Origin of the sequence: Bradyrhizobium betae (assembly GCF_050632175.1) — a bacterium.
Taxonomy (GTDB): Bacteria; Pseudomonadota; Alphaproteobacteria; order Rhizobiales; family Xanthobacteraceae; genus Bradyrhizobium; species Bradyrhizobium betae_B.
This window is the reverse complement of record NZ_CP192576.1, coordinates 1,631,057-2,092,429: the sequence shown is the minus strand read 5'-3', so window position 1 is coordinate 2,092,429 and position 461,373 is coordinate 1,631,057. Positions and strand designations below refer to the sequence as shown.

The 461,373-nt window shown below is 64.3% G+C and carries 383 protein-coding genes, 1 tRNA gene, 1 other RNA gene and 54 pseudogenes (2 of these 439 only partly in view); 248 read left to right on the top strand and 191 right to left on the bottom strand.

What is annotated here, in order from left to right:
- The 3 genes in view from ACQ86E_RS10270 to ACQ86E_RS10260 are tightly spaced (at most 7 nt apart) and all read right to left on the bottom strand, a layout consistent with a single transcriptional unit that may run on beyond the window.
- Positions 1–419 carry the 5' portion of an ABC transporter ATP-binding protein gene (locus ACQ86E_RS10270; RefSeq protein WP_431205282.1) on the bottom strand. Its footprint begins 313 nt before the window's first position, so only the first 419 of its 732 coding nucleotides appear in the window; its start codon is at positions 417–419; the stop codon falls past the left edge of the window.
- The gene (locus ACQ86E_RS10265; protein ID WP_431205281.1) at positions 416–2,185 is read right to left on the bottom strand and encodes an ABC transporter permease subunit; all 1,770 of its coding nucleotides are present in this window, start codon (positions 2,183–2,185) and stop codon (positions 416–418) included. Before ACQ86E_RS10265 ends, ACQ86E_RS10270 begins: the two co-directional genes overlap by 4 nt.
- Before the next feature lie 7 nt (positions 2,186–2,192).
- Positions 2,193–3,233: a branched-chain amino acid ABC transporter permease gene (locus tag ACQ86E_RS10260; protein WP_431205280.1), complete on the bottom strand. Its 1,041-nt coding sequence runs from the start codon at positions 3,231–3,233 to the stop codon at positions 2,193–2,195.
- Positions 3,234–3,409: 176 nt separating this feature from the next.
- Here ACQ86E_RS10260 and ACQ86E_RS10255 point away from each other — a divergent pair, with 176 nt between their 5' ends.
- The gene (locus tag ACQ86E_RS10255) at positions 3,410–3,931 is read left to right on the top strand and encodes a MarR family winged helix-turn-helix transcriptional regulator (protein ID WP_431205279.1); all 522 of its coding nucleotides are present in this window, start codon (positions 3,410–3,412) and stop codon (positions 3,929–3,931) included.
- A 131-nt stretch (positions 3,932–4,062) separates the two neighbouring features.
- Here the strand turns inward: ACQ86E_RS10255 and ACQ86E_RS10250 are convergent, their stop codons facing one another.
- The 10 genes and pseudogenes from ACQ86E_RS10250 to ACQ86E_RS10205 all read right to left on the bottom strand — a co-directional run bounded on the left by ACQ86E_RS10250 (position 4,063) and on the right by ACQ86E_RS10205 (position 15,365).
- The gene (locus ACQ86E_RS10250) at positions 4,063–5,346 is read right to left on the bottom strand and encodes a glycerate kinase type-2 family protein (RefSeq protein WP_431205278.1); all 1,284 of its coding nucleotides are present in this window, start codon (positions 5,344–5,346) and stop codon (positions 4,063–4,065) included.
- A 191-nt stretch (positions 5,347–5,537) separates the two neighbouring features.
- Positions 5,538–6,767 (bottom strand): ABC transporter substrate-binding protein, encoded by a 1,230-nt coding sequence (locus tag ACQ86E_RS10245; protein ID WP_431205277.1) that lies wholly within the window; start codon positions 6,765–6,767, stop codon positions 5,538–5,540.
- A gap of 157 nt (positions 6,768–6,924) precedes the next feature.
- Positions 6,925–8,154 (bottom strand): ABC transporter substrate-binding protein, encoded by a 1,230-nt coding sequence (locus ACQ86E_RS10240; protein ID WP_431205276.1) that lies wholly within the window; start codon positions 8,152–8,154, stop codon positions 6,925–6,927.
- A 252-nt stretch (positions 8,155–8,406) separates the two neighbouring features.
- On the bottom strand, positions 8,407–9,633 hold the full coding sequence (locus ACQ86E_RS10235) for an ABC transporter substrate-binding protein (RefSeq protein ID WP_431205275.1): 1,227 nt from the start codon (positions 9,631–9,633) through the stop codon (positions 8,407–8,409).
- A 123-nt stretch (positions 9,634–9,756) separates the two neighbouring features.
- Positions 9,757–10,986, bottom strand: a complete 1,230-nt coding sequence (locus tag ACQ86E_RS10230) for an ABC transporter substrate-binding protein (protein WP_431205274.1) — start codon at positions 10,984–10,986, stop codon at positions 9,757–9,759.
- Between the two features lie 26 nt (positions 10,987–11,012).
- Positions 11,013–12,032, bottom strand: a complete 1,020-nt coding sequence (locus tag ACQ86E_RS10225) for a branched-chain amino acid ABC transporter permease (RefSeq protein ID WP_431205273.1) — start codon at positions 12,030–12,032, stop codon at positions 11,013–11,015.
- A gap of 2 nt (positions 12,033–12,034) precedes the next feature.
- Entirely contained in the window at positions 12,035–12,913 is an 879-nt protein-coding gene (locus tag ACQ86E_RS10220; protein ID WP_151647132.1) for a branched-chain amino acid ABC transporter permease, read from the bottom strand.
- Positions 12,914–12,925: 12 nt separating this feature from the next.
- Complete coding sequence (locus ACQ86E_RS10215; RefSeq protein ID WP_008135694.1) at positions 12,926–13,639, bottom strand: ABC transporter ATP-binding protein; 714 nt, start codon at positions 13,637–13,639, stop codon at positions 12,926–12,928.
- On the bottom strand, positions 13,636–14,433 hold the full coding sequence (locus tag ACQ86E_RS10210) for an ABC transporter ATP-binding protein (RefSeq protein WP_151647134.1): 798 nt from the start codon (positions 14,431–14,433) through the stop codon (positions 13,636–13,638). Before ACQ86E_RS10210 ends, ACQ86E_RS10215 begins: the two co-directional genes overlap by 4 nt.
- Positions 14,434–14,499: 66 nt before the next feature.
- Positions 14,500–15,365 (bottom strand): annotated as a pseudogene (locus tag ACQ86E_RS10205) (IclR family transcriptional regulator).
- A gap of 130 nt (positions 15,366–15,495) precedes the next feature.
- Here ACQ86E_RS10205 and ACQ86E_RS10200 point away from each other — a divergent pair.
- From ACQ86E_RS10200 to glpK, 8 genes and pseudogenes are all read left to right on the top strand, one after another.
- A complete protein-coding gene (locus tag ACQ86E_RS10200; RefSeq protein ID WP_431205272.1) occupies positions 15,496–17,592 on the top strand; it encodes a 3-hydroxyacyl-CoA dehydrogenase NAD-binding domain-containing protein in 2,097 nt (698 codons plus the stop codon).
- A gap of 197 nt (positions 17,593–17,789) precedes the next feature.
- Positions 17,790–19,451 carry a dicarboxylate--CoA ligase PimA gene (pimA, locus tag ACQ86E_RS10195; RefSeq protein ID WP_431205271.1) on the top strand — a complete coding sequence of 554 codons (1,662 nt, stop codon included), beginning with the start codon at positions 17,790–17,792 and terminating at the stop codon, positions 19,449–19,451.
- 25 nt (positions 19,452–19,476) lie between these two features.
- A complete protein-coding gene (pimC, locus tag ACQ86E_RS10190) occupies positions 19,477–20,667 on the top strand; it encodes a pimeloyl-CoA dehydrogenase large subunit (RefSeq protein ID WP_431205270.1) in 1,191 nt (396 codons plus the stop codon).
- A gap of 133 nt (positions 20,668–20,800) precedes the next feature.
- Positions 20,801–21,943, top strand: coding sequence for a pimeloyl-CoA dehydrogenase small subunit (pimD, locus tag ACQ86E_RS10185; protein WP_431205269.1), 1,143 nt, complete (start codon positions 20,801–20,803; stop codon positions 21,941–21,943).
- A 157-nt stretch (positions 21,944–22,100) separates the two neighbouring features.
- Positions 22,101–22,874 carry an SDR family NAD(P)-dependent oxidoreductase gene (locus ACQ86E_RS10180; RefSeq protein WP_431205268.1) on the top strand — a complete coding sequence of 258 codons (774 nt, stop codon included), beginning with the start codon at positions 22,101–22,103 and terminating at the stop codon, positions 22,872–22,874.
- Positions 22,875–22,949: 75 nt separating this feature from the next.
- Positions 22,950–23,198: an endonuclease domain-containing protein gene (locus tag ACQ86E_RS10175; protein ID WP_431205267.1), complete on the top strand. Its 249-nt coding sequence runs from the start codon at positions 22,950–22,952 to the stop codon at positions 23,196–23,198.
- Positions 23,161–23,343 (top strand): DUF559 domain-containing protein, encoded by a 183-nt coding sequence (locus tag ACQ86E_RS10170; RefSeq protein ID WP_431205266.1) that lies wholly within the window; start codon positions 23,161–23,163, stop codon positions 23,341–23,343. Before ACQ86E_RS10175 ends, ACQ86E_RS10170 begins: the two co-directional genes overlap by 38 nt.
- Before the next feature lie 263 nt (positions 23,344–23,606).
- Positions 23,607–25,107: pseudogene (glpK, locus tag ACQ86E_RS10165) on the top strand (glycerol kinase GlpK).
- A 17-nt stretch (positions 25,108–25,124) separates the two neighbouring features.
- Here glpK and ACQ86E_RS10160 read toward each other — a convergent pair.
- The 3 genes from ACQ86E_RS10160 to ACQ86E_RS10150 are packed head-to-tail and all read right to left on the bottom strand — an operon-like array spanning position 25,125 to position 27,534.
- The gene (locus ACQ86E_RS10160) at positions 25,125–25,871 is read right to left on the bottom strand and encodes a hypothetical protein (RefSeq protein WP_431205265.1); all 747 of its coding nucleotides are present in this window, start codon (positions 25,869–25,871) and stop codon (positions 25,125–25,127) included.
- The gene (locus tag ACQ86E_RS10155; protein ID WP_431205264.1) at positions 25,864–27,057 is read right to left on the bottom strand and encodes an AAA family ATPase; all 1,194 of its coding nucleotides are present in this window, start codon (positions 27,055–27,057) and stop codon (positions 25,864–25,866) included. Before ACQ86E_RS10155 ends, ACQ86E_RS10160 begins: the two co-directional genes overlap by 8 nt.
- A 60-nt stretch (positions 27,058–27,117) precedes the next feature.
- A complete protein-coding gene (locus ACQ86E_RS10150) occupies positions 27,118–27,534 on the bottom strand; it encodes a DUF6636 domain-containing protein (protein WP_431205263.1) in 417 nt (138 codons plus the stop codon).
- 116 nt (positions 27,535–27,650) lie between these two features.
- Between ACQ86E_RS10150 and ACQ86E_RS10145 the strand changes: the two genes are divergently transcribed.
- On the top strand, positions 27,651–28,280 hold the full coding sequence (locus tag ACQ86E_RS10145; RefSeq protein WP_431205262.1) for a glutathione S-transferase family protein: 630 nt from the start codon (positions 27,651–27,653) through the stop codon (positions 28,278–28,280).
- Positions 28,281–28,481: 201 nt separating this feature from the next.
- On the opposite strand, the gene ACQ86E_RS10140 is transcribed toward ACQ86E_RS10145, so the two are convergent.
- The 5 genes from ACQ86E_RS10140 to metF all read right to left on the bottom strand — a co-directional run bounded on the left by ACQ86E_RS10140 (position 28,482) and on the right by metF (position 35,934).
- Positions 28,482–29,489, bottom strand: a complete 1,008-nt coding sequence (locus ACQ86E_RS10140) for a DUF3592 domain-containing protein (protein WP_431205261.1) — start codon at positions 29,487–29,489, stop codon at positions 28,482–28,484.
- Positions 29,490–29,886: 397 nt separating this feature from the next.
- Positions 29,887–30,321 carry a hypothetical protein gene (locus ACQ86E_RS10135; RefSeq protein ID WP_431205260.1) on the bottom strand — a complete coding sequence of 145 codons (435 nt, stop codon included), beginning with the start codon at positions 30,319–30,321 and terminating at the stop codon, positions 29,887–29,889.
- A 315-nt stretch (positions 30,322–30,636) separates the two neighbouring features.
- Complete coding sequence (locus ACQ86E_RS10130) at positions 30,637–30,807, bottom strand: hypothetical protein (protein ID WP_431205259.1); 171 nt, start codon at positions 30,805–30,807, stop codon at positions 30,637–30,639.
- A 336-nt stretch (positions 30,808–31,143) separates the two neighbouring features.
- Positions 31,144–35,001: a methionine synthase gene (gene metH / locus ACQ86E_RS10125; RefSeq protein ID WP_431205258.1), complete on the bottom strand. Its 3,858-nt coding sequence runs from the start codon at positions 34,999–35,001 to the stop codon at positions 31,144–31,146.
- A 6-nt stretch (positions 35,002–35,007) separates the two neighbouring features.
- Positions 35,008–35,934, bottom strand: a complete 927-nt coding sequence (metF, locus tag ACQ86E_RS10120; RefSeq protein WP_431205257.1) for a methylenetetrahydrofolate reductase [NAD(P)H] — start codon at positions 35,932–35,934, stop codon at positions 35,008–35,010.
- Positions 35,935–36,320: 386 nt separating this feature from the next.
- Between metF and ACQ86E_RS10115 the strand changes: the two genes are divergently transcribed.
- On the top strand, positions 36,321–37,337 hold the full coding sequence (locus ACQ86E_RS10115) for an LLM class flavin-dependent oxidoreductase (protein WP_431205256.1): 1,017 nt from the start codon (positions 36,321–36,323) through the stop codon (positions 37,335–37,337).
- Between the two features lie 5 nt (positions 37,338–37,342).
- Here ACQ86E_RS10115 and ACQ86E_RS10110 read toward each other — a convergent pair whose 3' ends face one another.
- Positions 37,343–38,188: a prephenate dehydratase gene (locus ACQ86E_RS10110; protein ID WP_431205255.1), complete on the bottom strand. Its 846-nt coding sequence runs from the start codon at positions 38,186–38,188 to the stop codon at positions 37,343–37,345.
- Between the two features lie 21 nt (positions 38,189–38,209).
- Positions 38,210–38,950 (bottom strand): 3-deoxy-manno-octulosonate cytidylyltransferase, encoded by a 741-nt coding sequence (locus tag ACQ86E_RS10105; protein ID WP_431205254.1) that lies wholly within the window; start codon positions 38,948–38,950, stop codon positions 38,210–38,212.
- Between the two features lie 233 nt (positions 38,951–39,183).
- Between ACQ86E_RS10105 and ACQ86E_RS10100 the strand changes: the two genes are divergently transcribed.
- The 7 genes and pseudogenes from ACQ86E_RS10100 (at position 39,184) to ACQ86E_RS10070 (ending at position 47,963) form a co-directional block, all read left to right on the top strand.
- On the top strand, positions 39,184–39,738 hold the full coding sequence (locus ACQ86E_RS10100) for a c-type cytochrome (protein ID WP_431205253.1): 555 nt from the start codon (positions 39,184–39,186) through the stop codon (positions 39,736–39,738).
- Between the two features lie 212 nt (positions 39,739–39,950).
- Entirely contained in the window at positions 39,951–41,852 is a 1,902-nt protein-coding gene (locus ACQ86E_RS10095) for an extracellular solute-binding protein (protein ID WP_431205252.1), read from the top strand.
- Positions 41,853–41,866: 14 nt separating this feature from the next.
- Entirely contained in the window at positions 41,867–43,741 is a 1,875-nt protein-coding gene (locus ACQ86E_RS10090) for an extracellular solute-binding protein (RefSeq protein WP_431205251.1), read from the top strand.
- 2 nt (positions 43,742–43,743) lie between these two features.
- Entirely contained in the window at positions 43,744–44,853 is a 1,110-nt protein-coding gene (locus ACQ86E_RS10085; RefSeq protein WP_431205250.1) for a microcin C ABC transporter permease YejB, read from the top strand.
- Positions 44,853–46,031, top strand: coding sequence for an ABC transporter permease (locus tag ACQ86E_RS10080; protein WP_431205249.1), 1,179 nt, complete (start codon positions 44,853–44,855; stop codon positions 46,029–46,031). Before ACQ86E_RS10085 ends, ACQ86E_RS10080 begins: the two co-directional genes overlap by 1 nt.
- 3 nt (positions 46,032–46,034) lie before the next feature.
- A pseudogene (locus ACQ86E_RS10075) lies at positions 46,035–47,672 on the top strand (ABC transporter ATP-binding protein).
- Positions 47,673–47,768: 96 nt separating this feature from the next.
- Entirely contained in the window at positions 47,769–47,963 is a 195-nt protein-coding gene (locus tag ACQ86E_RS10070; protein ID WP_431205248.1) for a hypothetical protein, read from the top strand.
- A gap of 76 nt (positions 47,964–48,039) precedes the next feature.
- Here the strand turns inward: ACQ86E_RS10070 and ACQ86E_RS10065 are convergent.
- Together ACQ86E_RS10065 and ACQ86E_RS10060 are read right to left on the bottom strand one after the other, a co-directional pair.
- Positions 48,040–48,907, bottom strand: a pseudogene (locus ACQ86E_RS10065) (C40 family peptidase).
- Positions 48,900–50,272, bottom strand: a pseudogene (locus ACQ86E_RS10060) (leucyl aminopeptidase family protein). Before ACQ86E_RS10060 ends, ACQ86E_RS10065 begins: the two co-directional pseudogenes overlap by 8 nt.
- Before the next feature lie 204 nt (positions 50,273–50,476).
- Here ACQ86E_RS10060 and ACQ86E_RS10055 point away from each other — a divergent pair.
- The 3 genes from ACQ86E_RS10055 to ACQ86E_RS10045 all read left to right on the top strand — a co-directional run bounded on the left by ACQ86E_RS10055 (position 50,477) and on the right by ACQ86E_RS10045 (position 53,373).
- Positions 50,477–50,680 carry a hypothetical protein gene (locus ACQ86E_RS10055; RefSeq protein ID WP_431205247.1) on the top strand — a complete coding sequence of 68 codons (204 nt, stop codon included), beginning with the start codon at positions 50,477–50,479 and terminating at the stop codon, positions 50,678–50,680.
- Between the two features lie 284 nt (positions 50,681–50,964).
- Positions 50,965–52,407 carry a metallophosphoesterase family protein gene (locus tag ACQ86E_RS10050; RefSeq protein WP_431205246.1) on the top strand — a complete coding sequence of 481 codons (1,443 nt, stop codon included), beginning with the start codon at positions 50,965–50,967 and terminating at the stop codon, positions 52,405–52,407.
- Positions 52,408–52,560: 153 nt separating this feature from the next.
- A complete protein-coding gene (locus tag ACQ86E_RS10045; protein WP_431205245.1) occupies positions 52,561–53,373 on the top strand; it encodes a tetratricopeptide repeat protein in 813 nt (270 codons plus the stop codon).
- A gap of 57 nt (positions 53,374–53,430) precedes the next feature.
- On the opposite strand, the gene ACQ86E_RS10040 is transcribed toward ACQ86E_RS10045, so the two are convergent.
- The 10 genes and pseudogenes from ACQ86E_RS10040 to ACQ86E_RS09995 all read right to left on the bottom strand — a co-directional run bounded on the left by ACQ86E_RS10040 (position 53,431) and on the right by ACQ86E_RS09995 (position 62,349).
- Positions 53,431–54,405 (bottom strand): type II secretion system F family protein, encoded by a 975-nt coding sequence (locus ACQ86E_RS10040; RefSeq protein ID WP_431205244.1) that lies wholly within the window; start codon positions 54,403–54,405, stop codon positions 53,431–53,433.
- A 9-nt stretch (positions 54,406–54,414) separates the two neighbouring features.
- Complete coding sequence (locus tag ACQ86E_RS10035; RefSeq protein ID WP_431205243.1) at positions 54,415–55,392, bottom strand: type II secretion system F family protein; 978 nt, start codon at positions 55,390–55,392, stop codon at positions 54,415–54,417.
- A gap of 16 nt (positions 55,393–55,408) precedes the next feature.
- A complete protein-coding gene (locus ACQ86E_RS10030; protein WP_431205242.1) occupies positions 55,409–56,872 on the bottom strand; it encodes a CpaF family protein in 1,464 nt (487 codons plus the stop codon).
- 21 nt (positions 56,873–56,893) lie between these two features.
- A pseudogene (locus ACQ86E_RS10025) lies at positions 56,894–58,158 on the bottom strand (AAA family ATPase).
- Positions 58,155–58,889, bottom strand: a complete 735-nt coding sequence (locus ACQ86E_RS10020; protein ID WP_431205241.1) for a CpaD family pilus assembly protein — start codon at positions 58,887–58,889, stop codon at positions 58,155–58,157. The pseudogene ACQ86E_RS10025 and the gene ACQ86E_RS10020 overlap by 4 nt, the downstream one beginning before the upstream one ends.
- Positions 58,890–58,909: 20 nt before the next feature.
- Positions 58,910–60,388 carry a type II and III secretion system protein family protein gene (locus tag ACQ86E_RS10015; protein ID WP_431206441.1) on the bottom strand — a complete coding sequence of 493 codons (1,479 nt, stop codon included), beginning with the start codon at positions 60,386–60,388 and terminating at the stop codon, positions 58,910–58,912.
- Positions 60,389–60,399: 11 nt separating this feature from the next.
- Positions 60,400–61,197 (bottom strand): Flp pilus assembly protein CpaB, encoded by a 798-nt coding sequence (gene cpaB / locus ACQ86E_RS10010; protein WP_014439629.1) that lies wholly within the window; start codon positions 61,195–61,197, stop codon positions 60,400–60,402.
- A gap of 128 nt (positions 61,198–61,325) precedes the next feature.
- On the bottom strand, positions 61,326–61,850 hold the full coding sequence (locus ACQ86E_RS10005; protein WP_143841879.1) for an A24 family peptidase: 525 nt from the start codon (positions 61,848–61,850) through the stop codon (positions 61,326–61,328).
- Positions 61,851–61,973: 123 nt separating this feature from the next.
- The gene (locus tag ACQ86E_RS10000) at positions 61,974–62,108 is read right to left on the bottom strand and encodes a hypothetical protein (protein ID WP_431206662.1); all 135 of its coding nucleotides are present in this window, start codon (positions 62,106–62,108) and stop codon (positions 61,974–61,976) included.
- 76 nt (positions 62,109–62,184) lie between these two features.
- Positions 62,185–62,349 carry a Flp family type IVb pilin gene (locus ACQ86E_RS09995; protein WP_431205240.1) on the bottom strand — a complete coding sequence of 55 codons (165 nt, stop codon included), beginning with the start codon at positions 62,347–62,349 and terminating at the stop codon, positions 62,185–62,187.
- Between the two features lie 266 nt (positions 62,350–62,615).
- Between ACQ86E_RS09995 and ACQ86E_RS09990 the strand changes: the two genes are divergently transcribed.
- Together ACQ86E_RS09990 and ACQ86E_RS09985 are read left to right on the top strand one after the other, a co-directional pair.
- Positions 62,616–63,443 carry a sterol desaturase family protein gene (locus ACQ86E_RS09990; protein ID WP_431205239.1) on the top strand — a complete coding sequence of 276 codons (828 nt, stop codon included), beginning with the start codon at positions 62,616–62,618 and terminating at the stop codon, positions 63,441–63,443.
- A 154-nt stretch (positions 63,444–63,597) separates the two neighbouring features.
- On the top strand, positions 63,598–64,095 hold the full coding sequence (locus ACQ86E_RS09985; protein ID WP_431205238.1) for a pilus assembly protein N-terminal domain-containing protein: 498 nt from the start codon (positions 63,598–63,600) through the stop codon (positions 64,093–64,095).
- A 155-nt stretch (positions 64,096–64,250) separates the two neighbouring features.
- On the opposite strand, the gene ACQ86E_RS09980 is transcribed toward ACQ86E_RS09985, so the two are convergent.
- From ACQ86E_RS09980 to ACQ86E_RS09970, 3 genes are all read right to left on the bottom strand, one after another.
- A complete protein-coding gene (locus ACQ86E_RS09980; protein ID WP_014439634.1) occupies positions 64,251–64,463 on the bottom strand; it encodes a cold-shock protein in 213 nt (70 codons plus the stop codon).
- Between the two features lie 270 nt (positions 64,464–64,733).
- Positions 64,734–65,021 (bottom strand): translation initiation factor IF-1, encoded by a 288-nt coding sequence (gene infA, locus ACQ86E_RS09975; protein ID WP_008131890.1) that lies wholly within the window; start codon positions 65,019–65,021, stop codon positions 64,734–64,736.
- A 23-nt stretch (positions 65,022–65,044) separates the two neighbouring features.
- Entirely contained in the window at positions 65,045–66,625 is a 1,581-nt protein-coding gene (locus ACQ86E_RS09970) for a DEAD/DEAH box helicase (protein WP_431205237.1), read from the bottom strand.
- Between the two features lie 557 nt (positions 66,626–67,182).
- Here ACQ86E_RS09970 and urtA point away from each other — a divergent pair.
- The 16 genes and pseudogenes from urtA to ACQ86E_RS09890 all read left to right on the top strand — a co-directional run bounded on the left by urtA (position 67,183) and on the right by ACQ86E_RS09890 (position 81,648).
- The gene (urtA, locus tag ACQ86E_RS09965; protein WP_431205236.1) at positions 67,183–68,430 is read left to right on the top strand and encodes an urea ABC transporter substrate-binding protein; all 1,248 of its coding nucleotides are present in this window, start codon (positions 67,183–67,185) and stop codon (positions 68,428–68,430) included.
- Positions 68,431–68,513: 83 nt separating this feature from the next.
- Positions 68,514–70,121, top strand: coding sequence for an urea ABC transporter permease subunit UrtB (gene urtB / locus ACQ86E_RS09960; RefSeq protein ID WP_431205235.1), 1,608 nt, complete (start codon positions 68,514–68,516; stop codon positions 70,119–70,121).
- Positions 70,118–71,287, top strand: a complete 1,170-nt coding sequence (urtC, locus tag ACQ86E_RS09955) for an urea ABC transporter permease subunit UrtC (protein ID WP_431205234.1) — start codon at positions 70,118–70,120, stop codon at positions 71,285–71,287. The genes urtB and urtC overlap by 4 nt, the downstream gene beginning before the upstream one ends.
- Positions 71,288–71,292: 5 nt before the next feature.
- The gene (gene urtD, locus ACQ86E_RS09950; RefSeq protein ID WP_431205233.1) at positions 71,293–72,054 is read left to right on the top strand and encodes an urea ABC transporter ATP-binding protein UrtD; all 762 of its coding nucleotides are present in this window, start codon (positions 71,293–71,295) and stop codon (positions 72,052–72,054) included.
- 3 nt (positions 72,055–72,057) lie between these two features.
- A complete protein-coding gene (urtE, locus tag ACQ86E_RS09945; RefSeq protein ID WP_431205232.1) occupies positions 72,058–72,753 on the top strand; it encodes an urea ABC transporter ATP-binding subunit UrtE in 696 nt (231 codons plus the stop codon).
- A 31-nt stretch (positions 72,754–72,784) separates the two neighbouring features.
- Positions 72,785–73,616 (top strand): annotated as a pseudogene (locus ACQ86E_RS09940) (urease accessory protein UreD).
- 37 nt (positions 73,617–73,653) lie between these two features.
- Complete coding sequence (locus ACQ86E_RS09935; protein WP_007605424.1) at positions 73,654–73,956, top strand: urease subunit gamma; 303 nt, start codon at positions 73,654–73,656, stop codon at positions 73,954–73,956.
- Positions 73,957–73,966: 10 nt separating this feature from the next.
- Positions 73,967–74,272: an urease subunit beta gene (locus ACQ86E_RS09930; protein ID WP_431205231.1), complete on the top strand. Its 306-nt coding sequence runs from the start codon at positions 73,967–73,969 to the stop codon at positions 74,270–74,272.
- A gap of 91 nt (positions 74,273–74,363) precedes the next feature.
- Positions 74,364–75,116, top strand: coding sequence for an endonuclease domain-containing protein (locus tag ACQ86E_RS09925; protein WP_431205230.1), 753 nt, complete (start codon positions 74,364–74,366; stop codon positions 75,114–75,116).
- On the top strand, positions 75,004–75,504 hold the full coding sequence (locus ACQ86E_RS09920) for an HD domain-containing protein (protein ID WP_431206440.1): 501 nt from the start codon (positions 75,004–75,006) through the stop codon (positions 75,502–75,504). Before ACQ86E_RS09925 ends, ACQ86E_RS09920 begins: the two co-directional genes overlap by 113 nt.
- Positions 75,505–75,541: 37 nt before the next feature.
- Positions 75,542–77,257, top strand: a complete 1,716-nt coding sequence (ureC, locus tag ACQ86E_RS09915) for an urease subunit alpha (protein WP_431205229.1) — start codon at positions 75,542–75,544, stop codon at positions 77,255–77,257.
- Between the two features lie 123 nt (positions 77,258–77,380).
- A complete protein-coding gene (locus ACQ86E_RS09910) occupies positions 77,381–77,680 on the top strand; it encodes a putative quinol monooxygenase (protein WP_431205228.1) in 300 nt (99 codons plus the stop codon).
- 15 nt (positions 77,681–77,695) lie between these two features.
- On the top strand, positions 77,696–78,322 hold the full coding sequence (gene ureE / locus ACQ86E_RS09905) for an urease accessory protein UreE (protein ID WP_431205227.1): 627 nt from the start codon (positions 77,696–77,698) through the stop codon (positions 78,320–78,322).
- Positions 78,303–79,031: an urease accessory protein UreF gene (locus tag ACQ86E_RS09900; protein WP_431206439.1), complete on the top strand. Its 729-nt coding sequence runs from the start codon at positions 78,303–78,305 to the stop codon at positions 79,029–79,031. The genes ureE and ACQ86E_RS09900 overlap by 20 nt, the downstream gene beginning before the upstream one ends.
- Before the next feature lie 39 nt (positions 79,032–79,070).
- Positions 79,071–79,693 (top strand): annotated as a pseudogene (gene ureG, locus ACQ86E_RS09895) (urease accessory protein UreG).
- A gap of 297 nt (positions 79,694–79,990) precedes the next feature.
- A pseudogene (locus ACQ86E_RS09890) lies at positions 79,991–81,648 on the top strand (CHASE domain-containing protein).
- Between the two features lie 11 nt (positions 81,649–81,659).
- Here the strand turns inward: ACQ86E_RS09890 and ACQ86E_RS09885 are convergent.
- A complete protein-coding gene (locus ACQ86E_RS09885) occupies positions 81,660–82,289 on the bottom strand; it encodes a TetR/AcrR family transcriptional regulator (RefSeq protein ID WP_431205226.1) in 630 nt (209 codons plus the stop codon).
- 128 nt (positions 82,290–82,417) lie between these two features.
- Entirely contained in the window at positions 82,418–83,563 is a 1,146-nt protein-coding gene (locus tag ACQ86E_RS09880) for an OpgC domain-containing protein (protein WP_431205225.1), read from the bottom strand.
- Between the two features lie 580 nt (positions 83,564–84,143).
- Between ACQ86E_RS09880 and ACQ86E_RS09875 the strand changes: the two genes are divergently transcribed.
- Genes ACQ86E_RS09875 through ACQ86E_RS09865 form a run of 3 tightly spaced genes read left to right on the top strand, consistent with a single transcriptional unit; the run spans position 84,144 to position 87,739 of the window.
- A complete protein-coding gene (locus ACQ86E_RS09875; protein WP_431205224.1) occupies positions 84,144–86,336 on the top strand; it encodes a TonB-dependent siderophore receptor in 2,193 nt (730 codons plus the stop codon).
- Positions 86,337–86,345: 9 nt separating this feature from the next.
- Positions 86,346–87,560, top strand: coding sequence for a PepSY-associated TM helix domain-containing protein (locus tag ACQ86E_RS09870; RefSeq protein ID WP_431205223.1), 1,215 nt, complete (start codon positions 86,346–86,348; stop codon positions 87,558–87,560).
- Entirely contained in the window at positions 87,557–87,739 is a 183-nt protein-coding gene (locus tag ACQ86E_RS09865; protein ID WP_431205222.1) for a hypothetical protein, read from the top strand. Before ACQ86E_RS09870 ends, ACQ86E_RS09865 begins: the two co-directional genes overlap by 4 nt.
- Positions 87,740–87,753: 14 nt before the next feature.
- On the opposite strand, the gene ACQ86E_RS09860 is transcribed toward ACQ86E_RS09865, so the two are convergent.
- The 3 genes from ACQ86E_RS09860 to ACQ86E_RS09850 form a co-directional block, all read right to left on the bottom strand.
- Positions 87,754–88,209 (bottom strand): hypothetical protein, encoded by a 456-nt coding sequence (locus ACQ86E_RS09860; protein WP_431205221.1) that lies wholly within the window; start codon positions 88,207–88,209, stop codon positions 87,754–87,756.
- Between the two features lie 77 nt (positions 88,210–88,286).
- The gene (locus ACQ86E_RS09855; protein WP_014439653.1) at positions 88,287–88,658 is read right to left on the bottom strand and encodes a DUF883 family protein; all 372 of its coding nucleotides are present in this window, start codon (positions 88,656–88,658) and stop codon (positions 88,287–88,289) included.
- Between the two features lie 76 nt (positions 88,659–88,734).
- Positions 88,735–89,847: an AI-2E family transporter gene (locus tag ACQ86E_RS09850; protein WP_431205220.1), complete on the bottom strand. Its 1,113-nt coding sequence runs from the start codon at positions 89,845–89,847 to the stop codon at positions 88,735–88,737.
- Positions 89,848–90,049: 202 nt separating this feature from the next.
- On the opposite strand from ACQ86E_RS09850, the gene ACQ86E_RS09845 reads away from it, so the two are divergent.
- Positions 90,050–90,835 (top strand): L,D-transpeptidase, encoded by a 786-nt coding sequence (locus ACQ86E_RS09845; RefSeq protein ID WP_431205219.1) that lies wholly within the window; start codon positions 90,050–90,052, stop codon positions 90,833–90,835.
- Positions 90,836–90,846: 11 nt separating this feature from the next.
- Entirely contained in the window at positions 90,847–91,500 is a 654-nt protein-coding gene (locus ACQ86E_RS09840; RefSeq protein ID WP_431205218.1) for a DUF2865 domain-containing protein, read from the top strand.
- A 17-nt stretch (positions 91,501–91,517) separates the two neighbouring features.
- Here ACQ86E_RS09840 and ACQ86E_RS09835 read toward each other — a convergent pair whose 3' ends face one another.
- Positions 91,518–93,611, bottom strand: coding sequence for a methyl-accepting chemotaxis protein (locus ACQ86E_RS09835; protein ID WP_431205217.1), 2,094 nt, complete (start codon positions 93,609–93,611; stop codon positions 91,518–91,520).
- A 400-nt stretch (positions 93,612–94,011) separates the two neighbouring features.
- Here ACQ86E_RS09835 and ACQ86E_RS09830 point away from each other — a divergent pair, with 400 nt between their 5' ends.
- Positions 94,012–94,167 carry a Thivi_2564 family membrane protein gene (locus tag ACQ86E_RS09830; protein ID WP_007599832.1) on the top strand — a complete coding sequence of 52 codons (156 nt, stop codon included), beginning with the start codon at positions 94,012–94,014 and terminating at the stop codon, positions 94,165–94,167.
- A 155-nt stretch (positions 94,168–94,322) separates the two neighbouring features.
- On the opposite strand, the gene ACQ86E_RS09825 is transcribed toward ACQ86E_RS09830, so the two are convergent.
- The 3 genes and pseudogenes from ACQ86E_RS09825 to cysD all read right to left on the bottom strand — a co-directional run bounded on the left by ACQ86E_RS09825 (position 94,323) and on the right by cysD (position 99,615).
- Positions 94,323–96,488, bottom strand: a complete 2,166-nt coding sequence (locus ACQ86E_RS09825) for a malate synthase G (protein ID WP_431205216.1) — start codon at positions 96,486–96,488, stop codon at positions 94,323–94,325.
- 373 nt (positions 96,489–96,861) lie between these two features.
- Positions 96,862–98,800: pseudogene (gene cysC, locus ACQ86E_RS09820) on the bottom strand (adenylyl-sulfate kinase).
- A 20-nt stretch (positions 98,801–98,820) separates the two neighbouring features.
- Entirely contained in the window at positions 98,821–99,615 is a 795-nt protein-coding gene (gene cysD / locus ACQ86E_RS09815) for a sulfate adenylyltransferase subunit CysD (RefSeq protein WP_431205215.1), read from the bottom strand.
- A 236-nt stretch (positions 99,616–99,851) separates the two neighbouring features.
- Here cysD and cysG point away from each other — a divergent pair, with 236 nt between their 5' ends.
- The 12 genes and pseudogenes from cysG (at position 99,852) to ACQ86E_RS09755 (ending at position 111,081) form a co-directional block, all read left to right on the top strand.
- Positions 99,852–101,270 carry a siroheme synthase CysG gene (gene cysG / locus ACQ86E_RS09810; protein ID WP_431205214.1) on the top strand — a complete coding sequence of 473 codons (1,419 nt, stop codon included), beginning with the start codon at positions 99,852–99,854 and terminating at the stop codon, positions 101,268–101,270.
- Complete coding sequence (locus tag ACQ86E_RS09805; RefSeq protein ID WP_431205213.1) at positions 101,267–101,575, top strand: DUF2849 domain-containing protein; 309 nt, start codon at positions 101,267–101,269, stop codon at positions 101,573–101,575. The genes cysG and ACQ86E_RS09805 overlap by 4 nt, the downstream gene beginning before the upstream one ends.
- A gap of 42 nt (positions 101,576–101,617) precedes the next feature.
- Positions 101,618–103,273 (top strand): nitrite/sulfite reductase, encoded by a 1,656-nt coding sequence (locus ACQ86E_RS09800; protein ID WP_431205212.1) that lies wholly within the window; start codon positions 101,618–101,620, stop codon positions 103,271–103,273.
- Positions 103,260–103,775: a DUF934 domain-containing protein gene (locus ACQ86E_RS09795; protein ID WP_431205211.1), complete on the top strand. Its 516-nt coding sequence runs from the start codon at positions 103,260–103,262 to the stop codon at positions 103,773–103,775. Before ACQ86E_RS09800 ends, ACQ86E_RS09795 begins: the two co-directional genes overlap by 14 nt.
- Positions 103,772–104,503, top strand: a complete 732-nt coding sequence (locus tag ACQ86E_RS09790) for a phosphoadenylyl-sulfate reductase (RefSeq protein WP_431205210.1) — start codon at positions 103,772–103,774, stop codon at positions 104,501–104,503. The genes ACQ86E_RS09795 and ACQ86E_RS09790 overlap by 4 nt, the downstream gene beginning before the upstream one ends.
- A gap of 125 nt (positions 104,504–104,628) precedes the next feature.
- Positions 104,629–105,618, top strand: a complete 990-nt coding sequence (locus ACQ86E_RS09785; RefSeq protein ID WP_431205209.1) for a sulfate ABC transporter substrate-binding protein — start codon at positions 104,629–104,631, stop codon at positions 105,616–105,618.
- Between the two features lie 36 nt (positions 105,619–105,654).
- Positions 105,655–106,491, top strand: coding sequence for a sulfate ABC transporter permease subunit CysT (gene cysT, locus ACQ86E_RS09780; protein ID WP_431205208.1), 837 nt, complete (start codon positions 105,655–105,657; stop codon positions 106,489–106,491).
- Positions 106,492–106,500: 9 nt separating this feature from the next.
- A complete protein-coding gene (cysW, locus tag ACQ86E_RS09775) occupies positions 106,501–107,412 on the top strand; it encodes a sulfate ABC transporter permease subunit CysW (protein WP_431205207.1) in 912 nt (303 codons plus the stop codon).
- Positions 107,402–108,439, top strand: a complete 1,038-nt coding sequence (locus tag ACQ86E_RS09770; RefSeq protein ID WP_431205206.1) for a sulfate/molybdate ABC transporter ATP-binding protein — start codon at positions 107,402–107,404, stop codon at positions 108,437–108,439. The genes cysW and ACQ86E_RS09770 overlap by 11 nt, the downstream gene beginning before the upstream one ends.
- A gap of 89 nt (positions 108,440–108,528) precedes the next feature.
- The gene (locus ACQ86E_RS09765) at positions 108,529–109,035 is read left to right on the top strand and encodes a CAP domain-containing protein (RefSeq protein ID WP_041748040.1); all 507 of its coding nucleotides are present in this window, start codon (positions 108,529–108,531) and stop codon (positions 109,033–109,035) included.
- 78 nt (positions 109,036–109,113) lie between these two features.
- Positions 109,114–110,291: pseudogene (locus tag ACQ86E_RS09760) on the top strand (DUF3734 domain-containing protein).
- Position 110,292: 1 nt separating this feature from the next.
- The gene (locus tag ACQ86E_RS09755; protein WP_431205205.1) at positions 110,293–111,081 is read left to right on the top strand and encodes a 3-hydroxybutyrate dehydrogenase; all 789 of its coding nucleotides are present in this window, start codon (positions 110,293–110,295) and stop codon (positions 111,079–111,081) included.
- A 133-nt stretch (positions 111,082–111,214) separates the two neighbouring features.
- Here the strand turns inward: ACQ86E_RS09755 and ACQ86E_RS09750 are convergent, their stop codons facing one another.
- From ACQ86E_RS09750 to ACQ86E_RS09725, 6 genes and pseudogenes are all read right to left on the bottom strand, one after another.
- Positions 111,215–112,039 (bottom strand): sulfite exporter TauE/SafE family protein, encoded by an 825-nt coding sequence (locus tag ACQ86E_RS09750; RefSeq protein WP_431205204.1) that lies wholly within the window; start codon positions 112,037–112,039, stop codon positions 111,215–111,217.
- 169 nt (positions 112,040–112,208) lie between these two features.
- Entirely contained in the window at positions 112,209–112,913 is a 705-nt protein-coding gene (locus tag ACQ86E_RS09745) for an ABC transporter ATP-binding protein (RefSeq protein ID WP_431205203.1), read from the bottom strand.
- A pseudogene (locus ACQ86E_RS09740) lies at positions 112,900–114,773 on the bottom strand (ATP-binding cassette domain-containing protein). The gene ACQ86E_RS09745 and the pseudogene ACQ86E_RS09740 overlap by 14 nt, the downstream one beginning before the upstream one ends.
- Positions 114,770–115,645 (bottom strand): branched-chain amino acid ABC transporter permease, encoded by an 876-nt coding sequence (locus tag ACQ86E_RS09735; RefSeq protein WP_014439677.1) that lies wholly within the window; start codon positions 115,643–115,645, stop codon positions 114,770–114,772. Before ACQ86E_RS09735 ends, ACQ86E_RS09740 begins: the two are co-directional and overlap by 4 nt.
- Before the next feature lie 9 nt (positions 115,646–115,654).
- Entirely contained in the window at positions 115,655–116,974 is a 1,320-nt protein-coding gene (locus ACQ86E_RS09730) for a substrate-binding protein (protein WP_431205202.1), read from the bottom strand.
- A 65-nt stretch (positions 116,975–117,039) separates the two neighbouring features.
- A pseudogene (locus tag ACQ86E_RS09725) lies at positions 117,040–118,061 on the bottom strand (carbon-nitrogen hydrolase family protein).
- Between the two features lie 135 nt (positions 118,062–118,196).
- Between ACQ86E_RS09725 and ACQ86E_RS09720 the strand changes: the two are divergent.
- Entirely contained in the window at positions 118,197–119,171 is a 975-nt protein-coding gene (locus ACQ86E_RS09720) for a LysR family transcriptional regulator (RefSeq protein WP_431205201.1), read from the top strand.
- A gap of 6 nt (positions 119,172–119,177) precedes the next feature.
- Here ACQ86E_RS09720 and ACQ86E_RS09715 read toward each other — a convergent pair.
- Both ACQ86E_RS09715 and ACQ86E_RS09710 read right to left on the bottom strand, forming a co-directional pair.
- Positions 119,178–120,553, bottom strand: a pseudogene (locus ACQ86E_RS09715) (lipopolysaccharide biosynthesis protein).
- 117 nt (positions 120,554–120,670) lie between these two features.
- The gene (locus ACQ86E_RS09710; protein WP_431205200.1) at positions 120,671–121,513 is read right to left on the bottom strand and encodes a protein-disulfide reductase DsbD domain-containing protein; all 843 of its coding nucleotides are present in this window, start codon (positions 121,511–121,513) and stop codon (positions 120,671–120,673) included.
- A gap of 142 nt (positions 121,514–121,655) precedes the next feature.
- Here ACQ86E_RS09710 and ACQ86E_RS09705 point away from each other — a divergent pair, with 142 nt between their 5' ends.
- Entirely contained in the window at positions 121,656–122,300 is a 645-nt protein-coding gene (locus ACQ86E_RS09705) for a YqgE/AlgH family protein (protein WP_375312578.1), read from the top strand.
- Between the two features lie 156 nt (positions 122,301–122,456).
- On the opposite strand, the gene ACQ86E_RS09700 is transcribed toward ACQ86E_RS09705, so the two are convergent.
- Complete coding sequence (locus ACQ86E_RS09700) at positions 122,457–123,344, bottom strand: TauD/TfdA dioxygenase family protein (RefSeq protein ID WP_431205199.1); 888 nt, start codon at positions 123,342–123,344, stop codon at positions 122,457–122,459.
- Positions 123,345–123,440: 96 nt separating this feature from the next.
- A complete protein-coding gene (locus ACQ86E_RS09695) occupies positions 123,441–124,220 on the bottom strand; it encodes an SDR family NAD(P)-dependent oxidoreductase (RefSeq protein ID WP_431205198.1) in 780 nt (259 codons plus the stop codon).
- Between the two features lie 99 nt (positions 124,221–124,319).
- Here ACQ86E_RS09695 and ACQ86E_RS09690 point away from each other — a divergent pair, with 99 nt between their 5' ends.
- Together ACQ86E_RS09690 and ACQ86E_RS09685 are read left to right on the top strand one after the other, a co-directional pair.
- Positions 124,320–125,057 (top strand): SDR family NAD(P)-dependent oxidoreductase, encoded by a 738-nt coding sequence (locus ACQ86E_RS09690; protein ID WP_431205197.1) that lies wholly within the window; start codon positions 124,320–124,322, stop codon positions 125,055–125,057.
- Between the two features lie 119 nt (positions 125,058–125,176).
- The gene (locus ACQ86E_RS09685; RefSeq protein ID WP_431205196.1) at positions 125,177–125,545 is read left to right on the top strand and encodes a CsbD family protein; all 369 of its coding nucleotides are present in this window, start codon (positions 125,177–125,179) and stop codon (positions 125,543–125,545) included.
- A 146-nt stretch (positions 125,546–125,691) separates the two neighbouring features.
- On the opposite strand, the gene ACQ86E_RS09680 is transcribed toward ACQ86E_RS09685, so the two are convergent.
- From ACQ86E_RS09680 to ACQ86E_RS09665, 4 genes are all read right to left on the bottom strand, one after another.
- Entirely contained in the window at positions 125,692–127,395 is a 1,704-nt protein-coding gene (locus ACQ86E_RS09680; RefSeq protein WP_431205195.1) for an SGNH/GDSL hydrolase family protein, read from the bottom strand.
- A 149-nt stretch (positions 127,396–127,544) separates the two neighbouring features.
- Positions 127,545–128,927, bottom strand: coding sequence for a lytic murein transglycosylase (locus ACQ86E_RS09675; RefSeq protein ID WP_431206438.1), 1,383 nt, complete (start codon positions 128,925–128,927; stop codon positions 127,545–127,547).
- Between the two features lie 189 nt (positions 128,928–129,116).
- The gene (locus ACQ86E_RS09670) at positions 129,117–129,407 is read right to left on the bottom strand and encodes a hypothetical protein (protein ID WP_431205194.1); all 291 of its coding nucleotides are present in this window, start codon (positions 129,405–129,407) and stop codon (positions 129,117–129,119) included.
- Positions 129,408–129,440: 33 nt separating this feature from the next.
- Positions 129,441–131,294, bottom strand: a complete 1,854-nt coding sequence (locus tag ACQ86E_RS09665) for a hypothetical protein (RefSeq protein ID WP_431205193.1) — start codon at positions 131,292–131,294, stop codon at positions 129,441–129,443.
- A 273-nt stretch (positions 131,295–131,567) separates the two neighbouring features.
- Between ACQ86E_RS09665 and galU the strand changes: the two genes are divergently transcribed.
- Positions 131,568–132,443 carry a UTP--glucose-1-phosphate uridylyltransferase GalU gene (galU, locus tag ACQ86E_RS09660; RefSeq protein WP_431205192.1) on the top strand — a complete coding sequence of 292 codons (876 nt, stop codon included), beginning with the start codon at positions 131,568–131,570 and terminating at the stop codon, positions 132,441–132,443.
- A gap of 4 nt (positions 132,444–132,447) precedes the next feature.
- Here the strand turns inward: galU and ACQ86E_RS09655 are convergent, their stop codons facing one another.
- Positions 132,448–133,944: a diguanylate cyclase gene (locus tag ACQ86E_RS09655; RefSeq protein ID WP_431205191.1), complete on the bottom strand. Its 1,497-nt coding sequence runs from the start codon at positions 133,942–133,944 to the stop codon at positions 132,448–132,450.
- 153 nt (positions 133,945–134,097) lie between these two features.
- Between ACQ86E_RS09655 and ACQ86E_RS09650 the strand changes: the two genes are divergently transcribed.
- A complete protein-coding gene (locus tag ACQ86E_RS09650) occupies positions 134,098–134,361 on the top strand; it encodes a DUF7662 domain-containing protein (RefSeq protein ID WP_431205190.1) in 264 nt (87 codons plus the stop codon).
- A 182-nt stretch (positions 134,362–134,543) separates the two neighbouring features.
- On the opposite strand, the gene ACQ86E_RS09645 is transcribed toward ACQ86E_RS09650, so the two are convergent.
- Positions 134,544–137,420 (bottom strand): EAL domain-containing protein, encoded by a 2,877-nt coding sequence (locus tag ACQ86E_RS09645; RefSeq protein ID WP_431205189.1) that lies wholly within the window; start codon positions 137,418–137,420, stop codon positions 134,544–134,546.
- Positions 137,421–137,573: 153 nt separating this feature from the next.
- On the bottom strand, positions 137,574–138,572 hold the full coding sequence (locus ACQ86E_RS09640) for an NAD(P)H-quinone oxidoreductase (protein WP_431205188.1): 999 nt from the start codon (positions 138,570–138,572) through the stop codon (positions 137,574–137,576).
- Between the two features lie 111 nt (positions 138,573–138,683).
- On the opposite strand from ACQ86E_RS09640, the gene ACQ86E_RS09635 reads away from it, so the two are divergent.
- Positions 138,684–138,875, top strand: coding sequence for a DUF1192 domain-containing protein (locus ACQ86E_RS09635; protein WP_431205187.1), 192 nt, complete (start codon positions 138,684–138,686; stop codon positions 138,873–138,875).
- Between the two features lie 516 nt (positions 138,876–139,391).
- Positions 139,392–139,901, top strand: a complete 510-nt coding sequence (locus tag ACQ86E_RS09630) for a DUF1465 family protein (RefSeq protein ID WP_431205186.1) — start codon at positions 139,392–139,394, stop codon at positions 139,899–139,901.
- Between the two features lie 232 nt (positions 139,902–140,133).
- Here the strand turns inward: ACQ86E_RS09630 and rpmE are convergent, their stop codons facing one another.
- Positions 140,134–140,361, bottom strand: coding sequence for a 50S ribosomal protein L31 (rpmE, locus tag ACQ86E_RS09625; protein ID WP_014439698.1), 228 nt, complete (start codon positions 140,359–140,361; stop codon positions 140,134–140,136).
- Positions 140,362–140,562: 201 nt separating this feature from the next.
- Here rpmE and ACQ86E_RS09620 point away from each other — a divergent pair, with 201 nt between their 5' ends.
- The 4 genes from ACQ86E_RS09620 to ACQ86E_RS09605 all read left to right on the top strand — a co-directional run bounded on the left by ACQ86E_RS09620 (position 140,563) and on the right by ACQ86E_RS09605 (position 144,701).
- A complete protein-coding gene (locus tag ACQ86E_RS09620) occupies positions 140,563–142,389 on the top strand; it encodes an ABC transporter ATP-binding protein/permease (RefSeq protein WP_431205185.1) in 1,827 nt (608 codons plus the stop codon).
- A 1,313-nt stretch (positions 142,390–143,702) separates the two neighbouring features.
- The gene (locus ACQ86E_RS09615) at positions 143,703–143,948 is read left to right on the top strand and encodes a DUF6894 family protein (RefSeq protein WP_431205184.1); all 246 of its coding nucleotides are present in this window, start codon (positions 143,703–143,705) and stop codon (positions 143,946–143,948) included.
- A 95-nt stretch (positions 143,949–144,043) separates the two neighbouring features.
- Positions 144,044–144,205: a hypothetical protein gene (locus tag ACQ86E_RS09610; RefSeq protein WP_431205183.1), complete on the top strand. Its 162-nt coding sequence runs from the start codon at positions 144,044–144,046 to the stop codon at positions 144,203–144,205.
- A 175-nt stretch (positions 144,206–144,380) separates the two neighbouring features.
- Positions 144,381–144,701 carry a hypothetical protein gene (locus ACQ86E_RS09605; RefSeq protein WP_431205182.1) on the top strand — a complete coding sequence of 107 codons (321 nt, stop codon included), beginning with the start codon at positions 144,381–144,383 and terminating at the stop codon, positions 144,699–144,701.
- A 213-nt stretch (positions 144,702–144,914) separates the two neighbouring features.
- Here the strand turns inward: ACQ86E_RS09605 and ACQ86E_RS09600 are convergent, their stop codons facing one another.
- The 5 genes from ACQ86E_RS09600 to ACQ86E_RS09580 all read right to left on the bottom strand — a co-directional run bounded on the left by ACQ86E_RS09600 (position 144,915) and on the right by ACQ86E_RS09580 (position 149,239).
- A complete protein-coding gene (locus ACQ86E_RS09600) occupies positions 144,915–146,246 on the bottom strand; it encodes a hypothetical protein (protein WP_431205181.1) in 1,332 nt (443 codons plus the stop codon).
- 178 nt (positions 146,247–146,424) lie between these two features.
- Positions 146,425–146,670, bottom strand: a complete 246-nt coding sequence (locus ACQ86E_RS09595; RefSeq protein WP_431205180.1) for a hypothetical protein — start codon at positions 146,668–146,670, stop codon at positions 146,425–146,427.
- A 73-nt stretch (positions 146,671–146,743) separates the two neighbouring features.
- A complete protein-coding gene (locus ACQ86E_RS09590) occupies positions 146,744–147,190 on the bottom strand; it encodes a GNAT family N-acetyltransferase (RefSeq protein WP_431205179.1) in 447 nt (148 codons plus the stop codon).
- Entirely contained in the window at positions 147,190–148,218 is a 1,029-nt protein-coding gene (locus ACQ86E_RS09585) for a peptidoglycan -binding protein (RefSeq protein ID WP_431205178.1), read from the bottom strand. The genes ACQ86E_RS09590 and ACQ86E_RS09585 overlap by 1 nt, the downstream gene beginning before the upstream one ends.
- Positions 148,219–148,222: 4 nt before the next feature.
- A complete protein-coding gene (locus ACQ86E_RS09580) occupies positions 148,223–149,239 on the bottom strand; it encodes a flagellar motor protein MotA (RefSeq protein ID WP_431205177.1) in 1,017 nt (338 codons plus the stop codon).
- Positions 149,240–149,466: 227 nt separating this feature from the next.
- Between ACQ86E_RS09580 and ACQ86E_RS09575 the strand changes: the two genes are divergently transcribed.
- The 5 genes and pseudogenes from ACQ86E_RS09575 to ACQ86E_RS09555 form a co-directional block, all read left to right on the top strand.
- Positions 149,467–150,486, top strand: a complete 1,020-nt coding sequence (locus ACQ86E_RS09575) for an SAM-dependent methyltransferase (protein WP_431205176.1) — start codon at positions 149,467–149,469, stop codon at positions 150,484–150,486.
- Positions 150,487–150,709: 223 nt separating this feature from the next.
- Positions 150,710–151,900 carry an efflux RND transporter periplasmic adaptor subunit gene (locus ACQ86E_RS09570; RefSeq protein WP_431205175.1) on the top strand — a complete coding sequence of 397 codons (1,191 nt, stop codon included), beginning with the start codon at positions 150,710–150,712 and terminating at the stop codon, positions 151,898–151,900.
- Between the two features lie 5 nt (positions 151,901–151,905).
- Positions 151,906–155,062: pseudogene (locus ACQ86E_RS09565) on the top strand (multidrug efflux RND transporter permease subunit).
- 318 nt (positions 155,063–155,380) lie between these two features.
- Positions 155,381–156,507, top strand: a pseudogene (locus ACQ86E_RS09560) (AAA family ATPase).
- A 531-nt stretch (positions 156,508–157,038) separates the two neighbouring features.
- Positions 157,039–157,175, top strand: a pseudogene (locus ACQ86E_RS09555) (IS5/IS1182 family transposase); the annotation flags it as partial.
- Between the two features lie 21 nt (positions 157,176–157,196).
- Here the strand turns inward: ACQ86E_RS09555 and ACQ86E_RS09550 are convergent.
- The 9 genes from ACQ86E_RS09550 to ACQ86E_RS09510 form a co-directional block, all read right to left on the bottom strand.
- The gene (locus ACQ86E_RS09550; RefSeq protein WP_431205174.1) at positions 157,197–157,982 is read right to left on the bottom strand and encodes an inositol monophosphatase family protein; all 786 of its coding nucleotides are present in this window, start codon (positions 157,980–157,982) and stop codon (positions 157,197–157,199) included.
- Positions 157,983–158,066: 84 nt separating this feature from the next.
- Complete coding sequence (locus ACQ86E_RS09545; RefSeq protein ID WP_431205173.1) at positions 158,067–159,149, bottom strand: HcpA family protein; 1,083 nt, start codon at positions 159,147–159,149, stop codon at positions 158,067–158,069.
- Between the two features lie 8 nt (positions 159,150–159,157).
- Positions 159,158–159,832: a thiamine phosphate synthase gene (locus tag ACQ86E_RS09540; RefSeq protein WP_431205172.1), complete on the bottom strand. Its 675-nt coding sequence runs from the start codon at positions 159,830–159,832 to the stop codon at positions 159,158–159,160.
- Positions 159,833–159,835: 3 nt separating this feature from the next.
- A complete protein-coding gene (locus ACQ86E_RS09535; RefSeq protein ID WP_431205171.1) occupies positions 159,836–160,861 on the bottom strand; it encodes a class I fructose-bisphosphate aldolase in 1,026 nt (341 codons plus the stop codon).
- A gap of 267 nt (positions 160,862–161,128) precedes the next feature.
- Entirely contained in the window at positions 161,129–162,196 is a 1,068-nt protein-coding gene (gene fba, locus ACQ86E_RS09530; RefSeq protein ID WP_431205170.1) for a class II fructose-bisphosphate aldolase, read from the bottom strand.
- Between the two features lie 60 nt (positions 162,197–162,256).
- The gene (locus ACQ86E_RS09525) at positions 162,257–163,453 is read right to left on the bottom strand and encodes a phosphoglycerate kinase (protein WP_431205169.1); all 1,197 of its coding nucleotides are present in this window, start codon (positions 163,451–163,453) and stop codon (positions 162,257–162,259) included.
- A 154-nt stretch (positions 163,454–163,607) separates the two neighbouring features.
- Positions 163,608–164,615 carry a type I glyceraldehyde-3-phosphate dehydrogenase gene (gap, locus tag ACQ86E_RS09520; protein ID WP_014439720.1) on the bottom strand — a complete coding sequence of 336 codons (1,008 nt, stop codon included), beginning with the start codon at positions 164,613–164,615 and terminating at the stop codon, positions 163,608–163,610.
- A 168-nt stretch (positions 164,616–164,783) separates the two neighbouring features.
- A complete protein-coding gene (tkt, locus tag ACQ86E_RS09515) occupies positions 164,784–166,766 on the bottom strand; it encodes a transketolase (RefSeq protein ID WP_431205168.1) in 1,983 nt (660 codons plus the stop codon).
- 190 nt (positions 166,767–166,956) lie between these two features.
- Positions 166,957–167,199: a hypothetical protein gene (locus ACQ86E_RS09510; protein WP_431206661.1), complete on the bottom strand. Its 243-nt coding sequence runs from the start codon at positions 167,197–167,199 to the stop codon at positions 166,957–166,959.
- Here ACQ86E_RS09510 and ACQ86E_RS09505 point away from each other — a divergent pair.
- From ACQ86E_RS09505 to ACQ86E_RS09485, 5 genes are all read left to right on the top strand, one after another.
- Positions 167,168–167,488: a DUF4164 domain-containing protein gene (locus ACQ86E_RS09505; protein ID WP_014439722.1), complete on the top strand. Its 321-nt coding sequence runs from the start codon at positions 167,168–167,170 to the stop codon at positions 167,486–167,488. The genes ACQ86E_RS09510 and ACQ86E_RS09505 overlap by 32 nt on opposite strands.
- Positions 167,485–167,868, top strand: a complete 384-nt coding sequence (locus ACQ86E_RS09500) for a cell division protein ZapA (RefSeq protein ID WP_247319913.1) — start codon at positions 167,485–167,487, stop codon at positions 167,866–167,868. The genes ACQ86E_RS09505 and ACQ86E_RS09500 overlap by 4 nt, the downstream gene beginning before the upstream one ends.
- A gap of 258 nt (positions 167,869–168,126) precedes the next feature.
- Positions 168,127–168,288: non-coding RNA, 6S RNA (ssrS, locus tag ACQ86E_RS09495), on the top strand.
- A gap of 172 nt (positions 168,289–168,460) precedes the next feature.
- Positions 168,461–169,057 (top strand): 5-formyltetrahydrofolate cyclo-ligase, encoded by a 597-nt coding sequence (locus ACQ86E_RS09490; RefSeq protein WP_431205167.1) that lies wholly within the window; start codon positions 168,461–168,463, stop codon positions 169,055–169,057.
- Positions 169,035–169,859, top strand: coding sequence for a TIGR00282 family metallophosphoesterase (locus ACQ86E_RS09485; protein WP_431205166.1), 825 nt, complete (start codon positions 169,035–169,037; stop codon positions 169,857–169,859). The genes ACQ86E_RS09490 and ACQ86E_RS09485 overlap by 23 nt, the downstream gene beginning before the upstream one ends.
- A gap of 187 nt (positions 169,860–170,046) precedes the next feature.
- Here ACQ86E_RS09485 and ACQ86E_RS09480 read toward each other — a convergent pair whose 3' ends face one another.
- The 6 genes from ACQ86E_RS09480 to ACQ86E_RS09455 all read right to left on the bottom strand — a co-directional run bounded on the left by ACQ86E_RS09480 (position 170,047) and on the right by ACQ86E_RS09455 (position 179,211).
- Positions 170,047–171,183, bottom strand: coding sequence for a DSD1 family PLP-dependent enzyme (locus ACQ86E_RS09480; RefSeq protein WP_431205165.1), 1,137 nt, complete (start codon positions 171,181–171,183; stop codon positions 170,047–170,049).
- A gap of 89 nt (positions 171,184–171,272) precedes the next feature.
- Positions 171,273–172,616 (bottom strand): c-type cytochrome, encoded by a 1,344-nt coding sequence (locus ACQ86E_RS09475; RefSeq protein WP_431205164.1) that lies wholly within the window; start codon positions 172,614–172,616, stop codon positions 171,273–171,275.
- Positions 172,613–174,790: a molybdopterin cofactor-binding domain-containing protein gene (locus ACQ86E_RS09470; protein ID WP_431205163.1), complete on the bottom strand. Its 2,178-nt coding sequence runs from the start codon at positions 174,788–174,790 to the stop codon at positions 172,613–172,615. The genes ACQ86E_RS09475 and ACQ86E_RS09470 overlap by 4 nt, the downstream gene beginning before the upstream one ends.
- An 8-nt stretch (positions 174,791–174,798) precedes the next feature.
- Entirely contained in the window at positions 174,799–175,263 is a 465-nt protein-coding gene (locus tag ACQ86E_RS09465) for a (2Fe-2S)-binding protein (RefSeq protein ID WP_431205162.1), read from the bottom strand.
- A 675-nt stretch (positions 175,264–175,938) separates the two neighbouring features.
- Complete coding sequence (locus tag ACQ86E_RS09460) at positions 175,939–177,363, bottom strand: methyl-accepting chemotaxis protein (RefSeq protein WP_431205161.1); 1,425 nt, start codon at positions 177,361–177,363, stop codon at positions 175,939–175,941.
- Positions 177,364–177,471: 108 nt separating this feature from the next.
- Entirely contained in the window at positions 177,472–179,211 is a 1,740-nt protein-coding gene (locus tag ACQ86E_RS09455; protein ID WP_431205160.1) for a methyl-accepting chemotaxis protein, read from the bottom strand.
- A gap of 202 nt (positions 179,212–179,413) precedes the next feature.
- Between ACQ86E_RS09455 and ACQ86E_RS09450 the strand changes: the two genes are divergently transcribed.
- From ACQ86E_RS09450 to ACQ86E_RS09400, 11 genes and pseudogenes are all read left to right on the top strand, one after another.
- Positions 179,414–180,160, top strand: coding sequence for a YebC/PmpR family DNA-binding transcriptional regulator (locus ACQ86E_RS09450; RefSeq protein WP_431205159.1), 747 nt, complete (start codon positions 179,414–179,416; stop codon positions 180,158–180,160).
- A gap of 71 nt (positions 180,161–180,231) precedes the next feature.
- Complete coding sequence (ruvC, locus tag ACQ86E_RS09445; protein WP_431205158.1) at positions 180,232–180,759, top strand: crossover junction endodeoxyribonuclease RuvC; 528 nt, start codon at positions 180,232–180,234, stop codon at positions 180,757–180,759.
- The gene (ruvA, locus tag ACQ86E_RS09440) at positions 180,756–181,373 is read left to right on the top strand and encodes a Holliday junction branch migration protein RuvA (RefSeq protein WP_431205157.1); all 618 of its coding nucleotides are present in this window, start codon (positions 180,756–180,758) and stop codon (positions 181,371–181,373) included. Before ruvC ends, ruvA begins: the two co-directional genes overlap by 4 nt.
- 41 nt (positions 181,374–181,414) lie before the next feature.
- Positions 181,415–181,834, top strand: a complete 420-nt coding sequence (locus ACQ86E_RS09435) for a cytidine deaminase (protein WP_431205156.1) — start codon at positions 181,415–181,417, stop codon at positions 181,832–181,834.
- Between the two features lie 14 nt (positions 181,835–181,848).
- A pseudogene (gene ruvB, locus ACQ86E_RS09430) lies at positions 181,849–182,885 on the top strand (Holliday junction branch migration DNA helicase RuvB).
- 214 nt (positions 182,886–183,099) lie between these two features.
- A complete protein-coding gene (locus ACQ86E_RS09425; RefSeq protein ID WP_431205155.1) occupies positions 183,100–183,789 on the top strand; it encodes a hypothetical protein in 690 nt (229 codons plus the stop codon).
- Between the two features lie 162 nt (positions 183,790–183,951).
- Positions 183,952–184,869, top strand: a complete 918-nt coding sequence (locus tag ACQ86E_RS09420) for a metallophosphoesterase (RefSeq protein WP_431205154.1) — start codon at positions 183,952–183,954, stop codon at positions 184,867–184,869.
- A 51-nt stretch (positions 184,870–184,920) separates the two neighbouring features.
- Positions 184,921–185,112: a type II toxin-antitoxin system VapB family antitoxin gene (locus ACQ86E_RS09415; RefSeq protein WP_431205153.1), complete on the top strand. Its 192-nt coding sequence runs from the start codon at positions 184,921–184,923 to the stop codon at positions 185,110–185,112.
- Positions 185,109–185,480 (top strand): type II toxin-antitoxin system VapC family toxin, encoded by a 372-nt coding sequence (locus ACQ86E_RS09410; RefSeq protein WP_431205152.1) that lies wholly within the window; start codon positions 185,109–185,111, stop codon positions 185,478–185,480. Before ACQ86E_RS09415 ends, ACQ86E_RS09410 begins: the two co-directional genes overlap by 4 nt.
- 50 nt (positions 185,481–185,530) lie before the next feature.
- Positions 185,531–185,935: a tol-pal system-associated acyl-CoA thioesterase gene (gene ybgC / locus ACQ86E_RS09405; protein ID WP_431206437.1), complete on the top strand. Its 405-nt coding sequence runs from the start codon at positions 185,531–185,533 to the stop codon at positions 185,933–185,935.
- A gap of 95 nt (positions 185,936–186,030) precedes the next feature.
- Positions 186,031–186,498, top strand: a complete 468-nt coding sequence (locus ACQ86E_RS09400; protein ID WP_431205151.1) for a DUF1348 family protein — start codon at positions 186,031–186,033, stop codon at positions 186,496–186,498.
- A 154-nt stretch (positions 186,499–186,652) separates the two neighbouring features.
- Here the strand turns inward: ACQ86E_RS09400 and ACQ86E_RS09395 are convergent, their stop codons facing one another.
- Positions 186,653–187,360: a type 1 glutamine amidotransferase gene (locus tag ACQ86E_RS09395; protein ID WP_431205150.1), complete on the bottom strand. Its 708-nt coding sequence runs from the start codon at positions 187,358–187,360 to the stop codon at positions 186,653–186,655.
- 40 nt (positions 187,361–187,400) lie between these two features.
- Positions 187,401–188,328: pseudogene (locus ACQ86E_RS09390) on the bottom strand (LysR family transcriptional regulator).
- 184 nt (positions 188,329–188,512) lie between these two features.
- Between ACQ86E_RS09390 and ACQ86E_RS09385 the strand changes: the two are divergent.
- The 9 genes and pseudogenes from ACQ86E_RS09385 (at position 188,513) to ACQ86E_RS09345 (ending at position 197,266) form a co-directional block, all read left to right on the top strand.
- A pseudogene (locus tag ACQ86E_RS09385) lies at positions 188,513–189,435 on the top strand (N-carbamoyl-D-amino-acid hydrolase).
- Between the two features lie 43 nt (positions 189,436–189,478).
- Complete coding sequence (locus ACQ86E_RS09380; RefSeq protein WP_431205149.1) at positions 189,479–190,306, top strand: ABC transporter substrate-binding protein; 828 nt, start codon at positions 189,479–189,481, stop codon at positions 190,304–190,306.
- Complete coding sequence (locus tag ACQ86E_RS09375) at positions 190,303–191,160, top strand: amino acid ABC transporter permease (protein WP_431205148.1); 858 nt, start codon at positions 190,303–190,305, stop codon at positions 191,158–191,160. Before ACQ86E_RS09380 ends, ACQ86E_RS09375 begins: the two co-directional genes overlap by 4 nt.
- Complete coding sequence (locus ACQ86E_RS09370) at positions 191,157–191,921, top strand: amino acid ABC transporter ATP-binding protein (protein ID WP_431205147.1); 765 nt, start codon at positions 191,157–191,159, stop codon at positions 191,919–191,921. Before ACQ86E_RS09375 ends, ACQ86E_RS09370 begins: the two co-directional genes overlap by 4 nt.
- Positions 191,922–191,977: 56 nt before the next feature.
- On the top strand, positions 191,978–192,754 hold the full coding sequence (locus ACQ86E_RS09365; RefSeq protein WP_431205146.1) for an ABC transporter substrate-binding protein: 777 nt from the start codon (positions 191,978–191,980) through the stop codon (positions 192,752–192,754).
- Entirely contained in the window at positions 192,741–193,625 is an 885-nt protein-coding gene (locus ACQ86E_RS09360; RefSeq protein ID WP_431205145.1) for a polysaccharide deacetylase family protein, read from the top strand. The genes ACQ86E_RS09365 and ACQ86E_RS09360 overlap by 14 nt, the downstream gene beginning before the upstream one ends.
- An 8-nt stretch (positions 193,626–193,633) precedes the next feature.
- Positions 193,634–194,290 carry an aspartate/glutamate racemase family protein gene (locus ACQ86E_RS09355; protein ID WP_431205144.1) on the top strand — a complete coding sequence of 219 codons (657 nt, stop codon included), beginning with the start codon at positions 193,634–193,636 and terminating at the stop codon, positions 194,288–194,290.
- Positions 194,291–194,312: 22 nt separating this feature from the next.
- Entirely contained in the window at positions 194,313–195,896 is a 1,584-nt protein-coding gene (locus ACQ86E_RS09350; protein WP_431205143.1) for an ABC transporter substrate-binding protein, read from the top strand.
- Positions 195,893–197,266, top strand: a complete 1,374-nt coding sequence (locus tag ACQ86E_RS09345; RefSeq protein WP_431205142.1) for an amidohydrolase family protein — start codon at positions 195,893–195,895, stop codon at positions 197,264–197,266. The genes ACQ86E_RS09350 and ACQ86E_RS09345 overlap by 4 nt, the downstream gene beginning before the upstream one ends.
- Here the strand turns inward: ACQ86E_RS09345 and ACQ86E_RS09340 are convergent.
- A pseudogene (locus tag ACQ86E_RS09340) lies at positions 197,256–198,169 on the bottom strand (LysR substrate-binding domain-containing protein). The gene ACQ86E_RS09345 and the pseudogene ACQ86E_RS09340 overlap by 11 nt on opposite strands.
- Before the next feature lie 273 nt (positions 198,170–198,442).
- On the opposite strand from ACQ86E_RS09340, the gene ACQ86E_RS09335 reads away from it, so the two are divergent.
- From ACQ86E_RS09335 to ACQ86E_RS09290, 10 genes are all read left to right on the top strand, one after another.
- Entirely contained in the window at positions 198,443–199,477 is a 1,035-nt protein-coding gene (locus ACQ86E_RS09335; protein WP_431205141.1) for an ABC transporter substrate-binding protein, read from the top strand.
- Positions 199,478–199,505: 28 nt separating this feature from the next.
- Positions 199,506–200,546 carry an ABC transporter ATP-binding protein gene (locus ACQ86E_RS09330; protein ID WP_431205140.1) on the top strand — a complete coding sequence of 347 codons (1,041 nt, stop codon included), beginning with the start codon at positions 199,506–199,508 and terminating at the stop codon, positions 200,544–200,546.
- Positions 200,543–201,418, top strand: a complete 876-nt coding sequence (locus tag ACQ86E_RS09325; protein WP_431205139.1) for an ABC transporter permease — start codon at positions 200,543–200,545, stop codon at positions 201,416–201,418. Before ACQ86E_RS09330 ends, ACQ86E_RS09325 begins: the two co-directional genes overlap by 4 nt.
- Positions 201,415–202,221, top strand: coding sequence for an ABC transporter permease (locus ACQ86E_RS09320; protein ID WP_431205138.1), 807 nt, complete (start codon positions 201,415–201,417; stop codon positions 202,219–202,221). The genes ACQ86E_RS09325 and ACQ86E_RS09320 overlap by 4 nt, the downstream gene beginning before the upstream one ends.
- Positions 202,222–202,229: 8 nt before the next feature.
- Positions 202,230–203,366 carry an NAD(P)/FAD-dependent oxidoreductase gene (locus tag ACQ86E_RS09315; RefSeq protein WP_431205137.1) on the top strand — a complete coding sequence of 379 codons (1,137 nt, stop codon included), beginning with the start codon at positions 202,230–202,232 and terminating at the stop codon, positions 203,364–203,366.
- Positions 203,367–203,385: 19 nt separating this feature from the next.
- A complete protein-coding gene (locus ACQ86E_RS09310) occupies positions 203,386–203,682 on the top strand; it encodes a (2Fe-2S)-binding protein (protein ID WP_431205136.1) in 297 nt (98 codons plus the stop codon).
- Positions 203,679–205,097: an NAD(P)/FAD-dependent oxidoreductase gene (locus tag ACQ86E_RS09305; RefSeq protein ID WP_431205135.1), complete on the top strand. Its 1,419-nt coding sequence runs from the start codon at positions 203,679–203,681 to the stop codon at positions 205,095–205,097. The genes ACQ86E_RS09310 and ACQ86E_RS09305 overlap by 4 nt, the downstream gene beginning before the upstream one ends.
- On the top strand, positions 205,094–206,215 hold the full coding sequence (locus ACQ86E_RS09300; RefSeq protein ID WP_431205134.1) for an NAD(P)/FAD-dependent oxidoreductase: 1,122 nt from the start codon (positions 205,094–205,096) through the stop codon (positions 206,213–206,215). The genes ACQ86E_RS09305 and ACQ86E_RS09300 overlap by 4 nt, the downstream gene beginning before the upstream one ends.
- 15 nt (positions 206,216–206,230) lie before the next feature.
- Positions 206,231–206,578, top strand: coding sequence for a RidA family protein (locus ACQ86E_RS09295; protein ID WP_431205133.1), 348 nt, complete (start codon positions 206,231–206,233; stop codon positions 206,576–206,578).
- 144 nt (positions 206,579–206,722) lie between these two features.
- Positions 206,723–208,336, top strand: coding sequence for an ABC-F family ATP-binding cassette domain-containing protein (locus ACQ86E_RS09290; RefSeq protein ID WP_431205132.1), 1,614 nt, complete (start codon positions 206,723–206,725; stop codon positions 208,334–208,336).
- Positions 208,337–208,511: 175 nt separating this feature from the next.
- Here ACQ86E_RS09290 and ACQ86E_RS09285 read toward each other — a convergent pair whose 3' ends face one another.
- A complete protein-coding gene (locus tag ACQ86E_RS09285; RefSeq protein WP_431205131.1) occupies positions 208,512–209,846 on the bottom strand; it encodes a dicarboxylate/amino acid:cation symporter in 1,335 nt (444 codons plus the stop codon).
- 221 nt (positions 209,847–210,067) lie between these two features.
- Here ACQ86E_RS09285 and ACQ86E_RS09280 point away from each other — a divergent pair, with 221 nt between their 5' ends.
- Positions 210,068–210,904, top strand: a complete 837-nt coding sequence (locus tag ACQ86E_RS09280; protein ID WP_431205130.1) for an SDR family oxidoreductase — start codon at positions 210,068–210,070, stop codon at positions 210,902–210,904.
- Positions 210,905–210,930: 26 nt separating this feature from the next.
- On the opposite strand, the gene ACQ86E_RS09275 is transcribed toward ACQ86E_RS09280, so the two are convergent.
- Complete coding sequence (locus ACQ86E_RS09275) at positions 210,931–211,191, bottom strand: DUF1488 domain-containing protein (RefSeq protein WP_041748050.1); 261 nt, start codon at positions 211,189–211,191, stop codon at positions 210,931–210,933.
- 458 nt (positions 211,192–211,649) lie between these two features.
- Here ACQ86E_RS09275 and ACQ86E_RS09270 point away from each other — a divergent pair, with 458 nt between their 5' ends.
- A complete protein-coding gene (locus ACQ86E_RS09270) occupies positions 211,650–211,886 on the top strand; it encodes a hypothetical protein (RefSeq protein ID WP_431205129.1) in 237 nt (78 codons plus the stop codon).
- 211 nt (positions 211,887–212,097) lie between these two features.
- Positions 212,098–212,330, top strand: a pseudogene (locus ACQ86E_RS09265) (Sir2 family NAD-dependent protein deacetylase); the annotation flags it as partial.
- A gap of 27 nt (positions 212,331–212,357) precedes the next feature.
- Here the strand turns inward: ACQ86E_RS09265 and ACQ86E_RS09260 are convergent.
- The gene (locus ACQ86E_RS09260) at positions 212,358–213,206 is read right to left on the bottom strand and encodes an adhesin (protein ID WP_431205128.1); all 849 of its coding nucleotides are present in this window, start codon (positions 213,204–213,206) and stop codon (positions 212,358–212,360) included.
- Positions 213,207–213,765: 559 nt separating this feature from the next.
- Here ACQ86E_RS09260 and ACQ86E_RS09255 point away from each other — a divergent pair.
- From ACQ86E_RS09255 to ACQ86E_RS09220, 8 genes and pseudogenes are all read left to right on the top strand, one after another.
- Positions 213,766–214,374 carry a hypothetical protein gene (locus ACQ86E_RS09255; protein WP_431205127.1) on the top strand — a complete coding sequence of 203 codons (609 nt, stop codon included), beginning with the start codon at positions 213,766–213,768 and terminating at the stop codon, positions 214,372–214,374.
- A 179-nt stretch (positions 214,375–214,553) separates the two neighbouring features.
- A complete protein-coding gene (locus ACQ86E_RS09250; protein WP_431205126.1) occupies positions 214,554–215,690 on the top strand; it encodes a helix-turn-helix transcriptional regulator in 1,137 nt (378 codons plus the stop codon).
- A 38-nt stretch (positions 215,691–215,728) separates the two neighbouring features.
- A complete protein-coding gene (locus ACQ86E_RS09245; protein WP_431205125.1) occupies positions 215,729–216,535 on the top strand; it encodes an NAD-dependent protein deacetylase in 807 nt (268 codons plus the stop codon).
- A gap of 117 nt (positions 216,536–216,652) precedes the next feature.
- Positions 216,653–218,737, top strand: a complete 2,085-nt coding sequence (locus ACQ86E_RS09240; RefSeq protein ID WP_431205124.1) for a hydantoinase/oxoprolinase family protein — start codon at positions 216,653–216,655, stop codon at positions 218,735–218,737.
- Between the two features lie 2 nt (positions 218,738–218,739).
- Positions 218,740–220,397: pseudogene (locus tag ACQ86E_RS09235) on the top strand (hydantoinase B/oxoprolinase family protein).
- Positions 220,398–220,430: 33 nt separating this feature from the next.
- Positions 220,431–221,429, top strand: a complete 999-nt coding sequence (locus ACQ86E_RS09230) for a TRAP transporter substrate-binding protein (protein ID WP_431205123.1) — start codon at positions 220,431–220,433, stop codon at positions 221,427–221,429.
- Positions 221,430–221,437: 8 nt separating this feature from the next.
- On the top strand, positions 221,438–222,031 hold the full coding sequence (locus tag ACQ86E_RS09225; protein WP_431205122.1) for a TRAP transporter small permease subunit: 594 nt from the start codon (positions 221,438–221,440) through the stop codon (positions 222,029–222,031).
- 31 nt (positions 222,032–222,062) lie between these two features.
- The gene (locus ACQ86E_RS09220) at positions 222,063–223,367 is read left to right on the top strand and encodes a TRAP transporter large permease (RefSeq protein WP_431205121.1); all 1,305 of its coding nucleotides are present in this window, start codon (positions 222,063–222,065) and stop codon (positions 223,365–223,367) included.
- 51 nt (positions 223,368–223,418) lie between these two features.
- Here the strand turns inward: ACQ86E_RS09220 and ACQ86E_RS09215 are convergent, their stop codons facing one another.
- Entirely contained in the window at positions 223,419–224,063 is a 645-nt protein-coding gene (locus ACQ86E_RS09215) for a glutathione binding-like protein (protein WP_431205120.1), read from the bottom strand.
- Between the two features lie 114 nt (positions 224,064–224,177).
- Between ACQ86E_RS09215 and ACQ86E_RS09210 the strand changes: the two genes are divergently transcribed.
- Entirely contained in the window at positions 224,178–224,828 is a 651-nt protein-coding gene (locus tag ACQ86E_RS09210) for a TetR/AcrR family transcriptional regulator (protein ID WP_431205119.1), read from the top strand.
- Between the two features lie 71 nt (positions 224,829–224,899).
- On the opposite strand, the gene ACQ86E_RS09205 is transcribed toward ACQ86E_RS09210, so the two are convergent.
- A complete protein-coding gene (locus tag ACQ86E_RS09205) occupies positions 224,900–226,867 on the bottom strand; it encodes a cache domain-containing protein (RefSeq protein WP_431205118.1) in 1,968 nt (655 codons plus the stop codon).
- Positions 226,868–226,961: 94 nt separating this feature from the next.
- Positions 226,962–227,927: a 2-hydroxyacid dehydrogenase gene (locus tag ACQ86E_RS09200; protein ID WP_431205117.1), complete on the bottom strand. Its 966-nt coding sequence runs from the start codon at positions 227,925–227,927 to the stop codon at positions 226,962–226,964.
- 144 nt (positions 227,928–228,071) lie between these two features.
- Between ACQ86E_RS09200 and ACQ86E_RS09195 the strand changes: the two genes are divergently transcribed.
- From ACQ86E_RS09195 to ACQ86E_RS09180, 4 genes are all read left to right on the top strand, one after another.
- Complete coding sequence (locus tag ACQ86E_RS09195; RefSeq protein ID WP_431205116.1) at positions 228,072–228,440, top strand: YciI family protein; 369 nt, start codon at positions 228,072–228,074, stop codon at positions 228,438–228,440.
- Positions 228,437–229,738 (top strand): RNA polymerase sigma factor, encoded by a 1,302-nt coding sequence (locus ACQ86E_RS09190; protein WP_431205115.1) that lies wholly within the window; start codon positions 228,437–228,439, stop codon positions 229,736–229,738. The genes ACQ86E_RS09195 and ACQ86E_RS09190 overlap by 4 nt, the downstream gene beginning before the upstream one ends.
- 111 nt (positions 229,739–229,849) lie before the next feature.
- Positions 229,850–230,386: an SRPBCC family protein gene (locus ACQ86E_RS09185; RefSeq protein WP_431205114.1), complete on the top strand. Its 537-nt coding sequence runs from the start codon at positions 229,850–229,852 to the stop codon at positions 230,384–230,386.
- A gap of 40 nt (positions 230,387–230,426) precedes the next feature.
- On the top strand, positions 230,427–230,840 hold the full coding sequence (locus tag ACQ86E_RS09180; RefSeq protein ID WP_431205113.1) for a VOC family protein: 414 nt from the start codon (positions 230,427–230,429) through the stop codon (positions 230,838–230,840).
- 92 nt (positions 230,841–230,932) lie between these two features.
- On the opposite strand, the gene ACQ86E_RS09175 is transcribed toward ACQ86E_RS09180, so the two are convergent.
- Positions 230,933–231,295, bottom strand: a complete 363-nt coding sequence (locus tag ACQ86E_RS09175; RefSeq protein ID WP_431205112.1) for a hypothetical protein — start codon at positions 231,293–231,295, stop codon at positions 230,933–230,935.
- A 446-nt stretch (positions 231,296–231,741) separates the two neighbouring features.
- Positions 231,742–232,188 carry a hypothetical protein gene (locus ACQ86E_RS09170; protein ID WP_431205111.1) on the bottom strand — a complete coding sequence of 149 codons (447 nt, stop codon included), beginning with the start codon at positions 232,186–232,188 and terminating at the stop codon, positions 231,742–231,744.
- 165 nt (positions 232,189–232,353) lie between these two features.
- On the opposite strand from ACQ86E_RS09170, the gene ACQ86E_RS09165 reads away from it, so the two are divergent.
- Entirely contained in the window at positions 232,354–233,301 is a 948-nt protein-coding gene (locus ACQ86E_RS09165) for an IS630 family transposase (protein WP_431206431.1), read from the top strand.
- Between the two features lie 93 nt (positions 233,302–233,394).
- On the opposite strand, the gene ACQ86E_RS09160 is transcribed toward ACQ86E_RS09165, so the two are convergent.
- Positions 233,395–233,832 (bottom strand): hypothetical protein, encoded by a 438-nt coding sequence (locus tag ACQ86E_RS09160; RefSeq protein ID WP_431205110.1) that lies wholly within the window; start codon positions 233,830–233,832, stop codon positions 233,395–233,397.
- A 122-nt stretch (positions 233,833–233,954) separates the two neighbouring features.
- Positions 233,955–234,743: an SDR family NAD(P)-dependent oxidoreductase gene (locus tag ACQ86E_RS09155; RefSeq protein WP_431205109.1), complete on the bottom strand. Its 789-nt coding sequence runs from the start codon at positions 234,741–234,743 to the stop codon at positions 233,955–233,957.
- A 194-nt stretch (positions 234,744–234,937) separates the two neighbouring features.
- Between ACQ86E_RS09155 and ACQ86E_RS09150 the strand changes: the two genes are divergently transcribed.
- Positions 234,938–236,536: a M6 family metalloprotease domain-containing protein gene (locus ACQ86E_RS09150; RefSeq protein ID WP_431205108.1), complete on the top strand. Its 1,599-nt coding sequence runs from the start codon at positions 234,938–234,940 to the stop codon at positions 236,534–236,536.
- Positions 236,537–236,617: 81 nt separating this feature from the next.
- Here ACQ86E_RS09150 and ACQ86E_RS09145 read toward each other — a convergent pair whose 3' ends face one another.
- Positions 236,618–238,282, bottom strand: a complete 1,665-nt coding sequence (locus ACQ86E_RS09145; RefSeq protein ID WP_431205107.1) for a methyl-accepting chemotaxis protein — start codon at positions 238,280–238,282, stop codon at positions 236,618–236,620.
- Positions 238,283–238,723: 441 nt separating this feature from the next.
- Here ACQ86E_RS09145 and ACQ86E_RS09140 point away from each other — a divergent pair, with 441 nt between their 5' ends.
- The 5 genes from ACQ86E_RS09140 to ACQ86E_RS09120 all read left to right on the top strand — a co-directional run bounded on the left by ACQ86E_RS09140 (position 238,724) and on the right by ACQ86E_RS09120 (position 241,677).
- Positions 238,724–239,128, top strand: a complete 405-nt coding sequence (locus ACQ86E_RS09140; protein WP_431205106.1) for a YciI family protein — start codon at positions 238,724–238,726, stop codon at positions 239,126–239,128.
- A gap of 59 nt (positions 239,129–239,187) precedes the next feature.
- Complete coding sequence (locus ACQ86E_RS09135; RefSeq protein ID WP_431205105.1) at positions 239,188–239,553, top strand: YciI family protein; 366 nt, start codon at positions 239,188–239,190, stop codon at positions 239,551–239,553.
- A gap of 122 nt (positions 239,554–239,675) precedes the next feature.
- Positions 239,676–240,419 carry a TetR/AcrR family transcriptional regulator gene (locus ACQ86E_RS09130; protein ID WP_431205104.1) on the top strand — a complete coding sequence of 248 codons (744 nt, stop codon included), beginning with the start codon at positions 239,676–239,678 and terminating at the stop codon, positions 240,417–240,419.
- A 120-nt stretch (positions 240,420–240,539) separates the two neighbouring features.
- Positions 240,540–241,025 (top strand): DUF2852 domain-containing protein, encoded by a 486-nt coding sequence (locus ACQ86E_RS09125; protein WP_431205103.1) that lies wholly within the window; start codon positions 240,540–240,542, stop codon positions 241,023–241,025.
- Between the two features lie 394 nt (positions 241,026–241,419).
- Positions 241,420–241,677 carry a hypothetical protein gene (locus tag ACQ86E_RS09120; protein WP_431205102.1) on the top strand — a complete coding sequence of 86 codons (258 nt, stop codon included), beginning with the start codon at positions 241,420–241,422 and terminating at the stop codon, positions 241,675–241,677.
- Between the two features lie 143 nt (positions 241,678–241,820).
- Here the strand turns inward: ACQ86E_RS09120 and ACQ86E_RS09115 are convergent, their stop codons facing one another.
- Complete coding sequence (locus ACQ86E_RS09115) at positions 241,821–242,984, bottom strand: acyl-CoA desaturase (protein WP_431205101.1); 1,164 nt, start codon at positions 242,982–242,984, stop codon at positions 241,821–241,823.
- 313 nt (positions 242,985–243,297) lie between these two features.
- On the opposite strand from ACQ86E_RS09115, the gene ACQ86E_RS09110 reads away from it, so the two are divergent.
- From ACQ86E_RS09110 to ACQ86E_RS09050, 13 genes are all read left to right on the top strand, one after another.
- Positions 243,298–244,062 (top strand): serine O-acetyltransferase, encoded by a 765-nt coding sequence (locus ACQ86E_RS09110; RefSeq protein ID WP_431205100.1) that lies wholly within the window; start codon positions 243,298–243,300, stop codon positions 244,060–244,062.
- A gap of 303 nt (positions 244,063–244,365) precedes the next feature.
- Positions 244,366–245,082 carry a protein TolQ gene (gene tolQ, locus ACQ86E_RS09105; RefSeq protein WP_014439795.1) on the top strand — a complete coding sequence of 239 codons (717 nt, stop codon included), beginning with the start codon at positions 244,366–244,368 and terminating at the stop codon, positions 245,080–245,082.
- Positions 245,083–245,227: 145 nt separating this feature from the next.
- Positions 245,228–245,677 carry a protein TolR gene (gene tolR / locus ACQ86E_RS09100; RefSeq protein WP_431205099.1) on the top strand — a complete coding sequence of 150 codons (450 nt, stop codon included), beginning with the start codon at positions 245,228–245,230 and terminating at the stop codon, positions 245,675–245,677.
- A 4-nt stretch (positions 245,678–245,681) separates the two neighbouring features.
- Positions 245,682–246,641, top strand: coding sequence for a protein TolA (locus ACQ86E_RS09095; protein WP_431205098.1), 960 nt, complete (start codon positions 245,682–245,684; stop codon positions 246,639–246,641).
- Between the two features lie 41 nt (positions 246,642–246,682).
- Positions 246,683–248,017 (top strand): Tol-Pal system beta propeller repeat protein TolB, encoded by a 1,335-nt coding sequence (gene tolB, locus ACQ86E_RS09090; RefSeq protein ID WP_431206436.1) that lies wholly within the window; start codon positions 246,683–246,685, stop codon positions 248,015–248,017.
- A 253-nt stretch (positions 248,018–248,270) separates the two neighbouring features.
- The gene (locus ACQ86E_RS09085) at positions 248,271–250,604 is read left to right on the top strand and encodes a putative bifunctional diguanylate cyclase/phosphodiesterase (RefSeq protein ID WP_431205097.1); all 2,334 of its coding nucleotides are present in this window, start codon (positions 248,271–248,273) and stop codon (positions 250,602–250,604) included.
- A 193-nt stretch (positions 250,605–250,797) separates the two neighbouring features.
- On the top strand, positions 250,798–251,523 hold the full coding sequence (locus tag ACQ86E_RS09080) for an N-acyl amino acid synthase FeeM domain-containing protein (RefSeq protein ID WP_431205096.1): 726 nt from the start codon (positions 250,798–250,800) through the stop codon (positions 251,521–251,523).
- Positions 251,524–251,817: 294 nt separating this feature from the next.
- Positions 251,818–252,306 (top strand): peptidoglycan-associated lipoprotein Pal, encoded by a 489-nt coding sequence (gene pal / locus ACQ86E_RS09075; protein WP_041748053.1) that lies wholly within the window; start codon positions 251,818–251,820, stop codon positions 252,304–252,306.
- Between the two features lie 188 nt (positions 252,307–252,494).
- On the top strand, positions 252,495–253,535 hold the full coding sequence (gene ybgF, locus ACQ86E_RS09070; RefSeq protein ID WP_431205095.1) for a tol-pal system protein YbgF: 1,041 nt from the start codon (positions 252,495–252,497) through the stop codon (positions 253,533–253,535).
- Between the two features lie 64 nt (positions 253,536–253,599).
- The gene (gene tilS / locus ACQ86E_RS09065; RefSeq protein WP_431205094.1) at positions 253,600–254,721 is read left to right on the top strand and encodes a tRNA lysidine(34) synthetase TilS; all 1,122 of its coding nucleotides are present in this window, start codon (positions 253,600–253,602) and stop codon (positions 254,719–254,721) included.
- A 267-nt stretch (positions 254,722–254,988) separates the two neighbouring features.
- A complete protein-coding gene (gene ftsH / locus ACQ86E_RS09060) occupies positions 254,989–256,911 on the top strand; it encodes an ATP-dependent zinc metalloprotease FtsH (protein WP_014439804.1) in 1,923 nt (640 codons plus the stop codon).
- Positions 256,912–256,979: 68 nt separating this feature from the next.
- On the top strand, positions 256,980–257,180 hold the full coding sequence (locus ACQ86E_RS09055) for a hypothetical protein (RefSeq protein ID WP_431205093.1): 201 nt from the start codon (positions 256,980–256,982) through the stop codon (positions 257,178–257,180).
- 125 nt (positions 257,181–257,305) lie between these two features.
- On the top strand, positions 257,306–257,653 hold the full coding sequence (locus ACQ86E_RS09050; RefSeq protein ID WP_431205092.1) for a hypothetical protein: 348 nt from the start codon (positions 257,306–257,308) through the stop codon (positions 257,651–257,653).
- A 65-nt stretch (positions 257,654–257,718) separates the two neighbouring features.
- Here ACQ86E_RS09050 and ACQ86E_RS09045 read toward each other — a convergent pair whose 3' ends face one another.
- Positions 257,719–259,188, bottom strand: coding sequence for a hypothetical protein (locus tag ACQ86E_RS09045; protein ID WP_431205091.1), 1,470 nt, complete (start codon positions 259,186–259,188; stop codon positions 257,719–257,721).
- Positions 259,185–260,674: pseudogene (locus ACQ86E_RS09040) on the bottom strand (hypothetical protein). The gene ACQ86E_RS09045 and the pseudogene ACQ86E_RS09040 overlap by 4 nt, the downstream one beginning before the upstream one ends.
- Positions 260,675–261,069: 395 nt before the next feature.
- Between ACQ86E_RS09040 and ACQ86E_RS09035 the strand changes: the two are divergent.
- Positions 261,070–261,234, top strand: coding sequence for a Flp family type IVb pilin (locus ACQ86E_RS09035; protein WP_014439808.1), 165 nt, complete (start codon positions 261,070–261,072; stop codon positions 261,232–261,234).
- A 236-nt stretch (positions 261,235–261,470) separates the two neighbouring features.
- On the opposite strand, the gene ACQ86E_RS09030 is transcribed toward ACQ86E_RS09035, so the two are convergent.
- Together ACQ86E_RS09030 and ACQ86E_RS09025 are read right to left on the bottom strand one after the other, a co-directional pair.
- The gene (locus tag ACQ86E_RS09030; protein ID WP_431205090.1) at positions 261,471–262,181 is read right to left on the bottom strand and encodes a hypothetical protein; all 711 of its coding nucleotides are present in this window, start codon (positions 262,179–262,181) and stop codon (positions 261,471–261,473) included.
- A 1,056-nt stretch (positions 262,182–263,237) separates the two neighbouring features.
- Positions 263,238–263,915 carry a hypothetical protein gene (locus ACQ86E_RS09025; RefSeq protein ID WP_431205089.1) on the bottom strand — a complete coding sequence of 226 codons (678 nt, stop codon included), beginning with the start codon at positions 263,913–263,915 and terminating at the stop codon, positions 263,238–263,240.
- Positions 263,916–264,630: 715 nt separating this feature from the next.
- Here ACQ86E_RS09025 and ACQ86E_RS09020 point away from each other — a divergent pair.
- Positions 264,631–265,617, top strand: coding sequence for a M23 family metallopeptidase (locus ACQ86E_RS09020; protein ID WP_431205088.1), 987 nt, complete (start codon positions 264,631–264,633; stop codon positions 265,615–265,617).
- Between the two features lie 261 nt (positions 265,618–265,878).
- Positions 265,879–266,558, top strand: a pseudogene (locus ACQ86E_RS09015) (helix-turn-helix domain-containing protein).
- A 98-nt stretch (positions 266,559–266,656) separates the two neighbouring features.
- On the opposite strand, the gene pyk reads toward ACQ86E_RS09015, so the two are convergent.
- Positions 266,657–268,147, bottom strand: coding sequence for a pyruvate kinase (pyk, locus tag ACQ86E_RS09010; RefSeq protein ID WP_431205087.1), 1,491 nt, complete (start codon positions 268,145–268,147; stop codon positions 266,657–266,659).
- Positions 268,144–268,730 (bottom strand): annotated as a pseudogene (locus ACQ86E_RS09005) (DUF1036 domain-containing protein). Before ACQ86E_RS09005 ends, pyk begins: the two are co-directional and overlap by 4 nt.
- A 179-nt stretch (positions 268,731–268,909) precedes the next feature.
- On the opposite strand from ACQ86E_RS09005, the gene ACQ86E_RS09000 reads away from it, so the two are divergent.
- The 3 genes from ACQ86E_RS09000 to ACQ86E_RS08990 all read left to right on the top strand — a co-directional run bounded on the left by ACQ86E_RS09000 (position 268,910) and on the right by ACQ86E_RS08990 (position 270,170).
- Positions 268,910–269,215, top strand: coding sequence for a DUF1244 domain-containing protein (locus ACQ86E_RS09000; RefSeq protein WP_431205086.1), 306 nt, complete (start codon positions 268,910–268,912; stop codon positions 269,213–269,215).
- A 199-nt stretch (positions 269,216–269,414) separates the two neighbouring features.
- Entirely contained in the window at positions 269,415–269,687 is a 273-nt protein-coding gene (locus tag ACQ86E_RS08995) for a DUF2312 domain-containing protein (protein ID WP_094976882.1), read from the top strand.
- A gap of 63 nt (positions 269,688–269,750) precedes the next feature.
- Positions 269,751–270,170, top strand: coding sequence for a DUF1801 domain-containing protein (locus tag ACQ86E_RS08990; protein WP_431205085.1), 420 nt, complete (start codon positions 269,751–269,753; stop codon positions 270,168–270,170).
- A 14-nt stretch (positions 270,171–270,184) separates the two neighbouring features.
- Here the strand turns inward: ACQ86E_RS08990 and ACQ86E_RS08985 are convergent, their stop codons facing one another.
- The 3 genes and pseudogenes from ACQ86E_RS08985 to ACQ86E_RS08975 form a co-directional block, all read right to left on the bottom strand.
- Positions 270,185–271,795, bottom strand: coding sequence for a DUF882 domain-containing protein (locus tag ACQ86E_RS08985; protein ID WP_431205084.1), 1,611 nt, complete (start codon positions 271,793–271,795; stop codon positions 270,185–270,187).
- 289 nt (positions 271,796–272,084) lie between these two features.
- Positions 272,085–274,245 (bottom strand): annotated as a pseudogene (locus ACQ86E_RS08980) (L,D-transpeptidase family protein).
- Positions 274,246–274,591: 346 nt separating this feature from the next.
- Positions 274,592–276,088, bottom strand: a complete 1,497-nt coding sequence (locus ACQ86E_RS08975) for a sigma-54-dependent transcriptional regulator (protein ID WP_431205083.1) — start codon at positions 276,086–276,088, stop codon at positions 274,592–274,594.
- 277 nt (positions 276,089–276,365) lie between these two features.
- Here ACQ86E_RS08975 and ACQ86E_RS08970 point away from each other — a divergent pair, with 277 nt between their 5' ends.
- The 10 genes and pseudogenes from ACQ86E_RS08970 to ACQ86E_RS08925 all read left to right on the top strand — a co-directional run bounded on the left by ACQ86E_RS08970 (position 276,366) and on the right by ACQ86E_RS08925 (position 287,933).
- On the top strand, positions 276,366–278,153 hold the full coding sequence (locus ACQ86E_RS08970; protein WP_431206435.1) for a M3 family oligoendopeptidase: 1,788 nt from the start codon (positions 276,366–276,368) through the stop codon (positions 278,151–278,153).
- Positions 278,154–278,372: 219 nt separating this feature from the next.
- Positions 278,373–281,321 carry a cell division protein gene (locus ACQ86E_RS08965; protein WP_431205082.1) on the top strand — a complete coding sequence of 983 codons (2,949 nt, stop codon included), beginning with the start codon at positions 278,373–278,375 and terminating at the stop codon, positions 281,319–281,321.
- A gap of 138 nt (positions 281,322–281,459) precedes the next feature.
- Positions 281,460–281,612: an aa3-type cytochrome c oxidase subunit IV gene (locus ACQ86E_RS08960; protein WP_035704696.1), complete on the top strand. Its 153-nt coding sequence runs from the start codon at positions 281,460–281,462 to the stop codon at positions 281,610–281,612.
- A gap of 137 nt (positions 281,613–281,749) precedes the next feature.
- Positions 281,750–282,879: pseudogene (locus ACQ86E_RS08955) on the top strand (Re/Si-specific NAD(P)(+) transhydrogenase subunit alpha).
- 21 nt (positions 282,880–282,900) lie between these two features.
- The gene (locus ACQ86E_RS08950; RefSeq protein WP_143841743.1) at positions 282,901–283,218 is read left to right on the top strand and encodes a proton-translocating transhydrogenase family protein; all 318 of its coding nucleotides are present in this window, start codon (positions 282,901–282,903) and stop codon (positions 283,216–283,218) included.
- A gap of 39 nt (positions 283,219–283,257) precedes the next feature.
- The gene (locus ACQ86E_RS08945; protein WP_431205081.1) at positions 283,258–284,655 is read left to right on the top strand and encodes an NAD(P)(+) transhydrogenase (Re/Si-specific) subunit beta; all 1,398 of its coding nucleotides are present in this window, start codon (positions 283,258–283,260) and stop codon (positions 284,653–284,655) included.
- Positions 284,656–284,677: 22 nt separating this feature from the next.
- Positions 284,678–285,478 (top strand): alpha/beta hydrolase, encoded by an 801-nt coding sequence (locus ACQ86E_RS08940; RefSeq protein WP_431205080.1) that lies wholly within the window; start codon positions 284,678–284,680, stop codon positions 285,476–285,478.
- 59 nt (positions 285,479–285,537) lie between these two features.
- Positions 285,538–286,635: a calcium:proton antiporter gene (locus tag ACQ86E_RS08935; protein WP_431205079.1), complete on the top strand. Its 1,098-nt coding sequence runs from the start codon at positions 285,538–285,540 to the stop codon at positions 286,633–286,635.
- A 24-nt stretch (positions 286,636–286,659) separates the two neighbouring features.
- Positions 286,660–286,943 (top strand): annotated as a pseudogene (locus ACQ86E_RS08930) (cupin domain-containing protein).
- A gap of 93 nt (positions 286,944–287,036) precedes the next feature.
- Positions 287,037–287,933 (top strand): hypothetical protein, encoded by an 897-nt coding sequence (locus ACQ86E_RS08925; protein ID WP_431205078.1) that lies wholly within the window; start codon positions 287,037–287,039, stop codon positions 287,931–287,933.
- A 17-nt stretch (positions 287,934–287,950) separates the two neighbouring features.
- On the opposite strand, the pseudogene ACQ86E_RS08920 reads toward ACQ86E_RS08925, so the two are convergent.
- Both ACQ86E_RS08920 and rpsU read right to left on the bottom strand, forming a co-directional pair.
- Positions 287,951–288,600 (bottom strand): annotated as a pseudogene (locus ACQ86E_RS08920) (tetratricopeptide repeat protein).
- A 142-nt stretch (positions 288,601–288,742) separates the two neighbouring features.
- A complete protein-coding gene (gene rpsU, locus ACQ86E_RS08915; protein ID WP_014439827.1) occupies positions 288,743–289,051 on the bottom strand; it encodes a 30S ribosomal protein S21 in 309 nt (102 codons plus the stop codon).
- A 263-nt stretch (positions 289,052–289,314) separates the two neighbouring features.
- On the opposite strand from rpsU, the gene aqpZ reads away from it, so the two are divergent.
- On the top strand, positions 289,315–290,037 hold the full coding sequence (gene aqpZ / locus ACQ86E_RS08910; protein ID WP_431205077.1) for an aquaporin Z: 723 nt from the start codon (positions 289,315–289,317) through the stop codon (positions 290,035–290,037).
- 35 nt (positions 290,038–290,072) lie between these two features.
- Here aqpZ and ACQ86E_RS08905 read toward each other — a convergent pair.
- Positions 290,073–291,180 (bottom strand): annotated as a pseudogene (locus ACQ86E_RS08905) (5-(carboxyamino)imidazole ribonucleotide synthase).
- A pseudogene (gene purE, locus ACQ86E_RS08900) lies at positions 291,177–291,666 on the bottom strand (5-(carboxyamino)imidazole ribonucleotide mutase). The pseudogenes ACQ86E_RS08905 and purE overlap by 4 nt, the downstream one beginning before the upstream one ends.
- Before the next feature lie 141 nt (positions 291,667–291,807).
- Here purE and ACQ86E_RS08895 point away from each other — a divergent pair.
- On the top strand, positions 291,808–292,533 hold the full coding sequence (locus ACQ86E_RS08895; protein ID WP_431205076.1) for a GGDEF domain-containing protein: 726 nt from the start codon (positions 291,808–291,810) through the stop codon (positions 292,531–292,533).
- Positions 292,534–292,535: 2 nt separating this feature from the next.
- Here the strand turns inward: ACQ86E_RS08895 and ACQ86E_RS08890 are convergent, their stop codons facing one another.
- The 3 genes from ACQ86E_RS08890 to ACQ86E_RS08880 form a co-directional block, all read right to left on the bottom strand.
- Entirely contained in the window at positions 292,536–292,787 is a 252-nt protein-coding gene (locus tag ACQ86E_RS08890; RefSeq protein WP_431205075.1) for a hypothetical protein, read from the bottom strand.
- Positions 292,788–292,809: 22 nt separating this feature from the next.
- Positions 292,810–293,022 carry a hypothetical protein gene (locus ACQ86E_RS08885; protein WP_431205074.1) on the bottom strand — a complete coding sequence of 71 codons (213 nt, stop codon included), beginning with the start codon at positions 293,020–293,022 and terminating at the stop codon, positions 292,810–292,812.
- A gap of 129 nt (positions 293,023–293,151) precedes the next feature.
- Complete coding sequence (locus tag ACQ86E_RS08880; RefSeq protein WP_014439834.1) at positions 293,152–293,358, bottom strand: YdcH family protein; 207 nt, start codon at positions 293,356–293,358, stop codon at positions 293,152–293,154.
- Between the two features lie 326 nt (positions 293,359–293,684).
- On the opposite strand from ACQ86E_RS08880, the gene ACQ86E_RS08875 reads away from it, so the two are divergent.
- Positions 293,685–293,867 (top strand): YdcH family protein, encoded by a 183-nt coding sequence (locus ACQ86E_RS08875; RefSeq protein ID WP_014439835.1) that lies wholly within the window; start codon positions 293,685–293,687, stop codon positions 293,865–293,867.
- Between the two features lie 112 nt (positions 293,868–293,979).
- Here ACQ86E_RS08875 and ACQ86E_RS08870 read toward each other — a convergent pair whose 3' ends face one another.
- Entirely contained in the window at positions 293,980–295,083 is a 1,104-nt protein-coding gene (locus ACQ86E_RS08870; protein WP_431205073.1) for an NAD(P)/FAD-dependent oxidoreductase, read from the bottom strand.
- A gap of 205 nt (positions 295,084–295,288) precedes the next feature.
- On the opposite strand from ACQ86E_RS08870, the gene ACQ86E_RS08865 reads away from it, so the two are divergent.
- The 5 genes from ACQ86E_RS08865 to ACQ86E_RS08845 all read left to right on the top strand — a co-directional run bounded on the left by ACQ86E_RS08865 (position 295,289) and on the right by ACQ86E_RS08845 (position 302,444).
- On the top strand, positions 295,289–297,973 hold the full coding sequence (locus tag ACQ86E_RS08865; protein WP_431205072.1) for a sensor domain-containing protein: 2,685 nt from the start codon (positions 295,289–295,291) through the stop codon (positions 297,971–297,973).
- Positions 297,974–298,006: 33 nt separating this feature from the next.
- Positions 298,007–299,467: a glycerol-3-phosphate dehydrogenase gene (locus ACQ86E_RS08860; RefSeq protein ID WP_431205071.1), complete on the top strand. Its 1,461-nt coding sequence runs from the start codon at positions 298,007–298,009 to the stop codon at positions 299,465–299,467.
- Positions 299,468–299,542: 75 nt separating this feature from the next.
- Positions 299,543–300,715, top strand: a complete 1,173-nt coding sequence (locus tag ACQ86E_RS08855; RefSeq protein WP_431205070.1) for an ABC transporter ATP-binding protein — start codon at positions 299,543–299,545, stop codon at positions 300,713–300,715.
- On the top strand, positions 300,712–301,626 hold the full coding sequence (locus ACQ86E_RS08850; protein ID WP_431205069.1) for an ABC transporter permease: 915 nt from the start codon (positions 300,712–300,714) through the stop codon (positions 301,624–301,626). The genes ACQ86E_RS08855 and ACQ86E_RS08850 overlap by 4 nt, the downstream gene beginning before the upstream one ends.
- Positions 301,627–301,631: 5 nt before the next feature.
- Entirely contained in the window at positions 301,632–302,444 is an 813-nt protein-coding gene (locus ACQ86E_RS08845) for an ABC transporter permease (protein WP_431205068.1), read from the top strand.
- A gap of 132 nt (positions 302,445–302,576) precedes the next feature.
- Here ACQ86E_RS08845 and ACQ86E_RS08840 read toward each other — a convergent pair whose 3' ends face one another.
- The 4 genes from ACQ86E_RS08840 to ACQ86E_RS08825 form a co-directional block, all read right to left on the bottom strand.
- A complete protein-coding gene (locus tag ACQ86E_RS08840; protein ID WP_431205067.1) occupies positions 302,577–303,443 on the bottom strand; it encodes a carbohydrate ABC transporter permease in 867 nt (288 codons plus the stop codon).
- Positions 303,440–304,312: a carbohydrate ABC transporter permease gene (locus ACQ86E_RS08835; RefSeq protein ID WP_431205066.1), complete on the bottom strand. Its 873-nt coding sequence runs from the start codon at positions 304,310–304,312 to the stop codon at positions 303,440–303,442. The genes ACQ86E_RS08840 and ACQ86E_RS08835 overlap by 4 nt, the downstream gene beginning before the upstream one ends.
- 98 nt (positions 304,313–304,410) lie before the next feature.
- Positions 304,411–305,796 (bottom strand): ABC transporter substrate-binding protein, encoded by a 1,386-nt coding sequence (locus ACQ86E_RS08830; protein WP_431205065.1) that lies wholly within the window; start codon positions 305,794–305,796, stop codon positions 304,411–304,413.
- 185 nt (positions 305,797–305,981) lie between these two features.
- Complete coding sequence (locus ACQ86E_RS08825) at positions 305,982–307,874, bottom strand: AsmA family protein (RefSeq protein ID WP_431206434.1); 1,893 nt, start codon at positions 307,872–307,874, stop codon at positions 305,982–305,984.
- Between the two features lie 270 nt (positions 307,875–308,144).
- Between ACQ86E_RS08825 and ACQ86E_RS08820 the strand changes: the two genes are divergently transcribed.
- Both ACQ86E_RS08820 and ACQ86E_RS08815 read left to right on the top strand, forming a co-directional pair.
- Positions 308,145–308,852 (top strand): CoA transferase subunit A, encoded by a 708-nt coding sequence (locus ACQ86E_RS08820; protein ID WP_431205064.1) that lies wholly within the window; start codon positions 308,145–308,147, stop codon positions 308,850–308,852.
- Between the two features lie 15 nt (positions 308,853–308,867).
- Entirely contained in the window at positions 308,868–309,518 is a 651-nt protein-coding gene (locus tag ACQ86E_RS08815) for a CoA transferase subunit B (protein ID WP_094976913.1), read from the top strand.
- Positions 309,519–309,699: 181 nt separating this feature from the next.
- On the opposite strand, the gene ACQ86E_RS08810 is transcribed toward ACQ86E_RS08815, so the two are convergent.
- From ACQ86E_RS08810 to ACQ86E_RS08800, 3 genes are all read right to left on the bottom strand, one after another.
- Positions 309,700–310,575 (bottom strand): SUMF1/EgtB/PvdO family nonheme iron enzyme, encoded by an 876-nt coding sequence (locus tag ACQ86E_RS08810; RefSeq protein ID WP_431205063.1) that lies wholly within the window; start codon positions 310,573–310,575, stop codon positions 309,700–309,702.
- 52 nt (positions 310,576–310,627) lie between these two features.
- The gene (nirK, locus tag ACQ86E_RS08805; protein ID WP_431205062.1) at positions 310,628–311,722 is read right to left on the bottom strand and encodes a copper-containing nitrite reductase; all 1,095 of its coding nucleotides are present in this window, start codon (positions 311,720–311,722) and stop codon (positions 310,628–310,630) included.
- Positions 311,723–311,952: 230 nt separating this feature from the next.
- A complete protein-coding gene (locus tag ACQ86E_RS08800) occupies positions 311,953–312,159 on the bottom strand; it encodes a hypothetical protein (protein WP_431205061.1) in 207 nt (68 codons plus the stop codon).
- A gap of 160 nt (positions 312,160–312,319) precedes the next feature.
- Here ACQ86E_RS08800 and hemN point away from each other — a divergent pair, with 160 nt between their 5' ends.
- Positions 312,320–313,672 (top strand): oxygen-independent coproporphyrinogen III oxidase, encoded by a 1,353-nt coding sequence (hemN, locus tag ACQ86E_RS08795; RefSeq protein ID WP_431205060.1) that lies wholly within the window; start codon positions 312,320–312,322, stop codon positions 313,670–313,672.
- A 110-nt stretch (positions 313,673–313,782) separates the two neighbouring features.
- Complete coding sequence (locus tag ACQ86E_RS08790) at positions 313,783–313,980, top strand: DUF1858 domain-containing protein (protein WP_431205059.1); 198 nt, start codon at positions 313,783–313,785, stop codon at positions 313,978–313,980.
- Between the two features lie 85 nt (positions 313,981–314,065).
- Here the strand turns inward: ACQ86E_RS08790 and ACQ86E_RS08785 are convergent, their stop codons facing one another.
- A complete protein-coding gene (locus ACQ86E_RS08785) occupies positions 314,066–314,776 on the bottom strand; it encodes a Crp/Fnr family transcriptional regulator (RefSeq protein WP_431205058.1) in 711 nt (236 codons plus the stop codon).
- Between the two features lie 128 nt (positions 314,777–314,904).
- On the opposite strand from ACQ86E_RS08785, the gene ACQ86E_RS08780 reads away from it, so the two are divergent.
- Positions 314,905–316,116, top strand: a complete 1,212-nt coding sequence (locus tag ACQ86E_RS08780; RefSeq protein ID WP_431205057.1) for an NnrS family protein — start codon at positions 314,905–314,907, stop codon at positions 316,114–316,116.
- 2 nt (positions 316,117–316,118) lie between these two features.
- Here the strand turns inward: ACQ86E_RS08780 and ACQ86E_RS08775 are convergent, their stop codons facing one another.
- Positions 316,119–317,156, bottom strand: a complete 1,038-nt coding sequence (locus ACQ86E_RS08775) for an AraC family transcriptional regulator (protein WP_431205056.1) — start codon at positions 317,154–317,156, stop codon at positions 316,119–316,121.
- 206 nt (positions 317,157–317,362) lie between these two features.
- Here ACQ86E_RS08775 and ACQ86E_RS08770 point away from each other — a divergent pair, with 206 nt between their 5' ends.
- Entirely contained in the window at positions 317,363–317,983 is a 621-nt protein-coding gene (locus ACQ86E_RS08770) for a response regulator transcription factor (protein WP_431205055.1), read from the top strand.
- Between the two features lie 172 nt (positions 317,984–318,155).
- A pseudogene (locus ACQ86E_RS08765) lies at positions 318,156–319,827 on the top strand (mucoidy inhibitor MuiA family protein).
- A 328-nt stretch (positions 319,828–320,155) separates the two neighbouring features.
- Here the strand turns inward: ACQ86E_RS08765 and ACQ86E_RS08760 are convergent.
- The 4 genes and pseudogenes from ACQ86E_RS08760 to ACQ86E_RS08745 form a co-directional block, all read right to left on the bottom strand.
- Entirely contained in the window at positions 320,156–320,959 is an 804-nt protein-coding gene (locus tag ACQ86E_RS08760) for a heme ABC transporter ATP-binding protein (protein WP_431205054.1), read from the bottom strand.
- Positions 320,956–322,010: pseudogene (locus ACQ86E_RS08755) on the bottom strand (FecCD family ABC transporter permease). The gene ACQ86E_RS08760 and the pseudogene ACQ86E_RS08755 overlap by 4 nt, the downstream one beginning before the upstream one ends.
- Positions 322,007–322,960: a heme/hemin ABC transporter substrate-binding protein gene (locus tag ACQ86E_RS08750; RefSeq protein WP_431205053.1), complete on the bottom strand. Its 954-nt coding sequence runs from the start codon at positions 322,958–322,960 to the stop codon at positions 322,007–322,009. The pseudogene ACQ86E_RS08755 and the gene ACQ86E_RS08750 overlap by 4 nt, the downstream one beginning before the upstream one ends.
- Positions 322,961–322,966: 6 nt before the next feature.
- The gene (locus tag ACQ86E_RS08745) at positions 322,967–323,173 is read right to left on the bottom strand and encodes a hemin uptake protein HemP (protein WP_431206433.1); all 207 of its coding nucleotides are present in this window, start codon (positions 323,171–323,173) and stop codon (positions 322,967–322,969) included.
- Positions 323,174–323,420: 247 nt separating this feature from the next.
- On the opposite strand from ACQ86E_RS08745, the pseudogene ACQ86E_RS08740 reads away from it, so the two are divergent.
- From ACQ86E_RS08740 to ACQ86E_RS08715, 6 genes and pseudogenes are all read left to right on the top strand, one after another.
- A pseudogene (locus tag ACQ86E_RS08740) lies at positions 323,421–325,770 on the top strand (TonB-dependent hemoglobin/transferrin/lactoferrin family receptor).
- Between the two features lie 101 nt (positions 325,771–325,871).
- A complete protein-coding gene (locus ACQ86E_RS08735) occupies positions 325,872–326,204 on the top strand; it encodes an antibiotic biosynthesis monooxygenase family protein (RefSeq protein WP_431205052.1) in 333 nt (110 codons plus the stop codon).
- A gap of 20 nt (positions 326,205–326,224) precedes the next feature.
- The gene (hutX, locus tag ACQ86E_RS08730) at positions 326,225–326,728 is read left to right on the top strand and encodes a heme utilization cystosolic carrier protein HutX (RefSeq protein WP_431205051.1); all 504 of its coding nucleotides are present in this window, start codon (positions 326,225–326,227) and stop codon (positions 326,726–326,728) included.
- A gap of 27 nt (positions 326,729–326,755) precedes the next feature.
- A complete protein-coding gene (exbB, locus tag ACQ86E_RS08725; RefSeq protein WP_431205050.1) occupies positions 326,756–327,532 on the top strand; it encodes a tonB-system energizer ExbB in 777 nt (258 codons plus the stop codon).
- A 3-nt stretch (positions 327,533–327,535) separates the two neighbouring features.
- A complete protein-coding gene (gene exbD / locus ACQ86E_RS08720; RefSeq protein ID WP_431205049.1) occupies positions 327,536–327,982 on the top strand; it encodes a TonB system transport protein ExbD in 447 nt (148 codons plus the stop codon).
- Complete coding sequence (locus ACQ86E_RS08715) at positions 327,982–328,809, top strand: TonB family protein (RefSeq protein WP_431205048.1); 828 nt, start codon at positions 327,982–327,984, stop codon at positions 328,807–328,809. Before exbD ends, ACQ86E_RS08715 begins: the two co-directional genes overlap by 1 nt.
- A 133-nt stretch (positions 328,810–328,942) precedes the next feature.
- On the opposite strand, the gene ACQ86E_RS08710 is transcribed toward ACQ86E_RS08715, so the two are convergent.
- The 8 genes and pseudogenes from ACQ86E_RS08710 to ACQ86E_RS08675 form a co-directional block, all read right to left on the bottom strand.
- Positions 328,943–330,292, bottom strand: coding sequence for an esterase-like activity of phytase family protein (locus ACQ86E_RS08710; protein WP_431205047.1), 1,350 nt, complete (start codon positions 330,290–330,292; stop codon positions 328,943–328,945).
- Between the two features lie 81 nt (positions 330,293–330,373).
- Positions 330,374–330,822 (bottom strand): annotated as a pseudogene (locus ACQ86E_RS08705) (DUF6130 family protein).
- Positions 330,823–330,841: 19 nt separating this feature from the next.
- Positions 330,842–331,846: an alpha/beta fold hydrolase gene (locus ACQ86E_RS08700; protein ID WP_431205046.1), complete on the bottom strand. Its 1,005-nt coding sequence runs from the start codon at positions 331,844–331,846 to the stop codon at positions 330,842–330,844.
- A gap of 47 nt (positions 331,847–331,893) precedes the next feature.
- On the bottom strand, positions 331,894–332,862 hold the full coding sequence (locus ACQ86E_RS08695) for an MBL fold metallo-hydrolase (protein ID WP_431205045.1): 969 nt from the start codon (positions 332,860–332,862) through the stop codon (positions 331,894–331,896).
- Positions 332,863–332,997: 135 nt separating this feature from the next.
- Positions 332,998–333,897 (bottom strand): carbohydrate ABC transporter permease, encoded by a 900-nt coding sequence (locus ACQ86E_RS08690; RefSeq protein WP_431205044.1) that lies wholly within the window; start codon positions 333,895–333,897, stop codon positions 332,998–333,000.
- Positions 333,890–334,845, bottom strand: a pseudogene (locus ACQ86E_RS08685) (carbohydrate ABC transporter permease). The gene ACQ86E_RS08690 and the pseudogene ACQ86E_RS08685 overlap by 8 nt, the downstream one beginning before the upstream one ends.
- Positions 334,846–334,984: 139 nt before the next feature.
- The gene (locus tag ACQ86E_RS08680; RefSeq protein ID WP_431205043.1) at positions 334,985–336,328 is read right to left on the bottom strand and encodes an ABC transporter substrate-binding protein; all 1,344 of its coding nucleotides are present in this window, start codon (positions 336,326–336,328) and stop codon (positions 334,985–334,987) included.
- Positions 336,329–336,427: 99 nt separating this feature from the next.
- Positions 336,428–337,471: a C-terminal binding protein gene (locus ACQ86E_RS08675; protein ID WP_431205042.1), complete on the bottom strand. Its 1,044-nt coding sequence runs from the start codon at positions 337,469–337,471 to the stop codon at positions 336,428–336,430.
- Between the two features lie 263 nt (positions 337,472–337,734).
- Between ACQ86E_RS08675 and ACQ86E_RS08670 the strand changes: the two genes are divergently transcribed.
- Both ACQ86E_RS08670 and ACQ86E_RS08665 read left to right on the top strand, forming a co-directional pair.
- Entirely contained in the window at positions 337,735–339,420 is a 1,686-nt protein-coding gene (locus ACQ86E_RS08670) for a methyl-accepting chemotaxis protein (RefSeq protein ID WP_431205041.1), read from the top strand.
- A 79-nt stretch (positions 339,421–339,499) separates the two neighbouring features.
- A pseudogene (locus ACQ86E_RS08665) lies at positions 339,500–341,183 on the top strand (methyl-accepting chemotaxis protein).
- A gap of 146 nt (positions 341,184–341,329) precedes the next feature.
- Here ACQ86E_RS08665 and ACQ86E_RS08660 read toward each other — a convergent pair.
- Complete coding sequence (locus tag ACQ86E_RS08660; RefSeq protein ID WP_431205040.1) at positions 341,330–342,307, bottom strand: Bug family tripartite tricarboxylate transporter substrate binding protein; 978 nt, start codon at positions 342,305–342,307, stop codon at positions 341,330–341,332.
- An 89-nt stretch (positions 342,308–342,396) separates the two neighbouring features.
- Positions 342,397–343,332: a DMT family transporter gene (locus ACQ86E_RS08655; RefSeq protein WP_431205039.1), complete on the bottom strand. Its 936-nt coding sequence runs from the start codon at positions 343,330–343,332 to the stop codon at positions 342,397–342,399.
- Between the two features lie 105 nt (positions 343,333–343,437).
- Here ACQ86E_RS08655 and ACQ86E_RS08650 point away from each other — a divergent pair, with 105 nt between their 5' ends.
- Entirely contained in the window at positions 343,438–343,827 is a 390-nt protein-coding gene (locus ACQ86E_RS08650; RefSeq protein ID WP_431206432.1) for a DUF1330 domain-containing protein, read from the top strand.
- A 20-nt stretch (positions 343,828–343,847) separates the two neighbouring features.
- On the opposite strand, the gene ACQ86E_RS08645 is transcribed toward ACQ86E_RS08650, so the two are convergent.
- Complete coding sequence (locus tag ACQ86E_RS08645; RefSeq protein ID WP_431205038.1) at positions 343,848–344,780, bottom strand: DMT family transporter; 933 nt, start codon at positions 344,778–344,780, stop codon at positions 343,848–343,850.
- Between the two features lie 154 nt (positions 344,781–344,934).
- Positions 344,935–347,433, bottom strand: coding sequence for a magnesium-translocating P-type ATPase (gene mgtA, locus ACQ86E_RS08640; RefSeq protein WP_431205037.1), 2,499 nt, complete (start codon positions 347,431–347,433; stop codon positions 344,935–344,937).
- A gap of 105 nt (positions 347,434–347,538) precedes the next feature.
- On the opposite strand from mgtA, the gene ACQ86E_RS08635 reads away from it, so the two are divergent.
- The 5 genes and pseudogenes from ACQ86E_RS08635 (at position 347,539) to ACQ86E_RS08615 (ending at position 353,925) form a co-directional block, all read left to right on the top strand.
- Positions 347,539–348,807 carry an efflux RND transporter periplasmic adaptor subunit gene (locus ACQ86E_RS08635; RefSeq protein WP_431205036.1) on the top strand — a complete coding sequence of 423 codons (1,269 nt, stop codon included), beginning with the start codon at positions 347,539–347,541 and terminating at the stop codon, positions 348,805–348,807.
- Positions 348,804–350,030 (top strand): ABC transporter permease, encoded by a 1,227-nt coding sequence (locus ACQ86E_RS08630; protein WP_431205035.1) that lies wholly within the window; start codon positions 348,804–348,806, stop codon positions 350,028–350,030. Before ACQ86E_RS08635 ends, ACQ86E_RS08630 begins: the two co-directional genes overlap by 4 nt.
- Positions 350,023–350,706 (top strand): ABC transporter ATP-binding protein, encoded by a 684-nt coding sequence (locus ACQ86E_RS08625; RefSeq protein ID WP_431205034.1) that lies wholly within the window; start codon positions 350,023–350,025, stop codon positions 350,704–350,706. Before ACQ86E_RS08630 ends, ACQ86E_RS08625 begins: the two co-directional genes overlap by 8 nt.
- A 252-nt stretch (positions 350,707–350,958) precedes the next feature.
- Entirely contained in the window at positions 350,959–352,251 is a 1,293-nt protein-coding gene (locus tag ACQ86E_RS08620; protein WP_431205033.1) for an adenylosuccinate synthase, read from the top strand.
- Between the two features lie 37 nt (positions 352,252–352,288).
- Positions 352,289–353,925: pseudogene (locus tag ACQ86E_RS08615) on the top strand (hypothetical protein).
- Between the two features lie 63 nt (positions 353,926–353,988).
- Here the strand turns inward: ACQ86E_RS08615 and ACQ86E_RS08610 are convergent.
- Together ACQ86E_RS08610 and ACQ86E_RS08605 are read right to left on the bottom strand one after the other, a co-directional pair.
- Complete coding sequence (locus ACQ86E_RS08610) at positions 353,989–354,285, bottom strand: hypothetical protein (RefSeq protein WP_431205032.1); 297 nt, start codon at positions 354,283–354,285, stop codon at positions 353,989–353,991.
- Between the two features lie 256 nt (positions 354,286–354,541).
- A pseudogene (locus tag ACQ86E_RS08605) lies at positions 354,542–354,786 on the bottom strand (hypothetical protein).
- Positions 354,787–354,939: 153 nt separating this feature from the next.
- Between ACQ86E_RS08605 and ACQ86E_RS08600 the strand changes: the two are divergent.
- Entirely contained in the window at positions 354,940–355,368 is a 429-nt protein-coding gene (locus ACQ86E_RS08600; protein WP_431205031.1) for a DUF5413 family protein, read from the top strand.
- A gap of 59 nt (positions 355,369–355,427) precedes the next feature.
- Positions 355,428–355,984, top strand: a pseudogene (locus ACQ86E_RS08595) (DUF4112 domain-containing protein).
- A 211-nt stretch (positions 355,985–356,195) separates the two neighbouring features.
- On the opposite strand, the gene ACQ86E_RS08590 reads toward ACQ86E_RS08595, so the two are convergent.
- From ACQ86E_RS08590 to msrA, 4 genes are all read right to left on the bottom strand, one after another.
- Entirely contained in the window at positions 356,196–356,492 is a 297-nt protein-coding gene (locus tag ACQ86E_RS08590) for a hypothetical protein (RefSeq protein ID WP_014439893.1), read from the bottom strand.
- Positions 356,493–356,694: 202 nt separating this feature from the next.
- Complete coding sequence (locus ACQ86E_RS08585; protein WP_431205030.1) at positions 356,695–356,859, bottom strand: DUF3309 family protein; 165 nt, start codon at positions 356,857–356,859, stop codon at positions 356,695–356,697.
- A 107-nt stretch (positions 356,860–356,966) separates the two neighbouring features.
- On the bottom strand, positions 356,967–357,386 hold the full coding sequence (msrB, locus tag ACQ86E_RS08580) for a peptide-methionine (R)-S-oxide reductase MsrB (RefSeq protein ID WP_431205029.1): 420 nt from the start codon (positions 357,384–357,386) through the stop codon (positions 356,967–356,969).
- A 24-nt stretch (positions 357,387–357,410) separates the two neighbouring features.
- Positions 357,411–358,115, bottom strand: coding sequence for a peptide-methionine (S)-S-oxide reductase MsrA (msrA, locus tag ACQ86E_RS08575; RefSeq protein WP_431205028.1), 705 nt, complete (start codon positions 358,113–358,115; stop codon positions 357,411–357,413).
- Positions 358,116–358,392: 277 nt separating this feature from the next.
- On the opposite strand from msrA, the gene ACQ86E_RS08570 reads away from it, so the two are divergent.
- Together ACQ86E_RS08570 and ACQ86E_RS08565 are read left to right on the top strand one after the other, a co-directional pair.
- Positions 358,393–359,339, top strand: a protein-coding gene (locus ACQ86E_RS08570) for an IS630 family transposase (protein ID WP_431206431.1) whose coding sequence is annotated in 2 segments (ribosomal slippage) — positions 358,393–358,729 and positions 358,729–359,339 — 948 coding nt in all. Because the reading frame shifts where the segments join, the coding sequence is not laid out codon by codon here.
- Positions 359,340–359,408: 69 nt separating this feature from the next.
- Positions 359,409–361,096: pseudogene (locus tag ACQ86E_RS08565) on the top strand (caspase family protein).
- A 96-nt stretch (positions 361,097–361,192) separates the two neighbouring features.
- On the opposite strand, the pseudogene ACQ86E_RS08560 reads toward ACQ86E_RS08565, so the two are convergent.
- The 7 genes and pseudogenes from ACQ86E_RS08560 to napE all read right to left on the bottom strand — a co-directional run bounded on the left by ACQ86E_RS08560 (position 361,193) and on the right by napE (position 367,847).
- Positions 361,193–362,307: pseudogene (locus tag ACQ86E_RS08560) on the bottom strand (ATP-dependent DNA helicase).
- A 98-nt stretch (positions 362,308–362,405) separates the two neighbouring features.
- Positions 362,406–363,494, bottom strand: coding sequence for a DUF2336 domain-containing protein (locus tag ACQ86E_RS08555; RefSeq protein ID WP_431205027.1), 1,089 nt, complete (start codon positions 363,492–363,494; stop codon positions 362,406–362,408).
- Between the two features lie 191 nt (positions 363,495–363,685).
- Positions 363,686–364,324 (bottom strand): NapC/NirT family cytochrome c, encoded by a 639-nt coding sequence (locus tag ACQ86E_RS08550; RefSeq protein WP_431205026.1) that lies wholly within the window; start codon positions 364,322–364,324, stop codon positions 363,686–363,688.
- Positions 364,321–364,791, bottom strand: a complete 471-nt coding sequence (locus ACQ86E_RS08545) for a nitrate reductase cytochrome c-type subunit (RefSeq protein WP_431205025.1) — start codon at positions 364,789–364,791, stop codon at positions 364,321–364,323. The genes ACQ86E_RS08550 and ACQ86E_RS08545 overlap by 4 nt, the downstream gene beginning before the upstream one ends.
- Positions 364,788–367,302 (bottom strand): annotated as a pseudogene (gene napA / locus ACQ86E_RS08540) (nitrate reductase catalytic subunit NapA). The gene ACQ86E_RS08545 and the pseudogene napA overlap by 4 nt, the downstream one beginning before the upstream one ends.
- Before the next feature lie 17 nt (positions 367,303–367,319).
- Positions 367,320–367,634 (bottom strand): chaperone NapD, encoded by a 315-nt coding sequence (locus tag ACQ86E_RS08535; protein WP_431205024.1) that lies wholly within the window; start codon positions 367,632–367,634, stop codon positions 367,320–367,322.
- 27 nt (positions 367,635–367,661) lie between these two features.
- The gene (napE, locus tag ACQ86E_RS08530; protein ID WP_431205023.1) at positions 367,662–367,847 is read right to left on the bottom strand and encodes a periplasmic nitrate reductase, NapE protein; all 186 of its coding nucleotides are present in this window, start codon (positions 367,845–367,847) and stop codon (positions 367,662–367,664) included.
- Positions 367,848–368,102: 255 nt separating this feature from the next.
- Here napE and ACQ86E_RS08525 point away from each other — a divergent pair, with 255 nt between their 5' ends.
- The 3 genes from ACQ86E_RS08525 (at position 368,103) to ACQ86E_RS08515 (ending at position 370,578) form a co-directional block, all read left to right on the top strand.
- Positions 368,103–369,350, top strand: a complete 1,248-nt coding sequence (locus ACQ86E_RS08525; protein WP_431205022.1) for an LLM class flavin-dependent oxidoreductase — start codon at positions 368,103–368,105, stop codon at positions 369,348–369,350.
- Positions 369,323–369,682, top strand: a complete 360-nt coding sequence (locus ACQ86E_RS08520; protein ID WP_431205021.1) for a DUF2200 domain-containing protein — start codon at positions 369,323–369,325, stop codon at positions 369,680–369,682. Before ACQ86E_RS08525 ends, ACQ86E_RS08520 begins: the two co-directional genes overlap by 28 nt.
- Positions 369,683–369,798: 116 nt before the next feature.
- The gene (locus tag ACQ86E_RS08515) at positions 369,799–370,578 is read left to right on the top strand and encodes a helix-turn-helix transcriptional regulator (protein WP_431205020.1); all 780 of its coding nucleotides are present in this window, start codon (positions 369,799–369,801) and stop codon (positions 370,576–370,578) included.
- Here ACQ86E_RS08515 and ACQ86E_RS08510 read toward each other — a convergent pair.
- Both ACQ86E_RS08510 and ACQ86E_RS08505 read right to left on the bottom strand, forming a co-directional pair.
- A complete protein-coding gene (locus ACQ86E_RS08510; RefSeq protein ID WP_431205019.1) occupies positions 370,575–371,165 on the bottom strand; it encodes a cytochrome P450 in 591 nt (196 codons plus the stop codon). The genes ACQ86E_RS08515 and ACQ86E_RS08510 overlap by 4 nt on opposite strands.
- Before the next feature lie 675 nt (positions 371,166–371,840).
- Positions 371,841–373,493 carry a di-heme-cytochrome C peroxidase gene (locus ACQ86E_RS08505; RefSeq protein WP_431205018.1) on the bottom strand — a complete coding sequence of 551 codons (1,653 nt, stop codon included), beginning with the start codon at positions 373,491–373,493 and terminating at the stop codon, positions 371,841–371,843.
- 125 nt (positions 373,494–373,618) lie between these two features.
- Here ACQ86E_RS08505 and ACQ86E_RS08500 point away from each other — a divergent pair, with 125 nt between their 5' ends.
- The gene (locus ACQ86E_RS08500; RefSeq protein WP_431205017.1) at positions 373,619–374,527 is read left to right on the top strand and encodes a hypothetical protein; all 909 of its coding nucleotides are present in this window, start codon (positions 373,619–373,621) and stop codon (positions 374,525–374,527) included.
- A 1,076-nt stretch (positions 374,528–375,603) separates the two neighbouring features.
- Here the strand turns inward: ACQ86E_RS08500 and ACQ86E_RS08495 are convergent.
- Complete coding sequence (locus ACQ86E_RS08495) at positions 375,604–376,362, bottom strand: outer membrane protein (protein ID WP_431205016.1); 759 nt, start codon at positions 376,360–376,362, stop codon at positions 375,604–375,606.
- Between the two features lie 439 nt (positions 376,363–376,801).
- On the opposite strand from ACQ86E_RS08495, the gene ACQ86E_RS08490 reads away from it, so the two are divergent.
- The 5 genes and pseudogenes from ACQ86E_RS08490 to ACQ86E_RS08470 all read left to right on the top strand — a co-directional run bounded on the left by ACQ86E_RS08490 (position 376,802) and on the right by ACQ86E_RS08470 (position 380,668).
- Positions 376,802–378,100, top strand: a complete 1,299-nt coding sequence (locus tag ACQ86E_RS08490) for an Lpg1974 family pore-forming outer membrane protein (RefSeq protein WP_431205015.1) — start codon at positions 376,802–376,804, stop codon at positions 378,098–378,100.
- A 132-nt stretch (positions 378,101–378,232) separates the two neighbouring features.
- A complete protein-coding gene (locus tag ACQ86E_RS08485) occupies positions 378,233–379,402 on the top strand; it encodes a cytochrome P450 (RefSeq protein WP_431205014.1) in 1,170 nt (389 codons plus the stop codon).
- A gap of 255 nt (positions 379,403–379,657) precedes the next feature.
- Positions 379,658–379,813 (top strand): annotated as a pseudogene (locus ACQ86E_RS08480) (ABC transporter ATP-binding protein); the annotation flags it as partial.
- Between the two features lie 32 nt (positions 379,814–379,845).
- Positions 379,846–380,427: a flavin reductase family protein gene (locus ACQ86E_RS08475; RefSeq protein WP_431205013.1), complete on the top strand. Its 582-nt coding sequence runs from the start codon at positions 379,846–379,848 to the stop codon at positions 380,425–380,427.
- Between the two features lie 85 nt (positions 380,428–380,512).
- Entirely contained in the window at positions 380,513–380,668 is a 156-nt protein-coding gene (locus ACQ86E_RS08470) for a hypothetical protein (protein ID WP_375312780.1), read from the top strand.
- A 120-nt stretch (positions 380,669–380,788) separates the two neighbouring features.
- Here ACQ86E_RS08470 and ACQ86E_RS08465 read toward each other — a convergent pair whose 3' ends face one another.
- The 9 genes from ACQ86E_RS08465 to ACQ86E_RS08425 form a co-directional block, all read right to left on the bottom strand.
- Positions 380,789–381,937 carry a M20 family metallopeptidase gene (locus ACQ86E_RS08465; RefSeq protein WP_431205012.1) on the bottom strand — a complete coding sequence of 383 codons (1,149 nt, stop codon included), beginning with the start codon at positions 381,935–381,937 and terminating at the stop codon, positions 380,789–380,791.
- 258 nt (positions 381,938–382,195) lie between these two features.
- On the bottom strand, positions 382,196–383,581 hold the full coding sequence (locus ACQ86E_RS08460; protein ID WP_431205011.1) for a sigma-54 interaction domain-containing protein: 1,386 nt from the start codon (positions 383,579–383,581) through the stop codon (positions 382,196–382,198).
- A 58-nt stretch (positions 383,582–383,639) separates the two neighbouring features.
- On the bottom strand, positions 383,640–383,990 hold the full coding sequence (gene fliN / locus ACQ86E_RS08455; RefSeq protein WP_375312783.1) for a flagellar motor switch protein FliN: 351 nt from the start codon (positions 383,988–383,990) through the stop codon (positions 383,640–383,642).
- 3 nt (positions 383,991–383,993) lie between these two features.
- Positions 383,994–384,617, bottom strand: a complete 624-nt coding sequence (locus ACQ86E_RS08450) for a FliH/SctL family protein (protein ID WP_431205010.1) — start codon at positions 384,615–384,617, stop codon at positions 383,994–383,996.
- Positions 384,617–385,714, bottom strand: a complete 1,098-nt coding sequence (gene fliG / locus ACQ86E_RS08445; RefSeq protein ID WP_431205009.1) for a flagellar motor switch protein FliG — start codon at positions 385,712–385,714, stop codon at positions 384,617–384,619. The genes ACQ86E_RS08450 and fliG overlap by 1 nt, the downstream gene beginning before the upstream one ends.
- 42 nt (positions 385,715–385,756) lie before the next feature.
- A complete protein-coding gene (fliF, locus tag ACQ86E_RS08440) occupies positions 385,757–387,373 on the bottom strand; it encodes a flagellar basal-body MS-ring/collar protein FliF (protein WP_431205008.1) in 1,617 nt (538 codons plus the stop codon).
- Between the two features lie 193 nt (positions 387,374–387,566).
- Complete coding sequence (locus ACQ86E_RS08435) at positions 387,567–387,842, bottom strand: DUF1153 domain-containing protein (protein ID WP_002714638.1); 276 nt, start codon at positions 387,840–387,842, stop codon at positions 387,567–387,569.
- Positions 387,843–388,065: 223 nt separating this feature from the next.
- Positions 388,066–388,776, bottom strand: coding sequence for a flagellar hook assembly protein FlgD (locus ACQ86E_RS08430; RefSeq protein WP_431205007.1), 711 nt, complete (start codon positions 388,774–388,776; stop codon positions 388,066–388,068).
- 13 nt (positions 388,777–388,789) lie between these two features.
- Entirely contained in the window at positions 388,790–390,364 is a 1,575-nt protein-coding gene (locus ACQ86E_RS08425; protein WP_431206430.1) for a flagellar hook-length control protein FliK, read from the bottom strand.
- A gap of 344 nt (positions 390,365–390,708) precedes the next feature.
- Here ACQ86E_RS08425 and mnmA point away from each other — a divergent pair, with 344 nt between their 5' ends.
- The 4 genes and pseudogenes from mnmA (at position 390,709) to ACQ86E_RS08405 (ending at position 393,584) form a co-directional block, all read left to right on the top strand.
- Positions 390,709–391,890 (top strand): tRNA 2-thiouridine(34) synthase MnmA, encoded by a 1,182-nt coding sequence (gene mnmA / locus ACQ86E_RS08420; protein ID WP_431205006.1) that lies wholly within the window; start codon positions 390,709–390,711, stop codon positions 391,888–391,890.
- A 242-nt stretch (positions 391,891–392,132) separates the two neighbouring features.
- Positions 392,133–392,771: a class I SAM-dependent methyltransferase gene (locus tag ACQ86E_RS08415; protein ID WP_431205005.1), complete on the top strand. Its 639-nt coding sequence runs from the start codon at positions 392,133–392,135 to the stop codon at positions 392,769–392,771.
- A gap of 129 nt (positions 392,772–392,900) precedes the next feature.
- A pseudogene (locus ACQ86E_RS08410) lies at positions 392,901–393,256 on the top strand (hypothetical protein).
- A gap of 251 nt (positions 393,257–393,507) precedes the next feature.
- Positions 393,508–393,584, top strand: a tRNA-Met gene (locus tag ACQ86E_RS08405).
- A 461-nt stretch (positions 393,585–394,045) separates the two neighbouring features.
- Here the strand turns inward: ACQ86E_RS08405 and ACQ86E_RS08400 are convergent.
- Together ACQ86E_RS08400 and ACQ86E_RS08395 are read right to left on the bottom strand one after the other, a co-directional pair.
- Positions 394,046–394,423 (bottom strand): hypothetical protein, encoded by a 378-nt coding sequence (locus ACQ86E_RS08400; protein ID WP_431205004.1) that lies wholly within the window; start codon positions 394,421–394,423, stop codon positions 394,046–394,048.
- Between the two features lie 289 nt (positions 394,424–394,712).
- Entirely contained in the window at positions 394,713–394,961 is a 249-nt protein-coding gene (locus ACQ86E_RS08395; RefSeq protein WP_431205003.1) for a hypothetical protein, read from the bottom strand.
- 492 nt (positions 394,962–395,453) lie between these two features.
- Here ACQ86E_RS08395 and ACQ86E_RS08390 point away from each other — a divergent pair, with 492 nt between their 5' ends.
- From ACQ86E_RS08390 to ACQ86E_RS08370, 5 genes are all read left to right on the top strand, one after another.
- Entirely contained in the window at positions 395,454–396,134 is a 681-nt protein-coding gene (locus tag ACQ86E_RS08390; protein ID WP_431205002.1) for a response regulator transcription factor, read from the top strand.
- Positions 396,135–396,143: 9 nt separating this feature from the next.
- The gene (locus ACQ86E_RS08385; RefSeq protein WP_431205001.1) at positions 396,144–397,568 is read left to right on the top strand and encodes an ATP-binding protein; all 1,425 of its coding nucleotides are present in this window, start codon (positions 396,144–396,146) and stop codon (positions 397,566–397,568) included.
- 59 nt (positions 397,569–397,627) lie between these two features.
- Positions 397,628–398,551: an RNA polymerase sigma factor RpoH gene (gene rpoH, locus ACQ86E_RS08380; RefSeq protein WP_431205000.1), complete on the top strand. Its 924-nt coding sequence runs from the start codon at positions 397,628–397,630 to the stop codon at positions 398,549–398,551.
- Between the two features lie 80 nt (positions 398,552–398,631).
- Positions 398,632–401,814 (top strand): efflux RND transporter permease subunit, encoded by a 3,183-nt coding sequence (locus tag ACQ86E_RS08375; RefSeq protein ID WP_431204999.1) that lies wholly within the window; start codon positions 398,632–398,634, stop codon positions 401,812–401,814.
- A gap of 133 nt (positions 401,815–401,947) precedes the next feature.
- Positions 401,948–403,081: an efflux RND transporter periplasmic adaptor subunit gene (locus ACQ86E_RS08370; RefSeq protein ID WP_431204998.1), complete on the top strand. Its 1,134-nt coding sequence runs from the start codon at positions 401,948–401,950 to the stop codon at positions 403,079–403,081.
- Here ACQ86E_RS08370 and ACQ86E_RS08365 read toward each other — a convergent pair.
- Complete coding sequence (locus tag ACQ86E_RS08365; RefSeq protein ID WP_431204997.1) at positions 403,053–403,394, bottom strand: hypothetical protein; 342 nt, start codon at positions 403,392–403,394, stop codon at positions 403,053–403,055. The two genes, ACQ86E_RS08370 and ACQ86E_RS08365, sit on opposite strands and share 29 nt — an antisense overlap.
- Positions 403,395–403,450: 56 nt before the next feature.
- Positions 403,451–404,299 (bottom strand): hypothetical protein, encoded by an 849-nt coding sequence (locus ACQ86E_RS08360; protein ID WP_431204996.1) that lies wholly within the window; start codon positions 404,297–404,299, stop codon positions 403,451–403,453.
- A 114-nt stretch (positions 404,300–404,413) separates the two neighbouring features.
- Between ACQ86E_RS08360 and ACQ86E_RS08355 the strand changes: the two genes are divergently transcribed.
- From ACQ86E_RS08355 to fdhD, 4 genes and pseudogenes are all read left to right on the top strand, one after another.
- Positions 404,414–404,611 carry a hypothetical protein gene (locus ACQ86E_RS08355; protein WP_431204995.1) on the top strand — a complete coding sequence of 66 codons (198 nt, stop codon included), beginning with the start codon at positions 404,414–404,416 and terminating at the stop codon, positions 404,609–404,611.
- 250 nt (positions 404,612–404,861) lie between these two features.
- Positions 404,862–405,917, top strand: coding sequence for a catalase family peroxidase (locus ACQ86E_RS08350; RefSeq protein ID WP_431204994.1), 1,056 nt, complete (start codon positions 404,862–404,864; stop codon positions 405,915–405,917).
- Positions 405,914–406,474 (top strand): cytochrome b, encoded by a 561-nt coding sequence (locus ACQ86E_RS08345; protein WP_431204993.1) that lies wholly within the window; start codon positions 405,914–405,916, stop codon positions 406,472–406,474. Before ACQ86E_RS08350 ends, ACQ86E_RS08345 begins: the two co-directional genes overlap by 4 nt.
- 145 nt (positions 406,475–406,619) lie before the next feature.
- Positions 406,620–407,473 (top strand): annotated as a pseudogene (fdhD, locus tag ACQ86E_RS08340) (formate dehydrogenase accessory sulfurtransferase FdhD).
- Positions 407,474–407,708: 235 nt separating this feature from the next.
- Here the strand turns inward: fdhD and ACQ86E_RS08335 are convergent.
- The gene (locus tag ACQ86E_RS08335) at positions 407,709–408,956 is read right to left on the bottom strand and encodes an oxalate decarboxylase family bicupin (protein WP_431204992.1); all 1,248 of its coding nucleotides are present in this window, start codon (positions 408,954–408,956) and stop codon (positions 407,709–407,711) included.
- Between the two features lie 248 nt (positions 408,957–409,204).
- On the opposite strand from ACQ86E_RS08335, the gene ACQ86E_RS08330 reads away from it, so the two are divergent.
- Complete coding sequence (locus ACQ86E_RS08330; protein WP_431204991.1) at positions 409,205–411,496, top strand: FdhF/YdeP family oxidoreductase; 2,292 nt, start codon at positions 409,205–409,207, stop codon at positions 411,494–411,496.
- On the opposite strand, the pseudogene ACQ86E_RS08325 reads toward ACQ86E_RS08330, so the two are convergent.
- The 3 genes and pseudogenes from ACQ86E_RS08325 to ACQ86E_RS08315 all read right to left on the bottom strand — a co-directional run bounded on the left by ACQ86E_RS08325 (position 411,412) and on the right by ACQ86E_RS08315 (position 416,117).
- A pseudogene (locus ACQ86E_RS08325) lies at positions 411,412–411,818 on the bottom strand (thioesterase family protein). The gene ACQ86E_RS08330 and the pseudogene ACQ86E_RS08325 overlap by 85 nt on opposite strands.
- On the bottom strand, positions 411,805–414,948 hold the full coding sequence (locus tag ACQ86E_RS08320; protein ID WP_431204990.1) for an efflux RND transporter permease subunit: 3,144 nt from the start codon (positions 414,946–414,948) through the stop codon (positions 411,805–411,807). Before ACQ86E_RS08320 ends, ACQ86E_RS08325 begins: the two are co-directional and overlap by 14 nt.
- Positions 414,945–416,117, bottom strand: coding sequence for an efflux RND transporter periplasmic adaptor subunit (locus ACQ86E_RS08315; protein WP_431204989.1), 1,173 nt, complete (start codon positions 416,115–416,117; stop codon positions 414,945–414,947). The genes ACQ86E_RS08320 and ACQ86E_RS08315 overlap by 4 nt, the downstream gene beginning before the upstream one ends.
- 194 nt (positions 416,118–416,311) lie before the next feature.
- Between ACQ86E_RS08315 and ACQ86E_RS08310 the strand changes: the two genes are divergently transcribed.
- On the top strand, positions 416,312–416,701 hold the full coding sequence (locus tag ACQ86E_RS08310) for a hypothetical protein (protein ID WP_431204988.1): 390 nt from the start codon (positions 416,312–416,314) through the stop codon (positions 416,699–416,701).
- An 80-nt stretch (positions 416,702–416,781) separates the two neighbouring features.
- Here the strand turns inward: ACQ86E_RS08310 and ACQ86E_RS08305 are convergent, their stop codons facing one another.
- Positions 416,782–417,027 (bottom strand): hypothetical protein, encoded by a 246-nt coding sequence (locus tag ACQ86E_RS08305; RefSeq protein WP_431204987.1) that lies wholly within the window; start codon positions 417,025–417,027, stop codon positions 416,782–416,784.
- 389 nt (positions 417,028–417,416) lie between these two features.
- On the opposite strand from ACQ86E_RS08305, the pseudogene ACQ86E_RS08300 reads away from it, so the two are divergent.
- Positions 417,417–418,203 (top strand): annotated as a pseudogene (locus ACQ86E_RS08300) (alpha/beta hydrolase).
- Between the two features lie 696 nt (positions 418,204–418,899).
- On the opposite strand, the gene ACQ86E_RS08295 reads toward ACQ86E_RS08300, so the two are convergent.
- From ACQ86E_RS08295 to ACQ86E_RS08285, 3 genes are all read right to left on the bottom strand, one after another.
- On the bottom strand, positions 418,900–419,277 hold the full coding sequence (locus ACQ86E_RS08295; protein ID WP_431204986.1) for a response regulator transcription factor: 378 nt from the start codon (positions 419,275–419,277) through the stop codon (positions 418,900–418,902).
- 101 nt (positions 419,278–419,378) lie between these two features.
- Positions 419,379–420,050, bottom strand: a complete 672-nt coding sequence (locus tag ACQ86E_RS08290) for a response regulator transcription factor (protein WP_375312917.1) — start codon at positions 420,048–420,050, stop codon at positions 419,379–419,381.
- The gene (locus ACQ86E_RS08285; RefSeq protein WP_431204985.1) at positions 420,047–421,924 is read right to left on the bottom strand and encodes a PAS domain-containing sensor histidine kinase; all 1,878 of its coding nucleotides are present in this window, start codon (positions 421,922–421,924) and stop codon (positions 420,047–420,049) included. Before ACQ86E_RS08285 ends, ACQ86E_RS08290 begins: the two co-directional genes overlap by 4 nt.
- A gap of 487 nt (positions 421,925–422,411) precedes the next feature.
- Here ACQ86E_RS08285 and ACQ86E_RS08280 point away from each other — a divergent pair, with 487 nt between their 5' ends.
- A complete protein-coding gene (locus ACQ86E_RS08280; RefSeq protein ID WP_431204984.1) occupies positions 422,412–423,191 on the top strand; it encodes a helix-turn-helix domain-containing protein in 780 nt (259 codons plus the stop codon).
- Positions 423,188–423,397 carry a hypothetical protein gene (locus ACQ86E_RS08275; protein WP_431204983.1) on the top strand — a complete coding sequence of 70 codons (210 nt, stop codon included), beginning with the start codon at positions 423,188–423,190 and terminating at the stop codon, positions 423,395–423,397. Before ACQ86E_RS08280 ends, ACQ86E_RS08275 begins: the two co-directional genes overlap by 4 nt.
- A gap of 166 nt (positions 423,398–423,563) precedes the next feature.
- Here the strand turns inward: ACQ86E_RS08275 and ACQ86E_RS08270 are convergent.
- Together ACQ86E_RS08270 and ACQ86E_RS08265 are read right to left on the bottom strand one after the other, a co-directional pair.
- Positions 423,564–423,746, bottom strand: a pseudogene (locus ACQ86E_RS08270) (hypothetical protein); the annotation flags it as partial.
- A 34-nt stretch (positions 423,747–423,780) separates the two neighbouring features.
- Positions 423,781–423,966 carry a hypothetical protein gene (locus ACQ86E_RS08265; RefSeq protein ID WP_431204982.1) on the bottom strand — a complete coding sequence of 62 codons (186 nt, stop codon included), beginning with the start codon at positions 423,964–423,966 and terminating at the stop codon, positions 423,781–423,783.
- Positions 423,967–424,200: 234 nt separating this feature from the next.
- On the opposite strand from ACQ86E_RS08265, the gene ACQ86E_RS08260 reads away from it, so the two are divergent.
- Entirely contained in the window at positions 424,201–424,407 is a 207-nt protein-coding gene (locus ACQ86E_RS08260) for a hypothetical protein (protein ID WP_151647872.1), read from the top strand.
- Positions 424,408–424,440: 33 nt separating this feature from the next.
- Entirely contained in the window at positions 424,441–424,620 is a 180-nt protein-coding gene (locus tag ACQ86E_RS08255) for a hypothetical protein (RefSeq protein ID WP_431206660.1), read from the top strand.
- Between the two features lie 259 nt (positions 424,621–424,879).
- Here ACQ86E_RS08255 and ACQ86E_RS08250 read toward each other — a convergent pair whose 3' ends face one another.
- Positions 424,880–426,667: a peptide ABC transporter substrate-binding protein gene (locus ACQ86E_RS08250; protein WP_431204981.1), complete on the bottom strand. Its 1,788-nt coding sequence runs from the start codon at positions 426,665–426,667 to the stop codon at positions 424,880–424,882.
- 516 nt (positions 426,668–427,183) lie between these two features.
- A complete protein-coding gene (locus tag ACQ86E_RS08245; protein ID WP_431204980.1) occupies positions 427,184–427,570 on the bottom strand; it encodes a hypothetical protein in 387 nt (128 codons plus the stop codon).
- Positions 427,571–427,819: 249 nt separating this feature from the next.
- On the opposite strand from ACQ86E_RS08245, the pseudogene ACQ86E_RS08240 reads away from it, so the two are divergent.
- The 10 genes and pseudogenes from ACQ86E_RS08240 to ACQ86E_RS08195 all read left to right on the top strand — a co-directional run.
- Positions 427,820–427,972: pseudogene (locus tag ACQ86E_RS08240) on the top strand (MetQ/NlpA family ABC transporter substrate-binding protein); the annotation flags it as partial.
- A 139-nt stretch (positions 427,973–428,111) separates the two neighbouring features.
- A complete protein-coding gene (locus ACQ86E_RS08235; protein WP_431204979.1) occupies positions 428,112–429,149 on the top strand; it encodes a putative FMN-dependent luciferase-like monooxygenase in 1,038 nt (345 codons plus the stop codon).
- Between the two features lie 37 nt (positions 429,150–429,186).
- Positions 429,187–429,813 (top strand): CMD domain protein, encoded by a 627-nt coding sequence (locus ACQ86E_RS08230; protein WP_431206429.1) that lies wholly within the window; start codon positions 429,187–429,189, stop codon positions 429,811–429,813.
- A 13-nt stretch (positions 429,814–429,826) separates the two neighbouring features.
- Positions 429,827–430,411: an alkylhydroperoxidase domain protein gene (locus ACQ86E_RS08225; protein WP_431204978.1), complete on the top strand. Its 585-nt coding sequence runs from the start codon at positions 429,827–429,829 to the stop codon at positions 430,409–430,411.
- A 60-nt stretch (positions 430,412–430,471) separates the two neighbouring features.
- Positions 430,472–431,629, top strand: a complete 1,158-nt coding sequence (locus tag ACQ86E_RS08220; RefSeq protein WP_431204977.1) for an ABC transporter substrate-binding protein — start codon at positions 430,472–430,474, stop codon at positions 431,627–431,629.
- A 61-nt stretch (positions 431,630–431,690) separates the two neighbouring features.
- Positions 431,691–433,514 (top strand): ABC transporter permease, encoded by a 1,824-nt coding sequence (locus tag ACQ86E_RS08215; RefSeq protein ID WP_431204976.1) that lies wholly within the window; start codon positions 431,691–431,693, stop codon positions 433,512–433,514.
- Positions 433,514–434,362 (top strand): ABC transporter ATP-binding protein, encoded by an 849-nt coding sequence (locus ACQ86E_RS08210; RefSeq protein ID WP_431204975.1) that lies wholly within the window; start codon positions 433,514–433,516, stop codon positions 434,360–434,362. Before ACQ86E_RS08215 ends, ACQ86E_RS08210 begins: the two co-directional genes overlap by 1 nt.
- Complete coding sequence (locus tag ACQ86E_RS08205; RefSeq protein ID WP_431204974.1) at positions 434,359–435,099, top strand: ABC transporter ATP-binding protein; 741 nt, start codon at positions 434,359–434,361, stop codon at positions 435,097–435,099. The genes ACQ86E_RS08210 and ACQ86E_RS08205 overlap by 4 nt, the downstream gene beginning before the upstream one ends.
- Before the next feature lie 177 nt (positions 435,100–435,276).
- Positions 435,277–436,355: pseudogene (locus ACQ86E_RS08200) on the top strand (HoxN/HupN/NixA family nickel/cobalt transporter).
- Positions 436,336–438,648, top strand: coding sequence for a TonB-dependent receptor (locus ACQ86E_RS08195; RefSeq protein WP_431204973.1), 2,313 nt, complete (start codon positions 436,336–436,338; stop codon positions 438,646–438,648). Before ACQ86E_RS08200 ends, ACQ86E_RS08195 begins: the two are co-directional and overlap by 20 nt.
- Positions 438,649–438,653: 5 nt before the next feature.
- Here the strand turns inward: ACQ86E_RS08195 and ACQ86E_RS08190 are convergent, their stop codons facing one another.
- The 3 genes from ACQ86E_RS08190 to ACQ86E_RS08180 all read right to left on the bottom strand — a co-directional run bounded on the left by ACQ86E_RS08190 (position 438,654) and on the right by ACQ86E_RS08180 (position 442,701).
- On the bottom strand, positions 438,654–440,162 hold the full coding sequence (locus ACQ86E_RS08190; protein WP_431204972.1) for a helicase HerA domain-containing protein: 1,509 nt from the start codon (positions 440,160–440,162) through the stop codon (positions 438,654–438,656).
- A gap of 104 nt (positions 440,163–440,266) precedes the next feature.
- Complete coding sequence (locus ACQ86E_RS08185; protein ID WP_431204971.1) at positions 440,267–441,085, bottom strand: YkgJ family cysteine cluster protein; 819 nt, start codon at positions 441,083–441,085, stop codon at positions 440,267–440,269.
- Between the two features lie 551 nt (positions 441,086–441,636).
- Positions 441,637–442,701 carry a ketopantoate reductase family protein gene (locus ACQ86E_RS08180; protein ID WP_431204970.1) on the bottom strand — a complete coding sequence of 355 codons (1,065 nt, stop codon included), beginning with the start codon at positions 442,699–442,701 and terminating at the stop codon, positions 441,637–441,639.
- Between the two features lie 580 nt (positions 442,702–443,281).
- Here ACQ86E_RS08180 and ACQ86E_RS08175 point away from each other — a divergent pair.
- A complete protein-coding gene (locus ACQ86E_RS08175) occupies positions 443,282–444,544 on the top strand; it encodes an alpha/beta hydrolase family protein (RefSeq protein ID WP_431204969.1) in 1,263 nt (420 codons plus the stop codon).
- Positions 444,545–444,621: 77 nt separating this feature from the next.
- Here the strand turns inward: ACQ86E_RS08175 and ACQ86E_RS08170 are convergent, their stop codons facing one another.
- Complete coding sequence (locus ACQ86E_RS08170) at positions 444,622–445,170, bottom strand: MarR family winged helix-turn-helix transcriptional regulator (protein ID WP_431204968.1); 549 nt, start codon at positions 445,168–445,170, stop codon at positions 444,622–444,624.
- A 438-nt stretch (positions 445,171–445,608) separates the two neighbouring features.
- On the opposite strand from ACQ86E_RS08170, the gene ACQ86E_RS08165 reads away from it, so the two are divergent.
- Positions 445,609–447,150: a porin gene (locus ACQ86E_RS08165; protein ID WP_431204967.1), complete on the top strand. Its 1,542-nt coding sequence runs from the start codon at positions 445,609–445,611 to the stop codon at positions 447,148–447,150.
- 1,241 nt (positions 447,151–448,391) lie between these two features.
- Here ACQ86E_RS08165 and ACQ86E_RS08160 read toward each other — a convergent pair.
- The 4 genes and pseudogenes from ACQ86E_RS08160 to ACQ86E_RS08145 all read right to left on the bottom strand — a co-directional run bounded on the left by ACQ86E_RS08160 (position 448,392) and on the right by ACQ86E_RS08145 (position 452,713).
- Positions 448,392–449,026, bottom strand: a pseudogene (locus tag ACQ86E_RS08160) (MarR family winged helix-turn-helix transcriptional regulator).
- Between the two features lie 778 nt (positions 449,027–449,804).
- Positions 449,805–451,141: pseudogene (fliI, locus tag ACQ86E_RS08155) on the bottom strand (flagellar protein export ATPase FliI).
- Positions 451,142–451,189: 48 nt separating this feature from the next.
- The gene (gene flgF / locus ACQ86E_RS08150) at positions 451,190–451,918 is read right to left on the bottom strand and encodes a flagellar basal-body rod protein FlgF (protein WP_431204966.1); all 729 of its coding nucleotides are present in this window, start codon (positions 451,916–451,918) and stop codon (positions 451,190–451,192) included.
- A gap of 3 nt (positions 451,919–451,921) precedes the next feature.
- On the bottom strand, positions 451,922–452,713 hold the full coding sequence (locus ACQ86E_RS08145; protein ID WP_431204965.1) for a DUF1217 domain-containing protein: 792 nt from the start codon (positions 452,711–452,713) through the stop codon (positions 451,922–451,924).
- Positions 452,714–452,855: 142 nt separating this feature from the next.
- Between ACQ86E_RS08145 and motA the strand changes: the two genes are divergently transcribed.
- The 13 genes from motA to ACQ86E_RS08080 form a co-directional block, all read left to right on the top strand.
- The gene (motA, locus tag ACQ86E_RS08140; RefSeq protein WP_431204964.1) at positions 452,856–453,752 is read left to right on the top strand and encodes a flagellar motor stator protein MotA; all 897 of its coding nucleotides are present in this window, start codon (positions 452,856–452,858) and stop codon (positions 453,750–453,752) included.
- Positions 453,749–454,690: a flagellar motor switch protein FliM gene (locus ACQ86E_RS08135; RefSeq protein WP_431204963.1), complete on the top strand. Its 942-nt coding sequence runs from the start codon at positions 453,749–453,751 to the stop codon at positions 454,688–454,690. Before motA ends, ACQ86E_RS08135 begins: the two co-directional genes overlap by 4 nt.
- Positions 454,671–454,985, top strand: coding sequence for a hypothetical protein (locus tag ACQ86E_RS08130; protein WP_431204962.1), 315 nt, complete (start codon positions 454,671–454,673; stop codon positions 454,983–454,985). The genes ACQ86E_RS08135 and ACQ86E_RS08130 overlap by 20 nt, the downstream gene beginning before the upstream one ends.
- A gap of 76 nt (positions 454,986–455,061) precedes the next feature.
- On the top strand, positions 455,062–455,436 hold the full coding sequence (gene fliN, locus ACQ86E_RS08125; protein ID WP_431204961.1) for a flagellar motor switch protein FliN: 375 nt from the start codon (positions 455,062–455,064) through the stop codon (positions 455,434–455,436).
- 2 nt (positions 455,437–455,438) lie between these two features.
- Positions 455,439–456,479, top strand: coding sequence for a flagellar motor switch protein FliG (locus tag ACQ86E_RS08120; protein WP_014440010.1), 1,041 nt, complete (start codon positions 455,439–455,441; stop codon positions 456,477–456,479).
- A gap of 13 nt (positions 456,480–456,492) precedes the next feature.
- Complete coding sequence (gene flhB / locus ACQ86E_RS08115; RefSeq protein ID WP_431204960.1) at positions 456,493–457,575, top strand: flagellar biosynthesis protein FlhB; 1,083 nt, start codon at positions 456,493–456,495, stop codon at positions 457,573–457,575.
- 65 nt (positions 457,576–457,640) lie between these two features.
- Positions 457,641–458,042: a flagellar basal body rod protein FlgB gene (gene flgB, locus ACQ86E_RS08110; protein ID WP_431204959.1), complete on the top strand. Its 402-nt coding sequence runs from the start codon at positions 457,641–457,643 to the stop codon at positions 458,040–458,042.
- Positions 458,043–458,053: 11 nt separating this feature from the next.
- Complete coding sequence (gene flgC / locus ACQ86E_RS08105; RefSeq protein WP_143841560.1) at positions 458,054–458,470, top strand: flagellar basal body rod protein FlgC; 417 nt, start codon at positions 458,054–458,056, stop codon at positions 458,468–458,470.
- 2 nt (positions 458,471–458,472) lie between these two features.
- Positions 458,473–458,802, top strand: a complete 330-nt coding sequence (locus tag ACQ86E_RS08100; protein ID WP_375312949.1) for a flagellar hook-basal body complex protein FliE — start codon at positions 458,473–458,475, stop codon at positions 458,800–458,802.
- 17 nt (positions 458,803–458,819) lie between these two features.
- Positions 458,820–459,608, top strand: a complete 789-nt coding sequence (gene flgG, locus ACQ86E_RS08095; RefSeq protein WP_014440015.1) for a flagellar basal-body rod protein FlgG — start codon at positions 458,820–458,822, stop codon at positions 459,606–459,608.
- Positions 459,609–459,621: 13 nt separating this feature from the next.
- Complete coding sequence (gene flgA, locus ACQ86E_RS08090; protein WP_083850016.1) at positions 459,622–460,098, top strand: flagellar basal body P-ring formation chaperone FlgA; 477 nt, start codon at positions 459,622–459,624, stop codon at positions 460,096–460,098.
- The gene (gene flgI / locus ACQ86E_RS08085) at positions 460,095–461,225 is read left to right on the top strand and encodes a flagellar basal body P-ring protein FlgI (protein ID WP_375312951.1); all 1,131 of its coding nucleotides are present in this window, start codon (positions 460,095–460,097) and stop codon (positions 461,223–461,225) included. Before flgA ends, flgI begins: the two co-directional genes overlap by 4 nt.
- A 67-nt stretch (positions 461,226–461,292) precedes the next feature.
- Positions 461,293–461,373 carry the beginning of a MotE family protein gene (locus ACQ86E_RS08080; protein WP_431204958.1) on the top strand. The gene runs 696 nt beyond the window's last position, so 81 of the gene's 777 nt are visible here — the first part of the coding sequence; the start codon lies at positions 461,293–461,295; its stop codon lies beyond the right edge, outside the window.

Below are 461,373 nucleotides of genomic sequence, written 5' to 3'. Positions count from 1 at the left end.
TCGCCGCCGGACAGCGTGCCGGCCAGTTGCTTGCGGCGCTCCTTCAGCCGGGGAAACAGCGTGTAGACGTGCTCCATCGCGGCTTTCGCCTTGCGCTTCTCAATGCGGAAGGCTCCGAGCTCCAGATTGTCCTCGACATTCATGGTCACGAACAATTCGCGGTGCTCCGGCACGAGGCCGAGCCCTATCGCGACGCGGTCCTCGATTTCGAGCCGGGCGAGGTCCTGGCCGGCAAACGTCACGCGGCCCTTCAGCGGCAGGATGCCCATGATGGCCGACAGCAGCGTGGTCTTGCCGGCGCCATTGGCGCCGACGATGGTGACGATCTGGTTTTGGCCGACCTCGAGCGAGACCGAGCGCACTGCCTCGACCTTGCCATAGGCGACATGCGCATCCGCGACGGACAACAGCGCGGTCATGCCGCCACTCCCAGATAGGCCTTGATCACTTCGGGGTTGGTCTTGATCGTGGCGGGCGTGCCTTCCGCGATCTTGGTGCCGAAATCGAGCACCACGATACGGTCGGCGAGGTTCATGACGAAGCCCATGTCATGCTCGACCAGCAGCACGCTCATGCCGCCGTCGCGCAATTCGCGCAGCAGCGTTGCGAGCCTCTGCTTCTCCATGTGGCGCAGGCCCGCGGCCGGCTCGTCGAGCAGCAGGAGCATCGGATCGACGCAGAGCGCGCGCGCGATCTCGACGATGCGCTGCTGGCCGAGCGACAGGCTGCCCGCGAGCTGATGCATCTGGTCGGCAAGGCCGACCCGCTCGATCTGGCGCGCGGCTTCCGCCAGCAGTCTGGCCTCATCGGCGCGGTCGAGCCGCAGCATCGAGGCGATCGGCCCGGAATGGCCGCGAAGATGCGCGCCGATCGCGACATTCTCCAGCACGGTCATGTCGGGGACGAGCTTGACGTGCTGGAAGGTGCGGGAGATGCCCAGCTTGACGATCTCCTGCGGCGGCGCGTTGTCGACCTTCTTGCCCTGCACCGAGATCGAACCCGACGTTGCCGACAGCACGCCGGTGATCAGGTTGAACGTCGTGCTCTTGCCGGCGCCGTTCGGTCCGATCAAGGCGACGATCTCACGGGCCTGGACGTCGAAGGAAACGTTGTTGACCGCGATCACGCCGCCGAATTGTTTGCGCGCCTTCTCGACCTGGAGCAGCACGCCGGACTGGACGACCGAGCGGGTCCGCTGTTCCAGTTTCAGCGAGGTATCGGGCTTCTTGCCGCCGGTGCGTTCGGGCAAGAGCGACGTCAGCCAGGGCCAGACGCCGCCGGGCGCGAGCTGTAGCAGCGCCACCAACATGATGCCGAACACGATGGTCTCGACCTGGCCGGAGCCGGGCAGGATCATCGGCAGATAGCTCTGCAGCACCTCTTTCAGGATCACGACGATCGCCGCGCCCAGCACGCCGCCCCAGACATAGCCGGCGCCGCCGACCACCGCGATGAACAGATATTCGATGCCGGCGTGTGCCCCGAACGGCGTCGGGGTCACCGCGCGCTGAAGATGCGCGTAGAGCCAGCCGGAGAGGCCGGCGAGCACGGCGGCGTGAATGAACACCAGCAGCTTTGCGCGCGGGGTGTGCACGCCGAATGCTTCGGCCGCGACATGGCCGCGGCGGAGCGCGCGGATGGCGCGCCCGGTGCGGGAATCCAGCAGGTTCATCGTCAGCAGGGCCGAGACGAGCACGGCGGCCCAGATCGCGTAATAGATCGAACCCGGTGAAAGCATCCTGAATGCGCCGATCGACAGCGGCGGGATCGCCGAGATGCCGTCGTTGCGTCCGAGGAATTCGAGCTTGCTGAACAGGTAGAATAGGCCGAGGCCCCAGGCGAGCGTGCCGAGCGGCAGATAGTGGCCGGAGAGACGGACCGTGACGAGGCCGAGCAGCACGGCCAAGGATCCGCTGACCAGGAGCGACAGCGGCAGCGTCAGCCACGGCGACATCCCATAGGTCGTCGACAGCACCGCGGTGGTGTAGGCGCCGAAGCCAACGAAGGCCGCCTGGCCGAAAGAGGTGAGGCCGCCGACGCCGGTCAGCAGCACGAGGCCCATCGCGACCAGCGCGGCAAGGCCGATATTGTCGAGCAGCACGATCCAGAACGGCGGCATGCCCGGAACGAACGGGATCGCCGCCATGACAAGGGCGAAGACGATAATGGGAAGCCGGCTCTGCATCTTGGCCTCAGTCCTTCTCTTCCTCGACCGCGGGGGCTGCGAGAGAGCGCAGCAGCAGCACGGGGATCAAGAGCATGAAAACGATCACCTCCTTGTAGTTGGAGGCATAGAAGGACGAGAACGCCTCGACGAGGCCGACGAACAGCGCCGCGACGGCGGTGAGCGGATAGCTGACGAGCCCGCCGATGATCGCGGCGACAAAACCCTTCAGTCCGATCAGGAAGCCGCTGTCATAGTAGAGCGTCGTGATCGGCACGATCATGATGCCCGACAGCGCGCCGATGACGGACGCCAGCAGGAAGGCGATCTGCCCCGACAGCGTGGTGCGGATGCCGGCGAGCCGCGCGCCGAGCCGGTTGACGGCGGTCGCACGAAGCGCCTTGCCGTAAAGCGTCAGGCCGAAGAACAGCCAGAGCCCGACGATGAAGGCGATGGTGATGCCGTAGACGGTGAGGCTCTGGCCGGTGAAGCGCAGCGCGCCGGCGGTGAAGGAGCCGGACAGCACGGCGGGCCCGCGCTGGCCTTCGGCACCGAAGAACAGCAGGCCCAGTCCTTGCAGCGCCAGGTGCACGCCCACGGATGCGATCAGCAGCACCAGCACGGAGGTGTGCGCCAGCGGCTGGAATGCGACCCGGTAGAGGAACAGGCCGATCATCGCGACGATCACCAGCGAGAGCGCGATGCAGATGGCGACCGGCGGCTTCTGGGCGGCGAAATAGATGGTCAGCGCCAGCACGGCGGCCGGCAGCACGATATTGGTGAGGAAGCTGCGTATGACCAAGCGTCCGTGCAGCGCGTTGCGGGCCACGAACAGGTCGAAGGCGAAGGCGCCGATGCCGAGGGCCAGCGCGAGCTTTGCCGTGCCCGGCATCTGGCCCGCCGCCAGCGAGGCGTAGGTCAGCGCGCCATAGGTGACGAATTCGCCCTGGGGAATCAGGATCACCCGGGTGACGGCGAATACCAGCACCAGCGCCAGGCCGAGCAGCGCGTAGATCGCGCCATTGGTGATGCCGTCCTGCACCAGGAACAGCATGATGGTGGTGTTCAAGACCGGACGCTCCCCCTCGAGATGGCGGACCGGTCTCCGCGATTGCGGTGGATGGTCCGCTCACAGCCATTGAAATACGACGGCGATATTTGATATGGTCCATAACAATTATCAAATATAACTTCAAGGGTGGCGGACGACCTTCCCGAATTTAGCGGGATTACGAGCACGAGGCGATGACCGTTTCCAAAACTGCTGAAAAACCCGGTGACGCGACCAAGGGCCGCAAGGACGCAGGCGACGCCCAAGGCCAAGGTCACGCCGAAATCCTCCAGCTCGGCGAGCTCTCGGAGCAGCTTGGTTATGTGCTCAAGCGCGCCCAGCTCAAGGTGTTCGAGAACTTCCTGCGCTGCATGGCCTCGCTCCAGCTCACGCCCGCGCAGTTCTCCGTACTGCTGCTGGTCGAGAAAAACCCCGGCCGTAACCAGACCGAGATTGCCTCCACGCTCGGCATCCTGCGTCCGAATTTCGTGGCCCTGCTCGACAATCTCGAAAGCCGCGACCTTTGCGCGCGGATCCGCTCCACCAACGACCGCCGCTCGCACATCCTGGTCCTGACCGACAAGGGCAAGGCCGTGCTGACGCGCGCCAAGAAGCTGGTCGCGACCAAGCACGAGTCGCGGCTGAACGAGCTGCTCGGGCAAGCCAACCGCGAAGCCCTGCTCGAGATGCTCTCGAAGATCGCCAACGAGTTTTGAGGCTTGCTGTCATCGTCCGGCTTGACCGGACGATCCAGTATTCCAGAGACGGTTGCGATTGAATCGAGAAGCTGCGACGTACTGGATTCCCCGCCTTCGCGGGGAATGACACCGTCATTGGAGCAGCCCTCTCAATCCACCAGAATCACCCTGACGTCGTTCACGTTCGTCAGCGTCGGTCCCGGCTGGAGCAGATCCCCGGTCGCCTCGAAGAACGTCGTCGCATCGTTGTTGTCGAGATAGTCCTGCGGCTGAAGCGCCAGCGCCTTCATCTTCGCGAACGTCGCCGCATCGATCAGAGCGCCGGCGGGGTCGGTGGGATGGCCGGCGCCGCCGTCGGCGCCGTCGGTGTCGCCGGCGAGCGCCGAAATGTCAGGCGTGTCCTTCAGCAGCGCGGCCAGCGCCAGGGCATATTCCTGGTTCGGGCCGCCGCGGCCGTTGCCGCGCACGGTCACCGTCAGCTCGCCGCCGGAGAGGATCGCGAGGCGCTTGCCTTGCGCGCGCGCCGCCAGCGCCAGCTTGGCGTGATCGGCGGCGACCTCGCGCGCTTCGCCTTCGAGATCGGCGCCGAGATCGACGATCTCGTAGCCGGCGTCCTTGGCGAGCTTCACCGCGGCGTCGAGCGACTGTTTTGGGCGCGCGATCAGCTCGAACGTCGCGCGCGCGAAGGCGGCATCGCCCGGCTTGGCACTTTCGTTGGCGGGATCGTCGAGCGCGCGGCGGACGGCGTCGTCGATGTCGAGTCTGTATTTCGCGACGATGGCGCGCGCGTCGGCGAGCGTGGTCGGATCGGGCACCGTGGGGCCGGAGGCGATCGCGGAGGGATCGTCATGCGGCACGTCGGAGATCGCGAGCGTGACGATCTCGGCGGCGTTTCTGCCGGCGCGCGCGAGGCGACCGCCCTTGATGCGGGAGAGGTGCTTGCGCACGACGTTCATCTCGCCGATCGGCGCGCCGGAACGGAGCAGCGCCTTGTTGACCGCCTGCTTCTGCGCGAAGCTGATGCCGTCCACCGGTGCGATCCAGTTCGCCGAGCCACCGCCGGTGAGCAGCACCAGCATCAGATCGTCGGGGCCAGCCTCGCCCGCGAGCGCGAGCGTGTCGGCCGCGCCCTTGAGGCCGGCCTCGTCAGGCACGGGATGGCCGGCCTCGACCACGCGGATGCGGCGCGTCGGTACGCCGTAGCCGTGGCGGGTGGTGGCGATGCCGACGAGGCGCTCCGGCGCGAGTCCGAGCGTATCGAGATAATGCCGCTCTGCGGCAGCGGCCATCGCGCCCGCGCCCTTGCCGGCGGCAAGGCAGATCACGCGTCCCCTCGGCGCGGGCCGCAGATGCGGCGCCAGAATCGTGTTCGGATGGGCGGCCGCAACGGCGGCATCATAGAGGACGCGGAGCAGGGGACGTCGGTCGGTCATGACGAAAAGCCTTCGGCGGACGGAAGCAGCGGCGACGAGGTCGCCATCGGCATGCCTACCGCATCGGGCGCCCAAGCGTAAGCAGGCTTTGCCGTCATTCGAATATGCAATCGCGCGATCATCCTCGGGATGCAAGCAAAAGCCCCTGCGGAGGTTCGCAGGGGGCTGCTGTCGTGGCGCGATGGAGGCGGTTAGCCGCCTGCGTCGGCGTTGATCACGTCACCGAACAGCTCCCAACGCTCGCCCTTGAAGCGTTGGAGCTGGAGTGAACTGATCGGCGCGAAGTCGTTGGCGCTGGTATTGATCTTGATGCCGGGCAGCAACACCTCGGTGCGGAAGTCCTTCAGGCTTGCCGCCTGCTTCATCACGTTGGCGCGGGTCAGATCGTCACCGCAATTCTTGAGGACCTGGACCAGCGTCTGGGCGACGCCGTAACCCACGACGGTGCCGCCGTCGGTCCTGTCGCCTTCCGGAAAGTACTTCGTCATGAACTCGACGTAGGCCTTCATGCCGGCGTCGTTGTCCCACTGCTTGTCGGTGGTGTCCTTCAGATATGCGGCCGAAACCACGTCCTGCGCGGCATCGAAGCCCGCCGGCTTGATCACGCTGCCGACCGACGCCGAGACGTTGTTGAGGAAGTGCAGCGGCTTCCAGCCGATCTCGGCATTCTTCTTGATGGCCTGAGCGGCAAATTTCGGCGTCGTGATGTTCATGAAGACGTCGGCGCCGGTGGCCTTCAGCTTGATGATGTGGTTGTCGATCGTCGGCTCCGAGGTTTCGTAGCTCTCCTCCATGACGATCATCGACGCGGCCTTGGACCCGAGGCCGTCCTTCAGGCCCTTGAGGTAGTCCTTGCCGTAATCGTCGTTCTGGAACAGCACCGCGATCTTGGCGTCCGGCTTGTTCTTGAGCAGCCACTTCGCATAGATCTGCGTCTCGCTCTGGTAGGAGGGCTGCCAGCCCATCGTCCACGGGAAGTTCTGCGGATCGTTCCACTTGGTGGCGCCGGTGGCGACGAATAGCTGCGGCACCTTCTTCGAGTTCATGTATTTCTGGATCGCCGAGTTCGACGGCGTGCCGAGCGAGTTGAAGATGAACAGCACCTCGTCGCTCTCGACCAGCTTGCGGGCCTGCTCCACGGCCTTCGGCGGCGAATAGGCGTCGTCATAGCTGATGAAGTTGATCTTGCGGCCGTTGATGCCGCCCTCTTCGTTGATCTTCTTGAAATAGGCGGCTTCGGTCCGTCCGATGATGCCGTAGGCGGAGGCCGGTCCGCTGTAGGGCATGATGTTGCCGATCTTGATCTCGGTGTCGGTCGCGCCGGTATCGTATTTCTTCTGGGCCGATGCAACGGAGGTCGAGGCCGCAATGAGCGCGAGCGCGAGTGACGCGGCCGCGAGTTTGCCGGTGACAGCAGGCATTCCTATCTCCCTGTTTTTCTTGGTGTGTGCGTCCCTTTTCTTGGGTTGCTTGTTTTTGGCGACGCGGTCGCAATTCAATACGATTTGCGCGAAAGCTTCAAGGAAAAGCCCCTGCGGCAAGGCCGCAGGGGTTGCGTCTTTAGTCGACTGCGTAACGTCAGCCGCCGACGTCGGCGCTCAGAATTTCACCAAATCGATCCCAATGCTCGCCCTTGAACCTGATCAATTGCAGCTGCGAGAGCGGCGCGAAATCGGTCGCGGAGGTGTTAACCTTGACGCCCGGTAACAGGCCGGCCGGTTCGTAGTCCTTGATGCTGGCCGCCTGCTTCATGACGTTCTCACGGGTGAGATCGTCACCGCAGGCCTTGAGCACGTGCACGAGGCCCTGGGCGACGATGTAGGCGTACATCACCGAGGCGTCGGCGCGGTTCGCCTCGGGATAGTATTTGTCGAGGAACTGGTTCCAGCCGATCATCGCCGGGTCGTTCTTCCATTGGGCGTCGGTCGGATCCTTGAAGTATTGCGACGAGATGATCTCCTGCGCGTTCTCGAAGCCGGCCGGCTTGATCACGCTGCCGATCGAGCCCGAGACGTTGTTGAGGAAATGCAGCGGCTTCCAGCCGAGCTCGGCGTTCTTCTTGATCGCCTGCGCCGCGAATTTCGGCGTGGTGATGTTCATGAAGACGTCGGCGCCCGAGGCCTTCAGCTTCACGATGTGCGAGTCGATGGTCGGCTCGGAAACTTCATAGCTGTCCTCGATGATGATCAGCGAGGCTGCCTTGGCGCCGAGCCCGTCCTTGAAGCCCTTCAGATAGTCCTTGCCGTAATCGTCGTTCTGATAGAGCACCGCGATCTTGGCGTCCGGCTTGTTCTTCAAAATGTACTTCGCGTAGATGATGGTCTCGCTCTGGTAGTTGGGCTGCCAGCCCATGGTCCATGGGAAGTTCTGCGGGTCGTTCCACTTGGTGGCGCCGGTGGCGACGAACAGTTGCGGCACCTTCTTCTGGTTCAGATATTTCTGGATCGCCGAGTTCGGCGGTGTGCCGAGCGAATTGAAGACCATGAGGACTTCGTCGCTCTCGACCAGCTTGCGCGCCTGCTCCACGGTTTTCGGCGGCGAGTAGGCGTCGTCGTAGCTGACATAGTTGATCTTGCGGCCGTTGATGCCGCCTTCCGCGTTGATCTTGCGGAAATAGGCCTCCTCGGTCTTGCCGATCACCCCGTAGGCGGAGGCGGGTCCGCTGTAGGGCATGATGTTGCCGATCTTGATTTCGGTGTCGGATGCGCCGGTGTCGTATTTCTTCTGTGCCGATGCCGCCGTGGAAAAGGCGGTGGCCAGCAGGAGGGCAGCCGAGAAGGCCCCCAACCGCACATGCATTGCAGGCATTGTGATCTCCCTAGAAGGTTTGAATGTGTCGATTGTTCTTGATTGGGAGCGATCGTTTCGCGTCGCTCCGTCCTCACATTCAATACCCATCCCTCGCCGCCAGCAAGGAAAACGCCGCTGCAGAACCGTCGTAGGGTGCGCGATCTGTCGAAAGCGGAGGGGAATATTCCGGCGCGTGAGATTTTGTGCGCCGCCAGTCAGCCACGCTCAAGTTGCCTGGGATAGGTCAGGCTATCTTGAATTGCGCGGCATTCAATGCCCGATCTCGCTCGAGATGATGTCGCCGAACAGTTCCCATTTCCTGCCCTTGAAGCGCATCATCTGCAGCTGCTCGATCGGGGCGAAATTGTCGGCTGAGGTGTTGATCTTGATGCCGGGAAGCAGCGTATCGGGTGCGAAATCCTTCAAGGAAGCGGCCTGCTTCATGACGTTCTCGCGGGTGAGGTCGTCGCCGCACATCTGCAGCACCTTCACCATGGTCTGCGCCGCGGCATAGCCGAAAACCACGCCGGCATCGAGCTTGTTGGCCTTGGGGTCGTATTGCGCGAGGAAGTTGTAGAACTTCTTCATGCCGTCGTCGGCGTTCCATTGCGGGTCGGAGCCGTCCTTGGTGTAGCTCGCCGACAGGATGCCTTGCGAGATCTCGATTCCCGCCGGCTCCAGCACGCCGCCGACCGAGGCCGAAACGTTGGAGATGATGTGGACCGGATGCCAGTTGATCTCGGCCGCTTTCTTGATCGCCTGGGCCGCGAATTTCGGCGTGGTGATGCTGATGAAAACGTCGGCACCCGACGCCTTCAGCTTCACGACATGCTCGTCGATGGCGGGCTCGGAGGTGTCGTAGCTGTCCTCCATTGCGATCATCGACGTCCTGGCGCCGAGGCCCTCCTTCAGGCCTTTCATGTAGTCCTTGCCGAAATCGTCGTTCTGGTAGAGCACGCCGATCTTTGCGTCGGGCTTCTCCTTCACGATGTATTTGGCGTAGATGCGCGCCTCGCTGGCGTAGCTCGGCTGCCAACCCATGGTCCATGGATATTGCCTGGGGTCGTTCCACTTCGAGGCGCCGCTCGCCACGAACAATTGCGGCACCTTCTTCTCGTTCATGTATTTGCGGATGGCGCCGTTGGTGGAGGTGCCGAGCGAGCCGAAGATCAGCAGCACGCCGTCGCTCTCGACCAGCTTGCGCGCCTGCTCCACCGTCTTCGGCGGCGAATAGCCGTCGTCATAGGAAATGAACCTGATCTTGCGGCCGTTGATGCCGCCCTCGGCGTTGACCTTGTTGAAATAGGCCTCCTCGGCCTTGCCGATCGCGGCATAGGCGGAGGCCGGCCCGCTATAGGGCATGATGTTGCCGATCTTGATCTCGGTATCGGACGCGCCGCTGTCGTATTTCTTTTGCGCCAGCACCGGGCTGTTCGTCGCAACGCACAACGCGAGCGCGGCCAAAAGGGCCGCAACCTGAAATCGAACGGCAGTCATCTTTCTCCCACCCCGGAATGGATCGGTGCGCCGCATTGAACAAGAATGATGCCTGACGTCAACAAAAAGCCCCCGCGGTTGCCCGCGGGGGCCTTGGACCAGACCCTGACTATGGCGTCGGCGTCATTCGGAGGCGAGGTCGCCGCTGATGATCTCGCCGAACAGTTCCCACTTCTCGCCCTTGAAGCGCTGCATCTGGAGCTGCGAAATCGGGGCGAAGTCGGTGGCGCTGGTGTTGATCTTGACGCCGGGCAGCAAGGTGTCCGGTGCGAAATCCTTCAACGAAGCGGCCTGCTTCATCAGATTGGCGCGGGTGAGGTCGTCACCGCACATCTCCAGCGTTTTGACCAGGGTCGAAGCCGCGCCATAGCCGTAGACCATGCCGGTGTCGGTCTTGTCGGCGCCGGGCATGTACTTGTCGACGAACTCGTTCCACCTCTTCATGCCGGGATCGTTGTTCCACTGCGGGTCGGTGGAATCCTTGGCATAGGCCGCCGACAGCACGCCCTGCGACGCCTCGAAGCCGGCGGGCTTCATCACGCTGCCGACCGAGATCGACACGTTGGTGAGGATCTGGAGCGGCTTCCAGTTGAGCTCGGCGGTCTTCTTGATGGTCTGGGCCGCGAACTTCGGCGTCGCGTAGATCAGCAGCACGTCGGGATTGGCGGCCTTGATCTTGACGATGTGGCCGTCGATCGATGGCTCGGAGATCTCATAGCTCTCTTCCATGATGATCATGGACGCGCCCTTGGCGCCGAGACCGTCCTTGGTGCCCTTGAGGTAGTCTTTGCCGAAATCGTCGTTCTGATAGAGGATCGCGACCTTGGCGGTCGGCTTTTCCTTCATCAGCCACTTCGCGTAGATCTGCGCTTCGCTCTGGTAGGAGGGCTGCCAGCCGATGGTCCAGGGGAAGTTCTTCGGGTCGTTCCACTTGGTGGCGCCGGTGGCGACGAACAGCTGCGGGATCTTCTTGGCGTTCAGATACTTCTGGATCGCCGTGTTCGAGGGGGTGCCGAGCGGATTGTAGACGGCCAGCACCTCGTCGCTCTCGACCAGCTTGCGGACCTGCTCGACGGCCTTCGGCGGCGAATAGGCGTCGTCATAGGTGACGAAGTTGATCTTGCGGCCGTTGATGCCGCCCTTGTCGTTGATCATCTTGAAATAGGCTTCTTCGGTCTTGCCGATGATGCCATAGGCCGACGCCGGACCGCTGTACGGCATGATGTTGCCGATCTTGATCTCGGTATCGGACGCGCCGGTGTCGTATTTCTTCTGGGCAAGTGCTGCGCCGGAGGTGAGGGTCGCGACCGCCGTTACGAGTGCGGTGGTTCGCAGTATTCTTTCGAGAAGCAAAACGAAGTCTCCTTGCTTGAGGGGTTTCAGTTCTTCCTGAGCTTACCGGCGAGTTGTTGGCCCAGCATCGCGACTTGCCTTGCGCCATGCGGCACGAGGTAGATGACGAGGAACAGCAGCACGCCGAACACCGCGCCGGAGAGGCCCTTGGAGATGCCCTCCGCCATGTTCGGCACGAAGATGATGAAGGCGGCGCCGACGATCGAGCCGGGCAGCCAGCCTACGCCGCCGACGACCATGCCGAGGAACAGCGAGATCGCGAGCGTGATGGTGTAGCTGTCGGGCGCGACGAACTGCACGGCAATGGCCCCGAGCGAGCCGGCAATGCCGGTGATCGCGGCCGAGACGCCGAAGGCCAGGGTCTTGTACAGCGCGACGTCGACACCCATTGCGGAGGCCGCGATCTCGTTGTCGCGGATCGCCATGAAGGCGCGGCCGGAGCGGGAGCGCAGCAGGTTTACCGCGAAGAGGTAGATGCCGATCACGACGACGAGCGTGAAATAGTACAGCCACATGTCCTGCGACATCGGCAGGCCGAAGGGCGCGTCAGGCTTGGTGACGACGAGGCCCTGCACGCCGCCGGTCCAGTGCTCGAGGAAGTTCAGCTTGAGAAGCTGCGGCATGGCGGTGGCGAGCGCGAAGGTCGCCAGCGCCAGATAGACGCCGGAGAGCCGCAGCGCCGGCTGTCCGAACAGGAAGCCGAAGGCGAAGCAGACCACGCCGGCGATCGGCAAGGTCAGCGCATAGTTGATGTTGAAGTGCTCCATCAGCACCGCGGTCGTATAGGCGCCGACGGCGTAGAAGGCGCTCTGGCCGAGCGAGAACTGGCCCGAGCCGCCGGTCAGGATGTTCAGCGCCAGCACTGCGAGCCCGTAGATCAGGAGCATCGTCATCTGGAAGATGATGAAGTTCTTGACGAAGATGGGCATGATGATCAACGCGGCGAGCACGACCAGCGACGTGCCGGTGCCCAGCGTCATGGCTCGTTTCGGCACGGCCTCGACCGCCTGGCCGCCTTCTGCAACGACTTCTTCTGCAGCGCTCATGATCAAACTCGCTTGACGATGTGCCGGCCGAACAGGCCAGCGGGTTTGACGACCAGGACGGAAATGATCAGCGCGAGCGCGATCGGAAGTTTCAGCTCGTTGCCGACGCCGGGGATGTAGGTGCCGGCGAGGTTCTCGAAGATGCCGACCAGGAACCCGCCGACCACGGCGCCGAACGGGCTGGTGAGCCCGCCAAGCACCGCCGCGGCAAAGCCGTAGATCAGCACGCCGCCCATCATGTTGGGCTCGAGGAACACGACCGGGGCGATCAGCATGCCGGCGATCGCACCGATTGCGGTCGCCATGCCCCAGCCGAGCGCGATCATCCAGCTCGTGTTGATGCCGACGAGGCGAGCCGATTCAGGCACCGAAGCGGCCGCGCGCATGGCGAGACCGATCCTTGTGTACTGGAAGAAGAAGTAGAGGGCGAGCAGCAGCATGATCGTGACGCCGATCATGCCGGCCTGGTGGGTCGAGATCAGCTGGCTGCCGAGGAACGGAGAAGAGCCGAACGGGGTCGGATACTGCTTGATGGTGAAGTCCCAGATCAGGCCGGCCGACGAGTTGATGATCGCAAACAGCGCGATGAAGCCGGCGACGTTGGTCAGCACCGGCGCCTTCGCCAGCGGCTTGAACAGGATGCGCTCGATCGCGATGCCGGCGATGAAGGAGAAGATCAGCGTGACCGCGAAGGCAGCCCAATAGGATAAGCCCCACTGCATCAGCTGCCAGGAGATGAAGGTTGAGAACATCGCCATCTCGCCCTGCGCGAAGTTGAGGTGGTCGATCGCCTGGTAGATCATGACCACGGCGAGCGCCATGCAGGCGTAGATCGCGCCCGTGGCGATGCCGGCCAGCACTTGGTTGGTGAACAGCTCCATCGTGCCGGCTCCTCAGTAACCCAGATAGGATTTGCGGATTTCTTCGTTGTTCGCGATGTCCTTGGCATTGCCCGACATCACGATGCGTCCGGTCTCGATCACGTAGGCCTGATCGGCGAGCTCGAGCGCGAGCTGGGCGTTCTGCTCGACCACCAGGATCGACACCTTGTCCTCGCGGTTGATCTTGCCGAGGATGCCGAACAGGTCGCGCACGACCAGCGGCGCGAGGCCGAAGGAGGGTTCGTCCAGCAGCATCAGCCGCGGCCGCAGCATCAGCGCGCGGGCGACGGCGAGCATCTGCTGCTCGCCGCCCGAGAGCGTGCCGGCCTGCTGGGTGTGGCGCTGCTTGAGCACCGGGAAATGCGCATACATCCGCTCGATGTCGGAGACGATGCCGGCGCTGTCCTTGCGGGTGATGGCCCCGAGCTGAAGGTTCTCTTCCACCGTCATGGTGGTGAAGGTACCGCGGCCCTGCGGCACGTGGGCGATGCCGAACCGCACGATGCTCTCGGTGGAGCGGTTGTTCAGCGGCTTGCCGTCGAACTCGATCCCGCCGGTGGAGCGCACCATGTTGCAGATCGCGCGCAGCGTGGTGGTCTTGCCGGCGCCGTTGGCGCCGAGCAGCGTCGTCAGCGAGCCCTCGTTGAGCGAGAAGGACAGGCCGTGGAGCGCCTGGACCTGGCCGTAATAGGCGCGCAGGTCCTTGACGTTGAGCAGCGTCGTCATTGGTCCTTGCTCCCGAGATAGGCCTTGATGACGTCGGGGTCCACCTGCACCTGGGCCGGCGTGCCTTCCGCGAGCTTCTTGCCGAAGTTCAGCGCCACGACGTGATCGGCGATCGACATCACGAGACCCATGTGGTGCTCGACCAGCAGCACGGTCATGTGGCGTTCGTCGCGGATGCGCCGGATGAGGTCGCCCAGCACGTAGACTTCCTCGTGGTTGAGGCCGCCGGCGGGCTCGTCGAGCAGCAGGATCTTCGGATCGGCCGCGAGCGCCCGCGCCAGCTCGACGCGCTTCTGCGTGCCGAACGGCAGGCCGGACACGACGGTGTGGGCGACGTCCTCGAGCTTGAGATAGGCGAGGATCTCGTGAACCTTCTTGTTGACGTCGTTCTCGCTGCGCCGGACCCACGCCAGTCTCAGCGAGTCGCTGATGATGTCGCTGGAGGTCTTCGAATGGGCGCCGACGCGGACGTTGTCCATCACCGTGAGGTTCGGAAACAGCGCCACGTTCTGGAAGGTGCGGCCGATGCCGATTTCGGCGATCCGGTGCGGCGGCCGCGACAGAATGCTCACGCCATCCATCAGGATGTCGCCGGACGACGGCTGGTAGAGCCGCGACAGACAGTTGAAGAGTGTGGTCTTGCCGGCGCCGTTGGGGCCGATCAATCCGAGGATCTGGCCCTTGTGCATGTCAAAGGACACGCCGTTGAGCGCGACGATGCCGCCGAACACGACGCTGACGTCGCGAACCGCGAGCAGGGGCGATGTCCCCTGCGCGAGCTGTGCCTGCGTCATGTCGTCTCGCCCACGATGTTCGTTGGGCGAAGGGGCGATGCGAACCGCTCCCGGCTATGACAAAGGCTATCTGAACCCCTCGGCCACTCGAGCAACTTTCCCTCCTGATTTCAGCTTTTTGCTGACTTCTTTTTGGATTGCGGCATCAGTCCACCGAGTGCCGCTTCGATGTTCCTTACCATCGCAAGCAGACGCGGTCCAATGTCGTTGATTAAACGCTCTTCCGTGAAGCGGAATGCGGGCGCGCCGCAATTGAATGCGTAAGGTCCGGTTCCATCGTTGAGCCTGAGCGCGACACCGGCGGCGCCGATGTCGTCATGCCAGTCGCCGACGGAAATCGCGAAGCCGTGTTTCGCGACGGTTTCGCCGGAACGCTCCAGTCCGTCGCGCATCTTGGGCCAGCGGCTGCCGTAATGTTCGCGCAGGATGCGGGATACTTCGGCGCGATTGTCTTCGTCGAGCGCCCAGAAATAGGCGCGGCCCATCGCGCTGGTTGCAATCGGCACGCGAGAGCCGACGTCCAGTTGAACGCCGACGGTCTCGCTGCCGCGGCTTTGCCCGAAATAGATCATGCTGTGACGGTCGCGGCCGCCGATCGCGACGGCGCCTCCCGTCGCGCGCATCATTTCCTCGCGAAACGGTTCGGACAAATGCCGAACACCGAGATTGGCCAGTGCGGCGTAACCGAGCGCCATCGCGGCTGGCGCGAGCTGATATTTCTCGAAACGGGGAACCGGCGTCAGGTAGCCAAGCTTCGTCAACGTGTAGGTCAGCCGCGACACTGTCGGTTTCGGCAGATTCGTGCGGGCCGCGATTTCCTGGTTGCCGAGAAGGCCGTCGCTGGGGTGGAATGCGCGCAATACATCAAGTCCGCGGGAAAGCGCGACGACGAAATTCCGGTCGGTCGCTGTCTTCTTTCCTGTACGCTTCATCCCTGATCTGCTTCTTGCGCGGAGTCGTTGACAACGTCCGTGCTTCAAAATAACCCTGCCGTCAAGATGCGGAATTAAATTCCGCACCGCGAAATCGAACAAAAGTACATCCCCACCAAGGAGGGACACCGTGAGCGAAGTGGTCAAGCTTGAGCGTCATGACGAAGTCGGGATCGTCACGGTCAACAGTCCTCCGGTCAATGCGCTGAGTGCCGCAGTTCGCGGTGGAATCCTGGAATGCATCAAGGCCGCAATCGCCGATCCCGCGATCAAGGGCATCGTTCTCACCTGCGCCGGCCGCACCTTCATCGCCGGCGCCGACATCACCGAATTCGGCAAGCCGCCGAAGCCGCCCGGCCTCAACGAAGTGCTGGCCGAGATGGAGAACTCGCCGAAGCCGATCGTGGCCGCAATTCACGGCACCGCGCTTGGCGGCGGCCTCGAGGTCGCGCTGGCCTGTCATTTCCGCGTGGCTGTCAAAGAGGCAAAGCTCGGCCTGCCCGAGGTGAAGCTCGGCCTGCTGCCGGGCGCCGGCGGCACCCAGCGCCTGCCGCGCGCGGTCGGCCCCGAGCTTGCCGTCAAGATGATCGTCGGCGGCGATCCCATTGGCGCTGCGGAAGCGCTGAAGAACGGCCTGATCGAGGAGATCGTCGAAGGCCCGGCTTCCGGTGGTGAGGCTTTCGTCCGCAAGCTGCTCGCCGAGAAGCGCCCGCTGCGCCGACTGCGCGACGACGATTCCAAGCTCGCGGCGGCGAAGGCCGATCGTTCGATCTTCACCAATGCGGTCGCTTCGATGACCAAGAAGTCGCGCGGCCTGGAAGCGCCGTTCGCGGCGGCCGATGCCGTCGGCTATGCCATCGACCTGCCGTTCGACGAAGGTCTAAAGAAGGAGCGCGAGGGCTTCCTGAAGCTCGTCGCCAGCGACCAGTCCAAGGCCCAGCGTTACGCCTTCTTCGCCGAGCGCGAGGCCGCCAAGATCGCGGGCGTCCCCGAGGGCACCAAGGCGCGTCCCGTTAACCGTGTTGCCATTCTCGGCGCCGGCACCATGGGCGGCGGCATCGCGATGTCCTTTGCCAATGCCGGCATTCCCGTCACCCTGATCGAGACCGGCGAGGAGCAGCTCAAGCGCGGCCTCGGCATCATGCAGAAGAACTGGGAAGCGACCGCCGCGCGCGGCGGCATCCCCGCTGACGCGCCGGCCAAGCGCATGGCGCTGATCACCGGCGTCGTCGGCATCGAGAATGTCGGCGATGCCGACCTCGTCATCGAAGCGGTGTTCGAGACCATGGCGGTCAAGCAGGAGGTGTTCGGCAAGCTCGACCAGTACGTCAAGCCCGGCGCGGTGCTCGCCTCCAACACCTCGTACCTCAACATCGACGAAATCGCGAAGGCGACCAAGCGTCCGCAGGACGTGCTCGGCATGCATTTCTTCTCGCCCGCCAACGTCATGAAGCTGTGCGAGATCGTGCGCGCCGACAAGACCGCGCCGGATGCGCTGGTGACGGCCGTGACGATCGCGCGAAGAATCGCCAAGGTGCCGGCCGTGGTCGGCGTCTGTGACGGCTTCGTCGGCAACCGCATGCTGGCCCAGCGCGGCAAGCAGTCCGAGAAGCTCTTGTTCGAAGGCGCGCTGCCGCAGCAGGTCGATGCCGTCGTGACGAAATTCGGCATGCCGATGGGACCGTTCGCGATGGGCGACCTCGCCGGCCTCGACATCGGCTGGCGCTCGCGCAAGGACCGCGGCATCAAGTCGGAGATCGCGGACGCGCTCTGCGAAGCCGGCCGCTTCGGCCAGAAGACCGGCAAGGGCTATTACAAATACGAGGCCGGCTCCCGCTCGGCGCTGCCGGATCCGGAGGTCGAGAAGCTGATCGACGAGACGCTGCTCCGTCTCGGCCGCAAGAAGCGCGTCGTCAGCGACGACGAGATCCTCGAGCGCATGATGTACCCGATGATCAACGAGGGCGCGAAGATCCTCGAAGAGGGCATCGCGGCGCGTCCCTCGGACATCGACGTGGTCTGGCTCTACGGCTACGGCTGGCCGATCTACCGCGGCGGCCCAATGTTCTGGGCCGACAGCGTCGGCCTCAAGCACATCGCCGATCGCCTGGCCTTCTACGCCAAGGAAACCAACGATCCGAGCCTCGAGCCCGCGCCGCTGCTGAAGAAGCTCGCCGCCGAAGGCAAGACCTTCGCCTCGCTGGCGGCGGGCTCGAAGGCGGCGTGATCGGATTGGCAGTGGCCGCGATTTCTTCCTCCGGGGTACGCTCTCTCCGTTCCCTCCCCCTTGTGGGGGAGGGGCAGGGAGGGGGTAGCCCCGGGCGAGGTCGGCGTCTGTGGCCACCCCTCTCCCCAACCCTCCCCCGCAAGGGGGAGGGAGCCCACCCGTCCGTGCCTGGCTTACGTGCAAAGTAACGAAGCGAAATGACCCATCCCGGCGAACAGTTTTATCCCGAAGGCGTGCATTGGGACGACACCATCGTCCAGGGAACGCTGCCTGACCTGTTGTCGAACGCCGCCGCGACTTACGGCCCGCGCACCGCGCTGGAATTTCGCGATCGTCCGATCACCTATACCGGGCTCGCCGCCATGGCCGAGCGCGCGGCCGCGGCGTTCCTGCGTGCCGGCATCGGCAGGAATAAATCCGTCGCGCTGTTCCTCGGCAACACGCCCGACCACCCCGTCAATTTCTTCGGCGCGCTGAAGGCAGGCGCCCGCGTCGCGCATCTCTCCCCGCTCGACGGCGAGATCGCGCTGACCCACAAGGTCTCGGACTCGGGTTCGCGCCTGCTGGTCACGTCCAACCTTGCCGCGCTGCTGCCGACGGCGCTGAAGTTCCTGGAGAAGGGCTTGATCGACCGCCTGGTCGTTTGCGAGGACGACGATTGGGGCAAGGTCGGCACGCCGCAGGCCGCAATTCCCAGCGATCCCCGCATCGTCACCTTCAAGGCCTTCGTCGAGGGCGCGGTCGCGCCGGCGCAATGGCCTGTTGTCGCGGCCGATGACGTCGCGCTGCTGCAATATACCGGCGGCACCACCGGCCTGCCCAAGGGCGCGATGCTCACCCACGGCAACCTCACCTCGGCGGTGTCGATCTACGACGTCTGGGGCAAACCGACGCGCGCGGCGCGCGGGGACGTCATCGAGCGTGTGATCTGCGTGCTGCCGTTGTTCCACATCTACGCGCTGACCGTCGTGCTGCTGTCCGCGCTCAGCCGCGGCAATCTGATCTCGCTGCACCAGCGCTTCGACGTCGAAGCCGTGATGCGCGACATCGAGGTCAAGCGTGCCACCTATTTCCCGGGCGTGCCGACGATGTGGATCGCGATCGCAGCGCTGCCCGACCTCGACAAGCGCGATTTCTCATCGCTCGCCACCATCGGCTCCGGTGGCGCACCGCTGCCGGTGGAAGTGGCAAAATTCTTCGAGCGCAAGATCGGCAAGAAGCTGAAAAGCGGCTGGGGCATGACCGAGACCTGCTCGCCCGGCACCGGCCATCCGCCTGATGGTCCCGACAAACCGGGTTCGATCGGCCTGATGCTGCCCGGCATCGAGCTCGACGTCGTCTCGCTGGAAGATCCGACCAAGGTGTTGCCATCGGGCGAAGTCGGCGAGATCCGCATCAAGGGTCCGAACGTCACCAAGGGCTACTGGAACAAGCCGAAGGAATCGGCGGAGTCCTTTGCCGACGGCCGCTTCCTTACCGGCGACATCGGCTATGTCGATGCCGACGGCTATTTCTTCCTGGTCGACCGCAAGAAGGACATGATCATCTCCGGCGGCTTCAACGTCTATCCGCAGATGATCGAGCAGGCGATCTACACAATTCCCGGCGTGCACGAGGTGATCGTGCTCGGCATCCCCGACCAGTATCGCGGCGAAGCCGCCAAGGCCTTCATCAAGCTCAAGCCGGACGCAAAGCCGTTCTCGCTCGACGATCTGCGCGCGCAGCTCGCCGGCAAGGTTGGCAAGCACGAATTGCCTGTAGAGGTCGAGTTCGTCGACGATCTGCCGCGCACGCCGGTCGGAAAATTGTCGCGCCACGAATTGCGCCAGCAGCAGAAACCGGCACAATCCACCCCATAGACGAGAAAGCTCACAGGAGGATCCCATGGATCTCGCATTCACGAAGGAAGAGCAGGCGTTTCGCGAGGAAGTGCGGTCGTTCTTCCGCGACAACGTGCCGCCGGACACGCGGCGCAAGCTGGTCGAGGGCCGTCATCTCTCGAAGGACGAGATGGTGACGTGGTGGCGCATCCTCAACAAGAAGGGATGGGGCACCAGCCATTGGCCGACGCAGTATGGCGGCACGGGGTGGACCTCGGTGCAGCACTACATCTTCAACGAGGAGCTGCAGTCCTATCCGGCGCCGCAGCCGCTCGCCTTCGGCGTCAGCATGGTCGGCCCCGTCATCTACACCTTCGGCAACGAAGAACAGAAGAAGAAGTACCTGCCGCGCATCGCCAACGTCGACGACTGGTGGTGCCAGGGCTTCTCCGAGCCCGGTTCGGGATCGGACCTCGCCTCGCTGAAGACCAAGGCCGAGCGCAAGGGCGACAAGTGGATCATCAACGGCCAGAAGACCTGGACCACGCTGGCCCAGCACGCCGACATGATCTTCTGCCTCTGCCGCACCGACAACAATGCCAAGAAGCAGATGGGCATCTCCTTCATCGTGTTCTCGATGAAGTCGAAGGGCGTCACGGTGCGCCCGATCCAGACCATCGACGGCGGCGTCGAGGTCAACGAAGTGTTCTTCGACGACGTCGAGGTGCCCTACGAGAACCTGATCGGCGAGGAGAACAAGGGCTGGGATTACGCCAAATTCCTGCTCGGCAACGAGCGCACCGGCATCGCGCGCGTCGGCGTCTCCAAGGAGCGGCTGCGCCGCATCCGCGAACTCGCCGGCAAGGTGGAATCCGGCGGCAAGCCGATCATCCAGGACGCCGCCTTCCGCGAGAAGCTGGCGGCCTGCGAGATCGAGCTGAAGGCGCTCGAGCTGACGCAGCTCCGCGTCGTCGCCGACGAAGGCAAGCACGGCAAGGGCAAGCCCAATCCGGCGTCGTCCGTGCTGAAGATCAAGGGCTCCGAGATCCAGCAGACCACCACCGAGCTCCTGATGGAAGTGATCGGCCCGTTCGCCGCGCCTTTCGACGTGCACGGCGACGACGGCTCCAACGAAGCCATGGACTGGACCGCCCAGATCGCGCCGAGCTACTTCAACAACCGCAAGGTCTCGATCTACGGCGGCTCCAACGAGATCCAGCGCAACATCATCGCCAAGGCGGTGCTGGGGCTGTGATGTCGCGCTATCACCACGCACTCGCCGTCATGGCCGGGCTTGACCCGGCCATCCACGCCTAGCGGCACGAAAGAACGTGGATGCCCGGCACAAGGCCGGGCATGACGAAATAGATACCCGGAGAGCAAAGAACATGGATTTTGATTTGACCGAGGAGCAGCGGCTTCTCAAGGACAGCATCGACGGCCTCTTGACCGATTCCTACGATTTCGAGAGCCGCAAGAAGTACATGAAGGAGAAGGGCGGCTGGAGCAAAGCCGTCTGGGGCAAGCTCGCCGAGCAGGGCCTGCTCGGCCTGCCGTTCAGCGAAGCCGAAGGCGGCTTCGGCGCCGGCGGCGTCGAGACCATGATCGTGATGGAAGCGCTCGGCAAGGCGCTGGTGCTCGAGCCTTATCTCGCCACGGTCGTGATCGGCGGCGGCTTCCTGCGCCACGCCGGCACCGACGCGCAGAAGGCGGCGCACGTGCCCGGGATCATCGACGGCAGCAAGACGCTCGCGTTCGCCCAGCTCGAGAAGAACTCGCGCTACGATCTCTTCGACGTCACGACGACGGCGAAGAAGAAGGGCGACGGCTGGGTCATCGACGGCGAGAAATTCGTCGTGCTCAACGGCGAGAACGCCGACACGCTCATCGTCACCGCGCGTACCAAGGGTGCCCGCCGCGACACCGGCGGCATCGGCGTGTTCCTGGTCCCTGCGAACGCGAAGGGCGTGACGAAGAAGTCCTACCCGACCCAGGACGGCCTGCACGCCGCCGACATCACCTTCACCGGTGTCGAGGTCGGCAGCGATGCCGCGCTCGGCAATCCCGAGGACGGTCTCGCGCTGATCGAGCGTGTGGTCGACGAAGCCCGCATTGCGCTCTGCGCCGAGGCGGTCGGCCTGATGGACGAATCGCTCAAGACCACGGTCGAGTACATCAAGACGCGCAAGCAGTTCGGCGTCGCGATCGGCTCGTTCCAGAGCCTGCAGCATCGCGCCTCCGACATGTTCGTCGCCGCCGAGCAGGCGCGCTCGATGTCGATGTTCGCGACCATGGCCGGTGATTTCGAGGACGCCAAAGAGCGTTCCAACGCGATCGCCGCGGCCAAGGTGCAGATCGGCAAGTCGCTGAAGTTCGTGGGACAGCAGGCGATCCAGCTCCACGGCGGCATCGGCATGACCATGGAGGCGAAGATCGGCCACTACTTCAAGCGCCTCACCATGATCGAGAACAGTTTTGGTGATACCGACTATCACCAGCGCCGCGTCGCGGATGCGGGTGGGTTGATCTGATCGCCGTATCGCGAGGCGGCAGCCGCACAAAGATCGTCATGCCCGGGCTTGTCCCGGGCATCCACGTCTTGGCGGTAACGAAGAACGTAGATGGCCGGGACAAGCCCGGCCATGACGGCGGAGCCAGCGGGCACCAAGTAGAAGAGGGAGACAGTCGATGAAAAACAACCCGTTCGATCTCACCGGCAAGGTCGCCATCGTCACCGGTTCCAGCCGCGGCATCGGTCGCTCCTCCGCCGAACTGCTCGCAAAGCTCGGCGCCAAGGTCGTGGTCTCCTCGCGCAAGGCCGACGCCTGCAAGGAAGTCGCCGACGGCATCAACGCTTCCGGCGGCGACGCCACCGTCATCCCCTGCAACATCGCGCGCAAGGCCGAGGTCGAGGCGCTGGTCGCGGGCACGATCAAGCACTACGGCAAGATCGACATCCTCGTCTGCAACGCCGCCGTCAATCCCTATTACGGCCCGCTGCTCGACATCACGGATGAAGCCTTCGACAAGATCATGGGCAGCAACGTCAAGAGCAACATCTGGCTCTCCGCGCTGACGATCCCGCAAATGGCCGAGCGCGGCAACGGCTCCGTCGTCATCATCTCATCGATCGGCGGCCTGCGCGGCTCCACCGTGATCGGTGCCTACGGCATCTCCAAGGCCGCCGACTTCGCGCTGTGCCGCTCGCTCGCCGGCGAGTGGGGCCCGAAAGGCGTCCGCGTCAACTGCATCGCGCCCGGCCTCGTAAAGACCGATTTCGCCCGCGCCCTCTGGGAAGACGAAGCCAACCTCAAGCGCCGCACCGCCACCACCCCGCTCCGCCGCATCGGCGAGCCCGACGAAATCGCCGGCGCGGTGGCCTACCTCGCCTCGGATGCGTCGAGCTTCATGACGGGACAGACCATCGTGATCGACGGCGGTGTGACGACGGCAGCCGTCTAACCTCTACCACTTGCAATTGCACGACGGTGTCGCTTCACTTACCCTCCCCTCGAGGGGGAAGGTGAAGCCACAGCAATGGTCTCAACATCAATCCGCCGCGCCGCCGCAAAGAAGCTGAGAGCCAACTCGACGCCGCACGAACGGATTCTGTGGCGCGCCCTCAAGGACCTTCCGATGGACGGCTCCCACTTCCGCCGACAAGCCCCCATCGGTCCCTATGTCGTCGATTTCTTCTGCCCGGCCAAGCGCCTCATTATTGAACTCGATGGTGGCCACCACAACGAAGATGATGTGGCGGTACGCGACCTCGAACGCCAATGCTGAGCTCGAGAACGAAGGCTATCGCGTCATCCGATTCTGGAATTCGGAGATCACGGCCGATCTGACGGCGGTGCTCGAACGAATCTATGTGGAGCTCTACGGATCGCGCGAGGCGGAAGCGCGGCCACTGAGACATCGCCGGAAGTAGCCGCGGCGTCTCCTACCCTCCCCTGGAGGGGAGGGTCGACCGCGCGAAGCGCGGGCGGGGTGGGGTGATCTCTCCTCTCGGGCACTGCCAGATATGGAGAGACCGTCACCCCACCCCGTCTCACATTTCGCTTCGCTCAATGTGAGCCGACCCTCCCCTCCAGGGGAGGGTAAGAGGCGAGCCGCCTTGACCTCCTGCCGGCAATCCCGTTTTCTGCCCCGATACAACGACCCTCTTCCGGGAACACGCCAAGGGACCCCGCCATGTCTTTCGTCCTCGCCATAGACCAGGGCACCACCTCGTCGCGCGCCATAGTGTTTCGCAGCGATATCTCGATCGCCGCCCGCGCGCAGCAGGAGTTTCCGCAGCATTTTCCGGCCTCGGGCTGGGTCGAGCACGAGCCGGAGGACATCTGGACCTCGACCGTGATGGTCTGCCGTGATGCGATCGCGCAGGCCGGCATCACCGCTAAGGACATCGCCGCGATCGGCATCACCAATCAGCGCGAGACCACCGTGGTGTGGGATCGCGCCACCGGCCAGGCCGTGCACCGTGCCATCGTCTGGCAGGACCGCCGCACCGCCGACATCTGCGCGAAATTGAAGGCCGACGGTCGCGAGCCGGTGATCTCGCAGAAAACGGGATTGATCATCGATCCCTATTTCTCCGGCACCAAGGTCGCCTGGATTCTCGATCACGTTCCCGGCGCCCGCGCGCGCCGCGCGCGGCGAATTGATGTTCGGCACCGTCGATTGCTATCTGCTCTGGCGCCTCACCGGCGGCAAGGTGCACGCCACCGACGCCACCAACGCCTCGCGCACGCTGCTGTTCAACATCCACACCGGCGCGTGGGACGACCAGCTTCTCGAGATCATCGGCGTGCCGCGTTCGATGCTGCCCGAGGTAAAGGATTCCTCGGCCCATTTCGGCCAAAGCACGCCGGACCTGTTCGGCGGCGCGATTCTCATCTCAGGCATCGCCGGCGACCAGCAGGCCGCCACCATCGGCCAGGCCTGCTTCCGCCCGGGCATGATGAAGTCGACCTACGGCACCGGCTGCTTCGCGCTGCTCAACACCGGCACCACGCCGGTGGTGTCGAAGAACAAGCTGCTCACCACCATCGCCTATCAGCTCCAGGGAAAACGCACCTATGCGCTCGAAGGCTCGATCTTCGTCGCGGGCAGCGCGGTGCAATGGCTGCGCGACGGCCTCGGCATCATCAAGCACGCCGCCGAAACCGGGCCGCTCGCCGATCAGTCCGACTCCATGCAAAGCGTCTACCTCGTCCCCGCTTTCGTCGGCATGGGCGCGCCCTACTGGAATCCGCGCGTCCGCGGCGCGCTGTTCGGCCTCACCCGCAACACCGGCCCCGCCGAACTCGCCCACGCCGCGCTGGAAAGCGTCTGCTATCAGACCTTCGATCTCTGGGCCGCGATGCGCGCCGACTGGCCGAACTCCGACACCGCCAACGTCGTGCTCCGCGTCGACGGCGGCATGACCGCCTCCGACTGGACCATGCAGCGCCTCGCCGATCTCCTCGACGCGCCGGTCGACCGCCCCGTGATCCAGGAGACCACGGCATTAGGCGCCGCCTATCTCGCCGGTCTCGAAGCGGGCGTCTATCCCGAGCCAACCAAGTTCGCCGACAACTGGCGCCTCGAGCACCGCTTCAAGCCGGTGATGAGCCAGGCGACACGCGAGCGGAAACTGGCCGGCTGGGCGCGCGCGGTGAAAGGCGTGCTGGCGAGTGATGAGGGAGAGTAGCTTCGATGAAAGCAACCTTATCCTAGGTTGCACAAGAGCATCTGAACTTCGAGTGACTCCATTTCCTGACTCCAACGACCGAGGGTTTGAAGCCCATTTTTTACATCGCGGTACTCTGGAAGGCTGGCTAAGATAGTGGCTGCCGTCGCGCTATATTCTGATGTTGGTTTCGCTTCCTCAAGCAGCGCCAGCATCCCTCTTTCCAATTGACCTAACCTTCTTCGATCCGATCGAGATGCAAGGCATTCTTCTGCTAGAATAGCTAATCGTTCGATTGCTTCGCTCACTGAGCTGCCAATTTCAAATCGCGCTCTAACCGATCGATTCGTTTCATTTAAGTAGGTGTACTCGACGACTCGGCGTCCCTTATCATCGCGTCCTCGCAATCGGTAGTTAATTAGAATTAGATGGTGTCGGGGATCATCCCGCGTTGGATCGACTAACTCTCCATCGGAGTCGATGTCATAACTTCCCTTGTTCACGTTGCAGCGCTTGCACGCCGGCAGCAGGTTCGTCCATTCTACAACCATAGTGGGGTGCCGGTCTTTGCAGTAGTAATGATCGACCTCCATGTATTTGGATTCTTCGTCTATCCGTGCTTCGCAGTACACGCACTTGTTGTGCGACATTGCTAGTAGTGCTTTGCGGATGTATGGCTTGTTCCAGACAGCTTTGTTTCTGTCCGCGAGATACTCGGCAGTTAGCTCTTGAATTTTAATTGCTGTCAGTTCGTCGGGGCACGGCGGACGCTGGACTCTAATCATCGAAGCGGCCCGCGATGGGTCCTGCCTGCAATCTTATCAATTTTCGTAAGTGACTTGCCGGATGAATCATGGCTTCAAGTTCAGTTCTCCAGAATCGTACCGACTCAGAATCTTCACGTTCTATTGCTGAATCGAACTGTCGCATCGCATTGGAAAACTCGTTGGAAGTGGTGTCGTTAAGGCCCATCACATCAGTCAATATTTCCTCGATAGTCCAGCCTTTAAAGCCATATCGACTTGTTTCGAACCTACCCACGCGGGGGGCTGAGACTTCGTCGCTTATGAGTGCAATAACTTCGTCACGCTCTGCGTGTTGGATCATATGAGGGCTGTGAGTGGTTACAATAAACTGAACTAAAGGATACGCTTCCTTCAGTGCCCCAACGATCTTCTGCTGCCAAGTGGGGTGAAGATGGAGGTCAAGTTCGTCGATTAGGATCACGCCAGGAAAGGACTGTGCGGGAGCTTCGAAGCCTCTAACTTCGATCTCGCGGATTATTCCAAGAAGCATAGCGAGTGAAGCTCGAAATCCTGATGATAAATATTCAAACGGGACGCTTCCCTGAGGAGTGTCAACGTATGCGTCGAACGATGCGGCGTCGATGGTGCGGAAGCGCACCCTTCTATCTAAGATGGAGAAGCACTCTTTCGCGAAAGCTAGATCCTCCATTTGCCGCGGGCTTAAGCTGTTCTGATGAGCGGAAAAAAGGTAGCGGTTGGCGAGCCACCGCTTCAGATCACTTTGCTCGATCCCTGAAATTGCTGACATGCTCCAATGATTTTGATCGCTGGATGGATCGCGAGTGATTGCATCTAGGCGAGAATAAACAAAGTCTCGTGTTGCCTTAAAATACAAGACTGAACGGCTCATCTCTACGAAGACGTTTTGAAATTTGTCGTGTTCGGCCGGAAGTAGGCCTTCAGACAGCCCAGTGGCGGTATGAAAGCTGTCGCCTAAGCTAAACTGCACATTCCACTTTCCCGGCCGGCTCGCTGCCGCTCGTCGCCGCAGGTTAGACTGGTGATGTGAGAAAGCGCGAGCAATTACGGACAAGATTGTGCTTTTGCCGACTCCATTAGCGCCGCAAAGGAGATTGAATCGGGGAGAGAAGTCGATTTGTATCTCTTCGAAACATCCGATATCGCTTGCAACTAAATGCCTGATTTTGACTGGTTCAGTCTTCATGAAACCTCATTTTTGTTCAACTTTGGCGAGCGTATCCGCAAATCAAGTTCTTGCGCAAACCTAAAACACCTCCTGCCTCGCCCGCGCCAGCGAAAATCCCCGCTGCATCGCATTGAAGCACGTCAGCCCCGTCTGCTCCGACCGGCATGTGAATCCCGCGCGCTGCCACACCTCGCCATAGGCGAGCACCGGCAGCGATGGGTCCATCACTGTGTCGCCGGCGCAGATGCGACCGGCGTTGCCCTTCGCGCTCATCTCGAAGGCGTTGCCCCATTCGAGGTCGCAATCCGCCGGCCGGCGCGGGCGCGTGTCCATGTTCATGATGTCGCAGCGGAGTACGCCTTGGCCGTTGTCGGTGAAGAACTGGCAGGCGATGTTTTTCGACGGCGTCTGGAAGCCGATCGGGCGGTCCTGGGCGTGGGCGAGGTTAGCAGCGGCGAGCAAGACACCCAGAATGACAGGCCAGAAATATCGCATCAGATCGTGCCTCGACCCAGAATCGTCAGGCCCGGACTTGATCCGGGCATCCATCAAACTCTAGTCTGAAGATCGATGGATTGCCGGGTCAAGCCCGGTAATGACGAGAGAAACCCATGTTCCTGATCGGCCAATACGATTCCCCCTTCGTCCGCCGCGTCGCGATTGCGTTGCGGCTTTACGGGCTCGCCTTCGAGCACAGGCCGTGGTCGACCTTCGGCGATGCCGACAGGATCGCGCCGTACAATCCGCTGCGCCGTGTGCCGACGTTGGTGCTTGATGGCGGCGAAGCGCTGATCGAGAGCGCGTTCATTCTTGACCATCTCGATGAGCTTGTCGGGCCCGACAAGGCGATGCTGCCGCACGCGGGCGCCGAACGACGCCGGCATCTGCGCATCTGTGCGCTCGCCTCCGGCCTCGGCGACAAGGCCGTGAGCCTGGTCTATGAGCGCGTGCTGCGAAAGGAGCAATTGGCGCTGTGGGTCGCGCGCTGCGAGGCGCAGATCAACGACGTGCTCAGGGTGCTGGAAGACGAACGGGCGAAGGTGCCGACGCCCTACTTCCTCGGCGAGCGCATCGGCCACGCCGACGTGATCGTGGCCTGCGTCCTCCGCTTCACCGGCGAAGCGCATCCGCAACTCCTCGATGCCGCCCGCTATCCGGCGCTCGCGGCGCATGCCGAGCGCTGCGAGGCGCTGGCGCCGTTCCAGGAGATCGTGCAACCCTTGGCGCCGCCGAGCGGCTAGGCCGCCTTACCCTCCCCTGGAGGGGAGGGTCGATCGCGCGCAGCGCGAGCGGGGTGGGGTGATCTCTCCACTCGGGCACCGCATCTGTGGAGAGACTGTCACCCCACCTTGGTTCGCTTTCGGCTTCGCTGCATGCGAACCGATCCTCCCCCTCCAGGTGAGGATGGAGACCGGGAGTGCCGACTGACCGATCTCATCGCGCTAGGCAAACCCGACCTTGATCAGAATGGTCAGGAAAAGTCCGCCGACGACCGCGCAGACCGCGGCGCCGATCAGCGGGCCCAGCGCGCCTTCGCGGCTCGCAGGCTCCAGCACCGCATGCCCCGGCCGCTCCGGATCGTAATGGACCTGGACGGTCTGCCCGGGATGATATTTCGCTGCGGCTTCTTCGGCGACTTCGCGCAGCCCTGAAATCATGGTGCCGCCCCAATTGACTTCGGTGCCGACGAAGTCGCGCTGGCCGACCTTGTAGGCATAGCGGAGGTCGACTTGATAGCGGTGTTGCATCTTGGTCGTCGTCGGCCTGTTGTCGTGTTCGGTCTTCTCCTCGACGATCTCCTCGACCACGGCGCAACGGGTGACCTTGCCGGCCGCGGTCGGCCAGCGCAGGCTGGCGCTCGCCAGCCGGCGCGTGCTGACATACTCGATCACGCAGAACACGCCACCGATGAGCACGATGACCGGCAGGGCGAAAGCGAACAGCGGCACCCCGTTGCCGGCGTAGAGCACGTGCCCCGCGACCGAGTGCGCGGTCAGGGTGGCTGCTATCAAGCCGAACACGATCGTGAATGCCACGAGCGCGGCGAGGTTCTGCGCCGCGGCCGGCTCCAGCAGCGCCTCGGCAGGCTGCTTCGGGTCGACATAGACGTCGACATGGGCGCCGACCGGATAGCGCCCGGCCAGCTTGGCCGCGAGCACCTTCGTCGTCATGGCGATGCCGCCGACGAAGACCTTGTCGCCTTCCAGCTCCTCACCGCCGGCACGATAGCGATAGCGGATGACCGGCTTGGCATCGTTCTGGTCGTCGGAGACGTGGGCTTCGGGTTGCTCGACGGTGGAGACCGTGATGACGCCCACCACCTTGTCCCAGCTCCGTGCGGCCTGCATCCGGCCCCGCATGCGCACCAGATTGACCAGCATCAATCCGAACAGAAGGACCGAGATGCCGGCGGCAATCTGCGTCCACATCAATTGTTGGGCATTCAGCATCCCGTTCCCTGCTCCCCTGCGGCGACCGCCATTGGTCGCGGCGGGCCGTCGATGCGTTCACGGTGCCGGGCAGGCTTCTTGTCCTCCCCTGGAGGGGTCTTGGAGGGACAGGGCGATCGCATATGGATTTAACTGGGATCGCGGGCTTGCTCCGGCCTCTCCCGCGCGCGGGAGAGGCCGACGCGCCCCGGAGCATCGTCCCGCGCGCGGCGGGTGAGAGTTCTCACCACTGGGGGATTTCCTCCGCAATTCGCGACAGTCCCATTGCGGAGGCAGCCCTCACCCCAACCCTCCCCCGCACGCGGGGGAGGGAGCTCACTACCGATGCCGCCACACTGTGCATGCCATATGCGATAGCCTTACCCCCAGTGGAGGATGAAGACTTCACCGTCGATGCTTATCTCCGCGTGCAGGGGTTGACGTCGCCCGCCACCGTTTTCATGACGATCGGATTTGGCGACAGCCTGATGCCGAAGAACAATTGAGAGCCGGACACCTTGTCCTCCGCGCCATCGTGGACATCGAGGTCGAGCTTCGCCGCGATCTCGGATGTCAGCTTGGCCTTCTCCTCCATCGAGATCTTGTTGCTGTATTTGATCTCGTAGACGACATCGGCCTCCAGGACGGATCGCGTCTGGCACACGACGCCGCCGCTGGAAATGTTCTGGGTGACCGCATCCTCGCATTCGGATTTCAGCAACGCATTCCGGGTCGAGATCAGCGACTCGTCGGAAATCAGCAGAATGTTGGCGTTCTCGAGCTTGAGGTTGACAGCCTCGACCTGCTGCATCCCGGCGACGGCCGACAGCTTCTCCCTGACCTGGGCCGACACGTCGAGCTTCTTCTCGAGCCGATTGCTTCAGGTCACGGTCCACGGTTCGGGATTTCTGGATCTTGCTGACCAGCAATGTCGGATCGACTTCGCAGGTCGGATGCAGTTCCAGCCTGCCGTTGCTCAGATATTCGATCGTGTTGATCGTGCCGGGCCCGCCGAACGTGCTCGGCGGCACCACCTCGAAATATCCGGTCTCGGAGAGGATGGCTGTGATCGTCTGCTTCTTTCGCGGGTATCCGGCCCAGACAGCAACCATCACCAGTGCGACCGCGACGAAAACGCCGCTACCTAGCCAAAACCACCCGCGGCCAACTACTTTCCCGGGCAGCACAACTGATTTTTCTCGCCGCATGGCACGTAGCCTTTCGGACAGTCCGCCGCGGCAATCGTGGGCAGCACGACGAGAGCGATCGCGGCGACGAACAGTGCAATGAACTGCTTCATATGTTCGATCCCAAGCAAATCGTCGGTTTGGTAGTACACCGATAGACTAACCAACCGAGGTTGAGTGGACAAGTGAACGAGTTCACACGAGTCCGGTTCCCGCGATCAATTTTGTCCGTTGTCTGAGACGCAAGTGGAGCGTCGTGACGTCGCCACTTGCTGCGAGCGCAGCGAAGCAATCCAGACTGTCGCCGCGGAAATCGGTCGCGCTTCGCCTACACGCCGACCTGACACGCGCGGCTGGCAATGATGAAATATTACAGGTGTTTTGCCCGACGGAGCAAGCGATTTCTCTAAAACAGAAATTCGCCAGGCCTTTCAACCCCACGTCTACTGTGCATGGGGTTGTTTTCGCATTTTGTTTTGGAGGCGAGCCTATGCCGCCCCCGCGCGCTTCGTCTGCCAGACCAGATGCACCGCGCAGGTGCAGCCCGGCGGATGCGAGGCGAGGTCCTTTGACGTCTCGTCGTTCGCGGGCGTTGCCGCGAACGCCTTGTCGCCTCCCTCGCGCGACGGGATGTAGTTCAGCACCGGCGCGAGCCAGCGTTCTGTTTCGGTCACCGTCATGCCCTTGCGCGCGGCGTAGTCCTCGACCTGGTCGCGCTCGATCTTGCCGACGCCGAAATAATAGCTCTCGGGGTTGGCGAAATAGAGCCCGGATACGGAGGAGCCCGGCCACATCGCAAAGCTCTCGGTCAGCTTCACGCCGGCGGTGTTCTCGGCATCGAGTAGCTCGAACAGCGCCGCCTTCTCGGTGTGATCGGGCTGGGCGGGATAGCCTGGCGCGGGGCGAATGCCCTGGTACTTCTCCAGGATCAGTTCGTCGGTCGACAGCGCTTCGTCCGGCGCGTAGGCCCAGAACTCGCGGCGCACGCGGGCATGCATGCGCTCGGCGAAGGCTTCGGCGAGGCGGTCGGCCAGCGCCTTGCACAGGATCGAGGAGTAGTCGTCATTGGCCATCTTGAAACGGTCGGCGACCGCGTCCTCGCCGATGCCGGCGGTGACGACGAAGCCGCCGACATAGTCGGGAACGCCGGTGCCGGCAGGCGCGATGAAATCGGACAGCGCGGCGTTGAAGCGGCCCTCGCGCTTCTCGAGCTGCTGGCGCAGCGTGTGCAGCGTCGCGATCGTCTTGGTGCGGCTTTCGTCGGCATAGAGCACGATGTCGTCGCCTTGCGCATTCGCGGGCCAGAAGCCGACCGTGGCGCGCGCCCGGAACCATTTCTCCCTGACGATCAGGTCGAGCATCTTTCGCGCGTCGTCATACAGCGAGCGGGCGACCTCGCCGACCTTGGCATCGTCGAGGATGGCGGGGAAGCGACCGGCGAGTTCCCAGGTCTGGAAGAACGGGGTCCAGTCGATATAGGGCACGAGCTCGGCGAGGTCGTAGTCGTCGAAGCTGCGGATGCCGAGGAAGGTCGGCTTCACCGGCTTGTGCGCGGCAAAGTCGACCGGCACGCGGTTGGCGCGGGCCACGTCCAGCTTCAGCCGCTTCTTGTCGGCCTGCGCGCGGAAATGCGCGTCGGAGATCTTTGCGTATTCGGTCCGTACATCGGCCGCATAAGCTTCGCGCTTCTCCGGCGACAACAGCGACGAGGCCACGCCGACGGCGCGGCTGGCGTCGTTGACATGTACGACGGGTCCGGCGCGATAGTTCGGGTCGATCTTGACCGCGGTGTGCACGCGGCTCGTCGTTGCGCCGCCAATCAGCAGCGGCAGCTTCAACCCTTCGCGCTGCAATTCGGCGGCGAAGAACGCCATCTCGTCGAGCGAGGGCGTGATCAGGCCGGACAGCCCGACAATGTCGGCCTTCTCCGCCTTCACGGTCTCGACGATCCTGGCCGCCGGCACCATCACGCCGAGGTCGATGACCTCGAAGTTGTTGCACTGGAGCACGATGCCGACGATGTTCTTGCCGATGTCGTGGACGTCGCCCTTGACGGTCGCGAGCACGATCTTGCCGGCGGAGGACGAGCCTTCGGTGCCGATGCCGTTGGCAAGGTTGCGCGCCTTCTCCTCCTCCATGAACGGCATCAGCCAGGCCACCGCCTGCTTCATCACGCGCGCGGACTTGACCACCTGCGGCAGGAACATCTTGCCGTCGCCGAAGAGATCGCCGACCACGTTCATGCCGGCCATCAGCGGACCTTCGATGACGTCGAGCGGGCGCGAGGATTCCTTGCGGGCCTCCTCGGTGTCGACTTCGATGAATTCGGTGATGCCGTGCACCAGCGAATGCGACAGCCGCTTGGCCACAGGCCATTCGCGCCAGGCCAGATCAGCTTCCCTGGTCTGGGTCTTGTTGCCGCGGAATTTCTCCGCGAGCGCGAGCAGGCGCTCGGAAGCGCCGGGGTCGCGGTTGAGGACGACGTCCTCGCAGACCTCTCGCAATTCGGCATCGATGTCGTCATAGACGATCATCTGTCCGGCATTGACGATGCCCATGTCCATGCCGGCCTTGATGGCGTGATACAGGAACACCGAGTGCATGGCCTCGCGCACCGGCTCGTTGCCGCGGAACGAAAACGACAGGTTGGAGACGCCGCCGGAGATATGCGCGCCCGGCAGGTTCTGGCGGATCCAGCGCGTCGCCTCGATGAAGTCGACGCCGTAATTGTTGTGCTCCTCGATGCCGGTCGCGATCGCGAAGATGTTCGGGTCGAAGATGATGTCTTCCGGCGGGAAGCCTACGCGGCCCACCAGGATGTCGTAGGCGCGCTTGCAGATATCGGTCTTGCGCGCGAACGTGTCGGCCTGACCAAGCTCGTCGAACGCCATCACCACCACGGCGGCGCCGTGACGGCGGGCAATCTGCGCCTCGTGGATGAACTTCTCCTCGCCTTCCTTCATCGAGATCGAGTTGACGACCGGCTTGCCCTGCACGCATTTCAGGCCGGCCTCGATCACCGAGAATTTCGAGGAATCGACCATCACGGGGACGCGGGCGATGTCGGGCTCGGCGGCGACGAGGTTGAGGAATGTCACCATCGCCGCCTCGGAGTCGAGCAAGCCCTCGTCCATGTTGACGTCGATGATCTGCGCACCGTTCTCGACCTGGTCGCGCGCGACCTGCAGCGCGGCGGTGTAGTCGCCGGCGGTGATCAGCTTGCGGAAGCGCGCGGAGCCCGTGACGTTGGTGCGCTCGCCGACGTTCACGAACGGGATCGCGTCCGTCAGCACGAATGGCTCGAGGCCGGAAAGCCGCAGGCGCGGCTCGATCTCCGGCACGATGCGCGGCTTGTGCGGGGCGACGGCCGCGGCGATCGCGGCGATATGCTCCGGCGTGGTGCCGCAGCAGCCGCCGACGATGTTGACGAGGCCGTCACGCGCGAATTCGCCGACCAGGCGTGCCATGTAGTCCGGCGTCTCGTCATACTGGCCGAATTCGTTGGGCAGGCCGGCGTTCGGATAGGCGCAGACCAGCGTATCGGCGACGCGGCCGATATCGGCGATATGCGCGCGCAGATCCTCGGCGCCGAGCGCGCAGTTGAAGCCGATGGTAATGGGCTTCGCATGCCGCACCGAATGCCAGAACGCCTCCGGCATCTGCCCGGAGAGCAGGCGGCCGGATTTGTCGGTGATGGTGCCCGACACCATCACGGGAACGTCGATGCCGCGCGCTTCGATGATCTCGGCGATCGCGTACAGCGCCGCCTTGGCGTTCAGCGTATCGAAGATGGTCTCGACCAGCAGCAGGTCGACGCCGCCGTCGAGCATGCCGTTGATCTGCTCGCCATAGGATTTGCGCAGATCGTCGAACGTGACGGCGCGGTAGCCGGGATTGGAGACGTCGGGCGAGATCGAGGCGGTGCGGTTGGTCGGGCCGATGGCACCTGCGACGAAGCGCGGCTTGCCGTCCTCGGCCTCGACGCGGCGCGCGGCATTGCCAGCGAGGCGGGCGCCTTCGCGCGCCATCTCGTAGACGATGTCGGTGAGGTCGTAATCGGCCTGCGCGATCGAGGTGGTGGAGAAGGTGTTGGTGGCGACGATGTCGGCGCCCGCGCGCAAGTAGGCGGCGTGGATGTCCTCGATCGCCTGCGGCTGGGTCAGGATCAACAGATCGTTGTTGCCGCGCAGGTCACGATGGAAGTTCTTGAACCGCTCGCCGCGGAAGGCGGCCTCGTCGAACTGGAGGTTCTGGATCATCGTGCCCATGGCGCCGTCGAGCACGAGAATACGCTCGCGGGCGGCATTGAGCAGGGCAGTTCGCTTGGGAGAGATGGCTACGGTCATTTTTTCTTACGCCGCCTTCTGCGCGCTCTTGGCGCGGATGCCGAGCAAATGGCTAATCGCGAACACGAGATCGGCGCGGTTCATGGTGTAGAAATGAAAGGTGTCGACGCCGTGCTTGGCCAGCTTCTGCACCTGGCCGGCCGCGACGGTCGCGGCCACCAGCTTGCGGGTCTCGGCATCGTCATCGAGGCCCTCGAATTTGGCGGCGAACCAGTCCGGCACGCTGGTGCCGGCGCGGGTGACGAAGGCTCTCGCCTGCTTGAAATTGTGCATGGGCATGATGCCCGGCACGATCGGGATGCTGATGCCGCGGGCGCGGACGCGGTCGAGATAGCGGAAGTAGAGATCGTTATCGAAGAACACCTGGGTGATCGCGCGGGTCGCGCCGGAATCGACTTTGGCCTTCAGGGTGTCGATGTCGGCGTCGAAGTCGCGCGCTTCGGGGTGCTTCTCAGGGTAGGCCGAGACCGAGACTTCGATATCCGCATGCCGCTTCTTGATTCCAGCGACGAGATCGGCCGAACTCTGGTAGCCGTCGGGATGGCTGGAATAGGGTGTGCCGATGCCGCCGGCCGGGTCGCCGCGCAAGGCCACGATGTGGCGGACGCCGACCTCGTGATAGCGGTCGACGATCTCGTCAATCTCGCCGCGCGAGGCGCCGACGCAGGTCAGATGCGCGGCCGGCAGCAGCGCGGTCTCCTTCAGGATGCGCGCGATGGTGGAATGAGTGCGCTCACGGGTCGAGCCGCCGGCGCCATAGGTTACCGAGACGAATTTCGGATCGAGCGGGGCCAGCCGGTTGATGGTGTCCCAGAGATTGCGCTCCATATCTTCCGTCTTGGGCGGAAAGAACTCGAAGGAGATCGCAGGCCGCTGGACGGCAAGGTGCCCGTCTTGCCCGTCGGCGTGGGCAGGCGTCGTCGGATCGGTCATGGCACCACTCACTCCAGATTCTGGCGGCCGGCGGTCAGCTCTAATTGGGAGAGGCTAAGATAGGGCAAGGAGCGGCCTCTCGACAGCCCATCGGAGGTGGGAAATGGCCCATCTGTTACTGATAGATGCCAAATATTGCGCTGCATCAAGTTCGAGTGGGAATCCCTCCAAAAGAGGAATATATCCGAAATATTAGGTGTATAATCGAATATTTGAAGCTGGCAGGCTCGCCTCTCTTGGGTGGGCAGTGTGTAGAGTGCGTTATGGATGGGGATTCTGTCCCAACATTGCGTTTTGATCGGGCCAGCGGGTTCGCGGTCGGCACACGTCAGACCTGCGTTGGCTGCCCATTGCCGCCCCGCCAGCCTCCACTACGTTAGCGCGCCATGATCCCGCTCTCAGTCCTCGACCTCTCCGTCGTCACCACAGGCACAAGACCCGCCGCGGCGCTGCACAACAGCATCGATCTGGCGCGTCATGTCGATGGGCTCCGCTATGTCCGCTACTGGCTCGCCGAGCATCACAACCTCGCCTCCGTCGCGAGCCCCGCGCCCGACGTGATGATTGGGCAGATCGCGGCGGTGACGAAGCACCTCCGGGTCGGCTCGGGCGGGGTGATGCTGCCCAACCACGCGCCGCTGGTCGTGGCCGAGCGCTTCAAGATGCTGGAGGCGCTGTTTCCCGGCCGCATCGACCTTGGCCTCGGCCGCGCGCCCGGCACCGACGGCGCCACGGCTTACGCGCTCAGAAGCCGGCTCGACCGTCGCGAGGGCGACGATTTCCTGGAGCGGCTGCACGAATTGATCCTGTGGCAGACCCGTGAATTCCCCGCAGGGCATCCCTATCACAACGTCGATGCGATGCCCGACGACACGCCGTTGCCGCCGATCTGGCTGCTCGGCTCCAGCGACTATTCTTCGGAATTGGCGGCCCAGGTGGGCATGGGCTTCGCCTTCGCGCATCACTTTGCCTCGCATGACGCGATCGATGCGATGGTGCATTACCGCAACCGATTCCAGCCCTCGGCCTGGAGCACGGCACCACACGCGATCCTCGCAGTCGCTGTGATCACTGCTGACACCGATGAAGAGGCCGAAAAGCTCGCCACGTCCTTCGACCTCAACCGGCTGCGCCGCGACCGCGGTCAATATCTGCCGCTGCCGAGCGTCGAGGAGGCGCTGGCCTATCCTTACTCCGACTCCGAACGCACTTCGATCCTCCGCAACCGCTCGCGCCTGTTCGTCGGCAGCCCTGCAACGGTGCAGCGAAAGCTGCAGCCGCTGTTGGATGCGAGCAAACCGGACGAGCTGATGGTGATCACGGCCGTGTATGACCACGAGGCGCGGAAGAGATCGTATTCGCTGCTGGCAGAGGCGTTCGGGCTGGCCAAGCAGGCGGCGTAAGCGAGCTATTCCATCGTCGCGCGGAACGGGTGGCCCGGATACACGCCGACGATGCGGAATTCGCGCGAGAAGAATTTCAGTTCCTCGATCGCGAAGGCAAGGCCCTTGTCGTCGGGGTGGCCGTCAACGTCGGCGTAAAATTGCGTGGCGAAGAAATTGCCATCGACCATGTAACTCTCGAGCTTGGTCATGTTGACGCCATTGGTGGCAAAGCCGCCGAGCGCCTTGTAGAGCGCGGCGGGAAGGTTGCGCACCCGGAAGACAAAAGTGGTGACCAGCGGGCCCGAACCTTGCGCCGCCCATTTCGGCTCGCGCGCCAGCACCACGAAGCGCGTGGTGTTATGCGCCTCGTCCTCGATGTCCTCGGCGAGAATGTCGAGGCCGTAGATCTTTGCGGCCAGGCGCGAGGCGATCGCGGCGACGGTCTTGTCGTTGCGCTCGGAGATGTCGCGGGCGCTGCCGGCGGTATCGGCGTGCACGATCGGCTTGATGCCGAGCTTGCGGATGATGCGCCGGCACTGACCGAGCGCATGGACATGGCTCTCGACGCTTTTGATGTCTTCGAGCTTGGTGCCCTTGATCGCCATCAGCTGATGGCGGACCGGCAGAAACCATTCGCCGATAATGAAGAGGCCGGAGGCGGGCAGCAGATGGTGGATGTCGGCGACGCGGCCTGCGACCGAATTCTCGATCGGGATCATGCCGAGATCGGCCTCACCCGACGAGATCGCGGACAGCGCGTCCTCGAAGGTGGCGCAGGGCATCGGCTCGGCGTCGGGATAGGCCTCGACGATGGCGATGTGGGAATTGGCGCCAGGCTCGCCCTGGAATGCGATTTTCAGCTTGCTCATGACGGGCCTTGTAACAGCGGCTCAGGATTTGGAAAGGATGCTGCGGGCGGTCTCGAGATCCGCCGGCGTGTCGACCCCGCGGGGCACGGTATCGACGATGGTAAAATCGATCCGCATTCCGGCTTCCAGCGCCCGGAGCTGTTCGAGCTTTTCCTGCAATTCGAGCGGCGAGGGCGGAAGCCGGACGTAGCGCTCCAGCGCGGCGCGGCGATAGGCGTAGAGGCCGATATGGTGGTAACGCGGTCCGTCGCCGGTCGGGGCGGTCGCGCGGGTGAAATAAAGTGCGCGCATCCGCCGGCCGCCCACCGAGGTCCCCACCGCCTTCACGACGCTCGGCGCGAGGTCCTCCTCTTCGGTGTGGATCTGCGAGGCCAGCGTCGCGATGTCCACGGCCGGATCGTCCAGCGGCGGCAGCACCTCGCGGATGTTGTCGATCGTGATGGTCGGGAAGTCGCCCTGGAGATTGACCACGATCTCGGCCTTGCCCGACGGGTCCAGCTTCTGCATCGCCTCGTGGATGCGGTCGGAGCCGGAGGGGTGGTCGGAGCGGGTCATCACGGCCTCGCCGCCATGAGCTGATACGACGGACGCGATCTCGGCCGTGTCGGTCGCAACTGCCACCCGGCCGATACCGGCGGCCTCGGCGCGCCGCATCACATGCACGATCATCGGCAGGCCCGCGATGTCGGCGAGCGGCTTGCCGGGCAGGCGGGTGGCGGCCATGCGGGCCGGGATCACCACCAGGATGCGAGGGTCGGTCATTGGTTCAAGGGCTTGGGTTCAAGGGCCTGGAAACGGGACGTTTTCCGCGTTGAGAAATGGAATGGGGATGGCCTGAAAGCCGGGTCGCTTATACGGGTTGCCAGACCCCGGGCAAACCGATATCTCAATGGCAAAACTCGGGGAAACATAAGGAACGCTTGATTCTCCCGAGGCTCGTCCTGGCGGCCTTTTGGGCCGCTGTTTCCTTCTTGCGGTGTGGGGCCTGGCCGGAAATGGACTCTTTCGAACTCAATAAAATCATGGGTGCCGTGCTTGGTACCTGTCTCTTCCTGCTGGTGACCAGCTTCACCGCCCAGGCGTTGTTCTCGCCCAAGCTGCCGGAAAAGCCGGGCTTCGAGATCGCCGTGAAGGAAGACGCCGGCCACGGCAAGGAAGGCGGCGCGGCCGCCGCACCGTCAGAGCCGATCGAAAAGCTGCTCCAGACCGCCTCCGTCGAGAAGGGCGCTGCCGCTGCCAAGAAGTGCGGCGCCTGCCATACCTTCGAGAAGGGCGGCCCGAATCGCGTCGGTCCGAACCTCTATGGCGTCGTCGGCGAGGCCAGGGGCCAGGGCCGCAACGGCTTCAACTTCTCGGCCGCCATGAAGGGCAAGGGCGGCAACTGGACGTTCGACGACCTCAACAAGTTCATCGCCAATCCGAAGGGCTTCATCCCCGGCACGGCGATGGGCTTCGCCGGCATTCCCAAGGATTCCGAGCGCGCCGACGTCATCGCCTATCTGAATTCGCTGTCGGAGCATCCGGAGCCGCTGCCGACGGCGTCGAAGTAACGCCTCAAGCACAGATCTTGGACGATGCGGCCAGGCTGAAAGCCTGGCCGTTTCCGTATCCAGGCCTCGCGGTGAGTTTATCGGGGCGTTTGGCCGCATCCGACCATGCCGACGGGGCTCCCAACATGAGGAAAAAGCAACATATTTGGTCGAAACCTCGCCTATATTGAGCCTTTAAAGGGGTAACCTCCTTCAAGACCAGGGATGTTGATTTGGCCATTACCCGACGTGATCTCCTGCTCACCGGCACAGCTGCCGTAGCGCTCCCCGCTTTTGGTTCCGTGATTGGCGCGGCTCAGGCGCAATCCACCGGCGAGGCGGCTTCGAGTGCGCTCCCCTGGCGCCATGCCTTGTCGCTGTTCGGAAAGGTCAAGTATCCCGCCGACTTCAAGCGCTTCGACTACGTCAATCCGGACGCGCCCAAAGGCGGTGTCGCGCGCCAGATTGCGGTCGGCACCTTCGACAATTTCAACATCGTGGTCTCAGGGGTGAAGGGCCAGGTCGCCGGCGCGGTCGCATTCATCTACGAATCCCTGCTCACGCCCGCGCTCGACGAGGTCTCGACCGAGTACGGCGCGCTTGCCGAAGCCGTCAGCCACCCCGACGACTTTTCCTTCGTCTCATATCGCTTGCGGCCGCAGGCCAAATGGCACGACGGCAAGCCTGTCACGGCGGACGACGTGATCTTCTCGCTGGATTCCTTCAAGAAGCATCACCCGATGTACTCGGCCTATTACAGCCATGTGGTGAAAGCCGAGAAGGTCGGCGAGCGCGAGGTGAAGTTCGTGTTCGATGCGCCGGGTAACCGCGAACTGCCGCAGATCGTCGGGCAACTCACGGTGTTGCCGAAGCACTGGTGGGAAGGGACCGACGCACAGGGGCGCAAGCGCGATGTCTCCGCCACCACGCTCGAAGTGCCGCTTGGTTCGGGCCCCTACAAGGTCAAGGAATTCGTCGCCGGACGGTCGATGACGCTGGAGCGCGTCAAGGACTATTGGGGACGGGACTTCGCCGCCAATGTGGGCCGCAACAATTTCGACGAGCTGCGCTACGAGTATTTCCGCGACGCCACCGTGGCGATCGAAGCCTTCAAAGCCGATCAGGTCGATTGGCGCACCGAGAACAGCGCGAAGAACTGGGCGACAGCCTATGACTTCCCGGCGGTGGCGGAAAAGCGAGTGATCCTCGAGGAGTTCGCAAATCGCAGCTCGGGCGTCATGCAGGCCTTTGTTCCGAATCTGCGCCGTTCCAAGTTCAGCGATCCCCGCGTGCGCCGTGCGCTCAACTACGCGTTCGACTTCGAGGAGATGAACAAGCAGCTCTTCTACGGTCAGTACAAGCGCGTCGGCAGCTATTTCGACGGGCTCGACGAACTGATGGCGACCGGATTGCCGCAGGGCAAGGAGCTCGAGATTCTCGAGACCGTGCGCGCCGAAGTCCCGCCCGAAGTTTTCACGAAGGCTTACACCAATCCGGTTGGCGGCAGTCCCGAAGCCGTGCGCGACAATCTGCGCGAGGCGCTGCGCCTGTTCAAGGAGGCCGGCTACGAGGTGCGTGATCGCAAGCTGGTCGATGTCAAGACCGGTGCGCAGTTCACCATGGAGCTGCTGAATCAGGATCCGAGCTTCGAGCGTGTCACGCTGTTCTACAAGCCGTCGCTGGAACGGCTCGGGATTGCCGTGAGCGTGCGGACGGTCGATCCGACCCAATACGAGAACCGGACGCGCGAATGGGATTTCGACGTCGTCACCAACTCCTGGGGCGAGTCGCAGTCGCCGGGCAACGAGCAACGCGAGTTCTGGTCGTCCAAGACGGCCGATATTCCCGGCTCCCGTAATATCGCCGGCATCAAGAATCCGGCGATCGACAAGCTGGTCGAGCGGCTCATCTACGCCAGGGATCGGGACGATCTCGTGGCGGCTACCAAGGCGCTCGACCGTGTGCTGCTTTGGAATAACTACGTCATTCCGCAGTGGACCTATACGAAGGTGCGCACCGCGCGCTGGGACCGTTTTGGCCGCCCGGCGGAATTGCCTAAGTACGGTCAGTCCGGCTTCCCGTTCGTCTGGTGGTACGATTCAGACAAGGCAGCGCGGATCGCAAAGAAATCGTGAGGGACACTCCCCGCATGGTGCAGCTTTCACGACGGCATGTGCTGATTCTCGGCGCCGGCGGCGCCCTCAGCGCAGCCGTGCCGCGTGGCGCGGTGGCTTCGGACGTGCCGGCCGAAGCTCATGGCATTTCGGCGTTCGGCGATCTCAAATATCCCTCCGACTTCCATCATTTCGACTACGTCAATCTCGATGCGCCGAAGGGAGGCATGTTCTCCCTCATTCCGTCGGTGCGCGCCTACAATCAGTCCTACCAGACCTTCAACTCGCTCAATGCCTACATCCTGAAGGGCGACGGCGCGCAGGGCATGGACATGACGTTCGTGCCGCTGATGGTGCGGGCAAGCGATGAGCCTGACGCAATGTACGGGCTTGCTGCCAGATCCGTGCAGATATCGCCGGACAGGCTGGTCTATCGCTTCACGATGCGGCCCGAGGCGAAATTCCACGACGGCACGAAGCTCACCGCGCACGATGTGGCATTCTCGTTGACGTCGCTGAAGACCAAGGGCCATCCGCTGATCATCGTGCAGATGCGCGACTTCGTCAGCGCGGAAGCCCTCGACGATGCGACGCTCGTGGTTACCTTCGCCAAGGGACGTGCGCGCGACGTGCCGCTTTATGTCGCGAGCCTGCCGATCTTCTCGAAGGCCTATTACGCGTCGCGTCCGTTCGATGAATCGTCGCTGGATATTCCGCTGGGCTCGGGCCCGTACAAGGTCGGCAAGTTCGAGGTCAATCGCTACGTCGAGTTCGAGCGGGTGAAGGACTGGTGGGCTGCCGATCTTCCGGTGTGCCGCGGCAGCTACAATTTCGATGTCGTGCGCTACGAGTTCTATCGCGATCGCGATGTCGCTTTCGAAGGCTTCACTGGCAAGAATTATCTCTATCGCGAGGAGTTCACCTCGCGCATCTGGGCGACGCGCTATGATTTTCCTGCCGTGAAGGACGGTCGCGTCAAGATGGAGGTCGTGCCCGACGATACGCCGTCCGGCGCGCAAGGCTGGTTCATCAACACGCGGCGCGACAAGTTCAAGGACCCTCGCGTGCGCGAGGCTCTGATCAATGCCTTCGACTTCGAGTGGACCAACAAGACCATCATGTACGGGGCCTATGCCCGCACCGTGTCGCCGTTCCAGAACTCCGATCTCATGGCAGGCGACGCGGCTCCTTCGCCGGAAGAGCTGAAGCTGCTGGAGCCGTTCCGTGGCCAGGTCCCGGACGAAGTGTTCGCGGCGCCATTCGCGCCGCCGGTCTCGGACGGCTCCGGGCAGGACCGCAGCCTGCTCCGCAAGGCGCAGCAACTGCTGACCGAGGCCGGCATGCCGATCAAGGACGGCAAGCGGGTGCTGCCGAACGGCGAGGTGTTCAGGATCGAGTTCCTGCTGGATGAGCCGTCGTTCCAGCCGCATCACGCGCCTTACATCAAGAACCTGGGTACGCTCGGCATCGAAGCGAGCGTGCGTCTCGTCGATGCCGTGCAATACAAGGTGCGCCAGGAAGACTTCGATTTTGACATGACGATCCAGCGCTTCAGCATGTCGGCGACGCCGGGCGATGCCATGCGCTCGTTCTTCTCCTCCCAGGTCGCGGCAACCAAAGGCTCCTACAATCTCGCAGGCATCGCCAGCCCGGCGATCGACGCCATAATCGAGAAGATCATGGCGGCCGACAGCCGCGAGGAATTGACCATCGCCTGCCGCGCCTTCGATCGTCTGTTTCGCGCCGGCCGCTATTGGGTACCGCAATGGTATAACAAAACGCACCGGCTCGCTTATTGGGATCAGTTCGGCCATCCGCAGAAGCTGCCGCGTTACGCCAATGGCGTCGGCGCTCCCGATATCTGGTGGCATGACCGCGCCAAGGCAGCCAAGATCGAGCAGGCGAAATAATCATGAGTGCCTATATCGCCCGCCGCATCCTGCTGATGATCCCGACCCTGCTCGGGATTCTCTTCGTCTCCTTCATCGTTGTTCAGTTCGCGCCGGGCGGTCCGGTCGAGCGGGTGATTGCGCAGCTCTCGGGCGCTGACACCGGCGGAACCTCCCGCATTTCGGGCGGTGGCGATTTCGCGCAACGTGCGCCGGGACAGGTCGGCGCCGGCGCAGATGCCGTCAACTCGAAATATCGCGGGGCCCAGGGCCTCGACCCCGATTTCATCAAGAAGCTCGAGGTGCAGTTCGGTTTCGACAAGCCGGCGCCGGAGCGCTTCGCGCTGATGGTGTGGAATTTTGCCCGCTTCGACTTCGGCAAGAGCTATTTTCGCGACGTCAGCGTGCTCCAGCTCGTCAAGGAAAAGCTGCCCGTCTCGATCTCGCTCGGCATCTGGCTGACGCTCCTGACCTATTTGATCTCGATTCCGCTCGGCATCCGCAAGGCGGTCAAGGACGGGACGCGCTTCGACACATGGACGTCGTCCGTGCTCGTGCTGGGCTATGCCATCCCCGGCTTCCTGTTCGCGATCCTTCTGATCATCCTGTTTGCCGGGGGCTCGTTCTTCAACTGGTTTCCGCTGCGCGGACTGACGTCGGACGGCTGGTCGGAGTTTCCCTGGTACTGGAAGATCATCGATTACTTCTGGCATTTGACGCTGCCGCTGATCGCCATGGGGCTTGGCGCGTTCACCACCATGACGTTCCTGACCAAGAACTCGTTTCTCGACGAGATCCGCAAGCAATACGTCATGACCGCGCGCGCGAAGGGCTGCAGCGAGAACCAGGTGCTCTACGGCCACGTCTTCCGTAACGCGATGCTGATCGTCATCGCCGGCTTTCCCTCTACCTTCATTCACGCTTTCTTCTCGGGCTCGCTCCTTATCGAGACGATCTTCTCGCTGGACGGGTTGGGGCTGCTCAGCTTCGAAAGCGTTCTCAACCGCGACTACCCCGTCGTGTTCGGCACGCTCTTCATCTTTTCGCTCGTCGGTCTCGTGGTCAACCTCATCTCCGACCTGACCTACATGTGGATCGATCCGCGGATCGATTTCGAGGCGCGGGAGGTCTGATGACGCTGACCGCTCCCACTCCGATCGACACCACCTCCAAGTCTCCGCTCGGGGATGCCGTGCCGATCACGCGCAAGCCGTTCGTGCCGTCGCCGCTCAACAGGCGGCGCTGGCAGAATTTTAGGGCGAACCGGCGTGGCTACTGGTCGCTCTGGATATTCATGTTCCTTTTCGTGGCCTCGTTGTTCGCCGAGCTGATCGCCAACGACCGGCCATTCCTGGTCAAGTTTGACGGTCATCTTTATTGGCCGGCCTTCGTGACCTATTCCGAAACGACCTTCGGCGGCGATTTCGAAACCGCAGCCGACTATCGCGATCCCTATTTGCAGAAGCTGATCAAGGAGAAGGGCGGCAGCATCGTCTGGCCCCTGATCCGCTACTCCTACGACACCCATAATCTCGACTTACCGACGCCCGCGCCCTCGCCGCCGACCTGGATGTTGACCGAAGCGCAGTGCAAGCCTGTGGTCGAGAAGAAGGGCCTCAAGAGCTGCCGCGACCTCGAATACAACTGGCTCGGAACGGACGATCAGGGCCGCGACGTGATCGCGCGCCTGATCTATGGTTTCCGTATCTCGGTGCTGTTCGGCCTCTGCCTGACCATCGTCTCCTCCGTCGTCGGCATCGCCGCCGGCGCGGTGCAAGGCTATTTCGGCGGCTGGATCGATCTGCTGTTCCAGCGCTTCATCGAGATATGGACTGCGATCCCTTCGCTCTATCTGCTGCTGATCCTTTCCTCGGTGCTCGTGCCCGGCTTCTTCGTGCTTCTCGGTATCCTGCTGTTGTTCTCCTGGGTCTCGCTGGTCGGCCTCGTGCGCGCAGAATTTCTGCGCGGGCGCAATTTCGAGTACATCCAGGCGGCGCGGGCACTCGGCGTGTCGAATGCCGTGATCATGTTCAAGCATTTGCTGCCGAACGCCATGGTCGCGACGATGACGTTCCTGCCGTTCATCGTCTCCTCGTCGGTCATGACGCTGACGGCCCTCGACTTCCTCGGCTTCGGGCTGCCGCCCGGCTCACCGTCGCTCGGCGAGCTGCTGGCGCAGGGCAAGTCCAACGTGCAGGCGCCCTGGCTCGGCTTCTCCGGCTTCTTCTCCGTCGCGATCATGCTGTCGCTTTTGATCTTCATCGGCGAAGCCGTGCGCGACGCCTTCGATCCGCGCAAGACCTTCAGGTAGACGATGGACGCGATCAATCAACCCCTGCTCAGCGTGAGTGACCTTTCGGTGGCCTTCCACCAGGGGGCGGCACGACGCTGGCGGTCGACAAGGTCTCGTTCCAGATCAAGCGCGGCGAGTGCCTGGCGCTGGTCGGCGAATCCGGGTCCGGCAAGTCGGTCAGCGCGCTTTCGATCCTCAAGCTGTTGCCCTATCCGAATGCCTCGCATCCTTCGGGCAGCATCCGCTTCAAGGGACGCGAGCTGATCGACCAGTCGGAACGAGAAATGCGGGAGATCCGCGGCAGCGACATCTCCATCATCTTCCAGGAGCCGATGACCTCGCTCAATCCGCTGCACACGATCGAGGCGCAGATCGGCGAGATCATCCAGCTGCACAATCCGACCAGCAATGCCCTGGCACGGAAGCGGACGCTGCAATTGCTGACGCAGGTCGGCATCCCCGATCCTGAGACGCGCCTCAGCAGCTATCCTCACCAGCTCTCGGGGGGCAGCGCCAGCGCGTGATGATCGCGATGGCGCTTGCCAACGAACCGGACCTACTCATCGCCGACGAGCCGACCACAGCGCTCGACGTGACCGTGCAGGCGCAGATCTTGGCACTGCTTGCAGACATCCGCGCGCGGCTCGGCATGAGCCTGCTCTTCATCACCCACGATCTCGGCATCGTGCGTCGCATCGCCGATCAGGTCTGCGTCATGAAGGGCGGCGTGATCGTCGAGCAGGGACCGGTCGAGCAGGTCTTCAAGACTCCGAAACATCCGTACACGCGGGACCTGCTGGCGGCGGAGCCGAAGCCGGATCCCGCGCCGCCGCAGCCGGACGCGCCCGTGGTGATGTCGGCCGACGATCTGAAGGTATGGTTTCCGATCAAGCGCGGCCTGATGCGCAAGACGGTCGGTCACATCAAGGCGGTCGACGGCGTCAGCCTCGCCGTACGCAAGGGCGAGACACTTGGTGTCGTCGGCGAGATCCGGTTCGGGCAAGACGACGCTGGGGCTCGCATTGTTGCGACTGATCTCCTCGGACGGACGCATCGTGTTCCTGGGCAAGGACATCCAGGGCCTGCGCTTCAAGGAGATGCGGCCTTTCCGGCGCGACATGCAGATCGTGTTCCAGGATCCATTCGGTTCGCTCAGCCCGCGGATGTCGATCGCGGACATCATCGCCGAAGGTCTCTCGGTGCACCAGCCGACGCTGTCGCGCGAGGAGCGCGAGGCGCGCGTCGTCAAGGCGGCTCGAGGATGTCGGGATGAAGCCCGACACCCGCTACCGCTATCCGCACGAGTTCTCGGGCGGGCAGCGCCAGCGCATCAGCATCGCGCGGGCGGTGGTGCTGGAGCCGGATTTCGTCGTGCTGGACGAGCCGACCAGCGCGCTCGACATGTTGTTCCAGGCGCAGATGGTGGACCTGTTGCGTGAGCTCCAGCGCAAGCGCGAGCTCACCTACATGTTCATCTCACACGATCTGCGCGTCGTGGCCTCGCTCGCGAGCCATCTCATCGTGATGCGCGGCGGCAAGGTTGTCGAGGAAGGCCAGGCGGCCGAGTTGTTCAAGAACCCCAAGACTGACTACACGCGCGCGCTGTTTGCGGCGGCGTTCCGGCTGGAGACGGCAGGGAACGGGTCGGTCGCAACCTGATCTTGCGTGATCGCGATCACGGCGGCGGAGCGTTCGCCACGACATTCTGTACGCATGGGCGCGAGGCGGTCTCGCGACAGCGACAGGAGTGCAGAAATGACGTTCACTGCAATCGAAGCAGGGGCGATGCGCGAGCTATCCGCGATCGAGCTCGACGGGGTCGTCGGGGGCGCGGCTCCGCGGGGAGGCTACGGCCATGTTTACGACGTACCGCCGCCGCCGCGCGTCGTGAATGCGCCCGTATTGGGTGGCGGCGGCCCGACGAACCTGCCGCAGTTGCACGCGTTCTGAGGCGAACCGGCATCGACGACGCGGGTAGGGCGGGCGATGGGTTTTCGCTGCGCTCTACCCATCCTGCGAGGTGTCGCTAGAGCCGCTTGATCGCGACGACCTCGCTGCCGGCCGCCTTGATCCGCGCAAGCGCCGGCTCGATCGGCTCGATCGCCGTTGCCATATGATGCGCGTTGGCGTGGACCATGGTGCCGCCGTCGCGGACGATCGCGACATGGCCCTTCCAGAAGATCAGATCGCCACGCCGCAAGCTGTTGCGCTCCTGCGGCTCCAGCGCGCGGCCGAGCCCTGCCTGCTGCATGTCGCTGTCGCGGGGACAGCCAATGCCTGCGGCGGCCAGCGATATCTGCACCAGGCCCGAGCAATCGATGCCCAGACTGCTTTTGCCGCCCCAGAGATAGGGCGTGCCGACGAAGCGCTCGGCGACGGCGACGAAGTCCGGCTCGCGATGATCGAGCGGCGCAAGATGCGTACTCGGCAGAAAGGCGCCGTCGGGCGTCACGGCGAAAATGCCGTCCTCGCGCGCCATCGCGATTTTGGAGCCAAGCACCAGCGCATCGGCCGGCGTCAGCTTGATCGAAGGTCCGGGAAAGGCAAACGTCCGTAGCGCACTGACGACGTGGGTCGGGGTGGCCGATGGCTTCATGAGCGCCGCATCCGGCAGCCAGCCGACATAGCCATCGCCGGTGAGCTGGCCCCAGGCCCAGCCCTCGCCGTTGCGATCATAGACAGTGACGCGCTCGCCTCGCAGCGCCTGCGTCATCAGCATGGCGGCTCGAGGACGGCTGCTCGCGCACAGGCGCGATCGGTTCGACCACCTCGAACTCCTCGCCGGTGACGAAGCGGTCCGCTTTCACCTTGCCTTCGAGGTATTTCGCGGCGAGGTCGCCGCGTGCCGGCGTCAGCCTTGCATCGATACTTGCGTCGATTCCTGGATCATGCATAGCGCTCACTCAGCAATGCGTAGATGGCGCGCGCGGCCTGGCATTCGCCGCCTTCGGGCCGCGCCGGCTTCGCCGACGGCGTCCAGCCGTAGATGTCGACATGCAACCAGCTTCTGGCCTGCTCGACGAAGCGTTGCAGGAACAGCGCGCAGATGATCGAGCCGGCAAAGCCGCCGGACGGCGCGTTGGTGATGGTGGCGGTCTTGGAGTCCAGCCACGCATCGTAAGGCGGCCACAGCGGCATGCGCCACAACGGGTCGTTCTCCCTCACCGCGCAGCGTGCGACATCGGCAGCAAGCGTCTCATCATTGGTGTAAAAGGGCGGTAAATCCGGCCCCAGCGCGACGCGTGCGGCGCCGGTCAATGTGCCGAGGTCGATCAGGAGGTCCGGCGTGTCCTCGTCGGCCAGCGCCAACGCGTCGGCGAGCACGAGCCGGCCTTCCGCGTCGGTGTTGCCGATCTCCACCGTGATGCCCTTGCGCGAGGTGAAGATGTCGAGCGCTCGGAAGGCGTTGCCCGCGACCGCGTTCTCGACCGCCGGAATCAGCACGCGCAGCCGGACCTTCAGCTTGGCGTCCATCACCATGCGTGCCAGCGCCAGCACGCTGGCGGCGCCCCCATATCCTTCTTCATGATCAGCATGCCGCTCGACGGCTTCAGGTCGAGCCCACCGGTGTCGAAGCAGACGCCCTTGCCGACCAGCGTCACCTTGGGGTGAGCCGGATCGCCCCAACCGATGTCGATCAGCCGCGGCGCGCGGTCGGAGGCCATGCCGACGGCGTGGATCAGCGGAAAGTTCTTCTCCAAATCCTCGCCGATGGTGCAGGCGAAGCTTGCGCCGAATTCGGCCGCGAGGTCCTGCGCGGCTGCAGCCAGCTCCGCTGGCCCCATGTCGTTGGACGGCGTGTTGATGAGATCACGCGCCAGCATCGCGGCATCCGCGATGCGATCGATCTCAGCCGCATTGACGCCATCAGGCGGCACCAACCGGACGTCGGGCCTGTCAGCCTTGCGGTAGCGCGCGAAGCGGTAACACCCCAGTGCAAAAGCGAGCGCCGCCAGCCGTGCATCGTGCGGTGCATTGGCAAAGCGGTAAGTGCCCGGCGGCAGCAGGCCAGGCAGCGTGCCCGGCCTGAACAGGTCCCGCGATCTGGCGTCGTCGTCCTCGAGGCCGAACAGGATCTGAGCAATCGCGCCGTCTGGCGCTGGCAGCGCAAGATAGCCGCCCGGCTTGGCGGTGAAGGCGCTGGCGGTCGCAAACTGGCGCTGCGCCGGCGGCAGTGTCTCGCGCACCGCATCCCAACTCGACCTGGTGACGAAAGTGATCGGGATGGCGGCGGACGATGTCTCGAAGAGTGAAGGCATTGGCGAGTCCAAACGGGTCATACGAACGGACGAGACTTCGCAGAGTTTTGCCGCGGCCGCAATCGGCATTGCTGTCACCATGCGGCGAGCCGCTACTCGCGGCAAGGTGGCCATGCTAGGCTCCGGCAACGGTTGCCGGATCTACTGAAAATTGCGCAGGAGACCGCCGGCGACCGAAGACGGAGCCTGCCGGGAGGAAATGCGATGGAATTTGTGTGGAGCGTGGTCACATTCATCGGCCAGGCCGTCGAGGCGATCTTCGGCTATGTCGAGCATCACCATTGGATCTTCGTATTCCTTGCCGGCGGTTACGTCTTCTATCTCCACGACCGCTCCGTCCACGCGCGGTTCGATGCGCTCGACAAGCGCGTCGACGAAATCCGCAAGCGGCTTGCCATCGAATATTGATCGGGCGAGATGACCGTCGCCCGGCGATCTCGTATTCCTTGCTTGAGAACTGCCGTTCACGAGAGCGCGGCCGCAGGGCTTTACTAGCGCTACGGTTGTGGCATTATCGGTGAATATTATAGATTGTGCTACGCCGTTCTGCACGTCGAGCGCAAGGACGCTGCGGCAAACGGATACGCACCTCAGTCGATACCCACCTCAGTCGATAGCAGCCCGAACTCGTTCATCTAAGGCATTTCCCTCAATCGTTTGGGCGACGCAGCATTCGCAATGGGCGGCGCAAAATGGATAGATCGTTCGTCATTGCGCAGATCTCCGACCTGCATCTGGACGGGTCAGGCCGGCTGCTTGCGGCGATCGAGGCGCTCAGCGCCGAGATCGGCCAGAGGATGGCGGCCTTTGCCGATGCTCCCGACCGCATTCTGCTGATCACGGGCGATCTCGTGGACGACCCGACGCCCCGCGCGCTCGACGAAGCGCTCGCCGTCATCGCGTCCTTCCGGCAGACCGGCCTGTTCACCGACATCCAGGCGATTGCCGGCAATCATGACATCAAGCGTCCTAACCAGCGCGCAGGCCTCCACGACGCCTATGATTACCTGCATCTGCCGCGGACCTCGAAGAGTGTCTACTACCGCCAGGCCGGCCTCGATCTGGTGTTGCTGGATTCCAACCGGGCGAGCCTGACGACGCTCGCGAGCGGCAATGTCGACGAGAACATCTACCAGGCGATGGTTGCGGACTCCGCGCGGCTGAGCGTCGAGCTCGCAGGCAGCATGGGTTCGGCCGGACGTGCCGATTTTGCCGAGCCGGCGGAAGACCTGGTGCGCGTGCTCGCGATGCACCATCATCCGTTGCCGCAGGCGACCGGAGAGGGAAAGCGGTTTCTCGGTGTGCCCGACGAGCCGCTGATGTATCTGGCATCGCCCGCGACCTTCCTCGAGGCGGCAACTTCGCTCAACGTCAATCTGGTCCTGCACGGACACCGGCATGTCGAGGGATTGGTCCGCTATTCGATCCCCGATCCGCGCGCGACATGGAGCAAGAGCAGTGAAGTGTTCTGGCGCACGATCTATGTGCTGTCCTGCCCGTCCTCGACCGGGCAGGGCGGTGACGATGCCGGTTTCAACATCATCCATTTTGGCCCTTGGTCTCATGCCGGCCGCACCGAGCATCGGTTCGCGATCACCCGCTACTCGCGGTCGCGCAACGATGGCGCCTTCAGGCCGCTCGACTCGAACCTGCCGGACGGCGTCATCAGGCTGCCGGCAGGACGGGATTATTCCCGTGATCCGGCCGTCCAGTCGGCGATCGAGATCGGCTCATGCACAACGCTGAAGCGGGATCAGGTCGTAACATTCGCCCGCCGGCTCTTGAGCCACCGCGCCTTCTATGCGGACGGCGAGGTGGACTGGGCGAGCGCGCTCTACGTCTATCTCGTCACCTCACAAGCCTGGGGTGATCTCGAGGGCAAGGCCGCGAGGTCCGCACGCAAGCACAACGTCGCGGCGCTTGCCACGACGAAATTGCTGCTGCGCCGATTGATCGAGCTCTCCGCTGAGGTGCTCGGTATCGATCGTGCTCAGCTCGACGAGCTTCGTACGAAGCGTCTGCTTAATCGCGACGATCTCCGGCGCGAGTGGTCGGCGCGCCGCGCGCGGAAATCGACGTCGCAGAGCAGCTGCGACGAAGGCTGCAATTGCTGCGGGATCTGGACGGCCATGTGAGAGCGATCGGCCCGGACCTCGGCCTTGGCGGCGACCCGCCGCCGCAGACGCCGCCGTGAAAGAGCGCAATATACTGCGTTAACCGGCCGTTAGGGTTAACAGTCTATTGCTTGCGCGTTCGGCTCGATCAATCGGCTCGAGAGTCAAAGCGTCATGCGTCAACGGTTCAGTCTTGTCCGGCTTCTCGCGTCCACCTCGCTGGTTGCGGTGGTGGCCATGGGCCTCGGCGGCTGCACGGCCATGTCGAAACTCTCCGATGTCACGGGCTCCGTCGGCCCGCGGGCGGAGGCCGCTCCGACCGATCCCGCGCGCGCCGTCGAAATTTATGGCGAGCGCTATCGTGCCAATCCCAAGGACGCCGACGCGGGGCTCGGCTACGGCCAGGCCTTGCGCGCCAACGGCCAACGCGCCCAGGCAGCCGCCGTGCTCGAGCAGGCGACCATCGCCAATCCCGGCAATAAGGCGCTGCTCGCCCAATACGGCCGCGCGCTTGCCGACAACGGTAATTTCCAGCAGGCTTTCGACGTGCTGTCGAAGGCGCACTCGCCCGACAATCCGGACTGGCGCCTGCTCTCGGTGCAGGGCACCGCGCTCGATCAGATGGGTCGTCACGAGGAGGCACGTTCCTATTATGCGAGCGCGCTGAGAATCGCACCGGGCGATCCCGGCGTGCTCTCCAATGTCGGCTTGTCCTACATGCTGTCGAAGGATCTGCCGAAGGCCGAGGAGGCGCTGCGGCAGGCCTACGCGTCGCCGCGCGCCAGCAGCCGGGTGCGGCAGAATCTCGGTCTCGTCGTCGGCCTCCAGGGCCGCTTCGCCGAAGCCGAGACCATCGTGAAGGCCGACCTTCCGCCCGACCAGGCCGCGGCCAATGTCGCCTACCTCAAGGACATGCTGAGCCGCAACGACGCTCCGCGCGGTGCGCCGAAGCGGACTCCGGTTGCCTCGCTCAGCCAGCTCGACTGATCATCTGATCTTCCACGCTGGAGGCAGCTTGCGGACCGCGCGCGCTCCGCAGGCGCTTCAGTGCAGTTCGGAGATCTTGATGCCAGTCGGTCCGAGAATGACGACGAACAGCACCGGGAGGAAGAACAGGATCATCGGCACGGTCAGCTTCGGCGGCAGCGCGGCGGCCTTCTTCTCGGCCTCGTTCATGCGCATGTCGCGGTTCTCCTGCGCCATGACGCGCAGGGAATGGCCGAGCGGGGTGCCGTAACGTTCGGCCTGCTGGAGCGCCAGGCAGACCGACTTGACGCCCTCGAGCCCGGTTCGCCGCGCCAGGTTCTCATAGGCGACCTTGCGATCCTGCAGATAGGACAGCTCGGCCGTGGTCAGGGTGAACTCCTCCGACAGCGCGATCGACTGGCCGACGATTTCGATGGCGACTTTCCGGAACGCCATTTCGACCGACATGCCGGATTCGATACAGATCAGCAGCAGGTCGAGCGCGTCGGGAAAGGCGCGCTTGATCGAGAGCTGGCGCTTGGAGATCGCATTCCTGAGGAACAGCATCGGCGCCTGGAGGCCGAGATAGGCCGCGCCGACGCAGATGCCGATCTTGATCGGCATCGGCTTATCCATGTGTGCGATCAGGAATACGTAGACGACCGAGCCGACGAACAGCACAATCGGGGCCACCATGCGGGCAAACAGGAAGGTGATATAGGGCGCATGGCCTCGATAACCCGCCATGATGAGCTTGTCCCGCGCGGCTTCCTGCGCGAGCCATTTGGTGAGGTTGAAGTCCTCGACCACCCTCGAGACCAGCTGTTTCGGCGTCTGGCGAAGCGTGACCTTCTCGTTCTTGTTGAGACGTTCGCGCTCGCGCTGCCGGATTCGCTCACGTTCGCTCGCCACCGCCTTCATGCGCTTCGATAGACCTTCGCCGGCGAACAGCGGCATCACCAGCGTATAGACTGTCGCGCTGGCGGCGATGGCCGCCAGCAGCATGGTCATGAAGTGGACATCGTGCAGCTTCGTGACGAGGAGGTCGACCATACGGCACCATCAGAAATCGAAATTGATCATCTTCTTCATCACCAGGATGCCGATCGACATCCAGACGACGCAGGCGACCAGCATCAGCTGCCCGGTGGGATGAGTCCACAGCAGCGAGATGTATTGCGGCGTCGAGAGATAAACGAGGAACATGACGATCGGCGGCAGCGAGCCGATGATGCCGGCCGAGGCCTTGGCCTCCATCGACATCGCCTGGATCTTCTCTTTCATCTTCTTGCGGTCGCGCAGCACCTTGGAGAGGTTGCCGAGCGCTTCGGAGAGGTTGCCGCCCGACTTCTGCTGAATCGACACAACGATACCGAAGAAATTGGCTTCCGGCAGCGGCATGCGATCATAGAGCCGCGTGCAGGCCTCGCCGAGCGGCATGCCGATCGCCTGCGTCTCGATAATCTGGAGGAACTCACTGCGCAGCGGCTCCGGCGCGTCGGCGGCGACGACTTTGATCGATTCGAACAGCGGCAGGCCGGCCTTGATGCCGCGGACGATGACATCGACCGCGTCTGGCAATGCCTTCAGGAACTTCGCTTCGCGTCGATTCTTCAGATAACCCAGTGCCCAGCGCGGCAAGCCGAAGCCGCCGGCGAAGGCGAGGCCGGCGGCACCGAGCAGGCCGCCTCCGCCGAGTAGAACGCCTGCGAAAAACGTACCCGCCACCACAGCGGACACGATCCAGAATTTCTGCGGTGTCCAATCGAGGCCTGCCTGTGACAGGCGGACGTTGAGTGGCACGCTCTTTTCCTGCTGGCGCCGCGCCTCGAGATCCTTGAGCGAGGTCTCGACCTGCTCGCGGCGCGATCGCTGGCTCTTTTCGGCCTGCTTGGCCGCAGGCGCGTCGGCGCGCGCGATCGACGCACGGCGGCCTTCCGCCTTCCGCTCACCGGACAGGAGCGGATAGAGGAAGACCCAGGCGATGCCGCCGACGGCGGCGGTGGCGAGGAAGGCGAGGGCGAGGACCTGGATGTTCATGATTGCGCCGATCTCATCATGTCTTCGGCGCGACTTCCGCCGCGTCGAGCGCAGCGGCAAGGCGCTTCTCGTCGCCGTAATAGCGTGCGCGCTCCCAGAACTTGGGGCGGCCGATGCCGGTCGAGCGATGCCGGCCGATGATCTTGCCGTTGGCGTCTTCGCCGACCATGTCGTAGAGGAAGATGTCCTGGGTGATGATGGTGTCACCCTCCATGCCCATCACCTCGGTGATGTGGGTGATGCGGCGCGAGCCGTCGCGCAAGCGCGCCGCCTGCACGATGACGTCGATAGAGGCGCAGATCATCTCGCGAATGGTGCGTGACGGCAGCGAGAAGCCGCCCATCGTGATCATGGATTCGCAGCGCGAAAGGGCTTCGCGCGGATTGTTGGCGTGCAGGGTGCCCATCGAGCCGTCATGGCCCGTGTTCATGGCCTGGAGCAGGTCGAACGCCTCGGGTCCGCGGACCTCGCCGACGATAATGCGTTCGGGGCGCATACGCAGGCAGTTGCGCACCAGCTCGCGCATGGTGACCTGGCCCTCACCCTCGATGTTGGGCGGTCGGGTTTCCAGCCGCACTACGTGGGGCTGCTGGAGCTGGAGCTCGGCGGCGTCCTCGCATGTGATGACGCGTTCGTCGTGCTCGATATAGTTGGTCAGGCAGTTGAGCAGTGTGGTCTTGCCCGAGCCGGTGCCGCCGGAGATCAACACGTTGCAGCGGACGCGGCCGATGATCTGGAGGATCTCGGCGCCCTCAGGCGAGATCGCGCCGAATTTGACGAGCTGATCGAGCGTCAGCTTGTCCTTCCTGAATTTTCGAATGGTGAGCGTGGGCCCGTCAATCGACAGCGGCGGCACGATGGCGTTGACGCGGGAGCCGTCGGCGAGGCGCGCGTCGCAGATCGGCGAGGATTCGTCGACGCGCCGGCCGACCTGGCTGACGATACGCTGGCAGATGTTGAGGAGCTGCTGGTTGTCGCGGAAGCGGATGCCGGTCTTCTGGATCTTGCCGTTGACTTCGATGAAAACGGTGTTGGCGCCGTTGACCATGATGTCGGCGATGTCGTCGCGCGACAGCAGGGGTTCGAGCGGACCGTAGCCGAGAACGTCGTTGCAGATGTCGTCAAGCAGCTCTTCCTGCTCGGCGATCGACATCACGATGTTCTTGATCGCGATGATCTCGTTGACGATGTCGCGGATTTCCTCGCGCGCGGATTCGGAGTCCAGCTTGGCGAGCTGGGCGAGGTCGATGGCCTCGATCAGCGCGCCGAAGATGGTTGCCTTGACCTCGTAATAATTGTCCGAGCGGCGGGATTCCATGGACGGCGCAGGCTTCGCCGGGGCGAGCGGCGGCGAGGCGATGGCCGGCGGAGGCGGCGCGCGCGACACCGCGGGCGCCGGAGCCTGGACAGGCTCTGGCGACACGGCGCCGGGCTTGGGAGCCCGAGTATCGGTGTCTGTTCCGCTACGCTTACCGAACACTTAACAACTCCATGCGGCGGCTTATTTTCCCCGCAACTTGTCAATCAGGGGTGAAAGCAGGGACGACTTTTGCTTCTTCGTCTCGCTGCGGCCGGTCAGGCGCTGGGCGATCTGAAGGAACATCTCGATCGATTTGTGGTTGGCCGATATCTCCGCGATCATCTGGCCGTTGTTGGCCGCGGAGCCGAATATCTGCGGTTCGAACGGGATCGAGACGATCGGCTGGCTCTCGATCGCCTTGGCGAATTCCGCGGCGGCGATTTCGGGCCGCTTCGGGACGCCGACCTGGTTCAGGCAGTAGAGCGGCGGCCGGTCGTTGGGCCGCGAGGCCTTCAGGAGGTCGAACAGGTTCTTGGTGTTGCGCAAATTGGCCAGGTCGGGCGCCGCCACGATCAGGATGTCGTCCGCCCCGATCAGGGCGCGCTTGGTCCAGCCCGACCATTGGTGCGGAACATCGAGCACGATGCAGGGCATGGTGGAGCGCAACGTGTCGAACACGGCGTCAAAGGCGTCGGTGCCGAAATCATATACCCGGTCGAGCGTCGCGGGCGCCGCCAACAGGCTGAGATGATCGGTGCATTTCGACAGCAGGCGGTCAATGAAGGCGGTGTCGACCCGATCCGGCGAGAACACGGCGTCCGCAATACCTTGCGGCGGGTCCTGATTGTAGTCGAGCCCGGCGGTGCCGAAGGCAAGGTCGAGATCGGCAACGACCGCGTCCATCGCGAGATCGCGCGCGATCGCCCAGGCGACGTTGTGGGAGATGGTGGACGCGCCCACGCCGCCCTTGGCGCCGACCACTGCGATGATACGGCCGACTGCCTTGGCTTCCGGGGCCGAGAACAAGTTGCAGATCGAGCGTACGACGTCGATCGCGCCGACTGGCGCGAGCACATAGTCGCTGACGCCGCGGCGCACCAGCTCGCGATAGAGCGTGACGTCGTTGATGCGGCCGATCACGACCACGCGGGTGCCGGCGTCGCAGACCGTGGCGAGATGGTCGAGCCCGCCCAAAAGGTCGTTGCGGCCATCGCTCTCGAGGACGATCACATTCGGCGTAGGAGCCGAGCGGTAGGCTTCGATCGCGGCCGCCATGCCGCCCATCTGGATCTTCAGATGGGCCTTGCCGAGGCGGCGGTCCTCGCCTGCCGACTGCACCGCGGCTGCTGTCTCCACGGTCTCGCAGAAGGCCTGGACCGACACGCGCGGCGCGGGCGCAATATGCTCCTCGACCGGGGAGGCGCATCCGGCTGCTCTTCTTGAGTTTGGCGAGCGTAGCTGATCATTTGCCGGTATCGCTGAGTTTGGCCTTTTCGGCTTCAGGATAGGTGGTCGCCGTCGTCATTCCCTTGCGATACTTCTCGAAGGCCGTGGTGCGACGGGCCGTGTAGGACGGCGTTTCGGGCCGCGGCTGCTCGAGGTCCGACGGATTGTCGACCATCGCAGCCAGGTTGCGCTGCGAGGCGCAGCCGTAATTGTAGTAGTCCTTGTTCTCGAACCAGCTCTTGTTCTTCATCGAGGGGCCGATGTCCTCCGGCCAAAGTCCACAGGGGCCGGCGACCGCGGCGATCTTGGAATAGGTGAGCCGGATCGGTGGCAGGAAACGCTTGTCTTCCGGCTGGTAAGGGCGAACGACGACGCCGCGCGGTGGAACACCCGCCGCCGCCAGCATCGCCTGGATTTCGCGCATCGTGTCTGCGACCGGACGCGCGTTGGGTGTGCCAGATGGCGCGTCGATGCGGATGGCGCCGGTACCCTCGTGCAACCAGGCCGATGCGACGCCCATCACGTCAGCGCGCTGGGCTGCGGTGAGTCCGCCGCGGGCGTGGCCGACGAAGACGACGATCGAGCGGTTCTGCTCCTCGATCGCGATCGGGTGACGCTGCTTGTAGTCGTCGGGAATCGAGGCGGTGGTCACCTCGTCGTGCTTGCAGCCGCCGAGTGCAAGCGCGATACCGACAAGCACGCCACCGAAGCCGATGGCGCGTTTGCGAATCTGGGGTGGTCTTTTGATCATAACTGAGTCCCCGTTCCGCATCAGTCGGTGATGAAGCCGTACGTGCCGCGGTAGTTCCTGGCTGGCTCGGTTCTGCCGGGCACGCCGTAGATGCGGTTGATGTTGCCGATCAGCTCGGCCTGCGGATCTGCGGGTGCGGCGAAGCCGTCATCCGGCCGCGACAGGTCCTTCGGCGCCACCGCGCGAACGACGTAGGGCGTCACGATCACGACCAGCTCGGTGGTGTTGTTGACGAAGTCGCGGCTGCGGAACAGCGTGCCGAGGATCGGAAGCTGCATCAGTCCCGGCAGTCCGCTGACCGCCTGCTTGGTCTGCTGCTGGATCAGTCCGGCCATCGCCATCGCGCCGCCGGAGGGAATCTCCAACGAGGTCTCCGCGCGGCGGGTCTTGATCGAGGGCACCGTCAGCGAGTTCACCGACGTCGAGCTTACGGCCTGAGACAGCGTGATTGCATTCTCGTTCGACAACTCCGAGACCTCGGTCATCACGCGCAGGCTGATCTTGCCCTCGCTCAGCACCACAGGGGTGAAATTGAGCGAGATACCGAACTTCTTGAAGCTGATCTGGGTGGTACAGACATGCGTGACGGGATCGCACGAATAGCCTGCCGGGACCGGGAATTCACCGCCGGCGAGGAATGTCGCCGACTCGCCCGAGATCGCGGTCAGGTTCGGCTCCGCCAGCGTCCGGATCACGCCTGCGGTTTCCATCGCGCGCAGGGTCGCCTGCACCGACGGCGTCGCGCCAAACTTCGTCGTCAGTGAGTTACCATCCACCAGGTTCTTGCCGAGAGCCGTGAAGGGGTTCGAGTTAGTGAAGCTCACCACCGAGGTGCCGTAGTTCAGGTTCGCGGTGAGGTCGATGCCGAGCTGCTTGACCACGGTGCGCGCAACCTCGGCGACCGTGACCTTCAGCATGACCTGGTCGCGGCCGCGGACCACGATCGAATTCACCACCTTGTCGATGCCGCCGGTGAGGCGCACGGCGAGATCGTTGGCCTGCTGTGCTTCCAGCGGATTCGCCGCCGTGCCGGTCAGGACGACGCCGTCGCCGAGCCCGTCGATCTGGATGTCGGAGTTGGGCAGGACCTGCTTCAGCGCGGCCCGAAGGCCGTTGAGGTCGCGCTTGACCGCGATGTCATAAGCCGCGATCTGCTGGCCGGCGGAGTCGAAGAACACGATATTGGTCTGACCGACCGAGGCGCCGATGATGTAGGCGCGCTGCGATGACCGGACCACCGCATTGGCGATCTTGGGATCGGCGACAAGCACGTCCTTGATGTCGCGCGGCAGGTCGATCACGATCGACTTGCCGACACCGAGCGAGAGGAAGCGCGCGTTCATCTGGCCGTCGGCGGCCGCGACCTGCGCAACGGGGCGGTAGTCGGCGGCGACCACCGGGGTGAGAACCGGGTTGAGCGTCAGCGCGAAGACGGCGGAAAACGACAGGGCGCGGACCACGGAGGTCCGCATCGTCGCCAAATCTGCCCCGCATTTCATATCGACAGTCCTCATTGTGCCTTCGCCGTCGAGCTCGGGATTCCGTAGCGAATGATCGAAACGCTATCGCGCTTCCGCGCGGAGTCATCGAGCGTGATCTCGCTCATCTTGACGTCGACGATGCTGCGCAGCGCCAGCGACAGCGTGCCGCTCTGCCGGGCCGCGGATAGCGTCGCGGTCTGGGCGGGATTGAGCTCGAGGGTGACGGTCTTGCCGATCACCGCGTTCTGGCCGTCCTTCTCCTTCGGAGCCTGGTCGATCGCGAGCACGCGGACATTGGCCAGGATGATCTCGGACGTCACGATGTCCTGGGCGGCGGCGCTCTGGTCGGGATTCTTGAGGCGGCGCGTCAAAAGCACGTCGACGCGATCGTTCGGCAGAATGAAGCCGCCGGCGCCGGTCTCCGGCGAGATTTCGGTCGAGATCGCGCGCATGCCGGTCGGCAGGATCGCGGCCATGAAGCCGGAGCCCTCGGCCTTGACCAGCTTCTGGTCGCGGATCGGTTCACCCTGGATGAAGGGGGCGCGCGCAATCGAGCCGGTGACCTGGGTCACGCCCTCGGGACGCTCGTTGCGGCGGATGAAGGTGGCGCTGGCGGTCGCAGCCGGCCAAGTCTGCCATTGCACGTCTTCCGGCTTCACGGTCTGGCCGAGGCCGATGTCGTTCTTGGCCACCAGGACGTCGACGGTCGGAAGCTGCGCGACCGGAGCCGCCGGTGGCGGCGCAGTGTCCGAGCCGCTCGCCAGGTACGCGGCGACACCGCCGGCGCAGATGGCGACCGTCAGGACGACAATGCGTGCCCTATTCATACGCTTCACTTTCCAACAAAACGCCGCGACGCTGCCGCCGCCGTAATCGGCAGTTGACCAGCTATTCGTCAAAGCATGGTTAATGAGGCGTATCTAAATCGCCTTAACGCCGGGTTTACCCGGTGTGTTCAGCGCAGTGCGAGATGGGCGAGGTCGATCGCCTTCACCCATTCGGTCTCCGGGTAGACCGTCAGCGCGCCAAGCGTGAGCGCGATGCCATACGGAATCCCGCTCTCCTTGGCGTGCAGCCGTGCAAGCCAGGCCTGGCCCGCCAGTCCGTAAGGCAGCGGCCATTGCCGGAACTGGAGCAGGAGCAGCGTCAGCGCTCCGCCGAACAGCGAAGCGTAGAGCAGGAAATCCATCAATTGTGCGAAGCCGAACCACAGCGCAACGGAAGCCGCGATCTTGGCGTCCCCGCCGCCCATCCAGCCCATCGCAAAGCAGGTGAAGGCCACGGCCAGGAGCAACGCGCCGGCGCCAACATGGGTCAGCATCTCGTAAGGTGCCATGCCACCGGCAAGAGCGAGCACGAAGAAGCCGGCGACCAGCGCCAGCGACACGCGGTTCGAGATGGTCATCGTGAAGAGATCGCTGGCAGCGGCGAATGCCATCAAGGCCGGGAAGAGCAGAAGGCGCGCAAGGTCGAGGATCATGGGCTGCGTCTTGAGCCTGGGTTCGTCGCGGGATCGAAGCGTCGCCGCATGCTAGCCGGCAGTGCTAAACAAACCGAAAACGGAAGCAGTAGCTTTGAGTCCGGGAAGCCGCCGATGGCCCGCTCACCACACGCTGGCAATGCGCAAAGCGATGGCGGCCATCGCAACCAGCAGCGCGAGGCAAACCCAATAGGCCGGCGTCTCGGTCGACGCCGTCTCCCTGGCCGCAACCGCGGCATCGGTTCTGTACTTGCGCAACGCCACTGGAACTCGCCGTACTCGAAAAAACAAAGGCCCCGGAGATCCGGGGCTTTTGCCATCGTCGGTCGGTCGCTTACTTCAGCGAGGAGCTGATCGAGCCGAACTTGGTGTTCAGCGAGGTGCCGAGATTGTTGACGACCGTGATGATGGCCAGCGCGATGCCGGCGGCGATCAGGCCGTATTCGATGGCGGTGGCGCCGGATTCATCCTTCGCGAAACGTGCAATCATGTTCTTCATGAACTAAACTCCATCGGGGTTGGATCGCCTCGTTCGGCGCTGTGATTGACGCGATGACCATGTGAGCCGAGCTCTTTCGGTACAGTTAATTCGATCCCGCAAACGGGCTTCCTGCCCGATGCTTTTGCCCAGAGTGAATTTCGCCTTAAGGCGGATGTTGAATTTCGTTCCGGTTCCAAATGCAGCGCAATCGTGGCCGACTTCACCCTCCCTTAAATCTCGCGGAGTAGGCCTAGGCAGGATCCGGATTCCGAAGAGAGGCGACGATGTCGAGCTTACCCATGCAGGTCGCCCTGATGCTCGGCGAGACCATCGAGAAGGTGATCCCCGTTACCTTCGTGCTTGCGGCGGTCTTCACCGTGCTCGAGCATTTCTGGGCGTGCAATCCCGGCGCGCCGTGGTGGCGCAAGCGCGAGATCATCACCGATATCTGCTACTGGTTCTTCGTTCCGGTGTTCGCCCGCACCATGCGGATCGGCCTCCTGATCGTCGGTGCCGGCGCCGTCTTCAATATCCACGATGCCGACGAACTCATCGCCTTCTACGACAATGGCCATGGCCCGCTGGCGCAATTGCCACTGTGGCTGCAGGGCATCCTGTTCGTGGTGCTGTCTGATTTCATGCTGTACTGGCTGCATCGGCTGTTCCACGGCGGCGGATTCTGGAAGTACCACGCCATCCATCATTCGTCGGAAGAGATCGGATGGATCTCCGCAGCCCGTTTCCATCCCGTCAATCTCATGCTCGGGACGATCAGCGTCGACGTCGTGTTGCTGATGGCCGGCGTTTCACCCAACGTCATGATCTGGGTCGGCCCGTTCACCACCTTCCATTCGGCCTTCGTGCACGCCAACCTGAACTGGACCTTTGGGCCGTTCAAATATGTGCTGGCGACGCCGGTGTTCCACCGCTGGCACCACACCGGGCTCGAAGTGGGCGGCGACACCAATTTCGCCGGGACGTTCCCGATCTGGGATGTGCTGTTCGGTACCTTCCGGATGCCGGTGGGCGAACTGCCGAAAGACTACGGCAAGGACGAAGCGACCATGCCGAAGGAGATCGCCGGCCAGCTCGCCTATCCGTTCCGCCAGTAGCCGGCCTCCCGAGGCGGCAAAACGCCAGTCCGTTCAAACAATAGTCGGCGAGTTTGCGGAACGTTCACGAATTAAGGGCAGGTTAGCCGGGTCGGGCACCGGCTCCGCTGTATCTGTCGCTTTTGCCGGTTTGTGACGTCCCGGGGGTAAGAGTATGCGTAAAGAATTGCTGCGCCGCCATGCGCGCGTCTGTCTTCTGATTGCCGCCGCGGTGCTGGCATCGCCGGCTGCCGGCCTTGCTGAGCCCACTGCCGACACCATCGCCGTCAATGTCGACCAGGCCAAGCTGGTCCGGCTCCCCGGCAAGGTGGCGACCATCGTGGTCGGCAATCCCCTCATCGCGGATGTCACGCTCCAGCCTGGCGGCATGATCGTCGTGACCGGGAAGGGCTATGGGGCCACCAACTTCATCGCGCTCGACCGGGGCGGCGAGATCCTGGTCGACCGCCAGATCCAGGTCGAAGGTCCGAGCGATCGCCTCGTCACGGTCTATCGCGGGATCGAGCGCGAGTCCTATAGCTGCATGCCGGTCTGCCAGCGCCGCGTGACGCTGGGTGACAGCGACACCTACTTCAATAACACGATGAGCCAGGCCGGTTCGCTGAGCAGCAGTGCCAGCGGCGGTGCCGGCGCGGGTGCCAAAGCCAACTAGACCAAGCAGGGCCAGTTAGCGGGTTGGCCCGGGCAGGATCGTCTGATCCTGCAAGCGCGCAGGTTTCCTTTGGACATGAAAAAGACCGTGCGTTTTGCACGGCCTTTTCCTTTGGCTTGTTCGCCAGAACCGCTACGGGCCGAAGGCCCGCAGGCTCAACCTGCGGCGCGGAGGTTGTCCGCTGCCGACTTGCCGGAACGGCGGTCGGCCACGATCTCGTAGGAGATCTTCTGGCCTTCGCGCAGCGAGCCGAGGCCGGCGCGCTCGACGGCGCTGATGTGTACGAAAACGTCCTGGCCGCCGTCGTCGGGCTGGATGAAGCCGAAGCCCTTGGTCGCGTTAAACCACTTCACGGTTCCCATGCTCATGGGGTAGTCCCTTCTCAGATCACACAATGTCAAAGCCCGCTCGCGCGGGCAGGTTAGATCGAATTTTTGGAAGGGTCGTCAGCGTGTCTGAACCGGCTGTACCGGTGGATGCTAATGTCGTCCGGCCGAAAATCGATTAGCTCATTTTATTGGATTTAGAGCCCCAAAACAATCCTGACGTGCACGATTTTTGATCCGCCGTGCGCGCACGGCGGATCACAGAATACAGGCCGGAATTTTAGTTCCGTGCTCCCGCGCGGACGGGCCGTTTTAGCGGCGACGGAACTGGCCACCGCGCTGCCCGGGACGGGGAGGTCCGCCCACCCCACTGGGACGCTCGTCCTTGTGACGGAAAATCAGTCGGCCCTTCTCGAGGTCATAGGGCGACATCTCCACGGTCACGCGGTCACCCGCCAGCGTCTTGATGCGGTTCTTCTTCATCTTGCCGGCGGTGTAAGCAACGATCTCGTGTCCGGCGTCGAGTTGCACGCGGTAGCGCGCGTCGGGGAGGATTTCGGTGACCAGTCCTTCGAACTGGATCAGCTCTTCCTTAGCCATGAATATCTCCAGGTCGTGGACGGCTAGTGCGATTGGGGTTTGCGGTTCGGTTGGCCAGTCGGCCGACTCTCACGGCGCAAAAAGGCCACGCCTTGTATCCCATCAGGCGCCCCAGCGCTATGCGCGGAACGCTGTTCGGAACGGTCGGTTTGCGAGGAATGCATCTTGCCACCGGGGCGGCGGCGAGATCCCTTCGAAGCCTTCGGAGCACTGCCGGGCCGTCCATCAGCATGCCGAGCTTCACCGGGCCGTCCGTCGCCCTGCTTACCGGCGCCATGGCGCCGTCCGTCGGCATGTCGTTCGTCGGTACGACGTCCGTCACCATGACGTCCTTCACCATGCCTTGCGCCTTGCGGACGCTGGCCCGGGCGGCCGCTTGGCCGGCCCTGTCGTTGCTGCGCCGGGGGCGGACCCGCGTCGCGGCGGCCGGCGTCGGTGCGGAGATCCTCACGCGGCAGTGCGACCTTGATCAGCCGTTCGATGTCGCGGAGATAGGCAAGCTCCTCGCCACCTGCGACCAGAGAGATCGCGGTGCCTTCGGCGCCGGCGCGTGCGGTGCGGCCGATGCGGTGCACATAGGTCTCGGGCACATTGGGCAGGTCGAAATTGATGACGTGGGTGATGCCGTCGACGTCGATGCCGCGGGCGGCAATGTCGGTGGCGACCAGGGTGCGGATATCGCCTGAGCGGAACAGGGCGAGCGTGCGCTCGCGATGGTTCTGCGACTTGTTGCCGTGGATGGCGCTGGCGGGAATGCCGGCCTTCTCGAGCGTCTTCACGACCTTGTCGGCGCCGTGCTTGGTGCGGGTAAAGACCAGCGCGCGGTTCACCGGCTCCTGCTTCAACAGCTGGGCCAGGAACGCCGGCTTGGCGGAGAAGTCGACCTGGATAATGCGCTGCTGGATCCGCTCCACAGTCGATGAGACCGGAGTGACCGCGACGCGGGCGGGGTCACGCAGCATGGCGTCGGCGAGCTCGGCGATGTCCTTCGGCATGGTGGCCGAGAAGAACAGCGTCTGCCGCTTGATCGGCAGCTTGGCGACGATTTTGCGGATGTCGTTGATGAAGCCCATGTCGAGCATACGGTCAGCTTCGTCGAGCACCAGGAATTCGACGCTTGAAAGCTTCAGTCCGTTGCTCTGCACGAGGTCGAGCAGGCGACCGGGCGTGGCGACCAGCACGTCGACGCCCTGCATCAGGGAGCGGACCTGGCGGCCCATCGGCACGCCGCCGATGGCGAGCGTCGAGGACAGGCGGATGTGACGGCCATAGGCGTTGAAGCTGTCGAGGATCTGGCCTGACAGCTCGCGGGTCGGCGAGAGCACCAGGACGCGGCAGGTCTTGGGCTGCGGCTTGATTCGGTTCTCGAGCAGGCGGTGCAGGATCGGCAGCGCGAAGGACGCGGTCTTGCCGGTTCCGGTCTGGGCGATGCCAACGACGTCCCGGCCGGTCAACGCCGTGGGAATGGTCTGGGCCTGGATGGGGGTGGGGGTGACGTATTTCTCTTCGGCGAGAGCACGTGCGATGGGTTCGGCGAGGCCGAAGTCCTGAAACGAATTCAAAAGAGGGGCTCTTTCCATGTCAAAAGCGGGCAGCCGGCGCATTCAGCGCGGCGCGCGCAAAAGGGTGTCGAGAAGACACCTGCGTGTTTGGGGTGTCGGATGGCTTGGGAGATATGGGGCAAGCCAGACGCCCGGAGGGGCTTAAGAACACGCGGCTCGCAACGACCCCCTGATTCGAAAGAGGTCTCGTAAGTTCATATGGAACATCGAGGAGGCGCTTTCAAGGCGCGTCTGCGCCAAAGGGTGATTGCAGTGCAAAATTAATTATGCCGGAAAATTAGACATAGACAGTCTTTTGCTTAAGGAATAGGCCGACTGCCGCATTGGCATACATTTTATTAGTCTAATTTTTGGGCAGTTGGCTCGTGGCGAAAGTTGGATGGCGGTAAAATTATCTATTCTGACCAATAGGTTGGCATGTGGTTAGCCCATGGCATGGTTCTTGCGATTCCGTTAATCGCAGGCGGCCTTGGGGCCGTTTCGCAGCGTCTTTTTCACGTCTGCGTCAGGGAGATGATACAATCATGCTTACCAAATCCACTCACGATATAGCGGCTTCATTTAGCCGCCGCGGTCTTCTCGCCGCGACAGCCGGACTGATGCTTGGTCTGGCTTCCATTTCCGGTGCAAAAGCCGCGGACGACACCATCAAGGTCGGTGTCCTTCACTCTCTCTCCGGCACCATGGCCATCAGCGAAACCACGCTGAAGGACACCATCCTCTTCCTGATCGACGAGCAGAACAAGAAGGGCGGCGTGCTCGGCAAGAAACTTGAAGCCGTTGTCGTCGACCCCGCTTCGAACTGGCCGCTGTTCGCCGAAAAGGCCCGCGAGCTGATCACCAAGGACAAGGTCGCGGTCGTGTTCGGCTGCTGGACCTCGGTGTCGCGCAAGTCGGTGCTCCCGGTATTCAAGGAGCTGAACAACATCCTGTTCTACCCCGTGCAGTACGAGGGCGAAGAGTCCGAGCGTAACGTGTTCTACACGGGTGCTGCGCCGAACCAGCAGGCGATCCCCGCCGTCGACTATCTGATGAAGGACGAGAAGGTGAAGCGCTGGGTGCTCGCGGGCACCGACTACGTCTATCCGCGCACCACCAACAAGATCCTGGAAGCCTATCTGAAGTCGAAGGGTGTCGCCCAGGAAGACATCATGATCAACTACACGCCGTTCGGTCATTCCGACTGGCAGACGATCGTGGCCGACATCAAGAAGTTCGGCTCGGCCGGCAAGAAGACCGCGGTGGTTTCGACCATCAATGGCGACGCCAACGTTCCCTTCTACAAGGAGCTCGGCAACCAGGGCATCAAGGCGAAGGACATCCCGGTCGTGGCGTTCTCGGTGGGTGAGGAAGAGCTCGCCGGCATCGACACCAAGCCGCTGCTCGGCCATCTGGCCGCCTGGAACTACTTTCAGTCGATCAAGTCGCCGGAAAACGAGAAGTTCATCAAGGCGTGGCAGGCCTACACCAAGAATCCGAAGCGCGTGACCAACGATCCGATGGAAGCGCACGTGATCGGCTTCGACATGTGGGTCAAGGCGGTCGAGAAGGTCAAGTCGACCGATCCCGACAAGGTCATCGACGCTCTCCCGGGCATCGAAGCCAAGAACCTGACCGGCGGCGTCTCCAAGATGCTCCCGAACCACCACATCACCAAGCCGGTGTTCATCGGCGAGATCAAGGCGAACGGACAGTTCGACGTGGTCTGGAAGACCCCGGGCCTCGTCGCGGGCGACGCCTGGTCGAAGGAGCTCGATGGCTCCAAAGACCTGATCGGCGATTGGGTCGGCAAGAAGTGCGGCAACTTCAACACCAAGACCAACAAGTGCCTCGGTTCGGGCTCCTGATCCGAATCTGACGCTCACTGCACGACCGGAGAAGGCGGCGATCCCGCCGCCTTCTCCACCATTTTCTGCCGGGGTCATTCACAGTGCCAGCCAATTTGCCCGCCCGTCTCGGTACGCTCCTGCTCTCGTTATTTTTGATTGCGTTCGCACTGCCGGCCTTCGCGGGTCCATTCGAGGATGCGGTCGCCAAGTTCGCGAACGATGATTATTCCGACACGGATGAGGCGATCGGCGTGGTCGCGAGCAGCGGCAATCCGCTGGCCTTCCCCATCATCAGCGCGCTCCAGGATGGCCGGCTCATGGCCGATCCCGACAGCAAGAAGGTTTACGTCACCGGCGCCGACGGCAAGTCGATCGACGCCGCGACCGGCCAGCCGGTCGCCAGCGTTCCCGACAGCGCGAGCGCCGTCCGCCTCAACAACCGCCTGCGCCGCAGCGTCGATGCTGCGATCGGCAGCCTGACGCTCCAGTCTCCGGACATCGGGACGCGCCTTCAGGCCGCGCAATCCGTCTTCAAGTCGCACGAGGAGACCGCACTTGAGGCGGTCGACGGCGCGCTCGCCAAGGAGACCAACAAATCCGTCAAGGCCGCGCTCGGCGACGCCCGTGCGGCGATCCTGCTGTTCAAGCCGGACGCCACCGAGGTCGAGAAGCTCGAAGCGGTCGCCACGCTCAAGGCGCGCGGCGACCAGGAGGCGATGGCCCTGCTCACCGGCATGGGCGACCAGCCGGCCTCAGTGGCGAAGGCTGCCGCGAGCGCGATCGGCTCGATCCAGAGCTCGCTCGCGGTCTGGTCCACGGTTCAGAATGCCTGGTACGGCCTCTCGCTCGGCTCCGTGCTGCTGCTCGCCGCGATCGGGCTCGCCATCACCTTCGGTGTCATGGGCGTCATCAACATGGCGCATGGCGAGATGGTGATGATCGGCGCCTACACTACTTTCGTGGTGCAGGAGGTGATCCGCACCCGCTATCCAGGCCTGTTCGACTATTCGCTGCTGATCGCCGTGCCGCTCGCCTTTCTCGTCGCCGGTGCGCTCGGTGTCGTGATCGAGCGCAGCATCATCCGCTTCCTCTACGGTCGTCCGCTGGAAACGCTGCTCGCGACCTGGGGCCTGTCGCTGGTGCTCCAGCAGGCGGTGCGCACCATGTTCGGTCCGACAAATCGCGAGGTCGGCAACCCCTCCTGGATGAGCGGCGCGTTCGAGCTCGGCCAGATCACCATCACCTATAACCGGCTCTGGATCCTCGTCTTCACGCTCGCGGTGTTCGCGATCCTGCTCGCGATGCTGCGCTATACCGCGCTTGGCCTCGAGATGCGCGCGGTGACGCAGAACCGGCGCATGGCGGCGTCGATGGGCATCGCCACCTCGCGCGTCGACGCGCTCACCTTCGGTCTCGGCTCGGGCATTGCCGGCATCGCCGGCGTCGCGCTGTCGCAGATCGACAATGTCAGCCCCAATCTCGGCCAGAGCTACATCATCGACAGCTTCATGGTCGTGGTGTTCGGCGGCGTCGGCAATCTCTGGGGCACGCTGGTCGGCGCCTTCACGCTCGGCATCGCCAACAAGTTCCTGGAGCCGGTCGCCGGCGCCGTGCTCGGCAAGATCGCGATTCTGGTTCTCATCATCCTGTTCATTCAAAAGCGCCCGCGCGGACTGTTCGCGCTCAAGGGCCGTGCGGTGGAAGCATGACCCCTCACATGCTGACGCGATCGCTGGACCGCGGCGCGACGATCTTCCTTGCTGTCGTTGCCGGCTGCGGAATCCTGATCCCGCTGTCCAACCTGCTGTTGCCCGAAGGCTCCTTCCTGCAGGTTCCGACCTATCTCGTGGCACTCTGGGGCAAGTATGTCTGCTACGCGATCCTGGCGCTCTCGATCGATCTGATCTGGGGCTATTGCGGCATCCTCTCGCTCGGCCACGGCGCCTTCTTCGCGCTCGGCGGCTACGCGATGGGCATGTACCTGATGCGGCAGATCGGCACCCGCGGCGTCTACGGCAATCCGATCCTGCCTGACTTCATGGTGTTCCTGAACTATTCGAAGCTGCCCTGGTACTGGTACGGCTTCGACATGTTCTGGTTTGCCGCGCTGATGGTGCTGGTCGTGCCCGGCCTGCTTGCCTTCTGCTTCGGCTGGCTCGCCTTCCGCTCCCGCGTCACCGGCGTCTATCTGTCGATCATCACGCAGGCGATGACCTATGCGCTGCTGCTCGCCTTCTTCCGCAACGATTTCGGCTTCGGCGGCAACAACGGCCTGACCGACTTCAAGGACATCCTGGGCTTCAACGTCCAGGCCGAAGGCACGCGCGCGGCGCTGTTCGCGCTGAGCTGTCTGGCGCTGATCGTCGCGTTCCTGATCTGCCGCTCCGTCGTGTCCTCCAAGCTCGGCAAGGTGCTGATCGCAATCCGCGACGCGGAATCGCGCAGCCGGTTTCTTGGTTATCGCGTCGAATCCTACAAGCTGTTCGTGTTCACTCTGTCGGCCTGCATGGCCGGTGTCGCCGGCGCGCTCTACGTGCCGCAGGTCGGCATTATCAATCCATCCGAATTCGCACCGGGCAATTCGATCGAGGCGGTGATATGGGTGGCTGTCGGCGGCCGGGGCACCCTGATCGGCGCGGCGCTCGGCGCCGTCGTCGTCAACTACGCCAAGACGTTCTTCACCTCGGGTATGCTGGCGCCCTACTGGCTCTTCATGCTGGGCGCGCTGTTCATCCTGGTGACGCTGCTGCTGCCAAAGGGCATCATCGGCACTTTCAATGCCTGGTGGGACCAGTCGAAGGAGAAACGGGCGGCCGCCGCGACGGCGAGCGCCGCGGCCGAAGACGGCGTCACCGAACCCAAGATGGCGGAGTAGCGGTCATGAACGTCATGGACACCCGCGCGACCTCCGCGATGCTCTATCTCGACGGCGTGCACGTCTCGTTCGACGGCTTCCACGCCATCAACAACCTGTCGCTGACGCTCGAGCCCGGCGAGATGCGCGCCATCATCGGTCCGAACGGCGCCGGCAAGACCACGATGATGGACATCATCACCGGCAAGACCAAGCCGGACGAGGGCACGGTGCTGTTCGACGGCGTCACCGACCTGACGCGGCTCGACGAGACCCGCATCGCCGAACTCGGCATCGGCCGCAAATTCCAGAAGCCGACGGTATTCGAGAGCCAGACCGTGCAGGACAACCTCCTGCTCGCGCTCAACGTCGATCACAGCGTCAAGGGCACGCTGTTCTGGCGCGGCAGCAAGGCCGAGGCCGAGAGTATCGACAAGGTGCTGGAGACGATCCGCCTCACCGACGCCCGCAACCGCCTCGCCGGCAGCCTCAGCCACGGCCAGAAGCAGTGGCTCGAGATCGGCATGCTGCTCGCGCAGGACCCGAAGCTCCTGCTGGTCGACGAGCCTGTCGCCGGCATGACCGACGTCGAGACGCATCTCACCGCCGAGCTGCTGAAAGAGATCAACAAGACTCACACGGTGATGGTGGTCGAGCACGACATGACGTTCGTGCGCGAGCTCGGGGTCAAGGTCACCTGCCTGCACGAAGGCACCGTGCTTGCGGAAGGTACCATCGACCAGGTCTCGTCCAACGAGCGGGTCATCGAAGTGTATTTGGGACGCTGAGCAATGCTTGAGGTCAAGGACATCAACCTGTTCTACGGCGCGGCGCAGGCGCTGCGCGGCGTCTCGATCGCGGCCGAGCCCGGCAAGGTCACCTGCGTGCTCGGGCGCAACGGCGTCGGCAAGACCTCACTGCTCCGCGCCATGGTCGGGCAGTATCCGATTTCCTCGGGTGCGATCGTTCTCGACGGCAACGACATCACCGCCCTGAAGCCCTATGAGCGGGCGCGCAAGGGCATCGGCTTCGTGCCGCAGGGCCGCGAGATCTTTCCGCTGCTGACGGTCGAGGAGAACCTCAAGACCGGCTTTGGGCCGCTCAAGCGCGAGGACAGGCACATTCCGGACGACGTGTTCTCGCTGTTTCCGGTGCTGCAATCCATGCTCGGCCGTCGCGGCGGCGACCTCTCCGGCGGCCAGCAGCAGCAACTCGCGATCGGGCGTGCGCTGGTGATGCGGCCAAAGCTGCTGCTGCTCGACGAGCCCACCGAAGGCATCCAGCCCTCGATCATCAAGGACATCGGCCGCGCCATTTCGTATCTGCGCAACCTCGGCAGCATCGCCATCGTGCTGGTCGAACAATATCTCGACTTTGCCTGCGAACTCGGCGACAGTTTCGCGGTGATGGATCGCGGCGCGGTAAAATTCACCTGCGACCGGTCCAATCTCGACCCGGCCGAAATCAGCCGCCAGATGGCGCTGTAAGTGATTCCGACGCGGCCGGCTGGGGAGGCGGATGCGGAACGACCTGTCAGTCACATCAGGAGTTTTCGAAGCCAATCGCGCCCGTGGCGCTGTGCGCTTCGACGTCCACGCGCGCGATGGCGTGACGCGGCGCGGCGTCCTGCATGAATCCGGCTCCCTGCGCGTGCGTTTTCCGTCGCCGGAAGGAGAGGGACTCTCCGGCGTGTTCGTCAATACGGCTGGCGGCGTTGCCGGCGGCGACAGTTTCGATGTCGACATCACAGCGGCTGAAGGCTCGCGGCTGACATTGACCACGGCGGCGGCCGAGAAGGTCTATCGAGCGCCCGGGAGCGCGGCACAGCTCGGTATCTCCTTGAAGGTCGGCGCGGGCGCGCATCTCGGCTGGCTGCCGCAGGAGACGATTCTATTCGATCGCGCCCGGGTTCATCGCCGCTTCGATATCGCGCTCGATGACGCCGCTTCGCTCCTGCTCTGCGAGATCGTCGTGTTCGGCCGCACCGCCATGGGCGAGCGGATGGAGCAGGGCGAGTTCGTCGACCGCTGGCGGCTCTCCCGCGGCGGCAAGCTGGTGTTCGCCGAGACTGTCGGAGCTCGAGGGCAATATCGGTGCGAAACTTGGACGATCGGCGGTGGCCGATGGCGGTGCCGCGATCGGTACGGCGCTGATCGTTCCCGGCGACGAGGCGTTGGTCGAGCGCATCCGCGAAGCGTCGGAATCCTTCTCCGGCGAAGTCGGGATATCCGCCTGGAATGGCTTTGCAATGGCGCGGTTCTGTGCCCAAGATGCGGCGCGCCTGCGCGCCGACATGATGGCCGTGCTGGCGCGCACCGGTGCGGCGCTGCCGCGGCTGTGGCTGAATTGACCGGCTGAATTGAAGTGTTGAACGGAAGAGATTTCGCATGAACCTGTCTCCCCGCGAAAAGGACAAGCTTCTGATTTCGATGGCCGCCATCGTGGCCCGTCGCCGGCTGGATCGCGGCGTCAAGCTCAACCATCCGGAGGCGATCGCGATCATTTCCGATTTCATCCTCGAAGGCGCGCGCGACGGACGCACCGTCGCCGAACTGATGCAATCGGGCGCGCAGGTTCTCACCCGCGACCAGGTGATGCCGGGCATCCCCGAGATGATCCACGACATCCAGGTCGAGGCGACGTTTCCGGACGGCACCAAACTCGTCACCGTGCACGAACCGATCAGGTAGGAGCGAGAGCATGATCCCCGGCGAACTCTTCATCAAGGACGGCGAGATCGAGCTCAACGCCGGCCGCAAGACCGTGACCTTGACGGTGGCCAACACCGGCGACCGTCCGATCCAGGTCGGCTCGCACTACCATTTCTTCGAGACCAACCCGGCGCTGAAATTCGACCGCAAGAAGTCCCGCGGCATGCGCCTCGACATCGCCGCCGGCACCGCCGTCCGCTTCGAGCCCGGCCAGACCCGCGACGTCCAGCTCGTCGCGGTGGCGGGGAAGAAGACCATCTATGGTTTCCGTGGCGACGTGATGGGGAAGCTGTGAATTAAGTCGAGGCGAGCGCCGTGATCCACAGTGAGGTGAGCACGCCGGTCGGGCTCCCTCCCCCTTGCGGGGGAGGGTTGGGGAGAGGGGTATGCCGCACGACGAGGTCCCTCGGTTGCAAAGAACCCGCGCGAAGCGATTGCGACGCGAGATGACTCGCGCGGAAACGTTGTTGTGGCGCCATCTGAAGGCAGATTGGCTCGCGGGCCTAGCCTTTCGCCGTCAGACTCCCATGGGTCCCTATATCGCGGACTTCATTGCCCACTCATGCAAGCTTGTCGTTGAACTCGATGGCGAGAGCCACACTTTCGAAGAACGTCTCCACCACGATGAACGACGAGACCAATGGTTCGTATCGCGCGGATATCGCGTGATTCGTTTCGCCAATGATGACGTGATGAAAAATCTCGAGGGCGTTGTTCTTTCCATTCTCAAGGCCGCGGAGCAAGCGGCACCCCTCTCCCTAACCCTCCCCGCAAGGGGGAGGGAACCCTTCCGCCAGTGCGTCCCTTACTTCCGATGCCGACACATCGGAGGAGCCATGATGCTTCGTCAGGTGAGCACATTCGTCAGGCTTCCTCCCCCTTGCGGGGGAGGGTTGGGGAGAGGGGTAAGCCACGAACTCCGACGCAAGTCATCTTGCGAGGCCGTATCGTTCGGGGGTGTTGTCATCGGGGAGTGCTGTGATCGTCATGCTCCCCGCCGTTCGCCTCATTTCCGAAGCCGCCGAGCTGGCCGCGCGCCGGCACAACGGCATGGCGCGCAAGGGGCGGGGGAACGAGCCTTACATCAACCATCTCGCGGAGGTGGCGCGCCTTCTGGCGACGGCGACCGATGGAGCTGATGCTGAGCTCGTGGCGGCCGGCTGGCTGCATGACGCCATCGAGGACACCGAGACCACGCGCGAGGAGCTTGCGGAAAAATTCTCGGATCGCGTCGCTTCCCTGGTCGTTGAGTGCACCGACGACCTGAGCCTGCCGAAGGCCGAGCGGCGCCGGCGGCAGGTGGTCGATGCGCCGAAGAAATCGGCGAGCGCCAGGCTGATCAAGATCGCCGACAAGATCAGCAATATCGGCGCGCGCGTTCATTCCGATCCGACAGCCGAGGAGTGCGACGACCTCGTTGACTACACGGGCTGGGCCGAGCAAGTGGTCGCCGGCTGCCGTGGCGACAATCCATGGCTCGATAAGACATTCGACAACATGGCGCGAACGGCGAGGGCTTCGCTGTGAGTGCTGATCAGAAATTCAAAATCAAACGGGGCTTGTGATGTCCGTGAAGATCAAACGTTCCGTCTATGCCGACATGTTCGGCCCGACCACCGGCGACAGGGTGCGGCTGGCCGATACCGATCTCATCATCGAGGTCGAGAAGGATTTTACCACCTATGGTGAAGAGGTAAAGTTCGGCGGCGGCAAGGTGATCCGCGACGGCATGGGGCAGTCGCAGGTCACCAACAAGCAAGGCGCGGCCGATACCGTCATCACCAATGCGCTGATCGTCGATCACTGGGGCATCGTGAAGGCCGATGTCGCCATCAAGGACGGCATGATTTCGGCCATCGGCAAGGCCGGCAATCCCGACATCCAGCCGGGCGTCACCATCATCATTGGCCCCGGCACCGACGTGATCGCGGGCGAAGGCAAGATCCTCACCGCCGGCGGCTTCGACAGCCATATCCATTTCATCTGCCCGCAGCAGATCGAGCACGCGCTGATGAGCGGCGTCACCTCGATGCTCGGGGGCGGCACCGGCCCGTCGCATGGCACCTTCGCCACCACCTGCACGCCGGGGCCGTGGCACATCGGGCGGATGATCCAGTCGTTCGACGCTTTCCCGGTCAATCTCGGCATCTCCGGCAAGGGCAACGCCTCGCGGCCCGCCGCGCTGGTCGAGATGATCAAGGCCGGCGCCTGCGCGCTGAAGCTGCATGAGGACTGGGGCACGACGCCGGCTGCGATCGACAACTGCCTGTCGGTGGCCGACGATTACGACATCCAGGTCATGATCCACACCGACACGCTGAACGAGTCCGGCTTCGTCGAGGATACGATCAAGGCCTTCAAGGGCCGCACCATCCACGCCTTTCACACCGAAGGCGCCGGCGGCGGTCATGCCCCTGATATCATCAAGGTCGCAGGGCTCAAGAACGTGCTGCCGTCCTCGACCAATCCGACCCGCCCATTCACGCGCAACACGATCGACGAGCATCTCGACATGCTGATGGTGTGCCACCATCTCGATCCCTCGATCCCGGAGGACCTGGCGTTCGCCGAGAGCCGCATTCGCAAGGAGACGATTGCGGCCGAGGACATCCTGCACGATCTCGGTGCGCTCTCGATGATGTCGTCGGATTCCCAGGCCATGGGCCGCCTCGGCGAGGTCATCATCCGGACCTGGCAGACCGCCGACAAGATGAAGAAGCAGCGTGGATCGTTGCCGCAGGACAAGGGCAGGGACAACGACAACTTCCGTGTCAAGCGTTACATCGCCAAATACACCATCAACCCGGCGATCGCGCACGGCGTGTCGAAGCTGATCGGCTCGGTGGAGAAGGGCAAGCTCGCCGATCTCGTGCTGTGGTCGCCGGCGTTCTTCGGCGTCAAGCCGGACTGCATCGTCAAGGGTGGTATGATCGTGGCGGCCCCGATGGGCGATCCCAACGCTTCGATCCCGACGCCGCAGCCGGTGCACTACCAGCCGATGTTCGGCGCTTTCGGGAAGGCGCGGACGGCGTCTTCGGTGGTGTTCACCTCGAAGGCCGCGATCACCGGCGGGCTAGCGCGCAAGCTCGGCATCGACAAGAAGCTCTATGCGGTCCAGAACACCCGCGGCAGGATCTCCAAGAAGAGCATGATCCACAACGACGCCACGCCCAATATCGAGGTCGATCCGGAGACCTATGAGGTCCGCGCCGACGGTGAATTGCTCACCTGCGCGCCGGCCGAGGTGCTGCCGATGGCGCAGCGATATTTCATGTACTGAAATAGCGCCTGGACGCATGTCCGCGGTGCAGATCCGGACGGATTTTCCGGTTTTGCGTTCGATCCCGGCTGGTCTAAGGTCCGGCCGCTATCGTAACCCAGAAGAAAAGCCGGGAGGATTCTCGTGATCTACGTCGTTGCCACCCTGACCATCAAGCCCGAGACGCGCGCCGAATTCATCGCAGCCGCCACCGCCTGCATCAAGGAGACGCGGAAAGAACCCGGCAATATCGCCTATGACCTGCATGAGAGCGTCACAGATCCGGCCAAGATGGTGTTCGTCGAGCAGTGGGAGAATGCCGAGGCACTGGTGCCGCATCGTGGCATGGAGCACATGAAGACCTTCGGCCGCGTCGCGGTGAAGTGCTTTACGGCGCCGCCGAAGATCGAAGTGATCACGCCTGAAAAGGTCGAAGTCCGTTAAAAGGATATCAACGAAATGATCCGGGCGACGCAGGTCAGGGGACAGCACCGTTTCACGGAGACGCCGGCGGATACGGTCGTGCTCGATTTCGACGATCGGCACCGCCGCCGCATGGCGATGACGGGAACGCGGGGGCTCGAATTCCTGCTCGATCTGGAGAATGCCGTCGCGCTGCGCGGTGGCGATGCGCTGGTGCTGGAAGACGGCCGGCTGGTCGAAGTGGTCGCGGCGCCCGAGCCGCTGCTCGAGATTCGCGGCCACGATCCGCATCATCTCATCCGCGTCGGCTGGCATCTCGGCAACCGCCATTTGCCGACGCAGATCATGGCCAAGAGCCTGCGCATCCGCCGTGACCACGTCATCGAGGCCATGGTGAAAGGCCTCGGCGCGCGCGTGGTCGAGATCGAGGCGCCGTTCGATCCGGAAGGCGGCGCCTATGCCGACGCCGGCCATGCGCCTGGGCACGACGACCATGCCCACCACGACCACGCTCATCATGATCACGGGCACGGTCACCATGATCATCACGGCCATGACCATGCCGCGCATGACCATGGCCACGATCACCACCACCCTCACGACGAGCATTGCGACCATCCCGACCATCACCACGGCCACAAGCATGCTCATGACCACAAATGAGCCGGTTCGTGCCGGTGACCTCGCCGAGCGCGAGGCGGCGGCGCTGTACCGGCTGATGACCTGGCTGTCGCCGGCGTTTCCCGTCGGCGGCTTCTCCTATTCCAGTGGGATCGAATGGGCGGTCGAGGCGGGCGATATCACCGACATTGCGACGCTCGCTGACTGGCTCGACGCGATGCTCGGCGACGGCTCGGGCTTCTGCGATGCGACGTTCCTGGTTCATGCTTACCGGGCCGCCGAATCCGGCGAGGAGAGCACCTTAAGCGATATCGCCGAACTCGCCGCCGCCTTCGTGCCGTCGCGCGAGCGGCAGCTCGAGACGACCTCGCAGGGCCGCGCCTTCATCGAGATCTCTCGCGCGGCATGGGATTCGGAAGGCCTCGATGCGATGGTCGCGGCATGCGGCACGCCGCTGGTCTATCCCGTCGCCGTCGGTGTGGTTGCGGCGATGCACGGCGTGCCGCTGGCCCAGACCCTGCACGCCTTTCTGCATGCGTTGGTCTCGAACTGGATCTCCGCGGCGAGCCGTCTCATTCCGCTGGGCCAGACCGACAGCCAGCGCGTGCTGGTGAAGCTGGAAGCCGCGGTCGCCGCGACCGCCACCCGAGCGCTGAATGCGACACTGGACGATCTCGGCGGCGCGACGTTTCGCGCCGATCTCGCGAGTCTCCGGCACGAGACGCAATATACGCGGCTGTTTCGCTCGTGAGCGATGCGGCGTTCAACTCACCAAGAGAGAGCAAGTGACATGTCGAAATCTCACGGCCCCTTGCGTGTCGGCGTCGGCGGCCCGGTCGGATCCGGCAAGACCGCGCTGATGGACCTGCTCTGCAAGACCATGCGCGAACGCTACGACATCGCCGCGATTACCAACGACATCTACACCAAATGGGACGCGGAGTTCCTGGTGCGTTCGGGCTCGCTGACGCCTGATCGTATCGCCGGCGTCGAGACCGGCGGCTGCCCGCACACTGCGATTCGCGAGGACGCCTCGATGAATCTCGCCGCGGTCGCGGACATGCGTGCGAAATTCCCCGGACTTGATCTCGTACTGATCGAATCCGGCGGCGACAATCTCGCTGCCACTTTTTCCCCGGAGCTGGCCGACCTTACCATCTACGTCATCGACGTCGCCGCCGGCGACAAGATCCCGTCCAAGGGCGGCCCCGGCATCACCCGGTCAGATCTTCTGGTCATCAACAAGATCGACCTCGCGCCCCATGTCGGCGCCTCGCTGGAGAAAATGGACACGGACGCCAGACGGATGCGCGGGGCGCGCCCCTTTGTCATGACCAACCTGAAAAAAGCGAGGGGCTTGAGCAAATCGTGGGTTTCATCGAGGCGAAAGGTGGCTTGAAACGGGCCGGCTGATGACGCGACGACATGGCGCAGGCGTTTTCCGCCGCAGAAGCCAGGGGGAAGGCCGCATTTGCGGAACAAATTTCGGACACGGCGATTAACTACCTCCGTTGCCCGAAGCAAAGCCGTCATGGCCGGACCATCGGCCGGACGGATTAAGCTTTTCAGGCAACCGAAGTTGCGTACTGATGCCTCCTCCTTCATTATCTCCGGTACTGGGGTCCTCTCTGTTTCGGCACAGGCCCGTTCGAGCGGCGTTGACATGCTCCATGTTTATTGCCGACCTGCTGCTTTTGCCTGAGTAGTCAATTGGTCCGGCTGGGATTCATCATCGGCTTCATCGCTCTGCTCGGGGTTCTGCTCTCCGGGCTCGCGGCCTATCGTGTTCACGACCAGGAGCTGGCTCTGGACCGGATTGCGCTGGCGCGCGCAATCGACGTGCATGCGAGCCTGGTCCAGGACCGGCTGACGGAGCGTGAGCTGCTCGCGCGCGTCGCCTCAGGCCTGTTCCGCGCGCCGTCCGTGCTCAAGCCGAACATGCTGGAGCCGCTGCGCTCGGCCATCTATGCCTTCAAGACCGATTTCGTGGTGGCCGGCTGGCTCGCGCGTCTTCAGCCGAACGAACTGACCGCGGCACAGGCTGCGATCGCGGCCGCGGGCTTCCCGAAGCCGCAGATTCGTGGCTACGATGACAAGCCGATTGATCCCGCGAGCCTGACCCGGCCGATCGACGTGTTGATGGACCTCGAGCCGCGCAGCGACGAGACCAAGGCGCTGCCCGGCCGCAGTTATGATCAGGACCCGGTGCGCAGCGCGATGCTGGCTCGCGCGAGGATCGAGAAGAGGTCGGTCGCCTCCGACCCGGTGCCGCTCCTGCGCGGCAACGGCCCGGTCGGCATCATCGTCGCCGCCCCCGTCATTCCCGAAGGCGCGACCGAGCCCGTCGGCTTCATCACGTTTTCCTATGAGCTCGCATCGCTGATGCTGACCAACGACGACATGTCGTTGTTTGCGGTCGCCCTCAAGGATCCGCGCAAGGACGGCGGCGAGCTCGTTGCGAACGACCGGGGCGTAATTTCTGCGCGAGCGGCGACGACCGATGGGCCGGCGCCATCGGCGATGCGCACGGTCAGCTTCGGCGGGCGCGACTGGCAGCTCGGCTATTACGCGAAGACCAATTCGGCGCGGCGCGCCGAACAAACCGCAATTATCGTGGCGGCGATCGGTTTTGCCATCACCGCGATGGTGTGCGGACTGTTCGGCTATGTCGCCTACAACAATCTGCGGCTCAGCCGGGAAATCCAGGTGCGGATCGGCTTCGAGCGCCGCCTGACCGCGGTCATCGACGAGCTCAATCACCGGGTCAAGAATATTCTGGCAGTGATCCAGTCGATCGTGACGCGTACCCTGCGTCACGGTTCGGACATGGACGTCGCGCGCGAGTTGCTGATCGGCCGCATCCACGCAATGTCCAATGTGGTCTCGCTGCTCAGCGAGAGCCAGTGGCAGGGGTCAAGCTGAAGGGCTTGTTCGAGGCGCGCGCCATTCCACATGCCGACCGCATCGCCGTCACCGGCCCGAATATCGCCGTCAGCGCGCGCGCGGCGCAGAGCCTGTCGCTGCTGTTCTTCGAGCTTGCCTCGCACTCCGACGAAGGCCTGTCGCTGGTCGGCAAGCATCCGCACATCACGGCCAATTGGACGGTGACGGGCGAGGGGACCGAGGAGGTCTTCCATTTCCGCTGGGAGGAGTTCAACACCAGCGAGGCGACGCGGCGCCCGGATTCCGATTTTGGTCTAATCCTGCTCGACCGTGTCGCGCCGGAAGCGCTCGGCGGCACCGCCAAGCGCTTCTTCACCGACGTCTCCTACGTCTATGAATTGACCGCGCCGATGGAGACGGTGGTCGACATGACCGAGCGCGACCGCACGGAAAAGCTCTCGCAGCCGGTGAAACCCGCACGATAGATGGTACGCTTCTAGTCTTTCGGCCGCAGAACCAGATCGACCAGGGTGCGCGCATAGGCCGGCGTGATCGGCGCGATGCCGAAGACGTAGCGGTAGAACAGGCTGCCGTAGATCGCGTCGTAGAGATCCTCTGGCTGTCCCTCCGCCAGAATGCTGCCGTCCTTCTGGCCGGCGGCGATCATCTCGACCAGCGCGTCACGGCGGAATTGCAGATAGCGCGCGTAGAACAGCTCCGCCGAGCCGGTCTTCGAAATGCATTCTGAAATGACGGCGAGCTGGACCTTGCCGAATTCGTCCTGGAGCGCCTCGGCATAGGCCGCGGCATGGCTACGTGTGCGCGCCGCGGGCGTGCCGGTACTCGCAGGCGGCAACGGCAACATCTGCGCAGCGTGGTGGAGAAAGGCGTCGATCAACAGCGCCTCTCGAGATGGCCACCATTTGTAGATCGTCATCTTGGAGACGCTGGAGTGGCGTGCGATAGCGTCGATGGTGGTGGCGGCAAGGCCCGTGGCGGCCATCAGCGCATAGGCGCTTTCGAGGATGGCGTTGGTGGTCTCGATCGACCGCGGCCGGCCGCGCCGGGGCGCGCTATCGGCCTCATCACCCCCGCCTTTCACCATCGCCAGGCCCGCTCCTCTCATGCAAAGCCATTCGGCATAGCGCAGCCACAGCTTTCGGCCTAGCACAGAATCGCACGATTATTTCGCTGGACCGCCTTCGAGCGAACGAGAATCCAGAGTCCCGTTCCGATTCCATCGAAACGTAAGGTTCATCCTGCCTGCTGCCGCAAGGCCGCCGGAAGGTCCTGCCGCTTCGACCAGGAAATATAATAGGCGACCGCGGTCATCGCCGCGAAACCGACGAGGCTCACCGCGATCTGCATCACCACGAGGTTCGCCCCGGTGATCAGGATCAGATGCCCGGCGAACGACAGGAACACGGCGACGCAGAAGACCGCCAGCCATTCCTCACCGCATGTGATCAATGCCTGGAGCGGCCGCCACTTCAGGCCCGGGTGATCGGCCGGAATGAGATGGGTCGCGATGAAGGCAAGCGCGAGGAAATGGACCACGCGATAGGGTGCGAGGTTTTCCTTGTCGGTCGGCGCGATGCTGTTGAGGAGAACGTCCGGCAAGTGGTCCGATAGCGCCGGCGAATTGCGCATCAAGGTGACGGCCATCGCGAAGACGATATAGGCGCCTGCCAGGAGACGCAGCCAGGTCATGTTATGCAACGCGCGGCCTGACGCGCCCGTCACGGCGAACCAGCCACCCAATACCATCAGCATCTGCCAGCACAGCGGGTTGAAGGTCCATTGCTCATCCGGGTAGACCCGGAAATTCCAGTCGAACCAGCGTGCCGCGAGATACAGCACGACCGACGCCGCAAGCGTCAGGTTCGGCCGCCGCAACAGCCCCCACAGCGCAAGCGGAAAGAACGCCATCAACGGGATCATCAATTGCAGGAGGTCGAGGTTCAGCGGCTCTTCCTGCAGCACGAGGCCGCGGATCAGGATGCGTAGCGGGTGCTCGAGAATGCCGGAGATGTTGTATTCGTGGATGATCTCCGGTGCCTTCGATTGCCGGGCGACATAGGCGATGGTGTCGATGTAGATCACGAACAGCACGACATAGGCGGCGTAGAGCCGCCAGACGCGACGGAAGATGCGTGTCGCGGCAACGAGATAGCCGCGCTCCAGCGCCATCCTGCCGTGGATGATGGCGACGCCATAACCCACCACGAACACGAACAGGTCTGCCGCGCCGCTGAAACCGAAGTTTCGCAGCGTCAGCAAGTTGACGACGTTATTCGGGATGTGGTCGACGAATACCGACCAGTTGGCAATGCCGAGCGTCAGATAGAGCCTGGCGTCGTGATGGAATGCGGCGAGGTTCGCCTTGACCGACGGTTTCATCGCGGAAAATGACTTTTGGAATCAGGGGCGCTGCTTTTAGCGGCAACCACCTGCCTATCCGAGTAGCGTTTGCGTGAGCACAGCCGGATTTATCCCGATCGGCGCAAAATTACGCACGTTGGCCTGCTGAGCTCTCGCGGTCGCGCGCCACACGACTGTCACGCAACTTTCGGCAAGGGAAGCGACCATGTCCTCGGACTGCGTGACGGCGATCGCTATGCTGGACAAAAGCCTGATTCGGCGCTCGCACGCTCTCGCGGCCGGAATGAGGGCCAGTCCCATGCGACAATCCACGGCGCAGCGCCCCTGCCATGCAGTGCTTTGTATTCCGTTGCGCTGCTTCCGAAAGTTAGAAATGGAAAATCTCTAGTTTGGAGGCTTTCCAGCACGCTGCATTGAACCCCTGCGGTAATTTCTCGAACGACTGCGGCGGTGCGCCGCCGTTGGAAGTTGGGGAATTGCAGTGGGCGTTTTGGAAGTGGGGCGCTTGCGGCTCATGAGGGCCGTCGGTTCGATCGTTCTGGTCTTTGGTGTGGGTGAGGCCGCGGCACAATCATCGGCAGCGGGAGGTTCGACAACCGTGCTGAGCCCGGTCGTGGTCGAGAGTCGCGAAGCTCCCAAGCGGGCGCGTGCGGTATCGTCGCGGAGCCGCAGCAGCGCATTGCGTGCGCGAACGGCGGTGCGCGCGAATGTGCCGGCTGGTACTGCTGCCGCGTCCGGCGCCGGTGCGGGCAAGGAATCGGCTTTCGGCCATGTCGACGGAGTGGTCGCCACGCGTAGCGGCACAGGCACAAAAACCGATACGCCGCTGATCGAGACCCCGGCCGCGATCTCGGTCGTGACCCAGGATCAGATACAGGCCCAGGGCGCCCAGAGCATCGCGCAGGCAGTGCGGTATACGCCGGGCACGCGCGGCGAATTCGCGGGCGCCGATGCCCGCACCGATGCCGTCTATGTCCGCGGCTTCCTCGCCGACCAATATCTGGATTCGCTGCGGCTCCTGAACTTCGGCATCTTCGCCTATTCGCTGGTCGATCCATTCAATCTTGAGCGGGTCGAAGTCCTGCACGGCCCCGCTTCGATCCTGTACGGCCAATCGTCTCCGGGCGGACTGGTCGACATGGTCTCGAAGCGGCCGACGCTCGAGCCTTATCACGAGATGTTCGTTTCCACCGGCAGCTACAACCGCCTGCAGGCGGGCGTTGATCTCTCCGGACCGATCGACAAGAACAAGGAGTTTCTCTACCGCTTCACGGCGTCGGGCTTCGACGTCGGCAGCCAGGTCGATCACGGGGATTACCAGCGCATCTCGATCGCGCCGTCGCTGACCTGGCGCCCGGACAACAACACGACGCTGACGGTACTCGGTACCTATCAGCGCGATCCCAAGGCCGGTTTCTACAATCAACTGCTGCCGGGTGGCATCGGCACCATCACGCCCTTCAAGGGTAGTTTCATTCCGACCAGCTTCTATTCGGGCGAGCCGGGTTTCGATAAGACCGACCGCACCTATGGCTCGGTCGGCTATTTGTTCGAACATAGCTTCAACAATAGCGTAAAAGTCCGTCAGAACCTGCGCTACACCGATCTCAGCACCGACTTCGCGGTGGTGTCCCCTAACGCCGGCACTGACCCGACCAACATGACGCGCGGTGCCTACACGACACAGGAAAGCATCCGCTCCGTCGCCGTCGACAACCAGGCCGAGGCAAAGTTCCATGCCGGCCCGATCGAGCACACCTTGCTCGTCGGCATCGACTATCGCAACGGCGTCGACAAGACCCTCAATGGCACGGTTGCAGTGGTTCCGCCGATCAACGCCTTCAATCCGGTTTATGGCACGCCGTTCGGGCCAGTGCCGTTCACGACCAGGAACCGCCAGCAGATCGACCAGGTCGGCGAGTACATCCAGGACCAGATCAAGTATGATCACTGGGTCGCGCTGCTCGGCATCCGCCACGACCTCGCACAGTCCCGCACCGATAGCACGTCACTCGCATCGAACGTAACCACGATCGCCCCGAAGTCGGACACCGCGGTCACCAAGCGCGGCGCGCTGCTTTACAAGTTCGATAACGGCGTTGCGCCCTACATCCAGTACACGGAGTCGTTCCAGCCGACCGCCGGCACGGATTTCTTCAACCGGCCGTTCGTGCCGACGACCGGGAAGCAGGGCGAGGTGGGTATTAAGTACCAGCCCAACGATAAATCGCTCTACACGATTGCGGCGTTCGACCTGGTCCAGCAGAACGTGGTGACGCCGGACCCCGACTCGACACACGGTCCGACCGCGCGCGTCCAGACCGGCGAGGTCCGGTCGCGCGGCATCGAGTTCGAAGCCAAGACCGAGGTCAATCGCGAACTGACGGTGCTGGCCTCTTACACCTATCTCGACAACGTCGTGACCAAGACCAACAACGCCGCGCAATTCGGCAAGCATCCGGTCGGATTTCCGATGAATTCCGCCTCGGTCTGGGCGAACTACACCTTCCGCGGCGGCGCGCTCGACGGCTTCGGCCTGTCCGGCGGTGTTCGTTACATTGGCGAGCTTCCGGGTAATACGGCCAACACGTTCTATGTGCCTGAGGTGACGCTGTTCGATGCGGCGATCCATTATGACTTCTCGGCGCTGGGCCCGATGTTCAAGGGCTATTCGGCGCAGGTCAACGCCACCAATCTGTTCGACAAGGCCTATGTGACCTACTGCCAGGACTTCGGTTGCTACTACGGTCTCCGCCGCAACGTGATTGCGACGCTACGTTACCGCTGGTAGGGGGACGAGATGAGCGAGCAGGCGGTCCTCGATGGACGTGTGTATGAGCGAAAGCCGGCGCTGCGGCGCTGGCTCTTCGTGCACAAATGGTCGAGCCTGATTTGCACGCTGTTCCTGCTCCTGATCTGCGCTACCGGTCTGCCGCTGGTGTTGCGAGAGGAGATCAATGGCCTGCTCGAAGATGCCTTGCCCTACGCGCAGGTGCCGGAAAACACGCCCAATGTCAGTCTCGACCGGGTCGTCGATGCTAGCAGGAAGATGTACCCCGGCGAGACCATCATCTCCGTATTCGTCGACGACGACGAACCGAAGATCATGGTCTACATGGCGAGCTCCTGGGAGGCGTTCAACGCCAACCGAAAATCGCTCCACTCGATCCGCTTCGACGCGCACTCCGGTGACGTGCTGAAACAGACAAGGCCGTTCGGGGCAGATGGGCTCTCCTTTTTGCAATTGATGCTGACGCTGCATAGCGACCTCTTCATGGGACTGCCGGGCGAATTGTTCCTCGGCGCGATGGCGCTGTTGTTCATCGCGGCCATCGTCTCCGGGATTGCAATTTACGGTCCCTTCATGCGCAAGCTTGATTTCGGCACGGTGCGCGCGAGCCGCTCGCGGCGGCTGAAATGGCTCGATTTGCACAATCTGCTCGGCGTCGCCACGCTCGGCTGGGCGCTGGTGGTCGGCGCCACCGGAGTGATCAACGAGCTCTCGACGCCGTTGTTCGCACTGTGGCAGCAGACCGACGTGCGCGCGATGCTGGCGCCGCTGCAAGGCAAGCCGGTGCCACAGACCTCCGAACTGTCCTCACCACAAGCCGCGTATGACGCGGTGAGGACGGCATTCCCGGACATGATCACGACCAGCGTGGTGTATCCGGGCGCGCCTTTCGGATCACCCTTTCATTATGTGGTCTGGACCAAGGGTAAGGAGCCGTTGACCTCGCGCCTGTTCAGTCCTGTGCTGGTCGATGCCAGAAGCGGCGTGCTGACGTCCGCGGTCACCATGCCCTGGTATCTGCGTACGCTGGAGCTCTCGCGTCCCCTGCATTTCGGCGACTATGGCGGCATGCCGCTGAAGATCATCTGGGTCCTGCTGGATCTCTTCACCATCTTCGTGCTCGGCAGTGGGCTTTATATCTGGTTCGCGCGGTCGCGGGCGGCGAAGACGCAACAACGATCTGCGGCAGTCCTTCCACTGCCGTCGCCGGGAGCGGCGGAATGACCATCCACCGTTCGATTGGCCTGATCTGGCGCTGGCCGGCCTTGCTCGCGGCCCTGAGTATCTTCGGCCTGCTATCTGCCTTGCTGGGCCAGACGGGAGTATGGCTGCCATTGTCGTGGGTCGCGCTGGCTGCACCGCTCGTGGTGGCCGCGATCTGTATCGGCCGCAGCCGGGGCTGACTGAAAGACAGTCGTTACTCGGCTGGTTCGGCGGATGCCTCGTCGGAGACGCCGGCGCGGCTCGCCATGATGCCGAGCGCGACGCCGCCGATTGCGAGGATCGGCAACAGCCGCTTGATGCCGATGGCGCGAACGATCTGAAGCCCCGTTGCGAGCAGCATCGGGTCGGCTAGCATGCTTTGCGCCGAAGACTTCGCGGCACGCTCCGCGGCGATCCGGGCGCGCTTCTGCATCTCGCGCCTGTAGCCCCAATAGGAGCCCGCTGCGGTCAGCGTCAGCAGGAAGAAGATGCCGGCGCCTGCGAGGCAGGCCTGCACCGGGCCGTATACCTCCAGCACCGAAATGAACGCGGCCGCACAGAGGAAGCATGTCGTGATGAACAGCGCGAGTGCCGCGCCCGCGGCAAGCGACGTCAGCCGGACCGTCGTGCCGGTCGATGCGCTGATCCCGTCGATAATGCGTTGAAACATGGACTTGCTCCTCAAATCCCCACAAGCCAATAGCGGCGGCGCCACAGCGCCGCCGTCAACTCGCGATAACAGCGCGCTTAACGGCGCCAGATCGCGCCGATCAGGAAGCCGATGCCGAGCGCGATGCCAACGGTCGCAAGCGGCCGTTGCGTGATCGTGTCCTCCAACGTCTCTTCGATCGAGCCATAGGCGTCCTGCGCCGCGCCCATCATGGCGCTGCCGCGTTCGGACATGTCGTCGAAGGTCGAATCCATGTTCTCGCGCGCCTGCTTGTAACCACGCCGGGCCTGCTTGCCCGTCGCGTTGGCAAAGGTGTTGAGTGCGTCGGTGATCTGATCGGTGAGGGCGGCGATATCATTTTTCACGGCTGCTACATCCTTCTCGAGGCGTTCTGCGGTGGCTTTGTCGGTCCAATCTCTCATCCTGGCTTGGCTGTCGGTTATTGACATGAGAGGCTCCGAACTGTTGGCGGTGAGATGGGCGGAAAACGTTTCGTTGTGAGGTAAGTTCCGTTCGGGAAAATCATCATCCCTGCGGAAGCTGCGGCGAATTTTCCGGCATCAGGTGCTCCTTCAGGATCAATCCGACGATCAGGAGCGGCGACGACAGGAAGGCGCCCATCGGCCCCCACAGCCAGGTCCAGAACGCCAGCGCGATGAACACGGCCAGCGCGTTCAGCGACAGCCTGCGGCCGATAATGGTCGGCGTGACGAAATGCCCTTCCAGGAAAGTGATACCCCCGAAGGCGAGCGCCGCCATCAGGCCGCCGCCGATGGTCGGGAACGTGACCAGCCCGACCACTGCGAGCACGACGAACATCGCGACCGGCCCGATGATCGGGATGAAGTTGAGCGCAGCCGCAAGCGCGCCGAGCCCGGCCGGATTGGGCATGCCGGTGACCGCACAGACGATTCCCGTGGTAATTCCGACGCCGACATTGATGACGGTGACGGTCAGCAGGTAATTGCCGAGATGAACCTCTATCTCGTTGAGGATCCGCAGCGTGCGCAGGCGCGCGTCACGGTCGCCGAAATTCATGATCATCGCGCGCCGCAGATCGCGCCAGCTCGCGATGAAGAGGATCAGCGTGGCGAAGAACAGCAGGAATTCGGCAAAGGTCGGCGAGAGGAATTCCAGCGCCGGTTGCACCCATTCGGCTTTCGGCAGCGGAAGGCTCGGCAGCCCCTCGGAGCCGCCGACCATGGTCTGCAACTCCTTCCACAGGGCCAGCGGCCGGTCGAAGACGTGCATCTTCTCCTTCAACTGCGCGCCCAGCTCCGGCAGGCGTGAGCTCCATTCCATGGCGGGCACCGCAATCAGTGCGACGACGAAGGCGACCACCGTCGTCACCGCGATCACGATCAGCACCGCGCCGAGCGCTCGCGGCACATGCCGCCGCTCGAGAAAGCTTGCGGCCGGCGATAGCATGGTGCCGGCGACGACAGCCATCACGACGGGGAGGAAGAATGCCCTGGCAAAATAGAGCACCGCGATCACGGCGATCAGGAGCAGGCCGCCGAGCGCATAAGCGACGAACTCGGTGCGGCGGATGACCGGCGGCAGCTCGGTATGGCTACCCGGAACGGGGGTACCTTCGCTATTGCCGGGAAGTAGCCGTTCACTGGAAAGGACGCGCACAATTTCTCTCCCGCACGGAGGTCTCCGGCGCCCATTGGTGAGGTGAAAACGCACCAAGGCAAGTTCGGTTCCATCGCGGTTTCGTGAACTTGAGCTCGCTTGACTGTGACCTCACTGCCGCGGCAGTCGGCGGAACTTGAGTCGGTTCTGATGCGTTGTGGAGCAGCATCACAGAGATGCAAGCATCCTACGGGGCAAGCCCATGACAAAATTGTCCTCAGTCCGTCGCCGCTTCTCGCCGCGCGCCGTCACCGCGCTTGCCTTTGCAACCGCGTTGCTGGCCGTGCCGTTCGCAGCACAGGCCCAGACCCTCGGCTACGCACCGATGCAGCCGCAGGCCTATCCGCAAGACCCGACATATTCGCAGGGTTACGCAAACCAGGGCTATGCGGTCGATGAGCCGCAGGCCGCGGACGAAGACGCTGCGCTGCCCGACCGGCTGCGTAAACAAATCGTCAGCTTCGACCGCAGCGAGCCGGCCGGTACGATCGTGATCGATACCGCCAATACTTATCTCTATTACGTGCTCGGAAACGGCCGTGCCATTCGCTATGGCGTTGGCGTCGGCCGCGAAGGCTTTACCTGGGCCGGCGTGCAGACCGTCACCCGCAAGGCGGAATGGCCGGATTGGCATCCGCCTGCCGAGATGATCGCGCGCCAGCCTTATTTGCCGCGCTTCGTCGCGGGTGGCCCCGGCAATCCCCTGGGAGCCCGTGCGATGTATCTCGGCTCGAGCGAGTACCGCATCCACGGTACCAACGATCCCACCACGATCGGCAAGTTCGTTTCGTCCGGCTGTATCCGCCTGACCAACGAGGACGTGAGTGACCTTTTCAGCCGCGTCACTGTCGGCACCAAGGTCGTGGTGCTGCCTAAGAATGCGCCGCTGATGGCGAGGGGCGGCGATCCCGCTCGCAAGCGTCCAGCCGTGACAACGCTGTCCTCGGGCCGACAGGCGCTGAACGTCACGACGTCGGCCGTGAACTGAGAGTCGAGCAGATGAAGAGACGTTCGATCGGCAAACTGGCAGGCCGCGCGGCGGGTATCTTCGCCGTCGCCTCCTTTGGTCTCATGTTGACGCCGTCGGCGCATGCGGAAGATTTCTTCTCGGCGCTGTTCGGCGGGTTTGGACGGCGGCCACCGCCGCAAATTCAGATGCCCTTCGCCAACGAGGACATGCCGCGCAACGACACACCGCGTCAGCGCGCCTCCTATGGCGGCGGCACGGCCTTTTGTGTGCGCGGCTGCGACGGTCGTTATTTTCCGGCGCAGGGAAACGATGCCGAGAGCAAGGCCCAATCCTGCAAGAGCTTCTGCCCGGCTTCGGAAACCTCACTGGTCTATGGCGGCAACATCGACGATGCCGCGACGGACAAGGGCAAAGCCTATTCCGAACTGCCGAATGCCTTCCGCTACCGCAACGAGATCGTTGCCGGTTGCACCTGCAACGGCAAGGATCCGGTCGGGCTGGCCCAGGTCAAGGTCGAGGACGATCCGACCTTGCGCAAGGGCGATATCATCGCGGGCGCTGACGGCCTCGTTGTTGCCAACCGGAACGCCAATGACCGCCGCGGTGTCGCGATGAACTTCTCCCCGCTGCCGGACTCGGTGCGTGCCAGATTCCGGCAGGTGCCGGTGGTTGCGAAGGAGTAGGGCCTTGGCGTTGCAAGCTAAGCCGCGCGAATCTTCCCCAGGAAGTCGCTGACCTGCTCGCCGAGTTGGCGGCTTTGCGTCTCCAGAGTCTCCGAAGCCTGCTTGACGTTGTCGGCGGCGCCGGCTGCGCTGTCGGCATCGGCCTTCACGCCGGTGATGTTGTCAGAGACATTCTTGGTGCCTTGCGCGGCATATTGCGTGCTGCGGGTGATCTCCTGCGTCGCCGCACCCTGCTCCTGCACGGCGGCCGCGATGGCGGTGGCGACTTCGTTGACCTCGCCGATAATACCGCCGATCGCCTGGATCGCGTTGATGGCGTCACCGGCGACCTTCTGGATGTCGGCGATCTGCTCGGAGATTTCCTCCGTCGCCTTCGCGGTCTGGCTCGCCAGCGACTTCACTTCCGAGGCGACCACGGCAAAGCCGCGCCCGGCCTCGCCTGCGCGTGCGGCTTCGATCGTCGCGTTGAGCGCGAGGAGGTTGGTCTGCGCCGCGATGGTGTTGATCAGGCCGACCACCTCGCCGATGCGGCCTGCGGATTGCGCCAGCCCCTGAACGGTGCCGTCGGTCTCGCGCGCCTGGTTGACGGCGCGGCTGGCGATGCCTGCCGCATGCGCGGCCTGCTGGCTGATGTCGTTGATCGAGGCAGACAGCTCCTCGGCCGCGGCCGCAACGCTCTCGACGCTGGATGAAGCCTCGTTTGAAGCTCTGCCGGCAACCTCGACACGCTCATTGGTCTGGCGCGACACCTCGGACAGATCGCCCGAGGTCTTGCGCATCTCGCCGGAAGCCTCGCTTAGCTCGCCCAGCGACTTTCGCACCACGCCTTCGAACTCGCCGACATAGCCCTCGATCGCGCGCTGGCGCGCGGCCGCGCCGGCGTTGCGCTCGCGCTCCTGCTCCTCGATCTTGAGCTTGTCGATCGCCTGCTGCTTGAAGGTCTCCAGCGCGCCGGCAAGCGAGCCGATCTCGTCCTTGCGGTCGAGATAGCCGCTGTCGACGCCGAGATCGCCACCGGCGACCTTGAGCATGGCATCGCGAATCCGGTGCAGCGGCGTGATCACGCGACGGCTGACTGCCAGCATTGCGGCACCCGTCAACAAGATGGCGGCGACGAGCAGGACGATATTGATGATAAGCCACTGCACGGCGGCGGCACGCTGGGCGGCGGAATGATCCTTGGCGGCCTGCAGGGCGGCGTCGGCGAGCTTCACCGCGGTCATCATGCGCGGCACCGAATAGGGGCTCCACTGGTTGGCGGTCATCGACGGCTTCTCGCCCTTGGCGATCGCCGTGATGACGCCATCGCGGGTGGCGGCATATTGCGGGTCGAAATAGGTCGATTTCGTTTCGGCGATCGCGGATGCGAGCGCTGGCGGCAGTTGCATGCCCAATGCGGCGAGCTCGATTGCGGTCCAGGCGGCGTCGGTGCCGCCTACGAATTTGGTGTAGGCGAGCTGCACCTCGGGCGTGATCTTGCCGCTGCCGAGCGCGTTGCCGACGAGTTGCGAGGATTCGCCCGCGGTGCTGCGCAGCAGCCAGGCCATCTGCTTGATGGTCAGCAACTGATCGATGGTGGCGTCCTGATGGTTCACGCTCGCGACGAGCGCACCGGCGAGCTTGTCGAGCTGCGCCATCAGCGAGTCCTCGGTCGCGACATATTCCTTGGCAAGGCTTGCACGGCGGGCCGCCTTGGGCTTGACGACCTCGGTCCAGAACTCGGCCTGTGCCGCCAGCAATGTCTTGTTCAGCGCGCCGAGCTCGCCGAGGAACGTTTCCCGTTGGGCGAGGTCGGTGGTCGGAAGCAGCTCGAGGGTACGAGCCAGCGCTGGCATCAGGGCTTCGCGGATCTCGCGGATGTATTTCTCGATGTCCTTGTCCATCGCGACATCGGAGGTGAGCTGGCGGTTGCTGGTCGAACGGTCGGCCCGGATGTTGGCCATCGCCTTGAACACCTCGGCGGAAGCCGCGGAGACCGCGACGATCCGGTTGGCCTGCTGCAGCCTGCCCCATGAGCCCCATGCGCTGATCGCGAAGCCGATGACGATGACCATCGCCGTGGACAGGATCACCGCCTTTAGCAACGTGGAAACGGACAAGCGATTGAGCATCGGACACCCCAACAGACGCGCATGCGTAATGGCAGGCGCCTGGAGTGCATTTGGCCCGTAAAGAGTAAAAACTTAGACAGCATTGCTGCCGTAAAATTACGGGGCCTCCCGCCTCGCGCATCCTTTTCTTACGCCGGACGGGATTTTGCCGAGGAAGTCGCTGACCTCGTGGCCGAGCTGGCGGCTCGCTTCACGTGGTCTGCGGCGGCTCGGCATCGGCTTTGTCGTTGATCGAGGCAGAAAGCCTATCGGCATCGGCAGCAACGTTGTCGATGGAGGGTAAGGCTTTGGGCTGCCGGCGGCCGGATTGCCAAGCGTTGCAATGGGTTGCTTGAATGGAACCGGCGCCGGGGATGGGCGTTGGGATACCGTTACCAATTTGCCTGAAGGGGGCCTTGCGATGCTGGTCGGCGTACTCGTCACATTTCTCGTCGTCATTCTCGTGCTCTATCTCATCAACATGCTGCCGATGGACGGTCGCGCCAAGCAGATCGCGCGCGTGGTCGTCATCATCATCGGCATCGTGTCGCTGCTGAAATATCTCGCGGTGTTTTAGCGCAGACCTGTAGCCCGCATGAGCGAAGCGATATGCGGGGCGGTCGTCCCGGATATCGCTTCGCACATTCGGGCTACGGCACTCTCCAAACAAAAAGCCCCGGCGAGAGCCCGGGGCTTTTGCTGTCCGAATGACGGGCTGACCCCGCCGCGTTGTTAGCCGGCCGCTTTCGCCTCGCGGCGGCGGGCGGTGAGGATGTATTCGGTGTAGCCGTTCGGCTGCTCACGTCCCTTGAAGATCAGGTCGCAGGCGGCCTTGAAGGCGACGCCGTCGAAGGTGGGCGCCATCGGCTTGTAGATCGCATCGCCGGCGTTCTGCTTGTCGACGACGATGGCCATGCGCTTGAGCGATTCCATCACCTGCGCCTCGGTGATCACGCCCTGGTGCAGCCAGTTGGCGAGATGCTGGCTGGAGATGCGCAGGGTGGCGCGGTCTTCCATCAGGCCGACATCGTGGATATCAGGCACCTTGGAGCAGCCGACGCCCTGGTCGATCCAGCGTACGACATAGCCGAGGATACCCTGGCAATTGTTGTCGATCTCCTGCTTGACGTCGTCGGGCGCCCAGTTCGACTTCGATACCGGAATGGTGAGGATGTCTTCGAGCTTGGCGCGGGGGCCGCCCTTGGTCAGCTCCTGCTGGCGGGCGATGACGTTGATCTGGTGATAGTGCAGGGCGTGCAGTGTCGCCGCGGTTGGCGAGGGTACCCAGGCGGTGGTGGCACCGGCCTGCGGATGGGCCAGCTTCTGTTGCAGCATGTCCGCCATCTTGTCGGGCGCGGCCCACATGCCCTTGCCGATCTGGGCGTGGCCGGGCAGACCGTCGATCAAGCCCATGTCGACGTTCCAGTCCTCATAGGCCTTGATCCAGGCCTGCGCCTTCATCTCGTTCTTGCGGATCATCGGGCCCGCTTCCATCGAGGTGTGAATCTCGTCGCCGGTGCGGTCGAGGAAACCGGTGTTGATGAACATGATGCGCTTGGAGGCGCGCTGGATGCAGGCCTTGAGGTTGACCGTGGTGCGCCGCTCCTCGTCCATGATGCCGATCTTGAGCGTGTTCTCGGGCAGCGAGAGCATCTTCTCGACGCGGTCGAAGACCTCGCAGGCGAGCGAGACTTCGTCCGGTCCGTGCATCTTCGGCTTGACGATATAGGCAGATCCCGTGCGGCTGTTCTTGACCTTCGAGTTGCCCTTCAAATCATGAATGGCAAGAAGGCCGGAGACGGCAGCATCGAGCAGGCCTTCCGGCACCTCTTCGCCCGTCTCGTCCAACACAGCGTCGGTGAACATGTGGTGACCGCAATTGCGCATCAGGAGCAGGCTGCGGCCGTGCAGCTTCACCTCGCCCTTGCCGTCCGGCGTCTTGTAGCTGCGGTCGGCATTCAGCGAACGCGTCAGCGTCTTGCCGCCCTTCTCGAAGTCGGCCGACAGCGTGCCGTTCATCAGGCCGAGCGTGTTGCGATAGACCAGCACCTTGTCTTCGGCGTCGACCGCCGCGACCGAGTCCTCCATGTCGAGGATGGTCGACACGGCGGACTCCATGATCATGTCGGCGACGCCGGCCGGATCGTCCTTGCCGATCGTGCTGCTGCGGTCGATCTTGACCTCGACGTGCAGGCCGTTGTTGGCGAGCAGCACCGCGCTCGGCGCAGCCGCATCGCCCTGGAAGCCGGCGAACTGCGCGGCGTTCTTCAGCGCGGTGGCGTTGCCGCTCTTCAGCTTCACCGCGAGCTGGCCGGCGACGATGCTATAGGCGGTGACGTCGGTATGGCTGCCGGTCGCAAGCGGTACGGCGGCATCGAGGAAGGTCTTGGCCTTGGCGATCACCTTGTCGCCGCGCGCCTTGTTGTAACCCTTGCCGGCTTCGGACGGATCGTGCGGGATCGCGTCGGTGCCGTAGAAGGCGTCGTAGAGCGAGCCCCAGCGCGCGTTCGCCGCGTTCAGCGCATAACGCGCATTGGTGAGCGGAACGACGAGCTGCGGGCCGCAGATCTTGCCGATCTCCTCGTCCACGTTGGCGGTCTCGACCTTCTGCGTCGCAGGCTCGGGGACGAGATAGCCGATCTCCTTGAGGAAGGCGGTATAGGCATCGAGGTCGAACGCCTTGCCCTTGTTGGCGCGGTGCCAGTCGTCGATCTTGGCCTGCAACGTGTCACGCAACGTCAGCAGTGCGCGGTTCTTCGGCCCCAGCTCCTTGATGATGGCGGCAACCCCGGCCCAGAACGCATCCGGCGCGATCCCCGTTTTCGGGGCCGCTTCCTTGGCGATGAAGTCAAACAGGACGGGTGCAATCTTCAATCCGTGGGCGTCGACGCGTTTCATGATGGTCTTTCTTGTTGGAAATGGCTGTTTTTGGCTGCTTTTGACCCGACAGCAGCAAAATGCGCCCACTGGGAGCGGCTTTCGGGGCCTTATTAGCCCCAAAATCGGGGCCGTGAGAAGGCCTCCGAAAGTTGTCAAAATGTCAAGGCGGGTGGGCGGGCGTGCAGCCTTTAGCCCTGCTCAAGCCGCGCGCAAAACTGCGCTCCCTCCCCCTTGCGGGGGAGGGCGGGGGAGAGGGGTGGCCCAGGAAAAGGTGCATCGGTCCGCGAGAAGAATTCTTGCGCGCTTGAGAGAGTCCCCGTGTGGACCCCTCTCCCTAGCCCTCCCCCGCAAGGGGGAGGGAACGCAGCGGTGCGAGCTGAGGAAGCTGACCTCAAATATTCGCAGCTAAATCCACGACCTCGTCGAACAGCACGCCGGTCGTCTTCAGCATCTGCTCGATCTCGTCGGCCGCCTCGGCAACCGTCCGCCTCGACGTGTCGATCACGAGTTCGGCGGCTTGCGGCGCCTCGTAGTCGTTACCGATGCCGGTGAACGACGCCAGCGCACCGGCGCGGGCCTTCTTGTAGTGGCCCTTGGGATCGCGCTCCTCGCAGACTTCCGCGGGCGTCGCGACGTGGATCTCGCGGAACGCGGTATCGGCGATGCGGCGAGCGGTGGCGCGGTCCTCGCGCGCCGGCGAGACGGCCGCGACGATCGCGATATGGCCGTTGCGGGCGAGATGCGTCGCGACCTCGGCGAGGCGGCGGATATTCTCGCTGCGATCGGCGGCGGAGAAGCCGAGATCGCCGTTGAGGCCGGCGCGCAGCGTGTCGCCGTCGAGCAGGATCGGCGAGCCGCCGTTGGTGAACAGCCGCCGCTCCAGCGCCTTTGCCAGCGTCGACTTGCCGGACGCCGGCAGGCCCGTGAGCCAGACCACGGCGCCGTTATGCCGGTAGCGCGCGGAGCGTTCCTCCGGCCGCAGCGCCGATTCCACCGGCACGATGTCGACGGGCACCGCACGCTGACCTGCCCCGACCGACAGCACGAGTCCGCCGCCGGCGATACGCCCGGACACCTCGATCACGAGACGGCCGGTGCGCGGGTTCTCGGTGTAGGGATCGGTCGCGATCGGACTGGACAGCGAGATATCGATCTCGCCGACATGGTTGCGGCCGATCGCCTTGTTCTCGACGGCTCGAGAGCTCGCCGGGATCGACCGCCTTCTCGATCGCGACGACGGTGGCGCGGCTCTCCTTCGGTCCGCAGCGGACCAGCAACTGGTCACCCTTGGCGAGCGGCTTCTCGTGCAGCCAGAAGATGCGCGCGCGCAGCCGCCGCGTCTCCCGCGGGGCGGAGCCGGCGTGCGCGAGGATGTCGCCGCGCTCGATGAACAGCTCGCGGTCGAGCGTGATGCCGACCGAGCGGCCGGCGCCCTGACGGCTGGCGACCGGCGTCACCGGCCAGCTCTCGACCGTCTTGATCCTGGCGATCTTGCCGGCCGGCATGATCACGATCTCGTCGCCGGCAACCAGGCTGCCGGATTCGATCCGGCCGGCGAGGATGCGGCGGTCGTCGAACTTGTAGATGGCCTGCACGGGCAGGCGCAGCGGCAGCGCTTCGAGCGGCCGCGCCGGCTCGAGGGCGTCGAGTGCCTCGACCACGGTCGGTCCCTTGTACCAGCCAATGCGGATGGTGTGCTCGGCGACGCCGTCGCCATCGCGCGCGGAGATCGGGATGATCGCCGTCGGCGTCACGCCGAGGCCGTTGAGATGCGCGGAGATCTCGTTGCTGATCGCCTCGAAGCGATCCGCGGAGAAATCGACGCGGTCCATCTTGTTGACGACGACAGCGACCTGCTTCACGCCGAGCAGATGCAGGAGGTAGCCGTGCCGCCTGGTCTGGTCGCGCACGCCTTCCAGCGCGTCGATGATCAGCACCGCGCCGTCGGCCTGGGAGGCGCCGGTGATCATGTTGCGCAGGAATTCGGCGTGACCGGGTGCGTCGATCAGCACGATGTCGCGCGAATTGGTGCGGAAGCGGATCTGCGTGGTGTCGATGGTGATTCCCTGGTCGCGCTCGGTCTGGAGCGCGTCGAGCAGGAACGACCACTCGAACGGCATGCCGCGCCGCGCGCTGACGGCCTTGAGCATTTCGAGCTTGCCGTCGGGCAGGCTGCCGGTCTCGTGCAGCAGGCGGCCGACCAGCGTCGACTTGCCATGGTCGACATGGCCGACGATGACGATGCGGACTTGCGGTCGCGTCGTGCCGTTTGGCATCGACGTCGTGCCGTTTGGCGTCGCGGGCGAAGCGGGGGTGACGATCATGTTCATGTCGCGCTCGCGTCCTGGGGTCAGAGATAACCGGCGACGCGCAGGCGCTCGAAGGCGTCTTCGGTCTCGTGGTCGAGCGCACGGCCGGCGCGCTCCGGCACCTTGGTCTGCTCGAGCTCGGCCAGGATCTCGTCGATGTTCGATGCGGTCGAATTCACGGGATTGGTGATGTCCTGATCACCCAGCGAGCGGTAGCGCTTGCCGTTCTGGGAGAGATAGAGCGGGATGATTGGAATGTTCTCTCGCTTGGTGTAGGCCCAGATGTCGGCCTCGGTCCAATGCAGGATCGGATGGATGCGCAGATGCGCGCCCTGCGGCGGCGAGGCGTTGAAATGGTCCCAGAACTCCGGCGGCTGGTCGCGTACGTCCCAATTGCCTTCGAGCCCGCGCGGCGAGAACACGCGTTCCTTGGCCCGGGTTGCTTCCTCGTCGCGGCGAATGCCGGCGATCAATCCGTCAAAGCCGTATTTGGCGAGAGCCGTCTTGAGACCCTCGGTCTTGCGCGCGGCGGAACGTGCAGCCGGCGGCAGCGTTGGGTCGACGGCATCGATCGGCGGGCAGGGCTCGACGCGCAGGTCGAGCTCCCACTCCTTTCCGTAATGATCGCGGAAGCGATACATCTCCGGAAACTTCTTGCCGGTGTCGACATGGAGGGCTGGGAACGGCAGGCGGCCGAAGAAGGCCTTGCGCGCCAGCCAGATCATGACGTTGGAGTCCTTGCCGAGCGACCACAACAGGGCAATCTTCTTCAGGCGGGCAAATGCCTCGCGGAGAATGTAGATGCTCTGGGCCTCGAGCTGGTCGAGATGGTCCATGCCGGGGGCGTTTAGCGCGACAGGAATTGGCTGGGTCACAACGGGCCGGAAGCTCCGTCCATCTACACCTGAATCGGTCCTGAGAAGATGCATCTCTGCCACTTTGCGTCTGGAGGAGAAAATTCTATAGTTGCGACATGAAAGAGAAAGAAAAAATTTCTCTTTGATCGGTGTAAAAGACACATATATAGAAAATAATTCCAGTCAACCCCGAGTGTAGGGGAAGCGAGTAGCGGATGCGGTTCTTGCCGGTGTTCCTCGATCTCAAGGCCGGTCCGGTGGTCATCATCGGCGCGGGAGAACTTTTGCGCGCGAAGTTGCGCGTGCTGAATGCGGCCGGCGCGTCCCTCCGCGTGCATGCCATCGACGGCAATCACGACCTGGGCCTCGGCGCCGAGGCGCGCGTCGAAATCTCGACGAGCGACCCGCTCACGGCCGATCTCGCAGGGGTCATCGCTGTCGTCTGCGCTGGCGCGGGCGATGTCGGCGTTGCGATGTCGGCGCGGGCGAAGGGGCTCGGCCTGCCCGTCAACGTGATGGACAACCTCGAACACTCCAGCTTCATCTTCCCGGCGATCGTCGATCGCGGCGATGTCGTGGTCGCGATCGGCACCGGTGGGACCTCGCCGGTGGTCGCACGGCGCGTGCGCGAGAGGATCGAGGCGCTGCTGCCGGCGCGCATCGGCGAACTCGCCGAGTTCATCGGCAGCTTCCGCAAAACCATCAACGGACGTATCGCCGAGTTTCCGCTGCGCCGCCGCTTCTGGGAGCGCGTCATCGACGGCCCGATCGGCGCCGCCGTGCTCGCCGGCCGCAAGGGCGAAGCGGATGCAGCGCTCAAGGCAATTTCCGATCCGTCCGCATTCGCGCGCGCCAGCAGGCCGGAAGGCTCGGTCGCGCTGGTCGGAGCAGGTCCCGGCGACCCCGATCTTCTCACCATCAAGGCGCTGCGCGCGTTGCAGGATGCCGACATCGTCTTTCATGACGAGCTGGTCTCGCCTGAAATCCTCGACCGTATCCGCCGCGATACCACGCGCGTTCCGGTCGGCCGCCGCATCGGCAAGCCCGGTATCGGCCAGGACGCCATCAACCAGCGCATGATCGAGGCCGCACGATCCGGTCAGCGCGTGGTGCGGCTGAAGGGCGGCGATCCGTTCGTGTTCGGCCGCGGCGGCGAAGAGGTGGAAGCGCTGCGCGCCGCCGGTATCGCCTATTCGATCATTCCCGGCATCACCGCGGGACTTGGCGGCGCCGCCGATTTCGAGGTGCCGCTCACCTATCGTCATGAAGCGACCCGCATCACCTTCCTCACCGCGCACAAGGCGCGCGATGCCGAGGCGGTGGACTGGTCGACGCTGACCGACACCAGGATGACCGTCGTGGTCTACATGGGCCTGACCGCCGCGCCCGCGATACGCGCCGGCCTCCTCGCCGCCGGCCGTTCGCCGGAGACGCCGGTCGGCGTGTTCGCCCGCGTCACGCGGCCGGACGCGGAAGGCGCGATCGGCAAGCTGCGTGACCTGCCCGAGCTGGTGCAGCGGACCCAGGGCGGTCCCGCCATACTCATCATTGGCGAAGTGGTCCGGCATGCCGGTTCGCTTCGCCGCCAGACCCCCAAACAAATCATCTCTGACCTCTTGGATGCTGCCGAATGACCTCCCCTCTGCAACAGAAACTGAAAATCGCGGGCCCCTCCATCGTGACCGCCAACCGCACCTGGGACGGCGTCGTCGTCTATCGCACCGCCGCCAAGGGCTGGTCTGTGGAGCTGACGGATGCCGCGATCGTGCGAAACTCCGATGAGGCGAAAGCGTTGCTCGCCGAGGCCGTGGCCGATGACGTCGGCGCGATCGGTCCCTATATCGCACCGGTGCAAGTCGACGAAGCCGGCAAGATCCTGCCGGGCAATCTGCGCGAGCAGATCCGCCGCGACGGCGTGACAATCGGCTTGCCGGTCTGATCGCAGGTCGAGCTGCAAGTCGAGCTTTAAGGCACTTCAATCATGTATGCTTACGACGAAATCGACCGCACGCTTGTCAACGAGCGCGTCTTGGAATTCCGCGACCAGGTGCAGCGCCGTCTCTCGGGCGAGCTCACCGAGGACGAATTCAAGATGCTGCGCCTGCAGAACGGCGTCTATCTGCAACTACACGCCTACATGTTTCGTGTCGCGATTCCCTACGGAACGCTGGCGTCGAACCAGTTGCGGCAGCTCGCCCATGTCGCGCGCAAATACGACCGCGGCTACGGCCATTTCACCACGCGCCAGAACATCCAGTTCAACTGGATCAAGCTGTCGGACCTGCCGGATGCGCTTGCCGACCTCGCCGAGGTCGGCATCCACGCGATGCAGACCTCGGGCAACAACATGCGCAACGTCACGTCGGACCAGTGGGCCGGCGTCGCGCCCGGCGAGATCGAGGATCCGCGCATCTGGTCGGAGCTGATCCGCCAGCACACCACGCTGCATCCGGAATTCTCGTTCCTGCCGCGCAAGTTCAAGATCGCGATCACCGCGTCGGATCACGACCGCGCCGCGATCAAGGTCCACGACATCGGCCTGCGCCTGATCAAGAACGAGAAGGGCGAAACCGGCTTCGAAGTCCTGGTCGGCGGCGGTCTCGGCCGCACGCCGTTCATTGGCAAGACCATCAAGCACTTCGTCCACGGCCGCGACCTGCTGAGCTATATCGAGGCCATCCTGCGCGTCTACAACCAGTACGGCCGCCGCGACAACATCTACAAGGCACGCATCAAGATCCTGGTGCACGAGCTCGGCATCGAGAAATTCTCGCGCGAGGTCGAGGAGGAGTGGCAGCATATCCGCTATTCCTCGCTCCAGATCGACGACGAGGTGATCGAGGACATCCGCTCGCGCTTCATCTATCCTGCTTACGAAAAGCTGCCGCACATGCCGGACGAGCTGCGGCAGGCCGCTGCCGATCCCGGCTTCGAGGCGTGGCGCAAGAACTCGGTGGCCGCACACAAAAACCCTGGCTACTCCATCGTCACGATTTCGCTGAAGCCGATCGGTGCGCCTCCGGGCGATGCCACGGCCGAGCAGATGGACGCGCTGGCCGATCTCGCCGACAAATATTCCTTCGGCGAGATCCGCGTCGGGCACGAGCAGAATCTCGCGCTGCCGCATGTTGCCAGGCGCGACCTGCCGGCATTGTGGAAGGCGCTCGACAAGCTCGGTCTCGCGACGCCGAACGTCAATCTGATCACCGACATCATCGCCTGCCCGGGGCTCGACTACTGCTCGCTGGCGAATGCACGCTCGATCCCGATTGCGCAGGAGTTGACCCGGCGTTTCGCCAACCACGAGCTCGCCAACCTGATTGGCCGGCTGCACATCAACATTTCCGGCTGCATCAATGCCTGCGGCCATCACCATGTCGGCCATATCGGTATTCTCGGTGTCGAGAAGAACGGCGAGGAGGTCTATCAGATCACCATCGGCGGTCGTGCCGACGAGAATGCCGCGCTCGGCAATCTGATCGGGCCCGGCGTCAAGTTCGACGAGGTCGCCGACGTGATCGAGGACATCGTGGAAGCCTATCTGGCGCTGCGCGAACAGCCGGAGGAGCTGTTCGTCGATACGGTAAAGCGCCTTGGCGTCGAACCCTTCAAGGAGCGCGTCTATGCCACTCGTTAACGGCGGAAAGATCGCCGCGGACGGCTTCGTCAAGCTAGCCGTCGACACGCCGCTGCCCGAGGGCGGCGACATCCTGGTGCCAGCCGAGCGCTTCCTGAGCGAAGCCGATGCGCTGCTCAAGCGCTCCGGCAAGGTCGGTGTGATTTGGCCGAACAATCGCGATATCGGCGAGCTCGTCCCGTATCTCGGCAGGATCGCCGTGGTTGCGCTGGTGTTCCCGAGCTTCCGCGATGGGCGCGCCTACAGCCAGGCGCGGCTGCTGCGCGAGCGCTACAATTATCGCGGCGAGCTGCGGGCCACCGGCCAGGTGCTGCGCGACCAGTTCGTGTTCATGCTGCGCGCGGGCTTCGACTCCTTCGAGGTCAAGAAGCACGCCGACGCCGAAGCCTTCATGCAGACCGCCAAGCGCTATTCGGTATTCTACCAGCCGACCGGCGACGGCCGCATCACGGCGCTGCACCGGCGCATGCAGCTCCGTCACTCCGAGGGTGTCGGCACGTGAACGCCATCGCGTCACAGCCCTCGTCTATGCCGGTATCTGCGCTGCCTTCGGCGGCGGAGCTCGATCGCGCATTGCGCGAAGCTTCGCCCGCGGAAGTCATCGAGGCGGCGTTGAAGACGGTGCGGCGCGACAAGCTTGCACTGGTGTCGTCTTTCGGCACGGAATCGGCGACGCTGCTGAAGGTCATGGCGGACGTCGATCCGGCGATTCCTGTGATATTCCTCGACACAGGCTGGCTGTTCGAGGAGACGCTCGCCTATCGCGACACGCTGGTTGCCGCGTTGGGCCTCAAGGACGTCCGCTCGGTCAAGCCCGCCGAGGAGACGCTGTCGCGCGCTGATCCCGAGCGCGATCTCTGGTTCTCCGATCCCGACGCCTGCTGCCGAATCCGCAAGGTCGAGCCGCTCGCGCGCGCGCTGACGCCGTTCGACGCCTGGATCAACGGTCGCAAGCGCTTTCAAGGCAGTGCGCGCGCCGACATTCCGGTTGTCGAGGACGATGCTGCGCGCTTGAAGTTCAACCCCTTCGCCAATGTCTCGCGCGAGGAACTCGAGGCGATTTTCGTCCGCGCTAAATTGCCGCGTCATCCACTGGTGGAGTCCGGTTTCCTGTCGGTTGGGTGTATGCCTTGCACGAGCAGAACGGCCGAAGGCGAGGATGCGCGCGCGGGTCGCTGGCGCGGCCGGGCGAAGACGGAATGCGGCATCCACACGATGAAGACTTCGTAGCACAGTCAGGCTGTCCGGCTGCGAACAAGAAAATCCGGTTCCGTTGACTCAAGCGCGTTTCGCCCCGAGTTATGCCTGCATGCCATCGACGGCGTGATGCCGCCGAGGTGAATGGGGAGATGGACATGATGCGCCGTATCGTTCCGCTCGCGGCAGGATTGCTTTGGGCAGGCGCGGCCCTGGCCGCTGACATCAATCTTTTGAACGTCTCTTACGATCCGACGCGCGAACTCTATGCCGAGTTCAACAAGGCGTTCGCGAGCGCCTATCAGAAGGAAACCGGCAAGAGCGTCGAGATCAAGCAATCGCATGGCGGCAGCGGTTCGCAGGCGCGCGCCGTGATCGACGGGTTGCAGGCCGACGTCGTCACGCTCGCGCTCGCTTACGACATCGACGCGATCGCGAACAAGGGCTTCACCGCGACCGACTGGCAGAAGCGTCTGCCGCAGAACGCGTCGCCCTATACCTCGACCATCGTGTTCCTGGTGCGCAAGGGCAATCCGAAGGGCATCAAGGACTGGGACGATCTGCTCAAGCCGGGCGTGGCCGTGATCACGCCGAACCCGAAGACCTCAGGCGGCGCGCGCTGGAATTATCTGGCGGCCTGGGGCTTTGCTCAGAAGAAGTACGGTTCGGCGGACAAGGCCAAGGATTTCATCGGCAAGCTGTTCCAGCAGGTGCCGGTGCTGGATACCGGCGCGCGCGGCGCCACCGTGACCTTTGTCGAGCGCGGCGTCGGCGACGTGCTGCTCGCTTGGGAGAACGAGGCGTATCTCGCGCTGAAGGAGTTCGGTCCCGAGAAGTTCGAGATCGTGGCGCCGTCACTCTCGATCCTTGCCGAGCCGCCGGTCGCGATCGTCGACAAGGTTGCCGACAAGAAGGGCACCCGCAACGCCGCCGACGCCTACCTCCAGTATTGGTATACCAAGGAAGGCCAAGAAATTGCCGCGCGCAATTTCTATCGTCCGCGCAATGCGGAGATCGCCAAGAAGTATGAAAACTCCTTCGCAAAGGTCGAACTGTTCACGATCGACGATGTGTTCGGCGGTTGGACCAAGGCGCAGAAGGAACATTTTGCCGACGGTGGCGTCTTCGATCAGATCTACAAGAACTGATCGGGCGCTGTCTCAAAGGCTTTAGCAGGGGCCCTGGTGAGCGCAGTTGCAGCACGACGCCGGACATTGCCGGGCTTCGGTCTTACGATGGGACTGACGCTTTCCTGGCTGTCCGTGATCATCCTGATTCCGCTCGCCGGATTGTTCCTGAAGTCGCTCGAACTAAGCCCCGAACAGTTCTGGAATATCCTTTCCAGTCGGCGAACCCTGAATGCACTCAGGGTTTCGTTCGGCCTCGCCTTCGCGGCGGCTTGCGTCAATCTGGTGATGGGCAGCATCATCGTCTGGGCGCTGGTGCGCTACCGCTTCCCCGGAAGGCGGCTGTTCGATGCGATTGTGGATGTCCCCTTCGCATTGCCGACGGCGGTCGCCGGGGTCGCGCTGACCGCGCTGTTCGCCGAAAAGGGCTGGCTGGGCGCGCCGCTAGCCGCGCTCGGCGTCAAGGTGGCGTTCACGCCGCTCGGCATCTTCGTCGCCATGATCTTCATCGGCATTCCCTTCGTGGTGCGCACGGTGCAGCCGGTGTTGCAGGATCTCGATGTCGAGATCGAGGAAGCTGCGGGCAGCCTGGGGGCGAGCCGCTGGCAGACCATCATTCGCGTGATCCTGCCATCGCTCGCGCCGGCGCTGCTCACGGGCCTCGCGCTCGCCTTCGCGCGAGCGGTCGGTGAATACGGCTCGGTGATCTTCATCGCCGGCAATCTGCCGAATATCTCAGAGATCGCGCCGCTGCTGATCGTGATCCGTCTGTCCGAGTTCCGCTATGCCGATGCGACCGCCATCGCGGTCGTCATGCTGGTTGTGTCCTTCGTTATCATCTTCGCCGTCAACCGACTCCAGCGCTGGGCGCAGAGTCGGATTCCGGTGCGTTGAGGGCGGGGCATGACGATGCAGATCGCAGATTCAGTTTCGCTCTCGCCATCGGAGGCGAGGGCGCGCGCGCATGCCGCGGCCGCGCGGGACAACCTTCGCACGGAGCCGAGGGCGGTGCGCATCGTCATCATCGCGCTGGCGATGATCTTCCTCTCCGTCTTCGTCGTGCTGCCGCTCGTCGTGGTGTTCGCGCAGGCGTTCTCGAAGGGGATCCTCGCTTATCTCTCCGCGCTGGCCGATCCGGAGGCATTGTCCGCGATCAGGCTGACGCTGCTGGTGGCGGCGATCTCGGTCGGCCTCAATCTGGTGTTCGGCCTGGTCGCTGCATGGGCGATTGCAAAATTCGATTTCCCGGGCAAGACCTTCCTGATCACACTGATCGACCTGCCGTTCTCGGTGAGCCCGGTGATCTCGGGTCTCGTCTTCGTGCTGCTGTTCGGCGCCCAGGGCTATTTCGGCGGCTGGCTTCGGGATCACGACATCCAGATCCTGTTTGCGGTGCCCGGCATCGCGCTCGCGACCACCTTCGTGACCTTCCCCTTCGTGGCCCGCGCGCTGATTCCCTTGATGCAGGAGCAGGGCACGCAGGAGGAGGAAGCGGCGATCTCGCTCGGCGCCTCCGGCCTGCAAACCTTCTTCCGCATCACGCTGCCCAACATCAAATGGGGCGTGCTCTACGGCGTCCTGCTCTGCAATGCGCGTGCGATGGGCGAGTTCGGTGCCGTGTCGGTCGTCTCGGGTCATATCCGCGGCGAGACCAACACCATGCCGCTGCTGGTCGAGATTCTCTACAACGAGTACCAGTTCGTCGCCGCCTTCGCGATCGCCTCCCTGCTGGCGATGCTGGCGCTGATCACGCTGATCGCCAAAACCGTTCTCGAACGTCACCTCGACGAAGGGCAAGACGGCAATGACCATTGAAGTCAGGAATCTCGTCAAGAAGTTCGGCAGTTTTGCCGCTCTGGACGGCGTCGACCTCAAGGTCGAGAGCGGCGAGCTCGTGGCGCTGCTCGGCCCGTCAGGCTCCGGCAAGACCACACTTTTGCGGATCATCGCCGGGCTCGACTGGCCCGATTCCGGCGAGGTGCTCATCAATGGCGAGGATGCGCTGGCGCAGGGCGCGCGCGAACGCCATGTCGGCTTCGTGTTCCAGCACTACGCGCTGTTCCGCCACATGACGGTGTTCGAGAACGTCGCCTTCGGCCTGCGCGTGCAGCCGCGCGCAATTCGCAAGGACGAGGCTGCCATCCGCGCGCGCGTCAAGGAGTTGCTCGATCTCGTGCAGCTCGACTGGCTGGCCGACCGCTATCCGAGCCAGCTCTCCGGCGGCCAGCGCCAGCGCATCGCGCTTGCGCGCGCGCTCGCGATCGAACCGCGCATCCTGTTGCTCGACGAGCCGTTCGGTGCGCTCGACGCCAAGGTGCGCAAGGAACTGCGCCGATGGCTGCGCTCGCTGCACCACGAGATCAACGTCACCTCGATCTTCGTCACCCACGACCAGGAGGAGGCGCTCGAAGTCGCCAACCGCGTCGTCGTGATGGACAAGGGCAAGATCGAGCAGATCGGCTCGCCCGACGACGTCTACGAGACTCCGGCGTCCGCCTTCGTGCATGGCTTCATAGGTGAATCCATCGAGCTGCCGGTCCAGATTGCCGACGGCGTCGTGCGGCTCGGTGACCGGCCGCTTCGACTCGCGGCGGAGGGTGTTGCGCCTGGCGCGTCAAGGCTGTTCGTGCGGCGACATGACATGCTGATCGGCCCGCCGGGCAGCGGCGCCTTCGAGGGCGCCGTGCGGCATGTCCGGAACTTTGGCCCGGTGCAGCGGGCCGAGGTGGCACTCTCGGGCGGCGAGACCATCGAGATCGACGCCCCGCGCGACAGGGAATTGCGTGCCGGCGACACGATTGGTCTCGAGCCCCGCCGCTACCGGATATTTGCGGACGTGTAACGCCCCGCGGAAGGTCAATTTTTCCTCAAAATTCACCTTTCAGCCACGGTTGGTATGCAACAACGGCCCTTCCTTTGGGGGCCCGATTCATGCGCGCTGCGGCCGCGATACTCATTGCTTTGCTTCTCGCCGGCTGTGCCGGCAATGAGGCACCGATCCAGCAGCAGCCGTCGATGTATGCCGACATGGCGGTCCCGGGCACCAAGCTCGATGCCCAGGCGGCCGCGATCATGATCTCGCAATACCGCCAGAACAACGCCCTCGGCACCGTGGTGATCGACCCCGATCTGATGCGGCTCGCTGAATCCCAGTCCAATGCCATGGCGGCGGCCAACAAGATGGACCATGACGTCCGTGCACCGCTGGCCAAGCGCCTTGCCGCCGGCGGATATCCCGCGACCGTGGCGGTCGAGAACATCTCGGCCGGCTATCATACGCTGGCGGAAGCGTTTTCCGGCTGGCGCGACTCGCCCCCGCACCGTGCCAACATGCTCAAGGGCGGTGTCACAAAATTGGGCATCGCGGCGAGCTATGCTCCGGGCACCAAGTACAAGGTGTTCTGGACCATGATCCTGGCCTCGACGGACCCCCGATAAGCCAGACTTGATCCCGGGATGCATTGACGCCGCGGCGATCAGTCGCCACGGTCGCTCGTCATCTGCTATTGTTTCCGAATGACCGATCACACCAGTCCTGAATCCGCCAGCGTCCCTGCGAATGCGCAACGCGTCCTGGTGTTGCAGGGGGCGGCGCGCTCGGCTCCTATCAGGCCGGCGCCTATCAGTCGCTGTGCGGCTACGGCTTCGAGCCGGAATGGGTCGCCGGCATTTCGATCGGCGCGGTCAATGCCGCCATCATTGCCGGCAATGAAGGCCCCACCCGCGTCAAGCGGCTCAAGGAATTCTGGGAGATGGTCTCGGCGCCGGTGCCGTGGAAACCGATCGGCAAGAGCGACCATAGCCGCGAGCTGTTCAATTCGACCAGCGCCGCGCTGATCGCGACCTTCGGCGTGCCTGGCTTCTTTACACCGCGCGTTCCGCCCGCACCGCTCTGGCCCCCGGCAGCCCGCAGGCCGAGAGCTATTACGACACCGCGCCGCTGAAGAAGACGCTGGAGCGGCTGGTCGATTTCGATCGCATCAACGACCTGAAGACGCGTCTGTCGGTCGGCGCCGTCGGCGTCACCTCCGGCAACTTCAAATATTTCGACAATTACGAATTCAAGAAGCTCGGCAAGACCATCGGCCCCGAGCACATCATGGCCTCCGGCGCGCTGCCGCCGGGCTTTCCGTCCGTCGTGATCGACGGCGAGCACTACTGGGACGGCGGCATCGCCTCCAACACGCCGCTCGACTATGTGCTCGATGCCGAGGTCGATCGCGACATGCTGATCTTCCAGGTCGACCTGTTCAGCGCGCGGGGTGACCTGCCGAATTCCCTGCTCGAGGCCACCGAGCGCGAGAAGGACATCCGCTTTTCCAGCCGGACGCGGATGAACACCGACAAGAACAAGCAGATCCACAACGCCCGCAGGGCCGTGCGCGACCTGATTTCCAAATTGCCCGATTATCTCAAGAACGACCCTTCCGTGGAATTCCTCGCGAAGGTATCGCGTGAAAGCACCGTCACCGTGGTGCATCTGATCTACCGCAGCAAAAACTACGAATCCTCGTCCAAGGACTACGACTTCTCGCATGTCGCCATGGTCGAGCATTGGGAAGCCGGCGTGCACGACGTGCATCAGTCGATGCGCCACAAGGATTGAGCTCGAGCGGCCGCAGTCCGGCGAGACCATGGTGACCTACGATCTCACGGGGGACGTCACTGCGCCCCCGCCAAAAAGGAGCGAATGATATGGGTAGTCTGTCAGGCAAGAACGCCGTCGTGACCGGGTCGACCAGCGGCATCGGGCTTGCTTATGCGCGCGCCTTCGCCGGCGCCGGCGCCAATGTCGTCATCAACGGCTTCGGCTCACCGGCGGACATCGAGAAGGAGCGCGCGAAGATCGAGTCCGATTTCGGCGTCAAGGCGGTCTACTCGCCCGCCGACATGACCAAGCCGGCGGAGATCGCCGAGATGATCGCTCTGGGCGAGAAGAGCTTCGGTTCGGTTGACATTCTCGTCAACAATGCCGGCATCCAGTTCGTCTCGCCGATCGAGGAATTCCCGATCGAGAAGTGGGACCAGATCATCGCGATCAACCTGTCCTCGGCCTTCCACGCCATTCGCGCGGCCGTCCCCGGCATGAAGAAGAAGGGCTGGGGCCGTATCATCAACACGGCGTCGGCGCACTCGCTGGTCGCCTCGCCCTTCAAGTCAGCCTACGTGTCGGCCAAGCACGGCATCGCCGGCCTGACCAAGACCGTTGCGCTGGAAGTCGCGACCCACAAGATCACCTGCAATTGCATCAGCCCCGGCTATGTCTGGACGCCGCTTGTCGAGAAGCAGATCCCCGACACGATGAAGGCGCGCAATCTGACGCGCGAGCAGGTCATCAACGACGTGCTGCTCGACGCTCAGCCGACCAAAGAATTCGTCACCTCCGAGCAGGTCGCAGCGCTCGCGCTGTTTCTCTGCGGCGACGACGCCGCGCAGATCACCGGCAGCAACCTCTCGATCGACGGTGGTTGGACCGCGGAGTAACAGCGGCGGTGCCGTAGGGTGGGCAAAGGCGCGAGAGCGCCGTGCCCACGAACTATTTCTTATCGAAAACGGCGGTGGGCACGCTTCGCTTTGCCCACCCCGCGGCACCTCGAATGGGGCGCCGCTCCCGCGTTCAATGCGTCCAGGCCAGCGCCGTCACGACCGCCGACGACAGGTTCAGCTCCGTGAACATGATCTTGCCGGCGACCGCGAACAGCACGCCGGCGAGAACGACGCGCAGCACCGTCTCCGGCACGCGCGTCGCGCTGAAGCTGCCGACGACGATGCCGGGCAGCGAGCCCATCAGCAACACGCCCATCAGGGCCCAGTCGACGTCGCCAAGCGCCCAGTGTCCGATGCCCGCCATCAGCGTCAGCGGCACCGCGTGCGCGATATCGGATCCGACGATGGTCGCCATCGGCAGGCGCGGGTAGAGCAACAGCAGCACGGTGACGCCGACCGCGCCGGCGCCGACCGATGAAATCGAGACCAGCACGCCGAGCACGATGCCGGTGACGACGGTCGCGATCGCGGTGGTGCGGTCGTCCACCTGTTCGAGGCGCCTGCGATAGCGCTCCATGATCGACTTGCGGAAGATCAGCGAGGTCGCGGTGAGCAGCAGGGCGAAGCACAGCACGAGGTTGACGAGGTTGCGCTCGGAATCGCTCCTGAGGTCGAGCTTCCACAGCACGAGCAGGGTCAGCGCGCTCGCCGGAAGGCTGCCGCAGGCAAGGCGCAGCACCGCCGGCCAATGCACGCTGCGCGCCCAGCCGTGCACGACGCTGCCGCCGGTCTTGGTCGCGGCGGCATAGAGCAGGTCGGTTCCGACCGCGGTGGCGGGGTGGATGCCGAACAAGAGGATCAGGAGTGGCGTCATCAAAGAGCCGCCACCCACGCCGGTCATTCCGACAAGCAGGCCGACACCAAACCCCGAGGCGACGTAAAGCGGATCGATCATCTTGCGGAATCTTAGGTTGATCTCGTCGGTTGAGCAACACGACGTAGAATAAACCTGTCCCGCAGCGCAATCGCTTGGATCTAATAGAGAAAAATCCTGTCGCAGGTCGGCGCCAGGCAGTCATTTCTCCCAAATCAGCGCCATTTTGGGCAATGGTCGATTGCTGCGCTCAGGCTCCGACGCCGAGGAAATCCCGCGCCAGGTCCGGATTGGCGGTGAGTTCCGCGGACGTGCCCTCGAACACCACATGGCCGTTGTTGAGGCCATAGACGCGGGTGGCAAAGCTCAGCGCCGCGGCGACGTTCTGCTCGACCACGATCATGGTGCGCCCCTCGCGGGCGAGGCCGGCGGCGACGTTGACGAGGTCGCGCACGATCAGGGGCGCCAGCCCCTCGAACGGCTCGTCGAGCAGGATGATACGGGCGTCGCGGATCAGCGCACGGGCGATCGAGAGCATCTGCTGCTCGCCGCCCGAAAGCGTGCGACCGAGAGACTTGCGCCGCTCCTTCAGGCGGGGAAACACGCCGTAGATGCGCTCGAACGACCAGGCGTTCGGCGCGGTCAGGGCGGCGATGCGCAGGTTCTCCTCGACCGTCAGTCCGCCGAAGATCGCGCGCTCCTCAGGAACGAGCTGCACACCCATGTTGGCGATGGCGGAGGGAGCGAGACCACTGATCGGCTTGCCGTCGAGCCGGATCTCGCCACTCTTTGGGGCCAGCACGCCCATGATCGAGCGCAGCGTCGTGGTCTTGCCGGCGCCGTTGCGCCCCAGCAGCGCCACGACCTCGCCCTCCTCGACCCGGATCGAGAGATCGAACAGGACGTGGGAATCACCGTACAGCGTGTTGATGCGGTCGACTTCAAGCAGGCTCATGCGCGTGAAGCCCTCCGAGATAAGCATCCTGAACCTGCTGATTGCCACGGATCTCGTCCGCGGTGCCGTCGGCGAGCAGGCGGCCTTCGTAGAGCACGGTGATGCGCTCGGCGAGGCCGAAGATTGCCTCGAGATCATGCTCGACGATGACGATGGTGCAGGTCTGGGCGATGTCGCGGATCAGTGCGCAGGTCGCGGCACGCTCCGACGGGCTCATGCCGGCGAGGGGCTCGTCGAGCAACAGCACCTTCGGGCTCGTCGCCAGCGCCATGCCGATCTCGAGTCGCCGCTTCTCACCATAGGCGAGGATGTGGGCCGGCGTGTCGGCGCGCACGGCAAGGTCGAGCAACGCCATGATCGCGTCGATCTGCGCCTCCACCTCGGGCAGGCTGTCGGCGGTGCGCAGCAGGTCGATCCGCAGCGGTCCGCGGCGGCGCGCCAGGGCGGCGATGCGCAAATTCTTCCGCACCGAGAGATTCGGAAAGAGCTGGTTCAACTGGTTGGACTTGGCGATGCCGAACTGCGCGGTCCGGCTGACGCCGTGGCCGGTGACTTGCGATCCGAACAACAGCACATGACCCGAGGTCGGGCTGACCTCGTCCAGCAGCATCTTGAACAGCGTGCTCTTGCCGGCGCCGTTCGGACCGATCACGGCGTGAATGGAGCCGCAGCGAACCTTGAACGAAACGCCGTCGACGGCTTTCAGGCCGCCATAGTGCCGCGCCAGTGCGCAGGCTTCCAGGGCAATGTCGCTCTCGCCCGTGGCGGGGGACGGCAATGGCAGAGTGGTGTCGCGGTCCTTGCTCGATGCGGTCTTCATCGCGCCGCCGGCCTCGATCATCTCGGTCGCGGCTTCCGCGGCCCGGCGTGCGGAAAGGGTCCGGCGCTCGGTCCACCAATGGATGATCTCGCCGCAGATGCCGCGGCGCAGGCCCACGACCAGCACGATGAAGGCGATGCCGAGCACCAGTTTCCAGAGCGTGGAAAGGCCGGGAATGAGCTGGAGATTGTCGCGCAGCCAAAGCCATACGGCCGCGCCGACCAGCGGCCCGACCAGGGTGTTGGCGCCGCCGACGATGGTCTGAACCACGAGCTGACCGGACGTTTCCAGCGAGAACGCGTCGGGCGGCATGTAGCTCTGGAACGAGCCGAGCAGGCCCCCGGCGAGTCCCGCATAGAGCGCGGCGATGACGAAGGCTGTGAGCTTGTAGGCCGGCACGTTATGGCCGAGCATCGCGACGCGCGCGGTGTTCTCCTTGATCGCGAGCAAGATCGCGCCCACGGGGAGCGCACGATGCGGCGCGCCAGCACGTAAGCACCGAAGAAGATCACCGCGAACAGCACGTACATCGGCAAGCCTGCGCCGATGCGGATGGCATGCTCGCCGAAGCCGAGAACGGGCACCGGGACGCCGGGAATGCCGTTCTCGCCGCCCGTGTAGTGCGACAAAGGCGAGTTCTCGATGAAATAGGCCATTTGACCGAAGGCCAGCGTAATCATCGTGAAGTAGATGCCGATGCGGCGCACCGCGAGCCAGCCGACGACGAGGCCGAACGCACCGGCGGAAATCGTGCCGGCAGCGAGCGCCAGCCACACGCTGCTTAGCGTTCCTGAGACCAGCAGATACGCGGTGACGAAGCCGCCGACACCGTAGAACGCGGCCTGACCGAACGATAGCAAGCCGGCCAGTCCGAACAGGATGTCGAAGCCGAGGCCGATCAGGCCCCAGTTCAGCACCCGCGTCAGCAGGTCGATCGAAAAGCCGAGATGCGGCAGCACGACAGGCGCCGCAATCAGCGTGACGAGAATCGCGAGCTCCGGAGTGTGGCTCCGCAGCCCGCCCGAGCGTGCGATGCTCATACCCGTCCTTCCGAGCCGAACAGGCCCTGCGGGCGCAGCACGAGCAGCAGCGCCATCAGCGCGTAGAGCATCACCTCCGAATAGGAGGAGTTGAACGCGCTGGTGAGGCTGACGATCTCGCCGGCGATCAGGCCGCCGACCACGGCACCCGGGAACGAGCCGAGGCCGCCGAGCACGATCACGACGAAGGACTGCGCCATGAAGTTCGCGCCCATGTCCGGCGTTACTGCCACGACCGGCGCATATAGCATTCCAGCGAGGCCGACCGCGACGACGCCGATCGCGAACACCAGCAGGAAGGTGCGCCGCAGATTGATGCCGAGGATGCCGACCATGCCGGGGTTCTCGATTCCGGCGCGGACCACGAGACCCATCGACGTGCGATAGAGCACGAGATAGAGGCCGACCAGCAGCGTTGCGATGATGGCGATGAGCTGGAGGCGGTAGGTCGGATAGATCAGGAAGCCGAGCTGGGTGGCGCCCTGTCCCCATGACGGCGTCGGCACGCGCTGCGCGTTGCCGCCAAAGACGGCGCGCACGCACTCCACGAGCACGATCCCGATGCCGTAGGTGACGAGGATCTGGTCTTCATGCGGCCGGCCGTAGAAGAAACGGATGATCAGGCGCTCGAGCAGAAAGCCGAGCACCAGCATGAAGCCGCAGCCGACCGCGATCGCGAGCAGGAACGACTGGGTGTATTGCAGCATGACGAAGGCGGCATAGGCGCCCACGGCGAACAATGCGCCGTGAGCGAAGTTCAGGACACCGAGCGTGCCCAGGATGATGGTCAGGCCGCTGCTGACGAGCGCCAGCAGCGAACCGAGGGCCAGGCCGTTGAAGGCCTGCGAGGCGAGGGCGGGCCAGCTTGGCATTTGGGCGGCTCAGGTATAGGGGCCGAGCTTGCAGCCGAACAGGTCCGGCGGATTCATCACGCTTTCGCCTTCGGCGACGTCGACGATCTCGTAATAATCCTCGGGCCCCTTCATCTCCGCCGGTGCCTTGCCGCGCAGGATCGGGATCGGGCGCACCATCTGGTGGTCCTCGGCGCGGAAATAGACCTTGCCGATCGTGGTCTCGTAGGGCTGCTCCTTCGAGGCCTCCATTGCCTTGATGACCTCGACCGGATTGAAGCTCTTGACCCGTTCGACTGTCATCGCCCAGAGATAGGTCTGCATGTAGCCGATATGGGCGCCCCAGCGCGGGTGATATTTGTTCTTGGCGACGAAGGCGTCGACGAAACTCTTCGCGAGCGGATAGCGGTCCGACAGCGTCCACCAGAAGTCGCAGCTGCCATAGACGCCCTGCATGATCTCGGCGCCGAGTTCCTTGTCCTGGAACGAGGACAGGTTCGGCACCACCAGCTTCATCTTCTTGAGCACGCCGAACTGCTCGGCCTGCTTGGTCGAGGCGACGGCGTCGGCACCGAAGGCGATGTTGACGAACACGTCGGCGCCGCTGTTGGCGATGTTGAGCAGCGCGGAGGAGTAGTCTGTTGTGCCGAGCGGAACCACTTCCTTGGCGACCTGCTGCCAGCCCTGTTCCTTCGAGAACTTCGCGAAGCTGTCATAGACGGTGTGGCCGTAGGTGTAGTCGGGCACCAGGAACGCAGTCTTCATGTTCTTGCCGAGCGCCTTGGCGACGACGGGCGCGAGCGCCTTGGCGGCCATGTAGGCGTTCTGCTGCGAGCGGAAGCCGTAACGCTGGCAGTTCTTGCCGGTGATGTCGTTGGAGCCGGCGATGCCCACCATGTAGAGCACCTTTTCGCGCGAGCCCAATTCCTCCAGCGCGATCGCGCTGGCGCTCGATACCGACCCCGACAGCATGATCGCCTTGTCGCGCTGGATGAACTGCGTGGCGCTCTGCACGTCGAGATTGGGCTTGCCCTCGGTGTCCGACACCTTGTAGCGGATCTGGCGGCCGAGCACGCCCTTGCCCTGCAATCCCCATTTCTTCGCGGCATCGCTGCCCGCGTTGATCTCCGAGATCGCAAGCTCGTAACCAAGCTTGAGATCGCCACCGTCGCCGGAGAAGACGCCGGTGAGCGGAATGGTCAAGCCGATGAATACGGAATCCGCGGTGACGCCGTCCGGGAAGGTGCCGATGCTGGCCGGCGTCTGGGCCCAGGCTGCGCCACCTGGAAGCACGAGACCGGCTGCGGCGCCGGCGCTTCCGAGCAGAATCTGACGACGGTCAAGCTTCATGACTCACCTTCCATGTTCATCACCGCCGAATCGGCAGGTGGATTGCGGTTGGATACGGACCGGGCTCAGGATCCGGCATCGATGTGATCGCTCTCCGCGTCCGGCTGGGACGCCGCGCTTCCGGTGAAGGAGACGGGGTTGAGCCGGCGGCGATTGACGCTGAGGTCGAAAATGTCGAACCGGTTGTAGTAGCCGACCACGTCGTGAAACTGCTTCGGCTCGACGCAGCGGTTGAGATCGATCTCGGCGTAGAGGATGCCTTCCTCGTCGCGCAGCGCTTCGCCGATCTGCTCGCCGGTCGGATCGAGGAAAAACGTTTCTGCGCGCGGCGTCGCGTCGAGCACGGCGGCGGCGGCGGCATCGCGCGCCACCAGCATGTCGCGTGCCGCCTTGTCGAGCACACCCGCGGTGACGAGGCCGAACACCTTTGCCTCGAAGCAATGCGCACTCGCCCGGATCCGGGTCGCTGCGGCGATATGGTAGTTGCCGCCGCCCGCTGGCCGGCGGGTCGGCCAGACCGGCGGCCAGCTCGAGATATGTAACTGCTCACCCTGCGCCATCAGCGAATAGCGTGCCAATGGGTTGGTGTTCTCGCCGCAGATCAGCTGCCCGATCTTGCCGATCCGGGTGTCGACCACGCGCAGGCCCGCCCCGTCTCCGCTGGCCCAGATCAGCTTCTCGTAAAAGGTCGGTACCAGCTTGCGGTGATGGTTGAGGATCTCGCCGTCCTCGCCGATCAGGAGGTTGGTATTCCAGATGGCACCGACGCTTGCCGGCGACTTCTCGCTGATGCCGATCGAGATCACGATGCCGAGCGAACGCGCTTCATCCCGGATCGCCTTGATCTCGGGGCCGTCGACCAGCACCGACTGGTCCGCCATGCGCACGAACAGATCGTGGTTGTCGATCGGAGCCCAAAGCGCGGCCCACACCGGGAACGCGGGAATGAAGGTCTCGGAGAAGGCCACGATTTCCGCGCCGGCGGCGGCTGCCTCCCGGATGAGCGAGATTGCCTTTTTGTGGTCGCTGAACGGTCGAGAAACACCGGCGCGGCATGCACCGCGGCGGCCTTGAAGCGGGGAAGCATGGCTTTGTCCTTGTTCAGGACAGGCTAATGGTGCTCCGGACACCTCGATACAGAGAATCCTGCAAGACGGCTTGCACAGGGCGACAATCCGTCCCACCGAGCCGCGCTGGCATAGCGCTTGCTGTCTGGAGAGGTATGCAGGAGTTCAATTCGCTCGACTGGGACGATCTCAAGATCTTCCTTCACGTGGCGCGCGGCGGAAGCCTCGCCAGCGCGGCCAAACGGCTGCGGGTCGACCAATCCACCATCAGTCGCCGGATCGCGCATCTGGAATGCACGCTCGGTGCGACGTTGTTCGAACGCTCGCCTCAGGGTTTGCGTATCAACGAGGCCGGCGAGCGGTTGCTCTGTCACGCCGAGCGGATCGAGAGCGCCGTCATTGCGATGCATCAGGACGTGCAGCGCGGCGGCAGCCGGATGGCGGGCCGCGTCAGGCTCGCGACGATGGAAGGCATCGCCTCGCTATATCTGGCGTTTCGTTTTGCGCCGCTGCGGCAGCGCTATCCCGATCTGACGGTCGAGCTGCTGACATCGCCGCAGGCGGTCTCGGTGAACCGGCGCGAGGCCGACCTCTTCCTCAGCTTCTTTCGCCCGCCGGGGCAGGGCATGGTGTCCGAGCGGCTCGGCAGCTTTCAGCTTGGCCTGTACGGCTCACAGGACTATCTCGCGCGCGAAGGCATGCCCGAACGGCCGGCGGATCTCGCCCGGCACAGCTTCGTCACCTATATCGACGATCTGATCCAGCTGGATTCGGTGCGTTGGCTCGACGACATCGTCCGCAACCCGCCGGTGAGCTTCCACTCCAACAGCATGATCGCGCAGATGAACGCCGCGGCCGGTGGCATTGGCCTCGTGCTGCTGCCGAGTTTCGCCGTTGCCGGCCGTGCCGATCTCATCCCCGTGCTGCACGAGAAGATCACGACGTCGCGTGACGTCTGGATCAACGTTCACGGCGATCTGCAGTTCGTGCCGCGCATCCGCGCCGTCTCGAGTTTCCTCAAGGCGATGTTCAAGTCCGACCCGCTGATGCAGGCGGACAATTCGGGCCGCAAGATGCTCGATGCGCTGCTGGTCGGGGATGCCGGAGCCGTCGCGTTGCAGAACGGCTGACGCGTCTCAATTCGTGCTCTTGCCAAACGCCAGCACGTGCAGGCCGAGCCGCCGCCGCACGATCCAGAACAGCAGGACCGTCTCGAAGCTGAGCGAGATCGAGGTCGCGGCCGCGGCGCCGTGGCCGCCGTAGCGTGGCACCAGCGCGATGCAGAGCACGACGTTCATCACGAAGGCCAGCGCGTAGGCCAGCGCGCAGATCTTCTGCTGGCCGAGCATGTTGAGCAGGCGCTCAACGGGCCCAATCGCGGAGCGCACCACGAGGCCGATCGCAGCGACGAACATGATGTCGTAGCCGACCGTGAATTGCGGCCCGAACAGCCAGAGCAGCGGCTTGCCGAACGCGAGCAGCACGATGGTCGCCGCCAGCGAGGGCCAGAACGTCCAGTTGATGGCATATGTGACATAGGCCGACAGGCGCGCCTTGTCGCCGCTCGCGTTGTATTCGGCGAAGCGATGCGCCGTGGTCGCCGACATCGCGTAGTGGATGAACGAGACCAGCGCCAGCGTCTTCACCACCGCGAAGTAGACGCCGACCTCGTCGGAGGGACGGAATTGCTGGAGCACCAGCACGTCGGTGTAGGACAGCAGCAGGTAGAAGCTCTCCACCAGCAGGATCGGCAGCGACACAGCGAGCCAGCCGCCGACATCGTAGGCCTTGGGGCCGGGCTCGATGTGATCGGCCAGCTTGCGGTTCAGCACCACCATCTGCCCGGTCATCGCGATCCAGACCGCGCCGGCGCTGGCAGCCATCGCGGCGATCGCGCCGATGTGGTAGCCGAGCAGGAAGGCGCAGGCCGTGATGCCAATGATCAGCGCCTGGCGGACGATGAATTGCGGCATCAATCCGAGCCGCATCCAGTCATGCGAGCGCGCGATGCCGTCCTGGGTGTTGGCGACGACGAAGGCCGGCAGCGTCATGCAGCCGATATAGAGCGGCAGCACCTCGGCCGGATCGAGCCAGGGCGATGCCAGCCTGACGATGCCGGCAAGCCCGAGCGACACCAGCGCGGAGCCGGCAAAGGTGAGCCAGCGGCTGCCGGAGAGGAAGCCGCGCAGCAGCGCATGCTCGGCGCCGGTGCGGTACTCCGGAATGATTTTTGCGCGGACGCCGAGATGCCGAAATCCAGCATGCTGCCGAGCAGGAGCACCCAGGTCCAGACATAGACATAGATGCCGTAGTCGGACGTCCCCATCCAACGCGCCAGCAGCACTTGCGAGACATAGGCAAGGCCCGCGCTGATCACGCGGATGATGAAGATGGTCCCAGCCAGCCGCCGCGTCAGCGACGCCTCGCTCGATCCGCCCGTCAACCTGGCGCGCAGCCGCGCGATCAGCCCGGTCGGTCCGGTCGTAGCGGGTTCTGCATCCATCACGGCCAATTCGAGATCCCCAGGGCGCACGCGCATGCTGCCGCAGGCTTGATGCGGCAACGCCTGGAATTAGCAACCATTCGTTAAGATTCGGTTGGGTGGGCGTGCACCCGCGGGACGACCGGATCACTCCAGATTCGTGTTGAACTCGTACGACTTCTCCGGCCCGACCAGTGTGAACTTCAACGCTGCGCCCTCGGGCTTGGCGCCCGGGGGCAGCCCATCGAGTTCGAAGGAGAAGCGCTTCACCCCGGGCGGACCATGCTCGACCAGTGCCGGAATCGGCAACGACCAGTCCAGTGTCGGCCCTTCCACGAACAGATTGACGTTGCGCGCGTCCGCAGGCGCGACCACGTCGACCACCACGTATTTGGCGCCGTCGCGCTTGACGTCGCGTATGGTGAGCGGGTTGGGATCGCCGATCGTGGCTGGCTTCGGCACGGTGTCGAGCGCTGCACGCAGATTGGCGTCCTCGGTCGAGGCGACGCTGTTGAAGCCGAGTTCGGCATTGGCTTCGACGGGAATGCAGAGCTTTTCGCAGATCGCGTAGTTGATCTCGGCGCGCAGCGTCACCGGTTTGTCGGCGGCCTTGGCGACGATGCGCAAGGGCAGCACGACCTGGTCGTGATAGCCGATCGAATGGCCACCTGCGCCGTCATCGAATTTCTGCGGCGCCGGCCACATGATCGTCACCGCCTCGACATTGTCCGACTTCGAGAAGTCGAACCGCGGCGGAACACCGGAATCGCCGGGCGTTCGCCAATAGGTCTTCCACCCGGGCTGGATCTGGAAGGCGATCCCGCCGAGCAGGACCGCGCCGCTGCGCGACCCCGCGAGCAACCGCACCGCGGAATGTCCGTCGCGTTGCCACGGCGAGGCGTCGTCGGCGCGGGCCGCAAGCGCCAGTGACGACGCGAGCAAGATTGTCGCGACGCCGATCGCCGCACGTCTGGGAACTCTTGTCAGCATCGCACGTCTTTACAAGGTCGCCACGGGGCAAACCATTGAAATGCTTGTGATGGATGCACCTGATTCAGGTCTCTGCAAGCCTTGATTTGACAGCGGGCCGGCCCGACATCAGGATAGGAATTGAAACCGGAGTGCTTCACCGATGGCTCCCACAGGCAAGAGAACGGGCGAAAGCACCCGCGGCGCGAGCCTCGCGCCGCCCAGTTCGGCCGACTACCTCGACGGCCGGCTTTTGATCGCGATGCCCGTGATGGGCGATGAGCGCTTCGAGCGCTCGGTGATCTATCTCTGCGCCCATTCCGCCGAGGGTGCGATGGGTATCATCGTCAACCATCCGGCCGGCAGCATCGACTTTCCCGAGCTTCTGCAGCAGCTCGGCATCATCAAGAAGGGCGAGCACATCAGGCTGCCCGAGAATGCCGAAAGCATGAAGGTACTCCGCGGTGGTCCGGTCGACACCGGGCGCGGGTTTGTGCTGCATTCCAGCGATTTCTACATCGAGAACGCGACGCTCCGGATCGACGACGGCGTCTGCCTCACCGCAACCGTGGATATCCTGCGCGCGATCGCCAACGGCTCCGGCCCCAAGCACGCCATCCTCGCGCTCGGCTATGCCGGTTGGGCGCCGGGCCAGCTCGAGACCGAGATCCAGAGCAACGGCTGGCTGCATTGCGATGCGGATGCTGATCTGATCTTCGGCGACGACGTCGACGAAAAATACGGCCGTGCGCTCCGCAAGATCGGCATCGATCCCGGCATGCTCTCGAACGAGGCCGGGCACGCGTAGCTGGTGATGGCGTGACATAGCTCTCACAGTCGTCATTGCGAGGAGCATTTGCGACGAAGCAATCCGGTGAAAGATTCTGGATTGCTTCGCTTCGCTCGCAATGACGGAGGTTGTTGAGGCGCCCTCGCTCTCAATGATACACGGAATGTGCCGCGTTTACTCCGCCGCCTGCTGCTGCACCGTCGGCTCCGTTCCCGCCACCGTCGCCCTCCGCATGTCGCGCGGTTGCGACTGGTCGTAGCGGCGGACGCGGTGCATGGTCTGGCGGTTGTCCCACATCACGAGGTCATGCAGCTTCCATTTGTGGATGTAGACGAATTCCGGCTGCGTCGCGTGCTCGTTGAGGTCGCGCAGCAGCAGCCGGCCCTCCGGCACGCTCATGCCGACGATCTTGCCGGCATGCGATGACAGATACAGCGACCTGCGCCGATGCACCGGGTGCGTCCGCACCAGCCGTTGCAGCACCGGCTTGAACATCTGCTTCTCGTCGTCGGTGTATTCGGTGAAGCCGAGCGATCCCCGCGAATACATCAGCGAGTGCTCGCAGACGAGATCGTCGATCTCCGTCTTGGTCTCGTCGTCGAGCGCGTCATAGGCGGCGCGCATGTCGGCGAATTCGGTGTTGCCGCCCTTGGGGTTCACCACGCGCGCCGACAGCAGCGAGAATTTCGCCGGGATGGGACGGAACGAGCTGTCGGAATGCCACAGGCAGTTGCCGAGATTGAACAGATGCGTGCGACTGTCTTTCGCCAGCGGCCTGCCGTCCTTGCCGAGATTGGACACGTCGTTGAGGCCCGACTGGAGCCGGTAGTCCTGCGCCTTGGTCACGGTGCCGCCGCGCGCGTCCTCGCGCTGACCGAAATTCAGCGCAAAGGCCATCTGCTGCTCGTCGGTGATGTCCTGGTCATGGAAGACCAGCACCGCGTATTTGTCCATGGCGGCTTCGACCTCGCGCGCCTCGGTCTCGGTGAGGGGCTTTCGCAAATCGAGGCCGGAAACCTCGCCGACAAAATGTTTGTGAAGCTGCCGGATGGCGATCGTCATGGCATTTCTCCCGCGAACCGCGAGCGGTTGTTCCGCTCTATTGAAGAAAAAGCTACTCCTGCTTCGTCAGATGTCAACGCTCGGCGCGCATGGCTCTCACGCATTGCGTGCCATCAGGCCGCCGTCGACCGGGATCACGGCACCGGTGAGGAACGACGCGGCCGGCAGGCACAGGCTCAGCGTCATATGCGCGACTTCTTCGGGGTCGCCGTAGCGGCCGAGCGCGGTGCGGCGCTTGGCGTAGATGGCCTTGTGCTCCTCCGAGATGCGGTCGGTAATTGCCGTGCGGATCGGCCCCGGACAGATGCAGTTGACGGTGATGCCCTCGCGGCCGAGCTCCACCGCGAGCGAGCGGGTGAGGCTGGCGACGCCGCCCTTCGCCGCCGAATAGGGGCTGTGCAATGCGGTGGCGCCGAGCGCCTCTGTCGAGGCGATGTTGACGATGCGCGGGCTTTTCGACTTGCGCAGATGCGGCAGCGCGGCGCGGATGATGCGCGGATGCGCCGTCAGCATCACGGCGATGCCCTTGGCCCAGGCGTCCTCGTAGGATTCGTCGTCGATCGCGACGCGGACGGAGATGCCGGCATTGTTGACGACGATGTCGAGCCCGCCGAATTGCGACGCCACATCGCCGACGACACGCTTGATCTCGCCGCCGTCGGCGACATCGAGTTTCCAGGCCGTCGCCGAACCGCCGCTCGCCGCGATCTCCCTGGCGACGGATAATGCGCCTTGCTCGTCATAATCGGTCACGGCGACGTTCGCGCCTTCGCTTGCGAACACACGCGCAGTCGCGCGCCCCATGCCGCTGGCCGCGCCGGTGACGAGAACGGTCAGGCCCTTCACGGACCGGCTGAGCTGCTTGAAGTCGGACATGCTGTTTCCTCGCGGCGTGCTTGTTTTTTGTTTTGGGATTGACGAGGCTGGCATCGATCCGCAGACGGGTCAAACAAGCAAGATAAAAGGGAGGCCGCGATGGCAAACGAGCTGGATTTTTCGGGCAGGCAGGTGCTGGTCGTCGGCGGGTCCAGCGGTATCGGCAACGGCATCGCACAAGCCTTTCGCGCGCGGGGCGCGGCTGTTGCGGTCTGCGGCACGCGTGCTCGCGCAACGGAATATTCGCCGGAGGAGGGCTCAGATCTCACTGGTCTTTCTTACGCGCAGCTCGATGTCAGCGATGCCGGCGCGATCGAAGCTTTCAAGCCGTCGTTCGATCGTCTCGATGTGCTCGTGCTCGCGCAGGGCGCGGTGCTCTATCGTCGCGGCGAGTTCGAGATGGCCGGCTTCCGCAAGGTCGTCGAGGTCAATCTGATGAGCCTGATGGCCTGCGCCACGCGATTTCATGCCATGTTGCGGGAAACCAAGGGCGCGCTGATCATGGTGTCGTCGACTGCGGCCTATCACTCCACCATGGGCAATCCCGCCTACAATGCGTCCAAGACCGGCGCGGTCGGATTGACGCGGACCCTGGGCGAGGCCTGGGCCGAGGACGGCATCCGCGTCAACGGTATCGCGCCCGGCCTCGTCGATACCAAGATGACGAAGGTGACGACCGACAATCCCAAGCGGCTCGAAGCCGCGCTGGCGCGCATTCCCCTGCGGCGATTGGGCACGCCGTCTGACATGGCCGGCGCGGCGCTGTTCCTGGCCTCGCCGCTGTCGTCCTACATCGTCGGACAGACCCTGGTCGTCGATGGCGGGCTCATTCTCTAGGACGTGATCCAGAAAAGTGAGAAGCGTTTCTCGGAAAAGATCGCGCTCAAACCTTGGGCGCGATTGGAACCGCTCTGCTCCTGATCGGTTACATCGGCAGACCCCCTAGGAGGAGCGACATGGACAAGGATCGAATCGTCGGATCGGCCAAGGAGTTCGCCGGACGCGCCGAAGGCGCTGTCGGTGATCTCGCGGGCGACGCGCAGACACAGGCATCGGGCAAGGCGCGTGAAGCCGCCGGCACCGTGCAGAATCTCTATGGCCAGGCCAAGGATGCCGTGCGCGACGCCGGCGAGACGGCGGCCAGCTACGCCAAGGACGCCTACGACAAGCCGGCCGAGACCCTGCGCGACGGCTCTCAGGCGATCGCCCAGAAGGTGCAGGACAATCCGCTTGGCTCGCTCCTGATCGCCGGCGGCATCGGCTTCGCGGTCGCGCTGCTGATGTCGCGCCCCGTCCGCCGCCCACCGTCGCGCTGGCGTTACTAAGCCCAGGAGCCGACGCCGCATCTCTCGTGCCCCGGATCTGCGCTGCAGCGCGGATCCGGGGCTTATTTTTGTGAGTACGGCAAGTGCTCCCGGCTCTGCGTTACATCAGCACGAGGTGCTGCGACGCGTCCGGGTCATGAGATCGATTACCGGATGACTTCCGCTGATCGTCCGACGTTACCCGGCGGCCTTGGGATCGCAGGGTTCTGAGCAGGATTGCGCGGTCCTGGTGCGGGCGCCAGCTGACGCGGCACTGGAGCGGGCTGTGGAGAGCCGAAGCCGAAGAAATCACGCAGAGACGGTTGCGCCTGCGCCGGCTGCGGCACCGACGGCTTCTTCGGCGCGAGCTTCGGCGGCGCGATCGCCGCAGCGGCACCCGGCGTGCCGGGGGCGGCGGTACCACCGTCAGGCGTCGTCGCGGCGATCGGCGTATCGCCCTTGGCCTGCTCGCGGCCGACTTCGCGGCGCGGCCAGGCGTAATCGTCGGCGCGGCCGGCCGGGGCAGCCAGCGGCTCACCCTTCACCATCGTCTTTGCCGCGAGCGCATCGACGGCCGCGGGACGTGAGCCCGGCCCGCCCAGCAATTGATCGGTCGAGATCGACGCTGCGACCAGTGGCACGATCGGGCCCGCCAGCGGTCGCGGCGCGGGCTTGCCGGGCTCGGCGCTGGTGTCGGGCGTTCCCGGTTCGCTCGGCAGCGCGATCGGGCCGGACCGTCCTGCGAGCAGGCGCGTGATCTCGCGCTCGACATAGTGAGCGAGCTTGCGGGCACCGGGCTTGGTGAAATAGACGCCGTCATAGCTGCGGAGCTGGCGGATCTGGCCTTCAAAGTCCGGCCCCTTCTGGAGGAAGCGGCCGGCTTCGTCGACAAAGCCGTCCCAGACGTCGACATAAGTGATACCGGCCTTGGCCGCGCCTTCGCGGTAAAGCGAATCCAGGAACAGCATGTCCGCGGTGCCCTTGGCACCGCGAATGGCGGGCAGGCCGACCCAGAGCACCGGCACGCCCTTGCTCTTGAGGACGTTGGCCAGCTCCTCGATCTTCTTGCCGTAAAGCTCGATCCAGCGGTCGTCGCGGAATTCGTAGAGGCCGTTCGGGTTTCGCGCGGTCTTTTCGGGCGCGGCCACAGGCGTATCGGCGTTATCGGCATCGTCCTGCGGCAGGTCGGCGTCGGCCGGCTTGTCCTCCGGCTTGGCGGCGCTGTCGCCGGGTTTGGCGTCGCCGGGCTTTCCCTGCGGCTTGGCGCGGGCGCCCTTGTCGTTCTTCTTGTCTTTGTCCGAAGTCTTATCGGACTTCTCCGCTACGGGCTCGCGGATCGCGCTACGGTCGTTGAGCCCGAGCATGACGACGATGACGTCAGGCTTCTCGGTCTCGAGGATGCCCTTGGCTGCGGCCGCCCAATCCGAGGGCTCGCCCTTCGGCTGGTATCTGATCAGGCCGGACGTGGTTCTGTGTTTGCGGATCACGCCCATGTCGGGCTGTTCGGTGTAGGCGTCTTCAAGGCCGTAGGCGAGCCAGTCGGCCATGGCGTCGCCGATCACCAGCACATTCTTGTCGGGGATGGTGTCGCGCTTGGCGGGTGCCGGTGCGCGCGAAAAATCCTGGCGCGGCGCCTGCGGCTGTTGCTGCTGGAACGGCGCGAAGAAGTCGCCGCCGAACCATCCGCCGTCGCGTCCGCCGCCCCGCTGCGGCGGGGCCGAGCGCTGCGGCGGACCGCCGAAGCCGGGGAAGTTGAAGAATTGCGCCGAGGCGGGTCCCGCGATGCCGACCAATATCGCAAGCGCCGTTCCCAGCGCGATCAGCGGGCCGGTCTCGGTCAGCGCCTTGAAAAAGGATTTTGGCTTCGACATGCGATCTCGGGCGCGCGCAACGGGGTCTGGAATTCGCTCCATATAATAACGGAATCGGGCCGCAAACGGGCAAATTCTCTGGCTGATTCTTGAGGCAATACACCGGGGATCGGCCAAAATCCCTGTTCAGGGTTACTTTCGGCAAGACTTTACCGGCCGCGCAGTCGTTCAAGCGCGTCGGAGGAGGCGAATCCGTCGGCGGGCACCCCGATCGAGGCCTGGAAGTTGCGCAGGGCTTCCCGGGTCTGGCCGCCGAACTGGCCGTCCGGGGTGCCCTTGTAGAAGCCGCGCTGGGCCAGGATCTGCTGGAGTTCCAGCCGCTCGGTGCGGGACAGTTCCCGTTCCTGTCGCGGCCAGGGCTGCACGAAAGGCGCCCCGCCGCGCAGGCGGTCGGCGAAATGGCCGATCGCCAGCGCGTAGGCCTCGGCCGGGTTGTACTTCATGATGACGCGGTAGTTCTGGAGCATCAGGAAGCCCGGCCCCTGCGCGCCCGCCGGCGCCAGCAGATAGGCTTTTTCCGCCGGATGCGGGAAGGGTTGGCCCGCCGGGCGCTTGAGCCCGAGCTTCTCCCACTGCGCCATCGTCATCGCCTTGGCGCGATCGGCCAGCATGTAGTTGAATCCCTGGGGCACCACGACCTCGTAGCCCCAGGTCTTGCCGGTCTGCCAGCCGTCCTTCTTCAAATTGTTTGCGGTCGAGGCGATCAGGTCGGTGGGATTGTCGACGACGTCGCGCCGTCCGTCGCCATCGCCGTCCACGGCAAAGCGCTTGAATGCGGTCGGCATGAACTGCGTCGGGCCGAAGGCGCCGGCCCAGGAGCCGCGCATCTGTTCAGGCCTGAGATCGCCGCGGTTGAGGATCTCCAGGCCCGAAAGGAACTCGTCCTTGAAATAGGCCTGGCGGCGCCCGATGCAGGCGAGCGTCGCGGTCGATTGCAGCACGTTGCGGTCGCCCATCTGCGTCGAGTAATTGGACTCGATGCCCCAGATCGAGGCGATGATGTAGCGATCGACGCCATAGGCCTTCTCGGTGGCGTCGAACTGCGCCTTGTATTTGGCGAGGACCTCGCGGCCCTTGGCGAGGCGGTTGTCGTTCACGAGGATGTCGAGATAGTCCCAGATCGACTTGGTGAACTCCGGCTGCGAATCCATGAGATCCATGATGCGCAGGTCCGGTGACAGCCCGGTCGTGAAGCGCTGGAAGTTCTCCTGGGTGATGCCGCGCCGTGCGGCATCGGGCCACATGCCCGCGACGCAAGTGTTGAAGTTGGAGGCGGCTTCGCGAATCGCGGCCGCCGTCATCAGCGGATGGCCGGAGGCGCCATCCTCGCCGGTCCAGGGCAAGGCGCCGCCGGGGCCGGGCGCTGGCTGCTGGGGCGCCGAACTGGAGCCGGAGAAAATGCCGCCGAACAGGTTGGAAAGACCGTTCTGCGCTTGTGCGTGCGCGGCGGCAGGCAACAGCAAGGCGGTCGCGAGCATCGCCCCGCCGATCGCATATCCCGCGCGTTTAGCCAGCCCTGCCATTGATCGCATCATACTCCACCTGTCCGGCCGGAATCCGCCTTCAGGAGGCCCGGTCACGGTTGCCAATAGCTTAACAAAGGTGAAGTTTTGGTGGCGGCCTTTTCGTAAATTGGCGCATGGGTGGGTATGGTCGGGAGGCCGCCGGAGGGCGCGGCGCCCTCCGATCGCCGGCTGCAACGTGGGTTGCAGTCCTGACGCCTATTGCGGGCAGCCTTGCTGGATCCAGCATCCGAAGGTGTTGACCCAGGCGGGCGACCAAGGCTGCTCGCCGGAGCCCGGCGGGGGCATCGCGTGGCTCGAGACCTCGTTGTAGATCTTGTGCGCCCAGATCTTCACCGAATTGTAGCTGCTCAAGTCGAGCTGGTTGTTGGTGACCTGCTTCATGTGCGCGACATCAGTCGCGGTAAACATCTTCTGGATGTCACCGCTCCAGGTCACGGCGGTGGGACAGTTCATAGCTTCGAAGAACGCATGATTGTGGGTCACCATGAAATGCGCCTTTCTACGTTTGAGTGGATCCGTTCATCTGCTGAGCAATCGGTTACGCCGCACGCTGGTCAGACCCTTGGAAGTTTCCACCGCAGGAACTTCAGGTAGCGTGACCGAACCGCGGGCGAGGATGACGCTGAAGTCGCCCGCGCTCCCGGCCGGGTTCTGTCCCTGGCTGCCGTGGCACCCCATGCAGCCGCCCATGTTGTAGAACTGTCCGGCGTAATGGCTGTTCTTGTGCGGGCTGCCGTCTGCATTCCATTCGGTGCTGATGTTGGGAGACAGGCCGCCGGCAAAGAGCTGGAGGGAGCGATTGGTTTCGACGACGATGTTGGCTTGGTAGTAGCTCGAGGGTGCCGGGTTCGTCGCGGTGTAGGGCGGTTGCGCGGTATAGAGCGACCCGTTCGGAAGGTTGGGATTCGGGATCTTGTCGTAGGGAAAGTACTGGACGTTGATGAGCTTGTAGTAGAGCTGCGGCGCCGTGACGATGTTGTTCTGCTTGAGATAGGCGGCAATCGCCGCGTGGGCCTGCGTGTTGGCCGCGATGACGTAGGACGGGATCGCATTGTCACGCTTGTTGACGCAGATGTTGCCGTCACTCGGCTGGTTGTTCGGCGGCGGGAACGTGGCGTTGCGATAGTAGAGCTGGCTGCCGGGCGAGCCGCAATAGTTCGGCGTTTGCACCGGTTTGCAGGTCGCAGGGTCGGAGGTCAGGATCACCGATCCGAGCGCGCTGGTGACTTCCATCTGCGGCGGTGGAGTGCTCGGCGGCTGCGGATCGACCAGGCAGGTTTGCGGCGTCGTCGCCGTTGTCGGCGCGGGCTGGATGATGTTGCCGTCCGCGTCCTCGACCGGCTTGCCGGCGGCCGTCAGGATGTTGTCGGCCTGTTCGAACGTTGCGTAGATGAAGTACGGCGCTGACGGCGTCTTCTGGATGATATGCAGCGCGACGAGGCCCCAGGTCGCGTCGCGATAGCATGGGCTGCCGGAGCCGTTCTCGTAGAACCGCACCGTCTGTCGCAGGAATCGCCCGGACGCGATTTCACTGCTGTTGAGAGGCCGCCAGCCGGCTTTGACCTCGACCGTCCCGTTGGGAAGGCTGACCAGCGTCGTGCTGCCCGCGGGCGGGCTCGCGTTGTTCTTGGCCAGATAGGCCTTCGTCGCGGTCACCACGTCAGATGGAATCTGGCTCCACCATTGGTTCATGAAATTGTTGGGGTCGCTGTTGCCCGCGACGTAGACATATTGAGTTCGGTTCGCCTTGGCGAGAAAGCGGATCAATTGCGGCGACGAATTGCCTTGCGAACTCGACGGGCTGACGACGCCCGCATACATGTTGTCCAGCGTGATCTGATCGGTTTCGTCGAGGTTGATCCATGGCGTCGGATCGTTGGCTTGCTTGGCATCGCATGCCGAAATCGGCGCCAAATAGTTGTACACCGGCAGTGAATCGTAACCCCACGACGTGGCGGCGGTCGAACCGGTGTAGCCGTGCGGCGGATTGCCATCACCGGGGAAGATCTCCGCCTTGGCACGCATGGTCTCCCACACCAGCAACTGGCAGTCGCGCGAGGGGTCGCCGAACTTGCAGGTCGATGACGGCGTGTCGCGCTGGCCGGGTTGACCGGTTTGCGGACCGGCAGGCCAGTTGAGCGCGATGAATTCCTGCCAGGCGAACGCCGAGGCTTGTTCCGGCGAAGCCGCCGGAGCGCCCCCGCTGGAGGGCGGGCCGGCGACAAAAGGCGGGTTCAATTCGCTCGGAACCGATGCGCTGACCGTGATCGGCGGGCCGGATTGTCCAGCCGCTTGCTGCACCGAAAGATCGGCGACAACGCCCGTGATGATGAATGTGAAAATGAGAGTGATCGGCCGGCGGTACCTGGGCATGTCTGCGCTCCGCTGACTTCAAACGAGAACCGAAGCAGATATCCAAACCGCGAGGAAGTCAATCTTAGATTGTAAAATTTACGTGTTCGATCTTAAAGGTGTCTGGATCACCTTTCGACCGGCTCGCGCTGGAAAGGTCGCGCGGCGGTTCGCAAAAATTTCGATCTCGCCGCCGCCCCGCTCATCACACATCCGCCTTTGTTAGCGGCTGCAAAACGGTTACCAAGGTGAGATAGATCGCTTGGCTACCCATTTGAGGCGTCTGATAGTCCCATGAAAATCCGCAAAGCCGTATTCCCCGTCGCCGGCCTCGGCACCCGCGTCCTGCCCGCCACCAAGGCGATGCCGAAGGAAATGCTGACCATCGTCGACAAGCCGTTGATCCAGTACGTCTATGACGAGGCGAGGGAAGCCGGCATCGAGCATTTCATCTTCGTCACCGGCCGCAACAAAAACGTCATCGAAGATCATTTCGACAAGATGTTCGAGCTCGACGCGACGCTGGCCGCGCGCGGCAAGAAGGCCGAGCAGGACATCCTGGCGCAGAACCAGCCGGAGGCCGGCGCCGTCAGCTTCACCCGCCAGCAGGCCCCGCTCGGCCTTGGTCACGCGGTCTGGTGCGCGCGCGACATCGTCGGCAACGAGCCGTTCGCGGTCGTGCTGCCCGACGAGCTCGTGCTCAACACCACCGGCTGCCTGAAGCAGATGATCGAGACGGCGTCGACGCTCGGCGAAAAATCCAACGTCATTGCGGTCGAGCCGGTGCCCGACCATCTCACCCATCAATACGGCATTTGCGGCGTCGGCAAGCGCTCCGGCAAGATGTTCGAGGTCGACGGCATGGTCGAGAAGCCGGCCAAGGGCACCGCGCCCTCCAACCTCTCGATCACCGGCCGCTACATCCTCCAGCCGGAAATCTTCAAGATCCTCGAGACCCAGGAGCGCGGCGCCGGCGGCGAGATCCAGCTCACCGACGCCATGATCGGGCTTGCCAGGTCGCAGAAGTTCTACGGCGTCGAGTTCGAAGGCGAGCGCCATGATTGCGGCTCCAAGCCCGGCTTCCTCCGCGCCAACATCGCCTACGGCCTGCAGCGGCCGGAATTGCGTGACGGTCTCATTGCGGAGATGAAGAAGTATCTGGGGCAGTAGCCCCTCACGCCACCAGCGACAGCTTCGGAAGGCTCGCGACAACGGACTGGTTGCGGCCGCCGGCTTTCGCCGCGTAGAGCGCCTTGTCTGCCGCGGCGACCAGGATCGACCAGTCCATGCCGATCGCGGGAACGAGGCTGGCGATGCCGCAGGAGACCGTCGACGTCGTCTGGTCGTCGGACCAGCCCTGCACCTTGCCGCGGATCGCCTCGGCGACCTCTAGGGCATCGGTGGCCGAGGTGCTCGGCAGCAGCACGGCGAACTCCTCGCCGCCATAGCGCGCGGCGCAATCGCCGGCGCGGCTCACCGAATCGGAAATGCATATGGCGATGCCGACAAGCACCTGGTCGCCGGCCTGGTGGCCGAACGTGTCATTGTAGGTCTTGAAGTGATCGGCATCGATCATCAACAGCGCGACCGGCGTCTTCTGGCGGATGGCACGTCGCCACTCACTGTCGATCACCTGGTCGAACTTGCGACGGTTCTTCAGGCCGGTCAGCGCGTCCGTCGTCGCCATCTCCTCAAGCTTGCTTTCGGCTTCGGCGCGCCGGCCCATCTCGCGCGCCAGCCCGATCGCCGATCCCAGCAGGAACAGCGCGAGCAACACCACCACAGCGCCGATGCGGAGTGCCTCCCTCTGCCACAGCGCGAACACGGCGCTCAGCGGTTTGCCGGCCACGACGAACAGCGGATTGGTTCCGCTGCTGCGGACATAGAGCCGCGGGGTTGCATCGACAGGGCCCTTGCCCGCATATGCGCCACCGATCTGGAGGTTATCCGACTTCCAGTCCTGCCGCGTGCCCAGATTCCTGCCGATGATGTCGAGATCGAACGGCCGACGCATCATGATGGTGCGGTCGCGCTTGAGCACGGTGATGGTATCTTCGGGATCGAGGCTGAGGCGGTCGAACAACTCGTGGAAGTAGCTGAAGCGGATCGACCCGGCGACGACGCCGAGGAAGCCGCCGTCGGTATCGCTGATGCGCCGGCTCAGCACGATCGAATAGGCGCCGCGGAATAGCATCGGACGGCTGATGAAGAGCCCGGCGCCGGGATTGTCGCGATGGACCGTGAAGTAGTCCTCGTCGCCGCGATTTTGCGGAACGGGGTCGAGCGAGGAGGCGTCGATCGTCAGATTGCCGTCGGCATCGAACACTTGGACGGCGCCAAAATGCTTTGCTGTCGTGGCGTGGTCGAACAGGATGAGCTGGCGGATCGGCTTGGAGACCGTGTTGATCTCGGGCAGCAGCATGTTGCCGGCGACCGCCTTCAGGGAGAGGTCGTAGATCTCGATGTTGCGGCTGATGTCGGCATCGATGGAGGTGGCGAGGTTTTCCAGTGTCTGGCGGGCGAGCGCCTCCTCGCCGCGGCGCATGTCGAGCATGACGTTGACGCAAATGGCGGAAAAGCCCATCACCGTCACGATGGACGAGATGATCAGCAGCTTCGCCGATATGCGCCACGGCCGGCGGGCCGTGACGTAGCGCCATCCAGACAGCATCTTTTGCTCCCGACACCAGTGGATGCGCCCGAATTCTTGCGTAGTGTTTAAGCCGGGACGCCGATGCCGCAATGAGTTAAGAAGCGGTTTATCCGGCTAACGATTTTCGGCAGGCCCGGTCGGCCAGATCCCGCTCCGGACGAGAGGACGATTGTGAACGATTACGACGCGTTGCGCGACTATCTGATGCGGCACAAGCAGGCGGAATTCGTGCTGAGCTTCGAGCAGATCGAGGAGATCATCGGCGCGGCGCTGCCGCGCGCGGCCAACCGTGCCTCATGGTGGGACACCTCGCGCAGCCCCGATATCCAGATGCCGCAGCGCGAGGCCTGCCTCGCCGCAGGCTTCAAGGCCACGCGGATGCCGGACGGCCAGACGGTGCGGTTCACCAAGCTGAAGAGTGACCGGCGGCGGTAGCGGCGCGAACATCTCTCGCCGTCATCCTGAGGTGCTCGTCCTGCAACGCAGGACGAGCCTCGAAGGACGACAGGCCCGGCTGCATTCCGGCCGCTCATCCTTCGAGGCTCGCCAGGCGCCGCTTCGCGTCGCATGGCTCACGCCTCAGGATGACGGTTTGATATTGCGCGCGAATGGCGAGATCAGCTCGCCGCTTCCAGCCGCACTTCCGTCAGCAGCCGCATCGCGGCATCCGCGTCCATCGGCTCGCCGAAGGCGAAGCCCTGCGCATATTCGCAGCCCATCTGGTAGAGCTCGACGGCGTCGGAATCGGTCTCGGCGCCTTCGGCCACCACGTCCATGCCGAGATCGTGCGCGAGCGCGATGATCGACTTCAGGATCACCGGGCGGGTGCCGCGGTTGGTGGTGCGCACGAACGACTGGTCGATCTTGATGGTGTCGAACGGGAAGCGCTGCAGATAGGCCAGCGAGGAATGGCCGGTGCCGAAATCGTCGAGCGACAATCCGGTGCCGAGCTCGCGGATGCGCGTCAGCATCTGGGCTGCGTGCTCCGGATTCTCCATCACCAGCGATTCCGTCAATTCCAGCTTGAGCGTGCCGCGCGCCACCGAGGAGCGCGACAGCACGGTGCGGATGTCGTGGATGAGGTCGTGGCGCAGCAATTGCCGCGAGGAGACGTTGACGCTCGCGAAGATCGGCTCGCGCGAGCGCATCGCGCGTTGCCAGATCGAGAGCTGCTTGGCGGTCTGGTCGAGCACGAACATGCCGAGATCGACGATCAGGCCGGTCTCTTCCGCGATGCTGATGAATTCCGACGGCGCCATGCGCCCGAGCTTCGGATGGTCCCAACGTACCAGCGCCTCGAAACCCGCGACGGAGCGGTCTTCCAGCCGTACGATCGGCTGGTAGAGAATTGTGAGCTCCTGCCGCTCGATGGCGCGGCGCAGCTCGCTCTCCATCGTCAGGCGGTCGGTCTTTCGTGCGCGCATGGCGGATTTGTAGACGTCGATGCGGTCGCCGCCGATGCGCTTGGAATGATACATCGCCAGCTCGGCGTCCTTGATGATCTCGTCCGTGAGCTGGACTTGCGGATCGGACAGCGCGAGCCCGATCGAGGCGGTGAGAAAGATCTCGCGCTCGTTGAAGGCGATCGGCGCGCGGATGGTCTTGCGGATGGTCTCGGCGAAAGCGGTGATGCGGGCGGGGTCCTGCTCCGACAGCAGGATCAGGCCGAACTGGTCGCCGGCGAGCCGCGCCAGCGTATCCTGCGGCTTCAGGATGCGGGTGAGGCGTCGCGCGAGCGTGAGCAGGATGGAATCACCGACCGCGATGCCGACGGAATCGTTGACCTGCTTGAAGCGGTCGAGGTCGATCACCATCAGCGTCGGCCGCAGCGTCGGCATGGTTTTGGCGAAATGCGCGACCGCACCGAGCCGGTCCATGAACAGCTTGCGGTTGGGCAGGCCGGTGAGGTTGTCATGCACGGAATCGTGCAGCAGGCGCTCTTCGGCGTTGCGCAGCTCGGTGACGTCGGTGAGCGTGCCGACCACGCGCGAGACCTCGCCGTCGGAACCGACCACCGGGCGCGCCTTCAGCGCGAACCACATGAAATGACCGTCCGGCGTGCGCAGCCGGAAATCCTGCACCAGACGGCCGCGGCGCTGGTCGAGCACGCTGTCGAGCGCGGCGCGGAAGCGGTCCTGGTCGAGCGGGTGGAGCACTTCCAGCCACGAGGCCGCCGGGCCTTCCAGCGTGCCGCGCTTGAGACCGAGCAGGGCTTCGGTCTCGGGGCTGGTGAACACCTTGTCGGCTGACACGTCCCAGTCCCAGATCAGATCGCCGGAGCCGGCCAGCGCCAGCGCGCGGCGCTCGATGTCGGAGACTATTCCGGTGGTGGCGCCGCCGCCTGCGAAGGCGTGCTGCATCACGGTGAAGCCGATCAGCATCACGATCAGCACGAGGCCGCCGAGCAGGGCAGGGCCGACGATGTCGTTGGTGACGGAACCTGCGACGGTCATGCCCGCCGCGACCACCCAGACCACCAGCAGGAACCAAGTCGGGATCAGCAGCACCGCGCGGTCGAAGCCGTGGGTCGAGAGATAGACGATCAGCGCGAAGCCGGCGAAGGCGATCAGCACCAGCGAGATGCGCGCGATGCCGGAAGCGACCGCCGGATCGAACAGCGCCAGCGCCACCAGCGATCCGAGAAAGGCGAGCCAGCCCATCGTGATGTGCGAATAGCGCACGTGCCATCGGCTGAGGTTGAGATAGGCGAACAGGAACACTAGCAGCGTCGCCGCCAAGATCGCCTCACCCGCCGCGCGCCAGATCCGCTCGGCGTTGTTCGACATGTCGAGCACCTTGCCCCAGAAGCCGAAATCGACGCCGATATAGACCAGCACCGCCCAGGCCAGCGCGGCGGCGGCCGGGAACATGATGCTGCCCTTGACCACGAACAGAATGGTGAGAACGAGCGCCAGCAGACCAGAGATGCCGATCACGATGCCCTGGTAGAGCGTGAAGGAGTTGACCTTGTCCTTGTAGGCCTCGGGCTCCCACAAATAGAGCTGCGGCAGCTTGTCGGTGCGCAGTTCGGCGACGAAGGTGATGACGGCGCCGGGGTCGAGCGTGACGCGGAAGACGTCGGCGGTGGGGCTTTCCTGCCGCTCCGGCCGGTCGCCGGTCGAGGGCGTGATGGTGGCGATGCGCGACAGCCCGAGGTCGGGCCACAGCAGGCCGGAGGAGACGATACGGTAATGCGGGGCGACGATCAGGCGGTCGAGCTGGTCGTCGGTGTTGTTGGCGAGCGCGAACACCACCCAGTTCTGGCCGCCTTCACGGGCGCGCACCTCGATGCGGCGGACGATGCCGTCGGTGCCGGGCGCGGTCGAGACCTGGATGCGGTCGGCATCGCTGCGCTGGTGCTCGAGCACGCCGGTGAGGTCGATCGCGGGCGCGTCACTGCGGACGCTGACAGCGTCGAGCGCACGCGCCTGGGACGCGGCGACAACAATCATGAGGCCCAGCGCGATGGGCGCGAGGCACCTGATCAGACGCAAGGTCAGTTCTCCGCGTTCGACGCAAACTTGGTGTGCAAGGCTGGCACGGACATGCGATTTCAGGCCGGACGGACATGGTTCGGCGCGTCGCGATAGATGCCACGAAAGCAAGGAGAATCAAAGGGTTTCCGCCTTGCCGGGTGGGTCAGCGGCCTAGACCTCCAACACAATTTTGCCAATATGTGCGGAGGTCTCCATGCGCCGGTGTGCGTCAGACGCCTTTTCCAGCGGGAAAGTGCTGTCCATCAGCGGCTTGACGCGGCCCTCGCGCAGGAGCGGCATCACTTTGGCCTCGATCGCGGCCACCATCGCCGCCTTGTCCGCATTACTACGGGGACGCAGCGTCGAGCCGGTATGGGTGAGGCGCTTCACCATCACCTTGGCGATGTTGACGGTGACCTTGGGGCCGTTGAGGGTCGCGATCTGCACGATCCGGCCGTCGACCGCGGCGGCATCATAGTTGCGGTCGACATATTCGCCGGCGACCATGTCGAGGATCAGATTGACGCCGGCATTGCCGGTTTCCGCCTTGACCACGGCGACGAAGTCCTCGGTCTTGTAGTTGATGGCGCGGTCGGCACCTAGCTTGAGGCAGGCATCGATCTTGTCCTGCGATCCCACGGTGACGAACACCTTGGCGCCGAACGCTTTCGCGAGCTGGATCGCCATGGTGCCGATACCGGAAGAGCCGCCATGGATCAGCAGCGTCTCGCCGGCCTTCAGGCCGCCGCGCTCGAATACGTTGTGCCAGACCGTCATCAGGGTTTCCGGCAGCGCGCCGGCTTCCTTGATCGACAGCGCCGGCGGCACGCTCATGGCCTGGGCGTCCTGGGCGATGCAGTACTGCGCGTAGCCGCCGCCGGCGACGAGCGACATCACCTTGTCGCCGATCTTGTGCCGCTTGGCGTTGCTGCCGACGGCGACCACTTCGCCTGCGATCTCGAGGCCGGGCAGGTCGCTGGCGCCGGGCGGCGGCGGATAGGCGCCGGAGCGCTGCGCCACGTCGGGCCGGTTGACGCCGGCGGCCTTCACCTTGACCAAAATCTCGTCGGGACCGGGCTGCGGCAGCGCCCGCTGTTCCGGCACCAGCACCTCCGGTCCGCCGGGCTTGGAAATGGCGACCACGGTCATTTGCGCGGGCAGCTTGTCCATGATGTGTCCTTGAGCAAAGGTGCGGGATGCATTGAGGCCATTGCTTAGCCAGCGCGGTCCAAGCTGGCAACCGCCTCAACTGCTTGTGACACGAACGCAGGAGGAACGACGATGGGGACGGAAGACGACGACCGCCCGCGCAGGAAGATCAGCCATGACATCGGACAGGATCTCTCACTGTTGTCCGTGGAGGAACTGACCGAGCGTGTCACCCTGCTCAAGACCGAGATCGCCAGGCTGGAGGAAGCCGCCACCAAGAAGCGTGCCTCGCGCGATGCGGCGAACAGCGTGTTCAAGTCGTAGAGGATTGGAGAGGAGCGCGAGCCGCTTCGACCGCGTCATGGCCGGGCCCGTCCCGGCCATCCACGTTCTTGATCACTCGCCGACAGAAAGAACGTGGATGCCCGGGACAAGCCAGGTCAAGCCCGGGCATGACGGACAGATTGTTCCGCACCCCCTCGGCCATTGACCGACATGGCTAACGAACCCTCAAAAATTCGCTCGTTTACGGTCGATTAAGCTTTTCACTTTATGACCTGGAACTGTCCTCGTTTGGACACCGAGTGGCTCCTGTCCACTCTGTTTGACGCCTCCCTGTTATCAACTTTCAAAGCCGCCGGTTTTCCGGCGGCTCTTTTTTCGTTCTCTTCCTTTTCGGTCCTTTTCGGCATCTCGCCCCGGTTGAATTCCGGGGAATGACCCGCGGAAACCATATCCGCGCTTGTCGCTGGACTCGGCACTCCCGGCGCGCAATGATTTGTTCATCATAAGCCGGCGCCTAAGCCGGATGGGTAAACAGTTGCGTAAGGGGCGTTAACCATGGAACGTTTGCAAGCCGACGGCGCTCTCGTTCAACTCAGCGAGCGGTTCACCAATTCTGCGGCGTTCGGCGCCCTGTTCCGCGAGGGCATGGACCTCGTCGAAGAGACCGCGGCCTATCTCGACGGCGCCGGCCGCACCGAGGCCAAGGCGCTCGATCGCGCCGTCAGCCTCACCTATGCGACCGAAAGCATGCGCCTCACCACCCGCCTGATGCAGCTCGCCTCGTGGCTGCTGCTGCACCGCGCGGTGAAGGAAGGCGAGATGACGCTGGGCCAGGCCAACCGCGAGAAGACCAAGGTCAAGCTCTCCGCGGCCGATCCCGGTCCAGGCGATACCATCGAGAAGCTGCCCTCGCAGTTGCAGGACCTGATCCATCGCTCGATGAGCCTGCAGACCCGCGTGCGCCGCCTCGACACCAGCATCCACACTCCGCCGGCTGAACACATCGCCATCGGCAACCCGCTGGTGCCGCACCTCAACGCGCTGAAGGCCGCGTTCGAGCGGTAAGCCCAATTTTGACCCGTCACCTGAAGTGGCCGCTTCTTCAGCGGCCCTCGAAGGGCGACGGCCCGGCTGCATCCCGGCCGTTCATCCTTCGAGGCTCCCGGCGCAATGCTTTGCATCGCGCCGCCCGCGCCTCAGGATGACGGGTTTGGCAGCGATGCAACGGCACCCGCCAAAAACAAAACGCCCCCGGCTCTCCGGGGGCGTTTTACGTTTCCAACCCTTGCGGGCCGGATCAATCCTTTTTGAGAAAGCCCGAAAACTTCTTCTGGAAGCGCGAGACGCGGCCGCCGCGATCCAGCATCTGGGCGTTGCCGCCGGTCCAGGCCGGATGTGACTTCGGGTCGATGTCGAGGTTCAGCGTGTCGCCTTCCTTGCCCCAGGTGGAGCGTGTCAGGTACTCGGTCCCGTCGGTCATCACGACCTTAATCGTATGATAATCCGGATGAATTTCGGCTTTCATGGCAATTCCTAGGGCGACCGGCGCCGCTCGCTTGAGTGATGTCGATGACGGATTTGGGCGCTCTATAACCCACGGCAGACCCTAAAACAAGCCATTGTGGGAACAGGAGAACCGGGCGGCCACCTAAGGGACATCCCGGATTTGCCACTCCCCCTGCACCGGCCTATGTGGAGCCAACGTCTTCTTTTTGGTCGGATTCCAATGAGCGCAGTAGAACGGCTTGAGGCCGGTGCCGCAGAAGTGTCGTCGATCGAAGCCGAATTGATCGAGCAGCCGGCGAAGAGCCGGGCCAAGCTACGGCCGCTGATGGCGCTGGCGCCCTATGTGGCCCGCTATCGTGGCCGCGCGGCGCTCGCCTTCGTCGCACTGACGATCGCCGCGCTGACCACGCTGCTGGTGCCGGTCGCGGTACGCCGGATGATCGATTTCGGTTTGACGCCGGAAGGCATCGAACTGATCAACAGCTACTTCTCGGTGATGATCGCGGTGGTCGCCGTGCTCGCACTGGCGAGCGCCGCGCGCTACTACCTCGTGATGACGATCGGCGAGCGTATCGTTGCCGATCTCAGGCGCGACGTCTTCGCCCATCTGCTGTCACTCTCTCCGGCCTTCTTCGATTCGGCGCGCAGCGGCGAGCTGATCTCGCGGCTCACCGCCGACACCACCCAGCTCAAATCCGCAGTCGGCGCCTCCGTCTCGATCGCGCTGCGCAACCTGATGATGTTTTTCGGCGCGGCGGCGATGATGGTGTTCACCAGCCCGAAGCTGTCGGGCTTCGTGCTGCTCGCCATTCCTTTGATCGTGCTGCCGCTGGTCGCCTTCGGCCGCTGGGTGCGGCGTCTGTCGCGCAATGCGCAGGACACGCTGGCGGAAGCCTCGGCCTATGCAGGCGAGCTGGTCGGCGCGATCCGCACCGTGCAGGCCTATACCAGCGAACCGTTTGCCGGGAAGCGTTTTGGCGGCGAGGTCGAGCAGGCCTATGAAGCCGCGCGCACGTCGACGCAGGCCCGCTCCGTGCTCACCGCCATCATCATCTTCATCGTGTTCTCAAGCGTGGTCGCGATCCTCTGGATCGGCTCTCACGACGTGCTGAGCGGTGCGATCACGCCGGGCCGGCTCGGCCAGTTCGTGCTCTATGCGGCCTTCGCCGCGGCGGGCCTCGGCCAGCTCAGCGAAGTCTGGGGCGAAGTCTCGGCCGCCTCCGGCGCCGCCGAGCGCCTGTTCGAGATCCTGCACGTGAAGCCCGAGATCGCGGCGCCCTCATCGCCGCGCGCGCTGCCGGTGCCGGCGCGCGGCGAGGTCGGCTTCGACCACGTCAGCTTCTCCTATCCCGCGCGGCCCGACGTCAAAGTGCTCGATGCCGTGTCATTCGCTGTGCGCCCGGGCGAGAAGGTCGCAATCGTCGGTCCGTCCGGCGCCGGCAAGAGCACGATCTTCCATCTGCTGCTGCGCTTCTACGATCCGCGCAATGGCGCGATCTCGCTCGATGGCGTGCCGGTCCGGTCCGCCGATCCGCGCGATGTCCGGTCCCGCATCGCGCTGGTGCCGCAGGAATCGAACGTCTTTGCCGCCAGTGCTCGCGACAACATCCGCTTCGGCCGGCCCGATGCGACCGACGCCGAGGTCGAGCGCGCCGCCGAGCTCGCGCACGCCGCCGAATTCATCCGCCGTCTGCCCGAAGGTTTCGACACCCCGCTCGGCGAGCGCGGCGTGACGCTGTCCGGCGGCCAGCGCCAGCGCATCGCCATTGCCCGCGCGATCCTGCGCGATGCGCCGCTTCTGCTGCTCGACGAAGCCACCTCCGCGCTCGATGCCGAAAGCGAGACGCTGGTGCAGACCGCGCTCGAAGAGCTGATGCGCCACCGCACCACGCTGGTGATCGCGCATCGTCTCGCCACCGTGCTGTCCTGCGACCGCATCCTGGTCATGGACCAGGGCCGGATCGTCGAGCAGGGCACGCACGCCGAGCTCGTGGCTGCGAACGGGCTTTATGCGCGGCTGGCGAGGTTGCAGTTCGAGGGGGCGTGAGGCTGGGGCGTTCGGAAAGTCGCCCCCCGACCTTGGCAACTCGGGAGCAGCGGGATTGCCGAGCTCGCCGAGCGTCAGTGAGCGGAGCGGTCCGCAACTACTTGAGCCAACGCGACTTCCATGACGGGACCGGATGGCGCCACTGTCAACCTGAAGGCTCAATGTGAACTAGTCGCCTCCGATCCACCTAGCAACTGCGATTCGGCACAGCACAACGTGGATCGGGGCAAACGAATATGAGATTAGCTATTCCACCCGAGGCAGCTGACGAAATTATAAACCACAGATGCGATGCGGCTATCGCCTCGCTATTTCTATGCGCACGATCCCACGGAAGGTCACGCAGCCAAACTGCGCGATCCCTGCTGCGGGACTCCGCTCGTGAGTGTTGTCTGTTTCGAGCACGTTGCGTAAGTCGATGACGTCATTTGAGTTGCAGCTCCCCCGTGGTCCGCGCGGGCGGGTGTTCAAACTCGTGCCAACAGAGCCCTGATCGGCAGCCGTCTGCCGAAAGTCACTGCTCAGTGTCGCCAGCGTAATAGTGCGGTCGAAGCACTTTACATTCGGGAGGCGGCCCGCGACCGTTTGCGTCAGCGATCAGATGTGCAGACGTACGAGAGCCGACGAAAATATCGTTTTTGCTGTAACCTAGGAAAGGGGCGAAATGTCCGCGTCTTGGATCAGTTGCACTCGGTTCGCATGCGGAGCCACGAAAGCGATTCGACCAGTCGCCTGATCTGGTGGGCCCTAGTGGTTCATCAAGGCACGAAGTTGGGCGCCCGGCGGTGGCTAAGCCAACCTTTCCTCGGGTAGGCCCGCGGGGGTCGTCCAATTGCGGTTGAACAAAGGCCGCCTTTATCGCCGCATCTCGTATAAGCTCCTGAAATGAAAACACTCAAATTGGCCTTAGCGCTACTCGCCTTGGCGACCAGTTCCAGCTTCGCGGCCGACGTTGAAGAGCGAGACTCTCTGACCGGTTTGACCCATCGCGAAAAGATCGCGGCAGAACGCGTTGAAGATGCGCGGCGGGTCGCTGCGGAGCCGGCCTGGCGACCGTGGCACACTGATGATGCCCGAAACAGTTTCGGACTTCCTTCATTGCCTGCAGAGCAAATGCGGCCGGCTCCGTCGAGATAGTGCGAAAGCACACGTGCGAAGCTGCTCGCGGAACATCGTCGCGTGCACAGATATCCGGGAGATTCCCCAGGCCGCTGCCGAATCTCGAGAGCGGCGCGTGAAGCATTCTCGAAAACCGGAATTGCTTGAAGTCGGGAAAAACAGGAACTCGACGGCTTGGCCAAGTTAGCGCCCCTATGCCCAGTCTCTATTTCGATTATCACGACGGCGCCGGTATCGAGATTGACGATGAAGGTGTTGATCTCCTTGGAATCGGCGATGCCAGACGTCTGGCGCTCGAGGAGCTCGGTCAAACAATACTGGACCCTGCATATGGTCGCATTACGGGACGGATCGCTATCGAGGTGCGGGACCACGAGGGTCCGATCCTTCGCGCGTCAGCCGCGATCGTCCTGGAAGACCTCCGGCTAATTTTCACGTGACTGGCCTTGAGGTTGACCGGTGAGGTCAATCGCAGGGACTGGTTGTCCCTCCTGCCCCGCTGCCAATATTTTCCGCCAAACGACAGGATCTCGATATGTTCGACAGAACCGGGGAATTGGCTTCGATTGGCGAGGACGGGCGGCTCGGCAAATCTCTTCTTCCGATCGCCTACTTCGGTGTGATCGGCATCGCGATGATCGCGTGGATCGCCGCTATGGTGTGGGTCAGTTGGCACGTGATCGCCTGGTTACTTTAAGGGAGTTGTGACTCGCCTCGAAGATTTCCCCGGCCATGCCTCGTCCATTCGAATCGCGTCAGCGATGCGGTGGAGGGTCGCGCAGCGAGCGAATCCGCCTTTGGCATGTAACTTCCGCTGTGGAGGAACTACCAGGCCTGCACGCAAATTGTCTCTCCTTTCCAGGGAGACTGTCATGAACCGTAAAATCCTCATCGTTGCGCTGGCCTGCGTTGCCTTCTCATCATCGGCGTTCGCCCAAGGCGGGGAGGGGAGCCGGCGGAGCCGGTGGAGGAGCAGCGGCCGGCGCAGGCGGCTCGTCGGCGGGCAGTGCCGCCACGGGGTCGGGAGGAAGCGCGGCAGGGACGGCTGCGGGGGCCAACTCTGCGAACTCGTCAACTTCCAGTTCCAGTCAGCCGCAGGCGACGCCAAATCATCCGACGAACTATTTCAATCCGAACGGACCGAGCGGCGGGATATCGAGCACAGCAGCATCCCCGGCTCCATCGAATCCTAGTAGCACCAATTCCCAGCAATCACAGACCAATTCCAATAACGCCAGCGCTACGACGAATGCCGTGACTGGCGCCAACACCGCCCCGGCCGAGACGGCCCCAGGCGCCGTCAGCGCCCCCGGCGTTGGAGTCGGGCATTCTGCAAATGGTCGGCCCATCGGCACCCCGGGGTCAGGACCAGGTTCACCCGAACAGCCGATCGGATCGGAGCGCCGCTAAGCCGACAGCGGGAACATTGACACGTTGTCCCAATCGCAGATGTCAATGATCGCGTCCTGGCCTGACGCAACCCCCGCCAGGATCAGCAGCATGGCATATTGAGTCGTCGCGGTCGGAATCACGATGTGCGCGTTGTAGCCATACCGATCGAAGGCGACCGGGGGATAAGCCTGGGTTGGGCTTGATGTGCTGCCGCCGGCAGTGTTGGTCAAACCCAGCGCGCACGGGTTCAAATATGAGCCTGCGACAGTCGGCGTATAACTGGTCTCTGCGGCCAACAGGTACGGTACGCCAATGGTCGTCGACACTGCCTGGATCGCTCCGGCATCGATCGAAGCCGTACGCCGGGTCTGGCGCAACACGCCTCCATTGGCTGCGTTCCATGCGATGCTGCTGCCGCTGTGTGTAGCTGTCCATCCGGTGACGTCAGAACTGAACGTCCCGTTCGTGATCAGGTCGGCAGCGAACGCAGTCGCGTCGGTCGCACCAAGCTCACAGGTCTGCGACCATGCAATTCCGGTCACTGAGCCGAACGCCCTGTTCGCGCTTCCGAAGTCGAAATAGAACTTCGATCGGTCAAGGGTGGCGTCCCGCACGACCGACGTTCTGCGATAGCCCGCGATCGTCGGCGCATTTGTCGTAAACCGCACGGTCGCTCCGTCCGAAGTTCGGCGAAGGCTGACCATGTTGGCCTTTTGCAGGTAAATGCGGCCGTAGGTCGTCGAGCCCACCGAGATCGGCACCTTGTACTCGGTGCCGCCACTGGAAAGCGTGAAGGTCCCTTCGTCGAAGGTCCCCGTTGCAATGCCCATGCCGATATAGGCGGTCGTCAGCGCGGTCGCGGAGGAGATGGTCCCAGAGTCGAAGAATATCCCACTCGCGTTGATTGTGACCTTGAAGCCCGTAACCGTGACGGTGCTGGTGCCATCGGTGATCAAGACGCTGTGCGTGAGAACAACCTCGGTGCCGATCGCGCCGATCGAGATCGGGTCTAAAGCCTCCCCGTCAATTGTCAGAGACTCGGCCGTCAGCGAGCCATCCGCTCCAACGCCGTGATATGACCCGGCGAATTTGCCCGCGGATGTCGGCAGCACAAAAGCGTAGTCCTGCGCACCGATGTCGTTCGAGAATATCCGCAACGGCGTTGCCGTTGGGGGCGTCCAGCTGCTCGGGAACTCGGCGCAACCGGCATAACGCCAATTTGGCCAGGAGCCCGCAAGATCGGTTGCCGAATTGCCCCCCATGTTGCGAATGAAGTGATAGGCAAAAGCGGTGCCGCGGGCATTCTGCGTCATGACGTAGAAGCTGTTCGCGGTATCGGCGACCACTCGAACCGTTGGCTCCTGCGCTCCGCCGGGTACGGCGCCCAGCGCGAGAGCTGCGGGCAACATCAAAGGCGCTCTAAGCAAGTGACGTCGAGAGATCATCCTGGGATGCTACACGCCTCCGCGCCGGTCCCCAAGAAGCCGATCCTGAGTTGTCTCGGCGCATTGCCCCTTGCCGATGTCAGTTGCACTTCGGCGAGAGCGTCGGCACGTTCGGCCACGGCCAGTTCTTCCAGCTGCCGTCCGCATCGACGCAAGCTGATGGAGCGGGGCCGTTCGTTGGAGCTGGGCTACTTGCCGGAGCAGGCGCATTCGCCGTCTTGAGCGGCGCGGTGAAGCGCTGGTCGACATAGGTCGTCGACAGATAGCCGGCGACGAAGACGCCCAGAAAGACCGAAGACCCCTTGGCCAGGTCGCTCAGCCGCATCGTTCATCTCCATTCGCTTGTCCTCACTGGGATAACGAATAACCGACGCGAGAAGATTCCGGCGTGACAGGCGTCACGCCCGCCACATCATCTTCAGCACCGGCCGGCCCGAGGTCGGGTTCACGTCGTCGCCCGCGTGCGAAAAGCCGTTGCGCTCGTAGAAGCGGATGGCGCGGGTGTTGTCCTTGTTGACGAGCAGCGTGATGCCCGACGGTGACAGGCGTTTCGCTTCACCGACCAGCAGCCGGGCAGCGTCAGAGCCCCAGTGATCCGGGTCGACCACGAGCTGGTCGAGATAGCCGTCGCCGTCGATGGTGACGAAGCCGGTGAGGGCACCATCGGCTTCCGCGACGACAATGGACGCCTTCGGCACCAGATCCCTCAGCCAGCGCTCGCGCCACCATTCCAGCCGCGCGGCGAAGTCGATCTGCGGATAGGCTTGCTGCCAGGTGCGATGCCAGAGGTCGATCGAGGCTGCTTCGTCCTCGGGCCGGTAAGGGCGAAGGTGGAGCGGGCTCACTACCGCTCCGTCAGCTTCAGCTCGATGCGGCGATTGCGCTTGTAGGCCTCTTCCGTGTTGGCGGTGTCGAGCGGCTGGAATTCGGCGAAGCCGGCGGCGACCAGACGCTGGGCCGGGACGCCGAGCGAGATCAGATATTGTACCACCGAGATCGCGCGCGCCGACGACAGGTCCCAGTTCGACTTGAAGGTCACACCGCTCACCGGGCGCACGTCGGTATGGCCGTCGACGCGCAGCACCCACGGAATATCGCTCGGGATCTTCTTGTCGAGCTCGATCAGCGCCGTCGCCAGCGTATCGAGCTCGGTGCGGCCCTCGGGCAACAGCACCGCCTGTCCAGTGTCGAAGAACACTTCGGACTGGAACACGAAGCGGTCGCCGACGATGCGGATGTCGGGCCGGTTGCCGAGGATGGCGCGCAGGCGTCCGAAGAATTCCGAGCGGTAGCGTGACAATTCCTGCACGCGCTGCGCCAGCGCGACATTCAGGCGGGAGCCGAGATCGGCGATGCGGTTCTGCGATTCCTTGTCGCGCTTCTCGCTGGCATCCAGCGCCTCTTCGAGTGCCGCCAATTGTCGCCGCAGCGCGCTGATCTGCTGGTTCAGCACCTCGATCTGCGCCAGCGCCCGCGCCGAGACCGCTTTCTCCGAGTCCAGCGCCTTGCCGAGCTCGGAGGTCTTGCCCTGCGCGTCGTTGCCGGCGGCAGCCAGGCCGTCATAGAGGCCCTTGATGCGATCGCGCTCGCTCTCGGCCGAGGCGAGCCCGGCCTTCAGCGACGAGACCTGGTCGTCGAGTGTGAGCTTGCCGAGCTTCTCCAGCGAGAGCAGCTCGTTGAGCTGGGCGATCTTGGCATTGAGCTGCTCCAGCATCTTGTCCTTGCCGGTCACTTCCTGCGACAGGAAGAACTGCACGACCAGGAACACCGACAGCAGGAACACGATCGACAGCACCAGCGTCGACAGCGCGTCGACGAAGCCGGGCCAGTAGTTCATGGCGCCATCGCTGCGCCGGCCGCGGGCGAGAGCCATGTCGCTATCCCTTTTCGGGCTGGCGCGCGATGCGCTCCAGCAGGCGGCGGATTTCCTTGTTCTGCTCGCCCTGGCCGTCGGCCCATTCGCGGATCATCTGCTGCTCGGTCCGCATGTGCGAGACCAGCGCCTGGATCGCTTCGGCAAGGCTCGCCATCGCCGCGGTGGTGCCGCGGCTGGCGCTGCCTTCCTCGAGCACGGAGCGCAGGCGTTCGACCGCGGCCTGCAGCTCGCCGCTGGCAACGCCGCCGCCGGAGGCGACCGCGACGTCGCCGTGGCCATATTCGCGCACGGTGGTGGCGAGCCAGTCTTCGAGGTCGGTGTAGAAGCGGTTTTGGGCCTGGCTCGATTGCAGATCGAGGAAGCCGAGGACCAGCGAGCCGGCGAGGCCGAACAGGGAGCTCGAGAACGAGATGCCCATGCCGCCGAGCGGGGCGGCGAGGCCCTCCTTCAGCGTGTCGAACAGCGCGCCGGAATCGCCGCCGACCTTGAGCCCGTCGATCACCTTGCCGACCGAGCCGACCGTCTCGATCAGGCCCCAGAAGGTGCCGAGCAGGCCGAGGAAGACCAGCAGCCCGGTCATGTAGCGGGAGATGTCGCGGGCTTCATCGAGGCGGGTCGCGATCGAATCGAGCAGATGCCGCATGGTGGTCTGGGTGATCGACATCCGCCCAGTCCGCTCGCCGCCGAGGATCATCGCCATCGGCGCCAGCAGTTTTGGGTGGCGGGCCGGCGCCAGGCCGGGATCGGCGATGCGGAAATTGTTGACCCAGGAGACTTCAGGGTAGAGCCGGATGACCTGGCGGAACGCCAGCACGATGCCGATGAACAGCACCGCCCCGATCAGGGCGTTGAGGCCCGGATTGGCGAAAAAGGCCTGGATGATCTGCTTGTAGAGCACCACGCCCACCAGCGCGCACAGCACCAGAAAGACCAGCATCCGCACCAGGAAAACGCTGGGTGAGGACAGTTTGGTGTACTCGATATCCATGGGGGAGCGGGTCGAGGCGCCTGACGGCATGGCCGGTATCATCCGTTACGAACTTGATTGCGATGCGCACTATGGCACAGCGCCCGGCCAAAAAAGCGCCGGATGCGCGGATTTCCGAGCGGGACGCGGAACTCATTGCTGAAACCGCGCTTTGACAGGTGCGTATTCGCTGAAGGTGGGCATTCCGCAGGCTCCGGTAGAGAGTCAGGTGGGGATTCTTGCATGGGGACCCGCGTTTTGACCAAGGGAGCGGTCATATGAGCGTCGTTTCCGCGATCATCGGGACGGCCGAGCGCGTGCCGCTGCCGGATGTCGTGGTCCGCGCCGCTATCCAGCGCCTGTGCTTGCGCTCGGCAACCCGCCTGTCCGGACTGGGCGCGGCCGACGATGCCGCCTTCGCCGGGCGGATGATGTTGCGGCCGATCGCCGAGGACGCGGATGCCGGGCCTCGCGAAGTGCCCGCTTCGTTCTTCGCGCAGGTGCTTGGTCCCAACCTCAAATACTCGTCCTGCTTCTACAAGACCGCTGCCACCACCCTGCAGGAGGCGGAGGAGGAGGCGCTGCGCCAGTCGGTCGCGCACGCCGGCCTCGCCGACGGCCAGACCATCCTCGAACTCGGTTGCGGCTGGGGCTCGCTGTCGCTGTGGATGGCGCGTCAGTTTCCGCACGCCAGAATCACGGCGGTGTCGAACTCGCAGGTCCAGCGAACCCATGTCGAGGGCGAGGCGCGGTTGCGCGGGCTTTCGAACCTGCACGTGATCGCCGCCGACATGAACCTGTTCGCACCCGAGGGCCGGTTCGACCGCATCGTCTCGATCGAGATGTTCGAGCACATGACGAACTGGCGCAAGCTGTTGACGCGCGTGCGGTCATGGCTGGCGCCGGAGGGGCGCTTCTTCATGCATATCGTCTCCCATCGCTCCGGCTCCCATCGGTTCGACCGGACCGATCGCGACGACTGGATCGCGCAGCACGTCTTTACCGACGGGTTGATGCCGAGCCATCACCTCGTCAGGCAATTCGGCGACATCTTCGCGATCGAGAAGGAATGGTGCTGGAGCGGAACGCATTATCAACGCACCGCGAACGACTGGCTCGCCAATTTCGATGCGCATCGCGACACGATCGAATCCTGCTTGCGCAACGTCCATGGCGAGGAGGCCGCGCTGTGGATGCGGCGCTGGCGCTGGTTCTTCCTCGCGACGGCGGGACTGTTCGGCTACGCCGATGGAACCGAATGGGGCGTCAGCCGCTACAGGATGAAAGCCACCGTATAATTGCGGTCTTCTGCCGCAGCACGCGGCGATGGAACCCGACTCACAATCAGGTGAATCCAGGAAAACCCTGTTATCGCAACGCAATAGCTGATGTGACATAGGGCCGCCGACGCGCTCATTGCGTCGCAGCAATTACCATTTATTTTCAATCTCAAGTCAGACCTTCCGGGGCAGCTCGGAGGGTCGACGATCGATGTGCAATTTAACCGGGGCAACATTATACATGTCAGGATTTCGTGTGCGATCCGCTTGTTTGGCAGTGATGCTGGCAGCCGCGGCGCCGCTCCTTGCGGCCTGCGATGAATCGAATTCCGCGATCGTCCAGGCCCAGCCCACTGACCCCGATGTCAGCATTGTCACGGTCAGGCCGCAGCCGCGCGCCGTGGTCCGGGAACTGCCCGGCCGAATTGCGCCGACGCGCGTTGCCGAGGTTCGGCCGCGAATTTCCGGTGTCGTGGTCGAGCGCCTGTTTCACCAGGGCAGCGAAGTCAAAGCGGGCGAGCCGCTCTACCGCATCGATCCGCGGCCATTCGAGGTCGAGGTGATGTCGAACGAGGCGGCGCTGGCCAAGGCGCAGGCGCAGCTCCACCAGGCTCAACAGCATGCCCGTCGCATCGCGACCCTGACGACCCAGCGGGCCGCCCCCGAGGCCGAGAACGAGAAAGCCGTCGCATCCGAGCGGCAGGCCGAGGCCGAGGTCAATGGCCGCAAGGCGGATCTTGCGCGAGCCAAGCTCAATCTCGACTATGCGACCGTACGGGCGCCGATCGACGGCGTGGTCGGGGCGGCGCTGGTCACCGAAGGCGCGCTGGTCGTGCAGAACGAGACCAATCTGGCCACCATACAGCAGCTCGATCCGGTCTATGCCGACTTCACCCAGTCGGTCACGGAGCTCAATCAGCTTCGTCGTGCCTTCGCGAGCGGCGACCTCGATCGCATCGAAGCGGGCGCCGCCAAGGTGCGGCTCGTGCTCGACGACAATTCGGTCTATGCGCTGGACGGCAAACTGCTGTTTTCCGACGCCAGGGTCGAGACCAATACCGGCCAAGTGACGCTGCGCGGCGAGTTCCCCAATCCAAATCGGGAATTGCTTCCGGGCATGTATGTGCGCGTGCGTATCGATCAGGGGCTCGATTCCGATGCGATCGCGGTGCCGCAGCAGGCAGTGCAGCGTAATGGCGGCGGCGGCAGCGAGGTGTTCGTGGTGAAGGACGACGACCGCGTGGCCGTGCAGCCGGTGCGCACCGGGTCCGTGCAGGATGGCTTCTGGTTCGTCACGGAGGGCCTCAAGGCCGGTGACAAGGTCGTGGTCGAAGGGTTCCAGAAGTTCGCGGCGGGCGACAGGGTCAAGCCGCAGGCCTGGGCCGAAGCCGATGCGGCCGCAGGAAACCAGCGCGCGCAACTGATGCGATAGCGCTGATGGCCAGCTTCTTCATCGACAGGCCGATCTTCGCCTGGGTCGTCGCGCTGTTCATCTGTCTGATCGGCGCGATCTCGATCCCGCTGCTGCCGGTCGCGCAATATCCGATCATCGCGCCGCCCTCGATCTCGATCTCGACCAGCTATCCCGGCGCCTCGCCCGAGAACCTCTACAACAGCGTGACGCGGCTGATCGAGGAGGAGCTCAACGGCGCCTCCGGCATCCTCAATTTCGAATCCACCAGCGACTCGCTCGGCCAAGTCGAGATCATCGCCAATTTCCAACCGGGCACCAACACCAACGACGCCTCGGTCGAGGTGCAGAACCGCCTCAAGCGCGTCGAGGCGCGGCTGCCGCGCGCGGTGATCCAGCAGGGCATCCTGGTCGAGGAAGCCTCCAGTGCGGTGCTCCAGATCATCACGCTGAACTCGACCGATGGCAGCCTCGACGAGGTCGGCCTCGGCGACTTCATGATCCGCAACGTGCTCGGCGAGATCCGCCGCATCCCCGGCGTCGGTCGTGCCACGCTCTATTCGACCGAGCGCAGCCTGCGCGTCTGGGTCGATCCGGCCAAGCTCGTCGGCTACGGGCTGACCGCCGACGACGTCAACAAGGCGATATCAGCGCAGAATGCGCAGGTCGCCTCCGGCAGCATCGGCGCCGAGCCGTCGACGTCGAGCCAGCGCACCTCGGCGCTGGTGCTGGTCAAGGGCCAGCTCTCGTCCCCGGACGAATTCGGCGCCATCATCCTGCGCGCCAATGCCGACGGCTCGACCGTTCGTTTGCGCGACGTTGCGCGCATCGAGGTCGGCGGCCTCAGCTACCAGTTCAACACCCGCCTCGACGGCAAGCCGACCGCCGGTCTCTCCGTGCTGATGTCGCCGACCGGCAACGCGCTGGCGACCGCGAGCGCGGTCGAGGAGAAGATGAAGGAGCTGTCGCGTTTCTTCCCGGCCAACATCGCCTACGAGATCCCCTACAACATCACGCCGGTGGTCGAGGCCTCGATCAAGAAGGTGCTGACGACGCTGCTCGAAGCCGTGGTGCTGGTGTTCGTGGTGATGTTCCTGTTCCTGCAGAACATCCGCTACACCATCATTCCGACCATCGTGGTGCCGGTGGCGCTGCTCGGCGCCTGCACCACGCTGCTGCTCGCCGGCTACTCCATCAACATGCTCTCGATGTTCGGCATGGTGCTGGCGGTCGGCATCCTCGTCGACGACGCCATCGTCGTGGTCGAGAACGTCGAGCGCATCATGGCCGAGGAAGGCCTGCCGCCGAAGGAGGCGACGCGCAAGGCGATGTCGCAGATCACCGGCGCCATCATCGGCATCACGCTGGTGCTGATGGCGGTGTTCGTGCCGATGGCGTTCTTCCCGGGCTCGGTCGGCATCATCTACCGCCAGTTCTCGGTGACCATGGTCGCCGCGATCGGCTTCTCCGCCTTCCTGGCGCTGTCGCTGACCCCGGCGCTGTGCGCGACGTTGCTCAAGCCCATCGCCAAGGGGCACGGCCATTCGACCAATGTCGTGTTCAGCCGCTTCAATCATTGAGCTCGAGGCCTGCCGGTTTCGCTACGCGAGCACCGTCGGCTTCTCGCTGAAGCGCACCGGCCGGCTGATGCTGGTGTATGTCGCGCTGCTCGTCGGCCTGTCCTGGGCCTTCGTGAACCTGCCCGGCGGCTTCCTGCCGATCGACGACCAGGGCTTCATCACCACCGACGTGCAGACGCCCTCGGACTCCTCCTATGGCCGCACCGAGGCGGTGATCGAGAAGGTAGAAAAATATCTGGCGCAGCGGCCGGGCGTCGACAACGTCACCTTCCTCACCGGCTTCAGCTTCTCCGGCCAGGGCATGAACACCGCGCAGGCCTTCATCACGCTGAAGGACTGGTCGGAGCGCGGGCCGAACGAGAGCGCGGCGGCGATCGTCAACGACATCAACCGCGATCTCGGGTCGTCGATCCGCGACGCCAAGATCTCGGCGCTGCAGCCGCCGCCGATCGACAATCTCGGTAACTCCTCGGGCTTCTCGTTCCGCCTCCAGGATCGCGGCCAGAAGGGCTATCCGGCCCTGATGCGCGCCGCCGAACAGCTGATCGCGGAAGCCAATGCCAGCCCGGTGCTGCAGAAGGTCTATGTCGAAGGCCTGCCCGAGGCCGGCGTGGTCAACCTCGTGATCGACCGCGAGAAGGCCGGCGCCTTCGGCGTCACCTTCGAGGACATCAACAACACGATCTCGACCAATCTCGGCTCGAACTACATCAACGACTTCCCGAACCGCGGCCGCATGCAGCGCGTCGTGGTGCAGGCCGAGGCCCGCGACCGCATGCGGACCGAAGACATCCTCAACTACAACGTCAAGAACAGCCGCGGCCAGCTGGTGCCGCTCTCGTCGTTCGCGACCATCGAGTGGGCGCGCGGCCCGACGCAGATCGCCGGCTTCAACTATTATCCGGCGGTGCGCATTTCCGGCGAAGCCAGGCCCGGCTTCACCTCGGGCGACGCCATCGACGAGATGGAGCGGCTCGCGGGCAAGCTGCCGCGCGGCTTCGGCTATGATTGGACCGGCCAGTCGCTCCAGGAAAAGCTGTCGGGCTCGCAGGCGCCGTTCCTGCTCGCCCTCTCGATTTTCGTGGTGTTCCTGTGTCTGGCTGCGCTCTACGAAAGCTGGACCATTCCGCTCGCGGTGCTGCTGACCGTGCCGCTCGGCATCGTCGGCGCGGTGGTCGCGGCGATGCTGCGCGGCCTGCCCAACGACGTCTATTTCACGGTCGGCCTCATCACCATCATCGGCCTTGCCGCCAAGGACGCGATCCTGATCATCGAGTTCGCCAAGGATCTGCGAAAGGAGGGCAAGCCGCTCGTGGAAGCCACCATCGAAGCCTGCCGTCTTCGTTTTCGCCCGATCCTGATGACGGGCCTTGCCTTCATCTGCGGCGTGCTCCCCATGGCCATCGCCCACGGCGCCGGCGGCGCCAGCCAGCAGGCGCTCGGCAGCATCGTGATGGGCGGCATGATCGCGGTGGTGATCCTGGCGCTGCTGATGGTGCCGGTGTTCTTCGTCTCGGTGCAGCGCGTGCTCGGCGGCGATCGGGAGCCGAAGCCGGCAAAGGACGGCGAGGCGTACGGGCCGCCGGCGCAGGTGAAACCGTAAGGTGTCATGCCCCGCCTAGTGCGCACTTGCGCACGGGGGCGGGGCATCCAGTACGCCGCAGCTTCACCGTATTTCACGAACGTCTCTGGAATACTGGATCATCCGCCTTCGCGGATGATGACAGTCGGGTTTGGAGCGGCCATCTTCGCCCAGACTGCTCGGCACATTCGCCTGCGCTGGTGAGAGTCGGCCGCTGAACGCCGGATCGGTCGGCTTGCTTTCTCGGAATTGTCAATCCAGACTGCATCTCTGGATTGAGAGAATGTACATTCTCACTGCACCGCGAATGCACAAAGCCCCGCCAATTAAGAGCCTGCGATGCGTCTGACCGACATTGCGATCTCCAACTATCGCTCCATCCGGCGGCTCTCCATTCCCATCCACCCCCTGTCCGTGTTTGTCGGCGAGAACGGAGTGGGCAAATCCAATCTCTACAAATCCCTGTCGCTGCTCCGCGACGCGGCAACCGGGCAGATCACGCGGACGATCGCCGACGAGGGCGGCTTGAATTCGGTCTGCTGGTCGGGCATCCGCAAACGCGGCGAGGATGGCCGACTGCAATTATCAGCGAGATTCGATCGGCTGAGATATTCCATCGAGATCGGGTATCCCAGTCCGGCATCGGCGGCGTTTGCCGGGGAGCCGATGATCAAGGCCGAGAGCATCGAGGCAATGCAGGGCAAGCGAACGGTTTGCTTGATGGAGCGGAAAAATTCGCTCGTGAATGTCCGCGACGACAGCGGCGCATGGGTCAGCCACAAAGATGCGGTGCTGCCGTCCGAGCCGGCGCTGGCGGGCTTCTACAACGGCAAGGAATGCCCCGAGATCGATCTGATCAGAAACGCGATGCTGGGCTGGCGCTTCTATCACGATTTCCGCACTGATCCGGCATCGCTGATCCGAAAGCCGTGTCTCGCGATCACCACGCCCTCGCTCAGCGCGGATGGCAGCGATCTGGCTGCGGCCCTGGCGACGCTCTACACCATTCGAGGGGACACCACCGACCTGCAGGATGCGATCCAGGATGCATTTCCGGGCGCCGAGCTCAGCGCATGGGAAAACAACGGTCTGTGCGAATTCGCTCTGCAACTGGAGGATATGCCGCGGCCGTTCGGCGCTCATGAACTCTCCGACGGGACGTTGAAATACATTTGCCTGCTCGCGGTGTTCATGGGCTACCGGCTGCCGCCGTTCATCGCGCTGAACGAGCCCGAGACCAGTCTGCACCGTCGCTGCTGTCGCCACTCGCCCGGCTGATCGCCAAGGCATCCAGCCGCGCCGACATCTGGATTGTCACCCATTCGGAGCAGCTGATGGAGGCGTTGCGAAGCGAGAGCGCGGTCCCGCTTCGCCGGGTCATCAAGTCGAAAGGCGCCACGAATATCGAGGGCCTGACCATGGCCGGTGAATATCGCGAGGAGCCGGAGGATGACGACGACTCTTAGGCCGTGTACTCATAACCTGTGGCGATGTCCGCTTTGCGCCGATAGCGACCGCGGTTGTGCAGCCACAGCAAGTGACGCGATGGGCCAACATGCGACATTGCTCGCTTAGTCTGATATGAAACAACTGCAGCGATTTAGGGAATGTAGCTTTGACGAACGAAGAGATTGACGCTGCTTGGAGCCAATCCGTTGGGTCTATTACAGCCGTGACGTTAATCCACGCGAGGCTTCTCGCGGCATCAGAACAGGACCGCGCGACTGCAATCATTGCGGAGGAAATCCGCGTGCGCCTAATCGCAGGTGATCGCCCGGACCAGGAAAACTGGAAGTACAAATCAAAATAGGCCACTGCCGGTTTTCATAACCGGCCACCAACCATCAAAAAGAGCCGGTACCGCTGGCTCAATACGAACAGTTCGGCAACCGAGACTTTTCCTGAAGTCGGCAGATGTCGTTACGACCTACCACATGTCTCTTGTGGGTCACTTTCGTCTTCTTTGGTGGAGATCGTCGGCAGATTGAGGTCCGCTTCTGTCCTTGAGCGCCGGGGAGACCCACGACGCTCGACCTGCGGGAAGGCTGCTGTCTCGCCTCAAATCTAGTCAATGCTGTGTGCTAACCGCGGCTATGACGCCGACTGGCTCAGAGAGGTTTGCAATCAAAAAGGGCGCAATCGCCCGCTCCGCCCTCTACTTCCGCAGAATTTTCACCAACTCCCCGTGCACGAACTCATTCCCGCACACGACATTCCCCGTCACCAGCGCATCGCCCGGCGTGTCGATATCGGTCACCGTCCCACCCGCCTCACGCACCATGATCAGCCCGGCGGCGACGTCCCAGGATTGCAGATTGCGCTCCCAGTAGCCGTCGAGGCGGCCGGCGGCGACGAAGGCGAGGTCGAGCGAGGCAGCGCCGAAGCGGCGCAAGCCCGCGACGCGGTCCTGGATTGCGGTCATCTCGCGGCGGAATTCCTCGTGGTCGCCGCGGCCGATATGGGGCAGGCCGCAGGCCACCACGCATTCGTTGAGCTGGCGGCGGCCGGCGACGCGCAGACGCTGGTCGTTGAGGAAGGCGCCCTTGCCGCGCTCGGCGATGTAGAGTTCGTCATTGGCGGGGTTGTAGATCACGCCGGCGATGATGGTGCCCTCGCGCGACAGGCCGATCGAGATCGCGAATTGCGGGATGCCGTGCAGGAAGTTGGTGGTGCCGTCGAGCGGGTCGACGATCCAGGTGTGGCTCTTGTCGCTGCCCTCGCGGGTGCCGCCTTCCTCGCCGATGAAGCCGTAGCCGGGCCGGGCCTTGGCGAGGTCCTGGTAGAGCATCTCCTCGGCGCGCTTGTCGGCGAGCGAGACGAAATTGGCCGGTCCCTTCAGCGAGACCTGAAGATGCTCGATCTCGCCGAGATCGCGCTTGAGGCTGCGGCCGGCGCGGCGCGCGGCCTTGACCATGACGTTGATAGTTGCGGAATACAGCATGTGCTCTGGTCTTGATCGGGGAAAATGGCGCGAAATCGCGCGTCTTTGGGGGATGGGGTGCCCTGCAAGGGGCTGAACGTCAAGTCATTTGGTCCCGAGCCACTTTTTGGCGGCGGCCTCCGCCTTGGCCCGGTCCTCGGCCGGCAGGTCGGAGAACTGCTTGTCGAGCTCGGGATCGCCCTTGCCGGCGGTCTTGGCGACCAAATGCCATTTGAACCCCTCGACCTTGTCCACGGACGTGCCCATGCCGTTGATCAGGACCCAGGCCAGCCGGTTCTGCGCGATTGCGCTGCCCTGGCGGGAGGCCTTGCGGAGCATGGCCACGGCAGCGGGCTGGTTCTTCGGCGTGCCGGTGCCGTTGAACAGCGCGATGGCATATTCGACCTCGGCATCGACATTGTCGGCGAGCGAGGCCGCCTGCAGCAGCCGCACCGCCTTGTCGAGGTCTTTCGGCACCCCGGTGCCTTCCTTGTAGAACGTAGCAAGCGCGTATTGCGCCTCGGGCAGGCCGGCATCGGCGGCCTGGCGCAACAGCTCGGCAGACCGCCTGACGTCCTGCGGCAGGGTCTGGCCGTCGAGATAGAGCAGGGCGAGATTATAGGCCGCCTTGGGTTCGCCGAGCTTGGCGGCGGAGGCCATCAGCTTGACGGCCTCGGGCTTGTCGACCGGGCCGCCGCGGCCGGACATGCGCATCATGGCGAGCGCGAACATCGCCTCGCGGTCGCCGGCGTCCGCGGCGTGCTTGTACCATTCGAGCGCCTTGCCGTAGTCGCGGCGGATGCCCATGGCGTTGGAATAGAGCTCGCCGAGCATCGTCATCGCCTTGGGATCGCCGGCCTTGGCCCGCTCGGCGGCGAGATCGAACGCCGTCTTGTACTGGCCGCGCTGGTAGGCGCCGAACACCAAATCGATACCGGGCGTGTCGGTCGCCGGCGCGGGGATCACGGTCGCGGGCAGCGCCGGCTTCGGCGAGACGGCCGGCTTGGGCGACGCCGAAGGTTTCGGCGCCGGCGCGGCCTCCTTCTTCTTGGTGATCGTGTGCGGCCTGGGCTTCGGCTTTTCGGCGGGCGCGCTCGGCGTGGTCACAGGCGGCGCGATCTGGAGCTGCGCGGCGGCGGGCGCCGTCAGCATCAGCGTAGCCAGGAGGGTGAGGCGCGGGAGTTTCATGTCGGGCGCTAGCCGTGCTCCTGATCCGCAAGCGCAGCCGCAAAGCCCTTCTTGATCGCCGCATCAGCCTCGACCAGCGCAGCCTTCGGCCCACGCGGATCGGCCCAGATGAAGTCGCCGACCAGCACGAAATCGGCGCCGCTGGCAGCGAAGTCGTGGGCTTCTTCCAGCGAGATCGCAAAGCCGACGCAGGGCGGCTCGAACAGTTCGGCCCACCAGTCCAGCCGCTCGGCGATCGCCTGCGATGACGGGCGCTGGTCCTTTGCGTCGGGCTCGCCGAACAGCACATAATCCGCGCCCGCCTCGCCCGCATCCATGGAATGGTGCCGCGTCGTCAGCCCGCCGACGCCGGCGATGCGATCGGGCTTGAGCGATGGCAGCGCCTCCTTCAGCGCGGCGATGCCGGGCAGGTGGGCGCCGTCGGCGCCGCCGCGTGCAACGAGATCGGGGTGGCCCTCGACGAGCAGGGCGGCGCCCGCCTTCTGCACCACCGGCGCGAGCGCCTTGATGCGCGTGATCATGGTGCGCTGGTCGGTCTCCTTCAGCCGCAGCAGCACGGCCGCGATATCGGCCGACGCGAGCAGCCCTGGCAGCTCGGCCACCAGCGCTGCGGGATCGTCGACAACCGGCGTTGCGAGATAGAGGCGCGGCGCGGGACGCGGCGGAGGCGATTTGTTCGACAAGATCTAGGCTGCTTTCTTTTCCATGCTGGGTTGCCACTCGCCTTTGGAGGCGAGGCCGTTCATGCGCGCGCGGTGGCTGAACGCGCTCTGTCCGGCCGTGACGTTCTCCGCCTTGCCCGACCAGGCCTTCTGCGGCGCGGCCTGCAGCGCGCGGCCGTAGGAGAAGGTCAGGCCCCAAGGTAACGGGCCGAGCTTGTGCATGGCGTTGAGATGCGCGGTGGCCTCTTCGTCCGACTGGCCGCCGGAGAGGAAGGCGATGCCCGGCACCGCCGCCGGCACGCAGGCCTTCAGCAGCCGTATCGTCTTCTCAGCGACCTCCTCGACGGAGGCTTGCGTCGCGCATTTCTTGCCTGAAATCGCCATGTTCGGTTTCAGCACCATGCCTTCGAGCGCGACGCGCTGGATGCGCAATTCCTGAAAGGTCTTGTTGAGAACGCGCTGGGTTACTTCATAGCAGCGATCGATGTCGTGATCGCCGTCCATCAGCACCTCCGGCTCGACGATCGGTACGATCTGCGCGGCCTGGCACAGCGCGGCGTAGCGCGCCAGCGCGTGGGCGTTGACGCTGATCGCGGTCATCGAGGGAATCCCGCTGCCGATGTCGATCACGGCGCGCCATTTGGCGAAACGCGCGCCGCGCTCGTAGTATTTCTTCAGGCGCTCGGCGAGCTTGTCGAGCCCGACGGTCACCAGTTCACCCGGGCACATCGGCAAGGCTTGCGTGCCCTCGTCGACCTTGATGCCGGGGATCGCGCCGCTCTGTTCGATCAGCTTCACCAGCGGCGTGCCGTCCTTCGCATCCTGCCAGATCGTCTCGTCATAGAGGATCACGCCGGAAATATACTGGCTCATGGCCTCCTTCGAGCGGAACAGCATCTCGCGATAATCGCGGCGATTGCTTTCGGTCGATTCCACGCCGATCGCGTCGAAGCGCTTCTTGATGGTGCCGGAGGATTCGTCGGCGGCAAGAATGCCCTTGCCCGGCGCGACCATGGCGGTCGCAATCTTGTTGAGCTCAGTCAGATTCATCGAGAGGTCCTCCCAAAACGATTCTGCCCTTGCCTGTGAAGTTAGACCGTTCTCGGGCAATTGCCGAGTTAACGTTGGTCGCAGGGTAAAAGGGGCGGGAGGTCTTGTTCACCTCTCCCCGCCTGCGGGGAGAGGTCGGATCGCCCTTGCGATCCGGGTGAGGGGGACTCTCCGCGAGTCCAACTGCCAGCGCCCCCGGGGAGACTCCCCTCACCCCAACCCTCTCCCCGCAAGCGGGGCGAGGGAGAGGATAGAGCGCAGCTAGCCTTACGCAACCTTCGGATCGAGCTCGCCCTTGGCATAGCGCTTGGCCATTTCGGCTGTGGTCAGCACCTTCTTGATCTTCGAGGCCTGGCCTGCGGTATTGAATTCCTGCAGCCGCTGCTTGCACAGCTTGGTCATCGCTTCCATCGCGGGCTTCAGGTACTTGCGCGGGTCGAACTCTTCCGGGTGCTCCTTGAACACCTTGCGGATCTGGCCGGTCATGGCCATGCGGTTGTCGGTGTCGATGTTGATCTTGCGCACGCCGTGCTTGATGCCGCGCTGGATCTCGGACACAGGCACGCCCCAGGTCGGCTTCATCTTGCCGCCGAACTCGTTGATGATGTCCTGGAGGTCCTGCGGCACCGACGAGGAGCCGTGCATCACCAGATGCGTGTTCGGCAGCTTGCGGTGGATTTCCTCGATCACCTTCATGGCGAGGATGTCGCCGTCGGGCTTGCGGGTGAACTTGTAGGCACCGTGAGACGTGCCCATCGCGATCGCGAGCGCGTCGACCTTGGTCTCCTGGACGAACTTCACGGCTTCGTCCGGATTGGTCAGGAGCTGGTCGTGGCTGAGCTTGCCTTCGGCGCCGTGGCCGTCTTCCTTGTCGCCCATGCCGGTTTCGAGCGAGCCGAGCACGCCGAGCTCACCCTCGACCGAGATGCCGCCGAGATGGGCCATGTCGGTCACGGTCTTGGTGACGCCGACATTGTAGGTCCAGTCGGCCGGGCTCTTGCCGTCGGCCTTGAGCGAACCATCCATCATCACCGAGGTGAAGCCGGCCTGGATCGCGGTCATGCAGGTCGCGGCCTCGTTGCCGTGGTCGAGATGCACGCAGACCGGGATGTGCGGATAGATCTCGGTGACCGCGTCCATCATGTGCTTGAGCATGATGTCGTTGGCGTAGGAGCGCGCGCCGCGCGAGGCCTGGATGATGACGGGCGCGTCGACCGTATTGGCCGCGTCCATGATCGCCAGCGCCTGTTCCATGTTGTTGATGTTGAAGGCCGGTACGCCGTAATCGTTCTCAGCCGCATGGTCGAGCAATTGACGCAACGTGATCCGGGCCATGTGTCTTTCTCTCCGTTTGGGCCTGCGAGGAGGCCGCTGACTTCTCTTCTTGCCGACGAATTAAGTAGTGCGAAGCACCTCGACGCCGGGCAGGGGCTTGCCTTCCATCCATTCAAGAAATGCGCCACCGGCGGTCGAGACATAGGTGAATTGACCGGCCACATGGGCCTGGTTGAGCGCCGCGACGGTGTCGCCGCCGCCCGCGATCGAGATCAGCTTTTTCGCCTTGGTGCGCTCGGCGGCATGCTTGGCGGCCGCCATGGTGCCGCGGTCGAACGGCTGCATCTCGAAGGCGCCGAGCGGGCCGTTCCAGACCAGCGTCGCCGCATCGTCGATGGCGGCATGGACCCGTGCGATCGACTGCGGACCGACGTCGAGGATCATGCCGTCGGCCGGGATCGCGTCGAGGCCATAGGCATGCGAGGGCGCGTTGGCCGCAAAATGATAGGCGACCACGGCGTCGACCGGCAGGATGATCGCGCAATTGGCGGCTTCGGCCTTTTCCATGATGCGCAGCGCGGTCGGCGCCAGATCCTTCTCGGCCAGCGATTTGCCGATGCCGACGCCCTGGGCGTGCAGGAAGGTGTTGGCCATGCCGCCGCCGATCACGAGCGCGTCGACCTTGGTGACGAGGTTCTCCAGCAGGTCGATCTTGGTCGAGACCTTGGCGCCGCCGATGATGGCGATGACCGGCTTGGTCGGCGAGCCCAGCGCCTTCTCCAGTGCGACCAGCTCGGCCTGCATGGTGCGGCCGGCATAGGCCGGCAGCTTGTGGCCGAGGCCCTCGGTCGAGGCGTGGGCGCGGTGCGCCGCCGAGAACGCGTCGTTGACCCAGATGTCGCCGAGCTTGGCCAGCTCAGCGACGAAGGCGGGATCGTTCTTTTCCTCTTCCTTGTGGAAGCGGGTGTTTTCCAGGCAGAGAATATCGCCGTCCTTCAGCGCCGCCACTGCCTTGGCCGCGGGCTCGCCGATGCAATCGTCGGCGAAGCCGACCGGCTTCTTCACGACCTTCGCCAGCGCCTCGGCCACGGGCTTCAGCGACTCCTTGGCGTCGCGTCCCTTCGGCCGGCCGAAATGCGCGAGCAGGATGACCTTGCCGCCCTTGTCCGAGATCTCGGTGATGGTCGGCGCGACGCGCTCGAGCCGGGTGGCGTCGCTGACGCGGCCGTTCTCCATGGGCACGTTGAGATCGACGCGCAGCAGCACGCGCTTGCCCTTCAATTCGACGTCGTCGAGGGTGCGGAATTTGTTGGTCATCGGACGCTTCCTTCTTCCCGGGCGCGCTGCGGCGCCAAGCGCCGCTGCGCAGAACCGCGGCTCACCTTGCAGCGAATCCCGCGGTTGAATGGGTCCCGGCTCTGCGGAGCAGCGCAAGCGCACTGCACCGCGTCCGGGACACGAGACCTCGTTGTTAGATCACCTTCGCGATCGCGACGGCGGTGTCCGCCATGCGGTTCGAGAAGCCCCACTCGTTGTCGTACCAGGACATCACGCGCACCAGCGTGCCGTTCTGCACCTTGGTCTGGTCCTCGTGGAAGGTCGAGGAGTGCGGGTCGTGGTTGAAGTCGATCGAGACGTTCGGCGCGGTCGTGTAGCCGAGGATGCCCTTGAGCTGCTGCTCGCTGGCGCGCTTCATCGCGGCGTTGATTTCCTTGGCATCGGTGGCGCGCTTGGCGATGATCTTGAGATCGATCACCGAGACGTTCGGGGTCGGCACGCGGATCGCGACGCCGTCCAGCTTGCCCTTCAACTCGGGCAGCACGAGGCCGATCGCCTTGGCCGCACCGGTCGAGGTCGGGATCATCGACATCGCCGCCGCACGGCCGCGATAGAGATCCTTGTGCATGGTGTCGAGCGTCGGCTGGTCGCCGGTGTAGGCGTGGATGGTGGTCATGAAGCCGGTCTCGATGCCGACGAGGTCGTTCAGCACCTTGGCGACCGGTGCCAGGCAGTTGGTGGTGCAGGAGCCGTTGGAGACGACCAGATGGTCCTTGGTCAGCGTCTCGTGGTTGACGCCGTAGACGATGGTGGCGTCGGCGCCGTCGGCGGGCGCGGAGACCAGCACGCGCTTGGCGCCGGCGGTCAGATGTGCGGAGGCCTTGTCCTTCGAGGTGAAGATGCCGGTGCATTCCATCGCGATGTCGACGCCGAGATCCTTCCAGGGCAGCTTCGAGGGATCGCGCTCGGCGGTCACCTTGATCTTGCTTCCGCCGAGGCTGATGGTGTCACCATCGACGGTGACGGTGCCGGGGAAACGGCCATGGACGCTGTCGAAGCGGAGCAGATGGGCGTTGGTCTCGACCGGGCCGAGGTCGTTGATCCCGACGACCTCGATGTCCTTGCGGCCGGACTCGGCAATAGCCCGCAGGATGTTACGGCCGATGCGGCCAAAACCGTTGATTCCGACGCGGACTGCCATGTTTCGTCTCCTTATGACCGTTCAATGACGGGTTCAATAACGCCTAGTCTTCCCGCACAACGCGCCATACGCGCCTGCGAAGGTTTTTTAGGGGCGGACGCCCGGTTCGGCCGGGCGGTGCTTGATCATATGGGAGATTACGTAGTCCTTTTTTGGCAAGCTCAACTCTCAGGAAACGCGTTTCAGCACAGCGTTAACTGCAGCCTCGGCGGTAATGCCGAAGTGCTTGAAGATCTTGTTCAACGGGGCACTGGCGCCGAACGAATGCATGCCGATGAATTCGCCATCCTGCCCGATCACGGCATCCCAGCCCCAGCGCACCGCCGCTTCCATGGCGACCTTGATCGGGGCGTTCCCGATGATCGCGTCGCGGCGTTCCTTTGGTTGCGCTAGCAAGAGCTCCAGCGAGGGCACCGAGACCACCCGTGTCGGAATGCCGCGCTCGGCCAGCTGCTTCTGGGCCGCCACCGCCATCTCGACCTCGGAGCCCGAGGCGAACAGCGTCGCCTTGGCTTCGCCCTGGGCAGCGACCAGTTCGTAGGCACCATATTGGCACGGGTTTTCGGTCACGCTCGTCCGCAATTGCGGCAGGTTCTGCCGCGTCAGCGCCAGCACGGTCGGGCCGTCGGTCCGATTGAGCGCGAGCTCCCAGCACTCGGCCACTTCGATGGCGTCGCAGGGACGGAACACCCGCATGTTCGGAATGGCGCGCAGTGCCGAGAGATGCTCGACCGGCTGATGGGTCGGGCCATCCTCGCCGAGGCCGATGGAATCGTGGGTCATCACATAGACCACGCCGGTCCCCATCAGCGCGGCAAGCCGCATCGCCGGGCGGGCGTAGTCGGTGAACACCAGGAAGGTCGCGCCGTTGGGCGCGAAGCCGCCGTGCAGGAAGACGCCGTTCATGGCGGCGCACATGCCAAACTCGCGGATGCCGTAATGGATGAAGCGGCCCTTCGGCGTCTTGGCGGAGAACGAGGTCGCGGACTTCGCCTTGTTGTTGTTGGAGCCGGTGAGGTCGGCCGAGCCGGCCAGAAACTCCATCGGCATCGCGCCGGCGATGACCTCGATCACCGCCTCGGAGGACTTGCGGGTCGCCGCATTCATCGGCTTTTCCAGCAGCTCCTTCTTGTAGGTTTTGAACGCCTTGGCGAGCGCAGCCGGACGCTCGTGGCGCAGGCGGCGCTCGAACTCGGCGCGCTTGCGGCTGCCGAGCTCACCGAGCCGTGCCTCCCATTCCTGGCGAGCCGCCGCACCGCGGCTGCCCGCCGCGCGCCACGCCTTCAGCACGTCGTCGGGCACCGAGAACGGCTCGAGCGAAATGCCGAGATTTTCCTTGGCGGCCTTGAGCTCGTCGGCGCCGAGTGCCTCGCCGTGCACCTTGTTGGTGCCGGCCTTGTGCGGCGCGCCGAAGCCGATGGTGGTGCGGCAGGCGATCAGCGTCGGCTTGTTGGATTTCTGCGCGCGGGTGATGGCGGCGGCGATCGCGGCCTGGTCGTGGCCGTCGATCTTTTCGGCGGCCCAGCCGCAGGCCTTGAAGCGCTTCACCTGGTCGACGGAGTCGGAGATCGAGGTCGGGCCGTCGATCGAGATGCCGTTGTCGTCGTAGAGAACGATCATCTTGTTGAGCTTCCAGTGCCCGGCCATCGCGATCGCTTCCTGCGACACGCCTTCCATCAGGTCGCCGTCCGAGGCGAGCACGTAGGTGTGGTGGTCGACGATCTTCTTGCCGAACTCGGCGGCAAGCATCTTCTCGGCGAGCGCCATGCCGACCGCGGTCGAAAGACCCTGGCCGAGCGGACCTGTGGTGGTCTCGACGCCCTTGGTGTGGCCGTGTTCGGGGTGGCCTGGCGTCAGCGATCCCAGCTGGCGGAAATCCTTGAGCTGGTCGATCGTCATCTCGGGGCTGCCGATCAGATGCAGCAGCGCATAGAGCAGCATCGAGCCGTGGCCGGCGGACAGCACGAAGCGGTCGCGGTCGGGCCAGTCCAGTGCAGCCGCGTCGAATTTCAGGAACTGCGTGAACAGCACCGTGGCCATGTCGGCGGCGCCCATCGGCAGGCCCGGATGGCCCGATTTCGCCTTCTCGACGCCGTCCATGGCGAGGCCGCGGATCGCGTTGGCCATACGGTTGTGATCGACCTGCGTCATGTCTGAAATCCGTCTGAAATGAGGCGCTTGGCGACGGCTGTGCCCGCGCGGGAATGAGCCTTTCGGCCACTGGGGTCGGGGCTGAATTAGCACCTCGGTTCCGGCAGGCCAAGGCAATCAAACGCCGGTTTGGCCGTAAAAGTTGCTTACGGCATGATCCGGAAAAGTGGAGGCCGGTTTTCCGGCCAGATCATGCCCAGTAAGGAACTGCTAGATCGGGATGATTCTCATCCCGATCTAGCAGTGCATAGTTTCGCGGCGGCGTTGCGCTTCCCTGGCTTGCCACGTAAATTTCTGCTTCTAACCGCTTGCCGAACCGAGTCTTTTGCCGGACGGCAAGCTCCAGGGTAAAGCCTAAGGTACCGTCCAAGGGCAAGGCCACAGGTTCCGCCGCTGACTGCATGAACGATCGCGTCTCCAACAGCTCTGCCATGACCGAGTCCTCCGCCGTCGAGATCGAGATCGCGACCCGCAGGCTCACGGCGGCGCTCGACGCGCTCGAAAGCGCGGTGGAGCGGCGGCGTGACGCCGATCGCGACGAGAACGAGCTCGCGGCGCGGATCCAGGCGCTGGGCGCGGATCGCTCACGGCTGGCCGACGAGCTCGACGGCGCGCTGGTGAAGGCGCGCAAGCTCGAACGCACCAACCGCGAAATCTCCGACCGGCTGGATTCGGCCATCGTCACGATACGCTCGGTGCTCGATACCGGAGAGGATGGATGAGCCACATCAACGTCACCATCAACGGCCGGCAATACCGCATGGCCTGCGAGGAGGGCCAGGAGGTGCGGCTGCTGAAGCTCGCCGAAAGCCTGGAGACGCGAATTCAGTCGCTGCGCGGAAAATTCGGCGAGATCGGTGATGCCAGGCTCACCGTGATGGCCGCGCTGACGGTCTGCGACGAGCTGGTCGATTCGGGCAACCGCATCCGCACCATGGAGCAGGAGCTCACCGAGCTCAGGGATTTCCGCAACGCCGCCGTCGAGCGCGCCCGGTTGACCCAGACCGCCGTGGTCAACGCGCTGAACGCCGCGGCCGAGCGGATCGAGAAGTCGACCCAGGTCCTGAACCGCACCGTCGGGAATGGGATTGCGATCGGATAGGGCCGCGGAAAAGTCCGGCAATTGCTACGCTCCGACGGAGCCGCGGTCTCCACCTCGCCCGCTTGCGGGAGAGGTCGGCGCGAAGCGCCGGGAGAGGGCTCTATCCTCTTGGGGATTGTCCCGTTGTGGATACACCCTCTCCCCAACCCTCCCCGCAAGCGGGGAGGGAGCGCACTTTCGCCGCGGCTGATCTCATCCCCGAAGCTTCAAATTCTCGCCGCACTGGCGATTCGTCAGTATCGTTGTTACATTGCGAAGGCGAGGCTGCGACGCGCGTCAGGAGCCATAATATCCCCGGGGCCTTATCGATCCTTTAGGGAACTGTCCCTGGCCGGGCCCGTGGGCCCGGACATATGGTGCCCACCTACTTTCGTAGGGAACTCCGGGATCGAGTGCTTCAACGGCGTTCGCGGCTTCGCACTGTTTCTTCGTTCTGGTTTGTGCTCGTCGAGTTGCGTTCCAGACAAATCGGCAGTGTCATGCCCCGCGCAGGCGGGGCATCCAGTACGCCGTGGCGTCGAGGTCTAGCACTATCGCCTCTGGAATACTGGATCACCCGCCTTCGCGGGTGATGACCGCGGAGCAAGCGCGCATGCCCAACTCCAAAGCCGAACTTCGCGCCAAAGCCCTCGCCAAACGCGACGCGCTGAGCGAGAAGAAGCGCACCGCCGCTGCGACAAAGCTCGCCAAACGCGGACTGCCGTTCGAGCTGCTGCCGGGCAGCATCGTCTCCGGCTATTCGCCGATCCGCAACGAGATCGATCCGATGCCGCTGCTGAAGCGGCTCGCGGACGAGGGCGCGACGCTGGCGCTGCCTTGCGTCACTGCGCGCGGCCAGTCGCTGGTGTTCCGTATCTTCCATCCGAACGACCGGCTGATGATGGGGCCGCTCGGCATTCCCGAGCCGTCTCCTGCCGCCGCCGAGGTCATCCCCGACATCATGCTGACGCCGCTCGCGGCGTTCGATCGTCTCGGCCATCGCATCGGCTATGGCGCCGGGCATTACGATTTCACCTTCGCCCATTTGCGCAAGACCAAGCAGATCCTCGGCATCGGGATCGCTTTTGCAGCGCAAGAGATCGAGGCCGTTCCGGCACTGGCCCACGACGTGGCACTGGATTATGTGCTAACGGAATCGGACGTATTCGATTTCCGGAGTTCTGAAGTTGCGCATTCTGTTCGTGGGTGATGTCGTCGGCCGTGCCGGCCGGAACGCGATCGCCGAATATCTGCCCGGCCTGGTCAGGGACTGGTCACTCGATTTCGTCGTCGTCAACGGCGAGAATTCGGCCGGCGGCTTCGGCATCACCGAAGCGATCTATCAGGAGTTTCTCGATGCCGGCGCCGACGCGGTGACGCTCGGCAATCACTCCTGGGACCAGCGCGAGGCGCTGGTGTTCATCGAGCGCGCCGAGCGCCTGGTGCGTCCGGCGAACTATCCGCGCGGCACGCCCGGTCGCGGCGCCGCCCTGGTCGAGACCAAGAACGGCAAGCACGCGCTGGTCGTCAACGCTTTGGGCCGCGTCTTCATGACCCCGTTCGACGATCCCTTCGCCGCGCTGGAGCGCGAACTCGGCGCCTGTCCGCTCGGCGTCGCCGCCGACGCCATCGTCGTCGATGTCCATTGCGAGGCCAGCAGCGAGAAGCAGGGCCTCGGCTTCTTCTGCGACGGCCGCGCCAGCCTCGTCGTCGGCACCCACACCCATGTGCCGACCGCCGACCACCAGATCCTGTCAGGCGGCACCGCCTACATGACCGACGCTGGCATGACCGGCGACTACGATTCCATCATCGGCATGCAGAAGGAAGAGCCACTGCGCAGGTTCACGTCGGGGATTCCATCGGGACGGTTCGAGCCGGCGGCTGGTGCTGCGACGTTGAGCGGTGTGGCGGTGGAAACGGACGATGCAACCGGACTCGCGCTAAGGGTTGCGCCGGTGCGCATGGGCGGACGGCTCGAGCCGACGACGCCGAAATTCTGGTTGAGCTGAAGCGCGACGCTACACACTCACTGTCGTCCCCGCGCACGCGGGGACCCATAACCCCAGGGAGTAGTTATTGCGCGAAGACGGTCACTCCGAGTCTTCGCGAAACTCTTGCTGCCGCGTTTGGGGCCTGGATCTGCGCTTCGCTGGTCCGGGACGACGGTGGAGATCGACGCGCGCTCGTGCGTCAATCTCAGGTGACCGCGCCGCGCGCCGCGATCGGCCAAAGCGCTTCCACGCGGGCATCCGGCGTGTTGAAGCCGCGCACGCCGACATACCAGTCGTAGAGATTGACGGTAGGATCGCAATGACCCGGGATGAGCGTCACCTTGTCGCCGAGCGCCAGCCGCGACGACGCGCCGTCGAACTCGAGCACGCCATGCTCGTCGGAGGGCCTGTGATAGCGCAGGTCGGGACGGCCCAGCACGGCCGGAAATCCGCTGTCGTTCGACAGGGCCTTGTGGCCGGCATCGATGACTGCGCGTTCGCCGGAAGCGGTGCTCATCACGGTCGCGATCACGAACAGCGCATGCTCGAACGGGCTGGCGTTGCGCGCCCCGTCGGCGACGTTTTTCGCGTAGTCGGCGTCCATGAAGATATAGGAGCCGGCCTGCAATTCGTTCCAGATGCCGCTCGCGCCTTCGAGCTCGAACGTCCCGGTTCCCGCTCCTCCAATCGTCCGGCATTGAAAGCCCGCATCCTCAAGGGCGCGCAGCGTCGCCTTGGTCGCGTTCGCAGCGCTGGCGATGGCCGCGCGCCGCTCTTCCGTCGTTCGCAAATGCTGGGCGGAGCCGTGATAGGCCTGCAAGCCGCCGAACGACAGGAAGCGCGAATCCGCCACCTGCCGCGCCAGGCCCGCCGCCGCCGGGCCCGGCCTGACGCCGCAGCGACCGGCGCCGACGTCGACTTCGACCAGGACCTCGATGTGCGACCCGGCCCGCTCCGCGGCGCGCGCCAGTTGCTCGACCGCGATGGAATCGTCGGCGCAAACGCTGATGCGTGCGTGGCGCGCGAGCGCCGCAAGCCGTTCCAGCTTCCGCAGGCCCAGCACCTCGTTGCTGACGAGCACATCGCTCACCCCGCCCGCCACCAGGACCTCGGCTTCGCCGACCTTCTGGCAACACATGCCGACCGCGCCGCGCGCGATCTGCTTGGCCGCGATGATCGGCGACTTGTGGGTCTTCGCATGAGGGCGCAACCGAACGCCGAGCTTGCCGACCGCCGCCGCCATCGTGTCGAGATTGCGCTCGAAGGCGTCGAGGTCGATGATCAGCGCCGGCGTATCGATCTCGGAAAGCGGCGCGCCGATTTGGGCGGGTGGAAGGGACATCGAAAGCCAGTCGATTGTGTTCGGGTCCGCGCCCCGAATGTGCGGCAGCCTTTCTATGGCAACAACCGTCGCCGCACCAGTGGCGGCGCCTACTCCGCCGTCTGCCCCCGCAACTTCGCCACATCCTTCGCCGTCAGCTTCGAGCCCTTCGTCCCGAACCTTCCCGTCACGTAGTTCGCCACCGCCGCGATCTCATCGTCGGTATACGCCTCCCCGAACGCCGGCATCGACAGCGCGCCATCAGGCGTGTGCCGCTTCGTCCCCGAGATCACGATCTGCGCGACGTTGGTCGCCGCGGGATCGTTCACCGCCCAGGTGCCGGTCAGCGTCGCCATCGGCGACACCGGGCTCTCGCCGCTCCAGCCGTGGCAGCTCGCGCAGGCGCCGGCGAACAGCATCTTGCCGCGTGCATCGGCCGTGACGCCGTCCTTGTGGGAGGCGGGCGCGACCGGCGCGGTCGTCGCAGGCAGGTCGGGCGAGGGCACGGGCGGCACGCTACGCAGATACGCAACGATGCTGCTGATGTCTTCGGTAGCGAACTGGCTAAAACTGTGGTCGACGGCTTCGCCCATCGGACCCGACGCCGCGCCGTGTCCCGGTGCGTGACCGAGCGACAGATACGAAATCAGATCCTCGTCGCGCCAGTTGCCAAGGCCGGTCGCCTTGTCGGAGGAGATATTGAAGGCGCGCCAGCCGGCCGTGATGGCGCCCGCGAACTTCTTGCGGTTGTCCAGCGCGAAGCCGAGATTGCGTGGGGTGTGGCACTCGCCGCAATGCGCGAGCGCTTCGGCCAGATACGCACCGCGATTCCATTCCGGGCTCTTGGAAGTATCCGGCGCAAAGCGTGTATCCGGATTGAACACCGCCGACCAGAACATCATCGCCCAGCGCTGGTTGAACGGGAACGACAGCGTGTTGTCCGGCGCCTTGGCGCGCACCGCCGGCAGGCTGAACAGATAGGCCTTCACCGCCAGCACATCGTCGTCGGTCATGAAGGTGTAGGACGTGTACGGCATCGCCGGATAGAGCCGCGCGCCGTCACGCCGCTTGCCGTGCTGGACCGCGTTCAAAAAATCCTGGTCGCTGTAATTGCCGATGCCGGTGTCCTTGTCCGGCGTGATGTTGGTGGAATAGAGCGTACCGAATGGCAGCTTGAAGGCGAGCCCGCCGGAATAGTCGGTCTCGCCGGGCTTGGTGTGGCAGACCATGCAGTCGGCCGCCTTCGCCAGATATTCGCCGCGTTCGACCAGGCTTGCTTTCTCCAGCTTGGCCGGCACGCCCGTCGGCTTGCCCGCGCTGTAATCGGCCAGCGCCACTTTCGTGCCGCCGGCAAAATCGAGCGGGCCGGGCCCGCGGATGATCCAGACGCCGAGGCCGGTTACGACGATGGCAATGACGACGACGCTTCCGAGAATACGCATCTTGCCGCTCATGCCTTTTTCCCCGCAGCCAGCAGTGTCCGATCGATCGGCAGGCGTCGCAGCGCCACGCCGGTTGCAGCGTAGATCGCGTTGCGCAGCGCCGGCGGTCCAGCCGTGGTGCCGGTCTCGCCGATGCCGCCGGGTGCTTCACCGCTCCTGACGACGTGAACCTCGATCTTGGGCGTCTGGTTGATCCGCAGCATCCGGTAGTCATTGAAGTTGGATTGCTGGACGCGCCCCTTCTCGATGGTGATCTCGCCATAGAGCGCGGCGGTCAGGCCGAAGATCAGCCCGCCCTCGACCTGGGCCACGATCGTGTCGGGGTTGACGGCGATGCCGGTATCCACCACCGAGGTCGCACGGCGCAGATTGATCTCGCCCTGCTCGTCGACCTCCGCTTCCACCACCGTTGCGATGAAGCTCCCGAACGACGGCTGCAGGCACACGCCACGTCCAACGCGCGCCGGCAGGGGCTGACCCCAACTGGCCTTCTCTGCCGCGAGATTGAGGACGGACAGGAAGCGCGGCTGACTGGCCAGCATGCCACGGCGAAACTCGACCGGGTCCTTGCCGGCCTTGCGCGCCAGTTCGTCGATGAAGCATTCGACCGCAAACACGTTGTTGTTGGGGCCGACCCCGCGCCAGAACCCCGTGGGTATCGCCGGCGGTTCGGCCCTGACATATTCGACGTGGACATTCGGGATGTCGTAGGGGACGTCGGTGGCGCTGTCGATCGCGTCGATGTCGATGCCCTTCTGGAACGCCGGCGGCAGCCAGCGCGCGATGATCGCGGCGCCCGCGATCTTGTATTTCCACCCCGAGATCTTGCCGTCCGACAAGGTCGCCGCGATCGTATCGCGATAGACGGGGCGATAGACGTCGTGCTGAATGTCTTCCTCGCGGGTCCACACCACCTTGACCGGACCGTCGACCTGTTTGGCGATGCGAACCGCCGCGACCACCATGTCGGGCTCGAGCTTGCGGCCAAAACCGCCGCCGAGCAGATGCTGGTTGACGGTCACCTTCTCGACCGGAAGCCCGGCGGCCTTCGCCGCCTCCGACTGCACGCGCGCCATGATCTGCGTTCCGGTCCAGATCTCGCAGGAATCGGGCTTGCAATGCACCGTGGCGTTCAACGGCTCCATCGTCGCGTGCGCGAGGAACGGCAACTCGAACGACGCCTCGTATTTTTCGCCGGCCGCGAGGCCTTTGGCGATGTCGCCGGTGGACTTGGCGACTACGCCGTCCTTGGCGCTGGCGGCGCGCAGATCGTCCCAGACCGCTTTCGAATTGATCTTCGCGTTCGGTCCCTCGTTCCACGTGATGTCGAGCGCGTCGAGGCCCTTCTTCGCTGCCCACATGTGATCGCCGACCACGGCGACGAGATCGTCGAGCACGACGATCTGCCGCACGCCCGGAATTGTCTTCGCGGCGCGGTCATCGACCTTGCCGACCTTGCCGCCGAACACCGGGCACTGCGCCAGGGTCGCGAACTTCATGCCGGGCACGATGGCGTCGATGCCGTAGACGGCCTTGCCGTTGACCTTTTCGGGGGTGTCCAGCCGCTTGAACGGCTGGCCGATATAGACGAAATCCTTGGGGTCCTTGAGCGTGGGGGTCTTGGGCGGTGTCTGGCCGCTTGCGGCTTCCGCAAGCGCGCCATAGGCGAGCGTCCGGCCGCTCGCCTTGTGGGTCACGACACCCTTCGAGGTCGTGCAACTGGCGGGGTCGACGCTCCATTGCGCGGCCGCGGCCTGTACCAGCATGGCGCGCGCGCTGGCGCCGGCGTCGCGCAGCGGCTTCCAGAACGCCCGCACCGATGTGGAGCCGCCGGTCGCCTGGATGATGAAGATCGGATTGCCGTAGAGTTTCTCGTTGGCCGGTGCGTGCAGCAGCTGGACCCTCGACCAGTCGGCGTCGAGCTCTTCCGCCAGGATCATCGAGACCGCGGTGTAGATTCCCTGTCCCATCTCGACCTGCGGCATCACCAGCGTGGTGACGCCTTCCGGGTCGATCCGGATGAAGGCGTTGGGGGCGAACTTGCCGTCGGTCTTGTCTTCCGGCTGCACCGGCTCGTTGACGGCGGCGCGCAGCGGCAGGTGGAAGGCGAGCAGGAATCCGGCGGCAAGGCCGCCGGTCAGAAGGCTGCGGCGCGAGACGGCGGGACGAGTCTTGTCTGCAATCATGGCGGACCTCACGACTGACGACCGTTGGCGGCCTGCTTGATGGCCTCGCGGATGCGGACATAGGTGCCGCAGCGGCAGATGTTGCCGGCCATCGCGGCGTCGATATCGGAATCATCAGGATGGGGTGTGGTCGCCAGCAGGGCTGCCGCCGACATGATCTGGCCGGACTGGCAGTAACCGCACTGGACCACTTCGGCATCGAGCCAGGCCTTCTGCACCTTCGCGCCCGCAGGCGTATTGCCGACGGCCTCGATGGTGGTGATGGCGCGGTTCGCGACTGCGCTGACCGGCAGCACGCAGGAGCGCACCGCCTTGCCGTCGACATGCACCGTGCAGGCCCCGCATTGCGCGATGCCGCAGCCGAATTTGGTGCCGGTCATTCCGAGGATGTCGCGCAGCACCCACAGCAGCGGCATCTCGGGTGGTGCGTCGAAAGTCTTCTGTTCGCCGTTGACGGTGAGTGTCGTTGCCATATGCATCCCCTTGCTCGTCGATCGCTTGCGGCGACCGGGTCGGCGAATTCGCGCGACCATAATCATACCGATGCGAAACGATGAAGCTTCGAATTTTCTCGCAATGCATATTTGCGCGGCCACGACGTGAGGCCATGACGTTCACGAATTTGTGCGGCGATCGCTGCGGGAAATTTGGGCTCATTGATATGATAAGCGTCATTTTTTGATGCGTTTCGTCGCGCGCACCATTGATCGCCGCAGATGATCGTGCGAACGCGCAAAACCATGCGATGACGAAAGTCGTGCGATTGGGAAAGTCGGGGGCAGCGAGCACGCTGATAATTATCGTGCCCTCTCCCCTTGTGGGAGAGGGCGGCGACGTCAGTAGACACGAGCACATTGGGCGAGGGGTATCTCTCCGCATATGACTCTCTCACCTTCTCGAGCAGTTCTACCCGCGGAGAAAGACCCTCATCCGGCGCTTCGCGCCACCTTCTCCCACAAGGGGAGAAGGAAGAGGAACGCGCGTCGATTTCGGAATAATAGCATTATGCGCCTGTTTTGCCCGACGGGTCAAGGGCTCTTCGGGCCCCTGGCGCGCGATGAGGCGCAAGCCATTGATTCCTCACGCACCGGCTACTGTGCATGGGGTTGTTTTGCAGTTTCCCGATTTGAAGGGCCGTCGCGACGTCGTCAGCTCTGCCGGAAACCCATCCGGAACGCGCCCCAGTGCTTGCCGCGGACCATGATCGGCGAGGACAGGTCCTTCATCAGCACGAACTGTCCGCCGCCCATGTCGCGGCGATAGGTCTGCAGCAGGAACGGCTTGGTGTTGGCCCCGACCTTCTTGACCGTGCGGTCGGTGAACAGACGGCGGTTGCGGCAATTGGCGTTGTTCCAGACCGGGTCCTTGCCCTGCGGCAGACTGTAGTTCGGGTTGTGGGTCGGAAGGTACCCGCCCTTGGTCCAGGCGACGCAGAACACGATGCGAGGATCGGATTTCTGGATCGGGTCCTGGATCGCGGGGAGCGCGCGGTCGGTGAAGTCGACGTAGTTGGTGAGGTACTGTTTTGGATCGGTGCCGGGAATTTCGCGATACGCTTCGTCCATGAGCTGGTCGAGCGTGATCTCGCCGCGATCGATCGCGGCTTCGAACTCGGCGGAGATCCGCTTGGCGGTGTCGACCACGACGCGGATCAGCGGCGTGTCCGACGTTTCCACGCCGCTGTTGGCGATCATCGCGATCAGGCCTTCGGACGTGTCGAGCAGTTGCGTCACCCGCTGGTCGGCGCTCTTGAGGTCGCGCGAGGACAGGTCGACGCCCCTGGCGAGCTCGTTGAGCTCGCTGATGACGGTGTCGCAATGGCCGAGATTGGAGGTTGCCGCGCGCGTGACGCTGTCGATCTCCGCTTCGACCGAGGCAAAGCCCTGCTGGACCCGCGAGATGATGCCGGAGATCGCTTGCGCGCCTTCGCCGGCGGTCTTGGCGCGCTGCGAGGCGTCGCTGCTCTCGCCGATCAGGCCTTCGATCTGGCCGTCGAGATCGCGCACGGTGTCGGAGATCTGGAGCGTGGCCTGGCGGGTGGCCTCCGCGAGGTTCTTCACCTCGCTTGCGACCACCGCGAAGCCGCGGCCGGCGTTGCCGGCGCGCGCGGCTTCGATGGTGGCATTGAGGGCGAGCAGATTGGTCTGCTTGGCGATCGCCTCGATCGCGCCGGAGACTTTTGCGACCTGCGCCAGCGCCGAGCCGACGGCGCTCAGCCGCGCCTCGATCCGCTCCACGGCCGCGACGAGTTCGGAGATGTGGCTGACCGCGGTATCGACCGCGCCGCGCGACTGCGCGATCTCGCCGACGGCGGCCGACGTGGTCGATTGCACCGCCTGCGACGCATTGGCGATGCCGTGGTTGGCCGCGACCATCGTCTCGGCCGTTCTCTGCAGGTGATGGAACCGCTCCGACTGGTTGGCGACGCGGTGCGCGACTTCCTGGACGTTCCCGGCGATGTCGGCGAGCTCCACGCCGAGCCCGCCGATGCGGTCGGCGAGCTGGTCGATCAGCCGCTCGGCGAGCGTGCGGTTCGATCCTGTGTCCATGACGGCAAGCTGGGCGAGGGACATTTACGGGCTTCCTCAAGTCGGAGCCGTTCGCCGGCTCTCCGCGGCATTCCCATTCCAACGTCATTCAAAGAAGTGATCTCGCGCCTCGGCGTCTCGCCTGAGCGTGCACTACAATTTGTAGGCCGTCCTGAAACCGCCCCAGTGCCGGCCCTGCACGCGGATCGGAACGTCGATCTCGCGCATCATGACCGTATTCCCGTTCCCCATGTCGCGTGCATAGCTCTGGACCAGGTACGAGCGCAGGTTTTGCGCGGCGGCGAGCCCCGCCGGATCGTTGAAGATGCGGCGGTTGCGGCAGTTGGCGGTGTTCCAGCCGGCGTCACCCGGCCGCTGCGGATGCGAATAGATCTTGTTGTGCACCGGCAGGAAGCCGTTGCGGTCGACCATGGCGCAGAACGCCATGCGCGGGTCCCTGGCGAGAAACGCTTCCTGGAACGGCGGCAGCGCGCGGTCGGCCCAATCCAGATAGCGTGTGCGGTATTGCTGCGGATTGGTGCCGGCGATCTGCGCATAATCAGTGTCGAAGAGATCGTCGATCCTGACCTCGCCGCGTGCAACCGCTTGTTCGAAAATCCGGGCCAGTGCGGTGCCCGCTTCCATGGCGCGGGTGACGAACTCGCTGTTCTCCTCGTGGATCGACCAGAGCCTGTCTTCGATCTTCTCAGCCAGCGCGGCGTTGGGGCTGACGAATTGCGCGCGCGCGCCGGCCTTGGATTGCTCGGTCACGCGCAGGCGGCAGGCGCCGACGTCTTCGAGGCTGCCCTCGATGATGGCCTGCGGCGCAAGCCGGCCGGCGTCCGGTCCGCCGATCAGCACGCCGTCCATCGCGATTTCATAGACCGGCATGACGCCGCGCGCGGTTTCGAACTTGAGATGGCAGGGCAGCCGCTCGGTCTTGCGGCGGTCATCCTGCTCGCTCTGGCGCAGCAGCACCGCGCAGCGCGATTTCAGTTTTTGCGCGAAAGTGGTGACGGCCCGGCCGGCGCTGGCGACGTTCTCGCCATGTGTTTCGGCCGCCTTGGTCGCGGCATCGATCTCGGCTGCGCTCTCGCCGACCGAGATGATGAACTCCGATGCGCTGGCGGCGTTGCCGGAGACTTCGCTGGTGGTGGCGTTCTGCTCGGCGACCGCGCCGTTGACGGTCTCGAACACCGGGCGGATCGCCTCGATCGCCTGCGAGATGCGGTGCACGGCATCCGCGGAGCCGGTGGCGTCGCGCTGCAGCGCGTCGATTTTCCGGGTGATCTCCTCCGTCGCGCCCTGGGTCTGTACCGCGAGCGCCTTCACCTCGGTGGCGACCACCGCAAAGCCCCTGCCGGCGGCACCCGCGCGCGCGGCCTCGATGGTCGAGTTGAGCGCGAGCAGCGTCGTTTGCCGCGCGATCTGTGCGATCAGATTGACGACGTTGCCGATCGCGGCGGAGGATTCGCGCAGGCGGTCGACATTGGCGCGCGCTTCCTGCGCCGCGGCGCTGGCTGCGTCGGCGAGCTTGCCGGCCTCGCGCACCTGCGCGCCGATGCCTTGGGCTGACTGGGTGAACTTGTCGGCGGCATGCGCGAAGGTGGAGGCGTTCGACTGCGCGGCATTGGTGCGCCCGGTGAGGGTGTCGGTGCGGTCGCGAATGGCGGCCAGCGTGTTGGCGGTCGCCTCTGCGCCGCCGGCGACCGAATTGGCGGCCCGCTCGAGCTGGCGGATCATGGCGCCGAGCTCGAGTTCCAGCAGTTCCAGGATTTCCCGGGCAGAATCGTCCCCGCCGGGCGCGGGATCAACCGGCGACGGCGCAGCCTGAGGGACTGCGGCGGGCGCGGGCACGTCGGGCAGACGCTTCCGAAATAATGCGAACGCCATCAGGTCACTCTTGTGGGAAGGTGGGCGGACGCTATTTTCGCAGGCCGGAATGAAATCATGGTTAACAGTGCCTGACTATCGGGCACGGGACACTACGGTACTACCTTAAAGTCGTAGAGCCTCTTTCATTCCGGTGGGTTGGCGGCCTATAAGGCCGGCTTCCCACACTCACCTTGGCTGACAATTCCTTAACGAGACCCGCATGGCCGGACATTCCCAATTCAAGAACATCATGCACCGCAAGGGGCGGCAGGATGCCCAGAAGTCGAAGCTGTTCGGCAAGCTGGCGCGGGAAATCACCGTCGCGGCCAAGCTGGGGACGCCCGACCCCAACATGAACCCGCGCCTGCGTGCCGCCATCATCGCGGCGCGCCAGGAGAACATGCCGAAGGACAATATCGAACGTGCCGTCAAGAAGGCGCTCGGAAATGATGGCGAGAACTATGACGAGATCCGCTACGAGGGTTATGGCCCCGGCGGCGTCGCCGTCATCGTCGAGGCGCTGACCGACAACCGCAATCGCGCCGCCTCCGACATCCGCTCCTTCTTCACCAAGTCGGGCGGCAATCTCGGCGAAACCGGCTCGGTCTCCTTCATGTTCGACCGCACCGGCATCATCGAATATGACCGCAGCGTCGCCTCGGACGACGCCGTGCTCGATGCCGCGATCGAGGCCGGCGCCGACGACGTGGTCTCGAGCGAAGGCGGCCACGAGATCTACGCCTCGACCGAAGGCTATCGCGACGTCGCCAAGGCGCTGGAAGCCAAGTTCGGCGAGCCGCGCAAGGCCGCGCTGATCTGGAAGCCGCAGAACACGGTCGCGGTTGACGACGAGACCGGCGAGAAGCTGCTGAAGCTGATGGATCTGCTCAACGAGCACGACGACGTCCAGCAGGTCTACGCCAATTTCGAGGTGTCGGACGCGCTGATGGCGAAGATGGGCGGGTAGGGTCCGCTTTCCCCTGTTGCTTTCGTTCTGTTTCTGTTTCCCCCACGACAGCCAGCCGCTATCACTGGCGCATGACTGCGCTCCCGATTCGTGGCCCCGTCCGCATCATCGGCATCGACCCCGGCCTGCGTCGCACCGGCTGGGGCGTGATCGAGGCTGACGGCAATCGCCTGATCTATATCGCGTGCGGTTCGGTGGAACCGCCGGACGATCTGCCGCTGGCGAGCCGCCTGCTCGCGATCCACGAAGGGCTTGCCGCCGTCCTGTCCTGCCACAATCCGATGGAGGCCGCGGTCGAGCAGACCTTCGTGAACAAGGACGGCGTTGCGACGCTGAAGCTCGGCCAGGCCCGCGGCGTCGCCATGCTGGCGCCTGCGATGTTCGGCATCAGCGTCGCCGAATACGCCCCGAACCAGGTCAAGAAGACCGTGGTCGGCGCCGGTCATGCCGACAAGCACCAGATCGCGATGATGCTGAAGATCTTGCTGCCCAAGGCCGAGCCGCCGTCCGCGGATGCCGCCGATGCGCTCGCCATCGCTATCACCCATGCCCATCACCGCCAGAGCACCGCGCTGCGGCTGAAGGTGGCGGGGCTATGATCGGCAAGCTCAAGGGCCTGATCGATTCCTACGGCGAGGACTATGTCATCCTCGATGTCGGCGGCGTCGGCTATCAGGTGCATTGCTCGGCCCGCACGCTGCAACACCTGCCGTCGCCCGGCGAGGCCGCCGTGCTCTCGATCGAGACGTATGTACGCGAGGACCAGATCAAACTGTTCGGCTTCCGCACCGACCAGGAGCGCGAGTGGTTTCGCCTGCTCCAGACCGTGCAGGGCGTCGGTGCCAAGGTCGCGCTGGCCGTGCTCGGCACGCTGGCGCCCTCCGATCTCGCCAACGCGATCGCGCTGCGCGACAAGGCCGCTGTGGCGCGCACGCCCGGCGTCGGCCCCAAGGTCGCCGAGCGTATCGTCACCGAATTGAAGGACAAGGCGCCGGCCTTCGCCAACGTCGATCCGGCCGCCGTGCATCTTGCCGGCGCCGTCGACGACCAGCGCGCCCCGCGGCCCGTTGCGGATGCGATCTCCGCGCTGGTCAATCTCGGCTACGGGCAGCCGCAGGCCGCCGCCGCGATCGCCTCGGCCTCGCGCAGCGCCGGCGAGAATGCCGAGACCGCGCAGCTCATTCGGCTTGGCCTGAAGGAACTGGCGAAATAGGCTATGTTCGTCGCAGACCGATCAGGGACCATATTTCGCCCATGCTGACCAAGAAGGATGAGGAGCTGATTGCGGCCGCGACCAATGCGATCAGCCAGCGCTATCGCAACGACTGGCAGGAGGTGGGGGCGGCGATGCGCACCCGTGACGGTCGGATCGTGACCGGCGTCAATATCGATGCCTATATCGGCCGCAACGCGATCTGCGCCGAAGCCATTGCGATCGGGCGCGCGATTACCGAGACCGGTGACCACGGCATCGAGAGCATCGTCGCCGTGCGTCATCCGAAGCCCGGCGAGCCCGGCAACATCGCCGTCGTCTCGCCCTGCGGCACCTGCCGCGAACTGATCCATGATTACGATGCCAAGGCGAAGGTGATCGTGCCTGACAATGGCCGGGCTCCGAAGGTGGTCACGATCGGCGAATTGCTGCCGAACAAGTACCGCAGAGGCAACGAGTGAACACGCCACCCCGCATGGTCTCGCCCGAGCGCCGCTCCGATGACGTCGGCGACACCGCGCTGCGCCCGCAGTCCCTGTCCGATTTCGTCGGCCAGCAGCAGGCGCGCAAGAATCTCTCGATCTTCATCGAGGCGGCGCGCAAGCGCGGCGAGGCGCTGGATCACGTGCTGTTCGTCGGCCCCCCGGCCTCGGCAAGACCACGCTGGCGCAGATCGTGGCCAAGGAGCTCGGCGTCGGCTTTCGCGCCACGTCGGGCCCGGTGATTGCCAAGGCCGGCGATCTTGCGGCATTGCTCACCAATCTCGAAGAGCGCGACGTGCTCTTCATCGACGAGATCCATCGTCTCAGCCCTGCCGTGGAAGAAGTGCTCTATCCCGCGATGGAGGATTTTCAGCTCGATCTGATCATCGGCGAAGGCCCGGCGGCGCGCTCGGTGAAGATCGAGCTGTCGAAATTCACCCTTGTCGGCGCCACCACGCGCGCCGGCCTTCTCACCAATCCCTTGCGCGATCGTTTCGGCATTCCGGTCCGGCTCAACTTCTACACCATCGAAGAACTGGAAAGCATCGTGACACGCGGCGCGCGCGTGCTCAATGTCGGCATGAGCAGCGATGGCGCCAACGAGATCGCGCGCCGCGCCCGCGGCACCCCGCGCATCGCCGGCCGTCTGCTCCGCCGCGTGCGCGATTTCGCCTCGGCCGCCGATGCCGACAAGATCGACCGCAAGATCGCCGACCACGCGCTCAGCGCGCTCGAGGTCGACGCCGCCGGCCTCGATGCCATGGATCGCCGCTACCTCACGACCATCGCGATGAACTATGGCGGCGGCCCGGTCGGCGTCGAGACGATGGCGGCCGCATTGTCCGAGCCGCGCGATGCGATCGAGGACATCATCGAGCCCTATCTGATCCAGTGCGGCTATCTCCAGCGCACGCCGCGCGGCCGCCTGCTCACCACGCATGCTTTCCGCCATCTCGGCATTGCCGAGCCCTCGCGCGATGCGGCGGCGCAGTTTGGCCTGTTCGGCACGGAAGAGAGTAGCGACGACTGACCTGCGCAACATCTGCACGAGATCATCCGATTTTTGCTGGAATAAGCGGCCATGATCCTGTCGTCCGGCCTCATGGAGAGTTGCATCGCCGGTCGATCGCAAGCCGGAGGATAGTGTGGTTGGAGATTGCTTCGGATCAGGACGCCGTTGGCTTGCATCTCTTGCGCTGTCTGTCACCACAATCGGCTTCCTGCTGATTGCGATCAGCGTCGCAATGCCGGCCTATACCGACGTGGTCGCGGCGGAGCGGATCAGGACCGGGCAGGAATGCGAGCCGGGCATTCCGAACGCCAATCCGGATCGGCGATGCCCCGATGAGCAATGGTACAAGGCGATGAACAATCTACGGACCCGCAAGTGGCGGTTCGTCGATGCCGGGGCAGGCCTGGTTGCGTCCGGCTTGACGGTGTGCGGCTTCATGTGGTTGGGCCGCAAGAAGACCTGGCGAGAACTCTCGACGCCCAAGGGCAGCTTGTGGATCATCGGCCTGGCAAGCGCGGCCTGGCTGCTGCAAATTCCGGCCTACGATCTGTTGTTCATGACCGAGTTAGCGCGCGGATATTACCCGCCCTGGTCTGATTCCGTCATGATCCCGATGTCCCAGGTTCAGGACATTCTGCTTTGGCTATTCTTGCCTTACCTTGTGATCTGGCTTGTTTTTGTGGTGGGCTCAAGGTTGCCGGTCAAGGTCTTCTCCAATGCGTCCGGTCGGCCGCTGGTGAACGCCTTCTGGACCGGCGTGACGGCTTTGCTGTTCGTGCCGATCGCATTGATTTTGATTGGTGCGATCCTGGACGGTCCGACGATGATCGTGCCGCTCCTGTGGTTGGTGCTGTGGCTTCTCCTCTGCGCGCGCTCGGCCGCGTTAACGCGGCACAGGCCGGCTCGCCTCGCACTCATGTGAGCGCCGACCGATGTGCGCAAATGCTCGGCGTTCCGGCTCTCGTGAACTTCCGGTAATCTCGTGCAGACAGTCTGCACGAGGGTGCAGACGATCTGCACGAGCGCACCCCAATTCCGCTCCAATCGGACCGCATCACGACAGGCGTATCATCAGCGGACCTTCATGATCACGCGTCGGCATCTCATCCGTTCCATCGGCACCCTGTCCGCCCTCGGCGTCTCGACTGCCGCCTATGGCGTCGGCGTCGAGCCGGTGCTGCGGCTCCGTGTCACCCGTTATCATCCGGCGCCGCGGCAATGGCCGGCGGACTTTCCGCTGAAGATCGCCGTGATCGCCGACATCCATGCCTGCGATCCCTGGATGTCGCTGGAGCGGATCGAGGGAATTGTCGACCGCACCAACGCGCTGAATGCCGACATCATCGTGCTGCTCGGCGACTACGTCGCCGGACTTCGCCAGGTCACGCGCTTCATTCCGTCGAACGAATGGGCGAGGGTGCTGGCCAGCCTCAAGGCGCCGCTCGGCGTCCATGCCGTCATGGGCAATCACGATTACTGGGACGACAGGATCGTGCAGCAGGCCGGCTTCGGGCCGACCATCGCGCATCGTGCGCTGGAGACGGCCGGCATTCCGGTCTACGAGAACGATGCCGTGCGCCTCGCCAAGGATGGCCGCCCGTTCTGGCTCGCCGGCCTCGGCGATCAACTCGCATTTCTGCCGGCGCGGCGCTTCCGCAGCACGGGTCGTTTCGGTGCCGACGATCTCACTGCGACGCTGGCGAAAGTCACCGACGACGCGCCCGTGATCCTGCTCGCGCACGAGCCCAATATCGCGCCGCGCGTGCCGGCACGGGTCGCTCTGCAACTGTCCGGCCACACCCATGGCGGCCAGATCCGGCTGCTCGGCTGGTCGCCGGCCGTTTCGCGGCAACAAGGCCTCCGGCTCGCCTACGGTCACTTCCGGCTCAAATGCGATGTCATCGTCTCCGGCGGCCTTGGTTGCAGCATCATGCCGGTCCGCGTCGGTGTTCCGCCGGAGATCGTCGAGGTGACCCTGGGAAGAGGGCCAGTGTTGGTGTAAGGCGTAGAATTTCACATCAAATGATGTTATATTTGATGCAGAGGTGTTGCCATGAGAACTACCATCGCGATCGATGACGAGTTATTCGCGAAGGCGCAGGAATTCGCTGGCGTCAGTGAAAAGTCAGCTGTTGTGAGGGAAGCCCTGAAGGCCTTCGTTGAACGGGAGGCTGCACGCCGTCTCGCACGGATGGGCGGTACTGAACCCAACGTCAAGGCCCCGCCGCGCCGCCGGCCCAAATGAAGGTTTTGGCGGACACGTCGATCTGGGTCGATCACTTCCGCCGAGCGGATGCGCAACTAGCTGGCCTCCTCGATCATGGCGACGTAGTCATTCATCCGTTTGTGGTGGGCGAATTGCTCTTGGGAGGCGTGCCGAAGGATTCCGACCTGCTCAATGATCTGAATACCCTTCCCAAGGCGACGATCGCCAGCAATGACGAAGTCTTCGAGTTCATAGTCAAGCGGAGGTTGTCCGGACTGGGTATTGGATACGTCGATGTTCACTTGCTGGCATCGACGATGTTGACGGTCGAGGCCTCGATCTGGACGCGTGACAAACGATTGCTTGCGGCTGCTCAGGCGTTGAAATTGGCGGCCGATATCCAATGAGTGACTTGATGTCCCATCTCGACGGCGAGATCCGCGACGGCCGCCATCACATGCAGGTCCGCGTCTACTACGAAGACACGGACTTTTCCGGCATCGTCTATCACGCCAATTATCTGCGCTTCATGGAGCGCGGCCGCACCAATCATCTGCGGCTGATGGGCGCCGAACAGCAGGCGCTGTTCGAGCAGCCCGCGACGGAAGATTCCGGCTTCGCCTTCGTGGTGCGCTCGATGCATCTGGACTTTTTGAAACCTGCCCGTATGGACGACGTGCTCGATGTCGTGACCTGGCCGACCGCGGTGAAGGGCGCCTCCATCATGCTGGCGCAGGAGGTGCGGCGGGCTGAGGACGTGCTGGTGAAAGCCGAGGTGCGCGTCGCCTTCATCAGCGGCGGCCGTGCCCAGCCGATCCCGAAATCGATCCGTACGCTGATGAAAGCCGATTTGATATCCTGATCGCCCGATAAGTGATCGGCCGATAGGTCATGGCCACTCGACTCCGGCGCATGCGGAGATAGATTTGCGGCCCCGACCCAATCGATGAGGCCATCATGTCGCGCCCGCCGCTTCCGCCCTTCACCCGAGAGACCGCCGCGCAGAAGGCCCGCATGGCCGAGGACGCCTGGAATTCGCGCGACCCGGTGCGCGTGTCGCTCGCCTATACCGAGGACAGCCGCTGGCGCAATCGCTCGGAGGTCTTTCAGGGCCGCGAGGCCATCGTGGCGTTCCTCACCCGTAAATGGGAGAAGGAGCAGGAGTATCGCCTGATCAAGGACCTCTGGGGCTTCGACGAGAACCGCATCGCGGTGCGCTTCCAGTACGAATGGCACGACGCCGGCGGCCAATGGTATCGCTCTTACGGCAACGAGCAGTGGGAGTTCGACGAGCACGGCCTGATGCGACGCCGCGAGGCCTCGATCAACGACATCATGATCGCGGAGAAGGATCGCCGTTTTCATTGGGAAGCGCCCGGCCCGCGGCCGGCGGATGTGGCGGGTCTGGGGACGGATCCGTTCTGATACGTCTGACAAGCGACGCTGCTTTGCCCGCTCCCCTTGCGGGAGGGGGTGTCTCTCCGCACTTGAATATTTCGCTTGTGGAGAGATACCCTCATCCGGCGCTTCGCGCCACCTTCTCCCACAAGGGGAGAAGGGAAGAACTCGTGCCGCATAGTTAGGTGCGCCGCGCCAAGAACCTCGTGATCGCTCCACCGAGTTTAGCGCTGTCCAGCGGCTCCGCCAGCGACGCCTTTGCCGAGGCTACGACATCCGCCGGCGCGTTGCCGTCACGCAGTTCGCAGCACACGCGCGCGAACTCCACATCGAACTCGGGATGTGGCTGCACCGACAGCGTCGTGCCGTTGGCGTAGAGCAGGCCGGCATGCGGGGTGAAGTCCGACGAGAGGATCGTGAGCGCGTCGCTTGGCGGCTCGGTCACCTGGTCCTGATGCGAAGCGGCGATCGCGACCGCTTCACCCGCGACGATGCCGTTCTCGGGCAGCACCTGATAGACGTGTCGGCCGATGCCCCAGCCCTTCTCCGACTTGCGCACCGTGCCGCCGAGCGCCTGTGCGATCAATTGATGGCCGAAGCAGATTCCGACCATCGGTGTCTTGTTCGCATAGGCGGTGCGCACGAAATCTTCCAGTGGCGCGATCCAGTCGAGCCCGTCATAGACGCCGGCGGCGGCGCCCGTGATCAGCACGGCCTCGAGCTTGCCCGGATCGGGCAGCGCATCGCCATTCGGAATGCTGACGATCTCGACCGTGGCCGTCGGGTCCTCGGCGCGGACCATGCGTTCGAACATGTCGGGAAACGAGCCGTGATGCTCTCGATATTTTTGCGGGACCTGCCCGGTCTCGATGATGGTGATGCGTGCCATGTGCCATCCCCGGTCGAAGGCTGCGCGCGCGGGCGCAAGCTCAGTCGATTCCTGCCCCGTGTTGCTGGTGTGGCGCTGTGCGTTCCAGCAGCGCGCTTTCCTTGCGCACTTCGTTGAGAAAGGCCTTGGCCAGGCGGGACAGCGGCTCGGCTTCCGACCATAGCATGTAGGCCACCGCGTGCGTGGTCGGTGTGAACGGCCGGACCACGAGACCGCTGCCGCCGTTCTGCAACGGCGAGAAGGGGTCGACCACCGCAGCGCCGACGCCGGCGGCCGCAAGCACGCAAGCCGTGTTGCAGTAGCGCACCTCGACAGTCGGCCGGAACGGGGCGCCGGCACGGGCAAAACTGTCGCGCACGGCTTCGCCAAGCCGCGTGCCGCGCTCGAGCTCCGATGAAAGGCAGGCCCGAGAGATCCGCGGCCGAGATCACGGGCTTATCGGCGAGCGGATGCTGCGGCGGCAGCACGCAGACCATCTCGCCGGTGTGCACCACCTCGTGCGCGATGCCGGGATGGTGCGTCAGGCCGAGCGCAAAGCCGAGCTCGGCGACGCGGCTGAGCACGCCTTCGATGATGCCTTCATATCGGCGAACGTCGAAGAAGACGCGCGTCTCCGGGCGGCGGCGCAGGAAGCTGGACAGAGCCGAAGGGATGATGCTGTAGGCCAGAGGCGGCGTCGCGACGATGGCGAGATGCCCGGAGCGATTCTCGCGCAGATCGCGGACGCGGTTCTCCAGCTTGGCGTGCAGCGCGAAGATCGCCTCGCTCTCCTTGTACAGCGCCATCGCTTCGGCGGTCGGAAATAGCCGGTTGTTCACGCGCTCGAACAGCGCAAAGCCGGCCTGCGCCTCCATCGTCTTCAGTGCATTGCTGACCGCGGGCTGCGACAGCGCCAGTTCGTCCGCCGCCGCCACCGTGGTGCGGTGACGGATGACGGCACGCAGGATCTCGAGCTGGCGCAGGTTCATATCACTGCCGATTATACTCAGGGCCGAAAGATCATAGCAGGACGAATTGATTTTGCAGCCCCGCTTCCGCGTAATGGATGCGGATTTGCGCGTCGCATCAAAGGGTTCATTCGCCCATTGAGGCAGCACCGCGCACAGATTGGAGGCAATCTTGGTTCGTGTCCTTCGCGCCGCCGCCGCTCAGATGGGGCCGACGCAAAAACCGATACGCGCGAGCATACGTTGAAGCGGATGCTCGACATGCTGGAAGAGGCGGCCGGCCGCGGCGCCAGCCTCGTGGTGTTTCCCGAGCTTGCGTTCACGACGTTCTTTCCGCGCTGGCTGCTGGAGGGCGAAGAGCTCGACCAGTATTTCGAGCGCGGGATGCCGAACCCGCATGTCGCAAAGCTGTTCGACCGTGCGCGCGCGCTGCGCGTCGGCTTCTATGTCGGCTATGCCGAGCTGACGCCGGACGGCCGCCGCTACAACTGCGCTGTCCTGGTCGATCGCGACGGCGAGATGCTCGGTCGCTATCGCAAGGTGCATCTGCCGGGCTCGGTCGAGCCGCGGCCGGGTGCGCGCTACCAGCAGCTCGAGAAGCGTTATTTCGACTATGGCGATCTCGGCTTTCCTGCCTTCCGCGCCGGATCGGCCTGGGCCCATGCCATCATGGGCATGATGATCTGCAACGATCGCCGCTGGCCGGAATCCTGGCGCGTGCTCGGCCTGCAGGGCGTCGAGCTCGTCTGCATCGGCTACAATTCGGCGGCCTACGATCCCAATGGCGGCACGACGGAAGACGGGGCACTCCGCACCTTCCACTCGACGCTGGTCACGCAGGCCAATGCCTACATGAACGCGACCTGGGCGATCTCGGTGGCGAAGGCGGGCGAGGAGGACGGCTCCGGTCTGATCGGCGGCTCCTGCATCGTCGATCCCAACGGCCTCATCGTCGCGCAGGCGCAGACGCTCGCGGACGAGGTCATCGTCGCGGACATCGATCTCGACCTCTGCCGCCAGGGCAAGGACAAGATGTTCAACTTCGCCGCCCATCGAAGGCCCGAGCAGTACCGGGTGATCACCGAACGCGCCGGCGTCATCGAGCCGGCCGTTCTCGACGCGGACTGACGATGCGGACTGACTCTTGCACGGCGCTGGCAAAGGAGCTGACATGACACGCCTCTCGTATTTTCTTGGGCTAGCAGCATTGGCTGCCGTGACGTCCGCGCAGGCGGCCGAGCTTCCGGCGGAGATCAAGCAGGCGGGTGCGTTGAAGCTCACGGTCAATTCCACCTACGCGCCGATGGAATACCGCGATCCCGCGACCAATGAACTCGTCGGGCTCGATATCGACCTCGCCAACGAGCTTGCCAAGCGGCTCGGCGGCCTCAAGATCGTCTGGAGCGAGACGCCGTTCGCCGAGCTGATCCCCTCGCTCCAGACCAGGCGTGCCGACTTCATCATCTCCGGCATCTCCGATCGCGCCTCGCGGCGCGAGACTGCCGATTTCGTCGACTACCTCGCGACCGGGCCGCAGTTCTTCGTGATGGCCGACAGCGCGGCCAAGGACGCGATCGATCTCTGCGGCAGGAAGGTCGGCACCACCCGCAGCACCAGCTTCCCGGTCGAGATCGAGAAGTGGAGCAAGCAGAATTGCGAGCCGGTCGGCAAGCCCGCCATCCAATACGTCCCGGGCGAGAATTCGATCGACGTCCGCAACCAGCTCAAGCAGGGCCGCATCGACGCGGCCGTGCAGGGCAGCGAGACACTCCCTTATGCGCAAACGCAGGAGCCCGGCAAATATCGCGTCGTCGGCGAGCCCTTTGCTAGGGGATATCAAGGCATCATGTTCCGCAAGGACGATGCGGCCCTGCGCGAGGTGGTGACCGAAAAGCTCACCGCCATGATCGCCGACGGCTCCTACAAGGCTGTCCTCGACAAATGGGGCCTCGGGGCCAATGCGGTCGCCCAGCCCATGCTGAACGCGGCGCCGCAATGAAGCCGGCCCCGGCACTCGCGGAGGGTTTCCCTGACTTGTCGGGGATGCGGATCGCGCGCGAGCCGCACTGGTTTCGCTGGCTCAGCGCGGCCCTGATCGTCCTCGTGCTGGCTGCGATCGTGCGCGCCTTCGCCAGCGGCCAGATCGAGTGGTCCTATGTCAGCCGCTTTCTGACTGCAAAAGTCATTCTCGAAGGCATCGTCAACACGATGGTGATGGCGGTGCTGGCGATGGCGCTCGGCATTGTCCTCGGCATCGTCGTGGCGGTCATGCGGCTGTCGCCCAATCCGGTGCTGAAGACCGTCGCGGCCGGCTACACCTGGCTGTTCCGCGGCACGCCGCTGATTCTGCAACTCTTGCTGTGGTTCAATCTCGCGCTGGTGTTTCCGACCATCGGGATTCCCGGCCTGTGGAGCGCGCGGGCCGTCGACGTCATGACGCCGTTCCTCGCCGCGCTGCTCGGGCTCGGCATCAACCAGGGCGCCTATACGTCGGAAGTGATGCGCGCCGGCATGCTGTCGGTCGACATCGGGCAGTATGAGGCCGCGCAGGCGATCGGCATGGGGCGGCTGCGCGCGCTGCGGCGGATCGTCCTGCCGCAGGCGATGCGCGTGGTGATCCCGCCGCTCGGCAACGAGTTCATCGGCATGGTCAAGGCGACCTCGCTCGCGAGCGTGATCCAGTATCCGGAACTGCTGCACAACGCCGAAAACATCTACTACGCCAATTCCCGCGTGATCGAACTGTTGATCGTCGCGGGACTCTGGTACCTGCTCGTGGTTTCGGTCCTGACGCCGCTCCAGATGCTGCTCGAACGCCGCTTCGCGCGCGGCACATTGCAGTTCGGCCGATGACAAAACCCCTCGTCGCGATCCGCTTCGTCACCAAGAACTTTGGAGAGTTCCAGGCTCTCAGAAATGTGTCGCTGGACGTCTGGCCCGGCGAGGTGATGTGCCTGATCGGCGCCTCCGGCTCCGGCAAGACCACGCTGCTTCGCTGCATCAACCAGCTCGCCGCGATCGATGCCGGCGGCATCTGGCTCGACGGCGAGCTGTTGGGTGTACGCGAGCAGGATGGCCGGCTTCATCGGCTCACCGAGCGGCAAATCGGTCGGCAGCGGCTGAAGACCGGCATGGTGTTCCAGCGCTTCAATCTGTTTCCGCACAAGACCGCGCTCGAGAACATCACCGAGGGTCCGCTGCAGGTGCAGGGCCGCAAGTTTGACGAGGTGCAGGCGGAGGCGCTCGAACTGCTTCGGCGCGTCGGATTGTCGGCCAAGGCCGACTCGTATCCCGCGCAGCTCTCCGGCGGCCAGCAGCAGCGCGTCGCCATTGCGCGGGCGCTCGCGATGAAACCGATGCTGATGCTGTTCGACGAGCCGACCAGCGCGCTCGATCCTGAGCTCGTCGGCGAGGTGCTCGCGGTCATGAAGGAACTGGCCAGGAGCGGCATGACCATGATGGTGGTGACGCACGAGCTCGGCTTCGCCCGCGAGGTCGCCGATCGCGTCGTCTACATGGACCAGGGCGCGATCGTCGAGCAGGGGCGTGCGTCCGACGTGTTGGGCGCGCCGCGCGAGGAGCGCACCAAGGCATTTCTTTCGGCAGTGATCTAGCAATGGGAGTACGTTGATGAAGAGAGTCTCTGGTTGCGGCGGCGCTGGTTGGCGTCATGACCGTTTCGGCTGTTGCGATCGAGCTGCCGGCGGAGATCGCCAAGCGCGGCAACATCAAGGTTGCCTTGGTGCCGAACTATCCGCCGATGGAGTTCCGCGATCCCGCCAGCAACACGCTGTCGGGCTTCGACATCGATCTCGGCGAGGCCATCGGCAAGAAGATTGGCTTGAAGATCGAATGGCAGGAGACCAGCTTCGACCAGTTCATGCCGTCGATCTCGACCGGCCGTGTTGATGCGATCCTCTCCGGCTTTACCGACTATGCCAGCCGGCACGAGACCGCGACCTTCGTCGATTATCTGCGCACGGGTCCAAGGTTTTTCGTGCAGCAATCCCGTGCGGCGGAGTTCAAGGACATGGTCGCGTTCTGCGGCAAGAAGGTCGGCGCCAGCCGCCGCACCATGTACCCGAGCATGATCAACGCCTGGAGCGAGAAGAGCTGCGGCAGCAATCCGGTCGTTTTCGTTGGCACCGACGGTTCGGCCGATGCCCGCACCCAGCTCAAGCAGGGCCGCATCGACGCCGCCGTTCAGGGTAACGAGACGCTGCCCTACCTCATGGACCTCGAGCCCAGCGCCTACACGCCGGTCGGCACGCCGATCGCGGAGCAATTCGTCGGCATTGCCATTCCGGTCAAGGAAAAGGCGTTGCAGCAGGCGATGCTGGAGGCCGTCGACGCACTGATCGCCGACGGCACCTACAAGACCCTGCTTGCCAAGTGGAAGCTGACGGACAACGGATTAGAGAAGGCAGCCATCAATGCTGGACAGTAAGGCACTCAAGAGCATCCCGCTCACCCCGGCCAACACCGCGGATCCGGCGCCGGAATATCCGTGGCCGACGCCGTACACCTCCGCGATGTTCCTGTCGTTCGACGTCGACGCGGAGAGTGCGTGGACCAGCAAGGATGCTAGCCACGCCCAGCGGCTGATTACCATGAGCTATGGCGGCTTTGAGGCGCGCGTCGGCACGCCGAAACTGCTGGAGCTGCTCGACCAGCTCGATCTCAAGGCGACGTTCTTCGTCACGGGATGGTCGGTCGATGCGCATCCGGCGATGGCCGAGTCCATTCTCAAGGCCGGCCACGAGATCGGCCATCACGGCTATCATCATCTCTTGCCCGATCCCGGCGATCCCTGGATCGAGGAAGAGCTGGAGCGCGGCTTCGAGGCGCTGAAGCGCCGGCTCGGCGTCAGGCCGACCGGCTATCGCGCGCCTTACGGTGAGTTCACGGAAGAACTGCGGGTCGCGCTGGTGCGGCACGGCATCGTCTACACATCCTCGTTCCGCGACGATGTGCGGCCTTATCGCCATCGCCTCGCCGACGGCAAGCCGGGCACGATCGAGCTGCCGGTAACCGCAAGCTATGACGACTGGATGCACGGCCTTTCCGCGCGCTTCAGCCCGCGCTCGATCTTCCCGAAGGAGCATGTGCTCTCGATCTGGAAGGACGAGCTCGATGAAACCCGCGACTGGGGCGCGCTGGTGACGACCGTGCTGCACCCGCAATGCAGCGGCCGTCCGATGCGGTTGCGTTTGTTGCGCGAGTTTCTCACTTACGCCAAGTCGTGCCCGGACGTCTGGATCGCTACCGGCGAGAAAATTGCGGAAAACTTCCTGCGCCACGAGGCGGCCAACCGTTGAGCAGAGCCATGACCCGTCGCCGCATCCTCGTCATCAACCCCAACTCGTCGGCGTCGGTGACGGCGGCGATCGACGAGGCAGTCGCACCGCTGCGCATCGCCGGCGGGCCTGACATCGAGGTGGTCGGACTTGCCGAGGGGCCGCCAAGCATCAGCTCGCAGCGCGATGCCGACAGCGTGGTGATGCCGCTGGTCAATCGCGTCACGCACGACGATGCGGATGCCTTCGTGCTCGCCTGCTTCAGCGATCCCGGCCTGCATGCGGTGCGCGAGGCGGCCGGCGGCCGCCCCGTGCTGGGCATCGCCGAATGCGGCATTTTTCGTGCGCTGATGCTCGGCGAGCGCTTCGGCATCATTGCGCTGTCGCCCTCGAGCATCCGCCGCCAGCAGCGCATGGCGCGGGTGATGGGCGTCGATAGCCGTTATGCCGGAAGCTGGTCGGTCGGCGCGAGCGCGGCGGAGACAGCGGGAGCAGACATTCGCGGTCGGTTGATCGAAGCCGGCCGCGCGCTGGTCACCCAATGCCGCGCCGATGTCGTGGTGATGGGATGCGCCGGCATGGCCTCGCATCGCGCGGCGATTGCGGATGCGATCGGCGTGCCCGTGATCGAGCCGGCGCAGCAGGCGGTGGCGGCCGCGATTGGCGCGGTCTTATTGAACACCTAAGATCCTTCAGGAGCCTCTTGTCATGTCTATCTCTCGCCGTTCGCTCCTCAAGGCCGCTGCTGCAGCGCCTGCACTGTCGCTGCCGGGCATCGTGCGTGCCGAATCCCAATCCACGCTGCGCTTCATTCCCGTCATCGATCTCGCCTTCGTCGATCCCATCTATTCGACCGCTCAGGTGTCGCGAAACCACGGCTTCATGGTCTACGACACGCTCTACGGCATGAGCTCCTCGCTCCAGGTTTCGCCGCAAATGCTGTCGGGCCACGCCATCTCCGGCGATCTGCTGCAATGGGATCTCAACCTGCGCGATGGCCTGTTCTGGCACGATGGCGAACGTGTGCTCGCGCGCGACTGCGTCGCCAGCATCCGCCGCTGGGCGGCGCGCGACGGTTTTGGCGGCGAGCTGATGGAGGCGACCGCGGAGCTCTCGGCTGCGGACGACCGTACCATCCGTTTCCGTCTCAAGCGCCTGTTCCCGTTGCTGCCGCAGGCGCTCGGCAAGGCCGCGATCAATCCCTGTTTCATGATGCCGGAGCGGCTGGCGAGCCAGGATCCATTCAAGCCGCTGACCGAAGTGATCGGCAGCGGCCCGTTCCGTTATCTCGCTGACGAACGCGTGCAGGGCGCCCGCAACGCCTATGCAAAATTCGAGCGCTATCAGCCGCGGTCCGACGGCAAGCCGGATTGGACCGCGGGGCCGAAGATCGTGCACTACGACCGCGTGGTCTGGACCACCACGCCTGACGCCGGCACCGGCGTCGCTGCGCTTCAGACCGGCGAGCAGGACTGGCAGGAAACGACGCCGCACGACCTGTTGCCGATCATCAAGGCGGCCGGGGACATCGAGACGCGCATCCTCGATCCCCGCGGCTACGCCTGCATGCTGCGCCTCAATCATCTGCAGCCGCCATTCGACAATCCCGCCATCCGCCGCGCGCTGCTCGGTGCGATCGACCAGTCGGCCTTCATGACGGCGGTTGCCGGCACCGATCCGGCCTACCAGGTCTCGCCGATCGGTTATTTTGCTCCTGATACCCCGATGGCGAGCGATGTCGGCCTCGACGTGTTCCGCGGTCCGCGCAACTACGACAAGGTGAAAGCCGATCTGAAGGCCGCCGGCTACAATGGCGAGAAGATTGTGCTGCTCGTTCCCACCAATTCGCTGGCACAGAAGCCGCTCGGCGAGATCGCGGTCGACAGCCTGCGCAAGGCCGGTATGAACGTCGAATATGCCGGGCTAGATTTCGCCGTCGTGTTGCAGCGCCAGCTCAAGAAGGATTCGGTTGGGCAGGGCGGCTGGAGCGCCGCGGTCGGCAACTGGCAAGGGATCGACTGGCTCAATCCCGCCGGCAACACCAACATCCGCGGTGAGGGCAAGGTCGCCGGCTGGTATGCGAGCCAGAAGATGGGGCCGTTGCGCAGCCAGTGGCTGGCGGCCTCCGAGCTCGCCGAACAGCAGCGTATCTGCCGCGAGATCCAGGCCGTCGCCTTCGAGGAAATCCCCTATATTCCGATCGGCCTGTACAAGCAGCCGACCGCCTATCGCAAAGCCATCACCGGCATTCTCGACGGCACCGCCGTCTTCTGGAACGTACGCCCCGCATGAGCACGACAGCAATTTTCGGCAGCTATGTGCTGTCACGGAAGGACGGCGCGCAGGATGTGTTGCGCGACCATTGGGTCCTGGTCGAAGGCAAGAAGATCGCCGCCATCACGCGCGATAGACCCAGCGCGGATCAGGTCTATGATCGACCCGGCCGCTTCGTACTGCCGGGTCTGCTGAACCTGCACAATCACTGCTTTAGCGAGGCGGTGGCGCGCAGCCACAGCGAGGACGGCAATGGCCGCAAGAACAACCAGAGCATCGTCTACACGGTGCTGCTGCCGCTGACCAAGCGCGGCGCCGATATCCTGTCGGCCGAAGAGCGCATGGCGGTGGCGCGGCTCGGCATCCTCCAGCTTCTCAAGGGCGGCGCCACCACCGTGATGGAGCCGTTCCGCAATTCGATCCCTGAGATGTTCGACGCTGCCGAGGAGATGGGCATCCGCTTCTATGGCGCGCCCTATCTGTTCTCGACGTCCGACGCCAAGGCCGGCCCCGATGGTGTCGTTCAGTATTCCGGCGATGACGGTACCGCTGACATGGCGACGTGGGACGCGCTCTATCAGCGCTGGAACAATCGCGGCGACGGCCGCATCGGCCTTGCGATGAGCCCGCACGCGACCGACACCTGCGGCCCCGACCTGCTCAAGGCCTGCGCCGCACGGGCGCGCGAACTCGGCGTTCCCATCACCACGCACATGGCGCAGAGCCGCGCCGAGGTCGAGACCATCGGCAACCGCTATGGCGGTCGCACGCCGGCGCAATATCTGGATTGGCTCGGCCTGCTCGCCCCCGATCTGATGGCGGCGCATTGCATGTTCAGCAGCGACGACGATCTCAAGCTGATGGCCGGGCGCGGCATGACTGTGCTGAATTGCCCGCGCGTGTTCGCGCGCGCCGGCGTCACTGCCGCCTTCAGCCGCTTCGCCGAGCACGGCGTCCGCACCGTGGTCGGCACCGACGGCTACAACATGGACCTGCTCGGCGAGCTCAATGCCGCCTCGTTGATCTCCAAGATCACATCGCAGCGCGCCGATGTCGCCAACTCGCCCGAGCTGATCGAGGCGAACACGGCGGTTGCCGCCGACGTCATCAAGCGGCCGGACCTCGGCCGGATCGAGTCGGGCGCGACGGCTGACCTGACCGTCGTCGATCTCACTCATCCACATCTGCAGCCGCTGTTCGATCCGCGCCGCGCGCTGATCGCGCTCGCCAACCGCGCCAATATCGATCAGGTCATGGTCGATGGCCGCATGCTGATCGATGAAGGACGGTACCTCGGCGCCGACGAAGCGGCGATCACCGCGGCGGGAACGGCTGCGATCGGAAAAATCTGGGACCTTCCGGAGGCGCAGGCCGCGTTCAGCGGCTGAGAGCGGGCTCGTCGAATTCCACGAGCGCCTTGCGCATGGTCTCGACCAGATCCAGCGCCACCGGGGAGGGGCTGCGCTGCGCCGGAAAGACCGCGGAGAATTCGAAGTCGATCCGCGGCAGGAAGCGGCGCACGACGACGCCGCGGGTGGAAAATTCCTGCGCGGTGAAGGGATCGCAGATCGCGACGCCCAGCCCCGATGACACCATGCCGCACATGATCTCCGACAGTGCGGTCTCGACCCGCAGCACGCGGCGGACGTCGTGACGATGGAAGATCTGGTCGACGAGGTGCCGGCTCGAGGATCCCGCGGACAGCGAAATGAAGGTCTCGCCCTCGAAGTCGCGCGGCTCCAGAACGTCCTTTTCCGTGAGACGATGGCCTGTGGGCAGCACTGCGACGCGCGCGGGCGCCGGCAGCTTCTGGCTCGGCAGGCCGGAATGCGCAATCGGCACCTCGGCAAATCCGACGTCGCACTGATTGTTCAGCACCCAGTCGACCACGATGGGCGAGATCACGCCGAAGAAGGCGAGATTCAGGTTGGGCCGCTCTTTCAAAAATGCCCGGTGAGCCGCGGCAGATAGCCGTTCGACAGCGCCGGAAGGGCGGCAATTCGCAGCGAGCCGGTGCGGCGGCCGCGGATTTCTTCGGCTGCCGCGGTGATGCGTTCGAGGCCGACGAAGGAGCGCTCCACTTCAGTATAGAGCGCCATTGCTGCCGCGGTCGGCACGAGGCCGGTGCCGCGCCGCTCGAACAGCTCCATCTTCAACAGCGCCTGGAGGTCGCGCAGCAGCCGGCTGACCGCCGGCTGCGTCACGGTCATCAGCGCGGCCGCCTCGGTGACGCTGCCGGTCAGCATTGTCGCCCGGAAGGCTTCAACCTGCCGCGAATTGATCCGGGCCATCGAGATTTCCATTCATAACATTCTGGCATGCAGAGGGTGTCATTATTCATTGGACGATGGAAGTATAGGTTTGCGATCTTTTTCATCAGGACTGGAGACAGCCCGCTTTTTCGGCAGATCGGAGGGGTTCAAACCTCCAGATCGCGCCAAAACCTGCCGAACAGGGGCCGGAGCCCTGTCCGAGAAGGATTTTGCGCGGAAGGGAATGCGGAAGGCGCCTCAGTTCGAGATTTGTCGGCACGTCACCTCATTCCGGTATGGAGATCGGACCACATGAAGACTCTTCGCCTTCTGACAGCGGTCAGCATCGCGGCCCTCGCCGCCGGCATTTCGGCCGCCTCGGCCCAGCAGAAAACGCTTTATGTCGCCGGCTACGGCGGCTCGTTCGAGAAGACCATACGGGACGAGGTGATCCCGACTTTCGAGAAGGAAAATGGCGTCAAGGTCGAATACGTCGCCGGCAACTCCACCGACACGCTGGCAAAGCTCCAGGCGCAGAAGGGCAACCAGCAGATCGACGTCGCCATCGTCGACGACGGCCCGATGTATCAGGCGATCCAGCTTGGCTTCTGCGGCAAGCTCGACGGCCTGCCGGCCGATCTCTACGACACTGCCCGCTTCAAGGACGATCGCGCCGTCGCGATCGGCATCGTCGCCACCGGACTGATGTACAACACCAAGGTCTTCAAGGAGAAAGGCTGGGCGCCGCCGACCTCGTGGAACGACCTGAAAGACACGAAATACGCCAAGCAGCTCGTGATCCCGCCGATCAACAACACCTACGGTCTCGAAGCGCTGGTAATGCTGTCGAAGATGAACGGCGGCGGCGAGACCAATGTCGATTCCGGCTTCAAGATCTTCAAGGAGCAGATCAATCCGAACGTGCTCGCCTACGAGCCGTCGCCGGGGAAGATGACCGAGCTGTTCCAGTCCGGCCAGGCCGTGATCGCGGTGTGGGGCACCGGCCGCGTGCAGAGCTTCGCCAACACCGGCTTCCCCGTCGACTTCGTCTATCCGAAGGAGGGCGCGGCGACGCTGTTGACGACGGCCTGTCCCGTCACCAAGCCCAACGCGTCGCCATTGGCGTCCAGCTTCGTCAAGATGCTGCTCGAGCCCAAGATCCAGCTCGTGATGCTGAAGGAATACGGCTACGGCCCGGTGCTGAAATCGCTGGTGGTGCCGCCGGAGTTCGGCAAGATGGCGCCGATCGGCGAGCGCGCGGCCAAGCTCTATAATCCGGATTGGACCGTCATCAACGAGAAGCGCGAGGAGTGGACCAAGCGCTGGAACCGCGAGGTCGAGCGTTGATCTGATCTTTCGTAGCGGAGACAGCGTGATGGCCTATCTCGAGCTCGATCGGGTCGCCAAGCAATTCGGCGCGCAGACCGTGGTCGACGACTTCAGCCTGTCGGTCGGGAAGGGGGAGTTCATCTCCTTTCTCGGCCCGTCCGGCTGCGGCAAGACCACGACCCTGCAGATGATCGCGGGCTTCCTCGACCCTACGCGCGGCGCGATCCGCCTGGAGGGCAAGGACCTGACCGCGATCCATCCGGCCAAGCGCGGGCTCGGCATCGTGTTCCAGAGCTACGCGCTGTTTCCGCACATGACCGCGGCGGAAAACGTCGCCTTTGGTCTGGAGATGCGCAAGGTGACGCGCAGCGAACGGACCGAACGCGTCCGCGCGGCGCTCGCGATGGTCGGGCTTGCGGGCTATGAAGACCGCCATCCGCGCCGGATGTCCGGCGGCCAGCAGCAGCGCGTGGCGCTGGCGCGGGCGCTGGTGATCAAGCCAAGCGTGCTGCTGCTCGACGAGCCGCTGTCCAATCTCGATGCCAAGCTGCGCGAGGAGATGCAGATCGAGCTGCGCCAGATCCAGCGCACCATCGGCACCACCACGATTCTCGTCACCCACGACCAGAACGAGGCGATGTCGCTGTCCGATCGGATCGTGGTGATGAGCCAGGGCAAGATCGAGCAGATCGGCACGCCGCAGGAGACTTACGAGCGGCCGGCTTCGGCCTTCGTCTCGCAGTTCCTGGGAAAGACCAATGATTTTCCCGGGATGATCGACCGTGTCGTCTCGCCCACCCAGTTGGTGGCAGGGTCCTGGCGCGCGCCGGCGCCGGCCGGGCTCGGCGGGCCCGTGACCGTCAGTGTCCGTCCCGAGAGAATCGGCTTTGGTGATACGGGACTCAGCGCCAAAATCATCACGCGCATTTTTCAGGGCAATCACTGGCTGTTCCAGTGCGACAGCGAATGCGGGCCGGCCATCGTGATCCGTCAGAACGATGGCAAGCCGCAGCCAGCCGAAGGCGATGCCGTACGTCTCAATTGGCGTCCAGAGGACATGAGCGTGCGCGGCGGAGTCTCCGCATGAGCATGGCCGCCGACGAGCGCAACGCCCGGGCGCCATGGGCACTGGCGGCGCCCGCCCTGATGCTGTTCGTCGGCGTGCTGTTGATTCCGCTGGCGATGACCGTGATGCTGTCGTTCCACGACTGGGGCCAATACAAGGGCATCGAGCCGGTCTTCATCCTCAAAAACTGGAAGGAGATCGCGACCGATCCTTATTACGCCGAGATGTTCTGGCGGACCTTTCGGATCGCGATCCTGACCACGCTGCTCACCGCATTGCTCGGCGCGCCCGAGGCCTACATTCTCAACCGTATGGACGGCCGCTGGAAGAGTATCTTCCTGCTGGTCATTCTCGGGCCGCTGCTGATCTCCGTGGTGGCGCGCACGCTCGGCTGGGCGTTGCTGTTCGGCGGCAACAACGGGCTCGTCAACAAGCTGCTGATGTCGGCAGGCGTGATCAGCTCGCCCATTCCCTTCATGTTCACCGAGACCGGCATGGTCGTTGCGCTCGCGCATGTCATGATGCCGTTCATGGTGCTGTCGGTGTGGGCGGCGCTGCAGCGACTCGATCCGCAGATCGAGAATGCCGCGATGTCGCTCGGCGCCGGCCCGATCACCACGATTCGCCGCATCATCATGCCGCAGATCATGCCGGGCGTGCTGTCGGGCGCGATCATCGTGTTCTCGCTCTCGGCCAGTGCGTTTGCGACGCCCGCGATCATCGGCGGCCGCCGGCTCAAGGTCGCTGCGACGCTTGCCTATGACGAATTCCTCAATACGCTGAACTGGCCACTCGGTGCCGCGGTCGCGACGCTCTTGCTGGTCGCGCTGGTCTTGATCGTCGTCGGCAGCAACGCGCTGATCGAGCGCCGCTATGCCGAGGTGTTCCGATGAGGAGGAACGGTCCGCTGGCGCTGATCTTCCACACCATCTTCGTCATCGTGATGGTGGCGCCGATCCTGGTGGTCTGCCTCGTCGCCTTCACGCCAGAGGGCTTTCTGTCGCTGCCGACCAACGGCTTCTCGCTGCGCTGGTTCAGGGCGATCGGCAACTATCCCGAATTCATCCACGCGTTCTGGGTCAGCCTCGGGCTTGGCGCGTTGTCGTCCCTCGTGGCGCTGCTGTTCGCGGTGCCCGCCGCGCTGGCGATCGCGCGCTATCGCTTCCGCGGGCGTGACGCGCTGGCGGCGCTATTCCTGTCGCCGCTGATGATCCCGCATGTTGTGCTCGGCATTGCTTTTCTGCGCTTCTTCACCTCGGCGGGCCTCGGTGGCAGTTTTGCCGCGCTGATCATCGCGCATGTGATCATCGTGTTTCCGTTCGCGCTGCGGCTGACGCTGGCGGCCGCAACGGGCATGGATCGCACGGTCGAGATGGCGGCTGTCTCGCTCGGCGCCGGCGGCTGGACGCTGTTCCGCCGCGTGACGCTGCCTCTGATCCTGCCCGGAGTCATCAGCGGCTGGGCACTCGCCTTCATCCAGTCCTTCGACGATCTCACCATGACCGTCTTCCTCGCGGCACCCGGCACCGAAACGTTGCCGGTGCGCATGTTCCTTTATATCCAGGACAACATCGATCCGCTGGTGACGTCGGTCTCGGCCTGCGTGATCGCTGTTACCATGACCGCCCTCATTCTGCTCGACCGCTTCTACGGGCTCGACCGTGTGCTCGCCGGCAAGGGCGATACGGGACGATAGGAGAATCTATGCGAACGGATTACGACGTCGCCGTCGTCGGCGGCGGACTGCTCGGCTCCGCCATTGCCTGGGGCCTCGGACGGCTCGGCAAGCGCGTCGCTGTGCTCGACGAAGGGGACATTACCAAGCGTGCCTCGCGTGCGAATTTCGCGCTGGTCTGGGTCCAGAGCAAAGGGCTCGGCATGCCCGCCTACACGGTCTGGACCGTGCAGGCATCACAGGCGTGGGGCCGGCTCGCCTCGGAGCTGAAGCAGCAGACCGGGCTCGACGTCGCCCTCCAGCAGAATGGCGGCTTTCATCTGACGCTCGGCGACGACGAATTCGGCCAGCGCACCGAGCTGGTCAAGCGCATGCACAACCAGACCGGCGCGGCCGACTACAAGATGGAGATGCTGTCCGCCTCCGAGGTGAAGAAGTCGCTGCCGCTGATCGGGCCGGAGGTCTCCGGCGGCAGCTATTGCCCGCTCGACGGCCACGTCAATTCGCTGCGGACGTTCCGTGCCTTCCACACCGGCTTCAAGGCGTTCGGCATCGACTATTTTCCGGAGCGCCCGGTCTCGGCGATCAGCAAGAGCGACGGCGAATTCCGCCTGACCACGCCGAAGGGCGAGCTCCGTGCCGCCAAGCTCGTGCTGGCTGCCGGCAATGCCAACCAGACGCTGGCGCCGATGGTCGGTCTCTACGCGCCGATGGGCCCGACCCGCGGCCAGATCGTGGTGACCGAGCGCACCATGCCGTTCCTGCCGCATCCGCTGACGACGATCCGCCAGACCGACGAAGGCACGGTGATGATCGGCGACAGCAAGGAAGACGAGTTGGATGACCGCGCGCTGAAGCATTCGATCAGCGCCGTGATGACCGATCGCGCCCAGCGCATGTTCCCGCATCTGTCGCGGCTCAATGTGGTCAGGAGCTGGGCCGGCATCCGCGTCATGCCGCAGGACGGCTTTCCGATCTACGACCAGTCGGCGACGCATCCCGGCGCCTTCGTCGCCTGTTGCCATTCCGGCGTCACGCTCGCCTCCAACCACGCCTTCGAGATCGCGCGCATGGTTGCTGCCGGCGCGCTCGAGCCGGAACTGGTCGGTGCGTTCTCCGCCAGCCGCTTTGGCGGCGCGGGCGCGGCGAACAACAGCGGCTACTAGAGATATTGAAGGAACCAGGATGTTCAAACGATCCGAACAGGACAAGCGGCCACAGGTGCAGATCTTCGTCGACGGCGTCGCCGTCGCGGCGCGTCAGGGCGACACCGTCTCCGCCGCACTGCTGGCCTCGAGCTGTGACGCGCGCCGGTCGACTGCCGTCAGCGGTGCGCCGCGGCTACCCTATTGCATGATGGGCGTGTGCTTCGACTGTCTCGTCACCATCGACGGCGTCGGCAACCGGCAGGGCTGTCTCGTCCCCGTCGCCGAGGGCATGCAGATCGAAATCCAGAAGGGCAAGCGGGAGATCGGGCGATGACCATGGCTCCCAAGCGCGAAGACTACGACGTGGTGGTGATCGGGGCTGGGCCCGCGGGCCTTGCTGCGGCGGCGACATCCGCCGAGGCCGGCCTTTCGACGCTGCTGCTCGACGAGAACATCGGCCCTGGCGGCCAGGTGTTTCGCGCCATCGCCTCGACGCCTGTGACCGACCGCAACCAGCTCGGCGCCGACTATTGGGTCGGTGCCGAGCTCGTGCAGTCGCTGCGCGCAGGCAGCGCCGAAGTCATTCACCGTGCGACGGTCTGGAGCCTCGACCGCAATCTCGACGTCGCGGTGTCCGTCGGCGGCGCCTCGGCTTTCGTCAAGGCCAAGCGCGTGATCCTCGCGACCGGCGCGCTGGAGCGGCCGTTCCCGATTCCCGGCTGGACGCTGCCGGGCGTCATGACCGCGGGTGCCGCGCAGACGATGCTGAAGTCGTCGGCTCTGGTGCCCGATGGCCGCACGGTGATCGCAGGGCAGGGGCCGCTGCTCTGGCTGCTCGCCGCGCAGATTCTGCGGCTTGGTGGCCGGATCGACCGCATCCTCGACACCACCGAGCGCGGCAATTATTTCGCCGCGCTGCCGCACGCGTTTGCGTTTCTGACCTCGCCCTATTTCGCCAAGGGCCTGTCGATGATGCGCGAGGTGAAGGCGAAGGTGCAGGTCATCTCTAATGTCACCGAGCTCGCTGCGGCTGGCGATGGCCAGCTTGCGAGCGTGAGCTACGTCGCGGGCGGCAAGCGCGAGACGATTTCGGCCGATCTCCTGCTGCTGCATCAGGGCGTCGTGCCCAACGTCAATCTCGCGATGTCGGCCGGCGTCGAGCATCGCTGGGATGATTTGCAACTGTGCTGGTCGCCGGTGCTCGATGCGAGCGGAAGTTCTTCGGTTGCCGGCATTGCGATCGCGGGCGACGGGGCAGGCATCGGCGGAGCCAACGCGGCGGTGGTGCGCGGCCGTATCGCGGCGCGCGCTGCTGTGGAGGCTTTGGCGCCTGCGGCAGCGGCGAAGCTTGCATCGATGGCCACGCTCCGCAGCGATCTCGCAAAAGCTGAGCGCGGCCGCGTCTTTCTCGATACGCTGTTCCGCCCGGCGCCGCAGTTTCGCATTCCCTCGGGCGACACCATCGTCTGCCGCTGCGAGGAGGTGACCGCCAAGGATGTTCTCGATTCCGTCGCGATCGGCGCGACCGGGCCGAACCAGCTCAAGGCCTATCGCCGCACCGGCATGGGTCCGTGCCAGGGCCGGCTCTGCGGTCTCACCGTCACCGAGCTGATGGCGCAGGCGCGGGGCAAGACCCCGCAGGAGATCGGCTATTACCGGCTGCGCGCGCCGGTGAAGCCGATCACGCTGGCCGAGCTCGCCGCCGTTCCCAAGAGCGAAGCCGACGTCAAGGCCGTGGTGCGCGGATGACGACAAACGTGGATGCGATCGTCGTCGGCGGCGGCATCCACGGATGCTCCACGGCGCTGCATCTCTGCCTCGCCGGCCTGAAGCCGGTGCTGATCGAGAAGGACTATGCAGGGCGCCATGCCTCCGGCGTCAATGCCGGCGGCGTGCGCCAGCTTGCACGGCACATCCCCGAAATCCCGCTCTCGATCCGCTCGATGGGCATCTGGGAGAAGATCAATGATCTCCTCGACGACGATTGCAGCTTCGAGAGCCACGGCCAGGTGCTGGTCGCCGAGAACGAGGAAGAACTCGCGGTCTGCCGCGCGCGCGTCGCCGAGCTGAATGCGCTCGGCTTCACCCACGAAGAACTGATCGACGCGGCCGAGTTGCGGCGCCTCGTGCCGGCGGTGGCCGAGACCTGCCCCGGCGGGGTGGTCTCGCGGCGCGATGGCGCGGCCAATCCGGCGCAGGCGACGACGGCGTTCCGGCGAAAGGCCGAGCAGCTCGGCGCGACCGTGCGCGAGGGCGTGGCTGCCAGCAACATCCGTTACAATGATGGCCTCTGGTCTGTCGATGTCGGCGCCGAGAGCTTCGCCGCGCCGGTGCTGGTCAATGCCGCAGGGGCCTGGGCCGGCAAGATCGCGGCCGCTCTCGGCGAGCCGGTCCCGGTCGAGACTGTGGCGCCGATGCTGATGATCACCTCGCGCGTTCCGCACTTCATCGACCCCGTCGTGATCCTGCGCGGCCGGAAGCTCTCCTTCAAGCAGTTCAAGAATGGCACGGTGCTGATCGGCGGCGGCCATCTGGCCACGCCCTATCAGGACCGCAACGAGACGGTGCTGGATTGGAAGAGTCTGGCGACCAGCGCACGCACGGTCTTCGAGCTGTTCCCGGTGATGCGCGACGCGACGATCATGCGCGCCTGGGCCGGCATCGAAGCCAAGATGAAGGACGACATCCCCGTGTTCGGGCCGAGTTCACGCCACAAGGGCCTCTATCACCAGTTCGGCTTCTCACTGCACGGTTTTCAGCTTGGCCCCGGCGCCGGCGCCGTCATGGCGGAACTGATCGTCAACGGCGGCACCCAGACCCGCATTAGCGATCTCGGAATCGACCGCTTTCATCCCACGACGCTCTAACCATACGAGGACATCATGAGCATCACCCGCAGCATCCGCACGCCCATCATGCACCGCGCCGTCGAGGCCAACGGTTTCGTCTTCGTCGGCGGCACCATCGCCGACGACACCTCGGTCTCGATGGGCGACCAGACCCGCAACATTCTCGGCAAGATCGCCGGCTATCTGAAGGAAGCCGGCACCGACAAGAGCCGCGTCGTCAGCGCCTCGATCTTCGTCACCGACCTCTCAAAGAAGAAGGAGATGGATGCTGCCTGGACCGAGTTCTTCGGCGACAATCTGCCGACCCGTGCCACCGTCGGCGTCGCCGATCTCGGCGGCGGCGCGCTGATCGAAATCGTGGTGACCGCGCTCAAGGGCTGATGCGTTTGCCGGCTGGATCGGGCCGATGCGGCTTGATCTCCTCCGCCGGCAGGTTTAGTTAAGCCATCTCCTCAATCAGGATGGTCGCAGCCATGGATTTCAACCCGACCGCAAAGCTCATCCGCCTTGCTCACGGGGAACTCCATGCCTGCTTCAATCATCCTGTCGAACCTGTCGCTGTCCTCGCCTGACGGCCGGTCCCTCCTTTCCAATATCGACCTGACGTTCGGTGCCGAACGAACCGGGCTCGTCGGCCGCAATGGCGTCGGGAAAACGACGCTGCTTGCCACGATCTCCGGGCAGCACGATCCCCGCTCCGGACGCGTTCTGGTCAACGGCACCATCGGCCTGCTGCGCCAGGACGCGCAGCCGTTTGCCGGCGCGACCGTGGCTGATCTGTTCGGTGTCCGGCAGGCGCTGGAGCTGCTTCGTCGTGCCGAGCGAGGCGATGCCTCGGCCGACGACATCGCCGACGTCGACTGGACGCTCGACGCGCGGCTCGAGGCCGCGCTGGCGCGCCTCGGTTTCGATCCGTCTCCCGAGACGCGGCTGTCTTGCCTCTCCGGCGGTCAGATCACGCGGGTTCGTCTCGCCGCGCTTGTCTTTGCCGAGCCGGACTTCTTGCTGCTGGACGAGCCCACCAACAATCTCGACCGTGACGGACGCAAGGCGGTGACCGATCTCCTCGCCGGCTGGCGTAGCGGGGCCATCGTCGTCAGCCACGATCGGGGACTGCTCGAGACCATGGATGCGATCGTGGAGCTGACGACACTCGGTGCGATGCGATACGGCGGTGGTTGGACCAGCTACCGCGCGCAGCAGGCGGTCGAACTCGCGGCCGTCCGGCATGACCTCGCGCATGCCGAGAAGCACCTATCCGAGATCGATGGCAAGGCGCAGGAAGCCGCGGAGAGGAAGGCGCGCAAGGACAGCGGCGGGAGGAAGAAACGCGCCAAAGGCGACATGCCGCGGATTCTGGCCGGTGCGCGCAAGGACCGTAGCCAGGACAGCGGCGGAAAGACCTCGCAAATCGCGGAGCGTCGGAGGGCGGAGGCGGTCAACGCCGTCGACACGGCCCGTCGCCGCGTCGAGATCCTCCAGCCACTCTCGGTGAAGCTGCCCGCAACGAATTTGCCGGCGGGCAGAGAGGTACTTTGGCTCGACCGGGTCAGCGCCGGCTATCAGCCGGGGCGGGTGATCTTGCGCGACTTCTCGCTTACGATCGTCGGTCCCGAGCGCATCGCGCTGGTCGGGCCCAATGGCTCCGGAAAGACGACCTTGCTGAAGCTCATTGCAGGCGAGCTCAGTCCTCTCTCGGGTATCGTACGGGTCAGGCCGGATTTCGCCCTGTTCGACCAGCAGGTCAGCCTGCTCGATCCCGCGATCTCCATCCTGGACAATTTTCGGCGGCTCAATCCGAAAGCGGGTGCGAACGAATGCCATGCCGCGCTGGCGCGGTTCATGTTTCGAGCCGACGCGGCCTCGCAGCGTGTCGGAAGCCTGAGCGGCGGGCAGATGTTTCGTGCGGGCCTTGCGTGCGTGCTGGGCGGCTCAACGCCCCCGGCCCTGCTGATCCTGGACGAACCAACCAATCATCTGGACATCGAGTCCATCGAAGCGGTCGAGGCCGGCGTGAGGGCCTATGACGGCGCGCTGCTCGTCGTCAGCCACGACGAGGCGTTCCTGCAGGCGATTGGAGTTGCGCGGCGGCTCGATCTGTCCGTCCATGCGCAAAGTGAGCCCGGCGGGATCGTCTGATCCCGCCTCGCGGTCCGGATATCGCAATGATTGCCAAATACCCGACGCCCTGCCGCCAGGACGTCGGGTGGAATGAATGAGTATCGGTCCGTGATCCCAACGCGGCTGTTGTGACGCGTGCCGCACCAATTGAGAACTCCGGGAAACTACCGCCTCGAACCGCGCTGCGCGTGGGCTACGCCGCCGCGCTGCCGCCCGGCTCCAGCGCCTCGCCGATCTCCAGCGGATGGGCCATGGTCTGGTGCAGCGCGTCGCGGTCGAGCTCGCCTTCGGAAATGCTGATCACGACGCAGGCGACGCCGTTGCCGATCAGATTGGTCAGCGCGCGGCACTCGCTCATGAACTTGTCGATGCCAACCAGGATCGCGATCGACTGGATCGGGATGTCGGGCACGATCGAGAGTGTCGCCGCCAGCGTGATGAAGCCGGCGCCGGTCACCCCCGAGGCGCCCTTGGAGGTGATCATGGCGATGCCGAGAATGCCGAGCTCCTGCCAGATCGTCAGATGGGTGTTGGTGGCCTGCGCCAGGAACAGCGTCGCCAGCGTCATGTAGATGTTGGTGCCGTCGAGGTTGAAGCTGTAGCCGGTCGGGATGACGAGACCGACCACCGAGCGCGAGGCGCCGAGATGCTCCATCTTCTGGATCATCTGCGGCAGCACAGTCTCGGACGACGAGGTGCCGAGCACGATTAAAAGCTCGTCCTTGATATAGGCGATGAAGCGCAGGATCGAGAAGCCAGCGAGCCGCGCGATCGAGCCCAGCACGATCAGCACGAACAGGATGCTGGTGAGATAGAACGTGCCGATCAGGGCAGCGAGGTTGAGCAGCGAGCCGAGGCCGTAGGCGCCGACCGTGAAGGCCATCGCGCCGAACGCACCGATCGGCGCCACGCGCACGATGATGCGGATGATGCCGAAGAACATCTTTGCGGCCTTGTCGATGGCCTCAGCGATCGGCTCGCCTGCCTTGCCGAGGAAGGCGATGGCGAAGCCGGAGAGGATCGAGATCAGCAAGACCTGCAGGAGGTCGCCGCGCGCAATCGCGCCCACATAGCTGTCGGGAATGATCGCCATCAAATGGGCGACGATGCCGTCTTCGTGGGCCTTGTTGACATAGGTCGCCACCGACTTCGGGTCGATGGTGGCGGGATCGATATTAAAGCCGTTGCCGGGCTGGAGAATCTCGCCGACCAACAGGCCGATCGCGAGCGCCACCGTCGACACCGTCTCGAAATAGATCAGCGACTTCAGTCCGACCCTGCCGACGCGCTTGAGGTCGCCCATCGAGGAAATGCCGTGAACCACGGTGCAGAAGATGACAGGCGCGATCATCATCTTGATCAGCGCGATGAAGCCGTCGCCGAGCGGTTTCAGCGCCTTGCCGAGATCCGGATAGAGATAGCCGATCAGCACGCCGAGCACGATCGCGATCAGGACCTGGACGTAGAGGATCGTATACCAGGGCTGATGCCGCCGGTGAATGGCAGGCTGGATCGCAATCTGTGTCATACCCTTGGCCCCGGAACGCATTGATCTTGCATGATTTACATCATGTGATGGCGGCCCCGGAAGCGACAATCACTTTTTTGTCGGATCGCACGAAGATCGGCCGCTGCACCGCAATGATCTCGCGGGCACGGACGCAGCTTGGTGATGGAACAAAAATCTGGTTTCCCTGATGTTATGTCGTGACGTCGCGATGAGACGTCGAAGATGACCTGGAGCCGACCATGCCGCAGACTGATCGTTCAATCCCGTTTCCCTCGCGTCTCATCGGCCAATATGCCCTGGTGACCGGGGCCTCGCAGGGCATCGGCCGCGCGGTCGCGATCCGCATGGCGGAGGAGGGCGCGACGGTTGCGATCAACTATTTCGGACATGTCGATCGGGCCGAGGAAACGCTTGCGCTGGCTCGGACGGCATCGAGCGATAGGGGACACGGCAAGCTCGATCATGTCATCGTCCAGGCGGACGTTGCCAGCGAAAGCGAAATATCCGCGATGTTCGAGACGATCCTGGCGCGCTGGAAGCGGCTCGATTGCCTCGTTAACAATGCGGGTTTCCAAAAGGAATCGCCGAGCGAGTCGCTCGACATCGAAACCTATCGCCGCATCATCGATGTCAATCTCAACGGCGCCGTGCTGTGCGCGCAGAAGGCGCTCGCGCATTTCGTTGCGCGCGGCGGGGGCGGCAACATCATCAACTGCTCGAGCGTCCACCAGATCATCCCGAAGCCCGGCTATCTCGCCTATTCCATCAGCAAGGGCGGGATGGCCAATCTGACGCGCACGCTCGCGCTGGAATTCGCCGGCCGCGGCATCCGCGTCAACGCGGTGGGGCCCGGTGCGATTGACACGCCGATCAATGAAGCGTGGCGGAACAATCCCGAAAAACGCGGGGAGGTTACCAGTCACATTCCGCTCGGCCGCGTCGGAACGCCGGAAGAGATCGCCGCCGTATTCGCGTTCCTCGCTTCGGACGACGCCAGCTACATCACCGGGCAGACGATCTACGCCTGCGGAGGCCTGACGCTATTCCCGGAGTTCCGCGAGAACTGGGCGAGCTAGACCAGGGCAAGTTCGAGCGGACAGTTTCAAAAATCTCCCGCGACCAGATCGTAAGAGCCCCTGCTGCCGCGAACATATTTCCTTGCCGCAGCGGCACATATCAGGTCGCGGTGGGAATCGAACGCGTTCAGAAAACCCGACTCGTTGGGATTCGCGCCCGGCTGGATATGCTTCAATGCGCCCTCATCAATGTAGAACGAGGCCTCGATGGCGCTGTCGTGTCCCCAGAACCGCACGGCTCGGCGTGTCCGGTCATATGAGCGGCTGTGATTTGGAAAATCGATCATGGTTCGGGCCCGATCAGGTTGCAGGTGCCAGCGTCGGCTTGAACGCGGCACTTTTGAGGAGGCGGCACTCGGGCAGGTACGTCAAGAACACGGACACGTCGTCGAGGCCCGGATAGGCCATCCTTGTAGGCCATTCTTGGCAAAGCGCGCGGCGAGGGGCACGGCTGCTGCTAGTCGGGCGCGCTACTGGCGACCACGATGCTATAGCCCAGTTAAATGCGTATCATGACGAATAGTTTCTGCCGGACCTCGTTATTCGGCGAAACATCACTATATCCCACTTATCACCGCGCGCCCCTCGGCTGTTATCGGTGACTGAGAGCATTGCGCTCCCGCCGTGATCAAGAGGCGGTCGATATGTCGGATTCTCCTGAATACAGTCTTCGCGAGTGGCTCGTACCTCCGGTGCTGCTGCCGGTCTTCTTCATGCTGCTGGTTGCCGCTGCGATGATCATACAATGGTAACAGGTTTCGGCGTGCCGTTGTCGTCGCCGTCGGGTGAAGCGGGCAGCTCGTCGGAACTGATCCAGTCGCCTTTGGCGGGCGAGCTGAATGCCAAGGTGATCGAGGCCCTCGATCGGGCTCGCAGGATGCCGTTGGGAGACGAGCGTACTGCTGCGATGCGCAGGGCCGCGATCCTTGGAAATGCAGCTGAGATCCTCGCGTACTTCTCCATAAAGAAGGCGCCCCAGTAGAATGATGATGCCGCGGCCTCCCTCATTTCGTGATGGAAGGTCGCACTGATTCTCCGAGTGGCGCGACGCCAACACAGCCTGCAAGTGGCAGGAGCCGCATATGGCGAATTGGCACCGCGCGCCAGAGCGAGCTCGTGACACGGATTTGCGGGTCTCGCGCCGCCGCGCGTGTGATCTGGAAAAACCTGCCGGCGCAGACAACATCTGCGCCATGACAAACCCTCCGGCGCCAAGCCCTTCGCTCCAGGATTCGTCGGCCGGCACGAGCGTCTGTTCGTGCTGACCGGTGCCGGCTGCAGCACCAATTCGGGCATTCCCGACTATCGCGACAGTGCCGGCAATTGGAAGCGAACCCAGCCGGTCAACTTCCAGGCCTTCATGGCGGAAGAGCAGACGCGCCAGCGTTACTGGGCGCGTAGCCTGATCGGATGGCGGCGGTTCGGCCTCGACCGGCGACCTGGAAGCCTCGCGCTAGAACTCGCCACCGATGCCGACATAGCCGGTGTGCTCGGTGCCACCACCATTGCCGTAGCCGCCGACCACGCTCAGCGGCATGGCGGTGTTGAGACGGTGCGCAAAGCCGAAACCGAAGCCGCCTTCGCCGTGATAGACGGAGCCGCGCATCTGCCAGGTGGTCTTGCCGGGCGCCGACGGCATCGGTGCGCTCGCGGTGGCGACCGCCGCAGCGATACCACGTCGCGCCTCGGTGCGGTTGTCCCAGATCTGCGACTGTAAGCCGGAGAGCTGCGACTGGAAGCCGGAGGACATCCCGCTCAGCTGACTCATGTTGACGGCGTCCGTCGGGTTGATGCCCGCGGCGACGTTGGTCAGCCGGCGCTCGCTGCCGGCGGTGCCGAACGACACTGTGTTGGCGGCGCTCGCCACCGAATTTGCGCCGATCGCGACCGAGTTTGCCCCCAGCGCCTGCGCGCTTGCGCCAAAGGCACTCGCAGTCGCGCCGTTGGCAATGCTGTTTGCGCCGGTAGCCGTCGCGTTGATTCCGATCGCCTGGCTGGCAGAGCCCGTCGCGGTTGCGAAATTGCCGGTCGCTCTCGCGAAGAACCCGGTTGCAGTTGCCTGCAGGCCGTTTGCAGCGCTGGCAGAGCCGACCGCGGTCGCGATGTCTCCGATCGCGGTGGCCCCACTTCCCAGCGCGCTGGCACCGTTTCCGGCGGCATGCGCGTTGCCGCCGATCGCCGTGGCGATGATGCCGGTTGCCGTAGCGGCCTGACCGACCGCCGTGGCGGCGCCACCGTTCGCGGTCGCTTGCTCACCGAAGGCCGACGCGGCAGCGCCGGTCGTTGTGGCCTGGCTTCCCACTGCCGTTGCGCTGCCCGAGGGGCGTTGTTCACGCCGCCACCTGCGGCGTAGTCGGCCGCCGCAGCCGCCTTGGGCGCCAGCAACGGGGCCGCGGCGGCGGCGAGGAGGAAACCTGCCGATACCAGGCGGTGGATGAAGGTCGCGCGGCGCGCCCTGGACTGCGCGCGCCTGGGTTCGCAATGACGTGCTAGGTTCCATCCGCGAAGCAATCCGAATGACATCGTTTAAACGCCCCAGTTTCATTGTTGGCGCGAACGTGCGGAATGGATGCTGGAGGCGCATCAACCATTGGGTTGAAGTCGGCTCGATGTCGCTGCAGGACGGTTAGTTTTTTGCTGCGTGTTGCAGAATTGCTGTGCGCCTTCGGCTGAGTGGTGGAACCAGCGCAGACTTTTCCGCGTGTATTTCGGCAACAACCCGACGAAAAGCGGCCGATAGGAATGGGAACACCGCGACCTCAACCGAATGGTTGATGCGTGGCACGCAATCTCGCTCCACCTATGTTCTTCATAGCAGACACTGAAGCGCATCGATCAATGATTGACAGAACCCGCTCGCCATGACGCTGCGCTGGTTGAGTGCCACTCTCGGGCTCCCGATAATTGGGCTCCTGATTCTGGGGGTCGTCACGACGTCTGCGCAACAGACGTCGCCGCAGCCACACCAGGCGGCGCCGCCGCAGCCGCAGGCCGCAGCGAAGCCGGCCAATATCGACCGCAACGGCGTTCTGATGCTGATCCGCTCGACGCTGCTTGCGCTCGACCACGCCAACAAGACCGGAAACTACACCGTGCTGCGCGATCTCGGCGCGCCCGGTTTCCAGGTCAACACCGCCGCAAAACTCGCGGAGATATTCGCAAAGCAGCGCGGCGACAAGCTCGATCTTTCCGGCGTCACCGTCATCGACCCGCAATTGTCGCTGCTGCCGCAGATCGAGCCGAGCGGATTGCTGCACATGGCGGGCTTCTTTCCGTCGGTGCCCTCGCAGGTGAATTTCGAGTTGCTGTTTGCACCGGTCGATGGACAATGGCGCGTGTTCGGCGTGTCGCTGTCGGTCGGTCAGTCTTCGCCGGTAGCGCCTCCGGCACCGGAGCCACTGCCACCGGGTAAAGCGGTCGTCTCGCAGAAGCAGGTCGCTCCGCCAAAGCCGATCGTGACTCCGAAATAGTCCATGCCGTTGCCTGTGAGTGGCACGTGAAGATCGTCGCGACTGCCCGAGACACTGCCACCTGCAGGGGCTTTGCGTCATTCGTAAGGTTGGAGTTTTGCTGTCGTCATCGACATGGTGGTAATTTGGACTGAAGGCGCCAATGCCCTGCATGCTTGTTTGGAATGATGAAGTTGGCGGTGACCTCTGAATCTGCTCTGCTGTCAGAGCTGATCGGCCTGGTTTATGACGCCGCGCTCGATCCCGCCCTGTGGCCGCGTGCCCTGGAGCAGGCTTGCCTGTTCGTCGGCGGTTCCTCCGGCGTCCTGTTCTGGCACGATGCGGCCATCCAACGATCGGCCGTTCTGCATATCTTCAACGAAGACCCGCACTTCACGGATCTCTATTTCGGCAAGTATCTTCCCCTCAATCCCTGTTTTCCGGCCGCTTCGTTCGTCGAGGCCGGCGTCGTCTGCGGATCTACCGATCTCGTCCCCTTCGCGGAAATGGTCGAGACTCGTTTCTACAAGGAGTGGATGAAGCCGCAGGGCATCATCGATGCTCTCGCCACGAACCTGGAGAAGAGTGCAACGGGCGCATCGATCCTCGCCGTCCGTTTGCACGAGGAGCACGGGCTCGCAGATGCCGACGATCGTCGCCGGCTCGCGCTTATTGTTCCGCATTTCCAGCGCGCGGTGTCGATCGGACGGCTGTTCGATCAGAGCAGGTCGGCGCAGGCGGTGCTGGCCCAGGTGCTCGACAACGTCACGGCTGCCGTCTTCCTGGTCGGCCCGAACGGGCGCCTGGTCTTCACCAATGCGCCGGGACGGGCCATGCTGGACGAGGCCTCGCTGCTGATCGAGCGGAACGGCAATTTGGCTGCAGTCGCGTCCGAGGCGCAGCGGGCCCTCCGCGACGCGCTAGCGACCGCCGAGAACGGCAATATTGCGCCTGATGGCAGCGGTCCTGTTTCGCTCTCGAAGGCGCTGTCGGGCCAGTGGTTCGCAAATGTGCTGCCGCTGACTTCTGGCGACCGTCAGCGTACTGGCGCGCTGCATTCCGCCGTTGCCGCGGTGTTCGTCCGCAAGACCTCGCCCGCAAGTCCGCCGTCGCTGGAAGCGCTGGCGAAGCTCTACAAGCTCACGGCCAGCGAAATCCGTGTGATCGACGCCGTCTTGAAGGTGAGCGGGGTGAAGGCGCTGGCCGAGGCGCTCGGGCTGACCCAGGCGACAGTCAAGACCCACCTTCACAACGTCTTCCACAAGACCGGCACCGCGCGGCAGAGCGAACTCGTGAAGCTGGTGGTCGGTTTTGCGCCGCCGCCGCCGCGGGAGTGATCTGGAAAAACCCGCTGGCGCGGACTACATCTGTGTCCATGGCAAACACTCCGCTCCAGGATTTCGTCGGCCGGCACGCGCGTCTGTTCGTGCTGACCGGTGCCGGCTGCAGCACCAATTCGGGCATTCCCGACTATCGCGACAGTTTCGGCAATTGGAAGCGAACCCAGCCGGTCAACTTCCAGGCCTTCATGGCGGAAGAGCAGACGCGCCAGCGTTACTGGGCGCGTAGCCTGATCGGATGGCGGCGGTTCGGCCTGGCCCGCCCGAACGATGCGCATCATGCGCTGGCCCGCCTCGAGGCCAGCGGTCGGTGCGAGATGCTGCTGACTCAAAACGTCGATCGGCTGCATCAGTCTGCCGGCCACCGGCAGGTGATCGACCTGCACGGTCGGCTCGATCTGGTCCGTTGCATGGGTTGCGGCGCCAAGACGCCGCGCAAGGAATTCCAGCAGACGCTGGGCCGCGCGAACGCGGAGTGGCTGACGCTCGATGCTGCGGATGCACCGGATGGCGACGCTGATCTCGAGCACGCGGATTTCTCGTCGTTCACAGTGCCCGCCTGCGAGGCCTGCGGTGGCATCCTCAAGCCCGACGTCGTGTTCTTCGGCGAGAACGTTCCGCGCGACATCGTTGCTACCGCGCAGGATCATCTCGAGCAGGCGGACGCCATGCTGGTGGTCGGCTCGTCGCTGATGGTCTATTCCGGCTTCCGCTTCGTGCAGGCCGCGGCGCAGCGGCAGATCCCGATCGCTGCCGTCAATCTCGGACGCACGCGTGCCGATGATCTCCTGACCCTGAAGGTCGAGCAGCCTTGCGAGGCTGCGCTCGCATTCTTGCTCTGACGCAGCACGCATCCCTCAATCGCATAGGTGCCACGCGCTTCACCGCCGGGGGCGCCGCTGGTATGGAAATTGCTCAGTTTTCACCCTGAGTTATGACGATCAGCCGGAGAATTTGGTATGCTTGAAGGAGCCGAGGTGCGGCTTGCCGTCGATATCGGTGGTACGTTCACCGACATCGTGCTGGACGTGGGTCAGGATCGCAAGACACGCAAGGTGCTGACCACGCCGCAGCGGCCCGAACAGGCGGTGCTGGATGGAATGCGTCTCATTCTCGCCGACGCGCGTGCCCATATCAGCGACATCGATGTCTTCATTCACGGCACCACGCTCGCGACCAACGCCATCATCGAGCGGCGCGGCGCGAAAACGGCGCTGATCGCGACCGAGGGCTTCCGCGACGTGCTCGATATCGGCACCGAGAGCCGCTATGATCAGTATGATCTCACCATCGACAAGCCGAAACCGCTGGCGCCGCGCAGCCTTCGCTTCACCGTGCCCGAGCGTATCGATGCCCACGGCGCCGTTCGCCTCCCGCTGGACGAAGCATCCGTGCGTGCGCTCGCGCCGAAATTGCGCGAACTGAAGGTCGAGAGCGTCGCGATCGCTTTCCTGCACTCCTATGCCAATCCCGAGCATGAGCGACGCGCGGCCGCGATCATCAGCGAGGAGATGCCTGGCATCTCCGTAACTGTTTCTTCGGCCGTTTGTCCAGAAATTCGCGAGTATGAGCGTACATCGACTGCGGTCGCGAACGCCTATGTGCAACCGCTGATCGACGGCTATCTCGCCCGCATGGCGGATGCCTTGCAGGTGGAGCAATACCGCGGCGCCATCTATCTGGTCACCTCCGGCGGCGGCGTCACTTCGATCGAGACGGCGCGGCGCTTTCCGGTGCGACTCGTCGAATCCGGTCCCGCCGGCGGCGCCATTTTCGCGGCGCAGATCGCAGCAAGGCTCGGCGAGACCAAGGTGCTCTCGTTCGACATGGGCGGCACCACCGCAAAGATCTGTCTGATCGAAAAATACCAGCCCGAAACCTCGCGCGTGTTCGAGGTCGATCGCGCTGCGCGCTTTCTCAAGGGCTCGGGTCTGCCGGTGCGCATTCCCGTGATCGAGATGGTCGAGATCGGCGCCGGCGGCGGCTCGATCGCGCATGTCGACGCGATGAAGCGCGTCACGGTCGGCCCCGAGAGTGCCTCGTCGGAGCCGGGACCCGCCTGCTATGGCCGCGGCGGCCAGCGCCCGGCCGTTACGGATGCAGACGTCGCGCTCGGCATGATCGATCCCGATGCGTTTGCCGGCGGCACGATCAAGCTCGACCCGGAGCTTTCCAAGCAGGCGCTGCTGCGCGCCGTCGGCGAGCCGCTGGGCCTGTCGGCGGAAACGGCGGCCTATGCGGTGCACGAGGTCGTCTGCGAGAACATGGCCAGCGCTGCGCGCGTGCACGCGGTCGAACGCGGCGAGATCGTCGGCCAGCACACGCTGATCGCCTTCGGCGGCGCCGCGCCGCTGCACGCAGCGCGCGTGGCCGAGAAGATCGGCGTCTCCCGCGTGATCGTGCCCTCGAATGCCGGCGTCGGTTCGGCCGTTGGATTCCTGGCCGCTCCGATCGCCTATGAGCTGGTGCGCAGCCGCCACGTCCGTCTCGACGATTTTGATACCGAGGCGGTGTCGGATCTCCTGCAGGAGATGGTGACCGAAGCCCGCGCGCTGGTGGAGCCAGGTGCTGCCGGTGCGCCCGTGCGCGAGCGGCGCGCCGCCTTCATGCGCTATGTCGGCCAGGGCCACGAGATCACGATCGAGCTGCCGAACCGCCCGCTGAATTCGGCCGATCTTGCCGGCCTGCGCCAGAAGTTCGAGGCCGACTACTCGGCGATGTTCGAGCGGTCGATCCCGGGCGCAGCGATCGAGGTGTTGAGCTGGTCGGTGCTCGCGACCACCGATGCGCGCAATCCCGCCGTCGTTGCCTCGGTCGCGCGCACGCCCGCCGGCAAGGCTTCCGGCAGCCGCAAGTTCTTCGACGGCCGCGCGGGAGAAGTGATCGAGATCCCGCTCTATCGCCGCGAGGACATGGCGCCGGGTGCCACGATTGCGGGCCCCGCCGTGATCGCCGAGGACGAAACCTCCACGTTCGTCTCCAACAGTTTCGACGCCCATATCGACGGGGCCGGCAGCATCGTCATGGAACGGAAGGCAGCCTGATCATGAGCAAGGCAAGTGGCGCGAGCCTGATCGATCTCCAGATCATGTGGCACCGGCTGATCGCCGTGGTCGAGGAGCAGGCGCAGGTGCTGCTCCGCACCGCCTTCAGCCCGATCGTGCGCGAATGCGGTGACCTCTCGGCCGGCGTGTTCGACCTCAAGGGCCGGATGCTGGCGCAGGCGGTGACGGGCACGCCCGGGCACGTCAACTCGATGGCGGAATCGGTCAAGCACTTCATCGCGCAGTTCCCGATCGAGACGATGAAGGAGGGCGACGCCTACATCACCAACGATCCCTGGATGGGCACCGGCCATCTCAACGACTTCGTCGTCACAACGCCCTGCTTCAAGGACGGCAAGCCGGTCGCGCTGTTCTCCTGCACCAGCCATCTCATGGATATCGGCGGCATCGGCTTCGGTCCTGACGCCACCGACGTGTTCATGGAGGGGCTTTACATTCCCATGCTGAAGCTGATCGACCAGGGCGTCGTCAACGAGACGCTGATGGCGATGATCCGCACCAACACGCGGCTGCCGATCGACACCGAGGGCGATACCTATTCGCTCGCCGGCTGCAACGACGTCGGCTGCGAGCGCCTGGTCGAGATGATGACCGAGTTCGAGATCGACACGCTCGACGTGCTCGGCGACTACATCTGCGACCGCTCGCGCGAGGCCGTGCTCGCCGAGATCGCAAAATTGCCGAAGGGGACATGGCGCAACAGCATGGTCGTCGACGGCTATGATTCGCCTGTCACGCTGGCGGCGACGCTGACGATTTCTGACACAGGCATCCACGTCGATTTCGACGGCACCTCTGCCGCCTCGAAGTTCGGCATCAACGTGCCCCTGTCCTACACCATTGCCTATACCGTGTTCGGCCTCGGCTGCGTCGTCGCCTCGCAGATCCCGAACAATGCCGGCTCGCTCTCGCCGCTGACAGTGTCCGCGCCTTCGGGGGCGATCCTCAACGCGCCGAAGCCGGCGCCGGTCGCCTCGCGTCACATCATCGGCCAGATGCTGCCCGACGTCGTGTTCGGCTGCCTGCGCCAGATCATTCCCGAGCGCGTGCCGGCCGAGGGCACCTCGTGCCTGTGGAATCTCAATGTGCGCGGACAGACGCGCTCCGGCGCCGGCGGCAATTACGGATTCTCGATGGCGGTGACGAGCAACGGCGGCACCGGCGCCCGCTTTGCGAAGGACGGATTGTCGGCCACGGCCTATCCGAGCGGCGTGCGCGGCACGCCGGTCGAGATCGCCGAGACGCAGACGCCGCTGATCTTCTGGCGCAAGGAGCTGCGTCCGGATTCCGGCGGGGCAGGGCGCACTCGCGGCGGTCTCGGCCAGATCATCGAGGTCGGCAGCGGCGTCGATGCGCCGTTCGATATTCTGGCGGCGTTCGATCGCATCGATCATCCACCGCGCGGCCGCGATGGCGGCAAGAACGGCGAGGCCGGCTATGTCGGCCTGAAGTCGGGAAAGAAGCTGCGCGGCAAGGGCTTTCAGCAAGTGCCGCCGGATGATCGTCTCGTCGTGCTGACCCCGGCGGGGCCGGCATCGGCGCGCCCGCCGAGCGCGATCGCGCGGCGGTCGATGACGACATCGAAAGCGGCCTCGTGTCTGCCGACAACGCGGTTGCAGTTTATGGCTATGCGCGGTGACGCGTCAGTACGTTTGGTAAATGGAGGGGCTCTATGATTACGCGACGTAACTTCACTGCAGGCGCAGCGACGCTGCTCGCCGCCGGCCACATTTCGACCCGCGCGCGGGCCGCGACCGTGAGCTGGGACATGTCGACGGTTTGGCCTGACGGCAATTTTCACACCCAGAACGCGATGGCCTTCGCCGAAGAGGTGAAGAAGCAGACCGGCGGTTCGGTCGCCATCACCGTGAAGGCGGGCGGCCAGCTCGGCTTCAAGGGCCCCGAGCATCTGCGTGCCGTACGCGACGGCCTGGTGCCGCTCGCCGACGTCCTCAACATCCAGCAGGTCGGCGACGAGCCCTTCATGGGCGTCGAGAGCATTCCCTTCCTGTGCGGCTCGATGGACGAACTCAAGGTGCTGCACAAATACGTGCGGCCCGAATACGAGAAGGTTGCCGCGCGCAACAACCAGAAAATCCTCTACATCGTGCCTTGGCCGACGCAGTACCTGCACCTCAAGATCAAGACCGCCGACGTTGACGGCCTGAAGAACATCAAGATCCGGGTGCCCGACAAGGGCGCCGTCGACATGCTGGCTGCGATCGGCATGGCGCCGATCATGATTCCCTGGGGCGAGACGATTCCGGCCTTGGCGTCCGGCGCGGTCTCCGGCGTCTCGACCTCCGCGGTGTCGGGCGTCGACGGCAAGTTCTGGGAATTCCTGAAATACGTCTACCCGACCAACCACGTCTGGTCGTCGCAGATGCTCACCGTCAATCTCGATTCCTGGAAGGCGCTCAGTGCCGACCAGCAGAAGCTCGTCGCGGATACGGCGGCGAAGATGGAGCCGGCTTTCTGGGCGAACTCGCTCAAGGCCGACGTCGACAGCCTCAACCGCCTGAAGGAGGGTGGCATGGAGGTGGTGCCGGTCTCGCAGGCGATGATCACGGATATCCGGGCCAAGACCGCGCCGCAGCTCGAAGCCTTCCTCAAGCGCGTACCTGCGGCCGACAAGCCGGTGCGGGCCTATCTGGCCGAAATGAAACGCTGAGATCAATCATGGTCAGCGTTTCGCCTGCGGCTCCGCAAAGTCTCAACGCAGCGGCGCCCGCGCCGCTGCGCATCCTGCTCGACGGCATCGACCGTCTCGGTCGGCTCGACGGCTGGATCGGCGGCGGCTGCCTGCTCATGCTGACGCTGCTGATGCTGTGCGAGGTTGCAACCCGTTTCCTTTCGAACTTCCTGTCGTTCTTCCCGCCGACGATCTCGATCGCCTGGGAATATTCCTCCTACCTGATGGCGGCGTCCTTCACTTTCGGCGCCGCTATGACGCTGCGCGTCGGCGGCCACATCCGCGTCGTGCTGCTCCTGAAGAACGTGCCGCTCCCCGCGCAGCGCGCGCTCGAGATACTCTCGGCCGCGGCCGGCTTCGCCTTCATGGCCTTCCTGACCTCGTCGATGGGAAAATTCGCCTGGAGCGCCTTCGTGCGCGGCCAGGTCTCGACCTCGAGCGATACGCCGCTGTGGTTTCCGCAGGCGGTGGTGACCTTCGGCATGCTGCTGCTGACGCTCCAATTCCTGGCGCGCGCGATCCAGGCCGTGTTCGGCCTTCCCCTGGAGGATCACCGCATGAAGGCCTCTCCCGTCGAATGAACGCCTTTCTCGCTCCCGGATTCAAGATCGCATGACCGTCGAAGTCGTCGCCCTGTTCGCGATTCTGTTTGCGCTGCTGGCTTGCGGTGTATGGATCGGCCTCACTCTCGCGCTCACCGCGACGCTGCTGCTCGCGATGTTCCGCTCGATCCCACTCGACAAGCTGCTGCCGCAATACGCCTGGAACATCCTGACCACGCAGGAGCTGCTGGCGCTGCCGCTGTTCATTCTGATGGGCGAGCTGCTGTTCCGCACCAAGCTGTCGCGTTCGCTGTTCCAGGGGCTCGCGCCGTGGGCGGGGCTGCTGCCGGGCCGCCTCCTCCATGTCAACGTGATCGGCTGCACCATCTTCGCGGCGATCTCGGGCTCGTCGGCCGCGACCACGCAGGTGATCGGGCGCATGTCGCTCAACGAGCTCACGCGCCGCGGCTATTCCCGCGACATCGCGATCGGCTCGCTTGCCGGCGCCGGTACGCTCGGCTTCCTGATTCCGCCGTCCAACATCCTGATCATCTACGGCGTGCTCGGCGATGTCTCGATCCTGAAACTGTTCACGGCCGGCGTGCTGCCCGGGCTGCTGCTGGCCGGCAGCTTCATGGGCTGGGTGATGCTGCACACGACGCTCGACCGCACGCTGGTCCCGGAGTCGGAGGCCAGGCTGTCGCAGGTGCCGTGGGCCGAACGCTTCGCTGCGCTCAAGGACCTCGCGCCCGCGCTGTTCCTGATCGCCTGCGTACTCGGTTCGATGTATGGCGGGCTGGCGACGCCGTCGGAGGCCGCCGCTGTCGGCGTGCTCGGCGCGGCGCTGGTGGCCTGGGCGCAAGGTTCGATGTCGCAACAGGTTGTACGCGACGTACTGATCGGCTCGGTCGTCACCTGCTCGATGATCGCGCTGATCGTGCTTGGCGCCTCGATCCTCGGCAATGCCGCAGCGTTCCTCGGTATCCCGCAGGCGGTCGCGGCCTTCGTCAAGGGTCTCGGCCTGTCGCCCTTCATGCTGATCGTGGTGCTGATCGTCTTCTACCTGATCCTCGGCTGCTTCCTCGACGGCTTCTCGATGATCGTGATGACGCTGCCGATCGTGCTGCCGATCGTGAAGGGGGCGGGCTTCGACGAGATCTGGTTCGGCATCTTCCTCGTGCTCGCCGTCGAGATGGCGCAGATCACCCCGCCGGTCGGCTTCAACCTGTTCGTGATCCAGGGCCTGACCGACGACGGCCTCGGCTACATCGCCCGCGTCACGATGCCGTATCTGATCATCATGGTCGGCTTCGTGCTGCTGCTGGCGCTCTGGCCCGGCATCGTCACGATCCTGCCGCGGGTGCTGTACGGATAGAGGCGCGCCGCCCCGGCGTTGCGGCCGGGACGGCGCTTCGCTTCTCCAGGCTTATGCCGCCGCCTTTTTCCGCGCCAGCTCGGCCTTGTACAGCTCGAACTCCTCCGCGATGGCCTTCGCCACCGAGGGCCGCTGACGCAGGCGTTCGTAATAGGCCTTCACGTTCGGCCATTTCGCCAGTTCGATCGGCGGCGTCGCCATGGTCCAGTTGATAACCGTAACGAGATAGGCATCCGCGACGCTGAAATGGTCGAGCAGGAAATCGCGTCCCCCAAGGTAGTTGTCGAGATAATCGAGCCGCGACAGGTTCTTCTCCAGCGCATAGGCTTTGGTTTCCTGCGGCGCCTTGCGGTCGAGCAGCGGGAGGAAGAGACCCTTGTGCAGCTCGGTGCCGACGAAGCACAGCCATTGATGCAGCCGCGTCCGATCGATGCCGGCGGGGGCGCCAAGGCCGGATTGCGGGAAGCGATCCGCGACATATTGCAGGATCGCCGCGTTCTCGGTCAGCACCACGCCCTCGTCGGTGCGCAGTGTCGGCACGAGGCCGATCGGATTCACGGTGCGGAAATCGGTGCCGTCGTTCAGCACCGTCTTGGTCGGCGGATCGACTTCGAGATAGTTCGCGTCGGCGCCGGCTTCATACAGCGCGACGCGCGTCGCCATCGAACAGGCGAGCGGCGAGAAATAAACATCCATCTTGGGCCTCCTGGGACAATTCCTCGATGTGATTTTTGGAGTATCTCAACCTGGCCAGATTGATTTTTGTACTGTCTTGCATAATATATGCCCGGTCAAGGATTAATTTGCGATATGGTACAAAATTCGAAGTCGCCAGCTGCTGCCGCTCCGCCCAAACGCCGCGGTCGTCCGCGCTCCTATGAACCCGAAATCGCGCTCGGCAAGGCGCTTGACCTGTTTCGCAAGCAGGGCTTCGCCGCGACCTCGCTCGACGATCTGAGCGAAGCCACCGGCATGAACCGTCCGAGCCTCTACGGTGCCTTCGGTGACAAGCGCGAACTCTACATCAAGAGCTATCAGCGCTACCGCGAGGAAGCGCGCGCGGCCATGGTGGAGATCTTTCGCCAGGAGATGCCGGTGCGCCGGAGGCTGGAGCGCATCTTCGCCTCCGCGCTGAACATCTATCTCTCCGGCGAAGCCGGCCCGCGCGGCTGCTTCACGGTGGTGACGGCGGCGTCCGAAGCGGTGGGTGATCCCGAGATCCGCGCGATGGTGCTCGATGGGTTGAACGAACTCGACAAGGCCTTTGCGAGTTGCTTCCGCAAAGCCAAGGAGAAGGGTGAGTTGCCGGAGAGCGCCGATCCCGCCGTGCTGGCGCAGGTCGCGTCAGCCACCGTGCACACCATCGCCATCCGCTCGCGCGCGCGTGTCCCACGGAAAGATCTGGAGGCGATCGTGAAGGGCGCGATCGATGTGATGGTGGGGGCAGGCGTTAAAACCTGAGCTGTTGTCCCCGCGCCCGTGCGCAATTGCCCACCAGGCGGAGACGATACCGAGTTTGAGGTCGCGCCTCGCTACGCCGCGCGAATCTGCGCCAGGAAACGATCGACCTCGTCCCGCAGCCGCTGCGACTGCTTCGACAGCTCGATCGCCGAGCCCAACACTTCTTCCGCGGCTGTCCCCGTCGCCGCGATGCCGTCGGTCACGCCCGCGATGTTATGCGAGACTTCGCCAGTGCGGGCGGCGGCCTGCTGCACGTTCTGTGCGATCTCCTGCGTCGCCGTGCCCTGCTGGCCGACGGCCGCCGCGATTGCGGCGGAGATTTCGTCGACCTGCTGGATGGTCGCGCAGATCGACTGGATGCCCTCGACCGCGCCTGACGTCTCGCCCTGCACGGCCGTCACCTGCGCACCGATCTCCTCGGTCGCCTTGGCGGTCTGGGTCGCCAGCGCCTTCACCTCGGAGGCGACCACGGCAAAGCCGCGGCCGGCTTCACCCGCGCGCGCGGCCTCGATGGTTGCGTTGAGCGCAAGCAGATTGGTCTGCCCCGCGATGCCGTTGATGAATGAGACGACGTCGCCGATCTTTTGCGCGGCATCCGCAAGGCTCTGGACCCGCGCATTCGATTGCCGCCCGTCGCTCGCGGCCTTGCCGACCACTTCGGTCGCGTGCGCAAGGCGGCGGCCGATCTCGGTCATCGACGAAGACAGCTCTTCCGCCGCGGCTGCGACCGTCTGCACGTTCTCCGAGGCCAGCGCCGAGGCCGACGACACCGTGCGGGTCTGCTCGCGCGACTGCGCGACGATGGCCGACATCGAGCGCGCCGTGTGCTCCATCTCGACGGCGGCCGAGGACACCGTGGTGACGACGTCGCGGATGCTGGCCTCGAAATTGTCGGCGAGCGCGGCGAACGCGCGCCGCTTCTCCGCCTCGGAGTGAGCCTTGGCCTCGAGCTGATCGGCTTGGAGCTTGCCAAAGTTGACGGCATTGTCGCGGAACACCGCGACCGCCTTCACCATGGCGCCGACCTCGTCATTCGCCTTGCTGACCGGAACCTCAACGTCGAGCCGCCCCTCCGCGAGCTCGCGCATGACCGATGTGATCGACAGGATCGGCCGCGAGATGCTGCGGGCGATCAGATAGCCGACGATCCCGGCCAGCACGAGCCCGAGCCCAGCAATTCCGATCGCGAGCATCCAGGCGCGGTCGGCGGAGGCCTCGTAATCGGCATTGTCCATCACCAGCTCGACCGCGCCGAGCGGCTTGCCGGAAAAATCCCTGATCGGTCCGAGCAGGGCTGCGACCGGCGTCGTGTCGAGCCTGGCCTGTCGCACGGTGAAATCGCCGCCGGTGGCGCGGCCATAGTCGGCCGCATCGAAGAAGCTCTTGCCCTTCAGCGTCCCGCCGAACAGCTTGAAGCTCGAGCCGTCGGAGAGATGGAAGGCGACATCGACGTGCCGATTGGCCTTGAAGTCGTCGAGGAACGACTGGCCAAAGGTCAGGCCGAATTCCACCGAGCCGAGATGCCTGCCTCCTTGCGCGATCGGCACCACGCCGCGGATGCCGAGGCCAGCGACACCGCCTTCGAGGCCGACCACCACCTTGTGGTCCTGGTTGGCGGCGACGACAGTCTTGCGGAAGCCGGAGAGGTCGTCGCCGAATTTCGCGGGCTGGTGCACGCGCAGGAACGAGGTCGCCGGCGCAAGATGGAACTGAAACTGCTCGACGCCGTATTCCGATTTGGTTGCGGCAAAGACCGGCCCGAACAGGCCGACCAGTGCGTTGCGATCCTGCTTCGCCATCGCGTCCTGCGTCGCCGGCATCGCGGCTACGACGGCGCTCATCGCGGCGGCACGACGGGATTCCTCGGTGATGCGCGATTGCAGGGCATCGTAATGGCTGCGCAGCTCGCGCTGGTCGGCGCGGTCGATGATTCCGGCGATGATCCACATCGCTCCCAGCACGGCAAACAGCGCTGTCGCTGCCGCCGTCACCGCTAGCGCGACCGTGATCCGCATCCTGAGTCCGAGGTTCGCGCGCATGTCCGATCCATTGGTCAAGCGTTGGTTTATAACGCTTAACAACTTCTCGCTAAGAGAGGATGAACGAGATACCGGCGGATCGGAGGAGGCGGGCTTAATACCCCCGCGCCCGATCCACCACGTTCTCCAGCGCGCCGCCCGCCTCGAATCTCGTGATCTGCTCGGCGACATAGGCCGAGATCGCATCCGCGTCGGTGTCGGCGGCGTTGTGCGGCGTCAGCACCACCTTCGGATGGGTCCAGAACCGGCTGTCCGTGGGCTGCGGCTCCTGAACGAACACGTCGAGCGAGACGGCGCCCAGCGTGCCGTCGTCGAGGCAGGCCAGGATGTCGGCTTCGTTCTGCAGGCCGCCGCGGCCGGCATTGATCAGGACGGGCGCGCCGAGCGGGCTCTTGCGGTTCAGCTTGGTGAAGACGTCGCGGTTGAGGATGCCGTGCGTATCCGGCGTCAGCGGCAACAGCGAGACCAGGATGTCGGTGGTGCGCAGGAACGCATCCATTCCCGTCGTGCCATGGAAGCACTCGACGCCCGCGATCGTGCGCGGGCTGCGGCTCCAGCCGGTGACGCGGAAGCCGAGCCGGCGCAGCACGTCGGCGGCATCGGCACCGAGCGTGCCCAATCCCATGACGCCAACCGTCACCGCACTCGCCGGCCACTGATATTTCGGCTCCCAGCGCCTGGCGCGCTGCGAGTCCCGCAGGTAGAGCTCCTGGCGGTGGTGCATCAGCACATGCAGCACGACATATTCGGTCATGCGGTTGGTCAGATCAGGCACGGCGACGCGCACCAGCGGCACATCAGGCAGGCTCCTGTCCGCCATCAGCGCATCGACGCCCGCGCCAAGATTGAAGATCGCCCGCAGATTGGGGAAGGCGCCGAGGTCGCCCGGCACCGGCTTCCACACCGCGGCATAGTGCACCTCGGCCGGATCGAGCCCGGCATCCGGCAGCAGCACCACGCGGCGGCCGCCGCAGACCGCGTCGAACCGGGCCTTCCAGCGCTCCGGCAGCCAGTTCTGCTGCGTGCTGTTGATCAGGACGGCCAGTGTGCCCATGGTCATTCGAAGTGCCTCATAAGGTTCCGCTTTTGGTCGCCCTCCTTGGCACGATCCGACGGATTTTTCTCGCAAATTTTTTCCGCAGCCCTGTCGGGGCGAGGCATATTGGATCGTCTTCAAAACAAGCGTTCAGGGAAGGGGCTGCCCATGCTTTATGCGATCCTCTGCTATCATGACGAGGACTTCGTCGGCTCCTGGAGCAAGGACCAGGACGAGGCCGTGATGAAGAAGCTCGCAACGGTGCAGGAGAGGCTCACGAGCCAAGGCCGCCTCGGACCGGTGGCGCGGCTGCTGCCGACCACGGCGGCTGCGACCCTGCGCAAGGAAGACCCGCCGCTGGTGCTCGACGGCCCCTATGCCGAAACCAAGGAGCAGTTGCTCGGCTTCTACATCGTCGACTGCAAGAACCTCGACGACGCCCTCGACGTGGCGCGCGACCTTGGTGCGGCCAATCCCGGTGGCGCTTATGAGGTGCGTCCGGTCGGCGTGTTCCGGCCCGGAGGGATTTCGGCGTGAGCGAGGCCGATACCGGCTGGATCGAGACCGCGCTGACTTCGGCGCGACCCCAGGCGGTGGGCGCGCTGCTCCGCTATTTCCGCGATCTCGATACCGCCGAAGAGGCCTTCCAGAACGCCTGCCTGCGCGCGCTCAAGACCTGGCCACAGAATGGCCCGCCGCGCGATCCAGCGGCCTGGCTGATCATGGTCGGCCGCAACGTCGCGATCGACGAGGTGCGCCGCGCCCGCAAGCAGGCGCCGCTGCCGGACGATGACCAGGCGATCTCCGATCTCGACGATGCCGAGGGCGCACTCGCCGAGCGGCTCGATGGCTCACACTATCGCGACGACATTCTGCGGCTGATGTTCATCTGCTGCCATCCGCAGTTGCCGGCGACGCAGCAAATTGCGCTGGCGCTGCGCATCGTCTCCGGCCTGACGGTGAAGCAGATCGCGCGCGCCTTCCTGGTCTCGGACGCTGCGATGGAGCAGCGCATCACCCGCGCCAAGGCGAAAGTCGCGGAGGCCGGGACGCCGTTCGAGACGCCGGGCGCGGTCGAGCGCTCCGAGCGGCTCGCCGGCGTCGCCGCCATGATCTACCTGATCTTCAACGAAGGCTATTCGGCAAGCGGCGACACCGCCGAGATCAGGAAGCCATTATGCGAGGAGGCGATCCGGCTGGCGCGGCTGCTGTTGCGGCTGTTCCAGAGCGAGCCGGAGATCATGGGGCTCACGGCGCTGATCCTGTTGCAGCATGCGCGCAGCGCCGCGCGCTTCGCCGCGGACGGCTCGCTGATCCTGCTGGAGGACCAGAACCGTTCGCTGTGGAACGGCAACATGATCGCGGAGGGGCTGGCGCTGATCGACAAGGCGATGCGACATCGCCGCAGCGGACCCTATCAGATCCAGGCCGCGATCGCCGCGCTGCATGCGCGTGCGTCGACGCCGGAGGAAACCGACTGGGCGCAGATCGACCTGCTCTATGGTGCGCTCGAAGTGGTGCAGCCTTCGCCGGTGGTGACGCTCAACCGCGCGGTCGCGGTCTCCAAGGTGCGCGGGCCGCAAGCAGCCCTCGACCTGATCGAGCCGCTGGCGCCGAAGCTGGCCAACTACTTCCATTTCTACGGCGTACGCGGCGCCTTCCTGATGCAGCTCGGCCGCAACGACGAAGCCCGCATCGCCTTCGACCGTGCCATCGCGCTCGCCAACACCTCGGCCGAGGCCGCCCACATCCGCATGCATATTGACCGGCTGATCCGGGACAATCAGCCCGAGGGCGCCAACGGGAACGCAAAGCAGGGGGCGAAGGCGAAATAGGGCAGGCTGTGTCCGCATCGTCATGCGGTGAAGGACGCCGAAAAATCCCGTTCCTAATTGTCGGCCCCGACCTCTCCCCTTCGTCCTCAGCCCGTGTCCAGGGAGTCCTTCATGCTGAAAGCCATCGCCATCATCGCTCTCGTGCTTGCGGTCGGGATCGTGGCCGTCCTCGCCTTTGCCTTCACCAAGCCCGACAGCTTCCGTGTCGAACGGAGCCTCAGAGTGAAGGCGCCGGCCGATGCCATCTATCCGCAGGTCGCCGATTTCCGTCGCTGGACAGGCTGGTCGCCCTATGAGAAGCGCGATCCCGCCATGAAGCGCACCTACGGCGGAGCAGCGCAGGGCAAGGGAGCGACCTATGCCTGGGACGGCAACAACAATGTCGGCGCCGGCCATATGGAGATTCTGGAGGCGAGCACTCCGTCGAAGCTGCGCATCAAGCTCGATTTCGAGCGTCCGTTCGAGGGCCACAACACCGCCGAGTTCACTTTTGTGCCGCAGGGCGATGCCACACAGGTCACATGGGCGATGGACGGTCCGGCCCCATTCATGTCCAAGGTGATGCAGGTGTTCATCAACATGGACAACATGATCGGCAAGGACTTCGAGGCCGGCCTCGCCAGCCTGAAGAAGCTGAGCGAGAAGTAACGAGGCTTACTCCCGAAGGAAGACCAAGAGGAGAGAAACCATGCTCAATCCCTATCTGTTCTATCAAGACACCTGCGAAGCGGCTTTCAACTTTTACGCCAAGGTTCTGGGCGGCAGGATCGACGCCATGATGCGTTCATCGGACGCGCCTCCTGACATGCCTGCCGCGCCCGGCCGCGAGAAGATGATCATGCATGCGCGGATGTCGCTGCCCGACGGCACGGTGCTGATGGCCTCCGACGTTCCCGCCGAGCACTTCAACAAGCCGCAGGGCTTTTCGATCTCGCTCACCGTCAAAGACCCCGCGGACGGCGAGCGCAAGTTCAACGCGCTGGCCGACGGCGGCACCGTCACCATGCCCTTCAGCAAGACCTTCTGGGCCAAAGGCTTTGGCATGTGTGTCGACAAGTTCGGCATTCCCTGGATGGTGAACTGCCCGGCAGAGGGAATGTGACGGGGCACGCCGGCCTGATGCCTCAAGCGACGATCCCTCTCACTCGTTGCAGGCAGGGGGCGTCACCTCATGGGCGACAGGCAATGTGCCTCTCAGCGGATCGATCCGGTCACGTCCTCGCCGGACGGCGGCGACTGCACGCAGCTCGGGCAGATCACCAGCTTGGTGCCGAGCTGCCTGTCGTTCTCCGCTTCGATCTCGTCATGGACAGCCCACCATGCTTCGGAGTACGGGCGCAAGGTGCCGAGCACTCTCTGGCGCTCCTGATTGGAATCTTCCTGCGGGGGCGCGGGGTTCGCTGCGCGCCGCTTTGTGACGGAGGTGCGGTTGGGGGCCCGGTTCGGGTTCTGGCCGAAGCCGTCCCATGCGATCGGACGATGCTCCTGCGCCGGCGCCGCCGCGCATCCCATGAGCGCTGCGCAAAAAGTGAGCAAGACGAAGCCGCGTCGCATCATGCCGAACCCTCGGTGCGGTACGCGACTCGCAAACTCCGCGCGGGAAGGTTTGCATCGCGCCGGTTAAATGGAACTAAGGGAAACGGGCGTGGCCGGCATGGCCGAACATGAAGTGCTGCTTCGCATCAATTTGCGAGTGCAGTGAGGCCGCTTCGTGAAATGATACGGACCGCATCGCACAACAACTGGCGCAATATTAGGCTGTGAACTGCGTGTCAGAATCGCTAATCATTCTTTCATAAATTCGACAAACTGGGGCGGACGTGATTTGGAAGGGGAGCGACCGATGGCGGCGGCGCTGCAGATCAATTTTGCACTATGGGGTATGCTCATCTGCGCGAGCATGGAATTGGCGCAGATGATCCAGAGGCTCACTTAGGCCCGACGAGCGAGTGACCGGCGGCACTTTCGCCGACGCGCTTGGCCTGCTGGCTCGGAAGACCCTGTCAGCTCATGAGCAATGCGATGAGCGTGAAGCTGACGCTCGCGAGCACAATCATCGAAAGAACGTAGTTGCGCGGCCGCGCTGTTCGTGGCCTCCGTCGTCGCGGCGGATCTCCGATCCGCCAGGTGGTTTCCGACGACGCAAGCGTAGCCTCCGCCCCCGAGCCGGTATACTTCACATAAAGCTCGAGCAGCCGCAGCTCGGATGGCAGGTCCATCAGGCCCTCGCGGTCGCGGCGCGACAGCAGTTCGAACTCGACGGTTTCGTCGGAGCTCAGCTGGCCAAGGACGATGCGTCCCTGGTCCGACAGGCGATAGCGAAAATCGATGGGCTGCATGGTGCGCGAGCCGTTTGAAACTGAGTCGTCCTGAAAAAGCGGTACCATTCTAATCTTTGACCACTGCTGAGATGTGACGCCGCCGCGGCTCAGTCCGGCCGGCACCATCATAGTCCTTCGGGAAAAGCCGAAAACCGCGTAAATTGTGCAGTCATTGCAAAGCGGTTGAGCGGAATCAGCGCTTAGAGCGGTTCACAGATTTATTGAATCGGAAGGGATTCCGGAGCTGGGGCGAATATGATTCAAGATGCTGGCTGGGCTGGAGGCCAGCATCCGATGGTCCGACCAATTTCCAACGATTTACGTAAGCGCGCGGTGTCCGCCGTTGCCAAAGGTGAGAGCTGCCGATCCGTGGCAGAACGGTTTGGCGTTGCGGTCTCGTCAGTTGTGAAGTGGTCGCAGCGTTATCGAACAACCGGCTCGGTAGCGCCTGGCAAGATGGGCGGTCACCGCAAACCTGTGCTTGATCCGCACCGCGCCTTCATCGTCGAGCGGATCACTCAGACGCCGCACCTGACGCTGCATGGTCTGAAGGCGGAACTGGCAGCCCGCGGGGTCAAGGTCTCGCACAACGCAGTCTGGCTGTTCCTGCGCCGGGAAGGGCTGCGCTTCAAAAAAACACTGTTCGCCCTCGAACAGGCACGCGCAGACGTCTCTCGTAGGCGCCAGCGTTGGCGATCCTGGCAGGCCGGGCTCGATCCGGGCCGGCTCGTCTTCATCGATGAGACCTGGATCAAGACCAACATGGCCCCTTTGCGAGGCTGGGGACCCAAAGGGGCCCGCCTGCGCGGCTTCGCCCCGCACGGGCACTGGCGTACCCTCACATTCCTCGGCGCGCTCCGCCATGACCAACTCACGGCACCCTGCGTCTTCGACGGCCCGATCAACGCTGAATGCTTCCGCGGTTACGTGAAGCACATTCTCCTGCCGACCCTGCGCGAAGGCGACATCGTCATCCTCGACAATCTCGGAAGCCACAAGTCGAAAGCCGTCAGGCAGATGATCAAGGCGGCTGGCGCCAGGCTATGGTACCTACCGCCGTACTCGCCCGACCTCAACCCGATCGAACAGGCCTTCTCCAAGATCAAACACTGGATGCGGCAAGCTCAGAAGCGCACCATCGAGGACACTTGGCGCCACATCGGTCACCTCGTCCAGGACATCCAACCACGCGAATGCGCCAACTACTTTGCTAACGCCGGTTATGCTTCAATCAAAATGTGAAACGCTCTAGGAGCGCGGAAATTTGCAGAACTGCCTATTCGTCGGACAGTAGCGGGTGCAAGCCGGTCACGCCCCGGGCAGGCCACCTGATCCTCACCGGCAGCGTGAGTAGATCGCAGTGAGGTCGCGTCCCTTCAACAGAAGCAACCGCGACGAGAGTCCGCCTCGGCGGCTGATCCAGTCGCGCACCGGGCCCGGATAGGCCTGCAGCACCGCGTCGGATGCTTCCGGTTCGGCATAGAAGCGGCCACGCCGATCGACCGATCGCGCCGCATGAAAGCCGAGCACGGCGCGTTTCGTCACACAGATGCGCTCACCCGGCACGACGCTCAGCACCAGCGTGCAGGCAGACAGGCAGGGTCCGTCGATCACCACGCGCTCGCCGCTCTCGCGCACTTTCTCGAACAGATCGAGGAACGGCCCGACCTGGCCGCCCGGCGACTGGATGATGCGTATTTCAGCCGCCGCGGAACCGGCGGCAAGCAGCGCGGATGCGAGCATCAGGGCTTTGAAGACGATGATGGGTCGCATGAACTCTCCACGACTTCGGTTCCGTAGGGCTAAGCGCAGTGTGCCCACCCATGGCATCACAAGATTGGGGAGAGGGTGTGCAGGAGGCTTGCGCGCTTTTGCCTACCCTACAATTTCCGTGCCTATCCGTTCCGCCGTTGGCCGCGCAGCGTCGGCAGGCCAATGCCGGCCGCATCGAAGCCGCCATCGACGGCCAAAATTTGGCCGGTGATGTAGCTCGCGCTTCCCGAGCATAGGAAATAGATCGCTTCCGCGAGTTCCTCCTCCAGGCCGTAACGGTTGAGCGGAATGGCGTCGTGATAGTCGGCGCGGATCTCCCTGGTGTGCACCTGCTTTGCCATCGCGGTGTCGACCGGCCCCGGCGCCACCGCGTTGACGCGGATGTTGAGGGAAGCGAGCTCGACCGCGAGCTGTTTCGTCAGGTGCGCAAGGCCCGCCTTGCTGGTGCCGTAGGCCGAGCGCAGCGTCGAGGCCCGTACCGCCGAGATCGAGGTGACGTTGACGATGGCGCCACCGTGGCCATCGCGCATCAGTGGCACCGCCGCCTTGGCGCAGAGGAAGGGGCCGGTGAGGTTGACCTCGAGCACGCGGCGCCAGTCGGCCTCCGACGTCTCCATCAGCGGCGCGAACACGGCAATGCCGGCGTTGTTGACGAGCGCATCCAACCGGCCGAATTTCTGCTCGAGCGTCGTCATCGCGGCATCGACGGCCGCCGCATCCGAGACGTCGCAGGTCAGCGCCAGCGTGGTCTCGCTTTGGTCGATTTCGGCGACGGCACTGCCGAGCAACTCGCCCTCGATGTCGAGCAGCGCCACGCGCCAGCCTTCGGCGAGAAATTTCTTCGCCGTCGAAAGCCCGATGCCGCGTGCGGCTCCGGTGACGAGAGCGACTTTTTGCGGAGAGGCGGGCATGGCTTATCCATCGTTCGGGAATTGAGGCAGTCTCCCTACCATGAAAGCCGGGGCGAGACGCGACAAACTATCGCGCCTCCGGGTCTCCGGACGAGTGCCCTTCCGCGATCCGATGCAGTACAACTATCTCTGGTCGAATTTATTTCCTGTACAATTCCTGCTTATTTTCAAAATCGATTTCACGGAGACGCATCATGAAGCTGATGGCATCGGCTAGCAGATGGAGTTGCCGCTGCGGAAACAATCACGCATTCGCCTGCAGGGTTCCGCCGGCTCCGGATGTCATGGCGTCGCTGTACATGGAGTACAAGCGATCCGCCCAATACAAGAAGATGTCCTTCGCGGATTACCTTCTCAGCATCGGGTTCACCGACCCGTCCGTGGGCATGGTCGGGATGGACGACGAGGCGCAGTTCGTCCCGACGCCGGGCGGCCCGCAAAAGCTCGCCATTCCCAGTCAGGCCGTCACAGGTGAAGTGAAGGTCAAGGTGCTGCTGGTGGATTTTCCCGATCGGCCGGGAACGTTGGACCGGGTGCACTACGAGGATCTTCTGTTCTCAAAGGCAAAATACCCGACCGGCAGCATGCGTGACTTCTACGGAGAAGTGAGCCACGGCAAACTCGATGTGACCGGTTCAGTCGATGGCTGGCTGCGGATGCCGCAGCCATATTCGTATTACACCAACAACGAATCCGGAACGGAATGGAATAGCTATCCGCACAATGCGCCGCGACTAGCCGAGGACGCCGTCAACGCTGCGCTCGCTGCCAACGTCAAGTTCGATGCATCGCTCGACAAGTTTGGACGCGGCATCGTGACTGCGCTGTTTATCATCCATTCCGGGCGCGGCGCCGAGGTCATGCCGACCGTAGCAATGCAGCGCAAGCACATCTGGTCGCATAAGTGGAACCTCAAGAACGCGGTCGAGGTCGCACCGGATCTTTCCGCCACCATCTATTTGACGGTGCCAGCCGACTGCAAAGTGGGTGTTTGCGCCCACGAGCTCGGCCACCTGGCCTTCGAGTGGCAGGATTTCTACGACCCGAACTATGACGAAGATGGAACGTATTGGGACGGTACCGGCATTTGGGATCTGATGGCTGGCGGGTCCTACAACGGGGATGGCGCGCGTCCGGCACATCCAGCGCCTCTCCATAAACTGCAGCACGGCTGGATCACGGCGCAAACGATCGAAGCGTCGGCGAAGCTGACCATAAAACCCTATACGGCGGGCGTTGGGCGGATATTCAAGGTCGTGAGCCCCAAATTCAAGCCGAAGCAATATCTGCTGCTCGAGAACAGGAAGAAGGCCGGCTTCGATTTCGATCTTCCGGGCGAGGGATTGCTGGTCTGGAAGGTGGACGAGCCCAAAGAGCAATTTTCGAAAACCAAATCCGGGCTGTCGCTTGTGCAGGCCGATGGCAGCAACGACCTGGACAATCCCAACGACGGCAACCAAGGTGATGCCGGGGATCCCTTTCCCGGCTCGGAGCACTGCTTCGAGCTTTCCGACAGCGGCTCCGTGTCGACGTCGTTCCCCGGGACCAAATCAGGGATCACTCTCAAGAACATCGATCTGAGAGACGACGGGGTGATCACGCTGGATGTCGTCTTCACAAGTGCACCCGGTGCAAAGCCCAAGAAGAAGAAGGCCAAGAAGGCCAAGAAGGCCAAGAAGACCAAGAAGACCAAGAAGACCAAAAACGCCAAGGCTGCAAAGAAGCCGAAGGCTGCAAAATCGGCCAAGGCCGGCAGCTCCGCGAGGACAACGAAGAAGAAGCGCAAGCCTTGATCCGCTGCGCGCTCGGGGGCCGAAGCATGGGCGACCAGACGATCCGGCGCTGGTCGCGCCGGATGCCGTGAGAGCTTTGGCCTAGGACAGCTCCGCCGACGCGCGCTGCATGTTGGCCGACATGTCGGCCGTCACCGCGCTCTGCTCCTCGACTGCCGCGGCAGTGGTGGCGATGAACTCGTTGACGCCGGCGATCGCGACCTTGATCGCGGTCAGCGAGCTGGCGACGTCGCCGGAGATGGTGTTCAGCGCGTCGATTTCGGATGTGATCGTGTCGGTCGCCTGCTTGGCCTGGCTCGCAAGGTTCTTCACCTCGGAGGCGACCACGGCAAAGCCGCGGCCGGCTTCGCCGGCGCGCGCCGATTCGATGGTGGCGTTCAGCGCGAGCAGGTTGATCTGGCTGGTAATGCCGGAGATCATCTCGACGATGCCGCTCATGGCCTGCGCGGCCGCGTTCAGCTTCTGCGCCTGGCCGTCGGCGGCGTCGACCCGGCTGGTCGCGACTTTGGAGTTCTCGCGCGACTTCGCCATGGTCTCGGAGATTTCGCGGATCGAAGCGCTCATTTCTTCGCTGCCGGCTGCGACCGCCTCGATCAGTCCGCGGGCATTGTCGGCCTTCTTGCGGCCGATCGCCTGCGCGGTGATGTCGGTGGCGTATTTCACCACCTTGTAGGGCTTGCCGTTGAGGTCGAAGATCGGGTTGTAGGACGCCTGGATCCAGATCTCGCGGCCGCCTTTGGCGATCCGCTTGTATTCGGCGGCCTGGTATTCGCCGCGATTGAGCGTCTCCCAGAACTGGCGGTAGGCCGCCGAGTTCTTCTCGTTCGGCTCGACGAACATGCTGTGGTGCTGGCCCTGGATCTCGGCCAGCGAATAGCCCATCGCGTTCAGGAAGTTCTGGTTGGCGGTGCGGATCGTGCCGTCCATGTTGAATTCGATCACGGCCTGGGACTTCTGGATCGCGGCGAGCTGGCCGTCATTGTCGGCCGCCTTCATCTTCTGCGCGGTGACGTCGGTCGCGAACTTCACCACCTTGAAGGGCCTGCCCATCTCGTCGAGGATCGGATTGTAGGTTGCGAGAATCCAGATCTCCTTGCCGCCCTTGGCGATCCGCTTGTATTCGGCGGCCTCGAACTGGCCGCGGTTCAGCCGTGCCCAGAAATCCGCATAGGCGGCGCTGGCACGATCCTCCGGCGTCACGAACATGCTGTGATGCTTGCCCTGGATCTCGTCGAGCGCGTAGCCGACCGCGGCGAGGAAATTCTCGTTGGCGGTGACGATGGTGCCGTCCATGTTGAACTCGATCACGGCCTGGGCGCGGCTGATCGCGGCGATCTTGCCCGCGTCCTCCAGGGTCCGCATCTTGTAGGCCGTGATGTCGGTGGCGAACTTGATGAAGCTGACCACCTTGCCGTTCTCGTCGAGCAGCGGCGCGTAGGAGGCGTGGACCCAGACTTCCTTGCCGTTCTTGCCGAAGCGCCGGTATTGCGTGGTCTGGAACTCGCCGCGGTTCAGGCTGGCCCAGAAGTCGCGATAGCGGGCGCTCTCGCGCTCGGCCGGGCTGACGAAGATGCTGTGATGCTTGCCCTTGATCTCGGCGAGCGAATAGCCGCTCATCTTGAGAAGGTTCTCATTGGCGTCGAGGATGGTGCCGTCGAGATCGAATTCGATGACGGCTTGCGACCGATCGAGCGCCTCGACCTCCGCGACCGCGTGCCGGACTTTCTTGTTCTGGAAATTGAACACGTGATGCTCCGTGAGATCTCGAAGGCGGTTCGAACGTACCTTTCGCTTAGAGAAAAAGTTGCATAGGCTCGTTGAGCAACTGTAAACCCTTGCAAAGGCCTGCGCGATTTCCGTGGTGTCTCCCGCGGCATGCATCTCGTTCAAGTTGCAAGCATTCTCGATTCATATGCATGGCGGAATTCATATAACGGCGGCGTCGGGGCCGTAATTCTACGGGCGCAATTTGAAAAATATCTCCGCGTTCAGTGGGCGATGTCGCGGCGTCGATTTGGCGGCACAACGCAAGGCGGCCGGTTCGTCGGATGATCGCGTGCGACGGCCTTCAAAATAATGTTCGCGCCGATGTCGGTTCCGAAACGGGTCGCTCGTCTTACAGCGGCACCGTTGCCATTCCGGTCATCCGCCTCGCTCCCCGGAACGACGTAGCAAGAGGAACTTTCCATGCGTTTCATGATGCTGATGATCCCGCTCGGCTACGAGACCGCGCCGCCGGACGTCCAGCTCGATCCCGACCGCGTCGCCGCGATGATGCGCTACAACGAAGCGCTGAAGGACGCCGGCGTCCTGATCACACTCGACGGCCTGCACCCGCCCTCGATGGGCGCGCGCGTCTCGTTTGCGACCGGCGAGCCTATCGTGACCGACGGTCCCTTCGCCGAGGCCAAGGAGGTCCTTGGCGGCTATTGGATGATCGAGGTCGCCTCGCGTGCGGAGGCGATCGCCTGGGCCAGGCAATGCCCGGCCTCTGCCAATGAACTGATCGAGATCCGGCAGGTGCAGGAGATGGCCGACTTTTCGCCGGAGGTGCAGGCCGCCGCTGCCGGATTCGCCGACCTGAAGGAGTAGCGAAAGCGGCCGCGATAAATGCGCGGCTGTCGTCAATCATCGATCAAAGGAGAAAGCCGATGAGCACCGAACACAAATTCCTCGCCGTCTATCTCGGCAGCATGAGCGGCCCGAAGATGGCCGCCTGGCAGGCGCTGCCTGAGGCCGAGCGCAAGGCGAAGGAGCAGGAGGGCATGGCTGCCTGGCACGGCTGGGTCGAAAAACACAAGGCCGCCATCGTCGAGCTGGGCGGCCCGCTCGGCAAGACCCGGAAAATCGACGCCGGCGGCGTGACCGAAATCAGCAATGCGCTGACCGGCTTTACGGTGGTGCGCGCCGCCTCGCAGGAGGCCGCCGCGGAGCTGTTCAAGAACCATCCGCACTTTGCGATCTTCCCGGGCGAGTCCGTTGAAGTCATGCCGGTCCTGCCGATCCCGGGCCGGTAGGCTGGATTCCCGCGTTCCGGGTCTGCCGCTCCGAGGCGCCCCGGAACGACGGAACGCATCGTTCATCAAACAGCACTTCCCGCTAGTGACCTTCACCGCCGGCTCATGTAAAGCTCGTTCACATGAGCTGGCGCAAGGAGACGCGCCGCGCCGAGCGCGGCTATCACCACGGCAATCTGAAGGAAGCCCTGTTGCAGGCCGCCCTCGGGCTGATCGCCGAGAAGGGCGCGGCCGGCTTCACGTTCGCCGATGCCGCGCGCATGGCCGGCGTCAGCGCCGCGGCGCCCTACCGGCATTTCCGCGACCGTGAGGAGTTGCTGTCCTCGATCGCGCAGCGTGGTTTCGAACAGTTCGAGGCGCGGTTGACCGCGGCCTGGGACGACGGCCGGCCCGACACCGTCACCGCGTTCGAGCGCGTCGGCCGGGCCTATCTCGCCTTCGCCCGCGAGGAGCCGGCCTTCTACAATGCAATGTTCGAGTCGGGCGTGCCGGTCGACGCCAATCCGGCGCTTCAGGCCGCCAGCGAGCGCGCTTTCAACATCATCCGCGCCGCCGCCGAGCGCCTCGCGGCGCTGGCGCCGCCAGGCATGCCGCGGCCGCCGGCGATGATGATGGCGCTGCACATCTGGTCGATGGCGCATGGCGTGGCCTCGCTGTTTTCCCGCGGCGACGCCGCGCGACGAAAACTGCCGATGTCGCCGGACGAACTGCTCGAGGCCGAGGTGCTGATCTATCTGCGCGGCCTCGGCTTCCCGACCGACCGGCGCCCCCCGCCGCCGAAGAGCGCCGAGCCGCCGCCGGTGCCACCGGAGGCATCCTCCGGTTCTGGCGTGCCGGCCGGCGGTCCCTGGGGCAAGCCGAAATAAAATTGCGCAAATAATTCGCCCGCACTGTCAGGCGGCCAGCTTGACAAAATGACGAGATGGTCTAGCTATGTAAATGTTATTTACATTCACAACGGCGCTGGTGCCGTGATGGAGATGGAGATGGCCTACACCGCTGATGTCAATCGCTGGCGCGGTCCTTCGGAACAACACTACGAGCGTCCCCGCATGCTCGAGACGCCCTGGCATCCCGGCTGGATCGCCGTGACCATCCTCGGCTTCATCCTGTGGTGGCCGATCGGACTTGCCCTTCTCTTTTTCACACTCGGGAGCAGAAGAATGTCGTGCTGGAGCAATCAGGACCGCTGGCAGAACAAGATGGAGCGGATGCAGTACAAGATGGACCGCATGCGCGGCCGCATGGAGCGCCGTGGTTTTGGCTTCGGCTTCGGGCCGCCCTCGAGCGGCAACCGCGCCTTCGACGAATACCGCACTGAAACGCTGCAGCGGCTCGAGGAGGAGCAGGTCGAGTTCAAGAACTTCCTCGACCGTCTGCGTCACGCCAAGGACAAGGAAGAGTTCGACCAGTTCATGGCCCAGCACAAGACGCGTCCGACCCCGCCGCCGACCGACCAGCCGCAGAGCTGATCCGGACGCTGACGCCTCTCAAAGCCTTCAGGCGCATGCCCCCAAAAGTCCTGATGGCCCCGAGCCGCCCGCCTGCGAACCCCGCAGGCGGGCGGTTTGGCTTTGGGGCGCAGATCGAGCTCCCGAACCAGCGCACGATTCACCAACACCAAAACGGATGGACCTCCGCACCCGACTGCTTCTCGGCGTCACCGCGTTTGCGGTGCTGGGCTATATCGCGCTCGTCTATGGTGGTTGCGCAGCTGACCGCGATTGCCATTTTCGCCTCTGTCCCGGTGGACGCGCGTTTTGCGGAGTGGTCCATGCCGATGTGCAGGCACCGTAGAACCCGATCCGCGCGAGCCTCGACTAAGCCCTGAGCGCGCGTTTTCCGCGCGCATCGACGGGTACGGCCATGACGAATGCGGAACACAGGCAGATCAGGCAACGGATCGCTCTTCTCGAACGCGCCTCCGTGCTGTTCGATCGACACGGTGCCTCGGTGCCGCTCGTGATCGCGTTCCTCAACGGCTGGCCGACGGAGATCAAATTCTATCCGGAACTCGTGGTCGGTAACGCCTGGATGGTCATTCTCAGCCTCGCCCTCTATCAGCTTGCTGCATTCGCGCTCAGGCGCGCCATCGCGTTTGCGACAGCGGATATCGAACCATGAGCCTGCTCCGCGATTTCGCGCTCTTCGTCGTTCCCGCCCTCGTCGCGGCTGCCGGCTGGCTTTATGCGCTCAGCCTGCGCAAGCGAGCCCGGTCAGGCCGCCCGCACACCGCATAGAGCCGGAAGAAGTTCAGCGCGTCGCCGTCAGCTCGCCGTGGCGAGCTGCGCGCGAACCGATGCCAGGAAGTATTCGTAGGCGTGGTCGACGATCTCGTTGAGCGATCGCGTTCGCGCGAACATCGCCCTGGCCTCGGCGAGAAACTCATCGCGGGTCGGTATCTTCGGCAGATGAAGATGTGTCAGCGCATCGACACCTTCATGGGCCCGGTTGAGGATGTCTTGCAGCGTCGGCAACTGCATCTGGGCGAGGTCGGCCCGGCGCCGCGCCGACGAAATCGCGTGCGCGAGCGTCTGCGCATCGAACCGTGCGGCAAGATCGCGCGCCGCCCGGTTGATGACCCGTGCGCCGAGCGGCTGCTCGTTGCGCAGCACCTGTTCGGGCGGCGCCTTCATGTTCCAGACGATGCCGAACCAGGACAGGATCGTCAGGATGTAAAAGGTCACGTCGATTTCCCACCAGCGGAAGCCTTGCCGTACGCTGCTCTGGTAGGCGTGGTGATTGTTGTGCCAGCCCTCACCCATGGTGAACAACGCCAGCAGCCAGTTGTTGCGGGAATCGTCGCCCGTCACGTAGCGCTTGCGTCCATGCACATGAGCGAGCGAGTTGATGCAGAAGGTCGCGTGATAGACCAGCACCGTGCTCCACAGGAAGCCGACCACCAGACCCGACCACCCCGCGACCAGGAAGCAGAGCGCGGCAAGGACAAAGGCGGGCAGCAGCTCCAGCCGATGCAGCCACATCAGCTCCGGATAGGCAGCGAGATCGCCGACTTTCACGAGGTCGGTCGCGTCGTGCTCCCGGTAAAAAATCCAGCCGAGATGGCTGTACAGGAAGCCGCGCTGACGCGGCGAATGCACGTCCAATTCGGTATCGGAATGCAGATGATGGTGCCGATGCTTGGCCGCCCACCACAACACGCTCTTCTGCGCGGTGCTCTGCGCGAGGCAGGCCAGGATGAACTGAAATACCCGTCCGGTCGCGAAAGACTTGTGCGAGAAATAGCGGTGGTAACCTGCGCCGATGGCGAACATGCGCACGACATACAGCGAACCGCAGATTGCGACGGCCTGCCAGGTGACGCCTGACCAGATCGCTGCAAAGCAACCAAGATGGACCAGCACGAACGGTATTGCGGAGGGGTACATGACGTCGTCGTGCTGATGGTCGGCGGGCGCGTTGGGCGACATATCTTGGCGTGACCTTGGATGAGGAGGATCCGGGATTCGTTGCGGCGACGCCGAAGGCCGCCGGGTACGAAAAACCCGCGGATGGCGGACCACCGCGGGGACTCGAACGGGATGCTTTGCCTGGACACCCCCGGCCGAAGCAAAGTCGGCCTGAACTTCGCCGGACTATATGGTTGGGGAAGCCTGGCACGCAAGCTCGTAGCCTCACGGGGAGCTGCGGCAAGTTGTTCGGGGGCCCACGCCCGCCGCCGGCGCGGCGTGGCGCAAGGGCGGCACGCGGCCTATATTCGAGACGCGAGAAAAAGAGGCGGCGATGATGGCGGCTGCGACCTCGGCAAACGAGAGTCTCTGGAAGCAGATACGCGGTGAGGCACAACGCGCGATCGCGGCTGATCCTGTTTTCGGCAAATCCCTTGCCGATGCAGTCCTCGTCCATGACGATTTTGCTGCCGTCCTGGCCGATCTGATCGGGCGCAGACTTGGCGGTTCAGCGGCGGAGCGAGCGCGCTTCACGGCCTTTGCCCTCGACGCCTTTCGCGACTCACCGGAGGTGATCGAGACAGCCGGCCGCGACTTGCAGGCGATCGCGATCCACGATCCCGCCATCGCCGGGCTGTTGCCGCCGCTGCTGCATTTCAAGGGTTATGTCGCGTTGCAAGCCTGGCGCGTCTCGAACTGGCTCTGGAATCGCGGCCATGTCGATGCCGCGCTGTTGTTTCAGAACGAGTCTTCCAACCTGCTGCAGGTCAGCATCCATCCAGCCGCCGGCATCGGCGCGTCGGTCTATCTCGACCACGCCACGGGTATCGTGATCGGCGCGAATGTGGTCATCGGCGATGGGACCACCATCCTCCAGAATGTCAGCATCGGCCGCAACAGCGAACTGCCGGCGCGCTCGCCCCGCATCGGCAGCAATGTCTATATCGGCGCCGGCGCGACCGTTCTCGGCGATATCAGCATCGGCGATTTCGCCAAGGTCGGTGCCGGCACTATTGTGACCGCAGACGTGCCGGCCGGCTGCACGGCGGTCGGCAATCCCGCGCGATTGACCAATTGCCCTGAGCCCGTCCCGGCCTGACCCCAACCGTCTGCGCTGCCTACCTTTCCCGCAGCCAAATTCGCCCGCGGTAACCCGGCATTAACCATCGCCGGGCTCTGGTAATTGCGGACAATCGCGCCCAAAGCTGCGGTCAAGGCCCATAGTTTTGACATCTTGGCAGGGAATGCAGACGGCCGGCTTTGGACGAGCCCCTGCACTCCAGAAAAACAAGGCTTTGAGCGGGCTTGCCGGCCGCGCCGGTACTAGCGTGGCTGTTGGGGAACCGGCGGCCCTTCGCTGCTACGGAACATCGGTAACGATCGCCTTGAGAGGATACTGCTTATGAACCCGGCCGAAATGGCTCAGTCCGCCCTTCCGGTTGCCGCCTCCGCGGACGTGTCGCTGATCGCGCTGTTCTGGCAGGCTCACTGGATCGTGAAAGGGGTCATGCTGGGCCTTCTCGGCTGCTCGGTCTGGGTCTGGGCAATCGCCATCGACAAGATCTTCCTGTTTGCCCGCACCCGCCGCTCGATGGACCGTTTCGAGCAGGCGTTCTGGTCGGGCGAGTCGATCGAGGAACTCTATCGCACCCTTTCGGCCAAGCCGACGCATTCGATGGCGGCCTGCTTCGTCGCGGCGATGCGCGAGTGGAAGCGCTCGTTCGAGAACCAGGCGCGCTCGGTCGCCGGTCTTCAGATGCGCATCGACAAGGTGATGAACGTCTCGATCGCCCGCGAAGTCGAGCGGCTGGAACGCCGCCTGCTGGTGCTGGCAACCGTCGGCTCCGCCGGCCCCTTCGTCGGCCTGTTCGGCACGGTCTGGGGCATCATGTCGAGCTTCCAGTCGATCGCGGCGTCGAAAAATACCTCTTTGGCGGTGGTGGCTCCCGGCATCGCGGAGGCGCTGTTTGCGACCGCTGTCGGCCTTATCGCCGCCATTCCTGCCACTATCTTCTACAATAAGTTCACATCCGAGGTGAACCGGCAGGCCCAGCGGCTCGAAGGCTTCGCCGATGAATTTTCAGCCATCCTGTCGCGTCAGATCGACGAGCGGGGCTGATGGACGGCATGTATGAAGCGTTTTCGAGCGAAGTGGATACCGGTTCGCGTAAAGAAAACGCGTCAGGACAAGAATCTAGAGCCCCGTTCCGATTCCATCGGAACGGAAATGGCTCTACTGTGAAGGGCAATTTGGGCACGCGATCATGGCGATGAACGTTGCGAGTTCGTCCGGAGGCGGCGGGCGCCGTGGCCGGCGCAAGCCCGTCGTGGCCGAGATCAACGTCACGCCGATGGTCGACGTGATGCTGGTGCTGCTCATCATCTTCATGGTGTCGGCGCCGATGTTGACGGTCGGCGTACCGCTCGATCTGCCGCAGACCCAGGCCAAGAGCCTCGAAAACAACGACCAGAAGCCGATCCAGATGTCGGTCGACATCAATGGCAAGGTGTTCATCAACGATGCCGAGATCGCGATCAACGAGCTGATCCCCAAGCTCAAGGCGATCACGGAGGCGCGCGGCGGGCTCGAGGAACGCATCTATCTGCGCGCCGACAAGAAGGCGGATTACGGAACGGTAGCCAAGGTCATGGGCCTGTTGTCCGGCGCGGGCTTCAAGAAGCTGGCGCTCGTCACCGAGGCGGATCAGGGGTAAGCCGGTGAAGGTGAACGTCGACAAGACACTCGTTGCGTCGATTACCCTCCACGTCCTCGTGCTTGGATGGGGATTGTTCACCTTTAGCAGCAAGGCCTACGTGCCGGCGGAAGAGTCGCTCCCGGTCGACATCATCTCCACCGATCAGCTCGCCAAGATGATGTCGGGGCAGAAGACCGGCAAGAAGGAAGAGCCAAAGCCCAAGGTCGAGAAGATCGCCGAGGCCAAGCCCGAAGAGGACGCCGTCGGCAAGGTCACCGAGAAGAAAGAGCTGATCAAGACCAACTCGACGCCCGAGCCGCCGCCGAAACCCGTCGAGAAGCCGGTCGAGAAGAAGCCCGAGCCTCCGAAGCCCGTTGCCGAGGCGAAGCCGAAGGAAGAGCCGAAGCCGCCGGAAAAGAAGCCTGATCCGGCCAAGGAAGATCCGATCGCCGAGCTGCAGAAGAAGCTCGACACCAAGAAGCCGCCGCCCAAGCCCGTAGAGCAGAAGGTCGCGGCGGTGCAGCCGCAGCAGCATCCCAAGCCCAAGGAGCGCAGCTTCGATCCCGCGCAGATCCAGCGCGACCTCGACAAGCGCGCTGCGACCCGGCACGAGCTCTCCGGCTCGGCGCTGAATGCCTCGGCTGCGCTGGGCACGACGAGCGGCACGGCCGCCAATAACGTGGCGACCTGGCGGGGCGCGTTCACGAGCGCGGTCAGGCGCTGTTTCACGCCCACCTATAACGGGCAGGACGCCGATCTGTACGAGGCCGATATCGACATTCCGATGCAGATCGATGGCTCGCTGGCATCCGAGCCGATCATCGTCGCGGTGCGGGGCCCGTCCAGGTCGATTGCCCAAGCCGTTGCCGAAAGCGCCAAGCGCGCCATCGTGCAATGTCAGGTCTATTCGTTCATGCCCAGGCAGCAATACGAAGGCTGGAAGAAGATCGAGATGACTTTCGGCCTGAAAGACATGTTGTGACATCCGGACAAAAGAAATTTGCGATGAATGACGCCCGATCGATGAACCGCCGCCGCTTCATGACCCTGACCGGATCGACGCTTGCGATGCTCGGGGGCGGACCTGCCTTCGCCCAGCGCATCCGTATCGATCCCACGGAGTTCCGGCCGATCCCGATCGCGATCTCCAACTTCGTGCCGGGCTCGCCCGCCGACGGCGACGTCAGCAACGGCGTGACCCAGGTCATCACCAACAATTTGAAGCGGTCGGGCCTGTTCGCGCCGATCGACCAGGCCGCTTTCATCGAGCGCATCAGCAACATCGACGTCGCGCCGCAATTCCAGAACTGGAAGACTCTCAACGCCCAGGCGCTGGTCACCGGCCGCATGACGCGGCAGCAGGACGGCCGGCTCAAGGCCGAATTCCGCCTGTGGGACGTCATCACCGGCCAGCAGCTCACCGGACAGCAATACTTCACCTCGCCGGAATATTGGCGCCGCATCGCCCATATCATCTCCGACCAGATCTATGAGCAGATGACCGGCGAGAAGGGCTATTTCGACAGCCGCGTCGTGTTTGTCGACGAGACCGGGCCGAAGGAGCGCCGCGTCAAGCGGCTCGCGATGATGGACCAGGACGGCGCCAATGTGCGTTACCTGACCCGCGGCGCCGACCTCGTGCTGACGCCGCGCTTCTCGCCGAACTCGCAAGAGATCACCTACATGGAGTTCGGGCAGGGCGATCCGAAGGTCTATCTCTTCAACATCGAGACCGGCCAGCGCGAGATCGTCGGCAATTTCCCCGGCATGACCTTTGCGCCGCGCTTCTCGCCCGACGGCCAGCGCGTCATCATGAGCCTGCAGCAGGGCGGCAATTCCAACCTGTTCGTGATGGATTTGCGCTCGCGATCGACCACGCGCCTCACCGACACGCCGGCGATCGACACCTCGCCGTCCTACTCGCCGGACGGCACCCGGATCTGCTTCGAATCCGACCGCGGCGGCAGGTCGCAGATCTACGTGATGTCGGCGGGAGGAGGTGCTGCGCAGCGCATCTCATTCTCCAAGGACGACACCAACGCCACCTATTCGACGCCGGTGTGGTCGCCGCGCGGCGATTACATCGCCTTCACCAGACAGGGCGGCGGGCAATTCTCGATCGGCGTCATGAAGCCGGACGGCAGCGGCGAGCGGCTCCTCACCTCCGGCTATCACAATGAAGGTCCGACCTTCTCGCCGAACGGCCGCGTGCTGATGTTCTTCCGCGATCCCGGCGGGGCCGGCGGTCCCTCGCTGTTCTCCGTCGACATCTCCGGCCGCAACGAACTCAAGGTACCGACGCCCGGCTTCGCCTCCGACCCGGCCTGGTCGCCGCTGTTGTCCTCCACGCCGGGATAGAGACATCCGGCCTGAAACGTCGCGCGCTTGGACGCGCGATGTTTTCGAAGAACATGCAGAATTTTTCGGGTTTGGTGCGGGAGGCAAGCTTTCCTTTACCTTGTGCCCGGCAACGCTTGCCTAGTTGCTTGATATTTCAGCAGAAACAGGTTCGCTATTGCCGAAAAACAACTCGACTTTAACGATGTTCCCTCAGAAAGGCTTCATCTGGTCTGGGTAAAAGTACGCGCCAAACAGGACGCGTAACAAGCCAATGCAACTGGCCGACCAGAAGCAGAGCGATCGAGACGAGCTGGAGCCGATACTCTACGCCGCTCTCGTCAACTCCATGGTGCAGAATTTCTGGGCGATCTTCCTTGGCTCGGCCTCAGCGGCCGCGGCCGCGGTCATGACTGCGTTGAAGACCGGCGACGTCCGGCTGTGGCCGATCGCGTTCGCACTCATCGCCGTCGGCACCGGACGCGCGTTCCAGATGCGGCGCTATGAGAACCGCGCGCATGGGTTGTCGTTCGAAGAGGCGAGGCACCTGGAGCCGCGCTACTGGATCGGCGCGCTGATCTACGCCGCCGTGCTCGGGCTGTGGGCCTTTGTCGTCATCTATCTCAACGAGGATGCGGTTGCCGACATGCTCTGCGTCGCGATCGGCATCGGCTACACCGCCGGCGGCGCCGCCCGCAACTATGGAAGGCCGCGGCTGATCCAGTGGCACGTCGCGCTCGCCTGCGGGCCGATGTCGCTCGCTCTGATGCTGCACGGCGGATTCTATCACGTCGGCCTTGCCGTCCTGCTCATGTTCTTCTTCATCGGCATGAAGAACATCAACCTCAGCCTGCATGCGATCTTCGTCAAGGCGCTGACGTCGAGCTTCCGGGAATCCGCGCTGGCGAGCCAGTTCGACACCGCGCTGAACAACATGCCGCATGGCCTGTGCATGTTTCGCGCTGACGGACGCCTCGCGGTGATGAACCACCACTTCGGCGAGCTGATGGCCTTGCCGGAGGACCTGGTCAAGCGAGGTGCCACCGCCGCCGATATCGTGTCGGCCTGCATCGCCGCTGGCTCCATCTCGGCGGAAAGCGGCAAACAGATCATGGCCGAGATCGAGCATGGGCGGATCCGCGAGATCGTCACCGCCGATCCGGATTCCTCTCGCGGCCGCACGCTGGCCTGGACGTTCCAGCCGATGGCCCGGGGCGGCACCGTGCTGCTGCTGGAAGACATCACCGAACGTACCAACGCCGAAGCCCGGATCAGCCATCTCGCCCGCTATGACGAGTTGACCGCGCTGCCCAACCGCGTTTCCTTCCGTGACGAGATCGGGCGGCTGCTGGCGAACGCACACCATGCCGAGCGGCTTTCCGCGCTGTTGTTCGTCGACCTCGACCAGTTCAAGCAGGTCAACGACACGCTCGGTCATCCCTGCGGCGACCAGCTTCTGTGTGCGGTCGCCAACCGCCTGCGCGAGATGCTGCGGCCCGAGGATTTCGTGGCGCGCTTCGGTGGCGACGAGTTCGTCGTGTTCCAGCAGAACATCAGCGCGGCCGAGGACGCCGCGAGCCTCGCCCGCCGCATCGTCGAGCGGCTCAGCGAGCGCTACCGCATCGACAATCATCTGGTCGAGATCGGCGCCAGCGTCGGCATCGCGCTGACCGCGCCGGACGGCGCCGTCAGCGCCGACACCCTGCTCAAGAACGCCGACATGGCGCTCTACCGCGCCAAGGCCGACGGCCGCGGCACCTTCTGCTTCTTCCGCGACGAGATGGCGGCGACCGTCGAGGCCCGCCGCATCCTCGAGCTCGACCTGCGCAAGGCGCTCGCCAACGAGGAGTTCGAGCTGTTCTACCAGCCGCTCGTCAACCTCAAGACCGGCAAGATCACCACCTGCGAGGCGCTGCTGCGCTGGAATCATCCGGTGCGCGGCACGGTCTCGCCGGTCGACATCATTCCGGTCGCCGAGGACATGGGCCTGATCGTCGATCTCGGCCGCTGGATCCTGCGCCGCGCCTGCATGGAATGCATGAACTGGCCGGACGGCGTCAGCGTCGCCGTCAACTTCTCACCGCAGCAATTCCACCAGCGCGACGTGCTCAGCGAAATCCGCTACGCCCTCGAGGTCTCCGGCCTTCCGGCCCATCGCCTCGAGATCGAAATCACCGAATCCTCGCTGCTGCGCAACACCCAGCTCACCCATGACATCCTGTCGCAACTGCATGCATTGGGCGTGCGTATCTCGCTGGACGATTTCGGCACCGGCTATTCGAGCCTCAGCTATCTCCACAATTTCCCGATGCAGAAGGTCAAGATCGACCGCTCTTTCCTCGAGGGCATCGACACCGACCGGCCGCTGACGCTGCTGCGCGGCGTCGCGCGCCTGTCCGCCGACCTCGGCATGGCGGTCGTGGTCGAGGGCATCGAGACCAACGAGCAGCTCGAGCTGATCAGCGCCGACGGCACCGTCTCGGAGGCGCAAGGCTATTTGTTCAGCCGTCCGGTGCCCGCGGTGCGGATGCGCCAGCTCCTCAACGCCTCGCATGGACGCCGCGGGGACGGCCTGCTCCAGGTCGTCGTCTCGCGCTCCTTCGCCTGACGCGACATCCGAAAACCACCCGTTATTTCAGACTGTTGCTGGCGCGACGGAGTGCTGCGGAGGTTAACCCTAACCGTTCGATTGCTTTGCATGTTTGTTAAGAAGGTGTTAATAAATCATCGCGCCCGCGCAAGTTGTCTTGCGCGAATTGCCTCGAGATCGACGCGTCGTGAGTGGTGGGTAAGGAGTTGGAATGCAGTCCTCAGCCAGATCTTTCATTTCGGCTGTTGGACGTGGAGCGGAGCTCCTGACCGACGTCGATTACCATCTCGCGGAAACGGCCGCGGAGAAGGAAGAGATCTACAACCTCCGCTACCGCGCCTATCTGCGTGAGGGCGCCGTCAAGGAATCCCCGGAAGCCCGGGTCACCGACCGCTACGACGAACTGCCGAACGCCTGGACCTTCGGCGTCTACCTCCGTGGCCAGCTCTGCAGCTCGGTGCGCATCAGCGTGCTGACCTCGGAGTGGCGCGAGTCCACTTCGGCCGATGTCTTCCCTGAGATCCTGATGCCGCGGCTGGATCGCGGCGAGGTCATGATCGATCCGACGCGGTTCGTTGCCGATCCGGACCAGGTGAAGCGGGTTCCGGAATTGCCCTATCTGACCACCCGGCTCGCCTACATGGCGTGCGAGCATTTCAATGCCGATCTCGGCCTTGCCATCGTACGTTCCGAGCACCAGGCGTTTTACCGCCGGGTGTTTCTGCATGAGACCATTGCCGAGCCCCGGCTCGTTCCGGGGCTCACCAAGCCGTTTGGCCTGATGGCGGCGGACTTCCCGACCTTCCGCAAGAAGGTGTTCGAGCGCTATCCGATCATGCGATCCACTGCCTTCGAGCGGCGGATGCTGTTCGGGCGGGGTGGTCAGCGCCAGGTCCCGCAGCGGCCTGTGCTGGTGGCGGAAGCCGCTCACGTCTAAAGTCCGCGCCGGCGTGGTCATGGCCGCGCCCGATGCCTTTCGGCGGTAGCTCCCGTCTCCGCGCACCGCACCTTGGGCTAAAATTCCGGCAAAACTGGCATGTTTGCCGGCGAACGCGGCTTGCCTTCACCCTCGCGCCACATTTACAACCCATTAACCATGGCGGGTGCTTTTCGCTGGTTGGGGGCATTTGACCGGCTGGAGCAAGGTTCCGTCAAGGTTGACGGAACGTTCGCTTAACCAACCCCTGTAGACCCGATGGCAGTGGACGAACGTGAGCGTGGAGGCTCCGGAATGAAATACCCTATGCGCATCCTCCAGGGATTGAAGCTGGCTGCGGTGGTCGCAATCGCGCTGTCGATGGGCGCCTGCGCCAACAAGAATGCTGCGACGGATGCGATGGCCAACGCGGCGACGCCGGGCAGCCAGCAGGACTTCGTCGTCAACGTGGGTGACCGCGTGTTCTTCGAAAGCGACCAGACCGATCTGACCCCGCAGGCGATCGTGACCCTGGAGAAGCAGGCGCAGTGGCTCCAGAGCTACCCGCGCTACTCCTTCACCATCGAAGGTCATGCCGACGAGCGTGGCACCCGCGAATACAACATCGCGCTCGGCGCCCGCCGTGCCCAGTCGGTGCGTTCGTTCCTCGCCTCGCGCGGCATCGACGCCAACCGCATGCGCACGATCTCCTATGGCAAGGAGCGGCCGGTGGCCGTCTGTAACGACATCTCCTGCTGGTCGCAGAACCGTCGCGCTGTGACCGTTCTGAACGCGAGCTCCTGAGGCTTTAGTCAGGCACCGTTCATCTTCGGAAACCGATCATGCCGGCGCCCTCTCGGGCGCCGGTTTCGTTTCAGCAATCTGTGACCGAAACCCCGTGGTGCCAGTCACATTTTTGGCGTAGTGCCTTTCAATGTGTGCCGCGTCGCATGTTCGGTCGCAGATCATTTCGTTTTCGTCGTCAGGACAAGATGTCATCCAGATCCAAGGTCTTTTCCGGCACCGTGGCGATCGCCGCGCTGCTGTCTTTGGGCTCGCCTTCCTTCGCTCAGTCGGACGATGACCCCGAGATACGGATCGAGCGGCTGGAGAACCAGTTGCGCCAGCTCACCGGCCAGAACGAAGAGTTGCAATATCGCAACCGTCAGCTCGAAGAGCGGCTGCGGGCGGTCGAGGGCGGCGCGCAAGGCGCGACGCCCGGACAGGCGCCGGCGCAGCCCAATGTCGCCGCGATGCCGCCTGCTCAGGTGGCGCCGGCCTACCGTCAGCAGCAGCCCGCCCAGCCGAACTACGAGCAGCCCCAGATCGCTTCTCCCGCGCCGATCGTCCAGGAGCAGCCGGCGCCCGGTGCCCCCGGCAGCCGTCGCCGCGGCGACGCCTTCGACCCGAGCCAGAATCCGAGTGCACCCGGCGCGCCGCGCGCGCTCGGCGGCGGACAGCAGCCGATGCCGGCAGGTCCTCAGGTCGGCGCGCCCGGCGGGCGCAACGCCGGCGAGCCGCTCGATCTTGGCAACACCGGCGGGCGCTATCCGCAGGCCGCAGCGCCCGCCCAGCCGGTCTATCCGCCGGCCCAGCCAGGCTATCCCGCGCCGGGCGGCGGCGTTGGCCTGACCACGCTGCCGCCCTCGGCATCGCCGCGCGACGAGTTCGACCTCGGCATCGGCTACATGCAGCGGAAGGACTATGCGCTCGCCGAGCAGACCATGAAGAATTTTGCGCAGAAATATCCGAGCGATCCGCTGCTCGGGGACGCGCAATACTGGCTCGGCGAGAGCTACTTCCAGCGCCAGCAATATCGCGACTCCGCGGAAGCCTTCCTCGCCGTCACCACCAAATACGACAAGTCGGCCAAGGCGCCGGATGCCCTGCTGCGGCTCGGCCAGTCGCTGGCCGCGCTGAAGGAGAAGGAGGCCGCCTGCGCCGCCTTCGGCGAGGTCGGTCGCAAATTTCCGCGCGCCTCCGCCGGCGTCAAGGCCGCGGTGGATCGCGAACAGAAGCGCGTGAAGTGCTGATCCGCTGACAAGGCGGATCAGTTTGCGCTAGACAGTCGGTCCATCCGCGGACGATTGCAGCGTCATGTCAGACGACGACAATTCGACGATCTCGGCGCGCGCGGCGAAGCAACTCTTCGCCGAGCTCAAGAGCTCACCGGCACTGGTGCTCGCGGTCTCCGGCGGGCCGGACTCGGTCGCGCTGATGTGGCTCGCCGCGCGCTGGCGTCGCAGCCTTCCGCGCGGCCCGCAACTCACCGTCGTCACCGTCGATCACGGCCTGCGACCGGAAGCGGCCCGCGAGGCGCGCGAGGTCAAGCGACTGGCAACGGAGCTCGGCCTGCCCCACCGGACCCTGCGCTGGCGCGGTGCGAAGCCGAAGAGGGGACTGCCGGCGGCCGCGCGCGAGGCGCGCTACCGCCTGCTCGCGCAGGCCGCGCGCAAGGCCGGCGCGAGCCATGTGCTGACCGCCCACACCCGCGACGACCAGGCCGAGACCCTGTTGATGCGCCTCGTTCGCGGCAGCGGGCTTGCCGGGCTGTCGGCGATGGCGCGCCGCACGGAGCGCGATGGCATCGTCCTGGCGCGCCCGCTGCTCGATGTGCCGAAGTCGCAGCTCGTCGCGACCTTGAAGCGCGCGAAGATCGGCTTTGCCGACGATCCCACCAATCGCGACACCGCCTTCACTCGGCCGCGGCTGCGCGCGCTGCTGCCGCAGCTTGCGGCCGAGGGTGGCGATACCCGCACGCTGGTGCGGCTAGCAGGCAGGTTCGCGCGTGCCAATGCGGCAATCGAATTGATGACCGACGGCGCCGAGCGCTTCCTTCAGCTCCGGGCACGCGGCGATGCGCCGCAGGCCGGCAGTCGGAGCTATGAAGCATCCGCATTTGCCGCCCTGCCGGAGGAGGTTCGGCTGCGGCTTCTGCTGCGGGCCGTCAATGCCCTCGGCCATGAGGGGCCTGCGGAACTCGGCAAGGTGGAAACCCTCATGGCCGCGCTTGATCAGGCGATGCTCGATCGCGACGTGGCGGCAAGGCTGCCTGCGGTCGCAACTGGCCGTGCGATCCTGAAGCAGACCCTTGCGGGAGCCTTGATCAGCCTTGCCGGGGGGCGTATCCACATCGCGCCGGCGCCGGCCCGACGGTCCAAGGGGACTTGCAAGGGGACCTGCAAGGGGACCCGAATGGCGGACGAGGGCGGACCATGACACCGGCCGTTTGCGCCACGCGCCGTCAGGACACCTTAACCAGGCGGGAAAAACCACGGATTGATCGCCATTATTTCAGCGGGAATCGCTCCAAGATGGGCTAAATAGTCCCATCTCGTTCCCTTGGCAGCGACCGGGGCGGCACCTAGATTGTATGCGTCCAACCGAGAAGATTCCTTTGGGATTTCCTCGCGCTGCCCAAAGTAGCTGACCAAGTAAACGACGAAGGATCAGGGCCGCGATCCGCGCGACCACGAAGGAAGATCGATGAACGCCAATCTGCGCAATTTCGCCCTCTGGGTCATCATTGTCCTGCTGCTGTTGGCGTTGTTCACGCTCTTCCAGAATCCGGGTCAGCGCGCCTCCTCGCAGGACATCGCCTTCTCCCAGCTCCTCAGCGAAGTTGACCGCGGCAATGTGCGCGACGTCGTGATCCAGGGGCCGGACATCCACGGCACCTTCACCAACGGCTCGAGCTTCCAGACCTATGCGCCGAACGACCCGACGCTGGTGAAGCGCCTCTATGACAGCAAGGTGCAGATCAGCGCGAAGCCGCCCGGCGACAACGTGCCGTGGTTCGTCTCGCTGCTGGTCTCCTGGCTGCCCTTCATCGCGCTGATCGGCGTCTGGATCTTCCTGTCGCGGCAGATGCAGGGCGGCGCCGGCAAGGCGATGGGCTTCGGCAAGTCGCGCGCGAAGATGCTGACGGAAGCACATGGCCGCGTCACTTTCGAGGACGTCGCCGGCGTGGACGAAGCCAAGCAGGACCTGCAGGAGATCGTCGAATTCCTGCGCGACCCCGGCAAATTCCAGCGCCTCGGCGGCCGCATTCCGCGCGGCGTGCTGCTGGTCGGCCCTCCCGGCACCGGCAAGACCCTGATCGCGCGTGCGGTTGCGGGCGAAGCCAACGTGCCGTTCTTCACCATTTCGGGTTCCGACTTCGTCGAGATGTTCGTCGGCGTCGGTGCGTCCCGCGTCCGCGACATGTTCGAGCAGGCCAAGAAGAACGCGCCCTGCATCATCTTCATCGACGAAATCGATGCGGTCGGTCGTCACCGTGGTGCCGGTCTCGGTGGCGGCAATGACGAGCGCGAGCAGACGCTGAATCAGTTGCTGGTCGAGATGGACGGCTTCGAGGCCAACGAGGGCGTGATCCTGATCGCGGCGACCAACCGTCCCGACGTGCTCGATCCCGCGCTGCTGCGTCCCGGCCGCTTCGACCGTCAGGTCGTGGTGCCCAATCCCGACGTGGTCGGCCGCGAGCAGATCCTCAAGGTTCACGTCCGCAAGGTGCCGCTGGCGCCGGATATCAACCTCAAGACCATCGCGCGCGGCACCCCGGGCTTCTCCGGCGCCGACCTGATGAACCTCGTCAACGAAGCCGCCCTGACCGCCGCCCGCCGCAACAAGCGGATGGTGACGCAGGCCGAGTTCGAAGAGGCCAAGGACAAGGTGATGATGGGCGCCGAGCGCAAGTCGCTCGTCATGACCGAGGAAGAGAAGCTGCTGACGGCCTATCACGAGGGCGGTCACGCCATCGTCGGCCTCAACGTCGTCGCGACCGACCCGATCCACAAGGCGACCATCATTCCGCGCGGCCGTGCGCTGGGCATGGTCATGCAGCTGCCCGAGCGAGACAAGCTGTCGATGTCTCTGGAGCAGATGACCTCGCGCCTCGCCATCATGATGGGCGGCCGCGTCGCTGAAGAGCTGATCTTCGGCCGCGAAAAGGTGACCTCGGGTGCGTCCTCCGACATCGAGCAGGCCACGCGCCTCGCCCGCATGATGGTGACGCGCTGGGGCCTGTCCGAGGCGCTCGGCACCGTGTCCTACGGCGAAAACCAGGACGAGGTTTTCCTCGGCATGTCGGTGTCGCGCACCCAGAACGCATCGGAAGCGACGGTCCAGAAGATCGATACCGAGATCCGGCGTTTCGTCGAAGAAGGCTACAACGAAGCGACGCGCATTCTCACGGAGAAGCGCGCCGATCTGGAAGCGCTTGCCAAGGGCCTGCTCGAGTTCGAGACGCTGTCCGGCGACGAGATCATCGATCTGCTCAAGGGCAAGAAGCCGAACCGCGAGTCCGTGCTCGAGCCGACCACGCCGCGCGCCTCCGCCGTGCCCCCGGCCGGCAAGTCGCGCCCGCGGCCCGATCCGGATCCCGGCCTGGAGCCGCAGCCGCAGGCGTAATTGCCAAGGCGGTGCATCGAATTGAAAAACGCGGCGGAAACGCCGCGTTTTTTATTGGCCGGTGATTCATGGGTGCCGGCGCATCCAATTCCCGGACGCGGATTGATCCGCCATTAGCGCAGCGGAAAGCCACGATCCGCGAAATCTCTTCGCGCGTGCTGATCGGCTGCATCCTGTGCCTGCCGCTTGCGTATGTCGTGCTCCGCGGTTTCCTCTCGAATCCGGAGTTCGGGCATCCGTTCGCCCTGGTGAATTTCCTTCGCCAGTAGTTTCCAGGGCACGTGCTGATCGATTCGATTTCGGCCAGCGAGATGGTGGGGCTCGCGGGCGTCACCCTCCCCAATCCGCAATATTCTTGACGCCGAGACGGCCGGAGCTCGACGGACGGGCCGAGGTGAGTATCGCCGACATGGCGCTCGATCGCGGCAGCGTGTTTGAATTCGTCTCGCATCGCCGCGTCTGGGTCGACTTCAAGCGCGGCGGATCATCGGTCTTGACGCCGTCCTACTATCCAGTTTGGCGAAGCCGGTTGACGGATGTCGAGCGCCTGAACTCGCTTGCGGAGCGAATGGCCTATGCCTCGCGCAACGGCATCGGCTATGTTGTCGATGTCTGTCAGAGCCCGGACGCGGGGAACGGCGTCGTCTATCGCACGAAGCGGCTCTGCGTGTTCTCGACCGGCGCGGACGAGCCTGCGGCCCGGAAGGACGCATCGCCGGCGGCGGAGCGATCTGCCGGTTGAGCCATCGGGATCCTCTCGATCGCAGGAGTTGGTTGCAGTCCGGGAATTGAGTGCGCGCCACGCGCTCACTTCGGTGGTGTCGCGGCCTGCTGGTCGTCGCGGACGTGAATCACGGCGATGGTGTCGGCGTAGAGCCGCTTCCAGCCCCTGATGTGGTCCAGGATCTGGGCGGCGGGAGAATCGGCGGTGAGCAGCGTCGTGTCGATCCTGTTGTCGTCGAGCATGCGCAGCAGGCTGGCCACGTCGCGCCCGTCCTCGGCGGCGAAATAGTCCATCAGGAATTTCTCGCCGTAGAGCTCCGACCTTCCGTCGACGAAAGGCTTGATGTCGCGAACGATGAGGTAGCCGCCAAAGCCATAGGAATTGAAGATGCGCGCGACCCTGCGTTCGGTGAGAACGTCGACCGCCGCAACCGGCGTCTGTGTCGCCGAGAATGCAAAGGCGTGATGTGCGACAAAGGCTGCGGTCGCGCTCGCGACAGCCATGACGATCACCATCGCCGCCGGCGCGGTCGGGACGATCCACAGGGCACGTGGCGCGTCTGACGCAGCGGGCCTGATCCCCGTGCCCAGCGGCTGCGCCAGCACGAGCGGGACGAGCACGCCGAAGGTCTCGATGCTGCGGACATGTGCCAGCGCCATCCAGGTCGCGATCAGGATCAGCAGCACGCGCGGCGGCGACAGCGAGAGGCCGCGGGAGAGCGCGAGACCGAGGAGAGCGAGGAGTGCGCCCGCGAACGGACTGAACGAACCGAAATCGGCCGGGCGCCATTCGGCGATGACCGCGAAGGACTTGCCGAGGGTGAGGATGCGCAGAGCCCCCAACAAGGTGTCGAGGCCGTAGGGTGTGCAGCAACTCGCCGCCAGTGCGGCAAGCCCGAATGCGGCCCACTGCAATGCGAGCAACAGCCGCCGTGCCGGCGCCGCGCGCCAGAGCGATTCAAGGCCGATCGCCCCGATCAGGGCGAGTCCGAGCACGAAGCCGCCGTGGAGGTTGGCCCACAGCACCATCAGTGGCAGCAGCAGGAAGGAGGGCGCGCGGCCGCGGTCGGCCGCGGCCATCAAGGCACCGGCCCAGCCGACCATGACGGGCAGCGCGAGCACATGGGGACGCGCCAGCAGATGCGGCGTCGCCAGGGTCATCGCCAGCAGGCAGAAGACCAGCGCATAGGGCAGGGTGAGATGCCGCTGCAGCAGGGCCAGCAACAGGCCCATCGCCGCCGCGATTGCCGTGGCGGCGAGGACGACGGGCCCGGCCCAACCCCAGTGAGAATAGGTCGTCGCGAACAGCACCTGGGACAACCAGGATGTCGAGAGCCAGACGTCGCCCTGGCGCGTCAGGGAGTAGACGTCGGTCCAGGGCACGGCCCGATGATCCAGGATCCATTGGCCCACCTTGATCTGCCAGAGCGTATCCGGGTCGTGCAGCAGGCCATCGCCGCTCAGCAGCAGCAGCAGATAGGTCGCGGCCGCAGCGCACAGCGGCGCCAGGTTTCGCTGGCGATGCGCGATTGGAAGACTGGCCGCGATCGTCACGGTTTGGCCGGCGCGGCTGCGGCGGACGTGCCATCCCGCACATGGATCACGGCGATGTCGTCCGCGTAGATCCGCTTCCAGCCCTTGAGCTGATCGAGGATCTGCGGGCCCGGTGCGTCGGCGACCAGGAGCGTCGCGTCGATCTTGTAGTCGTCGAGCAGGCGCGGCAGCAGCTCGGGCTTCTTGCCTTCGGTTGCCTTGAAGAAGTCCATGACGAATTTCTCGCCGTAGAGTTCGGCGCGGCCATCGACGTAGACAGGGATGTTGCGCGAGATCAGATAGCCGCCGAACTGGTAGGCGTTGAAGATACGCTGCACCTTGCGCTGTTCGAGCAGGTCGACCGCCGCGACCGGCGTCTGCGTCATCGTGAAAGTGAAGGGGTGGTGCGCCATGAAGAGCGCGGTCGAGGTCCAGCCGGCGGCCACGATCATCAGCGCGCCGAATGCGGTGACGGTGCGCGCCGGCCAGCGGTCGGCGCCGGCAGCTTCCGCCAGTGAGCGCGGGAGCATCTCGCCGAGCGGCTTTGCCAGCACCAGCGGCACCAGGAAGGCAAAGGCATCGATGCTCCTGACATGGGTCAGCGCGCTCCAGGTCAGGAACAGGATCAGGAAGATCCGGGGCGCCGAGAGCACGAGACCGCGATAATAGCCGAGTGCGATCAGGCCGAGCAGCGCGCCTTCGAACGAGGTGAAGGTGGCGAAGTTCGCCGGCATCCACTCGAAGATCAGCGACAGCAGCTCGCCGAGGCTGAGGATGTTGGTCGCCCCCATCAGCGTTCGCCAGCCGTAGGGCGTGCAACAGCTCGCGATCAGTGCGCCGGCGCCGAACAGCACCCAGCGCATGAACAGCCGAAGCCGTTGTCCCTTCTCCGCATGCTCGACTGCCTCGAGCGAGATCGGACCGATCAGCGCGAGGCCGAGCACGAAGCCGCCATGCAAATTCGCCCACAGCGCCATCAGCGGCAGCCAGGTCCAGGACGGCGCGCTTCTGCGGTCGGCGGCTGCCATCAGCAGGCCGACCCACGCGACCATCACGGGCAATGCGAGAATATGCGGACGCGCCAGCACGTGATGCAATGACAGCACCAGCGCCAGCATGGCAAACAGCACCGCGCGGGGCGCCTCGATCTGCGTTTCGAGCAGATGGACCAGGATTGCGGCGGTGAGCGCGACCCCGATCGCGGTGACGATCACGGGACCTGCCCAGCCCCATTGCGCATAGGAGAAGGCGAACAGCACCTGCGACAGCCACGACGTCGAGATCCAGGCTTCGCCTTGCCGTGTGAAGGAATAGAAGTCCGTATACGGCATGGCGCCGTGATCGAGGATCCATTGCCCGATCTTGATCTGCCAGAACGAGTCGGAGTCCTGAAGCAGCGTGTCGCCGGTAAAAAGAAGAACAGATAGGTGCCGGCACCGACACACAGCGGCACCAGGGCGCGCGCGCGGGTCTGCACCGCGATGCTGTTGGCAAAGGAAAGGGACATGCCGCCTCGTTGTCCTGCTTGTTCTCGTCGACCCGATCATGGTCCGGAAAAGTGTGTCGCGGCTTTCCGGGGAGATCATGCTCGAACAATAATCTGAAGCGCGATGAACGATTCCTCTCATCTTGCTTCAGGCCGAGCGGGCGGCATTGGATCACGCGTGGTCATAACTTCGAGTAAATCGCGCTCCGCAGCATTGCCGCGGATAGCTACGATTTAACGGATTGTTTTCAATTCCGGTTTACCATCGTGAAATACGTGCAATGCGCTTCGTGTTTACGCAGTCGAATTAACTGCGGCGCAATTCTTTGCCTCTACGTTCGATCCATGGTCGGGCGGCGCTGGGAAGCCGGAAAGACCAGATCAGTTGTAGCCTCGTGTACTCTTTGGGAGCAGTTATGAAGAACCTCGTTTCGCGTTTCGTGAAGGACGAATCCGGCGCCACCGCCATCGAATACGGTCTGATCGCCGCCGGCATCGCGCTGGCCATCATCACCGTCGTCAACAACCTCGGCACCTCGCTGAACACCAAGTTCGGCTCGATCTCGTCCAGCCTCAAGTAAGACCGGTCGACCTGAGAGTTTCGAGAGCCCCGTCCTGGACGGGGCTCTTTTCTTTGGGCAGGCATCATGACGCGGCGCGGCATGATGGGCGGCGTCATGTCCAGGCCAGTCCGCTGGTTTCGTCGAACGCATCGCGTCCCTGACCGGTGCAATCGAGAATGAAGTCGTTCGCAAAAGTGATCTGGCCGGCATGACGTGCTCCAGCCAGATCTCCGAGGATCTGAAGGGGGCGTCTCTTACCGCTGTGGGTCTCTATAGATTTCTATCATTGTTCGGCCCGGCACTTCCTCACAGTGCATGACGGTCCGAGGTCGCGCTGCATCGCCCGCGATGCTTTCAATCGTGATGGTCTTGCTTATTCGGCTCAATACGACTCGGCGGGGAACGTCGAAATTCATCAATAACATGACCTCATCCTGGCTCGCATCAGTGACCTCACCGCGAAACCCTCTTGCTTCCTGGCCGCGCTCAAAGAGTGCTTGTTTTGAAGCGACATCCATCGTGAAGTACATGTATCCGGCGTCTTCACAGCGGACGGAGATTGGGTGCTGAATGGGATCGCGAACCCGGAAGCTTAATATGCTTCGCGGAGGCGTGATGGTGCACTGATGGGTTAATGTTGGCCTGAAAGTCGGGTCATCAAGTCCCGGCCACGTCATCGTCTTCTTGATGCGATCAAAGATCAGGTCGATCTTGCCTGGATAGACGCGCAACATGAATTCGATCTTTCCATCGGTTGCGGAAATGATCTCTCCCGAATGCGCATTGATGCCGAAATTTGTTTCGATGTTTATAGGCGGCGTTTCAAAGACGACAGCTTTGGCATCGACGTCGAACGTCGCGAAGTAGGGGCGAACCGGAGCGCCACCCTCGCACCGCACCGAGATTAGTTCAGCGGCCGTCAGGGGAGCGGAGGTCAGCATGAGAAAAGGCCTGAGCCACTTCATATGGCACACTCCGTTCTCGCGTCAGAGCAACGTTCGCAGCTTCTCAGCTGCAAAAGGTAGTTTGAACTCTCAACGTTGCCTGGTGATGAATCGGCAGGATGGGCCGGGTAAGCTCGCGACGAGCGTACACTGCGACTACTAAACGGATTACGAATTCCAGCCACGACCACAGTCCCGGGAACGTTGACGCGGCTACCACACCTTGCGGCATCTCAAATCAACGATAGATTGCATGGTCTACTGGAAAACTTTTGGATGTAAAGAGTTGCCATGCAACTGAATTGATTGTGAGGCAGCAGTATGTTGCGCGCGAAGGCACCGAAGATTCAGCTCAAATTCGAACATGAGATCGAAGTGCTTGGAAGATGTTGATTCCCGTCGTCGACGCACTGCGTTGATGACCACACCAGACCCCAAACAACATCGTGCCGGGTGACTTGCGGCCTCGCGCGAGAGATCCGGGATTGGCTGCAACAGCGCAAATCCGGCAGACAGGAAGGTCGATTGTTGCCTTCGCGGCTTGGCCGCCCGGTGCCTCCACGGCAACTTTTGTTCTTCGCCGAAGAGGTGCCGAGATCGAGCGGCGGTCCTTCCAGGTGGACATCGCGCAATAGCATCTCGCCCCCGAGCCGACCCAGCTCGCCAATCCTCCCGGGGTCGCCTCGAAAGATGCCGGTGGCGGTCGGCAAGGCATCGTCTTGCGCTATCTGATCGATAGAGGGAGCGGTTCCCGTCTGAAGTATATCCCCAAGGACTTTCTGTGCGATCTCGTCTGATACGCTTTGGATCAGATTCTGCTGTGGAGCCTCTCCAAATCGAGTCTCATATTGAGCGGCAGTAAATTGCCGAACAGTGGCCGCGGCACTTCCGACGTCCTGATTTATATCCGCAGCCCCCGCATCCATTGTATCGATGCCTGAGACACTCCTTCGCCACCATCCGCGAAACTAGCAGCGAGCCGGTAGGCCGCTGGAAAATTCCCCGCCGTGAAAAGGGCCTGAATTTGGGAAAGTTGGTCCCCGTTATACGTAAACATATGCTGCCCCCTTTTTATCGTTATCGGCCGCTTACGGTCATAGACGAAATGAACGTCTCGACCTGCTGCAACATGAGCGGCCATACACGTATCGGCTTTTCGGAGTCGAGAACTCCTAGGCGAATCGCGGAGCCATCGGGCAGCCGTCCCCAAATCGTGCACCGTGCACTTGGTTTCTGAGTTGCAGCGGGATCACACCCTGCGTTGATTATCGAGCCGAAGAAGATCGGCTGTATCGAAGTGATCTCAATCCGCTGGCCTCGAGTGACTGTTCGGAACAAGCCGTCGGGCATTGGTTGACCACCTTCCGCAACAGGCTGAATCGGGCGAGACGATCTGTAGATGCCCAGAGGAAAAATGCCCGCGAGCTCTGCGCGGCTGGCATCCTGGCTCGCCCAGGCAGACAGCTGCTTGGGTGGGAAGGCAATGCGATCAACGGCCGCAGGCGGGTCCTGCGAATGTTGACAATATTGTTTTGCGCGGACGCCGTTCGGAAAATAATCCCGAGTGGGCAGCGCTTCTGGTGGCGAATAATCTGGCTGGAGCGCAGCGGGAATACGATATTCAATCCCGTTCAACCGCAGTCTCACTGGATCAGCACGCTCGCAAGTAGCTTGACCAAATGCGTGGGCCACCTCGAGAGATGACCCAAATACGAAAAGAACAATGCAGCCGGACAGACCCACGAGCCGCTTCATGTCGCCCGCTCCGTTCTCGCACCAAGCTCTCCACCGCGGATCAACAGCAACGGCAAGCCGCTCGAACTTTCGACATGAGTTGTCCAGATGGACGCGGTGGAGGCGCCATGAACGTGCTCTGCGCCAACCGAGATTGAACGGATTGCGAGTCCCAGTCACACCACAGCCCCGATAACGCGACACCCACACACCACGCGCCGGCCAACATCAACGTCCGATTGCGAACACTACAGAATAACTTATGGATGTAAAGGACGGTTACGCAACTCATTAGCTCCTGAAAATGCGGCGCGCCCACAGGCAAACAACGAAAGATTGAACTTAAATTGGAGCCGGCAGTCCACGCGCTTGAAAACGCACGTTGCTCGACCCTTCCACCTCAACAAGGTACGATCGCACGTGATCGCGGTAAGACAAAGATGACGTCGATCTCAATTTTTCCTGCGGCAGTTTGCCACCATTTTAGAGTCGGTTCCTCTATCGGCGCCGTCTAATGGTCTCGGGGCCGTTTGTAATCCAGAAGGAGTGAACGAGTCTGAGAGCGGCGACCACGGCAACCTGGTCAGCTTGCGAGATTCGTAGAGTGATATCGGTCTTTTGCATCGCGGCACCAATGTTCGCTTCATGAACGCTGCGAGACTGTGTCTTGTGACGAACGGTATGGCTCCATGCCTCCATCGGCGATTGCAGGCGGACAGATCGACGAGGAACGTATGTGTCTGCCTTGGCATTTTGCGCGGTCATGACATGCGCGGCGGCATCCCGCAGCTCCGAACCACAACTGTTTGCGTGGCCGGTTGCCTGCGAACTGGGAGCAACTTGCTTCGTCCAGAACTACGTTGACCATGATCCCTCCGACAAGACCTTGGACTTTCGATGCGGGCACCGAACCTATGATGGTCACGATGGCACCGACATCAGGCTACCCGATCTGGACGTTCAGAGAACAGGTGTGGCAGTCGTTGCTGCCGCTTCAGGGCGCGTTGCTCAAATCCGCGACGGTATGGATGACGTGTCGGTCAAGTTCGCCGGCAAAGCCGCAGTCGCCGGCAGGGAATGCGGCAACGGCGCAATCGTCGAACACGGAGACGGCTGGAGCACGCAATACTGCCACATGGCCAAGGGCAGTCTCAGAGTGAAGCCGGGCGACAGCGTGAACGCCGGGCAGGCACTCGGGCTGGTGGGCCTCTCCGGAAACACCGAGTTTCCGCACCTGCATTTCACGGTGAGGCATAACGGGACAGTCGTAGATCCCTTCGCCGAGGGAGCAGCGAAAGGCGAATGCAATTTCGGTCGGTCGCTGTGGCAGCCTACGGCGAGTTCTACTCCCAACTACCGGCCCACTGAGATCATCAATGCCGGCTTTGCCGATCGAGCAGTGACCATGGACGATGTCGAGGCAGGCGAGCCCAGGCGATCCGTACCTGGCGCTAACTCTGAGGCCATCGTTGCGTATGTTCGCGCAATCGGACTTCAAGCGGAAGACGAGCAAGCCATCGAGCTGAAGTCACCTCAGGGGCAAGTCATCGCGCTGTATCGCGCACCGAAGCTGCCGCGAGACCAGGCGCAGTATTTCGTCTCGGCCGGACGAAAGCGGCCGGGTTCGGCCTGGCCGCCCGGCGCCTACACGGCAACGTTTACCATTTCCCGAAATGGCAACGAGATCGAAAGGCGATCCTTCAAGGTGGAAATCGCGCAATAGCAAGCTCGTCTCCAGGCCTAGCTCGCCGGCAGCATTTGCCCTCAGCCAGTCAGTCCGGGGGCAAGTTGGAGCGCGCACGTCCTGATCGCCTTGACGGTCCCGGTTGGCGCTCCCGTCCGTTCGCCATGACGCTCCACGCATTTGCATCTTGTCATCCACTTTGAATAGTTGTTCAGTCCTTGCGGGGCGATTTGCATCTTTTGCAGTGACGAAGCGTTCGGCCGCGGGCGTGCGGCAGGCGTGTGGGACAGGAAGCGCGCCATGGTTTATCGGCGGACGCATCAAGTGGTGAAGCGCCTTGCGGCGCGGCGCAGTGCGATACTGGCGGCGGCGCGCGAGGCTGCGTCGGAAGGCGGGATGGCGGCGGTGCAGATCGCGCCGGTCGCGGTCCGGGCCAATGTCGCGGCCGGCACCGTTTACCGTTACTTCCCTCCAAGGCCGAGCTGATTTCCGAATTGATTGCCGAGGTCTCGCGCGACGAGCTCGCGGCGATCCGCCGGGCGGCCGAAGCCGCGCCCGGGCCGTCCTCGGCGCTCGCGGCCGCCGTGACCACGGTGGCGGTCCATACCCTGTCGCAGCGCCGACTGGCCTGGGGCATCCTCGCCGAGCCCGTCGATGTCGACGTCAGCGCCTCCCGCCTTGCCAGCCGCCGCGAGATCGCGGGCGAGATCGCCGGGCGGATCGACGCCGCCGTGCGTGCCGGTCATTTGCCGGCGCAGGACACCGCGCTTGCCGCGACCGCGCTGCTCGGCGCGCTGCATGAGGCGCTGGTCGGGCCGCTTGCGCCCGACAATCTCGAAGATCCCGCCAGGATGCGCGACGCCGTGCAGACCGTGACGCTGCTGGCACTGCGCGCCGTCGGCGTCATGGACGCCCGGGCCCGTGGCCTGGTGGTCCAGCAGACCCTGCTGCCAACCGCAAAAGCGCTGGTCGGGGCTTGAAAGCCGGACGGGAAGCGGGGCTGAGACCTGATTGTGCTCAGGTCATTGCCTGAGCACGCCTTTTCGCAAGACCTCAGCAAACCAGCCGGACGCGCCGGCTACTGTGCATGGGGTTGTTTTCGAGGTTTTTGTTCGGGCCGCACCGGCGGCCCTAGAGATCTCGCGTCGCCCTCGGGGCCGACTGACGCGATGCGCACCATATTGGTCGTCCCGGGAATGCCGAGCGGCACGCCTGCAACGATGATCACGCGCTGGCCGGCGCGGACGAAGCCGTCCCGGAACGCGATCTGGCCGGCGCGGCTCACCATGTCGTCCTGGTCGCGCGCATCGTCCGCCACCACGCAATGCACGCCCCAGACGACGGCGAGCCGGCGGCCGGCGCTGATGTTGGGCGTGATCGCCACGATCGGCGGCTTCGGCCGCTCGCGCGCCACGCGCACCGCGGTCGAGCCCGAGCTGGTCCAGCAGATCAGCGCGGGCAGGTCGAGCGTCTCGGCGATCTGCCGCGCGGCGTCGGCGATGGCATCGCCGGCGGTCGTTTCCGGCGGGGGGCGCTGGGCGGTGAGCACAGAGCGATAGATCGGGTCGCGCTCGACCTCCTCGCCGATCCGATTCATGGTCGCGACCGCCTCGACCGGGAATTTGCCGGCCGCCGATTCCGCCGACAGCATGATGGCGTCGGCGCCTTCATAGACGGCGGTGGCGACGTCGGAGACTTCGGCGCGGGTCGGAACCGGCGACTGGATCATCGATTCCAGCATTTGCGTCGCGACCACCACCGGCTTGCCGGCGCGGCGCGCCATGCGCGTCATCTGCTTCTGCAGGCTCGGCACACGCTCGAGCGGAAGCTCGACGCCGAGGTCGCCGCGCGCCACCATCAGCGCGTCGGAGGCCTCGAGGATGTCGGCGAGACGGTCGATCGCCTGCGGCTTCTCGATCTTGGCCATGACGGCGGCGCGGCCGCGGATCATCTTCTTGGCCTCGAGCACGTCGTCGGCGCGCTGCACGAAGGACAGCGCGATCCAGTCGACGCCGGTGACCAGTGCCGCCTCGAGGTCGGCGCGGTCCTTCGGCGTCATCGCCGAGACCGCCAGGTCGGTGTCGGGCAGGCTGACGCCCTTGCGGTCGGACATCCGGCCGCCGACCACGACGCGGGTTACCGCGTGGTCCTTCGAGGTTTCCTCAGCGATCAGGCGCACCTTGCCGTCGTCGAGCAGCAGCGAATGGCCCGGCCGCAGCGCGGCCAGGATCTCCGGATGCGGGAGATTGACCCGCGTGGCATCGCCCGGCGTCTTGTCGGAATCGAGGGTAAAGGTCTGTCCGTTCTGGAGCTGCACCGCGCCCTCGGCGAAGGCGCCGAGTCTCAGCTTGGGGCCCTGCAGGTCGACCAGGATGCCGATCGGCCGGCCATAGCTGCTCTCGACATTGCGGATCGTCGCCACCAGCTCCCGCATCTTGTCATGCGGGGTGTGGCTCATGTTGATGCGGAACAGGTCGGCGCCGGCCTCGAACAGGCGGCGGATCATCGCAAGGTCCGAAGAGGCAGGTCCGAGCGTCGCGAGAATCTTGATACGGCGAAGACGCCTCATGGCTTATTTCCAGGCGGGGGTGGCAGGCCGGGCGAGCCCGGGGGCGTAGCACCGGGCGGACCGTTGGGCAAACCCGGAACGCCGCCACCCGGGCCCACCGGGCCGGGCAAGCCGGGCACGCGCTGCTGCCGCGACGGCTGCTCGTTGGCGTCGGTGAGCTGCACCGTCCAGGCCCGCTGCTCGCCGGTGTCGACCTCGAAATAGCCGGTCCGGTCGTATCCGCGCGCGAGGCAATCTTCGGTGCCGCGGATGGTGAATTCCTTGTCGCGCGAGCACATGAAGGCCTGGCCCGACCATTCGCCGCCGCGGTCATAGTCGATCGCGTAGATGTAATAGTAGCGGGCGACCAGCGTTCCCCGCAGCAGGGTCTCGCAGGAGCGGGACGAGATGTTCCACCAGCCTTCGGTGGTCCAGCCCTCGGCGTCCTTGTAACCCAGCGCGATGCCGACCCGGCTCGAGGTGTTGTTGCAGAGCCGGAAATCGGCGGAGGCCGGGCTGGCCCAGAGGCACAGCAGGCCAACGACCAGCACCGGGACCAACCGGGCGAGCAGGCGAAGGGGGAGCGGGGAGATTCGGCGATCATTGTCGCGAAAGCTATATCAGATCATTGACGATTTGGCGTAGGGGCGAGGAACTACCGCCCGGGCGGCTTTGCGCCCGTTTGCGCCGGGATATGGCAAAATCTGTGACAGGACCCCACCTGATCCCGTAAGGGTGATCGCCACCGGGGTCTGAGCCAAGCCACAGCCATGGGATTAAGTTATGGCAATCGACGACAAAACCAGAACAGAGCTTGAGGCGGCCGCCTTCCGGCGTCTGGTCGATCATTTGAAGACGCGCACGGACGTCCAGAACATCGATCTGATGAATCTGGCGGGCTTCTGCCGCAACTGCCTGTCCAACTGGCTCAAGGACGCCGCTGACGCTCAAGGCGTCGCCCTGAGCAAGGACGAGAGCCGCGAGGCCGTCTACGGCATGCCCTACGAGACCTGGAAGTCGAAATACCAGGGCGCGGCCTCGCCCGAGCAGATCGAGGCGATGAAGAAAGTCCATCCCCACGGGCACTGAACAGGCTTCATCGGACGCGTGTCCTGAGTCGCACCACACAACAGCTTTCTTTGTCTCGCCGCAGGAAGATGTGGGCGCGCTGTGGACGAGCGCGATGCTTGCTTGAACGCGGGGGGCGCCAACCCTAAGGGTCTATCCAGCACGCGCGGTGAGGATGCCGGCGTCACCTCGTTTTGCCAGTTCCATTTGGAGTACCAAGATGGCCACCACCGCCGCCGTCCGCGACGACGAGCCCGCGACGAAATTTGCCAAGGACCAGCTCAAATCCATCATCGAGCGCATCGAGCGGCTGGAGGAAGAGAAGAAGGCGATCTCCGACGACATTCGCGACGTCTATGCCGAGAGCAAGGGCAACGGCTACGACGTCAAGGCGCTGCGCACCATCGTGCGGATGCGCAAGCAGGACCCCAACGAGCGCGCCGAGGCCGAGACGATCCTCGAGACCTACATGCAAGCGCTGGGGATGCTCTGAGGCCATGACTCTCGTCCTGGCGAAACCCAGGACGAGCCGGAGCTTGGAGTCGGGAGAGATGTCGTGACCGCGCCGCCACTGCCGCGCGAGGTAGGCCGCGCTTTCGACGTTCTTCCGGCGCCGATCGGCAAGCGGCTCCTGCAGGTGCGTGCGCTGATCTTTGCGACAGCCGCCGCGCACGACGATGTCGGTCGTCTCACCGAAACCCTGAAATGGGGCGAGCCGGCTTATCTGACCGGTGAGACCGGCAGCGGCTCTACAATCCGGCTTGGCCGCCTGAAGGGCTCGGACCACGCTGCCATCCTGTTCAACTGCAGAACGACGCTGGTCGACACCTTTCGCGAGCGCTTTCCCGATCAATTCGAGTACCGGCAGACGAGGGCGCTACTGTTGCCCGTGTCAGGCGCGCTGCCGAAGCGGGAGCTCACGGTCTGCCTGTCGCTGGCGCTGACATATCATCTGGATCGGCGGAGCGAGCGCTAAAGCGCTCGAAGACCTCAGCGCAGCGCCGCCGTCCGCATGACGAACGACGTCGTCTGGAGCTTCGTGGTCGCGGTGCCCGTGAAGCTGTCGCAGGACAGGCCTTGCATCGGATCGTCGGCAAAGCTCATCGCGACCACAGCCTGCGGCTTGACGAAATAGCTGCGCAACGCGGCGGTATCGAGTTCGCCCATCAGCGTCACCGACATCGCGCGGCTGGCGCTCGGCGACAGCATCACGATCTTGAGCCAGATGCTCTCGCCCTTGGGCGCCGAGAGGCGGGTTGCGGTCGCGACTGCGCCATCGACACTCTTGCCGACGACGGTGTTGATCTCGGTTGCGGGCGCGAGGCTGCGCGTCGCGGTGGTGTGACGGGCTGCGCGCGGAATCGGCGCGGAGGCGGCGACAACGTTGGCGCGGTCGACCGGAGAGGCGGAGGCCGGCGCATAAGCCAATGCCTGATAGGCCGCGCTGGAGACGCTGGAGGTCGCTTGCGGATCAGTGGCCTGAGCAAGCGCCTGGCGCGCCCTGAGCGCAGCCACTTGGGCGGGCGTCGCCTGCTGTGGCGTGGCCGGGGCATCCCAGAAGCCGCGGGCGTTGATGATGTCGGCGGGAGTCTCGGGCTTGCCGGCGGCGGACTTGTCAGCCACGGGCGCGGGCTTCGGCCTTGGCGGCGCAACGATCTGCGCATCGGCCGAAGCAAGCTGGATCGTGGCGGCAATCGACGGCTTGGCGCGCGGCGTCGGCACCGGTTCGGCCGGCTTGGTTGCGGCTGCGACCATGGTCGGCGAAGCAGGCTTGGCGGCCGCCGCCGGAGCGCCCTCGTCATCCTCGTCGCTGCTGCTGCCGGCCGGAGCCGGTTTGCCCTTGAACAAGGCGGCGAAGAAGCCCGGCTTGCTGCTGCCGGAATCGTCGCCATTGCCCCGGCGCTCGATCTCGGCCTTGGCGAGTTCATAGCCCTTCAGGGGCGTGCCATCGGTCGGCAGATGCACCGTCTTTCCATCCGGGAAGACGCGGGCGAGCTGGTCATGCGTCATGCGCGGCCAGTGCCGGATGCTGCCGGTGTCCAGATGCACGAAGGGCGAGCCGGAGGTCGGATAGAAGCCGACGCCGCCGCGCTGCAGCCGCAGGCCGGCGAAACGGATCTGCTCCAGCGGCACGCCCGGAATATAGAAGTCCATCGCATGCCCCAGCATGTGCTGGCTGAAGCGCGCCACACCGGAGGAGCGGCGACGGAGCATGGCGTTGGTGGCGGGGGAGCGATAGGAGGAGATGATCTGGATCGGCTGCTTGCCGTCGACGTCGCGGTAGACTTCCCAGAGGATGTCGAACAGGCGACGGTCCATGACCGTTTCGTCCTGGGTGCGCCAGTCGCGGAGGAAATGGTTGAGCTGCTTCAGCGAGCCTTCGTCGAAGCGCCCGTCACGCTTGAATGTAACGGTGAGGTCTTCGCCGGAATGGGTGTGGTGGAAGGAGAGCGTCTTGGTTTCGTTCAGTGCGGCGGCGTCGTGAACCGAACCGGCGGCAGCAAACAGCAGGGCGCAAGCAAGGCCGATCCGGGATCCGGCCTTCACTCCCGCATGGGACAACGACAGCACCGCGAATTGGCGTGCGAGACCAGTCAGCACGTTAGAGCCCACCCAGTCGACGAGCGTTCAAAATGGACTCCCCGCCAACCCCGTTAGCGCGCGAAAGAGGATGAACGCTTTGTTAAAGCGAGAAGGTTAATTTGAGGTTCACCTTCCCGCCCCCAAACCAAGTCAGAATACGAACCTAACCGGTTGAGTGTGGCAAAAAAACGCCCGCTGCCCGAGGTCAGGTGGAGAATGGTTAACGTTAAGCGACCCCATCCAGGGGACGGGGTCGCTGATTTTATTGCAGAATTTCAGGACATGAGGCGCCTCGTCCGAGCCGGGCTCAGCGGGTGAATACCCGCTGCTGCTGCGGACGGCGGCCGACCGGGGTCGGCGGTTGGGCTGGGGCGCCACCGCCGAACAGCCGCTCGAAGAAGTTCAGGCCCGACGAGCCACCATTGTTGGCAACCGCCACGCCGTTCGGCAGCGTCGTCGCCGGGCGCGAATAGCTCGGCTGCGAGTGAGCCACGATGTTCTCGAGGTCCTTGCCGCGGCTGTTCTTCAGGATGTTGATCATGGTCGCGTCGCGGCCATAGACGTCCTTGCGGAATTGCAGCTTGCCGCCATCATCCACGAACGCGGTCTGATAGGTGATGTTGACCGGGATCGGGGTCGGGAATTTCAGGTCGATCTCGCTCTTGCCGTACATGCTGCGAATGCGCTCCGGCGTGTACTTCTCGCTCGGCATGGCGATGCCGAGCAGCACGGAGGCGTACTGATCCGGGTTCTGCACCCGCATGCAGCCATGGCTGAAGGCGCGCTCGTCCCGGGAGAACAGGTTCTTGTCCGGCGTGTCGTGCTGATAGACCAGGAACTTGTTCGGGAAGTTGAAGCGGATGCGGCCGAGCGCGTTGGCTTCGCCCGGCGGCTGCGAGATATGCACCGACCCGTCGCGGTTCTGCTCGAGCTTCGAGGCCCATGCGCTGAAGCACGGTCGGGTCCTGCTGAAGCGCCGGCAGGTACTCGTTGTAGACGATCGACGGCGGCACGTTCCAGGTCGGATTGACCGTGATGTACTTCATCGTCTCGGTGAGCAGCGGGGTCGCATGCGTGCCCGGCTTGCCGGTAACGACGCGGGTGGTCCAGACCTGCTGGCCGCGCTGCATCACCTTCAGCGTGTAGTCGGGAATGTTGAGGATGACATAGGCATCGCCCAGCGAGGGAACGCCGAGGTCGCGCGGCAGCCAGCGCCAGCGCTCCATGTTGACCAGCACGACGTCGATCTGCTTGTCGCGCTTCGGCGTGTTGATCGCCTTGACCGTCTTGTCGTCGAGGATGCCGGTCGCCTTGAGCTCGGCGCTGCTCTGGAATTTGCGCACGGCATCGGCAACCGCTGCGTCATAGCGGGTGTCGCTGGCGTTCTCGGCGAGGCCGAGCTTGGCGCGGAGCTGCGGCACGCGCGGATCGTCGACGACGATTTCAGCCTGCTTCTTGCCGCGTGCGGGCGTGTATTTCAGCGCCGGACCATCGGCGATCTCGATAACCGGGCCGTTGCCCTGGCCGCGGAGCTCGGCGAGCTTGGCCTTCAGCTCCTTGTAGAGCTTGTGCGGCGGGTTGTAGCTGTCGAGCGCTGCAGAGGCGTCGGTCGCGGTCGTGATCTTGGCGAGCACCTCGTTCGGATCGACCGGATGCTCGGGATAGAGGATGTCGCCGCTGACCTGGGACCAATGCATGCGGCCGCTCTGGGCCTGGCGCGCATAGTCGAACATGCTGGCGGTGAGCTTCAACTCGGCATCGGCAAGCGCGTCGGGCGTCGTGGCGGCAGCGAAATCCGGCACCGGATAGTCGGCCGGATTGAGGCCGTCGGACGCGGCGTCCTTCAGCCGCGCGATCACACCCTTGGCCGCGGCGGTCAGGCTGCCGGCTTGCGTCCAGACCGGCGCGAAGTCGCGTGCGCCGTAAAACTTCTCGACGGCCGCGCGCTCGTTCTTGCGATCGAAATGACGCGAGGTCTTGGCGCCGATGATGTCCTTGAGCTTGTCGGCGACCGGCTGGTCGGCGGCAGGCACGTTGCTTGCGGCCTTCACCGGTTCGGCGGCCGGAGCCGCTGCTGTGGCGGGTGTCGCGGGGGCGGCCGGCGTGATCGTCGCAGTATCGGCCTTGGCGGGCGGCGCCTCGGGCGGGGGCGTGGTGGCCACGTCGGAAGGTTTGGTGTCGACCTTGGCAGGCGCCGGTGCGGCATCCGCCTTCACGGGCTCCTTGGCCGGTTCCTTCGCAGAGTCCTGCACCGTGGCGGTGGTGTCGAGCTTGATGTCGGCTGCGGTCGGGGGCGGAACGTTTGCGGGCTCGGGGCGCGGGATCGCGGCTTCGATTGCGAGTTCGGCGGCGTTGCTGCGCGCCTGATCCTGTGCCAGCGCCGAGCCGGCCGATACCGTGAGGAAGGTCGCTGCGACCGCCATCAAGACGCGGTCGAAGCCTGCACGGTGGTTCAAACAGTCACGCATTTTGTCACACCCCTCGGGTGAACTGTCCCTCGTGGAACAGCTTCGTTATCGCCTATTGAGCTTCGGCTAAACTGCGCCGGCCTCTCGAAAGTTGCACGCCTGCACGCAACGATTCCTACGCAGACGATATACAGGCCCCGTTCATGCAGCCAGCGCTACCCGGGACAACTCACGACAAACTGACTTCATGGAAGCGCGTTTGCAACGGATTGTGCGCCTCTGGAGCGCGCTTTTCCCTGTGTCTGTCACTTCCAAGTCACGGTTCAAGCCGCCGTCGAATTTCGCCGTCATGCGAACGGCTTACGGCGGTCTCGTAGGGTCACGCGAACCTCCGTTCGCATGAGGTTCAGTGCGTCTCCTCGCCGCTTTTCCCGCCATGGCCGGGAACCCCGGCTTCGTCGAGTTTGCGATAGAGGGTGGACCGGCCGATTTTGAGGCGGCGGGCGACCTCGGACATCTGCCCGCGATAGTGCGAGATTGCAAAGCGGATGATCTCGTTCTCCATGTCCTCCAGCGGGCGGATATCGCCGGTCGGGGTCAGCATGGAAAGCGATCCTGTCTGGGGGAACGGAGCAATGGGTATATCACCACCCGATACCACCGAGGGCGCGGCGATCGGCTCCAGCATCAGCGGTGCGGTCGGAATGTCCGTTTCGGGATGCGGCTGCGAGGAGAGCAGGGGAAAGTCGCCGAGGCCAAGCTGCTCGCCCTCGCCCATGACCACCGCGCGGTAGACCGCGTTTTCAAGCTGGCGGATGTTGCCGGGCCAGTCGAGCTGGGCGAGATGCGCGACCGCCTCGCCGCTGATGCCGGCGATGGGACGGTTCTCCTCGGCCGCAAAGCGCGCCAGGAAATGCCGCAGCAGATGCGGAATGTCCTCGCGACGGGCGCGCAGCGATGGAATCGTCAGCGGCAGCACGTGGAGGCGATAGAACAGATCTTCGCGGAAATGTCCCTGCTTCACCCGCTCCAGCAGCCTGCGGTTGGTTGCCGAGATGATGCGAACGTCGACTTTGACCGGCTTGCGTCCGCCGACCGCCTCGACGGCGCCTTCCTGGAGCGCGCGGAGCAGCTTGACCTGCGCGGTCAGAGGCAGCTCGCTGACCTCGTCCAGGAACAGCGTGCCGCCATGGGCTTCGACGAACTTGCCGGTGTGGCGTTCGGTGGCGCCGGTGAAGGCGCCCTTCTCATGACCGAACAGGATGGACTCCACGAGATTGTCGGGAATCGCGCCGCAATTGACCGCGACGAAAGGCTTTGCCTTGCGCTCGCCGCTGCCGTGGATGGCGCGCGCGAACATCTCCTTGCCGACGCCGGACTCACCCTCGATCAGCACTGGAATCGAGGAATTCGCCGCCTTTTGCGCGGTGCGCATCACCGGTCCCATCGCCTCGGCGCGGGTGATGATGTCGGAGAAGGTCAGCCGGCCCTCGCGGCTGTGACGGATGCGCTGCAATTCGCCCTTGAGCGCGGAGGCGTTGAGGGCGTTGCGAAGCGAGACCTGGAGCCGCTCCATGCCGACCGGCTTGACGACGAAATCGGCCGCGCCCGCGCGCATGGCGGAGATGACATTGTCGATGCCGCCATGGGCGGTCTGAACGATGACGGGGACGCTGAGGCCGGCTTCGCGGATTTTCGCCAGAACGCCCATGCCGTCGAGGCCGGGCATCACGAGATCGAGGATGACGCCGTCGATAACAGGAGCATCGGGGGCGGTGAGGGCGGCGATCGCGGCGTCCCCGGAGTCCACGACGATCGTCTCATAGCCGCATTTCTGCACCATGTTCTCGACCAGCCGGCGGGCCACAGCGTCGTCGTCGGCGATCAAAATACTGGCAGCCATGGTGTTCCCCGCACGCTACTACTATCTGTCTCGAATCGGGGCACTCTGGCCGAAGCCGATTAACGCACTCTTAAACCTTGATGCCCCCGCCCGCCGTCGCGATTGTTGAACACAGGTTTCCCACACAATGAATTCGCGCTCCAAGACTGCCCTTAAAACGTCTGCTCTCAAGAAGTCTGCCCTTAAAAGCCCGCTCTCCGCAAGCCGGCCACCAGGAAATCCGCCGTCAAGAAATCCGCCGTCAAGGCAAAGCCCTCCAAATCTTCGCCCGCAAAGCCTGCGAGGCAAGACCGGCAAGCTTCCGGAGTGGAATCTCGCCGATCTCTATTCCGGGATCGATGCGCCGGAAGTGGCGCGCGATCTCGAAAAGATGGATGCCGATTGCGTCGCCTTCGAGACCGACTACAAGGGCAAGCTCGCGACAGGGACAGCAAACGAAGATGGCGGAAAATGGCTCGCCGAGGCGGTGCGACGCTATGAGGCGATCGACGATCTCGCCGGCCGGCTCGGCTCCTATGCCGGCCTCGTCCACGCCGGCGACAGCGTGGACCCCAAGATTTCAAAATTTTACGGCGATGTGTCGGAGCGGCTGACGGCGGCGTCGACCCATCTTCTGTTCTTCGCCCTCGAGCTCAACCGTATCGATGACGATATCTTGAACGGCGCGATGCAAGCCGCGGAATTGGCCTATTACCGTCCGTGGATCGAGGATCTGCGCAAGGAGAAGCCGTACCAGCTCGACGACAAGCTCGAGCAACTCTTCCTCGAGAAGTCGCAAACCGGCTATTCCGCCTTCAACCGGCTGTTCGACCAGACCATCTCCGGACTGCGCTTCAAGGTCGGGTCCAAGGAACTGGCGATCGAGCCGACGCTGAATTTCCTGGCGGACCGTGACGGCGCCAAGCGCAAGGCTGCGGCCGAGGCGCTGGCAAAGACCTTCAAGGCCAATGAGCGCACCTTCGCGCTGATCACCAACACGCTGGCCAAGGACAAGGACATCTCCGACCGCTGGCGCGGCTTCAAGGACGTCGCGGATTCCCGTCATCTCAACAACCGCGTCGAGCGCGAGGTGGTGGATGCGCTGGTCGCCTCCGTACGCGCGGCCTATCCGAAGCTGTCGCATCGCTACTACGCGCTGAAGGCGAAGTGGTTCGGCAAGAAGCGGCTGGCCTATTGGGACCGCAACGCACCGCTGCCCTTTGCGGCGACCGACACCATCGGCTGGCCCGACGCGCGGAACATGGTGCTGACCGCCTATCGCGGCTTCTCGCCTGACATGGCCGACATCGCCGAGCGCTTCTTCACCGACCGCTGGATCGATGCGCCGGTGCGTCCCGGCAAGGCGCCGGGCGCGTTCTCGCATCCGACCACGCCGTCGGCGCACCCCTACGTGCTGATGAACTACCAGGGCAAGCCGCGCGACGTGATGACGCTCGCGCACGAGCTCGGCCACGGCGTGCACCAGGTGCTTGCGGCGAAGAACGGCGCGCTGATGGCACCGACGCCGCTGACGCTGGCCGAGACCGCGAGCGTGTTCGGCGAGATGCTGACCTTCAGGCGGCTGCTGGCGCAGACCAAGAGTGCCAGGCAGCGCCAGGCGCTGCTCGCCGGCAAGGTCGAGGACATGATCAACACCGTGGTGCGGCAGATCGCGTTCTATTCCTTCGAGCGCGCGGTCCACACCGAGCGCAAGAACGGCGAACTGACCGCGACGCGGCTCGGCGAGATATGGCTCTCGGTGCAGGGCGAGAGCCTCGGGCCGGCGATCGAGATCAAGGCGGGTTACGAGAACTACTGGATGTACATCCCGCACTTCATCCATTCGCCGTTCTACGTCTACGCCTATGCCTTCGGCGATTGTCTCGTGAACTCGCTGTACGCCGTCTACGAGAACGCGGCGGAAGGCTTTGCCGAGCGCTATCTCGACATGCTCGCCGCCGGCGGCACCAAGCACTATTCCGAACTGCTGCGGCCGTTCGGTCTCGATGCCAAGGATCCCAAATTCTGGGACGGCGGCCTGAGCGTCATCGCCGGGATGATCGACGAGCTGGAAGCGATGGGATGAGGGAGAGCTGGGCTCTCCCGGAAGCACGGCTCGGTACATTTTGCGGGATGCGGCGCCGGCGCGAGTTCCCTGCGCCGCTTCGCATCCGATCGTCGGTATGGCGGGCCCGCGATGCTGATTGAACGTTTGCATCCTCCGCGAGACTAATTTCAATAAGGCTACTCTTGCTTATTTTACAATCGTTGATTGCCGGTGCTCCGCCGCCCTGGGGAGGCACGCATGCACGATCAGGTCCAGCCGACCCAGCCCGTTGAGCCCCGGACAACCCGGTCCTCTGACGAAAAGCCCTGGTGTGAGAAGCACCACCAGATCGTCCGCGACGAAATCGAAGCGATCAATACCAGGCGCGAGGAGACGCGCCAGATCCCCACCGATGGCCTCGAATCCTGCCAGATGCTCGACGTCACCGGGCTCGCCCTGTCGGGCGGCGGCATTCGCTCCTCGGCTCTTTGCCTTGGCGTGCTCCAGGCGCTGAACCACCACAATCTGTTCCGGCGGATCGACTATCTCTCGACCGTCTCCGGCGGCGGCTATATCGGTACCTCGCTCAGCGCGACCATGACCGTCACGCAGCGCTTCGTCTTCGGGGAGAGGCCTTCGGGCGACACCGCGACCGCCAACGAGATCAGCGATACGCCCTCCGTCGGACACATCAGGAACTACTCCAATTATCTGGTACCTGCCGGCGTGCGCGATCTCCTCACCGGCATTGCGATCGTGGTGCGTGGGCTGATCGCAAATATCGGACTGACGCTTCCGGTCGTGCTGCTGCTTGCTGCCGTCACGATCTGGTCGACGCCGCTGCGCAGTTGCCTGACCGTCGCGAATTTCTTCGGAGTAGACCTTGCCGACGGCGCTTCGACGCAGTGCGAACTCCACCATTTCGGCTGGATCGCTGATCGCTACGGCTTCGCGGCCATCGGCGCAATCGTCGCGGCGGCTTTGCTTGCCTGCGGCGGAATTGCCTATTGGCTCTTCCGCAAGGAGCGGGGCATTGGCCCGACCGTCTTCTTCACCTATGCCGCAAGTATCGCGTTTCTGCTCGGCATCGCGTGCGACTTCGCGCGGATCCTTCAGATCAAGCATTTTGCGCTGACGCTGGCCGTGGCGATCATCGGTGTCGGCCTGTTCTTTGGCTGGGCGCTCAAGCAGTCATTTGCGAGTCCCGAGAAGCGCCAGGAGTTTCGCTCGCATTGGCCGACCGCCGGCGCGACGTTCCTTGTGCTGCTTGCTTCGATCGCATTCTTCGAGTTCCAGCCCTTCATGCTGTCGCAGATGTTCGATGTCGTCGACGGCAATGCGATCGGAGGGCCGGTCGGCGGCGTCGCGGTCACCTGGATCAAGTCACTTGCCGCAATTGCCGCGCCGGTCGGCATCGTCGTCACTGCTTTCAGGCAGCAATTTGCCGAATTTCTGAAGGGCAACGGCGCATCCTCGCAATGGGGCTCGCTGGTGCTCGCGATCGTTGCCAAGGTCGCGCTGTGGATCGCCGGGTTGGCGTTGCCGCTGATCATCTGGGTCGCCTACCTCTATTTGTCCTATTGGGGCATCGCCAACGATCCGCTCGAAAAATGCCAGGCGCCTCTGACCGCCGTTGCGCAAAGGAATTGCCTCGCCGCCACCAAATCAACTGCGCCAGCCACGGGAAATCTGTCGGGCAAGATCGAGTTTGACGCGGGCGCCGGCACCTTCTCGGCCGAGATCGCTCCGCAGCCGGTGGCCAACACGGCAACGACGGACTGGCTGACGCCGGTATCCCACGTTCCGGTCTGGCTCAGATTTGCCGCGAACAACGTCGCCGCACAATTTCATTGGCTGGATCAAGGCTCCGGGTATGCACACAGCTTGCCCGTGGTGATCCTGTATGCGCTCGTCGGCATGCTGCTGTTTGCGATCTCCTGGTCCCTGACGCCCAACGCGAATTCGCTTCACCGCCTGTACCGAGATCGGCTGAGCAAAGCGTTTCTGTTCGATCCCGACCGTTCCGCAGACGGCAACATTGCCCGCGCCGAAGCGAGCCTCGACCAGGGGCGCGATTTCAAGCCGCTCGATCGGATGAAGTTGAGCGAGCTCTATGCGGTCGCGGATGGCGGCACCGAGCCGACGCTGCGTGCGCCCTATCATCTCATCAACACGGCGCTCAACATTCAGGGGTCGGACTTCGCCAACCGGCGCGGCCGCAATGCGGATTTCTTCGTCTTCTCGCCGCTCTATGTTGGCAGCGAGGCGACGCGCTATGCCAGGACCCCGGCGGTCGAGCGGCTGGAGCAAAGCCTCGACCTTGCCACTGCCATGGCGATCTCGGGGGCGGCGGCGTCTTCGAACATGGGGTCGAACTCGATCAAGGCGCTGACGCCGACGCTCGCGCTCTTGAACGTGCGGCTCGGCTATTGGCTGAACAATCCGCGCTATGTCGATGTTGCAACAAGGCCGCAGCGCCACTCGACGCCACTGTTCCTGTGGTCTGAAATCTCGGGCCGCCTCTACGAGAACAGCGACGGCGTCTATCTCACCGACGGCGGCCACATCGAAAATCTCGGTGTCTACGAGCTGCTGCGCCGGCGCTGCAGGGTGATCGTCGCGGTCGACGCGGAAGCCGACGCGCCGATGAATTTCTCCTCGCTGATGAAACTCCAGCGCTATGCCCGCATCGATCTCGGCGTTCGGATTGATCTGCCCTGGACGCCGATCCGCGACCGCACCCGCGCCGTCATGGCCGAGAATGCCGACAAGAAGTCCGCCCATGCCGCCGCGGATACGCGGGAAAATGCTCCGGCGGAGCATGTTCATGTCGCGATCGGAACCATCGACTATGGCGCTGGCGACACCGGCTATCTCGTCTACATCAAGTCCTCGCTCAGCAGCGACGAGAACGACTACATCCGCGACTACGCGCGGCGCAACGGCACCTTTCCCCACGAGACCACCGGCGACCAGTTCTTCTCGGAGGAGCAGTTCGAGGTCTATCGCGCGCTGGGCTTCCACATGGCGCACGGCTTCCTGTCTGGGGGCAATCCGGTCGTGGTTGGTTCCGGCACGGCGCCGCGTACCGCCAGGTTCACCGAAGCCGGCGAGCCGGCGATCGACGCGGTCCGCGAGGCGCTCGGTCTTTCGGTACCCCAGCGCCGGACCGCGAGCGTCACCGTCACGATGATCGAGCAGGGCTGAGCAGCGCACGCCGAATTCCCGGCCATCGGAATTCCAAATCAGCCGATTTGCGGGTAAACCGCGTCTGCCTGCCGTTGCCCTGCCCGAAGGTTTAAGGTAATCCCAGCCGGAGAATTCGACTTTCTACTGGGGACATTCATGGCTGACCATAGCGAAGTGGCCTACACCACCGCCGACGGCAACGACTACATTGCCCACGAGCAGACCTACGAGGGCTTCATCAAGCTGGTGAAGTACGGCACCGCCTCGGTCGCGCTCATCGTGATCCTGATGGCGATCTTCCTGACCTGATCCATCGCCTGCTGCACCGCCAGCGTCGTCGGTGCTCATAAAATTTGCATACAAGCCGGTTCCAAAACCGGTATCCAACGTTGCGGGAGTAACGCTAAGTTCGCGTGCGCGTTTTTGCCCGCGTCGCCGGAGGGCCCATGAAGATCGCCGTTGCCAAGGAAATCGATCCGTCGGAGCCGCGCGTCGCCGCTTCGCCTGATACGGTGAAGAAGTTCAAGGCGCTCGGCGCCGAGATCGCCGTCGAGCCGGGTGCCGGTCTCAAATCGGGCCTGCCGGATTCCGAATTCACCGCAGCGGGAGCCACCGTCAGCGCCGATGCGTTGAAGGACGCCGACATCGTCATCAAGGTGAAGCGCCCCGAGGCCTCCGAGCTCGCGCAGTACAAGCGCGGCGCGCTCGTCATCGCCATCATGGATCCCTACGGCAACGAAGCCGCGCTGAAGACGATCGCCGATGCCGGCGTCTCCGCGTTCGCGATGGAATTGATGCCGCGCATCACGCGTGCACAAGTGATGGACGTGTTGTCCTCGCAGGCGAACCTTGCCGGCTACCGCGCCGTGATCGAGGGCGCCGAGGCCTTCGGCCGCGCTTTCCCGATGATGATGACGGCGGCAGGCACCGTGCCCGCCGCCAAGGTATTCGTGATGGGCGTCGGCGTCGCCGGCCTCCAGGCGATCGCGACCGCGCGCCGTCTCGGCGCCGTCGTCACCGCGACCGACGTCCGGCCCGCGACCAAGGAACAGGTGGAGTCCCTCGGTGCAAAGTTCCTCGCCGTCGAGGACGAGGAATTCAAGAACGCGCAGACCGCCGGCGGTTACGCCAAGGAAATGTCCAGGGAATACCAGGCCAAGCAGGCCGCGCTCACCGCCGAGCACATCAAGAAGCAGGACATCGTCATCACCACTGCGCTCATTCCTGGCCGGCCGGCGCCGAGGCTTGTCTCGGCCGAGATGGTCAAGTCGATGAAGCCGGGGTCGGTGCTGGTCGATCTCGCCGTCGAGCGCGGCGGCAATGTCGAGGGGCAAGGCCGGGCGAGGTCGCCGAGATCGATGGTATCAAGATCGTCGGCTACACCAACGTCGCCGGCCGGGTGGCAGCCTCCGCATCCAGCCTCTACGCACGCAACCTGTTCAATTTCATCGAGACCATGGTCGACAAGGGCAGCAAGGCTCTCGCCGTGAACTGGGACGACGAACTCGTGAAGGCGACCGCGCTGACCAGGGACGGCGCCGTCATCCACCCGAACTTCCAGCCCAAATCAACTTAATCGGGTTTAAGGAGAGCCGCCATGGAGCATGCTGCACAGCTCGTCGACCCCTTCGTTTTCAGGCTGTCGATCTTCGTCCTCGCCGTCTTCGTCGGCTATTTCGTGGTGTGGTCGGTGACCCCTGCGCTGCATACGCCGCTGATGAGCGTGACCAATGCGATCTCCTCGGTGATCGTGGTCGGTGCGCTGCTCGCGGTCGGCGTCGGCATGGTTTCGAGCGGCTCGGGCTGGGCACGCGGCTTCGGTTTCGTCGCGCTCATCTTCGCCTGCGTGAACATCTTCGGTGGCTTCCTCGTCACCCAGCGCATGCTGGCGATGTACAAGAAGAAGTCGAAGTGAGCGGCCACCTCGGGCTGAAGGGATCAATGGGGACCTGAGATGAACGCCAATCTCTCTGCATTCTTGTATCTCGTGGCGGGGGTGCTGTTCATCCTGTCGCTGCGCGGGCTGTCGAGCCCGGCGTCGTCGCGCCAGGGCAATTTGTTCGGCATGGTCGGCATGGGGATCGCGGTCGCCACCACGCTCGCCAGCCATCCGCCGGCGGACGGCCTGGCCTGGATTCTCGTCATCCTCGGTATCGCCATCGGTGGCGGCGTCGGCGCGGTGATCGCCCGCCGCGTGCCGATGACCTCGATGCCCGAACTGGTCGCCGCCTTCCACTCGCTGGTCGGCATGGCCGCGGTGCTGGTCGCCGCCGGCGCGTTCTACGCGCCCGAAGCCTTCGACATCGGCACTCCCGGCAACATCCATCCGCAGAGCCTGGTCGAGATGTCGCTCGGCGTCGCCATCGGCGCGCTGACCTTCACCGGCTCGGTGATCGCGTTCCTGAAATTGTCCGCGCGCATGAGCGGCTCGCCGATCATCCTGCCGTTCCGCCACGTCATCAATATCGTGCTCGCCGTTCTGCTCGTCGTCTTCATCGTCGGGCTGGTGATGTCGGGCAGCGCGCTCGACTTCTGGCTGATCGTCATCATCGCACTGGCGCTCGGCGTGCTCATGATCATCCCGATCGGCGGCGCCGACATGCCGGTCGTGATCTCGATGCTGAACTCCTACTCCGGCTGGGCCGCGGCCGGCATCGGCTTCACGCTCGGCAACTCGGCGCTGATCATCACCGGCGCGCTGGTGGGCTCGTCGGGCGCGATCCTGTCCTACATCATGTGCCACGCGATGAACCGGTCCTTCATCTCGGTCATCCTCGGCGGCTTCGGCGGCGAGACCGCCGCGGCCGGCGCTGGCGGCGGTGAGCAGAAGCCGGCCAAGCTCGGCTCGGCCGACGACGCCGCCTTCATCATGAAGAACGCGCAGAAGGTCATCATCGTGCCCGGCTACGGCATGGCGGTGGCGCAGGCCCAGCACGCGCTGCGTGAAATGGCCGACATGCTGAAGAAGGAAGGCGTCGAGGTGAAATACGCCATTCACCCGGTCGCGGGCCGCATGCCCGGCCACATGAACGTGCTGCTCGCCGAAGCCAACGTGCCCTACGACGAGGTGTTCGAGCTCGAGGACATCAACTCGGAGTTCGCGCAGGCCGACATCGCCTTCGTGATCGGCGCCAACGACGTCACCAATCCGGCGGCCGAAGATGACAAGACCTCGCCGATCTACGGCATGCCGGTGCTTCAGGTCTGGAAGGCCGGCACGGTGATGTTCATCAAGCGCTCGCTGGCCTCCGGCTATGCCGGCATCGACAATCCGCTGTTCTACCGCGACAACACCATGATGCTGCTCGGCGACGCCAAGAAGGTCACCGAGAATATCGTCAAGGCGATGTAACGCCGGAGAGCCGGCGATAGCGATGACATTCCTGAAATGGACCGCCATCGTCGTTGCCGCTGGTTATCTCGCCAGTCTCGTCCTGCTGTTCGTGAAGCAGCGCGCCATGCTGTTTCCGATCCCGACCGCCGAGCGCACCGCGCCTTCCTCCGCGGGATTTCCGCAGGCTGAGGAGCACGTCCTCACGACATCCGATGGCGAGAAGGTCATCGTCTGGCACGTGCCGCCAACGCCCGGCCGTCCCATGGTGCTGTTCTTCCATGGCAATGGTGATTTTCTCGCGGGCCTTGCCGGCCGCTTCAAGGCGATCACGGCTGACGGCACAGGTCTCGTCGCTCTGTCCTATCGCGGCTATGCGGGGTCCAGCGGCGCGCCGAGCGAAGACGGCCTGTTGCGCGATGGCGAGGCCGCCTATTCATTCGCGACGGCACGCTACGATGCCCGGCGCATCGTCGCCTGGGGTTTCTCGCTCGGGACCGGCGTTGCGATCGCGATCGCATCCGAACATCCGATCGGAAAGCTGATTCTCGAGGCGCCCTATACGTCGATCGCCGACGTCGCCGCCTCGCATTTCCGTCTTGTTCCGGTGCGCCTTCTGATACGCGACCCGTTTCGCTCGGACGAGCGCATCGGACGCGTCACGGCGCCGCTTCTGATCGTCCATGGTGCGCAGGACCAGACCATCCCCATCGCATTCGGCGAGAAGCTGTTTGAACTGGCCCACGAGCCGAAGCAGTTCGTTCGCATTCGCGGCGGCGGGCATGACGATCTCGGTAATTTTGGCGTCGACGAGATCGCGAGAAACTTCATCAATGGGTCCTGAGGGCTGACGGGCGCGATGTTCTCGCGCATAATCGATGCCCATTTGAAGGAATCGCCTGCATGAGCGCACACGGACCGATGCCCCGGTCGTCCTGGATCTTCCCCGCTCTGGCGGTGCTGCTGTTTCTGATCGTCACTGCGACCGACTACGGCTTCACACTGACTGCCGGCGGCGGCCTGTTCGCGGTCGTCCTTCTGGTGATCCTGTTCGGCACCGTGTTCGCGGCCGTTCATCATTCCGAGGTAATCGCCGAGCGCGTCGGCGAGCCCTACGGAACATTGGTGCTGACGCTCGCTGTCACGATCATCGAGGTCGCCTTGATCACCACGATCATGCTGGGCGACAAGCCGGCACCGGAACTGGCGCGCGACACCGTGTTTGCCGTGGTCATGATCGTCTGCAACGGGCTGGTCGGGCTCTGCGTCTTCATCGGCGGCCTGCGCTATCGCGAGCAAGGCTTTCAGGTCTCGGGCGCCAACGTCTATCTCAGCGTCCTATTCGCGCTGGCGACGATAGCTCTCATCCTGCCCAACTACACAACCACCACGCCCGGTCCGGTCTATTCGGCAATCCAGCTCGGCTTCGTCGGTGTCGTTACGCTCGCGCTCTACGGGGTGTTCCTCTACACCCAGACGGTCCTGCACAAGGATTACTTCGTACATGAGCGGGCAGACGGCGAGGGCGCGGACGCCCGCCTTTCGGGCAGCATGCTCGCGCTCAGCGTCGCGCTATTGCTGGTGTCGCTGCTGGCGGTGGTGTTGCTGGCCAAAAAGTTTTCGCTGGTGGTCGATGCGGTTGGCGCACAGATCGGCGCGCCACCGGCCTTTGCGGGCCTGTTGGTGGCTCTTCTGATCCTGCTGCCCGAGGGCGTCGCCGCGATTACGGCCGCCCGCAGGAACGATCTCCAGAAGAGTATCAATCTCGCCCTCGGCTCCTCGCTGGCGACGATTGGCCTGACCATACCCGCCGTCGGCGTTGCGACCTGGGTGCTCGACAAGGAACTCAAACTCGGCCTGAGCGCCCAAAGCAGCATCCTGCTCCTCCTGACATTCTTGCTGAGCATGCTGACCTTCGGCACCGGCAGGACCAATGTCCTGTTCGGACTGGTCCATATGGTGGTATTTGCCGTCTATGTGTTCATGGTCTTCGTGCCCTGAAGCGATTCCCCGAGGAGAGTTCCGATGCTTGCTGCCAAGTCCGAGGTCCAGGTCGATAACGAAGAGGTCCGGGTGACCGAATGGCGGCTCGCCCCGGGCAGCGCGACCGGGCATCACACCCACGGGATGGACTATGTGATCGTACCCGTCATCGCCGGTGAAATGACCATCGTGGCGCCGGGGGCGAGCGGTCCAAGGCGCAGCTTTCGGCCGGAAAATCCTATTTCCGCAAGGCCGGCGTCCAACACGACGTACTTAACGAAACCTCAACCGAGATCGTGTTCCTTGAGATCGAGCTTAAGCCGTAGGGCAAGCGTTACCTTTGCCATCGATCCGTCGCAGTTGATCCCTTACAATGCCCCAAAGTTCCCGCATCTGATCGCGCGGGGAGTGGCCGAGAAATGCTGAAATACCTCGCTAAAATCTCGATGGATATTTTACCCTCGGTGCTCGCAACGATCATCGGGGCGTACATCGTCAATCACTACATCAACGCCAAGCCGGCGGTGGATGCCCCTGCGGCCGTGGTGGCGCCTGCCCAGAGCGGCACCGACGGCAGGCCCACGGACACCACCAACCTTCCCGCGCACGGCGTCAAGGCCAAGGACATTTCCGAGAAGAGCGTGACCGACAAGGCTGCAGCCGAGAAGCCTGCGGACACCAAGGCTGCGGACGTTGCTTCCCCCGAAACCGCCCCGCACGGCCGCCCGGCGGCGCGTGAGAAGGCAGCCGCCAAATCGACCCCGGCAACCGTTCCGGTGGTCGAAGCCAATTCGGCGCCCGCCGCCGCATCCCCGGCTGCGACCCCCGACGCCAACGATCTCGCCCGCGCCGCCATCGAGCGTTTGCGCAAATCGCCTGAAGCCAAGGCCGCAGACGCCAGGGCCGCTGAGGCCAAATCCACCGAGACCAAGTCTTTTGAGAACAAACCGGCTGAGAGGACCCAGGAGCCTGCCGTGCGGGAAGCCGCGCGCACGCCCGAGGCCCCGAGGGTCGTCACGGTGGAGCCGTCCGCAGTGCGCCCGCTGCCGCCGCCGATCACTGTGTCGATTCCCTCGCCTGAGGCCTATGGCAATGGTGGTCCGTCCTACACAGCCTCGGTTGGCAACGACGATCCGAACCGGATCACGCCGCCGGCCGATATCCCGGTCCCGATGATCGCGCCGCCGCTCGATCTGCGTGCCGATGCCGGCGCGACCATGCCGCGGCCGAAGAAGACGAACGTCGCCGACGAGATGCTGTCGGGCATGAAGTCGATGTTCCACTCGGTGCTGCCGAAGAGCTCCACCCCCGATTAAAAGCGGTATCCGCCGCGTCAGCCGCCGACGCGGGCGAGGCCGCTGCGGGCGGCATCGTCACGTGGGCGCAGAGCGACCGCCTTGCTGTAGGACGCCGACGCCTTGGCCTTGTCGCCCAGCCGCTCATAGGCCTGTCCCCGTGTGGTCCAGACCTGGGCATTGTGCGGATCGGCCTCGGAGGCCTCATCGAGATCGGCCGCCGCTTCCTTGACCTTGCCGATCGCGAGATAGCTGGTGGCGCGGCCGAGCAGCGGCTCGACCTTCTGCGGATTGAGGCCGTTTGCGGCGCTGAAATCGGCGATGGCGAAGTTGTGCTCGTTGTTGCCCTGATAGATCAGGGCGCGGCCATAGAGCGCCTGTGCGTTATAGGGATCGAGCGCGACGGCAAGGTTGAACTCGTCCAGCGCGCCGGCGGTCTCCCCGCCTTCGCCAGGGTCTGGCCTTTTGCGGTGTGAGCCTGGGCCTCGGCGACATTGCCGGCACTGACGGCACTCTCCGGGGCGGGAGCCGCCTTTGGCGCCTCCTGGGGCTTTTCCTTCTCCGGCATCAGTGATCCCAGGTCGAAGGAGCAGCCGCACAGCGCGATCCCCATCAGGGTCAGCGTGAGCGGCTGGCGCCAGATCCGGCGGTGCCGCGCCAAACCGGGCTTGGGGAAAGGGGAGACCATCTACGGTTCGCTCGCGCGTTGGTGCCGCATCTGTAGTGCCCCGTCCCAGAAAGGCACCGCTACAAAATAATAACGCGGGCCCGGGGCCCGCGTCATTGGAAACTAAAATCCTGGAAAACCCAGCCTGGCAATTCCGGCAGGATCAGCGCGGTCCGCGCGGACCGGCGCCAGCACCTGCGCCGGGGCCACCGCGACCGCCACGATCACCGCCGGGGCCGGCGCCGAACACCGGCTTCGGCTTCATCGGCAACAGGCCTTCGCGCTGCAGCTTCTTGCGGGCCAGCTTGCGCGCGCGGCGCACGGCTTCGGCCTTTTCGCGGGCCTTCTTCTCGGACGGCTTCTCGTAGTGACCGCGGAGCTTCATCTCGCGGAAAATACCCTCGCGCTGCATCTTCTTCTTCAGCGCCTTGAGGGCTTGGTCGACATTGTTATCGCGAACGAGAACCTGCACGCGGCATCCTCTTCAGTGGATCGGTTTTGAATTCTGGTAAGACGAAGGGGATGGCAAAAAGCGCAAGCCCTTAACCTTGAGCGCGCGGATGTATCAGACAAAACCCCCGATGTCCACCTGCCAGGCGAGATTTCGGGCCAAGTTCAGCCACTAAATGGGTCGAAAATACGCCTGTGCAGCGCCGATTTGGGTGGTTTGGCGCCAAGAACGGGCTGTTACCGGATGCCGTGCGCCGGAAGCCGGAAAATCAGGGGAGACGCCACATGGATATGAAGAAATATGCTGCCGAGGCCATCGGTACATTCTGGCTCACATTCGCAGGCTGCGGCAGCGCGGTGATCGCGGCCGGCTTTCCGCAGGTCGGGATCGGCCTGGTCGGCGTGTCCCTGGCGTTCGGCTTGAGCGTCGTCACCATGGCCTATGCGATTGGCCATATCTCGGGTTGCCATCTCAATCCGGCCGTCACCGTCGGGCTTGCGGCCGGCGGCCGCTTCCCGCCTGGGCAGATCCTGCCCTACGTCATCGCGCAGGTCTGTGGCGCCATCGTCGCCGCCGAGTTGCTCTATGTGATCGCAAGCGGAGCCCCCGGATTCGACGTCACCAAGGGCTTTGCCTCCAATGGCTATGATGCGCATTCGCCCGGCCAGTACAGCATGGTCGCCTGCTTCGTCACCGAGGTGGTGATGACCATGATGTTCCTGTTCATCATCATGGGCTCCACCCACGGCCGCGCGCCCGCGGGCTTTGCCCCATTGGCGATCGGGCTCGCGCTGGTGATGATCCATCTCGTCAGCATTCCCGTCACCAACACGTCGGTGAACCCGGCGCGGAGCACAGGTCCCGCTCTGTTCGTCGGTGGCTGGGCGCTATCGCAGCTCTGGCTGTTCTGGATCGCACCGCTGATCGGCGGGGCGCTGGGCGGGGTGATCTATCGGTGGCTCAGCGAAGAGCCCGCGGGCGTCGTCGCAGGCGTGAAGACGGCTTAGTCGCAGGCGGAGTCGCGGCATGCGCCGCGGCTCCGCTATTTGCCCTTCGTCGGCCTGACTTCGGTGACGTGGCCCATCTTGCGACCGGGGCGCGGAGCGCCCTTGCCGTAGATGTGCACGGTCGCGCCCGGGACCGTCAGCCACTTTTCGTAATCGTTGATCTCGTCGCCGATCAGGTTGGTCATGGTGACGATGTCGCCGTGACGCACGGCCTTGCCGAGCGGCCAGCCGGCGATGGCGCGGATATGCTGCTCGAATTGCGAGACAGAGGCGCCGTCGAGCGTCCAGTGTCCGGAATTGTGCACGCGCGGAGCGATCTCGTTGACCAGCACCTTCGGTCCGGTGCCATTCGCCAGCACGAACATCTCGACGGCGAGCACGCCGACATAGTCGAGCGCGTTCGCAATCTTGCCGGCGATGCTGCGCGCTTCGTCCGCGAGGGTGTCCGGAATCTGCGCGGGCGCGCGCGAGATTTTCAGAATGTGGTCGCGGTGCTCGTTCTCGGTGACGTCGAAACACTCGACCTGGCCCGAGGCCGAGCGTGCGGCGATCACCGAGATCTCGCGCTCGTACGGGATGAAGGCTTCGAGGATCGCCGATTTGGTGGCGAGGCTGGTCCAGACCTTGGCGATGTCGTCGCCGTCGCGGATGATGGCCTGGCCCTTGCCGTCATAGCCGAAGCGGCGGGTCTTCAGCACCGCCGGCAGGCCAATCTTGACGATCGCCTCGCGCAACGATGCGACGGACGTAACGTCGGCATAGGCGGCGGTGCCGATGCCGAGCCGCGTCACGAAATCCTTTTCGGCGAGCCGGTCCTGGGTGGTCTCGAGGATCTTGCGGTTGGGCAGCACCGGGCGGCGCGCATCCAGCACCATCGCGGCGGCGGACGGCACGTTCTCGAATTCGTAGGTGATGACGTCGACGTCGTTGGCGAACAATTCCAGTGCCTCGACGTCGGCATATTCGGCGCAGGTCGCGTTCAGGACGACGTCGAAGGCAGGGGAGTCCGGATCGGGCGAGAACACCTGGCAGCGCAGGCCGAGGCCGCGCCGCGGCCATCGCCAGCATCCGCCCCAATTGTCCGCCGCCGAGGATTCCGATGGTGTCGCCGGGCTTCAGCTTCACCTGCTTGCTGTCGGTCACGCCTTGTCCTCCGGGCGCTCGGCGACCGCCTCGGTCTGCGCCTTTCGCCAGGCGGCAAGACGGTCGGACAGCGCCGGGTCGGACAGCGCCAGCACGGCCGCGGCAAGCAGCGCCGCGTTGATCGCGCCGGCCTTGCCGATGGCGAGGGTGCCGACCGGGATGCCTGCGGGCATCTGCACGATCGAATAGAGCGAGATCGATGCCCTTGAGCGTCCTGGATTCGACGGGCACGCCAAACACCGGCAGTTCCGTCAGTGCCGCCGCCATGCCGGGCAAATGGGCAGCGCCGCCGGCGCCAGCGATGATGACCTTGAAACCTGCCGCCTTGGCGCCCTTGGCGAAGGCGAACAGCCGGTCGGGGGTGCGGTGTGCCGAAACGATGCGGGTCTCGGCGGCAATGCCCAGAGCTGCAAGCGTGTCGGCAGCGTGCCGCATCGTCTCCCAGTCCGACTGGCTTCCCATAATGATGGCGATCGGCGCGGTCATGACGTCAATTGTGCCCGGAAAACAGAAAGATAGGCCAGATTAAAGGTTCCGGCCGGTGGCTCGCAAGGCGGTGGCAAGGAGAAGGGAATGCACTATCCTGTCTTGGTGAATCCCCGCAAGCCTTCATTGAGCAGGATGCCCATGAAGAAACCTACAAGGGCGAGCGCTGCGAAGGCCAAAAAGGGCCGGAAAACCCGCGCCAGCCGATCTAAAGCCGCTCCCGGGCGGTTGGCCAAACCTCCGACGAAGCGTCCGGCCAAGCAGGCCCGGCGCGATGCGTCGGCGGACGCCGACACCAAGGCGACCATCCGCGGCCTGCGGAGCAAGCTCAAGGAGGCGCAGCGGCGGGTCACGGAACTGGAAGCCGCGGCCGACACCGATTTCCTGCTGGAGATTCCGAACCGGCGCGGTTTCGAGCGCGAGCTGAGGCGCGCCATCGCCTACATGAAGCGCTATCGCGCCAGCGGCGCTCTGATCGTGCTCGATGTCGATCGGCTGAAGCCGATCAACGATTCCTTCGGCCATGCCGCCGGCGACGAGGTGCTCAAGGCGATCGCGGCGACGCTGACGCAGCAGGTCAGGGCCTCGGATGTGGTCGGCCGGCTTGGCGGCGACGAGTTCGCGCTGCTGCTGTGGAATCTCAGCGAGACCGATGCCAAGGCGAAGGCCGCGATTTTCGAACAGGCGATCGACGATTTGTCGTTCACCTTTCGCGGCCAGCACGTGACTGCGGGCGCGTCCGCCGGTGTTGCGCTGCTGGGCGCACACTCCGATGCGGGCCGCGCTCTGGAGGAGGCGGATGCCGCCATGTACGTGCGCAAGGCGCACCGGCGGCACGAGCCGCGGATCAGGCTGGTCAGCAGCTGACTTTACAGTGTCGCGAGGTCTTCCGGCACGTTGCCGAATTTGCGCAGCAGCGTGGCGTCGCCGAATTCGCCGGTCATGGGATCGCCGCTGCGGCTGAAAGCGACCGCGCCGATATGGCCCGTACCGCGTGACAAAATCTCGGCACGCCGCAACGCAGCCGTCGAGCTTTGGCATTCCTCGGCTGCGCCAGCAACAGGCGATCCGTCGGCATCGATCAGGAAAGGCATTGCAACGTAGTAGGTCACATCTGACATGGCGTTGCTCCGGCATCAAAACTTAAGCGGCGCTGCTCCGCATCTTGCTACGCGAGGTCTCCGGAATGCAGCCGGCTGAAATCGCCGCCCGCAATTCCTCGAGCTCGGCTTCCAGATATTCGTTGGCCATGATCAGCGCCCTGATGGTGCTGCGCAGATTGCCGTCGCACATCGCGATCGCCTGATCGCAGGCCTGTTCATAATGGCTGTTGTCGGGAAGGGCGGGTGCCGGCATCTGCATTGTCCTTCTGAGTTTTCCTTGGGCGCTTCCTGGGGCGTTGATCCGTCTAAATGTTCCTATTTTGTTCTTTTGGAGTCAAGCGGATTCCGGGTGCGGCGAGCTGCCGCGCAAATCGCCTGTGGATCAGGCGATGATGTCCGGCGTGATCTGGTCTTCGATGAACTGGATACGGTCGCGCAACAACAGCTTGCGTTTCTTCAACCGCTGTAACCGCAATAGGTCGGGGGCAGGCGATTGATGCAGTGCATCGATCGCCGCATCGAGATCTCGGTGTTCCTGCTGCAACCGGGTGAGCTCGGCTTCGAGCTCACGCTCGTCTTCATTGGTCATGTCTGCGGTGGCCGAAAACCCGATGGCGTGAGATTAAGGCTGTGGATGCCCTGTGGAAATTATCGTCCTTGCGCGCCGTGATCGCAAGCGATCTCGGGCCGTCGTTCACGATCTCGCGCAAGATAGTTCAACGATTCGCTGCGACGCTGCGCAAGCACATTGATATCATGAATTTTTCCTGCACGGTTCCTTACTCACGCTTCGTTACATATGAATTTTCAAAAATGACACTGCGACGACGGATACCCATCGACAGAACGAATCGGTGATGTACACTTCCTCGTCCGGATCGAATCCAAGGTTCACCCCTACCGAGGAGGTTTCGAATGACAATTCAGGCACATCTGGTTGAATTGGAACGGAAGCACAAAACTCTCGAACACGAATTGCACGAAGCTCTCGTGCACCTTTCAACAGACGACCTGCAGATTGTTGAGTTGAAGCGCCGGAAGTTGATGGTCAAGGACCAGATCGAGCGTCTGAGGCACACCGGCGATACGCTTCACTAGTAACCCCCGTAACAGCGTAGAGTTTGACCGTACCCTTTCAGGCAGGGGTGAGAGCTATTGCGCTCATCCCTGCTGCAGGGCGCGTATGCGGCGCGAGATGTTTGCGCGGCGTCTAGATTTGCGCGAGCTCGGCGACGTGATCCGCGATCGCGAGCGACGACGTCAGTCCCGGCGATTCGATTCCGAACAGGTTGACCAGGCCTTCGACGCCATGATCGCGCGGACCCTGCATCAGGAAATCCTGCGTGGCCACCGCCGGCGGCACGATCTTCGGGCGAATGCCTGAATAGCTCGGCATCAGTGCGCCGTCGGGCAGCGTTGGCCAGTATTTTCGGATCGCCGGATAGAACCGCTCGGCGCGTGATGGATCGACCTCGTAATCAATCGTCTCGATCCACTCGACGTCGGGGCCGAAACGCGCCTGTCCCGCCATGTCCAGCGTCAGATGCACGCCGAGTCCGCCGGGCTCGGGTACCGGATAGATCAGGCGCGAGAATGGCGCCTTGGCGTTGCAGCTGAAGTAGTTTCCCTTGGCGAGATAGGCCGGCGGAATCCGGTCGATCGGCATGCCGTCGATGTGGCGCGCCACGTTCGTTGCCGAGAGTCCGGCGGCATTGACGAGCAGGTCGCATTGCAGCGTCATCGGTGCTTCGCCGCCCGCCTCGACCTCGATGACGCCGCCAGCCGCCTTGGCGCGGATCAGCGGGGTGCGAAACGCGAAGGCGGCGCCGGCGGCCTCGGCTTCGCCGCGCAGCGAGAGCATGTAGGCATGGCTGTCGATGATGCCGGTCGACGGGGAGAGCAGCGCTGCGTCGCAGGCGAGTGCCGGCTCCAGCGCGCGTGCAGCTTCGCCCGCGAGCAGTTGCATATCGAGTACCCCATTGGCCTCGGCATGCGCCTTGATCGATTGCAGCTTCTCGGTCTCTTTCGGGTTGGTCGCGACGATCAGCTTGCCGCAATTCCTGTGCGGGATGCCGCGCTCGCCGCAGTAGCGGTACAGCGCGTGCTTGCCGTCGACGCACATGCGCGCCATCCAGCTTCCGGCGCGGTAGTAGATGCCGGCATGAATCACCTCGCTGTTGCGCGAGGAGGTGACGGTGCCGATAGCCTCGGCTTCCTCGAGCACGATTACCTCGCGCCCGGCCTGGGCGAGCTTTCGAGCCACCGCGAGCCCGACCACGCCGGCTCCGATGACGACGCAGTCGACTCTATCCATGGTTGTGCGGAACGTTAGCTTGAGGGACCGATGGCGCCGGTTGGGCCGGGGAGCGGTTCGCGCGGCCATTTTCCATTAAGGAGGCATTTATCATGTCAGGGCAATTGCCGTGTTTCGCGTCACATTTTTCCGTTGCACGAACAGGCGTTTACCCGATCCAAACCGGCGAGGCCAGACAATCCGACGTTGAAATCGCGGGTGGCTGATGGCTGAGAAGAACTGGCAGAAGGGCGGCACGCTTCCGATTGCTGTGCAGGCCGTCGTGTGCCTGGCCAGCGCGGTCGCGCCTGCGCGTGCCTTTGCGCTGTCGGACAGTCTTGCCCCGCCGAACTCTTTCGACAAGCTCGATCCCAACGTGATCTTGGAAGCCCTGATCGGTGGCATCGTCGTCTGCGCGCTGCTGGCCGCGATCGCGCTGTGGATCCATTCCTCGCTGCGCCGGACCAAGCGGTCACAACTACGCCGCAACGCGTTCATCTCCTCGGCGATGAACAATCTCAACCAGGGCGTGGTGATGACGGATGCGCAGCGGCGCATCATATTTTGCAACGACCGCTACCTCGATATCTACGGCCTGTCGCGCTCTGATCTGTGGACCGGCATGACCGGCTACGACATCCTCGAGATCCGGCGCCAGCGTGGCGTCCTCGGCGTCTCTGACGAGGATTTCTACGAGAAGGCGGCAAGCCCCAACGGCCTCATCACCGAACTGCCTGATGGTCGCGCCATCCTGGTGAAATATTTCGTGCTGCCGAACGGCGGCTCGGTGGCCACGCATCTGGACGTCAGCGAGCAGCGCAGGCTGTCGCGGCAGCTCGCCTCTACCAAGCAGTTCCTTGAATCGGTGCTCGACAACGTGCCGGCCTGCGTGGCCGCCAAGAGTATCGAGGACGGCCGCTACATCTTTGCCAACAGCGCCTATGAGCGGTTCTGGGGCTTTTCGCGAGACCAGGTCGTCGGCAAGAACGCGCGCGAGTTGTTCGAGCCCAAATCGGCGGCGAGCATCGAGGCGACCGACCAAGCCGCCCTCCTGGCGTCCGACGGGCAATATCGCAACGAATTCGAGGTGGAGCGCGACTCGACCCGGCGCATGGTGGCCTCGATCCGGATCGTGGTCCGCAACGAGAGCGACAAGCCCGAATTCCTGCTGCTCGTGTTCGAGGACATCACCGACCGCCGCTCGCTGTCGCAGGAGCTGGAGAGCACGAAGAAGTTCCTGGAGCTCGTGGTCGACAACATCCCGGTGGCGTTGATCGTGGAGCAGGTCAAGGACGGCCGCTATCTGCTCGCCAACCGCAGCGCGGAGACGATCCTCAACCGCAGGCGCGAGGAGGCGACCGGCCTGACCGCCTCCGACATCTTCAATGCCAAGGAAGCCAAGCTGATCATCGCGCGCGATGAAGCCGCGATCAAGAAGCGCGGGATGGTCTCCGAGGAGCATCCGATCTCGACCAAGGCCGGCCTGCGCCTGTTCCTCACCCGCCGCGCCACCGTGCTCGACGATGCCGGCAAACCGCAATATCTGATCAAGACCCACGAGGACGTCACCGACCGTCGGCAGACCGAGTCGCGCATGGCCCACATGGCCTATCACGACGGCCTCACCGACCTGCCGAACCGCGCGGCGTTCCTTCAGGCGCTGAACCAGATGATCGAGGCTTGCGAGGGCACCGGCGAAGAATTCGCGGTCCTCTCCATCGACCTCGACGGCCTCAAGGAGGTCAACGACGTGTTCGGTCATGCGCTTGGCGACAAGCTCTTGATCGAGGTTGCCCAGAGGCTCCAAGACGTCGCGCGCGGCGGCCTGGTGGCGCGGCTGTCCGGCGACGAATTCGGGCTCATCATCGACGGCAAGCAGCCCGAAGCGGGCCTTGCGCTGGCCCGGAATGTCGGCGAAGCCGTCACCCAGGAATTCCAGATCGACGGCCGGGCGGTTCGCGCCGGCGTTACCACCGGCATGTCGATCTTCCCGCACAATGGCGCCGACGGCGCCTCGCTGCTCGCCAATGCCGGTGCGGCACTGTTCCGCGCCAAGCAGAAGTCGCGCGGCACGATCAGCCTCTACCAGCCGGAGATGGACCAGCAGATCCGCGACCGCCGCGTGCTGCATCAGGACCTGTCGAATGCGATCAAGAACGGCGAGCTCTCGCTGGCCTTCCAGCCGCAGGGCATCGCGCGCCACAGTGTCGCCGAGAGCGACATCATCGGCTTCGAGGCGCTGGCGCGCTGGCAGCATCCGGTGCGTGGCCAGGTCTCACCGGCCGACTTCATCCCGATCGCCGAGGAGAGCGGCCTGATCGTCGAGATGGGCGAGTGGATCCTGCGCCAGGCCTGCCGCGAGGCGGCGTCCTGGCCGAAACCGCTTCAGGTCGCGGTCAATCTGTCGCCGGCTCAGTTCATGCACGGAGACGTGGTCGGGCTGGTGCACTCGATCCTGCTCGAGACCGGGCTTTCGCCCAGCCGGCTCGAGCTCGAAATCACCGAGGGCGTGCTGATCGAGGACTTCGACCGGGGTCTCGCACTGCTGCGCCGGCTCAAGGCGCTCGGCGTGCGTATCTCCATGGACGATTTCGGCAGCGGCTATTCCTCGCTGAGCTATCTCCAGGCGTTCCCGTTCGACAAGATCAAGATCGACCGCGCCTTTATCATCAATCTCGGCCGCAACCCGCAATCGGCCGCGATCGTGCGCGCCGTGATCGATCTCGGCCACGGCCTCGACATGTCGATCGTCGCGGAGGGTGTCGAGACGGTCGAGCAGCTCGCCTTCCTCGCCCGGGAAGGTTGCGACGGCGTGCAGGGCTATCTGCTCGGCAAGCCGCTGCCGATCGGGAAATATGCCGGCCTCGTCGGTCGCGCCGAGACGATGGAGCTTGCGCTCAAGACCGGCTAATGATGGAGCGCTTCGCTCCCATTCGACGGCTTCATGGCGGATTACGACCTCGCGATCATCGGTGGCGGTCTGAACGGTGTCAGCCTCGCCCGCGATGCGGCTGGCCGCGGCCTGCGCGTCATCCTGTTGGAGCAGGGCGATCTCGGCGGTGCGGCCTCGTCGGCGACGCCGCGGATGATCCATGGCGATCTGTCGGTGCTGGAGCGCCGCGGTTTCAGGCGGGTGCACCGGGCGCTGGCCGAGCGCCGAACCTGGCTCCGGATCGCGCCGCATCTGGTGCGGCCGATGCGGTTCGTGATTCCCGCCCATTCCGAGGAGCGCCCACCCTGGCTGCTGCGCGCCGGCTTGTTCGTCTATGACAGCCTGACGAATCGTGGCGGGCTTCCCGTCACTGCGACGCTCGACATCACACATCATCCTGTCGGCAATGCGCTTAAGCGTCCGTTTGGCACGGCTTTCGAATATTCGGACTGCGTCGTCGACGATTCCCGCCTTGTAGTGCTCACGGCGCTCGACGCGGCCGAACGTGGCGCGGTGATCCGGACCGGGGCGCGCTGCGTGCGCGCCGATCGAACCGACACCTGGAGGCTCGCGGTGGTCGACCGCGGCCATCGCCGCGCGATCACGGCCCGGGCGCTGGCCAACGCCACCGGCGGTTGGGCCTCGATGGTCGCGGAGACCGTGCTGCGGCAGCCGCAACCCACGATGGCGGCCATGCAAATGAGCCAGATCGTCGTGCCCAGATTGTTCGAGCATGACCACGTCTACGTCTTCCAGAACAGCGATGGACGGCTGATCTTCGCGTCCAGCTTCGCGCACGACTTCACGCTGATCGGGACGGTCACGCACGACTTCACCGGCGATCCCGCGATCGTAGCGATGCCGGGGGCCGACGTCAGCTATCTCTGCGACGCCGCCAGTCGCTATTTCCGCGAGCGTGTCGCGCCGACCGACGTTGTGCGCGCGGTCTCCGGCGTCAATCTGACGCTGGCGTCCGCACGGCGGCGCGACGGCACCACGCTGTTCCATGCACACCGGCGCAAGGCGCCGTTGATCACGATGTTCGGCGGTGACGTCACGACGTCGCGCCTGCGCGCGGAGCGGGCGGTGACGCGGCTGACGCCGTTCTATCCGATGTCGCCGCGCTGGACCGCAGGTGCGGCGCTGCCCGGCGGCGATTTTGCATGGCACCGTTTCGACCATGAAGTCGAACTCGCCTGCGACCGCTGGCGCTTTCTCGAGGAGACGCGGGCCCGACGTCTGGTCGCGGCCTACGGCTCGCGGCTGTCGGCGGTGCTCGGCGAGGCGAAGACGCGCGAAGAGCTGGGCCCGGCCTTCGGGCCTGAGCTGACCGGCGCCGAAGTGCGCTATCTGATCGCCAGCGAGTGGGCGCGCTTTCCCGAGGATATCCTGTGGCGCCGCTCCAAGCTCGGCCTGACCATGCCCGCGGCGGACCGGGATGCGCTGGCGGCGTTCATGGCGAGTGTGACGTGAAACGAAAAGTCCTGAACCGGTTGAGCAAAGGCCGATCGGCCGCTAGCGTGCGGCGGAATAGGGGTTGTCAGGAATATGGCTGAAGAGTTGCTCACAACAGGCAGCGCGGTTGGTACAGCCGTCAGAGACGCGCATCCGGCTGCCGGCCAGCCGCTGCTGCGCATCGAGGGTGTCGCCAAGACCTTTGGCACCTTCCGCGCCGTGGACGGCGTCTCGCTCGACGTCAAGGCCGGCGAGTTCTTTGCGCTGCTTGGGCCCAGCGGGTGCGGCAAGACCACGCTGCTGCGCATGCTCGCCGGCTTCGAGGCGCCGGACCAAGGGCGCATTCTGCTCGACGGCAAAGACATCGCGCAGGCGCTGCCGCACGAGCGCCCGATTAACATGATGTTCCAGAACTATGCGCTGTTCCCGCATCTGTCGGTACGCGACAACATCGCCTTCGGCCTGAAGCGCGCCGGCATGGCGCGTGCTGACATCGCCACGCGCGTGGCCGAGATGGTCGCGCTGGTGAAGCTCGAGGGGCTGGAGAAGCGCAAGCCCGACCAGCTTTCAGGCGGCCAGCGTCAGCGCGTGGCACTGGCGCGGGCACTGGCACGCCGGCCGCAACTGCTGTTGCTCGACGAGCCGCTCGCCGCGCTCGACAAGAAGCTGCGCGAGAGCACGCAAGGCGAGCTGATGGAGTTGCAGCGCCGGCTCGGCATGACCTTCATCATCGTCACCCACGACCAGGAGGAAGCTATGACGATGGCGAGCCGGATCGGCGTGATGAAATCAGGCAAGCTGGCCCAGGTCGCGAGCCCACGCGAGCTCTACGAGGCGCCGCGCTCGCGCTGGATCGCGGAGTTCGTCGGCGACATCAATCTGTTCGACGGCGAGTCCAAACTGCGCGACGGTCATCGTCTGGTCATCGGCACGCGTGATGCGGGCTCGCTGGTGGTGGCCGAGCCGCGCGAACCGGTCGGCGGTGGAAAATTGTCGGTCGCGATCCGTCCCGAAAAGGTCAAGCTCTCGCGCCGGGGCCCGGCGAGCGAGGCCGGTCACGAGACGGCGATCAACCGACTCGACGGCGTGATCGCCGACATCTGCTATCTCGGCGGTACCACCACCTACAAGGTGAAGCTCGATACCGGCGGGATGGTGCAGGCGTCCGTCGCCAACAGCGCGCGCCTCGATGTCGACGCCTACAGCCTGAACCAGCATGTCGTCGCCTGGTTCGCGCCCGACGACTGCATGGTGCTGACGTCATGAGCTCCCGCCGCATCTTCGCGCGGCCGGCGCGCTTTGCCGCGATCGCGCCCTATGTCTGGATGGTGCTGTTCTTCCTGGTGCCGTTCGGCTTCGTGTTGAAGATCAGCCTGTCGCAGACGGCGATCGCGCAGCCGCCTTACGAGCCGGTGTTCGACCTGACGGCGGGATGGGCAGCACTGAGCGCGGCGTTTTCCGCGCTGTCGCTCGACAATTTCAGGCTGCTCGCCTCCGACGACATCTACGTGTTCGCCTATGTGCGCAGCCTCACCGTCGCCGTCACGGCGACCGCGCTGCTGCTGCTGATCGGCTATCCCATCGCCTACGGCATGGCGCGGCTGCCGACGCGCTGGCAGCCGGTGGCGATGGTGCTGGTGATCGTACCGTTCTGGACCTCGTTCCTGATCCGCATCTACGCATGGATCAACATCCTCCAGCATGACGGCCTGCTCAACCAGATCCTTCTGGCTCTGCATCTGGTCAGCCAGCCGGTGGTTTGGCTCTCCACCGACAGCGCGATGTATATCGGCATCGTCTATTCCTATCTGCCGTTCATGATCCTGCCGCTCTACGCCACGCTCGTGAAGATGGAGCCGGCGCTGGAGGAGGCGGCGAGCGATCTCGGTGCGCCGCCCTGGCAGGTGTTCTGGCTCGTTATCTTTCCGCTGTCGCTGCCCGGCGTCGGCGCCGGCGTGCTGCTGTGCTTCATACCCATCGTCGGCGAGTTCGTGATCCCGGATCTTCTGGCCGGCTCCAATTCGCTGATGATCGGCCAGACCCTGTGGCTCGAATTTTTCACCAACAAGGACTGGCCGGTCGCCTCCGCCGCGGCGATCGTGCTGCTGGCGGTGCTGCTGGTGCCGCTGCTGCTGTACGAGCGGCTGCAGAAGCGGCAACTGGAACAGGGACGGTGAGGCCGATGCGAAAGTCCTCTCGTCTGTCCCGCTTCAACATCGCCTCGCTCACGCTCGGGCTGGCATTCCTCTATCTGCCGATCCTGATCCTCGTCATCTATTCGTTCAACGCCTCGCGGCTGGTGACGGTGTGGGGCGGCTGGTCGCTGCGCTGGTATCACGAATTCTTCAACGATCGCGCCATGATCGAGGCGGCCTGGATGAGCCTGAAGGTCGCGGCGTCCTCCGCGACCATCGCTACGCTGCTCGGCACGCTCGCCGCAGTGGCGCTGTCGCGCGGCGAGCGGTTTCGCGGCCGTACGCTGTTCTCCGGCATGCTCTACGCGCCGCTGGTGATGCCGGAGGTGATCACGGGATTGTCGCTGCTGTTGCTGTTCGTGGCGTTGAACGCCGAGCGCGGCTTCTGGACGGTGACGATCGCCCACACCACGCTGACGATGTGTTTCGTTGCTGTCGTCGTGCAGTCGCGCCTCGGCTCGCTGGACCGTTCGCTGGAGGAGGCCGCGATGGATCTCGGCTGCAACCCGGTCCGCGCGTTCGTGTCGGTGACGCTGCCGCTGATCGCACCCAGCATCGTCGCCGGCTGGATGCTTGCTTTCACGCTGTCGCTCGACGATCTCGTGATCGCGAGCTTCACCACCGGCCCGGGCTCGGCGACCTTGCCGATCCGGATCTATTCGGAGGTGCGGTTAGGGGTGAAGCCCGAGATCAACGCGATCTGCACGCTGGTGATCGGCCTGATCGCGGTGATCATCGTCATCGCCTCGCTCGCTTCGAAACTGTCGAGCGAGCAGGGCGAGAGCGCGGCGCCGCTGTAGGTCTTGCTGTCATTGCGAGGAGCTCGTGACAAAATTGCATCGCAATTTTGCACTGAAGCGACGAAGCAATCCAGACCGTCTCCGTTAAAAGATTCTGGATTGCTTCGCTTCGCTCGCAATGACGGGCGGATGCTACGACTTCACGGCACCCGCCGTGAGACCGCCCACCATGTAGCGGCGGAAGGCGTAGTAGATCGCGGCCGGCGGCAGGGCGTAGATGAAGCCGGTCGTCATCAACAGCTCCCACGGCGAATCGTCGGCAGCGAGGAAGTTGCCGAGCGCGACGGGGAGGGTGATCTCGCGGTCGTTCGACAGCAGCAGGAACGCGTAGAGATATTCGTTCCAGGCCAGCAGCACCGCATAGGTGCCGATCGCGACCAGCGAGGGCATCATCAGCGGCAGATAGACCAGGCGGAAGATCTGCAGCGTGGTGGCGCCGTCCATCACGGCGGCTTCGTCCAGTTCGACCGGCAGCTTGTCGGAGGCCTGCTTCAGCACCCAGATCGCGTAGGGCGAGGCGATCGTCACCATCGCCAGGATCAGCGACCAGTGATTGTTGAGCAGGCCGTAATTGCCCATGGTGCGGTACATCGGCACGGCAAGGAACGCCGCGGGGATGAAATAGGTGAAGAGCGCCAGGTTCATCACGATGCGCCCGCCCGGCACCTTCAGCCGCGAGATCGAGAATGCCGCTGCCGTGGCGATGACCAGTGTCAGCACGCCGACGGCCGCGGCGATCACCAGCGAATTCCAGAACTGCGCGTAGAAGTCGCGCAGGAAGTAATGCTGCTGCTTGAACACGATCTCGAAGTTATGCAGCGTCGGATGGTCAGGCCACAGCTTGCCGGAGAACGCGTCCTCCTTCGGAGAGATCGCGAACAGGAACATGTGATAGATCGGGATCATCGTCCACAGGAAAACGGGAATGCCGATCAGCAGCAGCCGCGTTTCAGTCGCGACGTCACGCCAGGAAAATTCGCCTACGCCGGGAAGCTTCATCGCGACAGCCGTTTCATCATGAAGTACATGAGCGGCGCGACGAACGGAATTGCGCATACGATGGAGGCCATCGCGAGCGAAAGCTGGTCGAGCCGGAGATAGCGGATACCCAGCGTCGACAGCACATGTGTGAGGTCGGCAGGTCCCCCGCCAGTGAGCAGATAGACGCTGTTGAAATCGCCGAGCGTCCAGATCATCGAGAGCAGCGTGCAGGTGATATAGAGCGTCTGCATCGACGGCCAGGTGATGAAGCGGAATTTCTGCCACCAGCTCGCACCATCGACTTCGGCGGCCTCGAACAGATCCTGCGCGATCGCAAGCCTGCCGGTCATCAGGATCAGGGTCCAGAACGGCAGCGATTTCCAGATGTGAACGCCGATCGCCATGGTGAGCGCCACGGTCGGGTCGTTCAGCCAGTTCGGGCCGTCATCGCCGGTGAGGGAGAAGATGAGGTGATTGACCACGCCCCATTCCGGATTGAACATGAAACGCACGGACAGGATGGTCGGGATCGACGGCACCGCCCAGGGCAGGATGAAGATCACAGAGAGCCATCTGATCCAGGTGCGCTGCTGGGCGAAGAAGCCCGACAGGAACAGCGCGATTACCATCTTGATGTTGATGCCGATGACCAGGAAGATCAGCGTGTTGACCGCGGCGCGCGCGAAGATCGGGTCGTTGTACAGCGCGACATAGTTTGACGGGGCCCTCGCCAGCCACAGCCCGTAGCAGACGGGATAGACCACGAAGGCGAGGAAGACGAGCAGATAGGGTGCGAGCAGCGCGATGCCCCATACCTGCGCCGGGGTCAGCCGCGAGGCCAGGGGCGGAGCGGAGATCGACTGATCGCCAGAGAGCGTAATCGCCATTCTCAAGAACTCTTTGAAAGGACATCCGGCCGCACGAGGCGGCCGGTGTTTAGCGTTTCGCCTCTCCTCGCGCTAGCGAGGAGAGGGAGAGACGGAACTTAGCCTGCAACCTGCTTGATGCGGGTGATCAGCTCGTCGACGGCCTTGTCGACTGGAACCTTCTCGCTGACGACCCGGTTCATCGCCTTGGCCCAGACGTTCTCGTTGTTGAGGATCGTGAACTTCCAGTTCTTGGTGAAGTCGAACGCCGCGGTGCCGCCGGTGAACTGGGCGTAAACCGCCTTGCGATGCTTGTCGGCCTGCCAGAACGGGCTGGCCTGGCTTTCCTTGGTCACCGGGAACCAGCGGCCGAGCGCGCCCTCGATATAGGGGCGGACATTCTCTTCCTGGAGCAGGAAGCTGATGAACTGCTTGGCCTCGGCCTTGTTCTTGGCCGCGGTAAAGACCAGTCCGGTCTTGACGTCGGAGCGGTAGCGGATGGTCGAACCATCCGGCGCCTTCGGGAAGGACGCGGTGACAATGTCCTGCTCATAGGCCTTCTTGCCGGCCTCGCGCTGCTCGGGCGTGAGTGCCTGGTTCTGAGAGTCCTCGTACCACTTCGCCGCAATCGAGATGGTGAAATTGTGGGTCATCACGATTGTCTTGTTGTGGAAGGCGACGTTGTTGTCCGGATCCTTCCAGGTCGTGGAGGAGGGCGGTGTACAGCCCTTGATATAGGTGTCGGTGTAGTCCTTCAGCGCATGAATCAGGCCGTCGCGGACCTTGGGGTCGTCGACCAGCAGTTTGCCGTCGTCGTCGACCAGCTTGACGTGGTAGGCGTCCATGAAGGTATAGAACGACTGGAACGCGTCGGTGGATTCCACGCCCATCGGCTGCCCGACGGCATAGATGCGCTGGCCGGTGGCCTTGCGGATTCCCGGCTGGACCTTGTCGCACCAGAACGTCCAGTAGCCCGCCCAGTCGGTCGGGATGTCGCTCAGCTTGAAGCCGGCCTTCTCCAGCATGTCGTTCCAGATCTGGACGTGCATGCTCTGCTGCTTCAACGGGAAGCCGTAATAGGCCTTCTTCTTGGTGACGTCGTTATAGAGGATCGACGCATCCAGCGTGTTCTGCACGAACCGACCCTTGATCGGCTCCATGATGTCGGAGAGGTCCTCGAGCTTGCCCTCATAGGCCCACTTGCCCTGCGCCTGCACGTCGTAGCTGTCGGAATAGGCGACATCGGGCACGGTGCCGGCGTCGAGCGCGGCGACGGTCTTCGGAATCATGTCCTGGATCGCATACTGCGACAATTCGACCTTGATGCCGGTCTTGGCCTCGAACTTCTTGATCGTATCGAGCAATGCGTCGTCTTCGGAGCGGTAGAAGCCCTTGCCCCACCAGACCGTAATCGTCTTCTGCTGCGCAAATGCGGGTGCAGCGGCTGCGAACAGCCCGGCCGCAGCGACCGCCAGTGATACTGCGCCAATAACCTTGGATTTCACGTTTTTCTCCCTCAAGCCGCCGGTGTTTTAACCGGTCGGGAAAAACACTAGCGCAGGATGGTAGCGCAATCAACGCATCTTGTATCAGACCTAGGTCGTGGAGCGTCGGGTCCGAGGAGATGCTTAATCTGCGCATCGATCCAATTGCCGCGTCAATTCGCGCGCAATCGGGCGGCATCGAAAGATCAGTTGGACTTCGCGTTCTCTTTGGCGTTGTCCGCCGTCGGAGATCCATCCTGCGCGGGACGCTTTCCGCTACCGGTGATGCGCTGCTTCAGAAGGTCGAGGAAAGGCGTGGCCGCGGGCGACTGGCGGATCAGGGCTTCGGGGTCCGGGAAGATCAGGGGATCGTCCCATGGACCCTGCACCATGAAGGGCAATTGGAAGCCGGATGTGGTGTTGAGGCTCGCCACGCCCTTCATGTCGTATTCGCGCGTCGGCACCGAGGCGGTGCCGGTCAGCGTGATCTTCGCACCCGGCCCTTCGATGCGGATGTCCTCGGCGGTCGCGACCCCGTCGGAGAATTTGAGCGCGACGGTGAGGCTGTCGTAAGGGGTCGAGCCGTTGCGGAAATTGCCGCCGCCCGATAGCGGCCGCCGCTCCAGCCGCTTCAGGAGCTGCTCGGCATTGAAGCCCGATATCGCACCGTCATGCCCGGTCACCGTGGCGGTGCCGTCGAGCGATTGCACGAGGCCGAACGGGCTCGAGCCGGAGGCGAGAAGCGAGACGTTGATGTTGCCGCGACCGGACAGCTTGCTGAGGCCGAACAGTTCGGACGCGCAGGCCTGCAGATCGACGTCGATGAACTGGAATTGCGCCTTGATGTCGGCCACGGTGTCGGAGCGCGCGATGCCGAACGAGCCCTTGGCGATGCCGCCATAGACCTGGGCTTCGCCGACCGAGAGCGCCAGCGTGCCGTTGCGCAGATTGGCGCCGATCGCGGTGCGGCCGAGCTTCGTTGGCCCGACTGTCAGCTTGGCTGCCGACAGGCGCATGTCGAGGTCGGTGGTCGACAATCCGTTGAGATCGAACAGCTGCCTGTTCCAGTCGCGCGCGCCGCTGGCGAGCAGGCGGAAGGTGGAGATGTAGGGCGTGAAATCGAGCGCGTCGGCGGCAAGCGTCGCCTGCAGCGTCTGCCGGCCGTTATTGGCGTAGGTCATCACGCCTTCTGCCGTGTTGCCGTCGAGCTCGACATTGACGTTGGTGAGCGCGATCGAGGGGCCGACGACATTGGCCCGTGCCTTCAGCGCGAAGCGGCCGAAGCCGCCGCTGCCGGGCTGCGGCTGGCCGGTCCAGCGTAGCGCGTTGCGCAAGGACGGGCTGTCCACCGTGAGGGTGCCTTCCATCATCGGACTGGTGCGGTTGGCGACACTGCCGTCGAAGGCGAGCTTGAGCGGGGCGCTGGCGATCCGCGCCTTCAGGCCGGAGCGGTCGCCGGAGAGGGCGGCGACGAAATCGGAGAAACTGATCGAGCCGTCGACGCGCTCGCCGCGCCAGTCGAACTGTCCGGTCGCGGCGAAGGAACGCGAGATCGAGGGCCAGGCCAGCGAGAGGTCGATGTCCTCGAACTTCTCGGTGGCATGGGTGGCGGCGTCCTCGTAGTTGAGCACGCCGTCCTGGATCCGGATCTCGGAGAACGACACCTGATTGTCGGCGCCGGGCTTCATGGTGCGCGCGATGGTCTGGATGAACGGCGTCCAGTTGCTCTCGCCGTCCGGCTTCAGGTTGACATGGATGCGCGGCCGCAGCAGCGTGAGGTCGGCGATCTCGAACCGTTGCAGCAAGAGCGGCAGCAGCCGCAGGTTTGCGGTGAGCACGTCGACGTGGAGCGCGGGGTCGCTGGTGCCGCCGCCCTTCAGGCCGACGTCGTGAAAGGAGATGTAGCTCGCCGGCAGGACCGAGATGTCGATGGCGCCGGCAACATTAAGCTCCAGCCCGGTGACCTCGCGGATCTGCGCTTCCACCGCCCTGCGCAACGTGTCGCGGTTGATGAGCCAGGAGGTCGCGATCAGGGCGATCAGCGCGACGCCGAGCAGCGCCGCGATCGGCGTCCCGAGGCGCTTCATTCCTTGGGCCATGGTCAATGGCATGTCCTGATCGGGTTGGTCGTTGGAGCCGGAAGGGCGGGCCGGGAAAACTGTGTGCCCACGCCCAACCCCCGCAACTTGATGGGTTTTCTTGTCGCTTTCAAGGCCACGGACGGTTCTGCCCACGGCATGGGCAGCTTCTAGCACCGGCTCGCGGAACGGAGAACCCGTATCATTGACGGCTTTGGAGGATTTCGCCTAATAATCGCCGCCAATAAGGCGCGACGCCTGCAAGCCGAAGGTTCAGTCGAGGTTTTTTGCATGAACAAGGTCTATCCCGACGCCAAGTCGGCTCTTGAGGGCGTTCTCAAGGACAACATGATGATCATGTCGGGAGGCTTCGGCCTCTGCGGCATCGCCGAGGAACTGTCGGACGCGATCCGCGAGTCGGGCGTCAAGGGGCTGACGGTGGTCTCCAACAATGCCGGTGTCGACGGCATCGGGCTCAGCCGCCTGCTGGAAACCCGCCAGATCAAGAAGATGATCTCGTCCTATGTCGGCGAGAACAAGCTGTTCGCGCAGCAATTCCTCGCCGGCGAGCTGGAGCTCGAATTCAATCCGCAGGGCACGCTGGCCGAGCGCATCCGCGCCGGCGGCGCCGGCATCCCCGCCTTTTACACCAAGACCGGCGTCGGCACGCTGATCGCCGAAGGCAAGGAAGTGAAAGAGTTCGACGGCGAGAAATATCTGATGGAGCGCGGCCTGTTCGCCGACCTCGCCATCGTGCACGCTTGGAAGGGCGACACCGCCGGCAACCTCATCTACCGCAAGACCGCGCGCAACTTTAACCCGATGATGGCGACCGCCGCCAAGGTCACGGTGGCCGAGGTCGAGCATCTGGTTCCGGCCGGTGAACTCAATCCCGACCACATCCACACGCCCGGCATCTTCGTGAAGCGTATCATCGAGGTTGGTACGGCCAAGAAGCGCATCGAATTCCGCAACACCCGCCCGCGCACCGCAGCTTGAGATCAGGAGACTAAGATGGCCTGGACCCGTGAACAGATGGCTGCGCGCGCCGCGAAGGAACTGCGTGACGGCTACTACGTCAATCTCGGCATCGGCATCCCGACGCTGGTCTCGAACTACATCCCCGACGGGGTGGATGTCAGCCTGCAGAGCGAGAACGGCATGCTCGGCATGGGCCCGTTCCCCTATGAAGGGGAAGAGGACGCCGACCTCATCAATGCCGGCAAGCAGACCGTGAGCGAGCTGCCCTCGACCTCGTATTTCTCGAGCGCGGATTCCTTCGGCATGATCCGCGGCGGTCACATGGACCTGTCGATTCTCGGCGCCATGCAGGTCGCCCAGAACGGCGATCTCGCCAACTGGATGATCCCCGGCAAGATGGTCAAGGGCATGGGCGGCGCGATGGACCTCGTCGCCGGCGTCAAGCGCGTCGTCGTGGTGATGGAGCATTCGGCCAAGGACGGCTCCAAGCTGCTCAAGCAATGCAACCTGCCGCTGACCGGTGAGCGGGTGGTCGACATGGTCGTCACGGATCTCGCCGTCTTCACCATCGACAAGCACGGCGACGGCGGCATGGCCCTGATCGAGCTCGCCGACGGCGTTTCACTCGACGAGGTCAAGGCCAAGACCGAAGCGGAATTCCGCGTCGCGCTGAAGAATACGTAAGGCCTCAGGCCTGCATCGTGTTGAAATGGCCGGGCTTCGTCCCGGCCATTTTCGTTGGTGTGGGGCGCACTGCCTCCAAACCGTCATTGCGAGGAGCTCTTGCGAACGAAGCAATCCAGGCTGTTTCCGCGGAAAGATTCTGGATTGCTTCGCTACGCTCGCAATGACGGAGAGCGTGCCGTTACGACCTCACCCACACCTTGCTCAACCGCGCCGATACGCTCGCGACCCATGATGGTACTTCCCGCACCAGGCGGAAGCCGAGATTGGCGGGCGGCACGCCCTGCGCGCAGCCGCCGGCGCGGGCGTCGCGGATGAAGTCGGTGACATAAGCGCGGTGGGCGCCCTCGGCGACACGCACGCCGCAATTCACGGTCGGGCGGCCGGCATTGCCTGATGCGTCGATCCGCGAGCGCACGAAGCAGGTCGAGGTCCATTCCCAGACATTGCCGGCGAGATCCTCGATGCCGTGCTCGTTGGGGCCGAACTTGCCGAACGGATAGGCCTTGGTGTCGGAAAGGTCGCGCTCGGATTCACGCTCATAGCGGCTGAGCCAGCGTTTTGAAGGATCGTCCGCATCCACCGGCGCGCCGTCGTCCTTGAACCTCGAGCCCGCGGCAAAGGCCCATTCTGCGTCGCTCGGCAGGCGGTAGTGATGGCCGGTCTTGCGCGACAGCCAGCCCGCATAGGCTTCGGCATCGTGCCAGCTGACCTGCACGACGGGGCGGTCGAGCGCGATCGCGACGCCGCGATCGAGCGCGCGGCAGGCGCCGTCCTGCACACAAAGCTGGTAGTCGGCGGAGGAGACTTGCTCGCGCATGATGTGAAGGGGTTTCGCGAACCGCATCGCGCGCAGCGGCACTTCGGCCTGCTGCCCGGCGCGGGTGAAATCGCCGGCCTCGCGATAGGACAGGTTGCCCGGCGCCACTCTGACGATGGCGGGCTCGGTCGCCGTGCCGTGCACGGCGATGTCCGTGACCAGCGGTGCGACGGCGATCGGCCCCGCGAGTCCGGCAGCGCAAGCCAACGCCAGTTTCAGCTTGAATGCGATCAGCATGATCGTCCCCCGAAGAAAGAAGGGGCCGGTGATGACCGGCCCCTTGTCGCGTCTAGTTGGTCGAGGCCGGTATCTCCGCAGGCGCCTTCACCTGGGTCATCAGATCGTCGTTCCACTTGCCTTCGACCTTGAAGTGCGCGGTGGCGCCGAGGTCGGCAGCCTCGATCAGATTGTGCGTGACATAGGCGTAGATGCCGGGCTGCAGGAACTTGTACAGCGCAGCTCCCGCCGAGCCGCCGCGGATGAACCAGGTCTCAAGCCCGGTCTCGGGCGCGTTGGAGAATTTTCCGGTCTCCCAGACATAGTCGCCATGGCCGCCGATCAGATGCGGACGGCTGTCGCGGTTCGCCTGCGAGTGCACGATCAGCACGTTCTCGCCGACCTTGGCGGTCAGTGCGTTCTTGCCGGTCAGCGCACCGACCTTGCCGTTGAATACGACGTGCGTGGGGATCAGCTTCTTCATCACCTCTTCGGTCTCGGTGAAGGCTTCGCCCGGCGAATCATAGGACTTGAAGTTGCCCTTCTCGTCGCGCGGCACGTACATGTCCTGCTCGCCGACATAGTAGACCTTGTCGTATTTCAGCGCGTGGCCCTTGCCGTCGTTGAGTCCGTCCCGCGGCAGCACCATCACGGCGCCGTTCATGCCGGAGACGACGTGCCAGGGGATCATCGGGCCGCCCGGTGCGCAGTGATAGACGAACACACCGGTCCGCGTTGCCTTCCAGCGCAGGACGACCTGCTCGCCGGGATTGATCAGGGTGAGTTCGGCGCCGCCAAGCGCGCCGGTCGCGGAGTGGAAGTCGATGTTGTGCGGCATGCTGTTGGTGGCGGGATTAACCAGCGTCAGCTCGACATAGTCGCCCTCGTGCACCACCATCAGCGGACCGGGCATCGAGCCGTTGAAAGTCATGGCCTGGAAGGTCGTGCCCTTTTCGTCGATGACCACCTTCTTCTCCTCGATGGTCATCCTGAATTCCATGATCTTGGGGCCCTGCGTCGTTGCCTGCTCGTGCGCGTGCACGAACGGCGGGGCGACCAGCTCGACCTTCTGGCGCGGCAGCTTGAGATCGCTGGCGGCGAAAGCGGGTGTCGCCAGCATCAGGGCAGTCGCGGCGGCGCTGATCAATGCGGCTCTGCGGGTGAACATCGGAAGCATCCTTCATCTGAAAGGGTTTTGATGACGGATGCAGTGTGCGCCGATCCCGGCAAGCGTGTTTGTGCTGCGACAAGCTTTTGCCGGAATCGCCTCCGGTAAGACACTTAAGGCGTTTGTCGAGAGGTCGCATCAGCGATGCGAGAAACATCGTGGCACATGGCGCGACACTGTCGCGCCAACGGCTAGTTGTTCGCAAGTCGGATTGCGAATGGATGCGGCCACTAGAGAAGCTGGATTGCAATCCAGACCGTGCCCCAGACCGCGAGCGACAGCGCGGCAAGCACGGCAGCGGTGATCGCCAGCACGCGAACGGCGGAGCCGATGCCGGCTGCGGGTGCGGCGGGGACGGGACGAAATTCGTCGAAGCGGGGGATGTGGCCGCGCACGCCGGTGAGCCAGAGAACGAGATCGAGCGCAAGCGACGCCATGGCCTATCTCCAGAGGGACACTGATTAAACGTCACTATGGCTCCAATCCGGCGCGCAGACTTTGAGCAAGCGCAAGGTCGTCCATCCGGAAATGGGTAATTTGGTGCCATCCGGGACCTGCCGCGTCATTGCGCGACGTTGATTTACGAATGGGTAAGACATGAGGACTGATCTCGCAGCGAGCTATGGCGAAGAGAGGTTGCCGCGCTACACGAGCTATCCGACCGCGCCGCACTTCTCGCCGGCGATCGGCGCCGACGCCTACGCCGGGTGGCTGTCCGATCTTCCCTCGGGCGCCAGCGCCTCGCTCTATCTGCATGTGCCGTTCTGCCGCGAGATGTGCTGGTACTGCGGCTGCCACACCCAGATCGCTCGTCGCGACGAGCTCATCGCCGCCTATCAGCGGACGCTTCGCAGCGAGATCGCGCAGGTCGCGGAAGCCATCGGCCGCCGCATCAAGGTCGAGCACATTCATTTCGGCGGCGGTACGCCGACGATCATGGCGCCGGACGCGTTTGCCGAATTGATGGCGGCGATGCGCCACGCGTTCTTCGTGCTGCCGTCCGCCGAGATAGCGGTCGAGATCGATCCGCGCACCCTGACCGCCGAGATGGTCGAGGCCATGCGGCTCTCCGGCGTCAACCGCGCGAGCCTGGGGGTGCAGAGCTTCGATCCCGTCGTGCAGCGCGCGATCAACCGCGTGCAGAGTTTCGAGCAGACCGCCTCCGTCGTCGACATGCTCCGGTGCGCCGGCATCAACGGGATCAATTTCGACTTGATCTACGGGCTGCCGCACCAGACCGTCGCCTCGTGCCTGGATACCGTGCGGCGTTCGCTCGAGCTTAAGCCCGACCGCTTCTCGGTGTTCGGCTATGCGCATGTTCCTGGTTTCAAGAAGCACCAGCGCATGATCAACGAGGGCCATCTGCCCGACGGTCTGGCGCGGCACGATCAGGCTTGTGCGATCGCCAACGCGCTGAAGGAGGCCGGTTACGTGCAGATCGGACTCGACCATTTCGCCCGTCCCGACGACGCCATGGCCGTGGCGTTCAAGGAGGGCACGCTGCGGCGCAATTTCCAGGGTTACACCACGGATCAGAGCGAGGTCCTGCTCGGCTTCGGCGCCAGCGCGATCGGACATCTGCCGCAGGGCTATGTCCAGAACCAGGTGCAGATCGGCGCCTATACGCAAAGCATCGCCAATGGCCAATTGGCCACCGCAAAGGGCTATGGGCTCACAGACGACGACCGTCTGCGTGCCGACATTATCGAGCGCATCATGTGCGAGTTTAGCGCCGATCTCGGCGACATCTGCGCGCGTCATGGCGCGGAGGCTGGGGCGATGCTGCAATCGGCCTCGCGCCTGAAGCCGCTGATCTTGGACGGCGTCGTCAGGCTCGACGGCGAGCGGCTCGCGGTCGCGAGCGACTCGCGCTTCCTGGTCCGCAGCGTCGCCGCCGCGTTCGATGCGCATCTCGATCCGGGCAAGCAGTTGCACAGCAGAGCGGTGTAGGTTCACCTCTCCCCGTAAGAACGGGAAGAGGGAGAAGCAACGGTCAGCTTGCGCTCCAACAAAGAAATGGCCGGCCGCTCCGCTATCGTCAGATCGGAACGGAGTTGCCCATGTCCTTCGGATCCGACGATCTCGTCGACGACATCATGCGTACGGCGCCGCACACGATCCGCGTGTTTCTCGCGTTCAGGATGGCCTGTGTCGGTTGTCCGATCGCGACCTTCCACACCGTGGAAGACGCCTGCCGCGAACATGACATCGATCGCGACAAATTCCTCGCCGCGCTGTGCGAATGCGTGCCGGCGTGAGGAGGGCTGGAGTTCGCGCGGGACGCGCGGAGTCCCGGGTGAGGGCGAACTTTCGCCGTAAGCGGAAGCTCCCTCACTCCTGTTTCTAGGCTGCGCCGCTTTCCGGGCTGCGCTCGGCCAGCACGACGATCTTGTGTGGATCGCGCAGGATGATGCGCTGGCGGCCGCTCTCGACGAGACCCTGCTGTTCCCAGCCGCTCAGGATGCGGCTGACGGTGTGCAGCGTGGTGCCGGTCATCTGCGCGATGTCCTGGCGGCTGATCGGGAAGTCGATCTCGATGCCGTGATCGAGTTTCTTGCCGGACTGCTTGGCGAGGCGCAGTAGCGCATGCGCGACACGCTGCTCGACCTGCTGGGTCGACATTTCCAGGATGCGGGTGTGGCTCTCCTGCAGCCGCGCACCGACGGTCTGGAGCGTGTTGGCGGCAAGCGCCGGAAACCGTTCGATCAGGCGCGGCCAGGCCGAGGTCGGCCAGATCAGCACCACGCTGTCGTCCACAGCCATCGCCGTCGCTGGATAGTGCGCTGCGCCGATCGCCATTGCGAGCCCGAAGGTCTCGCCGGGCGCGACATAGCGCACCACGATCTGCTCACCGGTCGGCGTGGTCTTGGCCGCGCGGACATGGCCGTGCAGCAGCAGGAAGAAGGATTGCGCGTCCGCGCCCTGCTCGAAGATGGCGGTGTTCCTGGGGTAACGCGCCGAGCGGGCCTCGCGCAGGATCTCGTCGAGATCGTCCGGCTTGACGCCTTCAAACAGCGGCAAATGCGCAACCAGCGACGTGTCGACTTTGGCCATTCTGCCTCCTTGGCGTGGGAGTGTGATGACACCTGCAATCGTCCCGGTGTTTGCGATAGCGCAAAAAGGGCGGCCTGTGCGGCAGTATTTTTCCCAGAGAGCGTTGTGAATTCACAGGAGCTGCTTCCATGGCTGGCGCCCGATCCCGCAAATTTGACGGCTGGCCGCTATTTGCGAACAGCTTTCGGCCCTTTTTCCTGCTCGCAGCGATCCAGGCGGGGCTGTCGATGCTGGCCTGGTTGCCGCTGTTCTATGGCGAGTTGTCCGTGAGTTCCGCGTTCGCGCCGCGCGACTGGCACGTCCACGAAATGCTCTACGGCTTCCTGCCGGCGGTGATCACGGGATTCCTGTTCACGGCGATCCCGAATTGGACCGGGCGGCTGCCGATTCAGGGCACGTCGCTGGGAGCGCTGCTCGTGGTGTGGCTCGCCGGCCGCGTCGCGGTGACGTTGTCCGCGGATCTCGGCTGGTCGTTCGCGCTCGCCGTCGACGCCGCGTTCCTGGCGCTGGTCGTCGCCGCCGCAATGCGCGAGATCATTGCGGGCGGCAATTGGCGCAATCTGCCCGTGGTGGTGCTCGTGCTGCTGCTGCTGTCAGGCAATGTTGCCTTTCATCTCGAGGCGCATTTCGAAGGCGCGGCCGATGTCAGCATCCGAATCGGCATCGGCGTGGTGGTGTTGATGATCTCGCTGATCGGCGGCCGCATCATCCCGAGCTTCACCCGCAACTGGCTGGTCAAGTTCAATCCCGGCCGCCTGCCGGTGCCGTTCGGACGCTTCGACGGTGCGGTGATCGGATGCAGCGCGCTCGCGCTGATGGCATGGATCGTGGCGCCGCTGAATGTGGTCACCGGCGTGGTGATGGCTCTGGTCGGGGTGCTGCATCTGGTGCGGCTCGCGCGATGGGCCGGTGATCGCACCACGCGGGAACGCCTGCTGCTGATCCTGCATGTCGGCTATGTCTTCGTGCCGCTCGGTTTTATCCTGCATGCCCTGGCTGTCTTCGGTGTGCTGCCGCCGAGTGCGGGCATTCATGCCTGGATGGCGGGCGCGGCCGGAACCATGACGCTCGCGGTGATGACGCGCGCGAGTCTCGGCCACACCGGACAGGCCTTGACGGCCTCGCTCGCGACGCAAGGAATCTACGCCGCGATCATCATCGCGGCGCTGGCGCGGGTCGCTGCCGTGGTGTTGCCGGCGCACGGCGATGCGCTGCTGCACGTCGCCGCCTGCGGCTGGGTCGTCGCGTTCCTCGGTTTTGCGATCGCGTTCGGCCCGCTTCTCGCCGGCAGCCGCCGGCGCGCACTTGCCATCATGGGCGTGCCCGCCCCGGCGCGCTGAGGTTAAGCCGCGGTCGCGGAGGGGATGCCGGCCGGCTTTGCCAGCGGTCGCACGCCCTTGCGCCATGCGGTGATGGTGCAGCCGAACCGGCTGCGGAACCAGCGGGCCATCGCGCTCTGCGCGGAGAAGCCGAGTTGCACGGCAATGTCAGCCAGCGGCCGTCCGGGATCGTCGATCAACTCGACCACGAGGTCGGCGCGCTGCGTGTCGAGGATGTCCGAGAAGCTGGTGCCGGCTTCGGCGAGATGACGGTGGATGGTGCGGCGGGTGCAGGCGAGGTGCTCGGCCACGCGTTCGACCGTGCAGTCGCCGCTTGCGAGCAGGCGGCGCACGACCTCGTCGACCTTCTCTTCCCAGCTTGCGGGCCGGTTCTCGATCGCCTCGATGCGCTTGCGCAGATAGCTCGCGATCAGCGGATGCGCGCTCGGAATCCGGCGCTCCATGTCATGCGCCGACAGCAGGATCGCATCGCCATCAGCATTGAAGGCGACGTGGCAGCCGAAAAAGTCGCGGTAGCGTTTGCGGTCGTGTGGCGGCGGATAATGCAGATGGACCTCCAGCGGCCGCCAATCGCTGCCGAACAGCGACTGGATAATGCGGTGGATGCTGCCCAGCGCCATGTCGATCGACTGGCGCGGCGCGCTCGGCTGCCGGCCGCGCAGATGCAGCGTGACGGTCACGGTCTGCTTGTTGCGGGTGATGTCGAGCTTCATGCCGTCGTGATGGACATGGATGAAGCGCGAGAACGCCTCGATCGCTTCGCCAACCGTGGCCTGCTCGCGCACGATCAGGCCGACCGCGCCGAAATTGGTCAGCCCGCCGCGCTCGGCGAGCCGCAAGCCGAAATCTTCGGCACCGGACGCCTCTGCCGACAACTCCAGCAGGCGACGCAGGCTCGTCACGGCAATGGGCGTATCGGGCTTGTCGAGGCAGGCCAGCGGCAACCTGACCTTGCGCATCATCTGTTTGGGATCGAGCCCGACCGACCGGGCGACATCCGGGTAGTAGCTCAAGCCTGCGCTGCGAATGAGGTCGGTCATGCGAACCGTTCCTGCCAGCAATTCCCGCAGATGTCCCGAAATGTAAAGTTTCTGTCCCGATCCGTCAAATCCGGGAACAGGTCGGAACATACATAAAGGAAAGCGAAGCACTTGGCGCGAATGCCGTGCTCCATGACGGCGCAGCAGGGCGGTGGGCCCCGCGGTCGTCCCTTGCCATTTGACCAAGACATTATTGGATCGGGATTATGCCGGGGAACATGCTTTCCAAGGGTGAGGTATTCGTCATCGACACCGACGCCGCCTCCCGCGAACAACTGTCAACGGCGCTCCAGCAGAGCGCCTATGATGTGATCTGCTTTGCCGACGGCGCATCGCTGCTTTCGGAAGCGAAGGCGCGGATGCCGGCCTGCGTGCTGCTGGAAATGCCACCGGATCGCTCCGGCCTCGACGTGCTCAAGCGTCTGCGCGAAGAGAACTGCATGGCGCCGGTACTCGTGACATCCGCAAACGGCAGCATCGCCATGGCTGTCGACGCCATCAGGAGCGGCGCAGCCGACTTCATCGAAAAGCCGTTTCGGACGCGCGACGTCGTCGACCGGATCGATGCCGCGATCGACGAGTCCGCTCAGTCCGATTCCGGCCGGCAGCGCTGGCTGCCCGGTTGCGAGCCCCTGACCGGGCGCGAAGGCGACGTGCTCGAACACCTCGCCGCCGGCCTCACCAACAAGGAGATCGCCCGGCGCATGCATCTGAGCGCACGGACGGTCGAAGGTTACCGCGCCGGCATCCTGAAGAAGGCCGGCGCCAGGAATGTGACAGATCTGCTCCGCCGTATCTTCGGCCAGGGTTCGTCCACTCAGGCTTAGGAATTCGGCCGCAGGACGATGATACGTTCCGCGGCCTTGGTGCCGCCGCGGCGGCGCCCCACGGAAACCCCAATCGAACCAGTTCCTTCCCTGCCGCGTCCAACCATGTTGGCGAGGCATTTGATCGCGCGCGTCCGGCTGGCGGCGCGGCGAGACGGCAGGAGGGACTTTTATGCGCATCACCGCAAAATGGTTGGCGACGACAGGCCTGGTTTTGGTGACCACGGCATTTGCGTTGCCGTCATGGGCCGCCGATGTGGATGCCAATTCAGCCATCGACACCGTCACGGTCTATCCGGATGGCGCCACCGTCACCCGGATCATCGCGCTGGACCTCGCCTCCGGCGACAGCACGCTGGTCGCCAGGGATTTTCCGTTGTCGCTCGATCCGTCCTCCCTCCGGGTCGAAGGCGAGGCGGGCGCCAGGCTCACCATCGGCACGATCGACGCGCGGCCGCCGCGCGCGGCGCCGCCGGTTAACCTGCCCGAGCTCGACAAGCGCATCGAAGCGCTGAAGGACCAGCGCGCCGACCTGCAAGGCACGATCGATTCCGCCAATGCGCGGCGCAAATTCGCACAACACTTTGCCGAAGCCTCGCCCGCCGGCCTCGGCGACAAGGGCGAGGCCCGGCCGATCACCGAATGGCGCGCGGCCTTTGCGGCGGTCGCCGAGGAGATCGCGACCGCCGATACCGCGATCCGCGATGCCACCCGAAAGCAGCGCGAGATCGATCGGCAGCTCGCACAGCTCGAAGCCGAGCGCTCCGCCAAGCCGCCGGGCAAGCTCGAGGTGCGGATCGACGTCGCCGCGGCGGCTGCGACCAAGGCGACGCTGCGGGTGACTTATGCGGTGCGCAATGCGCGCTGGCTGCCGCTCTACGACGCCCGGCTCGACACCGGCGCCAAGGACCGCAAGCCTCAGCTCGAGCTGGTCCGCCGCGCCGAGGTCACGCAATCAACCGGCGAGGACTGGTCGAATGTCACGCTCGGTGTGTCCACGGTGCGCATCGGGCGCGGCGGCAGTGCGCCGGAGTTGGGTTCGCTGGTGGCGCAATATCCGCAACCGCCGAGGCCGATGGCGCTCGGCGCAGCCTCTGAGTTGGCACGGCCCGCTCCGCTGACCCGTCAGGCACAATCGCCCGCCATGGCCAAAGTCGCGGACGCGCTCGAGCCGCGTCGACGAGCAGCAAGCCATTGCGGAGATCGGCGACTTCCAGGCCACGTTCAGGATTCCCGGTCGCGTCAGCCTCGGCGCTGCCGATGGCGCCAAGAGCCTGCGTATCACTTCGATGAACCTGCCCGCCGATCTTGCGGTGCGCGCCGCGCCGGTGATGGACCCCACCGCTTTCCTCGAAGCCAGCTTCAGGCAGACGGATGCGGCCGCACTGCTGCCGGGGAAGGTCGCGATCTACCGCGACGGCGTCTTCGTCGGTCGCGGCAAGATTTCGGGTTCGGCCAAGGACGACATCGTCCGTCTCGGCTTCGGCGCCGACGACAAGATCAAGATCGAACGCGCCGTGCTCAAGCGCAACGAAGGCTCGGCCGGCCTTCTCGTCACGACGTCGAAGACCGACGAGCGATCGTTCAAGACTACAATCCGCAACGGTCACGACTTCCCGATCAAGGTTGCGATCGAGGATCAGCTACCAGTCAGCGAGAACGAGGACATCGTCGTCGAGATGCTGCCCGCGACCACGACGCCCACCGCGAGCAACATCCGCGACAAGCGCGGCGTGCTGGAATGGTCGTTCGACGCCAAGCCCGGCGAGGTCCGCGACATCAACTTCGCCTGGCGCATCCGCTGGCCGAAGGACAAGAGCATGGTGATCGTGCCGGCGGGGTAGGCTGCAGCCACGAACGAGCTGCCCAACCCTTTCCCGCAAGCGGGTAGGGCGATCGCATATGGCATGCACAGTGTGGCGGCATCGGTAGTGAGCTCCCTCCCCCGCGTGCGGGGGAGGGTTGGGGTGAGGGCTGTTTCCGCAACGGGACTGTCGAGAATTGCGGAGGAAATCCCCCAGTGGTGAGAACCCTCACCCGCCGCGCGCGGGACGATGCTTCGCATCGCCCGGGACGCGTCGGCCTCTCCCGCGCGCGGGAGAGGCGGGAGAAAGCCCGCGATCCCAGTTAAATCCATATGCGATCGCCCTGCGCAAGCGGGGGAACGGACCTTCACCGCGTCGGCACCACGGCCCGCATTGACTGCGGCAGCACATAAGGCACGCCGTCGTCGGCCTGATGGACGATTGCGTCGATCTCGAAGATGTCGCGGATGGTTTTGCTCGTGACGACGTCCGTACGCGGACCGTCGGCGGCGAGCCTGCCGCCGTTCAGCACGACAAGCCGGTCGGCGAAGCGGATCGCGAGATTGAGATCGTGCAGGATCGCGATCACGGCGGTGCCGCCGGCGGCGCGCCGGCGAGCGGCCTCGACGAGGTCGATCTGGTGGCGCAGGTCGAGGCTCGAGGTCGGCTCGTCGAGCAGCAGCAGACCCGGTCCGTGCTCGGCTTCGCCGCAAGCGAGCTGCACCAGCACGCGGGCGAAATGAGTGCGCTGCTGCTCGCCGCCCGACAGCGTCGGCAATTGCCGTTCGCGAAAATGCTCCAGGCCCACCTCGTGCAGCGCAGCGTCCACGAGCCCGCCCGCCTCACGCAGGCTGCGATCGCCCGCGCCCATCAGCACGATCTCCTCGACGGTGAAGGGGAAGCTGACGTTGATGTGCTGGGACAGCATCGCGCGCCGCGCCGCGAGCTCGCGCGGCTTGAAGCTGCCGATATCGCGTTGCTTCAGCCGCACCTCGCCCGCGTTCGGGCGGAGATCGCCGGAGAGCAGTCGCAGCAGCGTCGACTTGCCGGCGCCGTTCGGGCCGATGATGGCGACCATCTCGCCGGCCCCCACGTTCAGGCCGACGCCGTCGAGCAGCGTCGCGCGGCCGGCGCGCTTGCTCAAGTTTCGTGCTTCGATCACGGCGCTCATAGCGAGGCGAGCCCGCGCTGCCGCAGCAGGATGCCGAGGAAGACCGGCGCGCCGACCGCGGCGGTCAGGATGCCGATCGGCATCTCGGCCGGCGCCACGATGGTGCGCGCCAGCGTGTCGGCGCCCACCATGAGGGTGGCGCCTGATAGTACCGAGGCCGGCAACAGCAGCCGATGGGTGGGGCCGATGACGAGGCGCAACAGATGCGGCACGACGATGCCGACGAAGCCGATCACGCCGCTGATCGACACCGCGACGCCGGTCATGGCGGAGACCATGACGATCGAGATGCGCTTGAGACGTTCGACGTCGACGCCGCCGTGAAAGGCGTCGGCTTCGCCGAGCACCAGCAAGTCGAGGCCTCGTGCGATGTACGCGCAGGCGCCAATCCCGATGATAAGGACCGGTGCAAGCACGGCTGCCTTGGTCCAGGTGGCCCCGCTCATCGAGCCCAGCATCCAGAACGTGATGTCGCGAAGCTGCCGGTCATCGGCGATGAACACCAGCAGACCGATGCCGGCATTGGTGATGGCGGTGATCGCGACGCCGGCGAGCAGGAAGATCGCGATCGAGGTTCGTCCCGCGCGGCTCGATATGTTGTACAGGATCGCGGTTGTGACCAATGATCCCGCGAAGGCCGCCAGCGGTAACAGCTCGGTCTGGAGAAAGCGGAAGGCTTCGCCGAATCGCGAGTCGGTGAAAACGATTGCGCTTGCGGCCGCCAGTGCGCCGCCGCTGGAGACGCCGACCAGGGCGGGGTCGGCGAGGGGATTGCGGAACAGTCCCTGCATGATCGCACCGGCCGCGGCGAGCAGGCCGCCGACCATTGCGGTCGCCGCGATCCGGGGAATGCGGATCGACCACAGCACGAGCTGGTCGCGGGCCGTCATGGCATTCGCGGCGCCGTCCGAGCCAAGGTCCAGCGCGGCGGGCAATCGGGAGAGGGAATGCCGGCGGCGCCGACGGTCAGGGCAATGATCCCTGTGGCTGCGAGCGCCGCAAGCAGCACCGGAATCGCGATCGCAGCGGACCGTCGTCCTGCGCGGCTCATTGCCTGCAATTCGCCGCCGACAGGGCCGAGGTGAACGTGCCGCCCTGACCGGCCAGTGCCGGATAAAGCTTAACGGAGAGGTCGCGTGCCGCTGCGGCCGTCCGCGGCCCGAAGCCGAGCAGATAGAGTCCGTCCATCGTGATGAAACTCTTGCTGGCGGCGACCGGCGTCAGTGCAAAGCCGGGATGGGTGTAGACCGCATCGGCCTGCAGCGAGTCCTTGCCGCGTTCGATCGACAGCACGACATCGGGCCTGGCCGCCACAATCGCCTCGTCTCCGATATTCTTGTAGCCGTCGTAATCGTCGACCGCGTTGATGGCGCCGGCGAGCTGGATGATTTCGTCGGCTGCAGTCTTGTGACCTGCGACCATCGCCCGCCCGTTCAGAAGCGACATCACGAACATCACCCGCACCGGCTTCGTGACCCTGGCGCGCAGTGCGCGGAGCTGCTCAAGATCGGCGTCGACCGCGGTCGCCAGGCACTCGGCACGGGCATCGACGCCCATGGCGTGGCCGACCAGCTTGATCTTTTCGATCAGGCCCTGCTCTGAGAAGGTCTCCGGCACCAGCACCAGCGGCACCTTCGCCGTCTCCAGGATGTCCATGGTCTCGCGCGGGCCCGCTCCCTGGATCGCCAGGATCAGCGTCGGGTTGAGGCCGAGCACGCCCTCGGCCGAGATCTGGCGCATGTAGCCGACATTGGGTTTGTCGTGCAGCGCCGCCGCCGGATAGAGGCTGGTGGTGTCGACGCCGACCAGCCTGCTTTCCAGCCCGAGCGCATAAAGAATCTCGGTGATGGCGCCGCCGATCGAGACCGTCCGCGCGGCGTCGGCAACGCTGACATCGCGATTGCGCGCGTCGTGCACGGTGATGCCGGCAGCGTGCGCGGTGGAGGCGAGCGCGACCGTGCCCGATAACAGGAGGTTTGCGAGGATGCGACAAATTGTCATTGCAGGTTACTTCGTCAGGATCAGCTTGTTCTGCGAGGTCAGGCGAAGGCGATAATTATCTTCGCCATGCGCGATGATGATCTCGCGCTCCGCCGCAAACAGCTCGCGGCTGTCGATCCGGCCGCCCTGCATGGTGAGAGTTCGCGTTGTTGCAGAAGGGCTTTGTGCCGGCCTTGCTGCATCGTCGCTGTTGTCTCCTGATGTTGCTGACATGATGGATGTGATGCGCCTTCGCAATTTCAGATGCTGCTTGTTTGTATAAGCGGCGGGAGGCGCATTCCAACGGCGGCAATTTACAATCGATATAAACTGCAACCTTGCGACATTGACCGCCTGAGTGTTGCCACGTAACCAATCAAGGCAATGCGGGCAGGGAGTCCGCACCACAAATAGCCAGCCAGTCGCTCGCTTCGTGCGGCGCACGCCAGCCAACAAGACACATGATAATTGGGTTGGGCTTATGGCTGACGGGGCTAGGTATTCGCGCGCGCTGATTTTGGGCGCGTCGGTGGTTTCAATCGCGGCAATGGCGACAGAGAGCGGTCTCGCGCAGACCGCGCCGCCGCGGACTGAAAATGTGTCGTCGGAGCGGCCCAAGCAGGCCAGGCGCAAGCCGGCCAAGCCGCAGATCGCGCAGCAGGCAACGCCTGAGGCCATGAATGCCCGCGCCCAGGCCAGCGGCACGGCGTCCTTTCAGGTGCTCGATACCATCACGGCCGCCGCAACCAAGACCAAGGAGCGCGCGATCGATTCTGCTCGCGCCGGTCAGCTCGATCTCGCTTGAGCAGATCCAGGGGCTTCAGCCGAACCGGTTGTCCGGCATTTTCTATGCCGTGCCAGGCGTGTCGTTCCAGGAGCGCGGCGACGATCCCGCGACCGTCATCAATGTCCGCGGCTTGCAGGATTTCGGTCGCGTTGCGGTGGTCGTCGACGGCGCGCGGCAGAACTACCAGCGCACCGGCCACAATGCCAACGGCTCCTTCTTCCTCGATCCCGAGCTGATCGGCGGCGTCGACGTCGTGCGCGGTCCGACCGCGAATATCTACGGCTCCGGCGCGATCGGCGGTCTGGTCTCGTTCCGCACCAAGGACATCAACGACGTGCTGCGTCCCGGCGAGCGCTGGGGCGTAGACCTCTCGGGCTCCTACGGCTCCAACAACAATCGTGGTCTGGGCTCGGTATTCGGCGGCGTGCGCGCCACCCCCGACGTCGACATCTTCGGTGGCGCGGTCTACCGCACCCAGGGCAATTACAAGGACGGCAACGGCACCGAGATCGGCAACACCGGCAACGAGGTCACGGCCGGGTTGATGAAGCTGACGGTGCGCCCCGCCCTCGGTCACGAGGTCAAGTTCGGCGCCACCTTCCAGGACTATCAATACACGATAGGCCAGATGAACACCGGCCCGGTGGCGACCGCCGCACAGCGGGCACTCTATCAGGGCTCCTCGGTCTATTCTTCCGATGCCAAGAACTACACCGGCACGGTGACCTGGAACTACTCGCTGCCGAGCGACAATCTGTTCGACTCGCACGTGTCGGTCTATGGCAACCGCACCGAAAACGACCAGACCAAGACCTATCACTACTCGACCTCGGGCGCGGGCTATTGCGGCGCCGGCAATGTCGGCAACAACATATCGGGCTGCGTCGGCGACAAGCGCGGCTATGTCCTCAACACGGTCGGTTTTGACGCCAATAACACCACGCGCTTTGACGTCGGCGACTGGCGCAATGCGGTGACCTACGGCGTCGACGCGTTCCAGGACGACGTGATCACGACCGACAGCCGCGGCAATTCCAACATCACGACCCCGAGCGGCATCCGCACGGTGTCTGGCGGCTTCATCCAGTTGAAGCAGAATTACAACACGTGGTTCGAGGCGGTCAGCGCGATCCGCTATGACCGCTACAATTTGCAATCGGGCGCCACCAACACCGGCGGCGACCGCTTCTCGCCGAAGATCACGCTCGGCGTCACGCCGGTCGCGGGCTTCCAGCCCTATGTCAGCTACGCCGAAGGCTACCGGGCGCCCTCGATCACCGAGACCGTGATCTCCGGCGCGCACGCGACCGGCGGCGGACCGGCCTTCTTCGTCTGCCCCGACGGCACCAGCGGCCTGTTCTGCTTCCTGCCCAACGCGAACCTTCGTCCCGAAGTCGGCAAGAACAAGGAAGTCGGCTTCAACCTGAAATACGACAACATCTTCTCGGCCTCCGACTCGTTCCGCGGCAAGATCAACCTGTTCCGCAACGACGTCTCCGACTACATCGATCTCGTCGCCTCGACGCCGGTCCCGACCGGGTTCGGCTCGTTCAGCCAGTTCTACCAGTACCAGAACATCGCCAATGCCCGCATCCAGGGTTTTGAGGCGGAGACGATGTACGATGCCGGCGACTGGTTCGTCGGTGTTGCCGGCCACTACATCCAGGGCAAGAACGTCCAGACCAATGTCGGGCTCGCTACCATCACGCCGCGCAAGGTCGTCACGACTGGCGGTGTGCGCCTGCTCGATCGCACCCTGATCCTGTCGGCGCAGTGGGCATCGTACGGTGCGAACAAAGACGTGCCCACCGGCTACGTCCCTTCGACCGGCTACGAGCTGGTCAACCTCTACATGACGTATGCCGCGACCAAGGACATCGTGTTCTCGGCGTCGATCGACAATCTCCTGAACCAGTACTACCGACCTTACGCCATTCCCGGCAGCTCGACCGACGGCACCACGCAGAACGACGTGCTGTGGACGAGCGCTGGGGCCGGCAGGGTCTACAAGGCCGGCATGAAGATTCACTTTGGAGGCGCTTAAGCCGGAAGCTTTGCGACACCGTCAACTTCCGCCCGGTCGCGCTGATGCCCCCAGCGCGACTTCGGCGTGTCCCCGTCGAATATCAAGAAGGAGAGACTTCCATGTTTATCGCCATGAATCGCTTCCAGGTGAAGAAGGGCGCGGAGATCGCGTTCGAAACCGTCTGGGCCACCCGCGAATCCTATCTCGGCAGCATGCCGGGCTTCGTCGAGTTTCATCTCTTGAAGGGCCCGGAAGCCGACGACCACACGCTCTATTCGTCGCATACCCTTTGGGCCGACAAGGCGGCGTTCGAGGCCTGGACGCGCTCGGATCAGTTTCGCCGAGCTCATGCCCGCGCCGACAATCCGACCGGCGAGAGCCTTTATCTTGGCCACCCCAAATTCGAAGGCTTCGAGGTGATCCAGAGCGAACGCAAGGCTGAGGCCGCCTGAGCTGAGACAAGGATCCGGACATGCTGAGCACCGATCTCGCCGAACTCACCGCGTACATGACCGACAACCCCGGCGCGGTGATCGAGGACGTCGCGCGCGAGCGCAAGGTCACCCCGCGCGTGGTGATCGAAGCGCTGCCGCCCGCAATGGTGCGCATCGGCAGCGGCGTGCATTTCGCAGCCGCCATGCAGGACATCGCGCAGTGGGGCGAAGTCACCCTGATCGTTCATACCGATGACGCGATCTTCGAGTTCACAGGCTCGATTCCGGCGGGCGAGATCGGCCGCGGCTATTTCAACCTGATGCAACCGAAGGGCCTGCACGGCCACCTCCGCCACGAGCGCTGCGCGGGCGTCGCCTTCGTGGAGCGCCCGTTCATGGGCAAGAGTTCGGCCTTCGTCGCCTTCGTCAATGCCGACGGCGGCATCATGTTCAAGGTTTTCGTCGGCCGCGACGAGACCCGGGCGTTGCGCGGCGACCAGCTCGCGCGGTTCCGCCAGCTTGCGGACCGGATTGCGGCATAGCGTCTTTCTGTCTGTCGGGAGATCAGGATGCAGGGCATTTTTCGGCTTCGGCAAATGATCGTGGCCATCGCACTGGCGCTTGCGCCGGCTCCTGCCTTCGCGATCGACGAAGCGCTGTTGCCGCGCAATCTGTCGCCGTGGGGTATGTTCATGGGCGCCGACATCGTCGTGAAGGCGGTGATGGTCGGGTTGGCCTGCGCCTCGCTGGCGACGTGGACCGTGTGGCTTGCCAAGTCCATCGAGTTGCGCCGCAAGGGCGCGCGTGCCCTGCAGCGGACGCGCGCGCTCGAAGGCAATATCAGGCTGACGGAGGCGGCCGGGCGGGTTGGCGACGCACACGACGCGGTCGCTCAGCTGATTCAGTCCTGCGCAAAGGAGGCGGAGCTGTCCGGCGGTGTCATCGATGACGGTCTCCAGGAGCGGGTTGCGCTCCGGCTGGAGCGGGTCGAGGCGGCAATGTCGCGGCAGATCGCGCGCGGCACCGGCGTGCTCGCGACCATCGGCGCCACCGCCCCGTTCGTCGGCCTGTTCGGGACGGTCTGGGGCATCATGAACGCCTTCATCGGCATCTCCGAGAGCCACACCACGAGCCTTGCCGTGGTCGCGCCCGGCATCGCCGAAGCGCTGCTCGCCACCGCAATGGGACTCGTTGCCGCGATTCCGGCGGTGGTGATCTACAATCATCTCGTCCGCGGCATTGCCAATTACCGTGCACTGCTCGGCGATGCCTCGGCGCAGCTCATGCTGCTGGTCAGCAGGCAGCGCGACCACCGAGAGTTCCGGCTGGCGCGGGCGGCGGAGTAGGCCATGGCCGCGAAGCTCGGCGCACGCTCGGGATCGCCGCTCAAGCGCGGCGGCTCTGATGATCTCGACGTCACCCATGAGATCAACGTCACGCCGTTCATCGACGTGATGCTGGTGCTGCTGATCATCTTCATGGTGGCCGCCCCGCTCGCCACCGTCGACATCGGCGTCGAGCTGCCCGCGACCGCCGCCGAGCCGGCGCCGCGGCCGGACAAGCCGGTGTTCGTCACGGTGAAGCCGGATCTTTCGATTGCCGTCGGCGACGACGTCGTTGGCCGCGACGCGCTCAGCACCTCGCTGGACGCCGCTACCAGGGGCCGCAAGGACGAACGCATCTATCTGCGTGCAGACAAGGCCGTGAGCTACGGCGACCTGATGGAGGTCATGAACACCTTGCGCAATGCCGGCTACCTCAAGGTCGCGCTGGTCGGCCTCGACGGACGCAGCTGATGGCCGCGAGCGCCTTTGCCCTGCACGAACCACTGGGCGAGCGTGAGGGAGCACGTTGGGGCGCTTCGGCCGTGGTGATCGTGGCGCTGCACCTTGCCGCCGCGCTGCTTGCGATGAGCTGGCTGAAGTCGCAACCGGAGCCGGGCGTCAGCTTGCCGGCGATCATGGTCGACATGTCGCCGGTGACTTCGGCGCCACAGTCGACGCAGACCGATATCGCACCGGGACCGGTGATGCAGGAGGCCGACGCCTCGCCGCCGGAGCCTGTGCAGCAGCAGGCCGTCGAGGAAACCATCGCGCCGACGCCGCCGCAGGAGAAGCCGGACGTGGTGGCGCCGCCGGAGCAGAAGCTCGAGCCGACACCTTCCAGGCCTGAACCCGCGAAGATCGTGCCGGTTGAAAAGCTGACACCGGTCAAGCCGAAGGTGGTTCGCCGCGAAGCCAAAAAGCCGTCGGAGGCGACGCCCGCGCCGCGCACCAGCGCGCCGCCGCGCTCCGAGCGCGAGGCGCCGATGGCGTCGGCCATGAGCGCCGGTGCGGTGGCATCCGCGATCGCGTCCTACAATCAACGCATCCGCGCGCATCTGATGCGCTTCCATTCCTATCCGTCCGGAGGTAACGGTCAGCGCGGGTTGGTCCGGGTGAGTTTCACGATCGGCCGCAATGGCCAGGTCACGTCCAGCCGCATCGCTTCGTCCGGCGTTGCCGCGTTCGATGTCAAGGCGACATCGATGATCCACCAGGCCTCGCCGTTCCCGCCGATCCCGGCGGAGATCAAGAACAACGCGATGAGCTTTTCGATCCCGGTTGAGTTTACTGTCAGATAAACCCTCCGCTGTCATGCCCCGGCTTGACCGGGGCATCCAGTACGCCGAGGCCGCGCTGTTGGATGACAGGCGTCTCGGAGTACTGGATCGCCCGGTTCAAGCCGGGCGATGACCGTGTCGAGAGAGCGCTGCCTTACTTCGCCTTCAGGAAGTCCGCGACCTCCAGCAGCATGAACTCGTTGTCGTCGGCCTTGTTGGGATCGCGGCTGGACGAGAACGGCAGGTTGTTGTCGTTGCCGACGATGATGTGGGTCTCGTCGACGCTGTCGACGTTCTCGATGGTGAAGAACGGGAAGGTGTAGACGCCGTCATTGAGGGGCTTCTTCGCCTTCTTGTCGGGATCCCTGATCCTCATCAGGTCGATATAGCCGATCTTGCGCACGGGCTTGCCGACATTGGCATCCGAAAGCTCGATCTTGTAGACGCGCTTGAACTTGGCAATGTCAGGGAAGCAGTTCTCGCCGCGGGTGCCCTGCGGGCAGGCCTTGTCGGCGGTGCCTTCGCCGTTGTCGCGCTCGATGATCAGGCCGCTGGTCGGGTCGATCATGTTGAAGTCGCCGATGGCGTTGCCGTTCTGCTCGAACACATACTGCCAGTAGCGGCCGGTGAACTTCTCGGCGGCGACGTCGAATTCGAGGATGCGGGAGGCTTCCTTGCCGTCGACCTTCTCCCAATCCTTCTTGTCGGCGTCCCACAGCGGGCCCTCGAGCAGGCCGTAGAGGAACTTGCCGTCCTTCGACGACGCGAAGCCCTCATAGCCCTTGGAGCGGCGGAGGTTGACGTTGGTGTAGGTCGCGCCAGGTGCGCCCGGGGTCCCGACCGCCCAATGATCGGGCGAGCGCACCGGCTTGCCGTCCGCGACCGTCTCGAACACGCCGAGGATCTTGCCGGTCTTGTCGGCCTTCAGGATATAGGGGCCGAACTCGTCGCCGATCCAGAAGACGTTGCCGATGATCTGGAAACCTTCGGTGTCGAAGTCGGAGCCGGTGAGGTAGCGCTTCGCCGTGTCCTCGTGGACGATGCGGAACGGCACCTTCTTGTCGGGATCGTGCAGGAAAATGGTCTCCTGGCGTTCGATCTTGCCGCTCGCCCAATCCATCTTGTAGCGGTTGAGATACAGCATCGAATCCGGCGAGTTGGCGCGCGCGCCCATACCGTTGTCGGTGATAACCCAGTAGCTGCCGTCGGGCATGTGCTTGATGCCGGAATGGCCCTGCAGCGGCTGGCCCTTGAACGGCAGCGACACGCCGGTCGGCCGCTCATACGACTTGCCCATCACGGTGCCGAGCGCGTCGACGCGCTTGCCGGTGGTGTATTTGCCTGATGTCTTGAGATCGGCGGGGGCGTCCGCCGGTGCGTCGATGAAGGTCGCGGCCGGCATCACCACGTGGCCGGCGAGCTTGGCCGGGAATTCTCCTTCGCTCTGCGCAGGGCTTCCGAGCAGGGTGATCGTTGCAACGGTGGCGAGAAAGGTCGCGCGCATGGGCGTCTCCTGTGAGCGGAGATCGTCTTATGCGGACGGCTCGTTGCAGTTTTGTGAAGCCGGACCAAAGGCCGCAGCCGCCTATTTTCTTGGCGCAGGGATCGGTATCTCGAAACTGACGGTCTTGCTGTCGATCACATGGTGCGTGGGATCGGCCAATTCCATAAGAACCTTGTGCCGCCCCGGGGGCAGTCCGACCACGATCACGGTCTCGCCGCTGGCATCGACAAAATGCCAGGGCGCATCGTCCACCGTGACATGGAGATGGCCGATACGCGGCGACACGTCGAGCGCGCCCTTGCCGAATACCGGCACGACACGGAGATTCTCCGTGGCGTACTGGATGAAGACGAGCCCGTGCGCCAGTTGTTCGGCCAGCGGTGGATCCACGATCAGGCGGGCAGGCGCCTGATTTTCAATCGCAACCAGCGCAGAGGGCCCGCGCACGTCGCGGGCGCTCTGGGCGATGGCCGCCGATGCAAAAGTGTGGAGGCCGCCACAGCGGCCATGATGTCGAGGGCGACACTCATGATCGTTCTCTCGGAGCCATCAGGCAATCTTGCGGGCGAGGAAGTCGCGGATCAGGGGAGTGACCTCGTCGAACCTGTCCTCAAGCAGGAAATGGCCTGAGTTGACCAGGTGAAACTCCACCTGCGGCAGATCACGCTTGTAGGGATGGGCGCCGTCGGCGGGGAAGATGACATCGTTCTTGCCCCAGACGATCAATGTCGGCGGCTGGTGCTTGCGGAAGTAGGCCTGCACCGCGGGATACAGCGGCAGATTGGTTCGGTAGTCGTAGAGCATGTCGAGCTGGATGTCGCTGTTGCCGGGGCGGTCGAGCAGCGCCTGGTCATGCACCCAGTTGTCGGGTGAGATGCGGCTCACGTCGGACATGCCGTCCGTGTACTGGAATTTCGTCGTCTCCAGCGTGACCAGCTTCATCAACGCCTGTCGGCTGGCGTCAGATCCGTCGGCCCAGTATTGCTTGATCGGATCCCAGAACGCCTTCAACCCCTCGTCATAAGCGTTGCCGTTCTGGACGATGAGGCCACTGATGCGCTCCGGATTTTTGAGCGCCAGCCGCCAGCCCACGGGCGCGCCGTAATCCATCACATACATCGCATAGCGCTTGACCCCGATCTGGTCGAGCAGGCCGCCGACGAGCTCGCCGAAGCGGTCGAACGTGTATTTGAACGATGCGCGTGGCGGCATGTCGCTCTGGCCGTAACCGGGATAATCGGGAGCGATCACGTGGTAGCGGTCCGCGAGTGCCGGGATCAGGTTGCGAAACATGTGCGAGGAGGTCGGAAAGCCGTGCAGCAACAACAGCACCGGCGCATCTTTCGGACCAGCTTCGCGGTAGAAGATCTTGATGCCGTCGACCGTTGCGGTTCGATAATAGGTGACCGGATAGGCGCTGGCGGTGTGCCCGTCACGCTCCGGCTTCGCGGATGCTGCAGTCGAGGCAGCGGCGACAGCTGCTCCGGACAATCCCAGAACGAGACGGCGACGATCGAGGAGCGCTGGCTTGGCCACGATCTCTGTGGTTTTCATGTCGATGTCCTTGTCAAGATTTTCGGTTCGTTGACTCAGCGCGCTTTTCAAACGCCCTGGTAGACCAGCCGGGTGAAGAAGCCGGGATCGATCACGAACTGCCCCCATATCGCGTCGAACGCCGCGGTCGGTTTCGCCGCGACGGTTTCGTCCCGCGTTCGTCCCTGCTTCTTGAGCCGGGCGACGCTGTCGCGGCAACCGACGAGCATGTCGCGGAAGGCCTGGAACTCGGCTTTGTTGCCGACCGGCTTGCCGTGCCCGGCGATGACGATCGTGTCCTTGTCTATCGCCATGAGACTGGCGTCGCATGCAGCGATCATCCCGTCGATGCTGCCGCCGGTCGAATAGTCGATGAACGGATAGATGCCGTTCCAGAACATATCGGCGACGTGAACGATGTTGGCGTCCGGGAAGGTGACGGAGATGTCGCTGTCGGTGTGCGCGGGCCCGTGGTATTTCAGACCAATCGAGGTGCCGTTGAGCTTGAGCGTGTGGTTGCTCGCAAAGACTTCACTCGGGATTCCGCCCGCGCCGAGCGGAAGGAAATTGTAGTCCCAGTCCTCGACACGCTGGATTTCGGCGAGGTGCTTTCGGGTGTTTTCGTGGGCAATGATTCTGGCGCCGGTTGAATGCAGCCACTCGTTGCCGTCGGCGTGGTCGAAGTGCCAATGGGTGTTGACGAGATGGGTGACGGGATCGGCGCCGAGATCAGCCAGCGCCTTGGTGAGCTGGGGACGCGAGACGCGGATGCCCGCATCGATCAGCACCTTGCCGTCGGGCCCGGTGAGAACGGCGATGCTGCCGCCGGAGCCTTCGAGCACGGTGATATTGCCGCGCAGCTTGTACGTCGTGATGGGCGACGTCGCCGCGCTGTCCTTGATCAAGCTGACGATGCCTCGCGCTTCGGCATAGGCTTGCCTCGGAGAAAGCCATCCCGTACCGGCGGCAAGCGCCGCGCCGCCGACGCAGCACAAGCAAAAACTGCGTCTGGACAAATGAGGTCTTGGCGTTTCCATGCAACTCTCGCCTTGTTGAGCGATGATTGACGGCGCCAAGGAAAAACCCCGCCGTCTGATCGGCAAGGTGGGTCGGAAAGCGTCAGCGGTCTATCACGATAGCACGATCGACTGCGCCGCGCGCGCAGCCGCCGGCTATTCCTTCACCGCACCGGTGAGCGAGGACACGTAATAGTCCACGAACAGCGAGTAGAACACCGCGACGGGCAGCGAGCCGAGCAGCGAGCCTGCCATCAGCGCTCCCCACTGATAGACGTCGCCGGTGACGAGCTCGGTCAGGATCGCGACCGGCACGGTCTTGTTGGCGCCGCTCTGGATGAAGGCGAGCGCGTAGATGAACTCGTTCCAGGAGAGCGTGAAGGAGAAGATGCCGGCCGAGATCAGCCCGGGCACCGCGAGCGGCAGCGTGATCCGCCGCAGGATCTGCAGCCGCGTCGCGCCGTCGACCAGCGCGCATTCCTCGAGCTCGTAGGGGATCGATTTGAAGTAGCCGATCAGGAGCCAGGTGCAGAACGGCACCAGGAAGGTCGGATAGACCAGGATCAGCGCCATCGGCGAGTCGAACAGGCCGAACTGCACCACGACGGTGGCGAGCGGGATGAACAGGATCGACGGCGGCACGAGGTAGGCCATGTAGATGCCGAGGCCGACATAGGGGCTGCCGCGGAAGCGCAGGCGCTCGATCGCGTAGGCAGCCAGCGTGCTCGCGATCAACGACAGCGTGGTCGAGCCGATCGCGACCAGCATGGTCGTCCACAGCCAGCGCGGATAGGCGGTGTTGAACAGCAGGTGCTTGATGTGCGCCAGCGTCGGCGAGGTGATCCAGAACGGATTGTGCTCCTTGTAGTTCATCAGCTCGGCGTTCGGCTTGAACGAGGTGATCGCCATCCAGTAGAACGGAAACAGCAGGATCAGCACGAAGCAGCCGAGCGGCAGGTAGATCATCATCAGCCGCCGCAGCCCGGAATCCCAGGCCATGGTGTCGGGCGCGGCCTTGGTGTCGGCGACGGATGGTTGCGCGACGGTGTCAGTCATTGCTCTCTCCCTGCTGCCATTTGCGGCGCGCCAGGCCGAAGTAGGAAAACAGCGTCGCGAACACCAGGAACGGGATCATCGACACCGCGATCGCGGCGCCTTCGCCGAGTTCGCCGCCGGCGATGCCGCGCTGGAACGCCAGCGTCGCCAGCAAATGGGTCGAATTGCCGGGCCGCCGCGCGTGATGGCGTAGACGAGCTGGAAGTCGGTGAAGGTGAAGATGATCGAGAAGGTCATGACGATGGCGAGGATCGGCATCATCATCGGGAAGGTGATGTAGCGGAAGCGCTGCCAGGCACTGGCGCCGTCGAGCATCGCGGCCTCGTAGAGCGAGGGCGAGATGGTCTGCAGGCCCGCCAGCAGCGAGATCGCCACGAAGGGAATGCCGCGCCAGATATTGGCGGCGATGAGCGAGAAACGCGCCGGCCAGGGCGAGCCGAGGAAGTCGATGTTGGTCGACCGCCAGTGCAGCACGTCGACCAGCAGATAGGAGATGATCGAGAATTGCGGATCGTAGATCCACCAGAACGCCAGCGCCGAGAGCACCGTCGGGACGATCCAGGGCAGCAGGATGATCGCCCGCAGCAGGCTCTTGAACGGGAAATGGTTGTTGAGCAGCAGCGCAAGCCAGAAGCCGAGCGCGAACTTCCCGAACGTCGCGATCCCCGTATAGAGCACGCTGTAGAACACGGCGTTCCACCACAGCGAATCGGTTAGCAGGTACTGGAAGTTCTCGAAGCCGACGAACACGCCTTTTCTGCCGATCGTGGTGTCGGTGAAGGCGAGCCAGATGCCGAGGCCGAGCGGATAGGTCAGGAACACCGCGAGCAGCCCGACCGCGGGTGCGAGGCACATCACGATCAGGAACGGCTTGTAGTCGAACAGGCGCACCAGCCAGGAAGGCTGCCGGTGAGCCAGTGCAAGAGGAGGAAGCGTGGTCACGGACATCGGATCGTTGTCCTGTCGTTGAAGATCAACACGCCGTCATTGCGAGCGAAGCGAAGCAATCCAGTCTGTCTGTGCAGCCACAGTCTGGATTGCTTCGTCGTTTCACTCCTCGCAATGACGGCCGCTTTTTCGTTCGCCGTTACCTCTGCCTGCGGAAGTACCGCTTGCAGCGCTGCTCGGCCTCCGCAGCCGCGGCCTCCGGCGTGGCGGCGCCGGTTGCGACGGAGGCGAACATCTGAATCAGCACATAGTCGGCGCTGACGGCGCCGGTCGCCGTCGAGATCGGACCTGCATAGCCGTCATAATAGGTGCTCTTCATCGTGTCCTTGAACAGCGCCACCTTGGGATCCTGCGACCACACCGCGGCCTCGGCATAGGCTGCCAGCGGCTGGGACCAGTAGCCGGAATTGGCGTTGAGCCACGGCTCGTACTGGTCCTTCTCCAGCATGTATTGCAGGAAGGCCTTGGCGGCGTTGGGGTACTGGCTGTGCTTGAACACCATGGCGTTCAGCGTCAGGCCCGCCATCGGCGAGACCTTGGCTACGCCCTTCGGCAGCAGCTGATGTTCGCTGTCCTCGGCGATCGCCTTGGTCGCGGGGTCGTTCTTCAGCGAGAAGTACAGCGAGACGCCGTTGGCGGTCAGCGCGATCTCCTGCGCGGCATAGGCGCGATTGTTGCTGACGTCATTCCACGACGTCGTGCCGGCGATGAAGGTCGGATAGAGCTGCTTGACCCAGTTCAGCGCCGCGATCGTCTCCTTGCTGTTGATGACGACGTCGCCCTCTTCGTTGAGCACGGACCCGTTGTGCGACCACAGCGCCCAGCTTGCGAAGCCGTTGCCGTCGCCCTTGGCGTTGCCGAGCGCGAAGCCCGCCGGCTTGCCGGCCTTCTGGAGCTTCTGACACAGGTCGAGAATGCCGGCATGGTCTTCCGGCACCTTGTCGAAGCCGACCGATTTCAGGATCGACTTGCGGTAGATCAGGGGACCCGCGGTGGCGCCGAACGGCAGTCCGATCCAGGCGTCGCTCTTGTTCTTCTTGCCGTAGCGCTGCGCCAGCGGCAGCCAGCCGCCGTAGCGCTTGCCGACATAGTCGGCGACGTCGGTCAGCTCGATCAGCTTGTCGATGTAGATGTGCGGTGCATCGGAGAAGCCGATGATGATGTCGGGGCCGGCGCCGGAATTGGCGGTCACCGCGGTCTGCTGGTTGATGTCCTCCCAGCCGACGAAATCGACCTTGACCTCGACTCCGGTCTCCTTGGTGAACTTGGCCGCATTGGCACGGAACACGTCTTCGTCGGCCTGAACGAAGCGGACCGGCCGAAGCATGCGCAGGGTCGCGCCCTTCTCGATCGCCAATTTCGGGGCGGGGACGTCCGCCGCCTTGATCGCGGATTGGGCGTTGGCCGGAGCACCGGTTGCCGCGATCGCGGCAGCGGACAGGCCCAGCGCCAAGGCATCACGACGTGTGATGTCGTTCCTCATCAGTTCCTCCCTATGATGTTTCCCCTCCCGGCGTTGATCGCCGGTGAAGGGCCGTTTCAGTCTCTTGCCCGGTGTCCGGCGCGTTGTGCGCCGCCCGCCTCAGCTGTTCGGCCCGCGGTCCATGCTGACGGGCTGCCAGCGGCGGAGCGCGGTGCTCTGCAGCACCGACGGATTGACGCAGCTTACCGGCCACATGCCCTGCAGCACCAGTGACAATTCGTAGCCCACCCGGCGCTTGCGCGCCTCGTCAAACCGTGCCGAGGCCGAGGCGACATGGGCCGTGAGGGTCACGTTCTCCATGCGGAGGATGGGATTGTTGTGGGAGGGCGGCTCCTTCTCCAGCACATCGAGGGCGGCGTGGGCGATCCAGCCTTCCTGAAGCGCCTTGACCAGGCTTTCCTCGTCCACGGCGGCGCCGCGGCCCGTGTTGATGAACACCGAGCCCTTCTTCATCTGCCGAAAATGCTTCTCGGTCAGCATGTGATGCACTTCTGGCCGGGCAGGGGCGTGCATCGAGACGAAGTCCGACTGCGACAGCACCTCGTTCAGCGTCGCCGGGATCACGCCGTGGTCCCACATCAGCGTTTCCTGGATGAAGGGATCGTAGGCCATCATGCGCAGGCCGAACGGCGCGGCGCGCTTCGCAACTGCACGCGCCACGCGGCCGAACGAGATGAAGCCAAGCGTCTGGCCCATCAGCCGCGGGATCTTCAGCAGCGCCGGCCGGCCTTCGGCCCAGCGCCCGTCGCGCGCCATGCGGTCCTGCTCGACCAGGCGGCGGAAGCCGGCCAGCAGCAGCATCATGGCATGGTCGGCGACCTCCTCGATGAAGGTGTCGGGGATGTTGGTGACGGGAATGCCGCGGGCGGTTGCGGCCTTGACGTCGACGCTGTCGACGCCGACAGAGCCGAGCGTGATGACCTTGCAATTGTCCAGCGCGTCGATGATCGACTTGGTGATGGGGATGCCCTTGGCGTAGATGGCGTCGGCAGTCCTGGCGGCGGCGATGAATTCGGCCTCATTGGCGGGGGCCTCGATGATCTCGGCATCGATCGGATCGAGCGCTTCGCGCTCATAGGAATAGTCGCTGCCCGCGACCGTGAAGCTCGCGCCCTTCGGCGTCACCACCCTGTATTTCGGCATGTCCTGCTCCCGATTTGGTTTGTCGGTTCTTGTTGTGACCCGGCCTTCTCGAACGGGCCTTTGCGTCTTTTACGCGAAATCGAAGCCGTTGCGTACAATCGCCGGTTGCCGCGGCGGCGATTTATCCAGCCTATCGGTCGTTTGTCCGGGCTTCTACGGAGCCGCCCGTAACAGGTTGATAAGGGGTCACACACTAAAAGTTGAATGAATTTCGATCGATTCACTCGCGTGCCCGTATCCCTTTGACTGCCGGAGCTTCCCCCGTGAAATTGAGCAATCTGAAGATCGCCTCCAAGCTCGGCATCCTTGTCGGCGTCACGCTGTTCGGCCTCTGCATCTCCGGGGTTCTCGCCGGGTATTTGATGAAGCGCGAGATGGTGAATGCGCGCATCGACCAGGCCAAGTCGATCGTTGATATGGGCCGCAACTATGCACTCGCCCTCAAAAAGCGGATCGATGCCGGCGAGATGACGAAGGACGCGGCAATGGCCGACCTTCGCCGCTACGGCAATTCGATGACCTATGACAACGGTTCGGGTTATCTGTTCGGCACATCCTATGATGGCATCACCCAGCTCGCGCCCGATCCGAAGCAGATCGGCGCCAACCGCATGGACGTTCTGACCAACGGCCGCAGGCTGTCCGTCGAGCTGATGGACGGCGTCAAGGCCAACGGCTCGGTCCTTCTGTATTATGAATATGCCAAGCCGGGCCAGGCCGCACTGATCCGCAAGATCGGCTACGCCGTCGCCGTCCCCGGTCTCGACATGTATCTCGGCACCGGCGCCTATCTCGACGACATCGACGCCAAGATGGTCCCGATCTACTGGCTGCTTGGCCTCGCCATGTTCGGCATCGTCATCGTCGCCGGCAGCGTTGCCTGGCTGATCGGTCGCGGCATCAGCCGTCCGCTCGCGCTGCTCGGCACCCGCATGAAGGAGCTCGCCGACGGCAAGCTCGAAGGCGAGATCCCCGGTGTCGGCCGCGGCGACGAGGTCGGCGCGATGGCTTCGACCGTTCAGATCTTCAAGGACAACGCGGTTCGTATCCGGGACCTCGAACAGACCGAGGCGGCAGCCGAGGACCGCGCCGCGGCCGAACGTCGCAGTGCGATGGAGGAGATCGCCAACGACTTCGAACGCAGCGTCAACGGCATCGTCCGCTCGGTCTCCTCGGCCGCCGCCGGCATGCAGTCCACGGCCCAGTCGATGACCGCGACCGCCAGCGAAGCATCTTCGCGGGCGGCGACCGTCGGTGCGGCCTCGCAGAAGGCCTCCGGCAATGTCGGCACGGTTGCCGCCGCCGCCGAAGAGCTGTCGAGCTCGGTGACTGAAATCTCCCGTCAGGTGACGCGTTCCACCGAAGTGGCGAGCCGCGCCGTCAGCGACGCCGAGCGCACCAACGCCACCGTGCAGGAGCTCTCCACCGGCGCCGAGAAGATCGGCGAGGTCGTCAAGCTGATCCACTCGATCGCGGCGCAGACCAATCTGCTCGCGCTCAATGCCACCATCGAAGCGGCACGTGCCGGTGAATCCGGCCGCGGCTTCGCGGTCGTGGCTTCCGAGGTCAAGGCGCTCGCCAACCAGACCGCGAAGGCCACCGAGGAAATCTCGGCTCAGGTGGCGGCAATGCAGACCTCGACCAGCGATGCGGTCGCGGCGATCGGCGGCATCACCCAGACGATCGCCGAGATGAGCGAGATCACCGCCGGCATCTCTTCGTCCATCGAGCAGCAGGGCGAAGCCACCCGCGAGATCGCCCGCAACATTCAATCGGTTGCGGCCGGCTCGAACGAGATCAACGCCAATATCGGCAGCGTGACCTCGGCCGCGGAAGCGACCGGCACGGCGGCAACCGACGTGCTCACCAACGCCCGCGAGCTGGACAGCCAGTCCGGCGCGCTGCGCAGCGCGGTGGACGGCTTCCTCGCCAAGGTGCGCGCGGCGTAAGGCTTCGCGCTGAATTCGTAAGCTGAGCAAGGGCGCGTGAGCGCCGCCGACCTGTCCCCCGCTATTCGAGGTACGCATCGTGACGTTGAGCAATATGAAGATCGCCCCCAAGCTCGGCATCCTTGTCGGCGTAACCCTCGTCGGCCTGTGCATCTCCGGGCTTCTCGCCGGGTATTTGATGAAGCGCGAGATGGTGAATGCGCGCGTCGAGCAGACCAAGGCGGTCGTCGAGGTTGCGCGCAACATGGCGCTCGCCCTGAAGAAAAAGGTCGATGCCGGCGAGATGACGAAGGACGCGGCGATGGCCGAGTTTCGTCTGCTCGGCAATGCCATGACCTATGACAAGGGCGCGGGCTACCTGTTCGGCACCAGTTATGACGGCATCACCCAGCTCTCGCCGGACCCCAAGCAGGTCGGCCAGAACCGGATGAACAATTTGACCAACGGTCGCAATCTGTCCAAGGAATGGATGGAGGGCGTCAAGGCCAACGGCGAGCTGCTGCTGTTCTACGAGTTCATGAAGCCTGGCCAGGAAACGCCGATCCGCAAGGTCGGCTATGCGGTGGCTGTGCCTGGCCTGGACATGTATCTTGGCACCGGCGGCTATATCGACGACATCGACGCCAAGATGGGTCCGGTCTACTGGCTGCTTGGCTTCGCCATGCTCGGCATCGTCATCGTCGCGGGCAGCGTCGCCTGGGGTCTTGGCCGCAGCATCAGCCGTCCGCTCGCGCTGCTCGGCACCCGCATGAAGGATCTTGCTGGCGGCAAGCTCGAGGGCGACATCCCCGGTGTCGGCCGCGGCGACGAGGTCGGCGCGATGGCTTCGACCGTCCAGATCTTCAAGGACAACGCGGTCCGCATCCGTGACCTCGAGCAGACCGAAGCAGCCACCAAGGAGCGCGCCGCGGCGGAACGTCGCAGTACGATGGAGGAGATCGCCAACGACTTCGAACGCAGCGTCAACGGCATCGTCCGCACGGTATCCTCGGCCGCGGCCGGCATGCAGAGCACGGCGCAGTCGATGACCGCGACTGCCAGCGACGCGTCCTCTCGCGCCGCCACGGTCGGCGCGGCCTCGCAAAGGCCTCCGGCAACGTCGGCACGGTTGCCGCCGCCGCCGAAGAGCTGTCGAGCTCGGTGACGGAAATCTCCCGTCAGGTCACGCGCTCGACCGAAGTGGCGAGCCGGGCCGTCAACGACGCCGAGCGCACCAACGCCACCGTGCAGGAGCTCTCCACCGGAGCGGAGAAGATCGGCGAGGTCGTCAAGCTGATCCACTCGATCGCTGCGCAGACCAATCTGCTCGCACTCAATGCCACCATCGAAGCGGCACGTGCCGGTGAATCCGGCCGCGGCTTCGCGGTCGTGGCTTCCGAGGTCAAGGCGCTCGCCAACCAGACCGCGAAGGCGACCGAGGAGATATCCGCCCAGGTCGCGGCGATGCAGACCTCGACCAGCGACGCCGTCGCGGCCATCGCCGGCATTACCCAGACCATCGCCGAGATGAGCGAGATCACCGCCGGCATCTCCTCGTCCATCGAGCAGCAGGGGAAGCCACCCGCGAGATCGCCCGCAACATCCAGTCGGTTGCGGCCGGCTCGAACGAGATCAACGCCAATATCGGCAGCGTGACGTCGGCCGCGGAAGCGACCGGCACGGCGGCAACCGACGTGCTCACCAACGCCCGCGAGCTGGACAGCCAGTCCGGCGCGCTGCGCAGCGCGGTGGACGGCTTCCTCGCCAAGGTGCGCGCGGCGTAAAGCCAAATCTGCTTACGCTGCTATCAACCACGACGTCATGCCCGGGCTTGTCCCGGGCATCCACGTTTCTGGGCACCGTATGCGCGGATGCGCGTGGATGGCCGGGACAAGCCCGGCCATGACGGAGGGTGCTGAGGGCGCCTGCCCTACTGCTTCTCGATCTTCGCGTTGGTGATCAGCTTCTCCCACAGCACCAGCTGCTCGTTCACGAAGGTGCCGAGCTGTTCCGGCGTGCCGGAGAAGGCGTCCATGCCGAGGGTAGCGAGCTTGGCCTTGATCTCGGGCTTCTCGACGATCTTGCGGATCTCGGCGTTGAGCCGCGTCACGATGTCCCTGGGCATGCCGGCCGGGCCGAAATAACCCTGCCAGGATGAGATGTCGAAGTCGGGCACGCCGGCCTCCTGCATCGAGGGCAGGTTCGGCACCAGCGGTGAGCGGTCCTTGGTCGTGACTGCGAGCGCGCGCAGCGCGTTGCCGTTGACGTGGGGAAGCCCGGTCAGGATGTCCACGAACATCATCGAGACGCGGCCGCCCATGACGTCGTTGAGCGCCGGCGGCGAGCTCTTATAGGGCACGTGCAGCAGGTCGAGCCCGGCATTGTGCGCAAAAGTCGCGCCCGACACGATCGCCGAGGACGAGCCCGAGGCGTAGCTCAGCTTGCCCGGATTGGCTTTGCCATAGGCGACCAGCTCGGCGACGGTCTTGGCCGGCACTTCCGGGTTGACCACCAGCATGAAGGGCAGATCGCCGGTGCGGGCGATCGGGGTGAAATCCTTGACGGGGTCGTAGGCGAGGCTCTTGAGCAGATAGGGATTGGCCGAATGCGTGGTGTTCGTCGTCACCAGCAGCGTGTAGCCGTCCGGCGCAGCGCGCGCGACATAGGTCGCGGCGATCATACCGTTGGCGCCCGCCTTGTTCTCGATCACGATGCCGACCCCGAGCGCCTGCGACAGATGCTGCGAGATCAGCCGCGTGGTGGTGTCGGTGCCGCTGCCCGCCGCGAACGGCAACACCAGCGTGATGTTTTTGCTGGGATAGTTATCGGCCTGCGCGCTGGTCGCGGCGGCCAGACACAACGTAGCCGCCCCGGCGGTGCGCAGAACTCGGATCAGTGATGACAGCATGTTTGGACGTTCCCTCTTTTCGTTGGCGGGGAACCTAACGTCTCTTCGCTGAAATCGGAAGACGGGAGTTTGCCGTCCGCGTCGCGGAATTACTTCACCGCGGAGCCCTGTCGTGACGCGATCACGACGCCGGCGAGCACCAGCGCGTAGCCGATCAGGTGGAACGGCTGCAGCTTCTCGCCGAGCAGCAGGATCGCCATCGCCGAGCCGAACACCGGCACCAGATGGAAGAACGGCGCGGCGCGGTTCGGGCCGATCAGCGCCACGCCGCGGTTGAAGAAGAGATAGGCGAGTGTCGAAGGGAAGATCAGGATGTAGCCGAGCGTCGCCAGCGTCACGGTGTCGAATTGCAGGACGCTGCCGCTCCACGCTTCCCAGATCGCCGTCGGCAGCAGCATCATCGCGCCGCAGCAGGTGGTGAAGGACAGGAAGGAGAGCTGATGAACCTTCGGCCGGCGCGGGATGAAGGCGGAGTAGATCCCGAACGCCACCAGCGAGGACGCGAACATGACGTCGCCGCGGTTGAAGCTGATGCTGGCGAGCGCCGCGAAATCGCCGTGCAGGATGATGACGAGCACGCCGAGAAGCGAAATCGCGATGCCGGCAAGCTGCGCGCCGGTCAGCCGCACGCCGAACAGCACCAGCGACCACAGCGCCACGAACAGCGGACCGGCCGACTGGATCAGCAGGGCGTTCAGCGCCTCGGTGTATTGCAGTGCCCAGTACGAGATCGCGTTGTTGAAGGCAAAGCCCACCAGCGACAGGAACAGCATCAGCGGCAGGCTCTTGCGCAAAGCGGGCCAGTCACGCTTCAGATGCGGCCAGGAGAACGGCAGCAGGATCAGGAACACGCCGAACCAGCGGATCGTGGTCACCGTCAGCGGCGGCACGTGCGCGCCGACATGGCGCGCGAGCACGATGTTGCCGGCCCAGAACAGCGAGCTCAGGCTGAGCAGCAAATAAGGTTGATTGTTGAGCCAGCTGGCGGGATTCGAGGCCGGTGGCGCGGGCGAAGCGGTCGTCATTGGCGTTGGGTACAACTTTGCGCCAAATTGCGGTCGTGACACAAGTCACGCCGTCGCAATGCTACAATGCAAGCATGACCTGAGGAGGTGCCATTGGCGGTCAATATGTTGAACATCGCGGGCCTGGAACAGCTCGACCGGCAAGCGCCGGTGGTGATGCTGAACCTGATGCGTTTCCACGATCGCTCGCGCGACGGTGACGGGTCCGGCTGGGACGCCTATCTTCGTTACAGCGCGATCACGGTGCCGATGATCAGGGCGCGTGGCGGCACGCTGCTCTGGACCGGCGAGGCCAAGGCGGTGGCGCTCGGCCCGCACGACGGCAACGACTGGGACTTTGTCGCACTCGTCCATTATCCGTCGCTGGCGGCCTTTCTCGACATGATGACATCGGAGGCCTACGAGCGTGAGGCCGACCCGCATCGCGTCAACGGCTGCGCCGAGCACGTCATCATCGCGACCAGCGAGGCCTACAGCAAGTTCAGCAGGAAGTAGGGACGTCAGCTACGACGGCGCTACGCCGTCTGCTTCCTCGACGCCACGAACACGCCCGACAGCACCAGCGCGAAACCGATGAGGTGGAACGCCTGCGGGTGCTCGCCCAGGAACGCCATCGCCATGATCGAGCCGAATACCGGCACGACGTGGAAGAACGGCGCGGCGCGGTTGGCGCCGATCAGGCGCACGCCGCGATTGAAGCAGAGATAGGCGAGCGTCGAGGGAAAGACGGCGACGTAGAACAGCGTCAGCAGGTTCGGCCCGTCGAGCTTCATCAGCGGGCGCGCCGACAATTCCCAGATCTCCAGCGGGATCAGGCAGGCGGCGCCGGCGCCGAAGGTGAAGGCGAGGAACGACAGGCCGTGCATCGGCGGCCGCTTCAGGGTCAGCACCGAATACAGCGCGAAGATGATCAGCGCGGCGATGAAGATGAGGTCGCCCTTGTTGAAGTCGATGTTCGACAGCGTGGTGAGATCGCCATGCAGCAGGATGATCAGCACGCCGCACATCGACAGCGCCACGCCGAAGGCCTGCGCCGCCGTGAGCCTGATGCCGAGGATGGCCAGGGACCACAGCGCCACGACCAGCGGCGCGGCCGACTGCAGCAGCAGCGTGTTGAGCGCCTGCGTATGCTCGAGCGCCCAGTATTGCAGCGTGTTGAAGGCGCCGATGCCGGTGATCGACAGCACGATCATCAGGCCGAGCCTGCTGCGGATCGCGGGCCAGTCCTGGGCGAGATGTTTCCAGGCGAACGGCAGCACCAGCAGGAAGGCGAAGGTCCAGCGCAGGAACGACAGCGTGACCGGCGGGATGTGGCCGGCGGCAAGCCGCCCGACAATGGCATTGCCGGCCCAGCACAGCGCGGTGATGCTGAGAAGCAGATAAGGCTGGTTGGCAATCCAGCCGTGGCCGGATGTTTCGGTGCCCGTGGTCTGGCCGGTGGCGGACATTGTGATTGTTCTGGCCCCGCGTCATGCGCCAAGGCTTCCGGCCCGGATGTCCGGGCCGGCGCGTCGCCCGGCCTGCCCAAAGACACGGAAACCGGTCCGATATCAACGGTCGTGGGCGCATCGCCATCATGCGAGGGCGATGCGGCGGGAACCTTCATCGCCGGCGTTTGGCGCGAATTGCAAACGGCTTCAGGACTTCGGCGCAGGCGAGATAGACCACGACGAGCAGCGCGATGCCGGCCATCATGATCGGCGGCGGTGCGACGAAGCCGAACCAGGTTCCGAGCGGCGTGAACGGCAGCACCATCGCGGCGAGCAGTGCGATCAGCGAGGAGGCCGTGAGCACGGGATCGGGCCAGTTGCGCCAGGGCCGTCCGTTGGTGCGGATGATGAAGATCACGAGGATCTGAGTCGCCATCGATTCGACGAACCAGGCGGTGCGGAATTCTTCCGGCGAGGCCTTGAACAGGTACAGCAGCGCGCAGAAGGTCGCGACGTCGAACACCGACGATAACGGTCCCATGATTGCCGCAAAGCGCACCAGGCGCGACATGCTCCACACCTGCGGCTGCGCCGTGGCCCGCTTTGAGACGCGGTCGAAGGGAATGCCGAGCTCGGAGAGGTCGTAGAGCAGATTGTTGAGCAGGATTTGCGTCGGCAGCATCGGCAGGAACGGCAGCGCGATCGAAGCCGCAGCCATCGACAGCATGTTGCCGAAATTCGAGCTCGCGCCCATCCGGACATATTTGAGGATGTTGGCGAAGGTGCGCCGTCCCTCCTCGACGCCGTCGGCGACGACTTCGAGATCGGAAGCGAGCAGGATGATGTCGGCGGCGGCCTGCGCCACGCCGGTCGCGCCGTCGACCGACAGGCCGACATCGGCAACTTTCAGGGCCGGTGCGTCGTTGATGCCGTCGCCGAGGAAGCCGACGACCTCGCCGCCCGCCTGCAGCGCCTTCACGATGCGCGATTTCTGGTCCGGCGCGAGCCGGCCGAAGGCGTCGACGGAACGCACCTGTACGGCGAGCGCCTCGTCGCTGAGCTCGGCAATGTCGGCGCCCGACAGCACGCGCTCGGGGTTGAGGCCGACCAGGCCCGCGAGCCGCTTCACCACCACGGGATCGTCGCCCGACAGGATCTTCAGCGCCACGCCGCTCGCCGCGAGCCGCGCGATGGCGGCCGCGGCCGTCGGCTTTGGCGGATCGGCGAAGGCGCAGAAGCCCCCGAAAGCGAGGTCGGTCTCGTCGTCGGTCTCGACCTCGCGCAGCGCGCCGCTCCAGGCCCGCGAGGCGATGGCCACGGTGCGCAGGCCCTCACTCGCGAGCTCATGCACGCGGGCCAGCGCCGCTGCGCGTGCGGCCTCGTCCATCGTGCAGAGTTCAAGCACGGCTTCCGGTGCGCCCTTGACGATGAGCAGGGCGCCTTCCGGACCGGTCGCGAGCACCGATCCCAGCCGGCGCGAGAAGTCGAATGCCTGCCGTCCCGCCAGCGTCCAGCCCTGGGCGGCGTCGGGCCGGCCGGCGACGAGGGCGGCATCCAGCGAGCCGCGATCGCCGCCGAGCGTTGCCGCGATGGCGCCGAGCTGCGCGGCCCGCATATCGTCCTTGCCTGCGGCGTCGAGGCTTTTCGCCAGCGTGATCTCGGCCGAGGTCAGCGTGCCCGTCTTGTCCGTGCACAGGACGGTCATGGCGCCGAGATCGTGGATTGCGGCAAGCCGCTTCACGATCACCTTGCGGCCGGCCATACGCAGCGCGCCGCGCGACAGCGTCACCGTGGTGATCATCGGCAGCAGCTCCGGCGTCAGCCCGACCGCGAGCGCGACCGCGAACAGCAGCGAGTCCAGCACCGGGCGGCCGAACACGACGCGGACGGTGAGCACGACCAGCACCAGCGCCAGCGTGGCGCGCGCGATCACGAAGCCGAATTCGCGCAGATCGCGCTCGAACGGGGAGGGCACCTGCGCTTCGGCGAGCGCGGACGCCGCCGCTCCGAACACGGTGTCGCGGCCGGTCCTGACCACGAGCGCGATGGCCTCGCCGGTTTGCGCCACGGCGCCGCGGAACAGCGCATTCGATGTGTCGTCGGGATCGCTGACTGCGCCGGCGCGCTTCTGTACCGGATAGGGCTCGCCGGTGAGCGCCGCTTCGCCCGCCGTGAAGGCCGTGCTCTCCAGGATCAGGGCATCCGCAGGAATGATGTCGCCGGAGCGGACGCGCAGGACGTCGCCGGGCACGACGTGATCGACGTCGATCTCGCGGAAGGCGCCGTCGCGCCTGACCTCGGCCTTGAGCGCGACCGAGCGGCGGAGGATTTCCGCGGCGCGGATCGCGTGGCCCTCCTGGACGGTGTCGAGCCCGATCGAAAGCACGAGGATCAGGACGATGATGAGCCCGCCGATCTCGTCGCCGGTCAGCATCGAGATGATGCCGGCCACCAGCAGGATCAGCGACAGCGGCTCGAGCAGCCGGCGCAGGATCGCGCGCATGGCGCCCTCGATACGCGGCGGCGCGTCGCTGTTGGCTCCGAAGCGGTCGAGGCGTTCGGAGACGTCCGCTGCAGCCAGGCCTGTGAGCGTGCAGTCCAGTCGCTTGCAAAGCTCATCGGGTGAAAGACGCCAGAAATGATTGTCGGCGTGCGCTGGACTGTCCGGCAAGCGGGTCTCCCGTTTCGAGGCGTCTGGGTCAGGTGCCGCCAAATTCGGCGTAACGTGTTGACCTGCCGCAATCCGGGCGACCGAGGGCGCGCTAGCGTCGCCGCCATGGTCGAGCAAGCAATGGTCCTGCCGCAGCCCAAGCGCCGGTTCTCGGTCGCGGCGCTGTGGACGGGATTTCTCAGTCACAAATGGTTCATCCTCGCGGTCGTGGTCCTGCTCGGCCTCGGGGGCTGGCAAAGCGCGCGGGCGATCCTCGGGCCCGCCATCGTCGTCGATCAGGTCAAGCGCGGCCACCTGATTGAGACGGTGGTGGCGAGCGGCCATGTCGAGACGCCGTTCCGGGTGGAGATCGGCAGCCAGCTCACCGGTACGGTGCAGGAGGTGCTGGTGCAGCAGGGCGAGAAGGTCACCAAGGGCCAGCCGCTGATTTCGCTGGAATCGCGCGAGTTGAAAGCGAGCGTGGTGCAGGCGCAAGGCGCGGTGGCCCAGGCCGAGGCGCGCATCAGGCAGATCGAGGAATTGACGCGGCCCTCGGCCGAGGAGGCGCTGACGCAGGCCAAGGCGACGCTGCTCAACGCCCAGCAGACCTATGACCGCACGGCGCAGCTCGAACGCAATGGCTACGCGACGCGCGCAGCGCTCGACGATGCGCAGAAGACGCTCGACGTTGCCCGCGCCCAGATGCGCTCGGCGCAATTTCAGGTCTATACGGCAAGTCCGGGCGGCAGCGATTATGTGATGGCCCAGACCCTGCTCAACCAGGCCCGCGCCAATCTCGACACCGCCGAATCCCGGCTCGATTACGCGACGATCGCCGCGCCCCGCGACGGCGTTCTCATCACGCGCAGCGTCGAGCGCGGCACGGTGGTGCAGCCCGGCAAGGCGCTGCTCGTGCTGGCGCCGGCCGGCGACGTTCAACTCGTGCTGCAGATCGACGAGCGCAATCTCGGCAAGATCGCGCTCGGGCAGAAGGCGATTGCGTCCGCCGATGCCTATCCTGACCGGCGTTTTCCCGCCACCATCACCTACATCAATCCCGGCGTCGATATTTCCCGCGCCTCGGTCGAGGTGAAGCTGACGGTCGCCGATCCCCCTGACTATCTGCGCCAGGACATGACGGTGTCGGTGGATATCGAGGTCGCCGCCAAGGATGATGCGCTGGTCCTGCCGCTGCGCTCGGTGCACGATGTCCTGTCGGGCGCCCCCTGGGTGCTCGGCATCAAGGACGGCCGTGCCAGCCAGCGGCCGGTGAAGATCGGCCTGCGCGGCAACAGCCATGTCGAGATCACCGACGGCCTCGCCGCCGGCGACGTCGCGCTCCCGCAGAATTCAGGCGTCCTGACCGGGCAGCGCCTGCGGCCCGTACTGCCATGAGCCGCTGGCTGCCGTTCGAATGGACCATGGCGGTACGTTTCCTGCGCGAGGGCCGGCTGCAGACCATCTTCATCATCGGCGGCATCTCGATCGGCGTCGCCGTCATCGTCTTCATGTCGGCGATGCTCGCGGGGCTCCAGGCGAACTTCATCAAGCGCGTGCTGACCTCGCAGCCACAGATCCAGCTGCTCGCGCCGGACCAGGTCGCGCGCCCCTTGCGCAAAGGCGCAGGCGAGCTCGAAGACGCGGTGGTGCAGCGTCCGAGCCAGCGCGTGATCTCGATCGATCAATGGCCGAAGATCGCGAGCCAGATGCGCGCGATGCCCGAGGTCACGGCGGTATCGCCGACCATCCTCGGCTCGGTGCTGGTGGTGCGCGGCGACGCCAGCCGTTCCGTCACGCTGTCCGGCGTCGAACCGGACTCCTATTTCAAGATCGTCAAGGTGCCGGACTACATCGTCGCCGGCGAGCCGCGCCTGACCAGCGAGGACATCATCATCGGGATCGAACTCGCCAAGGATCTCGGCGCCGCCGTCGGCGACAAGCTCAACGTCCGCGCCGCCTCCGGCGCAAACCGCGTTCTCACCGTCTCCGGCCTCGTCGACCTCGGCAACAAGAGCGTCAACCAGCGCGTCGCCTATGCCGCGCTGCGCACGGCGCAATCGCTGCTCGGCATGATCGGCGGCGTCACCACCATCGATATCACGGTGACTGACATCTACGCGGCCGAGGAGATCGCCCAGCGTATCCAGGCCGCCAATGCGGTCGAAGCCGATAGCTGGATCAGGACCAACGCGCAGTTCTTCAGCGCGGTGCAGGCCCAGCAGAACACCAACACCCTGATCCGCCTGTTCGTCGGCCTGTCCGTCGCGTTCGGCATCGCGGCCGTGCTGGTCGTCTCGGTGATCCAGCGCTCCAAGGACATCGGCATCCTGCGCGCGATGGGCACTTCGCGGGGACAGGTCCTGCGTGTGTTCCTGGTGCAGGGCGGCCTGCTCGGTTTCGTCGGCTCGCTGTTCGGCGCGGCGATGGGCGCGTTCGCGCTGGTCTACTGGCATGCGTTGGCGCGCCAGGCCGACGGCACGGAGTTGTTTCCCCTGATGCTGGAGCGATCCCTGTTCATCTACACGGCCTTGCTGGCCACCATCACCGGCCTGCTCGCCGCGATGGCGCCGGCCGTGCGGGCCGCCAAACTGGACCCGGTGGTGGCAATCCGTGGCTAGCGAGATCCTCCGCCTCGAGGGCGTGTGCAAGGCCTACAACGTCGGGCTGCCGACCGAAACCGAGGTGCTGCATGACATCGACCTCAAGCTCGACCACGGCGAGTTCCTGGCGCTGATGGGCCCATCCGGCTCCGGCAAGAGCACGCTGCTCAACATCGTCGGCCTGCTCGACCGGCCGACGTCCGGTCGTCTCCTGATCAAGGGACAGGACACGGCCGCGCTCGGCGACGCCGAAATCACCCGCCTGCGCGGCCACACCATCGGGTTCATCTTCCAGTATCACCTCCTGATCTCGGCCTTCACCGCGCGGGAGAACGTCATGATGCCGATGCTGGCTGATCGCGGCTTTCCCGGCGCGGAGATCGAGGCGCGGGCGAACCATCTGCTGGAGCAGGTCGGGCTGGAGAAATTCGCCGGCAACCTCGCCAACAACATGTCAGGCGGTCAGCAGCAGCGGGTGGCGGTGGCGCGCGCGCTGGCGATGAATCCCGATCTCGTGCTGGCTGACGAGCCGACCGGCAATCTCGACACCAAGTCGGCCGACGCCGTGTTCGAGCTGATGCGGCAGGTCAACCGCGACAGCGGCACGAGCTTTCTGCTGGTGACCCATAATATGGACCTCGCGCGGCGCTGCGACCGTATCATCGAGGTGGTCGACGGCCGCATCAGGGCTTGAGGCCATCGAACCGGCCCGCGGGGCAGATTTTTAGGGGATATCAAAGGCTTGGATCGCGCTTTGGGCCGGAAAAAAGCCCCGTTCTTGCTTGCCTAGAGGGGCTGCTTCCTTTATCCGGTGGGACCGCCTCGCGTGCGAACGGCCTCTGGCCGGGAATTGGGCTGGGCACAGGTATGGTCCCGGAAAAGTGGGTCCCGGTTTTCCGCTTGGATCCTGCCACTTACAGAGAATTCTTCGAAGGATTACCCGCGAATGGCCAATGTTGTCGTCGTCGGCGCCCAGTGGGGCGACGAAGGAAAGGGCAAGATCGTCGACTGGTTGTCGGAGCAGGCGGACATCGTCGTTCGCTTCCAGGGCGGCCATAACGCCGGCCACACGCTGGTCATCAACGGCAAGACCTACAAGCTCGCGCTGCTGCCCTCGGGCGTGCTGCGCGAGAACAAGCTGTCCGTGATCGGCAACGGCGTGGTGTTCGATCCCGCCGCCTTCCTCGACGAGGTCGCCAAGCTGCGTTCGCAGGGCGTCGCGGTTTCGCCGGACAATCTGCGCGTCGCCGAGAACGTCACCCTGATCCTGCCGCTGCACCGCGAGCTGGACGCGCATCGCGAATCGGCCAATGCGGCCACCGCGATCGGCACCACCCGCCGCGGCATCGGGCCGGCCTATGAGGACAAGGTGGGCCGCCGCGCCATCCGCCTGATGGACCTCGCCGATCTCGATACGCTGCCGCACAAGATCGACCGGCTACTTGCGCACCACAATGCGCTGCGCCGCGGCCTGAACCTGCCGGAGTTCGACGGCAAGGTGATCCTGAAGGAATTGACCACGCTGGCGCCGGAACTGCTGCCCTATGCCGAGACGGTGTGGCGGCTGCTCGACATCAAGCGCCGCGAAGGCAAGCGGATGCTGTTCGAGGGCGCACAGGGCGCGCTGCTCGACGTCGATCACGGCACCTATCCCTACGTCACCTCGTCCAACACGGTGGCGGCGCAGGCTGCGACCGGCTCGGGCATGGGGCCCGCCTCGGTCGGCTATGTGCTCGGCCTGTGCAAGGCCTATACGACCCGCGTCGGCCAGGGCCCGTTCCCGACCGAGCAGGACAACGAGATCGGCCGCAAGATCGGCGAGCGCGGCCGCGAATTCGGCACCAACACCGGGCGGCCGCGCCGCTGCGGCTGGTTCGATGCCGTGCTGGTGCGCCAGGCGGTCCGGACCTGCGGCATCAACGGCCTGGCACTGACCAAGCTCGACATCCTCGACGGTTTTGAGTCGATCGAGGTCTGCGTCGGCTACAAGCTCGACGGCAAGGAGATCGATTATTTCCCGGCCGGCGAGGGGGCGCAGGCCCGGGTCGAGCCGATCTGGGAGACCATCGAGGGCTGGAAGGAGCCGACCGCCAACGCGAGGTCGTGGGCCCAGCTGCCCGCCCAGGCCATCAAATATGTCCGCCGCATCGAGGAATTGGTGGGCTGCCCGGTCGCGCTGCTTTCCACCAGCCCCGAACGCGAGGATACTATCCTGGTGCAAAATCCGTTTGAGGCTTAACGATCTCTTACCAGGCCGCGGATATAGTTGAGTTGAAATGGCTGATTACTATCCGCTGATCGCCCGCGCTATTGCCGCCCTGGACCCCAATGCTCCCGGCGAAAGCCGTCGCGCGCTCTATGAGCGGGCGCGTACGGCCCTGATCGCGCAGCTCCGCAGCGTTCAGCCACCGCTTTCCGAATCCGAGATCACCCGCGAACGGCTGTCGCTGGAAGAGGCTGTCCGCAAGGTCGAGTCAGAAGCGTCCCAGCGCGCCCGCGAGGCTTCACGCCCCGGCGCCCCCCGCAGCGGCGGCAGCGGCAGCGGCGATGCCTTCCGCCGCGCCAGCACCCGCGCCACCGAAGGCGGCCCGCCCGCATCCCAGCCGGCTGCTCCGCCGCGCGCGCGTCCGGCGCCGCCGCCGCCCCGTGCCGACCGGCCGTCCTTCAATGTCGACGACCAGGGCGACGCCCCGCGTTCGCCGCGGGCTCCCCGTTTTGACGCCCCGCGCCAGCCGGGCCCGTCCGCTCCGCCAATGCCGGAGCCGCCGCCTGCGCCGCCGTCCGGACGCGATCGCCAAGGTGATCGTCAGGGCGGCCGCCGTCCGCCGGACGTCGGCCCGCCGCCATCGCTGCCGCCGGCCCCGGGCGTGCGCGGTTTCCGTGACATCACCGCCGACGTCAACGATCTCGGCGGCGCCGCCGCGCAGGCCAGCCGGGCCGCGCGCCGTACCTATGCCAACGTGCCCTCGCCCTCGCCGGAGTTCGACCGGCTGGAGCCGAGCCTGGAAAACCGCGTCGGCGAGCAGGACGCGCCCTATTCCTACGACGAGTCGATCGAGGAGGCCGAGCGCTACGCGCCGCAGCAACCGTCGCCGCGTCCGCGCATCGCGCCCGAGCGCGACACCAAAAGAAGCGCGTGCGCACCGGCTCGGTCTTCCCGTTCAAGAGCGCGATCGCCGTCGGCATCGTGCTGATCCTGGTCGGCGCCGGCATCCTCTGGGGCAAGCCGCTGGTGCAGACCGTGAGCGGCCTGTTCAAGTCCTCGTCCACCCAGGTGGTGGAGGCGCCGAAGGATCCGGCCCAGCCGCAGAGCAAGCCCAAGATTCCCGATCGCGTCGGCCAGCCTTCGGCCAACGACCAGCCGGTCGCGCCGGTGGCGCAGAAGGTCGTGCTCTATGACGAGGATCCGTCCGATCCCAAGGGCAAGCAATATGTCGGCTCGGTGGTGTGGCGGCTCGAGCCGATCAAGGCGTCGGGCAACCAGAAGGCCGACGTGGCCGTGCGCGCCGACATCGAGATCCCCGACCGCAAGTTCAAGATGACGATGTCGTTCCGCCGCAACACCGACTCGTCGTTGCCGGCGAGCCATACCGCGGAACTGACCTTCATCCTGCCGCCGGACTTTCCGGGCGGCGGCGTCTCCAACGTGCCGGGCATCCTGATGAAGTCGAACGAGCAGGCGCGCGGCACGCCGCTCGCGGGTCTCGCGGTGAAGGTCACCGACGGCTTCTTCCTGGTCGGCCTCTCCAACGTCGATGCCGACCGCAGCCGCAACGTTCAGCTCCTGAAGGAGCGTTCCTGGTTCGACGTGCCATTGGTCTACGCCAACCAGCGCCGCGCCATCATCGCGATCGAGAAGGGCGCCCCCGGCGAGCGCGCCTTCAACGACGCGTTCGCGCAGTGGGGCGATTGAGGCACTCTGTCATTCCGCGTTCGGTGCTGCGCACCGCCCCGGAATGACATCCGGGATGGTTGGCTACTGCGCCGCCGCTTCCCGCTTGCGCGATGCGGTGGCCGCTGCATGCTCGCGGTCCATCACGGCGCGGCAGCCGGGGCTGACCTCCGCTTTCTTCTGCACCATGCAGGCCCTGACCCGGGGAATGTCGGGGATCTCACTCGCGCACAGCCGCATCGCATCGCCGGTGCACATCTGCTGCGCTTCGGACGAGAAGGCGAGGCCCGGCGATGTCTGGAGTACGATCGCGGTGGCGGCGAAGGCCAGCAGCGAAGCGATGGGTTTGAAGCGCGAAGCGATGGTCTGGTAGCGTGTCATGCGAAATGCGTCCCCGGAGTTCCGTGGATTGAACCACTTGGTTTTGGGACGCCGCACGCGGCTTGATCTGCCGCATGTCACAGCCTTCACGCCGGGACTTTAATCCCGCATGTGGTCGCTCGATCTCTCGTGATGTTCGAATCGAAAAGTGCTGCGCCGCCCGAGTGAAGTATGCGCCATTGTCAAAGAGCTGCAATGGGCGGCGCAAACGAATTTGCAATTGTTGCGCGGCCGTCACGCGAACGACCGCGCAAGCTCACATCCCGTGGCTCTTGAAGACCTTGTCGCATGATCGCGACAGCTTGGCGCGATTTGCTTGCAGGCAACCCTGAACGGCCATGTCGTTGCCGAGATCCTTGCGGCAGAAGCGGGAGGCGTCGCGAGAACAGGCCTTCTGTTCCTGGGGGTGCCCATGTGTCCCTGCGCGGAAGCGGAGACAGTCGAAAGTCCTGTCACGGTCGTCAACGCAACTGCCGCGAGAAGGAAGGTTGTACAACGCATCATTGGGTCCAATCGTGCTGAAGTAGGATTTTGCAGTCAGCTGAGAACTCGCCGATTTGCCAGTCGTTCCCGATATGGGGCCGACGTCGTCGGAACCCGCTATCCAAGCTTCCCGCCGCGCTGCTATAAACGCGGGGACGTGTGAGGTGTTCGATGAAGCGTTATCTGGTGTTCGCCCTGGTCGGCCCGTTTGTGGGCGGGTTCCTGCTGCTGCTGACGACGACCTATCAGTCCGGCTACTGGACCCAGACCAGCCTGGGCGAGGTCGGCAAGCTCCTCGCGGTGTTCTTCAAGACGCTGCAATACAGCTATCTGTTCGGCTTCCTGCCGTCGCTGATGATCGGCGCGGTGGACGACATCCTGCTCCACGTCAGGCGCATCGGCCCGGTGCTGCGGATGCTCCTGGTCGGCCTGTTCGCCTTCGTGCTGGCCTCGCTGACCTACAGCTCCCGCGGTCCGGATTCCGGCGCGGTTCAGTTCATCCTGTATGGCCTGGTGGGGTTCGTGCCCTCGGTGATTTCATCCTGGCTGGTGCATCGATATGTCGAGGAGCCGCTGCCGGCGGCGGCGGCGCCGACCTGAGCCCGCGGCGTTCGGGCGCGGCAGCAACTTCCGCCGCGCTGGCGCGTTCTCTGGAAGCCATGACCATGTCCGACGACGACATCCTCGCTCCGCGCAAATCCCGATCGGGGAGCGCTCGGGCGCGCCCTCTTCAGGCCCCCGGGCGCGTGGCCCGATCATCGACCAGGACGGCCACGAAGTTCGTCCCGAGGCGATCCGCCCAGAAACGCTGGAGCAGGGGTTTCGCGAATTTCGCTTCGAGTTCGGGCAAGGTGGTCCGTTCGGCAATCTGACGCGGGAGCAGCGGATCGCGCGGATCGAGGCGATCGCAAAACTGCTCGACGTCGCCTTCGTCGTGCCCGGCACCAACATCCGCTACGGCATCGACGGGCTGATCGGATTGATCCCCGTGGTCGGCGACATCATCACCACCGCGATCTCGCTGTGGCTGGTGCGCGAGGCCCGCGCGCTGGGCGCGCCCTGGTACATCACCGCGCGCATGCTCGGCAATGTCGCGGTCGACGGCGTGGTCGGCATCGTGCCGTTCGCAGGCGACGCCTTCGACGTCATGTTCCGGGCCAACATGCGCAACGTTCGCCTGCTGCGCCGCTGGCTCGACAAGCAGCCACGCGTCTGAGTCTCTCAGCCTTTCAACGGTGCCACGAGAGGTCGTCATGCCCGGGCTTGTCCCGGGCATCCACTTTCTTCGTGCGGAGGGGAAGGGCGTGGATGGCCGGGACAGACCCGGCCATGACGCTGTGGAAACATCCATGCCCCCAAAACGCGAAAAGCGCGACGGCCCTTGGGCCATCGCGCTTTCAGCACACATCGAATGTCTGCGAAAAAGCTTACGCCGCGTCGGCGTCGGTCTCCGCGGCCACCGGCTCGGGCTTGCGGTGACGCTCCAGCGGGAACGCTTCGCTCTCATAGAGCGAGCGGATGCCGTTCTGGTCGAAGCGCGCTTCCTCGACCTGGAGATAGGCGCCGTTCAGCGAATCCGTCGGCAACTGCTCCATCGCGAACTGCACGGCTTCGGCCGCGGTGCCGAAGCGGCGATAGGTGAACCCTGCGCGCTTCTTTTTGCGGATGGCAGCGGGGAAGAGTTCGGCGGAAGTGTTGAAGTTGAACGGACGCAGTGGACGCATGGTCAAAGACCTCGTGATCTTCTCTGGGGCTTTAAGCGCGTGGGGTTTGGGGCGGCAGGATGGGCTCGCCGCACAGGTCATTTTCGTCCTCTAATATAGGCCGTTTTGACAAAAATGCGACCCCTGCGATGCGAGATGATGAATCCACGCATGGCAGGTCCGCAGGCGCTATAAATTCAATCAAATCAATGGGTTGCATGGTTTATAGCTTGCCGAGGAGCAGCAGCACGACCAGCACCACCAGCACGACGCCGCCGATCCCCATGCCGGAATGGCCCATGCCGTAGCCGTAGCCGCCGATCCGGCCGGACATGCCGCCGACGAGATAGATGATCACCAGGATGATCAGGATGGTCCCAAGCGTCATGGCATCCTCCCTGGCGGTTGCCTGACTGCGCTCCATCCGCCGCACCGCTGGGAGAGAAAGCACAACGGGCCGCCGGGTTCCATGTCGGAACCCGGCGGCCCGCAATATTATTTCGGCTGGAGCTTCAGCGCCGCCGAGTTGATGCAGTAGCGCAGGCCGGTCGGCCCGGGGCCGTCGGGGAACACATGGCCGAGATGGCCGCTGCACTTGGAACAGAGCACCTCGGTGCGGATCATGCCGTGGCTTGCATCGTGCTCCTCGTCGACATGGCTTTCGACGGCAGGCGCGGTGAAGCTCGGCCAGCCACAGCCGGAATCGAACTTGGCGTCGGACTCGAACAGCTCATTGCCGCAGCCGGCGCAGACATAGGTGCCGGCCCGGTGGTCGTGCTCGTATTCACCCGAGAAGGGACGCTCGGTCGCCTTCTCGCGCAGCACCGCGTATTGCATCGGCGACAATTCACGCCGCCACTGCTCTTCGCTCTTGATGACCTTGTCGTCGGTGGTCTTCGTTTTGGTGTCGGGCATCGGTCTCCCGTTTGCTTGGTGTTGTCAGTTGGTGGCCTTGCTGGCACTGACCAGCGTCGGCTTCTCGATGTAGTTATCCGCGAACAGCTTTTTGAGGTTCTCGACCTTCGGAATGTCGTTATAGGCGATGTAGGGCTGGTTCGGGTGCAGGGTCAGATAGTCCTGGTGATAGGCCTCCGCCGGGTAGAACGCCTCCAGCGCGCCGACCTTGGTCACGATCGGCTTGCCGAACACCTTGGCGCCGTTGAGCTGGGCGATATAGGCATCGGCCACCTTCTTCTGCTCGTCGGAGGTGGTGAAGATCGCCGAGCGATATTGCGTGCCGCTGTCGGGGCCCTGGCGGTTGAGCTGGGTCGGGTCGTGCGCCACCGAGAAGTAGATCTGCAAAATCTTTCCATAGGAGATCTTCTTCGGGTCGTACTTGATCTCGACCGCTTCGGCATGGCCCGTCCGTCCGCTCGAGACGGTCTGGTAGTCGGCGGTCGCCTTTGTGCCGCCGGCATAGCCGGAGACGGCGTTGACGACGCCCGCTGTGTGCTGGAACACGCCCTGCACGCCCCAGAAGCACCCGCCGGCGATCACGGCGGTCTGGATTCCGGTTGCGGGCGCTGCATCCATGGCGGGCGCGGGGATCACAACCGCGTCCTCCGCGGCCCGGGACGGCATGGCGAAGGCCAGCCCCAGGACGGTGGTGGCGGCGAGCAGGGACAACAGGACAGGTCGGCGCATGGCGGATCCTCTTTCGGAAGCTGACAGTCTAGGGCGACCGAGGCCGGGCGAACAGCCTGCCCGGTCGCGTTTTCGCATCATCCCAGATACGGGCGAAGGCTGCGATTGTTACGCCCGGGAGGGACACGAGGCCGTGAAAATGAGCCTTGGACGAGGCGGCTTGGCGAGATGAGGAACTTCGCGCTAGAGCGGTTCACAGATTTATTGAATCGGAAGGGATTCCGGAGCTGGGGCGAATATGATTCAAGATGCTGGCTGGGCTGGAGGCCAGCATCCGATGGTCCGACCAATTTCCAACGATTTACGTAAGCGCGCGGTGTCCGCCGTTGCCAAAGGTGAGAGCTGCCGATCCGTGGCAGAACGGTTTGGCGTTGCGGTCTCGTCAGTTGTGAAGTGGTCGCAGCGTTATCGAACAACCGGCTCGGTAGCGCCTGGCAAGATGGGCGGTCACCGCAAACCTGTGCTTGATCCGCACCGCGCCTTCATCGTCGAGCGGATCACTCAGACGCCGCACCTGACGCTGCATGGTCTGAAGGCGGAACTGGCAGCCCGCGGGGTCAAGGTCTCGCACAACGCAGTCTGGCTGTTCCTGCGCCGGGAAGGGCTGCGCTTCAAAAAACACTGTTCGCCCTCGAACAGGCACGCGCAGACGTCTCTCGTAGGCGCCAGCGTTGGCGATCCTGGCAGGCCGGGCTCGATCCGGGCCGGCTCGTCTTCATCGATGAGACCTGGATCAAGACCAACATGGCCCCTTTGCGAGGCTGGGGACCCAAAGGGGCCCGCCTGCGCGGCTTCGCCCCGCACGGGCACTGGCGTACCCTCACATTCCTCGGCGCGCTCCGCCATGACCAACTCACGGCACCCTGCGTCTTCGACGGCCCGATCAACGCTGAATGCTTCCGCGGTTACGTGAAGCACATTCTCCTGCCGACCCTGCGCGAAGGCGACATCGTCATCCTCGACAATCTCGGAAGCCACAAGTCGAAAGCCGTCAGGCAGATGATCAAGGCGGCTGGCGCCAGGCTATGGTACCTACCGCCGTACTCGCCCGACCTCAACCCGATCGAACAGGCCTTCTCCAAGATCAAACACTGGATGCGGCAAGCTCAGAAGCGCACCATCGAGGACACTTGGCGCCACATCGGTCACCTCGTCCAGGACATCCAACCACGCGAATGCGCCAACTACTTTGCTAACGCCGGTTATGCTTCAATCAAAATGTGAAACGCTCTAGATGAGCCCGTGCCATCGACGATCGACCTGGAGATGTAGTGGCTGGAGCTGACTGACAATATGCTGCGCGTCATTCCCGTGATCCTCGCTATCCTGATGTCCGCCGCTGCGATTGCCGCGGCCGAGCCGCAACAAGGCGGCGATCTCGCCACCTGCCTCGACCGCCAGGTCGAGCTTTCGGCCCGCGCGCAGGCCTGCGACACCCTGCTCAAAATCGACCGCCTCGCCGGTAAGGACAAGTCCATCGCGCTCTCGGTGCGCGGCAACATCCTCGTCAACAAGCGCGACTACGTCCACGCCATCGAGACCCTGTCCATGGCCGCCGACCTCGATCCCGACAATGTCGTGGCGCTCAACCTGCGCGGCCTTGCCTATGAGCGTTCGGGCAAGGACGACCTTGCGATGGCCGACTACAATCTCGCGCTGCAAAAGCGCCCGACCTACGGCGTTCCCTACAATAACCGCGGCGTCATTCAGGTGCGGAGGGCGCGCTGCAAAGCGCGCTCGACGATTTCAGCCTGTCGATCAAGCTGACGCCCAAGTTCATCCTCGGCTGGACCAACCGTGCCCGCGTGCGCACGCTGATGAAGGACTATGACGGCGCGCTCGCCGATTTCGCCGAGGCCGAGAAGATCGATCCGGCCGCGCCGCAGATCGCCGGCAACCGCTGCATCACCTGGGGCCTGATGGGCAAGTTCGACCAGGCCCTCGCGGACTGCAACGGCCTGATCGAGAAGCAGCCGAAGAACGTCTACGCGATCAACAATCGCGCCGATGTCTACGTCATGAAGGGCGATCTCGATGCCGCGCTGAAGGGTTACAATGCGGCGCTTCAGATCAACCCGAACAATATCCGTGCCCATTCCGCCCGCGGCCAGATCTATGAGCGCAGGAAGGATCTCGCGCAGGCGCGCGCCGACTATCGCGCGGCGGCCTATTCGCTGACGAAATTCGACGACCCCGACGTCGCGCGCGCCCGCGCCATCGCGCAGGAGCGCCTCGCCGCGCTGACGCCGCAAACGCCGGGGGGCGCGCCCACCGGGCGACGGGTCGCGCTGGTGATCGGCAACGGCGCCTACAAGAACGTCCACGCCTTGCCCAATCCGCCGCGCGATTCGAAATTGATCGCAGGGGCGCTGCGCGATGTCGGTTTCCAGACGGTGATATCGGCGAGCGACCTGACCCGCGACAAGTTCTTCGAGGCGCTGCAGACGTTCGCCGCCGAAGCGGAAAAGGCCGACTGGGCCGTGGTCTATTACGCCGGCCACGGATTCGAGATCGCCGGAGTGAATTACCTTGTCCCCGTCGACGCCAGGCTTGCCGCCGACCGGGATGCCGAGACCCAGGCGGTGGCGCTGGAGCAGGTCATCGCCGCGGTCGGTGCCGCGCGAAAAGTGCGCCTGGTGATTCTGGATGCCTGCCGCGACAACCCGTTCGCGCCGACCATGCAGCGCACGCTGTCGCTGAAGCTGGTCGACAAGGGTTTTTCCAACATCGAGCCCGGCGCCGGCTTCATGGTGGTCTACGCCGCCAAGCACGGCGAGACCGCGATGGACGGCGACGGCGGCGCCGACAGCCCGTTCTCCACCGCGCTCGCGCGCGAGATCAAGGTGCCGAAGGTCGAGATCCGGAAACTGTTCGACATCATCCGCGACGACGTCTGGTCCGCCACCAAGCACGAGCAGCAGCCGTTCACATACGGCTCGCCGCCGGGACGTGAAGATTTTTATTTTGTCGCGGGGAAGTGAGGGCTCGTAGCCCGGATGGAGCGCAGCGAAATCCGGGAATCGCGAGCGCGCACCTAACCCCGGATTGCGCTGCGCTCCATCCGGGCTACGGCAGCCTCACACCACGATGCTCAGGCGCTTCGCCGCGCGCGTGATGCCCGTGTACAGCCACCGCGCCCGGCTCTCCCCGAACGCAAAGCTCTCGTCGAACAGCACGACGTCGTCCCATTGCGAGCCCTGCGACTTGTGCACGGTCAGCACGTAGCCGTAGTCGAACTCGTCATAGGGCTTGCGCTGCTCCCAGGCGATCGCCTCGACGCCGCCCTCGAAGCAATCGGCGCGCACCGAGACCTTCGTCACTTTGTGGCCGAGATCCTCGTCCGGCGACAGCCGCATGCTGAGAATGCGCGACTTCGAGCGCGAGGTGTTGCGCGACTTCACGCGCCACAGGCCGCCGTTGAACAGGCCCTTCTTGCGGTTGTTGCGCAGGCAGACCAGCTTGTCGCCGGCGACCGGGAAGACGTCCTCGATGTTCTGGCGCTGGCGCACCCGCATATTATAGGCGCGCCGCGTGTTGTTGCGGCCGACCAGCACCTGGTCGGCGCCCATGACGCGATCAGGATCGAGCTCCTTGCGCGACACCACTTCGCTCTCGCCGTAACGGCCGATGTCGAGCTCGCGTCCTTCGCGGACGTCCATCGACATCCGCACGATCGGATCGTCCTGGGCCTGGCGGTGCACCTCGGTCAGCATCGCGTCGGGCTCGGTGTTGGTGAAGAAGCCGCCGCCCTGGATGGGGGAAGCTGCGCGGGGTCGCCGAGCACGAGCAGCGGGCAGTCGAACGACATCAGGTCGCGGCCCAATTCCGCGTCAACCATCGAGCATTCGTCGATCACGATCAGTTTTGCTTTTGACGCCGGCGCATCGTCCCAGAGTTCAAAACTCGGCTGCTCCTCGCCGGATTCGCGGGCGCGGTAGATCAGCGAGTGGATGGTGGAGGCCTCGTCGCAGCCCTTGTTGCGCATGACGAGCGCCGCCTTGCCGGTGAAAGCGGCAAACTTCACCTCGCCATCGACGCCGTCGGCGATGTGCCGTGCCAGCGTGGTCTTGCCGGTGCCGGCAAAACCGAACAGCCGGAACACCGGCGGCGTGCCGTTCCGGCCGGGTTTTGCCTTGAGCCAGTCGCCGACGGCTTTGAGCGCGGCATCCTGATGCGGAGTGAATGTGGCCATGTCTGCTTGAGAAGGGAACCGGCGATTCGCCGCTTCTCGGAAACTAACCATTCGGCCCGCCGGTTCAAGCGGCGTCGGGCCTCCCCGCGGGTCGCAGCCTATTTGTCGATCCGGTCGTGCAGCTGCCAGAAGCGCAGCGTGCGCTCGGCCGTGGCCGCGGACAGCTTGACGAAATCCGTGCTTGCGAGCTTCAAGGTGGCCGCGTCGATGCGGTATTTGGCCGGCCGATTGCAAAGGATCTTCTCGACCGTGGGCCAGCCGAGGCCCGCCGACTTGCAGGGGATCAGTACGAGATCCGCCCGCGGTCCTTCCAGCACCTTCGCCAACAACTCGGTCGGCGCGCTGTTGTTGAGAAGCCCGAGCGCGGCCGCGACCTCGTCGAATTTCTTGGTTTCCGCGAACCGGGCGATGGCGGGGTCGTTGAGCTCGTTGAGGCCCTTCATCCGCTTGACCGCAGCTTCAGCCAGGCTGAAATCTCGCTGCGGCGCGGGCGGCACCGCCTTGCTGGTGATTGCGGTGAGGATGCGCTTGATTTCGGCCTGGAGTTCGGCGGGCGCGATTGTGGCAAGGCGCGCCCGCACGGCCTCGGTGGCGCGCTGCAGCAGATCGCGAAGATATTTGATGGGAAGGTCGATGCGCAGGCCGAGCGCCTCGGCGAGGGTTTCGTCGCCTTCCGCGTGCGCGACCATGCCGCCATAGCCCTCTGCGGAAAAGCGGGCGGTCGAGTTGACGGCGAGCCGGCGGATGACCTGGCGCTCGCCGCGCTCGACCAGAACGTCGGTGACGACCTCCGGCAGGTCCGCGCGGCCCGAAATGGCGAACAGATGATCCTGGCCCTTGGCTTTCGCGATTTCGACCAGCGTCGGGGTGCTCAGGCGATTGGACTCGGTCAGAACCTTGCCGGCGACGGCGATCTCGTCGTCCCAGGCGAGATTTTCCAGCACCCCGGTCGGAGCATAGTTCAGTGGCGCAAGGCGATCGCCGAGTTCGGCCCTGACGCGACTTTCCACCCGCGTTACCAGATGCGCGAGCACATGATCGAAGACTTCGACCTGATCGTCGCTGAGGCGCTCGCCCTGGTCGAGAAACAGGTCGGTGACCCGGCGTAGGGTCTCGACCCGTTTTGCCGACGTGCCGTTGCGGACGGCATCCTCGAGTTCGTCGATGATCGAATTCGCCTGCTGCATCACGCTCTTCTGGCCCAAAGCAGTATTTCCAACCGCGGCTTGCACCGCGTGGGAGGCAGCATTGCTCCGGGAAGATTTAAGCGGCGTGTATCGAAAGGTATCGGAAAGCCTCCGGGGAACCCTTTCGTTATCGAAAAACGGCAACCCTCGGGGAAATCCGGGGTTGCCGCGGCCGGGAGGTCAGGACGTCGTTATTGCCAGCCGGGCACGCCGCGCATGTCGGGCAGATGGTGGGCGATGCCCTTGTGGCAGTCGATACACGTCTTTTCCTTGGTGAAGAGGAAGCGCTGGTGCGCCACCGAGGCCCGCGGCGACTGCTTGGTGATGTCCATGGAATCGGCGCTGTGGCAGTTGCGGCATTCCAGGGAATCGTTGGCCTTGAAGCGCGCCCATTCGTGCGCGGCGAGCTCCAGGCGATGGTCCTGGAATTTCTCGCGGGTGTCGATCGTGCCGAAGATCTTGCCCCAGACCTCCTTGGAGGCCTGCATCTTGCGCGCGATCTTGTCGGTCCAGTTGTGCGGCACGTGGCAGTCCGGGCAGGTCGCCCGCACGCCGGAGCGATTGGTGAAGTGGATGGTCGACTTCAGCTCGGCGAAGACGTTGTCCTTCATCTCGTGGCAGCCGGTGCAGAACTTCTCGGTGTTGGTCAGCTCCAGCGCGGTGTTGAAACCGCCCCAGAAGATCACGCCGGCGGCAAAGCCCGCCAGCACCAGCACGCCGAGCCCGAACACCGAGCTCGGCCGGATCAGCACCTGCCACAGCTCGCGCGCGAAATCCCAGGCACGCGCGATGAAGCCACGCTTGATGTCGGGTTCGTCGGCGGTCGTCATCGGCGGCCACCGGGGCTCGAGCGCGACAGCAGCGTGTCGATGTCGGTGAAGTCGTTGCTGACGGGTGGGTTGGCGGTGTTCTGCGGCACGTGGCACTCGGTGCAGAAGAAGCGGCGCGGCGAGATCGAGGCCAGGAACTGGCCGTCGCGGTCCATGAAATGCGTGATCGACACCATAGGGGCCTGCGATTCAGCGATGCGCGCCCGCGCATGGCACGACAGGCATTTGTTGCCGTTGAGGTCGATCTGATAGCCGTCGATCGTGTGCGGGATGACAGGCGGCTGCTCCGGATAGTTGCGCACCTCACGCTCGGAGGTGTTGCGGTTTGGCAGCATCGGCGGCGCCGGACCCTCGTCGTTGAGCGGGGTCGGCCCGCGCAGGCCCGACGTCACGGTCTGCGCGGTCAGCGAACTCGCAGCGGCGGCGATCGCGACCGCGAGCAGGGCAATGCCAAATCGTTTCATCATGACAGGTTCACCCGCTCGATGCGCACGGCGCATTTCTTGTAGTCGGTCTGCAGCGAGATCGGATCGGTGGCGTCCAGCGTCACCTTGTTGATCAGCTTGGATTCGTCGAACCACGGCACGAAGACGAGGCCACGCGGCGGCCGGTCGCGGCCGCGCGTCTCGACGCGGGCGCGAATGAAGCCGCGGCGGGACACCACCTTCACCTCGTCGCCGCGCCGGATCTTGGCTTCCTGCGCGTCGTCCGGATGCATGAAGACCACCGCCTCCGGGAACGCCTTGTAGAGCTCGGGCACGCGGCGCGTCATGGTGCCGGAATGCCAGTGCTCCAGCACGCGGCCGGTCGAGAGCCAGAACGGATATTCACCGTCGGGCGATTCCGCCGGCGGCTCGTAGGAGCAGCGCGAAGATGCGCGCCTTGCCGTCCGGATAGCCGTAGAACTGCACGCCCGCGCCCTGCTTGACGTAGGGATCGCTGCCCTCGCGGAAACGCCATCTGGTTTCCTGGCCGTTGACGACGGGCCAGCGCAGGCCGCGCTCCCGGTGATAGGTGTCGAACGGCGCGAGGTCGTGGCCATGGCCACGGCCGAAGCTGGCGTATTCCTCGAACAGACCCTTGTGGACGTAGAAGCCGAACGCCTTGGACTCGTCGTTGAGGTAGCCCTGCTCGATGTCGGTAACCGGGAATTTGTCGACCTGGCCGTTCCTGTAGAGCACGTCGAACAGCGTCTTGCCGCGAACCTCGGGCTTCTTGGCGATCAGCTCCTCGGGCCAGACCTCCTCGATCTTGAAGCGCTTGGAGAACTCCATCAACTGCCACAGATCGGACTTGGCCTCGCCGGGCGCCGCGACGAGCTGATGCCAGAACTGCGTGCGCCGCTCGGCGTTGCCATAGGCCCCTTCCTTCTCCACCCACATCGCGGTCGGCAGGATCAGATCGGCGGCCAGCGCCGTCACCGACGGATAGGCGTCGGAGACAACGATGAAATTGTCGGGATTGCGGAAGCCCGGATAGGTCTCCTCGTTGGCGTTCGGACCGGCCTGGAGATTGTTGTTGACCTGCACCCAATAGGCGTTGATCAGGCCGTCCTTCAGCATCCGGCTTTGCAGCACGGCGTGGGCGCCGGGCTTGTCGGGAATGGTGCCTTCGGGCAGCAGCCAGAGGTGCTCGGCCTTGGTGCGGTGCTCCTTGTTGGTGACGACCATGTCGGCGGGGAGGCGGTGCGAGAAGGTGCCGACCTCGCGCGCGGTGCCGCAGGCCGAGGGCTGGCCGGTCAGCGAGAACGGGCTGTTGCCGGGCTCGGAGATCTTTCCTGTCAGAAGGTGGATGTTGTAGACGAGGTTGTTGCACCAGACGCCGCGGGTGTGCTGGTTGAAGCCCATGGTCCAGAACGAGACCACTTTTGTCTTCGGATCCGCATAGAGCTCGGCCAGCGCCTCGAGGCGATTGAGCGGCACACCGGACATCTCGGCCGCCTTCTCCAGCGTGTAGTCCGACACGAACTTGACGTACTCGTCGTAGCTCATGTCGGTGGAGTCGTTGGCCTTCGCCGCCCCCGTCGCCTTCTTCTGCAGCGGATGCTCGGGCCGCAGGCCGTAGCCGATGTCGGTCTGGCCGCGCCGGAAGATGGTGTGCGCGGCGACGAAGTCCTTGTTGACCCGGCCGGTCTTGATGATGTGGTTGGCGATGGCGTTGAGCAGATAGAGGTCGGTCTGCGGCTTGAAGATCATGCCGATGTCGGCGAGGTCGAACGAGCGGTGCTCGAAGGTCGAGAGCACGGCGACGCGGACATGCGGGGCGGACAGCCGGCGGTCGGCCACGCGCGTCCACAGGATCGGATGCATCTCCGCCATGTTGGAGCCCCACAGCACGAAGGCGTCGGTGGCCTCGATGTCGTCATAGCAGCCAGGCGGCTCGTCGATGCCGAAGGTGCGCATCATGCCGGCGACGGCGGAGGCCATGCAGTGGCGCGCATTGGGGTCGATGTTGTTGGTGCGGAAGCCGGCCTTGAACAGTTTCGAGGCCGCATATCCTTCCCAGACCGTCCACTGGCCGGAGCCGAACATGGCGACGCCGTTCGGCCCGCGCTTCTTGATCGCCTCCTTCCACTTCACCTCCATGATGTCGAAGGCTTCGGTCCAGCTGATCGGTGTGAATTCGCCGTTCTTGTCGTACTTGCCGTTCGTCTTGCGCAGCATCGGCTGCGTCAGGCGGTCGTGGCCGTACATGATCTTGGAGAGGAAGTACCCCTTGACGCAGTTGAGGCCGCGGTTGACCTCGGCCTTGGTGTCGCCGTGGGTGGCGACGACGCGGTTGTCCTTGGTCGCGACCATCACGGAGCAGCCGGTGCCGCAGAAGCGGCAGGCGGCCTTGTCCCATTTCAGTTCGGCGACGTCGCGCTCTGCGACGAGGTTCGCGGCAAGCGCCGGCACCGGCATGCCCGCGGCGGCCGCCGCGATCGCGGCGGCCTCGAGCTTCAGCATCTGGCGGCGGTCGAGCTTTGGCGATGTCATGGATGGCTCTTCCTTGCTCAGGCGGTTTCGATGGCGTGGAACACCAGCGCCGCGGAATAAACGTCGGGCAGCGACTGGATGGTGTTGAGCAGGGTGCCGAGGCTGCCGGAATCAGGCGCCTCGGTCACGACGATGAGTTTTCCCCGCGGATCGCGGCCGTGAATCTCGCACCCGGCAAGGCCGGTGATCGCGGCTTCCAGTTCGGCGAGGCGTTCGGGGCGCGCCTGCACGATGATGCTGGCGATCTCGCAGCCCGGCGGCGGGACGACGCGGTCGGCGCCGAGCATCCGGCCGGTGATCAATGCGCGGCGGTTGAGTGTGGCTTCAGCCATGATGCCTGTCTTTCGCTGTTCGAATGATCAATGCGGGGAGGGCGGCGGGCCGGGAGGTCCGGCAAACATCTGGTAGACCCAGACGCCGAGACCGTAGGAGCCGACCGTTCCGACCGCGAGGACGGGCATCACGACCGCGGTCAGGAACAGAAAAGCGAAAATCTCCATGCGCTTACGGCGCACGCGCGATGACGCGTCGTCTGGGGCCGACATATTCGGTCTCTATGAAATTTGGGGGGATTGGGACGGCATCCGGGCCGTTACCTTGCTGCATCTTAGATGCAGTCGGGCCGCTGACGCGTTGATCTGGATCAATAAGCCAGGTCGCAGGAATGTCGCAGCACGTCTATGGGGCCGTGCCGGAACCTAAGCGTGATTGATCTCCCGCGCAGCGGAATTGCGATTCCGTGGACAGCGCCACCTCACGCATTAAGATGGCATCAACAACAATAATGCGGGAGAGGCGTCATGAAGTTCGGCATCTTCTATGAGCTGCAACTGCCACGTCCGTGGGTCGCCGGCGACGAACTCGCGCTCTACCAGAACGCCCTTTCGCAGATGGAACTCGCCGACAGGTTCGGTTACGACCACGCCTGGGTCGTCGAGCATCATTTCCTCGAGGAATATTCGCATTCACCCTCGCCGGAATCGTTCCTCGCCGCCGCGAGCCAGCGCACCAGGAACATCCGGCTCGGCCACGGCATCCTCCAGCTCACCACCAACCACCCGGCACGCGTTGCCGAGCGCGTCGCGGTGCTCGACCTGCTCTCCAACGGCCGCTGCGAATTCGGCATGGGCGAGAGCGCGTCCATCACCGAGCTCACGCCGTTCGGCCGCGACATGGAGACCAAGAAGGAGGTCTTCGAGGAAGCCGTGCAGGCGATCTTCCCGATGTTCAAGGACGCGGGCAGCGAGTACCACGGCAAATATTTCGACATCCCCTTGCGCAACGTCGTGCCGAAGCCGGTGCAGAAGCCGCATCCGCCGCTCTGGCTGGCGTGCTCGCAGCTGCCGACGATCGAGCGCGCCGGCCGCTACGGCTTCGGCGCGCTCGGTTTCCAGTTCGTCAGCGCCGACGCCGCGCATGCCTGGGTGCACGCCTATTACAACGCCATGACCAAGCGGCTCACCAAGCTCGCCGACTACGAGATCAATCCGAACATGGCGCTGGTGTCGTTCTTCATGTGCGCGAAGACCGACGAGGAGGCGCGCGCGCGCGCCGACGGCGCCACCTTCTTCCAGTTCGCGCTGCGCTTCTACGGCGCCTCGCAGAACCGCCAGCGTCCCGCGCCCTACACCGTCAACATGTGGGACGAGTACAACAAGTGGAAGCGCGACAATCCGGAGGCGCAGGAGGCAGCCTTGCGCGGCGGCCTGATCGGCTCGCCCGAGACGATCCGCAAGAAGTTGAAGCGCTTCCAGTCCTCGCACATCGACCAGGTCATCCTGCTCAATCAAGCTGGCAAGAACAGCCACGAGCACATCTGCGAATCGGCTCGAGCTGTTCGGCCGCGAGGTGATGCCGGAATTCCAGAACGACCCGGCGCAGGCGGCCTGGAAGCAGGGCGTGATGAGCGGCGAGATCAAGCTGGAGGAAATCGACACCGAGGCCTTTTCGGACCGCTACGGCAAGCTCGCCGTCAACGTCGCGCCGTCGAAGGCAGCGGCCGGCTAGGAGGACGCTCATCGTGGCAAAGCACCGGATCTATACGATGAGCTTCGCAAGCGTGTACCCGCTTTACGTTGCGAAGGCGGAGAGGAAGGGACGGACGAAAGCGGAGGTCGATCAGATCATCTCGTGGCTGACGGGCTATGGTCAGAAGGAGCTGGACGCTCAACTGAAGAAGCAGACGGACTTCGAAACCTTCTTTGCCAAGGCGCCCCGCATCAATCCTCAGCGCGCCCTGATCAAAGGTGTCATCTGCGGCGTCCGGGTCGAGGAGATCGAAGAACCGACGATGCGGGAGATCCGTTACCTGGACAAGCTGATCGACGAGCTGGCCAAGGGAAAGACAATGGACAAGATCCTGCGAAAAGCGGAGTCCTGAGCGGCGCCCTCTGTCCGCTCGCAATGCGGCGTTGCCCGGACGATGCCGACGGCACCCGTCTTCCGCACCGCCTCCATTGCTGATAACTTTCATCAAAATGCGATAGGGAGAAAGCGATGCGGTCTCGGTCTGTGTCCGCAAATCCGGCGGATGGCGACGTCACGCCCGCGGTGCTCGCCATCGGACGCCCCGATTTCCCCAAAGTGCTGATCGACACGCTGCGCCGTCAGGCCGAGGTTGGCCATTGCATGGTGTTTGCATTGAGCCGTGAGGGCGCCGCGCATTGCCTGCTCGATGCCGGCAACATCCCGATCGGTGCGGATCTCGGCGCCGCCTATGCCGGGCAATTTCACGCAGCCGACCCCAATCGCGAAGCGCTGTTCGAAGCCAGGACCGGCGTGCCGATCGTGCTGCCGTCGTTCGCGCCGCGCATGTATGGCGCACGCTACCGCAAGATATTCTTCAGCGACTCTGACATCGTCGACAAATGCGCCACCGCGATCTGGACGGACGACACCTGCTACTACGTCAATTTCTACCGCGTCGGCGCGCAAGGCCGCTTTAACCCTGCGCAAGTCGAACGCCTCAAGACGATCGCGCCGGCGATCGGCGCCAGCGTGGCGCGCCACTTTCAGCAAATGGCGCCGCGTCCCGGCCAGGACATCGCAACACTGTTCGCAACACAGGCGCCGCTCAGCGGGCTGACCGCGCGCGAGCGGGACGTCTGTCGCGGCATTCTCGGAGGGTTAAGCTCCGAGGCGATCTCGCAGGAGCTCGGCATCGGCCTGCATTCGACGCTGACCTATCGCAAGCGCGCCTATGAGAAGCTCAGCATCTCCGCGCAGAACGAACTGTTCGCGATCGTGCTGCGGCTTCTGACCCGCAGTTTGAACTAGGTTGGCAGGCCGCTGGAGGCCGGCGCGTCGTAGGTGAGGAGATAGCGCTCCGGAAACGGCCCTCCGGCGAAGTCAATGTCCGCGGCTGGACGCACGCCCGGAATTTGCAGGATGCGGCGAACGATTTCCGGAACCTGGATGCGGCTGATCTGGTCGCCGAGGCAGGTGTGCATCCCGTAGCCCAGATGCATGTAGACCGACTCCGGCCGGTCGATGGCGAAGCCGGAGGGCGCTGGCAGTTGAAAGCCGTCGCGCATCGCCGACCGGGTCGAGACCAGAACGGTGCTGCCGGCCTTGATCGTCGCCGCGCGCAGCGAGCCCTTGGCGATCCGGTAGTCGGTCCGGCAGTGGCGCACCACGAAGGGGTTGATCGGGTTGAAGCGCAGTGCTTCCCAGCAATAGCGGTACATCAGATGATCGTCGTTGCTGTTGGCGACCTCGATCGCCTCCTTCAGGATCTTCGGACGTTTGAACAGCTGGTCGAGCAGTTGTACGATGGACGCCGACGTGGTCTCGATGCCACCGACCAGCGTGCCCATCATGTTGGTGATGATGCGCTCGTCGCCGAAGCCGATCGAGATCGTCAAAATGGCTTTTCAGCAAGCGGCTGAGGACGTCGTCGAGCGGCGCGCCATTCTTCAACTGCTCGCGCCGTTGCGGGAGCAATTGTGTCAGGTAGGCGCGCATCTCCTGCCCGGCGTCGATGTTGTCCTGGTGCACCTTCGGATCTTTGTCCAAATTGTGAAACATGTCGTACTGCGTGGCGCGCGACCAGCGGAACATCGACGCCGGGTCGGGGCCGGGAAAGCCGAAATAGTCTCCGGTCAGCTGGATCGGCACCAGGCGCGACAGCGTGCTGACCACCTCGATCTGGTTCCGGGTGTAGAGCTGCTTTTCGACGGATGCGTTGGCGAGGCTGCGCACTTTCTGGCGAATGGCCGGCAGATCTTCCATGCGCATGAAGGCGCGCATGATGCCCTTGTCGCGCTGGTTGATCTCGGTACAGTCGCGGCCGAGCATGTAGGGGCCGACCGAGGGATCCATCATCGGCCCATAGGTGACGTTGAAGATGTCGGGCCGGCTCAGCGCTTCCTGCACGTCGGGGAAGCGGGTGATGAACACCGGACCTGCGGCCCCCAAGGCCAAATTGGGCCGGACGTGCCGGATGAACGCGAACAGCGCATCCGGATGTTGGGCGATCATCCATTTCAGGAACTTCGCCGCCAGACCCTTCTTCTGCTCCGCCATGGCCGCGTCCTATTTCAGATCGACTTGAGGAACTCGATGATTGCGTTGCGCTCATCGGCAGAGAGCGCGGGGCCGATGACGCCCTCACGTTTGTCGTTGGAGAATTCGTGCCCGGTGTTGCGATTGGCGGACTTCGACGTATCGAGAATGAAGTAGCCGTCGCGATCGTAGGTCTTGCCTTTGGGATCGACGGTCCGCGTCACGATACCGAGGCGTACCGGATCGAAGCTGGGATCACCAAGCAGGAAGGCTTTCGGGCGCTCCGCGACCGGGCTGAGCAGGTCGTAGATCGTCGGCACCGAGCCGTTGTGCAGGAACGGCGCGGTCGCCCATACGCCGTTCAGCGGACGCGCCTTGTAGCCGGACCCTGCCGCGAGACAATTCGGCCGATCGCCTTCGATTTTCGCGCGGTCAGCCCCGGTCGATCGGATCCATTCGTTGATGGTCTGCTGGACCGTGGCGCCGAGCGCAAGCGCGAAGAGTTGCATCGTGTTGTCCGAAATGTGGATCATATCCAGCGTCTTGTCGGCCTTCAGTTGGCAGACATCGACGTCGATGCCGAGTCCGGGGCTGGCCTCGCCCACGCGGGCCAGTTCGCGGCCGGCGGTGTCGACGGTGCGGTTGCGCAGCACGTCGCCCTGGGCCGGATCGGTGCCCATATGGTTCTGCTTGATGATCTTGACGTAGAGCACGGATTCCGCCGTCTGCTTCTCCTGCCCATCCCGGCCGCGCCAGCGGATCGGGCCGAAGTTCTCCCAGAATTTCGCGTCCGGCGCCTTGCCGCGTGCGATATCGGGTGTCAGCGCGGGAAGATGGCAGCCGCTGCAATGCTTGTCGTAGAGCTGGGCTCCCGCTGCGGCCTTGGCCTTGTCGATCGCAGGGAAGCCGTCGGGCCAGGCCGGCGCGTTCAGGCCGGTGAAGGCCTTCGCCACCAGCGGCTGGTCCTTTCCGGCGAGTTGTTGTTCGATCCAGTGCAGATTATCCATGGGGATGCTGCTCGCGAAGCGTCCCTCGTTCGGAGGGGCGGTGAAGTTGACCTCCGCAGAGACCCCCATCGCCTCGCCGGCATTGCGCACCAGCGGCTGCATGATCGACCCGTCGTACTGCACCCAGTCGAACCATGACGAGGTCCAGATGTGCGGGTAGGTGACGGGGGCGTTGATGTTGACGTAGTTGCCGTAGCGTCCGGTGTCGAGCGCGAACACCTGGTTGCCGATGCGATTGAGCGCATCGAGGCGGGTAAATCCTTCCGTGACGTCGATCCCGGCGGGCAGATCGATCAGCGCACCAAGTATTCCTTCGAGCTCCTTGGACAACTGGACGCGCGTCAGATCGTTGTACTCGGTTCCCAGAACAGCCTTCGCGAACCGGCGGAAGCGGCCGTCGAAGAAGGGCAGCTTTGACGACAAGGCGGTCTGTGCGAGCGCTGCGCGAAGCGCGAAGGTCAATTGACCGAGATCGGTCACGGCAGGTCCGCCGTCGATGATATAGCGCTTGTCCTTGAAGACCAGTTGGCCGGTATGGCACGCGGCACAGGTCAATCCGACGGCCGTGTCCTTGCGCGGGAGCCCCTTGATCGACTGATACGGCGAATAGGCAAAGCCGATCGGCAAACCGTATTCATTGTTCTTGCTCTTGGCGGATCCGATGAATCCGAACCGCAACAAATAGGGGTCGTCCGCAAAGCGTTCGCGTTTGAAAAGGGAACCGCGAAGGGTGAGTTCAGCGGCGCTTCCAAGGCGAGAAACCATGGCAGCGGAATCGGCAGGGTGTGCGTGCCTTGGGCTTCGTGATGGAATCGATCGGCGTCATTCGCGTTCCAGCCCTGATCGAGCGAGACCTGCTCGCTCACAGTGACCAGCGCAGGGAGACCGGGTGGCTTCAAAGCTTCGATGATTGCTCCAACCTGGGGGCTGGTCAGGATCGCGATCACGGCAATGGCCGCGAGGATCGCCAGAAGAACAAGAAAGCGTCGAAACCTAAGGCGGCAAACAGCGTCGGCAACTGTCGACATGGCTCCCCCCGGGACGTCAGCGAAAAGCTTCCCGATTATCAATCCTTTTCCCGCGGCACGACCTGCGAACAAGTCGGGACGTGGAGACCGGTCAGCCTAGAAAACCGGCTTGGTCGGCGGATTCTGTGGATCTTGAGGTTCAATATTCAGTTCGTAGGACAAGGGTCGCGTGCTTATGAGTCTGAAACGGCCATCCTCGATCTTGATGGAAAAAAGACCGGTCAAGGCACCTTTGGGCGGTATGCATGCGACGGTCTCGCCAACACGGCGGTTAACGGTATCGATGGTTCTGAAGATGCTGTGCTCGAAGTCGATATTGCTCTTGCTCATGTGAGCCGTGCCCACGGCTTTACCGAAGCCCGCTTCGGAATCTTTGACGCAAGCACCATGGTTGCCGACTTTTTTCGAGGTGACGTCCTCGTAGTGGCAAGATCCGTCCTTCGATTTGTCCCACATCTTGTGAGCGTACTGGAACGCGCCGCCCTCGAATTTAATGAATGCGATGGCCAGGCATTGATAATGCCCAAGGACCTGCTTGGTCCTCGCGCTGACGTCTCTGACTTCCCCGTAGTAAACGGGTTCGCCGGTTTCCTGCGTCCAGAACTTGAGCTTCGAAGCAATTTCTGCGGGGTCCGTGATTGCCTGGGCACCGGCCATCGAAGCCGTGCCCAAGACTACCGCAATTGAAATCATTGCTGTCCGCATAGGGTGATCCCTCCGATCAAGTTCAGGAGGCAAGGGGCAATCAGGCTCAGCAGACCAAGGTTCTCACCGAATTTGAGCCAATGCAACCAAAAGATGGGGCGTGTAGTACTTTTCTCGATGAGATTGAATTTTTGAAATCCCGCTTTCCCTCGGGTCGCCCGCCCCTATCGCTGGGGACAGACGCCGGCTCTCGCAGGCGTTCGGCATCAGCCTCGACCCTGACCTGTCGCAAGCGCGCCTGTGAGCGGCTCGGGATCTCCTCGCAGAACGAATTGTTTCCGATCAGGCGGCGCCTGCGCCTGAAGCTTGGCCGCTCGAACTAGTGAGGACTCAGTCCGTGATCGCGGCTTCCGAGCGCAAAGCGGACACGCGGCCGCCCGCAGGGATCGTTGCCCTTTGAGCCTGCATCGATCCAGCCGCCGCAAGGATACCGGACCTTTGCGCGAAATTGCTGGACTGGCGACTGCCTCTTGGTCTTCGCGCGCACCGCGACCTCCCCCGCAAGCGGGAGAGGTCAACGACATCCCGCGCTAGTGTCGGCCTGCACGGTTGACCGGACCACCACGGTTCATGGGCGTGCCCGCGCGGACGCCTGCACCCGGTGCGCCAGCGCCAACGCCGGCGACGCCGACGCGACCCGGTGCGCCTGCCGCTGCTGCCGGCCGTGCCACGCAACCATCCGGCACGCCCGCCGTCGTGCAGTAAACGACGGCCTCGGCAGAGCCGGACCCGAGCGAAATCAGCATCAGCGTCGACAAAGCCGTCAACGTCACACCAGCGACGAGCCGTCCCGTTTTATTTGACATGTTGTACCTCTGTTGGAGCGCAGGACTTGCAGTGTTCAGTCGATCACCGCAGCCGCCACCGTCCCAAACACTTAGCGACAACAACTCAACATCTCGTGAAGAAGGGATGGACGTTTGTCTGCAACGGCGAGCTGGGCCAACCGCGAGATGCCTCGGCCCGGCATGAACTTGCCGAGCCAAACCAAGCCACGCCGCCCGGCGTCACCTCGAGGGAGGCGATCGTCGATGGAAACAACGACCGCGCTCGTTCAATCAATACTTGGCGACGACCGCGCCGCCCCAGCGATAATTGACCCGGACGGTGATGAGGTCGACGTCCTGATGAATGCGGTCGCTGGCGTAGGCCGTCCCCGCAGGTGCGAGCGTGCCGTTGTTGGTGAAGGTGATGAACCTGTCCTGCATGAACATGTGGTCGTATTCGATCGCGGCGGACCAGTTCGGCGCGAAGCCGTATTCGAGGCCGAGTCCGATCACGCCGCCCCAGCGGGTGTCGTTGACGGTGTCGCTGATCTGGGCGCCGTTGGCAGTCAGATAGCCGCGATAGCGATCGGAGGTCAGAGCAGCGCCACCCTTCAGATAGAGCAGCGTGTTGCTCCAGGAATAGCCGATCTGACCGGTGAACATTCCGAACGCGTCGACTTGCGTGGCGTTGACGACGGCCGGGAACGGAATGCTCTGGTTGCTGCCGCGGAAGTTGGCCCAGTTGCCCTGGGCTTCGAGACCGAACACGATGCTGGAGCTCTGAAAACGATACCCGACCTGGCCGCCGGCCGTGCCGCCGGTTGCATCGTGGCATCCCTCGGAAACATTGAAGGCGCCGGCCGCATTGCTGAAATCCCAGCACTTGTGGCTCGATCCCCATCCGCCGTTGGCGCCGATGTAGAAGCCGCTCCAGTCGTACATCGCGCTGATCGTGGGCGCCTTGGTGTAGGGACGGGGTGCCATGTCTGCGGCAGACGCCGAAGTGACCATCGCAAGCGCGCCGACGGTACCGAGCAGCAATGTCTTCATGATGAATCCCCTGGGCCGAGTTTGTGCGACAGAATCAATTTCGCGAACAGCTTACGCTTCGCCGCTCCGAATCTTGTCACCCAATCGCTACAGTGCCGCACCGAATGCGGGTTTTGCAGACGTCGCTCACCGGCAGGCCTTTTCTCCGCAGTGCGATATCCGCTCGCAGTGTCCTCGGTGCAAAGAAATGAGAGCTGGCGCAAATTCGAGTCGAAGCCGTCTGCCGACTGAGGATGCCCGTAGAACAACGGGCTTTGGTACTGATGAATTTGCCTCACGCGCGCCGCGACGCATCCGCAAAAGCACACCTCCCGACATTCGCTGCAAGTGTACAACATAGATGACCTTGTTTTGACGAATGCGACTAGCATTCGCGTCAGGCAGGACCGTCACCGATTCGGTCGTTTTGTCGGAGCCTCCGCGCGAGGCTGCCGCGACGATGATCTGTGACTCCGTGCCTCGGTGTTTTCTCGGGGGAGCGCAGACCATGAAGAGTGTCAAAAAGCTTGCGTTGCTTGCGTGTGTTGGACTGAGTGTCGCGGCAGTGCCGCGTCCTGCGCTCGCCGACAAAATTTCCGAACGTCTCGATGCGTTGGAGAGGGAGAATGCCGCCTTGCGCGCGCGGCTCATCCGCCTCGAGACTTCCAAGGAAACGTTCAAGGAAACGTCCGGCGAAACGGCCAGGACGGCAAGGCTTCAACCTCGGTCGGTGGATTCGCACACCGGTACCGTGCTCGTCCCGCCGCCGCGATCGGCAGGCCAGGACAGCATGGCCGCAGATCTCGGCTATGTCGGCCCGCGACGCGCGAGTGCGCCCCGCTTCGAAGTCAGCGGAACGGCGTCGTTCCTGCAGCCCGGTGCCGGCAATCTCGAATATGGCACGCTGACCAATCCTCTGCCGTTGGTGACACCGCACTGGCGAAATCAGTCGCTCAAGCCGAACTTCACGCCATCGTTCAGCTTTGGCGCCCGCTACATCGGCGACGAGTCGAAAGATATCCAGCTGAACTGGACGCACCTGCGCAACACCGCGACGGATTCGTTCTTTGCTTCGCCGACGGAAATGGTGGGACCGCCCTACCTGATCGGGCCGGAATCGGCCCTCTACAAGAATGGCAGTGGCTCGGTGAAAACCGCCTTTGACGTCGTCAACCTGGACGCCGGATACACCTTCTGCGCCGATTGCTCGTTACAGATGCGGGCCTTCGGCGGCATATCGGCCGCGCGGATCAGCCAGAACCTGTCGGGCCTGTTCGCAAGCCCGGGTGGCGATGCCTCTTCGGGCTACACCGTCAATTCCCTGTTCACCGGCGCCGGGCCCCGTGTCGGTATCAAGGGCCAGTTCGGCATCGGCGACTTTCAGTTCATCGGCGAGATGGCCGGCGCTGTCCTGATCGGCTCTGCGCAGAGTGGGATGGATTTCACCACGCTGTCTCCGGCATTCGGACTTTCCAGCCAGTCCATAAGCTCTCCCAATGCGACGCGGGTGGTTCCGAGCATCGACGGCAAATTGGCCAGCGCCTATACCTTCGCACCGACAGCTTACGGATTGTTCAAGGTCGAGGCCGGCTATAAGGCCGCGGTCTATTTCGATGCGGTCAATTCATATGGACTGACCCAGGTCCCGACCAGCCTGACGCTTCCGCCCATCGGCATTTACCTCGCGACGCAGCAACACCAACAGAGCAATTTCACCAACCACGGCCCATATGTGACCGCGAGCTGGGCCTTCTATTGAGGCTGGGCGCATAGCGCCTGGAAAGACGAGGGCCTGAAGCGATAGCAGCTCTGTCCCCATCGCGAGGGACAGACGCCGCCACCGGATTCCGCTAGTCTGCCCTGAAAGACACGAGAATCCAGGGAGGCCGCCTTGAGCACGGCGCCGCACATCGACATCGAGCCGGCTGCATTCTGGGCCGATCCCTATCCGATGCTGGCAAAAATGCGCAAGGAAGCGCCGATCGCGTTTGTGCCGCAACTCGGCTCGACATTATTGACGAGCCGCGACGACATCTCGATCTCGGAGAAGCAGATCGACGTGTTCTCCTCGCACCAGCCGGCCGGCCTGATGAACCGGCTGATGGGGCACAACATGATGCGCAAGGACGGCGAGGCGCATCAGGCCGAGCGCCGCGCGATGTTCCCGACGGTGTCGCCGAGGACGGTGAAGGCGCATTGGACCGCGCTGTTTCAGGCCCATGCCGACCGCATTATCGACGCGATCGAGCCCAGCAGCCGGATCGACTTGATGCGCGATTTAGCGCTGCCGTTCTCGGGCGAATGCCTGAAGTCGATCACCGGTCTCACCAACATCCGATACCAGGACATGGATGCGTGGTCGCAAGGCATGATCGAGGGCATCGCCAACTATGGCGGCGATCCTGAGGTCGAGGAGCGCTGTCATGCCGCGACGTCGGGCATCGATGCGGCGATCGACGACATTCTGCCGGTGATGCGTGAAAGATCCGACCAGAGCATCCTCGGCGTCCTCCTTGCCTCCGGCATGCCGATGGACAGCGTGCGCGCCAACGTCAAGCTGGCGATATCAGGCGGCCAGAACGAGCCGCGCAAGGCGATCGCCGGCACGGTGTGGGCGCTGCTGAGCCATCCCGACCAGCTCGCTCTCGTCCGCAGCGGCGAGGTGTCCTGGCTGCAGGCGTTCGAGGAATACGCCCGCTGGATATCGCCGATCGGGATGTCGCCGCGGCGGATCGCAAAGCCATGGTCCATCCGCGACGTCTCCTTCGAAACCGATGAGCGCGTGTTCCTGATGTTCGGCTCGGCCAACCGCGACGAAAAGCATTTCGAGCGGGCCGATGCGTTCGACGTGCGGCGTGATACGTCGAAGAGCGTCGCCTTCGGGGCCGGCCCGCATTTCTGCGCCGGCGCCTTCGCCTCTCGCGCCATGATCGCCGACGTCGCACTGCCGACATTGTTCGCCCGCGCCAACAAGCTGGAGCTCGCCGACGACGAGCCGGTGCGGATCGGCGGCTGGGCGTTCAGGGGACTACAGAATTTGCCGGTGAGGTGGCTGCATTAGCCGGGCTGGGCGCCCGCCCTTCCGGAGCGCCGCCACGATGCCATCTTGCCCCTGTTTTGCCCGACGGGTCAAGTTGATTTCGGATAATTCGTAATTCGTTGTTTTCGCACGCCCCGGCTACTGTGCATGGGGTTGTTTTCGCGCTTTTCGTTTCGGCTGCAGGACCGTGGCCCAATTCGTGCCGCCTTCACATCCGCGTGCAGAAAAATTCCATCTTCATTCGCACGGCGGCTTGAAAGATTAATCATGCGCTCCGCCATGGGCGCAGTGGTGCTGGTATTCGACGAGGGCCGGATTGCCCAGGATGTCGCGGTTAACGTCGCCCGGCCCCGCGCACGGGGCTCTGCTGAATTAGCAGGCCTCGAAGCCTCGATTTTGAGCCACCTTTTGTCGGCGGAAGATCGTACCTAGATACAAGGGAACCCCGCGTCGGGGACCGTGCCATGAATGTAGTGCCTCGCGATCTCATGACTGAAATCCCCGTCTCGCCCGCCGATTTCCGCGGCGCCATGCGCCATCTCACCGGAGGCGTCAGCGTCATCACCGCCGGACGGGGCAAGGACATCACCGGCATGACGGTGACCTCGGTAACCTCGTTGTCGGTCGAGCCGCCGACCCTGCTGGTCAGCATCAACCGCGATGCCTCGTCCTTCCCGCTGATCCGGCGTTACGGCGCCTTCGGTGTCAACATTCTCGCGGCCGACCAGCTCGATGTCGCCGAACGCTTCGCCGGCAAGGGCGGGCTGAAGGGCGCCGAACGCTTTGCCGGATCCCAGTGGGTGACATCGGTTTCGGGCGTTCCGCTGCTGGTCGGCGCATTGTCCGCGGTCGATTGCGAGGTCGAGGAGATCGTCGAGCGTCATTCGCATGGCATCGTCATCGGCCGCGTCAGGGATGTCAGGAATTCGACCCGCAACGCCGCGCTGGCCTATTGGCACGGCCAGTATGTGGCGGTCGATCAGGACGAGGACGCAGCCAGGCTTGCGGACGTCAGCGTTCCCGCAAGCGTTCGACGCGGCGTTTGATCGCCGCTGCGCAGGCTGGCCTTTTCGGTCTCATCGCTCTAGAAGCCCCTGAGCCTTCCCGCCGGGACGGCAACGGAGCGGAACGATGAAGCGCGTCGCGACATGGGCCTTCTACGCCGTCGGCGCGCTGGCGATCGCCTATCTCGCGCTGTTCGCCTATGCGATGTTCCGCGGCCAGCCGATCATCCCGGGCGACCCCATCCATATTTTTCGGAAGCCGGATGCGCCGAGTTATTCGTGAGATATCGTAGAGTGGATTAGTCTCGTAGGGTGGGCAAAGGCGCGTTAGCGCCGTGCCCACCATCTTTCCATTGACGCAGAAGAACTGGTGGGCACGCTTCGCTTTGCCCACCCTACGAGATCAGCCTTTTAGAATCGCCAGCGCGAGCGCCTGAGCGCGCGGCACGATGCTGTCGATCTCCAGATATTCCTCCGGCGTGTGCGCGAGCCCACCGACCGGGCCGAGGCCGCAGATCGTCGGTGTGCCCACCGCCGCGGTGAAGCCGGAATCGGCGCAGCCGCCGGAGAATTCGCCCTGCAGCGTGGTGAGGCCGATCTGCCTGGCGGCGGCCTGATAGCTCTCGAACAGCGCCTTGGAGTCCGCGCTCTGCACCACCGGCACGAACTCGCCCTTGATCGTCAGCGTCGCGCTGGTGCCCGGCACGGTGGAGGTCGCGATGATCTTTTCGATCGCGGCCATGATCCTGGCCCGATCGGCCGGATCGACATAGCGCAGGTCGATCTGCCCTTCCGCATAAGGCGCCGTCGTGTTGACGGACTGGCCGCCCGCGACGAGGCCGACATTGAGCGTGATGCCCTTGTCGAGATCGGTCAGCGCATGGATCTGGACGATCTTGTGGGCGAGCTCGCCGATCGCGCTGACGCCCGCGGCGAAATTGGCGCCGGAATGCGCGGCTTTGCCGGTGATGGCAAAATGCATGAAGATGCCGCCCTTGCGGCCGGTCACGACATTGCCCGTGGGACGGCCGGGCTCGGAATTGAACACGGCGCGCGCGGCGCGTCCTTCGCGCTCGATCACGGGGCGGGAGGAGGGCGAGCCGATCTCCTCGTCGGAGGTGATCAGCAGCTTGATCGGATGCGGGCTGCCGCCGAACTTGTGAAACGCCGTCGCCACAAACACGTTCATGACGAGGCCGGACTTCATGTCGGCAACGCCAGGTCCGTAGGCGCGACCGTCCTTGATGGTGAACGGGCGCCGCCCGGCCTCGCCCTTGCCGAACACGGTGTCGCGATGCCCCATCAACAGCACCGGCTTCTCGTTGCTGCCGGGCTTTGCAACGTCGGCATGGATCGCATCTCCGAAATTGTCATTGCTCTCGCGCCGGAACGGAATGCCGTGCTCGGCAAAATGCCGCTCGAACCGCGCACCGACCGCATCGACGCCGTCCTTGTCATAAGACCCGGAATCGATGTTTACGACGTCGCGCAGCAGGTCGATCATCGCCTGCCGCTGCGACGCCAGCCAGTCCGTGATTTGAGCTTGAGACATGTGGTTCCTCGCGTGGTTCTCACGCGGGGTTATAGGAGCTGCCGTCGCCGTGGCCTAGTCGGCTGGCGCGGTCCCGTTATGCGAGGAGCGCTTTCAACGCCGTCATTGCGAGCGCAGCGAAGCAATCCAGCCCCTCACCGCGGAGGCATTCTGGATTGCTTCGCTGCGCTCGCAATGACGAGGTTGGCAGTCCGCACTCAAACAAAAATGCCCGGGACCAGCCCGGGCATTTGCCTTCTCGATAGTCGCCGGCGCCGCCTACGCCCCCACCATCGGCATGCGCGGATACTCACCCGGCGTGCCGGCGGGCGGGATCGGGATGCCGCCGTCGGAATATTCGTTGAGCTTGTTGCGCAGGGTGCGGATCGAGATGCCCAGGATGTTGGCGGCGTGGGTGCGGTTGCCGAGGCAGTGCTTAAGCGTCTCCAGGATCAGGTCGCGTTCGACGTCGGCGACGGTGCGTCCCACAAGCGCCCGCGTCACCTGCTCGGCGGCCATCGTGGCATGCGCCACGGCCGGCACGGTCTTGGCGAGGTCGAGGCGGTCGCCGTCCGGCGTCAGGATTGCGTCGGGTCCGATCTCGTCGCCCTGCGCCATCAGCACCGCGCGATGCATGGTGTTTTCGAGCTCGCGGACGTTGCCCTGCCAGCGGTTGGTCGAGAGCACGCGGCGCGCTTCCGCCGAGATCGGGCGCACCGGAACGCCGTTGGCCTCGGCATATTTCTTCACGAAGTGCTGGGCGAGCTCGAGGATGTCGAGGGGACGCTCGCGCAGCGGCGGGATCTTCAAGTTCACGACGTTGAGGCGGAACAGCAAATCCTCGCGGAACGTGCCTTCACGCACAGCGTCCACCAGATTGCGGTTCGAGGTCGCGATGATACGGATGTCGACCGGGACCGGCTTGGTGCCGCCGACGCGATCGATCACGCGCTCCTGGATGGCGCGGAGCAGTTTTGATTGCAGGCGGACGTCCATCTCCGAGATTTCGTCGAGCAGCAGCGTGCCGCCGGTCGCCTCCTCGAACTTGCCGATGCGGCGGGCGATCGCGCCGGTGAAGGCGCCCTTCTCGTGGCCGAACAGCTCGGATTCGAGCAGATGCTCGGGGATCGCGGCGCAGTTGATCGAGATGAACGGGCGCTTGGCGCGCGCCGAGCGGGTGTGGACGTAGCGGGCCAGCACTTCCTTGCCGGTGCCGGACTCGCCGGTGATCATCACCGAGGCGTCGGAGCCTGCGATCTGCTGGGCGAGTTTGATGACTTTGGCCATCGCCTCGTCGCGATAGACCAGCTCGCGGGAATCGTTGGCGACGGCGGCCAGCACCGCGGCGATCAGCTCCGGATCCGGCGGCAGCGGAATGTATTCCTTGGCGCCGGCATGAATCGCGGCGACCGCGGCGCGGGCATCGTTGGTGATGCCGCAGGCGACGATCGGGGCGTGGATGTGCTCGGCCTCGAGCCGCATCACGAGGTCGCGGATGTCGAGGGCGACGTCGACCAGAAGCAGGTCGGCGCCCTTGCCGCCGCGCAGCACCCGCATCGCCTGCTCGAGATCCTCGGCGTGGGTCACGGTAGCGCCGTTCGCCATCGCGATCTTGGTGGCGGTGGTGAGCTGGCCCTTCAATGTGCCAACGATGAGAAGCCGCATGTCAGTCTCCTGTCCGTCTGGTCGCGCTGCCGCGCGTCATTCCTTGCAGTCGCAAGTGCTAGCTGCGTTCGGTCTTGATGATTTCGGTCATGGTCACGCCGAGCTTGTCTTCCACCAGGACGACTTCGCCGCGGGCGACCAGCTTGTTGTTGACGTAGATGTCGATGGCCTCGCCGACGCGCCGGTCGAGCTCGAGCACGGTGCCGGGCCCGAGCTTCAGGAGCTCGCCGACGTCCATCTTGGAGCGGCCGAGCACGGCCGAGACCTGCACGGGAACGTCGAACACGGCCTCGAGGTCGGCGGCGGCGCGCGCCGCATATTCGTCCTCGCTGTAGCCGACGTCGGTGCCGGTGGGCGGCAGCGGGCCGTTGAGATCTGGCAGCGGGACCTGTCCGTCGGTGTCGCTCATGGCTTAATTCCCCCTGCGGGACGCGACATAGCGTCCGACCATTTCGTCGATCTTGGCCGCGATGGCGCCGCGCTCCAGCACGACGCCGCCATCGGCCCATTCGATGCGGCAGTCGCCGGTGGCAATTTCAGGCTCTGCCAGGATCACCAGCCGGCCCTCGAAGCCGCTCTGCTTGGCGAGCCGCTCGATCTTCTCGCGTGCGCTGTCGTAGAGCGCGTCGTTGATGCGGACGACCAGATGGGGCGTCGCGACCAGATGCGAGAAGCAGTCCTTCACCAGCGCAATGACCTCGCCGAGCGGCTCGGCGGCAACCAGATCGGCGCACAGCTTGCGCGCCACGGCAACCGCGACGTCGACCGCCTCGGTCTCCATCTTGGACTCGATGTTGCCTATGCCCGAGGCGATGCCTCTGATGCCGATGTTGATTTCTTCCATGGCGAGCGCAACGCGGCGATCGCTTTCTGCCTTGGCCTCGCGCTGGCCGGCGGCAAAGCCGTCCTGGTAGGCGCGCGCCTCGGCTTCCGCGACCTTCTGGGCGATCTCGGCCGCGGTCGCCGTCTTCTCGCGCGGCGATCGCTCGGGCGCCGCGAAGTCGGTGTCGAACAGGAATTTTGCCGGAGCGGCCATCAATACACCAGTTCGTCGTCGGCGCGGTTCTTGGTCAGCATGATCTCGCCCTTGGCGGCGAGATCCTTGGCAAGGTTGACCAGCAGCGCCTGGGCTTCGTCGACATCGCGCAGGCGGACCGGGCCCAGCGCCGCCATGTCGTCCTGCAGCATCTTGGCTGCGCGCGAGGACATGTTGCCGAAGAAGAAGTTGCGGACGTCCTCGTTGGCGCTCTTGAGAGCGACGCCGAGCTTGTCCTTGTCGACGTTGCGCATCAGGGTCTGGGCCGAGCCGGAATCGAGCTTCACCAGATCGTCGAAGGTGAACATCAGCGCCTTGATGCGCTCGGCCGATTCGCGATTGTCCTCTTCCAGCGAGGTGATAAAGCGGGTTTCGGTCTGGCGGTCGAAATTGTTGAAGATTTCCGCCATCACCTCGTGGGCGTCGCGGCGGCGGGTCTGCGACAAATTGGACATGAATTCGGTGCGCAGCGTCTTCTCCACGCTCTCGATCACCTCCTTCTGCACCGCTTCCATCTTCAGCATGCGGTTGATGACGTCGAGCGCGAGCTCCTCGGGCAGGATGCCGAGCACGCGGGCAGCGTGCTCCGACTTCAGCTTCGACAGCACCACGGCGATGGTCTGCGGGTATTCGTTCTTGAGATAGTTGGCGAGGACCTCTTCCTGCACGTTGGAGAGCTTCTCCCACATGTTGCGGCCGGCAGGACCGCGGATCTCGTCCATGATGCCGTTGACGCGCTCCGGCGGCAGGTACTGCTGCAGCAGCCGCTCGGTTGCGTCGAAATTGCCCATCAGCGCGCCCGAGGCCGACATGCGCGAGACGAATTCGAGCAGCATGTCCTCGACCGTATCGACCTCGACGGTGCCGAGCGTCGACATTTCCAGCGAGAGCTGGCGGACCTCGTCGTCGTCGAGCAGGCTCCAGATCTTGCCGCCATATTGCTCGCCCAGCGCGAGCATCAGGATCGCGGCGCGTCGCGGCCCGGACAATTGCTCGGCTCCCTTGCCGTTCTTGGCGCGGTCGCCGGCGCGCTGACCCAGCGTGGAGATCACGCTGGTGATGTCGTTGGAGTTGGCGTTTTGCGTGTTGGAGGCCATGTCAGATCACTTCTTGATTTACTTGGCAGGTTGCTCGGCGGGTCATTTGGCTGGCTCGGTCAGCCACTGGCGGATGATGGAGACGGTTTCGTTCGGGTTGCGCTCGGCGAGCTCGCCGACGCGATGAACGGACTGAGCGTGGACCTGGCCCTGGACGGTGGCGACGTCGATCGCGGTTGCCCCGCCGCTCGGCAGGAGCTGCTGGCCGCCAGCGGCCGGCGCGGCCTCGTCGCTCGCGGAGGGGCCGGCCAGAACGCCGGAGATGGCGGCGGCGACCTCGTCGGACGCCAGGATGCGCTTGACCAGCGGCCGGATCACCAGGAACAGCACGACCAGGCCGAGCAGCATCATCACGCCGAGCTCGACGAAGTACATGACGTCGTCCTTGGTGAACTGCAGCATGCCGAGGAAGCCGGAGGGCTCGGTGATCGGAGTGGTGGAGGGCGCGTCGGCAAAGCGCAGGTTCACGACCTCGACCTGGTCGCCGCGCTTCTGGTCGAAGCCGATCGCCGAGCGCACCAGCGCGGAGATGCGGTCGAGCTGCTCCTTGGTGCGGTCCTGATAGGCCAGCTCGCCCTTGTCGTTCTTGGAATAGATGCCGTCGACGAGGACCGCGACCGAGATGCGGTTGACCCGGCCGGCCTCGGTCACCTCGGTCTTGGTGGTGCGGGAGATCTCGTAATTGTTGGTCTCTTCGGTCTTCTTGCTCTGGTCTTTCGCCGTCGGACCGCTGTTCTGCTGGTTGCCGGGCAGCTCGTTGTTGACGGTGACCTGACCGTTGTTGTCGGCGGTCGAGCTCTGTTCTTCGCGCGTCTGGCTCGAGCGCAGCACGCGGCCCTCGGGGTCGAACTTGTCCGAGGTCTGGGTGACCTTGTTGAAGTCGAAATCGGCCGAGAGCTGCACGCGGGCGCGGCCGGTCCCGACCACGGAGGAAACGATGTCCTCGACCTGCTTGCGGATCCGCTTCTCGAAGGCGACGCGGCGCTCTTCGCCGATCGCCTGCTCAGGATCGGTCTGGGCGCCGTCAGCGAGCAGCTGGCCGGCCTCGTCGACGATGGAGACCCGCTGCGGCTTCAGCCCGTTGACGGCGGAGGCGACCAGATGGCGGATGGCGCGGATCTGCTGGGCTTCCAGCGCGCCGCGGACCCGGACCACGATCGAGGCCGACGGCTCCGGCGCCTCGCGCGAGAACAGCGGGCGCTCGGGCAGCACCAGATGGACGCGGGCGGCCTGGATCCGGTCGATGGCGCGGATGGTGCGGGCGAGCTCGCCTTCAAGCGCTCGCAAGTGATTGATATTCTGGACGAAAGAGGTGGTGCCGAGAGCGTCCGACTTGTCGAAGACTTCATAGCCGACGCCGCCGCCCTTGGGCAGGCCGCCCTCGGCGAGCTTCATCCGCAGGCGCGTGACCTTGTCCTTGGGCACCATGATGATGCTGCCTTCATTGCGCAGCTCGAACTGGATGCCCTGGCGTTCCAGGTCCTTGATGATTCCCGAGGAATCCTCGACGCTGAGGTCGGTGAACAGCGTCGTCATCTGCGGCGTGGTCACCCGCATGATGACGAACGCGAAAAAGCCGATGAGCGCGGCGGTGACCGCGATCATCGCCCCGAACCGGGCGGCGCCGATACCCTTCAGAAAGTCCGCAAGACCTTGCAAGCAACCGCCCCAACAGATTCGGCCGCTTTCACTGGAAGGGGCCGACTGGGCAATTATTGCCTAGGTGATGGTTTCGATATGGTTAACGAAGGTTAAGAGGTGGGACAAAAGTCGTCCCAAAAGCAAACATGAAAAAAATCGGCCTCGCTGGGCGAGGCCGATTTTCGTCAAAAGCCGCAGATTTCCGGATCGCCTACTGGCGATATTGCTGGATGCGGGTGGTGCGAAGACCCGCCAGACCGTGCTGGTCGATGGAAAACTGCCAGGAAAGGAATTCGTCGACCGTCAGGGTATAACGGCTGCAGGCCTCCTCGAGGGAGAGAAGCCCGCCACGCACAGCGGCGACGACTTCGGCCTTGCGGCGGATCACCCAGCGTTTGGTGCCGGGTGCTGGCAAGTCTGCAATCGTCAGCGGACTGCCGTCCGGCCCGATGACGTATTTTACCCTCGGGCGATGGGGTTCTGTCATGGCGTACTCACAAACTCTCAACCACTGAACTCACGCCGTAACCCTACGCGTGCGGGCTTAAAAATCCGCTAAGCCTAAGGCATCAATACAATTCTCCTTGAAAATGACTGGAACACAGCCATCCCGGCCGGCGGAACGGTTGTGTCCGGCCGGTCGAGGTGGTCCTTTTAAATACTTTGCTAACGAACAGAGCGCGCAACCGGCGCAGCAGAGGCGCGAGCCGCTAGTTGCTGCTGGTGGCGATGATGCTCTTCACCTGGCTCAACGTGTAGCTGGCACCGTCGATGGTGAGCAGCGGCGGCGACTGGGTCAGGTCGACCGAGGACACCACGCCCTGCACCTGGGCTGCGATGCCGACATTGTTGTTCGCGACGTCCTTGCCGGTGGCCGAAATCGTGTACTTGCCGTCGGGCCATTCCGTGCCGTCATTGCCCATTCCATTCCAGGTGAAGGGAACGTCGGCGCCGGCACCGGCGGTGTATTTGCCGGTGAACACCGTCTGGCCGCTCGAATTGGCGACGGTGATGTCGACGGTCGAGTCGGTGGGAACGTTGAGATGCCAGGTCGCCGTCGACTTCGTCATGGTCGCGGTGGTGCCGTCGACCAGGGCGGTCTTGCCGACGAAACCCAGCGCCTGGGTCGCCTGCGTGGTCTGCTGCAGCGTGACGAGCTGGGACAGCGAATCGTTGGTCTTGAGCTGCTGCTCGACGCCGGCGAACTGCACCAGCTGCTGGGTGAACTGGTTGGTGTCGAGCGGATCGAGCGGGTTCTGGTTCTGCAACTGCGTCGTCAGCAGCGTCAGGAAGGTCTGGAAATTGCCGGCGAGCGTCGCGCCGGTGTTCGAGCTCGACGAGTTCGAGCTCGATGAATTTTTCGAGACGTCGGTCGTGCCGGAGACGACGGTGGGGGCGGTGGCGGCATTCGTGGTGGTCATATGCGAATACTCCTCACACTCTGATGTCGACGCCGCTGCTCGATCCGAGCATGCGGCCGTAGGAGCGACCGACGGGCGCCGCTGCAACGGTGTCGTCCTCGCTGATGATCAGCCGGCGGGCATTGCCGCCATTGTCGTTGTTCTGGCCGGAATTCTGGCCCGACGAATTCTGGTCGCGCAGGCTGAAGGACAGCCCGTTGCTGCCGGTCTTGAAGCCGGCGTCGTCGAGCGCGCGCTGCAATTGCGGCGCATCCTGCCGCAGCATCTGCAACGTCTCCGGCTTCTCGACGGTGAGATGCGAGGTGACCTGTCCGTTGCGGTCGACATTGATGCGCACGTCGATGCGGCCGAGGTCGATCGGATCGAGGCTGATGTCGAAGCGCGTCTTGCCGGCGCGCGCGGCGGCCGCGATCTCGATCGGCACGCCGCTGATCGGTACGGCCGCTGCGTTGGCCGCGGTCGCGGTCAGCGTCGTGGTCGAGGTCGTGTTGGTCACCGGCGCCTGGAAGGCGGAGGCGGCCTGCGCGCTGGTGTCGGTTGCAGCGGCATTGGCCTGCGCGGCCGCATGTGCATGCGTGCCGGTCGCCGTCGTGGTCGCATCGGCCTTGGCGTCGGTCGCTCCGGCCTCGGCCTCGGCCTGCGGCTTGGTGCTCTGCGCATGCGTGGTGGTGGCGGTCGTTGCATTTGCCGGCGCTTGCGCGGCGTTCGCGTTGCCCGCGCCCTGGCCGATATTGGAGACATCTGTCTGCGATTGCGCGGTGACGGCGGCCTTGAACGACGTCTTGGGCGTGCCTTGGTCGACCACAGCGACCAGTCCGCCATTGGTCTTGGCATCGGTCGCGGTGCCGTCGGTCGCGGCGGTGGCGGTATCCCCAAGCGCCGCCGTGGTGTCGGCATCGACTTTGGCGCCCGCGGCCTTGGCGTTCTCGTCGCCGGGCGTGGCGTTGCCGGTCTTGCCGGCGATCTGCGCCGCAGTGGTTGCGCTGGCGGCGATGCCGGCAGCCGCGATCGTCAGCGGCGAGGCCGCCGCATCGCTGGCCTGGCTCGCGGCGTTTGGATCGACAGGCACCACAGGCGTGGCCACAACGATTGCGTTCGGATCGGGCACCGCGACCTGCGTCGCCTCGACTTGCGCGGCAGCCGCAGCATCGGCGGTCGGCCCGTCGGTCTTGTCACTCTTGCTGTCGCCGGATTTATCGGCCGATTTGGCGTCGGACGCCGCGGTCTTGTCCTTCTTGGCGGACTTGGTCGTATCCTTGGTCGTATCCTTGGCCGGATCGGTCGCCGCGTCGTCTCTGGCCTTGTTCCTGGTACGCGCCGAATTGTCGGCGGCGTCGCGGGCCTTGCTCTGAGCGGAGGAGTCCGTGGACGAGGTGTCGCGCGGGCCCTTGTCCGAAGCGGACGAGGCGGGGTCGGACCGGCGCGGCGCAGGATCCTGCGTCTGCGAATTGTTGATCGCCTGGGTGTTGCTGTCGACCAGCGAGCCGAAGGAGTCGTCGGTGTCCTTCGTGCTCTGCGACCGGGCAGTCTTTTGCTGCGTGCTGGGAACTGGCACGCTGGCAGCTACATCTGACGTCCGACCGACCACAGGCGACCCCTTCAAAACATCTTCGTCCCCAAGGTAGCAAGGAGTGGGCCAGCCCATCGGTGAGGCTATTTGTCAAGCAAAATCAATATCTTGATAAATCGAGCGCGCCGCCGCGACACCCTCCCGGACCCCGGCATTTCTGCCGCCCCCGGCAAGAATTGCCCTAAGCTGTCCGCACGCGTGATTGCGTCACCGGAAGGCCGCCTATATTAAAGAGGCGCTCTCAGCCGCTTTCGACCGGGCAGACCGTGCCTTTCGGGAACTTGGGTTCCCTTGGGATTGCCGATGTCCGGGCCAGAAGCACATCGCGGATCGCCGAACGCCGCCGTCATACCTTAAAAGCCATGCTCAACAGTCTGGATCTCGAAGGCCGTCCTGAGGATACCAGGGTCGTCGTTGCCATGTCGGGCGGCGTCGATTCCTCGACCACGGCTGCGCTGTTGAAGGCGCAAGGATATGACGTCGTCGGCATCACGCTGCAGCTCTACGACCATGGCGCGGCGACCCATCGCAAGGGCGCCTGCTGCGCCGGCCAGGACATCCACGACGCCCGCGACGTCGCGGCCAAGCTCGGCATTCCCCATTACGTGCTCGACTACGAGGATCGCTTTCGCGAGTCCGTCATCGACAATTTCGCCGACAGCTACGCGCTCGGCGAGACGCCGGTGCCGTGCATCGAGTGCAACCGCAGCGTCAAATTCCGTGACCTCCTCAAGACCGCGCGCGAGCTCGGCGCCCAGGCGCTCGCGACCGGCCATTACGTCGCCTCGCGCCGCCGCGACGACGGTTCGCGCGCGCTGATCTGCGCCGCAGACAGCGACCGCGACCAGAGCTATTTCCTGTTCGCGACCACGCAGTCACAGCTCGATTTCCTGCGCTTCCCGCTCGGCGATATGACCAAGCCCGAGACGCGCGAGCTCGCGCGTCGCTTTGAGCTCAGCGTCGCCGACAAGCACGACAGCCAGGACATCTGCTTCGTGCCCACGGGGCGCTACACCGACATCATCACCCGCCTGCGTCCGAACGCGATGGACCCCGGCGACATCGTCGATCTCGACGGCCACGTGCTCGGCCGGCACAATGGCATTGCCAATTTCACAATCGGCCAGCGCCGCGGCCTCGGCATCGCCGCCCACGCGCCGCTGTTCGTGGTCCGGCTCGATGCAGCCAACCGCCGCGTCGTCGTCGGCCCCCGCGACGCCTTGAAGATGCACCGCATCAGCTTGCGCGACGTCAACTGGATTGGCGACGGCGACATCGACCGCGCCATCGGCGGCGGCCTCGAACTGTTCGTGCGCGTGCGCTCGACCCGCGCGCCCCAGCCGGCGTGGTTGCGAGGCGGCAACGGTCATTACGAGGTCGAGCTCGTCGCCGGCGAAGAGGGCGTCTCGCCCGGCCAAGCCTGCGTGTTCTACGACGCGCCTTCGGGCCAGGCACGCGTGCTCGGCGGCGGCTTCATCCAGAGCGCGGCGGCGAAGATCGCGAGCAATGCAGCGCGGCCGCTCGTCGAAGCCGTGCGCGGCTGACTTGTTGAGATTGGCCCATCCGCTGTCGCGGCGGCAGTGCGCCCCCTCTCCCGCCTGCGGGAGAGGGTCGGGAGAGGGCTCTCTCCTCCAGCGATATCTCGCGAGCGGACAGAACCCTCACCCGGCGCTACGCGCCGACCTCTCCCGCAAGCGGGAGAGGCGCAGACCGAGTTTCGCGGCGAGGACCGACATCACCAATGATCGTCACCTATAAGTAAGAGCATCAGGTAAGGGCAGGGGGCATGGCAGCAGACATCTCGCGGGCCGGGGTCGAGAAGGCCTATGGCCGCTGGGCGCCGGTGTACGATCTCGTGTTCGGCAAGGTGTTCGACGCCGGAAGGCAGTCGACCATCGCCGAGGCTGACCGCATCGGCGGCCGCATCCTCGACGTCGGCGTCGGCACCGGGCTTTCGCTGTCCGACTATTCGCGCACCACGAAGATCTGCGGTGTCGACATCTCCGAGCCGATGCTGCGCAAGGCGCAGGCGCGCGTGCGAGCGATGCGGCTCAGCAATGTCGAAGTGCTCTCGGTGATGGACGCCAAGAACCTCGCCTTCCCCGAGAACTTCTTCGACGCGGTGGTCGCGCAATATGTCATCACCGCCGTGCCGGATCCCGAAGGCACGCTCGACGAGTTCGTGCGCGTGCTCAAGCCCGGAGGTGAGCTGATCCTCGTCAACCACATCGGCGCCGAAAGCGGCCCCCGAAAGCTGTTCGAACTCGCTTTCGCCCCCATCGCCCGCCGCCTCGGCTGGCGCCCGGAATTCCCCTGGGACCGCCTCGTCAACTGGGCGGCGAAGCATGGCGGCGTCACGCTGAGCGAGCGCCGGCCCATGCCGCCGATGGGCCATTTCTCGCTGATCCGCTACCACAAGGCGTAAGCGCGAGCGGCACCAGGCAGTACGCTCCCTTTCCAGAGAGCGGGCGAGGTGCACCGAGGTCGCCGCGGAAACCCCGATCACATCGCGCTTGAGCTGGAACATCGCGGCCGCCCTGCGCGTTTCCCTCCCATGCGCACATCAACCATTATCCTGGCCAGCCTCCTGATCGCCGCCTCCGGCAGCGCGATCGCGCAGGCCCCGCCCGCCCCCGGAACCTCGCCGCAACAGACCGCGCCGCCATCCCCGCAACGCTCCGCAGGCTGCGCCCCCTCGGACCGGATGACCACCGGTCCGGACGGCACCGCCACAACCGGCCAGTCCCGGGAACCCCTCGGCGACAAGCTCGCCAAGACCAACGGCGTGCTCTGCCCGCCATCAGGCGTCGATCCCGACATGCACGCACCCGCGCCGAGCACCGGTGGCACGATGCCCGTGATCCCGCCCCCGGCAGCCCCGGCGGCGACCCCACCATCCGGCCGAAATAGCCGCCTCCGCCCTTCGCCTCTGCCTGCCTGCGGGGAGAGGCGAAAATCCGCGCCAAAGCGCGGATTTCGGGTGAGGGGGATTCTCCGCGAGTCTGGCGCTAAAAAAGACACGGGTTCGGGGCCTATGCAGTGGTGATTCCAGTAACGAAATCGAACCACTGAGCGCCCCCAGCTTGCTTGACAGCCCGCCGCCCCCTTCCTTATATGCCGCGCGTTCGCGAGATCGGCCGTTCAGCCGTTCGCGACCCTGTGGCGGGGTAGCTCAGCTGGTTAGAGCACGGGAATCATAATCCTGGGGTCGGGGGTTCGAGTCCCTCTCCCGCTACCATCTTTCCCCACGCTCCCGTTCCAGGTTGGGGCAGGCGGCTTTCCCAAGCGGGAAGGCGATCGACGCCTGCCATGACGTTCAGTTCCACCAGAGACGGCATGGCAGCGGCGGAAAACTCGACCAAGCGAGGTTGGCTCCTCAAGAATGGTTCCGCAGCGAAGCCGGCCATGATCTCGCAGAGGAATCGCCGCGTGGTCTTCGGGCTCCGTACGTTGCGGAGCCTTTTGTCCTGGACATCAATCGCAATCCTGTATCGCGTCGGCCGGGGGCCAGTACTCTAGCCTTGGGCTCAGCAGATTGTCGTGCGAGCTGGAAACGACGAAGTATCTGAGCGGCAGAGAGATCAGGAATCTCGATGAGAGCGAGCCCTCAACACAACCCCTTCATTCTGCCTGCATGTTATAGGTGGTCCGGACCGTGACGTTGCGCGTTCCGGACCGATGGATGTGATGCGCGCTGATCTAGCTGCAGCTCAGCGGCAACGGCTGACCAGGATGCAGCTCGTACCAGTCATAGCAATCCGGATAGGCGCCGTAGAATCCATATCCGGATCGCCCGTATCGGTGAAATGCGTGTTGGCGGAGACCGCCGGCATGACCGCCGAAGCCGAGGTGCTCGCCGCCGAACCGGGCGCCGCCGCCGAAGCCGCCCTCATGCCCTATGCCGCCGAAATGCGCGCCGCCGCCAAAGCCCGCATGTCCGCCGCCGAAGCCGCCGCCACCAAAGCCGCCGTGGCCACCACCACCGCCGCCGTGCGCGCTGGCCGCGCCGATGGCGAGTGTCGAGGCAAGCGCCGCTGTCGCAAGAATCATGATGGCTCGTTGCATGGAAGACCTCATGGAAAACTCCTCTCGTGTTGAGCGGCCCGGCCATTCCGGAATCCGCTGACGCGTCGTGCTACGCGCGCGAGGCGCTGATGATCGGGCCTGTGATGCAGGAGAGGTAGGAGCGATCGACGGCAATCCAACTGAATTCGGCGTCATATATCAGTCGCGTCACTCGCCAAGGTGAACCCGCCGCGCAAGGTGGCGCGCAAACGCGAGAAAGCGGGCTGAATGGATCAGCCCGCTCCCTGTCATTCGATGTACGGCGGCCGGCGGCGTTATCCGCACAGGCGGGCCGGCGCGCTCAGTAGCTGCCGGTGCCCGGCTCGCACGGCACGTTGTTGCCGGTCCACGGCGCGGTGGCGTAGGCGCCGACGCGCGGCGCCGGAATGCAGGCGCGCTCGCCTCGATAGTCGAACGGCGCGTTCATTGCGACCGTATCGGCTTCCACCGTGGGCTGCTGCACGACGCGATGATGCTCGCGCGCCATGACGGGTCCGCCCAGCATGGCGGCTGCGATCAATCCCATCGACAACAATTTGGACGTGGTCATTCGCTCTCTCCATTGATGACATCGCGCCGAACCAAGCCGGCTCGTCATCGAGGTGTGAACGATCGGACGCGATTCAAACGCACGATTTGCTCACCGCAATTCAACCGCCCGTGAGCTGGTTCGGCGTCACAACCACGATCGTGCGAATGCATAACATCCGTGGTCCCTGAAACTACAGCGCGTGCGTTGAGGGCATATGTTCGATCCAGTGCAGTTCGAAAGCGGAGCCCGCAAGATGATCGCAACATTGGCAACACGCCTCGTCATTGCATGGGTGCTGCTCGTGAGGCGAGCCGCCAGAAGCATGAACTGGAATTCAATGGCAGCGCGCGCGCCGCAAGCCTATCTCGTAACACGGCGAGTGGCCGGCATCGGACGGCGTCAAGGCCGCGAGGTCGGTGCGCGCGGACGACGGACATGACACCGCGCGCTGCTGAACCCACGCTTCCTCACCGCGCGCCAGGACGCCGCGCGAAAGGTGGAGCGAAGATCATGAACCGGATTCTCCTGATCGAGGACGACGCCGAGACCGCCGAGGCGATCGTGGCCGAACTCGCCGATCGCGGCTTCGAGGTGCAATGGGCCGGTGACGGCGTCGATGGCCTCGACAGGGCTCGGGCGTCGAGCCCGGATGCCATGATCGTCGACCGCATGCTGCCCGGCATGGACGGGCTCACCGTCATAGAGGCGCTGCGCAAGGATCAGGTCAGGACGCCCGTGCTGGTGCTCAGTGCACTCGGCGCGGTGGATGACCGGGTGCGCGGATTGCGTATGGGCGGAGACGACTATCTCACCAAGCCGTTCGCGCTGGTCGAGCTGGTCGCGCGGATCGAGGCGCTGCTGCGCCGTCCGGGCGACAGCCGCGAGACCATTCTGCATGCTGGGCCGCTCAAGCTCGACCTGATCGAGCGGACCGCGCGGCGCGGCGAGCGCGAGCTCGACTTGCTGCCGCGCGAATTCCGCCTGCTCGAATACATGATGCGCCGGAACGACCAGCTGCTGACGCGCGCCATGCTGCTCGAAGAGGTCTGGAACTACAAGTTCGTTCCGGCGACCACGAATTTGATCGACGTCCATATGGGCCGGCTTCGCCACAAGGTCGACGGCCCCGGAGAGACGCAGCTGATCCACAACGTCCGGGGCTCCGGCTTCGTCCTGCGCTCGCGGCAATAGGGGCGGGCAATGCACCAGATCCGGTTGATCCGCTCCGGCACATTCCTCTGGGCCCTGGCCGTGGCAGCGGCATTCGCTCTGTTCGTGGTCGCGCTGTTCGCGTTCATCTACTGGAAGCTCGACGACTATCTGGTCGCGCGGTCCGATCGCATGATCACCACGCAGATCCACTTCGTTGCGGACCTGCCGCCGGCGCGCCGCGTCAGCGCGATCGCGGATCATCTGGCGCAGGACTCCAGGGGCGTGCAGTACGCGGCACTGTTCGATGCCGCCGGCGCCCGCCTTGCCGGCAACATCGATCGCCTGCCGCGCGAGCTCGGACTCGACGGATCGGTGCAGGGTGTGCCGCTCGATCTACTGGAAAAGGCCGCGGCGCATGTTCCGGTGGTGAGGGCGGTCGGCAGGCGCCTCGACGATGGCGATATCCTGGTCATGGGACGGAACGTCGACGAGACGCGCGAGATATCGAGCGTCGTGGGGGAGGCCCTGGCCCTCGGCCTGCTGCCGGCCTTCAGCCTGTGCCTGTTGGCCGGTGTGTGGCTGAGCGTCCGCGCCCAGAGGCGCGTGGAGGAGGTCAACCAGCGGGTCCAGCGCATCGTGGCCGGCGAGCTGCGCGAGCGGCTCCCGGAGAGCAGCACGGACGATTCCTTCGCGCGGCTGGCCGGAATCGTCAACGGCATGCTCGACGAGATGGAGACCATGATCAATGCGCTGGCCGGCGTCGGCAACGACATCGCTCATGATCTGAGGACACCGCTGACGCGCGTCCGTCTGGCGCTGGAGCGCGGCCGGACGCATGCGGCAACGCTGGAAGAGCTCCAGGACATCTCGGACAAGGCCATCGCCGGCATCGACCAGTCGCTGGCGATCGTCACGGCCCTGCTGCGCCTGACCGAAATCGAGAACAACCGCCGCATGGCCGGTTTTGGCGACGTCGCGCTCGACGAGATCCTGCGGGAGGTGTGCGACGTCTACGAGCCCATCGCCGAAGACAAGCGCATCGGGCTCGGGGTCGTCGTCGAGCGCAATGTGCGGGTGTGGGGCGACCGCGACCTGCTGTTCGAGGCGGTCGCCAATCTCGTCGACAATGCCGTCAAGTTCACGCCGTCAGGCGGACGGGTGAAGCTCGCGCTGGAAGCGGAGGACGACACCGCGCTCGTGCGCGTGAGCGACACCGGGCCCGGCATCAGCGAGCAGGAGCGCGAGGCGGTGCTGCGGCGGTTCTATCGCTCCGACAAGATGCGCAACACGCCCGGCGTCGGGCTCGGACTGAGCCTGGTTGCCGCAATCGTCAAGCTGCACGGCTTCCGGCTGATCATTGGCCCCGCTCCCGGAGGGCGGATCGAGATCCTCGCCTGGACCGGGAAGGCGGGCATGCCCATCACGCGCCGGTCGCGGACATTGCTGCACGCAGACGCGAGCCGGATGGGATGACCAGATCATGCACGATGCTTTCGAGATCAACCAGCCGGCCTGGACCAGAGGAGTGACAGATGCAGACTAGCCACGAACCAGCGAGGCGCGATCCCGTTGCCATGCCGGCCGCATCGGTGTCGCCACCGTTCCTCAGCGCATATTCGGCAACCATCAGGCGCTTCGACCTCCTCGAGCCGGGGCAGGAGCAGCAGCTGGCAAGGCGCTGGCAGGAGACGCGGGACCCGAGTGCAGCGGACGCGCTCGTCACCAGCCATCTGCGGCTCGCCGCCAAGCTGGCGCGCGGTTACCAGGGATACGGGCTTCCGCTGGTCGATCTGATCGCGGAAGCGAATCTCGGCCTCGTGATCGCGGCGTCACGCTTCGAACCCGGCCGCGGCGCGCGATTCTCCAGCTATGCAGTCTGGTGGATCAAGGCGGCCATTCACGAGTACATCCTGCGCTCATGGTCCCTGGTCAAGATCGGGACGACGGCCGCCCAGAAGAGGCTGTTCTTCAAGCTCCGCAGCGAGATCAGGAAAGCCACCGGCAACGTGACGACGGGGCTCACCCCCGACGTCGCCGAATTGATCGCCGGGAAGCTCGAGGTGACGGCGCGCGAGGTGATCGAGATGGACGCGCGGCTCCATGGCGACCTGTCGTTGAACGCCCGTGTCGGCGATGAGGACAGTGGAACCGAGCTGGAAGCATTGCTGGTCGACGGGGCGGTCGATGCGGAGACGATGCTCGCCGATCACGAGCAGTCGGAGCAGCGCACCAGGGCCCTGCGTACCGCGCTGGGCGGGCTCGCGGCGCGGGAGCGTCGGATCTTCGAGGCACGGCGGCTGGCGGAACGTCCCGTGACGCTCGATCAGCTCGCCCGCGAACTGGCGATCTCCAGCGAACGTGTCAGGCAGATCGAGATTCGCGCCTTTGGCAAGGTGAAGCGGGCCGTCATGCTCGCCGCACAGGATGCGCCACGCGCCGCCGCGTACGTCGGCTGAATTCGATTTCATTTGAACGGGGAACCGGCAGTCCTCACCTGTTCGACGATCTTGCGTAGTTTCGCTTTAGGCAGACCATCATGGGAATTGTCCGCTTCGCGCTCCGGCTTCCGCACACATTCTACGTGCTTGCGGCGCTGATCCTGTTCCTCGGCGGCATCGCGATCCGCTCGATGCCGACAGATATTTTTCCGGAGATCCAGATCCCCGTCGTCACGGTCATCTGGAGCTACACCGGCCTTTCCACGCCGGAGATGGAGCAGCGCGTCAGCACTTACAGCCAGTATTCGATCAGCGCCAATGTGAGCGGCATCAAGAATATCGAAGCGCAGACCCTCAACGGCCTGTCGATTCAGAAGATCTATTTCCAGCCGGACGTCAATCTCGATCTTGCGATCTCGCAGATCGTCTCGGCCACCAACGCCATCCGCGCCCTGATGCCGCCGGGCATCCAGCCGCCGATCATCGTTCAATTCAATGCCTCGAGCGTGCCGGTGCTCCAGCTCAGTCTCGAATCGAATAGCCTGAACGAGCAGCAGCTTTACGATTTCGGCATCTACCGCGTCCGCCAGCAGCTGGCTCCCGTTCCGGGCGTGACGTTGCCCACGCCTGCTGGCGGCAAATACCGCCAGATCATGGTCGACCTCGATCCGAACAAGCTGCTGTCGCGCGGATTGACGCCGCTGGACATCGTCAATGCGGTGAATACCCAGAATCTGACGCTGCCGACCGGCACGACGAAGATCGGCGACACCCAGTACACCGTTCGAACCAATGCGACGCCGGCCACGATCCAGGATCTCAACATGATCCCGGTCAAGTTCGTGAACGGGGCCACGATCTTCCTGAAGGACGTCGCCCAGGTCCGTGACGGCGCGCAGGTGCAGCAGAACATCGTGCGCGAGGACGGCCACCGCGCCGTCCTGCTCAGCGTCATCAAGAACGGAAATGCCTCCACGCTCGCCGTCGTCAACGGCGTGAAGGCGGCCTTGACCTCGATCCGCGCGTCGGCCCCGGCGGGGATGAAGATCAACGAGCTGTTCGACCAGTCGATCTTCGTCACTCACTCGGTCGATGGCGTGCTGCGCGAGGGGGCGATTGCGGCGGGCCTGACGGCGCTGATGATCCTGGTATTCCTGGGGTCGTGGCGATCGACGCTGGTCGTCCTGATCTCGATCCCGCTGGCGATGCTGTCCTCGCTGATCGTCCTGTATTTCCTCGGCGAGACCCTCAACACGATGACACTGGGCGGGCTTGCCCTCGCGGTCGGTATCCTTGTCGACGATTCGACGGTGACGATCGAGAACACGCACAGGCTCTGGACCGAGGAAGGCATGCCGCTGTCGGAAGCGACCCTGCACGGAGCCGCCGAGATCGCGGTGCCGACGCTGGTCTCGACGCTCGCGATCAGTTGCGTGTTCACCTCGGTCGTGTTTCTGGAGGGCCCGGCCAAGTACCTCTTCACGCCGCTCGGCCTCGCCGTGGTGTTCGCAATGCTGGCGTCCTACGGGTTGTCGCGGACGCTCACGCCGATCACCATCGGCCTGCTGCTGAAAGGCGAGCGGCGCCACGGCGAGGGCGAGCGCCCGTCGAACATATTCGCGCGCGCCTCCGCGGCGTTCGAGCACGGCTTCGAGCGCCTGCGCGACGGATATTCGGATCTCCTGGACAAACTGCTACGACATCGCGTCATCGTTCCCGTCGTCGCCACGCTGGTGCTGGCACTCGGCGCGACCATGTTCGCCTGTGTCGGCAGGGACTTCTATCCCCTGATCGACGGCGGCCAGATCCAGCTCCACGTTCGCGCGCCCGCGGGCACGCGGATCGAGCGGACGGAAGCGATCTTCCAGGCGGTGGAGGACAAGATCCGCGAGGTCATTCCGGAGCGCGACCGGGCGCTGATCGTCGACAATATCGGTCTCCCGGCACGCGCCTACAATCTCGCATTCACGGACGGCTCGACCATCGGGGTGAACGACGGCGTCATCCTGGTGTCGCTGAAGGACGGGCACAAGCCGACTGCGGACTACGTCAAGAAGCTGCGGCAGGTGCTGCCAACGGCATTCCCGGAGGACACGTTCTATTTCCAGGCGGCGGATATCGTCACGCAGATTCTGAATTTTGGACTTCCGGCGCAGATCGATGTCCGCACGGTGGGTTACGGCAACAACAACCTCGCCGTCGCCAAGGAGCTGCAGAAGAGCCTCGCAGCGATCCCCGGCGTCGTCGACGCGCATCTGCAGCAGGAAGTCGATGCTCCCGCGTTTTATGCCGATATCGACCGCACCCGCGCCGCGCAACTGGGCCTCAACGCCAGCACGGTGGCGACCAATATCAATGTCAGCCTCAGTTCGTCGGCGCAGGTCTCGCCGAATTTCTGGACGGATCCCACGTCGGGCATCCCCTATTATCTGGCGGTACAAACACCGGAATACAGGGCAAATTCGCTGAACGCTTTGGGCAACACTCCGGTGTCGGCCTCATCCGCCGCGAGCGGGCAGCCGGTTCCCGGCTTGCTCAGCAATGTCGCGACTTTCAAGCGGGGCACCGTTCCCACCAATTTGAACCAGGCCAATGTCCAGCCGGTGTACGACGTCTATGCGAGCGTGCAGGGTCGCGATCTCGGCAGCGTCGCGGCCGACATCGAGAAGGTGACGTCCACTCTGCAGAAGCAGCTCCAGCCGGGTAATTCGATCCAGGTCCTGGGACAGATCCGGAGCATGCATCAGTCGTTCCGCGATCTCGGAATCGGATTGCTGTTTGCGGCCATCCTCGTCTACCTGCTGATGGTCGTGAACTACCAGAATTTCGGCGATCCGTTCGTCGTCATCATGGCGCTCCCGGCGACATTCTGCGGCATCATGACGATGCTGTTCATGACCGGGACGACGCTGAACGTGCCATCGCTGATGGGAGCCATCATGGCGATCGGCGTTGCCTCGGCAAATTCCATCCTGCTCGTGACCTTCGCGCGCGACGAGCAGTTGAAGGGACACTCGGCGTTCCAGGCGGCGCTCAGCGCGGGACGAACGAGGATCAGGCCTGTGCTGATGACTGCGGCCGCGATGATCGTTGGCATGATCCCGATGGCGATCGGCGGGCCGGGCGAGGAGCAGAATGCCGCTCTCGCGCGGGCGGTCATTGGCGGCCTGCTGTTCGCAACCCCGACCACCTTGCTGATCGTGCCTTATCTCTTTGCCATGCTGCGCAAGGGCAATGACGGCAAGCCGCGCCACGGCGTATTCGAGGAGCAACCGGAATGAGTGACGTTCGCGCAAGGACCGATGACGGGGGCGAGAGACCGCCCGCCGGGCAGAAAGCCTCCGGGTCGTGGAGCTGCCGGGCAACGGTGCGCGATCCGGGCGCCGTTATGGCGGTGCGCTGCTCGGAGGATGCGTGGTCCTGCTGCTTGCGGGCGGTCTCGGCATTGGCGGCTGGCGGCACTATGAGGCTGCGCGTGACGTGGCCGCGGTGGCAGAACAGGTCCGGACCAACGTTCCGGAAGTTAGGGTGGCGGTCGTCAAGCCCAGCGGCGACATCATGAAGGTGAGCTTGCCGGCGACGACGACTGCGTTCGAAGCAGCCAACATCTTCGCGCGGACCAGCGGCTATATCGAGAAGCGCTACGTCGATATCGGCGATCGGGTCAAGAAGGGCGATCTCCTCGCGGAAATCACCGCGCCCGAACTGGACCAGCAGATCGCGCAGGCGCAGGCTACACTGGCGCAGGATCAGGCCGCGCTTCAGCAGGCGCAGGCGAGCCGAGAGTTGGCCGACGTCACCAATTCGCGCGACAGCAATCTCGTCAAGCAAGGCTGGTTGACGGCACAACAGGGCGACAACGATCGTCTCACCCTGCGCGCGCAGCAGGGCGCGGTGGGCGTCGCGCAATCGAACATCACGGCGCAGGAAGCGCAGATTCGCGTCCTCCAGCAGGAGAAGGCGTATCAGCGTGTGGTGGCGCCGTTCGACGGCGTGGTCACGCAGCGCAACGTGGACAATGGCAGCCTGGTGCAGGCAGGCTCCACCTTCATGTTCACGATGATGCACTCCGACGTCATCCGAACCCAGGTCTTCGTACCGCAGGACGAGGCGGTCGGAGTTGGGCCGGGCGTCGATGCGGACATCCGCGTCCCCGAGATTCCGGGGCGGACGTTTGCGGGCAAGGTCACGCGGATTGCGACCGCGCTGCAGCCGGGGAGCCGGACGCTGCTGACCGAGATCGACGTGCCCAACCCTGATGGCCAGCTCAGTCCCGGTATCTATTGCACGGTCGAACTATCGATCCCGCGCAGGACGCCGTCTATGACCATCCCCTCCGACGCACTCGTCTTCGATCAGAACGGTCTTCATGTCGTGGTCGTGCGGAATGGTACGGTTCAATTTCAGCGGGTCTCGATCTCCCGAGATTTCGGTACCACTGTGGAAGTCCGCGACGGCGTGCAGGCCGGCGATCAGGTCGTGCTCAATCCTGCGGTCAATCTGGCCGAAGGCAGCAAGGTCACCGTTCGCAAGAGCGAAGTGAGCTAGGAGCACGGGCAATGATGCGGGTCGTGTTCGCAACGATGATGGCTTTGCTGCTCGGCGGATCTCCTGTCCAGGCACAGGTCGCAACGACCGGCAGCACGGCAATGGATCTGCCGACGGTACCGGGCGCGATCGTGATCTCGCCGCTCAACAGTCCGGGGCCGTTTTCCGCAACGACCGTGCCGGGTGCTCCCGATACGACGCTGGCGCCCGTTCCGCTCGCGTCGGACCCGACCACGCCGGGGACCGTGGTCGTCTGCGCTCCACCGTCGTCATCGCCAACGCCGATGCCGGCGACCCCGACCGTATCGGCCATCGGCCTTCCAACGTCGGGGCTCGCGGCTCCGATCCTGCCGGTCATGGGACAGAACATCAGCTCCATCGGGACGGTTTCCGCGGCAGCCCCGCTGGAACGGCGACGACGGTGGCGTGCAGCTCAACGCCGGGAGCACAGCTGACGAGCGCTGCGTCCCTGCCGTTGTCGATTTCGCAGGTGCCTGCAAGTCCCGCGCCCGGCACGATTCCCGCGGACACCAGCGCCGCCGGCGGCACGGGCATAGACCCGAATGGCGCCGTCGTACCCAGCCCGAACAGCTCGGCATGCATGGAAGGAGTTTCGATGAACCTGGCGGAGCCTGCGACGATGCTGCCGGCCAACGCCTCAGGCGCCGCGTCAACGCCGGGCGTGTCGCCGATCCTGCCGCCGGGATGCTGAGGGGGCGGCAGGACGGTTGACGCTTGCCTGCGGCGTCTGGTCATCGACGCCCGTATTCGCCGTGAAGATGGCCGGGGGCGAATATTGGCGCGGCGCCGCCCGCACGCTCGAGGCCCATTCGTCCGGCTGGCGTCAGCGCGCCACCATTCAGCACGTCGCGATCGGGGTACATCGATGCGAAGGTTGCCGGCTCCTGGTCCGCGAAGGACCAGGCTGCCGATGCGGACGATATCGTTGCCGTTGAGATCAGCGCCGCCGCGATCAGGATCTTGAATATGGTCATAGCGTTTCTCCAGTGCTTGCTCTGTGCGGAGAAGGCGCTTGGCGATGATCGCTGCTCGGCTGGTGGCGTTTCCGGAAATTGTTCTGATGAGCATTATGTAGGTAGTCCGATCGAAGAGTCCCGGCGCAGGTGCATCACTGTTGCGGGAGGATTCTGTCGTCGTTGTCAGACCTTTCGCGCGATCGAGCGTGATCAAAAGCGTCCGGTTGTCGTTGTCGAGCAACGGATCGCGTGAACATATGGAGTGTGAGCAATGAGATTATTCCCCGCCGTTTGTATTGCTTTCTGTATTGGACTGTCGGGCACTGCGTCTGCCCGCGGTGGTATGGGGTCGCATATGTCGATGGGTAGCGGCGGTGCGCTCGGCACGAGCGCTGCGGCGCCAGGAACGAACTCGCTGGGGACCGCGCTCCCATCGTCGGACGGCGGCGGTCATGCGACGAAGGGGCCGTTGCTCGGCGCGGACCCGACCATCGACAAGGACGACGCCCGGCTCGAGAAGATGCTGGAAGGATCGATCTGCCGCGGCTGCTGAAGAGTGCGCATCCGCTGGCCTTGCGCGAACATCGGTCCGGCAGGCGATTTCCAGATCGCACGAATTATTTCGGGAGGGCCCGAAAGCGTCGATCCCAGCTGATCGGAGCCCGAACGTGCCTTCACGAAATTGACGTTGGGTTTCAGAAGATCGCGGCCGAGGTCGGCGGCTACAAGGACTGCGAACCGCTTGGCAGAACGAGCCGCGGGGCCGGTCTGTGGTGTGGTCGGCACATTGCAAGGAAGAAGCAATGAGTCAGTCAGGCAATCTGCCGCGTTCGGGAATAGGCTCCCTCGTTTTGATCGCAGCCGTCCTGGGAGGCGGCGCTGTCGCGTTCGCCTACACAGCGGGGTGGCTCTCGCCGGAACGCCTTACGCCGGAACGGATGGTTGAGGCGTTTGCGCCTCCGAGCGGCGCGGCGCTCGGTCACAGGCGAAATCATGCCAAGGGAATCTGCTTCACCGGCGTGTTCGAGGCGAACGGAAACGGTGTGGAGCTCTCGCAGGCCCGGGTATTCGAGCGAGGCGCATATCCGGCCCTGGGCCGCTTCAATCTCGGCACCGCTGACCCGAATGCCGTGGACGCAACCGTGCGCGTGCGTGGTTTGGGATTGCAGATAACGGCGGCGGACGGCGAGGAATGGCGAATGGCGATGATCAACCCGCCGTTCTTTGCGGTTTCCACGCCGCAGGCGTTTCACGAGCTGCTGATTGCATCCGGCAAGAAGGATCCGGAGGCAATGAAGACGTTCATCCAGGCAAATCCGGAGTTCGCCGCGTTCGCGGCCTGGGCCAAGACGGCGCCCTGGACCACCAGTTATGCAGAGGAGCCTTACCATGGGCTCAACAGCTTCATCTTCACGGATGCGAAGGGCGGCGACCATGCGGTTCGATGGTCGCTGCTGCCCACTGTGCAGCCCGTTCCGGTTTCGCAAGCCGAACTCGAAAAGCGCGGTCCCGATTTTCTCGAGCAGGAGATAACGGAGCGTATCCGGACCGCCGGTCCGCAGCGCTGGACCATGGTCACGACGGTTGCCGGTCCCGGCGATCCGACCGCGGACCCGAGTAAGGCTTGGCCCGAGGGCCGCCGGACGGTGCAGGTCGGAACGCTCGTCGTGCAGCGGATCGAACCGGAGCGGGACGGGCCCTGCCGCGACATCAACTTCGATCCGACCGTGCTGCCGCGGGGAATCCGGGTGTCGGACGATCCGTTCCCGGCCGCGCGCTCGTCGGTCTATCGCAAGTCCTACGATCTTCGTGCGGCCGAAGCCGGCGATTATCCTCGAACCGGGACCGCCAGGCCATGAGCAATTCTCCTCATCGTTTCGCCCTGATCCAGCGGCTCCTGCACTGGCTGATGGCAGCGTGCATCATCGCCATGCTCTTCATCGGCGTCGGCATGGTCTCCACCGTGGCGCAGACATACCTGCCCTTGATCCTGATTCACAAGACGCTCGGCGTCACTCTTCTGGTTCTCGTCGTGATCAGGCTGGCTCTGCGGCTCCATTACGGCGCGCCGCCATTGCCGGAAGATCTTCCGCCGGCGATGAAGCAGGGAGCGAAATTGTCGCATCTGGCCCTTTATGGCTTCATGATCATCATGCCGCTGCTGGGGCTCGGAATGCTTTGGGCTGCGGCCTATCCAGTCGTTCTGTATGGTGGGATCCGAATTCCGGCATTGCTGCCGCAGAGCGACCTCGTGCACACGCTGCTGTGGAATGCTCATTTCTATCTGGGCTTCGCGTTCTTTGCCCTCGTGCTGCTGCATCTGGCCGCCGGGCTATTCCACGCACTGATCCGCCGCGACGGCGTATTCGATACGATCGCACTCCTGCCGTTGCGGGACAGGACTCCGGTGGAGTGAACGCCTCGCGCGCCGGCGCGGCGAGCGTGCGGATAAACAATATCGCTGCATCCTTGAAAGATAACTGGAAGCGGATCCCCGTACGCTTGCCCGTATCCATGACCGGCAAGACGGTCATACGTTCAAGAGGCAAGCCATGACGGATATGCCGAACGCGAAGGCGTCGCTCGTGGAGTCGGCGTACACGAGGCACCGGGAGATTGCCTGGCGCGGCGGCCGCACGAGTTCGACGTCGCGATTGGTCGCCGAGGAGAGCGCCATCGCGCTCACCTACAACGGGTCGACCCATGCGGTCATGATGGGGACGCCCGCCGATCTGGAGGATTTCGGTGTCGGCTTCAGTCTCACCGAAGGAATCATCGCTCGCGCAAGCAAGATCGCGAGCATCGAGCTGATCTCGAACGAACTCGGCATGGAAGTACGGATGTGGCTCGATGGCGACCGTGCGGCGACCTTGGCCGCGCGCCGTCGCGCCATCAGCGGTCCGGTCGGGTGCGGGTTGTGCGGCATCGAAAGCCTCGAACAGGCGTGTCGCGCGCCGGCGCGGGTCGAGGGGCCCGGCCTTGCCTTTCACGCGCGGGATCTGCTGTACGCTATGCAGGCGTTATCTCCTCTCCAGATATTGAATCAGCACACGCGCTCCGTTCACGCGGCAGCCTTCTGGCATCCGCGCGCCGGTATTACTCTGGTCAGGGAGGATGTCGGCCGGCACAATGCGCTCGACAAGCTCGCCGGTGCAATCGTCAGCGGGGAAGATCGGCCTGCGATGGCGCGGTGCTGCTGACGAGCCGCGTTTCTGTCGAGATGGTGCAGAAGGCGGCGATGATCGGGGCGCCGGTCATCGTGGCCGTTTCCGCGCCGACCGCACTCGCAATCCGGACTGCGGATGAGGCGGGGATTACGCTGGTGGCGATCGCCCGCGATGACGGATACGGCGTATTCACGCATCCGCGCCGCGTTCTGCTGCCGGAAGAAGCCGCGCCGCGCGCCGGCTGCTGACGTCGCGGACCTGCGAACATGGCGATGCAAGCTGCATCAGCGGAGCCTTCGGCCAAGGCAGGAGGGGCGGTCTACGCTCCGGAACGATCGTTGCTGGTTGCCTCTATCCTGAGCATGTCGGGAGGATTCCTCGACGCCTTCACATGGCTGTTGCTCGGGGCCGTGAGTTGCGATGGACAAAAGAAAAGGCGCCGCTTGGGCGCCTTTCTCGTTCAGGGCCCTGTAGGGCCGTGCTTCAGGATCTGGGCATGACGCCGGGGCTGTTGTCCGGCCATTGGGCGATCAGCTTCTCGTCGATGTTGAAGTGCTGGGCGACCATCCTGGGTGGCGTGTGCGTCAACCAGTTGGAAAGGGATACCTCCTCGTAGCGCGGCGCGCGAAACACGCCGACGAACTGCAATTCGGTGTCGCCGACATTCTCGACATAGTGGCCGAGATTGCGCCGGACATAGCCGATGTCGCCAGCCGAAAAATCCGTCGTCCGTGCGTTGGGGCCGGTGTCGAACACCGTCATCCGCGCCTTGCCCTTGATGTAGTACTGCCATTCGTCAGCATTCGGATGCCAGTGCATTTCCCGGACCGCTCCCGGCGGCATCGTCACCAGCGCCGAGGCGACGGTGGTCGCCACCTTGAAGTTGCTGCTGTCGGCGACGCGAATGCTGCCGGCGGAGCTCTCCTTGACCGGCGTCGAGCTGCCGAGCGAATGAATGAACGGATAGGGCGGTGCCTCCGCATACTTGGCGACTGCGGCGCGATCCGCAGCGAGATCGCCGGGCACCGTCCCCTGGAAGATCCAGAGATTGTTCAGCGGGATCCTGGCGAAGGCGTCGGCCGGCACGCCAAAGTTCTTCGCCAACACCTCGGGCGGCGTATGGGCAAGCCAGTCGGTCACCAGCAGCGTGTTGAACTCATTGGCGTGGCCGTCGTCGAAGCAGATCACGAATTCGCAGCCGTCGGGACCCAGTCCTTGCAGCGAATGCGGCGCACCCGGCGGGAAATACCAGAGGTCGCCGGCCTTGAGATCGCCGACATAGGGGCGCCCTTGCGTGTCGAGCACGGTGATGCGGCAACTGCCGTAGGTCATGATCGCCCATTCGGCGGCTTGATGCCAATGCAGTTCGCGGATGCCGCCGGCGGACAGCCGCATGTTGACGCCCGAGATTTCCTTCGAGATGGCGAAGTCCTCGACGGTGACCTGCCGTGCCCAGCCGCCATTCTGGATGCGCCGCGGCGCATTGTTGAACGAGGCCCAATCCATCGGCTGGCCGCCGACGTCGGTCGCGGGCGGGGTCTGTGCGGAAGGGAATTGCCTCGCCAATTCAGGATTCTGCGGACCGGGATCGGTCAGACTTCCGGGGCTCTTGGCGTTGATGGCGCCTTGCGGCGGCTCGTTCGGGTTGCCGAAGGTTGCGGCCTGCGCGCTGGAACCGACCACGGCGGCGCCTGCCGCGGACATGGCCAGCAAATCACGTCGTGAAAACATCTGGGATCGCTCCTGAAAAATGTCGAAAGCCCGCCGTAGCGACGGGGCTCCAGTCGGCGAACCTAGTTCGCGGTTGCCGTTTGAGCTTCCGCGAACGGCGCTGTTTTTGCCGGAATGCATGGCCAGAGCAGCTAGCCGGCCCGGTTCGAACGTGTGCAATTGCGAAATTCGGCTTCGTTTTGAAAAGACTGCTCTGCCCGCGCGATCGTTAACTGGCGCGGAGCATTGCAAGATCGCGAGATATCGAGATGACCAAGAAATCGGTTCGTCCCTACCATGAACCCGCCGGCGGCTGGGGGGCACTCAAGGCGCTCAGCGAGGCGCTTCTGGTACAGCGAGCGCCGCTGAAAGGCGCAGCGACGCTGAGCCGGATGAATCAGCCTGAAGGTTTTGATTGCCCCGGCTGCGCCTGGCCAGATCCGAAGCACACCTCGTCGTTCGAATTCTGTGAGAATGGCGGCAAGGCGATCGCCTGGGAGACGACATCGAAACGCTGCACGCCCGAATTCTTCGCCGAGCATACCGTCTCCGAGCTCGCGAGCTGGAACGACTACGATCTCGAAATGGTCGGCCGGCTCACCCATCCGGTGGCTTACGATTCAGCATCCGACCGCTATCTCCCGGTGGAGTGGAACGATGCGTTCGACATGATCGGTAGCGCGCTCCGGGCCTTGCCGGATCCGAACATGGCGGAGTTCTACACATCGGGGCGGACCTCGAACGAAGCCGCCTTCCTTTATCAGCTCTTCGTGCGGGAATACGGCACCAACAATTTCCCTGATTGCTCGAACATGTGCCACGAGGCGACCAGCGTCGGCTTGCCGTACTCGCTCGGCGTCGGCAAGGGCACCGTGCTGCTGGAGGATTTCGACAAGGCCGATTGCATCTTCATCTTCGGCCAGAATCCGGGCACCAATAGCCCCCGGATGATGACGAGCCTTCGCAATGCGGCCCGCCGCGGCGCCTCCATCATCTCGTTCAACCCGTTCCGCGAGCGGGCGCTGGAGCGTTTCCAGGCGCCGCAGAGCCCGGTCGAGATGATCACGCTGTCGTCGACGACGATCAGCTCGAAGCTGTTCCAGGTGCGCGTCGGCGGTGATGTCGCTGTCCTCAAGGGAATCATGAAGGTCCTGGTGGAGGCCGACGAGGTTGCCCGTGGCGCCGAGCAGCCGGAGATCCTGGACTGGGATTTCATTCGCGGCCACACCGTCGGCGTCGACGAACTGATCGACGATCTCAAGCGCACGCAATGGCCTGATATCGAACGTCAGTCCGGCCTGACGCGCGAGGACATGGAATATGCGGCGGGCGCCTATATGAAGGCCGAGCGCGCCATCCTCGTCTACGGCATGGGCATCACCCAGCACTGGCGCGGCGCGAACAACGTCCAGCAGATCGCCAATCTGGCACTGTTGCGCGGCAATGTCGGGCGCGAAGGCGCCGGCGTCTGCCCGGTTCGCGGTCATTCCAACGTGCAGGGCGATCGGACCGTGGGGATCACGGAGGTCCCCAAGGCGGACTTCCTCGAGCGCCTGGAGCAACGCTTTGGTTTCAAGCCGCCGGTCGCGCCGGGGCACAACGTGGTGACTGCGCTGGAAGCGATGATCCGCGGCGAGGTGAAGGCCTTCTTCGCAATGGGCGGCAATTTCGCCGCGGCTATTCCGGATTGGCAGGCGACCCAGGCAGCGCTTGGCAAGCTCGATCTGACCGTCCACGTCTCGACCAAGCTCAACCGCAGCCACCTGATCCATGGTCGCGCCGCCCTGATCCTGCCCTGCCTCGGACGCACCGAGATCGATGTTCAGGCGTCGGGGCCGCAGTCGGTCACGGTGGAGGATTCGATGTCGATGGTGCATGCATCCGGCGGCCGCAACAAGCCGGCGTCGCAGCATCTGCTCAGCGAAGTCGCGATCGTCGCCGGCGTCGCTAGGGCGACGCTGGGCGAGCGCACGGTGGTGGACTGGGAGGGCTTCGTTGCCGATTACGACCGCATCCGCGATGCTATCGAGGCGGTGTTTCCGATCTTCCAGGGCTACAACGCCCGCATCCGCGTCCCCGGCGGCTTCCACCTCACCTCGACGGCACGCGAGCGCATCTGGGCGACGCCGTCGGGCAAGGCGAATTTCCTGGTCTTTCCGGGGTGCGGCGAGGATCCGCCACAGACCGATACGGATTCCCTCTGGCTCACCACCATCCGCAGCCACGACCAGTACAACACCACGCTCTACTCGATGTCCGATCGCTATCGCGGCGTGTACGGCCAACGCGACGTGGTCTTCCTGAACGAGTACGAGCTGAAGAAGCGCGGGCTTGCTGACGGCGATCGCGTCGACCTGGTCACCGCCTCGACCGACGGCGCCGAGCGGATCGTGCGCAACTTCCGCGTCGTAGCCTATTCCTTTCCGGCCGGCTGTTGTGCGGCATACTACCCGGAGACCAATCCGCTGGTCCCGCTCTATGCCCGCGACCCCCTCAGCTTCACGCCGTCATACAAGGGCGTCCCGATCCGCTTGGTGCGCGCGGCCGCTCCTGCGGAATAGCGGCGGCAAAACTCTCGAACAGCCGATCGATATTTTCGGCGGAGATTGTCCTCCACGGAGCAGCACAGCGTGGCCGCGTCTCGTCTGACCGTTCGGCCGACCGGTGTCGCCGCCAGATGGCGGATGTCGACACGTTGACATGGCCCGCGGGCAGGAACGGCTGAACCGCCGATCCGGCGGCCATCTCCATGTGCAGGATCATCGTCGGCGTGCCGGTGACTTCAGGCATTCCCGGCACCGCATGGCCGACCGTCATCTCGGGCGTGACGGTCACCAGCTTCTCCGCCGTCATGCCGGCGGCTATCTGCTCAAGCGGATTCATGGCGCAACCCTGTATCTGCTCCGGTGGTGGATGGAACGGATGTCTCGGCCGTCCGCGGCTTGCGCCTGGTGAGCCAGTTGCCGAGTCGGTCGAGATAGAGATAGACGACGGGCGTGGTGTAGAGCGTCAGGACCTGCGACAGCATCAGGCCGCCGACGATGGTATAGCCGAGCGGCTGGCGCAGCTCCGCGCCGGTGCCGGAACCGATCATCAGCGGTACGCCGCCCAGCAGCGCCGCCATCGTCGTCATCAGGATCGGACGGAAGCGCAGCGTGCAGGCCTGGTAGATCGCCTCTTCCGGGCTGAGCCCGTGCCGGCGCTCCACCTCGAGCGCGAAATCGACCAGCATGATGCCGTTCTTCTTGACGATGCCGATCAGCAAGATGATGCCGATGATGGCGATGACGCTCAGATCGATGTGGACTGCCAGCAGCAGCAGCAGCGCGCCGATGCCGGCCGACGGCAGCGTCGACAGGATCGTGATCGGGTGGATCAGGCTCTCATAGAGCACGCCGAGGATGATGTAGATCACGATCAGCGCTGCGCCGATCAGGAGCGGCGTGCCCGATAGGGACGACTGGAACGCCTGCGCATTGCCCTGGAACGAGGCCGATAGCGATGCGGGCTTGCCTGTGCTCTTCTCGATGTTCTGGATCGCGGCGACCGCATCGCCCAGCGCGACGCCGGGCTTCAGGTTGAACGAGATCGTCACCGAGGGAAACAGGCTCTGGTGATTGATCAGGATCGGCGCGGGCTTGATGACGCTGTGAACCAGCGTGCTCAGTGGGACCTGCTGGCCGGTGGACGAGTTCAGGTAGATGTCCTTGAGCGCTTCAGGCCCATACTGGAAGCGCGGATCGACCTCCATCACGACATGGTACTGGTTCAGCGAGGTGAACATGGTGGAGACGATACGCTGGCCGAATGCGTCGTCGAGGGCATTGTCGATCGTCGTGGGCAGGATGCCAAAGCTCGATGCGACCTCGCGATTGACGGTGACCTCCAGCCTCGGGCCGGCATTGGCCTGGTCGCTCGCGACATCGGTGATGAGGTCGAGCGCGCGGAGCTTCTCCAGGAAGGTCGCCGACCAGCTGGTGAGCTCGTTGGAATCGGCGTCCGTCAGCGTGTACTGATACTGCGTCTTCGACAGGCGAGCGCCGATGGTGATGTCCTGTGCGGCCTGCATGTAAAGCCTGATGCCCTGGATGTGGGCCAGCCGCGGCCCCAGCCGCTCGATCACCTGATCGGCGCTGGCCTTGCGCTCGGGTTTCGGCTTCAGGACGATGAAGATGCGTCCCTGGTTGAGCGTCGCGGTCGGGCCGCCCGGGCCGATATAACTTGCGACCGACTGGACCGCCGGGTCCTTCGAGAGGATGCCGACGATCGCCTGCTGGCGCTCGGACATGGCCGGGAACGAGATGTCCTGTGCGGCCTCGGTGACGCCGACGATCTGCCCGGTGTCCTGTTGCGGGAAGAAACCCTTCGGAATGATCACGTACAGATAGCCGGTCAGCGCGACGGTCGAGAGCATCACCAGCAGCGTCGCGAAGCGATGGCGCAGTACGATGCGCAGGCCTCTCGCATAGAGAGCAAGCACCGCATCGAAGCCGCGTTCGAAGACCAGATAGAGCCGGCCGTGCTTCCTGTATGATTCGTCCTTGAGAAGCCGCGCGCACATCATCGGTGTCAGCGTGAGCGAGATGACCAGCGACAGCAGCAGGGCGGCAGTGATCGTGACGGCGAATTCCTGGAACAGCTTGCCGACGTAGCCGCCCATTAGGAATAGCGGAATGAACACAGCGATCAGGGACAACGTGATGGAGACGATGGTGAAGCCGATTTCGCCGGAGCCCTTGAGCGCGGCCTCCATCGGCGTCATGCCCTGCTCGAGATGGCGCACGATGTTCTCGATGACGACGACGGCATCGTCGACCACGAAGCCGACCGCGATCGACAGCGCCATCAGCGAGAGGTTGTCGAGGCTGTAACCGAGCACGTAAAGGACCGCGAACGTGCCGACCAGCGAGAGGGGGACCGTGATCGCCGGGATGATGGTGGCCCAGAAATTCCGCAGGAACAGGAATATGACCATCACCACGAGCGCGACCGTCAGCATCAGCGTGAATTGAACGTCGGAGACCGCGGCGCGAATGGTGGCGGTCCGGTCGGCGGCAATCGTCACCTTGATCGCGGGCGGAACGGAAGCCTGCAGTTGCGGCAGCAGCTTCTTGATGCGGTCGACGGTCTGGATGACGTTGGCGCCGGGAACCCGCTGGACCGCCAGGATGATGGCCCGTTGCTTGCCGTACCAGCCGGCGAGCAGGTCGTTCTCGGGCCCCTCGATCGCCGTGCCGATGTCGCGTATCCGCACCGGCGAGCCGTTGCGATAGGCGATGATGAGATCCTCATAGGCGCCGGGCTTGAGCAACTGATCGTTGGTGTTGAGCGTATAGGTGACGCGCGGGCTGTTGAGCGTGCCCTTTGGCAAATCGACGTTGGCGCCGGCGATCACGCTGCGGACGTCTTCGAGGCCGATGCCGCGGGCGGCGAGCGCCTGCGGGTTGACGCGAACACGGATCGCGGGCTTCTGCTGGCCGCCGATTCCGACGAGGCCGACGCCTGGCACCTGCGAAATCTTCGGCAGCAGGATATTTTCCGCATAGGCGTCGACGGTGGTCAGCGGCAGCGAGTCCGACGTCAACGCGATCAGCATGATCGGCGTCTCCGCCGGGTTCACCTTTCTGATCGTCGGCGGGTAGGGGATGTTCGGCGGAAGGAACGGGCTTGCCGCGTTGATCGCGGCCAACACGTCTACCGCCGCGCTGTCCACCGTGCGCGACAGCTCGAACTGCACCGTGAGCTGGGCGACGCCGAGCGCGCTGGACGAGGTGAGCTGGGTGATGCCCGGGATCTGGCTGAGTTGCTGCTCGAGCGGCGTCGCGAGCGACGAGGCGATCGTGCCGGGGTCCGCGCCGGGCAGTTGCGCAGAGATCTGGATGGTCGGGTAGTTGACGTTCGGCAGCGCGCCGACCGGCAGCAGCGGATAGGCGGCAAGGCCGCACAGCAGCAAACCCGCCATCAGCAGGGCGGTCGCGATCGGCCGCAGGACGAAGGGCGCGGAGATGTTCATGGGATCGCATCCTGCACGGCGCTCTGCAGGTCGGCTTCCCGCGCGGCCTTGCCGTGCAGCTCGCGAACGTGGCTGCCTTCCGTGAGCCGGTACTGGCCGTCGATCACGACGACGTCGCCTGATTTCAGTCCCTGGTCGATCAGGGCTTGGCCATCGCTGATCTGTGCGACGTGAACGGGCCGCAAGGCAACCGTCTGGTCGCGGGCCACGACATAGACATAGCTGCCGTTCGGTCCCTGCTGCACGGCCGAGCCGGCGACAGTGATCGCATCCTTCTGGATCTCGAGCAGCAGGCGCGCGTTCACGAGCTGGCCCGGCCACAGCTTATGCTCATGGTTCGGAAACACCGCCTTGAGCTGGACGGTGCCGGTCGTCCCCGCGATCTCGTTGTTGACCAGCAGCAGCGTGCCTTCGTCGAGCTTCATCTTGTTGTCCTGGCTGTAGGCGATGACCTTCAGCACGCCCTTTGCGGCGTGCTCCTGGATTACGGGCAGGTCCGCCTGCGGCAGGGTGAACAGCAGCGAGATCGGCTCGATCTGCGTGACGATGACGAGACCGTTGGGATCGGTCGGATGAATGACGTTGCCGACATCGATCTGGCGAACGCCGGTGACGCCGGGAACGGCGGACGTCAGGCGCGTATAGCTGAGCTGGACGTTGGCCTCGTCGATCTGGGCCTGGTCCGCCTTAACGGCGGCCTTGAGCTGCGCCACCTGCGCCGTCTGCGTCTCGATCAGTTGCGGGGTCGCATAGCCTCTGTCGCCGAGCTGGTTGTAGCGGGAGAGATTGGCTTCGGCATTGGCGAGCTGCGCCTGGTCCCTGTCGCGATTGGCCGTCAGTTGTTCGATCTGGGCCTCGTAAGGACGAGGATCGATCTGCGCGAGGAGGTCGCCGGCCTTGACGGTCTGTCCCTCCGTGAAGGCGATACTGACGATCTGTCCCTGAATCTGGCTGCGCACGACGTCGGTGTTGTAGGCAATCACCGTGCCGATGCCGCGCAGATAGATCGGAACGTCCTTGCCGGTGACGGTGGCGGCGACCACTGGCACCGCGGCGGGCAGGGGCGCGGCGGAGACGACCGGCTTCTTGTCGCCGCCGAAGAACCAGAAGCCTCCGCCGATCACGATTGCGGCGAGAGCAACGAGTGCAATGGTGAGGCTGCGTTTCACGGCGATGATCCTCCTTGATCTCCGGGATTGCCGGAGCCGTTGATTGAATTCGTGCTGCCCACGGAGTCAGGACCAGGCACCGGCACGAACGAACTGATTCCGGCGCCGCCGAGCTCGGTGGATCCGAGCGGAATCCCGACGCGTCCGACTGTCGATGTCGAGGAGGCAAGGCTGACTGGGTCGTCAAGCCGTTCGTGCAGCCAAGTGACGAGCTTCCGGAGAGCCCGCCGCCGTCGAACAGGGCTCCCGATGATCCGGTATTGCCTGATGCGGCGCAATTCGTCGTGCCGTGCAATGGCGTGATCGGAGATACGCCCGGCGTTGCAATTTCAGTCGAACCCAGCGGAATGCCTGCAGGCCGTGTCGAGCCCATGTTGAGCGGCGAGGTCGAGGGCATTCCGATCGACGGCGGCGTTTTCGGCAGCGCCATTTGCGCAATCGCCGCTACGGGGGACAGCCATATCAGGCCAAATGCGAGGGCCGTGGCCAGGAGCATTGATGTGAACCGTCGGGGTCTGGACCTGTTCGCGAAGGGCAGTTCTCGCATGGGCTACTCCGGATTCCTTCATTGCGTGGAACGATAGGGAGCGGTCGGCGTGCCGGTATTCCCTGAACGCACGTCCCGCTGTCTGGCCGCACGATCGCAAAGGCATCACCTCCGGGATCATTGTGGCTCCTGCTGAAGCAGCAGCGTCGCTTCGAACAGATCGCGACGGCAACTGGCGATGTCGTCGGAACGGTCCGCCGCACGCGCGCGATCAAGGGCATCGAGCGCGTGCCGAAGATGCACTCCCCTTGCGCCTTCCGCCTGCGCCAGAGATCGCGGCGTTGGCTGATGACCGCGTAGTGCCTCGAGGCTCTCCGGACTCCAGCCATTTGCGTCTGCATTCTTATCAATGGCGGCGTCCAACTGTGCCTGGACACGTCCGATCGAGATCCTCGCAGGACGCTGCATGAACCGGGGGTGCCGCATTCAGGAGGACTATAATGGCAGCCGCGATCCGGATGAGTGAATTCGGTGTCATTGTCGAACCCAGCGCCATCGTCGATCGGTTCGACCTGCGGCTTCTGCGGACGATGGCAGTTCTGATCCTCGCGACGTCGTGAATATCCGCCCACATGGCTCGCTCTCCGCTCGAAGTGCACGGCCTAAGTAGGTCGCGTTCGCAGACGCGCGAGTAGCCGCCGTCGTGACGAGCATTTTTAGGCGTGCGAAGTGGCAAGCGCCGTTGCTTGCCGAAATACGCGGGGCGGCGGCGAAACTAGTGTCGCATCATTCCAACCCGGAGTGATCCCGACATGAAACACCTCAACGCTGGTCTGGCCTTTTCCGTGGCTCTCTCTCTATTCTCGACCGTCGTTCCGGCACGCGCAGAACCCCTCAAGAACATCGTCCTGGTGCACGGGGCCTGGGTGGACGCGTCCGGCTGGAAGCCGGTCTATGAGATCCTCACCAAGGAAGGTTTCCGCGTTACCATGGTGCAGGAGCCCGAGACGTCTTTCGCCGACGACGTCACGGCAGCGAAACGTATTCTCGATCAACAGGACGGCCCGACACTCCTCGTTGGCCACAGCTATGGCGGCTCGATCATCACCGAAGCCGGCGTCCATCCCAACGTCGTCGGTCTCGTCTACGTCGCCGCGCACGCGCCCGACGTCGGCGAGAACGAGATCGGCGCTAGGCAAGAAGACGCCGAGCGTGCTCGGCAAGACAGAAGGCGTCATCAAGATTACCCCCGACAAGTTCACCTATCTCGATCCCGTGCAGTTCCCGAAGCTGTTCGCACCCGATCTGCCGCGTGAGCGCGCCGAGTTCGTTGCGCGCTCGCAGGTCCCGGCCGCGACGCAGATATTCAGCACGCCGCTCACTGCGGCCGCATGGAAGACCAAGCCGAGCTGGGGCGTCGTGGCCGGCAGCGACCAGATCATCAATCCGGATCTCGAGCGCTGGTACTATGAGCGCGCCAAGAGCCAGATCACCGTCATCCCCGGTGCCAGCCATTCGGTCTACGAGTCGCGTTCGAAGGAAGTGGCGGCTGTCATCACCCGCGCGGCACGCAGTATCCAGCAGCCCGCTACGCGTTGACGACGTTTTTCTGCCGGTCCCGACGCACGGCCGGCAGAAGGAAGGGCGGCGGGAGAGACAGCACTCCCGCCGACCTGACCGACCAGAATTGCGAAGGAGCAAGGGTTACAACGGGCTGCGGAACAACCGCGGTGCGCGCGATGCCGGCGTTGCAGCCAGCGCCGCGTGCGCAAGCGGCAAGATCGTCGAGCTACGTGACGCCAGGCGTCTGCTTTCGAGCGTCACCAGAGCGACTAGATAGCGCCACCAAGTTCTGATGATGCCGTCGATCGCGCTGCGCTGTCGAAAAAGGGGCCGTCCTTTGGGGGAGGACGGCCCTGATATGCTCGTATGCCCAGAGAGGAGGGAGGCTCGAGCGGTGACGTGGGGGTCTTAGTCATCTGACACGCACAGCATCGCCGATCCCGCAGCCGAAGTATTTCACGAATCCCTTCTGTTTCTCATTTCGCATGATTCACGAGAAGTCTGCGGGCCGCACCCAAGACACGGCCTTGCGGGCCGGAGCCGGATCGCTGCCTGAGAGCCCGGACGAAGTCGACGCGTTGCGGCTGGCGCGGGGCCACTGCGGCGAGGGCCGTCTCGGAACGTCGCGAAATCGATGCCGCGTACGAGGTTTGCCGGGCTCACCGGTGTTTCCGGTCCACCAACATGCTTGCCGGAATGTACGTCGGGTCGAGAGGAGAGCCCTCTTGCGGATTACGGCGTTTGGCCTGCCAGCGCCTCTTCGAGGCAGCGGATGATCTCGTCACCGCTGGAGGGCTTGCCGAGATAGCAATGCGCGCCTGCGGCCATGACGCGCCGGCGCATGGTTTCGCTCGGAAACGCCGTCATGAAGATGATCGGGATATGGCGGCCCGCGGCAACCAGTCGGGCCTGCAGCTCATCGCCGGTGATGACCGGCATCTGGATGTCGGCGATCATGCATGCCGGATCGTCTCCCGGCGCCTGCCGCAGGAAATCCTCACCGGATTCGTAGGCTTGGGCCTCGTAGCCGGCCGAACGCACGAGGCTCGCCAGCGACGCGCGAACGCCTTCGTCGTCGTCCACGATCGCAATCACCGGGGTCTTGGCCATGGTCGCACATTCCTGACCGCGGTGTTCCGCAAGGAGAGCATCTCCCTTTGCGCGGCCGATGGCGCCCTTATGCACCCTCGGCAGTCCTGCCGGAATTATACTCAGGTTTGGTCCGTAGTCCTGCGGGTCTGGGAAACGCCGAGCGCCTCGGCCTTGCGAACGAGGTCGGCGAACGACCGGACCCCCATCTTGCGCATGACGTTCCCGCGGTGGATCTTGACCGTGATCTCGCTGAGGCCGATCAGGGCGGCGACCTGCTTGTTCATCAGGCCGGCGGTGACATGGCCCATCACCTCGCGCTCACGCGCCGTCAGCGTCTCGTACTGGGCGCGGATATCGTCCCTGGTCGCCGCTTCGGTACGGTGCTGCGCATCGCGCTCGAGTGCCGCCGTCACCGCATCGAGCATGTCCTGGTCGCGAAACGGTTTTGCGAGGAAATCGACTGCGCCCGCCTTCATGGCACGCACGGACATCGGAATGTCGCCATGGCCGGTCATGAAGATGATCGGATGGCTGATGCCCTGCCGGACCAGCTGGCTCTGCAGATCGAGCCCGCTCACGCCGGGAAGGCGGACGTCCAGCACGATGCACCCGGGGCCGTCGGGCAGCGCGCCGCCGAGCAGTTCGGCGGGCGATGCGAACAGGCGCGTCTCGAGGCCGACGGACCGGAACAGGCTGTCGAGCGAGGCGCGGATCCCTGCGTCGTCATCAACGATGATGACGACCGAGTTGAGGGATCGGGCGGGCGGTTGCGCTTGGTCTGGTCGTGTCATGGTCCGGCGTATTCTGGGCTGTAAGGCAGTGTCAGGCGGAACGTGGCTCCCGCGCCGGGGGTGCTCTCGACCGACAGCTGGCCGCCGTGAGCTTCCACCGTCGTTCGGCAGATCGCAAGTCCCATGCCCATTCCGTCGCGCTTCGTCGTGAAGAACGGATCGAACAGGCGCGGCATGTCGTCGGACCGGATGCCGGGGCCGCTGTCCTGCACCGTGATGGCGAGTTGCTCGCCGTCGACGGAGCCGGCGCGCAGCGTGATGGTGCGGGAACCGCGCTGGTCCGACATGGCCTGGCCGGCATTCACCAGCAGGTTGACGAGCACCTGCTGAAGCTGGATCCGGTCACCGCGGATGGGCCTCAGGCCATGTTCGGTCTCGACGGTGAGCGCAACGTCGTCATTGGCGAGCTCCCGCGCGACCAGAAGGGCCGCTTCCTGGATGATCTCGGCGATATCGAGACTGCCCTGCTGGGCAGGCGCCTTCTTCAGGAAGGTGCGGACGCGGGCCACGACCTCGCTGGCCCGGCGGCCTTCCGCGACGACGTGAACGATCGTGGCCGCAACTTCCTTCAGATCTGGCACGTCGCGCCGCAGCCAGCGCAGGCCGGCCTCGCCGCTGGTGACGATCGCCGCCAGCGGCTGGTTGACCTCGTGGGCAATCGAGGCGCTGAGCTCGCCGAGGGTGGCGACCCGCGCGGCATGGGCGAGCTCCGCCTGCGCCGCGAGCAATGCATCCTGCGCCTGCTTGCGCTCGGTGATGTCGACGACGAAAGCGAGCACGTTGCGATCGCCGTCGGGTCCGGACGGAAAGGTGATCGTGAACAGCACCGGAACCTTGCGTCCGTCGAGCCTGATGAGCTCGGTCTCGCCTTCGTAGAACGGCTCGCCTTCTGCAAAAGCGATCAATGCGCCGAGGAAACTTCGGTCGTTCTCGCCAAGAAGCAGGTCCACGTTCTCGATAAAGGCCGAGGCGCCGTTTGCACCTGCCATCTTTTGCAGGGCCGGATTGACGTCGGTGATTCTGGCGAGCCGGCGGGCACGCCGGACGAAATCCGGATGTTGTGCCAGATGGTCACGCAGGCCGGCTCCTTCGGTTTCCAGCGATTGCAGCGCGGTTCGGAGTTCGCTCCAGTCCTCTTCGACCACCCCGATCCGGCTTGCGTCGAACATGCGGCGGTATCGCTGCTCGCTCCGCACCAGCGCATTGTGTGCGGCCACGCGATCGGTGACGTCGGTGTGCGTTTCAAGGACCCCGACGGGCTTGCCGAGACGGTCGTGCTGCAGGGCCCATCGGGCATCGACGGTGAGCGCGGCGCCGTCTTTCGTCCGCTGCTGCACGCGGCCTTCCCACCGGCCGGCGTCGAGCAGGTCGGTTTCGATGATTTCGCGCCGGTCCGGATATGTGGTTCGCAGCAGGTTGTCGGCGAGCTGCCCGAGCGCCTCGTCGGCTGACCAGCCGTAGGCTTGCTCGGCCGTCTTGTTCCAGAAGGTGATCACGCCACCGCGATTCCTGGCGAAGATCATGTCGTGCGAGAGGTTGAGCAGGCGCGCCTGTGCCGCGAGGTGCGTCGTTGCCGCGTGGTTTTGCAGCGCCAGCAGGGTCGTGATCCCGATCGCCGCCAGGCTCACCAGCGCGCGGAGGGCGGGCGAGGCGATGCTCTCCAGATCGTGCGAGAGCAGATAGGCCGTTATCGTCAGGACGACGCAGCCGGCCGCTGCGACGATGATGTCGTCGCGCCGTCTGGTCTTCGCAGCGAGCAGGATCGCCACGACATAGAGAACCGCGACCGCGCCCTCGAGCGGCGTCAGCACGTCGACCAGGAAAACCGCGACGGCGAGGACAGCGGACCAGAACCGCAAACCGGCGCGGCTCATGGCTGAACCCGTAGTCGCATCATGAGTCGTCATCGTCGCTGGCAGTCGTTCTTCTCATATCGGCAGCGTTGATGCCGCGATTTGATCGCGTCCACAACATCTGGCGGCGTGATTTTCGTGCTCTCGTGGAAGACCTGCGCGCCACGCAACCCTGCGAATTCGCCGGCAGGCGGCATTCGCCGGAAAACCGGCCGGCTTGCGTGATTCCACCGGCACATGCGTGCAAGCAGCGCGTCAACTTACCGCAGGTATCGCGCGCCGCCAATTCCGTCCGCATCCGCGACGCCGACGAGGTCTCGCGCCGACATCCCCACCGGACGTACATGCTGCGATCATACCTAGGTATGACTCGGTTAACCCGAGAACCTATCGATGCACCCGCGCGTAGAATGGGATCGCGCGGACCGCCGAACTACCCTGCCTCCATGACATTCGGACAAGCCAGTCAGGCGATGCCGGATCGAAAACAGGACAAGGAGATTCGACGATGTCGCTGCAGATGTCACGCTCACAGACGGTCAAGGATCATGGCGTTCGTGCGATCGATTTCTCTGCGATCGATCGGGACCGGCTCGGGCTGTCGAAACGCCCTGATCGATTCGGCGAAGACGAAGCGATGCTGTCCTTCGTCCATCTGGACGTGGCCCTGGCGGTCGAGGCGCGTGCGGCGGAGGGCGAACGGGAGTTCGCGGGAGAACTCACCGATCCGGTCATGCGGCGCCTGTCGGATGCGCTGGCGGCGACCGAAGCCACGCACGATGCCCATTCAGCCATCATGGCCGACGCGCTGCGGCTTGCGATCCTCGCCCGGACGTTCAGCCGGCAGGCGCTTCGCGCCCCGTCCGAGCTGGACCCGGCTGACGGCGTTCCCAAGGAGGAGGTTGGCCGGCCCGTGCGGTCGCTGCAGAACTGGCGTCTCAAGCGCGTGCTGCAATATGTCGACAAGAATTTGACTGGCAAGATCACGCTTCAGGACATGGCCGGGGTCGCCGGCCTCAGCAGGATGCATTTCGCCGCGCAGTTCCGCGCAGCCACCGGCGTCCGGCCGCGCGAATACCTGTTGCGGCGGCGGATCGAACGCGCCCAGGAGCTGCTCAAGCAGGCCGAACTCGCGCTGGTCGATATCGCCTTGACGGTCGGCTTCCAGACCCAGGCGCATTTCACCACGGTGTTCAAGCGCTTTGTCGGCGATACGCCGTATCAGTGGCGGAGCGCTTATCTCGCGCAATTCATGCCGCTGCCGCGCGTGGGAGCGGGGCCGTCATGAGCAATATTGGCATTCAGGCCCTGCTGCTCCCGCTCGCGAGCCTTCATTTGATGCTCACGCATCATGAATTCATGGAGGCGATCGAGCTCGTTCGCGTGCTCGGCAATTCGTACCGCCTGGCCGCTTTGGAGCCGGGGAGCGGCCTTCTCTATGGACGCCTCGCCTTCAACTTCTGTCGCGGCGTCGTGATGTGGGGCGCGCGCTAGGGGCGCTTCGGAATCGGACGATCAAACGGGCCGTCGCGGGCGTCCGGACAGTGCGGGATTGCGCACTTGAATGTTGCCGCGAATAAGCTCTGCGTCGTGGTGACGAGGCGGGCCGGCTACTTGCTCTTGCTCTTCGCCCTGGATGGCTTTTTGGCGCCGGGCCCGCTGCGGCTTCCCGCGCCAGGCGCTCTGCCTTCAACCGCTCTCGATTTTGGGCGAAAGCCTTCTCGGCGAGCGCGTGCTCGGACATCGCCTTCACCGCATCGACTTCGCGGAAGGCCTTGCGTGCTTCGCGCTCCGCCTTGCTGATCGGTTTCGGCGGCTGGTATTCACCACTTGTTTTTGTCATCTGTTCTCGATCCAAACGCTTCGCGAAAATCGGGTCAGTTCTTGCTTGTCGGCCCGGCGTCCCGCGCCAGGCGCTCCGCCCTGAGGCGCTTATGGTTTTCCTGAAACTCCGGATCGGCCTGGTGGTCGGCTATCGTTTGCCGCGCGCCGTTTGGATTTTGTGCCTTTCGCTCGGCTTCATCCGCGACCTGTTGCTCGGCGGAGCGCTTCTGTTTAGCCATTGCTCGATCCCTGCACCTGCGGGTTGTTCCCGAAGCATCCAATGATTCCCGGGAACCATATTAGCCGTTCGTCGCCCGGGCGGCGATCTCAAAAGTAATGGGGGTCCAGCCCGAGGGTTCCGACGCCCCGGCGACGCTGCGACGAACGCTGCCCGCGCCGGACGGGCAATGGTTACGTTGCGTCAGGGCATGCTCTACGCTAGAGCAGCAGGAGATGACTTGAGAGGTAAGCCCATGTCATATGCCTACAAGCTGAATGAAGACGTCCGCCACCAGCCCCAAGGTCCACAAGGACGTGCGGCAATTGATCCGGCCACGATTTACACCATCGTTCAATGTATGCCGATCGAGGCCGATGGACGTCTTCGCTATCGCATCAAGAGCAAGTCGGGGAACGTCGAGCGAGTCGTGACGGAAGAGCAGCTGTCGTACTTTCAGTGATCTCGCGCGCTTGCTGGCATAAGGAGTTTCGTCGTGCTGAATGATCGGGAAAATATTCTGATTGCGCTTCGAGAGAAGCCGCTCAAGGTCTACGAGATCATGAAGCGCGCCAATGTCTCGAACGAGGAAGCTTGCCAGTCTCTTTTGTTGAAGATGCGAGACGAAGGCTCGGTGAAGTTCGATATCCACAAAGGACGATGGCTGCTCGGATGATCCGCGAATTGCGGAGACGGACAATTCCCGCCCTGTTTCGCCACCGCGTCAACTTCCCTTCATAAAGATTTCCACTTTACCGAAATTCGGGCTTTGTCGTACGTCTCGCCCGTCCCGGCACATCCTCGAGGGGCGACATACGTCATCACGATCTGCGAGCTGGGCTCGCGGTGGACGCGGCAGCGTCGGCATGAGAGGTGCGGGCAGGGCGGGGACGAGTGTTGCGTTCGCCATGACGACGAGAAGAGTGCGCGTGCCCTCAGCTCCGGTACCAGCTCCCCAGATTCCACGTCGTCACGTCCCAGCCCGAGAGGTCGGCCATGAGGTTGTTGAGGCAGCCGCCGACATTGGTGCGCGAGAGCAGCGGCACGAGGATGTTGGCCTCGCAGAAGATCTCGTTGACCTTGATCAGCAGTGCGGCGCGCCTGGCCGGATCGAGCTCCTTCTGCGCGGCCTTGTAGGCCTTGTCGGCCTCGGGATCGGACCAGCGCGAGACGTTGCGGCCGAGCCATTTGTTGTCCTTGGTCGCGATCTCCCAGGAGACGCACTGGTTCAGGAAACGCTCGGGGTCGGGCTGCGGCTGCGTCGTGGCGTACATCTCCATGTCGCAGTAGAATTTCGTGTAGGTGTCGGGGTTGCCGACGTCCGAGGAGAAGAACACCGACGCGGTGACCGACTTGAGCTCGAGCTCGATGCCGGCCTTCTGGCAGGCCTGCTTGATGATCGCCTGCGTCTTCTGGCGCGGCGCGTTGGTCGAGGTCTGGAACACGTATTTGAGCTTCTTGCCGTCCTTCTCGCGGACGCCGTCCGCGCCCATCTTCCAGCCGGCCTCGTCCAGAATCTTGTTGGCTTTGTCGATATTGAACTCGTAGGTGAGCTTGGTCGATTTGAACCGTTTGGGCTCGTTGACGAAGCTCGCCGTGGCGGTGCCGCCGCGGCCGTAGATGTATTTCTGGATCGACTCGCGGTCGATCAGCAAGTTGATCGCCTTGCGGACGGCCGGATCGGACAGCGAGGGGTGCTTCGTCTTTGCGCTGGAGCGCTCGCCGTCGACCTCGGTCCAGGGGTCCGTGGTGTTGAGGATCATGAACTCGACATTGCCGGAGGGCTGAACGTCGATCCTGCCCTTGCCGCTGGTCTCCATGCGCTTGAGGACCTCGTCCTCCACCAGCAGGTTCCAGGCGAAGTCGTATTCGCCGGTCTGCAACACCGCGCGCGCCGCGGAGACCGCGTCGCCGCCGCCCTTGACCTCGAGCGTGTCGAAATGCGGCTGGTTCATGACGTGATAATCGGGATTGCGTTCGGCCTTGATCATGTCGCCGGGCTTGAACTCGACGAATCTGTAGGGACCGGTGCCGACCGGCTTCAGATTGCCCGGCGCATCGCGCGACCGGGCGCCGGCATAGTCGGCGAAATGATGTTTCGGCAGGATCGGGCCGACCGAGCCGACGAATGGGTCGGCCCAGAACGGAGTCGGGTCCTTGAAGATCACTTTCACGGTGTGGTCGTCGATCTTCTCGACCTTAATGTCCTTGTAGGACCCGGTGGTGTAGGCGGCCGTCGCAAGGTCCGAGGCGTAGGTCCAGGTGAAGACGACGTCGTCGGCGGTGAACGGCTTGCCGTCATGCCATCTCACGCCTTGCTTCAGTTTCCACGTCACGCTGGTGCCATCAGCCGCAAGGCCGCCATTCGCCTTGGTCGGAACCTCGGCGGCGAGGCAGGGGAAGAGGTTGCCTTCCTTGTCCCAGCCGGCGAGCGGCTCGAAGAAAATGCGCGAGGCGATCTGGTCCTTGGTGCCGGCAGCGAAATGCGGATTGAGCAGCGTCGGCGCCTGCCAGACCAGGATCTTGAGCGGGCCGCCGCCGCCGGCCTTGGTCGGCTTGTACTCCAGCGTGGCGTCTGCCATCGCGACGTCGTTCCAGAGCAGGATCTGGCTCGCGATCGGCGCCGTGATCCCCACCGCAGCCAGTGTCCGGATGAACGAGCGTCGCGACAGCGTCCCCTGCTTCACTCCCGCGACCAGGCCGCGAATGTCGTTCTCGTCCATCGGATGACCTCCACCTTCTCGAAGAAAAGTCGTCACCAGCATGCAAGTACCGTGCACACTCATCCAAGGACGTCGGGCCGTGTCGAGTCAAAGACAGGATTGCCGAGTTTGAAGGGAGTTCTTGCGGTGAAACGCCGCAGGGGCGTGCAGCTCCATCCCCGTCACTTCGAGGTGCGCGCTGCGGTGCAGCCACAGCAAGCCTCGAAGGGCGACGGCCCGGCTGCATCCCGGCCGTTCATCCTTCGAGGCTCGCATCGCAATGCATCTGCATTACACCACGCGCGCCTCAGGATGACGGAACCAGCGTTGTGCAGCGAAGCCGGTGCTGGATCGCCGTCCGAAACGTTCGAACGGCGATCCAGTGCGAACTCGGTGAACTTGGGGAAGTTCTAAGGCCGCGACAGGACGCTAACCCGCCACCCGCAAGGGCTTCAAGTTTCGCGATGTTGCTCCGGCCGGAGTTTCATTGCAGCGGTCGGGAAATTGCCATAGATGAGCCGCGCAAGATCGACTGCATCACCGGATGCTGGCAACGCCGACCGCCAGCATCGACAGCAGCAGCAAGTTGGTCAGCAATTGCAGCGCCGTCTTCGGCTGCGCCAGCCAGCGCGAAACCTTCTCGGCGAAGGACAGCGCCGGATCGGCGAACAGCGGCTCATGGCTGTGCCTGAAGAAGTGCGGAAACCTTGGCCCGAGCCACGGATTCACCAGGGCATGGAGGGTCGATGTCATCGCAATGAAAATGGCTGCGCCATAGCGCTGGTCGGCGAATTCCGACCCGTTGATCAGCATCATCATCAGCGCGACGCCGGAATAGAAGGGAGCGCCCTGGAGCAGCGCGTAGAGCGCAAGGCATTCGAGGCGGTTGCGGTTTGCGAGCCTGGAGGCTGCGAGGGCGATCATGGCTGAACTCCGTGCTGGACCTGCCGCCAGTCTCGTGCGCCGGAAGCCGTCTTGCCGTGATGCGCCTCACGCTTGCGGGACGCGCCTTTGGAGCACGGATTTGGAGTGCGCCTTGGCGGCCGCGAATTCGTTTCATGTTTGGCGCCGAATGGGGAAAGTGTCGCTCGCCTCGAGCGGCCAATATGAATTTCCATTTCATTGATTTCACCCTGCGGAGAAGCGAATATGATTCCAATCATTGCCGATCCTGCGCGAGGCCCCGAATACGTCAACCTGATCGCCATTCGCACGGCCGACAAGGACAAGCCCCGGGTCAGGATCCTCGTCGACAGCTATCACACGCTGGAGGTCGAGGAGTTCGTCCTGACCAAGTTCAAGGGCGCGGTGCTGCCGAGCTGGTAGGCAGTCTGCCCAACCAGGGACCAGCACAGGCGAACCGAACGAGCAGCCTGCGTACTAGCCCTGCGCAAAGCCCGCTTGTGTGGAGCGGCGGTAACCGACATCATCGGGAGCCTGGCAATCCTCGCCCGACAGGGGTCGCATGAAACGCTTCGTAAATCTGAAACGACTGGGGTTCTTCACGCGGCTGCTCGACGAGGCGCCGCCCGCCGAGCGATATCGGTTTGCGATCGAGCAGATCGTGCACGCCGAGAAGGCGGGGCTCGATTCTGCGTGGATCGCCCAGCATCATTTCCACGAGCGCGAGGGCGGCCTGCCATCCCCCTTCACCTTGTTGGGGTACGCCGCGGCGCTGACCTCGCGCATCCGCCTCGGCACCGGAATCGTCACGCTGCCGATGGAGAACGCGGTGCGGGTGGCGGAGGACGCTGCGGTGCTTGATTTGCTCTGCGGCGGCCGGTTCGAATTCGGTGTCGGCAGCGGCGGCAATCCGGCGGCCTTCGCCGCCTTCGGGCTCGACAATGCGCAGCGCAACGACATATTTGCGCGCAATCTGGAGGTCGTCCGCGCCGCGCTTGTCGGCAAGCCGCTCGCCGGAGGCGATACGCTCTATCCGCAGCGGCCCCAATTGGACAAGCGTATCTGGCAGGCGACATTCTCGGTCGCTGGTGGTGCGCGTGCCGGCAAGGCGGGCGACGGCCTGCTGCTGTCTCGCACCCAGCCTCGCACGAAAGAGGCGCCAAAGGCCACGCTGGCCGAAATCCAGAACCCGGTGATCGACGCCTATCTCGCGGCGCTGCCGCCGGGATGCGAGCCGCGCATCATGGCCTCGCGCAGCGTTTTCGTTGCCGACGACCATGCCGAGGCGATGCGGCTTGCAGATATCGGTCTGCGGCGCGCGCTGCCCCAGTTCATGAAGGGAGGTCATCTTCCCCCGGGTGAGACGCTGGAGGAGATGATCGCCGCGTTCGACACCCATGTCGGCGCAGCCGACGAGGTCATCGCCTCGCTTCGGGCCGACGCGACGCTGGAGCGCATCACCGATCTGGTCTTCCAGGTGCATTCGGTCGATGCGCCGCACCCCTACGTGCTGCGCTCGATCGAGCTGGTCGCGGAGAAGGTTGCGCCGGCGCTGGGTTGGAGCCGGACGGCGACCGCTGATGTCGCCTTGGCGGGCTAGTCGAAATGAATGTGATCGCGTGACACGAGGCTCAATGATGAGTACGAAAGATATCATCGATACGCTGGCCGGGATCGAGCCGGGCTCGGCACTGGACGCCATCCGCGCCAAGCGCGTGCAGGCGCGCGACAACGCGCAGAAGAGTTATCTCTCCCTGTTCGAGCCGATCGACGCCGGCGATTGTTCGCTTGGCGAGCGTGCCGCCGTCGCAGCCTTCGTGATCGGCCTCCATGGCGAGTCTCCCGTCGCGGCCTTCTATCGCGAGAAGCTCGCGGCGACGGCGGACGGAGCGGCGCTGCTCGAGGCGATCAAGGCCGAGATTGCGCGTGGCAAGACATCGGGCCCGTATGGCGCGTATCCGGCCGGCCCGCTGTCGGCCGAGGACAAGACCGGCTTGATCTACCGTGTAAGCGCGGATCGTAAGCCGGTGCTTGGCGCGCGACTCGCCGCGGCGCTGGAACATGCGCACCTCCTGGTGTTCCGCCCGCGCGATGCGGCGGCCGCCGACATGAAGGCGCTGCTGGCCGCCGGTTGGTCGGAGACCGGCATCGTCACGTTCTCTCAACTCGTTGCGTTCCTGTCGTTCCAGGTACGTGTCGTCACGGGGCTGCGCGTGCTCGGTGCCTCGCTTGGGCGCACCGCGAATGCTGCGGCCGGCGCGTAAGGAGACCGCAATCATGAGCGCTGCAAACACCGTCAATCCGCCCGTCGTCTTCACCCAGGACGAGCTTGGCTGGGTGTCGTGGATCGACCCGCTGCCGGAGGCCGAGTTGACTGAGCGGCATTTCGCCGGTCTTGTCGACCGCTCCCGTGCCAAGTCGGAGTATTTCCGCCTGCTGGTTCGTGATCCCGAGGTGCTGGAAGCCCGCACCAAGACCGACAAGGACATCTTCTACAACGTCGCCGACGGCTTGCCGCGCGCCGAGCGTGAGCTCGCGGCCGCCGCGACCTCGCGCTACAACGGCTGCATCTATTGCGCCTCCGTGCATGCGCGCTTCGCCAGCACCTACTCCAAGCGCCGCGACGACGTGCAGCGCCTGCTCGACGAAGGCGTCGGCGTCGATCTCGGCGAGCGCTGGAACGCTGTGGTCAAAGCGTCGGTGGCGCTGGCCGCAACGCCGATCGCGTTCGGGCCGGACAATATCGAGGAGCTGCGCCGCGCCGGCCTCGACGATGCCGAGATCGTCGACGTCATCAACGGCGCGTCGTTCTTCAACTGGGCGAACCGGCTGATGCTGTCGCTCGGCGAGCCCTCGAAATAGGCAGACCCCGGCGGCATGGAAATTGCTGCTTGTTTCAACATGGAATGGATGGAGCCTAGCATGAGCAACATCGATCGTCGTACCCTGGTCAAGGGCTCGCTTGCCGCCATGATGGCGGGAGCAGCCTTCTCGCGCGGCGCCATCGCTGATACCTCCGAGCCGATCCTGCTCGGCGTCAGCGGTCCCTTGACCGGGCCGAACGCGCAATACGGCACGCAATGGAAGCAGGGCTTCGATCTCGCGCTTGACGAGATCCTCGCCGCCGGCGGCATCAACGGCCGCAAGCTCGCCTACAATTTCGAGGACAGCCAGAGCGACCCGCGCCAGTCGGTGGCGATCGCGCAGAAATTCGTCTCTGATCCCCGTATCGTCATGGAGCTTGGCGATTTCTCCAGCCCGGCGTCGATGGCGGCATCCCCGATCTATCAGCGGGCGGGGCTGGTGCAGTTCGGCTTCACCAATTCGCACCCTGATTTCACCAAGGGCGGCGACTTCATGTGGAGCACCTCCGTGAGCCAGGCCGACGAGCAGCCGCTGCTGGCGGCCTATGCCGTGAAGCGCCTCGGCCTCAAGAAGCTCGCGGTGCTGCACCTCAACACCGATTGGGGCCGCACCAGCCGCGACTATTTCGTCAAGGCGGCGAAGGAGTACGGCGCCGAGATCGCGGTTACCGAAGGCTACATCGCGGAGGAGCGTGATTTCCGTTCCACGCTGGTGCGCGTCCGCGACTCCAGTCCGGATGGATTGATCCTGATCTCCTATTATTCCGACGGCGCGCTGATCGCACGTCAGGCCCGCCAGGTCGGCTTGAAGCAGGTGATCTGTGCCGCCAGTTCGGTCTATTCGCCGAAATTCCTGGAGCTCGGCGGCGACGCGGTCGAGGACGTTCATGTCGGCACGCGCTATTTCCCGGAAGACCCGCGGCCCGAGGTGCAGAAATTCATTGCGGGCTTCAAGAAGAAATACAATGGGCAGGAGCCCGACGCCTTCAACGCCTATGCCTACGACGCCATGAACATGGCAGCGGCCGTGGTGAAGATCGGCGGCACCGATCGGCGGGCTATTCGCGACGCCTTCACGAAAGTGAAGGATGTGTCGAGCGTCATCTTCGGGACGGCGACGTTCGACGTCGAGAGCCGCCGCGTCAAGGGCGCCATGAACGCCGAGCTCGTCGTCCGCAAGGGACACTTCGCGCTATGGGACGGCAAGCCGACCTGACATGACCTGACGGCCGGGGCGGGGGTCCCGGCCGCATTCCTCTCTACGCGGTGATATCAGCGTGTCTTCCTGGCTCGACTACACCATCAATGGGCTGATCGTCGGTAACGTCTACGCCCTGGTTGCGGTCGGGCTTGCGCTGATCTTCGGCGTCAGCCGGCTGATCAACTTTGCGCAAGGGTCGATCTATCTCGTCGGCGCCTATATCGGCTGGGTCGCGGTGGTGCAGCTGCATACGCCGCTGCCGCTGACCATCATCCTGGTTGCGGTCGCCGCTGCGATCGTCGGGCTGATCATCGAGCGGTTCGGTTTGCGTCCGCTGCAGAACTCGGTGCGCATCGCGCCGCTGCTCGCGACCATCGGCATCAGCTTCGTGCTCGATCAGCTCGTGATGCTGACCTTCTCGCCCAATCCCCGCGCGCTGCCGAGCCAGTTGCCCGATGTGCGCTTCCAGGTCGGAGGCGGCACGATCGGTCCGCTCGATCTCCTGATCGCCGGTGTCGGTATCACCAGCGCGCTCCTGCTGTTCGTGTTCCTGCGCTACAGCAAGCTCGGCTGGGCCATCCGCGCCACGGCGCAGGACCGCGACGCCGCGATGCAGATGGGCGTCGACGTCAATCGCGTCAATCAGGCCGTGTTCGGCATTGCCGCCGCGCTCGGCGGCGTCTCCGGCCTGCTGGTTGGCATGTACTACAACCAGATCGACACCGCGATGAGCCTTCAGGCGACTCTCAAGGGCGTCGTCGCCGAAGTGGTCGGCGGTGCGGGCAACGTGCCCGGTGCGGTCATCGGCAGCCTGCTGCTGGGGCTGGTGGAGAGCTACGGCGTCGCCGTGTTCGGCACCAGCTACCGCAATCTGTTCGCATTCCTGCTGCTGGTCGTCGTGCTCGTGCTCCGCCCGAACGGCCTGTTCGCCAGCGCGCGTCAGGCGCCACCCGAGCCGCTGACCGGCACCTTCATTGCGCCGAGCCGTCCCGTGCGGATTCCGCGCTGGGCGCTGCTGGTTGCGACCGCCGTGTTTGCGATCGTGCCGTTGCTTCCGGTGTCCTTCTACGTCCTCCAGACCCTGATCAATGCGTGGCTGCTCGGTATGCTCGCGCTCAGCCTGACGCTGGTGGCGGGCACGATCGGCCAGGTCTCGCTCGGACATGCCGCGCTGCTTGCGATCGGCGCCTATACCTCCGCGCTGCTGTCGCTGACCTTTGCCGTCCCGGTCGGCCTCGCCATCATCGGCGGCGGCCTGATGAGCGCCGCGCTCGGCACGCTGTTGATTTCGCCGTCGTTCCGCCTGCGCGGGCACTACGTGTCGATCGCGACGCTCGCCATCGGCGAAATCGTGTCGCTGGTGATCCTGAACTGGGAGAGCGTCACGCGCGGCCCGATCGGCATCTCCGGCATCCCGCCGCTGTCGCTGTTCGGCCATGAGCTGGTCAGCCCGACGTCGATCTACTGGTTCAGCTTCGTCGTGATGGTCGTGCTGGCGCTGATCCAGGGCCGGCTGCTCGGCTCGCATCTCGGCCGCAGCTTTCGCGCCATTCGCGACGACGACATCGCCGCGCGCGCCTATGGCCTCAGCCTGAACCGCTACAAATCGCTCGCCTTCATCTTCGGCGGGTTCGCCGCCGGCGTCAGCGGCGGCATCGCCGCGCATCTCTATTCCTACATCAACCACGAGACCTTCAACACGCAGCAATCCATCCTGGCGCTGACGGTCGTGATCCTCGGCGGTCTCGGCAACGTCGTCGGTGCCATCGTTGGATCGGTGGCGCTGGTCGGCCTGCCCGAAGTGTTCCGGATCGCGGCGGAGTATCGCATCCTGATCTACGGAATCGTGCTCCTGCTGCTGGTGCGGTTCAGGCCGCAGGGCCTGTTGGGGACGATGTGATGGCGGAGCAGCACACGACCATGCTGTCCCTGCGCGGGCTGACGCGCCGCTTCGGCGGCCTCACCGCCGTCAATGCGATTGATCTCGATCTCGCGAAGGGCCAGCTCGTCAGCATCATCGGCCCGAACGGCGCCGGCAAGACCACGCTGTTCAATCTCGTCACCGGGCTCGATCGGCCTGACGCCGGCGAGGTCCGCTTCGAAGGCCAGGACATCACGGGTCTGTCGCCGGAACGGCTTGCGGCCGGAGGGATCGCGCGCACCTTCCAGCTCGGCCGCGTTTTCGGCAATCTCAGCGTCATGGACAACGTCCTGATCGGCGCGCATACGCGGCTGCGCGCGGTCAAGCCGGCGGTGCCGGTGATCGGCCCGCTGCTGGAGTTGGGATTGGCGCTGCTGCGTCCCGCCAGTGTAAGAAACGAGGAGGAGCGACTGCGCGAGGAGGTGAAGGTCATCCTCGCGCGCTTCGGCGAGCGGCTGCTGCCGCGGATCGACCAGCCGGCCTACAGCCTCTCCTACGCCAACCGCCGCCGCGTCGAGATCGCGCGCGCGCTGGCCCTGAACCCGCGCCTGCTGCTGCTGGACGAGCCGACAGCCGGCATGAACCCGACGGAGACAACGGAGATGCAGGGCCTCGTCGCCGAGCTGAAGGCGGAAGGGCTGACCATCCTCCTGATCGAGCACAAGCTGGAGATGGTGATGCGGCTCTCCGACCGCGTGATCGTCATGGACGAGGGCAAGAAGATCGCGGAGGGCCCGGGCGAAGTGGTGCGTGGCGATCCCAAGGTGATCGAGGCCTATCTCGGCCACGGCTTGTCGGGGAAGGCTGAGCAGGAGAGCGCGGCATGACGACGAGCGCAGCCGAGCCGCTGCTGGCGCTGTCCAGCGTCAATACCTTCTACGGCCAGGCGCAGGTGCATTTCGACCTGTCGATCACGGTCGGCCGCGGCCACATCGTCTGCCTGCTCGGCGGCAATGCCAGCGGCAAGTCCACGACGATGAAGATCATCCTCGGCCTCGTGAAGCCGCGATCAGGTGACGTGACGTTCGATGGCGCCTCGCTGCTGGGGCTGACCACGCCGCAGATCGTCCGTCGTGGCATCGCCTCGGTGCCCGAGGCGCGGCGCCTCTTCGCCGACATGAGCGTGCGTGAAAACATCCTGATGGGCGCCTTCGTGCGCAACGACCACGAGGCGATCGCGCAGGATCTCGAGAAGATGCTGGGGCTGTTTCCCAAGCTCGGCCAGCGGCTGTCGCAGCGCGCCGGCTCGCTCTCCGGCGGCGAGCAGCAGATGGTCGCAATGGCGCGCGCGCTGATGAGCCGTCCCCGGATGATCGTGATGGACGAGCCGACGATGGGCCTGTCGCCGCTCTACGTCGATCGCGTGCTGGAGCTGATCCGCACCATCAACCAGGAAGGCGTCTCGGTCTTCATGGTCGAGCAGAACGCCAGCCTCGCACTCGAGATCGCGCACGAGGCCTATGTGCTCCAGACCGGCAAGATCGTGCTCTCCGGGTCTGCCCGAGCGTTGAAGGACGATCCCCGCATCCGCGATGCCTATCTCGGCGGCTCCGAGGCGGCCTGATGCAATGCGCTGACCTCTCCGCCTCGTCATGGCCGGGCTTGTCCCGGCCATCCACGTCTTAACTCCGGGCGCTCCTGCAAATTCGCATATGCGGTCATCAGGACGCAGCCGGGGCTGGTCAGTATGATCATTCTATGAAATTATCATACTGCTGGCGCGATGGCGCGCGCGGACGGAATGATTGCTGTGTCGAAATTGTCCTTGCGGGCGGTCGAGCCCGGTGTGGTGCTGCTGTTCGGCGGGCTCATCGCCGCCAATATCGCAGCGTGGATGTGGGCCTTCGCTACTTTCGGTGACCGGCCGACGGTGATGGCGACCGCGCTGCTCGCCTGGGTGTTCGGCCTGCGCCACGCCGTCGATGCCGACCACATCGCCGCCATCGACAATGTCGTGCGCAAGCTGATGCAAACGGGCGGCGCGCCGCGCAGCGTCGGTCTTTTTTCGCGCTCGGACATTCCACCGTGGTCGTGATCGCGACCATGCTGCTTGCGCTGGGCGTGGTGAGCCTCGGCGGCGACAGCCTGCTGCGGGAAATCGGCGGCTTCATCGGTACCTCGGTGTCGGCGCTGTTCCTGCTGGTGATCGCGGCCATCAATCTCGCCATCTTCGTGAGCCTGTGGCGGACGTTTCGTATCGCGCGCGAGCAGGGCGTTCACGACGCCGAAGGCCTCGAGGCGCTGCTTGCCAGCCGCGGTTTCCTCGCACGGCTGCTCGGCCCGATGTTTCGCCTGGTGACAAAGCCGCAGCACATGTATCCGCTGGGATTCCTGTTCGGGCTCGGCTTCGATACCGCGACCGAGATCGGCCTGCTCAGCATCTCCGCCGGTGAGGCCGCGCGCGGCGCTTCGTTCGCCGATATCCTGGTCTTTCCCGCGCTGTTCGCCGCCGGCATGGCGCTGGTCGACTCTGCCGACTCCGCGCTGATGGTCAGCGCCTATCGCTGGGCCTTTGTCGATCCCTTGCGAAAGCTCTGGTACAACCTCACGATCACCGGCGCCTCCGTCGCGGTGGCGCTGTTGATCGGCGGGATCGAGGCGCTTGGTCTGATCGCGGATCGCCTCGGCCTGTCCGGCGGCGTGTGGACGCTGGTCGATCACCTGAACGGGTCGCTTGCGAATGTCGGCTTTGCCGTGATTGCGCTGTTCGTTGTCGCCTGGCTCGTCTCGGTCATGCTCTATCGCCGTGTGTTTGCAGGCGATCGGCACCGCGCCGCGCCAAGGGTCCTGGAATGCACCGATGCGACCGAGGCGGCCTGATCTCGGTCGTCGCTGCGGCGCGCTGACGGCACTCCCGGCCTTCGTCCTTCTCGCGGATTGCGACAGGGCCTTGGCGCAGAGCAACGGTGCCTCGCGCGAGCTGCCCGCGATCCAGGTCACCCGCGGCGAGACGCCGCGTCACAAGAAGCCGCCTGTGCCGCGACGCGCCGGCAAACCGGCGGCGGACGGCAGCAGCGTCGCACGGCCGGCGCCAACGCCGCCAGCGGATGTCGCCGGTGTCGCTTCCGGCGCGAAAGGCGCGCCCGGAATGGCGAGCGAGCTCACCGTCTCCGGCGACGCGGTCAATGCGCGTCCCTTCACCCGGCCGGGCGAGGCGCTCGAAGCCGTGCCGGGGCTGATCGTGACCCAGCATTCCGGCGAGGGCAAAGCCAACCAGTATTTTCTGCGCGGCTATAATCTCGATCACGGCACCGATCTTGCGATCACCGTCGACGACGTCCCCGTGAACATGCGGACCCACGCGCACGGCCAGGGCTATGCTGATCTGAACTGGCTGATTCCGGAAACCGTCGCCGCAATCGACGTGCGCAAGGGGCCGTATTTCGCCGACGAGGGAGACTTCGCCTCCGTCGGCAGCGTGCGTATCGGCCTGATCGACCGAACCGAAAAGGGTCTCGCGCAGGTGACCGCCGGCAGCTTCGGCTATCGCCGCCTGCTCGGCATGGACTCCGCGACAGTCGGCGATGGCTTGCTGCTCGTCGCCGGCGAACTCGGCACCTATAACGGTCCCTGGGACAATCCGGACAACGTTCGAAAGCTCAACGGCCTCGTGCGCTACAGCCAGGGCACTGCGACCGATGGAGTCTCCATCACCGGGATGGCCTATGTCAATAAATGGAATTCGACGGACCAGGTGCCGCAGCGCGCGATCACCAGCGGCCTGCTCGACCGCTTCGGCTCGGAAGATCCGAGCGATGGCGGCAACACCAACCGCTTCGCGCTCTCGGCCCGCGTCGCGCAGAGCGACGATCTCGGCTCGTGGAAGGCCAACGCTTATGTCGTGAAGAGCCAGCTCGATCTCTTCAACAATTTTACCTACTACCTCAGCGATCCCGTGCTCGGCGACCAGTTTCACCAGCACGACGACCGACTGATGGCTGGCGCCAACATCTCGCGCACGCTGAACGGCTCGTTGGCGGGCCTGCCGATGCAGACCACCTTCGGCCTGCAGTCGCGCTATGACGCGATCGATCTCGCATTGACCAACACGTTCCAGCGTGGCTTCCTCTCCAACGTCCGGAGCGACAAGGTCGGCGAGGGCAGCGTCGGCCTCTATGCCGAGAACACCGTACGCTGGACCGACTGGCTCAGGACCACGATCGGCTTCCGCGGCGACTACTACGCCGCCGATGTCACCTCGCTGTTCGACGCCGGCAATTCCGGCCGTGCCGACGCCGCGCTCGGCAGCCCGAAATTCCGGATGGTGCTCGGCCCCTTCAACCAGACCGAATTCTTTCTCGGCGCCGGCACCGGCATGCATTCCAACGACGCGCGCGGCGCGACCACGACGGAAGATCCCGGCGATGCCTCCACAAGGCTGACGCCGTCGCCGCTGCTGGTGCGCACGCGGGGGGCGGAGGTCGGCGTCCGCAGCAGGATCGTTCCCGGCTTAGATACCTCGCTCAGCCTGTTCATCCTCGACCAGGATTCCGAGATCCTGTTCTCGGGTGATGCCGGCGACACCTCGGCGACCCGCGCCAGCCGCCGCTACGGTTTCGAATGGACCAGCCATTATCGCCTGCGCTCGTGGATCGATATCGACGCCGATCTCGCCATGACGCATGCGCGCTTTCGCGGCACCGACAGCGAGCAGGCGGAGGTCTACGCCTCGCTGGCCGGCTATCCAGAGGCGCAGATCGGCAATGCGCCCGGCAATTACATTCCGAATGCGCCGGCGATGGTGGCCTCGGCCGGCGTCACGCTCGGCGAGAAGACCGGTTGGTTCGGGGCCTTGCGCTGGCGCTATCTGGCGTCGAGCCCGCTCACGGAAGACAATGCCTTCCGCTCGTCCGCGACCAGCATCTTCAACGGCCGCCTCGGCTATCGCATCGACAACGGCTGGCGCGTCCAGCTCGACGTGCTCAATCTCTTCAACACGCAGGCGAACCAGATCACCTACGCTTACGGTTCGCTGCTCAAGACCGACACGCTGTACAATCTCTGCACCGGCGGCGTCGCACCGACGGCGGTCTGCCAGAACGGTGTGATGGATTACGTGCTGCACCCGGTCGAGCCGCTGACGTTCCGCCTCACCGTAGCCGGAGCGTTCTGAGCATATCAGACGGAGGCCGCGCTCGGAGCCGGCTCCGCCGGCAGATCGTCGCCATTGGGATCGCCCGGCGCGGTGGCCCAGGCCAGTTCCACCAGCGTCACGAACCTGCGGCCGGCGCCATCGAGCTGGCAGACGATCAGCCCCTGCTCCTCCATGTAGCCGAGCAAACGCTGCGCCCGGCGCAGCGAATGCGAGCCGTAGGCGCGGGCGATCGCGGCGTCGCCGGGGCAGGGCCAGCCTTCCTTCGCCGCGCGCGCGATCATCATGAACACGCCCTGCATGTCGTCGGGCAGGATGGAGGCACGGAGCGAGACGTCCTGCCAGGCGTCGTCCTCGGCATGCTCGGCGCCGAGCCCGGCGCGTGCGCGTGTCAGCATGCGGCGGAATTCGGTGAGGTCGGGCACCGCGGAGCCGAGACCCTCGATGCGGCAGCGGACCACGAACTCCTGGTAGAGCACGCCGACGGCGCGGAAGCCGGCATCGGGCTCGGCGAGCACCGCACGGAGCGTCCGATCCACCCGCTCGCGTCGCTCGGCGAGCTCCTCGGCACTCACAGGCACTTCGTCCACCGCGGGCTCGATCTCCGGCGCGGTTGCCTTCGCGGCGCGGAGCTGTTCGAGCAGATCAGGCGCAGGCCGGCGCTGCGGCCGGCTGGCATCGGGCGGCGGCGCGGCCAGGATCACGGCGCGCATATCCGCGAGTGCTTCGGGCAACGGCATCAGCCGCGGCGTCGAGTTGCGCGCGTGGGTGTCGGTCGGGCCGATATTCAAGCGCAGCGGACGGCGCGACAGCGCAGGTCCCAGCGCCATGAATTGTCCGCGCTCGAGATCGCGAAACGCTTCCGCCTGCCGCCGCTCCATGCCGAGCAGGTCGGCGGCGCGCGCCATGTCGATGTCGAGGAAGGTGCGGCCCATCAGGAAGTTGGAGGCTTCCGCCGCGACATTCTTGGCGAGCTTGGCCAAACGTTGTGTCGCGATGATGCCGGCGAGCCCGCGCTTGCGGCCGCGGCACATCAGGTTGGTCATCGCGCCGAGCGACAGCTTTCGCGCTTCGTCCGAAACTTCACCCGCGACCGCCGGCGCGAACAGCTGCGCCTCGTCCACCACCACCAGCATCGGATACCAATGGTCGCGGTCGACGTCGAACAGGCCGCCGAGGAAGGCCGCCGCGCGCCGCATCTGGTTCTCGGCGTCGAGACCTTCGAGATTGAGCACGGTGGAGACGCGATGCAGCCGCGCGCGCTCGCCGGCGACCTGAAGGCCGCGCTCGGTGTGATCCTCGGCCTCGATGACCAGATGGCCGAAACGCTCGGCCAGCGTGACGAAATCGCCTTCGGGGTCGATGATGGCCTGCTGCACCCAGGGCGCGCTCTGCTCCAGTAGCCGCCGCAGCAGATGCGATTTGCCGGAGCCCGAATTGCCCTGCACCAGGAGGCGGGTCGCCAGCAGTTCCTCGAGGTCCATGGCCGCCACGGCGCCCGCCGTGGTCTGCCCCATCTCGATCGCAACCGTCATGTCCCGACTCAAGGCCCCATCATTCGCGGACAGGGGCTTATCAACCCGGTCGGGGCGCGTCGAGCACAACAGCGCAAATCAGGACGTGTTGCCCACGGTGGCGTTCAGGCGTGACCCGACAACCGTAGAAGTGCAGGCCGGTAGGGCGCTTGCGGATCGTCGTCTTCGTCCCCGGGGAAGACGCAGGAGCCGAATTCCTGCCTGATCCGCTCGATTTCGGCGATGCGCTCGTGCAGCCGCTGCAAATGTTCTTGCGACGTCGCCTTCCAGAACCGGAACGTGTCGGCCGAGAGCGGCAGGAACGCCGTGCCGAACAGCGTCGGCTCGGGAACGACGGTGCGTCCGAGCAGCAGGAACCTGTTGTCACCGGACACGATGAGGGTCGCGTAACCGCGGTTGCCGATTCGCCTGATGCCGTTCAGCGACCATTCGGCGAGCTTGCTGAAATAAGGCTCCTCGCGCCAGCGATCGGGGCAGTGATCGTCAACGGTGACGTTGACCGCGTCCTGGCTGAAATGCACGATGATGCCCGACTTGGCCGGAAACCATTCGTCGTCGAGATGGCCTTGCAGCCAGGCACAGACGAACGACCGGCACATCTGCGGACGTCGGTCGTAGATGGTGCATCCGGTGCCCGTCTGCCAATGCCGGCAGAGCTGGTTCACCGGCTTGTCGACGGCGGCCACTTCCAGAATATCGCAGCAGGCGTTGCACGATCCGCATTGCCTCGTATTGGGCGCGGTCTTCGGCAGGCCGGTCGCGCGAAAACCCTGGCCGTCGCGGACCAGCAGCTTCTGCTTCTCCAACCCGTTCAGCGCACGTTCGATCTTGAGACGGGACAGCCCGGTGGCGTCGATCACGCCCTTCATCGTCGTCGCGCCTGCCTCGACCGCGCGGACGACGCTCAGCATCGCCTGATCCATTTTTTGTTGTTCTTGTTTGTTGGGTCCGCTCCTGACTCGGAACCTGCATGATGGCTTATTCGGAAAGCTATCTTTCTCCCTTTTGCGAGACAACGAGTGGGGGCTGACATGCGCGCATGCGGCGCTTGCACAAATGGAGGATCAGCAGGACGCGGAACGGCTTGTGTACATGTGCGAGAGCGCGGGGGGCGCACGCGCTTGGGTTCAATTCGCGCGTAAAAGGCTGGTTTTCGCGCAATTGCGCGGCGAGATATGACGTCCAGTATGAATTGACGTCACGCAGTCGTGATCCCTTCGCCCGCATGGGAGCGAGACGCGCAAGTGACACGTTCGCGTGATTGACGGGACGCAGGGTTTCGTCTGCAGCGCTCTACCCGTCGTTGAGGGCAGGCACGATCGAAATCGGCAAGAGGTGAGCGCGCGTTGGTTTCGCGCCACACCGGGAACTCGTGCCAATGTACGCAAGCATGAAACAGCGATTGCGAGCCGCGCGCGACACGCGTCCCCGTCGCGCGACCAAAGTCGAAGATGCGTCCGCGAACCAGCGCGCGCTATGGCGCGCCTGATCCGCCCTGCACGATCTTCTCGTTCAGCTTCAGGTCCACGGTCTCGACCGTGCGGTCGATCTCGGCGTTGGGGACGCCGAGCTGATGCGAGATCAGCTTCACCAGCAGGTCGACGCGCTCAATGAAGGGCGCACCGCTCGCGACCGCGCGCGCGGCCGATGACGGCTTGAGCAGGCTTTCGGCGGCCTTGGCGTATTTGGCGAACGGCACCTGGTCCTGCGGATCCGCGCCAAGCCGCCGGGCGATCGCGTCGACATGCTCGTAGATCGTCTGCGAGCGCTTGAGATCGCCATGCACGGCGTCGCGGATCGATTGCGGCTCGTGCGGCGTGATACAGCGGTAGTTGCCGGTGAGGAGCATCGACCATTTCGCCAGCGGTACGAACAGAGAGTCGAAGACTTTCAGCTTCACCGGCACGTCGTGGCCGTCGAGCGTCACCGCGTCGATGTCGGCTTCGAGTTCGCGCAGCACCTTGTTGTGTTTCTCGTCGGCGAACGCCGACGCCTTGAAGTTGGTTGGCAGGCCGACATGGAGCACGTTCGCGGCTTCCTCCGGCGGACGGAAGGCCTGCGGATCTGGCGAGCACAGCGTCACCAGCCCCGGCTCGAATCGCTCCCACACCTGTGCATTGGTGTAGGCCTCCTCGAGGTCCATGCCTGCGAGCGACGGAATTCGCTTGAGATAAGGCAGCGGCGGCATGTTCATGATCGACAGGCACGGCAGCTTCGCCGCTGCGATCCTGACCATGAGAACGCGGACCGTGTGGTTAGTGTATTGCGGCTCCTGCATCGCAAGGCCGACCATGTCGTAACGGGACAGATCGACATCGGCCGGCGTTACGGCGTCGAGCTTGCCGGGCAGGTTGCGCGAGAAGATGGCACGGTGCACGGCTTCGTCGCGCAACTTGATACGTACCTCGGTACCATCGCGGTTGATCAGCTCCGCGGTCTTGGCTCGGCAGACCAGGGTCACATTGTGCCCGGCCATCAGGAGCTTCGTGCCCAGCAGCGAGCCGTAGGAAGCCCCGAGAATCAGGATGTTGCGCGCCATGTTTCGTCCCTTTGAGAAGTCTGCTGATTTTTGGGCCCCGGCCGTCGTCCAGGGGCGAATTACCGGCATCTAAAGCGAAGCGCCTTGGGATGGCAACTGGGATAATGCATACAAGGGAGGGGGCTTCCGGCGTCTCTGAAGCGCAACATTTCCGCGAGGGGTCATCCGGGGAGGGCGGGCTCGCGGCTTCGGGCGTGGCGCCGCCATCTGGCACACACTGGCGGTTCGGCCCGTGCCGCTCGATCCGTGTGTCCAAGCGTTTCCACTTCACCGAAATTCGGTTTTATCGCATTTAAAGGCGCGCGGGAGGTGCCATCGTATGGCGTCACGTTTTCGTGTGCAGAAGGGCTGCGCGAGGATGCGCATGCCGCTTTTCCGGGACGTCGTCATTCTCTATCGATAAAGCGGCGTCCGCCACATTCCTTGCATCTTGCATTCACAGTGACGGCTTACGAAGTGATGCCTCTGTCATCGGCAGCATTCTTTAGTCGTCTATCGCAACAAGAAACTTCGAAACCGGCGGCGCAAAAGTGGCAGAGTGGTCGAATGAATGACTGTGGATCAGCAACGGAGCTGGGACGTGGCGATTGAAGTGAGCCGGCCTGGAGCTTCTGTCGAAGCCGGCTGGTTCGGAGGACAGACCGTTTCATGCAAGGCCTTCGCCGGGCAAAGCGAAGATGGAGCGGTCATCGGGCCTGATCCCGTCGTTGCAAAGGGGGATCGGACGCTGGGTCTGCGAGCCCGCCGTTCGGGGACTGACATGGAAGGTGATCATTGGCCTCACGGCTCCTGCGACGGCGCCGGCCGCAGCCTTTCAGATTTGCGGAAACGCGGGTCCGAGTTTTTCGAAAGCCTGTCCGTCGGAGAACTTGTGCGCGAGACGCACAGGAATCTGTGGGTCTCGGACTGGTCTCGGATCGCGGACGAATACCGGGCGTTCGCCGAGTCCGCGCGCGGAGACGGATCCCTGCAGGTAGCGCGGGAAGCGTGGCTGTGCTCGCTGACGGCTCTTGAAGTTGCGAGAAATGTGTCCTGTCCCGGAGACCCCGCGAGTACCGATCTCGCAGACAAGGTCGGAATCAACCTGAGAGGCCTCGAGGAGGATGCCGGTTCTGCGATCGAGCGCGTGCAGATCGACGGGTTCGACCAAGGCTCGCTTGCCGGCTACTTTATGCCGGCGTTTCGTGACGGGCGTTCCGCACCCGCGGTGATATGCGTCAGTGACGAGCCCACTACCCTCGGCTCGATGATGAACAGGCTGTTGCCGGTCGCATGCCGCCGGAACATGTCGCTCCTGCTCGTCGATGCCGGCCATTCGTCCGTTCGTCGCCCCGCCAGGCCGGAGCATGTTCTCCAATGCTGGCTGGACTATCTGGAGGCCCGCCCGGACGTCGATCCGCAGCGCATCGCAATTTACGGCGAGGGGGCGGGCGCCAGTCATGCGTCCGGCCTTGCCCTGCTGGATCGCAGGATGGCTGCCGCCGTTTGCGACGGCGGCATTGCGGCGCCCATCATGCGTCGCGCATCGCTGCGCTGGATGGTCGGTGCCGAGCCGGCCGTTCGCGACGCGACCCCGGCGGGGTCCTTGCTGCCGTCGCGTCGAATCGCATGCCCGCTGCTGGTGGTCGCCGGCAGTCGCTCGATGGTCTCGGAGGAGGATGCTCTCGAGCTGCAAGCCTTCTATCGGCAGGCCGAAGCCGATTGCTCGACCGTCGTTCCGAACTGCATCCTGCACCCGCTGGGCGAGGTCGAAAACTTCATCGCCGTGGACGATTTCATTTTCGAATGGCTCGCCGGCAAGCTTGGAGCTGATCGCCAGCTTGATCCCGTGACTTACCTCTAACCGGCGGGGTTAGCGCATATTCGGAGGACATGCGGCCGCGGGTTCGCCCGTGGCCCATCCGTTGAGACATCAGCGGCTCACGAAACGTCGATCGCCAGCAAACGAGCGGCCAGGCGGGCATTCTTTGCAATCGTTGCGAGCGCAGCGTTCAGATCGGCCAGGGTCTTCTCGTCGAGCTCGTTGAACATGGTCGAGTTCAAGGCGAGCTTTCGCTTGGACAGTTTTTCGATCTCCGTCTTCGCCTTTGCCGTCAGCGACATCAGCACGAAGCGTGCATCGTCTGCGCCCGGCCGCCGCGACAGGAAGCCGGCTTTCTCGAGGGCCTTGGTCTGGTTGGTCACGAAAGCCGGGTGGACCCGGAGCTTGTTTGCGACGTCGATTCCGGCGACGCCTCCGCCCTGGTCCAGCTCGGTGATGGCCATCAGGATCAACCACTGCGGCTCGGTAATGCCCAGCAATCCGGCCCAGCTGCTGTGGATGTCCTCGAGCTGAGAATGAATCTCGACGACATTCCAGATGAAGTCCGTAATCGCCCTGTCGAGTTTTTCTCGATCATGTGGCCTCCCCGTTTCCCTTGGATCATTCTTGTAGTGGGATATTTGGGGGGCGTCTCGGATCTCGCGCATCGACGTTAGTAGCGGATACCGCGCGGCGGAAACGGTTCGACTGTTTAGTACTTGCAAAAATCAATTAACTGAATTATGTCTCCCTCCACTCAATCTTTGCTGCTCTTGACCGTATCAATGAGCCAGTAATGTGAGACCTCCAAGAAAGCCCTCGGGATGCCCCCTGAGGGCTTTTTACTTTAAGCCGGAGATTTACCTGGCGTCGCGGGCCCCTGTTGCCCTCAAGCAACATCTCTCCCGGAAGTTACGCTTCATTAAATCAATGAATTGAGGCCATTGTTTTTATAAACTATACGTGAAGCCACGACGGAGGGGGGCACCTCACTGTCGTTTCAGTCCGGACTTTCAGTGCGGGCCTGAATTGAACGGAAATTGAAGTGGGTAAAGCGGCCTCCGACGAGGAGCCGAGCCCCCTGAACCGACCTGGAGGTTTAACTAATGAAGTTTACGAAGACGCTTCTTCTCGGCTCGGCAGCCGGCCTGATGGCCGCCTCCGGCGCGTTCGCAGCCGATCTTCCCGTGAAGGCCAAAGCGGTCGAATACGTGAAGATCTGCTCGCTGTACGGCGCCGGCTTCTACTACATCCCGGGCACCGACACCTGCATCAAGCTGGGCGGCTACCTCCGCGCTGAAGTGGCGCTGGGCACCAACAGCAACTACGGCGCGGCCAATGGCGCCCCCGCCGGTGCGCACAACCGTCTGAGCAACTACTACAACATGCGCGCTCGTGAAGATCTCAACATCGACACGCGCACCGCGACCGAGTACGGCGTCGTCCGCACCTTCTTCGATGCGACGTTCTCCTGGACCACCGGCGGCTACACCGGTCAGGGCTCCGCGACGGGCGGGACGGGTTACACCGCTACCACGGCCGGCACGACGACCATCAACTCGACTGACGGCGGCACCTCGGGCGGTTCGCTCGGCGTGTACTACGCCTTCATCCAGTTCGCCGGCTTCACCATGGGTAAGGCCGTGTCGCAGTTCGACGCGCCCTGGACCAACTATCCCGGCAACAACTTCGACGGTCTCGTCGGCGGCAGCGGCACGGTCACTGGCGTCAACCAGTTCACCTACACCGCTGACTTCGGTCAGGGCATTACGGCTTCGTTCTCGGCGGAAGATGCAACGGCCTACTATCAGGCTGGTAACCAGAATCTGACCGGCGCGACCGCGGCGGGCATGGTTGGCGGCGCTTACGGCACCAACTCGATCGGTGGCTCGCGTTCGCCGAACCTCGTCGGCATGGTCCGCGTCGACCAGGCTTGGGGTCTCTTCCAGGCGTCGGTTGCCGCGCATGACAACCACGTTGCCTACTACGGTGCGACCGAGACGACCGGCCACCCCGACGACAAGTGGGGTTGGGCGGTTCAGCTCGCTCTGTCGATCAAGAACATCCCGACCGGTGCGGGTGACGTGATCAACATTTCGGGCGTCTACACCGACGGTGCGACCCGTTACAACTTCCAGAACCTGGCAGGCAGCTCCTACCAGATGTACGGAAGTTCGGGCGTCGCCTACCAGAGCGTCGGCTTCGCCAACGCTCCTGACACCGTGTACATCACGGGCGGCTCGCAGGAGACCGTCAAGACCTGGGGCTTCCGCGGTGCTTACACCCACAACTGGGATCCCTACTGGAACACCGCGCTGTACGGTGCCTACGCTCAGGCGCAGTTCGGTTCGCTCGCCAAGACCACGCTCTGCGGCGCTGGTGGTGCGGGTGGCGTGTTCGGCGGTCTGGCCGGTGTTACGGGCTGCAACCCGGACTTCGCCATCGGCCAGATCGGTTTGATCACCCGCTGGACTCCGGTCAAGAACCTGACGTTCTCGGCTGACCTCAACTGGACCCATCTGGACCAGAAGTACGCCGGTACTGCCGTCCTCAGCCCGGCTGCCAACACGGCAAAGCCGACCGCTGTGTACGAGCTGAAGGATCAGGACAGCATCACCCTGCTGCTCCGCGCTCAGCGCAACTGGTAACTCCCGTCGCAAGACTGGAATCGAACACCCGGCGGGAAACCGCCGGGTGTTTTTTTGTGTTGGTTGAGGATTCGCAGACCGGATGGAGCGCTACAAGGCCTTGCGCTGCCCGACGGGCAAAACACCCAAACTCTCGGTCAATCCATTCGCGCGAAAATATTCCACTTTACCGAATTTCGGAAACGGCGTATGTGTTGCGCATCCCGGCTCATCCTTGAGGGGCGATCGTACGTCGTCACGATATGCGAGCCGGGCCTGCGGTGGACGCGGCAGCGTCGTGCGCGAAAGGTGCGGGCAGGGCGGGTAGTCCCTGTGAGCCCGAGGCCACGTGCGGACGAGCGGCGCTGATGCGTACGGCAAAACCGTGTGGTCCTGGCCGTCGTTGCTACGGTCAAGCTGTCGCGGAGGTGTGTGCGAGCCCAACCGGGCGGACAGCACCGTCAATTCGCGAGAGCGAGGGAGGCCAGAAGGAAAGTTCGGCTCCCGGGAGATCACGGCATAAGCCGTCCAACCATCGCGCAGGGAAGGCCGAGTGATCGGCGACACCTGTATGCTGCTGTGCGGTTCTCTTGCGCTACATCTTCGCGCAGCGGACCGCGGGTGCCAGTCGGCACCCGGTCTTCCCTGCGCCCTCTTGGATTTGAGGGGTGGAGTGACCAGGCAAAGCTCGGGCGAAATGCGCCGCGAGAATGCCGAGGCGTGTCTGCAACCACACACTCGCTGTCATCGTCCGGCCAGTGCGCAATTGCGCACCAGGACCGAACGATCCAGTCTTCCGAGACAGTTGTGGTTCAACCGAGCGGCTGCGGCGTACTGGATTTCCCGCCGGCCTGTCATCGGGCTCGCCGAAGGCGGAGACTCAGTGACGGGAATGACAATGGCATTTGGAGACGCAGCCGTGGGCATCAAGCTCGGTCATTGCCGATGTTGAGAGAGCGCGCGCTTCACTCGCTTTCATGCCCCGGACGCAGCGCCGCGACGCCCCAAGAGCGTTCACGCGCGTCTTCAACGCGCCATGCGCGTTTCAGCTTGTCCGGGACGCGAGCATGAGCGGCGAGGTGCACCTTGCTCCGTCATCGTGCCCGCAACTTGCACGTCAACGACGATGAGGACGCGGACGCTCACGTGCGTTTCAAGGAACGGTGTCGTCGTGAAATTTTGCGCAAGCTCTGGCGCCGCCATCCGCGCGGAGGTTGCGCGTTCCGCCACGGCGCGGATCTTCGCTCTAGCGGATCTTCGCTCTAGCCCTGGCCCGCCACACGCGCGCGGTCGAGATGCCCCTCGATCTTCGGGCGGTCGCGGGTGCGCTCGAAGCTCGTGCAAAGCAGTTCGGTCTCCTCGAGCGAGACCGGCGCGCGATACAGCCGGCACATGAATTCCGCGGTGGAGCGGCCCTTGCCAGTAGCTGGACTGCGTTCGGCGAGAAACATGCAATCGCGGCAGATGCTGGCATCGACTCGCTGGTGCGCTGTGTCGAGGTGGTTGAGGATCTCGCGGAGCGAGTCGCGAAGCCTGATGCACTCGTCGGTTCCGAGCGCAGTGACTGCGTTCACCACGTGGTTGATCGGGTCGTGCTGGCTCAGGCATTTTTCGCCCTGCGCGGTGACGTGGAGCACCACGGAGCGCTTGTCCTCGTGCGATGGCTTTCGCACCAGGAAGGACTTGCTCTCCAGCGTCTTCACGATCTGCGATGCCGTCGCCCTGGTCGCGCCGATGAAGCCGGCGAGTGCCGAGGGGTGCGCGAGAATCTGTTGGCGCGGCAGAGAAAACGCAACGCCATCCATTCCCGGTCGCGCAGTCCCTGCTGGTTGCCTTCGAAATACCAAGCTCTCGCCGCCTGGACCAGCAGCTCGACAGCTTCACGTGCCAACGGCATGAATTCCTACCTCGCCCCGGGAATCACGTCTGCGGCGCCCCGAAGTCGTCTTCCGCCGTTGTGCGCGAATCTTTCGCGAGAAGCCCTGTTACCCGCGATGCCCGACGCATCCGCCATCCCCGATTCTCGCGAGAAAGCACGGACTGCTCGGCATTCGACATGGACCGATGGGAACTGCAAGGTGCGGGGCGAAAAGCGATGCTGCCATTGGCATGCCAATCGATGCGTCGTCGAACGAAGGCCCGAGTTGCCGTCACGATCGGACGATGGATCGGAGTTGTTCACCCGAAGCCCCTGAGTTCAAGTCACACGCAGACGTTTCTTATCTACCGTTGAAACGATGAATGAGCTTCTCAACAAAATCAAGTAGAGACGCTCTCCGAGACTGGATGTCGTTGCAGACGTGTGTAACGTTCAAGACAATCGCGCTCTTCTGGACACATGATGGTGATCGCAATATGCAGCGCAACAAGCCATTTGCACGCAATTGCGCGACGCTCTGATTGCACAGCACGTTGCTGTCCGACGTTGATGCAAACTGATGGAAGCTTGTGCATGATGATGGCGCAGATAGGTGCGTCATCCACAACTTCCGCGACACTTCAGGGAATCGCCAGGGGAACTCGTTAGGATTGCACGTCACGGTTGTCGTCGCCGCCACGGCAGGATGGGTCGGTTCGACCGCATGCGACCTGGCCGCGCAATACTCCACCGAACGGTTGATGCGCCGGCGGCGGGAAGCGGCGGGCGGCGATGGGCGCGCGGCCGCCCCGTCCCGCTAGTCGCCCTTGAGCATGTCCCGGAGCTCGCGGAATGGATCGGCGCTGGGCGGCGCAGAGGCGTCCTGCCGCATCGCGCTGTAGATTCGCGGGACCAGATCGACGGCCTGGTCGAGCCCCGAATCACGCCCCGCCTGATATCCGCCCATCAGCCGAAGGTCGCGCGTGTCCTCGTATTTGGACATCATGGTGCGCAGCTTGCTCACCAATTCGCGCTCCTCGGGGTCCCAGACGTTGTGGGCGAGGCGGGAAACCGAGGCCAGGACATCCACGGCCGGATAGCGCGCCTGGTCGGCGATGTGCCGGGAGAGCACGATGTGGCCATCCAGGGTGCTGCGGATGGTGTCCGCAATCGGCTCGTTGTGGTCGTCGCCGTCGACCAGCACGGAGAAGATGCCGGTGATCGTCCCGGACCCCTCTTCGCCGGGGCCGGCGCGCTCCAGAAGGCGCGGCAGGTCGGTGAAGACCGTCGGCGCATAGCCGCGCGCGACCGCAGGCTCGCCGGCGGCGAGCGCAACCTCGCGGGCGGCGTGGGCGAAGCGGGTGATTGAATCGACCACGAGCAGGACCGATTCGCCCCGGTCGCGGAAATATTCGGCGACCGCCATGGCGGTCTTCGGCGCCAGCCGCCGCATCATCGGGCTCTCGTCTCCCGTCGATACGATGGTGATGGCGCGGCTGCGGTTGGCCCCGAGCACGTCCTCGATGAATTCGCGCACCTCGCGGCCGCGCTCGCCGACGAGCGCCAGCACGACGGTGTCGAAGCCTTGGCTGCGCGCCAGCATCGCCAGCAGCGTCGATTTGCCGACCCCGGAGCCGGCAAAGATGCCGACGCGTTGGCCGGCGCAGATCGGGGCAAACAGGTCGATGACGCGTACGCCGGTCCGCAGCGGCTTGTGGACGCGTGCGCGCTTCATCGCCGACGGCGCCTCGGCCTCTGCCGACACCGGCCGGGATCCGGGCGTGAGGGGACCCTGTCCGTCCAGCGGCGCCCCGAGTGCGTTGATGACGCGGCCCTTCCAGCTCGGATCGGGAGCGAAGGACAGCGGCGGCATCCGGTAGGCGACCGAACCGAGGCCGCCGGCGAATTGCCGGTCGAACGGCTTGGCGACGATGCCCTCGCTGTCGATCCTGATCACTTCGCCGATCTGGGGCTTGCCCCGAAGGTGCCGCCGGAGTTAACGCCGATCAGTTCACCAAGCCTGACGAAGCGCGACAGGCCGGAAACGCGGAAATGCGTCGGCGCGATCTCGGAGATCGCGCCGCTGACGCTTGCCAGGGGAGTGCTCTGCTGAAGCTCCAGCAGCGCCCACTCCAGTTGCCGAAGAGCGTTCAAGGAAATCGTCCACCCTCATTGCGCGCGAGGCGCACTTTACTTTCAAGTCTATTTGCCCGGCTCGCCCAGCGTCCGGATTGCATTCTGGAGCGAGCTCTCGGTGCCCTCGATCATCGAATTGGTGCCGTCGAAGGCGCGCGAGGCTGCGATCAGCTTCGTCAATTCCATCATCGGATTGGCGCCGGAGCCCTCGACATAGCCCTGCTTGAAGCCGTCGCGGGAGAAGTCGGCGATGGCGGTCGCGGGCCGGTCCGGCGTGACGCCGGAATTGCCGTAACGCTCGAGATTGGCGTCGACAGGAATGTTGAACAGCCCGATGGAGCCGATCTCGTTGTTGTCCTGGGTGATCGCACCGCTGCGCGCGATCGCGACCGGTCCGCCGTTCGGGTCGAGCGTGATCTGCGCGCCCCCGGCATCGATGACGGGGAAGCCGGACACCGTCTGAAGATCGCCGTTGGCGGCGATCTGGAGGCGGCCGTCGCGCGTATAGACGGTGCCGTTCGGGCCGGCGAAGGCGATCCAGCCCTGTCCGACCACGGCGACGTCGAGCGGGTTGCCGCTCTCGGTAATGCTGCCGACTTCGCGCGAAATGATGTTGTCGCCGGGCGAGGAGAAGGCGACCGGGTTCGCGCCCGCCTTGGACAGAATGGTCTCGAACTTCACCACGTCGGTGCGGAACGCCGCCGTGTTGACGTTGGCGACGTTGTTGGCGATCGTCTGGAGGCGCTTTTCGAGGGCGACCTGCGCCGACAATCCCACATAGAGAGCCGATTGCATGAGTTACTTTCCGAGCCGGATGGATTGAAGTTTCGTGAGCATGTCGGTGTCCAGGCCGGCCGACGTCGACGACGCGCCGGCAATCAGGACCAGCGCGGGGTTGGTCGAGGTGTCGCTCTGGGCCTGGGTCGCGTCCCACATCGCCGCAAAGCGCTGCACGAACTTGTCGACCTTGGCCGGGTCCTGGAAATCGGTGAGATCGATCTTGTTCGTGATCATCTTGGCCTGGGCATCGATGTCGGACGAGCTGATCGTCGACGGCCAGCCCATTGCGGTCTGGACCACCTGCGTCAGCGCCTTGTCGGCGAGGATCTGATAGGCGGTGGTGATGGTGGAGGCCTTGCGGGTGAAATAGAGCGCAAGCCGCAGACCCTCGTTCTGGTCGCCGGCCTTCTCCTCCATCGTCTGCGTGACGTATTGGGTCGCCGTGCCGGTCGTCGCTGCGGTCGCCTGGGTCGCCTGGTCGCCGAGAGCGGCGAAATTGAAGGCGGCGGCGAATTGCCGGTAGCGGGTGTCGGACAGCTTGTTGGCGAAGGCATCCTTGTCCGAGACGCCCTCGGTCAGAACCTTGCGCATGAACGCCTTGGCATAGGTCATGTCGCTGAGGCCATAAGCCTTCATCGCATAGGAATAGAGACGATAGTCCTTCAGGAAATCGTCGACGGTCTTCACGTTGCCGATATGGCTCAGGAAATAATCCGTTTCGCGGCTGACATCCGGCTGCGTCGCGACCTGCGTCAGCGACTTGCCCATGTCCTTGGTCAATCTGGTGTAGTCCGCGATGGTGGATAGCATGACCCGCGCCTCTCTGGCCGCACGTGCGACACCATCCCAAGCTGCCGTGAATTGCTTGCGCGAAGCTGACGAACGGCAAACCAGCCTCGCGCAAGCGTCGCCGAATAGGTATTCCCGATGGGATCGGCGATGGAGCGGCGCGTTGGGCAGTTTCGTGGGGGTTGTCATCACGGTAGCGGCGCTGCTTGGCGGATTTGCCGCCATGGGCGGGCATCTCGGCGTGCTGATGCAGCCGTGGGAATTCGTGATCATCATGGGGACCGCGGCCGGAACCTTCATCATGGCCAATCCATGGAAGACGGTCGTTGATACCGGGCTTGCCTGCGTCCAGGCCGTCACCGGTGCCGTGCCGGGCGAGCGCTATTATCTTGACCTGCTGGGAGCGCTCCACGCCCTGATGCGCGAGCTGCGGGGCAAGGGCCGCAACGAGGTCGAGGCGCATATCGACGATCCCGCGTCCTCCGAGATCTTCAAGGCGTTCCCGAGTGTGCTCGGCGACCCCTCGCTGCTCCAGTTCATCTGCGACTATGTCCGCCTCATCATCATGGGCAACGCGCGCACGCACGAAATCGAAGCGCTGATGGACGAGGAAATCCACACCATCGTGAAGACCAAGCTGGCACCCTATCATTCGCTGGTGACGGTGTCCGAGGCGCTGCCGGCGCTCGGCATCGTCGCCGCGGTGCTCGGCGTCATCAAGGCGATGGGCGCGCTCGACCAGTCGCCGAAGTTGCTCGGCGGCTTCATCGGTGCGGCGCTGGTCGGCACATTCGCCGGCATCTTTCTGTCCTACGGACTCATTTCGCCCTTCGCGATCAAGATCAAGATGACGCGCGAGAAGCGTTGCCGGCCCTACATCATCGTCAAGCAGACGCTGCTGGCCTTCATGAACGGCGCCATGCCGCAGATCGCGGTCGAGCACGGCCGCAAGATGATCTCGAGCAGCGAGCGTCCCTCGATCGACGTCGTCGAGAACGAGACGATCGCGGGCCCCAAGGCCGTCGTGACCGAAGCTGAACCGAAGGCGGCCCGCGCATGATGACGGAAAACGTCGACATCGACCAGCGCAAACAGCTGCCGAACTATTTGCTGGATGCGGCAGGCATCTCGATCGAACGCATGCCGATGCTCAATGTGATCTTCGATCGCATGGCGGCATCCTGTACCGACAGTCTTCAACCGATCGCCGGAACGCCCTGCTATTTCTCCGTCAACGGCATCACCAATGATCGCGTCGGTGACATCATCAAGGACTACGAGGCCAACGCGGTCGCGGCCGTGCTCTATGCCGAGCAGTGGGACTCCCGCATCATCATCATGCTCGACCGCGATTTCGTGTTCACGATGGTCGAGGCGATGTTCGGATCCGACGGCGCCGAGCCGCCGCTCGATGTCGAGCGCACGTTCTCGAACATCGAGATCCGCCTGGTCCAGGCGCTGTTCGAACGGTTCGCCAAGGCGCTGCAATCCGCCTTCGCCGGCACCTCCAACGTCACCTTCCGGGTCGAGCGGGTCGAGACCGCCATGGCATCGCTAGCGATCGGCCGCAGCGGCAACATGTCGATCTGCGCCAACATCATGCTGCAGGCGCTCTACCGCGGCGGCCAGATGTTCCTCATCATCCCGCACTCCGCGCTCAATCCGCTCAGGCAGAAGCTCGCACACGTCGTCGTCAGCGATGGCCGTGCGGCCGATCCGCGCTGGCGCGAGCAGATGGAGAGCGAGGTTCACCGGACCGAGGTCACGCTGAGCGCGGTGCTCGACGAGAAGATGATATCCCTCGACGACGTCGTGAAGTTCCATGTCGGACAGGTGATCGAGCTCGAAGCCACGCCGCGCACGCTGGCGCGGCTCGAGAGCAACAACCAGGTGTTGTTCTGGTGTCAGATCGGCCAGCTTGATGGCTATTACGCCATGCAGGTGGCTGATCCCGTCGACCAGAAGCGGGAGTTCGTCGATGATATCCTATCTCGTTGATGCCGTGCTGTTGATTGCGCTGGCCTTCACCAGCATGAGAGTGACGAAGATGCACCGCGAATTGGCACGGCTGCGCAGTTACCAGGGCGAATTCTCGACCATCGTCCACGAGACGGCGGGCGCCTTCGATACGGTCATCACCGCGGCCCACGATTCGACTGCAAATCTCGGCCGGCTCGCCAATGTGCTGAGCACGAAGATCGATCAGGCCCACGAGGTGATCGCCGCGCTCGATGCGCGGAGCGGGCTCCAATCCGGCGAGACCGTGAGCGGTCCTGAAGCGAACAAGCATTGAAACCGAGACGGATCGAACACGCACGACCGGGGCGCTGAGACGCACCGGGACCGGAAATACCAAGAGGCGAGACCAAATGGCGCAATCCTTCGACTATGAAGCTGCATCTGAAACGGGAGATGCCGAAACGTCTCCGCTGGAGCGGTTGGCGGAAATTGCCGCGCGCACCGCGGAGGAGACCGGCAAGTTCGCCAATGTCGATGCGATCCTGCGCATTCCCGTCACCATGCAGGTGGTGCTCGGTTCGGCCACCATCCCGGTGGCGAACCTGATGAAGCTGGGCCGCGGCGCCGTGGTGCCGCTGGATCACCGGGTCGGAGAGCCCGTCGACGTCGTGGTCAACGGCCGCGTGGTTGCCCGCGGCGAGGTGGTCGTGGTCGAAGAGGACAATTCCCGCTTCGGCGTTTCCCTCACCGAGATCGTCGGGCCGCTGGGGCAGGGTGATACCTGACCATGGCGGCACAGGTCGGTATCGCTCCCATCAAGCAGCGAGGCGTTGCCACGTTGCGCGGAACGGACAAAGTCGCGGCGCTTCTGCTGGCCATGGGCCGTCAGGCGGCCGCGAGCGTGCTTCAACAGTTCGAGCCGCAGGATATCCGCATCGTCACCAAGGCCGCAGCCGAGTTGCGGCCGATCACGGCACAGGAGCTGGAGGGGATCGTCGAGGAGTTCGCCCAGCAGTTCTCGATGGGCGCCAACATCCTCGGTACGATCGGCGGGCTCGAGGCCGTGCTCGGCGACGTGCTTCCGGCCGACCAGGTCTCGGCGATCATGTCGGACCTGCTCGGCAATTCGAGCCGGTCGGTGTGGGATCGCGTCTCGTCGGTGTCGGAAAACTCGCTCGCGACCTACCTCTCCAAGGAGCATCCGCAGACCGCAGCGCTCATCCTGTCCAAGGTCAAGCCGGCCTGCGCGGCCAAGGTGATGAGCCAGCTGCCGTCGAGCCTGCGCAACGAGCTGATGCGGCGGGTGCTCAGCCTCAAGCCGATCGTCGACGATGCGATGAAGGTGCTCGAGAAGACACTGCACGAAGACCTGACGCTGAATTTCGCCCGCAACCTCGGCGCGGATACCTATGCCCGCGTCGCCGACATCATCAACAAGATGGAGCGCGGCCACATCGAGGACATGCTGAAGAGCCTCTCGGAGAAGCGGCCGAAATCGGCCGAAGTTCTCAAGGAACTGCTGTTCACGTTCGACGACGTGATCCACCTGACGCCGAAGGCGCGCACCATGATCTTCGACCAGGTGCCGACCGATCGCATCGTCGTCGCGCTGAAGGGGACCGACAAGCACTTCCGCGAACTGATCCTGTCGTCGGTCGCCTCGCGCGTCCGTCGCGTCGTGGAGCACGAACTCGCTATCGGCGAGCCGTCGAACCAGCGCGACGTGCTGGAGGCGCGGCGTGTCATCACCGACCTCGCGCTCGACCTGGCGGAAAAGGGCGAAATCGAGCTCAACCCCGAGCAGGAGGATGAGCTGGTCTTCCGCTGACCGCTGAACCGGCATGGCAGAATCCGACCAGGAGAGCAAAACAGAAGAGCCGACCGAGAAGAAAGTCCGCGATGCGCTCGACGAGGGCAAAATTCCGGTCTCTCGGGAGGCGTCCATCTTCGCGTCGATGGCGGCGCTGATGGTGATTCAGATGTTCCTGATCAGCCAGGGCGTCCAGCAATTGACGCCGACGCTGAAGAACCTCATCGACGATCCCGACGGCTTTCCCCTCAGCAACGGGGCGGACGCGCTGAATCTCCTCACCGTGGTGGGACTCGAGGCGTTTCGATTTCTGGTTCCCCTGGTCGTCGTCCTGGTCTCGTTCGGGCTGGCGGCGTCGCTGCTGCAGAATGCGCCCACTCTGGTGCTCCAGCGCATCATGCCGGATCTTTCGCGCATATCTCCTGCCAGCGGTTGGAGTCGGCTGTTCGGAACGCAGGGTCTCGTCGAGTTCGCAAAGTCGCTGTTCAAGCTGGCCTCGGTGACCATCGTCGTCGCGTTCGTGCTCCGCTCGTCCGAAGCAAGGGCGTTCGAGGCGATGTATACCGACCCGGTCGCGCTTCCTGAAATGATTCTCAACATCGCGATGCGGATCGTCTCGGCGATCTGCATCGCCACGATCGTCCTGGTCGCGCTCGATCTCGCCTGGGCGCGCTTCCACTGGCGGCGCGAGTTGCGCATGACCAAGCAGGAGATCAAGGACGAGCACAAGCAGGCGGAAGGAGATCCGCTGATCAAGGCGCGCCTGCGCTCGCTGGCGCGCGATCGTTCGCGCCAGCGGATGATCGCCTCCGCCTCGCGGGCGACGCTGGTGATCGCGAACCCGACGCACTTTGCGATCGCGCTGCGTTACAAGCGCGAGGAAAACGCGGCGCCGGTTGTCGTCGCCAAGGGCATGGACGTGATCGCGCTGAAGATTCGCGAGGTCGCCGAGAAAAACCGGATCCCGGTGATCGAGAACAAGGCGCTCGCGCGCGCGCTCTATGAAGCGGTGCAGGTCGACCAGGTGATTCCCGCGGAATTCTTCCGGCCCGTCGCCGAGCTCATCTATTTCCTTCAGTCCAAGCAGGCGCCGCGGCCCGAGAACGTTCAGTAGATTTCCGAAGACTGCGTCCGCTCCATCAGCCTGACGAAAGCTTGCGCCCCTAAGCTTCTCTACCAATGGACCAGAATGGGGCTGTCGTGGGACCGCTATATCTCTTCGAACTCGCATCGTCGCAGGCGCGGTATCTCGAGCTGCGCCAGTCGACCATCGCCACCAACGTTGCCAACGCCAATACGCCGGGCTTCAAGGCGCGCGACGTCGAGCCCTTCAACAAGGTACTCGACAACACGCCGGTCAGGCTTGCGACGACGTCTCCCTCGCACATGCAGCTGGCTGCGGCCGAGACCGACACGCGGAAGACCGCGAAGAAGGATAGCTGGGAAGTGGTTCACTCCGGCAACTCGGTCAGTCTCGAGCAGGAGATGATCAAGGGTAGCGACGTCAGTCGTGACTACTCGATGAACGCGGCGGTCGTGCGGTCGTTCCACCGCATGCTGCTGTCGAGCGCGAAGAGCTGAGGGGAATTGAAATGCTGGACTCTCTGCAGGCGTCATTGACGGTCGCGAGCTCCGGGCTCGAATCGCAGTCGACGCGCATGCGTATCGTCTCGGAAAACCTCGCCAACGCGACGTCGACGGGGCGCACTGCTGGCGCCGACCCCTATCAACGCAAGACCATCACGTTCGACGCCGCGCTGGATCGCGCCTCGGGCGCGCAGCTCGCGAAGGTCAAGGAGATCGGCGTCGATACCACGCCGTACCGCGTCGAGTACGATCCGGGGCATCCCGCCGCCGACAAGGCCGGCTACGTCAAGCTGCCGAACGTCAATATGATGATCGAGATGGCCGACATGCGGGAAGTCAACCGGTCCTATGAAGCCAATCTACAGGTCGTGAAACAGGTGAGGTCGATGCTGGGCATGACCATCGACCTGCTGAGGAGCTGACAATGCTTGAGGCAATTTCATCCACGGCGATTTCCGCAGGCCATGCGGCGTCCCGCGCAACCGAAGCGCAGGCCATCGCGCCTGCGGCGCCAACCGCGATCCAGTCCACCGACGACGTCGGATTCGAATCGGTGATGAAGCAGGTGACGACGGACGCGATCGGAACGCTGAAGGCGGGCGAAGCAGCGTCGATCTCGGCGATGCAGGGCAAGGAATCGACGCGTCGCGTCGTGGAGGCGCTGATGTCGGCCGAGCAGGCCTTGCAGACGGCGGTCGCGGTTCGCGACAAGGTCGTGCAGGCCTACCAAGAAGTCGTTCGTATGTCGATTTGACCTGAAGGAATGACACTGTGAAATCGCTCGCCATTGCGGCCACGGGCATGAATGCCCAGCAGACCAACATCGAAGTCATCGCGAACAACATCGCGAACATCAACTCGACGTCGTACAAGCGGGCTCGCGCGGAGTTCACCGATCTGTTCTACCAGATGGATCGCATGCAGGGCGTCACGAACGTCAACGGCTCGTCGCCGATTCCGGAAGGCGCCAATCTCGGACTTGGCGTCAAGTCGGCGGCCATCCGAAAGCTTCACATCCAGGGCGCGCTGACGCAGACCGGCAACCCTTACGACATGGCCATCAACGGCCGGGGCTGGTTTCAGGTGCTCGGTCCGAACAACGAAGTGCAATACACCCGCGCAGGATCGTTCAACACCAACGCGAACGGCCAACTCGTCACGATCGACGGCTATCTGCTGGATCCCGCCATCACGGTGCCGCAGGGAACCGTCGAGGTCACGGTCAACCAGACCGGACAGGTGTTCGCCAAGCTGGACACCGAAATCAACGCGCGACAGATCGGCCAACTCAACCTTGCCAATTTCGCCAACGAGGCGGGCCTCGAGCCGCTCGGCAGCAATCTCTATCGCGAGACCACGGCGTCCGGCACGCCAGTCGTCGGACTCCCGGGCGATTCCGGTTACGGCAAGATCAACCAGAAATATCTCGAAGCATCGAACGTCGATCCGGTCAAGGAAATCACCGAGTTGATCTCGGCGCAGCGCGCCTATGAAATGAACGCCAAGGTCATCCAGGCCTCGGATGAAATGGCCCAGACGGTCTCGAAGGGCATGCGCTAGTTCCGGTGTCTCGATGTTGAACAGGGTGGGCTTGATGGTGCGCGGGTTGGCCGCCGTGCTGCTGGTTCTGGTCTCGGCGCGCCTCGCTGCGGCCGAGGAGAAGCGGCTTCCCGTGCCGGCCGTGTCGATCCGCGCCGGCGAGCTGATCCGGGACGACATGATCACGGAACGCGCCTTCGCACCGAACGTGCTTGGCGTTGCCATGTTCATCGAAGGACGCCAGGTCTTGGTCGGACGCATGGCGCGGCGCACGCTGTTGCCGGGTCAGCCGATCCCGAGCAATTCGGTGGAGGACCCCTGGACTGTTGCGCGCGGTGCCATGGTCAAGGTTGTGGTCGAGGATAGCGGCCTGTCTATCGTGACCTACGGCTCGGCCATGCAGTCGGGCGCGCCCGGCGCGCTCATCCCGATCCGAAACACGGACACCGGCGTGATCATCAGGGGCGTCGTCCAACCGGACGGCACCGTCAAGGTCGTGGACGGATCATGACCAGAGTCTTGCTTGCGCTCGTCCTCCTCGTCTTCGCCGCCAGCGCCCAGGCCGCAGTCCGTATCAAGGACATCGCTGACATCAAGGGACTGCGTGAGAACCAGATCGTGGGCTACGGCCTCGTCATCGGCCTGAACGGCACCGGCGACACGCTCCGCAACGCCCCGTTCACGGAGCAGTCCCTGCAGTCGATGCTCGAGAACATGGGCATCAACGTCAGGAACGAGACCACGAGCACCAACAATCCCCCGCGTCCGACCACGCTGCGCACGCGCAACGTCGCGGCCGTGATGGTGACCGCGGATCTGCAGCCCTCGATCGGGGCGGGTGAGCGCATGGACGTGACCGTGTCGTCCCTTGGTGATGCGACCTCGCTGCTCGGCGGCACGCTGGTGATGACCTCGCTGCGCGCGGCAGACGGCGCGGTCTACGCGGTGGCGCAGGGAGCGGTCACGGTCGCCGGATACAGCGTCGGCGGCCAGGCCCAGAACGTCAGCCAGGGCACGCCGACCGCGGGGCGCATCCCGAACGGTGCGCTGGTCGAGCGCGAGGTGCAGGGAAGCCTCCACGAGATGGAGTTCCTGGTGCTGGAGCTCAAGAACCCCGATTTCGTCACCGCGACGCGCATCCTCGATGCCATCAATCGCTTCGCCGGCGGCCGCTATCGCGCCCAGATCGCGTTCGAACGCGATTTCCGCACCATCGTGCTGTCGAAGCCGCGCCATATCGGCCCAGTCCGTTTCCTGGCCGAAATCGGCGAGCTGACGGTCGAGCCGGACACGCCGGCGCGGGTGGTGATCAACGAGCGCACCGGCACGGTGGTGATCGGGCGTGACGTGCGCATATCGACCGTCGCCGTGACGCACGGCAATCTGACGGTGCGTGTCACCGAGCTTCCCGTTGTGTCGCAGCCGGCGCCGTTCTCGCAGGGGCAGACCGTGGTCGTTCCACAGACCGTCGTGGAGGCAAACGAGGCCGGATCGCAGGTGGCGATTCTGAGCGGCGTCGATCTTCAGCGCCTGGTGCGTGGACTGAACCAGATCGGCCTGAAACCATCCGGCATCATCGCAATCCTCCAGGCGATCAAGACGGCCGGCGCGCTCCAGGCCGACGTCATCGTGCAATGATGCGCAAGCGTCGAGCAAGCTTGGTCGCTCAATGCTCTGGTCTCGACCGAGAATCGCACGCGGCCCGATGCTGAAGCTGGATCATAAAGCCAAACTCCTCCTCCTGATCGCGGTGTCCGCGCTCGCGAGCGCTTCGCCCGTGCTCGCG

Coding starts and splice junctions, on each gene's coding strand:
- ACQ86E_RS10265 (WP_431205281.1), bottom strand. CDS start 2,185: ATGCAGAGCCGGCTTCCCATTATCGTCTTCGCCCTTGTCATGGCGGCG.
- ACQ86E_RS10255 (WP_431205279.1), top strand. CDS start 3,410: ATGACCGTTTCCAAAACTGCTGAAAAACCCGGTGACGCGACCAAGGGC.
- ACQ86E_RS10250 (WP_431205278.1), bottom strand. CDS start 5,346: ATGACCGACCGACGTCCCCTGCTCCGCGTCCTCTATGATGCCGCCGTT.
- ACQ86E_RS10245 (WP_431205277.1), bottom strand. CDS start 6,767: ATGCCTGCTGTCACCGGCAAACTCGCGGCCGCGTCACTCGCGCTCGCG.
- ACQ86E_RS10240 (WP_431205276.1), bottom strand. CDS start 8,154: ATGCCTGCAATGCATGTGCGGTTGGGGGCCTTCTCGGCTGCCCTCCTG.
- ACQ86E_RS10235 (WP_431205275.1), bottom strand. CDS start 9,633: ATGACTGCCGTTCGATTTCAGGTTGCGGCCCTTTTGGCCGCGCTCGCG.
- ACQ86E_RS10225 (WP_431205273.1), bottom strand. CDS start 12,032: ATGAGCGCTGCAGAAGAAGTCGTTGCAGAAGGCGGCCAGGCGGTCGAG.
- ACQ86E_RS10220 (WP_151647132.1), bottom strand. CDS start 12,913: ATGGAGCTGTTCACCAACCAAGTGCTGGCCGGCATCGCCACGGGCGCG.
- ACQ86E_RS10215 (WP_008135694.1), bottom strand. CDS start 13,639: ATGACGACGCTGCTCAACGTCAAGGACCTGCGCGCCTATTACGGCCAG.
- ACQ86E_RS10210 (WP_151647134.1), bottom strand. CDS start 14,433: ATGACGCAGGCACAGCTCGCGCAGGGGACATCGCCCCTGCTCGCGGTT.
- pimA (WP_431205271.1), top strand. CDS start 17,790: ATGACCCATCCCGGCGAACAGTTTTATCCCGAAGGCGTGCATTGGGAC.
- pimC (WP_431205270.1), top strand. CDS start 19,477: ATGGATCTCGCATTCACGAAGGAAGAGCAGGCGTTTCGCGAGGAAGTG.
- pimD (WP_431205269.1), top strand. CDS start 20,801: ATGGATTTTGATTTGACCGAGGAGCAGCGGCTTCTCAAGGACAGCATC.
- ACQ86E_RS10180 (WP_431205268.1), top strand. CDS start 22,101: ATGAAAAACAACCCGTTCGATCTCACCGGCAAGGTCGCCATCGTCACC.
- ACQ86E_RS10175 (WP_431205267.1), top strand. CDS start 22,950: ATGGTCTCAACATCAATCCGCCGCGCCGCCGCAAAGAAGCTGAGAGCC.
- ACQ86E_RS10170 (WP_431205266.1), top strand. CDS start 23,161: ATGATGTGGCGGTACGCGACCTCGAACGCCAATGCTGAGCTCGAGAAC.
- ACQ86E_RS10160 (WP_431205265.1), bottom strand. CDS start 25,871: ATGATTAGAGTCCAGCGTCCGCCGTGCCCCGACGAACTGACAGCAATT.
- ACQ86E_RS10155 (WP_431205264.1), bottom strand. CDS start 27,057: ATGAAGACTGAACCAGTCAAAATCAGGCATTTAGTTGCAAGCGATATC.
- ACQ86E_RS10150 (WP_431205263.1), bottom strand. CDS start 27,534: ATGCGATATTTCTGGCCTGTCATTCTGGGTGTCTTGCTCGCCGCTGCT.
- ACQ86E_RS10145 (WP_431205262.1), top strand. CDS start 27,651: ATGTTCCTGATCGGCCAATACGATTCCCCCTTCGTCCGCCGCGTCGCG.
- ACQ86E_RS10140 (WP_431205261.1), bottom strand. CDS start 29,489: ATGCTGAATGCCCAACAATTGATGTGGACGCAGATTGCCGCCGGCATC.
- metH (WP_431205258.1), bottom strand. CDS start 35,001: ATGACCGTAGCCATCTCTCCCAAGCGAACTGCCCTGCTCAATGCCGCC.
- metF (WP_431205257.1), bottom strand. CDS start 35,934: ATGACCGATCCGACGACGCCTGCCCACGCCGACGGGCAAGACGGGCAC.
- ACQ86E_RS10115 (WP_431205256.1), top strand. CDS start 36,321: ATGATCCCGCTCTCAGTCCTCGACCTCTCCGTCGTCACCACAGGCACA.
- ACQ86E_RS10110 (WP_431205255.1), bottom strand. CDS start 38,188: ATGAGCAAGCTGAAAATCGCATTCCAGGGCGAGCCTGGCGCCAATTCC.
- ACQ86E_RS10105 (WP_431205254.1), bottom strand. CDS start 38,950: ATGACCGACCCTCGCATCCTGGTGGTGATCCCGGCCCGCATGGCCGCC.
- ACQ86E_RS10100 (WP_431205253.1), top strand. CDS start 39,184: ATGGACTCTTTCGAACTCAATAAAATCATGGGTGCCGTGCTTGGTACC.
- ACQ86E_RS10090 (WP_431205251.1), top strand. CDS start 41,867: ATGGTGCAGCTTTCACGACGGCATGTGCTGATTCTCGGCGCCGGCGGC.
- ACQ86E_RS10085 (WP_431205250.1), top strand. CDS start 43,744: ATGAGTGCCTATATCGCCCGCCGCATCCTGCTGATGATCCCGACCCTG.
- ACQ86E_RS10080 (WP_431205249.1), top strand. CDS start 44,853: ATGACGCTGACCGCTCCCACTCCGATCGACACCACCTCCAAGTCTCCG.
- ACQ86E_RS10070 (WP_431205248.1), top strand. CDS start 47,769: ATGACGTTCACTGCAATCGAAGCAGGGGCGATGCGCGAGCTATCCGCG.
- ACQ86E_RS10055 (WP_431205247.1), top strand. CDS start 50,477: ATGGAATTTGTGTGGAGCGTGGTCACATTCATCGGCCAGGCCGTCGAG.
- ACQ86E_RS10050 (WP_431205246.1), top strand. CDS start 50,965: ATGGATAGATCGTTCGTCATTGCGCAGATCTCCGACCTGCATCTGGAC.
- ACQ86E_RS10045 (WP_431205245.1), top strand. CDS start 52,561: ATGCGTCAACGGTTCAGTCTTGTCCGGCTTCTCGCGTCCACCTCGCTG.
- ACQ86E_RS10040 (WP_431205244.1), bottom strand. CDS start 54,405: ATGGTCGACCTCCTCGTCACGAAGCTGCACGATGTCCACTTCATGACC.
- ACQ86E_RS10035 (WP_431205243.1), bottom strand. CDS start 55,392: ATGAACATCCAGGTCCTCGCCCTCGCCTTCCTCGCCACCGCCGCCGTC.
- ACQ86E_RS10020 (WP_431205241.1), bottom strand. CDS start 58,889: ATGATCAAAAGACCACCCCAGATTCGCAAACGCGCCATCGGCTTCGGT.
- ACQ86E_RS10015 (WP_431206441.1), bottom strand. CDS start 60,388: ATGAAATGCGGGGCAGATTTGGCGACGATGCGGACCTCCGTGGTCCGC.
- cpaB (WP_014439629.1), bottom strand. CDS start 61,197: ATGAATAGGGCACGCATTGTCGTCCTGACGGTCGCCATCTGCGCCGGC.
- ACQ86E_RS10005 (WP_143841879.1), bottom strand. CDS start 61,850: ATGATCCTCGACCTTGCGCGCCTTCTGCTCTTCCCGGCCTTGATGGCA.
- ACQ86E_RS09995 (WP_431205240.1), bottom strand. CDS start 62,349: ATGAAGAACATGATTGCACGTTTCGCGAAGGATGAATCCGGCGCCACC.
- ACQ86E_RS09990 (WP_431205239.1), top strand. CDS start 62,616: ATGTCGAGCTTACCCATGCAGGTCGCCCTGATGCTCGGCGAGACCATC.
- ACQ86E_RS09985 (WP_431205238.1), top strand. CDS start 63,598: ATGCGTAAAGAATTGCTGCGCCGCCATGCGCGCGTCTGTCTTCTGATT.
- ACQ86E_RS09980 (WP_014439634.1), bottom strand. CDS start 64,463: ATGAGCATGGGAACCGTGAAGTGGTTTAACGCGACCAAGGGCTTCGGC.
- infA (WP_008131890.1), bottom strand. CDS start 65,021: ATGGCTAAGGAAGAGCTGATCCAGTTCGAAGGACTGGTCACCGAAATC.
- ACQ86E_RS09970 (WP_431205237.1), bottom strand. CDS start 66,625: ATGCGCCGGCTGCCCGCTTTTGACATGGAAAGAGCCCCTCTTTTGAAT.
- urtA (WP_431205236.1), top strand. CDS start 67,183: ATGCTTGGTCTGGCTTCCATTTCCGGTGCAAAAGCCGCGGACGACACC.
- urtC (WP_431205234.1), top strand. CDS start 70,118: ATGACCCCTCACATGCTGACGCGATCGCTGGACCGCGGCGCGACGATC.
- urtD (WP_431205233.1), top strand. CDS start 71,293: ATGAACGTCATGGACACCCGCGCGACCTCCGCGATGCTCTATCTCGAC.
- urtE (WP_431205232.1), top strand. CDS start 72,058: ATGCTTGAGGTCAAGGACATCAACCTGTTCTACGGCGCGGCGCAGGCG.
- ACQ86E_RS09935 (WP_007605424.1), top strand. CDS start 73,654: ATGAACCTGTCTCCCCGCGAAAAGGACAAGCTTCTGATTTCGATGGCC.
- ACQ86E_RS09930 (WP_431205231.1), top strand. CDS start 73,967: ATGATCCCCGGCGAACTCTTCATCAAGGACGGCGAGATCGAGCTCAAC.
- ACQ86E_RS09925 (WP_431205230.1), top strand. CDS start 74,364: ATGCCGCACGACGAGGTCCCTCGGTTGCAAAGAACCCGCGCGAAGCGA.
- ureC (WP_431205229.1), top strand. CDS start 75,542: ATGTCCGTGAAGATCAAACGTTCCGTCTATGCCGACATGTTCGGCCCG.
- ureE (WP_431205227.1), top strand. CDS start 77,696: ATGATCCGGGCGACGCAGGTCAGGGGACAGCACCGTTTCACGGAGACG.
- ACQ86E_RS09900 (WP_431206439.1), top strand. CDS start 78,303: ATGCTCATGACCACAAATGAGCCGGTTCGTGCCGGTGACCTCGCCGAG.
- ACQ86E_RS09885 (WP_431205226.1), bottom strand. CDS start 82,289: ATGAGAGGAGCGGGCCTGGCGATGGTGAAAGGCGGGGGTGATGAGGCC.
- ACQ86E_RS09880 (WP_431205225.1), bottom strand. CDS start 83,563: ATGAAACCGTCGGTCAAGGCGAACCTCGCCGCATTCCATCACGACGCC.
- ACQ86E_RS09870 (WP_431205223.1), top strand. CDS start 86,346: ATGAGCGAGCAGGCGGTCCTCGATGGACGTGTGTATGAGCGAAAGCCG.
- ACQ86E_RS09865 (WP_431205222.1), top strand. CDS start 87,557: ATGACCATCCACCGTTCGATTGGCCTGATCTGGCGCTGGCCGGCCTTG.
- ACQ86E_RS09860 (WP_431205221.1), bottom strand. CDS start 88,209: ATGTTTCAACGCATTATCGACGGGATCAGCGCATCGACCGGCACGACG.
- ACQ86E_RS09855 (WP_014439653.1), bottom strand. CDS start 88,658: ATGTCAATAACCGACAGCCAAGCCAGGATGAGAGATTGGACCGACAAA.
- ACQ86E_RS09845 (WP_431205219.1), top strand. CDS start 90,050: ATGACAAAATTGTCCTCAGTCCGTCGCCGCTTCTCGCCGCGCGCCGTC.
- ACQ86E_RS09840 (WP_431205218.1), top strand. CDS start 90,847: ATGAAGAGACGTTCGATCGGCAAACTGGCAGGCCGCGCGGCGGGTATC.
- ACQ86E_RS09835 (WP_431205217.1), bottom strand. CDS start 93,611: ATGCTCAATCGCTTGTCCGTTTCCACGTTGCTAAAGGCGGTGATCCTG.
- ACQ86E_RS09830 (WP_007599832.1), top strand. CDS start 94,012: ATGCTGGTCGGCGTACTCGTCACATTTCTCGTCGTCATTCTCGTGCTC.
- ACQ86E_RS09825 (WP_431205216.1), bottom strand. CDS start 96,488: ATGAAACGCGTCGACGCCCACGGATTGAAGATTGCACCCGTCCTGTTT.
- cysD (WP_431205215.1), bottom strand. CDS start 99,615: ATGGACCATCTCGACCAGCTCGAGGCCCAGAGCATCTACATTCTCCGC.
- cysG (WP_431205214.1), top strand. CDS start 99,852: ATGCGGTTCTTGCCGGTGTTCCTCGATCTCAAGGCCGGTCCGGTGGTC.
- ACQ86E_RS09805 (WP_431205213.1), top strand. CDS start 101,267: ATGACCTCCCCTCTGCAACAGAAACTGAAAATCGCGGGCCCCTCCATC.
- ACQ86E_RS09800 (WP_431205212.1), top strand. CDS start 101,618: ATGTATGCTTACGACGAAATCGACCGCACGCTTGTCAACGAGCGCGTC.
- ACQ86E_RS09795 (WP_431205211.1), top strand. CDS start 103,260: ATGCCACTCGTTAACGGCGGAAAGATCGCCGCGGACGGCTTCGTCAAG.
- ACQ86E_RS09785 (WP_431205209.1), top strand. CDS start 104,629: ATGATGCGCCGTATCGTTCCGCTCGCGGCAGGATTGCTTTGGGCAGGC.
- cysW (WP_431205207.1), top strand. CDS start 106,501: ATGACGATGCAGATCGCAGATTCAGTTTCGCTCTCGCCATCGGAGGCG.
- ACQ86E_RS09770 (WP_431205206.1), top strand. CDS start 107,402: ATGACCATTGAAGTCAGGAATCTCGTCAAGAAGTTCGGCAGTTTTGCC.
- ACQ86E_RS09765 (WP_041748040.1), top strand. CDS start 108,529: ATGCGCGCTGCGGCCGCGATACTCATTGCTTTGCTTCTCGCCGGCTGT.
- ACQ86E_RS09755 (WP_431205205.1), top strand. CDS start 110,293: ATGGGTAGTCTGTCAGGCAAGAACGCCGTCGTGACCGGGTCGACCAGC.
- ACQ86E_RS09750 (WP_431205204.1), bottom strand. CDS start 112,039: ATGATCGATCCGCTTTACGTCGCCTCGGGGTTTGGTGTCGGCCTGCTT.
- ACQ86E_RS09745 (WP_431205203.1), bottom strand. CDS start 112,913: ATGAGCCTGCTTGAAGTCGACCGCATCAACACGCTGTACGGTGATTCC.
- ACQ86E_RS09735 (WP_014439677.1), bottom strand. CDS start 115,645: ATGCCAAGCTGGCCCGCCCTCGCCTCGCAGGCCTTCAACGGCCTGGCC.
- ACQ86E_RS09730 (WP_431205202.1), bottom strand. CDS start 116,974: ATGAAGCTTGACCGTCGTCAGATTCTGCTCGGAAGCGCCGGCGCCGCA.
- ACQ86E_RS09720 (WP_431205201.1), top strand. CDS start 118,197: ATGCAGGAGTTCAATTCGCTCGACTGGGACGATCTCAAGATCTTCCTT.
- ACQ86E_RS09710 (WP_431205200.1), bottom strand. CDS start 121,513: ATGCTGACAAGAGTTCCCAGACGTGCGGCGATCGGCGTCGCGACAATC.
- ACQ86E_RS09705 (WP_375312578.1), top strand. CDS start 121,656: ATGGCTCCCACAGGCAAGAGAACGGGCGAAAGCACCCGCGGCGCGAGC.
- ACQ86E_RS09700 (WP_431205199.1), bottom strand. CDS start 123,344: ATGACGATCGCCATCCGGCAGCTTCACAAACATTTTGTCGGCGAGGTT.
- ACQ86E_RS09695 (WP_431205198.1), bottom strand. CDS start 124,220: ATGTCCGACTTCAAGCAGCTCAGCCGGTCCGTGAAGGGCCTGACCGTT.
- ACQ86E_RS09690 (WP_431205197.1), top strand. CDS start 124,320: ATGGCAAACGAGCTGGATTTTTCGGGCAGGCAGGTGCTGGTCGTCGGC.
- ACQ86E_RS09685 (WP_431205196.1), top strand. CDS start 125,177: ATGGACAAGGATCGAATCGTCGGATCGGCCAAGGAGTTCGCCGGACGC.
- ACQ86E_RS09680 (WP_431205195.1), bottom strand. CDS start 127,395: ATGTCGAAGCCAAAATCCTTTTTCAAGGCGCTGACCGAGACCGGCCCG.
- ACQ86E_RS09675 (WP_431206438.1), bottom strand. CDS start 128,927: ATGCGATCAATGGCAGGGCTGGCTAAACGCGCGGGATATGCGATCGGC.
- ACQ86E_RS09670 (WP_431205194.1), bottom strand. CDS start 129,407: ATGGTGACCCACAATCATGCGTTCTTCGAAGCTATGAACTGTCCCACC.
- ACQ86E_RS09665 (WP_431205193.1), bottom strand. CDS start 131,294: ATGCCCAGGTACCGCCGGCCGATCACTCTCATTTTCACATTCATCATC.
- galU (WP_431205192.1), top strand. CDS start 131,568: ATGAAAATCCGCAAAGCCGTATTCCCCGTCGCCGGCCTCGGCACCCGC.
- ACQ86E_RS09655 (WP_431205191.1), bottom strand. CDS start 133,944: ATGCTGTCTGGATGGCGCTACGTCACGGCCCGCCGGCCGTGGCGCATA.
- ACQ86E_RS09640 (WP_431205188.1), bottom strand. CDS start 138,572: ATGGACAAGCTGCCCGCGCAAATGACCGTGGTCGCCATTTCCAAGCCC.
- ACQ86E_RS09635 (WP_431205187.1), top strand. CDS start 138,684: ATGGGGACGGAAGACGACGACCGCCCGCGCAGGAAGATCAGCCATGAC.
- ACQ86E_RS09630 (WP_431205186.1), top strand. CDS start 139,392: ATGGAACGTTTGCAAGCCGACGGCGCTCTCGTTCAACTCAGCGAGCGG.
- rpmE (WP_014439698.1), bottom strand. CDS start 140,361: ATGAAAGCCGAAATTCATCCGGATTATCATACGATTAAGGTCGTGATG.
- ACQ86E_RS09620 (WP_431205185.1), top strand. CDS start 140,563: ATGAGCGCAGTAGAACGGCTTGAGGCCGGTGCCGCAGAAGTGTCGTCG.
- ACQ86E_RS09615 (WP_431205184.1), top strand. CDS start 143,703: ATGCCCAGTCTCTATTTCGATTATCACGACGGCGCCGGTATCGAGATT.
- ACQ86E_RS09610 (WP_431205183.1), top strand. CDS start 144,044: ATGTTCGACAGAACCGGGGAATTGGCTTCGATTGGCGAGGACGGGCGG.
- ACQ86E_RS09605 (WP_431205182.1), top strand. CDS start 144,381: ATGAACCGTAAAATCCTCATCGTTGCGCTGGCCTGCGTTGCCTTCTCA.
- ACQ86E_RS09595 (WP_431205180.1), bottom strand. CDS start 146,670: ATGCGGCTGAGCGACCTGGCCAAGGGGTCTTCGGTCTTTCTGGGCGTC.
- ACQ86E_RS09585 (WP_431205178.1), bottom strand. CDS start 148,218: ATGGCTCTCGCCCGCGGCCGGCGCAGCGATGGCGCCATGAACTACTGG.
- ACQ86E_RS09580 (WP_431205177.1), bottom strand. CDS start 149,239: ATGCCGTCAGGCGCCTCGACCCGCTCCCCCATGGATATCGAGTACACC.
- ACQ86E_RS09575 (WP_431205176.1), top strand. CDS start 149,467: ATGAGCGTCGTTTCCGCGATCATCGGGACGGCCGAGCGCGTGCCGCTG.
- ACQ86E_RS09570 (WP_431205175.1), top strand. CDS start 150,710: ATGTCAGGATTTCGTGTGCGATCCGCTTGTTTGGCAGTGATGCTGGCA.
- ACQ86E_RS09550 (WP_431205174.1), bottom strand. CDS start 157,982: ATGCTGTATTCCGCAACTATCAACGTCATGGTCAAGGCCGCGCGCCGC.
- ACQ86E_RS09545 (WP_431205173.1), bottom strand. CDS start 159,149: ATGAAACTCCCGCGCCTCACCCTCCTGGCTACGCTGATGCTGACGGCG.
- ACQ86E_RS09535 (WP_431205171.1), bottom strand. CDS start 160,861: ATGAATCTGACTGAGCTCAACAAGATTGCGACCGCCATGGTCGCGCCG.
- fba (WP_431205170.1), bottom strand. CDS start 162,196: ATGGCCCGGATCACGTTGCGTCAATTGCTCGACCATGCGGCTGAGAAC.
- ACQ86E_RS09525 (WP_431205169.1), bottom strand. CDS start 163,453: ATGACCAACAAATTCCGCACCCTCGACGACGTCGAATTGAAGGGCAAG.
- gap (WP_014439720.1), bottom strand. CDS start 164,615: ATGGCAGTCCGCGTCGGAATCAACGGTTTTGGCCGCATCGGCCGTAAC.
- tkt (WP_431205168.1), bottom strand. CDS start 166,766: ATGACGCAGGTCGATCACAACCGTATGGCCAACGCGATCCGCGGCCTC.
- ACQ86E_RS09505 (WP_014439722.1), top strand. CDS start 167,168: ATGAACGATCGCGTCTCCAACAGCTCTGCCATGACCGAGTCCTCCGCC.
- ACQ86E_RS09510 (WP_431206661.1), bottom strand. CDS start 167,199: ATGGCAGAGCTGTTGGAGACGCGATCGTTCATGCAGTCAGCGGCGGAA.
- ACQ86E_RS09500 (WP_247319913.1), top strand. CDS start 167,485: ATGAGCCACATCAACGTCACCATCAACGGCCGGCAATACCGCATGGCC.
- ACQ86E_RS09490 (WP_431205167.1), top strand. CDS start 168,461: ATGCCCAACTCCAAAGCCGAACTTCGCGCCAAAGCCCTCGCCAAACGC.
- ACQ86E_RS09480 (WP_431205165.1), bottom strand. CDS start 171,183: ATGTCCCTTCCACCCGCCCAAATCGGCGCGCCGCTTTCCGAGATCGAT.
- ACQ86E_RS09475 (WP_431205164.1), bottom strand. CDS start 172,616: ATGAGCGGCAAGATGCGTATTCTCGGAAGCGTCGTCGTCATTGCCATC.
- ACQ86E_RS09470 (WP_431205163.1), bottom strand. CDS start 174,790: ATGATTGCAGACAAGACTCGTCCCGCCGTCTCGCGCCGCAGCCTTCTG.
- ACQ86E_RS09465 (WP_431205162.1), bottom strand. CDS start 175,263: ATGGCAACGACACTCACCGTCAACGGCGAACAGAAGACTTTCGACGCA.
- ACQ86E_RS09460 (WP_431205161.1), bottom strand. CDS start 177,363: ATGTCCCTCGCCCAGCTTGCCGTCATGGACACAGGATCGAACCGCACG.
- ACQ86E_RS09455 (WP_431205160.1), bottom strand. CDS start 179,211: ATGGCGTTCGCATTATTTCGGAAGCGTCTGCCCGACGTGCCCGCGCCC.
- ACQ86E_RS09450 (WP_431205159.1), top strand. CDS start 179,414: ATGGCCGGACATTCCCAATTCAAGAACATCATGCACCGCAAGGGGCGG.
- ruvC (WP_431205158.1), top strand. CDS start 180,232: ATGACTGCGCTCCCGATTCGTGGCCCCGTCCGCATCATCGGCATCGAC.
- ruvA (WP_431205157.1), top strand. CDS start 180,756: ATGATCGGCAAGCTCAAGGGCCTGATCGATTCCTACGGCGAGGACTAT.
- ACQ86E_RS09435 (WP_431205156.1), top strand. CDS start 181,415: ATGCTGACCAAGAAGGATGAGGAGCTGATTGCGGCCGCGACCAATGCG.
- ACQ86E_RS09425 (WP_431205155.1), top strand. CDS start 183,100: ATGCCGGCCTATACCGACGTGGTCGCGGCGGAGCGGATCAGGACCGGG.
- ACQ86E_RS09420 (WP_431205154.1), top strand. CDS start 183,952: ATGATCACGCGTCGGCATCTCATCCGTTCCATCGGCACCCTGTCCGCC.
- ACQ86E_RS09415 (WP_431205153.1), top strand. CDS start 184,921: ATGAGAACTACCATCGCGATCGATGACGAGTTATTCGCGAAGGCGCAG.
- ACQ86E_RS09410 (WP_431205152.1), top strand. CDS start 185,109: ATGAAGGTTTTGGCGGACACGTCGATCTGGGTCGATCACTTCCGCCGA.
- ybgC (WP_431206437.1), top strand. CDS start 185,531: ATGCAGGTCCGCGTCTACTACGAAGACACGGACTTTTCCGGCATCGTC.
- ACQ86E_RS09400 (WP_431205151.1), top strand. CDS start 186,031: ATGTCGCGCCCGCCGCTTCCGCCCTTCACCCGAGAGACCGCCGCGCAG.
- ACQ86E_RS09395 (WP_431205150.1), bottom strand. CDS start 187,360: ATGGCACGCATCACCATCATCGAGACCGGGCAGGTCCCGCAAAAATAT.
- ACQ86E_RS09380 (WP_431205149.1), top strand. CDS start 189,479: ATGACACGCCTCTCGTATTTTCTTGGGCTAGCAGCATTGGCTGCCGTG.
- ACQ86E_RS09375 (WP_431205148.1), top strand. CDS start 190,303: ATGAAGCCGGCCCCGGCACTCGCGGAGGGTTTCCCTGACTTGTCGGGG.
- ACQ86E_RS09370 (WP_431205147.1), top strand. CDS start 191,157: ATGACAAAACCCCTCGTCGCGATCCGCTTCGTCACCAAGAACTTTGGA.
- ACQ86E_RS09365 (WP_431205146.1), top strand. CDS start 191,978: ATGACCGTTTCGGCTGTTGCGATCGAGCTGCCGGCGGAGATCGCCAAG.
- ACQ86E_RS09360 (WP_431205145.1), top strand. CDS start 192,741: ATGCTGGACAGTAAGGCACTCAAGAGCATCCCGCTCACCCCGGCCAAC.
- ACQ86E_RS09355 (WP_431205144.1), top strand. CDS start 193,634: ATGACCCGTCGCCGCATCCTCGTCATCAACCCCAACTCGTCGGCGTCG.
- ACQ86E_RS09350 (WP_431205143.1), top strand. CDS start 194,313: ATGTCTATCTCTCGCCGTTCGCTCCTCAAGGCCGCTGCTGCAGCGCCT.
- ACQ86E_RS09345 (WP_431205142.1), top strand. CDS start 195,893: ATGAGCACGACAGCAATTTTCGGCAGCTATGTGCTGTCACGGAAGGAC.
- ACQ86E_RS09335 (WP_431205141.1), top strand. CDS start 198,443: ATGAAGACTCTTCGCCTTCTGACAGCGGTCAGCATCGCGGCCCTCGCC.
- ACQ86E_RS09330 (WP_431205140.1), top strand. CDS start 199,506: ATGGCCTATCTCGAGCTCGATCGGGTCGCCAAGCAATTCGGCGCGCAG.
- ACQ86E_RS09325 (WP_431205139.1), top strand. CDS start 200,543: ATGAGCATGGCCGCCGACGAGCGCAACGCCCGGGCGCCATGGGCACTG.
- ACQ86E_RS09320 (WP_431205138.1), top strand. CDS start 201,415: ATGAGGAGGAACGGTCCGCTGGCGCTGATCTTCCACACCATCTTCGTC.
- ACQ86E_RS09315 (WP_431205137.1), top strand. CDS start 202,230: ATGCGAACGGATTACGACGTCGCCGTCGTCGGCGGCGGACTGCTCGGC.
- ACQ86E_RS09310 (WP_431205136.1), top strand. CDS start 203,386: ATGTTCAAACGATCCGAACAGGACAAGCGGCCACAGGTGCAGATCTTC.
- ACQ86E_RS09305 (WP_431205135.1), top strand. CDS start 203,679: ATGACCATGGCTCCCAAGCGCGAAGACTACGACGTGGTGGTGATCGGG.
- ACQ86E_RS09300 (WP_431205134.1), top strand. CDS start 205,094: ATGACGACAAACGTGGATGCGATCGTCGTCGGCGGCGGCATCCACGGA.
- ACQ86E_RS09295 (WP_431205133.1), top strand. CDS start 206,231: ATGAGCATCACCCGCAGCATCCGCACGCCCATCATGCACCGCGCCGTC.
- ACQ86E_RS09290 (WP_431205132.1), top strand. CDS start 206,723: ATGCCTGCTTCAATCATCCTGTCGAACCTGTCGCTGTCCTCGCCTGAC.
- ACQ86E_RS09285 (WP_431205131.1), bottom strand. CDS start 209,846: ATGACACAGATTGCGATCCAGCCTGCCATTCACCGGCGGCATCAGCCC.
- ACQ86E_RS09280 (WP_431205130.1), top strand. CDS start 210,068: ATGCCGCAGACTGATCGTTCAATCCCGTTTCCCTCGCGTCTCATCGGC.
- ACQ86E_RS09275 (WP_041748050.1), bottom strand. CDS start 211,191: ATGATCGATTTTCCAAATCACAGCCGCTCATATGACCGGACACGCCGA.
- ACQ86E_RS09270 (WP_431205129.1), top strand. CDS start 211,650: ATGGTAACAGGTTTCGGCGTGCCGTTGTCGTCGCCGTCGGGTGAAGCG.
- ACQ86E_RS09255 (WP_431205127.1), top strand. CDS start 213,766: ATGACGCTGCGCTGGTTGAGTGCCACTCTCGGGCTCCCGATAATTGGG.
- ACQ86E_RS09245 (WP_431205125.1), top strand. CDS start 215,729: ATGGCAAACACTCCGCTCCAGGATTTCGTCGGCCGGCACGCGCGTCTG.
- ACQ86E_RS09240 (WP_431205124.1), top strand. CDS start 216,653: ATGCTTGAAGGAGCCGAGGTGCGGCTTGCCGTCGATATCGGTGGTACG.
- ACQ86E_RS09230 (WP_431205123.1), top strand. CDS start 220,431: ATGATTACGCGACGTAACTTCACTGCAGGCGCAGCGACGCTGCTCGCC.
- ACQ86E_RS09225 (WP_431205122.1), top strand. CDS start 221,438: ATGGTCAGCGTTTCGCCTGCGGCTCCGCAAAGTCTCAACGCAGCGGCG.
- ACQ86E_RS09220 (WP_431205121.1), top strand. CDS start 222,063: ATGACCGTCGAAGTCGTCGCCCTGTTCGCGATTCTGTTTGCGCTGCTG.
- ACQ86E_RS09215 (WP_431205120.1), bottom strand. CDS start 224,063: ATGGATGTTTATTTCTCGCCGCTCGCCTGTTCGATGGCGACGCGCGTC.
- ACQ86E_RS09210 (WP_431205119.1), top strand. CDS start 224,178: ATGGTACAAAATTCGAAGTCGCCAGCTGCTGCCGCTCCGCCCAAACGC.
- ACQ86E_RS09205 (WP_431205118.1), bottom strand. CDS start 226,867: ATGCGCGCGAACCTCGGACTCAGGATGCGGATCACGGTCGCGCTAGCG.
- ACQ86E_RS09200 (WP_431205117.1), bottom strand. CDS start 227,927: ATGACCATGGGCACACTGGCCGTCCTGATCAACAGCACGCAGCAGAAC.
- ACQ86E_RS09195 (WP_431205116.1), top strand. CDS start 228,072: ATGCTTTATGCGATCCTCTGCTATCATGACGAGGACTTCGTCGGCTCC.
- ACQ86E_RS09185 (WP_431205114.1), top strand. CDS start 229,850: ATGCTGAAAGCCATCGCCATCATCGCTCTCGTGCTTGCGGTCGGGATC.
- ACQ86E_RS09180 (WP_431205113.1), top strand. CDS start 230,427: ATGCTCAATCCCTATCTGTTCTATCAAGACACCTGCGAAGCGGCTTTC.
- ACQ86E_RS09175 (WP_431205112.1), bottom strand. CDS start 231,295: ATGATGCGACGCGGCTTCGTCTTGCTCACTTTTTGCGCAGCGCTCATG.
- ACQ86E_RS09170 (WP_431205111.1), bottom strand. CDS start 232,188: ATGATGGTGCCGGCCGGACTGAGCCGCGGCGGCGTCACATCTCAGCAG.
- ACQ86E_RS09165 (WP_431206431.1), top strand. CDS start 232,354: ATGGTCCGACCAATTTCCAACGATTTACGTAAGCGCGCGGTGTCCGCC.
- ACQ86E_RS09160 (WP_431205110.1), bottom strand. CDS start 233,832: ATGCGACCCATCATCGTCTTCAAAGCCCTGATGCTCGCATCCGCGCTG.
- ACQ86E_RS09155 (WP_431205109.1), bottom strand. CDS start 234,743: ATGCCCGCCTCTCCGCAAAAAGTCGCTCTCGTCACCGGAGCCGCACGC.
- ACQ86E_RS09150 (WP_431205108.1), top strand. CDS start 234,938: ATGAAGCTGATGGCATCGGCTAGCAGATGGAGTTGCCGCTGCGGAAAC.
- ACQ86E_RS09140 (WP_431205106.1), top strand. CDS start 238,724: ATGCGTTTCATGATGCTGATGATCCCGCTCGGCTACGAGACCGCGCCG.
- ACQ86E_RS09135 (WP_431205105.1), top strand. CDS start 239,188: ATGAGCACCGAACACAAATTCCTCGCCGTCTATCTCGGCAGCATGAGC.
- ACQ86E_RS09130 (WP_431205104.1), top strand. CDS start 239,676: ATGAGCTGGCGCAAGGAGACGCGCCGCGCCGAGCGCGGCTATCACCAC.
- ACQ86E_RS09125 (WP_431205103.1), top strand. CDS start 240,540: ATGGCCTACACCGCTGATGTCAATCGCTGGCGCGGTCCTTCGGAACAA.
- ACQ86E_RS09120 (WP_431205102.1), top strand. CDS start 241,420: ATGACGAATGCGGAACACAGGCAGATCAGGCAACGGATCGCTCTTCTC.
- ACQ86E_RS09115 (WP_431205101.1), bottom strand. CDS start 242,984: ATGTCGCCCAACGCGCCCGCCGACCATCAGCACGACGACGTCATGTAC.
- ACQ86E_RS09110 (WP_431205100.1), top strand. CDS start 243,298: ATGATGGCGGCTGCGACCTCGGCAAACGAGAGTCTCTGGAAGCAGATA.
- tolQ (WP_014439795.1), top strand. CDS start 244,366: ATGAACCCGGCCGAAATGGCTCAGTCCGCCCTTCCGGTTGCCGCCTCC.
- tolR (WP_431205099.1), top strand. CDS start 245,228: ATGGCGATGAACGTTGCGAGTTCGTCCGGAGGCGGCGGGCGCCGTGGC.
- tolB (WP_431206436.1), top strand. CDS start 246,683: ATGAACCGCCGCCGCTTCATGACCCTGACCGGATCGACGCTTGCGATG.
- ACQ86E_RS09085 (WP_431205097.1), top strand. CDS start 248,271: ATGCAACTGGCCGACCAGAAGCAGAGCGATCGAGACGAGCTGGAGCCG.
- ACQ86E_RS09080 (WP_431205096.1), top strand. CDS start 250,798: ATGCAGTCCTCAGCCAGATCTTTCATTTCGGCTGTTGGACGTGGAGCG.
- pal (WP_041748053.1), top strand. CDS start 251,818: ATGAAATACCCTATGCGCATCCTCCAGGGATTGAAGCTGGCTGCGGTG.
- ybgF (WP_431205095.1), top strand. CDS start 252,495: ATGTCATCCAGATCCAAGGTCTTTTCCGGCACCGTGGCGATCGCCGCG.
- tilS (WP_431205094.1), top strand. CDS start 253,600: ATGTCAGACGACGACAATTCGACGATCTCGGCGCGCGCGGCGAAGCAA.
- ftsH (WP_014439804.1), top strand. CDS start 254,989: ATGAACGCCAATCTGCGCAATTTCGCCCTCTGGGTCATCATTGTCCTG.
- ACQ86E_RS09055 (WP_431205093.1), top strand. CDS start 256,980: ATGGGTGCCGGCGCATCCAATTCCCGGACGCGGATTGATCCGCCATTA.
- ACQ86E_RS09035 (WP_014439808.1), top strand. CDS start 261,070: ATGAAGAACCTCGTTTCGCGTTTCGTGAAGGACGAATCCGGCGCCACC.
- ACQ86E_RS09030 (WP_431205090.1), bottom strand. CDS start 262,181: ATGAAGTGGCTCAGGCCTTTTCTCATGCTGACCTCCGCTCCCCTGACG.
- ACQ86E_RS09025 (WP_431205089.1), bottom strand. CDS start 263,915: ATGAAGCGGCTCGTGGGTCTGTCCGGCTGCATTGTTCTTTTCGTATTT.
- pyk (WP_431205087.1), bottom strand. CDS start 268,147: ATGAGGCGTCTTCGCCGTATCAAGATTCTCGCGACGCTCGGACCTGCC.
- ACQ86E_RS09000 (WP_431205086.1), top strand. CDS start 268,910: ATGGCAATCGACGACAAAACCAGAACAGAGCTTGAGGCGGCCGCCTTC.
- ACQ86E_RS08995 (WP_094976882.1), top strand. CDS start 269,415: ATGGCCACCACCGCCGCCGTCCGCGACGACGAGCCCGCGACGAAATTT.
- ACQ86E_RS08975 (WP_431205083.1), bottom strand. CDS start 276,088: ATGGCTGCCAGTATTTTGATCGCCGACGACGACGCTGTGGCCCGCCGG.
- ACQ86E_RS08965 (WP_431205082.1), top strand. CDS start 278,373: ATGCACGATCAGGTCCAGCCGACCCAGCCCGTTGAGCCCCGGACAACC.
- ACQ86E_RS08960 (WP_035704696.1), top strand. CDS start 281,460: ATGGCTGACCATAGCGAAGTGGCCTACACCACCGCCGACGGCAACGAC.
- ACQ86E_RS08950 (WP_143841743.1), top strand. CDS start 282,901: ATGGAGCATGCTGCACAGCTCGTCGACCCCTTCGTTTTCAGGCTGTCG.
- ACQ86E_RS08945 (WP_431205081.1), top strand. CDS start 283,258: ATGAACGCCAATCTCTCTGCATTCTTGTATCTCGTGGCGGGGGTGCTG.
- ACQ86E_RS08940 (WP_431205080.1), top strand. CDS start 284,678: ATGACATTCCTGAAATGGACCGCCATCGTCGTTGCCGCTGGTTATCTC.
- ACQ86E_RS08935 (WP_431205079.1), top strand. CDS start 285,538: ATGAGCGCACACGGACCGATGCCCCGGTCGTCCTGGATCTTCCCCGCT.
- ACQ86E_RS08925 (WP_431205078.1), top strand. CDS start 287,037: ATGCTGAAATACCTCGCTAAAATCTCGATGGATATTTTACCCTCGGTG.
- aqpZ (WP_431205077.1), top strand. CDS start 289,315: ATGGATATGAAGAAATATGCTGCCGAGGCCATCGGTACATTCTGGCTC.
- ACQ86E_RS08895 (WP_431205076.1), top strand. CDS start 291,808: ATGAAGAAACCTACAAGGGCGAGCGCTGCGAAGGCCAAAAAGGGCCGG.
- ACQ86E_RS08890 (WP_431205075.1), bottom strand. CDS start 292,787: ATGTCAGATGTGACCTACTACGTTGCAATGCCTTTCCTGATCGATGCC.
- ACQ86E_RS08885 (WP_431205074.1), bottom strand. CDS start 293,022: ATGCCGGCACCCGCCCTTCCCGACAACAGCCATTATGAACAGGCCTGC.
- ACQ86E_RS08880 (WP_014439834.1), bottom strand. CDS start 293,358: ATGACCAATGAAGACGAGCGTGAGCTCGAAGCCGAGCTCACCCGGTTG.
- ACQ86E_RS08875 (WP_014439835.1), top strand. CDS start 293,685: ATGACAATTCAGGCACATCTGGTTGAATTGGAACGGAAGCACAAAACT.
- ACQ86E_RS08870 (WP_431205073.1), bottom strand. CDS start 295,083: ATGGATAGAGTCGACTGCGTCGTCATCGGAGCCGGCGTGGTCGGGCTC.
- ACQ86E_RS08865 (WP_431205072.1), top strand. CDS start 295,289: ATGGCTGAGAAGAACTGGCAGAAGGGCGGCACGCTTCCGATTGCTGTG.
- ACQ86E_RS08860 (WP_431205071.1), top strand. CDS start 298,007: ATGGCGGATTACGACCTCGCGATCATCGGTGGCGGTCTGAACGGTGTC.
- ACQ86E_RS08855 (WP_431205070.1), top strand. CDS start 299,543: ATGGCTGAAGAGTTGCTCACAACAGGCAGCGCGGTTGGTACAGCCGTC.
- ACQ86E_RS08850 (WP_431205069.1), top strand. CDS start 300,712: ATGAGCTCCCGCCGCATCTTCGCGCGGCCGGCGCGCTTTGCCGCGATC.
- ACQ86E_RS08845 (WP_431205068.1), top strand. CDS start 301,632: ATGCGAAAGTCCTCTCGTCTGTCCCGCTTCAACATCGCCTCGCTCACG.
- ACQ86E_RS08840 (WP_431205067.1), bottom strand. CDS start 303,443: ATGAAGCTTCCCGGCGTAGGCGAATTTTCCTGGCGTGACGTCGCGACT.
- ACQ86E_RS08835 (WP_431205066.1), bottom strand. CDS start 304,312: ATGGCGATTACGCTCTCTGGCGATCAGTCGATCTCCGCTCCGCCCCTG.
- ACQ86E_RS08825 (WP_431206434.1), bottom strand. CDS start 307,874: ATGGCCCAAGGAATGAAGCGCCTCGGGACGCCGATCGCGGCGCTGCTC.
- ACQ86E_RS08820 (WP_431205064.1), top strand. CDS start 308,145: ATGAACAAGGTCTATCCCGACGCCAAGTCGGCTCTTGAGGGCGTTCTC.
- ACQ86E_RS08815 (WP_094976913.1), top strand. CDS start 308,868: ATGGCCTGGACCCGTGAACAGATGGCTGCGCGCGCCGCGAAGGAACTG.
- ACQ86E_RS08810 (WP_431205063.1), bottom strand. CDS start 310,575: ATGCTGATCGCATTCAAGCTGAAACTGGCGTTGGCTTGCGCTGCCGGA.
- nirK (WP_431205062.1), bottom strand. CDS start 311,722: ATGTTCACCCGCAGAGCCGCATTGATCAGCGCCGCCGCGACTGCCCTG.
- ACQ86E_RS08800 (WP_431205061.1), bottom strand. CDS start 312,159: ATGGCGTCGCTTGCGCTCGATCTCGTTCTCTGGCTCACCGGCGTGCGC.
- hemN (WP_431205060.1), top strand. CDS start 312,320: ATGAGGACTGATCTCGCAGCGAGCTATGGCGAAGAGAGGTTGCCGCGC.
- ACQ86E_RS08790 (WP_431205059.1), top strand. CDS start 313,783: ATGTCCTTCGGATCCGACGATCTCGTCGACGACATCATGCGTACGGCG.
- ACQ86E_RS08785 (WP_431205058.1), bottom strand. CDS start 314,776: ATGGCCAAAGTCGACACGTCGCTGGTTGCGCATTTGCCGCTGTTTGAA.
- ACQ86E_RS08780 (WP_431205057.1), top strand. CDS start 314,905: ATGGCTGGCGCCCGATCCCGCAAATTTGACGGCTGGCCGCTATTTGCG.
- ACQ86E_RS08775 (WP_431205056.1), bottom strand. CDS start 317,156: ATGACCGACCTCATTCGCAGCGCAGGCTTGAGCTACTACCCGGATGTC.
- ACQ86E_RS08770 (WP_431205055.1), top strand. CDS start 317,363: ATGCCGGGGAACATGCTTTCCAAGGGTGAGGTATTCGTCATCGACACC.
- ACQ86E_RS08760 (WP_431205054.1), bottom strand. CDS start 320,959: ATGAGCGCCGTGATCGAAGCACGAAACTTGAGCAAGCGCGCCGGCCGC.
- ACQ86E_RS08750 (WP_431205053.1), bottom strand. CDS start 322,960: ATGACAATTTGTCGCATCCTCGCAAACCTCCTGTTATCGGGCACGGTC.
- ACQ86E_RS08745 (WP_431206433.1), bottom strand. CDS start 323,173: ATGTCAGCAACATCAGGAGACAACAGCGACGATGCAGCAAGGCCGGCA.
- ACQ86E_RS08735 (WP_431205052.1), top strand. CDS start 325,872: ATGTTTATCGCCATGAATCGCTTCCAGGTGAAGAAGGGCGCGGAGATC.
- hutX (WP_431205051.1), top strand. CDS start 326,225: ATGCTGAGCACCGATCTCGCCGAACTCACCGCGTACATGACCGACAAC.
- exbB (WP_431205050.1), top strand. CDS start 326,756: ATGCAGGGCATTTTTCGGCTTCGGCAAATGATCGTGGCCATCGCACTG.
- exbD (WP_431205049.1), top strand. CDS start 327,536: ATGGCCGCGAAGCTCGGCGCACGCTCGGGATCGCCGCTCAAGCGCGGC.
- ACQ86E_RS08715 (WP_431205048.1), top strand. CDS start 327,982: ATGGCCGCGAGCGCCTTTGCCCTGCACGAACCACTGGGCGAGCGTGAG.
- ACQ86E_RS08710 (WP_431205047.1), bottom strand. CDS start 330,292: ATGCGCGCGACCTTTCTCGCCACCGTTGCAACGATCACCCTGCTCGGA.
- ACQ86E_RS08700 (WP_431205046.1), bottom strand. CDS start 331,846: ATGAAAACCACAGAGATCGTGGCCAAGCCAGCGCTCCTCGATCGTCGC.
- ACQ86E_RS08695 (WP_431205045.1), bottom strand. CDS start 332,862: ATGGAAACGCCAAGACCTCATTTGTCCAGACGCAGTTTTTGCTTGTGC.
- ACQ86E_RS08690 (WP_431205044.1), bottom strand. CDS start 333,897: ATGACTGACACCGTCGCGCAACCATCCGTCGCCGACACCAAGGCCGCG.
- ACQ86E_RS08680 (WP_431205043.1), bottom strand. CDS start 336,328: ATGAGGAACGACATCACACGTCGTGATGCCTTGGCGCTGGGCCTGTCC.
- ACQ86E_RS08675 (WP_431205042.1), bottom strand. CDS start 337,471: ATGCCGAAATACAGGGTGGTGACGCCGAAGGGCGCGAGCTTCACGGTC.
- ACQ86E_RS08660 (WP_431205040.1), bottom strand. CDS start 342,307: ATGCTGTCATCACTGATCCGAGTTCTGCGCACCGCCGGGGCGGCTACG.
- ACQ86E_RS08655 (WP_431205039.1), bottom strand. CDS start 343,332: ATGACGACCGCTTCGCCCGCGCCACCGGCCTCGAATCCCGCCAGCTGG.
- ACQ86E_RS08650 (WP_431206432.1), top strand. CDS start 343,438: ATGTTGAACATCGCGGGCCTGGAACAGCTCGACCGGCAAGCGCCGGTG.
- ACQ86E_RS08645 (WP_431205038.1), bottom strand. CDS start 344,780: ATGTCCGCCACCGGCCAGACCACGGGCACCGAAACATCCGGCCACGGC.
- ACQ86E_RS08635 (WP_431205036.1), top strand. CDS start 347,539: ATGGTCGAGCAAGCAATGGTCCTGCCGCAGCCCAAGCGCCGGTTCTCG.
- ACQ86E_RS08630 (WP_431205035.1), top strand. CDS start 348,804: ATGAGCCGCTGGCTGCCGTTCGAATGGACCATGGCGGTACGTTTCCTG.
- ACQ86E_RS08620 (WP_431205033.1), top strand. CDS start 350,959: ATGGCCAATGTTGTCGTCGTCGGCGCCCAGTGGGGCGACGAAGGAAAG.
- ACQ86E_RS08610 (WP_431205032.1), bottom strand. CDS start 354,285: ATGACACGCTACCAGACCATCGCTTCGCGCTTCAAACCCATCGCTTCG.
- ACQ86E_RS08600 (WP_431205031.1), top strand. CDS start 354,940: ATGAAGCGTTATCTGGTGTTCGCCCTGGTCGGCCCGTTTGTGGGCGGG.
- ACQ86E_RS08590 (WP_014439893.1), bottom strand. CDS start 356,492: ATGCGTCCACTGCGTCCGTTCAACTTCAACACTTCCGCCGAACTCTTC.
- ACQ86E_RS08585 (WP_431205030.1), bottom strand. CDS start 356,859: ATGACGCTTGGGACCATCCTGATCATCCTGGTGATCATCTATCTCGTC.
- msrB (WP_431205029.1), bottom strand. CDS start 357,386: ATGCCCGACACCAAAACGAAGACCACCGACGACAAGGTCATCAAGAGC.
- msrA (WP_431205028.1), bottom strand. CDS start 358,115: ATGCGCCGACCTGTCCTGTTGTCCCTGCTCGCCGCCACCACCGTCCTG.
- ACQ86E_RS08555 (WP_431205027.1), bottom strand. CDS start 363,494: ATGCAGCAGGCGAATTCGATCATCGACGAACTCGAGGATGCCGTCCGC.
- ACQ86E_RS08550 (WP_431205026.1), bottom strand. CDS start 364,324: ATGACGACCGCCGACGAACCCGACATCAAGCGTGGCTTCATCGCGCGT.
- ACQ86E_RS08545 (WP_431205025.1), bottom strand. CDS start 364,791: ATGATGAAACGATTTGGCATTGCCCTGCTCGCGGTCGCGATCGCCGCC.
- ACQ86E_RS08535 (WP_431205024.1), bottom strand. CDS start 367,634: ATGGCTGAAGCCACACTCAACCGCCGCGCATTGATCACCGGCCGGATG.
- napE (WP_431205023.1), bottom strand. CDS start 367,847: ATGTCGGCCCCAGACGACGCGTCATCGCGCGTGCGCCGTAAGCGCATG.
- ACQ86E_RS08525 (WP_431205022.1), top strand. CDS start 368,103: ATGAAGTTCGGCATCTTCTATGAGCTGCAACTGCCACGTCCGTGGGTC.
- ACQ86E_RS08515 (WP_431205020.1), top strand. CDS start 369,799: ATGCGGTCTCGGTCTGTGTCCGCAAATCCGGCGGATGGCGACGTCACG.
- ACQ86E_RS08500 (WP_431205017.1), top strand. CDS start 373,619: ATGGAATCGATCGGCGTCATTCGCGTTCCAGCCCTGATCGAGCGAGAC.
- ACQ86E_RS08495 (WP_431205016.1), bottom strand. CDS start 376,362: ATGAAGACATTGCTGCTCGGTACCGTCGGCGCGCTTGCGATGGTCACT.
- ACQ86E_RS08490 (WP_431205015.1), top strand. CDS start 376,802: ATGATCTGTGACTCCGTGCCTCGGTGTTTTCTCGGGGGAGCGCAGACC.
- ACQ86E_RS08475 (WP_431205013.1), top strand. CDS start 379,846: ATGAATGTAGTGCCTCGCGATCTCATGACTGAAATCCCCGTCTCGCCC.
- ACQ86E_RS08470 (WP_375312780.1), top strand. CDS start 380,513: ATGAAGCGCGTCGCGACATGGGCCTTCTACGCCGTCGGCGCGCTGGCG.
- ACQ86E_RS08465 (WP_431205012.1), bottom strand. CDS start 381,937: ATGTCTCAAGCTCAAATCACGGACTGGCTGGCGTCGCAGCGGCAGGCG.
- ACQ86E_RS08460 (WP_431205011.1), bottom strand. CDS start 383,581: ATGCGGCTTCTCATCGTTGGCACATTGAAGGGCCAGCTCACCACCGCC.
- fliN (WP_375312783.1), bottom strand. CDS start 383,990: ATGAGCGACACCGACGGACAGGTCCCGCTGCCAGATCTCAACGGCCCG.
- ACQ86E_RS08450 (WP_431205010.1), bottom strand. CDS start 384,617: ATGGCCGCTCCGGCAAAATTCCTGTTCGACACCGACTTCGCGGCGCCC.
- fliG (WP_431205009.1), bottom strand. CDS start 385,714: ATGGCCTCCAACACGCAAAACGCCAACTCCAACGACATCACCAGCGTG.
- ACQ86E_RS08435 (WP_002714638.1), bottom strand. CDS start 387,842: ATGACAGAACCCCATCGCCCGAGGGTAAAATACGTCATCGGGCCGGAC.
- ACQ86E_RS08430 (WP_431205007.1), bottom strand. CDS start 388,776: ATGACCACCACGAATGCCGCCACCGCCCCCACCGTCGTCTCCGGCACG.
- mnmA (WP_431205006.1), top strand. CDS start 390,709: ATGCTCAACAGTCTGGATCTCGAAGGCCGTCCTGAGGATACCAGGGTC.
- ACQ86E_RS08415 (WP_431205005.1), top strand. CDS start 392,133: ATGGCAGCAGACATCTCGCGGGCCGGGGTCGAGAAGGCCTATGGCCGC.
- ACQ86E_RS08400 (WP_431205004.1), bottom strand. CDS start 394,423: ATGAGGTCTTCCATGCAACGAGCCATCATGATTCTTGCGACAGCGGCG.
- ACQ86E_RS08395 (WP_431205003.1), bottom strand. CDS start 394,961: ATGACCACGTCCAAATTGTTGTCGATGGGATTGATCGCAGCCGCCATG.
- ACQ86E_RS08390 (WP_431205002.1), top strand. CDS start 395,454: ATGAACCGGATTCTCCTGATCGAGGACGACGCCGAGACCGCCGAGGCG.
- ACQ86E_RS08385 (WP_431205001.1), top strand. CDS start 396,144: ATGCACCAGATCCGGTTGATCCGCTCCGGCACATTCCTCTGGGCCCTG.
- rpoH (WP_431205000.1), top strand. CDS start 397,628: ATGCAGACTAGCCACGAACCAGCGAGGCGCGATCCCGTTGCCATGCCG.
- ACQ86E_RS08375 (WP_431204999.1), top strand. CDS start 398,632: ATGGGAATTGTCCGCTTCGCGCTCCGGCTTCCGCACACATTCTACGTG.
- ACQ86E_RS08365 (WP_431204997.1), bottom strand. CDS start 403,394: ATGGCCGATACGGTCGGGGTCGCCGGCATCGGCGTTGGCGATGACGAC.
- ACQ86E_RS08355 (WP_431204995.1), top strand. CDS start 404,414: ATGTCGATGGGTAGCGGCGGTGCGCTCGGCACGAGCGCTGCGGCGCCA.
- ACQ86E_RS08350 (WP_431204994.1), top strand. CDS start 404,862: ATGAGTCAGTCAGGCAATCTGCCGCGTTCGGGAATAGGCTCCCTCGTT.
- ACQ86E_RS08345 (WP_431204993.1), top strand. CDS start 405,914: ATGAGCAATTCTCCTCATCGTTTCGCCCTGATCCAGCGGCTCCTGCAC.
- ACQ86E_RS08335 (WP_431204992.1), bottom strand. CDS start 408,956: ATGTTTTCACGACGTGATTTGCTGGCCATGTCCGCGGCAGGCGCCGCC.
- ACQ86E_RS08330 (WP_431204991.1), top strand. CDS start 409,205: ATGACCAAGAAATCGGTTCGTCCCTACCATGAACCCGCCGGCGGCTGG.
- ACQ86E_RS08320 (WP_431204990.1), bottom strand. CDS start 414,948: ATGAACATCTCCGCGCCCTTCGTCCTGCGGCCGATCGCGACCGCCCTG.
- ACQ86E_RS08295 (WP_431204986.1), bottom strand. CDS start 419,277: ATGGCCAAGACCCCGGTGATTGCGATCGTGGACGACGACGAAGGCGTT.
- ACQ86E_RS08290 (WP_375312917.1), bottom strand. CDS start 420,050: ATGACACGACCAGACCAAGCGCAACCGCCCGCCCGATCCCTCAACTCG.
- ACQ86E_RS08285 (WP_431204985.1), bottom strand. CDS start 421,924: ATGAGCCGCGCCGGTTTGCGGTTCTGGTCCGCTGTCCTCGCCGTCGCG.
- ACQ86E_RS08280 (WP_431204984.1), top strand. CDS start 422,412: ATGTCGCTGCAGATGTCACGCTCACAGACGGTCAAGGATCATGGCGTT.
- ACQ86E_RS08275 (WP_431204983.1), top strand. CDS start 423,188: ATGAGCAATATTGGCATTCAGGCCCTGCTGCTCCCGCTCGCGAGCCTT.
- ACQ86E_RS08265 (WP_431204982.1), bottom strand. CDS start 423,966: ATGGCTAAACAGAAGCGCTCCGCCGAGCAACAGGTCGCGGATGAAGCC.
- ACQ86E_RS08260 (WP_151647872.1), top strand. CDS start 424,201: ATGTCATATGCCTACAAGCTGAATGAAGACGTCCGCCACCAGCCCCAA.
- ACQ86E_RS08250 (WP_431204981.1), bottom strand. CDS start 426,667: ATGGACGAGAACGACATTCGCGGCCTGGTCGCGGGAGTGAAGCAGGGG.
- ACQ86E_RS08245 (WP_431204980.1), bottom strand. CDS start 427,570: ATGATCGCCCTCGCAGCCTCCAGGCTCGCAAACCGCAACCGCCTCGAA.
- ACQ86E_RS08235 (WP_431204979.1), top strand. CDS start 428,112: ATGAAACGCTTCGTAAATCTGAAACGACTGGGGTTCTTCACGCGGCTG.
- ACQ86E_RS08230 (WP_431206429.1), top strand. CDS start 429,187: ATGAGTACGAAAGATATCATCGATACGCTGGCCGGGATCGAGCCGGGC.
- ACQ86E_RS08225 (WP_431204978.1), top strand. CDS start 429,827: ATGAGCGCTGCAAACACCGTCAATCCGCCCGTCGTCTTCACCCAGGAC.
- ACQ86E_RS08220 (WP_431204977.1), top strand. CDS start 430,472: ATGAGCAACATCGATCGTCGTACCCTGGTCAAGGGCTCGCTTGCCGCC.
- ACQ86E_RS08210 (WP_431204975.1), top strand. CDS start 433,514: ATGGCGGAGCAGCACACGACCATGCTGTCCCTGCGCGGGCTGACGCGC.
- ACQ86E_RS08205 (WP_431204974.1), top strand. CDS start 434,359: ATGACGACGAGCGCAGCCGAGCCGCTGCTGGCGCTGTCCAGCGTCAAT.
- ACQ86E_RS08195 (WP_431204973.1), top strand. CDS start 436,336: ATGCGACCGAGGCGGCCTGATCTCGGTCGTCGCTGCGGCGCGCTGACG.
- ACQ86E_RS08190 (WP_431204972.1), bottom strand. CDS start 440,162: ATGACGGTTGCGATCGAGATGGGGCAGACCACGGCGGGCGCCGTGGCG.
- ACQ86E_RS08185 (WP_431204971.1), bottom strand. CDS start 441,085: ATGGATCAGGCGATGCTGAGCGTCGTCCGCGCGGTCGAGGCAGGCGCG.
- ACQ86E_RS08180 (WP_431204970.1), bottom strand. CDS start 442,701: ATGGCGCGCAACATCCTGATTCTCGGGGCTTCCTACGGCTCGCTGCTG.
- ACQ86E_RS08170 (WP_431204968.1), bottom strand. CDS start 445,170: ATGCGCGAGATCCGAGACGCCCCCCAAATATCCCACTACAAGAATGAT.
- ACQ86E_RS08165 (WP_431204967.1), top strand. CDS start 445,609: ATGAAGTTTACGAAGACGCTTCTTCTCGGCTCGGCAGCCGGCCTGATG.
- flgF (WP_431204966.1), bottom strand. CDS start 451,918: ATGCAATCGGCTCTCTATGTGGGATTGTCGGCGCAGGTCGCCCTCGAA.
- ACQ86E_RS08145 (WP_431204965.1), bottom strand. CDS start 452,713: ATGCTATCCACCATCGCGGACTACACCAGATTGACCAAGGACATGGGC.
- ACQ86E_RS08135 (WP_431204963.1), top strand. CDS start 453,749: ATGATGACGGAAAACGTCGACATCGACCAGCGCAAACAGCTGCCGAAC.
- ACQ86E_RS08130 (WP_431204962.1), top strand. CDS start 454,671: ATGATATCCTATCTCGTTGATGCCGTGCTGTTGATTGCGCTGGCCTTC.
- fliN (WP_431204961.1), top strand. CDS start 455,062: ATGGCGCAATCCTTCGACTATGAAGCTGCATCTGAAACGGGAGATGCC.
- ACQ86E_RS08120 (WP_014440010.1), top strand. CDS start 455,439: ATGGCGGCACAGGTCGGTATCGCTCCCATCAAGCAGCGAGGCGTTGCC.
- flhB (WP_431204960.1), top strand. CDS start 456,493: ATGGCAGAATCCGACCAGGAGAGCAAAACAGAAGAGCCGACCGAGAAG.
- flgB (WP_431204959.1), top strand. CDS start 457,641: ATGGACCAGAATGGGGCTGTCGTGGGACCGCTATATCTCTTCGAACTC.
- flgC (WP_143841560.1), top strand. CDS start 458,054: ATGCTGGACTCTCTGCAGGCGTCATTGACGGTCGCGAGCTCCGGGCTC.
- ACQ86E_RS08100 (WP_375312949.1), top strand. CDS start 458,473: ATGCTTGAGGCAATTTCATCCACGGCGATTTCCGCAGGCCATGCGGCG.
- flgA (WP_083850016.1), top strand. CDS start 459,622: ATGTTGAACAGGGTGGGCTTGATGGTGCGCGGGTTGGCCGCCGTGCTG.
- flgI (WP_375312951.1), top strand. CDS start 460,095: ATGACCAGAGTCTTGCTTGCGCTCGTCCTCCTCGTCTTCGCCGCCAGC.